392 protein-coding genes and 6 pseudogenes (2 of these 398 running past the window's edge) are annotated in these 461,373 nt (G+C 69.7%); 225 read left to right on the top strand and 173 right to left on the bottom strand.

Translation table 11 applies throughout. The features are described from left to right. Together ACQP0U_RS21610 and ACQP0U_RS21605 are read right to left on the bottom strand one after the other, a co-directional pair. Window positions 1–1,785, bottom strand: the 5' portion of a protein-coding gene (locus tag ACQP0U_RS21610) for a pentapeptide repeat-containing protein (RefSeq protein WP_433309953.1). Its footprint begins 606 nt before the window's first position; the window shows 1,785 of its 2,391 coding nt (coding positions 1–1,785); its start codon is at window positions 1,783–1,785; its stop codon lies beyond the left edge, outside the window. After that, window positions 1,782–3,395, bottom strand: a complete 1,614-nt coding sequence (locus tag ACQP0U_RS21605) for an NERD domain-containing protein (protein WP_433309950.1) — start codon at window positions 3,393–3,395, stop codon at window positions 1,782–1,784. Before ACQP0U_RS21605 ends, ACQP0U_RS21610 begins: the two co-directional genes overlap by 4 nt. A 260-nt stretch (window positions 3,396–3,655) precedes the next feature. On the opposite strand from ACQP0U_RS21605, the gene ACQP0U_RS21600 reads away from it, so the two are divergent. The 6 genes from ACQP0U_RS21600 (at window position 3,656) to ACQP0U_RS21575 (ending at window position 10,821) form a co-directional block, all read left to right on the top strand. Then, window positions 3,656–5,113, top strand: a complete 1,458-nt coding sequence (locus ACQP0U_RS21600) for an NYN domain-containing protein (protein WP_433309947.1) — start codon at window positions 3,656–3,658, stop codon at window positions 5,111–5,113. An 8-nt stretch (window positions 5,114–5,121) separates the two neighbouring features. Further along, window positions 5,122–5,871 carry a hypothetical protein gene (locus tag ACQP0U_RS21595; protein WP_433309945.1) on the top strand — a complete coding sequence of 250 codons (750 nt, stop codon included), beginning with the start codon at window positions 5,122–5,124 and terminating at the stop codon, window positions 5,869–5,871. 657 nt (window positions 5,872–6,528) lie between these two features. After that, window positions 6,529–8,076, top strand: a complete 1,548-nt coding sequence (locus tag ACQP0U_RS21590) for a chitinase (RefSeq protein WP_433309943.1) — start codon at window positions 6,529–6,531, stop codon at window positions 8,074–8,076. 225 nt (window positions 8,077–8,301) lie between these two features. After that, a complete protein-coding gene (locus tag ACQP0U_RS21585) occupies window positions 8,302–8,985 on the top strand; it encodes a hypothetical protein (protein ID WP_433309940.1) in 684 nt (227 codons plus the stop codon). Window positions 8,986–8,998: 13 nt separating this feature from the next. Beyond that, on the top strand, window positions 8,999–9,253 hold the full coding sequence (locus ACQP0U_RS21580; protein WP_433309938.1) for a hypothetical protein: 255 nt from the start codon (window positions 8,999–9,001) through the stop codon (window positions 9,251–9,253). A 356-nt stretch (window positions 9,254–9,609) separates the two neighbouring features. Then, window positions 9,610–10,821, top strand: coding sequence for a hypothetical protein (locus ACQP0U_RS21575; RefSeq protein ID WP_433309936.1), 1,212 nt, complete (start codon window positions 9,610–9,612; stop codon window positions 10,819–10,821). Window positions 10,822–11,181: 360 nt separating this feature from the next. Here ACQP0U_RS21575 and ACQP0U_RS21570 read toward each other — a convergent pair whose 3' ends face one another. Continuing rightward, the gene (locus tag ACQP0U_RS21570) at window positions 11,182–11,622 is read right to left on the bottom strand and encodes a hypothetical protein (RefSeq protein ID WP_433309933.1); all 441 of its coding nucleotides are present in this window, start codon (window positions 11,620–11,622) and stop codon (window positions 11,182–11,184) included. Window positions 11,623–11,923: 301 nt separating this feature from the next. Between ACQP0U_RS21570 and ACQP0U_RS21565 the strand changes: the two genes are divergently transcribed. The 7 genes and pseudogenes from ACQP0U_RS21565 (at window position 11,924) to ACQP0U_RS21535 (ending at window position 20,547) form a co-directional block, all read left to right on the top strand. Further along, window positions 11,924–12,454 carry a SigE family RNA polymerase sigma factor gene (locus ACQP0U_RS21565; protein WP_433309931.1) on the top strand — a complete coding sequence of 177 codons (531 nt, stop codon included), beginning with the start codon at window positions 11,924–11,926 and terminating at the stop codon, window positions 12,452–12,454. A gap of 32 nt (window positions 12,455–12,486) precedes the next feature. Next, window positions 12,487–13,707 carry a hypothetical protein gene (locus ACQP0U_RS21560; protein WP_433309928.1) on the top strand — a complete coding sequence of 407 codons (1,221 nt, stop codon included), beginning with the start codon at window positions 12,487–12,489 and terminating at the stop codon, window positions 13,705–13,707. A gap of 59 nt (window positions 13,708–13,766) precedes the next feature. Continuing rightward, window positions 13,767–13,967, top strand: a complete 201-nt coding sequence (locus ACQP0U_RS21555) for a hypothetical protein (protein ID WP_433309926.1) — start codon at window positions 13,767–13,769, stop codon at window positions 13,965–13,967. A 246-nt stretch (window positions 13,968–14,213) separates the two neighbouring features. Beyond that, the gene (locus ACQP0U_RS21550) at window positions 14,214–15,209 is read left to right on the top strand and encodes a hypothetical protein (protein ID WP_433309923.1); all 996 of its coding nucleotides are present in this window, start codon (window positions 14,214–14,216) and stop codon (window positions 15,207–15,209) included. A 4-nt stretch (window positions 15,210–15,213) separates the two neighbouring features. Beyond that, complete coding sequence (locus tag ACQP0U_RS21545; RefSeq protein ID WP_433309921.1) at window positions 15,214–18,897, top strand: CHAT domain-containing protein; 3,684 nt, start codon at window positions 15,214–15,216, stop codon at window positions 18,895–18,897. Window positions 18,898–18,923: 26 nt separating this feature from the next. Next, a pseudogene (locus tag ACQP0U_RS21540) lies at window positions 18,924–19,196 on the top strand (FGGY-family carbohydrate kinase); the annotation flags it as partial. Window positions 19,197–19,299: 103 nt separating this feature from the next. Beyond that, on the top strand, window positions 19,300–20,547 hold the full coding sequence (locus ACQP0U_RS21535) for a hypothetical protein (RefSeq protein ID WP_433309918.1): 1,248 nt from the start codon (window positions 19,300–19,302) through the stop codon (window positions 20,545–20,547). A 118-nt stretch (window positions 20,548–20,665) separates the two neighbouring features. On the opposite strand, the gene ACQP0U_RS21530 is transcribed toward ACQP0U_RS21535, so the two are convergent. Beyond that, window positions 20,666–22,288, bottom strand: coding sequence for a glycoside hydrolase family 30 beta sandwich domain-containing protein (locus ACQP0U_RS21530; protein ID WP_433309915.1), 1,623 nt, complete (start codon window positions 22,286–22,288; stop codon window positions 20,666–20,668). Between the two features lie 177 nt (window positions 22,289–22,465). Next, complete coding sequence (locus tag ACQP0U_RS21525; RefSeq protein ID WP_433309912.1) at window positions 22,466–23,476, bottom strand: GDSL-type esterase/lipase family protein; 1,011 nt, start codon at window positions 23,474–23,476, stop codon at window positions 22,466–22,468. A 183-nt stretch (window positions 23,477–23,659) separates the two neighbouring features. Here ACQP0U_RS21525 and ACQP0U_RS21520 point away from each other — a divergent pair, with 183 nt between their 5' ends. The 6 genes from ACQP0U_RS21520 (at window position 23,660) to ACQP0U_RS21495 (ending at window position 30,736) form a co-directional block, all read left to right on the top strand. Further along, window positions 23,660–23,923, top strand: a complete 264-nt coding sequence (locus ACQP0U_RS21520) for a hypothetical protein (protein WP_433309910.1) — start codon at window positions 23,660–23,662, stop codon at window positions 23,921–23,923. A 443-nt stretch (window positions 23,924–24,366) separates the two neighbouring features. Next, window positions 24,367–25,959, top strand: a complete 1,593-nt coding sequence (locus ACQP0U_RS21515; RefSeq protein ID WP_433309908.1) for a glucuronyl esterase domain-containing protein — start codon at window positions 24,367–24,369, stop codon at window positions 25,957–25,959. A gap of 98 nt (window positions 25,960–26,057) precedes the next feature. Then, window positions 26,058–27,314, top strand: coding sequence for an extracellular catalytic domain type 1 short-chain-length polyhydroxyalkanoate depolymerase (locus ACQP0U_RS21510; protein WP_433309905.1), 1,257 nt, complete (start codon window positions 26,058–26,060; stop codon window positions 27,312–27,314). Window positions 27,315–27,993: 679 nt separating this feature from the next. Continuing rightward, entirely contained in the window at window positions 27,994–28,680 is a 687-nt protein-coding gene (locus ACQP0U_RS21505; protein ID WP_433321006.1) for a Type 1 glutamine amidotransferase-like domain-containing protein, read from the top strand. 304 nt (window positions 28,681–28,984) lie between these two features. After that, window positions 28,985–29,884 carry an ABC transporter substrate-binding protein gene (locus tag ACQP0U_RS21500; protein WP_433309902.1) on the top strand — a complete coding sequence of 300 codons (900 nt, stop codon included), beginning with the start codon at window positions 28,985–28,987 and terminating at the stop codon, window positions 29,882–29,884. Between the two features lie 84 nt (window positions 29,885–29,968). Next, window positions 29,969–30,736: an ABC transporter permease gene (locus ACQP0U_RS21495; protein WP_433309900.1), complete on the top strand. Its 768-nt coding sequence runs from the start codon at window positions 29,969–29,971 to the stop codon at window positions 30,734–30,736. Between the two features lie 85 nt (window positions 30,737–30,821). Here the strand turns inward: ACQP0U_RS21495 and ACQP0U_RS21490 are convergent, their stop codons facing one another. Both ACQP0U_RS21490 and ACQP0U_RS21485 read right to left on the bottom strand, forming a co-directional pair. Continuing rightward, the gene (locus ACQP0U_RS21490) at window positions 30,822–31,745 is read right to left on the bottom strand and encodes an aminoglycoside phosphotransferase family protein (protein WP_433309897.1); all 924 of its coding nucleotides are present in this window, start codon (window positions 31,743–31,745) and stop codon (window positions 30,822–30,824) included. Between the two features lie 84 nt (window positions 31,746–31,829). After that, window positions 31,830–32,354, bottom strand: a complete 525-nt coding sequence (locus ACQP0U_RS21485; RefSeq protein ID WP_433309894.1) for a hypothetical protein — start codon at window positions 32,352–32,354, stop codon at window positions 31,830–31,832. Between the two features lie 288 nt (window positions 32,355–32,642). Between ACQP0U_RS21485 and ACQP0U_RS21480 the strand changes: the two genes are divergently transcribed. After that, window positions 32,643–33,080, top strand: coding sequence for a hypothetical protein (locus ACQP0U_RS21480; protein WP_433309891.1), 438 nt, complete (start codon window positions 32,643–32,645; stop codon window positions 33,078–33,080). A gap of 95 nt (window positions 33,081–33,175) precedes the next feature. Here the strand turns inward: ACQP0U_RS21480 and ACQP0U_RS21475 are convergent, their stop codons facing one another. Then, on the bottom strand, window positions 33,176–33,388 hold the full coding sequence (locus tag ACQP0U_RS21475) for a hypothetical protein (RefSeq protein ID WP_433309888.1): 213 nt from the start codon (window positions 33,386–33,388) through the stop codon (window positions 33,176–33,178). A 125-nt stretch (window positions 33,389–33,513) separates the two neighbouring features. Here ACQP0U_RS21475 and ACQP0U_RS21470 point away from each other — a divergent pair, with 125 nt between their 5' ends. The 5 genes from ACQP0U_RS21470 (at window position 33,514) to ACQP0U_RS21450 (ending at window position 38,814) form a co-directional block, all read left to right on the top strand. Continuing rightward, the gene (locus tag ACQP0U_RS21470) at window positions 33,514–34,104 is read left to right on the top strand and encodes an NADAR family protein (RefSeq protein WP_433309885.1); all 591 of its coding nucleotides are present in this window, start codon (window positions 33,514–33,516) and stop codon (window positions 34,102–34,104) included. Between the two features lie 420 nt (window positions 34,105–34,524). Further along, the gene (locus ACQP0U_RS21465; protein WP_433309882.1) at window positions 34,525–35,760 is read left to right on the top strand and encodes a cytochrome P450 family protein; all 1,236 of its coding nucleotides are present in this window, start codon (window positions 34,525–34,527) and stop codon (window positions 35,758–35,760) included. Window positions 35,761–35,791: 31 nt separating this feature from the next. Beyond that, window positions 35,792–36,973 (top strand): acyl-CoA dehydrogenase family protein, encoded by a 1,182-nt coding sequence (locus ACQP0U_RS21460; protein ID WP_433321003.1) that lies wholly within the window; start codon window positions 35,792–35,794, stop codon window positions 36,971–36,973. A gap of 22 nt (window positions 36,974–36,995) precedes the next feature. After that, the gene (locus ACQP0U_RS21455) at window positions 36,996–37,406 is read left to right on the top strand and encodes an SgcJ/EcaC family oxidoreductase (RefSeq protein ID WP_433309879.1); all 411 of its coding nucleotides are present in this window, start codon (window positions 36,996–36,998) and stop codon (window positions 37,404–37,406) included. Between the two features lie 70 nt (window positions 37,407–37,476). After that, on the top strand, window positions 37,477–38,814 hold the full coding sequence (locus tag ACQP0U_RS21450; RefSeq protein WP_433321000.1) for an FAD-dependent oxidoreductase: 1,338 nt from the start codon (window positions 37,477–37,479) through the stop codon (window positions 38,812–38,814). A 61-nt stretch (window positions 38,815–38,875) separates the two neighbouring features. On the opposite strand, the gene ACQP0U_RS21445 is transcribed toward ACQP0U_RS21450, so the two are convergent. From ACQP0U_RS21445 to ACQP0U_RS21435, 3 genes are read right to left on the bottom strand one after another with little or no spacing between them, the layout of a single operon-like run. Continuing rightward, on the bottom strand, window positions 38,876–39,964 hold the full coding sequence (locus ACQP0U_RS21445; protein ID WP_433309876.1) for an LLM class flavin-dependent oxidoreductase: 1,089 nt from the start codon (window positions 39,962–39,964) through the stop codon (window positions 38,876–38,878). A 36-nt stretch (window positions 39,965–40,000) separates the two neighbouring features. Further along, window positions 40,001–41,005: an acyl-CoA dehydrogenase family protein gene (locus ACQP0U_RS21440; protein ID WP_433309874.1), complete on the bottom strand. Its 1,005-nt coding sequence runs from the start codon at window positions 41,003–41,005 to the stop codon at window positions 40,001–40,003. Window positions 41,006–41,016: 11 nt separating this feature from the next. Then, window positions 41,017–42,168 carry an acyl-CoA dehydrogenase family protein gene (locus ACQP0U_RS21435; RefSeq protein ID WP_433309871.1) on the bottom strand — a complete coding sequence of 384 codons (1,152 nt, stop codon included), beginning with the start codon at window positions 42,166–42,168 and terminating at the stop codon, window positions 41,017–41,019. Window positions 42,169–42,332: 164 nt separating this feature from the next. On the opposite strand from ACQP0U_RS21435, the gene ACQP0U_RS21430 reads away from it, so the two are divergent. The 18 genes from ACQP0U_RS21430 (at window position 42,333) to ACQP0U_RS21345 (ending at window position 58,286) form a co-directional block, all read left to right on the top strand. Continuing rightward, the gene (locus tag ACQP0U_RS21430; RefSeq protein ID WP_433309868.1) at window positions 42,333–42,530 is read left to right on the top strand and encodes a ferredoxin; all 198 of its coding nucleotides are present in this window, start codon (window positions 42,333–42,335) and stop codon (window positions 42,528–42,530) included. After that, window positions 42,530–43,711, top strand: coding sequence for a steroid 3-ketoacyl-CoA thiolase (locus tag ACQP0U_RS21425; protein ID WP_433309865.1), 1,182 nt, complete (start codon window positions 42,530–42,532; stop codon window positions 43,709–43,711). The genes ACQP0U_RS21430 and ACQP0U_RS21425 overlap by 1 nt, the downstream gene beginning before the upstream one ends. A 1-nt stretch (window position 43,712) precedes the next feature. Next, entirely contained in the window at window positions 43,713–44,903 is a 1,191-nt protein-coding gene (locus tag ACQP0U_RS21420; RefSeq protein ID WP_433309862.1) for a CaiB/BaiF CoA transferase family protein, read from the top strand. A 117-nt stretch (window positions 44,904–45,020) separates the two neighbouring features. Beyond that, entirely contained in the window at window positions 45,021–45,761 is a 741-nt protein-coding gene (gene fabG / locus ACQP0U_RS21415) for a 3-oxoacyl-[acyl-carrier-protein] reductase (RefSeq protein WP_433309859.1), read from the top strand. Next, window positions 45,758–46,153 carry a 3-hydroxyacyl-ACP dehydratase FabZ family protein gene (locus tag ACQP0U_RS21410; RefSeq protein ID WP_433309856.1) on the top strand — a complete coding sequence of 132 codons (396 nt, stop codon included), beginning with the start codon at window positions 45,758–45,760 and terminating at the stop codon, window positions 46,151–46,153. Before fabG ends, ACQP0U_RS21410 begins: the two co-directional genes overlap by 4 nt. Continuing rightward, complete coding sequence (locus ACQP0U_RS21405) at window positions 46,146–46,667, top strand: 3-hydroxyacyl-ACP dehydratase FabZ family protein (RefSeq protein WP_433309854.1); 522 nt, start codon at window positions 46,146–46,148, stop codon at window positions 46,665–46,667. Before ACQP0U_RS21410 ends, ACQP0U_RS21405 begins: the two co-directional genes overlap by 8 nt. Further along, window positions 46,664–46,918 carry an acyl carrier protein gene (locus tag ACQP0U_RS21400; protein ID WP_355008681.1) on the top strand — a complete coding sequence of 85 codons (255 nt, stop codon included), beginning with the start codon at window positions 46,664–46,666 and terminating at the stop codon, window positions 46,916–46,918. Before ACQP0U_RS21405 ends, ACQP0U_RS21400 begins: the two co-directional genes overlap by 4 nt. A gap of 3 nt (window positions 46,919–46,921) precedes the next feature. Next, window positions 46,922–48,127 carry a beta-ketoacyl-[acyl-carrier-protein] synthase family protein gene (locus ACQP0U_RS21395; protein ID WP_433309851.1) on the top strand — a complete coding sequence of 402 codons (1,206 nt, stop codon included), beginning with the start codon at window positions 46,922–46,924 and terminating at the stop codon, window positions 48,125–48,127. Then, complete coding sequence (locus tag ACQP0U_RS21390; protein WP_433309848.1) at window positions 48,124–49,206, top strand: beta-ketoacyl synthase N-terminal-like domain-containing protein; 1,083 nt, start codon at window positions 48,124–48,126, stop codon at window positions 49,204–49,206. Before ACQP0U_RS21395 ends, ACQP0U_RS21390 begins: the two co-directional genes overlap by 4 nt. Then, a complete protein-coding gene (locus ACQP0U_RS21385; protein ID WP_433309845.1) occupies window positions 49,184–50,296 on the top strand; it encodes a beta-ketoacyl synthase N-terminal-like domain-containing protein in 1,113 nt (370 codons plus the stop codon). The genes ACQP0U_RS21390 and ACQP0U_RS21385 overlap by 23 nt, the downstream gene beginning before the upstream one ends. After that, the gene (locus ACQP0U_RS21380) at window positions 50,293–51,105 is read left to right on the top strand and encodes a beta-ketoacyl synthase N-terminal-like domain-containing protein (protein ID WP_433309842.1); all 813 of its coding nucleotides are present in this window, start codon (window positions 50,293–50,295) and stop codon (window positions 51,103–51,105) included. The genes ACQP0U_RS21385 and ACQP0U_RS21380 overlap by 4 nt, the downstream gene beginning before the upstream one ends. Continuing rightward, window positions 51,102–51,884, top strand: coding sequence for an alpha/beta fold hydrolase (locus ACQP0U_RS21375; RefSeq protein ID WP_433309840.1), 783 nt, complete (start codon window positions 51,102–51,104; stop codon window positions 51,882–51,884). The genes ACQP0U_RS21380 and ACQP0U_RS21375 overlap by 4 nt, the downstream gene beginning before the upstream one ends. 3 nt (window positions 51,885–51,887) lie before the next feature. Then, window positions 51,888–52,823, top strand: a complete 936-nt coding sequence (locus ACQP0U_RS21370; RefSeq protein ID WP_433309837.1) for a thioesterase — start codon at window positions 51,888–51,890, stop codon at window positions 52,821–52,823. Next, complete coding sequence (locus tag ACQP0U_RS21365) at window positions 52,820–53,506, top strand: 2-hydroxychromene-2-carboxylate isomerase (RefSeq protein WP_433309834.1); 687 nt, start codon at window positions 52,820–52,822, stop codon at window positions 53,504–53,506. Before ACQP0U_RS21370 ends, ACQP0U_RS21365 begins: the two co-directional genes overlap by 4 nt. Further along, window positions 53,503–54,243 carry a class II aldolase/adducin family protein gene (locus ACQP0U_RS21360; protein ID WP_433309831.1) on the top strand — a complete coding sequence of 247 codons (741 nt, stop codon included), beginning with the start codon at window positions 53,503–53,505 and terminating at the stop codon, window positions 54,241–54,243. The genes ACQP0U_RS21365 and ACQP0U_RS21360 overlap by 4 nt, the downstream gene beginning before the upstream one ends. Window positions 54,244–54,251: 8 nt before the next feature. Further along, complete coding sequence (locus tag ACQP0U_RS21355; protein ID WP_433309828.1) at window positions 54,252–55,847, top strand: AMP-binding protein; 1,596 nt, start codon at window positions 54,252–54,254, stop codon at window positions 55,845–55,847. Further along, a complete protein-coding gene (locus ACQP0U_RS21350) occupies window positions 55,844–57,100 on the top strand; it encodes a cytochrome P450 (RefSeq protein WP_433309825.1) in 1,257 nt (418 codons plus the stop codon). Before ACQP0U_RS21355 ends, ACQP0U_RS21350 begins: the two co-directional genes overlap by 4 nt. A gap of 34 nt (window positions 57,101–57,134) precedes the next feature. Then, window positions 57,135–58,286, top strand: coding sequence for an epoxide hydrolase family protein (locus ACQP0U_RS21345; protein WP_433309822.1), 1,152 nt, complete (start codon window positions 57,135–57,137; stop codon window positions 58,284–58,286). 50 nt (window positions 58,287–58,336) lie between these two features. Here ACQP0U_RS21345 and ACQP0U_RS21340 read toward each other — a convergent pair whose 3' ends face one another. The 5 genes from ACQP0U_RS21340 to ACQP0U_RS21320 are packed head-to-tail and all read right to left on the bottom strand — an operon-like array spanning window position 58,337 to window position 64,034. Beyond that, complete coding sequence (locus ACQP0U_RS21340) at window positions 58,337–59,716, bottom strand: NDP-hexose 2,3-dehydratase family protein (RefSeq protein WP_433309819.1); 1,380 nt, start codon at window positions 59,714–59,716, stop codon at window positions 58,337–58,339. Then, window positions 59,713–60,774: a glucose-1-phosphate thymidylyltransferase gene (locus tag ACQP0U_RS21335; protein WP_433309816.1), complete on the bottom strand. Its 1,062-nt coding sequence runs from the start codon at window positions 60,772–60,774 to the stop codon at window positions 59,713–59,715. The genes ACQP0U_RS21340 and ACQP0U_RS21335 overlap by 4 nt, the downstream gene beginning before the upstream one ends. Window positions 60,775–60,814: 40 nt before the next feature. Continuing rightward, complete coding sequence (gene rfbH, locus ACQP0U_RS21330) at window positions 60,815–62,125, bottom strand: lipopolysaccharide biosynthesis protein RfbH (RefSeq protein WP_433309813.1); 1,311 nt, start codon at window positions 62,123–62,125, stop codon at window positions 60,815–60,817. Beyond that, window positions 62,122–63,051 carry an NAD-dependent epimerase/dehydratase family protein gene (locus tag ACQP0U_RS21325; protein WP_433309810.1) on the bottom strand — a complete coding sequence of 310 codons (930 nt, stop codon included), beginning with the start codon at window positions 63,049–63,051 and terminating at the stop codon, window positions 62,122–62,124. The genes rfbH and ACQP0U_RS21325 overlap by 4 nt, the downstream gene beginning before the upstream one ends. Further along, window positions 63,048–64,034, bottom strand: coding sequence for a Gfo/Idh/MocA family protein (locus tag ACQP0U_RS21320; RefSeq protein WP_433309807.1), 987 nt, complete (start codon window positions 64,032–64,034; stop codon window positions 63,048–63,050). The genes ACQP0U_RS21325 and ACQP0U_RS21320 overlap by 4 nt, the downstream gene beginning before the upstream one ends. Before the next feature lie 312 nt (window positions 64,035–64,346). Here ACQP0U_RS21320 and ACQP0U_RS21315 point away from each other — a divergent pair, with 312 nt between their 5' ends. Further along, window positions 64,347–65,948 carry an FAD-binding oxidoreductase gene (locus tag ACQP0U_RS21315; RefSeq protein WP_433309804.1) on the top strand — a complete coding sequence of 534 codons (1,602 nt, stop codon included), beginning with the start codon at window positions 64,347–64,349 and terminating at the stop codon, window positions 65,946–65,948. Between the two features lie 273 nt (window positions 65,949–66,221). Beyond that, window positions 66,222–68,222 carry a KedN5 family methylcobalamin-dependent radical SAM C-methyltransferase gene (locus ACQP0U_RS21310; protein WP_433320998.1) on the top strand — a complete coding sequence of 667 codons (2,001 nt, stop codon included), beginning with the start codon at window positions 66,222–66,224 and terminating at the stop codon, window positions 68,220–68,222. A 144-nt stretch (window positions 68,223–68,366) separates the two neighbouring features. Here the strand turns inward: ACQP0U_RS21310 and ACQP0U_RS21305 are convergent, their stop codons facing one another. Then, window positions 68,367–69,908, bottom strand: coding sequence for a 4-hydroxyphenylacetate 3-hydroxylase family protein (locus tag ACQP0U_RS21305; protein ID WP_433309801.1), 1,542 nt, complete (start codon window positions 69,906–69,908; stop codon window positions 68,367–68,369). Between the two features lie 210 nt (window positions 69,909–70,118). On the opposite strand from ACQP0U_RS21305, the gene ACQP0U_RS21300 reads away from it, so the two are divergent. From ACQP0U_RS21300 to ACQP0U_RS21250, 11 genes are all read left to right on the top strand, one after another. Next, complete coding sequence (locus ACQP0U_RS21300; protein ID WP_433309798.1) at window positions 70,119–71,084, top strand: methyltransferase; 966 nt, start codon at window positions 70,119–70,121, stop codon at window positions 71,082–71,084. A gap of 52 nt (window positions 71,085–71,136) precedes the next feature. Then, window positions 71,137–74,385: a BTAD domain-containing putative transcriptional regulator gene (locus ACQP0U_RS21295; RefSeq protein ID WP_433309795.1), complete on the top strand. Its 3,249-nt coding sequence runs from the start codon at window positions 71,137–71,139 to the stop codon at window positions 74,383–74,385. Window positions 74,386–74,479: 94 nt separating this feature from the next. Further along, complete coding sequence (locus tag ACQP0U_RS21290) at window positions 74,480–74,728, top strand: phosphopantetheine-binding protein (RefSeq protein WP_433309793.1); 249 nt, start codon at window positions 74,480–74,482, stop codon at window positions 74,726–74,728. 38 nt (window positions 74,729–74,766) lie between these two features. Next, complete coding sequence (locus ACQP0U_RS21285; protein WP_433309790.1) at window positions 74,767–76,149, top strand: condensation domain-containing protein; 1,383 nt, start codon at window positions 74,767–74,769, stop codon at window positions 76,147–76,149. Then, a complete protein-coding gene (locus ACQP0U_RS21280; protein WP_433309787.1) occupies window positions 76,146–77,411 on the top strand; it encodes a GNAT family N-acetyltransferase in 1,266 nt (421 codons plus the stop codon). The genes ACQP0U_RS21285 and ACQP0U_RS21280 overlap by 4 nt, the downstream gene beginning before the upstream one ends. A 10-nt stretch (window positions 77,412–77,421) precedes the next feature. Beyond that, complete coding sequence (locus ACQP0U_RS21275; protein WP_433309784.1) at window positions 77,422–78,054, top strand: dTDP-4-dehydrorhamnose 3,5-epimerase family protein; 633 nt, start codon at window positions 77,422–77,424, stop codon at window positions 78,052–78,054. A gap of 33 nt (window positions 78,055–78,087) precedes the next feature. Beyond that, window positions 78,088–79,335: an activator-dependent family glycosyltransferase gene (locus ACQP0U_RS21270; RefSeq protein ID WP_433309781.1), complete on the top strand. Its 1,248-nt coding sequence runs from the start codon at window positions 78,088–78,090 to the stop codon at window positions 79,333–79,335. A gap of 110 nt (window positions 79,336–79,445) precedes the next feature. Then, on the top strand, window positions 79,446–80,042 hold the full coding sequence (locus tag ACQP0U_RS21265; protein WP_433309778.1) for an NADPH-dependent FMN reductase: 597 nt from the start codon (window positions 79,446–79,448) through the stop codon (window positions 80,040–80,042). Next, window positions 80,039–81,670 (top strand): MFS transporter, encoded by a 1,632-nt coding sequence (locus tag ACQP0U_RS21260; RefSeq protein ID WP_433309775.1) that lies wholly within the window; start codon window positions 80,039–80,041, stop codon window positions 81,668–81,670. The genes ACQP0U_RS21265 and ACQP0U_RS21260 overlap by 4 nt, the downstream gene beginning before the upstream one ends. Window positions 81,671–81,721: 51 nt before the next feature. Continuing rightward, window positions 81,722–82,228, top strand: a complete 507-nt coding sequence (locus ACQP0U_RS21255; RefSeq protein WP_433309772.1) for an SRPBCC domain-containing protein — start codon at window positions 81,722–81,724, stop codon at window positions 82,226–82,228. A 3-nt stretch (window positions 82,229–82,231) separates the two neighbouring features. Next, window positions 82,232–82,669 (top strand): nitroreductase family deazaflavin-dependent oxidoreductase, encoded by a 438-nt coding sequence (locus ACQP0U_RS21250; protein ID WP_433309769.1) that lies wholly within the window; start codon window positions 82,232–82,234, stop codon window positions 82,667–82,669. A gap of 67 nt (window positions 82,670–82,736) precedes the next feature. Here ACQP0U_RS21250 and ACQP0U_RS21245 read toward each other — a convergent pair whose 3' ends face one another. The 10 genes from ACQP0U_RS21245 to ACQP0U_RS21200 form a co-directional block, all read right to left on the bottom strand. Beyond that, window positions 82,737–84,011, bottom strand: coding sequence for an activator-dependent family glycosyltransferase (locus ACQP0U_RS21245; protein WP_433309766.1), 1,275 nt, complete (start codon window positions 84,009–84,011; stop codon window positions 82,737–82,739). Between the two features lie 30 nt (window positions 84,012–84,041). Further along, complete coding sequence (locus ACQP0U_RS21240) at window positions 84,042–85,025, bottom strand: aldo/keto reductase (protein WP_433309764.1); 984 nt, start codon at window positions 85,023–85,025, stop codon at window positions 84,042–84,044. A gap of 17 nt (window positions 85,026–85,042) precedes the next feature. Continuing rightward, on the bottom strand, window positions 85,043–85,756 hold the full coding sequence (locus ACQP0U_RS21235) for a class I SAM-dependent methyltransferase (RefSeq protein WP_433309761.1): 714 nt from the start codon (window positions 85,754–85,756) through the stop codon (window positions 85,043–85,045). Next, window positions 85,753–86,496, bottom strand: a complete 744-nt coding sequence (locus ACQP0U_RS21230; RefSeq protein WP_433309758.1) for a class I SAM-dependent methyltransferase — start codon at window positions 86,494–86,496, stop codon at window positions 85,753–85,755. The genes ACQP0U_RS21235 and ACQP0U_RS21230 overlap by 4 nt, the downstream gene beginning before the upstream one ends. Continuing rightward, window positions 86,493–87,662 carry a DegT/DnrJ/EryC1/StrS family aminotransferase gene (locus ACQP0U_RS21225; protein ID WP_433309755.1) on the bottom strand — a complete coding sequence of 390 codons (1,170 nt, stop codon included), beginning with the start codon at window positions 87,660–87,662 and terminating at the stop codon, window positions 86,493–86,495. The genes ACQP0U_RS21230 and ACQP0U_RS21225 overlap by 4 nt, the downstream gene beginning before the upstream one ends. 7 nt (window positions 87,663–87,669) lie before the next feature. After that, window positions 87,670–88,368, bottom strand: coding sequence for a DUF899 domain-containing protein (locus ACQP0U_RS21220; RefSeq protein WP_433309752.1), 699 nt, complete (start codon window positions 88,366–88,368; stop codon window positions 87,670–87,672). Continuing rightward, entirely contained in the window at window positions 88,352–89,959 is a 1,608-nt protein-coding gene (cmdF, locus tag ACQP0U_RS21215) for a tyrosine 2,3-aminomutase (RefSeq protein ID WP_433309749.1), read from the bottom strand. Before cmdF ends, ACQP0U_RS21220 begins: the two co-directional genes overlap by 17 nt. After that, the gene (locus ACQP0U_RS21210; protein ID WP_433309746.1) at window positions 89,956–91,527 is read right to left on the bottom strand and encodes an AMP-binding protein; all 1,572 of its coding nucleotides are present in this window, start codon (window positions 91,525–91,527) and stop codon (window positions 89,956–89,958) included. The genes cmdF and ACQP0U_RS21210 overlap by 4 nt, the downstream gene beginning before the upstream one ends. Before the next feature lie 38 nt (window positions 91,528–91,565). Next, window positions 91,566–92,756, bottom strand: a complete 1,191-nt coding sequence (locus ACQP0U_RS21205) for a cytochrome P450 family protein (RefSeq protein WP_433309743.1) — start codon at window positions 92,754–92,756, stop codon at window positions 91,566–91,568. A gap of 77 nt (window positions 92,757–92,833) precedes the next feature. Next, on the bottom strand, window positions 92,834–93,628 hold the full coding sequence (locus ACQP0U_RS21200; RefSeq protein WP_433309740.1) for a TIGR03084 family metal-binding protein: 795 nt from the start codon (window positions 93,626–93,628) through the stop codon (window positions 92,834–92,836). A 469-nt stretch (window positions 93,629–94,097) separates the two neighbouring features. On the opposite strand from ACQP0U_RS21200, the gene ACQP0U_RS21195 reads away from it, so the two are divergent. Both ACQP0U_RS21195 and ACQP0U_RS21190 read left to right on the top strand, forming a co-directional pair. Continuing rightward, a complete protein-coding gene (locus tag ACQP0U_RS21195) occupies window positions 94,098–94,295 on the top strand; it encodes a DNA-binding protein (protein ID WP_433309737.1) in 198 nt (65 codons plus the stop codon). Window positions 94,296–94,467: 172 nt separating this feature from the next. Beyond that, window positions 94,468–95,667 carry an FAD-dependent oxidoreductase gene (locus ACQP0U_RS21190; RefSeq protein WP_433309735.1) on the top strand — a complete coding sequence of 400 codons (1,200 nt, stop codon included), beginning with the start codon at window positions 94,468–94,470 and terminating at the stop codon, window positions 95,665–95,667. A 213-nt stretch (window positions 95,668–95,880) separates the two neighbouring features. On the opposite strand, the pseudogene ACQP0U_RS21185 reads toward ACQP0U_RS21190, so the two are convergent. Then, window positions 95,881–96,894 (bottom strand): annotated as a pseudogene (locus ACQP0U_RS21185) (LLM class F420-dependent oxidoreductase); the annotation flags it as partial. Between the two features lie 331 nt (window positions 96,895–97,225). Between ACQP0U_RS21185 and ACQP0U_RS21180 the strand changes: the two are divergent. Together ACQP0U_RS21180 and ACQP0U_RS21175 are read left to right on the top strand one after the other, a co-directional pair. After that, entirely contained in the window at window positions 97,226–97,675 is a 450-nt protein-coding gene (locus tag ACQP0U_RS21180; protein WP_433309732.1) for an SCP2 sterol-binding domain-containing protein, read from the top strand. A gap of 68 nt (window positions 97,676–97,743) precedes the next feature. Next, window positions 97,744–98,025, top strand: coding sequence for a hypothetical protein (locus ACQP0U_RS21175; RefSeq protein ID WP_433309729.1), 282 nt, complete (start codon window positions 97,744–97,746; stop codon window positions 98,023–98,025). Here ACQP0U_RS21175 and ACQP0U_RS21170 read toward each other — a convergent pair. The 5 genes from ACQP0U_RS21170 to ACQP0U_RS21150 all read right to left on the bottom strand — a co-directional run bounded on the left by ACQP0U_RS21170 (window position 97,992) and on the right by ACQP0U_RS21150 (window position 104,307). Beyond that, window positions 97,992–98,957 (bottom strand): MerR family transcriptional regulator, encoded by a 966-nt coding sequence (locus ACQP0U_RS21170; protein ID WP_433309726.1) that lies wholly within the window; start codon window positions 98,955–98,957, stop codon window positions 97,992–97,994. The two genes, ACQP0U_RS21175 and ACQP0U_RS21170, sit on opposite strands and share 34 nt — an antisense overlap. A 158-nt stretch (window positions 98,958–99,115) precedes the next feature. Beyond that, window positions 99,116–99,952 (bottom strand): helix-turn-helix domain-containing protein, encoded by an 837-nt coding sequence (locus ACQP0U_RS21165; protein WP_433309723.1) that lies wholly within the window; start codon window positions 99,950–99,952, stop codon window positions 99,116–99,118. A gap of 709 nt (window positions 99,953–100,661) precedes the next feature. Next, window positions 100,662–102,062, bottom strand: a complete 1,401-nt coding sequence (locus tag ACQP0U_RS21160; RefSeq protein WP_433309720.1) for a carboxymuconolactone decarboxylase family protein — start codon at window positions 102,060–102,062, stop codon at window positions 100,662–100,664. Window positions 102,063–102,106: 44 nt separating this feature from the next. Next, window positions 102,107–103,741 (bottom strand): GMC family oxidoreductase N-terminal domain-containing protein, encoded by a 1,635-nt coding sequence (locus ACQP0U_RS21155; RefSeq protein WP_433309717.1) that lies wholly within the window; start codon window positions 103,739–103,741, stop codon window positions 102,107–102,109. Next, a complete protein-coding gene (locus ACQP0U_RS21150; RefSeq protein WP_433309714.1) occupies window positions 103,738–104,307 on the bottom strand; it encodes a DUF5987 family protein in 570 nt (189 codons plus the stop codon). Before ACQP0U_RS21150 ends, ACQP0U_RS21155 begins: the two co-directional genes overlap by 4 nt. A 376-nt stretch (window positions 104,308–104,683) precedes the next feature. Here ACQP0U_RS21150 and ACQP0U_RS21145 point away from each other — a divergent pair, with 376 nt between their 5' ends. The 12 genes from ACQP0U_RS21145 (at window position 104,684) to ACQP0U_RS21090 (ending at window position 122,168) form a co-directional block, all read left to right on the top strand. Beyond that, the gene (locus tag ACQP0U_RS21145) at window positions 104,684–105,748 is read left to right on the top strand and encodes a carboxymuconolactone decarboxylase family protein (protein WP_433309711.1); all 1,065 of its coding nucleotides are present in this window, start codon (window positions 104,684–104,686) and stop codon (window positions 105,746–105,748) included. 133 nt (window positions 105,749–105,881) lie between these two features. Next, on the top strand, window positions 105,882–106,460 hold the full coding sequence (locus tag ACQP0U_RS21140) for a hypothetical protein (RefSeq protein ID WP_433309710.1): 579 nt from the start codon (window positions 105,882–105,884) through the stop codon (window positions 106,458–106,460). Continuing rightward, entirely contained in the window at window positions 106,457–107,029 is a 573-nt protein-coding gene (locus ACQP0U_RS21135) for a copper resistance CopC family protein (RefSeq protein WP_433309707.1), read from the top strand. Before ACQP0U_RS21140 ends, ACQP0U_RS21135 begins: the two co-directional genes overlap by 4 nt. Window positions 107,030–107,131: 102 nt before the next feature. Further along, the gene (locus ACQP0U_RS21130; RefSeq protein WP_433309704.1) at window positions 107,132–108,124 is read left to right on the top strand and encodes a DUF1702 family protein; all 993 of its coding nucleotides are present in this window, start codon (window positions 107,132–107,134) and stop codon (window positions 108,122–108,124) included. Between the two features lie 147 nt (window positions 108,125–108,271). Continuing rightward, the gene (locus ACQP0U_RS21125; RefSeq protein WP_433309701.1) at window positions 108,272–109,240 is read left to right on the top strand and encodes a DUF1702 family protein; all 969 of its coding nucleotides are present in this window, start codon (window positions 108,272–108,274) and stop codon (window positions 109,238–109,240) included. A gap of 75 nt (window positions 109,241–109,315) precedes the next feature. After that, the gene (locus ACQP0U_RS21120; protein WP_433309698.1) at window positions 109,316–115,114 is read left to right on the top strand and encodes a type I polyketide synthase; all 5,799 of its coding nucleotides are present in this window, start codon (window positions 109,316–109,318) and stop codon (window positions 115,112–115,114) included. A gap of 5 nt (window positions 115,115–115,119) precedes the next feature. Next, window positions 115,120–115,560, top strand: coding sequence for an acyl-CoA thioesterase (locus ACQP0U_RS21115; protein ID WP_433309695.1), 441 nt, complete (start codon window positions 115,120–115,122; stop codon window positions 115,558–115,560). 21 nt (window positions 115,561–115,581) lie between these two features. Beyond that, window positions 115,582–116,115 (top strand): flavin reductase family protein, encoded by a 534-nt coding sequence (locus ACQP0U_RS21110; RefSeq protein WP_433309692.1) that lies wholly within the window; start codon window positions 115,582–115,584, stop codon window positions 116,113–116,115. 59 nt (window positions 116,116–116,174) lie between these two features. Then, window positions 116,175–117,467, top strand: a complete 1,293-nt coding sequence (locus ACQP0U_RS21105) for a cytochrome P450 (protein ID WP_433320995.1) — start codon at window positions 116,175–116,177, stop codon at window positions 117,465–117,467. A gap of 324 nt (window positions 117,468–117,791) precedes the next feature. After that, a complete protein-coding gene (locus ACQP0U_RS21100; protein WP_433320992.1) occupies window positions 117,792–119,726 on the top strand; it encodes a CRTAC1 family protein in 1,935 nt (644 codons plus the stop codon). After that, on the top strand, window positions 119,723–120,769 hold the full coding sequence (locus ACQP0U_RS21095; RefSeq protein WP_433309690.1) for an enediyne biosynthesis protein: 1,047 nt from the start codon (window positions 119,723–119,725) through the stop codon (window positions 120,767–120,769). Before ACQP0U_RS21100 ends, ACQP0U_RS21095 begins: the two co-directional genes overlap by 4 nt. An 85-nt stretch (window positions 120,770–120,854) precedes the next feature. Continuing rightward, window positions 120,855–122,168 (top strand): glutamyl-tRNA reductase, encoded by a 1,314-nt coding sequence (locus ACQP0U_RS21090; protein ID WP_433320989.1) that lies wholly within the window; start codon window positions 120,855–120,857, stop codon window positions 122,166–122,168. Between the two features lie 6 nt (window positions 122,169–122,174). Here ACQP0U_RS21090 and ACQP0U_RS21085 read toward each other — a convergent pair whose 3' ends face one another. Next, window positions 122,175–122,735 (bottom strand): SRPBCC family protein, encoded by a 561-nt coding sequence (locus ACQP0U_RS21085; protein ID WP_433309688.1) that lies wholly within the window; start codon window positions 122,733–122,735, stop codon window positions 122,175–122,177. Window positions 122,736–122,942: 207 nt separating this feature from the next. Between ACQP0U_RS21085 and ACQP0U_RS21080 the strand changes: the two genes are divergently transcribed. Continuing rightward, window positions 122,943–124,487: an NAD(P)-binding domain-containing protein gene (locus tag ACQP0U_RS21080; protein ID WP_433309686.1), complete on the top strand. Its 1,545-nt coding sequence runs from the start codon at window positions 122,943–122,945 to the stop codon at window positions 124,485–124,487. On the opposite strand, the gene ACQP0U_RS21075 is transcribed toward ACQP0U_RS21080, so the two are convergent. The 5 genes from ACQP0U_RS21075 to ACQP0U_RS21055 form a co-directional block, all read right to left on the bottom strand. After that, entirely contained in the window at window positions 124,471–125,070 is a 600-nt protein-coding gene (locus ACQP0U_RS21075; protein WP_433320986.1) for a nitroreductase family protein, read from the bottom strand. The two genes, ACQP0U_RS21080 and ACQP0U_RS21075, sit on opposite strands and share 17 nt — an antisense overlap. A 162-nt stretch (window positions 125,071–125,232) precedes the next feature. After that, window positions 125,233–126,384 (bottom strand): carboxylate-amine ligase, encoded by a 1,152-nt coding sequence (locus tag ACQP0U_RS21070; RefSeq protein ID WP_433309683.1) that lies wholly within the window; start codon window positions 126,382–126,384, stop codon window positions 125,233–125,235. A 73-nt stretch (window positions 126,385–126,457) separates the two neighbouring features. Beyond that, complete coding sequence (locus ACQP0U_RS21065; RefSeq protein ID WP_433309681.1) at window positions 126,458–127,600, bottom strand: M20/M25/M40 family metallo-hydrolase; 1,143 nt, start codon at window positions 127,598–127,600, stop codon at window positions 126,458–126,460. 91 nt (window positions 127,601–127,691) lie between these two features. Continuing rightward, entirely contained in the window at window positions 127,692–128,258 is a 567-nt protein-coding gene (locus tag ACQP0U_RS21060) for a carboxymuconolactone decarboxylase family protein (RefSeq protein WP_433309678.1), read from the bottom strand. 205 nt (window positions 128,259–128,463) lie between these two features. After that, window positions 128,464–129,453, bottom strand: a complete 990-nt coding sequence (locus tag ACQP0U_RS21055) for a hypothetical protein (protein WP_433309675.1) — start codon at window positions 129,451–129,453, stop codon at window positions 128,464–128,466. 248 nt (window positions 129,454–129,701) lie between these two features. Between ACQP0U_RS21055 and ACQP0U_RS21050 the strand changes: the two genes are divergently transcribed. Both ACQP0U_RS21050 and ACQP0U_RS21045 read left to right on the top strand, forming a co-directional pair. Beyond that, entirely contained in the window at window positions 129,702–130,682 is a 981-nt protein-coding gene (locus tag ACQP0U_RS21050) for a LacI family DNA-binding transcriptional regulator (RefSeq protein ID WP_433309672.1), read from the top strand. A gap of 267 nt (window positions 130,683–130,949) precedes the next feature. Further along, complete coding sequence (locus tag ACQP0U_RS21045) at window positions 130,950–132,461, top strand: family 43 glycosylhydrolase (protein WP_433309669.1); 1,512 nt, start codon at window positions 130,950–130,952, stop codon at window positions 132,459–132,461. A 101-nt stretch (window positions 132,462–132,562) separates the two neighbouring features. On the opposite strand, the gene ACQP0U_RS21040 is transcribed toward ACQP0U_RS21045, so the two are convergent. The 3 genes from ACQP0U_RS21040 to ACQP0U_RS21030 all read right to left on the bottom strand — a co-directional run bounded on the left by ACQP0U_RS21040 (window position 132,563) and on the right by ACQP0U_RS21030 (window position 139,623). After that, window positions 132,563–134,497 (bottom strand): Ig domain-containing protein, encoded by a 1,935-nt coding sequence (locus tag ACQP0U_RS21040; protein ID WP_433309667.1) that lies wholly within the window; start codon window positions 134,495–134,497, stop codon window positions 132,563–132,565. Window positions 134,498–134,684: 187 nt separating this feature from the next. Next, window positions 134,685–137,993 carry a discoidin domain-containing protein gene (locus ACQP0U_RS21035; RefSeq protein WP_433309664.1) on the bottom strand — a complete coding sequence of 1,103 codons (3,309 nt, stop codon included), beginning with the start codon at window positions 137,991–137,993 and terminating at the stop codon, window positions 134,685–134,687. Between the two features lie 604 nt (window positions 137,994–138,597). Further along, window positions 138,598–139,623, bottom strand: a complete 1,026-nt coding sequence (locus ACQP0U_RS21030) for a LacI family DNA-binding transcriptional regulator (RefSeq protein ID WP_433309661.1) — start codon at window positions 139,621–139,623, stop codon at window positions 138,598–138,600. 514 nt (window positions 139,624–140,137) lie between these two features. On the opposite strand from ACQP0U_RS21030, the gene ACQP0U_RS21025 reads away from it, so the two are divergent. The 12 genes from ACQP0U_RS21025 (at window position 140,138) to argJ (ending at window position 161,222) form a co-directional block, all read left to right on the top strand. Continuing rightward, window positions 140,138–141,379: an ABC transporter substrate-binding protein gene (locus ACQP0U_RS21025; protein WP_433309658.1), complete on the top strand. Its 1,242-nt coding sequence runs from the start codon at window positions 140,138–140,140 to the stop codon at window positions 141,377–141,379. A gap of 146 nt (window positions 141,380–141,525) precedes the next feature. After that, window positions 141,526–142,404, top strand: coding sequence for a carbohydrate ABC transporter permease (locus ACQP0U_RS21020; protein ID WP_433309655.1), 879 nt, complete (start codon window positions 141,526–141,528; stop codon window positions 142,402–142,404). Window positions 142,405–142,535: 131 nt separating this feature from the next. Then, window positions 142,536–143,321, top strand: coding sequence for a carbohydrate ABC transporter permease (locus tag ACQP0U_RS21015; RefSeq protein ID WP_433309652.1), 786 nt, complete (start codon window positions 142,536–142,538; stop codon window positions 143,319–143,321). Between the two features lie 2 nt (window positions 143,322–143,323). Further along, window positions 143,324–145,246 (top strand): glycoside hydrolase family 127 protein, encoded by a 1,923-nt coding sequence (locus ACQP0U_RS21010; RefSeq protein ID WP_433309649.1) that lies wholly within the window; start codon window positions 143,324–143,326, stop codon window positions 145,244–145,246. 93 nt (window positions 145,247–145,339) lie between these two features. Further along, a complete protein-coding gene (locus ACQP0U_RS21005; protein WP_433309646.1) occupies window positions 145,340–150,079 on the top strand; it encodes a galactose-binding domain-containing protein in 4,740 nt (1,579 codons plus the stop codon). 68 nt (window positions 150,080–150,147) lie between these two features. Next, the gene (locus ACQP0U_RS21000; RefSeq protein ID WP_433309643.1) at window positions 150,148–153,333 is read left to right on the top strand and encodes a family 43 glycosylhydrolase; all 3,186 of its coding nucleotides are present in this window, start codon (window positions 150,148–150,150) and stop codon (window positions 153,331–153,333) included. Window positions 153,334–153,357: 24 nt separating this feature from the next. Then, the gene (locus ACQP0U_RS20995) at window positions 153,358–153,990 is read left to right on the top strand and encodes a hypothetical protein (RefSeq protein WP_433309640.1); all 633 of its coding nucleotides are present in this window, start codon (window positions 153,358–153,360) and stop codon (window positions 153,988–153,990) included. 65 nt (window positions 153,991–154,055) lie between these two features. Further along, entirely contained in the window at window positions 154,056–155,117 is a 1,062-nt protein-coding gene (locus ACQP0U_RS20990) for a COG1470 family protein (RefSeq protein ID WP_433309638.1), read from the top strand. 25 nt (window positions 155,118–155,142) lie between these two features. Continuing rightward, complete coding sequence (locus tag ACQP0U_RS20985) at window positions 155,143–158,535, top strand: beta-L-arabinofuranosidase domain-containing protein (protein WP_433309635.1); 3,393 nt, start codon at window positions 155,143–155,145, stop codon at window positions 158,533–158,535. A 308-nt stretch (window positions 158,536–158,843) separates the two neighbouring features. Beyond that, entirely contained in the window at window positions 158,844–159,872 is a 1,029-nt protein-coding gene (locus ACQP0U_RS20980; RefSeq protein ID WP_433309633.1) for a LacI family DNA-binding transcriptional regulator, read from the top strand. A 5-nt stretch (window positions 159,873–159,877) separates the two neighbouring features. Then, window positions 159,878–160,015 (top strand): hypothetical protein, encoded by a 138-nt coding sequence (locus ACQP0U_RS20975; RefSeq protein ID WP_433309630.1) that lies wholly within the window; start codon window positions 159,878–159,880, stop codon window positions 160,013–160,015. Between the two features lie 13 nt (window positions 160,016–160,028). Continuing rightward, window positions 160,029–161,222: a bifunctional glutamate N-acetyltransferase/amino-acid acetyltransferase ArgJ gene (argJ, locus tag ACQP0U_RS20970; RefSeq protein WP_433309627.1), complete on the top strand. Its 1,194-nt coding sequence runs from the start codon at window positions 160,029–160,031 to the stop codon at window positions 161,220–161,222. Window positions 161,223–161,331: 109 nt separating this feature from the next. Here argJ and ACQP0U_RS20965 read toward each other — a convergent pair whose 3' ends face one another. From ACQP0U_RS20965 to gntA, 15 genes are all read right to left on the bottom strand, one after another. Continuing rightward, window positions 161,332–162,774 carry a class I adenylate-forming enzyme family protein gene (locus ACQP0U_RS20965; protein ID WP_433309624.1) on the bottom strand — a complete coding sequence of 481 codons (1,443 nt, stop codon included), beginning with the start codon at window positions 162,772–162,774 and terminating at the stop codon, window positions 161,332–161,334. Window positions 162,775–162,783: 9 nt separating this feature from the next. Continuing rightward, complete coding sequence (locus ACQP0U_RS20960) at window positions 162,784–163,593, bottom strand: TauD/TfdA dioxygenase family protein (protein ID WP_433309621.1); 810 nt, start codon at window positions 163,591–163,593, stop codon at window positions 162,784–162,786. Between the two features lie 14 nt (window positions 163,594–163,607). After that, a complete protein-coding gene (locus ACQP0U_RS20955) occupies window positions 163,608–165,026 on the bottom strand; it encodes an asparagine synthase C-terminal domain-containing protein (protein ID WP_433309619.1) in 1,419 nt (472 codons plus the stop codon). Continuing rightward, complete coding sequence (locus ACQP0U_RS20950; protein ID WP_433309616.1) at window positions 165,023–165,805, bottom strand: enoyl-CoA hydratase/isomerase family protein; 783 nt, start codon at window positions 165,803–165,805, stop codon at window positions 165,023–165,025. Before ACQP0U_RS20950 ends, ACQP0U_RS20955 begins: the two co-directional genes overlap by 4 nt. Before the next feature lie 208 nt (window positions 165,806–166,013). Continuing rightward, window positions 166,014–166,916: a diaminopimelate epimerase gene (dapF, locus tag ACQP0U_RS20945; RefSeq protein ID WP_433309613.1), complete on the bottom strand. Its 903-nt coding sequence runs from the start codon at window positions 166,914–166,916 to the stop codon at window positions 166,014–166,016. Beyond that, on the bottom strand, window positions 166,913–167,947 hold the full coding sequence (locus tag ACQP0U_RS20940; protein WP_433309610.1) for an iron-containing redox enzyme family protein: 1,035 nt from the start codon (window positions 167,945–167,947) through the stop codon (window positions 166,913–166,915). The genes dapF and ACQP0U_RS20940 overlap by 4 nt, the downstream gene beginning before the upstream one ends. Window positions 167,948–167,984: 37 nt before the next feature. After that, on the bottom strand, window positions 167,985–170,081 hold the full coding sequence (locus ACQP0U_RS20935) for a molybdopterin-containing oxidoreductase family protein (protein ID WP_433309607.1): 2,097 nt from the start codon (window positions 170,079–170,081) through the stop codon (window positions 167,985–167,987). After that, window positions 170,078–170,779: a 2OG-Fe dioxygenase family protein gene (locus tag ACQP0U_RS20930; RefSeq protein WP_433309604.1), complete on the bottom strand. Its 702-nt coding sequence runs from the start codon at window positions 170,777–170,779 to the stop codon at window positions 170,078–170,080. Before ACQP0U_RS20930 ends, ACQP0U_RS20935 begins: the two co-directional genes overlap by 4 nt. Window positions 170,780–171,071: 292 nt before the next feature. Then, entirely contained in the window at window positions 171,072–172,094 is a 1,023-nt protein-coding gene (locus ACQP0U_RS20925) for a hypothetical protein (RefSeq protein ID WP_433309601.1), read from the bottom strand. Window positions 172,095–172,263: 169 nt separating this feature from the next. Further along, entirely contained in the window at window positions 172,264–172,974 is a 711-nt protein-coding gene (locus tag ACQP0U_RS20920) for an MOSC domain-containing protein (RefSeq protein ID WP_433309598.1), read from the bottom strand. Window positions 172,975–173,018: 44 nt separating this feature from the next. Continuing rightward, the gene (locus tag ACQP0U_RS20915) at window positions 173,019–173,639 is read right to left on the bottom strand and encodes a LysE family translocator (RefSeq protein WP_433309596.1); all 621 of its coding nucleotides are present in this window, start codon (window positions 173,637–173,639) and stop codon (window positions 173,019–173,021) included. 43 nt (window positions 173,640–173,682) lie between these two features. Further along, window positions 173,683–174,717, bottom strand: a complete 1,035-nt coding sequence (locus tag ACQP0U_RS20910; protein WP_433309593.1) for an amidinotransferase — start codon at window positions 174,715–174,717, stop codon at window positions 173,683–173,685. Further along, window positions 174,714–175,487, bottom strand: a complete 774-nt coding sequence (locus ACQP0U_RS20905) for an SDR family NAD(P)-dependent oxidoreductase (protein ID WP_433309590.1) — start codon at window positions 175,485–175,487, stop codon at window positions 174,714–174,716. Before ACQP0U_RS20905 ends, ACQP0U_RS20910 begins: the two co-directional genes overlap by 4 nt. Window positions 175,488–175,520: 33 nt before the next feature. Further along, window positions 175,521–175,988, bottom strand: coding sequence for a GNAT family N-acetyltransferase (locus ACQP0U_RS20900; protein ID WP_433309587.1), 468 nt, complete (start codon window positions 175,986–175,988; stop codon window positions 175,521–175,523). Further along, window positions 175,985–176,689 carry a guanitoxin biosynthesis heme-dependent pre-guanitoxin N-hydroxylase GntA gene (gene gntA, locus ACQP0U_RS20895; RefSeq protein ID WP_433309585.1) on the bottom strand — a complete coding sequence of 235 codons (705 nt, stop codon included), beginning with the start codon at window positions 176,687–176,689 and terminating at the stop codon, window positions 175,985–175,987. Before gntA ends, ACQP0U_RS20900 begins: the two co-directional genes overlap by 4 nt. Window positions 176,690–176,935: 246 nt before the next feature. Here gntA and ACQP0U_RS20890 point away from each other — a divergent pair, with 246 nt between their 5' ends. After that, on the top strand, window positions 176,936–179,764 hold the full coding sequence (locus tag ACQP0U_RS20890) for a BTAD domain-containing putative transcriptional regulator (RefSeq protein WP_433309582.1): 2,829 nt from the start codon (window positions 176,936–176,938) through the stop codon (window positions 179,762–179,764). 95 nt (window positions 179,765–179,859) lie between these two features. Here the strand turns inward: ACQP0U_RS20890 and ACQP0U_RS20885 are convergent, their stop codons facing one another. The 4 genes and pseudogenes from ACQP0U_RS20885 to ACQP0U_RS20870 all read right to left on the bottom strand — a co-directional run bounded on the left by ACQP0U_RS20885 (window position 179,860) and on the right by ACQP0U_RS20870 (window position 183,568). Next, window positions 179,860–181,071 (bottom strand): hypothetical protein, encoded by a 1,212-nt coding sequence (locus tag ACQP0U_RS20885; RefSeq protein WP_433309579.1) that lies wholly within the window; start codon window positions 181,069–181,071, stop codon window positions 179,860–179,862. After that, the gene (locus ACQP0U_RS20880; RefSeq protein WP_433309576.1) at window positions 181,068–182,315 is read right to left on the bottom strand and encodes an ATP-grasp domain-containing protein; all 1,248 of its coding nucleotides are present in this window, start codon (window positions 182,313–182,315) and stop codon (window positions 181,068–181,070) included. Before ACQP0U_RS20880 ends, ACQP0U_RS20885 begins: the two co-directional genes overlap by 4 nt. A gap of 250 nt (window positions 182,316–182,565) precedes the next feature. Further along, a pseudogene (locus ACQP0U_RS20875) lies at window positions 182,566–182,717 on the bottom strand (ISAzo13 family transposase); the annotation flags it as partial. 137 nt (window positions 182,718–182,854) lie between these two features. Continuing rightward, a complete protein-coding gene (locus ACQP0U_RS20870) occupies window positions 182,855–183,568 on the bottom strand; it encodes a GNAT family N-acetyltransferase (protein ID WP_433309573.1) in 714 nt (237 codons plus the stop codon). Window positions 183,569–184,143: 575 nt separating this feature from the next. On the opposite strand from ACQP0U_RS20870, the gene ACQP0U_RS20865 reads away from it, so the two are divergent. Further along, a complete protein-coding gene (locus ACQP0U_RS20865; protein WP_433309570.1) occupies window positions 184,144–184,521 on the top strand; it encodes a hypothetical protein in 378 nt (125 codons plus the stop codon). 281 nt (window positions 184,522–184,802) lie between these two features. Beyond that, entirely contained in the window at window positions 184,803–186,002 is a 1,200-nt protein-coding gene (locus tag ACQP0U_RS20860) for a low temperature requirement protein A (protein WP_433309567.1), read from the top strand. 194 nt (window positions 186,003–186,196) lie between these two features. On the opposite strand, the gene ACQP0U_RS20855 is transcribed toward ACQP0U_RS20860, so the two are convergent. The 6 genes from ACQP0U_RS20855 to ACQP0U_RS20830 form a co-directional block, all read right to left on the bottom strand. Then, window positions 186,197–186,496, bottom strand: coding sequence for a putative quinol monooxygenase (locus tag ACQP0U_RS20855; RefSeq protein ID WP_433309566.1), 300 nt, complete (start codon window positions 186,494–186,496; stop codon window positions 186,197–186,199). A 298-nt stretch (window positions 186,497–186,794) separates the two neighbouring features. After that, the gene (locus ACQP0U_RS20850) at window positions 186,795–187,715 is read right to left on the bottom strand and encodes an SDR family NAD(P)-dependent oxidoreductase (RefSeq protein ID WP_433309563.1); all 921 of its coding nucleotides are present in this window, start codon (window positions 187,713–187,715) and stop codon (window positions 186,795–186,797) included. A 237-nt stretch (window positions 187,716–187,952) separates the two neighbouring features. Next, a complete protein-coding gene (locus ACQP0U_RS20845; RefSeq protein WP_433309560.1) occupies window positions 187,953–189,446 on the bottom strand; it encodes a sulfatase family protein in 1,494 nt (497 codons plus the stop codon). 273 nt (window positions 189,447–189,719) lie between these two features. Then, window positions 189,720–190,463: an SDR family oxidoreductase gene (locus tag ACQP0U_RS20840; protein WP_433309557.1), complete on the bottom strand. Its 744-nt coding sequence runs from the start codon at window positions 190,461–190,463 to the stop codon at window positions 189,720–189,722. A 259-nt stretch (window positions 190,464–190,722) separates the two neighbouring features. Further along, window positions 190,723–191,493, bottom strand: coding sequence for an SDR family NAD(P)-dependent oxidoreductase (locus ACQP0U_RS20835; protein WP_433309554.1), 771 nt, complete (start codon window positions 191,491–191,493; stop codon window positions 190,723–190,725). A 158-nt stretch (window positions 191,494–191,651) separates the two neighbouring features. Further along, window positions 191,652–192,257 carry a TetR/AcrR family transcriptional regulator gene (locus ACQP0U_RS20830; RefSeq protein ID WP_433309551.1) on the bottom strand — a complete coding sequence of 202 codons (606 nt, stop codon included), beginning with the start codon at window positions 192,255–192,257 and terminating at the stop codon, window positions 191,652–191,654. Window positions 192,258–192,542: 285 nt separating this feature from the next. On the opposite strand from ACQP0U_RS20830, the gene ACQP0U_RS20825 reads away from it, so the two are divergent. After that, window positions 192,543–193,373 carry a tautomerase family protein gene (locus tag ACQP0U_RS20825; protein WP_433309549.1) on the top strand — a complete coding sequence of 277 codons (831 nt, stop codon included), beginning with the start codon at window positions 192,543–192,545 and terminating at the stop codon, window positions 193,371–193,373. 336 nt (window positions 193,374–193,709) lie between these two features. Here the strand turns inward: ACQP0U_RS20825 and ACQP0U_RS20820 are convergent, their stop codons facing one another. From ACQP0U_RS20820 to ACQP0U_RS20790, 7 genes are all read right to left on the bottom strand, one after another. Beyond that, window positions 193,710–194,222, bottom strand: coding sequence for a hypothetical protein (locus ACQP0U_RS20820; protein WP_433309546.1), 513 nt, complete (start codon window positions 194,220–194,222; stop codon window positions 193,710–193,712). Window positions 194,223–194,714: 492 nt separating this feature from the next. After that, window positions 194,715–195,422 carry an SDR family oxidoreductase gene (locus ACQP0U_RS20815; protein ID WP_433309544.1) on the bottom strand — a complete coding sequence of 236 codons (708 nt, stop codon included), beginning with the start codon at window positions 195,420–195,422 and terminating at the stop codon, window positions 194,715–194,717. A gap of 93 nt (window positions 195,423–195,515) precedes the next feature. Next, window positions 195,516–195,878 carry a MerR family transcriptional regulator gene (locus ACQP0U_RS20810; protein WP_433309541.1) on the bottom strand — a complete coding sequence of 121 codons (363 nt, stop codon included), beginning with the start codon at window positions 195,876–195,878 and terminating at the stop codon, window positions 195,516–195,518. A 152-nt stretch (window positions 195,879–196,030) separates the two neighbouring features. After that, window positions 196,031–198,502, bottom strand: a complete 2,472-nt coding sequence (locus ACQP0U_RS20805; protein ID WP_433309538.1) for an FtsX-like permease family protein — start codon at window positions 198,500–198,502, stop codon at window positions 196,031–196,033. Next, window positions 198,499–199,260: an ABC transporter ATP-binding protein gene (locus ACQP0U_RS20800; RefSeq protein ID WP_433309535.1), complete on the bottom strand. Its 762-nt coding sequence runs from the start codon at window positions 199,258–199,260 to the stop codon at window positions 198,499–198,501. The genes ACQP0U_RS20805 and ACQP0U_RS20800 overlap by 4 nt, the downstream gene beginning before the upstream one ends. Window positions 199,261–199,371: 111 nt before the next feature. Then, entirely contained in the window at window positions 199,372–200,028 is a 657-nt protein-coding gene (locus ACQP0U_RS20795; RefSeq protein WP_393237018.1) for a response regulator, read from the bottom strand. Next, window positions 200,016–201,242: a sensor histidine kinase gene (locus ACQP0U_RS20790; protein ID WP_433309532.1), complete on the bottom strand. Its 1,227-nt coding sequence runs from the start codon at window positions 201,240–201,242 to the stop codon at window positions 200,016–200,018. The genes ACQP0U_RS20795 and ACQP0U_RS20790 overlap by 13 nt, the downstream gene beginning before the upstream one ends. A 167-nt stretch (window positions 201,243–201,409) precedes the next feature. On the opposite strand from ACQP0U_RS20790, the gene ACQP0U_RS20785 reads away from it, so the two are divergent. Continuing rightward, window positions 201,410–201,634, top strand: coding sequence for a hypothetical protein (locus ACQP0U_RS20785; protein WP_433309529.1), 225 nt, complete (start codon window positions 201,410–201,412; stop codon window positions 201,632–201,634). Between the two features lie 58 nt (window positions 201,635–201,692). Here ACQP0U_RS20785 and ACQP0U_RS20780 read toward each other — a convergent pair whose 3' ends face one another. Beyond that, on the bottom strand, window positions 201,693–202,622 hold the full coding sequence (locus ACQP0U_RS20780) for a cation diffusion facilitator family transporter (RefSeq protein WP_433309527.1): 930 nt from the start codon (window positions 202,620–202,622) through the stop codon (window positions 201,693–201,695). A gap of 314 nt (window positions 202,623–202,936) precedes the next feature. Next, on the bottom strand, window positions 202,937–203,146 hold the full coding sequence (locus ACQP0U_RS20775; RefSeq protein WP_433309524.1) for a hypothetical protein: 210 nt from the start codon (window positions 203,144–203,146) through the stop codon (window positions 202,937–202,939). 14 nt (window positions 203,147–203,160) lie between these two features. On the opposite strand from ACQP0U_RS20775, the gene ACQP0U_RS20770 reads away from it, so the two are divergent. Beyond that, window positions 203,161–204,114: a sulfite exporter TauE/SafE family protein gene (locus ACQP0U_RS20770; protein WP_433309521.1), complete on the top strand. Its 954-nt coding sequence runs from the start codon at window positions 203,161–203,163 to the stop codon at window positions 204,112–204,114. A gap of 139 nt (window positions 204,115–204,253) precedes the next feature. Here ACQP0U_RS20770 and ACQP0U_RS20765 read toward each other — a convergent pair whose 3' ends face one another. Continuing rightward, window positions 204,254–204,697: a DUF6223 family protein gene (locus ACQP0U_RS20765; RefSeq protein WP_433309518.1), complete on the bottom strand. Its 444-nt coding sequence runs from the start codon at window positions 204,695–204,697 to the stop codon at window positions 204,254–204,256. A 227-nt stretch (window positions 204,698–204,924) separates the two neighbouring features. Between ACQP0U_RS20765 and ACQP0U_RS20760 the strand changes: the two genes are divergently transcribed. The 6 genes from ACQP0U_RS20760 to ACQP0U_RS20735 all read left to right on the top strand — a co-directional run bounded on the left by ACQP0U_RS20760 (window position 204,925) and on the right by ACQP0U_RS20735 (window position 210,901). Then, entirely contained in the window at window positions 204,925–206,055 is a 1,131-nt protein-coding gene (locus ACQP0U_RS20760; protein ID WP_433309515.1) for a sensor histidine kinase, read from the top strand. After that, on the top strand, window positions 206,052–206,714 hold the full coding sequence (locus ACQP0U_RS20755; RefSeq protein ID WP_433309513.1) for a response regulator: 663 nt from the start codon (window positions 206,052–206,054) through the stop codon (window positions 206,712–206,714). Before ACQP0U_RS20760 ends, ACQP0U_RS20755 begins: the two co-directional genes overlap by 4 nt. A 292-nt stretch (window positions 206,715–207,006) precedes the next feature. Then, complete coding sequence (locus tag ACQP0U_RS20750; protein WP_433309510.1) at window positions 207,007–208,044, top strand: fatty acid desaturase family protein; 1,038 nt, start codon at window positions 207,007–207,009, stop codon at window positions 208,042–208,044. A gap of 236 nt (window positions 208,045–208,280) precedes the next feature. Then, a complete protein-coding gene (locus ACQP0U_RS20745) occupies window positions 208,281–208,685 on the top strand; it encodes a DUF1062 domain-containing protein (protein WP_433309507.1) in 405 nt (134 codons plus the stop codon). Window positions 208,686–208,884: 199 nt separating this feature from the next. Further along, on the top strand, window positions 208,885–209,724 hold the full coding sequence (locus ACQP0U_RS20740; protein ID WP_433309504.1) for an NmrA family NAD(P)-binding protein: 840 nt from the start codon (window positions 208,885–208,887) through the stop codon (window positions 209,722–209,724). 280 nt (window positions 209,725–210,004) lie between these two features. Then, complete coding sequence (locus ACQP0U_RS20735) at window positions 210,005–210,901, top strand: SDR family oxidoreductase (RefSeq protein WP_433309502.1); 897 nt, start codon at window positions 210,005–210,007, stop codon at window positions 210,899–210,901. A gap of 96 nt (window positions 210,902–210,997) precedes the next feature. On the opposite strand, the gene ACQP0U_RS20730 is transcribed toward ACQP0U_RS20735, so the two are convergent. After that, complete coding sequence (locus ACQP0U_RS20730; RefSeq protein WP_433309499.1) at window positions 210,998–211,981, bottom strand: aldo/keto reductase; 984 nt, start codon at window positions 211,979–211,981, stop codon at window positions 210,998–211,000. 34 nt (window positions 211,982–212,015) lie between these two features. Beyond that, window positions 212,016–212,903, bottom strand: coding sequence for an aldo/keto reductase (locus tag ACQP0U_RS20725; protein ID WP_433309496.1), 888 nt, complete (start codon window positions 212,901–212,903; stop codon window positions 212,016–212,018). A gap of 403 nt (window positions 212,904–213,306) precedes the next feature. Between ACQP0U_RS20725 and ACQP0U_RS20720 the strand changes: the two genes are divergently transcribed. Continuing rightward, window positions 213,307–213,984, top strand: a complete 678-nt coding sequence (locus tag ACQP0U_RS20720) for a flavodoxin (protein WP_433309493.1) — start codon at window positions 213,307–213,309, stop codon at window positions 213,982–213,984. 13 nt (window positions 213,985–213,997) lie between these two features. Here the strand turns inward: ACQP0U_RS20720 and ACQP0U_RS20715 are convergent, their stop codons facing one another. Then, a complete protein-coding gene (locus ACQP0U_RS20715) occupies window positions 213,998–214,876 on the bottom strand; it encodes a helix-turn-helix transcriptional regulator (RefSeq protein ID WP_433309490.1) in 879 nt (292 codons plus the stop codon). Between the two features lie 517 nt (window positions 214,877–215,393). Between ACQP0U_RS20715 and ACQP0U_RS20710 the strand changes: the two genes are divergently transcribed. After that, window positions 215,394–216,536, top strand: a complete 1,143-nt coding sequence (locus tag ACQP0U_RS20710; RefSeq protein WP_433309487.1) for an acyltransferase family protein — start codon at window positions 215,394–215,396, stop codon at window positions 216,534–216,536. A gap of 62 nt (window positions 216,537–216,598) precedes the next feature. Here ACQP0U_RS20710 and ACQP0U_RS20705 read toward each other — a convergent pair whose 3' ends face one another. Next, window positions 216,599–217,318: a VOC family protein gene (locus tag ACQP0U_RS20705; RefSeq protein ID WP_433309484.1), complete on the bottom strand. Its 720-nt coding sequence runs from the start codon at window positions 217,316–217,318 to the stop codon at window positions 216,599–216,601. A gap of 280 nt (window positions 217,319–217,598) precedes the next feature. Here ACQP0U_RS20705 and ACQP0U_RS20700 point away from each other — a divergent pair, with 280 nt between their 5' ends. Continuing rightward, the gene (locus tag ACQP0U_RS20700; protein ID WP_433309481.1) at window positions 217,599–218,183 is read left to right on the top strand and encodes a GNAT family N-acetyltransferase; all 585 of its coding nucleotides are present in this window, start codon (window positions 217,599–217,601) and stop codon (window positions 218,181–218,183) included. 20 nt (window positions 218,184–218,203) lie between these two features. Beyond that, window positions 218,204–218,698 carry a DinB family protein gene (locus ACQP0U_RS20695; protein ID WP_433309478.1) on the top strand — a complete coding sequence of 165 codons (495 nt, stop codon included), beginning with the start codon at window positions 218,204–218,206 and terminating at the stop codon, window positions 218,696–218,698. A 36-nt stretch (window positions 218,699–218,734) separates the two neighbouring features. On the opposite strand, the gene coaD is transcribed toward ACQP0U_RS20695, so the two are convergent. After that, window positions 218,735–219,172 carry a pantetheine-phosphate adenylyltransferase gene (gene coaD / locus ACQP0U_RS20690; RefSeq protein WP_433309476.1) on the bottom strand — a complete coding sequence of 146 codons (438 nt, stop codon included), beginning with the start codon at window positions 219,170–219,172 and terminating at the stop codon, window positions 218,735–218,737. Between the two features lie 210 nt (window positions 219,173–219,382). On the opposite strand from coaD, the gene ACQP0U_RS20685 reads away from it, so the two are divergent. From ACQP0U_RS20685 to ACQP0U_RS20640, 10 genes are all read left to right on the top strand, one after another. After that, window positions 219,383–220,144 (top strand): DeoR/GlpR family DNA-binding transcription regulator, encoded by a 762-nt coding sequence (locus tag ACQP0U_RS20685; protein ID WP_433309474.1) that lies wholly within the window; start codon window positions 219,383–219,385, stop codon window positions 220,142–220,144. A gap of 14 nt (window positions 220,145–220,158) precedes the next feature. Continuing rightward, window positions 220,159–221,067, top strand: a complete 909-nt coding sequence (gene pfkB, locus ACQP0U_RS20680; protein WP_433320983.1) for a 1-phosphofructokinase — start codon at window positions 220,159–220,161, stop codon at window positions 221,065–221,067. A gap of 60 nt (window positions 221,068–221,127) precedes the next feature. Beyond that, the gene (gene mtlA, locus ACQP0U_RS20675; RefSeq protein WP_433309471.1) at window positions 221,128–222,288 is read left to right on the top strand and encodes a mannitol-specific PTS transporter subunit IIC; all 1,161 of its coding nucleotides are present in this window, start codon (window positions 221,128–221,130) and stop codon (window positions 222,286–222,288) included. A 4-nt stretch (window positions 222,289–222,292) separates the two neighbouring features. Then, a complete protein-coding gene (locus ACQP0U_RS20670) occupies window positions 222,293–222,601 on the top strand; it encodes a PTS lactose transporter subunit IIB (protein WP_433309469.1) in 309 nt (102 codons plus the stop codon). Continuing rightward, window positions 222,594–223,028: a PTS sugar transporter subunit IIA gene (locus ACQP0U_RS20665; protein WP_433309467.1), complete on the top strand. Its 435-nt coding sequence runs from the start codon at window positions 222,594–222,596 to the stop codon at window positions 223,026–223,028. The genes ACQP0U_RS20670 and ACQP0U_RS20665 overlap by 8 nt, the downstream gene beginning before the upstream one ends. Beyond that, window positions 223,025–224,065, top strand: coding sequence for a zinc-dependent dehydrogenase (locus tag ACQP0U_RS20660; RefSeq protein ID WP_433309464.1), 1,041 nt, complete (start codon window positions 223,025–223,027; stop codon window positions 224,063–224,065). Before ACQP0U_RS20665 ends, ACQP0U_RS20660 begins: the two co-directional genes overlap by 4 nt. A gap of 9 nt (window positions 224,066–224,074) precedes the next feature. Continuing rightward, a complete protein-coding gene (locus ACQP0U_RS20655) occupies window positions 224,075–224,350 on the top strand; it encodes an HPr family phosphocarrier protein (protein ID WP_124778215.1) in 276 nt (91 codons plus the stop codon). Further along, a complete protein-coding gene (gene ptsP / locus ACQP0U_RS20650) occupies window positions 224,343–226,016 on the top strand; it encodes a phosphoenolpyruvate--protein phosphotransferase (protein WP_433309461.1) in 1,674 nt (557 codons plus the stop codon). Before ACQP0U_RS20655 ends, ptsP begins: the two co-directional genes overlap by 8 nt. A 369-nt stretch (window positions 226,017–226,385) precedes the next feature. Then, a complete protein-coding gene (locus ACQP0U_RS20645; protein ID WP_433309458.1) occupies window positions 226,386–226,757 on the top strand; it encodes a hypothetical protein in 372 nt (123 codons plus the stop codon). Continuing rightward, window positions 226,748–228,001: a DUF6357 family protein gene (locus tag ACQP0U_RS20640; RefSeq protein WP_433309456.1), complete on the top strand. Its 1,254-nt coding sequence runs from the start codon at window positions 226,748–226,750 to the stop codon at window positions 227,999–228,001. Before ACQP0U_RS20645 ends, ACQP0U_RS20640 begins: the two co-directional genes overlap by 10 nt. Before the next feature lie 44 nt (window positions 228,002–228,045). Here the strand turns inward: ACQP0U_RS20640 and ACQP0U_RS20635 are convergent, their stop codons facing one another. The 7 genes from ACQP0U_RS20635 to ACQP0U_RS20605 form a co-directional block, all read right to left on the bottom strand. Continuing rightward, window positions 228,046–229,299 carry an iron-containing alcohol dehydrogenase gene (locus ACQP0U_RS20635; protein WP_433309454.1) on the bottom strand — a complete coding sequence of 418 codons (1,254 nt, stop codon included), beginning with the start codon at window positions 229,297–229,299 and terminating at the stop codon, window positions 228,046–228,048. Window positions 229,300–229,437: 138 nt separating this feature from the next. Further along, window positions 229,438–230,898 carry an NAD-dependent succinate-semialdehyde dehydrogenase gene (locus ACQP0U_RS20630; protein ID WP_433309451.1) on the bottom strand — a complete coding sequence of 487 codons (1,461 nt, stop codon included), beginning with the start codon at window positions 230,896–230,898 and terminating at the stop codon, window positions 229,438–229,440. A gap of 174 nt (window positions 230,899–231,072) precedes the next feature. Then, window positions 231,073–232,149 (bottom strand): ABC transporter ATP-binding protein, encoded by a 1,077-nt coding sequence (locus ACQP0U_RS20625; protein WP_433309449.1) that lies wholly within the window; start codon window positions 232,147–232,149, stop codon window positions 231,073–231,075. Beyond that, window positions 232,149–233,216 carry an ABC transporter ATP-binding protein gene (locus tag ACQP0U_RS20620; RefSeq protein ID WP_433309446.1) on the bottom strand — a complete coding sequence of 356 codons (1,068 nt, stop codon included), beginning with the start codon at window positions 233,214–233,216 and terminating at the stop codon, window positions 232,149–232,151. The genes ACQP0U_RS20625 and ACQP0U_RS20620 overlap by 1 nt, the downstream gene beginning before the upstream one ends. Continuing rightward, window positions 233,216–234,127, bottom strand: coding sequence for a carbohydrate ABC transporter permease (locus ACQP0U_RS20615; protein WP_433309443.1), 912 nt, complete (start codon window positions 234,125–234,127; stop codon window positions 233,216–233,218). The genes ACQP0U_RS20620 and ACQP0U_RS20615 overlap by 1 nt, the downstream gene beginning before the upstream one ends. After that, window positions 234,127–234,993: a carbohydrate ABC transporter permease gene (locus ACQP0U_RS20610; protein WP_433309440.1), complete on the bottom strand. Its 867-nt coding sequence runs from the start codon at window positions 234,991–234,993 to the stop codon at window positions 234,127–234,129. Before ACQP0U_RS20610 ends, ACQP0U_RS20615 begins: the two co-directional genes overlap by 1 nt. 80 nt (window positions 234,994–235,073) lie before the next feature. Next, window positions 235,074–236,507, bottom strand: coding sequence for a sugar ABC transporter substrate-binding protein (locus ACQP0U_RS20605; protein WP_433309437.1), 1,434 nt, complete (start codon window positions 236,505–236,507; stop codon window positions 235,074–235,076). Between the two features lie 367 nt (window positions 236,508–236,874). Here ACQP0U_RS20605 and ACQP0U_RS20600 point away from each other — a divergent pair, with 367 nt between their 5' ends. The 8 genes from ACQP0U_RS20600 (at window position 236,875) to ACQP0U_RS20565 (ending at window position 244,212) form a co-directional block, all read left to right on the top strand. Continuing rightward, window positions 236,875–237,618 (top strand): GntR family transcriptional regulator, encoded by a 744-nt coding sequence (locus tag ACQP0U_RS20600; RefSeq protein WP_433309434.1) that lies wholly within the window; start codon window positions 236,875–236,877, stop codon window positions 237,616–237,618. A gap of 90 nt (window positions 237,619–237,708) precedes the next feature. Then, entirely contained in the window at window positions 237,709–238,278 is a 570-nt protein-coding gene (locus tag ACQP0U_RS20595; protein WP_433309432.1) for a DJ-1/PfpI family protein, read from the top strand. Between the two features lie 19 nt (window positions 238,279–238,297). Beyond that, a complete protein-coding gene (locus tag ACQP0U_RS20590; protein WP_433309429.1) occupies window positions 238,298–239,122 on the top strand; it encodes an alpha/beta fold hydrolase in 825 nt (274 codons plus the stop codon). Between the two features lie 310 nt (window positions 239,123–239,432). After that, window positions 239,433–240,191: an SDR family NAD(P)-dependent oxidoreductase gene (locus ACQP0U_RS20585; RefSeq protein WP_433309426.1), complete on the top strand. Its 759-nt coding sequence runs from the start codon at window positions 239,433–239,435 to the stop codon at window positions 240,189–240,191. 97 nt (window positions 240,192–240,288) lie between these two features. Beyond that, complete coding sequence (locus ACQP0U_RS20580) at window positions 240,289–241,188, top strand: AraC family transcriptional regulator (RefSeq protein ID WP_433309424.1); 900 nt, start codon at window positions 240,289–240,291, stop codon at window positions 241,186–241,188. Between the two features lie 121 nt (window positions 241,189–241,309). Further along, the gene (locus tag ACQP0U_RS20575; RefSeq protein ID WP_433309421.1) at window positions 241,310–242,539 is read left to right on the top strand and encodes a trypsin-like serine peptidase; all 1,230 of its coding nucleotides are present in this window, start codon (window positions 241,310–241,312) and stop codon (window positions 242,537–242,539) included. Between the two features lie 263 nt (window positions 242,540–242,802). After that, entirely contained in the window at window positions 242,803–243,576 is a 774-nt protein-coding gene (locus tag ACQP0U_RS20570) for a hypothetical protein (RefSeq protein ID WP_433309418.1), read from the top strand. 138 nt (window positions 243,577–243,714) lie between these two features. Beyond that, a complete protein-coding gene (locus ACQP0U_RS20565; protein WP_433309417.1) occupies window positions 243,715–244,212 on the top strand; it encodes an LURP-one-related/scramblase family protein in 498 nt (165 codons plus the stop codon). Between the two features lie 54 nt (window positions 244,213–244,266). On the opposite strand, the gene ACQP0U_RS20560 is transcribed toward ACQP0U_RS20565, so the two are convergent. Continuing rightward, a complete protein-coding gene (locus ACQP0U_RS20560) occupies window positions 244,267–245,619 on the bottom strand; it encodes an FAD-binding oxidoreductase (RefSeq protein ID WP_433309414.1) in 1,353 nt (450 codons plus the stop codon). Window positions 245,620–245,666: 47 nt separating this feature from the next. Here ACQP0U_RS20560 and ACQP0U_RS20555 point away from each other — a divergent pair, with 47 nt between their 5' ends. Both ACQP0U_RS20555 and ACQP0U_RS20550 read left to right on the top strand, forming a co-directional pair. Continuing rightward, complete coding sequence (locus tag ACQP0U_RS20555; protein ID WP_433309411.1) at window positions 245,667–247,091, top strand: PLP-dependent aminotransferase family protein; 1,425 nt, start codon at window positions 245,667–245,669, stop codon at window positions 247,089–247,091. Between the two features lie 111 nt (window positions 247,092–247,202). After that, a complete protein-coding gene (locus ACQP0U_RS20550) occupies window positions 247,203–247,973 on the top strand; it encodes a class I SAM-dependent methyltransferase (RefSeq protein WP_433320980.1) in 771 nt (256 codons plus the stop codon). Window positions 247,974–248,153: 180 nt separating this feature from the next. On the opposite strand, the gene ACQP0U_RS20545 is transcribed toward ACQP0U_RS20550, so the two are convergent. From ACQP0U_RS20545 to ACQP0U_RS20520, 6 genes are read right to left on the bottom strand one after another with little or no spacing between them, the layout of a single operon-like run. Beyond that, window positions 248,154–249,344 (bottom strand): glycosyl hydrolase, encoded by a 1,191-nt coding sequence (locus ACQP0U_RS20545; protein ID WP_433309408.1) that lies wholly within the window; start codon window positions 249,342–249,344, stop codon window positions 248,154–248,156. 38 nt (window positions 249,345–249,382) lie between these two features. Then, window positions 249,383–250,270, bottom strand: a complete 888-nt coding sequence (locus tag ACQP0U_RS20540) for a carbohydrate ABC transporter permease (protein WP_433309405.1) — start codon at window positions 250,268–250,270, stop codon at window positions 249,383–249,385. Beyond that, on the bottom strand, window positions 250,267–251,175 hold the full coding sequence (locus ACQP0U_RS20535) for a carbohydrate ABC transporter permease (protein WP_433309403.1): 909 nt from the start codon (window positions 251,173–251,175) through the stop codon (window positions 250,267–250,269). The genes ACQP0U_RS20540 and ACQP0U_RS20535 overlap by 4 nt, the downstream gene beginning before the upstream one ends. Beyond that, complete coding sequence (gene ngcE / locus ACQP0U_RS20530) at window positions 251,175–252,599, bottom strand: N-acetylglucosamine/diacetylchitobiose ABC transporter substrate-binding protein (protein ID WP_433309400.1); 1,425 nt, start codon at window positions 252,597–252,599, stop codon at window positions 251,175–251,177. Before ngcE ends, ACQP0U_RS20535 begins: the two co-directional genes overlap by 1 nt. A 16-nt stretch (window positions 252,600–252,615) precedes the next feature. Further along, window positions 252,616–253,365, bottom strand: coding sequence for a sugar isomerase domain-containing protein (locus tag ACQP0U_RS20525; RefSeq protein WP_203119494.1), 750 nt, complete (start codon window positions 253,363–253,365; stop codon window positions 252,616–252,618). After that, the gene (locus ACQP0U_RS20520; protein ID WP_433309397.1) at window positions 253,362–254,279 is read right to left on the bottom strand and encodes a MurR/RpiR family transcriptional regulator; all 918 of its coding nucleotides are present in this window, start codon (window positions 254,277–254,279) and stop codon (window positions 253,362–253,364) included. The genes ACQP0U_RS20525 and ACQP0U_RS20520 overlap by 4 nt, the downstream gene beginning before the upstream one ends. Window positions 254,280–254,375: 96 nt before the next feature. On the opposite strand from ACQP0U_RS20520, the gene ACQP0U_RS20515 reads away from it, so the two are divergent. Further along, window positions 254,376–255,326, top strand: coding sequence for an N-acetylglucosamine kinase (locus ACQP0U_RS20515; RefSeq protein WP_433309394.1), 951 nt, complete (start codon window positions 254,376–254,378; stop codon window positions 255,324–255,326). 101 nt (window positions 255,327–255,427) lie between these two features. Here the strand turns inward: ACQP0U_RS20515 and ACQP0U_RS20510 are convergent, their stop codons facing one another. Together ACQP0U_RS20510 and ACQP0U_RS20505 are read right to left on the bottom strand one after the other, a co-directional pair. Continuing rightward, window positions 255,428–255,796 (bottom strand): hypothetical protein, encoded by a 369-nt coding sequence (locus tag ACQP0U_RS20510; protein ID WP_433309392.1) that lies wholly within the window; start codon window positions 255,794–255,796, stop codon window positions 255,428–255,430. 117 nt (window positions 255,797–255,913) lie between these two features. Then, window positions 255,914–258,622 (bottom strand): BTAD domain-containing putative transcriptional regulator, encoded by a 2,709-nt coding sequence (locus ACQP0U_RS20505; RefSeq protein ID WP_433309389.1) that lies wholly within the window; start codon window positions 258,620–258,622, stop codon window positions 255,914–255,916. A 554-nt stretch (window positions 258,623–259,176) separates the two neighbouring features. Here ACQP0U_RS20505 and ACQP0U_RS20500 point away from each other — a divergent pair. Together ACQP0U_RS20500 and ACQP0U_RS20495 are read left to right on the top strand one after the other, a co-directional pair. Then, window positions 259,177–259,569 (top strand): nuclear transport factor 2 family protein, encoded by a 393-nt coding sequence (locus tag ACQP0U_RS20500; protein ID WP_433309386.1) that lies wholly within the window; start codon window positions 259,177–259,179, stop codon window positions 259,567–259,569. Window positions 259,570–259,894: 325 nt separating this feature from the next. Next, complete coding sequence (locus ACQP0U_RS20495) at window positions 259,895–260,761, top strand: alpha/beta fold hydrolase (RefSeq protein ID WP_433309383.1); 867 nt, start codon at window positions 259,895–259,897, stop codon at window positions 260,759–260,761. Between the two features lie 124 nt (window positions 260,762–260,885). On the opposite strand, the gene ACQP0U_RS20490 is transcribed toward ACQP0U_RS20495, so the two are convergent. From ACQP0U_RS20490 to ACQP0U_RS20480, 3 genes are all read right to left on the bottom strand, one after another. Further along, window positions 260,886–261,383 (bottom strand): RidA family protein, encoded by a 498-nt coding sequence (locus tag ACQP0U_RS20490; protein ID WP_433309380.1) that lies wholly within the window; start codon window positions 261,381–261,383, stop codon window positions 260,886–260,888. Window positions 261,384–261,496: 113 nt separating this feature from the next. Further along, window positions 261,497–262,348, bottom strand: coding sequence for an alpha/beta fold hydrolase (locus tag ACQP0U_RS20485; RefSeq protein ID WP_433309377.1), 852 nt, complete (start codon window positions 262,346–262,348; stop codon window positions 261,497–261,499). Window positions 262,349–262,359: 11 nt separating this feature from the next. Then, window positions 262,360–263,193: an alpha/beta fold hydrolase gene (locus tag ACQP0U_RS20480; RefSeq protein WP_433309375.1), complete on the bottom strand. Its 834-nt coding sequence runs from the start codon at window positions 263,191–263,193 to the stop codon at window positions 262,360–262,362. 124 nt (window positions 263,194–263,317) lie between these two features. Here ACQP0U_RS20480 and ACQP0U_RS20475 point away from each other — a divergent pair, with 124 nt between their 5' ends. The 7 genes from ACQP0U_RS20475 (at window position 263,318) to ACQP0U_RS20445 (ending at window position 271,614) form a co-directional block, all read left to right on the top strand. Further along, window positions 263,318–266,275 (top strand): AfsR/SARP family transcriptional regulator, encoded by a 2,958-nt coding sequence (locus ACQP0U_RS20475; RefSeq protein WP_433309372.1) that lies wholly within the window; start codon window positions 263,318–263,320, stop codon window positions 266,273–266,275. Window positions 266,276–266,369: 94 nt separating this feature from the next. Further along, the gene (locus tag ACQP0U_RS20470) at window positions 266,370–266,810 is read left to right on the top strand and encodes a response regulator transcription factor (RefSeq protein ID WP_433309370.1); all 441 of its coding nucleotides are present in this window, start codon (window positions 266,370–266,372) and stop codon (window positions 266,808–266,810) included. A gap of 135 nt (window positions 266,811–266,945) precedes the next feature. Further along, the gene (locus tag ACQP0U_RS20465) at window positions 266,946–267,734 is read left to right on the top strand and encodes a hypothetical protein (protein ID WP_433309369.1); all 789 of its coding nucleotides are present in this window, start codon (window positions 266,946–266,948) and stop codon (window positions 267,732–267,734) included. Then, the gene (locus ACQP0U_RS20460) at window positions 267,694–268,434 is read left to right on the top strand and encodes a class F sortase (RefSeq protein ID WP_433309367.1); all 741 of its coding nucleotides are present in this window, start codon (window positions 267,694–267,696) and stop codon (window positions 268,432–268,434) included. The genes ACQP0U_RS20465 and ACQP0U_RS20460 overlap by 41 nt, the downstream gene beginning before the upstream one ends. Window positions 268,435–268,494: 60 nt before the next feature. Continuing rightward, window positions 268,495–269,112, top strand: a complete 618-nt coding sequence (gene sigK / locus ACQP0U_RS20455; RefSeq protein WP_433309366.1) for an ECF RNA polymerase sigma factor SigK — start codon at window positions 268,495–268,497, stop codon at window positions 269,110–269,112. After that, entirely contained in the window at window positions 269,109–269,837 is a 729-nt protein-coding gene (locus ACQP0U_RS20450) for an anti-sigma factor (RefSeq protein ID WP_433309364.1), read from the top strand. The genes sigK and ACQP0U_RS20450 overlap by 4 nt, the downstream gene beginning before the upstream one ends. A 106-nt stretch (window positions 269,838–269,943) precedes the next feature. Then, entirely contained in the window at window positions 269,944–271,614 is a 1,671-nt protein-coding gene (locus ACQP0U_RS20445) for a protein kinase domain-containing protein (protein WP_433309363.1), read from the top strand. A gap of 36 nt (window positions 271,615–271,650) precedes the next feature. Here ACQP0U_RS20445 and ACQP0U_RS20440 read toward each other — a convergent pair whose 3' ends face one another. Next, the gene (locus ACQP0U_RS20440) at window positions 271,651–272,370 is read right to left on the bottom strand and encodes a SigB/SigF/SigG family RNA polymerase sigma factor (RefSeq protein ID WP_433320977.1); all 720 of its coding nucleotides are present in this window, start codon (window positions 272,368–272,370) and stop codon (window positions 271,651–271,653) included. Window positions 272,371–272,574: 204 nt separating this feature from the next. Then, on the bottom strand, window positions 272,575–273,804 hold the full coding sequence (locus ACQP0U_RS20435; protein ID WP_433309361.1) for a PP2C family protein-serine/threonine phosphatase: 1,230 nt from the start codon (window positions 273,802–273,804) through the stop codon (window positions 272,575–272,577). 194 nt (window positions 273,805–273,998) lie between these two features. Between ACQP0U_RS20435 and ACQP0U_RS20430 the strand changes: the two genes are divergently transcribed. From ACQP0U_RS20430 to ACQP0U_RS20410, 5 genes are all read left to right on the top strand, one after another. Continuing rightward, window positions 273,999–274,436, top strand: coding sequence for an ATP-binding protein (locus tag ACQP0U_RS20430; protein ID WP_433309360.1), 438 nt, complete (start codon window positions 273,999–274,001; stop codon window positions 274,434–274,436). 46 nt (window positions 274,437–274,482) lie between these two features. Beyond that, a complete protein-coding gene (locus tag ACQP0U_RS20425) occupies window positions 274,483–275,730 on the top strand; it encodes an FAD-dependent oxidoreductase (protein WP_433309358.1) in 1,248 nt (415 codons plus the stop codon). Window positions 275,731–275,738: 8 nt separating this feature from the next. After that, window positions 275,739–276,227: a MarR family winged helix-turn-helix transcriptional regulator gene (locus ACQP0U_RS20420; RefSeq protein ID WP_433309356.1), complete on the top strand. Its 489-nt coding sequence runs from the start codon at window positions 275,739–275,741 to the stop codon at window positions 276,225–276,227. 196 nt (window positions 276,228–276,423) lie between these two features. After that, window positions 276,424–276,858 (top strand): nuclear transport factor 2 family protein, encoded by a 435-nt coding sequence (locus ACQP0U_RS20415; RefSeq protein WP_433309354.1) that lies wholly within the window; start codon window positions 276,424–276,426, stop codon window positions 276,856–276,858. Between the two features lie 264 nt (window positions 276,859–277,122). Beyond that, the gene (locus ACQP0U_RS20410) at window positions 277,123–280,308 is read left to right on the top strand and encodes a penicillin acylase family protein (protein WP_433309352.1); all 3,186 of its coding nucleotides are present in this window, start codon (window positions 277,123–277,125) and stop codon (window positions 280,306–280,308) included. A 362-nt stretch (window positions 280,309–280,670) separates the two neighbouring features. Here ACQP0U_RS20410 and ACQP0U_RS20405 read toward each other — a convergent pair whose 3' ends face one another. Together ACQP0U_RS20405 and msrA are read right to left on the bottom strand one after the other, a co-directional pair. Continuing rightward, on the bottom strand, window positions 280,671–281,327 hold the full coding sequence (locus ACQP0U_RS20405; RefSeq protein ID WP_433309350.1) for a TetR/AcrR family transcriptional regulator: 657 nt from the start codon (window positions 281,325–281,327) through the stop codon (window positions 280,671–280,673). Between the two features lie 183 nt (window positions 281,328–281,510). Next, on the bottom strand, window positions 281,511–282,017 hold the full coding sequence (gene msrA / locus ACQP0U_RS20400) for a peptide-methionine (S)-S-oxide reductase MsrA (protein WP_433309348.1): 507 nt from the start codon (window positions 282,015–282,017) through the stop codon (window positions 281,511–281,513). Between the two features lie 467 nt (window positions 282,018–282,484). Here msrA and ACQP0U_RS20395 point away from each other — a divergent pair, with 467 nt between their 5' ends. Then, window positions 282,485–283,402: an NADP-dependent oxidoreductase gene (locus ACQP0U_RS20395; protein ID WP_433309346.1), complete on the top strand. Its 918-nt coding sequence runs from the start codon at window positions 282,485–282,487 to the stop codon at window positions 283,400–283,402. 135 nt (window positions 283,403–283,537) lie between these two features. Here ACQP0U_RS20395 and ACQP0U_RS20390 read toward each other — a convergent pair whose 3' ends face one another. Beyond that, window positions 283,538–289,726 carry a S8 family serine peptidase gene (locus ACQP0U_RS20390; protein ID WP_433309344.1) on the bottom strand — a complete coding sequence of 2,063 codons (6,189 nt, stop codon included), beginning with the start codon at window positions 289,724–289,726 and terminating at the stop codon, window positions 283,538–283,540. A gap of 256 nt (window positions 289,727–289,982) precedes the next feature. Then, complete coding sequence (locus ACQP0U_RS20385) at window positions 289,983–292,937, bottom strand: ATP-binding protein (RefSeq protein WP_433309342.1); 2,955 nt, start codon at window positions 292,935–292,937, stop codon at window positions 289,983–289,985. A gap of 289 nt (window positions 292,938–293,226) precedes the next feature. Here ACQP0U_RS20385 and ACQP0U_RS20380 point away from each other — a divergent pair, with 289 nt between their 5' ends. Both ACQP0U_RS20380 and ACQP0U_RS20375 read left to right on the top strand, forming a co-directional pair. Then, window positions 293,227–294,063 carry a TIGR02452 family protein gene (locus ACQP0U_RS20380; RefSeq protein WP_433309341.1) on the top strand — a complete coding sequence of 279 codons (837 nt, stop codon included), beginning with the start codon at window positions 293,227–293,229 and terminating at the stop codon, window positions 294,061–294,063. A 36-nt stretch (window positions 294,064–294,099) separates the two neighbouring features. Then, on the top strand, window positions 294,100–294,369 hold the full coding sequence (locus tag ACQP0U_RS20375; RefSeq protein ID WP_433309339.1) for a hypothetical protein: 270 nt from the start codon (window positions 294,100–294,102) through the stop codon (window positions 294,367–294,369). A 170-nt stretch (window positions 294,370–294,539) separates the two neighbouring features. Here ACQP0U_RS20375 and ACQP0U_RS20370 read toward each other — a convergent pair whose 3' ends face one another. From ACQP0U_RS20370 to ACQP0U_RS20360, 3 genes are all read right to left on the bottom strand, one after another. Continuing rightward, a complete protein-coding gene (locus ACQP0U_RS20370) occupies window positions 294,540–295,634 on the bottom strand; it encodes an esterase-like activity of phytase family protein (RefSeq protein ID WP_433309337.1) in 1,095 nt (364 codons plus the stop codon). Between the two features lie 276 nt (window positions 295,635–295,910). Next, on the bottom strand, window positions 295,911–296,450 hold the full coding sequence (locus ACQP0U_RS20365; protein WP_433309335.1) for a GNAT family N-acetyltransferase: 540 nt from the start codon (window positions 296,448–296,450) through the stop codon (window positions 295,911–295,913). 58 nt (window positions 296,451–296,508) lie between these two features. Continuing rightward, a complete protein-coding gene (locus tag ACQP0U_RS20360) occupies window positions 296,509–297,327 on the bottom strand; it encodes a YczE/YyaS/YitT family protein (RefSeq protein WP_433309333.1) in 819 nt (272 codons plus the stop codon). A gap of 179 nt (window positions 297,328–297,506) precedes the next feature. On the opposite strand from ACQP0U_RS20360, the gene ACQP0U_RS20355 reads away from it, so the two are divergent. Beyond that, window positions 297,507–298,913 carry a PLP-dependent aminotransferase family protein gene (locus tag ACQP0U_RS20355; RefSeq protein WP_433320974.1) on the top strand — a complete coding sequence of 469 codons (1,407 nt, stop codon included), beginning with the start codon at window positions 297,507–297,509 and terminating at the stop codon, window positions 298,911–298,913. Between the two features lie 131 nt (window positions 298,914–299,044). On the opposite strand, the gene ACQP0U_RS20350 is transcribed toward ACQP0U_RS20355, so the two are convergent. From ACQP0U_RS20350 to ACQP0U_RS20335, 4 genes are all read right to left on the bottom strand, one after another. Next, complete coding sequence (locus ACQP0U_RS20350) at window positions 299,045–300,385, bottom strand: carbohydrate-binding protein (RefSeq protein ID WP_433309331.1); 1,341 nt, start codon at window positions 300,383–300,385, stop codon at window positions 299,045–299,047. A 169-nt stretch (window positions 300,386–300,554) separates the two neighbouring features. Beyond that, window positions 300,555–301,235, bottom strand: coding sequence for a GOLPH3/VPS74 family protein (locus tag ACQP0U_RS20345; protein ID WP_433309329.1), 681 nt, complete (start codon window positions 301,233–301,235; stop codon window positions 300,555–300,557). After that, entirely contained in the window at window positions 301,232–301,951 is a 720-nt protein-coding gene (locus tag ACQP0U_RS20340) for a hypothetical protein (protein WP_433309327.1), read from the bottom strand. Before ACQP0U_RS20340 ends, ACQP0U_RS20345 begins: the two co-directional genes overlap by 4 nt. A 26-nt stretch (window positions 301,952–301,977) precedes the next feature. After that, complete coding sequence (locus ACQP0U_RS20335) at window positions 301,978–302,859, bottom strand: ABC transporter ATP-binding protein (protein WP_433309325.1); 882 nt, start codon at window positions 302,857–302,859, stop codon at window positions 301,978–301,980. A gap of 108 nt (window positions 302,860–302,967) precedes the next feature. On the opposite strand from ACQP0U_RS20335, the gene ACQP0U_RS20330 reads away from it, so the two are divergent. The 4 genes from ACQP0U_RS20330 (at window position 302,968) to ACQP0U_RS20315 (ending at window position 305,466) form a co-directional block, all read left to right on the top strand. Continuing rightward, complete coding sequence (locus ACQP0U_RS20330; RefSeq protein WP_433309323.1) at window positions 302,968–304,122, top strand: sensor histidine kinase; 1,155 nt, start codon at window positions 302,968–302,970, stop codon at window positions 304,120–304,122. Then, window positions 304,119–304,721 carry a response regulator transcription factor gene (locus tag ACQP0U_RS20325; protein ID WP_433309321.1) on the top strand — a complete coding sequence of 201 codons (603 nt, stop codon included), beginning with the start codon at window positions 304,119–304,121 and terminating at the stop codon, window positions 304,719–304,721. Before ACQP0U_RS20330 ends, ACQP0U_RS20325 begins: the two co-directional genes overlap by 4 nt. Window positions 304,722–304,738: 17 nt before the next feature. Then, window positions 304,739–304,939 (top strand): hypothetical protein, encoded by a 201-nt coding sequence (locus ACQP0U_RS20320; protein ID WP_433309319.1) that lies wholly within the window; start codon window positions 304,739–304,741, stop codon window positions 304,937–304,939. Between the two features lie 107 nt (window positions 304,940–305,046). Beyond that, window positions 305,047–305,466, top strand: a complete 420-nt coding sequence (locus tag ACQP0U_RS20315) for a helix-turn-helix domain-containing protein (RefSeq protein ID WP_433309317.1) — start codon at window positions 305,047–305,049, stop codon at window positions 305,464–305,466. 162 nt (window positions 305,467–305,628) lie between these two features. On the opposite strand, the gene ACQP0U_RS20310 is transcribed toward ACQP0U_RS20315, so the two are convergent. Next, on the bottom strand, window positions 305,629–306,957 hold the full coding sequence (locus ACQP0U_RS20310; protein ID WP_433309315.1) for a ricin-type beta-trefoil lectin domain protein: 1,329 nt from the start codon (window positions 306,955–306,957) through the stop codon (window positions 305,629–305,631). A gap of 142 nt (window positions 306,958–307,099) precedes the next feature. Then, the gene (locus ACQP0U_RS20305) at window positions 307,100–309,532 is read right to left on the bottom strand and encodes a non-reducing end alpha-L-arabinofuranosidase family hydrolase (protein ID WP_433309313.1); all 2,433 of its coding nucleotides are present in this window, start codon (window positions 309,530–309,532) and stop codon (window positions 307,100–307,102) included. A 633-nt stretch (window positions 309,533–310,165) separates the two neighbouring features. Here ACQP0U_RS20305 and ACQP0U_RS20300 point away from each other — a divergent pair. Then, window positions 310,166–311,398, top strand: coding sequence for a S1 family peptidase (locus ACQP0U_RS20300; RefSeq protein ID WP_433309312.1), 1,233 nt, complete (start codon window positions 310,166–310,168; stop codon window positions 311,396–311,398). Window positions 311,399–311,463: 65 nt separating this feature from the next. Then, complete coding sequence (locus ACQP0U_RS20295) at window positions 311,464–311,907, top strand: hypothetical protein (RefSeq protein ID WP_433309310.1); 444 nt, start codon at window positions 311,464–311,466, stop codon at window positions 311,905–311,907. A 72-nt stretch (window positions 311,908–311,979) separates the two neighbouring features. Here the strand turns inward: ACQP0U_RS20295 and ACQP0U_RS20290 are convergent, their stop codons facing one another. Further along, window positions 311,980–312,861, bottom strand: a complete 882-nt coding sequence (locus ACQP0U_RS20290) for a helix-turn-helix domain-containing protein (protein WP_433309308.1) — start codon at window positions 312,859–312,861, stop codon at window positions 311,980–311,982. On the opposite strand from ACQP0U_RS20290, the gene ACQP0U_RS20285 reads away from it, so the two are divergent. Then, a complete protein-coding gene (locus ACQP0U_RS20285; RefSeq protein ID WP_433309306.1) occupies window positions 312,860–313,909 on the top strand; it encodes a GNAT family N-acetyltransferase in 1,050 nt (349 codons plus the stop codon). The two genes, ACQP0U_RS20290 and ACQP0U_RS20285, sit on opposite strands and share 2 nt — an antisense overlap. Window positions 313,910–314,172: 263 nt before the next feature. Then, a complete protein-coding gene (locus ACQP0U_RS20280) occupies window positions 314,173–314,754 on the top strand; it encodes a nuclear transport factor 2 family protein (protein ID WP_433320971.1) in 582 nt (193 codons plus the stop codon). A 90-nt stretch (window positions 314,755–314,844) separates the two neighbouring features. Here the strand turns inward: ACQP0U_RS20280 and ACQP0U_RS20275 are convergent, their stop codons facing one another. The 5 genes from ACQP0U_RS20275 to ACQP0U_RS20255 form a co-directional block, all read right to left on the bottom strand. Then, on the bottom strand, window positions 314,845–315,930 hold the full coding sequence (locus ACQP0U_RS20275; protein WP_433309304.1) for a hypothetical protein: 1,086 nt from the start codon (window positions 315,928–315,930) through the stop codon (window positions 314,845–314,847). Between the two features lie 98 nt (window positions 315,931–316,028). Next, window positions 316,029–316,670, bottom strand: coding sequence for a hypothetical protein (locus ACQP0U_RS20270; protein WP_433309302.1), 642 nt, complete (start codon window positions 316,668–316,670; stop codon window positions 316,029–316,031). Window positions 316,671–316,711: 41 nt separating this feature from the next. Continuing rightward, on the bottom strand, window positions 316,712–317,167 hold the full coding sequence (locus ACQP0U_RS20265) for an NUDIX domain-containing protein (RefSeq protein ID WP_433309301.1): 456 nt from the start codon (window positions 317,165–317,167) through the stop codon (window positions 316,712–316,714). 247 nt (window positions 317,168–317,414) lie between these two features. Continuing rightward, entirely contained in the window at window positions 317,415–317,897 is a 483-nt protein-coding gene (locus tag ACQP0U_RS20260; RefSeq protein ID WP_433309299.1) for an SRPBCC family protein, read from the bottom strand. Between the two features lie 2 nt (window positions 317,898–317,899). Then, the gene (locus ACQP0U_RS20255) at window positions 317,900–318,217 is read right to left on the bottom strand and encodes an ArsR/SmtB family transcription factor (RefSeq protein ID WP_433309298.1); all 318 of its coding nucleotides are present in this window, start codon (window positions 318,215–318,217) and stop codon (window positions 317,900–317,902) included. Between the two features lie 126 nt (window positions 318,218–318,343). On the opposite strand from ACQP0U_RS20255, the gene ACQP0U_RS20250 reads away from it, so the two are divergent. Then, complete coding sequence (locus ACQP0U_RS20250) at window positions 318,344–319,615, top strand: CehA/McbA family metallohydrolase (protein ID WP_433309296.1); 1,272 nt, start codon at window positions 318,344–318,346, stop codon at window positions 319,613–319,615. Between the two features lie 103 nt (window positions 319,616–319,718). Here the strand turns inward: ACQP0U_RS20250 and ACQP0U_RS20245 are convergent, their stop codons facing one another. Together ACQP0U_RS20245 and ACQP0U_RS20240 are read right to left on the bottom strand one after the other, a co-directional pair. Beyond that, window positions 319,719–321,059 carry a M1 family metallopeptidase gene (locus ACQP0U_RS20245; RefSeq protein ID WP_433309294.1) on the bottom strand — a complete coding sequence of 447 codons (1,341 nt, stop codon included), beginning with the start codon at window positions 321,057–321,059 and terminating at the stop codon, window positions 319,719–319,721. Next, on the bottom strand, window positions 321,056–324,970 hold the full coding sequence (locus ACQP0U_RS20240) for a Pls/PosA family non-ribosomal peptide synthetase (RefSeq protein ID WP_433309292.1): 3,915 nt from the start codon (window positions 324,968–324,970) through the stop codon (window positions 321,056–321,058). The genes ACQP0U_RS20245 and ACQP0U_RS20240 overlap by 4 nt, the downstream gene beginning before the upstream one ends. A gap of 402 nt (window positions 324,971–325,372) precedes the next feature. Between ACQP0U_RS20240 and ACQP0U_RS20235 the strand changes: the two genes are divergently transcribed. The 6 genes from ACQP0U_RS20235 (at window position 325,373) to ACQP0U_RS20210 (ending at window position 331,261) form a co-directional block, all read left to right on the top strand. Next, window positions 325,373–326,251 (top strand): hypothetical protein, encoded by an 879-nt coding sequence (locus ACQP0U_RS20235; RefSeq protein ID WP_433309291.1) that lies wholly within the window; start codon window positions 325,373–325,375, stop codon window positions 326,249–326,251. Then, window positions 326,244–326,744 carry a SigE family RNA polymerase sigma factor gene (locus tag ACQP0U_RS20230; RefSeq protein ID WP_433309289.1) on the top strand — a complete coding sequence of 167 codons (501 nt, stop codon included), beginning with the start codon at window positions 326,244–326,246 and terminating at the stop codon, window positions 326,742–326,744. The genes ACQP0U_RS20235 and ACQP0U_RS20230 overlap by 8 nt, the downstream gene beginning before the upstream one ends. A 201-nt stretch (window positions 326,745–326,945) precedes the next feature. Next, a complete protein-coding gene (locus ACQP0U_RS20225) occupies window positions 326,946–327,560 on the top strand; it encodes a hypothetical protein (protein WP_433309287.1) in 615 nt (204 codons plus the stop codon). Next, window positions 327,553–328,476 (top strand): serine hydrolase, encoded by a 924-nt coding sequence (locus tag ACQP0U_RS20220; protein ID WP_433309285.1) that lies wholly within the window; start codon window positions 327,553–327,555, stop codon window positions 328,474–328,476. The genes ACQP0U_RS20225 and ACQP0U_RS20220 overlap by 8 nt, the downstream gene beginning before the upstream one ends. 572 nt (window positions 328,477–329,048) lie before the next feature. Then, window positions 329,049–329,678, top strand: coding sequence for a fasciclin domain-containing protein (locus ACQP0U_RS20215; RefSeq protein WP_433309283.1), 630 nt, complete (start codon window positions 329,049–329,051; stop codon window positions 329,676–329,678). Window positions 329,679–329,680: 2 nt separating this feature from the next. Further along, the gene (locus ACQP0U_RS20210) at window positions 329,681–331,261 is read left to right on the top strand and encodes a molybdopterin-dependent oxidoreductase (protein ID WP_433309282.1); all 1,581 of its coding nucleotides are present in this window, start codon (window positions 329,681–329,683) and stop codon (window positions 331,259–331,261) included. 51 nt (window positions 331,262–331,312) lie between these two features. Here the strand turns inward: ACQP0U_RS20210 and ACQP0U_RS20205 are convergent, their stop codons facing one another. The 3 genes from ACQP0U_RS20205 to ACQP0U_RS20195 all read right to left on the bottom strand — a co-directional run bounded on the left by ACQP0U_RS20205 (window position 331,313) and on the right by ACQP0U_RS20195 (window position 334,056). After that, window positions 331,313–332,248, bottom strand: a complete 936-nt coding sequence (locus ACQP0U_RS20205; RefSeq protein ID WP_433309280.1) for a DUF4394 domain-containing protein — start codon at window positions 332,246–332,248, stop codon at window positions 331,313–331,315. Between the two features lie 342 nt (window positions 332,249–332,590). Then, window positions 332,591–333,196, bottom strand: a complete 606-nt coding sequence (locus tag ACQP0U_RS20200; protein WP_433309278.1) for a lytic polysaccharide monooxygenase auxiliary activity family 9 protein — start codon at window positions 333,194–333,196, stop codon at window positions 332,591–332,593. A 281-nt stretch (window positions 333,197–333,477) separates the two neighbouring features. Further along, window positions 333,478–334,056 (bottom strand): hypothetical protein, encoded by a 579-nt coding sequence (locus ACQP0U_RS20195; RefSeq protein WP_433309276.1) that lies wholly within the window; start codon window positions 334,054–334,056, stop codon window positions 333,478–333,480. Between the two features lie 465 nt (window positions 334,057–334,521). On the opposite strand from ACQP0U_RS20195, the gene ACQP0U_RS20190 reads away from it, so the two are divergent. From ACQP0U_RS20190 to ACQP0U_RS20175, 4 genes are all read left to right on the top strand, one after another. Further along, complete coding sequence (locus ACQP0U_RS20190; RefSeq protein WP_433309275.1) at window positions 334,522–335,052, top strand: carboxymuconolactone decarboxylase family protein; 531 nt, start codon at window positions 334,522–334,524, stop codon at window positions 335,050–335,052. Window positions 335,053–335,233: 181 nt separating this feature from the next. Next, complete coding sequence (locus ACQP0U_RS20185) at window positions 335,234–335,623, top strand: GntR family transcriptional regulator (RefSeq protein WP_433309273.1); 390 nt, start codon at window positions 335,234–335,236, stop codon at window positions 335,621–335,623. After that, window positions 335,620–336,501 (top strand): ABC transporter ATP-binding protein, encoded by an 882-nt coding sequence (locus ACQP0U_RS20180; RefSeq protein WP_433309271.1) that lies wholly within the window; start codon window positions 335,620–335,622, stop codon window positions 336,499–336,501. Before ACQP0U_RS20185 ends, ACQP0U_RS20180 begins: the two co-directional genes overlap by 4 nt. Continuing rightward, window positions 336,498–337,514 carry an ABC transporter permease subunit gene (locus ACQP0U_RS20175; RefSeq protein ID WP_433309269.1) on the top strand — a complete coding sequence of 339 codons (1,017 nt, stop codon included), beginning with the start codon at window positions 336,498–336,500 and terminating at the stop codon, window positions 337,512–337,514. Before ACQP0U_RS20180 ends, ACQP0U_RS20175 begins: the two co-directional genes overlap by 4 nt. A gap of 75 nt (window positions 337,515–337,589) precedes the next feature. Here the strand turns inward: ACQP0U_RS20175 and ACQP0U_RS20170 are convergent, their stop codons facing one another. The 3 genes from ACQP0U_RS20170 to ACQP0U_RS20160 form a co-directional block, all read right to left on the bottom strand. Continuing rightward, entirely contained in the window at window positions 337,590–339,365 is a 1,776-nt protein-coding gene (locus ACQP0U_RS20170; RefSeq protein ID WP_433309267.1) for a substrate-binding and vWA domain-containing protein, read from the bottom strand. Between the two features lie 84 nt (window positions 339,366–339,449). Continuing rightward, the gene (locus ACQP0U_RS20165) at window positions 339,450–340,769 is read right to left on the bottom strand and encodes a serine/threonine-protein kinase (protein ID WP_433309266.1); all 1,320 of its coding nucleotides are present in this window, start codon (window positions 340,767–340,769) and stop codon (window positions 339,450–339,452) included. 108 nt (window positions 340,770–340,877) lie between these two features. Further along, entirely contained in the window at window positions 340,878–341,834 is a 957-nt protein-coding gene (locus ACQP0U_RS20160; protein WP_433309264.1) for a hypothetical protein, read from the bottom strand. Between the two features lie 143 nt (window positions 341,835–341,977). Between ACQP0U_RS20160 and ACQP0U_RS20155 the strand changes: the two genes are divergently transcribed. The 3 genes from ACQP0U_RS20155 (at window position 341,978) to ACQP0U_RS20145 (ending at window position 346,252) form a co-directional block, all read left to right on the top strand. Continuing rightward, the gene (locus ACQP0U_RS20155) at window positions 341,978–343,606 is read left to right on the top strand and encodes a BTAD domain-containing putative transcriptional regulator (protein WP_433309263.1); all 1,629 of its coding nucleotides are present in this window, start codon (window positions 341,978–341,980) and stop codon (window positions 343,604–343,606) included. A 213-nt stretch (window positions 343,607–343,819) separates the two neighbouring features. After that, window positions 343,820–344,581: a cyclase family protein gene (locus tag ACQP0U_RS20150; protein WP_433309261.1), complete on the top strand. Its 762-nt coding sequence runs from the start codon at window positions 343,820–343,822 to the stop codon at window positions 344,579–344,581. A gap of 12 nt (window positions 344,582–344,593) precedes the next feature. Then, on the top strand, window positions 344,594–346,252 hold the full coding sequence (locus ACQP0U_RS20145) for a thiamine pyrophosphate-binding protein (RefSeq protein WP_433309259.1): 1,659 nt from the start codon (window positions 344,594–344,596) through the stop codon (window positions 346,250–346,252). Between the two features lie 54 nt (window positions 346,253–346,306). Here the strand turns inward: ACQP0U_RS20145 and ACQP0U_RS20140 are convergent, their stop codons facing one another. Further along, on the bottom strand, window positions 346,307–346,831 hold the full coding sequence (locus ACQP0U_RS20140) for a DUF1877 family protein (RefSeq protein WP_433320968.1): 525 nt from the start codon (window positions 346,829–346,831) through the stop codon (window positions 346,307–346,309). A 113-nt stretch (window positions 346,832–346,944) separates the two neighbouring features. Further along, window positions 346,945–347,529 (bottom strand): DM13 domain-containing protein, encoded by a 585-nt coding sequence (locus tag ACQP0U_RS20135; RefSeq protein WP_433309257.1) that lies wholly within the window; start codon window positions 347,527–347,529, stop codon window positions 346,945–346,947. A gap of 174 nt (window positions 347,530–347,703) precedes the next feature. Between ACQP0U_RS20135 and ACQP0U_RS20130 the strand changes: the two genes are divergently transcribed. The 3 genes from ACQP0U_RS20130 (at window position 347,704) to ACQP0U_RS20120 (ending at window position 349,802) form a co-directional block, all read left to right on the top strand. Next, on the top strand, window positions 347,704–348,399 hold the full coding sequence (locus ACQP0U_RS20130; protein ID WP_433309255.1) for a response regulator transcription factor: 696 nt from the start codon (window positions 347,704–347,706) through the stop codon (window positions 348,397–348,399). Then, window positions 348,392–349,408, top strand: coding sequence for a sensor histidine kinase (locus ACQP0U_RS20125; RefSeq protein WP_433309253.1), 1,017 nt, complete (start codon window positions 348,392–348,394; stop codon window positions 349,406–349,408). Before ACQP0U_RS20130 ends, ACQP0U_RS20125 begins: the two co-directional genes overlap by 8 nt. A gap of 205 nt (window positions 349,409–349,613) precedes the next feature. Next, window positions 349,614–349,802: a hypothetical protein gene (locus ACQP0U_RS20120; RefSeq protein WP_433309252.1), complete on the top strand. Its 189-nt coding sequence runs from the start codon at window positions 349,614–349,616 to the stop codon at window positions 349,800–349,802. Here ACQP0U_RS20120 and ACQP0U_RS20115 read toward each other — a convergent pair. From ACQP0U_RS20115 to ACQP0U_RS20105, 3 genes are all read right to left on the bottom strand, one after another. Next, on the bottom strand, window positions 349,768–350,118 hold the full coding sequence (locus ACQP0U_RS20115) for a hypothetical protein (RefSeq protein WP_433309250.1): 351 nt from the start codon (window positions 350,116–350,118) through the stop codon (window positions 349,768–349,770). The genes ACQP0U_RS20120 and ACQP0U_RS20115 overlap by 35 nt on opposite strands. A 225-nt stretch (window positions 350,119–350,343) precedes the next feature. Further along, window positions 350,344–350,874 carry a GNAT family N-acetyltransferase gene (locus ACQP0U_RS20110; protein ID WP_433309248.1) on the bottom strand — a complete coding sequence of 177 codons (531 nt, stop codon included), beginning with the start codon at window positions 350,872–350,874 and terminating at the stop codon, window positions 350,344–350,346. 40 nt (window positions 350,875–350,914) lie between these two features. Beyond that, window positions 350,915–351,535 (bottom strand): TetR/AcrR family transcriptional regulator, encoded by a 621-nt coding sequence (locus ACQP0U_RS20105; RefSeq protein WP_433309246.1) that lies wholly within the window; start codon window positions 351,533–351,535, stop codon window positions 350,915–350,917. Window positions 351,536–351,613: 78 nt separating this feature from the next. Between ACQP0U_RS20105 and ACQP0U_RS20100 the strand changes: the two genes are divergently transcribed. Both ACQP0U_RS20100 and ACQP0U_RS20095 read left to right on the top strand, forming a co-directional pair. After that, window positions 351,614–352,870 carry a YbfB/YjiJ family MFS transporter gene (locus tag ACQP0U_RS20100; RefSeq protein WP_433309244.1) on the top strand — a complete coding sequence of 419 codons (1,257 nt, stop codon included), beginning with the start codon at window positions 351,614–351,616 and terminating at the stop codon, window positions 352,868–352,870. A 74-nt stretch (window positions 352,871–352,944) separates the two neighbouring features. Next, window positions 352,945–353,661, top strand: a complete 717-nt coding sequence (locus ACQP0U_RS20095) for an alpha/beta fold hydrolase (RefSeq protein WP_433309243.1) — start codon at window positions 352,945–352,947, stop codon at window positions 353,659–353,661. Here the strand turns inward: ACQP0U_RS20095 and ACQP0U_RS20090 are convergent. Then, window positions 353,658–354,176 (bottom strand): MarR family winged helix-turn-helix transcriptional regulator, encoded by a 519-nt coding sequence (locus ACQP0U_RS20090; protein WP_433309242.1) that lies wholly within the window; start codon window positions 354,174–354,176, stop codon window positions 353,658–353,660. The two genes, ACQP0U_RS20095 and ACQP0U_RS20090, sit on opposite strands and share 4 nt — an antisense overlap. A gap of 60 nt (window positions 354,177–354,236) precedes the next feature. On the opposite strand from ACQP0U_RS20090, the gene ACQP0U_RS20085 reads away from it, so the two are divergent. Next, a complete protein-coding gene (locus ACQP0U_RS20085; protein WP_433309241.1) occupies window positions 354,237–354,842 on the top strand; it encodes a mycothiol-dependent nitroreductase Rv2466c family protein in 606 nt (201 codons plus the stop codon). Window positions 354,843–354,938: 96 nt separating this feature from the next. On the opposite strand, the gene ACQP0U_RS20080 is transcribed toward ACQP0U_RS20085, so the two are convergent. From ACQP0U_RS20080 to ACQP0U_RS20070, 3 genes are read right to left on the bottom strand one after another with little or no spacing between them, the layout of a single operon-like run. Further along, window positions 354,939–356,141 carry a CapA family protein gene (locus tag ACQP0U_RS20080; protein ID WP_433320965.1) on the bottom strand — a complete coding sequence of 401 codons (1,203 nt, stop codon included), beginning with the start codon at window positions 356,139–356,141 and terminating at the stop codon, window positions 354,939–354,941. Further along, entirely contained in the window at window positions 356,141–357,208 is a 1,068-nt protein-coding gene (locus ACQP0U_RS20075; protein WP_433309239.1) for a hypothetical protein, read from the bottom strand. The genes ACQP0U_RS20080 and ACQP0U_RS20075 overlap by 1 nt, the downstream gene beginning before the upstream one ends. A gap of 31 nt (window positions 357,209–357,239) precedes the next feature. Next, window positions 357,240–357,560, bottom strand: coding sequence for a PadR family transcriptional regulator (locus ACQP0U_RS20070; RefSeq protein ID WP_433320962.1), 321 nt, complete (start codon window positions 357,558–357,560; stop codon window positions 357,240–357,242). Window positions 357,561–357,690: 130 nt separating this feature from the next. Here ACQP0U_RS20070 and ACQP0U_RS20065 point away from each other — a divergent pair, with 130 nt between their 5' ends. The 6 genes from ACQP0U_RS20065 to ACQP0U_RS20040 all read left to right on the top strand — a co-directional run bounded on the left by ACQP0U_RS20065 (window position 357,691) and on the right by ACQP0U_RS20040 (window position 362,420). Beyond that, window positions 357,691–358,008, top strand: a complete 318-nt coding sequence (locus tag ACQP0U_RS20065) for a hypothetical protein (protein WP_433309238.1) — start codon at window positions 357,691–357,693, stop codon at window positions 358,006–358,008. Between the two features lie 166 nt (window positions 358,009–358,174). Then, window positions 358,175–358,438 (top strand): recombinase family protein, encoded by a 264-nt coding sequence (locus ACQP0U_RS20060; protein WP_433309236.1) that lies wholly within the window; start codon window positions 358,175–358,177, stop codon window positions 358,436–358,438. Beyond that, a complete protein-coding gene (gene tnpB, locus ACQP0U_RS20055) occupies window positions 358,435–359,814 on the top strand; it encodes an IS607 family element RNA-guided endonuclease TnpB (protein ID WP_433309234.1) in 1,380 nt (459 codons plus the stop codon). Before ACQP0U_RS20060 ends, tnpB begins: the two co-directional genes overlap by 4 nt. Before the next feature lie 108 nt (window positions 359,815–359,922). Further along, a complete protein-coding gene (locus ACQP0U_RS20050) occupies window positions 359,923–360,087 on the top strand; it encodes a hypothetical protein (RefSeq protein WP_433309232.1) in 165 nt (54 codons plus the stop codon). 124 nt (window positions 360,088–360,211) lie between these two features. After that, window positions 360,212–361,087 carry an endonuclease/exonuclease/phosphatase family protein gene (locus tag ACQP0U_RS20045; protein WP_433309231.1) on the top strand — a complete coding sequence of 292 codons (876 nt, stop codon included), beginning with the start codon at window positions 360,212–360,214 and terminating at the stop codon, window positions 361,085–361,087. A 148-nt stretch (window positions 361,088–361,235) separates the two neighbouring features. Then, window positions 361,236–362,420, top strand: coding sequence for a low temperature requirement protein A (locus ACQP0U_RS20040; protein WP_433309230.1), 1,185 nt, complete (start codon window positions 361,236–361,238; stop codon window positions 362,418–362,420). A 78-nt stretch (window positions 362,421–362,498) separates the two neighbouring features. Here ACQP0U_RS20040 and ACQP0U_RS20035 read toward each other — a convergent pair whose 3' ends face one another. Beyond that, on the bottom strand, window positions 362,499–363,089 hold the full coding sequence (locus ACQP0U_RS20035; protein WP_433309228.1) for a GNAT family N-acetyltransferase: 591 nt from the start codon (window positions 363,087–363,089) through the stop codon (window positions 362,499–362,501). Between the two features lie 435 nt (window positions 363,090–363,524). Here ACQP0U_RS20035 and ACQP0U_RS20030 point away from each other — a divergent pair, with 435 nt between their 5' ends. The 7 genes and pseudogenes from ACQP0U_RS20030 (at window position 363,525) to ACQP0U_RS20000 (ending at window position 369,694) form a co-directional block, all read left to right on the top strand. Continuing rightward, window positions 363,525–364,901 (top strand): family 43 glycosylhydrolase, encoded by a 1,377-nt coding sequence (locus ACQP0U_RS20030; protein ID WP_433309226.1) that lies wholly within the window; start codon window positions 363,525–363,527, stop codon window positions 364,899–364,901. Between the two features lie 28 nt (window positions 364,902–364,929). Then, window positions 364,930–366,369 carry a glycoside hydrolase family 43 protein gene (locus ACQP0U_RS20025; RefSeq protein ID WP_433309224.1) on the top strand — a complete coding sequence of 480 codons (1,440 nt, stop codon included), beginning with the start codon at window positions 364,930–364,932 and terminating at the stop codon, window positions 366,367–366,369. 29 nt (window positions 366,370–366,398) lie between these two features. Further along, on the top strand, window positions 366,399–366,839 hold the full coding sequence (locus tag ACQP0U_RS20020; protein ID WP_433309223.1) for a hypothetical protein: 441 nt from the start codon (window positions 366,399–366,401) through the stop codon (window positions 366,837–366,839). After that, window positions 366,824–366,988, top strand: a complete 165-nt coding sequence (locus ACQP0U_RS20015) for a cellulase family glycosylhydrolase (RefSeq protein ID WP_433309221.1) — start codon at window positions 366,824–366,826, stop codon at window positions 366,986–366,988. Before ACQP0U_RS20020 ends, ACQP0U_RS20015 begins: the two co-directional genes overlap by 16 nt. Before the next feature lie 193 nt (window positions 366,989–367,181). After that, window positions 367,182–368,510: an RNA-guided endonuclease InsQ/TnpB family protein gene (locus ACQP0U_RS20010; RefSeq protein ID WP_433309220.1), complete on the top strand. Its 1,329-nt coding sequence runs from the start codon at window positions 367,182–367,184 to the stop codon at window positions 368,508–368,510. 231 nt (window positions 368,511–368,741) lie between these two features. Then, window positions 368,742–368,879: pseudogene (locus ACQP0U_RS20005) on the top strand (RICIN domain-containing protein); the annotation flags it as partial. 143 nt (window positions 368,880–369,022) lie between these two features. Next, a complete protein-coding gene (locus tag ACQP0U_RS20000; protein WP_433309218.1) occupies window positions 369,023–369,694 on the top strand; it encodes a hypothetical protein in 672 nt (223 codons plus the stop codon). A gap of 221 nt (window positions 369,695–369,915) precedes the next feature. Here ACQP0U_RS20000 and ACQP0U_RS19995 read toward each other — a convergent pair whose 3' ends face one another. Further along, window positions 369,916–370,956: a LuxR C-terminal-related transcriptional regulator gene (locus ACQP0U_RS19995; protein WP_433309216.1), complete on the bottom strand. Its 1,041-nt coding sequence runs from the start codon at window positions 370,954–370,956 to the stop codon at window positions 369,916–369,918. 215 nt (window positions 370,957–371,171) lie between these two features. On the opposite strand from ACQP0U_RS19995, the gene ACQP0U_RS19990 reads away from it, so the two are divergent. The 11 genes and pseudogenes from ACQP0U_RS19990 to ACQP0U_RS19940 all read left to right on the top strand — a co-directional run bounded on the left by ACQP0U_RS19990 (window position 371,172) and on the right by ACQP0U_RS19940 (window position 389,051). Beyond that, entirely contained in the window at window positions 371,172–372,434 is a 1,263-nt protein-coding gene (locus ACQP0U_RS19990; RefSeq protein WP_433309214.1) for an amidohydrolase, read from the top strand. Window positions 372,435–372,752: 318 nt separating this feature from the next. Beyond that, entirely contained in the window at window positions 372,753–374,504 is a 1,752-nt protein-coding gene (locus ACQP0U_RS19985) for a BTAD domain-containing putative transcriptional regulator (RefSeq protein ID WP_433309212.1), read from the top strand. A 65-nt stretch (window positions 374,505–374,569) separates the two neighbouring features. Beyond that, window positions 374,570–376,750, top strand: a complete 2,181-nt coding sequence (locus ACQP0U_RS19980; protein ID WP_433309211.1) for a TOMM precursor leader peptide-binding protein — start codon at window positions 374,570–374,572, stop codon at window positions 376,748–376,750. After that, complete coding sequence (locus ACQP0U_RS19975) at window positions 376,740–378,656, top strand: TOMM precursor leader peptide-binding protein (protein WP_433309209.1); 1,917 nt, start codon at window positions 376,740–376,742, stop codon at window positions 378,654–378,656. Before ACQP0U_RS19980 ends, ACQP0U_RS19975 begins: the two co-directional genes overlap by 11 nt. A gap of 35 nt (window positions 378,657–378,691) precedes the next feature. Then, window positions 378,692–380,271 (top strand): annotated as a pseudogene (locus ACQP0U_RS19970) (SagB family peptide dehydrogenase). Between the two features lie 25 nt (window positions 380,272–380,296). Beyond that, the gene (locus ACQP0U_RS19965) at window positions 380,297–383,077 is read left to right on the top strand and encodes a lantibiotic dehydratase (protein ID WP_433309207.1); all 2,781 of its coding nucleotides are present in this window, start codon (window positions 380,297–380,299) and stop codon (window positions 383,075–383,077) included. After that, window positions 383,074–384,132, top strand: coding sequence for a lantibiotic dehydratase C-terminal domain-containing protein (locus ACQP0U_RS19960; protein WP_433309205.1), 1,059 nt, complete (start codon window positions 383,074–383,076; stop codon window positions 384,130–384,132). Before ACQP0U_RS19965 ends, ACQP0U_RS19960 begins: the two co-directional genes overlap by 4 nt. After that, window positions 384,129–385,364 carry a hypothetical protein gene (locus ACQP0U_RS19955; RefSeq protein WP_433309204.1) on the top strand — a complete coding sequence of 412 codons (1,236 nt, stop codon included), beginning with the start codon at window positions 384,129–384,131 and terminating at the stop codon, window positions 385,362–385,364. Before ACQP0U_RS19960 ends, ACQP0U_RS19955 begins: the two co-directional genes overlap by 4 nt. Beyond that, window positions 385,361–386,329 (top strand): ABC transporter ATP-binding protein, encoded by a 969-nt coding sequence (locus ACQP0U_RS19950; RefSeq protein WP_433309202.1) that lies wholly within the window; start codon window positions 385,361–385,363, stop codon window positions 386,327–386,329. The genes ACQP0U_RS19955 and ACQP0U_RS19950 overlap by 4 nt, the downstream gene beginning before the upstream one ends. Further along, a complete protein-coding gene (locus ACQP0U_RS19945) occupies window positions 386,326–387,081 on the top strand; it encodes an ABC transporter permease (RefSeq protein WP_433309198.1) in 756 nt (251 codons plus the stop codon). The genes ACQP0U_RS19950 and ACQP0U_RS19945 overlap by 4 nt, the downstream gene beginning before the upstream one ends. Continuing rightward, complete coding sequence (locus tag ACQP0U_RS19940) at window positions 387,078–389,051, top strand: TOMM precursor leader peptide-binding protein (protein ID WP_433309196.1); 1,974 nt, start codon at window positions 387,078–387,080, stop codon at window positions 389,049–389,051. Before ACQP0U_RS19945 ends, ACQP0U_RS19940 begins: the two co-directional genes overlap by 4 nt. A gap of 165 nt (window positions 389,052–389,216) precedes the next feature. On the opposite strand, the gene ACQP0U_RS19935 is transcribed toward ACQP0U_RS19940, so the two are convergent. The 5 genes from ACQP0U_RS19935 to ACQP0U_RS19915 all read right to left on the bottom strand — a co-directional run bounded on the left by ACQP0U_RS19935 (window position 389,217) and on the right by ACQP0U_RS19915 (window position 392,273). Then, complete coding sequence (locus ACQP0U_RS19935) at window positions 389,217–389,405, bottom strand: thiazolylpeptide-type bacteriocin (RefSeq protein WP_030487016.1); 189 nt, start codon at window positions 389,403–389,405, stop codon at window positions 389,217–389,219. Between the two features lie 134 nt (window positions 389,406–389,539). Next, window positions 389,540–390,604: a hypothetical protein gene (locus tag ACQP0U_RS19930; RefSeq protein ID WP_433309194.1), complete on the bottom strand. Its 1,065-nt coding sequence runs from the start codon at window positions 390,602–390,604 to the stop codon at window positions 389,540–389,542. Window positions 390,605–390,696: 92 nt separating this feature from the next. Then, complete coding sequence (locus ACQP0U_RS19925) at window positions 390,697–390,843, bottom strand: hypothetical protein (RefSeq protein WP_433309192.1); 147 nt, start codon at window positions 390,841–390,843, stop codon at window positions 390,697–390,699. Window positions 390,844–391,054: 211 nt separating this feature from the next. Further along, a complete protein-coding gene (locus tag ACQP0U_RS19920; RefSeq protein ID WP_433309190.1) occupies window positions 391,055–391,516 on the bottom strand; it encodes an OmpA family protein in 462 nt (153 codons plus the stop codon). Window positions 391,517–391,643: 127 nt separating this feature from the next. Next, window positions 391,644–392,273, bottom strand: coding sequence for a hypothetical protein (locus ACQP0U_RS19915; RefSeq protein WP_433309189.1), 630 nt, complete (start codon window positions 392,271–392,273; stop codon window positions 391,644–391,646). A 208-nt stretch (window positions 392,274–392,481) separates the two neighbouring features. On the opposite strand from ACQP0U_RS19915, the gene ACQP0U_RS19910 reads away from it, so the two are divergent. Beyond that, entirely contained in the window at window positions 392,482–395,574 is a 3,093-nt protein-coding gene (locus tag ACQP0U_RS19910) for a BTAD domain-containing putative transcriptional regulator (protein WP_433309187.1), read from the top strand. Between the two features lie 114 nt (window positions 395,575–395,688). Here the strand turns inward: ACQP0U_RS19910 and ACQP0U_RS19905 are convergent, their stop codons facing one another. Both ACQP0U_RS19905 and ACQP0U_RS19900 read right to left on the bottom strand, forming a co-directional pair. Next, window positions 395,689–396,141, bottom strand: a complete 453-nt coding sequence (locus tag ACQP0U_RS19905; RefSeq protein ID WP_433309185.1) for a peptidoglycan-binding domain-containing protein — start codon at window positions 396,139–396,141, stop codon at window positions 395,689–395,691. Between the two features lie 200 nt (window positions 396,142–396,341). Then, window positions 396,342–400,268 carry a helix-turn-helix domain-containing protein gene (locus tag ACQP0U_RS19900; RefSeq protein ID WP_433309180.1) on the bottom strand — a complete coding sequence of 1,309 codons (3,927 nt, stop codon included), beginning with the start codon at window positions 400,266–400,268 and terminating at the stop codon, window positions 396,342–396,344. Window positions 400,269–400,463: 195 nt separating this feature from the next. Between ACQP0U_RS19900 and ACQP0U_RS19895 the strand changes: the two genes are divergently transcribed. From ACQP0U_RS19895 to ACQP0U_RS19875, 5 genes are all read left to right on the top strand, one after another. After that, window positions 400,464–400,691 (top strand): hypothetical protein, encoded by a 228-nt coding sequence (locus tag ACQP0U_RS19895; protein ID WP_433309178.1) that lies wholly within the window; start codon window positions 400,464–400,466, stop codon window positions 400,689–400,691. Between the two features lie 176 nt (window positions 400,692–400,867). After that, entirely contained in the window at window positions 400,868–401,578 is a 711-nt protein-coding gene (locus tag ACQP0U_RS19890) for a ThuA domain-containing protein (RefSeq protein WP_433309176.1), read from the top strand. After that, entirely contained in the window at window positions 401,548–402,660 is a 1,113-nt protein-coding gene (locus ACQP0U_RS19885; protein ID WP_433309174.1) for a Gfo/Idh/MocA family protein, read from the top strand. The genes ACQP0U_RS19890 and ACQP0U_RS19885 overlap by 31 nt, the downstream gene beginning before the upstream one ends. A 42-nt stretch (window positions 402,661–402,702) precedes the next feature. Then, the gene (locus tag ACQP0U_RS19880; protein ID WP_433309172.1) at window positions 402,703–403,068 is read left to right on the top strand and encodes a DNA polymerase ligase N-terminal domain-containing protein; all 366 of its coding nucleotides are present in this window, start codon (window positions 402,703–402,705) and stop codon (window positions 403,066–403,068) included. A gap of 25 nt (window positions 403,069–403,093) precedes the next feature. Beyond that, on the top strand, window positions 403,094–403,828 hold the full coding sequence (locus ACQP0U_RS19875; RefSeq protein ID WP_433309170.1) for a VOC family protein: 735 nt from the start codon (window positions 403,094–403,096) through the stop codon (window positions 403,826–403,828). Between the two features lie 75 nt (window positions 403,829–403,903). Here the strand turns inward: ACQP0U_RS19875 and ACQP0U_RS19870 are convergent, their stop codons facing one another. Further along, complete coding sequence (locus ACQP0U_RS19870; protein WP_433309168.1) at window positions 403,904–405,913, bottom strand: amylo-alpha-1,6-glucosidase; 2,010 nt, start codon at window positions 405,911–405,913, stop codon at window positions 403,904–403,906. Window positions 405,914–406,534: 621 nt separating this feature from the next. On the opposite strand from ACQP0U_RS19870, the gene ACQP0U_RS19865 reads away from it, so the two are divergent. Beyond that, window positions 406,535–406,867 (top strand): TraR/DksA family transcriptional regulator, encoded by a 333-nt coding sequence (locus tag ACQP0U_RS19865; protein ID WP_433309166.1) that lies wholly within the window; start codon window positions 406,535–406,537, stop codon window positions 406,865–406,867. Window positions 406,868–407,007: 140 nt separating this feature from the next. On the opposite strand, the gene ACQP0U_RS19860 is transcribed toward ACQP0U_RS19865, so the two are convergent. The 4 genes from ACQP0U_RS19860 to ACQP0U_RS19845 form a co-directional block, all read right to left on the bottom strand. Beyond that, window positions 407,008–407,646, bottom strand: coding sequence for a DUF2306 domain-containing protein (locus tag ACQP0U_RS19860; protein WP_433309164.1), 639 nt, complete (start codon window positions 407,644–407,646; stop codon window positions 407,008–407,010). A 98-nt stretch (window positions 407,647–407,744) separates the two neighbouring features. Then, the gene (locus ACQP0U_RS19855; protein WP_433309162.1) at window positions 407,745–408,407 is read right to left on the bottom strand and encodes a response regulator; all 663 of its coding nucleotides are present in this window, start codon (window positions 408,405–408,407) and stop codon (window positions 407,745–407,747) included. After that, entirely contained in the window at window positions 408,404–409,543 is a 1,140-nt protein-coding gene (locus tag ACQP0U_RS19850; RefSeq protein WP_433309160.1) for a sensor histidine kinase, read from the bottom strand. The genes ACQP0U_RS19855 and ACQP0U_RS19850 overlap by 4 nt, the downstream gene beginning before the upstream one ends. A 75-nt stretch (window positions 409,544–409,618) precedes the next feature. Continuing rightward, window positions 409,619–411,862 (bottom strand): ATP-binding protein, encoded by a 2,244-nt coding sequence (locus tag ACQP0U_RS19845; RefSeq protein ID WP_433309158.1) that lies wholly within the window; start codon window positions 411,860–411,862, stop codon window positions 409,619–409,621. Window positions 411,863–412,048: 186 nt separating this feature from the next. Here ACQP0U_RS19845 and ACQP0U_RS19840 point away from each other — a divergent pair, with 186 nt between their 5' ends. Both ACQP0U_RS19840 and ACQP0U_RS19835 read left to right on the top strand, forming a co-directional pair. After that, a complete protein-coding gene (locus ACQP0U_RS19840) occupies window positions 412,049–412,648 on the top strand; it encodes a hypothetical protein (RefSeq protein ID WP_433309156.1) in 600 nt (199 codons plus the stop codon). Between the two features lie 148 nt (window positions 412,649–412,796). Then, the gene (locus ACQP0U_RS19835; RefSeq protein WP_433309154.1) at window positions 412,797–414,062 is read left to right on the top strand and encodes a prolyl oligopeptidase family serine peptidase; all 1,266 of its coding nucleotides are present in this window, start codon (window positions 412,797–412,799) and stop codon (window positions 414,060–414,062) included. Window positions 414,063–414,113: 51 nt separating this feature from the next. Here ACQP0U_RS19835 and ACQP0U_RS19830 read toward each other — a convergent pair whose 3' ends face one another. From ACQP0U_RS19830 to ACQP0U_RS19820, 3 genes are all read right to left on the bottom strand, one after another. Further along, window positions 414,114–414,638 (bottom strand): hypothetical protein, encoded by a 525-nt coding sequence (locus ACQP0U_RS19830; protein WP_433309153.1) that lies wholly within the window; start codon window positions 414,636–414,638, stop codon window positions 414,114–414,116. A gap of 121 nt (window positions 414,639–414,759) precedes the next feature. Further along, a complete protein-coding gene (locus ACQP0U_RS19825) occupies window positions 414,760–416,388 on the bottom strand; it encodes an RICIN domain-containing protein (RefSeq protein ID WP_433309151.1) in 1,629 nt (542 codons plus the stop codon). A gap of 80 nt (window positions 416,389–416,468) precedes the next feature. Next, window positions 416,469–417,983, bottom strand: coding sequence for a family 43 glycosylhydrolase (locus ACQP0U_RS19820; RefSeq protein WP_433309149.1), 1,515 nt, complete (start codon window positions 417,981–417,983; stop codon window positions 416,469–416,471). A 266-nt stretch (window positions 417,984–418,249) separates the two neighbouring features. Between ACQP0U_RS19820 and ACQP0U_RS19815 the strand changes: the two genes are divergently transcribed. Then, window positions 418,250–418,684, top strand: a complete 435-nt coding sequence (locus ACQP0U_RS19815) for a glutaredoxin domain-containing protein (protein ID WP_433309147.1) — start codon at window positions 418,250–418,252, stop codon at window positions 418,682–418,684. Between the two features lie 13 nt (window positions 418,685–418,697). Here the strand turns inward: ACQP0U_RS19815 and ACQP0U_RS19810 are convergent, their stop codons facing one another. Then, complete coding sequence (locus tag ACQP0U_RS19810) at window positions 418,698–418,853, bottom strand: hypothetical protein (RefSeq protein ID WP_433309145.1); 156 nt, start codon at window positions 418,851–418,853, stop codon at window positions 418,698–418,700. Window positions 418,854–418,988: 135 nt separating this feature from the next. On the opposite strand from ACQP0U_RS19810, the gene ACQP0U_RS19805 reads away from it, so the two are divergent. The 4 genes from ACQP0U_RS19805 to ACQP0U_RS19790 all read left to right on the top strand — a co-directional run bounded on the left by ACQP0U_RS19805 (window position 418,989) and on the right by ACQP0U_RS19790 (window position 422,921). Then, the gene (locus ACQP0U_RS19805; protein WP_433309143.1) at window positions 418,989–419,408 is read left to right on the top strand and encodes a VOC family protein; all 420 of its coding nucleotides are present in this window, start codon (window positions 418,989–418,991) and stop codon (window positions 419,406–419,408) included. A 57-nt stretch (window positions 419,409–419,465) separates the two neighbouring features. Next, complete coding sequence (locus tag ACQP0U_RS19800) at window positions 419,466–420,350, top strand: DUF1963 domain-containing protein (RefSeq protein ID WP_433309142.1); 885 nt, start codon at window positions 419,466–419,468, stop codon at window positions 420,348–420,350. A gap of 111 nt (window positions 420,351–420,461) precedes the next feature. After that, on the top strand, window positions 420,462–421,415 hold the full coding sequence (locus tag ACQP0U_RS19795; RefSeq protein WP_433309141.1) for a cyclase family protein: 954 nt from the start codon (window positions 420,462–420,464) through the stop codon (window positions 421,413–421,415). A gap of 153 nt (window positions 421,416–421,568) precedes the next feature. After that, window positions 421,569–422,921: a glycoside hydrolase family 6 protein gene (locus ACQP0U_RS19790; RefSeq protein WP_433309139.1), complete on the top strand. Its 1,353-nt coding sequence runs from the start codon at window positions 421,569–421,571 to the stop codon at window positions 422,919–422,921. 42 nt (window positions 422,922–422,963) lie between these two features. Here the strand turns inward: ACQP0U_RS19790 and ACQP0U_RS19785 are convergent, their stop codons facing one another. The 3 genes from ACQP0U_RS19785 to ACQP0U_RS19775 all read right to left on the bottom strand — a co-directional run bounded on the left by ACQP0U_RS19785 (window position 422,964) and on the right by ACQP0U_RS19775 (window position 426,446). Then, on the bottom strand, window positions 422,964–423,485 hold the full coding sequence (locus ACQP0U_RS19785) for a hypothetical protein (protein ID WP_433309137.1): 522 nt from the start codon (window positions 423,483–423,485) through the stop codon (window positions 422,964–422,966). Beyond that, window positions 423,482–424,501, bottom strand: a complete 1,020-nt coding sequence (locus tag ACQP0U_RS19780; protein WP_433309135.1) for a hypothetical protein — start codon at window positions 424,499–424,501, stop codon at window positions 423,482–423,484. Before ACQP0U_RS19780 ends, ACQP0U_RS19785 begins: the two co-directional genes overlap by 4 nt. A 121-nt stretch (window positions 424,502–424,622) precedes the next feature. Next, entirely contained in the window at window positions 424,623–426,446 is a 1,824-nt protein-coding gene (locus tag ACQP0U_RS19775) for a bifunctional metallophosphatase/5'-nucleotidase (protein WP_433309133.1), read from the bottom strand. A 197-nt stretch (window positions 426,447–426,643) separates the two neighbouring features. Here ACQP0U_RS19775 and ACQP0U_RS19770 point away from each other — a divergent pair, with 197 nt between their 5' ends. Next, the gene (locus ACQP0U_RS19770; RefSeq protein WP_433309132.1) at window positions 426,644–429,124 is read left to right on the top strand and encodes a M14 family metallopeptidase; all 2,481 of its coding nucleotides are present in this window, start codon (window positions 426,644–426,646) and stop codon (window positions 429,122–429,124) included. Between the two features lie 98 nt (window positions 429,125–429,222). Here the strand turns inward: ACQP0U_RS19770 and ACQP0U_RS19765 are convergent, their stop codons facing one another. Continuing rightward, a complete protein-coding gene (locus ACQP0U_RS19765) occupies window positions 429,223–429,690 on the bottom strand; it encodes a cupin domain-containing protein (RefSeq protein ID WP_433309130.1) in 468 nt (155 codons plus the stop codon). Between the two features lie 110 nt (window positions 429,691–429,800). On the opposite strand from ACQP0U_RS19765, the gene ACQP0U_RS19760 reads away from it, so the two are divergent. Beyond that, complete coding sequence (locus ACQP0U_RS19760) at window positions 429,801–430,277, top strand: RrF2 family transcriptional regulator (RefSeq protein WP_433309128.1); 477 nt, start codon at window positions 429,801–429,803, stop codon at window positions 430,275–430,277. 7 nt (window positions 430,278–430,284) lie between these two features. Here ACQP0U_RS19760 and ACQP0U_RS19755 read toward each other — a convergent pair whose 3' ends face one another. The 5 genes from ACQP0U_RS19755 to ACQP0U_RS19735 form a co-directional block, all read right to left on the bottom strand. Next, on the bottom strand, window positions 430,285–432,414 hold the full coding sequence (locus tag ACQP0U_RS19755) for a ThuA domain-containing protein (protein ID WP_433309126.1): 2,130 nt from the start codon (window positions 432,412–432,414) through the stop codon (window positions 430,285–430,287). A gap of 82 nt (window positions 432,415–432,496) precedes the next feature. After that, entirely contained in the window at window positions 432,497–435,637 is a 3,141-nt protein-coding gene (locus tag ACQP0U_RS19750; RefSeq protein ID WP_433309125.1) for a glycosyl hydrolase family 95 catalytic domain-containing protein, read from the bottom strand. 222 nt (window positions 435,638–435,859) lie between these two features. Then, window positions 435,860–436,225 carry a VOC family protein gene (locus ACQP0U_RS19745; RefSeq protein ID WP_433309123.1) on the bottom strand — a complete coding sequence of 122 codons (366 nt, stop codon included), beginning with the start codon at window positions 436,223–436,225 and terminating at the stop codon, window positions 435,860–435,862. 283 nt (window positions 436,226–436,508) lie between these two features. Next, window positions 436,509–437,723: an RNA polymerase sigma factor gene (locus tag ACQP0U_RS19740; protein ID WP_433309121.1), complete on the bottom strand. Its 1,215-nt coding sequence runs from the start codon at window positions 437,721–437,723 to the stop codon at window positions 436,509–436,511. Further along, entirely contained in the window at window positions 437,723–438,109 is a 387-nt protein-coding gene (locus ACQP0U_RS19735) for a YciI family protein (RefSeq protein WP_433309120.1), read from the bottom strand. Before ACQP0U_RS19735 ends, ACQP0U_RS19740 begins: the two co-directional genes overlap by 1 nt. Before the next feature lie 387 nt (window positions 438,110–438,496). Here ACQP0U_RS19735 and ACQP0U_RS19730 point away from each other — a divergent pair, with 387 nt between their 5' ends. From ACQP0U_RS19730 to ACQP0U_RS19690, 9 genes and pseudogenes are all read left to right on the top strand, one after another. Next, the gene (locus tag ACQP0U_RS19730; protein ID WP_433309118.1) at window positions 438,497–439,741 is read left to right on the top strand and encodes a cellulose-binding domain-containing protein; all 1,245 of its coding nucleotides are present in this window, start codon (window positions 438,497–438,499) and stop codon (window positions 439,739–439,741) included. A gap of 213 nt (window positions 439,742–439,954) precedes the next feature. Next, window positions 439,955–440,959, top strand: a complete 1,005-nt coding sequence (locus tag ACQP0U_RS19725; protein WP_433309116.1) for an ABC transporter substrate-binding protein — start codon at window positions 439,955–439,957, stop codon at window positions 440,957–440,959. Continuing rightward, window positions 440,956–441,744 carry a class I SAM-dependent methyltransferase gene (locus ACQP0U_RS19720; RefSeq protein WP_433309114.1) on the top strand — a complete coding sequence of 263 codons (789 nt, stop codon included), beginning with the start codon at window positions 440,956–440,958 and terminating at the stop codon, window positions 441,742–441,744. Before ACQP0U_RS19725 ends, ACQP0U_RS19720 begins: the two co-directional genes overlap by 4 nt. Window positions 441,745–441,854: 110 nt before the next feature. Next, a complete protein-coding gene (locus ACQP0U_RS19715) occupies window positions 441,855–442,844 on the top strand; it encodes a FecCD family ABC transporter permease (RefSeq protein WP_433309112.1) in 990 nt (329 codons plus the stop codon). Continuing rightward, window positions 442,841–443,350: pseudogene (locus ACQP0U_RS19710) on the top strand (ATP-binding cassette domain-containing protein); the annotation flags it as partial. The gene ACQP0U_RS19715 and the pseudogene ACQP0U_RS19710, both read left to right, overlap by 4 nt. A 175-nt stretch (window positions 443,351–443,525) precedes the next feature. Continuing rightward, window positions 443,526–443,699, top strand: coding sequence for a hypothetical protein (locus ACQP0U_RS19705; RefSeq protein WP_433321353.1), 174 nt, complete (start codon window positions 443,526–443,528; stop codon window positions 443,697–443,699). A 141-nt stretch (window positions 443,700–443,840) separates the two neighbouring features. Further along, on the top strand, window positions 443,841–444,482 hold the full coding sequence (locus ACQP0U_RS19700) for a GNAT family N-acetyltransferase (RefSeq protein WP_433309111.1): 642 nt from the start codon (window positions 443,841–443,843) through the stop codon (window positions 444,480–444,482). A 91-nt stretch (window positions 444,483–444,573) separates the two neighbouring features. Continuing rightward, complete coding sequence (locus ACQP0U_RS19695) at window positions 444,574–444,762, top strand: hypothetical protein (RefSeq protein ID WP_433309109.1); 189 nt, start codon at window positions 444,574–444,576, stop codon at window positions 444,760–444,762. A 190-nt stretch (window positions 444,763–444,952) separates the two neighbouring features. Then, window positions 444,953–446,986 carry a hypothetical protein gene (locus ACQP0U_RS19690; RefSeq protein WP_433309107.1) on the top strand — a complete coding sequence of 678 codons (2,034 nt, stop codon included), beginning with the start codon at window positions 444,953–444,955 and terminating at the stop codon, window positions 446,984–446,986. A 55-nt stretch (window positions 446,987–447,041) separates the two neighbouring features. Here the strand turns inward: ACQP0U_RS19690 and ACQP0U_RS19685 are convergent, their stop codons facing one another. Further along, on the bottom strand, window positions 447,042–447,623 hold the full coding sequence (locus ACQP0U_RS19685; protein WP_433309105.1) for a TetR/AcrR family transcriptional regulator: 582 nt from the start codon (window positions 447,621–447,623) through the stop codon (window positions 447,042–447,044). Between the two features lie 201 nt (window positions 447,624–447,824). On the opposite strand from ACQP0U_RS19685, the gene ACQP0U_RS19680 reads away from it, so the two are divergent. Continuing rightward, the gene (locus tag ACQP0U_RS19680) at window positions 447,825–449,273 is read left to right on the top strand and encodes a serine hydrolase domain-containing protein (RefSeq protein WP_433309103.1); all 1,449 of its coding nucleotides are present in this window, start codon (window positions 447,825–447,827) and stop codon (window positions 449,271–449,273) included. Window positions 449,274–449,334: 61 nt separating this feature from the next. On the opposite strand, the gene ACQP0U_RS19675 is transcribed toward ACQP0U_RS19680, so the two are convergent. Next, window positions 449,335–449,751, bottom strand: a complete 417-nt coding sequence (locus tag ACQP0U_RS19675) for a hypothetical protein (RefSeq protein WP_433309101.1) — start codon at window positions 449,749–449,751, stop codon at window positions 449,335–449,337. 137 nt (window positions 449,752–449,888) lie between these two features. On the opposite strand from ACQP0U_RS19675, the gene ACQP0U_RS19670 reads away from it, so the two are divergent. From ACQP0U_RS19670 to ACQP0U_RS19655, 4 genes are all read left to right on the top strand, one after another. Further along, the gene (locus tag ACQP0U_RS19670; protein ID WP_433309099.1) at window positions 449,889–450,917 is read left to right on the top strand and encodes an NBR1-Ig-like domain-containing protein; all 1,029 of its coding nucleotides are present in this window, start codon (window positions 449,889–449,891) and stop codon (window positions 450,915–450,917) included. Window positions 450,918–451,124: 207 nt separating this feature from the next. Continuing rightward, entirely contained in the window at window positions 451,125–451,988 is an 864-nt protein-coding gene (locus ACQP0U_RS19665; RefSeq protein WP_433309098.1) for a peptidoglycan-binding domain-containing protein, read from the top strand. Window positions 451,989–452,021: 33 nt separating this feature from the next. Next, complete coding sequence (locus tag ACQP0U_RS19660) at window positions 452,022–452,906, top strand: peptidase inhibitor family I36 protein (RefSeq protein WP_433309096.1); 885 nt, start codon at window positions 452,022–452,024, stop codon at window positions 452,904–452,906. A gap of 6 nt (window positions 452,907–452,912) precedes the next feature. Beyond that, a complete protein-coding gene (locus ACQP0U_RS19655; protein ID WP_433309094.1) occupies window positions 452,913–453,836 on the top strand; it encodes a peptidase inhibitor family I36 protein in 924 nt (307 codons plus the stop codon). A gap of 70 nt (window positions 453,837–453,906) precedes the next feature. Here the strand turns inward: ACQP0U_RS19655 and ACQP0U_RS19650 are convergent, their stop codons facing one another. The 3 genes from ACQP0U_RS19650 to ACQP0U_RS19640 are packed head-to-tail and all read right to left on the bottom strand — an operon-like array spanning window position 453,907 to window position 459,561. Next, window positions 453,907–456,774: an FAD-binding and (Fe-S)-binding domain-containing protein gene (locus ACQP0U_RS19650; protein WP_433309093.1), complete on the bottom strand. Its 2,868-nt coding sequence runs from the start codon at window positions 456,772–456,774 to the stop codon at window positions 453,907–453,909. 25 nt (window positions 456,775–456,799) lie between these two features. Continuing rightward, complete coding sequence (locus ACQP0U_RS19645) at window positions 456,800–457,984, bottom strand: anhydro-N-acetylmuramic acid kinase (RefSeq protein WP_433309091.1); 1,185 nt, start codon at window positions 457,982–457,984, stop codon at window positions 456,800–456,802. 11 nt (window positions 457,985–457,995) lie between these two features. Continuing rightward, the gene (locus tag ACQP0U_RS19640) at window positions 457,996–459,561 is read right to left on the bottom strand and encodes a sodium:solute symporter (RefSeq protein WP_433309089.1); all 1,566 of its coding nucleotides are present in this window, start codon (window positions 459,559–459,561) and stop codon (window positions 457,996–457,998) included. A 256-nt stretch (window positions 459,562–459,817) separates the two neighbouring features. Here ACQP0U_RS19640 and murQ point away from each other — a divergent pair, with 256 nt between their 5' ends. Next, the gene (gene murQ, locus ACQP0U_RS19635; RefSeq protein ID WP_433309088.1) at window positions 459,818–460,711 is read left to right on the top strand and encodes an N-acetylmuramic acid 6-phosphate etherase; all 894 of its coding nucleotides are present in this window, start codon (window positions 459,818–459,820) and stop codon (window positions 460,709–460,711) included. A 96-nt stretch (window positions 460,712–460,807) separates the two neighbouring features. Here murQ and ACQP0U_RS19630 read toward each other — a convergent pair whose 3' ends face one another. Beyond that, window positions 460,808–461,092: a hypothetical protein gene (locus ACQP0U_RS19630; protein WP_433309086.1), complete on the bottom strand. Its 285-nt coding sequence runs from the start codon at window positions 461,090–461,092 to the stop codon at window positions 460,808–460,810. Between the two features lie 13 nt (window positions 461,093–461,105). Next, window positions 461,106–461,373, bottom strand: the end of a protein-coding gene (locus tag ACQP0U_RS19625) for a hypothetical protein (protein WP_433309084.1). Its footprint extends 509 nt past the window's final position; the window shows 268 of its 777 coding nt (coding positions 510–777); the start codon falls outside the window, past its right edge; the stop codon is at window positions 461,106–461,108.

Here is a 461,373-nt window from a genome sequence, read left to right as displayed (position 1 = left end):
CGACAGACCCGAGAAGGTAAGCCCGGAAAGGTCCTGGCGTTCCAGCGGAGCGTGGATCAGCAGCCGGGCGCAGTCGGGAAGGCCGAGGAGCACCTGGAGGATGTTCCGAAAGGCGGTCGGGGTTGCGGTGGCGCTGGACAGTCGGGTGAGCAGTTCCTCGCCGGCGGCGAGTTCCCTGATTCGGGCGCAGAGCACCCGGAGGGCGAAGGAATCGGGCGGGAAGGGGCGACAATCCAACAGTTGCGCAAAGCGCACCGGATTGACGGCGAAATACTGGGCGGCGCGGATTCCGATCTGGTGCTCGAAGATCACATCTTGAGCGAAGCGCACCCGCTGTCGCTCGGAGGCGGCACGGAAGACCGGCAGGCGGCAGATGGCGGCGGTGCACCGTTCACGCTCGGGATCGGACAGGTCCGAGGGAAGCACGAACTCGGCGAGCTGGCCGATTTCGTCGATCGGCACGCCGCGATTGTCGTTCTCCAGCTCGACGACCGCGACGTGACTGATGACGTCGAGCAGGTCATGCCGGGAGACGACGTTCTCCTGCAACTGCTCCTTCTTGTACTCGCGGTCCATGATCGCGTCGACGGCGTCGTGGACCAGGTCCATCTCGGAGTAGTCGTTCGGTATCCCGTCTGTCTTGCCCTCGGCGACGCGCTCGGCGAGCAGTTCGGCGTAGTACGGGGTGCCGCAGAGCTTCATCAGCTGCGGCTTCGCCTCGAGGATCGAAAGCAGCTCGCGGTCCTTGTCCTGAAGACGAATGCGCGCGAAGGTCGTGATCGACTCGGGTCGCCACGGGAGCAGGCGGAACTCCTCGACGTACTCGTGGGCCACCGCGAGGAAGTCCCGCAGCGCCTGGTTGGAGCTGAGCAGCGAATCACGGACACAGAGCAGGATGCGCGGGGTCGTCGGGTTGTCCGGTCGGGCGACGATCTCGTGGATGTACTCGAAGAAGCCGGGGTCTTGGGCGATGACCTCGTCCAGTCCGTCCAGCAGCCAGCTCGCGAACCCCCGTGTGAGCATCCACTGGAAGGTCGGCTGCTTGACCGGCCGCGCGATCTCGGTCTGCAGCAGGGCGTCGACCATGGGGCCCAGTGCGGGCGCACTCGCCAGGGCGGCATAGTCCGGCAGGAGTGGCAGCGGCCGATATGCCCGCCGTAGCTGTTTCTTTGCCTTCTGGAAGTTCGTGTACAGCGTTGCGAACAGCGACTCGAACAGGACGCTCTTGCCGTAACCCGCTGGCGCAGTCACCAGCACGATCGGGCGGTCCCAGTCGGCGGTGCCGTCGAAGCGGCGAGCAAGCTCAGCCAGCAGATCACTGCCCACTACTCCGGTTCCCACCGCCTCGAAGGGTTGGGGAGTGCGCCGGCGCGCCTCCATCTCTCCGTCGCGGCGTAGCTGCTGCGCGGCCGTTCCCGCCAGGACCGACACAGATGTGTCGTCCCATTTGAACCGGGCATCGAAGAACTGAATCGGAACCCGGATGTCGACGTTGTACTCGTGCTTGGCGAGTCTCCGGAAATCCGTCGACAGCCCCTGGGTGGACTCGACCAGCAGGAACTTCGCCCCGGGAGTGCGTGCCTCCTCCGCGAAGCGTTGGAGGAGGGTCGCCTCGCTTCGACGCAGGTCCTCGGCGTCCGGGGCGGCCCGGCACCACACCGTCATGTGCTCACTGTTGTCCGCATATGCCGCGCGCCTCGCTCGGACGACTTCGCCCCGCAATTCCCCGGGAACCGACCAGCCTTCCGACTCGAGGAAAGTCACAGCCTCGTCGTACAGCGTCATGAACCGTCCTCCATCAGGAATCGAAAGGGCTCCCAGCGGTCCGGCTGGGCGACGACGTGGAGGTAGGCGCAGGCCCGGCTGACCGCGATGTAGCTGGTCGTCCAGTCCTCCTGGCCGTCGTCCGCATAGACCACGGCCGGCGCCTCGCAGCCGTGAAACTGCCGCACGGTGCAGACGGCCAGTTCGTCGCCGCGGAGCCCACTCGTCGTCCGCACGCCCCGATCTGCCAGCGTCCGGCGGATCGCGGCATGGTTCGCCTGCGTCGACGTGACCACCACCAGTTGGGAGGCCGGCAGGTCCTTCAGGATCTCGAGGACGGCATCCGCGCACGCCGAGGGCAGGTCCGCGGAGCCGTCGCTGAACCGTGGCTTCCGCCCGGCCGGACCGGTGACGGGCGTGTGCGCTCCCGAGATTCGCGCGACGAGCTTCGCGATCGGCAGGACGTTGCGACAGTTCTCGGTCAACCAGAACTCGTTGAACGATCCGTCGGGACGTGGGCGCCAGGTTCCGGAAGAGTCGCGCTGGTACGGGTCGGCGAACAGCACCACCGAACCGTCGGGGCGGACGAGTTCGCGTAGGGCGTCCAGGAGATCCTCGTCATGGCTCTGCGCCTCGTCGACGATGAGGCAGTCCAGCGGATTGCCGTACGCCTCGGCGAGGCCCAGCACGGTGACCCAGAGCTGCTCGCCCTCGTAGGCGCGCAGGCGATCGGAGCCGTAGAGGTCGCACAGCACGTCCTCCGGGTCGCCGGAGCTCACGCCTTCCACCCGCAACCTGCGTCGGATCTCCAGGCGCAGGTTGCGCTGCTGTCCGATCACCGCGACCCGCAAGCCCTTGCCAGCCAACTCGCGCGCCCGCTCCTGCGCGAGGACTGTCTTGCCCGTGCCGGCCGCGCCGAGAACCAGTGACGCCCGCTTCCTGGACGTGCCCTCCAACACCTCGAGTTGGCGACTCGTCAGGCGGATCTGGCGCTGGGTCAGGCGGGCGAGGTCGTCGGACGCCAGATCGACGTCGTAGCGGAGGGTGCGGGCGACGACCGCAGTCGGCGCGAGCGCCGCCAAGGCCTTTTCGAAGTCCGACTGGCTGGCCCAGCCATGCTGGTCCCAGTGCGCCATGACGCGTTCCACGAGCATCGGCGCGTGCTCCAACGCCGCAGCGCTCAGCACGATCGTGTCCGGCGCGTGCGGACCGAGATTGCCCGACGGCCGGCCGTCGGCGAAGACGACGCAGTGCCCGGCCGGCACGTGCCGGATGCCGGCGGTATCGCGTAGCCACCCGGCCAGGGCGTACTTGTTTCGCACGGCCTGATCGAACGGGTCGACGTTCAGCGGCACATCGCCGCCGCGGCGCTGGGCGAACCACTGCCGGCCGGCGACCCGGTAGGAACCGTCCTTGACCTCCATGATCAGTAGACCGCGTCCGGGGTGGAGCAGGACGAAGTCCGTTTCGCCCATCCGCCACCTCCGCCGGCCGGGGTCGAAGTACGCGAGGCTGTGCAGCACGAACCACGAGTCGTTGAGCGACCGGAGCTTGTCGAAGACGGCCCGCTCCCCGCGTGTGGCGTTCGCTCGCAGGTTCTTCGGATAGAAGCGCGCCAAGTCCGCCTCCACAACACGGGCCGTGCGACGACTGGGGTGATGGCCCAACAATCCACATTGTCCGCTCGCTCACGAGCCGTCGCGCTCCACCGGAGTTGCGGTCTTCCTTGGACGATCAGTCATCTGGAGGTCACGCACAGCAAACCGAACGCCCCGACGACCTCGCACATGTGATGAACTTCGTGGCCGAACGGATGAACAGGCAGCGTGGGGACATGGAGGCAGAATTCGGAAGACAATCGCGCCTCGATGAGCTCACGGAGGAGCCGCAGATGGCCGTCGGAAACAAGGGTGTCCTGCTCGTCGACTGGGACAACCTGGCCGGCGCGATCATCGGCCGCGGCCACGTGGTGGAGCGAGGCATCGTCGATGCCCTCTGGAGCGACGCGACGACCCGGTGCGGCGGCCACCTGCAGTACAAGCACATGGCGGCGGCGAAGTTCGACGGGAGCATCTCGACGGCGATGACGGAGCACCTCATCGACGACGAGGTAGTGGGCAGCACCAAGGAGCAGGCCGACATCCATCTGACCGTGCTGGCGATGGACTACCTCTACCAGGACTGCGGCCAGTTCGTCCTGGTCACCGGCGACCAGGATTTCATCCCGCTGATCCGTCGCCTGCTGCGTGACGGCTGCCGGGTGACGGTCGTGTACGGCGACAAGGACCGGCTCTCCTCCCAGTTCCGCGGCATTCTCACCCTGCCCGGGCTGGACTCCATCTGCATCGATGACATCTACACCCTGAAGAAGCCTCCGCCGGTCACCTGCCGGGCGCTGCTCGGCCTGCTCGAACTGCAGCGTCGCGGCATCATCCTCGGCGGCAAGGAGCAGGCCGACCGCACCGCGACCCTGGCCCGCTGGGGCATCCTGGAGAACGAGGACGAGAGCCGGTACTGGGCGCTCATCGAGTCGCTCGGTCACAAGGTCGTCCGTACCGACGCCGCAGTGCGGGCCAAGGAGCAGTTCCTGCCCCGCAACGCCACCCGCACCTACCTCGACGTCGGCTCCGGCCGGTTCGGCGACATCATGGCCATCGACTACGTGGTCCGGCGGCTCGCCGCCCGACCCAAGGGCCTGACGGTCACGGAACTGCGCACCGGCCCCCTGCAGGCGGACAACGGCGACCGGCTGCTGCGCGTGCTCGACGCGCTGACCGCGGTGCAGCTGGTGCGCAAGGGCGCGGACGACGCGTACGCGGTGACTGTGGACGATCTCGGCCTCGGATACCTGGAACCGCTGTGGCGGGTCCACGCCGGCCTGACCATGGAGTGCTTCCGGACGCAGAGCCGGACCATCCCGTTCCGGCGCCTGCCGGGGCTGCTCAGCGCGACCGGTGTCGGGCAGGGGCAGGAGAAGTTCGCCGCCGGCCTGATCAACAAGGTCATGAAGTACGCGAGCGCGGTAGGCGTCGTGGATGCCGTCGCGGTCGGCGGCGCCCGCCACGCACTGGCCACCAACTCACCGTTCGCCCGTCCGATCGAGGACGCCTATCACGAGCTCTACCGCGCCTTCGTCGGGCGGGCTCCGAGCCCGATACCGGAGAGCGAGATCCTCGAGTTCATGGCGGTCAAGGACCGGACGCGGGCCGAGCCGGTGTTCGGTTACGACCCTCGCGACCGGCACCGAATCCTGCGCGTCCTGGCACAGTCCCGGGTCATCAGCTGGCGGAGCGAGAAGGTCACGATCCCCCAGACCCGATGGGGCGACGCCGGTTCCTCCTTCGCCTAGGAACTCCCGTGCCACAACGGACGAAAACCCTGCTGCGCGGTGCCGCCAGGTACGGGCTGGCGCTCGCCGGGGCGGTGGCGGTCTGCGCCGCCGCCACGGCCCTCGTGGTGGCCTTCACCTGGCGGGCCCAGCGGGCGGGCGCGGTCGCCGGCTCCTTCTCCGCCATCGCGTCCACCATCGGCGTGCTGGCCGCGATCTACCTCTCCCGGCAGGCGTTGTCCCGGACCGACCGGCAACTCACGGAAACCCGCCGGTCCCTGGTGCTGAGCAGATATCCGCTCCTGCTGCCGGTCCACCAGTCAGTCGCGTTCCCGGACTCCGGCGGGATGCTGGCCCAGCACCCACCCGCCCAGGAGCGCTTCGCGCTGACCTCCGCGCCCGCCCCGGCGTACGCGTTCCTCGCGATCGCGAAGGACAGGTTCCTCGTCCCGGTGGAGAACGTCGGTGAGGGGCCGGCGCTGCGCGTCCGAGGGACGTTGTGGTGCTCGGACGGGCGCAACGGCCCGGTCGACGGCGTCCCAGCCCTGGGCGCAGGCCGGACCGGCGTGATGGTGGCCGTGATCCGCGCTGACGGACGGCCGCTGCCGGAGGAACTCCGCTCGATGACGTCTCAGGACGCCGGGTCGAGCATTGCCTACTGGCTTGATCTCGAATACGCCGACGTCTTCGCGAACCCACGCCGGACGACCGCGCTCTTTGACCCGCGAGGGCTCGGCGCCTGGCACTACGTGCAGGGACACGAGCCCGGAACGCTCTGACCGTGCTCGGGACGATCGGCGAAGATCCTGGGAAAAGTGAAAGCCCCAGCGCGAAGGCTGGGGCCGGGTATTGAGACAGATCGAACGATGACTACATTTCAGCTCATCATCGCCAGCCACCATCTCCCCTATGAGTAGAGGCTACGGACACGCTCCGCGAGCGTCAACTCGGCCACCCGTCCGTGTCGGCGTTCCGATCAGCTCACTGAGACCCGCGACTTGACGGTCGCCGCCGTGCATCCGGCCATCGCACGCCCCCACCTGACAGCTCCCCCGGTTCGTCCGGGTCCGACCGGGCCGTCACCGGGCCGGCTGCCGCTCCCTGGGTAGCAGGCGCGGCGAGGTGGTCGAGCATCGTGTGGTCCGCACCGCCTTGACCCTCCAACTCTGCGCCGACCCCGGCTGAGCGGACGGACGTCACACCGATCCTGGCTGCTGCCGCGAAGCGTCGCGCCGAGCGTGCCTGGATGGCGTCCGGGAGCTGAGGTAGCCCAGCGCAGAGTGGCAGCGCTGGTGGTTGAAGGAGGCTGTCCGCCGGAAGGCGTCGCGGCGGGCGTTGGCTTCGCTGGTGCCCACCCCTGGACATCTTCAGTTAACAAACCTAATAATTAGGTCCCCGTCGATACCCCTCGGTGGGGCACCCCTCGGGAGGACCGGATGGCGCGCAGATTCCGAACACCGTTCCTGGCTGCCCTGGCGGCCCTGGTCTCGGCCGCTGCGGCGACCCTGAGCTTCGCTTATCCAGCCCTGGCCGCCGGCCCGACAGCAGTTTTCACCAAGACCTCCGACTGGGGTGCCGGCTGGGAGGGGCGCTACACCATCACCAACGGCGGGTCGAGCGCGATCACCGGCTGGCAGGTTGCCTTCACCCTGCCGTCGGGCACCACCCTCGGTTCGTACTGGGACGCCACGGTCAGCAGCGTCGGGCAGCGCCACACCTTCACCAACCGTTCGTGGAACGGCACCCTGGCCCCTGGTGCGTCGGCGTCGTTCGGTTTCCTGGCCACCGGCTCGGGCTCTCCCTTCGACTGCACGCTCAACGGCGCGGCGTGCGCCGGTGGCGCACCCCCCACCACGGCACCCCCCACGACACCGCCGCCGACCACCACGCCGCCCACCACGCCGCCCACCACCACGCCGCCGACGACCCCGCCACCCACCAGTCCGCCGAACACCGGGCTGCCGAAGCACGCCCTGATCGGCTACCTGCACGCCAGCTTCGCCAACGGCGCCGGGTACCTGCGGATGGCCGACGTGCCCGACGACTGGGACATCGTCAACCTCGCCTTCGGCGAACCCACCTCCGTCACCTCCGGCGACATCCGTTTTCAACTCTGCCCGGTTGCCGAGTGTCCCAATGTGGAGACCGAGGCTCAGTTCACCGCGGCGATCCGCGCCAAGCAGCAGCAGGGCAAAAAGGTGCTGCTGTCCATCGGCGGTCAGAACGGGCAGGTGCAACTCACCACAACCGCCGCCCGTGACATGTTCGTCCGCTCGGTGTCGGCGATCATCGACCGGTACGGCCTCAACGGCCTGGACATCGACTTCGAGGGCCACTCCCTCTACCTCAACACCGGCGACACCGACTTCCGCAACCCGACCACCCCGGTCGTGGTGAACCTGATCTCCGCGATCCGCGAGCTCAAGCAGCGCTACGGAACCGGCTTCGTGCTCACGATGGCCCCGGAGACGTTCTTCGTGCAGCTCGGCTACCAGTTCTACGGCTCAGGCCCGTGGGGTGGCCAGGATCCCAGGGCCGGGTCATACCTGCCGGTGATCCACGCGCTGCGTGACATCCTTACCGTCCTGCACGTCCAGGACTACAATTCCGGCCCCATCGTCGGGCTCGACGGTCAGTACCACACGATGGGCGGCGCCGACTTTCACATCGCGATGACGGACATGCTGCTGGCCGGCTTCCCCGTCGCCGGGAACGCCACCGCGGTCTTCCCCGCACTGCGCGAGGACCAGGTCGCGTTCGGCGCGCCCTCCTCCACCAGCGCCGGCAACGGCTACCTCGCCCCGGCCGGCGTGCAACAAGCGGTGACCTGCCTCGTCCGAGGTCAAAATTGCGGCGGATACACCCCCCGCAGTGGCACCAACCCCAACTTCCGAGGCCTCATGACCTGGTCGATCAACTGGGACCGCTACTACTCCTGGGAATTCCGGCTCAACCACGGCCCGTTCCTCAAGACGCTGCCCTGACTACGAGCTGGCTGGACCAGCCGACGCCGCCGCCTGCCGGCGGCCCGAATGAGCATCGCGGTCTGGTCCGGTCCATCCGGACCGGGCCGCGACCTGCCCCCATCACTGCGCCGCACCGCACACTGACCTGAGACTGCGGCCTCGAGTGGCGACTGTGGTGAGTCAAGTCCTGAGCCGCGTAACACGCAACGGCCACCCGGAGATGGTCTCCCGTACTGTTCCCGCGTGCCCGACGTAGCGAATCCCCTGCGCCTTCGCTGGGCGGTCCTGGGGCCGCCCCTTGCGACGGTCCTGATGCTTGGCGTCGTCGTTGTGGTCGGCGCGGCGAGGATGAGTGATCCGGAGCTGTTGATGCGTCCGGCGGTGCTGGCTCTGGGCGGCCCGCTGGTGTTGTTGTGGTGGCAGGTGGTGGTCCGTCCGCGGCATCGCTGGTGGGCGCTCGGTGCCGCTGTCGCGGTGACGATCGTTGCTTACCTGCTGCTGTACCGGCTGGTCCTTAGCGGGCTGCCGTTCCCCTGGGACGGCGTGGTCAGCTTCGCGGTCGCCGGCTGGCTGGGAGCCTTCGCTTACGTCGCCGTCACTCAGCGACCCATGACGCCGATGTCTGTCGGCATGGCCGCCGAGGGCAGCATTATCATGCCGGGCGAGGTGTACGAGGAGCGGTTCGGCTTCACCCGCCGTGACCTGCTGCTGAAGCCGACAAGCGCGGCTTTCGTCGTCGTCGGTGTCGGGCTTGTCCGCTACGAACCTGTTGCCGGTTTGGGTGCCATCGTGTTTGGCGGCGCGTTCCTGCTGCTGCGACTGGTCAGCGCGCTGAGCGGCCGTGTGGCGCTGCGCGTCGACGCGGCTGGGATCACTCTGGGTCAAACGCCGCCCTGGCCGTCCTCGCACGGTGGTGCCGTGGTCTGACATTGAGGCTGTCGTGCTGTGGACGCAACAGGCCAGCCCGACCACTGTCCCGTACGTCGGCCTGCGACGGCGACCGGGTCTGCCGCCGCTGCCGGGCTCGGCGCGCTCGCGCGGCCTGCGACGGATGAACCAGGCGCTCGTCCCGCACGTGCCACCGGCCGTCGTCGCCGACAGCCGGCCGGCGACCCTCTGGCACCTGCACCGCTCGAGCGTCGAGGCAGCGGTCCGCCATTTCGCACCCACGGTGGAAATCGTCAACGCGAGCTGACGTCCGCGCAGGTCAGAGCGAGTCAAGCGTCCTGTTGCACCGCGGCGTGCTCCGCAGTTCTGGAGAGCGGTCGACCATGCTCTATGTCGCCTGGAAGGAAGTGTGCGCCGGTCAGGGCGGTAGGCAGCCATTGGGTGCCCCGACCCTGCAACTGGGAGCAGATTCGGTGCAGGTTGGCGAAGAGGTCTCTGCGCCCGAAGCGCTCACCGGCACCGGACCGGGACGAGGGGCGTTGACCTGCGGTAATGGAGGTCGAGCGGTGCGGTGTGGCCTCCCAGTAGAGGTCGAAGTGGTCAGGGTCGATTGCCGATAGTGTTCCCAACCACACTGTCCGCGTCTACTGAAAGGGTGCTGCCATGAGCTCTGGTCGTCGGCGGCTGTTGCGAACTGTTGCCGCCGCGCTGTTCCTCCTCGCCGGGTTGGCTGTCCTCGCCGCCCCCGCCGAGGCGGCGAAGAAAGGTCCAGACCTCGCGGTCGACGCGTCCGGGACACGGATCGCGCTGGGGGTCGAGAGGAAGGTTGTCTATCTGAAGATCAGCAACCTGGGGGACGAGACCCCGAGCGACGTCGTCGTCTATGTCCGTCAGCCACCGCAGGGCCCTGACCCCATGCCGGTCTCTCTGCTGTGGCATTCCGGGGGTGGTGTGGGGGAGTGCGACGGTGATTTCGGCGGGTTCTACTGCCGACTGTCGCCGGAGTTGATTCCGGGGCCGGGCGAAACCGTCGACGTTCCCATCGACGCGCTCGTCTACGGGACGACGCCCTACGAGGGCAGGTTCGAAGCGTCAGTCGACATCCGGCCGGACGAGGACGCGAATCCGGCCGACAACACCAAATTGTTCCCGCTGACGCTGGTCGACGAGCCCAAGGCGGACCTCTCGTTGGTCGCTCGAGACGTGCAGCAGTCCGTGCGGATCGGTGCCGACGGCATGCCGACGTCCACCGGGACGCTGCAGCCGGGCGAGACGGGCGCCGTGTGGCACACCGTCGCCAACCAGGGCCGGAGAACGGTCAGCGGAGTGCGGGTCACGCTGCGTCTGCCCAAGGGTGTGACCTTCACCAGGCAGCCGGAACAGTGTGTGCTCGCCGACGCCCGGCGATCGGCCGTCTGCACCTACCAGCGCCTCACACTCGTTCCGGCCGCCGAGGACACCGACCCGAACGACACGATCTACTCGGCGGTCGAGCTGTGCAACCTGGTGACGACTGCGTCAGCCGCCAGCGCGCCGGCGACGTTGCGGGGCGGCACCGTGCGGGTGGAGGGCCTCGCCGAGCAGTCGCCGACCAACCGCTCCACGCCTGCGCGAACCGACCTGCCCGCGAACGCCGTTGCCGTACGGATGGCCGACGTGGACCCCGGTGACAATCGGGACGGGTTCGCCGTGGTGCTGGCCGCGAAGGGTGGCGGTGGCGGTGACGGCGGGTTGCCGGTCACCGGACCGCAGGCCGGCTTGGTCGGCGGGATCGGCATGACGGCATTGGCGGCCGGAGGCGTCTTGATCCTCGCTGCCCGGCGTCGCCGGATGATCCTGGTGCCGCCCGAGGACGCCGGGTCCACCCGTAGCTGAGACGCCAGGCAACCGTGCCGCCTCCGCGATTTCCACGAAGGCGGCACGGTTGCCGGTGTTCGACGTATTCCTTCACGCCGATGTTGTCGATCGGAGGTGCGCTGAGCAGCCATCGGACGGGCCACACCGTGGTTGCCAGCGCCAGCAGTGTCGTGCCGCCGAGCACCGCCACCCAACCGGGCACGGGCCTGCGTACACCTCAGTCACGGGCATCCGCGGACGGGATCGACGTGGCATCGAGTCGCGCCGCAGCTGGTTGGTCGCGGGACATGCGCGGCTACGGGCAGTCCGGCAAGGCGCAGATCCTCGCCGATCACTCGCAGCAGTCCAAGCGGGTGGTTGCCGCGGACGCGGGGTCTGTCAGCGGCGGCCGGCCGACAGGGCGACGAGGTACTGTCCGCCGCCCACGTCGACGCTGGCGGTCACCGGCAGTCCGGGTGCCAGCCGGGAGAAACGGTCGACCAGCCAGTCCGCTGCCTCCTGGGCGTCCTTCCTGCTCGGGCAGCGAGCGACCAGCTCGCGGCCACCCTTGCGTTCGAGTCGCTCGGCGACGGCGATCAGTGGCGCGGGCTCCACCACGTGCAGACGATCCGGCCAGGCGATGACCACCTTGACCGCGCCCTTGCGGGTGTTGCAGGCACGGTGTGCGAGTCGCTCGGCGACCTTGGCCTTCTTGTCGGCGGTACGACTGTCGACGCTGGGACCACGCGGGTCGTTCACCGACATGTCGGCGTCGACCGGCTCGTCGCACACCCAGCATCGCCAACTGTCCCGCCTCGCGACGTCATCGAGCAGACTCATCCGAGCAAACTAACCTGTCACCGCTCTGGCCAACGACAGCCCCGTGCGCGGCGAGCACCGCCAATCCGCGCGCAAGCAGGACTGGACTCCGGTGCCGGACTTCGCGCCTCGCCGCGTACCGGCTGGACCTGGCGGTACGGCTCGACCCGCGCCGTGGCCTGCGAGATCCCAACAGGTCGTTGCTTCTCCGGTCGGCTTCGGCAGCGGAGAGCGCACGTCCGATCGGGAAGATTTCGGCAGTGTCTGACAACCGAAGCCTGATGCGGCGCCGATAGGAGTGACGTCGGAGAAAGGGGATTCGTTGTCGGCAGAAGAGGACGAAGAATATGTCGAGTACGTCTCGGTGGCACTGACTCGGTTGCGGCGTTCCGCGTACCTACTGTGCGGCGACGCGCATCGTGCCGACGACATCGTGCAGTCCGCCCTGGTGACTGTCTATCTGCGCTGGTCGAAGATCAGAACGGTGGAGAACCTCGACGGGTACGTGCACCGCATCCTGGTGCGTCGCTACCTGGACGAGGCGCGCCGATCCTGGGCGAAGGTGCTGTTGTCGTGGCGGACGCTCGACCTGCCGTCGCCGGCGGGACCGAGCGTCGAGGATGCCGATGCCGTGCGCTCGGCACTCGCGGCGTTGAGTCGAGGTCAGCGCAGTGTGCTGGTCCTGCGCTTCTTCTGCGACATGTCAGTGCAGGAGACCGCGGTGGCGATGGGCTGCTCCACCGGCAGCGTCAAGAGCCAGACATCCCGTGGGCTCGCCACGATGCGTCGCCTTCTCAGCGAGCAGTGGCCTGGAATTGATCAGAGTCGTCTTCAGGAAGCGGGGCGTGCGTAATGAATGGTGACGAAGACCGTGACGCTGAGGTAGTGCGCGTCCTTCTGTCCTCGGTAGCGCCACCGCCGGGCCGAGCCGGGGCGGACGGCCTGCTCGCCGTTGGCCGGCGGGCCCGCCGCCGGCGACGGTCCGCGGCGGTCGCGGGGGTTCTCGCGCTCAGCCTCGCGAGTGTCGCCGGGATGAGTGCGTTCGGCCAGAGCCGGAACGGCAGCGGTAACGGCAGCGCGGGCCTGGCCCCGGCTGCGGCCCGGGAACTGGCTCGTCCCCCCTGCACGGTGGCGCCGGTGGACCTGCCACCATCGGCGACATCGGCGAACGTCAACGCCGGCTCACCCAGCGGCCGCTTCCTGGCGGGCTTCTCCTCGGTCGGGAACGGGCTGGCCACTCCGGTGCGCTGGGACGGCACGCGGGCCCAGGCCATCTTGGTCAACGGGCCCGCCGAGGCCAAGGGTGTCAACGACAGCGGGGTCACGGTGGGCAGCGGCCAGGGCGCGAGTGGCCGCTCGATCGCCTGGGCGTACGTCAGTGGGAAGGTGATCACACTGCCGATCCCACCGGGCTACACGAGCGCGGAGGCGACGGGGATCAACGCTCTCGGGGAGGTGGCCGGGGTGCTGTTCGACGGCGCGAGAACGGCGGCGGCCCGGTGGCGCGACACGACCGCGAACGCTCAGGTGGACGTCCTTCCCGCTCCGGGTCGGGCGATGGGGTTCGGCATCTCGGACAGCGGGGTAGTGGTCGGCGGGCTGGACGACGACAAGGGTGGCTCGGCCTACCTGTGGGACGCGCAAGGACTGGGCAGCCGCCCGATCGCTCCGGACGGGTTCTTCAGTCCGCGCGTCAGCGGTGCTCAGGGTGAATGGGCGTACGGCGTGCTCAGCCGGAGGACTGCCAAGTCCGCGCTGCCGAGCGTGACTCCACGCCGGGGCGGCCGGGTCGAGCCCGCGCCGAACCCCGCCGGTCAGACGACGGACAGCCAGACGGTGGCCGTGGCGTGGGACCTCCGGGCGGGCCGGGCGACGACGGTGTCGGGGGGCGACATCGGGGCCGTCAGCTCCAGCGGCGAGATCGTGATCAATCATGACGACCTGACCGCTTCGCTGCGCTCTGCGGACGGTACGTCCCGTAAGCTGCCTCGTCTCCCCGGTGCGGACAACACGTATGCCAGTGCCGTCAGCGCGGGCGGTACGCAGGTCGCCGGCGCAAGCGGGGGCAGGCCGGTGCGGTGGCAGTGCCCGGCAGGTGGTCGGTAGAGACCCAGGCAGGACCAGCCGAAACAGCGTTCTGACGGTGGCGGTTCCGATCCACGCGGATGGGAACCGCCACCGGCGCTGCCGCGATCGTGTACGGCCTCGCGCACACCGCTCGCTCCGATGACCACCACCCGGCGCGACCGTCACGCCCTGATCCGCTCGGCGACCCGTACGGCCAGGGTCTGGAGCTGTTCTGCGGAGAGCGGCGGCTCCGGCTGCGCGGCAACGGCCTGCTCGTCGACCCCCAACCAGGTTGCTGACGCTCGCGTCCACACGGCCGTACGGCGCGGTCGGCGCCGCCGCCCACACAGGGCGGGTCTGGCGATTAGTTCACCCGCAGGGGACCTCACGCGTTGCGATCGCGCGTTAACGTAGCGGGGTCAAATGGTTGGGGGCGATTCATGGCCGTGCGGGATCTTGTGCGACGGGTGCTTGCGCGGCAGGCAGAGGGCATCGTCGCTCGGCCAGTGCCCACCCTGGATGGTCCCGCCGAGACTGTGCCGTTCGTGGCTGATGAGGTCTACCTGGTGATCCGGGTGAGCCAGTTGTGGCTGGCCAATGAGCGGGAACTGTGGCGGGAGTACTTACCGTTCGGCGCTGTGGTGACCGAGTTCCTGCGCGGTGGCAACAGGATTGCCGTGCCGCACCTGCTCGGATCGGCTGAGCTGAGCCGGCGGCTGAAGGTGACCGGCGAGCGGGACGCGGTGGAGATCTCGAACCTGCGGGTGGCCGGGCCGGTGCCCTATGAGGGCGACGACGTGAGTCTGCTGCTGGCGTTGTTCAGGGCTAAGACGTCGGACATGCTGGAGCGCTCGCTGAGTCTGATCGAGAGCGTAGGAACCGCCATCGGTTTCGCGGGGCTGGCGGGTTCCACCAAGATCGCCAGAGCGCTGATCGACGGCATCGAGTCGTTTGTGGTCTCCTCGGCGGTGGAGTTGCGCGTCGGCGCGTACCACTCCTGGTCCGCCCCCAGCGGCCCAGGCGGCGAAGCCAGCGGCCCGACGGAGCTGGCGTCCACCCACTTCATGATCATCCGTCGGCCTGCGGGCGGGCCTACCCCGGCGGAACTGGCCTCGCTGCGGGTGGTCGGTGGCAGGCTCTGCCGGGTGGCTGCCGACGGTGCTGCCGTCCCCTATACGGAGCACGACTTCATCGTGGTCCGGGTCGAGGCGATCCGGCACCGCGACGACTACCGTCAGCTGCCGTTCTTCCAGCTCTGGCAACGGACCCGCCAGCACCTCGCGGACGGCGACCTGGAGGCGGCCCAGGTGCTGTGGCGGCAGACCGCCGGGGCGCTCTGCACCGACGAGCTGATACGCCCGCAGCAGGAGACGCTCTTCGCGGAATACCAGCGCCAATACGTCGCGCTGGTGGAGCGCGCTTCCTCCATGGCCGCCGGCGTGCGCGGCGACGGACACACCCGCGACGACGAGTCAGACCGGGACGGCGCGGCGGATTTCGAGGACGACCCGGCGACCCTTTTGCGCCGCCTGGGGAGTTGACGCTATGCCGCTCTTCCGCCGCCGCCGATCCGGCTCCGCCCAGCCCGCCGACAGGAGCGGACCCGCAGGCGGGGCCGAGAGCGGGGACGAGGTCACCGAGGAAATCCTGATGGCCGTCGCCAACTGGGCACATGGGCTCATCAACGCCGGTCAGCTGGCGGAGGCGGACCGCGCGCTTCGCGCCATGGTCGACCACGCGTGGGCCCTCTCGCCCAGCTCTGCCAGCTTTCTGGTCTTCCGGCTGCTCGGCCAGTGCGCACGGGTCGCCGGCCAACTCGACGACGCCCGCCGGGCCTACGCGTCGGCCTTCGAAGTGGCGACCGCGATGCCGGACAGCGACCAGGAGCGTGCCCTGGACCTGCGGGTCGCGGCGATCACCGGAATGGCCGCCGTGGAGATCGCCGATGAGCACCTTGATCAGGCCGCCAAACTCTTCGGCATAGCCACCCAGCTGGCCGAGATGGTGACCGACAAGACCGGGCTGGTCTCGGTCCTCTCCGGGCATGCCGAGGTGCTGCACCGGCAGGGCAAGGACGGCGCCGAGGAACTCTACCGGCGAGCGCTCGACCAGCCGGGCGTGGACGGGCCCCGGCGCGGCATCCTGCTGGACAACGCCGCACGGGAGCTGTTACGGCAGGGCCGACGGGACGAGGCGATCGAGGCGGCCGCGGAGGCGGTGCGACTGCTGGCCGACTCGCCGGCGCGGTACGACGCCTACAAGGCGATGATCAACCTGGCGACGCTGCGCCGTTTAGTAGACCCTGCCTCGGCCGGTGAGGCGTTCACCGCGGCGCACGACCTTATCCACGACCTGCACTCCCGCGTGGACGCCTCGCACTACACGACCGGCTTCCGGGCCCGCGTGCAGCGCATCGAGTCGGCCACCCGGGAGCGCGCGGGCGACGATCTGCTGGGCCTGGCCCACCCGGCTTTCCGGGAGATGATCGCCAATCTGGCCGATCCGCGGATGCGACGGGATCTCGCGGTCGGCACGCCCGCCTTCTTCGCGCAGCGGGCGAGTGAGGAGGGCCAGCGGCACTTGCTGGAGCACCGTTACGGCGAGGCGGAGCGGTCGCTGCGCACGGCCGAGGAGCTCTGGACGCATCTCGGCGCCTCACACGCGCTGCCGGCGGTCTGGTCGGCGCTCGGCCTGCTCTACACGACGGTCGGCCGCTACGACGAGGCGCTGGCGCTGCTGGAGCGGGCCCGGCGCACAGCGCACGAGATCGGTGACGCCCGCGCAGAGTTCACCGCGCTGACGAATCTCTGCACCCTGCTCACCCGCGATCCGACCCGCACCGAACTGAACCCGCTGGAGCTGGTGGCACAGGCCCGGGCGCTTGCTGACTTCCTGACCGCGCGGATCCCCGGCGAGACCACCGGCGACCTGGGCATCCTGGACTCCATCGTGGCCGGGCTGGCCCGCGACCACGGCGCGACGGCGCTCGCCGACCGCTACCTGCTGGCCTCGATCGACGCGGCCCAGCGCGCACACGACCGGCACGGCGGAGTGCTGCCCTTTGCGGGCCTGGATCGGCTGGCGCTGCGGCTCGGCACACTTGTGTGGGAATGGTCGCGATCGGGCCGGGCGGCGCAGGCCGCGCCCTTCCGCGAGCGACTGGTGGCGCTGCGCCGCGAGGCGACGGACGCCGCAGTGCGTTATCCAGCGGACGTGGCGTCGGGCCTCGCCGCGCTGGCCGCCGGTGAGCGCACCGATCAGACGTTGCGGGTGCTACGCGATGCCTGTGACGACCATGACAACCTGCGTCGGGGCATCGCCGACCTGAGCGACGCGGCGGGCTTCGGCACGATCTTCGTACCACCATTCGTCGAGGCGGCGGGCCTGGCGCTTGAGCTGGGCCGGGTTGAGGAGGCCTTCGCGCTGCTGGAGCGCGCGAAGTCGCGGGCGTTGCTGGAGGCACTGCGCGACCGCGAGACCGGTGCCGACCCGGCGGACCCGCTGGTGGCCCGCGAGGCCGCCCTCTGGGCCGAGCTACGCCGGTTGCGCGCGTCGGGCATGGACGAGGGCCCCAGGCCCGCCGAGGTCGAGGAGCGCCGGCAGTTGTTGGCCCGCAGAATGGCGGCCTCCGAGGAGCAGCACAGGGTACGCAGCGAGCTGCTCGATCTGTGGGGACAGCTCTCCGCGACCCACCCGGCGATGCGTGCTCACCGGATGGCTGAGCCGATCACGGCCGAGGAGGCGGCCCCGCTGCTGACGGTCGCGGACGACGCGGTCCTGGTGGAGTACCTCACCAGCACAGGAGGCGTATGGGCGTTCACGCTGAGCGGCACCGGCCTCACGGCCCGACAGCTACTGGGCCCGGACCTTCCCGGCGCCCCGGCCGCCTCCGACGTCGAGCACTGGCAGAACCTGCTCGAAACCGCCGACGGTGACACGATGCGTCGGCTGGTCGAGCACCCGGTGCACGCGGTGCTGACCGCCCCCATCGCCGAGGTGCCGCCGGGCCGGGCCGTCTATGTGGTGCCGCACGGCTCCCTGCACCTGGCCCCTCTGCACCTGCTCCCGCCAGGCGGTGACGCCGCCTTTACCGAGGGTGCCGCCTCGGCTGGCGACGTCGCCCAGTCCGGCGGCGCAGAGATCAGGGTTAGGCCCGGGACGTACCTCTTGCCGAGCGCGTCAGTGCTGCGGGCGCCCCGACCGAGCGCGGCACGTACCAGCCCTGTCGACGATGAGCCCGACGCGCGCACCGCTGGGACGGGTGGCGAAGTCGTGGGCGGCGTCCTCGTGGCCGGCGATCCCCTCGGTGACCTGCCCTATGCGCGATCCGAGTGCGCCTATGTTGCTGACCGGCTCGGCGGCACGGCCCGGACCGGCGCGGCCGTGACGTCGGCCTGGCTCGCCGACGCGCTCGCCGGCCCTCAGCGCCCCCGCCTGGTACACCTGGCCTGCCACGCAGTCTTCGACCGGCGGCGCCCGGGGCGCAGCGGTCTGGTGCTGGCCGCTGCCTCGACAACACCCGGAGCGGCGAACCGGGGCGACGGCGCGCAGCCGAACTGGCCGCTCGACGAGGACCGGCGACGCGGTGACCCGCTGGGCCCGGGGCTCACCGGTCTCCAGCAGGGGGCGGCCGCTGGTGAGGTGGGCACCGAACTCGTGAGCCTGGCCCGGCTGGCGCAGTGGAACTGGGACGGCATGGTGGTCGTGCTCAGCGCCTGCGACAGCGGACGGCATCAGGTGCGTGACGGGGACGAGCTGGTCGGGATGGGACGGACCCTACTGGCGGCCGGCGCCCGCGCTCTGATCACGGCGATCCGGCCGGTCCCCGACCTGGCCACGGCGCTGCTCATGGGCTGGTTCTACGACGGGGTTGACCCGAATGGTCGGCTCGGGCCGGAGCAGGTCGGCACGGCCCTCGGCCGGGCCCAGCGGCGACTTCGCGAGGCCACTGCGGCCGATCTGATCACACGCGGCGTCCAGCTGGTGGCCGCAGGGGGCGACCACGCCCTGCTGGGCTGCCGCACGATCGCGGTGGCGCACCGGGCAGCAGGCGACATCGAGGCGTTCGTGACCTGGCAGCGCCACCTCGGCGGGCTCGTCAAGGGCCAGCCGCTGCCCGCAGGTGCCGCTACCCAGCAGGTGTCCACGGGTGCTCGGACGTACCGTACGGTTCGTCCGTTCGCCGGGCTCGCCGACTGGGCCTCGTTCACCGTCTACGGCGCGCCTTAGTGATGGGCACACCCTCGACCGTCGAGCGGGTCATCCTGGTCGGCGGCGGTGCCCGGTCGGAGGCGGTACGCCGGATCGCGCCCGCGGTCTTCGGCTGCCCGGTGCTCGTCCCACCGCTGGGGGAGTACGTCGCGGACGGCGCCGCCCGTCAGGCCGCCTGGGTGCTGTCGGGCGGGCAGCGGCCGCCGGCGTGGACGGTCGGGCAGGTCGAGGTGTACGAGGCAGATGCCGTGCCGGCGGTCCGCGAACGGTACGCCGTTGCCCGTGCGAACGTCCCCGACCGCAGCTGGACGAGTTGATCTCGGAGGGTGCGCAACTATGCACTCATGTGCTTCAATGCCGCTACCGGATAGTTGATCGAGGCCTCACCACCTGAGGCTCGCAGGACAACGAGGAGCGTGCATGAGACGACGGATCCCCGCGCTGCTGGCGGCAACGGTCCTCGGCCTGGGTCTGACCCCAGGGCCCGTCCACGCGGCACCCGCCGCGAGCGTCAATGCAGGCGGGGGCATTGTCGCCCCGCCGCAGTTCGACGTCGCGACCGCCCGCGCCGCCGCGGACCCGGAGACCCAAGCGCGCATCGCCGCCATCGCCGCGCTGCTACCGGCAAACTGGCAGGCCATGCTCGCTGACAAGCGGGAGAGGATGGGCCTGAAGCCGTCCCTCGCGCAGGAGTTGGTCGCGGACGCGATCGACCCGTCGCTCTACCAGTGCCAGGACACCCAGTTCACCACGTACACCCAGGGCCTGCTTGAGGGCGTCGACGTCGACACCCTGCTGGTCCTGCTCATCTTCGGCGTCCTGGACTACCCCGCCTACGACGCGCTCATCTACGGCCAGGCCAACAACGAGGCGGACTACGGACTGCCCGCCAGCTACAAGAGCACGTTGAAGCGGACCTTCAAGGACGCGCAGCAGTTCTGGGACGTCAACCTGTTCGACGTCAAGCTCATGGCCATGCAGAACGACATGCTGCAGGACCCTTCGCGAGTAGCTCGCATGGTCGCCTTCATCTGGGGACTGGACGAGGACCAGGCGGCAGCAGCCGCCGCCGAGATCATGGCCATCATCGACTCCGTACCCGCGCTCGACGCAGGACGCAACCCGATCTTCACCCTGAACGCCTACGCCTTCAGCGCCGAGGGTGAGACCGACCCGCTGCTGCGGGACGTCCCGGACAAGGTCGTCTTCGGCGAGGGCATGCTCACCGCGATCGACGCACTCGGTCTGGGAACGGCGGGCGCGCGCGCGATCCTCGCCCACGAGATGGCCCACCACGTCCAATTCGAACAGGGCCTGTTCGACAGCCCGCTGACCGGCGCCGAGGCGACCCGCCGCACCGAACTGATGGCCGACGGTTTCGGCACCTACTTCGTCACCCACCGGCGCGGGCTGAACTTCACCGGCGTCCAGATCCACCAGGCGCAACAAACCTTCTACGAGGTCGGCGACTGCGTCTTCGACAACCCCGGCCACCACGGCACCCCGAACCAGCGCCTGCGGGCCTCGGTCTGGGGCGCCCAGGTCGCTCAGCAGGCCACGGGCACCCAGCCCATCCTGCCGTCGATGAATCTCTTCAACCGATTCGAGCGCAAGCTCCCGGCGCTGGTCAAGCCGGACGCGCGCCCGGAACCGGCCGGCCGCCTCTGACCCGCCGTACCCCGGCAGGCCGTCGAGAACGGCCTGCCGGGGTACGGGCCAGGGACGTCACCGCCGACGAGGATCGCCTCGTCGGTGTCCTGTCGGGCCGTGCAGTGCGCGGGTGTGGTCAGGAAGCGGTACAGGATCTGATCTGTGGTCGCGCGCTGGAATTGCCGTTCATCATGGTCGTGAAGCCGAAGGTGTTGCCGCTGCCGTTGGACCGCACCGTCGCCACCGTGCTGCTGCTGTCCCAGCTGAAGCTGCCGCCGCCCCAGGTGGTGGAGACCCGCTGCGGCGAGGTGATGCTCACGACCGCGGTCCAGTTGGTGGCGCCGCTGACCGTCATCGAGGTGTTGTACCGGTCGCCCCAGACCGTGCCCGGCGTCACCGACACCGAGCAGTCACCTCCGGGCGGCGGGGTGGTCGGCGGGTCGGTCGGGGCGGCGCCTTCGCTGATGGTGAGGGTGGAGATGCTCCGCGCAGGGATGTTGACGGTCGCCTGTCCGTCGCCGAGACTCACCGGCTGTGCTGCGGCGCCCAGGCCCTGCGAGGTGACGGTGTATTCGGCGTTCGAGATGCTCTGTGGCGTCTGGACGACGGCATTGTTGACCGCGCTGTTCGAACGGTTGAGGATCACCAGCGTGACCTTGCCCCTACCCTGGTAGGCCGTGACCTCCAGGGACGAAGTCTTCGAGCTCTTCGATAGGGCGACTCGTTTGTCGCCGGGCCGGACGTACTTGGAGTACTGCGAAAATGCCTGGCCACGCCTGAGGACCGCGCCCTTCGTGGTCCCGTACTGCGACTCGCCGTCACCGATGAGGGAGTAGAAACGGCGGCCGTACCACCAGACGTACGCGCTCCAACTGGCCTCCATCGACCTGTGCACGGTCCGCATGATGTTGTCCAGGGTCTCGTTCCAGACAGCCGCGTTGCTCGGGTTCCCCCAGATGTTTGAACCATTTCCGTCGGCTGCGTGCAGGTTCCACTCGGTCATCCACTGGTTCTTGCCGTACTGGTTCGCGAGTGGATAGGGGGACAGGTTGCCGCTGTTCTCGGCGTCGTACAGGTGCCCGCCCACGTAACCGATGTTGTTGCGCGCGGTGGTGTCCTGGAGCGTGGGGTCGGTGTACGCGCGGTTGAATCTCAAGGATTCGCCGACCATGAGTTTGGTGTCTCTGATCCTGGTGCCCTGGTCGCGGACGAAGTTCCGCAGCTCGGTGCCGGTCCAGTCCATCGAGTCGTAGTCCGGGTGCCAGTCCGGCTCGTTCTGGATCGAGGTCACGTCGATTGCGACGCCCTGGTTCTTCATGTATTGCACGTAGCTGTTCAGGTGCTCTGCGTAGTCGTCGTAGTAGTCGGTCCTGAGTTTGCCGCCGTTGATCCTGCTGTTGTTGGTCTTGAAGCTCGCGGGGGCTGTCCAGGGCGAGGCAAGAATCTTGACGTCGGCGCCGTAGGACTTCGCCGTTTTCAGGCTGTTCGCGTACAGGCCCCACTCGCTCGACACCGGCGACACCACGGTCCGAACGATCGACATACCGAGCTGGCCCTGGCCCATCCCGACGAGTGTCTGGGTTTCGCTGTCCGTCCACGGGCTACCGGAACCGTCGAAGATCGGGGTGGCGGCCCCGAAGCCGTCGATAGTCTGGTACGACGAGGCGGTATTGACGGTGATGTCAGGCGTTGCGGCCAGCAGGGGCGGCGGGGCGGTCAGAACTCCCGCCGCGGTGACCAACGCGGTCGCTGCGGCCACCAATGCAACCTTGGATCTTTTCACATCTCACTCCACTGGCTCGTGCGGCAACAGTTTTTGCGAGGTCGTTGGACAGCGCCTGCGCCAGATCGCCCAGGGCTCTCCCGATCGGCTTTCCTTTGAGACTCCCCAGGACAGGGATGGCTTCGAGGGGCCGAGGCACGTGATGTTCGAGTGCTAGCTGGTGGTGCAGGAGGTGATGTGGGGTCGGGCGTTGGGGTTGCCGTTGGTCATGGTGGTGAAGCCGAAGGTGTTGCCGCTGCCGTTGGATCGCATGGTGAGTGTGGTGCCGTTGCTGTTGAGGTTGGCGGTGCCGTTCCAGGTGGTGGTGATTCGTTGTGGTGCGTTGACGTTTACGACGACGGTCCAGTTGGTGGCGCCGTTGACTGTGACTGAGGTGTTGTATCGGTCGCCCCAGACTGTGCCGGGCGAGGTCGTTGCGGTGCAGGTGCCGCCGGGCGGCGGAGTCGTCGGCGGCGGGGTGCCATTGGTGAGGCTGTCCGGGACGGAGCGCAGCGCGTTGAACCAGACGGCGGACATCTTCTCGTAGCCGCCAGCGTTCGGGTGCACGCCGTCGGCGAGGTCGGTGGCGGTCAGCGCGCGGTACATGTCGACCAGGTAGACACGTTTTCCCGCGGCGGCTTTTGCTTGCACGATGCCGGGGATCGCGGCGTTGAAGGTGCGCACAGCGGCGTCGGCGGCAGGAAACGGGATGATTGTCGCAACGAACACGATGATGCCGGGTGAGGTGTTGGTGATCCGGTCGATCAATGTGGATAGTCGGGCGGGTGCGTTGGCGGCGTTGCCGAACATGTCGTTGGTGCCGATGTGCAGCAGCACGGTGCGGGGTGTGGTGCTGCGGAGCCAGTTGACGATGTTGGCGTCGATCTGGTCGATGCGCCAGCCGGAGTGACCTTGGTGGTCGTGGTCGCCGAGGCTGCCGGGCCCGTTGAACTGGGATCCGACGAAGTCGACGGTGTGACCGCCGGCGACAAATTTCTGCCAGAGGCCGATCCGATAGCCGCCGGGCACGGTGAGCCCGTCGGTGATGGAATCGCCGAGTGGCATCACGCGGACGCCGCCGTTGGACTCGGCGCTGGCCGCGCCACCCGTGAGGACGGGCGCACCGAGGGCAACCACGACCGCAGCGAAAGCGGCCAGTAGCCGTTTGGTCGATCTTCTACGCATCTGTACCTCCGGTCGACGAGGCGGTGGGTCGGCTCATGCTGCCGCCGAGGGCTCCGGCCTCGGCCGTCGTTGGGGTTCCCAGCCCTTCTGTGGCACAGGTTACGAAACATTGCCGAAATTTCCTAGACCCTAGCTTCGAGATTTGTCGATGGATATTCGCCCCTGGCATCGAAGGCTGCCACGGTGACAATCGCATCCTCGCAGGTCAGCATTCCCGCAGAGTCGTTGACTGGTGGTGATGTCGTCATGCGTGCGATCTCGCCGGCGACGCTCGGCGGCCCCGGATCCCCTGTCGCCAACCTCGTAACCGCCGCAACTTGCGAGCACCGACCGAAAGTTGCGAGATTCCTGGCGCCGCGCATCGGGGGTGTGACCTGGAATTTCGTGGCAGAAGACCAGGCCAGCAGGGAAATTCATAAGCTTGAATTTCACGAAACTTCTCCGTAACCTGTCGCCACACGGGTGCCAGGTCGAGGTCGAGGCCCAGATCAGCCGGCCTCGGGTCGCACCCGCACCGCACCCCACCATCGCCTTGAAGGAGGCCGCAATGGGCGCCACACACCGCGCGGCGGCGGACACGACCCAGTCGCGCCCGCTGTCGCGGCGATCGCGTCACTTCCTCATTGGTCGCTGGCTGGCCGGCAGATAACCGGCACCCACCCATCCGCATTCGGATCGACTCCGCCCGTTGCCGTCTGGTCGACTTCCGCCCCGGCGCACACCGAGACAGCGGCGCGCGCTGTGGTCCCGGCACCAGCAGCTCGCGTACGGCTCACACCCTGACCCTCAAGCCGCGCACGTGTCGTCCGCGCCGACCGGTCGCGGTAACCACCCAACCGCGTCGAGGCCAATTCCGACATCCGTCGCCAACCCTGGGAGAGGAACCCACCATGACCATCAGCCCAAGCCGCTCGACGATACGGTCGGCGGTCATCGCGCTCGCGGTGGCGACGCTCGCCGTCGCCGGCACGACAGCCGTCATAGGCACAACCACACCCGCGTACGCCGCCTCCACCGTCGAAGACGAGGGCATCGACTGCCCGGTTGCGAACACGTCCGTACCGGCCAGTTCCCGGCTGCCCGACCCGTTCCGCAAGCTGGACGGCACGCGTATCACCAGCAAAGCCGACTGGCGGTGCCGGCGGGCCGAGACCCGGGAACTGGCCGAGCGAACCGTGTACGGGCAGAAGCCCCCGAAGCCGGCCACCGTGAGCGGCACCGTCTCGAACACGAGCATCCAGGTGAACGTCTCCGACCAGGGCCGCAACGCCAGCTTCTCCGCCAGCGTCCAACTGCCATCCGGCACCGGCCCGTTCCCGGCCGTCGTCGTCCTGGGCGGATTCGGCGCCGACACCGCCACCATCCGCAACGCCGGCGCCGCGGTCATCAACTATGACCCCCTCGCCGTCGGCCGGGAAGGCACCCCTCGCAACAACAAGCAGGGCGCCTTCTACACCCTCTACGGCGCCAACAGCAGCACCGGAATTCTGATGGCCTGGGCCTGGGGAGTATCCCGGATCATCGACGTCATCGAACAGTCCGGCGGCACCGTCCTGCGCGCCGACGCGACCGGGGTGACCGGCTGTTCCCGGTACGGCAAGGGCGCGTTCGTGATCGGCGCGTTCGACCAACGGATCGCGCTGACCATGCCGATCGAGTCCGGCTCGGGCGGTGCCCCGATCTTCCGCGGCATCCCCGGCGAGTCCGGCTCGCAACCGCTGTCCAGCGCCTACGGCGAGCAGCCCTGGCTCGGCGACGCGTTCAGCTCGTACACCGGCAACCCCAGCGCACTGCCGATCGACACCCACCAGGTGATCGGCCTCGTCGCACCCCGGGGACTGTTCATCATGGAGAACCCACACATCGACTGGCTCGCCGCCCGCTCCGGCAGCAACGCCGCCCTCGCCGGCGCTGAAATCTACAAGGCCCTCGGAGCGGGGGACAACATCACCTACTGGTCCGACGTCTCCGACGGCACCCACTGCGCCAGCCGCTCCGAATGGCGAACCCCCCTACAGCAGAACATCCAGAAGCACCTTCTGAAGACCGGCACCGCTGCCGGCACAATCCGGATCTCCACCCGCAAGCAGGGCAACCTGGCCGAGTGGCGCGACTGGCAGACCCCGGTCCTCACCGACGGAGGGACCACGCCGCCGCCGACGACCCCGCCGCCGACGACCCCGCCGCCGACGACTCCGCCGCCCGGCGGCACCTGCACCGCGTCGACCTCGCCCGGCACAGTCTGGGGCGACCGATACAACACCTCAGTCACAGTCAACGGCGCCACCAACTGGACCGTCGTCGTAAACGTCAACGCACCACAACGAATCACCACCACCTGGAACGGCACCGCCAACCTCAACAGCAACGGCACCACACTCACCATGCGATCCAACGGCAGCGGCAACACCTTCGGCTTCACCACCATGACCAACGGCAACCCCAACGCCCGACCCCAAATCACCTCCTGCACCACCAGCTAAACCGCAGGGCACGACCGCTGGCCGTGCGCGGCAACCACGCACGGCCAGCGAGCCAGCGCCACCAGCCTGCATTCAACGGTTCCGGAGGGCCAACCCGTATGAGACTCAGACGACTCCTGATCGGCGCCGCGGGCCTCGCGACCGCGCTCGTGGCCGCCACGCTCACCATCGCGCCACCAGCATCCGCGGCCACACTCACCGAGGTGACCGGCTTCGGCACCAACCCGAGCAACCTGCGCATGCACCTGTACGTGCCGGACCGGGTCCAAGCCAATCCGGGCATCCTCGTGGCAGTGCACTACTGCACCGGCAGCGGGCCTGCCTACTATTCCGGCACCCAGTTCGCCCGGCAGGCCGACCAGTACGGCTTCATCGTCATCTACCCGTCGGCGACCCGCAGCGGCCAGTGCTTCGACGTGTACTCCCCACAAGCACTGCGACGCGACGGCGGCAGCGACCCGGTCTCGATCAGGTCGATGGTCAGCTACGTGCAGCAGCGCTACAACGCCGACTCCAACCGCATCTTCGCCGCCGGCACCTCTTCCGGCGCGATGATGACCAATGTCCTCCTCGGGCTCTACCCGGACGTGTTCAAGGCCGGCGCCGCGTTCGCGGGCGTGCCGTTCGGCTGCTTCGCGACGACCGGCGGCTCGACGTGGAACAGCCAATGCGCCAACGGCCAGATCACCCGCACGGCCCAGCAGTGGGGCGACCTGGTCCGCAATGCGTACCCGGGCTATACCGGCGCGCGGCCACGTATGCAGTTGTGGCACGGCACGAACGACGAGACGCTGCGCTATCCGAACTTCGGTGAAGAAATCAAGCAGTGGACCAACCTGCACGGGCTGAGCCAGACGCCGACCTCCACCGACACGCCGCAGTCCGGCTACACCCGCACGCGGTACGGCGGCACTGGCGGGCAGGCCCCGGTCGAGGCGATCAGCATGCAGGGTGTGTCACACAACCTCCCGGTGAACGCCGCTGAGGCGATCCGCTTCTTTGGCCTGAACACTGGCACTCCGCCGCCCACGACGACCCCGCCGCCGACGACCCCGCCGCCGACGACTCCGCCGCCCGGCGGCACCTGCACCGCGACGACCTCGCCCGGCACGGTCTGGGGCGACCGATACAACACCTCAGTCACAGTCAACGGCGCCACCAACTGGACCGTCGTCGTGAACGTCAACGCACCACAACGAATCACCACCACCTGGAACGGCACCGCCAACCTCAACAGCAACGGCACCACACTCACCATGCGATCCAACGGCAGCGGCAACACCTTCGGCTTCACCACCATGACCAACGGCAACCCCAACGCCCGACCCCAAATCACCTCCTGCACCACCAGCTGAACCGCAGGGCACGACCGCTGGCCGTGCGCGGCAACCACGCACGGCCAGCGAGCCCGCACCAACAAGGATGTAGATCAAACGCCATAATCCGGCGCCACCCTCTGGGCGGCTCGCGCTCGACCCGAGCAGGTAGCCCGAGGCTGCCGTCCGGAACGGTCGCCGGCCGGGGCGTCACCACCTTGCGTGCTGGCGACGACGCCGGCATGGCACACCGGTTAGCACGGCATCTGGTCTATCTGGCCTGGTCCGGCGATCGAACGGCTCCCACGTCGTCGTGGTTGACTGGGCCGCCTGCGTGCTTCGGCTTCGCTAGATCGATTGTGGTGCTGTGTTGTACTGCCGGCATGAGACACCGGGCAGGCCTGATCGTCGGTGTGGTGATGGTGCTTGCCGCCGTCGGTGGCCACGCGGGCTGGCGGTGGTGGCACAACCGCGCGCCGGACGGGACGGCCAGGTGTATTGGGCCCAGCACATGCTGAACTGACAGAGCGGTAGTGCGACCTCGGCGAGTAAGGGCGTGGCATCGGACCCGTCGTCGTGCGGGCAGAGGCAGTTGACGGTTGGAGACGGCCGCCAGCGGACGATCTGCCGATCTGTCGCTCGGGTGGGGCAGCTGGGACGCTGGTCCTCATGGGCAACATGATTGCCGTCCCGCGGTGGCTTCAGGAAAGTGGACTTCATGAAGTTTCTTCTCACGTCGTCGGGCATCTGCAACCCGAGCATCGCCGACGCGCTCGTCGACCTGCTGGGCAAGCCGGTCGCCGAGTCCACGGCACTCTTCATTCCCACCGCTGTCTACCCCTTCCCCGGCGGAGGTGAGAGGGCGTGGAAGGCGATCCACGGCCGGGCTTCGATCCCGCTGACCCAGCTCGGTTGGAGATCCCTGGGGATGTTGGAGCTCACCGCGCTGCCGACCATACGAGAAGAGAACTGGGTCCCGGCGGTCCGGGAGGCCGATGCCCTCCTCGTCTGGGGCGGCGATGTGCTGTACCTGACCTACTGGCTGCGCCAGTCGGGCCTGGCCGACCTCTTCCCGTCGCTGAGTGACACGGTCTATGTGGGCGTCAGTGCCGGGAGCATCGCAGTCACCCCGTACAACTGCGACGCCGAATTCGACAGGGGATTCGTCCCCGACGGCAGCGACATGGCGCAGAGTGCCGACCGGGCGCTGGGGCTGGTGGATTTCACGCTGTACCCCCACCTCAATCATCCGGACATGGAGGACGCCCAGCTGTCCCACATCCAGAAGTGGGCGTCCGAAATCCCGGTCCCGACGTACGCCATCGACGACAACACCGCCATCAAGGTGGTCGATGGGACCGTTGACGTCATCTCCGAAGGCGACTGGAGACTGATCAACCCCTGACCGAGACGTCCCCTCCGCCGAGCCATCTCTACACGGGGAGGTCCACAACCCGCGGACACGGCAACCGGCCGCGAAGACCTGGGCCCGACCCGTCGACGCTGGCGGACGCCGAAGTAGCGTTCTGATGGTGGCGGTTCCGATCCACGCGGATGGGAACCGCCACCGGCACTGCCGCGATCGGGTACGGCCTCGTGCACACTGCTCGCTCCGATGACCACCCCCGGCGCGACCCTCAGGCCCGCCGCCGTTGTCTCGCCGTCGGGGGAGTGGACGTGGCTCGGTTGTGCCTGGTAGGCAGGCGGATGTGCGCATCATTTCACTGCTGCCGGCGGCCACGGACATCGTGGCGATGCTCGGCCTGACCGGGCGCCTGGTCGGCCGTACGCATGAGTGCGACTGGCCACCGGGTGACCTCGCCGGCATCCCTGCGGTGACCGCGACCTCTCTGCCGGAGGCGTTGACGAGCCGGGAGATCTCCGCGGCGACCAGCGGTGACGGGCACCGAGGATCGTCGTTGTACCAGCTCGACGTCGCCTTGCTGGAGGAGTTGAAGCCGGATCTGATCCTGACCCAGGACCTGTGTGATGTGTGTGCGGTCTCCTACGAGCGTGTCAATGACGCGGTCTGGATGATCGATCTCGATACCAGGGTGATATCGCTGGAGGCGAGGACCATCGACGGGATCCTGGACACGGTTGACGCCATAGCCGCGTTGACCGGCACCGAGGTCAGGGCCGCGGAGATCCGTGCGGACGCCGAGGCGCGTCTGAGCGCACTGCCCGGTTCGGGGGCCGGTGCGCCGAGAGTGTTGTTCGTCGAATGGCTCGATCCGTTGATGCCGGGCGGGCACTGGGTGCCGGAGCAGATCGCCTACGCGGGTGGACGGTCCCTGCTCCTCGGACCCGGCGCGCACAGCACCCCGCACCGGTGGTCGGTGGTCGCGGACCTAGCCCCCGACGTGGTGGTGTTCGGGCCGTGTGGGTTCACGCCCGAGCGCACCTTCGACGAGCTGTCGGTGGCGGCCCGGCAACCCGGCTGGGCGGATCTGCCCGCCGTTCGGAACGGACAGGTGTGGGTGGTCGACGGGCCTGCTTACTTCAACCGGCCCGGCCCGCGCGTCGTCGACGGCGCGGAGATCCTCGCCGCCATCCTCTCCGGCCGCCCCGATCCCCGCGCTCGGCACGTGTCCACCGGATCCGATTGACGCCCGCTGCGACCCACGTCCGTCAAGACCCCCGCGACCCGCGGCCCGTCCTCCCTTGGCCGGGCGTGGCGGGAGACTGACGGCATGTCGTCGACGATGTTCGTGGTTGGCCCGAAGCTCGGTGTTGCGCTGGTTCTTCTGACCCTTGTGGCGGCGGCCGTCGTGACCTTCGGAAAACTGGGCCACGGTCGGCAGGTCATGGTCGCCGCCGTCCGTGCCGCGATCCAACTGGGTGCCGTGTCGCTGCTGATCGCAGCCATCGTGGTGTCGCTGTGGGCCACGGCCGCGTTCGTCGTCCTGATGTGCGTGGTAGCGACGGTCACGTCCGGTCGACGCATCACGGGCGGCAGCCGAGGGTGGTGGGCAGGCGCGCCGATCGTCGGAGGCAGCATGCTGGTGGTGGCCGGGCTGCTGCTGGCGGGCCTGGTGCCGATGCGCGGCATCGCGATCATTCCGGTAGCGGGGATCCTCATCGGCGGGGCGATGACCGCGACGTCGCTGGCCGGGCGCCGCGCCCTCGACGAGTTGACCGGTCGGCGTGGTGAGGTGGAGGCCGGCCTGGCCCTGGGTTTGCTGCCGCGCGACGCGGTGCTGCTGGTGTGCCGTCCGGCGGCGGGCCAGGCGTTGGTCCCGGCGCTCGACCAGACCCGGACGGTGGGCCTGGTGACGCTGCCCGGCGCGTTCGTCGGCGTGCTGCTGGGTGGAGCGAGCCCGCTCGCCGCCGGAGTGACGCAGCTGGTCGTCCTCGTCGGGCTCCTCGCCGTGGAAGCCGTAGCCGTCGTCCTCACCGTCGAACTGGTGGCCCGCAGCCGGCTCCAACCCACCAGGCCGCGGCTGCGGCCGGGCCAGTGACAGAACCAAACGCGCGACGATCGTGAGCGTGCTCCCGATCGACCATGTGTCTAGCCCGCCTGGTCAGGCGAAAGCCGGTCACGGCTCACGTCGTGCCCGTGCTGGCGGGTGGACCGGGCGGCCAGCCGGCAGTGATGCGCGCGAGAGTGCGACGGCCCATCCGACTCATCGTCGGGTTGGTCTGCTGGTAGTACCAGACCAAACCCATCGCCTGCTGGAAGGCCCATGCCCTGCCGCGCTCCCATTCGAGATCGTCGCAGCCGAGTTGCTGCCGAAATGCCTGACGTGGCTCGCGTTCCAGCAGGTGCCAGGCACTCACGAGGTCGAGGGCGGGGTCGGCGGGCCCGAGTCCGCCCACGTCGAGAACACCGGCCAGCCGCCCGTCGGAGACGAGGACGTTTCCCGGAATGAGGTCACCGTGGTTCATCAGGTCCGGGGCCCCGCCCCTCGGCAATTCCCTCATCACCTCCCACATCCGGCGCAGCGGCGGGACGTCCAGCAGGGTTTCGCTGCGCCGGAGGCAGGTCTCCACCCACTCGTCGTGTGCCGGTAGCTCGCCACCGCGACCCTGGCCGGAGAACGTGCGTCCCCGTGTGTCGATCGCTCGCACGCCCCTGACGAATTCGGCCAGATCGTGCGCGAACGCGACCGACTCACCGGGGTCGCTGTCGGTCGCTACGACTCCGGGTAGCCACGTCTGTACCGACCATGGAAGCGGGTAGCCGTCGCCGGGTTCACCGATGGCGACCGGCTCGGGAGTGGGGAAGCGCGTACGACCCAACAGCTCCCGGGCCGCTTCCGCTTCGCGTTCCAACCAATCCCGCGCCGCGTCGACCTCGCGGGGCTCGAGGGGGAACCGGGCCGTGAGCCGATCCCCGATACGGAAGATGGCATTGACCGTCCCCTGCGAGGCGATGCGCCTGACAGGCAGGCTCCGCCACTCGGGGAACTGCGCGTCCACCAGCTCACGCACCACGTCGAATGGCACTGCGAGCTGGCCGTCGTGCATCGGCGCATCAGGCGACGGGGGAGGGCGGTGGGTAGGGGTCGGCACGACAGTCATCCTCAGTCAGGTGTTCCGAGCGGCGACCGTTCAGCCATCGATCAGCCTCTCGTACGGCGTGCCCTCCGGGGTGAAGACGAGGACGACATCCTTGCCTGCCCCGGTGGCGACCCTGTGGAGGGCAGCCACCGCCTCCGCCTCGGTGGGAAGGTCAAGGCCGAGGGCCGTGGCCGCACGACCGCGCCGGGCTACCAGATCGGGAATGTCTTCCTGATACTCGGCGGCCAGTTGGCGGCTCTCCTCCTCGGTGAACGCGTGGCAGTCGCGCCACCACGGCGCCACCAGCAGGAGTTGCAGCAACTGCTCCAAGCCGATCGCCACGAGGGCTGCGCCGCCTTCCGAGTCCGCGTAGAGGACCGGGCGTTCCTCGCCACCGTCGCCGCAGAAGAAGTACGTGCCTCCGGAACCATCGCCCGCGAAGCCCTCGAGCGTCGCGCCCGATTCGAGATGTACGTCTTCGACGTGGTCTTTCCGGTCGAGCTCGAAGTCGCCTGGCCAGGCCAGGAAGCTGGCGGCCTCGTCGTGTTCGGCGATGGCCGTGATCAGCGATTGCATGTGCGGCACCTTATCGGCTGGTCGCCGTACCGGCGACCGGGTTCCACCGCAGCGCGTACCGAGGCGGACAGGCCCGGCCAGATCCCGGTGGCGGGCTCGATTGCGGCGCCCGGCGAGCCAGAAGCTCCCGTGCCTCAAGGGACGAAGTGGACGCTGGATTCGGCCCAACCGTCAGTCAACAGCTAGCCAACATCCGGTTGGAAGACTGCGGCCAGCAGAGTCATTCACCCCCGGATTGGAGAGAACCTAGTGCGACCTATCAGACGGCGAGGGCTCTTCGCAGTGGTCATGGCGGCGGTCCTGGCCATGGTGCTCCCCGCAAGCGCTGCCTCCGCGGCTCCCGACGAGTCCGAATCCGCCAAGGCGATGAGCAAGCAGGCCGCGGAATCGGCGCTGCTCAGCTTCGTGGCGCAGCACTCTCCCGCCTCCGTCGCCGCGGGCAACTACATCGGCAATTTCTGGGGAGGCGGTCTCGGCGTCATCCGCGTTCGTGATGGCAATTACACGTACGGCACCCACGACGCCGTCCTACCCTCCGGGAAGTGGACCGACCTGGACCTCGGCTGGAGCAACGCCGCCGGCTGGTACACCGGGGCGGGCCACTGCACCGTGCAGTGGCGCTCCGACGGCGGTGGTCCCTGGTACCGACAGCTACCGGATCTCGGGCCGGGTCAACACTTCATCGGTCAGCAGACCAGCTACTTCGTCGATGTGTACGACTGCTAGCGAAGCGGCGTGAAGGGGAGATCCACCACGAGAGTGGATCTCCCCTTCCGGGAGCGTGATTCGAGCGCCGAGCCGGCGGCGTACCCGGAAGGGGTTCAGGCCTGTGGCGACACCTCGCCGGTCGCGTCGGCTGCGCCGACCTGGCGTTCCGCCGCATCCCTCGACACCGATGCGGCGGACCTGTCTGACAGCAACTCGGACAACCGGCCGCGCATCTCGTCGAGGCGACGGTCGCCGAGTGGTTCGAGGATGGTGACGGCCTCGTGCAGCGCCGCGATGGCGGCGGGCAGATCCCGCGGCTTCCACAATGCGTGCAGGTTTCGATCTTGCGGGTTGTTCGGGTGGCATGTGCGACTCACCGATCGTTCTGGGGCGCGTCGCCGCCGTCGAAATACGGCGGCACACGGAGCGCCAGTAGCGCACACTCGCGATCATGCTGGCATCGGTTCGTAGCGTCGCGGATCTGACCGCCGCGCAGGCCCAGGGTCGTCGGGTCAAGTTCCTGTTCTTCTGGGGGCACCAGCCCGAGCGTGACGGGAGTGTCGGCGAGGGCTGTTTGAGCCAGTGGTGGCCGGCGTCGTTCACCGTCGACGACCTACGGTTCGCCACCGCGGAGCATTACATGATGTGGCGCAAGGCACGGTTGTTTGGTGACTGTGCAATGGCCGAGCGGATTCTTGCCGCGCCGCATCCGCATGCCGCCAAGGCGCTGGGAGGACGTGTCGCAGGTTTCGATCAGAGGACCTGGAGCGACCACCGCTTCGCGATCGTGGTGGCCGGTAACCTTGCCAAGTTCGGCCAGCATCCCGCCCTGCGGGCATTCTTGCTGGCTACGGGGCAACGAGTTCTCGTTGAGGCCAGCCCTATGGACCGGATCTGGGGTATCGGCTTGGGCCGCGAGGACCCGGCTGCGGCCGATCCCAGCTGTTGGCGAGGCCTCAATCTGCTCGGATTCGCGCTCATGCAGGTGCGTGAGTTGATCGAGGATCAACAGCCCCACGGTGCGGTTCGAGCGGCGATGTAGATGCCGGATCGATGACGCGCTGCCGCTCACGAGCCTTGTACAACCGCAGTCTGATCACGCCCCTGGTGTCCAGGCCGTCCGGCGAGGCGATCCTGTGCCGCGCTTCGGTCGGGTGATCTGGGTGCACCACAAGGGGTGAACACCTCCACAGCGAACGCTCTGCTGTGCCGGTGGTCAGGTAAGCGAGTCCCGGCAAGGGGCCCCGTGCCAGCGTCACCGCTGCCCAGGGGTCCTTCTGCGTTCTCGCGGGCCGCCACGGACACCGAGTGCGCACACCGAGAGATGCATCGCCGGATCGGCTGGTGACACGCTCGTGCAACGTCACCGGTCGATCCGCTGCGCCCGATGGAACCGGCACGTCGGCTCCGCCGGGCGGACCGGCGCGTGGCCGAAACACTCCGCCGAAACTGGGAGTCATCCATGGACAGTTGCCCGTTTTCTCTGGACACCACCGGAAGTGATATCCACGGTGAGGCCGCGAAGCTGCGTTCGCAGGGTGCCGCTACTCAGGTGGTTCTGCCCGGTGGCGTGGTGGCGTGGTCGATCAACAGCTATGCGGTGGTCAAGCAACTGCTCACCGATCCGCGGGTGACGAAGAGCGCCCGCAACCACTGGCCGGCGTTCATCAACGGCGAGATCCCGCCGGACTGGGAGATGATCAGCTGGATCGCGATGGACAACATGGTCACCGCGTACGGCAAGGACCATGTGCGGCTGCGCAAGCTGGTCGGCAAGGCGTTCACCCCGCGGCGCACGGAGGCCATCCGGCCGTGGATCGCCAAGATCACTGAGGAACTTCTCGACGGTCTGGCCGCCACCGCCCCCGGTGAGGTGGTGGACCTGCGTGAGCGGTTCGCGTACCCGTTGCCGGCCCGCCTGGTGGCCGACCTCATCGGCATGTCCGAGGAGGCCCGCGCCAAGACGGCGAAGGTGATCGACATGATGATCGACACCACAGTCACCCCGGAGCAGGCGCAGGCCGTGCTGGCCGGGTGGCGCGGCGCGATGGCCGATCTCATCGCCAGCAAGCGGGAGAACCCGGGCGAGGACATCACCAGCGACCTCATCGCCGCGCGGGACGAGGACGGTTCCCGGCTCAGCGAGGCGGAGTTGACGGACACCATCTTCGCCATCCTGGGCGCCGGCTCTGAGACCACCATCAACTTCTTCGACAACGCCATCACGGCCTTGCTCAGCGATCCGGAGCAGCGGGATCTCGTGCTGTCCGGCGAGGCCACCTGGAACGACGTCATCGACGAGACGCTGCGGGTCGAGTCGCCGCTGGCACACCTGCCGCTGCGGTACGCCGTCGAGGACATCGAGCTGGACGGCGTGACGATCCCGCAGGGCGACCCCATTCTGATCAACTACAGCGGGGTGGGTCGTGACCCCGCCCTGCACGGCGACGACTCCGACCGCTTCGACCTGAAGCGCGCCGACAAGGAGCACCTCTCCTTCGGCCACGGACCGCACTACTGCCTCGGCGCCGGGGTGGCCCGGGCGGTCGCGACCATCGGCCTCTCCTCGCTGTTCGAGCGCTTTCCCGACATCGCGCTGGCGGTGCCGGTCGCCGACCTGCAGCCGTTGCCCACCTTCATCATGAACGGCCACCGGACGCTGCCGGTCCGGCTGACCGCCCCCGTTCCCGCCGCCTGACAACCACCGACGACCTCAGGGAGCCGCCGTGCTGACCACCACCGACACACCCAGGCGCGAGGAGATCGTCGCGCGCGTCACGGACCTCGCCCCGCTGCTGCGCAAGAACGGGGTACAGGCCGAGCGGGACCGCCGACTGCCGGACGAAACGATCGAGGCGCTGGCCGACGCCGGGGTCTTCAAGCTGCGGGTGCCGAAGCGGTTCGGCGGCTACGAGGCCGACACCCGCACGCTCGCCGACGTCGCGACCGCGCTCGGCCGGGCCGACGGTGCCACCGCGTGGACCGCCTCCGTCTACTGGATTCCGACGTGGATGGCCGGCCTGTTCCCCGAGGCGGTGCAGGAGGAGGTCTTCTCCACGCCGGACGTGCGGATCTGCGGCACCCTGAGCCCGTCCGCCATGGCGGCCCCGGCCGATGGCGGCATCGTCGTCAACGGCAAGTGGGGCTTCATCAGCGGCGCGTTGCACAGCCACTGGCAGGAGATCATCGCAGTGCTGGTCGGCGGTGATGGTCCGCCGATGCCGGTGATGGCGCTGGTGCGGACGTCCGAGCTGCAGATCGTCGACGACTGGCACACGTCCGGCCTGCGCGGCACGGGCAGCGTCAGCACGGTCGCCCAGGACCTGTTCGTGCCGGCAGAGCGGTTCCTGCCGCTGCCGGTGGTGCTCCAGGGCCGGAGCGGCCCGGAAGCGGCTGGCGGGCCCGCCATGTACCGGGCGCCGCTGCTGCCGGTTGCCTCCGCGTCGTCGGTGGGCACCGTGCTGGGCCTGGCCCGTGCGGCCGGTGAGACGTTCCTCGAGCGGCTGCCCGAGCGCAAGATCACCTACACGGGGTACGAGAAGCAGGCCGAGGCGCCGCTGACCCATCGCCAGGTGGCCGAGGCGGAGCTGAAAACCGACGAGGCCGAGTTCCACGTGCACCGCCTCACCGCGCAGGTCGACGACAAGTCGGCCGGCGGCCAGCCGTGGAGCCTGGCGGAGCGCGCCCGTGCCCGGGCCGACCTGGGAGCCGCGTGCCGCCTGGCGAGGGAGGCGGTCGGCATTCTCGCCGGCGCCAGCGGCGGCTCCTCGCTCTACGACGACGTGCCCATCCAGCGCATCGCCCGCGATGTGCAGGCGGTCAACTTGCACGCGCTGATGAACCCGGACACCAACACCGAGCTGTACGGCCGGATCCTGTGCGGCCTCGAACCCGACACCCTCTATCTCTGAGCCGCCGAGAAAGGACACCAGAATGACCACGAGCACCTTCAACGCCGAGGCTCAGGCCGCCGTGGCCGCAGTACCGCGGCACATCGTCGCCGCCTGGGCGGAGCACGACGCCGACGCGTTCGCCCGCAACTTCACCGACGACGCGACCATGATCCTGCCCGGAGTCTTCTGCCGTGGCCGGGACAAGATCCGCGGATACATGGAGCAGGCGTTCCAGGGCCAGCTCAAGGGCACCCGGGTCACCGGCACGCCGGTCGACGCCCGCCTGATCGCGCCCGGCGTCGCGGTGCTGACGACCGAGGGCGGTGTCCTGGAGCCCGGCACCGAGGACGTGTCGCCGGCCCGCGCCATCCGGGCGTCCTGGATCCTCGTCGAGCGCGACGGCGAGTGGCTGCTGGCGGCCTACCAGAACAGCCCGCGCGGCGAGTCGTGAGCAACCCGGCCAGGAAGGGGCAGCCGTGAGCGCACAGGTGGGAGAGCGTGCCGTCGTTCTCGGCGGCAGCATGGCAGGCCTGCTCGCGGCGCGGGTGCTGGCCGACGCGTACGCCGAGGTGGTCATCGTCGACCGCGACCGGCTTACCGGCGTCTCCACCGCCAGACGTGGCGTGTCACAGGGCCGGCACGTGCACGGTCTGCTCGCCCGGGGCCAGCAGATCCTGGACGAGCTGTTTCCCGGTTTCACAGCGGCGGCGGTGGCCGCCGGGGTGCCGACCGGCGACCTGGGCGAGCTGCGGTGGTTCTTCAACGGGCGCCCGCTGGCGCCGGCCAGTACCGGGCTGACCTGCGTGTCGGCCGCCCGTCCGGTGCTGGAGCAGCTGGTGCGCGAACGGGTGGCCGAGCTTCCGGCCGTACGCTTCGCCGAAGAGCGCGACATCGTCGGGCTGACCACCACCCCGGACCGTCGGCGGGTCACCGGCGTGCGGGTGCAGGGGCGCGACGGCGCGGCCGAGGAAACGGTCACCGCGGACCTGGTGGTCGATGCCACCGGCCGCGGGTCGCGCACCCCGGTCTGGCTGGAGGAACTGGGGTACAGCCGGCCGGACGAGGACCGGATCCGGATCGACCTGACCTACACGACGCGCCTCTATCGGCTGGCCTCGGACGACGTTCTGAAGGGCGACCTGTCGATCAACCCGGTGTCGTCGCCGTCGCACCCCCGTGGCGCCTTCCTGTCGCGCATTGACGGTGGCCGTTGCATCGTCTCTCTGACCGGGGTGCTCGGCGACAGCGCGCCGGCCGACCCGGCCGGATTCCTGGAGTTCGTCAAGTCGCTGCCCGTTCCGGACATCTACCAGGCCATCCAGGACGCCGAGCCGCTGGACGAGCCCGTGTCCCTGCGGTACCCGGCCAGCGTCCGTCGCCACTACGAGCGGTTGTCCCGGCTGCCGGACGGCTTCCTGGTCCTCGGTGACGCGGCGTGCAGCTTCAACCCGGTCTACGGCCAGGGCATGACAGTGGCGGCGTTGGAGGCGCTGACCCTGCGCGACCACCTGGCCGGCGGCACGGCACCCCGGCCGACCGACTTCCAACAGGCCGTGTCCGCGGTCACCGACGTGCCCTGGGAGATCTCAGCGGGTGGTGACCTGAGCTTCCCGCAGGTGCGGGGCCCGCGACCGCTCAAGGTACGGATGGCGAACGCGTACATGGCCAAGATGCAGGCGGCCGCGACCCGTGACCCGCAGGTGACGCGGACCTTCATGCGGGTGGCGGGGCTCGTCGAACCGCCACAGGCCCTGATGCGGCCCGCGATGATGCTCCGGGTGCTGACCCGCAGCCGCCGTCCGGCACCGGAGGTGCCGGCGTGGCAACCCGATGCCGTCGGCACTGCCTCGGAGGTCTGATCCCAGAAATTCGGTGCCCCGGCCCTTCTGGACCGGGGCACCGACGTGTGCGGGCCCGCCGTCAGCCGGCGAGCACACCGCGCTTGCGCAGCAACGGGAGGACGCCCTCCCCGACGACGTAGGCCTCTTCGAGGTGCGGTTGCGCCGACAGGATCAGGTGGTCCAGGCCGAGCCGGTGGTACTCCTCGATCCGGTCCGCCACGTCCTCGTGGCTGCCCACCAGCGCGGTGCCCACGCCGGGACGGACCAGGCCGTATCCGGCCCAGACGTTCGGGTAGACCTCCAGGTCGTCGGTACGCCCACCGTGCAGCGCCGCCATCCGCCGCTGCCCCTGTGACTCGGTGGATCGGAAGCGCTGCTGCGCCTGCCGGATCCGCGCCGGGTCCATGCCGTCGACCAGTTGCCGCGCCACCTGCCAGGCCTGCGCGGACGTGTCCCGGGCGATGACGTGGAAGCGGGTGCCGAAGGTCAGTGTGCGTCCGTGCGCTTCGGCGAGTTCGCGGGCTCGGCCCATCGCCTCCGCGATGGCCGCCGGTGGCTCGCCCCAGGCCAGCAACACGTCGGCGTGTGCGGCCGCCACCTCCCGGGCCGCGTCGGAGGAGCCGCCGACGAAGATCTCCGGAGCGACCGGGTACGGCCGGGTGAGCAGGCCCGCGCGGATGCGGTAGTGCGTGCCGGTGTGGTCGAACCGCTCACCGGTCCAGGCTCGGCGGAACACGTCGAGGAACTCGCCGGTGCGGGCGTACCGTTCGTCGTGCGACAACCAGTCGCCGTAGCGCCGCTGCTCGTCGGCGTCGCCGCCGGTGACCACGTTGAGCTGGAGGCGGCCGCCGGAGAGACGTTGAAGGGTCGCCGCCGACTGCGCGGCCAGCACCGGCGAGATGAGCCCGGGGCGCATCGCCACCATGAAGCGGATCCGCCGGGTGTCCGCGGCGAGCGCGGCAGACACCAGCCACGGGTCCTCGCAGAACATGCCGAACGGCACGAGCATGCCGGTGAAGCCGAATCGGTCCGCCGCGAGGGCGACCTGACGCAGGTAGTCCGGGTCGACGTCGCGGCGCGCGCCGGGCGGCGGCGGGCCGGAGGAGGGCTGGGCCACCTCGCGTCCGTCCCCGTGTGTGGGCAGGAACCAGTGCAGCTGCAACGACATGTGTCGTCCTCTCGATTCGGCGACGAGCGCCGGCGGTCAGCTCAGCAGCAGGGCCGCGAGCACGTCGTGCGGTGGCACGGAGGTGACCCGGTGAGCGTCGAGCCACAGCGCCCGGCGGTAGCGCAGGTGCAGGCCGAACTCCCAGGTCATGGCGATGCCACCGCAGACCTGCAGGGCTACCTCGCAGGCCAGCACGGCCGCGCGCGGACCGGCCACGGCGGCACAGGCCACCGCCTCAACGGCGCCGACGCCGTTCAGCGTCACCGCCGCCCGGTAGGCCAGCGACCGTGCGGTCTCGATCTCCGCGTACGCCTCGGCCAGCTGGTGTGCCACCGCCTGGAACGAGCCGATCGGCTGGCCGAACTGGGTCCGGATTCCGGCGTACCGCACGGCTTCGGCCAGGGCGCCGTCCGCGACACCCACCGCCTCGCAGGCCAGCAGCATGGCACTTCGCAACCGCAGCGCGGGCAGCAACTCGGCGGTGCGGCCGGGGTCGGCGAGCAGTCGGGCCGGCGCGTGTAGCAGCCGGACGGTGGCGTACCGGCGCAGCGGGTCGACGTCGTCCCGCACGGCGACGGAGGCCTCCGAGGGCGCGACGCCGAACAGCGCCACCCCCTGGCGGGTCGTGGCGGCCACCACCAGTTCCGTGGCCAGGTGCGCGTCGACCACGCCGGGTGCGCTCCCGCTGATCCGCCAGCCCGGCGCATCGTGCGCGGCGCACGTGTCCGAGGAGTCGACCAGCGCGGCCGGTCCGGGTAGCGGCAGCCCCGCCGACTGGTACACCGGCAGAGCCGATCCGGCCGTGCCGACCCATGGTTGCGGGAGTAGCGCCCGCCCGCTTTCCTCGGCGAGCAGGGCGAGATCCACCGGTCCGAGTTCCGCATCCAGCCAGCCCTGTCGGTCCAGCGCGGCCCAGTCCTCCGGATCGAGGAGGCCGTGATCCGCCGTCGCGGCGAGCCGGGACGGTGGGAAGCGGTCGCTCAGATGGCGTCGGGCCGCGTCGGCCAGGCTCCGCTGTGCGGTCGTGGTCGCGAAGTCCATGGTGCACTCTCCTAACGGTGCCGAGGAAGGCCGAGAACACGTTCGGCGACGATCCCGCGCAGGATCTCCGAGGTGCCGCCCTCGACGGTGTTCGCGCGGCTGCGCAGCTGCGCCCGCCGCCAGTACGCCGCCCACTGGTCGGCGTGTCCGGCGGTGTCGCCCTGCACCAGCCGCAGTCCCAGCCGGCACATCTGCTGGTGGGTCTGCGACCAGCGCAGCTTGAGCACCGAGCTCTCCGGGCCGGGCTCGCCGCCCCGTTGCAGCTGCGCGAGCGCGCGATAACCGGTGAAGCGCAACCCCTGAAGCCGCACGTGCAGATCGGCGATCTCCCGGCGCACGGACTGGTCGGCGGTGGCACCGACCGCGTGCGCGGTACGGATCAGCCGGTCCAGTTGCACCGCCAGGCGAGCGGTGAGCGTGATGCCGAACGTGCCGCGTTCGTGCGAGAGGGTGGTGAGCGCGACCCGCCAGCCTTCGCCGCGCGCGCCCACGATGCTGTCCTCGGGCAGTTCCACGCCGGTCAGCACGATCTCGCTGAAGTCGGTGTCACCGGAGATCTGGCGCAGCGGGCGCACCTCGACGCCGGGGGCGCGCATGTCGAGCAGGAAACAGGTCAGGCCGCGATGCTTGGGCGCGTCGGGTTCGGTGCGGGCCAGCAGTAGGCAGCGGTCGGCGAGATGGGCGTACGACGACCACACCTTCTCGCCGGTGACCGTCCACCCGTGCGCGGTCCGCTCCGCCCGGGTGCGCACCGCGGCCAGGTCCGAGCCGGCCTCCGGCTCCGAGAAACCCTGGCAGTAGATGATGTCGCCGGACAGGATCCCCGGAAGGTTGACGGCCTGCTGGGCCGCGGTGCCGTACCGGATCAGCGTGGGACCGACCATGTGCAGGCCGATGACGTTGACGTGGTCCGGGGCGCCGGCCAGCGCGCTCTCCTCGGCGTGGATCGCCTGGTACAGCGGTGGCAGGCCCCGCCCGCCGTGCTCGCGCGGCCACGTCAGGCCGGCGTACCCAGCCTTGCCGAGGGTGGCGCTCCACTGCCGCATCTCCGGCTCCGGCCACGGCTGTGGCGGACCTGCGGAGGGGGCCGGCACATGCGCGCGCAACCAGGCGCGCAGCTCGGCCCGGAATTCGCCTTCTTCGTCGTTGTCGTCCAGCCGCATAGAGGCACGCTAATGCCCACGGGGGCCGGCGTCGCCATTTGTCGGCGCATTCCGCAACGTGCGAGAAGGAGGGGCACCGGAAATGCGAAGCGGCAATTTTGAAGATGCGCCCGTACGGGCCGGGCGGCGACGATGGCGTCGGATACGGACCCGGGGAGGCACTCGTGCACGTCGTCGTGGATTTCGACCAGTGTGACGGCAACGGCCTGTGCGCCGACGCGGCTCCGGAGGTGTTCGAGTTGGGCGAGGACGACGTGCTCCGGGTCCGCGTGGAGCACCCGGCGCCCGCACTGTGGGCGGCGACGGAGATCGCGGCCCGGGGCTGCCCCAAGCTCGCCATCACGCTGCGGAACGATGCGTGATGACCTCCGGTGAGCGGCTGCCGGTCATGGTCGCCGCCACCCGTACGCCGATCGGGCGGCGGGGTGGCGCGCTGGCCGGCCTCAAGTCGGTGGAACTGCTGCGGCACGTGCTGCTGGCGGTGTTGGACGAGACCGGTACCGATCCGTCCGACGTCGAACAGATCATCGGCGGGTGCGTCACCCAGTCCGGCGAGCAGAGCCTCAACGTCACCCGCAACGCCTGGCTCAGCACCGGGCACGACCCGGCCGTCGGCTGCACCACAGTGGACGTGTCCTGCGGGTCGGCCCACCAGGCCAATCACCTGGTGGCCGCGCTGATCGCGGCCGGGGAGATCGACGTCGGCATCGCCTGCGGCGTGGAGTCGATGAGCCGGGTGCCGGTCGGCACGAACCTCTACCAGGGCCCCGGGCACTACAAGACAGCCGACTATCCGTGGGACGACCCGCCCCAGGCGCAGTTCGGTGGCGCCGAGCGGATCGCCCGGCGCGAGGGCATCACCCGAGCCGACGCCGACGCGTACGGGTTGGCGTCCCAGCGGCGGGCCGCCGCGGCCTGGGCCGACGGCCGCTTCACCGAGGAGGTGACGCCCGTCCGGGCGCCGGTGCTCAACGGCGACGGCCGCCCCACCGGTGCGGTCCGCATTGTCGAACGCGACGAGGGGCTGCGCCCGACGACCGCCGCAGGGCTGGCCGCGCTCGCGCCGACCATCGAGGGAGGGGTGCATACCGCCGGGACCACGTCGCAGATCTCCGACGGCGCCTCCGCCGTGTTGTGGATGTCCCAGGGGCGGGCCCGCGCCGCCGGCCTGCGCCCACGGGCGCGGATCAGCCACCAGGTGGTCACCGGCGCGGACCCGTACTACCTGCTGGATGGTCCGGTCGCCGCCACCGGTCGGCTGCTCACCCGGGCCGGGCGCAAGATCAACGACATCGACCTGTACGAGGTCAACGAGGCGTTCGCCGGCGTCGTGCTCACCTGGCAGGCGGCGTACGGTGCGGACCCGGAACGCGTCAACCCGAACGGCGGTGCGATAGCCCTCGGCCACCCGCTCGGTTCCACCGGCACCCGGCTGCTGGTGACCGCGCTGCACGAACTGGAGCGCTCCGGCCGGGAGTCGGCACTGATCACCATGTGCTGCGGTGGCTCCCTCGGCACCGCCTCACTGCTGCAGCGGCTCTGACATGCGGGCCGAGGACTTCTATGCCGAGGCGCGGACCGACCTGTCCGGTCCGCTGCACGGCGTCCGCGTGCTTGACGTGACGAAGGTCTGGTCCGGGCCGATGGCCACCTGCGTCCTGGCCGACCTGGGCGCGGACGTGATCCGGGTGGAACTGGCGCACGGCCGCGACGGCGAGGTGCCCCCGGTGATCCCCGGCACCGGCCTGTCCTGGTTCCGCCAGACGGTGCACCGCAACAAGCGCAGCCTCGGCCTCGACCTGCGTACGGCCGAGGGTCGCGCCGAGTTCCTGCGGCTGGTCCGGGTGGCCGACGTGGTGGTCGAGAACTACCGACCGGGCACGCTCGCCAGGTGGGGCACCGGTTACGCCGACTGCCGTGCCGTCCGCCCGGACGTGGTGTTCGTGTCCGTCTCCGGGTGGGGCCAGTACGGTCCCGGCCGGGACCGGCCCGCGTACGACCCGGTGGTGCAGGCGGCCGGCGGCTGGATGGCGCTCAACGGGCCTGTCGACGGCGCTCCGGTACGTGCGCCCACCTTCATCGCCGACGAACTGGCCGGGCTGCACGCCGCGATCGGGGCTCTTGCCGCGCTCGCCCATCGGGACCGGTCCGGCGAGGGCCAGCACGTCGACGTGTCCATGTTGGATGCTCTCCTGTTCGGTAGCAGCGGCCTGCCGACCCTCGCCGCCGCCGGAGCCCCGCCCGCCAGGCACGGCAACGAGACCGCGTTCGCGGTGCCGTCGAACGTCTACGCCTGCGCCGACGGGCACCTCTACCTCGCGGTGGCGCTGAACAAGCACTGGCGTGCACTGGCCCGCACGATCGGCCGCCCCGAACTGGCCGACGCCGACGGGTTCCGGACCGGCGACCAGCGGATCGCCAACCGCGACGCGGTCAACCTCGTCGTGGCCGGCTGGTGCGCGGGACGCCCGGTCGCCGAGGCGGTCGACGTGCTGACCGCCGCCGGGTTGGTGGCCGCCCCGGTCCGGACGCTGAGCGAGTCGGTCGCCGACCCGCACGTACGCGCCCGCGGGATGCTCCAGGACACCGTGCTGAGCGACGGAACCACCGCGCCGCTCGTCGGGCCGGCGGTGAAATTCTCGCGTACCCCGACCCGGATCCGCCGGTGCGCACCGGCGCCCGGCGCCGACACGGCGGAGATCCGGAACGAGCTGAAAAGCGATGTCGCAACGTGAGAGAAGGACCCCGGCCGGTCGGCCGATAAAGTAGGCGAAGTAGCGATCTCCGCCATTTGGAGCCAATTCATCAATGCGGCTGTTAATGGTTTGCGCGCAAATTACGACGGAGGCGAAATGGCCGAACAGCACCGGGCCCTGATCACCGGGGCGTCGCGCGGCATCGGCCGGGCGGTGGCCTTGCGACTGGCCCGCGAGGGGTACGCCGTCGCCGGCTGTTACCACACCGGTGACGACGCCGCCCGGCATACCGAAGAGGACGTACGGGTGCTTGGCGTGCCGTGCTACTTCGCGCGGTGCGACGTCGCCGACCCCGCCGCCGTCGAGGACTTCGTGCGCGCCGCCGAAGATCAGCTCGGCGCGTTCGACCTCGTCGTCAACAACGCCGGCATCACCCGCGACGCGCCCCTGGTGCTGGCCCCCGCTGACGACTGGGACGCCGTGCTGGCCACCAACCTCACCGGAACCCGCAACGTCTGCCGGGCCATGGCGTTCCGCTTCATGAAGCAGCGCAGCGGCGCCATCGTCAACATGTCATCAGTGGCCGGGGTCTACGGCAACGTCGGCCAGACGGCCTACGCCGCGAGCAAGGCCGGCATCATCGGGTTCAGCAAGTCGCTGGCCAAGGAGGTGGCCCGGCACGGCGTACGGGTCAACGTGGTGGCGCCCGGCTTCATCGAGACCGAAATGACCGACGCGCTCCCGGACCGGCTCCGCGAGCAGGCGCTGGCCCAGATTCCGGTACGGCGGTTCGGCCGGGCCGACGAGGTCGCCGAACTGGTCGCCTTCCTGCTCAGTGAGCGCGCCTCCTACATCACCAGCCAGGTGTTCCAGGTGGACGGGGGGATGACGCTGTGACCCGGGCGGTGGCATCCCCGTTGTGTGACGCCGACATGGTGCGCCTGGACTCCTCCGGTGCGGCCTTCGCCGTGCGGGTCCCCGTGCGCGGTGACGATCCGTACCTGCGGGGCCACTTCCCCGATTTGGCGGTGTTCCCCGGGGTCTTCGTCGTGGAGGCGCTGTGCCGGGCGATGGCCGGCGCCGCCGGGGACCGCCCGCCCGAGCTGGCCGAGCTGCGCTCGGTGCGGTTTCTCGCGCCGCTGCTCGACGGTGACACGCTCACGCTCAAGGTGCGGGCCGAGGAGTCGCCGGGTGGCTGGGACGTGCGCGCGGTGGCGTACCGCGCGGACGGCACCACCACGGCCAAGCTGCGCGCCCTCTTCACCGCCGCCGGAGCCGGCGATGGGTGAGCACGCCGAGATCCGGGCGGTGCTCCCGCAACGTCATCCGATGCTGCTGGTGGACCGGGTGCTCGCGCTGGAGCCGGGACGCCTCATCCGGACGGTCAAGCTGGTCAGCGCGACCGAGCCCTGCTACGCCGACCTGCCGGAGAGCGCCGAGCCGTGGCGGTTCGCGTACCCGCGGTCGCTGATGATCGAGTCGTTCGGCCAGAGCGCCGCCCTGCTCTGGCTCGGGGACAGCCCACCGCCGGACGACGACGGCGTGCTGATGTTCGCCGGCGCCCGGGACTGGCACTTCGCCGGCTCGGCGTACCCCGGTGACGTCCTCCGGCACGAGGTCCGCCTCGACTCCGTGGTCGCCGACACCGCGTTTGCCCACGGCGAGACCTGGATCGGCGATCGCCGGGTGGCCACCGTGGGCACCCTCATCGCCACCCGCCGCCCCGTCGCCCGGCCGGCGGTCCCGCCGTCCGGCGTCGCTCACCCTCATCCAATGGTTTCGGTCACGGAAGGACAGCGATGACGATCAAGGAACAGCAGCTGGAGGAGCTTCGCGAGATCGTCGCGGAGGTGCTGGAGGTTGAGCCGGAGGAGCTCACCGACACCGGCGACTTCATGGACGAGTACGAGGCGGACTCGCTGCGTGCCATCGAGATCCTGGCCCGTATCGACAAGCAGTTCAAGGTTGAGATTCCGCAGGCGGAGCTCCCCGAACTGCGCAACCTGAAGGCCGTGCACGCCGCCCTGACCCGGCACGCCACCGGCCGGGACTGAGCCGTGGTCCGCGTCGCGGTGACCGGGCTCGGTCCGGTATCGAGCATCGGGGTTGGCGTGTCGGCGTTCGCCGGCGCGCTGCGCTCCGGGCGATCCGGCATATCCCGGATCACCAGCTTCGACACCTCCGGGTTTCCGTTCGTGAAGGCAGGTGAGGTGCGCGGGTTCCGACCCGAGGACCACCTGTCCAGGCTGGACCCGTCCCGGTGGGGCCGGTCCAGCCTGTTCGCGGCCACCGCGGCGCGGCTCGCGGCCGCCGACGGCGGTCTCGACCCGGACCGGATCGACGCCGGACGCGCGCACGCGGTGATCGGCACCACCAGTGGCGAGTCGCAGGTGCTGGAGGCGCTGACTGCCCAGATCCTCGCCGAGGGGTTCGCCGGCCAGGACCCGACCCTGCTGGCGCAGCTACCGGCGAACCGGCTCGCGCACGCGGTGAGTGAGGAACTTGGCCTCGCCGGTGAGTCGCTCACCCTGGCCACGGCCTGCTCCGCCAGCAACTACGCGATCGGGTACGGCTACGACCTGCTCGTCGCCGGTGAGGCCGACGTGGTGTTCGCCGGCGGTGCCGACGCGGTGTGCCGGTGGGCGCACGCCGGCTTCTTCAGGCTGGGCGCGCTCACCGAGCACGCGTGCGCGCCGTTCGACCGGGACCGCTCCGGCATCCTCACCGGCGAGGGCGGGGCGGTGCTGATGCTGGAGACGTTCGAGCACGCCCGCGCCCGCGGCGCGCGCATCTATGCCGAGCTGCTGGGGTACGGGCTCAACTGCGACGCACACCATCCGGTGGCACCGCACGCACCCAGCATCGCGGATTGCATCCGGCTGGCGCACCGCAACGCCGGGGTGAAACCCGAGGACGTCGACTACATCTCCGCGCACGGCACCGGCACACCCGCCAACGACTTCGTGGAGGGCGCGGCCATCCTGGAGGTCTTCGGGCCCGAGCCACCGCCGGTGAGCTCGATCAAGTCGATGATCGGGCACACGATGGGCGCGGCGAGCGGGTTCGGCGCCATCGCCGGGGTGCTGGCGATCGACCGAGGTTTCCTGCCTCCCACCGTGAACTGGGAACATCCCGACGAGGGGCTGCCGGGTCTCGACCCCGTGCCGAACGTGGCCCGCGACGCCACAGTGCGCGTGGTGCAGAACGACGGGTTCGCCTTCGGCGGCAACAACGCCATCGTGATGCTGGGAGCGGTGGCGTGACCGGCGTGGGCGTGTTCGGCTGGTCCGCGCTGACCTCAGCCGGCGAGGCCACGTCCGCAGCCACCGCGTCGCTGCCGCGCTCCGACGCCCCGGTCGCCCCCGGCACCGGCGGCCTGCCCACCGAGTCGCTTCCGTCGCCGCGTGGACACGTCGTGCCGGGCTTCGACATCCGGGCCCGGCTCGGCCGCAAGGGGACCAGCACGTACGACCGGGCCACCGGTCTGGCGGTGGCCTGCTGCGAGGACGCCCTCGGCGCGGCCGAACTGGCCGCCGACGCCGACCGTGGTCGCGTCGGTGTGGTGCTCGGCACGACGATCGGCAGTTTCCGGTCCACCAGCGACTTCAGTCGCGAGACCCTGGTGCAGGAGAAGCCGTACCTGGTGAATCCGATGCTGTTCCCGAACACCGTGATGAACGGCGCGGCCGGCCAGGTCGCGATCCGGCACGGCCTGCGCGGCGTCAACGCCACCGTCGCGGGCGGCGCGCTCGGTTTCCTCAACGCCGTCCGGTACGCCGAGATGGTGCTCGCCGGCGGGTACGCCGACGTGATGCTCGCCGGCGCCGTCGAGGAGTTCTCCGCACACCGGGCGTGGGCCGCACACCTCACCGGCACGACGGCCGAGGTGCCGCTCGGCGAGGCGGCCGCCGTGTTCGTCCTGTCCGCGCCCCGGCCACCGGCCTGGGTCGGCGCCGCGCCGATCGCCGACCTCGTCACCGCCACCGGGTTCGGTCCGGGCGGCACCGGGGCGCGCGCACTCCTGGCCTGCGCCCGGCGCGCCCTGGACCGGGCCGGCGTCGCACCCTCCGACGTCACCGCGGTCCTCACCGGCGAGGCCGACGAGGCGGGTCAGGACGAGTACGTCGCCCTCGCCGGACTGCTCCGCCACCGGCCTCGCCGGGTGGCGGCGAAGAGGCTGCTGGGGGAGTGCGACGCGGCCTCGGCCGCCGCCGCGCTCGCGGTCTGGCTGGCCGACCCGGAGCCGGCCGGGCCGGCCCTGCTCACCGCCCGTAACGCCGACGGCGCGGTGGCCGTAGCTGTCGTGAGGAGGTGCGCCGATGCCGGCACTGGTGACCGGTAGCGCCGTCCGTACCTGCCTGGGCGACGGCCAGCGGACGTTCGCGGCGCTGCTCAGCGGCGCCTGCGGAGCGGCACCGTTGCGGCACCCCGGCGGGGAGCTTCTGAACGTCTCGCACGGCTACCACGCCGCCGGCACGGCACCCTTCGGCGCCGCCCGGATGTTGTCGGCGTGCGTGGCCGAGGCGGTGGCCGCGTCCGGGCTGGACACCGGCCGCCGTCGGGTCACCGCCCTGGTGGGTACCGGGCTGCGGGAACTCGGCGCGGTGGAGGAGTTCGCGCTCAGCGGGGTCCGTCCGCCGCGGTCGAAGCTGCACTTCGCCGAGGCGGTACGCCGCGTGCTGCCGGGCGTCACCGACGTCATCACGGTGTCCAACGCGTGCAGCGCGGGTGGACACGTCCTCGCACTGGCCGAGGACATGCTGGCCCTGGGCGACGCCGACGCCGTCGTGGTCGCCGCCGCCGACACCATGACACGCTCCATGCTGGCGATGATCGGGCGGGTGAGCGATCCGCCCACCACGCGGGTCCGCCCCTTCGACCGGGAGCGCACCGGTGTGCTGCTCGGCGACGGAGCGGCGGCGCTGGTCGTGGAACCGGCGGACGCCTCCGGACCGGCGCTCGCGCGGGTCGCCGGCACCGGCCTGTCCTGCGACGCCCGGCACGAGACCGCGCCCGACGTGGACGGCATCTGCCGTGCCATGCGCGACGCGTACGCCCGTGCGGGGCGGGAGCCGTCGGAGACCGATCTGGTGATCGCGCACGGCACCGGCACCGCGCTCAACGACCCGGCCGAGTGCCGGGCACTGCGGGCCGTGGTCGACGCCGGGGGCGGCTCGCCGCTGATCACCGCGGTCAAGGGCGCTGTGGGGCACACCTCCGGTGCCGCAGCGCTCGTCAACGTCGACGTGGCGATCCGCTGCCTGGCGACCGGCCTGGTGCCGCCGGTGGCCGGCCTGCGCACGGTCCTGCCAGAGGGCGCCGGACTGCGGTTCGTCGTGGGCGACTTCGTCGGGTTGCGGCCCCGGCTGGTGCAGGTCAACGCCTTCGGGTTCGGCGGCGTCAACGCGGTCTCCCTGCTGGAGGCGTCGTGACCACCGCCATGTACGTGACCGGTTGGAGCCTCCACCTGCCCGGTGCCGACCTGAGCGCCGCGGGAACGGGGGAGTGGGCGCGTGCGAAGGCCGCCACCGCCGACCGGGCGGCCACGCTGCTGGGTCGCAAGGGCCTGCTCTCCAAGGACCCTGCGACGCGGCTCGCGCTCTGCGCCGTGCACCGGGCGCTCGGGTTGACACCGGGCCGCCACCCACTGCCGACGCCGCTGCCCGGAACCGCTGTGGTGGCCTGCAGCAATCTGGGCAACGTCGAGACCGTGGCCCGGGTGGCCCGGACGGTCACCGAGGAGGGTGGGCGGGCGGTCAGTGTGCTCGACGCGCCGGGCGTGTCCAGCAACGTGGTGTCCAGCGCGGTGGCGCTGTGGTTCGGCTTCGGCGGCCCGAATCTGATGATCTGCTCCGGCGCCCGGTCCGGGCGGGCCGGCCTGCGCACCGCCGCGCTGCTGCTGGCGGCGGGCCGCGCCGACCGGGTGGTGCTGGTCGGCGTGGAGCCGGCCGACGAGATCGCGGTGGCGCTGCACGCCGGTGCCCCGCCGTTGCGCTCGGGTGCCGCCTGCGTCGTGCTCACCGCGCGCCCGGGCCCCCTCGCCGTCCACTCGCGACCGCCGCTGCCCGCGGCCGTGCCGTTGCCGTCCGGACCGGTCGACCGCTGGGGTGACACCTACGGCGCACGCGACATCGTCGCCCTCGCCCTGGCCGCACACCTGGTGGCCGACGAGGGACACGGCGCACTGGCCGTGGGCGATCCCGGCGACATGCCGTTCGCCGTTCTCGGCGGTGCGTCGTGACCGTACCCCTGCACGTGCTCAACGAGGGTGATCCGGACGCCCCGCTCGTCGCGTTCGCGCACGGGCTGGAGGACACCTGGCAGAGCTGGCGACCCCTCGCCGAGTGGCTCGGCCCGCGCCGGCGCCTGGTCGCCCTGGACCTGCCCTGGCGTGCCGGCAACGACTACCGGTGGCGGCACCGGTCGCCCGCGGACTGGCTGCGCTCGGGCCTGGCCGCGTTGCCCCGGACCCCGGACGTGCTGGTGGCGCACTCGTTCGGCGGTAACGCCGCACTCCAGCTGCTCTGCGCCGACGAACCCCTCGCCGGGCAAACCGTCGCGCTGATCTGCCCCCTGTACCGACCTCCCGGAGGGCCCGTTACCTGGGCACTGTTCGACCGTTCCCGGGAGACGTTCGTGCAGCACATCCACGACGGCCTGCGCGCCCGGATGGGCAGCCGGGCGGCCCGCATCGACGCCGGGCTGCTGGCGGCGATGACGGACCTGGCGATCGAGCGGGTGGGCCCGGCCGGGTTCCTCACCGTCTTCGAGCAGTACCTGGCGACCGCCGACCTGTCACTCGAGGCGGTGGACCGGCCGGTCGCGGTGCTCGCCGGCGGCGCGGATCCCACGCTGACCCCGAAGGCGGCGGAGGTGCTCGCCGCCGGCATGCCGGGCGGCCGCCTCCACCTGCGCGACGACTACGACCACTTCTGCCATGTACGGCACGCCCAGGGAATCGCCGACCGGGTCGCCGACCTGGCCCGGCTGGCCCGGGCGACGATGGGAACGGCGGGATGAGCAATGACCGTGACGACCACACCAAGACCCACAGTGGTGCACACCGAGCCGGGGTATGAGGGCGCCAACATCCGTACCTGGATCGGTTTCAAGCACTTCCTCTACCTGGTCGAGCAGGGCGTGCTGCGCTGGCTCCGCGACCAGGGCGCCGGCGCCGGTGGGCTGTACCTGCGGCACGGTCTCGGCCTGGAGATCGTGGACAGCTCCGTGCAACTGCCCGCCGTGCTCGAACTGGACGACGAGGTGCGGGCCGAGGTGACGACGGTCCGGGACAACCTGCTGAGCGTCCGGCTCGTGTCGACCCGGGACGGACAGGAGGTGACCGCGCTGCGGGGCCGGGTGCGGGTCGCGCTCGTCCGCGAACGCACCGCCGAGACCCACCGTCGCGCGCCCGGCGGGCTCGACGCACTGGCGGTCCCCGAGCTGGCCGCGGCGACCACGGTGAGCCACCCGGACCATCGGTCGCTGGCGCCCGGTGAGACCGCCGAGGACGTGCTCGGCGCGGAGCCGGGCGCACACCTGTGGTCCTGGCGGGCGCCGTACTTCTACTGCCACTACTCCGACCGGGTCCAGCACTCCGGGTTCGTGCGCGCTCTGGAGGAGGTGGTGGACCGGTTCCTCGCCGACCGCGGCATCTCCGTCGGCCGCCTGCTGACCGAGCGGTCCTGGATCCCGGTGGTGTCGCGCTGCCACCTGCAGCTGGTCGAGGCCGCGCGGATGGAGGAGATTGTGCACACCGTCTTCACCGTCACCGACATCCTGCGCGGCGTGCTGTTCGACGGACGGATGCGGTGCTACGTCCAACGCGGCGACCGCCTGGTGCAGGTCGCGCAGGCGCGGATCCTGCACGGCTACGCCATCGCCGCCGGACCCGGCGCGGGCGGCATGGCCGAGCTCGATGACGAGGTGCTCGCGGCGCTGCGGGGAGACCGACGATGAGCGCCCGGCCGCGGCTGTACTTCTCGTTCCGCAGCCCGTACAGCTGGCTCGCGGTGCGGCGGTTGCGCGAGGCCGTACCCGATCTGTTCACCAGGATGGACCTACAGCCGTACTGGGACCCGGACGAGCGATCGGCGGCGGCGCTGGCGGCGCGCGGCGGCGAGTTCCACTACGTGCAGATGAGCCGGGCCAAGCACCTGTACATGCTGCTCGACACCAAACGCCTGGCCCAGCGCCAGAACCTGAGCATGGCCTGGCCGATCGACCGGGACCCGTGGTGGGAGCTGCCGCATCTGGCCTGGCTGGCCGCCCGACGCGAGGGCCTGGCCGAGGCGCTCTACGACGCGCTGGTGCAGGCCCGCTGGGGACGGGGTGAGGACATCTGCCAGCCCGACACGGTGCGCAGTGCGGCCAAGGAGGCCGGGTTGGCGCCGGAGACGGCGGTGCTGGCCGCCGAGTCGGCGAGCATCCGGGAGGAGGGCGTCGAGTGCCTGTACCGCGCGTACCTCGACGACATCTTCGGCATCCCCTACCTGAAGCTGGGGCGGCACCGGTTCTGGGGGCTGGAACGGGTCGACGCCTTCCTGGAGGTGTGGCAGGCGGGTGACGACCGGCCGGTGGTCACCGAGCCGACCCGGCTGACCCCGTCGTACGACCTCGACACCCCGGGCGGATGCGGATGAGCACGCGCCGCGAACCGCTCGCCGAACGGCGCTACCGCAAGCAGCGGCTCGCCGCGACACTGCGGCTGTTCGCCCGCCTCGGCTTCGACCACGGCGCAGGTGGACACGTCACCGCCCGCGACCCGATCGAGCCGGACCACTTCTGGATCAACCCGTTCGGCAAGCACTTCGGACACGTGCGGGTCGCCGACCTGCTGCTGGTCGACGAGTCCGGCACGGTGGTCGCGGGCGAGGGCAGCGTGAACCCGGCCGGGTACGCGATCCACTCGCACGTGCACGCCGCCCGGCCGGACGTGGTGGCGGCCGCGCACACGCACTCCACGTACGGGCGGGCCTGGTCCACCCTCGGCCGGCCGCTCGACCCGCTCACCCAGGACGCCTGCGCCTTCTACGAGGACCACTCGGTCTATGACGGCTTCGAGGGCGTGGTCCTGGAGTCGCAGGAGGCGAAGCACATCGCCGACCGGCTCGGCGATGCGAAGGCGGTGATCCTGCGCAATCACGGCCTGCTCACCGTCGGCGGGAGCGTGCAGGAGGCGGCGTGGTGGTTCATCACCATGGATCGCAGCTGCCAGGTGCAACTGCTCGCCGAGGCGGCCGGCCGGCCGGTACCGATCCGCCCGGACGCCGCGCGGGCCACGGCGGCCCTGATGGGCACGCCGGGCATGGGCCGGCTCAACTTCTCTCCGCTGTACGACGACATCGTCCGCGCCCAACCCGACCTGATCGAGGAGTAGACGCGCCTATGCCGACGTTGATGAACGACCTCATCGCCGCGAACGGACACCGCACCGCCCTGGTCGACAAGCGCGGCCGTTCCAGCTGGTCGGAGCTCGGTTCGCGGGTGCATCGCTGGATGGGCGTCCTGGCCGCCGAGGGGCTGGGTCGCGGCGACCAGGTGGCCTGCGTGCTCGGCAATCGCCGGGAGACGTTCGAGATCCTGCTCGCCTGCCTGCACCGCGGGATCACCGTGGTGCCGGTGAACTGGCACCTGACCGAGCCGGAGATCGCCTATCTGATCACCGACTCGGAGTGTCGGGGGCTGATCGTCGAGGAGCCCTACGCGCAGGTGAGTGGCCGGGCCGCCGCCCGCGCGCCGGGGGAGGTGCCGACGCGGCTGGTGCTCGGCGACCGTGACGTGCCCGGCTTCCGGGCGGTGGAGCCTCTGCTCGCCGCCGCGGATCCGGTCGAACCGGCCGAGCAGTTCTGTGGCTCCACCATGCTCTACACGTCCGGGACCACCGGTGCGCCCAAGGGTGTGGTCAACGGCATGTTCGTGGTCGGAGCGCCGTTCACCCGGGTGGCCAAACTGCTGGAGTACGCCCGCGTGGTCCTCGACGTCCCGGCGAACGAGCGGTTCCTGCTCGACGGGCCCTGGTACCACTCGTCGCAGCTGTTCCTCGCGCTGCTCGCCCTGCTGCGCGGCTGCACGCTGCACATCCAGGAGCGGTTCGACCCGGAGGCCACGCTCGCGGTCATCGACGCGGAGCAGATTTCCGCGGCGCATCTGGTGCCGACCCAGCTGGTGCGGTTGCTCCGGCTGCCGGAGCACGTCCGCCGCGGCTTCTCCGGCGCATCGCTACGGCGGGTCTGGCACGGCGGCGGGCCGTGCCCGCCGGACGTCAAACGGGCCATGATCGAGTGGTGGGGGCCGATGTTCCTGGAGTACTACGGCGCCACTGAGGGCGGCGTCGTGAGCCTGATCAACTCGCAGGACTGGCTGCGCCGGCCGGGCAGCGTGGGCCGCGCCGTGCCGCCGTACGAACTCGTGGTGGTCGACGAGGAGGGTGTCCCGGTGCCCGCCGGCGTGTCCGGGCGGGTGTTCGTCCGGCGCCTGACCGGGCGCACGTTCCGGTACCACAAGGCGCCCGAGAAGACCCGGGCTGTGCACCTGGCCGCGGACAAGTTCACCTACGGCGAACTGGGACACCTGGACGAGGCCGGCTTCCTGTACCTCGACGGCCGTGCCCAGGACCTGATCGTCACCGGAGGTGTGAACGTCTATCCCACTGAGGTCGAAGCGGTGCTGCTGGCCCATCCGGCGGTACGGGACGCGGCCGTCATCGGCGTGCCGGACTACGAGTTCGGGGAGCACGTGGTCGCGGTGATCGAGCCGGTCCTGCCCGAGCCGACTGACCTGTTCGCGCTGCTCGATCCGCACTGCCGCCGCTCGCTCGCGGGTTTCAAGACGCCTCGGGCGTACCACGTGGTGGCCGCTCTGCCCCGGGACGCCTCCGGCAAGTTGCGCAAGGACGCTCTGCGCCGCGCCATCGCGCCGCCCGCGCCGGACGACCCGGATGCGCTGCTGGAGCAGACGTCGTCGGCGGAGACGGTGCCGTGACCGGCGTGCCGGGCGCCACCAGGCCGGACATCGCCCATCCGGCCACCTACGCGCACGGGGTGCCGCACGCCGAGTTCGCCCGTCGGCGGCGCGACGAACCGGTGGCCTGGGTCGACGAGCCGCTACTGACCCGACACAGCGCGAGCGGCCGGATCACCGAGCGTGGCCGCGGGTACTGGGCGGTCACCACGCACGCGGCGGTGCAGGAGGCGTCGCGGCGTACCAGCGACTTTTCGTCCGGGCGGGCCGGCGCCTTCCTCGTCGACCCGCGGACACCGGCGGACCTGCGGCAGACCAGGCAGCTGCTGATCAGCATGGACGCACCGCAGCACGTCCAGATCCGCCGCCTGGTGACATCGGTCTTCACGCCCCGGGCGGTCGGCAATCTCGCCGACGGGGTCTCGGCACACGCCACCGAGCTGGTCCGGCGCGTCGTGCGCGCCGGCGAGCTGGACGTGGTCACCGACCTGGCGGCCGAGTTGCCGTTGCTGGTGCTCTGCGACCTGCTCGGTGTCCCGCGCACCGATCGCCACCTGCTGTACGGGTGGAGCAACCATCTGGTCGGCTTCGACGATCCCGAGTTCGGCGGCGGGGACGTGGACGCGTACCGGCGGACGTTCGCCGAGGCGTTCACCTACGCGCTCGAGCTGGCTGCCGAGCGCCGCGCGCACCCGCAGGCCGACCTGATCAGCCGGCTCGCCGTCGCCGAGGTGGACGGCCGGCGGCTGTCCGACCGCGAGTTCTGCATGTTCTGGCTGCTGCTGGTGGTGGCCGGTAACGAGACCACCCGACACCTCATCGCCGGCTCGCTGTCGGCCCTGATCGACGACCCTGAGCAGCGTGACCGACTGGTGGCTGGCACGGTGCCCATCGCCGCGGCGGTCGACGAGCTGATCCGTCACGTCACGCCGATCATGCAGTTCCGACGTACCGCCACGTGCGACACCGAGCTGGCCGGGCAGGCCATCGCGGCCGGCGACAAGGTGGTCCTCTACTACACCTCGGCGAACCGAGACCCGGCCGTCTTCACCGAGCCGGACCGGCTCGACCTGGGCCGCAATCCCAATCCGCATCTGGCGTTCGGCATCGGGCCTCATTTCTGCCTGGGCGCCCACCTGGCCCGGCAGGAGTTGGCCGCCCTGCTCCGGGCGATCCTCCCGCACCTGCCGTCGCTGGTGCGTACCGGACCGGAGGTCCGGTTGGAATCGAACTTCGTGAACGGTCTGAAGTCTTTTCCCGCACAGATCCGATAAGCGCGTGCCTCAGCCAATGGAAGGGAATTCCGCGATGGAACAGTTCCGGATCGACATTCCACAACCCGATGTCGACGACCTGCGTCGCCGACTGGCCGCCACCCGGTGGCCCGGCGAGCTCGCCAACGTCGGATGGGAACGCGGCGTGCCGCTGGCCTACCTGCAGGAGCTCACCGACTACTGGGCCACCACCTTCGACTGGCGGGCCGCGGAGGCTCGGCTCAACCAGATGCCCCAGTTCCGGACCGAGATCGACGGCGCGACCATCCACTTCGTGCACGTGCGCAGCCCGGAACCGGACGCGGTGCCGCTGATCCTCACGCACGGCTGGCCCGGCTCGTTCGCGGAGTTCACCGAGATCGTCGGCCCGCTCACCGACCCCCGCGCACACGGTGGTGACCCGGCCGACGCGTGCCACGTGGTGATCCCGTCGCTGCCCGGGTACGGCTTCTCCACCCTGCCGGACACCGGCTGGGACGTGGTGCGGATCGCCTCCGCGTGGATGGAGCTGATGCGCCGGCTCGGCTACGACAGGTACGTGGCGCAGGGCGGTGACGCCGGATCGGTGATCTCCCAGGCGCTCGGCACCATCGACCCGACGCACTGCGCGGGGGTGCACGTGAACATGCTGATGACCTTCCCGTCCGGCGACCCGGCCGACCTGGCCGGCTTGAGCGAGCGGGACCTGGCGCGACTGGGCCGGCTGCGCGAGTTCGACGAGCACCTGTCCGGGTACATGAAGATCCAGCAGACCCGCCCCCAGACGCTGGCGTACGCGCTCACCGACTCACCGGTCGGGCAACTCGCCTGGATCGTGGAGAAGTTCCGGGAGTGGACCGACAGCGAGAAGGTTCCGGAGGACGCGGTGTCGCGCGACGACATCCTGACGCTCGTTTCGCTGTACTGGTTCACCGCCACCGCCGGGCCTTCGGCGCAGTTCTACTACGAGGGCGCGAGCGCGGTGAAGGCGGCGGCCGCCGGGGCGGCGCCCCCTCCGATCACCGTGCCGGTCGGTGTGGCCGTGTTCCCGAAGGACATCTTCCTGCCGGTACGCCGATTCGCCGAGGCGCACATCTCCACCATCGCCCGGTGGACCGAGTTTGACCGGGGCGGTCACTTCGCCGCCCTGGAGCAGCCCGGCCCCCTGGTCGACGACGTCCGAGCGTTCCTGCGTCTGGTGCGCTGATCGACCACCGCCGCGGCCGGCCGGGATCACCCGGCCGGCCGCGGTGCGCGTCAGAGGACGACAGCGCCGGTGGTGATGGCGGACAGCAACGTCCTGGCCTGGACGTTGACATAGTGCCCGTGCCGCAGCAGCGCGGTCAGCTGGCCCGGTGTCAGCCAGCGGTATCCCGGCGGCGGGTCGGCGGGCGCCGCGTCGGACTCCAGGACGACGCAGCGGTTCTCCGCGTGGTAGAAACGCCCGCCCTCCTCGGCGTGCACCACGTCGTATCGGATCTGGCCGGGCGCTGCCGACCTGATCAGGTCCAGGAATGCCGGTCCGGTGCCCGAGCCGTGATGCCCGGGTGTGCACTGCACGGTCGGCCCGAGCTCCACGGTGTTGTGGAAGCCGGCCTCCACCCGGGCGTGCGTGAGCAGATGCGGCACGCCGCCGAACCGGCGGGTCAGGAATGCGATCAACCCTCGTTCCAGCGGTTCGAAGAGTGGCTGGGTCCAGCCGCGCACCTCGCGGTTGTCGGCTTCGACCGAGACCGCCATCACCCGAAAGTAGCGCGGCGGCACGTGTTCGATGGTCCGGTCGCCGGTGGTCCAGCCGGGCAGCCCGCGCAGCGGCACCAACCGGCCGTGAAGGTCGTGGCGTGTGCGTTCCGCTGTGAACCAGGAACGCACCTCGGTGTCGTCGTGCCGGGCCACCGCATCGCCGTAGGCCACCGGCGCGCAGGCCAGAACCGTGCGGGTGTCCATGTTGATCAGGTTGTCGACCTGCATCAGACGGCCGATCTGGCCGAGGGTGAGCCAGCAGAAGTCCGCACCGACGTCGATCGGGGCGCCGATCTCGACGATCATGTTCCGGTTCGTCTTGTGGTGGAACCAGGACCCGTGTTCCGACTGGAGCACGTCGGTGAGCGGCCGGCCGCGGTGCGGGTCGGTGAAGAACTCCAGGTGGCGCACCGGCGCCCCGCGGTGCGCCCCGGTGTAGTTGCTGCGGGTGGCCTGGACCGTCGGCGAGAGCTGCACCGGTGTCGGGTTGCCGGGCTCGGCCTTGGCCTGCAGGAGGAAGTGCAGAACGCCGTCGAACTCGGTGGCGACGATGCCCAGGATGCCCACCTCGGGCTGGTTGATGATCGGCTGCCACCACTCCAGGTGCGGCGACCCACCGGTGCGTACGTGCAGACCCTCCACCGTAAAGAAGCGGCCGCTGTGGTGCACCAGGTTGCCGGTGCCCGGGGCGAACCCCCAACCGTCCAGCTCGTGGAACGGTATCGGCGTCACCCGGAACCGCTGGGCGCGCGCCCGCTCGGCCAGCCAGCCCGGCACGTCCGTCGTACGCATGGCCGCGCCGGCCTCGGTCTCGGCCGCCGAGCGAGCCAGGCGTTGCGCCAGCCCGTCGTCCGTACGTGGGCGCAGCCGGAGCGCCGTCCCCGGCGCGCTCATCCGGCCAGCTCGATCCGGGTGTCGTCACCGATCACCAGCCGGTGCGCGAGGCCGTCGCCCGCACTGACCGTCGCGGCGCGCCCGATCAGCGACCGGGCCAGTGGCGGCACCGCCGAGATGGTGGCACCGGCGAGCACCACCGAGTCGGCCACGTGGCACCGACGCAGGGCGCAGTCCGGGCCGACGGCGGTGAACGGCCCCACCGTGCTGTCCTCCACGAGGGTTCCCGCCCCGATGACGGCCGGTCCCTCGATGCGGGAGCGCACCACCCGGGCGCCGGGCTCGACGACGACCTGCCCGCTCAGGATGCTGGCCGGGTCGACGTCGCCGGCGATGCTGGGCGTCAGATCGGCCAGAATCCGGCGGTTGCAGTCGAGTAGATCGTCGACCTGCCCGGTGTCCTTCCAGTAGCCGTCGTAGACGCTGGCACGTACGTTCGCGCCGGACGCGAGGAGCCACTGGACCGCGTCGGTGATCTCCAGCTCCCCGCGAGGGCTCGCGTCGATCGCGGCCACCGCCTCGTGCACCGCGGCCGTGAAGAAGTAGACGCCGATCATCGCCAGATCGCTGCGCGGCCGGGCCGGCTTCTCCACCACCCGCAGCACGGTGCCGTGCGGGTCGAGCTCGGCGACGCCGAACTCCTGCGGGTCGCTGACCTTGTGCACCACGATCTGGGCGGCCGGGCGGTGCACGCGAAAGTCGGCGGCGATGTCGGCGACACCGTCGGGCAGCACGTTGTCACCCAGGTACATGACGAAGTCGTCGTCGCCGAGGAAGGAGCGCGCCAGCCGGACACAGTCCGCCAGCCCGCGCGGCTGGTCCTGGTGCAGGTAGGTGATCGGTACGCCGAAACGACGGCCGTCGCCCAGCGCCGTCCTGATGTCGGGCCCCCACCGACCGACCACCACCCCGATCTCGGTGACGCCGAGGCCGCTGACGGTCTCCAGCACCAGTTCCAGTACCGGTCGATTGGCCACCGGGAGCAGTTGTTTCGGCATGGAATGACTGAGCGGGCGGAATCGCGTGCCGGAACCGCCCGACAGGACCAGAGCCTTCACTGTGGGAATTCCTTTCCTTGGAGGAAGTGTGGACGCTCGTTCAGTGGCGCCCGGCGACGAATTCCCGGATGGTCCGCCCGACGTGGAGGATCATGTCGTCGGTGATGCCGGGATAGACGCCGATCCAGAACGTGCCGTGCACCACCGCGTCGCTGTTGGACAGGTCACCGGCGATCCGGAACTCGACATCCCGGTAGGCCGGGTGCCGGGTCAGGTTGCCGCTGAACAGCAGCCGGGTACGGATCTGCCGCTCCTCCAGGTGTTGCTGCAGCTCACCGCGGCTGAACGGTGCGTCGGGCGTGACGGTGAGCGCGAACCCGAACCAGCTCGGATCCGAGCCCGGTGTGGGACGCGGCAGCAGCAGCCCCGGCACTCCGTCGAGCTCCTCCCGCAGCCGCTGCCAGTTCTTGCGCCGGGCCTCACCGAACGACTGGATCCGCTCCAGTTGGCTCAGCCCGAGCGCCGCCTGCAGGTCGGTCGCCTTCAGGTTGTAGCCGACGTGCGAGAACGTGTACTTGTGGTCGTAACCGGCCGGCAGTGTGCCGAGCTGCCAGTCGAACCGCCTCTTGCAGCGGTTGTCCTCCCCGGGCTCGCACCAGCAGTCGCGCCCCCAGTCCCGGAAGGACTCCACGAGGTGGGCCAGTTCCACGCTGTCGGTGAGCACGCAGCCGCCCTCGCCGGTGGTGATGTGGTGGGCGGGATAGAAACTGACCGTGCTGAGGTGGCCGAACGTGCCGGTGAGCTGCCCGCGGTACAGCGAGCCGACCGCGTCGCAGTTGTCCTCGACGAACCACAGCCCGTGCCGCTCGGCCAGGTCGGCGATCTCGGCCGCCTCGAACGGGTTGCCGAGCGCGTGGGCGATCATGACGGCGCGGGTGCGTGGCCCGATCGCTGCGGCCACCCGCTCCGCGGTGGTGTTGTACGTGCCGAGTTCCACGTCGACGAACACCGGTATCAGGCCGTTCTGCACGATCGGGTTCACGGTGGTGGGAAAGCCCGCAGCCACGGTGATGACCTCGTCGCCGGGCCGCAGTCGCCGGTCTCCCAACTCGGACGCGCGTAGCGCGGACAGGGCGAGCAGGTTCGCCGACGATCCCGAGTTGACCAGGTGGGCCTTGCGTAGGCCGAAGTACCGCGCGAAGGAGCGCTCGAACCGCAGCGCGTGGAACCCCGCGGCGATCCGCATGTCCAGCGCCGCCTCGACCAGCGCGAGCCGATCTGCGGCTTCGAGCACCGCGCCGGATGACAGCACCGGCGTGACGCCCGGAACGAACTCCTGGTCCGCCGGCGTGCGTTCGGTGTGATACGCCCGCACCAGGTCCAGGATGGTTGCCTTGAGGTCCGGATTCATGGGGTGCTCGCCTCCTGCGCGGGATGGCCGGGGAACGGGTGGGACCGGGCGGCCTGCCAGATCCCGTGCAGCGTTTCGGGCAGCTTCCGGCGCGCCGACCAGCCGAGCACCGTGTACGCCCGGCGGGTGTCGGCCCGCTGCCAGTCGCCGTCGGCGGAGCGTGCGCCGGTCGTGGCCGACGGCCGCAGATCCAGCCGGTAGGGGACACCGCTGACCTCGGCGAGCGCCCGGACGAGTTCCTCGGCGGTCCGGGTGACACCCGACCCGATGTTGAACAGCCCGGGAGCGATCTGCCGTGCCGTGCCGGCGGCCAGGACGGCGTCGGCGGCGTCGCGCGCGTCCACGTAGTCGCGGTACTGCGCCAGGTCGGTCAGCTCCAGGTGTGCTGTCGTGCCGGTCCGGCGCGCCGCCACCAGGCGGTCCACGGTCCGGCCCAGCACGCTGACCGGTGACATGCCGGCGCCGATGACGTTGAACAGCCGCAGCACCACGGCCTCGACGCCGTGCCGGGCCGCGAGGCGGCGCACCAGCTCGGTGCCGGCCAGCTTCGACCGTCCGTACGCGCTGCGCGGTGCGGCCGGGGAGTCCTCGGTCAGGGCTGTCGGCGGTGGCTGCGGCGCGTACTCCAGCGACGAACCCAGGTGCACCAGCCGGGCCTTGGCGCCGGCCTCGGCCACGGCCCGCACCACGAGTCCGGCGAGTTCGACGTTGGCGGCGGCGAGCCGATCGGGCTCCGGCCGCCAGATCTCACCGGCGGCGTTGACCACCACGTCGGGCCGCGCCGCGCCGATCGCCTCGGCCAGCGACCGGGTCGCGGCCTCGGGCCGGCGCCCGGCCACGACCACGTCCCAGCCCGCCGAGATCAGCCGGTCACGGACGTGCCGGCCCAGCAGACCGGTGCCGACCACCACGGCGCGCCCGGTCACGGCTCGCCCAGGCCGGCCGCCCGGCGGATGGTGTCGACCAGCCGCGCGTGCCCCAGCATCTCGGCGTGGTGCCCGGACAGGTCGTGCTCGCCGCAGACCGCCGCCACGAAGGTGCGGACCAGCGCGGCGAACTGGTCCTCGGCGGCCAGCGTTCGCGACTCGCGGCGGTCCTGCTGCCGCAGCCCGAGCACCGGGCGATGTTCGGGCGGCGGCGTGAACGCGCGCTCCAAGCGCAGCTCACCGGTGCTGCCCCACAGCTCGTACCCGCTGCGGTAGAAGTGCTCGAAGCCGAACCCGACCTGCACCGCGACCTGGTTCGGCCCGCTCAGCAGCACGGTGCCCGCCACGTCCACGCCGGACGGTCCGGTGCGCAGGTCCGCGCCCACCACCCGCAGGTTCGGGCCGACGAAGTGACGTGCCGCGCGCAGAGGATAGAAGCCGACGTCGAGCAGCGCCCCGCCGCCCAGGTCCGGGCGGTACCGGATGTCACCGTTGTGCAGCGGCGGAATCCCGAACACGCTGCTGAAGGCGCGTAGCTCCCCGATCTCGCCGGCCGCGTACGCGCGGCGCACCGCGGCGTGCTGGCCGTGCAGGAGGAAGGCGGTGTTCTCCATCAGGGTGAGGCCGCGCTCGGCCGCCTGGGCAACCAGATCCGCGGTCTGCTTCTCGGTGCCCACCATCGGCTTCTCGGCCAGCACATGCTTGCCGGCGGCCAACGCCGCGCCCGCCCACCGGTGCCTCAGGCCGATCGGCAGCGGCAGGTAGACCGCTTCCACGTCGGGACGCTCAAGTAGTGCCTCGTACCGGTTCACCGCGGCGCAGCCGAACCTGGCCGCGAAACGGTCGGTGCGTGCCGGGTCACGTCCGGCGATCGCGACGGTACGCAGCCCCGGTTCGGCCGCAGCCGCAGGCAGCAGCTTGCGCCACGCGATGTCCGCGCAGCCGAGCACGCCCAGGCGAACGGGGACCGGCACGTGGTTCATCGGCGGCGCCCCAAAAGGAGAGCGACCCGCAACCGCACGTACAGCATGGGAATCACTCGATCACCATCGCGGAGCACCGCGCGCGACGGCATCTCACACGTTGCGCAGCCGGGCCGTCGGTCCGCTGAGCGCAACTTGCGAGATGCCCGGGATGTCGAGGCTGCGGCACAGTGGTGCCATCGCAGGCAGCGTCGCTTGCCGATATTCAATCCGGGCGCCGGGCGGCACCGCAATCTGGAAGAAGATCGCGAGTGGCCAGAGCAAGCAGACTGAGCCGGATCAGTCGACTTATTCCGATGGGTAGGTGCTCACATGGTTGCATCGCGCCGGCAGTTCCTCGGCTCGGCCGCTGCTGTCTCCGGCGCTGCTGTCACCGGCATGGTCCTGCAGCCCGGCGCTGCGCAGGCCGTCGGTCACAGCGGTGGGGCGGCCTTGCCGAATGTGGTGGTGCGTCCGGACGACCCGCGTTACCCCGAACTGCTGACGCGCGGGTTCAACGCCCGTTTCGTCTTCTCCCCGGATTCGATCGTGCTGGCCTACTCGGCCGGCCAGGTTCAGGAGGCGGTGCAGCGGGCGGTCAAGGAGGGCCGCGCGTTCACCGTCCGCAGCGGCGGGCACTGCCTTGAGGCGTTGGTCGCCGACCCACGCTTCGACATGCTCATCGACGTCTCCCCGATGCACCAGATTTCCTGGGACACCAAGATGAACGCCTTCTCGGTCGGCGCGGGCAGCACGCTCGCGCAGGCGTACAAGGCGCTCTACCTGGGTTGGGGTGTGACCGTCCCCGGTGGGGTGTGCCCACCGGTGGGCATCGGCGGGCACACCGCCGGCGGGGGATACGGGCCGCTGTCCCGGCGGTACGGTCTCATCTCCGACCACCTGTACGCGGTCGAGGTGGTGACCGTCGACGCCAAGGGCAAGGCCCGCATCGTCGTCGCCACGCGCCGCCCCGACGACCCGAACCGCGACCTCTGGTGGGCGCACACCGGTGGTGGCGGCGGCAACTTCGGCGTCGTCACCCGGTACTGGTTTCGCGACCCGCGGGCCACCGGAAACAACCCGACCAAGGCGCTGCCGCGGCCGCCGGCCCGGCTCCTGATGACCTGGGTGACCTGGCCATGGGAGTCGCTGAGCCAGGCGGACTTCAAGCGGCTGGTGCAGAACCACGGTGCCTGGCACGCGGCCAACAGCGGGCCAGACTCGCCGTACGTCGCCATGCACAGCGCCCTGCATCTCAACATGAAGAGGGACTACGCGCTCTACCTCGAGTGCCGGATGGACGCCACGGCGCCCAATGCCCGCCGGATGGTTGAGGACTACATCGCCGCTGTCTCCGAGGGCGTGTCCGTGCAGGGCTTCGTCGAGATGAACGAGGAGCTCTGGCTCGTCAACGCGTTGTTCGAGTACCCCCGTTCGCTCGGCGCCCGGACGAAGTCGGCGGGCAGCAACCTGCGCAAGCCGCTCACCGACAACCAGATCGACATCGTCTACGGGGCACTGACGGACCCCGACGCCAAGAACTCCTGCCTGGTCTATCTCGGTGCCTACGGCGGGCAGGTCAACGCGATTCCGTCGGACGCCACCGCGGTGCCCCAACGCGACTCCATCCTGCGTTTCTGGATCGACTCCACCTGGGCCGATCCGAACGCTGACGCGGAGGCCGTGGAGTGGACCCGCCGGCTCTACCGGGACGTGCACGCCGCCACCGGCGGGGTGCCGGTCCCGAACGACCAGTACGACGGTTGCTACATCAACTACCCGAGCAAGGACACCAAGGACCCGGCGTGGAACACGTCAGGGGTGCCCTGGCACGACCTCTACTACAAGGACAGCTACCCGAAGCTGCAGCGGATCAAGAAGAAGTACGACCCGTTGAACATCTTCCAGCACGCCATGTCCATCGAGCCCGCCTGACCGGGCGGTTCGTCCAGGTCCTGCCCGTAAACCGCTGACACAGCCGGTCGCGAAGCGGCCCCACGCCCGTCGACCTGACGGGTGTGGGGCCGGTTGCGTCCTGCCCTGCCGACGGTGCGACGGAAGGGTGGCGGTCCTTGCCGGACAGCCGGGACGACTTGCAGTCCCGGCCGACCCGATCCGATCAGCAAACGGAGGACCGACATGACGAGCCCGGACGGCAACGCGAGCGCCCCAACCAAGGTGTTCCTGGTGCAACAGGGTGTCTGGGAGATGCCGCTGGAGTCGATGCCGCTGGCGTCGGGCTACCTGAAGTCGACGGCCCTGGCCGACGACCGGATCCGCGACGCCTGCGACATCAGCATCCACAACTTCCGCGGCGGCACCACCAACGCCACCATGGCCAACGCCCTGTTCAGCGACGAGCCGCCGGACGTTCTCGCGTTCAGCGTGCTGGGCTGGAACTACCGGTCCTTCGGATCACTGGCCGCGACGTTCAAACAGCTCAACCCGGACGGCTGGGTCGTCTTCGGCGGCACCCACGTGGCCGAGCAGGCCGACCGGGTGTTCCGGATGTTCCCCGAGGTGGACGTCGTGGTCAACGGGGAGGGCGAGCTGACGTTCCGCGATCTGCTCAACTGCTATCTGGACGGCGTGGACAAGCACGCGCTGCACGCGGTGGCCGGTGTGTCGTTCCGCGAAACCGACGGCGCCACCTGCCACAACGTCGCCCGTGACCGGATCGAGGACCTCGAGATCATACCGTCGCCCTTCCTGACCGGGGCGCTGGAGATGACCGACGCCGACGGCAACTTCCGGTACGACGTGGCGCTGATGGAGACCAACCGGGGCTGCCCGTACAAGTGCGCATTCTGCTACTGGGGCGGCGCCGTCGGGCAGAAGGTCCGGGCGTTCTCGCCGGAGCGGATGCGCGCCGAGCTCGAGATGTTCGGCCGGCTCAAGGTGCACACAGTGGTCGCCTGCGACGCCAACTTCGGGCTCCTGCCCGGTGACGTGGAGTTCGTCGAGACGCTCATCGAGACACGGGACCGGCTCGGATTCCCGCGTGCGCTGGAGACGTCCTGGGCGAAGAACAAGTCGAAGACCTTCTTTCGCATCGTCAAGATGATGAAGGAGGCCGGCATGCGGAGCTCCTTCACGCTCGCGCTGCAGACGCTCAGCGACACCGCGCTGGACACCATGAACCGGCGCAACATGAAGGTCAACGAATGGGAGGACCTCGCCGCCTGGCTGGACGAGGAGGGGCTCGACTGTTACGCGGAGCTGATCTGGGGCGCGCCGGGCGAGACGGTGCAGTCCTTCATGGACGGCTACGACCGTCTGTCGCGCCGGGTGTCGCGGATCGCGGTCTACCCGATCCTGCTGTTGCCCAACACCGACTACATGGAGAAGAAGGAGCAGTACGGCATCAAGGCCGTCCGCGGTGACAACGACGACTTCGAGTACGTGCTCGCGCACAACACCATGACCTTCGCCGAGAACCAACAGATGCAGCGGTTCCTCTTCATGGCGCGGGTGGTGGCCGAGAACGCTGTCCTGCGCTGGATCTGGCCGGCGCTGCGGCACCTCGCCGGCATCACCCAGTCCCAGGTGCTGCGCCACCTGGACACCTGGATCAGCACCACGGACGACCCGGCGGCCGCCCCACTGCGGGGGTACGCCGCGACCGCGGTCGGCGGAACCGGCGCGTTCGGGGCGGCGATCACCTACCTCTACACCGACCCGGACGCGGAGCGGATGCTGCACCGCTGGTGGGACGAGGCGATCCGGCCGCTGGTGCCCGCCGAGGCGGCGCCGGTGCTGGACGAGGTGTTCCGGTACGACCTGCTCACCCAGCCGGTCTACCGCCCTGCCGACCGGCCAGTCGACGAGGACCTGCCGGTGGTGCTGGTACGCGACGAGGAGTACTACCTGCGCAGCGGGGTGCGGCTCCGCTACGACGTACCGGCCATCGTCGCGGCCATCCGGCGCGGCACGGAGCCGGACCTGTCGCCGGTGGACTTCACCGTCGACCTGTACTACCGCACCGGCTCGGAGTCGGCGGTCACGTCGACCAACCACGAGATCGTCGTGCACTTCATGGGAATGACCGCGGAGGAGGTCCACGACAACGCGCGGGGGCGTGCCGAGGGCCTGAGCGAGGCGGAGTTCGAGGCCACCTCGGCCACGCGGTCCGCGCAGGACGGCTCGCCGGCCCCGGACGGGCGGACCACGCTCGGGATGCTCAAGGCGGACAAGGGCGGCTGTTCCTGAGACATGCCGCGGGCCCGGCGCCTCAGTGGGAGGCGCCGGGCCCTGGCGTTCGCGCCGGCGTGCCGGTCGCGGGCAGACTGAGGCGTGGACGCTCGACGAGCGCCCACGCGGGCTCAGGGGGTCTGCGGCGATCGCCGCCGTCTACTACGTCGCCAGGTGCGACGCCGTCCAGCCGTTCAGGTCGTACTCGGACAGGCACTGCTCGACCAGGGCGATCATGTCGTCGGTGACGCCGGCCTGGCGGCCACGGCGCAGCACCTGGGCCCGGTTGTCGTCCGGGTTGCCGGCGTGGTTGCGCTCGTACAGCTCCTGACGCCCGCCGAACTCCGTGCCCACCGCGTCCCAGAGCAGCTTCATCACCTTGACCCGCTGCTCGGCGTCGGTGCCGTGCGAGCCGCGCAGGTACCGGTCCAGATACGGGCGGATCTCCGGGTTGTGGAAGTCGGCGACACCCGAGTTCAGGTAGATCAGCCCACTGCCTGCGGTGTGCTGGACGATCTCGCGCATCTTGCCGTACGCCATCGGGGCGAGGGTCCGGTACGTCAGCGCGTACTCCTCGTTGGGCTGCACGTAGCCGTCGGCCCACGGCCGGCACCGCTCGATCATGGCGTCGGACAGCGCCCACATCAGATGCCGCCAGACCATCAGCTCGCCGATGTTGCCCTGTACCTGCCGGAACTCGTCGGTGCCGTTGATCTCCACGGCCTTCATCAGCAGGCCGCAGATGAAGTCGAACTTGACCGCCAGCCGGGTGGCGCCGTGCAGGGAGAACCGCGGCATGAAGCCGGAGTCGTGGAAGAACGTGTTCGCCTTCTCCAGGTCGCCGTAGACGAAGACGTTCTCCCACGGGATCAGGGCCTGGTCGAACACGATGACCGCGTCGTTCTCGTCCATCCGGCTCGACAGGGGATAGTCGAACGGGCTGGCGGTCCGGGCAGCGGTCATCTCGTACGAGGTGCGGCAGAGCAGCTTCACCCCGGGGACGTTCATCGGCGCCATGAACACGACACCGAACTGCTTCTCCTTGATCCGGAGCCCGTGGTGGGCGATGAAGTTGTAGTTGGTCAACGCGGACCCGGTTGCCACCACCTTCGCCCCGCTCACCACGAGGCCCGCGTCGGTCTCCCGGTCCACGTGCACGTACACGTCGGCGACCTGCTCGGGGCGCAGGTGGCGGTCCACCGGCGGGTGCACGAGCGCGTGGTTGACGTGCAGCACGCGCTCCTGGCACTCCCTGTACCAGCGCCGGGCGTTGTCACCGAACGGGGCGTAGAAGTCGGCCTTGGCGCCCAGGGTGGCGAGGAACGACGCCTTGTAGTCGGGCGAGCGGCCGAGCCAGCCGTAGCACCGTCGCTGCCAGGCCGCGATGGCGTCGCGCGAGCGGCGCAGGTCGGCAGCGTCGACCGGAGCGCGGAAGAACGGATGGGTGAAGCCACCGTTGCCGGTGTCGGTCGGGACCGTCAGCACGTCGCGGTCCGGCGAGTCCCACAGCGCGTCGTACATGTTCGCGATGGTCCGGGCATTGTTGCGAAAGGCCGGATGCTCGGTGACGTCCTTGATTCGCTCGCCGTACAGCCAGATCTCCCGACCGTCGCGCAGGCTTTCCAGATATTCGGCACCGGTAAATGGCCGTAGCCCGGACGGTTGCGCCTCCGGCGTCTCCGTCGTGGATTCTGCGCTCGGCATCGGCAATCAGCTCCTCGGCGTGGCGGTGCGGATATTCATGGAGCCTGCCAGCCGGTTCGGTGGCACGACAAGGAAATGGATGCGGAACGGCAATTCAGGAGATGCCGCTGCCGTACATGGAATGCGAGCGTGGGCGGGCGACGATGAGATTCTCACGACCCACGAGGGGGCACGGTGGCACGGGACGAGATGAGCGCCAGGATCTGGTCCATGGCGGGGCTCGGGACGCCGATGGCGATCCGGACGGCGGCGACGTTGCGGCTGGCCGACCACATCGCCGACGGGGCCGACACCGCCGAAGCGATCGCGGGGGCCGAAGGGGTGGACGCGGACGCGCTGGAGCGGGTCATGCGGTACCTGGCCGTCCGGGGCCTGCTGGTCCGGGAGGGCGGCGGGCGGTACTCACTGACCCCGCTTGGCGCGGTGCTACGGGAGGAGCACCCGTCGAAGGCCCGCGCCCGGCTGGACATCGAGGGTTCCGTCGGCCGGGCCGAACTGTCGTTCGTGCAGTTGCTGCACAGCGTGCGGACGGGAGAGGCCGGTTTCCCGGTCCAGTTTGGCCGCTCCTTCTGGGAGGACTGGGCCGCCGACCCGGAACGGGCCGCGAACTTCAACCGGCTCACCAGCGACCTGGAGTCACGGTCGCCGGAGATCGTCGAAGGCATGGACTGGGGCCCGCTGGGCTGGGTCGTCGACGTCGGCGGCGGCAACGGCGCGCTGCTGATCGGGCTGCTCAACGCCTACCCGGCGCTGCGTGGCACGGTGCTCGAGATGCCGGACAACTGCGAGGCCGCCCGCAAGTCGGTCGCGGAGTCGGGGCTGGGGGAGCGCCTGGACGTGGTGGCCGGCAGCTTCTTCGACCCGCTGCCGGCCGGCGCCGGCGGGTACGTCCTGTCGTTCGTGCTGCACAACTGGGCGGACGACCCTGCGCGGGAGATCCTGCGCCGGTGCGCGCAGGCGGCCGGGCAGACCGGCGCGGTGCTGGTGGTCGAGCAGACCGGGCCCGGTGGGGAGGCCACCCACACGGGAATGGACCTCCGCATGCTGACCGCCTGCGGTGGTCGGGAGCGGACCGCCGCCGAGCTGACCGCCCTCGCGGCATCCGTCGGGCTGCGCGGCGTGGCCGTCCATCCGGCCGGCTCGTTCTCCATCGTGGAGCTGCGCGCGGCGGGCTGACCTGCCATTCCGTCGCCGCCGTCGCGCCACTGGTTGGGATACCCTGTGCCGCATGCGCTTCGGGATGCTCGGTCCGCTCGAGGTCTGGACCGCCGGCGGCAAGCCGGTGCGCATCCCGGAGCTCAAGGTCCGCGCGCTGCTGGCCGACCTGCTGGTCCACGATGGCCGGCCGGTGGCGGCGCACCGGCTCATCGACGACCTCTGGGGCGACCGACTGCCCGCCAACCCGGCCAGCGTGCTCCGCAGCAAGATGTCGCAGCTCAGGCGCGCACTGGACGACGCCGAGCCGGGGGCGCGTGATCTGGTCACGCACTCCCCGGCCGGGTATGCCCTGACGGTCGGCGACGACGCGGTGGACGTCGGCCTGTTCACCGAGCTGGTGGGCCGAGCCCGCCGCGCCGTTCACCCCCGGGACAGGATGGCGCTGCTGACCGACGCCCTGGCGCTGTGGCGCGGCCCCGCGCTCGCCGACTTCCCGGACGAGGCGTTCGTCCGTCCGGCTGTCATGCGCTGGTCGGAGGCCCGGCTGATCGCACAGGAGGAGTGGGCCGAGACAGCGCTCGACCTGGGTCGACACGCCGACGTGCTGGCCGACCTCGGCGACCTGGTGGAACGCCATCCGCTGCGCGAGCGTTTCCGCGCGGCGCGGATGCGGGCGCTCTATCGGTGCGGGCGGCAGGCCGAGGCGCTCGACGAGTTCCGGGTCTTCGGCGAGAGCATGCGCGACGAGTTGGGGCTCGACCCGGGGCCCGAACTGGTCGCCCTGCACCGCGCCCTGCTCCGCCAGGACCCGGCGCTCACCGGCCCGGCCACGACGCCGGCGCCGATCGAACCCGAACGGGGGAACCTGCCGGCCCCGCTGACCGGGCTGATCGGCCGGGACGCCGCGGTCGCCGACGCGGCTCGACTGTTGGACGCCGGCCGCCTGGTCACCCTGACCGGTCCGGGCGGTGTCGGCAAGACCCGGCTCGCGGTGGCCGTCGCCGCGCGGATCGCACCCGGTCTGCCAGCCGGCGTGTGGATGGTCGAGTTCACCACCGTGCCGCGCCCGGCCGGCGGCGGGCGGGCGCCGTCCGCCGTGATCGACGCCGTCGCCGGCACGCTCGGGCTCCGGGACGACGGCCGCTCGGGCAGCGCCTGCGGTGTCGACAGACTGGTGGCGGCACTGCGGGGCCGGCGTCTGCTGCTGGTGCTGGACAACTGCGAGCACGTCGTCGAGGATGTCGCGGAGCTCGGCCGCGAACTGCTGGATGCCTGCCCCGACCTGCGCATTCTTGCTACCAGCCGGGAGTCGCTCGGTGTGCCCGGCGAGGTTCTGGTGCTGGTGCCGCCACTGGCGCCGCCGGAGGCGGGTACGGCGACGGTCGCGGAGCTGCGCCGGTCCAGCGCCGCGGAGCTCTTCCTGGCGCGGGCGACCGCCTCCGAGCCCGGCTTCGCCCCCGACGACGAGAACGCGGCCGCGGTGGCCACCGTCTGCCGGCGGCTCGACGGCATACCGCTGGCCCTGGAACTGGCCGCCACCCGGGTGCGCACGATGGGGATCACCGAACTGGCCGCCCGCCTCGACGACCGGTTTCGACTGCTGGCTGCCCACCGGCGCGGCGGCCCGGCCCACCACGCCACCCTGCGCACCATGATCGACTGGAGCTGGGACCTGATCGGCGCGGACGAGCGGGCCCTGCTGCGACGCCTGTCGGTGTTCACCGACGGTTGCGCGCTGTCATCCGCCGAGGAGGTGTGCGCGGACCTGCCCGCCGCCGGGGGCGTGTCCCGTGCCGACGTCGCGTACCTGCTCGGGCGACTGGTGGACTGCTCGCTGGTCACGCTCGTGGAGAACGCCGACGGGGTGCGGTACCGGATGCTGGAGTCGGTGGGGGCGTACTGCGCCGAGCGGCTGCGGGAGTCCGGCGAGGACGAGGCGGTGCGGCTGCGGCACGGCACCTGCCACGCCGGCCTCGCCGAGGAGGCGGACCAGAATCTGCGCGGTCCCGTCCAGCGCCGGTGGCTGCGCCGGTTGGACGCCGAACAGGCCAACCTGCGGGCGGCTCTGGCCGCGGCGATCCAGCGTGGCGACGCGGTGCTCGCCCTCCGGCTGGCCTGCGCCTGCGCCTGGTACTGGGTACTGCGCGGCCACCTGGGCGAGGGCCGCCGTGCGCTGGCGGCGGCGGCCGCGGTACCGGGCGAGGCGCCGGCCGGCCGGCGTGCCCTGGCGCTGCTCTGGGAGGCGGGCATGGCAGCGCTCGGCGGCGATGACCCACACGACCTGCTGTGCCGGGCGGAGGCCGAGGGTCAGGCCGGCGCCGACCCGCACGCCGTGGCGCGGGCCCGCTGGCTGCTTGCCTCGGCGCTGCCCGAGGATGTCACCGCCCGGCCAGGCGACGGCCGGTTGGACGGAGTGCTGTCGGACTTCCGTAGCCTCGGCGACCGCTGGGGGGCGGCGGCCGCGCTGAGCAGCCTGGCCTGGACCGCGCTGCTGCGTGGAGACGTCGCCGCGCTGCGCCGGGACGCGGAGCGGAGTCTGGAGGAGTTCCGCGATCTCGGCGACCACTGGGGAGTGCTCCAGGCCACCAACCCACTGGCCGCGCTGGCCCGGATGACCGGGGACAGCGGCCGCGCCGCGCGGCTGCACCGCGACGCCCTCCGCATCGCCCGCGAGCTGGGCCTGTGGCCGGAGGTGTCGTACCAGCTCAACGAACTGGGACGGATCGCGCTGGACGCCGGCGACCACGCCGCCGCCGGCGATCTGCACGCCCAGGCCCGGCGGATGGCCGAGGAACAGTCCAATCTGGCCCTGGAGCAGTTCGCCGACCTGGGACTGGCGATCACGGCGCGCCGGCAGAGCAGGTGGGACGCCGCCGAGCAGCTGCTGCACCCGTGGCTGGAGTGGAACAGGCAGGCCGGCTGGCATGCCGGCGTGGCCGCAGTTGGCGCGGAGCTCGGCTTCGTCGCCGAGCAGCGCGGTGCGGCCGACGACGCGCTGCACCGGCACCGGGAGGGCTTTGCAGCGGCTCGGGACAGCGGTGACCCGCGAGCGGTGGCGCTCGCCCTGGAGGGGCTCGCCGGGGCGTACCGGCTGGCCGGTGACCCGGTGCGGGCGGCCCGACTGTTGGGCGCGGCGGACGCCGCCCGCGACGCGGCGGGACTGCCGTCACCGGACGCGGACCGGCACGACTCGAGACGCATCGCCGGGCTCCTGGCCGCCGACCTGGGGCCGGCCCAACTGGTCGCGGAGCGCGCCGCAGGGGCCGGCGCGCCGCTCGACGACCTGCTGCGCGACGACCGGTCGATGGCCCGGCGCTGACGCGAGCCTGCGCAACGCAGGAGATGAACACCGGGTCGTCCCCGTGTGATGCTTCAGCTCGCGAGACAGTGAATTCCCGGCTGAGGGGATCCGGATGTCAGAACAATCGCGCACCGATCTCGAGAAGCACGTCAAGGCAATTTGGGAAGACGTTCTCGACACCGCGTCCGGTGCGCCCGACGCCACATTTTTCGAATTGAACGGGCAATCGATAGCGGCTTTTCGCATCGTCGCCCGGATCAGCGACCGGACCGGCATCGACGTGCCCGTCGAGGAATTGTTCAAGGATCCGACCCGCGCCGCCTTCGCCCGGGCGGTCCTCGCGCGTGCGGAACGGCGCTGACCTGAGCGCGGCGCGACCACGTGGAAAGGCACGGTGGAATGGTGTACGCAGAGAACCGCTTCCCGTTCTCCATCGAGCAGGAGTTCCTGCGCGGGCAGCATCAGGAGGACGGCTCGACGGCGGGGTTCGGCCCGCGCCCCATCTCCAGCGGTGGCTGGCGGCTCACCGGGCCGGTCGACGCCGACCTGCTCCGCAGGGCCCTGGACGACGTCATCGCCCGGCACGAACCGCTGCGGACCATGGTGATCCGGGGCGCCGACGGCTGGGAACAGGAGGTACGGGACCCGTGCCCGGCCCGGCTCCAGGTGCATGACCTGGGCGACGACCCGGACGGCCGGGGCGTACGGGCCGAGCGGTTCCTCGACGAGGCCGAGTCCGGTCACTTCGACGCGGACGAGCTTCCCCTGCTCTGGGCGTACCTGGGCCGTTTCGACGACAAGGACGCGGTGCTGGTGCTGGTCGCGTACCTGCCGCTGATCGACGTGTGGTCACTGGGCATCGTCATGGACGACCTGGCCGCGTGTTACGCCGCCCACCTGGCCGGCGGCAAGCCCGACCTGCCGGACCCGCCGCGGTATCGCGACTACGTGCGACGCGCCGAGCGCAATGCCACTGCCGGCGGATCCGACTCGTCCTTCGAGTACTGGCGTGAGCGGCTGGCCGGAGCGCGCCCTGTCGTCATCGCCGCGGACCGGCCGGCGAACCCCGACCATCCGGGCGTCACCCGCGTCGACCGTTTCCAGATCGACGCCGGGCTCGGCTCGGCCGCCCTGCGCCTGGGACGTACGACGGGAAGCTCGCCGTTCATGGTGATCTTCGCGGCGCAGCTCATCCATCTCCAGCGGATGACCGGTGTCTCGGACGGGGTGGTGTGGACGCTCACCCCCGGGCCCGGCCGCCGGCACGAGTGGGCCGAGGCCACGGTCGGCTACTTCGTCAACATGTCACCGCTGCGAACCGACATCTCGGGCTGTGTCACCTACCGCGACGTCCTCGCCCGGGTGCGCGCCACCTGCCTGGAGGCATTCCCGCACGAGGTGCCGTTCGTCGGACTGGCGCAGCGGGCGCCGGAAGCCATCGCGGGGCTGGAACAGGGCGGCATGGTCGTGCCGGGCTTCGCGGTGTTCCAGAACCCCGCGGCGTCGAAGACCCGGTCCGCCGGTGCGGTCGAGTACGCGCCGGTGCGCCGGCGGTTGTCCCAGGCACAGGGCCCGGGCATCCCCGACGACGCGATCCTGTGGACCATCGACATCGACCCGGACGGTGAGATCTTCTGCGCCGTCAGCTCGAGCACGGACCGGTTCGAGCAGGCCACCGTCGACCGCATGCTGGCCGAGTTCCGCGACCTGTTCGGCAGGGTTCTGGCCGACCCGGACGCGCCGCTGGCCGGCGCCCGTACCCACGAAGGGGTGCACTCGTGAGCACGCTGCCTCCCGGCTATCAGCTGGTCACCGACATCCCGGACGACCGGTACGGGGAATGGCTGGACTGCTGGCTCGGTGCCTTCGGCAATCCGGTCAGCGCCGATTCCGAGATCCTCGACTTCTACCGGCGCACGCACCCGCCGGATCGGGCCGTGGCGGTCGCCGACGACGACCGGTACGTCGCCACCAACACCGCGCTCGACCGTGAGCTTGTGCTCCCCGGCGGAAACACGGTGCCGGCCGCCGCGTGCACCGGTGGTTCCGCGCACCCGGTGGTGGCCCGGCGCGGGTTGCTGCGCGCCACAGTCGCGCATCTGAACCGGCGGGCCGTCGACGAGGGCAAGGCGATCGTCGTCGGGGGGGCGTCCGAGTGGCCGATCTACGGCCGGTTCGGTTCCGGCCCGGCGACCTGGTCCGACGCGGTCGAGTTCGACGTCCGGGCGGTCGGCCTGCGCGACGACGTGCCGGGCCGCGACCTGCGTCCGCGTCGGATCGACGGTACGCAGGCCCGGGACCTCGGGTACAAGCTGTACTCCCAGCAGGCGGCGCAGACGCCCGGGGAGGTGCTCACCCCCTCGTGCTACTGGGACCGGCTCGCCGGCGACCCCGCGTCCGGCGCGCTGGAGGAGGCTCTCGCCCTGAGCGCCCCGGGGTACGGGCCCCGGCACTGCGCCGCGATCGACGACCGTGGGCTGGTGACATACCGGATCATGCCGGACTGGACGGCGGAGTCCGCGCCGCAGAGCAAGCTGCACGTCATCGACTTCCTCGCGGCCGACCGGGAAGCGGAGGGCGCACTCTGGCGGCACCTGTTCTCCGTCGACCTGGTCCGCGAGATCGGCGTGTGGCGGATGCCGGTGGACAGCCCGCTGCGCTGGTGGGTCGACGACGCGCGACGGATTCGTGTCCGCCGCCAGGACGCCCTCTGGATCCGCCCGCTGGATGTGCCACGGCTCCTGCGCACCCGCGGCTGGGCCTGCGACGGCGTCCTCACGCTCACCGTGCACGACCCGGAGGGCCTGGCGGCCGGCACGTTCCGGCTGGAGGTGACCGACGGGCGCGCCACATGCGAGCCGGTCACCGCCGCGGCCGACCTGGAGATGGGCGTCGGCGCGCTGGCCGTCATCCTGCTCGGTGGCACCCCGGCGGCCGCGCTCACCCGGGCCGGCCGGATCAGCGCCCCGGACGCGCGCAAGGCGCACCTGTGGGACGCCATGGCGGCGCCGGAGCGGGCCCCGTACATCAGCTACTGGTTCTGACGGGGCCACCGTGACCGTGAGCCCGCTCGCCGTGACCGGGGCCCTGCACTTCACCGCGCCGGTGTTCCCCGACGACCGGGGCTTCTTCGGCACCCCGTTGCAGGCTGGCCTGTTCGCCGCGGCCACCGGCCGTCCGCTGTTCCCGCTCGCGCAGGCCAGCTACAGCCGATCCCGGCGGGGGGTGGTTCGGGGGGTGCACTACACAGCCGCACCCCCCGGCGCCGAAAAGTACGTCTACTGCGTGCACGGCGCCCTGCTCGACATCGTGGTGGACATCCGGGTGGGCTCGCCCACGTACGGCCGGTGGGACGCGGTGCGGCTCACCGGCGACCGGATGGACGCGCTGTACCTGCCGGTCGGCGTCGGCCACGCCTTCGTCGCGCTGACCGACGACACCGTCATGCAGTACCTGCTCTCGCGGGAGTACGAGCCTGCCGACGAGCGCGCCGTCTCCGTCCTCGATCCACGGCTGGGTCTGCCGGTGGGAAACCCCGCCGGGGACGATCTGTCCGAGCGCGACCGCGCCGCGCCGACCTTGGAGCAGGCGCGGGAGGCTGGGTTGCTGCCGGACTACGCCCGCTGCCGGGCGATCGAGGTGCGCAATCTGCGAGGTGCCCCGGCCGGGGCAGCTGGTGGACGGTAGGCGGGCACACGACGACCCGACCGGAGGGCACCGATGCGCGTTCTGTTCGCCACTTATGCGGAAACCACCCATTACTACAACATGGTCCCGCTGGCCTGGGCCCTGCGCACCGCCGGCCACGAGGTCCGCGTCGCCACCCAACCGGCCCTCATGGACGCGGTCGTGCAGTCCGGCCTGACCGCCGTGCAGGTCGGGGAGGACCACGACTTCATGTCGGTCATCGCGGCCAAGGCCGACGACCTGACCTGGGGCGAGCGGATCACCACGGCGCTACGTACCGGCGGCGCCGACATGGACTATCCGGCCCTGCTGGCGTTCTTCGACGAGGCCGTGGAGACCTCGGCCAAGGTGTTCAACGACCCGATGGTCGACGCCCTCGTGGCGTACGCGCGGGAGTGGCAGCCGGACCTGATCATCTGGGAGAACTTCACCCTCGCCGGCGCCATCGCGGCTCGGGTCACCGGCGCCGCGCACGCCCGCCTGCTCTGGGGGGCCGACGCGCAGACCCGCATCTACAACCGGTTCCAGGCGTTGCTCGCCGAGCAGCCCGAGGATCGGCGGCGCGACCCGATGCGGGACTGGGCCACCGCGCACCTGGAGCGGTTCGGTGTCACCTACGACGCCGACGTGCTGACCGGGCAGCACACCCTGGACCAGGCGCCGCAGAGCATGCGGCTGGACGTCGGGCTGCGCACCGTGCCGTTCCGGTATGTGCCATACAACGGTCCGGCCCGGGTCCCCGGCTGGCTGCGCGAGCGCCCGGAGCGCCCGAGGATCTGCGTGACCGCCGGCATCTCGATGCGTTACATGCTGGGCTACGACCCGATCCCGGTCTCGACGCTCAAGCTCTTCGCCGACGCTGACGTCGAGGTGGTCGCGACGCTGGCCGTCGACGAGAGCGAACTGGCCGACGTGCCGCCTAACGTCCGGGTGGTGGACTTCGTGCCGATGCACGCGCTGCTGCCCAGCTGCGCGGCCGTCGTGCACATCGGCAGCGCCGGCGTGGTGTCGACCGCGATGGCGTACGGCGTGCCGCAGCTGACCCTCGTCCCCGACCTGTGGGACGCCGTCGTGCGCGCGGACATGTTGCGCGAGCAGGGCGCCGGCCTCGATCTGACGCTCGACCGGGCGACGCCCGAGGCGATCCGCGACAACGTCCTGCGGCTGGTGCGCGAGCCGGAGTTCCGGGCGGCCGCGGACCGGATCCGGGGCGAGATGCTCGCCGAGCCGGCGCCGAGCGAGATCGTGCCGGTTCTCGAGAAGATCGCCGCCCAGCGGTGACCCCGGGGTTCCGGCCGGCGCACGTCCGGCCGGAACCGAACCGGAACCCCGGCACGGAAGGCTGACCACTGCCGCGGGAAGCCGGCGAGCCGGGGAGAGGTGACGCCAGGATGAGCGAGAACCATCTGCGGTTGGTGATCGTCATTGCCAGCATCCGCCGAGGCCGGTTCGGTCCGGTCCCGGCGCGGTGGCTGTGCGACGAGACCAACCGTGATGGGCGCATCGAGGCGGACGTGATCGACCTCGCCGAGGCACGCCTGCCCGAGGTCGCCGGCGACCCGGCTCCGCCCGCCGTTCGCGACCTCGCACCGTGGCTGGCCGCCGCGGACGCGTTCGTCGTCGTCACACCGGAGTACAACGGCAGCTTCCCCGGGTCGTTGAAGACGGCCATCGACTGGTTCCGCGACGAATGGCGGCGCAAGCCCGTGGGCTTCGTCTGCTACGGCGGCCCGGCTGCGGGACTGCGGGCGGTGGACCATCTGCGCCAGGTGTTCACCGACCTGGACGCGATGACGGTGCGCGACCCGGTGACCATCCCCCATCACCGGTCCGCCTTCGATCCCGCCGGTCGGCCGGTCGATCCCGGTCTGACGGTCGCGGCTGGTCGCATGCTCGAACAGCTCGTCTGGTGGGCCGACACGTTGCGGCGCGGCCGCGTGGCGCCGCCCGACACCCGATCCGGGAAACTTCAGGAGGGAATTCGATGACAACCGAAGGCACCACCGCGGCCGTGCCGCGGGCGGGCCGCCGGGAATGGATTGGGTTGGCGGTGCTCTGCCTGCCCACCCTGCTGGCCTCGGTGGACCTCACGGTCCTGTATCTCGCCCTACCGCATCTCAGCGCCGACCTCGGCGCCAGCACGACCCAGCAGTTGTGGATCGTTGACATCTTCGGGTTCCTCACCTCCGGCCTGCTGGTCACCATGGGCACGCTCGGTGACCGTTTCGGCAACCGCAGGATGCTGTTGATCAGCTCCGCCGCGTTCGCCGCGGCATCGCTGCTGGCGGCGTACGCCACGACGCCGGAGATGCTCATCGGCGCCCGCGCCCTTCTCGGCGTGGCCGGTGCGGCAGGAATGCCCGCCGCCCTGGCCCTGATCACCCACATGTTCCGGGACCCGGCGCAGCGCGGCATGGCGATCGCGTCGTGGATGAGCTGTTTCATGGGCGGCCTGATGCTCGGGCCCCTGGTCGGTGGCATCATGCTCGAGTACTTCTGGTGGGGCTCGGCGTTCCTGCTCGCGGTCCCGATCATGGTTCTCGTCCTGGCGGTGGCGCCGGTGCTGTTGCCGGAGCGCCGCAACCCGGGCGCGGGCAAGCTCGACCTGCTCAGTGTCGCCATGTCCCTGGTCGCGATGATCTCGGTGGTGTACGGGCTGAAGAAGCTCGCCCAGGAGGGCTTCACGGCACCGTCGCTGCTCGCCATGGTGTTCGGTGTGCTGGTCGGCGTGCTCTTCGTGCGGCGGCAGCGGCGCCTCACCGACCCGCTGCTCGACCTGCGCCTGTTCGGCATAGCGACGCTGCGCGCGGCGCTCATCCTCGGCCTGCTGGTCAGCGCGCTCAACGGCGGCGCGTCTCTGCTGGTGACCCAGTTCCTGCAGGTGATCGAGGGGCTGTCGCCGCTGCGGGCGGGCCTGTGGCTGCTGCCGCCGTCCCTGGCCATGATCATCGCGTTGTTCCTGGCGCCGGGCCTCACCGCCAAGCTGAAGGCGGGCCGGGTGATCGCGCTCGGGCTCGGCATCGGGGTGGTGGGCTATCTGATCCTGGCCCAGGTGGACAGCGTGGACGGTCTCGGGCTGCTCGTCGCGGGCTTCGCGGTGCTGCTGTTCGGTATGGGCCTGCCCTCGTCGCTGGGCACCATGCTGGTGATGGGCGCCGCGCCGCCGGACAGGGTCGGCTCCGCGTCGTCATTGCAGCAGACCAGCAACGAGTTCGGCATCTCGATCGGCATCGCCACGCTCGGCAGCATCGGCATGGCGACCTACCGCAGCGAGTTGGCGGACACGGTGCCCGATACGGTGCCGCCGGACGTGGTGGAGGCCGCCCGCGAGGGCATCGCGCCCGCCAGTGTGCTGTCCGCGCAGTTCCCCGAACTGCTGGCGCCGGCGCGGGCCGCGTTCACCGTCGGTCTGAACAACGTCGCCTGGGTCAGCGCGGCGCTGATGATCGGCCTGGCTGTGTTCGCGTACTTCGCACTGCGCAACACCGAGCTGAGCGAGATGACGCCGCCGACCGACATTCCGCAGCCGGCCGAGCAGGCTTGGGCCGCGGACGCCGCCGGCGTCGCGACCGGCAGCACCGACGACACCTCCCAGACCGTTCCGCCTCATCGCTGACGCCGGTGCCCGGCGGGTCTGGCCCGCCGGGCATCGCGGTAAGGAGTAACCATGTCATTCGACGTGGATGGCACCCAGGTGACGCTCTGCCGGGACAGCGCGCGGCCCAGCGTACGGCTGCAGCGCCGCTATCCGGCGCCGGTCGCCGCGGTGTGGCGGTGCCTCGTCGAACCGGATCAGGTCAACGCCTGGTGGACGCCGATGACCGTCGAGCTGGTGCCGGAGCCCGGCGCCGGGATGAGGTTCACCTGGCCCGGTGGCGACACGGAGCCGGGCCAGGTCCTCGCCGTCGACCCGCCCCACCTCTTCGCGTACACCTGGGGTCCGGACACCCTGCGCTGGGACCTGTCCGCCGCCGGGGGCGAGACCGACCTCACGTTGCTGACCACGGTGGCCGACCCGGGCCACATCGCCTACAGCGCGGCGGGCTGGCACGCCGGCCTCGATCTGCTCGGAGATCACCTGGCCGGCCGCGAGGTCGTGCCACCCGGCCCCGATCCGGCACCTCCGGCGCTGGTCCAACGCTATCGTCGGCTGCTCGACGGAGAACAGGGATGACACATGGCTGACGAAGAGATCCACGACAGTCCCACCAAGTGGGTGGCCGACCACGTGCGCTCCTACGTGGAGACCGCGGGGGCCAAGGGACACGACTTCCAGGGCAAGTTGCCCACCCTGCTACTGACGACGCGGGGCCGCCGGACGGGCAAGCTGCGCCGCACCGCACTGATCTACGGGCGGGACGGCGACCGGTACGTGGTGGTGGCCTCGGCGGGCGGGCAGGAGGCGAATCCCGCCTGGTACCTGAACCTCTGCGCCGAACCGGAGGTGTCCGTGCAGGTGTACGGCGAGACCTTCCAGGCCAAGGCGACGGTCGCCGCTGAGGCGGAGCGGCCCGCGCTGTGGGAGAAGATGGCGGGGATCTTCTCCACCTACCGCCGCTACCAGAAGAAGGCATCCCGGGAGATTCCGGTGGTGCTGCTGGAACCGCTGCGTTAACCCCCTGAACAGGCTGTGCGCCTCCGCCGGCCCGCCCCCGTCCGCGCGGAGGCGCACAGCCACTGCCTCAGCCCGCCCGCCGGTAGGCTGCAGTCAACTTCTCCACGGCGGGCACCACCTCGTTGGGCGTGGGCAGACCCATCATCTCGGTACGCAGGCGAACCGCGTTCTCCTTGAACGACGGGTCCTTGAGCACCCGCATCAGGTCCTCGCGGAGCCCCGCCGCGGTGAGGTAGTCGGAGTCGTAGGCCAGCCACACCCCGGCGCCACGCTCCTGCAACCCGTTCGCCTGCGCCACCGGGCCGAACCACTTCTCGCTCCAGTACGCGCTCGGCACGATGAGCTGCGGTACGGCGTGCTCGAAGGCTGAGGCCATCGTCGAGGATCCGCCGTGGTGCACGATGGCGCTGCACGTCGGCAGCAGGACGTTCATCGGCACGAAGTCGACCACCCGCACGTTGTCCGGTATCCGCGGTGCCGAGGCGAGCTGCTCCGCGCTCATCGTGGCGACCACCTCGACGTCGAGGTCGCCCACCGCCTCGAGCAGGTCCGCGGCGGAGGCCTCGGCGACGTCCGCCTCGCGGTGGGTCATGCCCAGTGTGACGCAGACCCGCGGCCGGACCGGCGGTTCGTAGAGCCACCGCGGCACTACCGAGGGGCCGTTGAAGGCGAGGTGACGCATGCGGATGTAGTGCGGTGCGCTGGGGCGCCAGGTCCACGGCGGCATGGTGTCGATCGTCCACTGGCCGTGCACGACGTCGTCGGCGAACGGGCCGCCGCCGTGCGTGCGCAGCAGCGGCTCCAGCCAGGCGCGCATCGGGTCCGGCCGGGACCCGCCGGCCGCCCGGACCGCCTCCCAGAGCTGCACGAAGGCGTCCGTGCCGAACAGGATGCGCGCGTGCGCCGCGCCGCAGGCCCGGGCCACCACCGGTCCGGCGTAGGTCATCGCGTCCCAGAGCACCAGGTCCGGCCGCCAGGCGCGGGCGAAACCGATCAGGTCGGTGAGCATCGCGTCGGTGTGCAGGAACGGGAGGAGGTTCGTGGTGAGGTACTCAAGCTCGGCGTACGGATCGTCCCGGGCGTAGTCGGTCTGCACCGGCAGCGTGGCCGGTGCGGCCTGGCGCTTCGGCGGTTCGGACGTCTCGTCGACCTCGGCCAGCGTCTCGGCCATGGGCTCACCGGCCAGGACGGCGGTGAGCCCCGCCTGCGCCAGCGCCTCGGTCGAGCCCGGCTGGCAGGCGACGCGCACGTCATGACCGGCGGTGCGCAGCGCCCAGGCCAGCGGCGTCATGATGTACAGGTGTGACTTCAGGTCCGGGGGAGCGACGAACAGGACACGCATGGCGGGTCTCTCCTTCGGGTGCGAGGTGATTCACCAGCCCGCCGGTGGGCTGGCGTCGGCGGCGCCGACCGGGGGGAACAGCTCGTCCAGGCGCCGGATCACCGCGGGGTCGAGCGGGCTGTCGAGCGCGGCGAGGGCACCGTGCAGGTGCGCCACGGTGCGTGGACCGATTACCGCGCCGGTCAGTCCGGGACGGCCCAGCACCCAGGCGAGTGCCACCTCGGCCGGGTCCAGCCCGAGGCCGGCACAGTACTTCTCGTAGTCGGCGACGGCCTCGTACCGGCCCTCCAGGGCCCGCATCGCGCGCCCCTGCGCCGTCTTCACCGCAGTGCCGTCGGCCAGCTTCCGGAGCGCGCCGCCGAGCAGCCCGCCGTGCAGCGGTGACCAGGCGAACACCCCGACGCCGTACGCCTGGGCCGCCGGGATCACCTCCGTCTCGGCCTGCCGGGCCACCAGGTTGTAGGCACACTGCTCGGCGACGAGCCCGAGGTGACCGCGGCGGGTCGCCGTCTCCCGCGCCGCGGCGATGTGCCACCCAGCGAAGTTCGAGGAGCCGACGTAGCGGATCTTGCCCTGTCCGGTCAGCATCTCCATCGCCTGCCAGATCTCGTCCCAGCCGGCGTGTGGATCGAAGTGGTGCATGTGGTAGACGTCGATCCAGTCGGTGCGCAGCCGCCGTAGGGAGTCCTCGCAGGAGGCGACGATGTGCCGGGCGGACAACCCGCGGTCGTTGGGCCAGTCGCTCATCGGGTTGAACACCTTGGTACCCAGCACCACCTTCTCCCGCCGGCGGTCGCCCTGGTCGAACCATTCGCCGATGAGTTCCTCGGTCAGCCCTCGATGCACCTGCCAGCCGTAGTGGTTCGCCGTGTCGAAGAAGTTGATGCCGTGGTCCAGCGCCTCGTCCATCAGGCGGAACGCCTCTTCGCGCGTGGTGCGCACACCGAGATTGAGCGTGCCCAGGCACAGCGGGCTGACCTCCAGGGCGGTACGGCCGAGTCGGGTGTAGCGCATCGTCGCTCTCCTTCGTCTCAGCCGCGCTGCCCGACGAACAGGCCGCGCCCGGTCAGCCCGTCATCCAGGAACTCGGCCGGGCAGTCGGCGTCCGCGAACGCACCCAGGTACTCGTCGCGGGTGAACAGCATGAGGTGCGACGTCTGGGCGAACTCCCGGATGCCGCCCGCGTCCCCCACCAGGAAGCGCACCTCCAGGTGCGACATCCGTCCGGTGCGGGTGGTGTGTGACATCCGGGCCACCGCCCGCGTCCCGTCGGTGTCGGAGTCGACGGCCAGATGACCGTCGAGGAACCGCTCGGGTAACCACCACGGTTCCACCACCAGCACGCCGCCCGGCTCCAGGTGCTGCGCCATGGACCGCACCGCCTGACGCAACTCGGCCACCGAGCCCAGGTAGCCGATGGCGTTGAACAGGCAGGTGACCGCGTCGAAGCGGCGGCCCAGGCGAAAGTCGCGCATGTCGCCGTCGTGCACGGGCACCCCGGGTAGACGCGTCCGGGCCGTCGCACGCATCGGCTCGGACAGCTCCACGCCGGCCACCTCGTCGAAGTCGCCGGCGAAGGTGGCCAGGTGTGCGCCCGTCCCGCAGGCCACATCCAGCAGGCTGGCGGCCTCCGGACGCCGGTCGCGGATCAACCGGGTCAGGGCCTCCGCCTCGGCGGCCCAGTCCTTGCCCCGGCTGCGGTAGATGAACTCGTAGATCTCGGCGAACTCGGCGGTGTAGGTCATCGGCGGACCCCGGCGAACAGGCCGCGGCCGGGCAGGCCGCCGGCATCGGTGAGATGCTCGGCGGTACAGCCCGCCGACCGCAGGGCGTCGAGATAGTCCTCCCGGGTGAACAGGGTCAGCATCTGCACGTGGGAGAAGTGCCGGATGCCGCCGTCAGCGACGACGTAGTGCGCCTCGTGCCGTGCCGCCGGCCCCTGCCGCGCCGAGTGCGAGACCCGCACGACGGTACGGGTGTCGTCGTGGACCACGTCGTGGGCGACGTGCCCGTCGAGGAAGGTGTCCGGGGACCACCATGGGTCGATCACCAGGACGCCACCGGGAACAAGGTGCGCGGCCATCGTCCGGACCGTCGCAGAGAGCTCGTCGACGTCGCCGGCGTAGCCGATGGTGCCGGTCAGGATGCACACGGCATCGAATTCGCGGCCCAGCGCGAACGACCGCATGTCGCCGACGTGGACGGCGCCGGACGGCAGCTTGGCCTGCGCCACCGCGCACATCGCCGGGGACAGTTCGAGTCCGGCCACCTCCGGGAAGACCGCCGCCAGCCGCCGCAGGTGCTCGCCGGTCCCGCAGGCCACGTCCAGCACGGACCGAGCCTGCGGCCGGCGCTCGCGGACCACGCGCGCCACCGCGTCCGCCTCGGCGGCGAAGTCCTTGCCCCGTCCCGCGTACAGCAGATCGTAGATCTCGGCCACGTCGGCGTCGTATGCCGCCGAGGTCACCGTGTGGTGGCCGGTCACCGGGTGCCTCCCGCCGCGACGGTGTGCCGGCCGAGCCGACGGGCGAGGGATGCGCGCAGCGCCGCGACGACGGCGTCCACGTCGTCGTCGGTGAGCGCCTGGTGCATCGGCAGGCACAGGGTGCGTTCGGCGGCCCGCTCGGCCCGGGGCAGCCGCGCTGTCGACCCGTACGCGGCCACCCGGTGCAGAACGGGGTAGCGGAACGTCGTGTAGATGCCCTGGGCGTACAGGTCGCCGGCGACGTCGTCGCGGATCCCCTCGTCCATCTGCACCCAGTACAGGTAGTACGAGCTGCGCTGACCTGGAGGCAGCGGCGGGGGCAGGGTCAGACCGGGCACGTCGGCGAGGCCGCTGTCGTAGCGAGCCTCGACCTTCCGCCGCCGGTCGGCGAAGTCCGGCAGTCGGCCCAGTTGCACCAGGCCGACGGCGGCCTGCATGTCGTTCATGATCGAACGCCTGGAGAACGACGAGATGTCGAAGTCCCACCATCGGTGCGCCGAGAGCCGGGCCTGGGAGAAGCCGCTGAACTGCTCCAGACCGAAGTACGCGAGCTTGGCGGCCCGCGCCACCAGGTCGGGATCGCGGGCGGTGAGCATGCCGCCGTCCCCGGCCACGACGATCTTCTGTGCGTCGAAGCTCCACACGCCGATGTCGCCGAGCGTGCCGCAGGGCACGCCGCCCACGCTGGAGTCCACCGCACAGGCGGCGTCCTCGATGAGGAGGACCCCGCGTTCCCGGCACAGCTCGGCGATGCCCGCGATGTCACCGGGCCGGCCACCGTAGTGCAGCGCCACCACCGCGCGGGTGCGCGGAGTGAGTGCCGCCGCCACGTCGTCGACTGTGGGGTTGAGGGTGTGCGGATCCACGTCGCAGAAGACCGGGCGGCCACCGTGCGCCGCCACGGCGTTGCCCGCACCGACGAAGCTCACGGTCGGCAGCACCACATCGGTGCCGGGCCCCACACCGGCGAGCTGCATGGCGATGAACGTCGCCTCGGTGCACGAGTTCACCGCTGTGACCCTGCCGGTGTCCACGCCGAGGTGGCCGGCGAAGGCCGCCTCGAACGCCGCGGTGCGTGGTCCTTTGCCGATCCAGTTGCTGCTGAACACCTCTGCGATGGCGTTCAGCTCCGCCTCGCCGAGGGACGGCTGAAACACGTTGATCATGATCCGGTCACCACCTCTCGTAGTCGTCGTGGTGGCGGACCCAGTCCATCTTGTCCTCCAGGTGATCTTCCTGGCGACCCAGCGGGGTGAGGTCGAGGTAGTTGTAGGTGTTGTTGAGCAGGTCGCTACCGCGCCGGTAGGTGGAGTAGGCGTAGCGCACCACATCGCCCTCGCGCAGGAACGTGCTGACGCCGGGCATCTCCGGCTCCGGGTCGTCGTCCAGGCGTACGTGGAAGTCCTCGTAGAACGTGGTGCCGTGGCAGGAGACGAACGGCACGGTCCAGCCCATCCGCTTGACGAACTGCTCCGTCTCCGCTGGCGGCTCCGGTGACACCACCACCAGCGTGGTGTCGCGTGCGTGCAGATGTGCCAGGTGACCGATGTTGTCCACCCAGAACGAGCAGATCGGACACCAGCCGTACCCTTCCAACGAACCCATGAAGTGGTACGTGATGAGCTGGCGCCGCCCCTCGAACAGGTCGAGCAGGCTCAGCCGGCGCCTGCCCGGGGCGATGAAGGTGTAGTCCGTGTCGACGGTCAGCATCGGCAGAGCCTGTCGCTCACGGGTCACCGCGTCGCGGGCCCGGGTCAGTTCCTTCTCCCGCTCCAGCAGCGCCTTGCGGGCGGCCAGCCACTGCGCCCGGTCGGCCGGGGCCTGGGTCGTAGCGGTGGCCCTGCCCGCACCCCCGTCAGCGCAGCACGACATCGGCCCGCTCCAGCTCCGTCAGGAACACCCCGCGCGACAGCGCCTCGGCGGTCCGCTCGATATCGTCCGACATGTACCGGTCCTCGCTCAGCGTGGACACGAGGCCACGGACGGCGTCATAGGTGGCCCGGGCAGCCGGGCTCAGCCCCTCGGGCCCGCCCCGCAGGTCCACCGCCTGGGCCGCGGCCAGGAACTCCACGGCGAGGATGCGGTCGTTGTTCTCCAGCACCCGCCGGGCGTTGCGGGCGGCGATCAGGCCCATGCTGACCACGTCCTGGTTGTCGCCGTTGGACGGCACGCTCTGGGTGCTGGCCGGGCCGATGGTCCGGTTCTCCGCGACCAGCGCGGTGGCCGGGTACTGCGCGCCGGCGAACCCGCTGTTCAGGCCGGGGTCGCCGGCCACGAGGAACTCCGGCAGCCCGTCGCTGAGATGCCGGTTCAGCAGCCGGTTGGTGCGCCGCTCGGAGAACACCCCGAGCTGGGTGAGCGCGATGGTCAGGAAGTCCATCACGAAGGCGATCGGCTGGCCGTGGAAGTTGGCGCCGTGGAAGACCTCCTTGCCGACGAAGAACAGGGGGTTGTCGTTGGCCGAGTTGACCTCGGTCTCCAGCTTCTCCATCGCGTGGTACACGGTGTCCCGGACGGCGCCCACCACCTGCGGGATAGCCCGCAGCGTGTACGCCTTCTGCATGTAGATCTCCGTACGGGAGACGCCGTTCGCGGCCCGCTCGGTCGCCTGCAACTGCCGGCGGAGGTCCACGTGCTCCAGCGCCAACCCGCTGCCCCGCATCAGGGTCCGCATGTTCGCCGCGGTGTCGATCTGGCCGCGGTGCGGGCGCGCGACGTCGTGGCCCTCGGCGAGGAACGGACTGGTCGACGCACGCATGGTCTCCAACACCAGCGCGGTGACGACCTCCGCCTGGCGTACCTGGTCGAGCGCGCGCTTGGCCACCAGGCAGCCCAGGCCGGTCATGCCCGAGGTGCCGTTGATCAGTGAGAGGCCCTCCTTGAAGCGGAGCTCCAGCGGCTCGATGCCGAGCTTGCGCAACACCGGGCCGGTCGGCACGCGGCTACCACCACGCAGCAGATAGCCCTCGCCGATGAGGGTGGAGGCGATGTGTGCCAGCGGAGCCAGGTCACCGCTCGCTCCCAGCGAGCCGATCTGCGGGATGGCCGGCGTCAGGCCCTCGTTCAGATACAGCGCCAGCCGCTCCAGCACCTCGGGGCGGACCGCGGAGTATCCCTTGGCGAGGGCGTTGAGCCGGGCCGCCACGATGGCCCGGGCCTCGTCCTCGGCGAAGTCCGGCCCCACTCCGGCGCTGTGACTGCGCACGAGGTTGGTCTGAAGCTCCACCTCCTTCGAGGTATCGACAAGCATGTAGACCATCTCGCCGTAGCCGGTGGTGACGCCGTACACCGGCTCACCGCGTCGTACGGTGTCCTCGAACATGGCCCGGCTGCTGGCCGCACGGCCCAGCGCGTCCCGGTTCACGCCGCAGCGGACGCGGTCCACCGCGACCTTCCACACGTCGGGCACGCCGACGGTCTCGCCGTCGAAGTCGACGGTCGTCTGGGTCTCGACAAGGGTCACAGTGCACACTCCATCGGATCGCGGTGCTTCGTTCTTCCGGTACGGAGGCCGGCCAGGGCGCGCCGGTCGACCTTGCCGCCGGTGTTGCGCGGCAGGGAATCCACGGTGGTGAAGGTGACCGGCAGGGCGGGATCGCCGAACCGGCGGCGCAGTGCCGAACGCCAGTGGTCCGGGGTCCCGCCGGGGCCAGCTACGACGTAGGCGTCGAGGCGGACCACCAGGCCGTCGTAGCCGGTCACGGGCACCACGGCGCAGGCCGCCACGGCTTCGTCCGCGGACAGGGCGGCCTCGACGTCGGCGAGCTCGATGCGGACGCCGTACATCTTGATCTGCAGATCCCGGCGGCCGTGAAACTCCAGCACACCGTCCGGGCGCCACCGGCCGAGGTCACCGGTCCGGTAGTGCGGGGTGACGCCGTCGACGCCGGCCGGCGGGTGGAACACCCCGTTGTCCGCGGCCGCCGCGCCCACGTACCCGGTGGTGACGTACCGGCTGCGGATCACCAGGTGACCGATCTCGCCCGGCGGGCACGGGCCGTCGCGGTCGTCCAGCACGAGCAGGTCGCGTCCGGGGATGGGCCGGCCGATCGCGACGGTGCCGGGACCGGTGTCCGCGACGGACACCTCGTGCCAGGTGGCGAGAATGGTCTCGGTCGGTCCGTACAGGTTGACCAGCCTGGTCCGCGGCAGCCGCGCCCGGAGCCGGCGGGCGAGCGGGCCAGGCAGCGCCTCGCCGGCGAGCAGCAGGGCGGCCAGCCGGGCCGACGCCGGATCGCCGGCGAGCAGCGGCTCCAGCTCACGGGCGAAGCTCGGCACGGTCTGCAGCACTGTCACGCGCTCGCGTGACAGCCACGGCACCAGGCGATCCGGGTCCGCGCGTATTCGCCACGGCACCGGGCACAGCGTCGCGCCCCCGCGCAGGGCAGCGAACACCTCGACGAGGCAGGCGTCGTAGCCGGGTGCCGCCCACTGCGCCAGCCGGGTGCCGGCACCGATGCCGAACTCGGCGGCGAACCATCCGGTGAACTGCGCCAGCGCGGCGTGGGTCTGCCGGATGCCCTTGGGCCGGCCGGTGGTGCCGGACGTGTACGCCACGTAGGCGGTCGCCTCCGCAGCGACGGCGGACACCGCGGCGTCGGTGGCGCCGGGAATGCCGGCAAGGTCCAGCACGGGCACGCCGGTCGCGGCGACCGCCCGGCGTACCGGATCGTCCGGGTCCGAGTCGGTGAGCACGCACGCCGGCCCTAGATCGGTGAGCGCGGCGTGCGCGGTCCCGGCGCCGGCGAGGCACACCATCGGCGCCCCCGAACTGAGCGCGCCGACGAGCGCCACGACCAGGTCCGCGCCGGGGGACGCGAGCACGCCGACCGGTCGTCCAGGCCCGGCACCGTATGCCCGTACCGCCGCCCGCACACCGGCCGCGCGCCACGCCAGCTCGCCGTAGGTGAGCTCGACGTCGCCGTCCGACACGGCGATCGCTTCGGGATGCCGCCGGGCCTGCGCCCGGATCAGGTCGGCCACGGTCGGGCCGGCCTCGGCCGGCTCCAAACCCTGGGTATTCGCGGTCACGCCTCCTCCTTTCCAGATCGGGTACGGCGACGGGGAGATCAGTGCAGCCGCACGGGAAGCGCGTCCAGGCCGTGCATGACGACGCTCGCCCGCCAGACCAGCGATTCGGCCGGGGCGGCCAGCCGCAGATGCGGATAGCGGCGCACCAGCGCGCGGATGGCGATCGTCGCGTCCAGCCGGGCCAGCGGCGCGCCGATGCAGTGGTGCAGTCCGTGCCCGAACGCCACGTGCGCGCTCTGCGGCCGGTCGATGCGCAGCGTGGCCGGCTCGGCGAACCGCTCCGGATCGCGATTGGCCGCCAGCAGTGAGACCAGCACCACCGCGCCGGCCGGTATGGTGGCCCCGCCGACGGCCACCGGCTGCCGCGCCCGGCGGGCGGCCACCTGCACGGGACTCTCGTACCGGAGAACCTCCTCCACGGCGTCCGGCACCAGGTCCGGGTCGGTGCGCAGCCGCTCGAGCTGCGGGCGGTCGGTCAGCAGCGCCAGCATCGCGTTGCCGATCAGGTTGACAGTGGTTTCGTGTCCGGCGATCAGCAGAAGGAACACCATGGAGGTGAGTTCGTCCTCGGTGAGCCGGTCACCGCCGTCCCGCACCGATGCCAGGGCGGAGAGCAGGTCGTCACCCGGCGCGCGGCGTTTGTCGCGCAGCAGGCCCTGGGTGTAGTCCAGCATCTCCCCGGCGGCCGCCTCCAGCTCGGCGAGGCTCAGCGCGCTCGCCGTCAGTGTGGTGGTCCAGCGGTGGAAGGCGGCGTCCTCCGACTCGGGGATGCCGAGCAGCCCGCCGAGCACCCGGATGGGCAGCGGCAACGCGTACGCCGCGACGAGGTCGACCTCGTCCGCGCCGGCCATCGCGTCCAGCAGATCGTCGGCGATCCGCTCGATGCGTGGCCGCATGTCCTCCATCCGGCGCCGAGTGAACGCCGCGGAGATCAGCCTGCGCAGGCGGGTGTGGTCCGGCGGTTCCCGGTTCAGCATGTGATTGTTCATGCCGAGGCGGAACCGCTCGGAAAGACCGCGCCGGTCGGCTACCGCGCCGGTGCGGCCCTCCAAGCGGGTGTCGGCCAGGCACCGGCGCACCTCGTCGTACCCGACCACCAGCCACGCCGGACCGCCGGACGGCAGGGTCACCCGGTGCACCGGTCCCAGCGCCGCCAGGCGTGCGGATCCGGCGTGCCGCTGTGCCGCGTCACCCAGCAGGAAGTCCGCGGCGTGCGGCGCGACGGTCATGTCGTCATCCTGGCAACAGCGGGCGTCGCGCAGCGCCTTCGTGGTTGCGCTGCTGGAACGAGGTGCCTCCGGCATGATCAGGACCGGCCGAACTGTCCCGGCCTGCGACCCGCACCGGCCGGTCCGCGGTACGCCTGGGCGATGTCCAGCCAGTGCTGGGCGTCGGCCCCCGTCGCGGTCAGGGACAGGTCGTCGCGGTGCCGGCGACGCGTGACGAGCAGGCAGAAGTCCTCGGCCGGTCCGGAGATCCGCTGCTCGGCGTCCTCCGGGCCGAACCGCCAGATGGCGCCGGACGGCGCGGTGAGCGTGTAGCCGAACTCGACGTCGGGGGTCGACTCGCCGCGAGCCTGATAGCCGAAGTCCCAGGTGCGCACGGCGAAGCCGCACAGAAACCGGATCCGGTCCGTCCGCACCTGACGCACGCCGAGCGCGTCGGCGATGTCCTGACCGTGGCCGAACAGCTCCATCATTCCGGCGCAGGCGAGCACCGGCGCGGGCAGCGGCCGCACCAGCCAGGGCACCGCTTGACCGTCCGGCACGGCGGCGAGAGCCTTCTCGGCCGTGGCGCGTTCCTCCCGCCACCGGTTCAGCAGGACGTGCGGCGGGTCGGAGAGATAGGCCGACAGCGCCACGTCGACGTTGCGGTCGAAGTCACCGCTCATCGTCGCAACGCGGGCGCGGAAGCCGTCCGGGTCCGCGGCGGCGAAGCCGGCGAGCCGGAATGTCGCGGCCAGGTGGGCCACTTGATGGGCGATGGTCCAACCGGGAGCCGGTGTGTCCAGCTTCCACTGTGTGTCGTCCAGGCCGGCGAGCAGCCGGTCCAGCTCCTCACCATCAGCGGTCAGGGCGGGGATCGGGTCGGGTCCGGTCACCGTGAGGTCCTCTCGATCGGGCGTACGGGTGGCGTCGGGCCGGGGCGAGCCGGGCGGCCTGTGCGCCAATCCCCGGAAAACGTCTCCATGGTCGACCTCGCCCGGATGTGATGCACCTTCGTCAGTGCGCTGCGAGGCAATGTGGATCTTCACCGCCGGGGTGTTCAGGGTGACTGCGCACGAACGCATACGCGTGACACGGGTGGCGCTGGGCAGACTTGTTCCGGCGTCACACGCGGTCCTGCCGATCCGCGGCAGGATCACGCGCCGGGCAGGGTCCACGCGGCCGCGACGCCCGATGACGCTGCCGATCGCGCCGGTGCCCGCTGGACCCGGACCCTGGTCCGCCACTCCGCGGTGCGGCGCACGACTCGCCGGCACCGGAACGTTTCCGGACCCTCTCGGCACCGCCACTGGGGCACGATGAACGCCGGACGGGCGCGTCCGAAGAACCGAAGGGAGTCACACGATGGCGGAAAGCACTGATCTGCCGAGCTCACTGGGCAAGCCCGCGCTGCGGGCGCTCGAGGGCGCCGGCTACACCAAGCTGGAGCAGTTCACCAAGATCAGCGAGTCCGAGGTCAAGGAACTGCACGGAATGGGCCCGAAAGCCCTGAGCACGCTCAAGTCGTCGCTGAAGGCGAAGGGCCTCTCCTTCCGGAACTGAACCGTAACGACCGGGTGGATGGCCGTTCGCCACCCACCCGGTCTCGTCGTACCCGTCGCCCGGGCACCCGCCACCGCACTCTGGAAGGCGGCATCTGCTGGGAAACGGGTACGGAGGCCGCATACCAGCTCCGTCTCGCGGCAGCGTGGGACGTCGACCCGAAGGAAGCGGCATGACACAGGCCAGAACAGCCATGATCATCGGTAGCGGCATCGCCGGCAGTGTGGCGGCGCTCGCGTTGCACCGGGCAGGCATCGAGCCGACAGTGTTCGAGGCGTACGACCGCCCGTCCGACGATGTCGGCGGCGAGTTGATGCTGGCGCCCAACGGGATCGACGCGCTCCGCATCGTCGGGGTCGAGGACGACGTGCACCGGCTTGGCAGCCCCATCCGCCGCACTGTGATGACGGACGGCCGAGGCCGCCCGTTCGGCGAGTTCGAGCACCTGCCCGATCTGCCGCCGAGCCGCGCGGTCAAGCGCGCGGACCTGCAACGACTGCTGCGCGAGCGGACCGAGGCGGCGGGTGTCCGCACCGTGTACGGCCGGCGGTTTGTCGACGCCACGGACTCGCCGGACGGCATCACCGCCAACTTCGCCGACGGCAGCAGCGCGACCGCCGACGTCCTGATCGGCGCGGACGGCATTCGATCGACAGTCCGACGCCTCATCGACCCGTCCGCACCCACGGCCCAGTACACCGGGATGCTCGGCTTCGGCGGCGCCGTGGAGGTGCCGTCGGTCGGTGAGCCGGGCGTCATGCATCTGGCGAACGGGCACGACGGCTTCTTCGGCCACTGGATCGGTTCCGACGGGCGCGTCAACTGGTTCAGCAACATCACCAGCGACGAGCCGATCGCGATGTCCGAGGCGCGCCGGGTGTCCGCGGACCGATGGCTGAACCGGTTGCGCCGGGTGCACGCCGAGGACGTACCTGCGCGGGACGTGCTCGACCGGGCCGGGCCGCAGGACGTGTTCCCATTCGGCGCCATTGAGATCCTGCCCCCGCTGCCGACGTGGTACCGCGGGCGGATGGTGCTGGTCGGGGATGCCGCGCACGCGCCCTCCCCGGTGTCCGGTCAGGGCGCCTCGTTGGCCTCGGAGAGCGCCGTGCAGCTCGCCCGGTGCCTGCGTGATCTGCCCGGGGTGCAGGCGGCGTTCGACACCTACGAGAAGATGCGCCGGCCCCGGGTGGAGAAGATCGCTGCCGACGCCGCGCGCGCCAATCAGGCCAAGGCACCCGGCCCGGTCGCGTCCGCGCTCATGCGGCTGCTGGCCCCGGTCGCGCGGCACACAGTGCTGAAGCCCGAGCGGATGTTCGGCCCGGTGCACCGGCACCGGATCGACTGGAACCGGACCGTCACCGCCGTTTGACGGTCTCGACCGTGCTCGATTCCGCTGCGGCCGTCGCGGCACCACCGAGTCGGCCTGTGGAAGCTGATGCCCAGCGTCACGGGGGGCGCGTCGAGCCGGACCGCCGTGCCGGCCAGCCGGGTCGCGGAGCTATGGACGCGCGTCCGAACCGTCCGCGCCCCGGCGGCCCCGGGCCCCGGGGGAGACCGACGGCGTCGTCCGGTCTGCGGTGTACGCCTCATGAACCTCCCGCAGGGCACGGGTGCCGCCGCCGAAGACGGTGACCGCCAGCTCGGTGACGCCGGCCTCGGCGAACTCGCGGAGTCGCCCGGCGATCCGGTCCACCGGTCCGAGCAGCGACGTACGGTCGACGAAGTCCGCCGGTACGGCTGCGGCCGCCTCGGCGTACCGCTTCGCCAGGTACAGCTCCTGGACGTCACGGGCCGCGTCCGCGTATCCCATCCGTGCGGCGAGGAGGTTGTAGAAGTTGCGGCCTCGGCTGCCCATGCCGCCGAGATAGAGGGCGACGTGCGCGCGGACCCGGTCGACGCACCGCCCGACGTCGTCGCCGATGGCGAGTGGCACTGACGCGATCACCTCGAACCCGTCCATGGTCCGGCCGGCTCGGTCCCGGCCGGCCCGGACGTGCCGCAACTGCTCGGCCGCGAACTCCGGGCTGAGGAATGCGGCGAGCCAGCCGTCGCCGATCTCCCCGGCCAGTTCCAGGTTCCGCGGGCCGACCGCGGCCAGATAGATCGGCAGGTTCGGGCGGGGCGGATGTACGGTCAGCCGCAGGGCTTTGCCGGCGCCGCCGGCCAGCGGCAGCGGGTAGTGCCGGCCCGGGTGGGCGAGTGGGCGCCGGGACAGGGCGAGGCGGAGCACATCGACGTACTCACGGGTCCGCCCGAGCGGGTCGGCGAAGGGCACGCCGTGCCATCCCTCGGAGACCTGTGGTCCGGAGACGCCGAGGCCCAGCCGGAACCGACCGCCGGACAGGCGATCGAGGGTCGCGGCGGTCATCGCGGTGAGGGCGGGGCTGCGGCCCGGCGTCTGCATGACGGCGGAGCCGATGTTGACGGACCGGGTGTGGGCGGCGATCCAGGTCAGCATCGTCACCGCGTCCGAGCCGTACACCTCCGCCGCCCACACGGTGTGGAAGCCGAGCCGCTCGGCCTCGACGGCCAGCCGTACCCGGCCGGCGGCATCGCCAGCGCCCACAAGATGTCCCAGATTCAGCGACAGCCGCATCTGACCATCGTGGCCTCGGATCGCATCGGCGGGCATCTCGCGCCGTGCCGTTTCCGCAGCGCACGGCACCGGTCGACGCCCGATCAGACCGGTCCTGCACCTGCGCAGCCTGGGAGGTGCCCCCGGTCAAACTTCGCGGCGAGGATGTGTGACGAGAGCAGGGGGGTGGCGATGACCGGAGGGCGCGGCAGCCGCACCGCTGCTGTGGTGAGCACGATGGCGGCCGCACATCAGGGGCAGCCTCGTATGAGGCAGACGGAGGGTCGTCACCGCCGTGGGCGGGTGCCGGCGGTCCAGCGACGTGTCTCTCATCCGGCGTTGGAGGAGTCTGATGTCCATCCACGATTCACGTGTCGAAGCTATGGATCCGGTCGAGTTCGCCCGTCTGGTCAAGCACACTCCGGACAACGAGCTGCGCCAGGTCATGCGCGGTGAGCGGCGTGCGGAAATCCTCGATCATTTGATCGGCGGGATGCTGTCAGCGTTTCGGCCCGAGGTCGCCGGCCCGACCCGGGCGGTGGTGCACTGGCGCATCGGCGATCGACCGGACGGCGGGGTCGACACCTACCAGATGGTCATCGCCGACGGCGTCTGCACTCTGTCGTCCCGCGTCGACGGGCAGCCACAGCTGACCTTGAACCTGGCCGCGGCCGATTTCGTCCACCTGGTCACTGGCAACGCGCACGCGGTGATGCTGGTGATGAAGGGCCGGTTGAAGACCCGCGGTGACCTCGGTCTGACCGCCCGGTTCCCCACCTTCTTCGCCGCCCCCCGGCCCTGAGCGGCGCGGCCCGGACCGGTGGAGGCGTCCGTGTCCAGCTGGCAATTCGGCACGTGAGGAGCGACGACATGACTGACACCGGTGCGCACGGTGAGGATGGGCGCGATGCCGAGGATTCGGCCGCCGGCTCTCGCCGCGAGGACCTCGAAGACCCGTGGCGCGGTATCCCGGCCACGCTCCTCGACGGTCCCGGCTACCGCATCGGCGGGCCGGCTGGGGAGGGGCGACATGCCCAGGAAACGCTCGGCAACTCTCGCCACGAGGACCTCGGAGACCCCTGGCGCGGCATACCGGCCACGCTGCTCGACGGGCCCTTCTACGACCCCGACGCAGCGGGTGACTCCCGATGAGCGGCGGGCTCGCGACGCGCACCGTCGTGCGGTACGACCTGGGCAGGACCCGGGGGCGCCACCGGGTCCCGTGCGCCGGTTGAGGTGCGCGCACCGCGGCCGGTGCAGGTGTCGCCGCTCTCCGGCCGGGCACGGCGCCCGTGCCCGTCTCCCACGTGCCTCTCAGCCGGCACGGTCGGCCCGGCGGGGAAGCTGTGGAGGCACCCCGGTCGCTGGGTCGCCGGCTTGCCGCGTGCCGTTCGCCGGCGTCGCGTCGGTGGTGGGGAGCGGCCGTGCGTCGACGGGGCCGCGCCGGACGAGTCGGCCGGGCCGCCGAGACGCTCGGTGACCAAGTGCTCCTGGGCCATCCCGCGCAGCGCGGCGAGCGCGGCGTCGAGCAGCACCGCGCGGGCCACCGCGGCGGCCCGCTCCACCTCCATGTCGTCGCGGGGAAGTAGGCTGAGTTCGCGGTCCGCGGCCTGTTCCGCGAGTTGCGCGTACGGATGGAAGAACTCGGTGCCGTGGCTGCAACCGAGCTGGCGCAGAGCTGCGAGGACATGGGCCAGCCGGTTCCGACCCGGGACGTCGTCGCCCACCTGCCAGCCCAGCTCGTTGATGAGGCGGTCGACCTCGGTTCGTTCGGCCGTCACGTCGTTGACGGCCTTGGTTTTGTCGAGGTCCGGGTACACCACCCGGTTGGCGGTCCGGTAAAGAGCGGGCAGTGGGAGGTCGTCGTCCTCGATGGCCGTGAGCAGTTCCATCACTGTGGACAGTTCAAGCTGGCCGATGCCGGTCATCGCCCGGATGAAGAGCAGGCGACGTCGGTGTGCCTCGCCGTACTGCGCCTGGTTGCGGCCAGTCAGTCGGCCTGGTGGGACGAGGCCCTCCCGAAGGTAGAACTTTATCGTTGCGACGGGCACGCCGGTGCGGCGGCTAAGGTCAGAGATGCGCATCGAGTTCCCCCAGCTGGTCGACACAGCCCCGCGGTGCGATTCTCCCATGTAGAAGGGGTGGAGACTGGTGGTGATCCCATGGCACGCTCGTGGCGGAAGCGTTCGGGCCAGTCGCCGTGTCGCGTTTGTGGCCCCGTCCGGGGCCGATAATCGAGCCGTCAGGCAGCGGTACGGCCGGACTCGCGGAGCTTCGTGATCATTACGGGCGTGGGGCTCAGGGGCGTCTCGGGGGCCTGCTGTTCCGCCGCGACCCGGGCCAGCGCGAGCCTTCGGCTGTCCATCAGGGCCAGTAGCACGGGCGGATCGATGCTCTGGATGGGCTGTAGATCGAGGTCCACCCGGATGTCAGAGTTCCACGAGACCGTCAGCGGGCCCTCCGAGGCCACCGCGATCGGTCGGTTTGCCTCGTCGGGACGCCCGCCCGCGTCGGTGTCGACGGCTTGAGCCAGCAGGTACCAGGTGCCCGGCGGCACCGTGCCGAAGTGGAAGTAGCCACCCTCGGGTAGCACCGCGCACCGCACCGGACGACCCTCGGGGATGCGGTCCGTGAAGAGGCCGACGAAGACCGGCCCGTTCGGCCGGCCCGGCAGCGCGGGGATGCGGCCGTGTACCCGGGCCTCGGAGAGCGGGGCCGGTCCCGGGTCGGTCGCGATGTGCGTGGCGTAGCCGGCGCGGCGCCGGTAGGTGGTCGGCGACATGCCGACGCTGCGGGTGAACCGCGAGCTGAAGGTGCCGACGCTGTTGTAGCCCACCCGGAGGCTGATGTCGGCGACGTTGAGTGTGGTGGAGATCAGCAGGTGTTTGGCGCGTTGCAGACGCAGCGCGGACAGGAAGCGGCCCGGGGAGACCCCGGTGATCCGCTGGAAGATCCTGGTGAAGTGGAACTTGCTGAACATGGCCGCCCTGGCCATGTCGTCGACGGTGAGCTGCTCGCCGAGATTCTCTCGCATTGTGCTGATCGCGCGATTCACGGCCTGTTTGGTCGATTCCTCCATGATGCCTCCCCCTGACCCGTCCGGCGATTTGTCGTACTAGCTCGCAATAATTGTCGTGTAAAGCATCTCGGGTTCGGTCCCATCGAAGCTCAGCAGTGATGCGTATGATTGCGTTGGTATGTCTGCCGTCTCACTCCGATCGCCCCGAAGGGCTCCGCTTCCGGTCGAGGCTAGCCCAGCCCCGAGCGATTGACAATACTGCTGATCATCAGGGGCAATAGAGCGCAATCGTGAAGAGAGGAACGCCTTGAGCAGTGCTTTCGACGCTCATATGCAGGTCGACGGTCATCCATGCGGATAGCGGTGCGACCCACTTTCCACGGGGGGTGCCGAAAGTGGTCAATTTGGAAATCGGTCACGGAGACGGTGCCTCTGGGCTGCGGTTTGACGCGAAACGTCGGCAATTGTCGATCATGTACCCGGCGGTCCGGCTACCTTCAGTGAATCTGGCAGTTTGCTGACTGAAAAAGATTATTGACCGGAGTGATGGGCGGACGGTAGGATTATTTATTCACGTTGTCGGCACGATTTTAATGCCGTTGAATAGTCAGGGTTTTCCGGATTGCCAATATCTGTTTTGCGTTTAATGGAATTTATCGCTGGAATTTTTCACACCGCCGACCAGTGGCCAATATCTGCCAATTCTCAATCGGGTGTAGAACGGGTGGGTCAGGTGCTCGTCGCGCTGGTTTCGACCGGGCCCGGAGAATCAGTCGGGGCGGATTTCGGAAACCGCCGTCCGACCCGGTGAACAATAGGAGGAGTGACAGTGGAATCGCGTCGGCCGCACCGCCTCGTGCCACCCGGCACGGTCCCCGTCAGGATGGGGCGAGGGTTGCCTGACCGGCCCCGTACGAGTATCCCGTCCGCGCGGGACACCCGTGTGAGACACACCCGAGGGACGCGTCCTACCGCTCGGGTAGGCGTACGACACGGGCCGCGTCGTTGTCACCTCAAGCCGCCGCCGGCGATATCCGGGAGCCGTCGGGCGGGCCGTATGCCCTCCAGGATCAACCGATGGTGCGCCGGCTCCAGCCCGGCGTCGGGGCCGGCGGGACGCGAAGGGCGCGCGCGCCCAGGTGACGGGCGGCGGTGAGGCTCGACCAGGCGGCCAGTTCGACGAGGCCACGGTCGTCGTACCCCCGGGCGCGCACCCGGTCGACGTCGGCGGCGGTGACCCGGTAGGAGGCGATCGCCACCAGCAATGCCAGGCGCCCCGCCGGGCGGTCCGGCTCCGGCAGGCCCGCGACGCACTCGTCGAGCCAACGGTGTCGCAGGGCGGCCGGGCGCGCGTCCAGGACGGGTGCGGGCGCGTCAAGGCGAGGAGCTGCGCCGTCACCAGCCGGCGTACCGATGCCGGGACGGTGCGTTCGCCTGCCGCGTCGACCACCGCCGCGGACCGGGCGAACGCCGCCACCAGGTGCGGCCGGTCGCCGGTCCAGGACAGGTCCGGCGGCACTGTCGCCGGAGGCAGCAGGCCCGGGGACTCGCCCGGGACCACGGTCCTGCGGGCCAGCCCGGCCAGGATCCGGACCGCACCCCGGCGCAGCACCGCCGTGACCGGGTCGGGCGCCGGCGGCAGGGGCGAGTCCGGCAGGAAGACGTTGACCATCCGGTTCAGGTAGTGGAACACCACCGCGACGCCGACCAGTTCGGGACCGTGCTCGGGCGGGAACGGCGGCGGCCCGCCGTAGGCGGCCCAGCGGGCCAGTTTGCGCAACCGCGGGTCCCGCAGGTCGGCCAACTGCCCGGTCAGCACGGCGGCGGCGTCCGGGCCGCTCAGCAGGCCGGCGAGGGTGCCACCGTGCACGTCCATGCAGTACGGGCAGCGGTTGGCCTGGGAGACCCCGGCGGCCACCACCTCCCGGGCCTCCCGGTCCGTCCGCCCGGACGCCAGCAGCGCCTCGCGCAGCATGGTCCAGGCCGCAGCGAGCATGACCGGAGAGGCCGCGTGCAGCGCCACCGGCGGTGCGAGCATCCCGAAGTCTCGTTCGACCTGCTGGTACACGGCCGCCACCGGGCCGTCGGCCCGGCTCGGCGAGACTGGCGCGACGTGGCGGAGTTGCAACGCCGTGGCGGGTCGAGTGACCCTCGCGATGAGCTTTCGCACCGTTTCCCCCTCGGAAGAACAGGCGCCGGCCGACGCCCGATGGTTCAGCGGGCGAACACCGCCCGGCGGCCGGCGGTCTCGCCGTCCGGCGACGGCGCGCCGTAGGTGACGGAAACCCCCCGCTCCTGCGCAGCCCGAACGATGCCCGGCATCGCGCGTTCGGCCAGGGCGGCGATCGTGAACGCCGGGTTCACCGTGAGCGCACCGGGGACCGCCGATCCGTCGGTGACGAAGATTCCCGGGTGTCCGCGCAGCTCGTGCCGGTCGTCCAGGGCCGAGGTGGCCGGGTCGTCACCGATCCGGCAGGACGCCAACGGGTGCACCGTGTACGCGCCGACCAGGTCGTTCGTCCACGGCTCGACCCGGGCCAGCCCGTCGCGTTCCAGGATGTCCTTGATGTCGGCGTCGGCCAACGACCAGCCCCGCCGGGTGTTCGCGGTGGGCCGGTAGCTCAGCGGACCGTGCCCCAGCATCTGTTGGGAGAAGCGGTGCGCGTTGCCGGTCTCCGGCGGTGGCCCGAAGACGCCCTCGTTGTCGTCCTCGGACATGATGAAGATCGTCAGCCAGGACTGCCAGCGGCGCAGCATCTCCTTCTTGTCCACCCCGAACCAGGTCGGGCCGCTGGCGTCGGGCGCCTGCGCCAGGATGGTGCCCAGCCCCGGCGGGAAGTAGAGCTGCTCCAGCGAGTAGCGCTCGAACTCGGGCAGGTTGCCGTCGAGCCGGTCCCAGCTGGCCACCGTCGGGCCGCGCCCGATCTGGTACGCCTCGTAGGCCCGCCCGTCCGGTCGGGACAGCCCGAGCACGTCGCGGACCCGGTCCTCGTCGAAGACGGCGGTGTTCAGTCGCTCCCCGTTGCCGGAGAAGTAGCGCCCCACCCCGTGCGGCATGGTGCCCAGCCCGGGCTCCGACCGTTGCAGGATCACCGGCGTGGCACCGGCGCCCGCCGCGACGATGACGAGCTTCGCGTCGATCGCACCTTCGTCGTGCAGGATCCGGTAGTCCTCGCCGTCCACGATCCGGTAGTGCACCCGGTAGCCGCCGTCGTCGTTACGGGAGAGCCGTTGCACCTCGTGCAGCGGCCGGATCTCCGCGCCGTGGGCGAGCGCCGCCGGCAGGTAGTTCAGCAGCAGTGAGCGCTTGGCGTCGAACCGGCAGCCGGCCATCATCCAGTTGCAGTTGGTGCACATGTCCACGTCGACGGCGGACGGCGCCGGGTTGGCGGTGCGCCCGGCGTGCCGACAGGCCGCGGCGAACAGGCCACCGGCGTAGGGGATCTTGTCCCAGGTCTGCCGGGTGATCGGCAGCGCCTCGGCGACCCGGTCGTACCAGGGTTCGAGGGCGTCCCGGCTGATCGAGCTGGGCCACATCCGGCGGCCGATGCCGCCGCGTCGCTCGAACACGAAGCGCGGCGCGCGCGGCATGGTGGCGAAGTAGACCACGCTTCCGCCGCCGACACAGTTACCGCCGAGCACGCTCATGCCGTCGCCGACCACGAAGTCGAAGACCCGGGTGTACGACGAGCCGAGCAGGAAGTCGTGGTCGAACTCCTCGCTGCGCAGCCACGGACCGCGCTCCAGGACGGTCACGCGGGCGCCGCCCGCCGCGAGGTGGTACGCGGGGATGGCCCCGCCGAAGCCGCTGCCGATGATGAGAACGTCGGTCGATTCGATGCTGGTCATGCAGGGCTACCCGTCGCCGTCGTGTCGGGATGGAGGTCGGCCAGCTGTCGGCCGTAGGAGAAGGACTCGAACCGCCAGATGCCGTCGGCCTGCGGCTGTTCGTAGCCGATGGTGAGCAGCCCCGGGTGGCCGGCGGCCAGCGCGGCGGGCGTGCTGAGGTGGGCGGCGCTGTCGAAGGCCATGTTGCTGAACAGGGCCAGGCCAACCCACATCTGCTTTTCCGGGTGACCCGGCTGGGTGAGGTCGGCGACCAGGGCGGTGCGGTGGTCGAACGGCAGCGCCACGAACGGCGGCACCGTCGGGTCCAGTGTCAGGTCGTGGCCGGCTGCGTACTCCCGTGCGTGGTCGTTGAGGGAGAACACCAGGGAGTCCAGCCCTTCGGCCAGACCGCCCGCCGGGTTCTCGAGAAGCTCGACCGCACCGGCCGCCACCGCACCACCGCCGGCTGACACCCCTGCCACGGCGCGGTCCCCGGGAAACCGTTTCTCGCCGGGGATGATGGTGTCCGCGAACGCCTCTAGCACGAGGGTCCGATCCGGATTGCGCTCGGATTCGTCGGGCTGCACCGCATCGCCTCCTGTCCGTGGTCGGCGCGCCGGTACCGGATCGTCCGCCTAGCGGACGCGCGACCGGAGGAGATGCCCGCCGGGCCGGTCAGTGCCGTGGCCGTCGTGCCGGACCCGCGGCGGTGACCCACCGGACACCGCTCACGGATCGCTGTCCCACATCGTGACGGCAGCACGACAGGGACCGCATCTTCGTCCTTGCGCTCGTACGGAATGCCCCGAATCTGGAGAAAACCCCCGGGGCCCGTGCAGGGCTTCTCCGGTCGTGCGCTGGATCGGTCGGCCCCGCTCCAACGGGCCGCCGCACGCTGATACTGACCGGGAACACGACGACGGATGGAGGGCGGACATGGTCGCCGGGCGGGTAGCGTCCTCAATGGTGCGTCGCCAGGTCAGGTACGTGTCCCCGGTCTCCCCCGGCGCGGCCGGCGGGCTGGTCGCCGAGGTGTACACACAGGTGGCCGACGAGATGCGACTCGTGGTGCCGCCCGCGTTGATGCACTCCCCGGCACCGGACGTGCTGGCCGCGTACTGGGCGCTGACACGGGAACCCCTGGTCACGGTGGGGTCGGTGGACCGGGCCACCAAGGAGGCGGTCGCCGCGGCGGTGTCGGTGGCCAACACCTGCCCGTACTGCGCGGACATGCACACCGTCGGCATGTACGACCTGTCCGGTGAGCACGCCGCCGAGGCGGTCGCCGGCGACCGGGTGCAGGACATCACCGAGCCGGCGCTGCGCATCGCGGTGGCGTGGGCGCGTACCGCACACCAGTCCGACGACGCCGCGCCGCCGCCTGCGGGGCTGTCCCCAGCAGACCGCGCGGAACTGGTCGGGGTGGTTGTCGCGTTTCACTACCTGACCCGCATGGTGAACGTGTTCCTGGCAAACTTCCTGCTGCCGCCGGGCCTGGCTCCGTGGTCCCGTCGCCGACTCAAGCAGGGGATCAGCCGGGCCTTGCGTCCCACCCTGCGGGAGCCACGCGAGCCGGGCCGGGCCTCGGGCCTGCTGCCCGCCGCGCCGCTGCGCGCGGCCACCGCCTGGGCGGCGCCCCGGCCGGCGGTGGCCGCCGCTGTGGGTGCGGCCGACCAGGTCTTCCGCGCCGCCGGTGACCGCGCGCTCTCCCCAGAGGTACGCGACCTGGTCACCGCGCACCTTTCGAGGTGGCAGGGGAGGGAGACCGGGATCAGCACCGACTGGTGCGAGCGGCTGATCGCCGACCTGGCACCGGCGGACCGGGCCGCCGCGCGGTTGGCACTGCTCACCGCGGTCGCCTCGTACCAGGTCGACGAGGAGGTGGTGGGGGAGTACCGCCGCCACCACCCGGAGGACCGGTCGCTGGTCGACGCCGCGGCCTGGGCTGCCTGGTCGGCGGCTTCCCTGGTCGGCGCCCGGCAGGCGGCCCACCCGGTGACCGGGCCGCCGCCCCAGCGCCACGACTGACCACCGTCCCGCAACTGGTCCGGCGGGAACTGAGCATTGTGGAAGAAGAACCCTGCGCCGCGACCCGGAAGGGTGGGAGAGGATGCCGTCCGCAGGGCTCGGACGGCGACGGCTACGTTGACAGGAGGCCAGGATGAGTGTTGATGCGGCGCGAACCGGGAGGGTTGGCCCGACCAACTGGTGGAACGGCGCCCACCACCGTACCGCGCTGAACCTGTTCATGGTCGTGGTGCTGGCGCACTGGGCCGAGCACCTCACGCAGGCGTTCCAGATCTGGGCGCTGGGCTGGTCCGTGCCGGAGTCGCGCGGAGTGCTCGGTCTGGCCTTCCCCTGGCTGGTCACCTCCGAATGGCTGCACTACGGGTACGCGCTGGTGATGCTGGTCGGCCTGTGGCTGCTGCGCGGCGGGTTCGTGGGCCGATCGCGCACGTGGTGGATGGTCGCCTTCGGGATCCAGTTCTGGCACCACATCGAACACCTGATGCTCTTCGTGCAGGCTCAGACCGGCACGTTCTTCTTCGGCCGTTCGGTTCCCACCAGCTTGTTGCAGCTGGTCCTGCCCCGGGTCGAGCTCCACCTGTTCTACAACACGGTGGTGTTCCTGCCGATGGTGATCGCGATCATCCTGCACCTACGGCCGAACCGGGCCGAGTCCGAGCTGATGACCTGCAGCTGCGCCCCACGGCTGGCCGTGGCGCCCAGCACGCCGTGACGGCGCCGGAAGCAGCGCGTTCGGGGCCTGCTTCCCGCTGGTTCGGGTACCTCGTCGCCGCTGTGGTCTGCGGAGTGGTGGCGCTGGCCGCACTCACCGACAAGCCGACCGCCCGGGTCGTCGCGGTGACGCCGGCGGACGGCGCGACAGTGGCCGGTCCGCCGGACCAGGTGGTGGTCACCTTCGAGGGCACGGTGCGGGCGAGGGAGTTCCATCTGGCCGTGGCGCCGGCCGGTCAGAGCCGTTCGATAGCAGCCGGTCCGGCGAAGCTGGAGGAGCAGCGGTTGGTGCTGCCCGTCCGCATTCAGGCCGCCGGGGCGTATCTGGCCGCCTACCACGTGCTGTTGACCGACGGACGGCAACTGAACGGCACGACCCGGTTCACCGTGGCCGCTGGCGGGCCGCTCGTGTCGGTGGCCGCCGACGACCCCTCGGTCGGGCCCGGTGGGCACCAGCACGGTGCCGACGACCCGCTCAGCGTCGGCCTCCTCGTGCTGGACCTGCTGCTCGTCGTGGTCGTGGCCGTCGTGCTGCTGCGCCGGCCGCGGATCCGGGTGGGGCGGCGCTGACGGTGACCGGGAGCGCATGAACGAAGGCGCGCGCGGTGCGGCCGGCGTACGACGATGGGTACGCCGGCCGCGGCACGTCGCCGGGCCGTGAGGAGGACGACGATGCCGACGACCCTGGGTTCGATACGGCGGCTGGTCCTGACGCCGTCGCTGGCGGAGACGACCTTCGCCCGCCGCGGCTTCCCCGTGACGCCCGGCCCGGTGACCCGCCGGCTCGAGGCGATTCCGCAAGCGGTGATCTGCGGGTTCGAGTGGGGCATTGACATGCGCGACCAGTGGGAGCTGGAACGTCGTCTGGAACTGGTCGAACCGGAGATGCGCGGCTTCGCGTACGAGGGTGCGGCGATGGCGCTCACCGTCATCGACGCGATGCCGGGGCCACGCCGTCACCGAGCCCGGGAGCTGCTCGCCGGTCCGGGCCGGCCGCACACCTTCCTGACCTATATCGGCATCGGGTTCGCCATGGCCCGCCTGCCGCGCCCGTTGTGGAAGGGTGTGCTGCCGGATCTGGCCGGCACCCCCTACTACCCGACGATGAGCTGGCTGGCCGTCGACGGGTACGGCTTCGACCGGGCGTACTTCGAGACCGAGCGGTGGGTGACCCGGCAGGAGTTGCTGCCCGCGTACCCCTGGCAGGGGCGGGCGGACTACTTCCCGCGCGCCGTCGACCAGGGCATCGGCCGGGCGCTCTGGTTCATACACGGGGCCGGCGCGGCGGACGTCGCTGCGGCGGTCCGGCGGTTCGCGCCGGCCCGGCAGGCGGACCTGTGGAGCGGCGTCGGCCTGGCGGCCACGTTCGCCGGCGGCGCCGACCTCGGCAGCCTGCGCTCGCTGGTGGACGCCGCCGGAGAGGACCACGCGCACCTGGCGCAGGGCGCTGTCTTCGCGGCGAAGGCCCGGCACTTCTCCGGTTTCCAGCCGGCGCACACCGAGGTCGCGCTGACGGCACTGGCCGGCATGTCGGTCGAGGCCGCCGCCGCCCTGGCCGACGACGTCGCGGTGGACAGCTTCGCCGACGACGCCGAACCGGACTACGAAGTGTGGCGCCGCCGCATCCGCGCTCATTTCCCGGTGCCCACGACGCGTGTGTCGTAGCGATTCCCGCTACCCGTTTTTACGCCCATTTTCCGGGCGCGGCCCCTGCCTGCCCGGGGTCGGTGCAAAGCGTCGCAACAATGAAGAAGAATGTTCGCGCCCGGGCTGCAAATATTGGCGACATATCTATTGCCCTGGGGGTGCCTGATGAGAGCTTGGCGAAGGCTGCGACGGCGTGTCCTGACCCCTGACATCTCGCAGACGAAGTGTGACGTCCGGGGCTTCCACGTCAAGGACGAGGCGACGCGCGAGCGCCTGGAGACCGTCGGCGAGTCCTTCCTCACCGGCTTGGGTGAGGCCGCGGAGGCCCGCGTCGTGGTCGACGTCGTCGCGCCGCTGGAGCGGTTGGCGCCCACCTGGCGCGGCTTCGCCTACGAAGGCGCGGCCATGGGCCTGGCCATCCGCGACGCGCTGCCCGGGCGGGGCGGGCGGGTGGCCGAGTTCCTCGCCGGCCCCGGTGACCCGCACGTCTACATGGCGTACGTCGGGGTGGGCTGGGCGATGGCCCGGCTGCCCCGGTTCCTCTGGTCCGGGCTGTACGCGCCGGACCCACTGCTGCGCTGGTTGGTGCTGGACGGCTACGGCTTCCACCAGGCGTACTTCCGCACCGGAAGCTACATCGAGCAGCGCTACCGCGAGGAGAGCTTCCCCTGGCCCGGCGACGACTCGGGCGGGTACGCGGTGCGTGCGATAGACCAGGGCGTCGGCCGGGCCTCCTGGTTCGTGGTCGGGGCCGATCCGGACCGGCTGGCCCGCCTGTTCGCCGGGTTTCCGGAGCGGCGTCGGGCGGACCTGTGGGCCGGTGCCGGGCTGGCCGCCACCTACGCCGGCGGCGCTGACGAGGCGGGGCTGGAGCGGCTGCGCGAGCTGTCCGGGCCGTACCGGGGCGAACTGGCCCAGGGGTCGGCCTTCGCGGCCGGGGCCCGGGTGCGCGCCGGCCTGACGGTGCCGCACAACGGGGTGGCCACCCGGGTGCTGTGCGGGTTGTCCACGCAGGACGCGTCGGCGGTCACCGACGACACCCGGATCGGGGTGGCCCCGGCAAACGGCCTCCCGGCGTATGAAGTGTGGCGGCAGCGAATCAGGAACGTGCTCGTGCCGGTTCGGAAAAATTGATTTGCTTCATTCACCGAAGACCGTGCGCGAATTGTTCCGTGCTGCGCGGGGCGTTTGAGGAAGGGCGTAGTCAGTATGACAAGAATCGCTGTGGTGGGCATGGCGTGCCGCTATCCCGACGCCACGTCACCGCGGGAGTTGTGGGAGAACGCGCTGGCTGGCCGGCGGGCCTTCCGGCGGCTGCCCGACGTGCGGTTGAAGCTGGACGACTACTGGGACGCCGATCCGAAGACCCCGGACCGGTTCTACTCGCGTAACGCGGCGGTCATCGAGGGGTACGAGTTCGACCGGGTGGCCTACAAGATTGCCGGCAGCACCTTCCGCTCCACCGACCTCACCCACTGGTTGGCGCTGGACGTCGCGGCCGCCGCGCTCGCCGACGCCGGCTTCCCGATGGCCGAAGGGCTGCCCCGGGAGCGGACCGGCGTGGTCATCGGCAACAGCCTCACCGGTGAGTTCTCCCGCGCGAATCAGCTCCGCCTCCGCTGGCCGTACGTGCGGCGGATGGTCGGCGCGGCGCTCAAGGAGCAGGACTGGGACGACGACCAGCTCGCCACCTTCCTGGACGGCTTCGAGGCCACCTTCAAGAGTCCGTTCCCGGAGGTCGACGAGGACACCCTGGCCGGCGCCCTGTCGAACACCATCGCCGGGCGGATCTGCAACCACTTCGACTTCAACGGTGGTGGATACACCGTCGACGGTGCCTGCTCCTCGTCGCTGCTGTCGGTGGCCACCGCCTGCAAGACGCTGATCGACGGCGATGTGGACGTCGCGGTCGCTGGCGGTGTCGACCTCTCCATCGACCCGTTCGAGATCATCGGCTTCGCCAAGACCGGTGCGCTGGCCACCGGCGAGATGCGGGTCTACGACCGCTCCTCCAACGGCTTCTGGCCGGGCGAGGGTTGCGGCATGGTGGTGCTGATGCGGGAGGACGAGGCCCGCGCCGGGGGACACCGCATCTACGCCTCGATCGCCGGCTGGGGCATCTCCTCCGATGGCAAGGGCGGCATCACCCGGCCCGAGATCAACGGATACCAGCTGGCGCTGCGCCGCGCGTACGAGCGCACGGGCTTCGGCATCGAGACCGTCGGGCTGTTCGAGGGCCACGGCACCGGCACCAAGGTCGGCGACGCGACCGAGTTGGAGGCGCTGTCGCTCGCCCGCACCGAGGCGGACCCGTCGGTGCCGCCGGCCGCGATCGGTTCGGTGAAGGGAATGATCGGTCATACCAAGGCAGCCGCCGGAGTGGCCGGCCTGATCAAGGCGGCGATGGCGGTGCACCAGGAGGTGCTGCCGCCCGCCATCGGCTGCGTGGACCCGCACGCGCTGATCAGCGAGGGCACCCCCGCGCTGCGGGCGCTGCGCCGGGCGGAGGCCTGGCCCGCGGACACACCGGTTCGCGCCGGGATCACCGCGATGGGCTTCGGCGGCATCAACACCCACATCGTCCTGGACAACTCCCGTCCACGGCGCAGGTCGACGCTGGACACCCGTACGCGCGCGCTGGCCACCGGCCTGCAGGACGCCGAGCTGCTGGTGGTTGACGCGCCCACCCCGAAGGATCTGGTGCAGCGGCTGGACCAGCTGATCGAGTTCGTGCCGTCACTGGCGTACGCCCAGCTCGCCGACCTGGCCGCGACCCTGCACGGTGAGCTGCGCGAGCAGCCTTTCCGGGCGGCAGTGGTCGTCTCCTCGCCCGAGGACGCCGAGCGGCGGCTGCGCAAGGTACGCGACTCGGTGGAGGCCGGGGAGACCCGGATGTTCTCCGCCGACGGCCGCTGCCTGGTCGGCCACGTCAGCGGGCCGGGACGGATCGGTTTCCTCTTTCCCGGCCAGGGCTCCGGACGGGGCGTCAGCGGCGGCGCGCTGCGTCGCCGGTTCGCCGAGGCGGAGGAGGTGTACCAGCGGGCGAACCTGCCCACCGGCGGCGACGTGGTGGCCACCGAGGTGGCCCAGCCGCGCATCGTCACCGGCTCCGCCGCGGGCCTGCGGGCGTTGACCACGCTCGGCATCGAGGCAGCCGTGGCGGTCGGTCACAGCCTGGGCGAGATCGCCGCGCTGCACTGGGCCGGCGCGATCGACGAGGCGGGCCTGCTGCGTATCGCCGCCGTGCGGGGCCAGACCATGGCCCGGCACAGCGCGTCCGGCACGATGGCCAGCCTCGGTGCCGCGCCGGAGGCCGTCGACCCGCTGATCGCCGACCTGCCGGTGGTGATCGCGGGCTACAACAGCCCTGACCACACCGTGATCGCCGGTACGGAGGATGCCGTCAAGGCTGCGTGCCGGAAAGCGTCGGACGCGGGGCTGAACGCCACCGTCCTGTCCGTCTCGCACGCGTTCCACTCGCCGCTGGTGGCCCCGGCCGCCCTGGCGTTCGGCGCGGCGCTGGCCGATGAGCCGTTCCGGCCGCTGGACCGGCGGCTGGTCTCCACGGTCACCGGCGACGTGCTGCCGGCCGACACCGACGTGCCCGCCCTGCTGTGTCGCCAGATCACCGACCCGGTGCTGTTCACCCTGGCGGTCACCGTCGCCGCGAAGGACGTCGACCTGTTCGTCGAGGTCGGGCCGGGCCGGGTGCTGACCGGGCTGGCGTCCCGGACCACCGACGTGCCAGCGGTCGCCCTGGACACCGACGAGGAGTCGATCGCCAGTCTCCTCAAGGTGGTCGGCGCGGCGTACGTGGTCGGTGCGGCACCGGTGGACAGCGGGCTGTTCCACGGCCGGCTGATCCGGCCGCTCCAGATCGGCCAGCGGTTCTCCTTCTTGGCCAACCCGTGTGAGCAGGCGCCGCCGCTACGGCTGCCGGAGGCCACCGCCGCGGCGGCGCTCACGCCGGCCGCCCGGTCCGCCGAGCCGACGGTCGCGGACCTGCTCGGCGAGTCCACCGAGGAACAGTTGCGCCAGTTGGCCGCCTCGCGGGCGGAGCTGCCGCTGGAGACGGTGCAGTCGGACAGCCACCTCCTGGACGACCTGCACCTCAGCTCGATCACCGTCGGCCAGGTGGTCAACGACCTCGCCCAGCGGATGGGTGTGCCGGCCGCGTCGCTGCCCACCAACTTCGCCACGGCCACCGTCCGCGAGCTGGCCGAGGCGTTGGATGAGTTGTCCGGTACGGCTGGGCAGGCCGGGTCGGTGACCGAGCCGTTGGTGGCCGGAGCCGCTGCCTGGGCCCGGCCCTGGCGGGTGGACCTGGACGAGCTGCTCGCGCCCGCGCGGGTGGCTCCCGAGGAGACCGGCCGGTGGCGGGTGCACGCCGCACCCGGACACCCCTGGGCCGACCGGTTGGCCACCGCCCTGCAGCGGGCGAACCTCGGCGACGGGGTGCTGGTCTGCCTGCCCGACCCCTGCCCGGAGGAGGCGCTCGACCTGGCGCTGACCGGGGCCCGGGAGGTACTTGGCGGCGACCCTGGCACGCGGTACGTGCTGGTCCAGCACGGTCGCGGCGCGGCCGGCCTGGCCAAGACGCTCCGCCTGGAGGCACCCCGCGCCCGGGTCACCATCGTCCACCTACCCGACGACGAGGCCGTGGTGGACCGGGTGGTGACCGAGGTGGCGGGCACCGTCGACTACCGCGAGGTGCACTACGACACCTCCGGCGTACGCCGGGTGCCGACGCTGCGCGCCATGCCGGTGCGTGCCGCCCGGCCCCGTCCCGCGCTCGGCGCGGACGACGTGCTGCTGGTCACCGGCGGCGGTAAGGGCATCACCGCCGAGTGCGCGCTCGCCATGGCCACCGACAGCGGGGCGAGCCTGGCCCTGCTCGGCCGTTCCGACCCGGCGGCCGACACCGAGCTGGCGGCCAACCTGGCCCGGATCGCCGAGGCCGGGGTGACGGTCCGCTACGCCCGCGCCGACATCACCGACGCCGAGCAGGTACGTCATGCCGTCGCCGACCTCACCGCGCAGCTCGGCACGGTCAACGCTGTCCTGCACGGTGCCGGCCGTAACGAGCCCGCCTCGCTGGCCAGGCTGGACCTGGCGGACTTCCGGAGCACGCTCGCGCCGAAGATCGACGGCCTGCGGGCCACCCTGGAGGCGGTCGACCCGGACCGGCTCAAGCTGCTGGTGACCCTGGGCAGCATCATCGGCCGCGCCGGGCTGCGCGGCGAGGCGCACTACGCCACCGCCAACGACTGGCTGGCCGAGACCACCGAGGAGTTCGGCCGACGGCACCCGGGATGCCGAGCTGTCTGCCTCGAGTGGTCGGTCTGGTCGGGTGTCGGCATGGGCGAACGGCTCTCCGTGATCGAGTCCCTCACCCGCGACGGGGTCACCCCGGTCACGCCGGACCAGGGCATCGCGATCCTGCGCCGGCTGCTGGCCGACCCGGACGCGCCCGGCACGGTGGTGATCAGCGGCCGTACCGAGGGCATCGACACGGTCCGGTACGACCTGCCGGAGCTGCCGCTGCTGCGGTTCGTGGAGCGGCCGTTGATCCGCTACCACCGCGTGGAGCTGGTCACCGAGGTCGACCTCAACGTCGGTACCGACCTCTACCTGGCCGACCACCTCCTCGACGGCAACCTGCTCTTCCCGGCGGTGTTCGGCATGGAGGCGATGGCCCAGGTGGCCGGTGCGGTCACCGGCGACGGACGGGTGCCGGTCATCGAGCGGGCCGAGTTCCTCCGGCCGATCATCGTCCCGCCGTACGGCCGCAGCCGAATCCGGGTGGCCGCGACGGTGACCGACGACGACACCGTCCAGGTCGCCATCCGCAGCGAGGAGACGGGCTTCGCCGCCGATCACTTCACCGCGACGATGCGCTTCACTGACACGGTGGCCCCCGACGGCCCGCCTGACCAGGTCTGCGACGAGATCGCCCCGGTGTCGATGTCACCGGCCGACGATCTGTACGGCGACGTGCTGTTCCAGGGTGACCGGTTCCAGCGGCTGCGCCGCTACCGGCGGGCCGCCGCCCGCCACGTCGACGTCGAGGTGGAGGCACTCGACGACGTCGACTGGTTCGCCCGATTCGTGCCAGACCGCCTGCTGCTCGGTGACCCCGGTGTGCGGGATGCGCTGATGCACGGCAATCAGGTCTGCGTGCCGGACGCCACGCTGCTGCCGGCCGGGGTGGAGCGGATCCACCCGGCGGGGGAGAAGCTGACCGGCCGGGGTGAGCTGCGCTACTGCGCCACGGAGCGTAGCCGCGACGGCGACACCTACGTCTACGACATCGTCCTGCGGACCACCGCTGGCGAGGTAGTGGAGCGCTGGGAGGGCCTGCGACTGCGTGCCGTGCGCAAGCAGGACGGTCGCGGCCCCTGGGTGGCGCCGTTACTCGGGCCGTATCTGGAGCGGGCGTTGGGCGACGTCCTCGGCGCGCAGGTGGCCGTGGCGGTCGAGCCGGACGGCCCGACCGAGCCGATCGACCAGCCGGGCGGGCACCTGGCCCGGCGGCGGGCCCGGTCGCGGATCGCGGCGCGGCATTCGGCTGGCGAGCCGGTCGAGGTGACCTACCGCCCGGACGGCCGCCCGGAGATTGCGGGCGGGCGGACGCTGTCGGTGGCGCACGGCGCGGGGCTGACCCTGGCGGTGACCGCGACCGGCGCCCTCGGTTGCGACGTCGAAACGGTGCTCCACCGGGACGACGCGGTGTGGGACGGCCTGCTCGGCGAGCACGCCGACCTGGCCCGGCTCATTGCCGCGGACACCGGTGAGGACGCCGACACGGCCGCGACGCGGGTCTGGACGGCGCTGGAGTGTGTGCAGAAGTCCGGCGGCCAGCCCGGCGGACCGCTGACCCTGCTGCCCTCGCCGCGTCCCGGCTGGACGGTGTTCGGGGCCGGCGAGCTGCGGGTAGCGGCCTTCGTCACCGCGGTACGCGGCGTCGACGAGCCGGTGGTGTTCGCGATCCTCACCGAGGGGAGGTGACGACGGTGGAGCGCTGGTTCGAGTACCGGCACACGGTCGGGTTCGAGGAGACCAACCTCGTCGGCAACGTCTACTACGTCAACTACCTGCGGTGGCAGGGGCGGTGCCGGGAGATGTTCCTCAAGGAGCGGGCGCCGGCGGTCCTGGCCGACCTCCGGGCGGATCTCAAGCTGTTCACGCTGCGGGTCGATTGCGAGTTCTTCGCCGAGATCACCGCCTTCGACGAGCTGTCCGTCCGGATGCACCTGCGTGAGCTGGCGCAGACCCAGATCGAGTTCGGTTTCGACTACGTCCGGCTGGACGCCGACGGCGGCGAACTCCTCGTCGCCCGCGGCTCGCAGCGCGTGGCGTGCATGCGCGGCCCCAATACCCGCACCGTCCCCACCCGGGTGCCCGAGGCGTTGGAGGCCGCGCTCAAGCCGTACGCCGTGGGCGTACGGGCCTGACCGGCGACCTCAGGAGTCACTGTGACTGCTCATCCCCAACCCACCGGCCTGGTGACCGACTCGAAGACACTCCGCTGGGCACTTGCCGCCTTCGCCACCGGCGTCACGGTGGTCACCGTAGGCGGCCCGACCCCGCACGGCATGACGGCCAACTCATTCACCGCTGTCTCCCTGGATCCGCCGCTGGCCCTGGTCTGTGTCGGCCGGGACGCGATGATGCACGGCGCACTGACCGATGCCGGGCAGTTCGGGGTTTCGGTGCTCGCCGCGCCGCAGGAGCCGGTGGCCCGCTACTTCGCCGACCGGCGCCGGCCGCTGGGCCGGGAGCAGTTCGAGTTCGCCGAGTGGCGGGCTGGCAGCCGGACCGGCTCGCCGCTGCTGGTCGGCGCGATCGCGCACTTCGAGTGCGAGTTGTGGCAGGCGTACGACGGCGGGGACCACAGCATCTTCATCGGCCGGCTGGTGGCGCTGGACCGGAACGCCGACGACGCGCTGGTCTTCGTCGACGGTCAGTTCCGCCAGTTGGAGCGTGAGCGTAGCGGGGCGACGACGTGAGCATCGCGACGCGGGCCCGCCGGACGCCGCCCGGTCCGCCGCGCCTCGCGGCGCTACGCATGCTGATGGTGATGAATCGCGACCGGCTGGGAATGATGACCTCGGCTGCCCAACGGTACGGCGACGCGGCGCGCCTGCCCGTCGGCCCGAAGAGCCTGTACTTCTTCAACCACCCGGACCACGCCAAGCACGTGCTGGCCGACAACGCCGCCAACTACCACAAGGGCATCGGGTTGGTGCACGCCCGGCGGGCGCTCGGCGACGGGTTGCTCACCAGTGAAGGCGAGCTGTGGCGCAAGCAGCGCAAGGTGATTCAGCCGGCGTTCCAGAGCCGGCGGATCGCCGCCCAGGCCGGTCAGGTGGCGGAGGAGGCTGCGGCCCTGGTCGAGCGCCTCCGCCGCCGGGCCGGCGACGTCGTCGACATGTCGGATGAGATGACCTCGCTGACGCTGGGGGTGTTGGGCCGTACTCTGCTCGACACCGACCTGGGCCGGTTCCCGACCATCGGTGGTGACTTCGCCGCCGTGCAGGACCAGGCGATGTTCGAACTGGCGACGTTGAGCGCGGTGCCGCCGGTGCTCCCGCTGCCCCGGCAGCTGCGGTTCCGGCAGTCCCGGCGGCGGCTGGAGGGGATCGTCGACCAGTTGGTGGCTGAGCGCGGCAGTGCCGACGACGATCGGACGGACGTGCTGTCCCGGCTGATCGCCTCCGCCGGCCGGGAGCGGGATCCGCGCGTCGGGCGCGCCCGGCTCCGCGACGAACTGGTCACCCTGCTGCTCGCCGGCCACGAGACGACCGCCAGCACACTGAGCTGGACCCTGTACCTGCTCGACCGGCACCCCGAGGTGCGCGAGCGGCTGCACGCCGAGGTGGTCTCGGTGCTCGGTGACCGGCTGCCCACCATGGACGACCTGAGCCGGCTGCGCTACACCACGATGGTGCTGGAGGAGGTCATGCGCCTCTACCCGCCGGTGTGGCTGCTGCCGCGCAAGGCCCTGGCCGAGGACGAGGTGGGCGGCTACCACGTCCCCGCCGGCGCGGACGTGCTCATCTGCACGTACACCCTGCACCGGCACCCGCGGTTCTGGGCTGACCCGGAGCGATTCGACCCGGAGCGATTCGACCCGGCCCGCTCCGTCGACCGACCCCGGTACGCGTACATCCCGTTCGGCGCGGGGCCTCGGTTCTGCGTGGGCAATCACCTGGGTCTGATGGAGGCCACCTTCGCCACCGCGTTGCTGGTGCGGGATCTGCGCCTGACCCGTCCGGCGGGTCGTCCGGTGGTGCCTGAGCCGATGCTGTCACTGCGGGTGCGCGGCGGCCTGCACATGCGCGTCGGCCTGCCCGACTAAATAGTGGTACGCCGCCGTCCCCACCCGGTCCGCCGGGTGGGGACGGCGCGGTCGACGACTATTTCCGGGCACTTTCCTTCCGAGTCACAACCGCCGTGAGCAGTGGCGCTCACCGCTTTCGAAAAAGATTTCTTCATCCGTGCGCGCTTCGCCGGTAACCGCTTTGAGAGCAATTCCTGAGAAGACACCGCGCCGCACCGGACGAAAGCATGGCGATGGTTCGTACCGAGACGCCGCGTCCGACCGCACCGCCCGCTGCCGGCCGACCCGTATGTCCCGGCGCCGTCTACCCGAGGGGGACACTTGCCACCGCAATCCGTAGGCATCCTGCGCCGACTCATTCCACCCGTGTTCGTCCTGGTGCTGGTCGCCGGCCTGTTCTCGGTGGCCCGGCTGCCCTCGGCCTCCGCCGAGGAGCGCAGCGCGCTGGCCGCCCGGTACGCGTTCACCGAACGACCGATCGCGCTGCCGCCCGGCCTGCCGCAGCGCACCGTGCGTCAGGTGAACCCACGGTACGAGCACATCCGGTCCTGGATCTCGTCGGTCGGCGCCGGGGTGGCGCTCAACGACCTGGACGGCCGGGGCGGCGCGAACGACCTGTGCCTTGTCGACACCCGCAGCGACGCGGCGATTGTCACCCCGGCGCCGGACAGCGGTGCCACGTACGCGCCGTTCGTGCTGGATCCGGCCCCACTGCCGATGGGGCCGGCGATCGCCCCGATGGGCTGCGCTCCCGGCGACTTCAACCTCGACGGCCGGATGGATCTGCTGGTCTACTACTGGGGCCGTACGCCGGTGCTGTTCCTGCAGCGGCCCGAGGTGACGGCGCTGAGCCTCGCGGCGTACCACCCGGTCGAGCTGATCCCGCAGCAGACCATCGGCTCCCTCTACCGCGGTCCGCTGTGGAACACCAACGCTGTCGCGGTGGCCGACTTCGACGGTGACGGCCGCCCGGACATCGGGATCTTCAACTACTTCCCGGACAGCCAGGTCCTCGACCCGCAGGGCCTGCCGCACGTGCAGATGAACCACTCGATGTCGCACGCGCACAACGCCGGTGGCGCGCACATCCTGCGGTGGACCGGCGCCACCACCGGTGAGTCACCCTCGGTGAGCTACGAGAGGCAGGTGGGCGGCGATCCGGAGTTCTTCACCGGCTGGACCCTCGGCGCCAGCTCCGCGGACCTGGACGGCGATCTGCTGCCGGAGCTGTACCTGGCCAACGACTTCGGACAGGACCGGCTCTTCCACAACCGGTCCAGGCCGGGCCAGATCCGATTCGAACTGGTGGAGGGGCAGCGCGACCCGATCACCCCGAAGTCACTCGTGCTCGGACACGACTCGTTCAAGGGCATGTCCATCGACTTCGCCGACCTGGAGGGGCGTGGACGGTTCGACGCGTTCGTCAGCAACATCACCGAGTCCTGGGGTCTGGAGGAGAGCAACTTCCTCTGGCAGAACACGGCCTCGACGCCGGAGCAGGCCCGGGCGAAGCTGAGCAGGGGCGAGGCGCCGTACCGCAACCAGGCCGCCGCCAAGAACATGGCCTGGGTCGGCTGGGGTTGGGATGCCAAGATGGCCGACTTCGACAACAGCGGACGGTTGGCGGTCGTGCAGGCCACCGGCTTCGTGAAGGGCACCATCAACCGGTTCAACTGGTTGCAGGAGTTGGCGATCAGCAACGACCTGCTGCTCTCCGACCCGGACATGTGGCCCAAGGCCGAACCTGGTGACGACCTCGCCGGCGACAACGAGCTCGCCTTCTGGGTACGCGAGGACAACGGCCGGTACGCCAACATCAGCAAAGAACTCGGTCTGGCCCTACCCATTCCCACCCGGGGTGTGGCGGTGGCCGACACCAACGGCGACGGGGGCCAGGACTTCGCCGTGGCCCGCCAGTGGGGTCCGCCGGCGTACTACCGCAACGACAAGCCCGGGAACGGCAACTTCCTGGGGCTGCGGCTGACCCGGCCGACGCTGTCCGGCGACGGTGCCTCACCGGCGTACGGCGCGCAGGTGCGGGTCACCACCGCTGACGGACGCACCCAACTCGCTCAGCTCGACGGGGGCGGGGGCCACTCCGGCAAGCGCAGCTTCGACGTGTTCTTCGGCCTCGGCGCCGCCGGGGACCGGCCGGTCAGGGCCGAGCTGTTCTGGCGCGACCTCACCGGTGCCACCCACCGGCAGACGCTCGACCTGACCGCCGGGTGGCACGACTTCCTGCTGACCAGTCGAGCCGAGGAGTTGACCAAGCGATGACGGACGTCAAGCAACCCGAGGCGACCAGGGACCTGTCTCTCGCCACCCCGGTCACGCCGTCTGCGACGGCACCGCAGCCGACGCCCGCAACGGACCGGCCCGCCGTACCACGGGTGGACAGCAAGGACCCGCGCTACCTGGCGCTGCGCAACTTCGCCATGTCGATGACGGTCTTCAACATCCTGGGCTACACGGTGCTCGGTTTCGAGCAGCCCTGGCTGTGGCCGATCCTGGCCCTGGCCTTCGGATACGGCACCGAGATCATCGTTGAGATGGTCTCGGCGCGGGCGCTGAAACGGCCGGCGGCCTTCAGCGGTAACGGCGCGTGGGGGATGTACACCTTCCTGCTGCCGGCGCACATCACCGCGCTGGCCGCGAACATGCTGCTGTACGCCAACGACAACTTCTGGCCCATCGCGTTCGCGGTGGTCGTGGCGGTCGGTCAGAAGGCGGTGCTCCAAGCGCCGATCAAGGGCCGGATGCGGCACTTCATGAACCCGTCCAACTTCGGCATCACCATCACGCTGCTGGTGTTCTCCTGGGTCAACATCGCCCCGCCGTACCACTTCACGGAGAACGTGCCCGGGGTGATCAGCATTCTGATCCCGGTGGTCATCGTGACGGCGGGCACGGTGCTCAACGCCATGCTGACCAAGAAGGTGCCGCTGATCGTCGGCTGGCTGGGCGCGTTCGTGATCCAGGCGGTGCTCCGGCACTTCATCTGGGACGTGTCGCTGGTCGCCGCGCTGGTCCCGATGACCGGGGTGGCCTTCGTCCTGTTCACCAACTACATGATCACCGACCCGGGCACGACCCCGGCGGCACCGCGGATGCAGTTCATGTTCGGCGCCAGCGTGGGCATGGTCTACGGCCTGCTGATGGTGTTCAACGTGGTCTACACGCTGTTCTTCGCCGTGACCCTGGTATGCCTCGCCCGTGGGCTGTTCTGGTGGGGCAGGTGGCTGGTGCAGCGCAACCGGCCCGCGGAGAACCTGACACCCGCACCGCCGCCCGCCGCTGTGGCGCTACCGGTCGCCCGTTGACCGTCCGCCGGTCCCGGTCACCGGTCGGCCCGCTCGTCGTGGGTCCGCCGGTGGCCGGGACCGGCCGCTTCCGTGGAGGTGCACCATTAACCTGCTCGTCGTTGGCGCCTCGCACCGGACCACTCCGGTCGACGTGTTGGAACGGCTCGCGGTCGGATCCGCCGAGCTGCCAGGGCTGCTGCGCGCGCTGCTCGACCGGCCGGCGGTCGAGGAGGCGGTGGTGCTGTCCACCTGCAACCGGTTGGAGGTGTGGGCGGCGGTCAGCGGCTTCCACGCCGGGCTGCGCGACGTCGGCGCGACGCTCGCCACGCACGCCGACGCGTCGACCGACGTGCTGGCCCGGCACCTGTACGCGCATTACGACGACGCCGCCGTAGCGCACACCTTCACCGTCGCCGCCGGCCTGGACTCCGTGGTGGTCGGCGAGGCGCAGATCCTCGGGCAGGTGCGGGCCGCGTACCGGGCCGCGGTCTCGCACGGGGGTGCCGGCCGGCTGACCCACGAGGTGGTGCAGCACGCGCTGCGGGTCGGCCGACGGGTCCGGGCCGAGACCGACATCGGGCGCTGTGGCGCCAGCACGGTGACCGCCGCCCTCGACGTGGCGGCGGGACACCTGCCCGGTGGCCTCGCCGGCCGGCCCGCCCTGGTGGTCGGTGCCGGGGCGATGGGCGGGCTCGCCGTCGCCGCGCTGACCCGCGCCGGCGCCGGACCGATCGCGGTCGTCGGCCGCGGCGCCGACGGCATCCGCCGGCTCGTCTCGGCGTACGGCGTGCGGCCCGTGCCCGCGGCGGACCTGGTGCCGGCTCTCGCCGCCGCCGACGTCGTGGTGACCGCGACGACCGCACCGGACCCGGTGCTCACTGCTGAGCTGGTCGCGCCGGCGCTACGTCGACGGCTGACCCGCCGCCCGGACCTGCCCCTGTTCGTGTTGGACCTGGCGATGCCCCGGGACGTGGACCCGGCGGTCGCCCGGCTCGACGGCGTGGTGGTCGTCGACATCGGCGGGCTCGGCGCGGTGGCGCGCGACGGTGTCGAGCGCCGGGACCAGGATGCGGCCGAGCGGATCGTGGCCGCCGAGCGCGACGCGCTGGCCGGCCGGCTCCGCGGGGCGGACGCCGGGCTGACCGTGGCCGCGTTGCGCCGCCGGGCCGACCGGACGGTCAGCGCGGAGCTGCACCGGCTGGCCCAGCGCCGACCTGACCTCAGCGAGGCACAGCGGGCCGAGGTGGCCCGCACTGTCAACCGGGTGGTCCAGCAACTGCTGCATTCCCCGTCGGTACGCGTCCGTCAGCTCGCCGGCGAGCCGGACGGCGAGCGTTACACAGCGGCGCTGCGTCAGCTGTTCGACCTGGAGGTGCCGCACAGCACCCCGGTCGCCGACGTGCCCCGGGTGGCCTGACCGTCGTCAGCTCCCCCTCGTCGTCAGCGACCCGTCGTCGGTGGGTGTCTCGGCGAGGGTCTTGATGCCCTGCAGGGTGGTGATCATGGCCTCCCGTAGGGCGGCCATGCGGCGTTCGATGATGACCTCCTCCTGCTCGGGTGCGCGGTCGATGATGAGGCTCAGGCCGGTGCGGCCCGGCCCGATGCGGACCGAGTGGGTCAGTCGACATCCACCCGCCTCCTCGACGAGCCGGAACTGCCAGGCCGCACCCGGACGATCCGGGTCGGCTGGGCCACCGCCGAACCGGCCGGCCACGTCGACCACCGCCCAGCCGAACACACGCGGCGCGTCGAGGCGCACCACGTGCGAGACGGTCTGCCACTCGCCCAGCAGGGGGTGGTGGTTGTGGCCTTCGAACCGGGCACCCAGCGTCGGCCTGTCGCAGTCGTCCAGCCACCGCACGCGCCACAACTCCGGGCTGAACCGCGTGGGCAGTTCGATGTCCGTCACCAGGTCCCACACCCTGGCGGGGTCGGCCGCCAGATGCAGGTCACACTCGATTGTCGGGCCGTCGGCGTACCGCACGTCACCGCTCCTCTGTTCGTTCCGGACTCATGCCGGTCTGCCGGTCCACTACATCGCATGACATGATCGGAATTCAAGTGCGCAAATTTCCCGTGCCGTCGGGCGACCTGTCCGATCTGCCGAGTGAGCACGACGCGACGGCATTGACACACGCTGACATTCATTCCAAGGTCGATGGATTCGTCTCTCCGTCGAAGGGGCCGCAGGATGGTCAGCAACGAGCACAGGTACGTCATCGTCGGGGCGGGTCCCGCCGGCGTTCAACTGAGCTACTACCTACAGCAGCACGGCGCCGACTACCTGACGCTCGAAAGCGGAGACGCGCCGGGCGGGTTCTTCCGGCGGTTTCCACGCCATCGCAGGCTCATCTCGCTGAACAAGGTGCACACCGACAGCACCGATCCGGAGATTCGCCTGCGCTGGGACTGGAATTCGTTGCTCAACGACTCCCCGGACCTGCTGTTTCCGAAATTCAGCGAGGAATACCTGCCGGCGGCCGATGACCTGGTGCGCTACCTCGCCGAGTTCCAACGTGTGCACAAGCTCAACATCCGATACGGCACGACGGTCGAGCAGATCACGCGTACGGGCGACGGCTTCACCGTGCGCACCGACCAGGGTGAGGTGCGCGCGCGCTGCCTGGTCGTCGCGACCGGCTGGGGCCAGCCGTTCGTTCCGGCCATCACGGGTATCGAACACGCCATCGGGTACGAGGACATGGTCATCGACCCCTCGGCGTACGACAATCAGCGGGTCCTGATCATCGGTAAGGGCAACTCCGCGTTCGAGACCGCGTCGGCCGTCCTCGGCCGCGCATCGATGGTGCACCTCGCCAGCCGGCAACCCCTGCGACTGGCATGGAACACCAAACACCCCGGTGACGTCCGTGGTCAGTACGGCGCGATCCTCGACAGCTACCAGTTCAAGACGCTGCACTCGGTGCTCGACTGCACGATCGACGAGATCCGGCCGGTCGACGGGCGGTTCCAGGTGTCGATCACGTACACCCACGCCGAGGGGGAGACCGCCGTCCTCGACTACCACACGGTGCTGAGGTGCACCGGCTTCCGGATGAACACCGCGATGTTCGACGAGACGTCCCGACCCGACATGGTGCGGGACGGCCGCATGCCCGGGCTACGCCCCGACTGGCAGTCGAGCAACGTCGACGATCTGTACTTCGCCGGCACCATCGCCCAGGCCCGGGACGTCAAGCACGCGTCGTCGCCCTTCATCGACGGCTTCCGGTACAACCTCCGTACGTTCACCCGGATTCTTCGCGAGCGGTACGACGACGTCCCGTTGTCATACGCGACGACGCCGGCCGACGCCGCGTCGCTGACCAAGCTGATGCTCGACCGCGTCAACTGGTCCTCGGCGCTGTGGACCCAGTTCGAATACCTCTGTGACGTCTTCGTACGCGACGACGCCAGCGGCGACTTCCACCACTACGAGGACCTGCCGGAGGACTACGCCGTGGAGCGCTTCGGGGCTGCCACGCAGTGGTACACGCTCGCGCTCCGGTGGGGCCGCGACGACTACGGCGACGTGTTCGCCATCGACCGGCATCCGACCCCCGACCGGGCCCGGGAGAGCGCCTTCATCCACCCGGTGATCCGGCGGTACCGCGGTGCGGAGCTGGTCGCCGAGCAGCACCTGCTGGAGGATCTGCTGGCCGAGTGGCGGCGCACGGACCGCCACGTCGAGCCCCTGGCCGAGTTCCTGACCAGGGACCTCACCACCGGACCATGACCTCGTCGAGGGGTTTTCGGGTCAGGTCGGGGACGTGGGCGTCCGGCGTGGGATACCCGACGGGCATCACCACGTACGGGCGCTCCTCGGGCGGACGCTCACACACCTCGTTGAGAAATCGCATCGGGCTGGGCGTGTGGGTCAGTGTGACCAGGCCGGCGTGGTGCAGCGCGGTGATCAGCAGGCCGACCGCTATGCCGACGGACTCCTTGACGTAGTACGGCTTCGGGCTGTTCGGCCCCTGGTGCACCTCGAACACGACGATGACGGCCGGTGCGGTCTCCAGGAACGGCTTCCGCCAGTCGGTGCCGAGCCCGGCGATCGCGCCGAGCCACTCCTGGGAGGCGCGGCGGTCGTAGAACGCGCGTTCCTCGGCCTCGGCCGCCTCGCGTAGCCGGCGTTTGCGGACCGGGTCGGTCAGCACGACGAACCGCCACGGCTGCACATTGGCCCCACTGGGTGCGGTCGACGCGGCCCGGATCGCCGCCTCGACCACCCCGTCGGGCACGGGGTCGCTGGCGAAGTCGCGCACGGAACGGCGCCGCGCCATGCGTTCGGCGAACGCCTCCGCCTCCCGCACCATGTCCGCGGGGGATCGACGCTCGTGCTGGATGGGGACCGTGGAAAGCAGGTCTGTGTCGTGCACCTGGAACCTCCCCTGATCCGGCCTGCCGGTTTCTGCGGGAGGGTCACCTGCCGCCGGCATCCGGTTCGTTCAGCATTTCGGAGGCCTGACGGCATGTCGTTACGCAGGTGTGCTGTCTTCGTGGGTCGGCACGTCGGGCGCGGTCCGGGTGGCGATTTCGTCGACCACGTCGGTCAGGCGTCCACGGAGCGCCGCGGCGGCCCGTTGGCGGGTCGCCCCGTCGCCGTCCGTGGCGAGCCACCTCAGCCATGCCTCCACCCGGTGGCGGTCACCCGCCTCGTCCAGCGCTGGTCGGGCGAGCGCGACCAGCCGTTCGGCGAGGGCCGTCGCGGGCAGCAGCCGGCCCGTGGCGGCGTCGACGCCGTGGCCGCCCATCCCGTCGCGGGCGGCCCGCCAGTACGCCAGTCGCATCAGCTCCGGGACCAGCTCCGGCCCCTCGTCGCCCCGGTCGACGGCATCCCCGCAGACGACCACCAAAGCCCGCACCAGGCCCGCGAGCGCCGCGGATTCGGCGGCGCTGACGGGTACGTCGGCCACCCGTACCTCAAGCGTGGGGTGGTTGGTGGACAGCCGGAGATCCCAGAAGATGGTGCCGTGATCGACCAGCGCGCCGGCCTCGAGCAGCATGTCCACGTGGTCGTCGTACTGCTGCGCCGACGTCAGGAACGGCGGCGGGCCGGCCACCGGCCAGCGCCCCCACGTGACGCTGCGCCAACTCGCGTACCCGGTGTCGCGTTCCGGCCAGTAGGGCGAGTTGGCCGTGAGGGCGAGCAACACCGGCAGGTGCTGGCGCAGATGGTTGCCGATCAGCACGGCGCGGTCCCGGTCGGGCTGCTCCACGTGGACGTGGACGGCGCAGATCGCGAGCTCGTCGTGCAGCCCACGGTAGGTGGCGGTGCCCCGGTCCTGGCGAGGCCCTTCGGTGAGGGGCGGCGGCACGGCGCGGCCCAGCACCGGCGAGCCGCTGGCGATCACCCGCAGACCCGCCGACAGGGCTGCGGCCTGGACGGCGGCGCGGCCCTCGGCGAGCTGCGCGCCGACATCCTCGACGCTCCGGCACGGGTCGGTTCGCGTCTCCACCTGAAACTTGGTGATCTCACCACCCACCCGGGTGCCGAGGGCCGGGCGCGCGCGGTTGACGACGGTGGCCGCCTCCGGCACGACCTCGCCCCGGTCGACGTCGACGACGAGGAACTCTTCCTCGACACCGAGCAGGGGAATGGGTGATCCCGCACGCTGTCCCGTAGTCATGCCAACGCCGACCTCTCGCTGCCGGTCGTTTGCCGGCGGTGAGCACGTTACGTTACGGGATCGCGTCGGTGGGTCAAGATCCGGGACGCTCCATGGTGGACAGCACATCGACGAGCCCGGCCAGGAGTGCCGTCCGTTCGGGCATCCGGTCGAGGCAGACATACTCGTCGGCGCCGTGCGCTCCGCCGCCCACCGCGCCCAGGCCGTCCAGTGTCGGTACGCCCAACGCGGCGGTGAAGTTGCCGTCGGACGCGCCGGCCGCGTACGCGCCGACGAGGCCCGGGATGCCAAGCTGACGGGCGACCGACTGGGCCAACTTCAACAGCGGTCGCGCGAGTTCCTCGGACATCGGGTAGCGGTTGATCCCTCCGTGCACCGCCAGCGTCGCCTCAGGCAGGAACGGCACCAGCCCGCGGATGGCGTGGTCGACGCGTTCCAACTCGTCCCTGGTCCAGGCCCGCACGTCAACGGCCAGACTGGCGCGCTCCGGCACCGTGTTCGTCGTGGTGCCAGCGGAGAGCAGGGTCGGTGTGACGGAGGTGCCACCGCTGTCCGTCGCGCCGAGCGCACCCAACGTGAGAACCTGGTGGGCGACCTCGACTGTGGCGTTCACTCCGCGCTGTGGTTCGACGCCCGCGTGGGCGGCGCGACCCTCGACGATGACGCGGTAGACCGACCCGCCCTTCCTGGCCACCTTCACCTGCCCATCCGGGGTGGCCGCCTCGCAGACGAGAACCGCACCCGAACGCCGTGCCTCACGTTCGATCAGTGGCCGTGACGTGACGGACCCGGTCTCCTCGTCGCAGGTGAGCAGCACGCCGACGGACGAGGTGTCCTCGATCAGGCGCAGTGCCGTGAACATCTGCACGATCCCGGCCTTCATGTCGCAGACGCCAGGTCCCGTCGCCACGTCCCTGCGTACGGTGAAGGGCCTGGATCGGATCGTGCCGACCGGGAAGACCGTGTCGAAGTGGCCCAGGAGCAGCACGCGCTGATCGGCGGCCGGCCACAGCAGGTGCGGCAGGCCGTCGATCACGACCGGACAGGCGGGTCGGCCGAGCGCCTCCTCGCCCCAGCGGGCGAGCAGGTCGGCACAGGACTCAAGGTGGGGCAGCGAGCCCGGTGCCGACTCGAGCGCGACGAGCGCGCCCAGCCGGTCAACCATGTCTGCTCGGAGCTGCTTCGTCGCGGGGAGCAGCCGGCGTGCGAGTTCCATCGATCCCTCCAGCGTCACAGGCGACGGGCAGGGCCGGGCCTGTCCGTCGACCATCGCAGAGGGATCGCTGTGTGGTCACCCGTGTCTGTGCTCAGGCGGCTGGCGGCCCGCTGATCGCAGCCCCGTAGCCAACCTCGACGATCCGACGTGCGGACTCGGCGTAGGCGTCCCGGCCCTCGGGCGCGAAGGTGCCGAGCCCGTCGACGTAGCGGTTGAACATGCAGAACGCGGCGGCGATCAGGACGGTGTCGTGGATCTCCAGGTCGGTAGCGCCCTCGGCGCGGGCGTTGGCTACGAGTTCGGTGGTGACCTCGCGGCCACTGATCTGCACCGCACCGGCGATGCGCAGCAGTGCCCGCAGTTTGGCGGAGATCGGGGCGGTGTCCAGGTCCGCGCGCACCTGGTCGACGAGGGAGTAACCATCGTCGAGTTGCGCCGCGGCGAATGCGGAGTGCGACGCGCAGCAGAAGTTGCAGTCGTTTCGCCCGGACACGTACGCGGCGATCAGTTCGCGCTCACCAGCCGGAAGCGAGTGAGGGGCACGCAGCAGCACCTCGGCCAGTTCGTTGAGTGGCTTCGCCGTCTCCGGGCGGTACCGCATCGGTCCGGAGATGCCGGGAAACTGCTTTTCGTCCAACCCAAGATCGATGTGCGCCATGGTCGTCAAACCCTTCGCCCGTGAGTCACGGCCGCGCCGAAATCAGCATCCACAGCGGACGAGAGTGTGCACGCGGCCGTGCGGCTGTTGCCGCGCAGCCACGATCCCACTCTGTCCCCCGCTCGGATCTCTTCATTTGTGCTCTCTTCCCGTCGAGAACCCTGGGGTGGGAGCACGGCGAGCAAGCCAACGGCGCGAGGCTGCGTCACTGCATAGCGGTGGCCGGGGGGTGATCGAATGATTCGGGGCAGCGGAAGGTGTACAGCGAGTAGCCGCGCCCGATCTGCACGCCGACGGTGTCCGGGGACGCGGTGGGGTTTTCCTCGGCCGGGCGCCAGCTGCAGTGCACGCCGTTCCAGTCGCCTGAGTCGACAGTGAGAATCAAGGTCATCGTGGTGCCGCAGGCGGCACAGTTCATCGGGTACGGATCGGTCAGCGACCAGTTCGCGTACCCGCCGACCTTCCATCCCGGTGCGAGCGACAGGTCGCTCTGATAGTGGGGGCGGCTCTCGTCTTCGTCGTCATCCCACTCGTCGAGCCGTTCGCGTAGGTCGTCGGGGAGCAGGTCGGCGTACTGGTACTCGCGGACCTGCTCGGGCTGCACCACGCACGGAAGCGGCAGGTACATGTCGCTGATCACCGGCGGTTGGGGAGGCGCTTCGAGTAGCGGGCCGACGCTGGAACTGTCGCGCCAGTAGAGGAAGGTGCGAGGGCTGTAGTGCCGGTCCGAGTGGTCCACCGGGCACCACAGCATCTGGAGCAGGTCGGTGCCGTCCGGTCCGGCGTAGTCCGGGATGTCTTGTCGGTACAGCTGCGCGACCGGGATCAACGGGATGGGGTCCTCGATCAGGTCGTCCAGGTCCAGAGCGTCGGCCGCATCGAGCTCGGCCCGCTCCTCCGCGGTCAGGAAGTCCCCGCCCGGCAGCGGCTCGCGGGCCTCCGCGGTCGCGAGGATCTCCCGCCTGCGGTGCAGGGCGGCCGGGGTGGTCAGGTTGTATGGCTCGTGTGCCCCGGCGTCGTCGCAGACCGGCCATACCTCGTCGGCCGGCCACAGCAGCGGTCCGCCGACCGAGCTGTCCGTAACGGTCGGAGCGCCGGGTCGGGGATGCAGGCGGGTAGCGGTGATGGAATGTTCCCGCAGCTCAGGAAAGAGCGCGGTGATGTCGAGGGGACGCGGAGGCGTGGTGCGGGCCATAGACGTGGATCGTAAGGCCCGCGTACAGGTCCTGGGTTGCGGGATGGCTGGCGCTGGGCGGCTTGCCGAAAACCTTTTCGGCAACCATTCTCGTAGGGGGACCACGGATTGACTGAGGCCGAGGAGAGTGGGTTGTGGTTGAGGTTAGCGGCCCCGAGGTGGAGGCTGGCCCGTGGGCGGAAGCCTCGATCCGACCGGCCGGGTGGTCCGGTCGCCCGGTCATGCGTGATGTCGCCAAGCTGGCGGGCGTGTCCTCCCAGACGGTTTCCCGGGTCATCAACCGGCACCCACACGTCACGGACGCCACCCGGCAGCGGGTTATGGATGCGATGCGGAAGTTGGACTACCGCCGCAATCTGACTGCCCGCGCGCTGGTCACGCGGCGGTCCGGAACGCTGGGGATCATCGGCTACGAAAGCCCGTTGTTCGGACCGAGCTCGATGTTGTACGCGATCGAGAGCGCGGCACGGGCGGCAGGCTATTTCGTCAGCGTCGCCAGCGTTCGCCAACTGGACCGCCGGTCGGTGCTCGACGCGATCGACTGGCTCTGTCAGCAGTCCGTCGAGGGGGTCATCGCCATCGCGCCCAAGCCGGCGATGGCTGACGCGTTGGCGGAGGCGTCGCCCGCGATCGCCTGCGTGACCGTGGGCGGGGGCAGCAGCGACGCGGTGCCGAGTGCGCGGATCGACAACGTCGCCGGCGCGCGATCGGCCACCCGGCACCTGCTCGACCTGGGACACCGCACCGTCCACCACGTGGCCGGTCCGGACGACTGGCCGGAGGCCGGCGAGCGGCTCCGGGGCTGGCGCGAAGCCTTGCAGGACGCCGGCCGGCCCACCCCTCCCGTAGTGCCCGGGGACTGGAGTGCGCGGGCGGGGTACGAGCAGGGTAGGCGGCTGACTGTCGATCCGTTCGTGACGGCCGTCTTCTGCGCCAGTGACCAGCTGGCTCTCGGCGTGCTACGGGCCCTGCACGAGGCCGGTCGACGGGTCCCCGAGGACGTCAGCGTGGTCGGGTTCGACGGGACGCTCGACAGCGCGCACTATCTGCCGCCGCTGACCACGGTACGGCAGAATTTCGCCGAGTTGGGGCGGCTCAGCTTGGAACTCCTACTGTCCCAACTGGACCGGACCGAGGGCGCCCCGGCCTCGAGGCGGCAGTTGCTCGTGCCGGAGCTGGTGATCAGGCGCAGCACGACACGGCTCCGCGACCCGCACGACAGGCGGTGACCCACCGGAGCAGCCGATGGGGGCTCAGGGCAGGGGGCTGCCGTACGGAACGGACAGGATCGGATTAATCTGCGCCCGGCTGATATGTGTGTTCGAGCAGTGCGGACATCGGGCGTCGTCATTGGGTTGGTTCATCGGGCTGCTGATGCCGGCGTCGTCGGAATTGCGCCGCGGGCCACCACGACAGCGATTGCCGAAAAGGTTTTCGTAAGGAAGTGTGGCTGGCACATTGCTGATTCCGGAACGTCCCCCCGGAGGTCGCACGACATGAAGCAATCCCGAAAGTCCGCCCTGCTCGCAGTGCCGATTCTGGTCGCGGCCATGCTGTTCGTCCCGCAGCCCGCCGCCGCCGCGATCGTCACGTTCGCCACCACCCTGGTCAACTCCAACGGCGGCGCCTGCCTGGCCCTGCCCGGCGGCGACACCGCGAACGCCGTGCAGCTCACGCAACAGGCCTGTACCAGCGCCGCGTACCAGCGATTCACCTTTACCCCGGTGTCCGGCACGGCCGACACCTACACCATCGCCACGGTGAACGCGGGCAGGTGCGTCGACGTCTACGGCGCCTCTTCGGCCGACAACGCAGCGATCATCCAGTGGACCTGCCACAGCAATCCCAATCAGCGCTGGCGGCTCGTCCCGGTCACGGTCAGCGGCACCGACAGGACATTCACTGTCGTGTCGGTCGGCTCCGGCAAGTGCCTCGTGCCCGCCGGAGGTTCCTCCGCTACCAACACCGGCCTGGTGCAGCTGCCCTGCAGCACCGCCACCAGCCGGATCTGGCGCCTGGCCGGCTTCACGGGTGACGGTGGCACGGCGAACACGTTCACCAACCCGATCAAGGCGCAGGGCCCCGACCCGTGGCTGCAGTACTACAACGGCTACTACTACCTGGCCACGACGACCTGGAACCGCACCATCACCATGCGCAAGGCCACCACGCTGCGTGGCCTGGCCATCGCCACCGACCAGGTGATCTTCAACCTGACCAACCCGAACGGGGCGGGCACCATGTGGGCGCCCGAATTCTTCCTGCTCAACGGCCCGAACGGGCCGCGGTGGTACTTCTACTACACCGCCGGTCGCGAGCCGTTCAATCTGGGCACCCAGCGCATCCACGTGCTGGAGAGCGCCGGTACGGACCCGATGGGCCCGTACACGTTCAAGGCCTCCATGCTCGACCCGACCGCCGACAACACCTGGGAGCTTGACGCCAGCATCCTTCAGCTCAACGGACGGCTGTACCTGCTGGGCACGTTCTACAACGGCTCGCAGCCGATGTTCATCCGCCCGCTGAGCAACCCGTGGACGGCGAGCGGCACCCGGCGCGTCCTCTCCACGCCGACCTACAGTTGGGAGACCGTCGGCGGCGGCGTGAACGAGGGCGCGGAGGTCCTACAGCGCAACGGCAGGACCTTCATCGTCTACTCGGCGAGCCACTGCTCCACGCCCGACTACAAGCTGGGCATGCTTACCTACAACGGCACGGGCGATCCACTGCTGTCCTCGTCCTGGACGAAGTCACCCAACCCCGTGTTCCAGCGCTCGAACGCCAACGGCGTCTACGGGCCAGGCCACAACGGATTCTTCAAGTCGCCGGACGGCACCGAGGACTGGATCGTCTATCACGCCAACAGTTCGGCGTCGGCCGGCTGCGACATCAACCGCTCCACCCGCGCGCAGAAGTTCACCTGGAACGCCGACGGCACGCCGAACTTCGGCGTTCCGGTCGCGACCGGAGTCACGCTGACCGCCCCCTCGGGCGAGCCGATCTCCTGAACAGCGGCGCCCGCTCTCGCTGCGGCGAGAGCGGGCGTCCGGAGGAGCGGCGGGAATGCCCGTCTCCGCGCGTGGGGATCGACGGTCGCCGGGGGCAGCCGTCAGCTGAACGCCTTGACCTCCAGCAGGCCGGTGGAGAGATTCGGCGCGCTCTGCAGCAGGACGCGCAGCCGGGTGGTGCTGACCGGGGGGAACGTGACGCTGTTGTACTGGTTGGCCACGACGGGATACCCACTGGCGCCCGGCACGTCGACGTAGGCACTTCCGTTCCAGAACTGCAGCCGCCACGATGCCGGCAGGCCGACGCCCTCGCCATCGGCGAAGAAGTACACCTGCGATCGACTAACCGCTTGAGCCGACGGCCACGTCAGTTCAGCCCACTGCTGGCCCTGCTGCGGCCAGGTACCCCAGCGGTTGCCCTGATTGGGGGCGCCGCTGTTGGAACTCGTCGGATCGCCCCCGGTGTTGATCGCCGCGCAGCTCTCCCAGGACGACGTGAACGAACACGACGGGGTCGCGCTGAGGGCGAGGTTTCCGCCGCCGTTTCCGCCGCCGACCGTGAGCTGGAACGTACGGGTCACCGGAGCGCTCTGGCTGTCGTAGTCGCGCAGCTCCGCTGTGAACGAGTACGTTCCGGCCGTGCTCGGAGTCCCGCCCAGCGTGCCGGTGAAGCGGTCGAGGGTGAGACCGGCCGGCAGCGCGCCACTGGTGACCCGCCAGTCGTAGAACGGCACGCCGCCCTTGGCCGTCAGCCTGTGCTGGTAGGCCTGGCCGGTCGGGGCGTTGGGTAGGCTGGTCGTCACGATCGAGGGGGTCAGGAACGGGGTCAGGTTGCGGTTCAGCGGCCAGCCGGCGTTCTCGGCGACCAGCAGCGCCAGTTTGGTCAGCATCCACCGTCGGGTCGGGAACAGGTGGCTCCAGCCGCCGCTCTGGCCGCTGAGCCGGTCCCAGTACGCGGACGTGCCCGGGATGTGGTAGCTGCTGTCCAGCGCCACCGCGCGTCCCTGGTAGGCGGTGACCTCCGCGTCATTGACGCCGCCGGTGGCGACGAAGTTGCGCATGCCGGCCCAGTCGCTGTGGTAGGCGACGGCGTGCCCGTACTCGTGCATGACCAGGCCGTGGACGTCGAGCACCGGTCCGGCGATGTCGGTCTTGTACCAGTCCTCGTCCGCCAGCGAGGTGAACAGTTGCTTGCCGGCCTCGTCGTACTCGAAGATCATCGCGGTGGAGCGATGGATCGGGCCGGGCAGTTGCTGGCCGTTGCGGGTGTGGTAGCGGCCGTTGTTGGCGGGGTAGCCGGTGGAGTAGGGGGACTGGATTCCCCGGAAGTACACCCACATGCCGTTGTAGGCGGCGTTGTTGGTGACGTTGATGCTGTTCTGCCAGTCGTTGCCGGGCAGGTGGTTGGTCTCCGCCCCGACGGCCACCGTGTCGAACGGCTGCAGGTTGAAGAACCGGTACCAGTCCTTCACGCCTTCCTCGGCGGCCGTACGGAATGCCGGGTTGGTGAAGTAGCCGGTGATGGTGTCGTAGCGGTAGTCGAAGGTGATCGGGATGGTCGGCTCGATCGCGGTCTTCTGATCCTGCTGCACCCGGATCGGCATGGTCTGGGTGTAGGTCGTGTTGTTGGCGGCCCGCACGCTCAGCCGCAGGGTGTGGAGCTCGTCCTGGCCGGCGGCGCGTGTGGAATGGATCGCCAACTTGAAGGTCTTCTGTTCCGACGAGTTGGCGAAGGTCAGCCGTTTCGTGGCGCCGGTCGCGGACAGCTGGCTGGGCAGGTCCATCATCAGCCGGGAGGTGCCCTCGGCCTTGAGGTCGATGGTCACCGGGAACGGGACGTCCGTCGGGGGCCGCACGGTCAGCTCGATGTAGGGGTTGGCCAGATAGCCTTCCCAGTCGACAAGTTGGACGCCGTAGCCGTTGACAGTCCTGCCGAACCTGTCGACGACAGTTGCGGTGCCGGCGGCCCGTGCCGGGGCGGCGATGAGCGGGGAGGCGAGCAGCGCGAGCACTGCCGCGGTGGTGAAGCGTTTCACGTCGTTACCTCAGTTCCTGATGCCAGTGACACCTTCGATGAAGTAGCGCTGCGGGAAGAACCGCAGCGTGACGGCGGCCCGGTCGAGCGAAAGTTTGGCGTCGTCTCACGTCGGTCCGATGACCGTCATGGTGCGGCGTTGGGGGTGGACCAGCCGTGCCGCTGACCACCCCTACGCCCAGAGCGGACTACCCGAAGGCCTTGACCTCCAGCAGCCCGACCGAGTTGGTCCCGCTGGTGAGCGCGACCCGGAGCCGAGTGGTGCTGATCGCCGGGAACGTGACGGTGTTGTACTGGTTGATCACGGTCGGGTATCCGCTCGCCCCGGGGACGTCGACGTAGGCGCTGCCGTTCCAGTACTGCAGCTTCCAGGACGCGGGCAGTCGTACACCGTCGTTGTCGTCGAAGAAGTAGACCTGGGCCGACCGGAGTGTCTGGGCGGCCGTCCAGGTCAGTTCACCCCACTGCTGGCCGGTGTTGGGCCAGGTGCCCCAACGCGGGTTGACGGTGTCGTTGGACGACGGCGGGTCGACGCCGTCGTTGAGGGCGCTGACACTTTCCCAGCTCGAGGTGTACGAGGCCGACGGTGTCGCGGTGATGGCGAGGTTGCCGGTCGGGTCCGGATCCGGCGGTACGGTGCCGCCGCGGTTGTAGACCTTCACCTCGGTGAGCCCGGTCTTGAACCCGGACGCGTGAGTGACCTGGATGCGCAGCCGTTGGGTGCTGACCGCGGTGAACCTGACGCGGTTGTAGTTCGCCTGCGGCGCCGCCGGCGACTTGACCTGCGCGGCCGCGTTGACCCAGGCGCTGCCGTTCCAGTACTGCACGGTGTACGACGTCGGCGCGCGGTACCGGTTGGTGGCCCGGTCGTTGCGGAAGTAGACCCGCGCTTCGTCGACGGCCCGGTTCTGGCCGAAGTTGATCTCGTACCAGTCGGTGGAGTTGGGCGATCCGTAGCTGCCCCACAGTGGTTCGTTGATGGGGAAGCCGTCGATCGCCGCCCCGGTGGAGGTGCCGCTCGCGGTGTACGACGCCGACACCGCCGCGCCCTGGGCCAGGTTGGCGGTGGTGCTGGTCAGGTCGGCGCCGGCCTTGGCGAACATGTCGACCATGCGCGGGCTGTTCTGCACCACGTTCTGCGGCAGCTGCGGTCCGGTCAGCGCGACGTTGTAGTTCACCACGCCGGATCCGCTCGGGAAGGTCACCGCTCCGGTGGCCGGGTTGTAGAGCACCCGGGTCAGCCGGTCGACTGTGAAAGCCCTGGTCCCGTTGACATAGACCGAGTAACCCTGCGGCACCCCGCTGTAACGGGTCACCCCGTCGGCCGGGTCGTCCCAGACCACGCTCAGGTCGGTATTGCGGTAACGGAGGTTGTTCACCGCGAAGTGGGTCCAGTTGATGTTGATCGGGGACAACTCGATCTGTGCGTCGTTGCGCGGCCTCAGCCCGGCGACGTCTTCGATGACGGTCCAGTTGCTGCTGCCCAGGATGTTGTGGTGGATCCAGGACCGGTAGTCGATGTTCTTGGTGCCGTTGTTCCAGTCGGCCCAGAACTCGTTGGCGTCCGGCCACTGCGTGTTTCCGCCGATGTACTGCGCCCAGGCGTTCCAGTAGAGCAGCTTCTTGTAGTCCTCGTTGTTCATCCACTGGTTGGGGTAGTTGCGCAGCACCGAGGAGTAGAGCCGGAACTGCACTGTCGAGTTGATGGTGGAGAAGTTGTTGCTACCCGGCTGCCCGGCTGCGGCGGCCGCGGCCTTGTCCCGCTGGTTGGCGGTGAAGAACGGGAAGATGGGGTACTCGGCCGGGTCGGCGTAGAGGCGCAGCGCCTCCCGGTACTGGGCGGTGTTCGGCATCAGGCCCACCGAGTACGGGTAGTAGTTGTTGATCTCCTTCCAGGGCACGTGGGTGTTGGTGGAGACGTGCTTGTGCTCCAGCAGCTGCCGGGAGGGGTTCCACAGCGTGTTGATCACGCCGTTGCGGATCCTGTCGGCGAGCGCCTGCATCTCGTTGGCCTTGGCCGTGTTGCCCAACAGGGTGTAGGCCTGCACGGCCGCCACCGCGCCGCTGTAGACGTAGGCCGATTCGGCCCGGTCGAGATTGCCCGAGCGCCAGTGGAACGACACCGCGTCGGCGTCGTTGCCGGTCATCGCGCCCCAGTTGTACTCGATGACCCCGTTGTTGTTGGTGTCGTAGGTTGCCAGCTGGCCTTTGACGTCGCCTTCGGCGTACCTGGCCAGGTTGCCGGCGATCACCGGCTGCCCGCCGTGGATCTGATACGACCGCCACGCCGCCTCGGAGATGTACTGCGTGTAGCTGTTGGACCAGTTCTCCGGATCACCGGGATTGTCCATGAAGCGGCCGCCCTTCGACGACTGCCCGACCGACAGCCACGGCCCGTAGGAGTACACCGGGTTGCGTAGGTACTTCAGGTCGTCGATGTGCATCGGCTGGGTCAATGCGATCGCGTTGTTGTAGCCGGTCACTCCCTCGATCGAGACCGGGAACTGGAAGTCCTGCCCGGGGATGTCGACGTCGAGGTAGTTGTAGCGCATCAGCCACCAGCGGTAGTAGATGTTCTTCTTGATCGCGGCGTCCGGCACGTCTATGTAGGGGATGTTCTCGGCCCACCACCGGTTGTAGTCGCGTACGTGGGTGCCGAACGCCGTTGCCGGCGAGTAGCCCTTGTAGGCGTTGTACTCGGTCAGCGATTCCGGGATCTCGTTGGTGACGAAGCCCATCACCACCTTGGTCGTGATGGTCTGCCCGGCCGCGACAGTCACCGAGCGGTTCAGTCCGCCGCTGCTGACGGTGAACCCGTCTCCGGACAGCCGCGGGTAGATGGTGGTGAGGTTGTTCTTCACCTGCCGGCTGCCGGTCAGCTCGTTGCCGCTGCCGCTGGTCGCGTACGGGGACGTCGCGCGCAGTTGCAGCGTCGTCGCCGTGCTGCCGTTGTTGACGATCGACAGGTTGGTGACGGCGACGTTGTTGTGCGTGATGAATTTCTGCATGTCAACGCGGACCGAGCCGCTGGTGTAGACGCCCTTCCAGTGGCTCGGGCTCTGCCAGCGGCCGCTGACCTGCTCGGCGAATGTACCCGGGGTGATGGCGACCGAGTAGGCATTCTGGCTGCTGATGTTGTCCCAGTAGGCGACCTGGCCGCCGAAGCCGATCACCGACGGGGTGTGCGTGGTCATGAACAGCCCTCGGCCGCGGGTCATCAGCCAGGTGCCGGCCGGGTCGTTGCCGGGCCGGCCGAGCAGGCGGTCCATCCAGAAGTCGGTGCCGGCGCTCTCGGCGTTGTAGATGGCCTGCATGGTGTTGCCGGTGGTGTAACCGACCGGTGGCGTCGGGATCGACGGGCCGTTGAAGGTCGGGTAGCCGATCGGCTGCGCGGCGGTGGCGGGTGCCTCGGCCAGCACCAGCAGGCTACCGGTGGTCAGCAGTGCTGCGACGGCTGTCGCCAGCGGTCTGCGCCAGGGTGGGAGGGAGAGTCGCATCGTTCATCTCCTGACGGTCGGGACGGATCTGGTGGTGGGGTTTCATGCCGACCCGGGGCTCAGGTCGGTACGTCGGTTGGGGCCGGGCAGGCGCTCACGGGCCGGTGGTGGCGGCGAGTGCTGGTGGCCGTAGCGTGCGGAGAACGGACCTGTGCGTGTGTGTTTAGCGGCTCGTTGATCGAAACTCGTAAATGTCCGATGGTCGATTCCTCTCCTGGTCGGGTGGTCGATGAACGTGCGTCGCAGGCGGTGGTGCCGGTCACGCGTTCCACGCCAGAGATCGGTCCCTGAGGGCGCCTACGGGGCTCAATACACGATGCTGACCGAAAAGGCTTTCGGCAAGACCTTGACCCCGGACGGGCTCGTCCGAGAGCGGTTGTTCTTGCTGTAAGTGCGCACCGGTTCCGGTTAGGGAGCGGCGGCGGAAACGTATCGCCTGCTGGCCGTTGAAAGAATCCGAAATGGTTTCGGCGAGCAGGCTCGTATCGCATCCCGTGTCAGTCGGTGCCTGATGTGACAGCGCGCGCACCTCACGTGATGTGCTCTGACACTCAAGCGACCGACTGACGGATCTCGCACCGGTCGCCCGGCGACCCTGACCCTCTCAGCGACGAGGCAGTGCCGGCCCGGTGGACTCGCGCACTACCAGGCGGCCCTGCTGGCGGATGACACCAACGCCGGCGTTGCCGTCCAACGCCGCGATGAGGTGCTGGACCGCGGTTGCGCCGAGCTGCTCGAGATTGAGATCCACAGTGGTCAGCGGCGGCCGGCAGTCCTCGGCGAAGAACTCCCAGTTGTCATAGCCGACGATCGCCACGTCGTCCGGAATCCGGCGGCCGAGATCGCGCAGTGTGTCGGCAACCCCGGAGGCCACCTGGTCATTACCGCAGAAGATCGCGTCCACGTCCGGTCTGGCCGCCAGCAGCAGCCGTGCCGCGTGCCGGCCCCATCGCTGGGACCACTCGCCGAACAGTGGATCGCCGGCGGGGGACAGGCCCGCCTCGGCGAGCACCGTTCGCAGGCCGGCGGCTCGGTCCCGGGCGGCGCGGTAGGTGTCCGGCCCGGTGATGTGTCCGATCCGCCGTCGGCCGTGCGACACCAGGTGTTCTGCGGCGAGTCGGGCACCGCCCTCGTCGTCGGCGACGATCGACAGGTCGTGCGGGTCGGTCGACTCCGCGTAGGCGTAGACCACCGGAACCGGGATCTGCTGCGTCAACGAGGGGCTGACCTCGTTGCTGTCGCCGACCACGATGAATCCGTCGACCTGGCGTGCCAGCAGGGTGCGGATGTAGTGCTGGCGCCGGATCGCATCGCCCCGGGCGTCGCAGAGCAGCACGGACATCTGCCCGTTGCCCAGGGCGTTCTCCGCACCGAGCAGGATGGACATGGCGAACCTGCCGCCGAGTTCGTCGGTCAGCAGCCCGACCGTGCGCGTGCGTCCGGAGATCAACCCGGCGGCCAGGGCGTTGGGCTCGAAGGAGAGTTCGGCGGCGGCGCGCAGCACGCGTTCCCTGGTGGACGGTGCGACTTCGGCCCGACCGTTGAGCGCTTTGGACGCCGTGGCCACGGAGACGCCGGCGTGGCTCGCCACATCACTCAGCGTCACTGACTGCGATCGTCGCCGCCCCACCCGAAAGCCTTTCGCAACGTTTCAGGGCAACGGCATCTGCCGCACGCCCCTGCGGTTTCCGGCCAGCGTAGTGCGCAGACACCTTCAGGGGAAAGAGCGAGAGGCGATCGAAACCGGTTCGGGTTTTACCCGTACGACATCTTGCCGAAACCGTTTTCGTGGGACACCCTAGCGGCGGAACGTGATGCGCACCACCTCAGCCACGACGGTGACGATGTGCCGCACGAGCCGTGGACCGGGACCGGCGAGAGGGCGGAGAGGCGATGACGACATGGCAGGCGTCGCCGGTCACGGCGGCGCGAGCAGCACCCACGTCAGGGGCGGTTCCGACTAAGCAGGCCGCCGCCGGCCACGTCCCCGCCCCAGCCGTCCACATGCAGCAGCAATCCGGAGATCACATCTCGTCTTGCGGGGGCCGCCCAGCGGTTCCCTCCGATCGATGAACCCCGTGGGAGGAATCATGAGGAAATCGCTGGGCAGGCGGACTGCCCTACGGTCGTTGGCAGGAGTCCTCGTGGCGGCGCTGGCCATGAGCGCGGCCGCGTGCAGCAGCGACGACGGCGGCACCAGCGCGGCCGAGGCCGGCCCCAACGGCGTCGACGACGGCAGCGAACTCACCCTGTGGACCCGCGCGCCGCTGGAGAAGCAGGCGAAGCTCCTCGTCGAGGCGTACAACGCCGGCCACAAGAACAAGGTCAAGCTGACCGTCGTGCCCAACGACGACTACGTCGCGAAGGTCGGCGCGGCGGCGGGCTCGGACGGCCTTCCGGACCTGTTCGCCGCCGACATCGTCTACGTGCCGAACTGGGTGCAGCAGGGCCTCTTCCAGGACCTCAGCGCCAACATCGACGGCCTCAGCTTCAAGGACACCATCAACAAGGGACACCTGTCGGCTGGCACGGTCGACGGCAAGAAGCACGTCCTGCCCTTCGTGCTGGACCTGTCGATGCTGTTCTGGAACAAGCAGTTGTTCAAGGATGCTGGGCTGGACCCGGAGAAGGCCCCGGCATCCCTCGAGCAGTACGCCGCCGCCGCCAAGGCGGTCCAGGCGTCGAAGAAGGACGGCGTCTACGGCACGGCGGCCGGCCTGAACTGCGGCGGGTGCCTCGTCTTCACCTGGTTCCCCTCCGTCTGGGCCGCCGGCGGAGAGGTGCTGAGCGAGGACGGCAAGGAGTCCAAGCTCGCCGACGACACCGCCCAGAAGGTCTACAGCACTTGGAACGACCTGTGGAAGTCCGGAGCCGTGTTGCCGGCCTCGGCCGATGAGACGGGTCCGACCTGGACCGCCGCGTTCACCGAGGGCAAGGTCGGTCTGATGCTCTACCCGGCGACGCTGCTCTCCTCGACCCCGTTCGACGTCGGCGTGGCCCCGATCCCCGGACCCAGCGGTGGTGGATCCACCTTCGTCGGTGGGGACGGCATCGGCGTGTCGAAGGACTCGAAGAAGGCGGCTCAGGCCTGGAACTTCCTGAGCTGGATGATGTCCGAGGACGCCCAGGTCGGGGTGCTGGCGAAGAACAAGGACGTGGTGTCCCGCGCCGATCTCGCTAACAACAAGTACGCCGCCGAGGACCCGCGGCTGGTCACCATCAACGAGGCGGCCGGCAAGGGCGACACCCCGGTCGCGCTGAACTTCCAGCAGGCGTTCAACGCGCCGAACAGCCCGTGGCTGACCCTCGTCCGAAACCGCGTGCTGAACGGCAGCGGCGACCTGCAGAAGGACAACGGCGAGATCACCGCGGTGCTCAAGCAGTAGGCGCCCGCCGCGGGTGTGTGCCGACCCACGACTCCCGGCACACACCCGCGGCGCAACGACCCGCACGCCCCACCGACCGTCTGCCGCCCACTGATGAGAGGGTTCCCATGAGAGTCACCGCACCGTCTCGCCCGCCCAGTGCGGCGATGCGGGGCCGTGCCCGGCCACGCGGCCGTCAGGCCCTGCTGGGCTGGCTCTACGCGACACCGACCGCGGTGTTCGTCGTGGCGCTCTTCGCCGTACCACTCCTGCTCGTCATCAGGATGTCGGTGTCGAGATGGCCGCTGCTCACCGGCGACCAGGGGATCAACGCCCCCGACAACTTCGTGAAGGCCGTCAATCACCGGTTCTTCACCGACTCGGTGGTGTTCACCGTCAAGTACACAGTGCTCGCGACCGTGCTGCTCCTGGCCCTCGGCTTGGGGCTGGCCCTGCTCGTGCAGGAGTCGAGCCGGTGGAACAACCTGCTCCGCGCGTCGTTCCTGATTCCCAGCGCACTCGGGTTGGCGTCGGCGTCCCTGCTGTTCTACGTGCTCTACTCGCCGTACGCGAGCCCCCTGGCCCCCGTGCTGGATCGGCTCGGCATCACCTTCCTCGGCTCACCGACCGCGGCGCTCATCTCGACGACGTTCCTCATCGTGTGGCGCTACGCCGGCTTCTACATGGTGCTCATGCTGGTCGGCCTCCAGGGCATACCGGCGGATGTGTACGAGGCCGCCCGCGCGGACGGTGCCAGCCGGTGGCAGACCTTCCGGAAGATCACCCTGCCGCTGCTGCGTCCGACCCTGGCGCTGACGACCGTGCTCTGCGTGACCGGTTCGCTGCTCGCCTTCGAGCAGTTCTACATCCTGACGAAGGGCGGTCCGGACAACAGCACGATCACCGTCGTCCAGCTCATCTACATGGTGGCGTTCCAGGGTCAGAACGACCTCGGTGTGGCGGCGGCGCTCTCCCTCATCGTGCTGCTGGCCCTGGTCCTCATCAACGCGCTGCAACTGCGCGCCTTCCGGTCCGAGGAGAAGTGACGTCGATGGTCGCCGTATCCCGTTCCCACATCGCCGACGGCGGAACTCCGCCATCCGCCGCCGGGACAACTCGCCGCGGCAGACCCAGGGGCGTCACCATCGCCGGCATAGCGCTGCGCACACCGTACTGGGTGTTCTCCGGATCGGTCGGGCTGATCTTTCTGGCGCCGCTGCTCTGGACGGCGGTCGCCTCGGTCGGCCCACGGGCCGGCACGAACCAGGTGGACGGCTGGGGCTTCGGCAACTACGAGACCCTGGCGAACTACCAGGCCGGCATCTGGCGCTACCTCGCCAACACGGCGTTCGTCGCCCTGCTCGCGGTCGCGCTGACGCTGCTGATCTCCCTACTCGGTGGGTACGCGTTCGCCCGGTTCCGCTTCCCTGGGAAGAACATCCTGTTCCTGGTCACGCTCGCCATCCTGATGGTCCCGTACGCGACGTTGCTGATCCCGCTCTACGTGCTGCTCAACCAGGTGGGGCTGCAGAACTCCCTCGTCGGTGTCGCGCTGGTGCTGACGATGTTCCAGCTCCCGTTCTCCACCTTCCTGATGCGCATCTCCTTCGAGGCGGTGCCGCGGGAGTTGGACGAGGCCGCGATGGTCGACGGCTGCTCGACGTTCAGCGCGCTGTGGCGGGTGCTGCTGCCCGCGGTGAAGCCGGGCCTCATCACCGTGGGGCTGTTCGCGTTCCTCACCGCGTGGAACGACTTCATGGCACCGCTGATCCTCATCAACGACACCGAGCGCATGACCCTTCCGCTCGCGGTGTCCAACCTGCGGGGCCAGGTGCAGGGTGTCGTCGACTACGGGGCGACCGAAGCGGGCGTCGTCGTGCTCGCCCTTCCGTGCATCGTTCTGTTCCTGCTGCTCCAACGACACTACGTGCGCGGCTTCATGTCCGGCGCGATGAAAGGATGACCATGAGCGGCACCGTACCTGCGGCCGCCCCCGTCCTGCCGATCCGTGGCCGGCTCCGGCCGCTCGGGCTGGACCAGGTCCGGATCACGGGGGGATTCTGGGCCGAACGTCAATCGGTCAACGGCGTCGCGACTCTCCCGCACATCGAGCACTGGATCGAGCGGGAAGGCTGGATCGGCAACTTCGACCTCGCCGTGCGGGGCGACCTGTCACGCGACCGCCGCGGCCGCGAGTTTTCCGACTCGGAGATCTACAAGTTCCTCGAGGCGATGGCGTGGGAGATCGGCCGGACCGGTGATGCGGAGCTCGAGTCGAGGTTCCGCGCGGTCGTGCGGCGGGTGGCTGCGGCGCAGGAGGCCGACGGCTACCTCAACACCAAGTTCGGTCACCCGGGGCAGGCGCCCCGCTGGTCCGACCTCGAATGGGGGCACGAGCTCTACTGCGTCGGTCATCTCCTCCAGGCCGCGGTCGCCCGGGCCCGGACGCGTCCGGGCGCGGACGACGGCCTGTTCGAGGTCGCCCGCCGCGCCGCCGACAACGTGTGCGAGACGTTCGGGCCGGACGGTATCGACGGCGTCTGCGGGCATCCGGGGATCGAGACGGCGCTGGTCGAGTTCGCCCGGGTCACCGGCGACGACCGCTACCTGACCCAGGCCGCTCTCTTCGTCGACCGGCGGGGCCACGGCCGGCTCAGCGATGTGGAGTACGGCCGGGAGTACTTCCAGGACGAGCTTCCCGTCCGGGAGGCGACGGTCCTGCGGGGGCACGCGGTACGGGCGAACTACCTCGCTGCCGGTGCCGCCGACGTCGCCGTCGACCTGAAGGACACCAGCCTGCTGGAGGCGGTCCGCAACCAGTGGAGCAACGGGGTGGCCCGGCGTACGTACGTCACCGGCGGGCAGGGCTCCCGGCACCAGGACGAGGCGTTCGGCGAGGACTGGGTGCTCCCGTCCGACCGCGCGTACTCGGAGACCTGCGCCGGGGTCGGCTCGGTGATGCTCGCGTGGCGGCTGCTGCTCGCCGACGGCGACCCCCGCTACGCGGACCTCATCGAGCGGACGCTGTTCAACGTGGTGTCGACCTCGCCGTCGGCTGACGGGCGGAGTTTCTTCTACACGAACACCCTGCACCGCCGCGAGCTGGGCAGCCTCCCCGACGCCGAGCGGCCCAGCCTGCGCGCGGCGGCCTCTCTGCGGGCGCCCTGGTTCGAGGTCTCCTGCTGCCCGACGAACGTCGCCCGTACCCTGGCCAGCCTGACGGCGTACGTCGCGACGTGCGACGACGAGGGTGTCCAACTGCACCAGTACCTGCCGGGGACCATCGAGCACCGGCTCGCCGACGGGCGTGACCTCCGGGTGAGCGTGGCGACCGACTACCCGCACGGCGGGCAGGTCCGGGTACGGATCGAGAGCGACGACGACCAGCCCTGGTCGCTGACGGTGCGGGTGCCCGGCTGGGCGACCGAGGGTGCGACGTTGACCATCGCCGGAGACAGCCGGCCGGTCGGGCCGGGTGTCGTCACCGAGTGCCGGACGTGGCGCCGCGGCGACGAGGTCGTCCTGTCCCTGCCGATGGGGCCCCGGTTCACCCACCCGGACGCGCGCATCGACGCGGTCCGTGGCTGCGTCGCGGTGGAGTACGGCCCCCTCGTGCTCGCCCTGGAGTCGGTCGACGTGCCCGGCGTTGAGACGGTCGACGAACTCCGCGTCGACACCAGCCAACCGCCCCGTCTCGTGAATGGCCGGGTCACCGTGCGCTGCCGGCGCGTCCACCAGCGAGATCACGACTGGCCCTACCAGGGCGACGCGGTCGAGTCGGTGTCGACGGTCGGCGAGAGCCTCGACGAGGTGGCGCTGGTGGCGTACCACGACTGGGCCAACCGAGGGCCCTCGACCATGCGCGTCTGGCTCCCGAAAGCCCGCTGACCAGATGTCACGGGCCGAGACACTCTCCGATGTTAGCGCTAACTCGTGCACCCGCCTCATCCGTTCAGCCGCACGACGACAAGGAGGAACGACATGATCCATAGACGAGTGAGGAGGGTGCCCCTCTGGGCCACCCTGGCCGCGCTGGTGGTGGGAGGGGCGGTCGGCGTACCGTCCCCGGCCAACGCCGCCAGCCCGATCCTGCCGGGCAACGAGGGTGACGTCGGTGTCTACACCAACGGGCAGAACCACGCCATGGAGATCGGCGACCCGGTCTACAGCAACGTCGGCGACGTCGCCAACCAGCTCAAGCCCGGTGTGCCCTTCACCGCGGGGAACATGCACCAGTCCATCTTCGAGAAGGATCTGGCCTCCGGCGGCACGGACTACTATCTCGACCGCGTGCTGGGCGTCCCCGGAACGCTCGGGTCGGCGGTGCTGATGACCCGGGGTCGCTCCCTCTACATGCGCGGCGCGAGCAACAACAACTTCACCAGCATGGGCTTCGCCGGCAGCGCGTACGTCGGTGGTCCGAACAACCTCGGCAACCTGTACACCGTGACGGTGCCCGGCCAGACCGTCACCGAGGTCAACGCCGACCGCTTCAACGCGCCGAGCCACGCCAGGACCCGGTACACGATCGGGACCACCGGCGTCACCGCCGACCAGACCAAGTTCATCACCGATGACAACGTCGCCGTCACCGCCATCGACTTCGGCAACCCCGGCGACGCGCCGGCCACCCTCACCGTCCGTGCCGCGTCACCGCTGGCCACCCAGGCAGGGCCGGGCACGGCGACGCTGACCGGCACGCGCACCATCACCAGCGGTTCCAACAACGGGCTCGTCGACACCGCGTGGGACTCGGTCCGGGTCGACCTCACCGGTGCCGGCTTCAGTCGTACCGGAGCCAACCTCGACCGCCAGATCACCGTGCCGGCCGGCGGCACGGTCTCGCTGTCGGTGGTCGGCGCTGTCTCCTCGGCCACGCTGCCGCAGACGGTGCAGAGCTACCAGGAGTACGCCGCCATGTCGCCGGCCGCGGCCGTGCGCACCGGCATCACCGCGTTCAACCGCCGTTGGGCGCAGGACGTGCCCTACATCGACGTGCCCGACCCCGCGCTGGAGAAGGCCATTGTCTACCGGTGGTGGGGCGAGCGGTACAACACGCTCGACGCCAACGCGCCCGGCCACGTCTACCAGTACCCCACGACGATCGAGGGGGTGAACCTCTACCAGAACGCCGTCGCGCTGACCCAGCCGATGCACCTTCAGGACACCAAGTGGCTGCGCACCCCCTACCTGCCGTACGGCCAGGTCCTCAACATCGGCGAGCTGTCCGGTTCCTCGGCCTTCCTGGACAGCCCGGGGCACACGAGCTGGAACAACCACTACTCGCAGTACCTCGGTACCGCCGGGCTCGAGGCCTACAACGTGCACGGCGGCGGGAAGGAGATCGCCCAGAAGTTCGCCCGCTACTTCGAGGGCGACGGTGTCGGCCAGCTGGAGCACTACGACGGCAACGACGACAACCTCATCGCCTACGACACCAACTACATGCCCGGCAACGACGCCGACGCGATCACCTTCGGCTATCCGAAGACCAACGCCGGCGCACCCGGCGCGCGCACCATCGAGCGCCCCGAGTCGGCGTACGTGTGGGGCGCTTTCGACGCCGCCCGCCAGCTCTACCAGATCGCCGGGGCCGACCAGGGCAAGGTCGACGAGATGGCCGGCGGTGCCGAGAACATCCGCGCGGCGATCCTCGATCGGCTGTGGAGCCCCGACATGCGGATGTTCCTCGCCGGCACGTCGCACGGCGCCAGCAGCGCGGCCACCGCCAACGGTCGACCCAACCCGCTGCCCGCGTCGGCGCGCGACCTGATCCCGGCCCGGGAGTCGAACCTCTACGACGTCTACGCCGAGAACCTCATCCCGTCCGACCAGTGGCAGAACTACGTCGACGGGTTCCGATTCCTGACCTACGGCGACAACTTCCCGATCTTCCCGTTCTACACCGCCAACCAGTACGACCGGACGGCCTACGGGATCGGCGGCTCCAACAACTTTTCCAACATCAACTTCACGGTGCAGTACCGCGGTGTCCGCTCGGCGCTGCGCCACTACGACCCGCAGCAGAAATACATCACCCCGGCGTACGCCAAGCGGCTGCTGGACTGGATGGCCTGGAGCATCTACCCGAACGCTGACCTGCGCGCCCCGAATCAGGCGGAGTACTACTCCAACTGGAACCCGACCACGAAGACCTACAACCGCAACAACCCGAACCACGTGATGCTCGGCAACATGAACTACATCTTCGTCGAGGACATGGCAGGCCTCCAGCCACGCTCCGACGACAAGATCGAGCTGTCGCCGATCACGTTCGGCTACGACCACTTCATGGCCAACAACCTGCGCTACCACGGACAGGACGTCACCATCGTCTGGGACCCCGACGGCAGCAAATACGGCCTGGCCGCCGGCTACAGCCTCTTCCTCAACGGTCAGAAGAAGGTCAGCACCGACAAGCTCGGCAAGCTCACCTACGACCCGCGTACCAACCAGGTCCAGGCCGAGGACGGCCTGACCGTCACGTTCACCGCGACGACCGGGGCCGACGTCCCGAGCGCTGTCGACACCCCGATCGAGGACACCCGCGTCGTCGAGTACCTGAAGACGGCCGGCATCGACCTCACCGAGGACGCGCCGAACCTGGCGTCAGGCGCTCGCCTCAGCTCGTCGTACACCCAGCAGGGCGTGCGGCCGACGCCGTGGCGGCAGTTCCACACGCCCGGCTGGAGCAGCACCTCGATGAACCACACACCCGGCGCCATCAAGGAGACCGAGCGGCCGGTGTCGCTCGCGGCCGTGACCGACGGCGTCACCGCCAACGAGCCGTACTGGGGCAACTACGGCACCACCGACAAGAACGGCTACGTCGAGCTCGACCTCGGGTCGGCCACGTCCTTCGACAACGTGAAGGTGTACGCGGTCAGCGACCGCCAGGCCGGTGGCTACCGCGAACCCGCACGCTGGTGGGTGCAGGTGCCCGACGGCAACGGCGGCTGGAAGGAGGTGCCGGGCCAGTTCAAGAACCCGACCGTCCCGTCGGCGAAGTTCAACGAGGCGCTGTTCCACAACGTCACGGCGAACAAGCTGCGCATCGCGTTCACGAACAACCCGACCTTCTACACAGCGATCTCCGAGATCCAGGTGTTCGACTCGGGACGCGACGTACCGGAGGTGTCCAACCAGGCGCCTGTGGTCAGCGCCGCGCGCGACGGCGCGGCGGACGGCAACCTGTCCACCCGGCTCGTCGGCACGGCGTCCGACGACGGTATCCCCTACGACAGCGAGCTGACGTACGGCTGGGAGACCGTCTCGGCCCCGCCCGGAGCCGGCGTCATCTTCTCCGACCCGAGGGCACTGACCACGCGGGTGACCGGCACCGTCGAGGGTGACTACGTGTTCCGGCTCTTCGCCGGCGACGGCGAGAAACGGTCAGAGGCTGCAGTGGCGGTGACGCTCGCCAAGCGGGAGGTGGTCGCGGAGTTCGGCTCCTCGGCGACGATCAGCACCAGCGGTACCGCGTCGTGGGAGAACCACCAGCGGGTCAAGGAGAGCACCACCCCGACCAGCTCGAACCCGGGGGCCGGAAACGGCTGGGGCAACTGGGGCCAGCCGCAGAACGGCACCAGCCCCGAGCGGGAGGCCTGGATCCAGTACCGGTGGACCGCGCCGGTACGCCTGTCCTCGACCGACATCTACTGGTACGACGACAACGGCGGCACCCGCCGACCCACCGGCACCACGTACGCGATCGAGAGTTCCGCGGACGGCACCACCTGGACGCCGGTGACCCTCACCGGGGACTCGACGTACGGGAACGGGCTCGCCACCAACGCCTACAACCACTTCGACTTCCAACCGGTCACCACCAGCTATCTGCGCATCCGGATCTGGGGCCTGATGGACGGCGGCGCGGGCACCGGCGTGCTGCGCTGGCGTGCCAACGGCGAGACGGTCGACTCGGTGCGCTCGCCCGTGCTCGTCCGGACCACAGTGGGCGAGGTGCCCACCCTGCCGGGCACGCTCGACGCGGTCTACGCCGGCGGGGCACGGGGCAGCGTCGCGTTCAACTGGCAGGAGATCACGCCGGCGATGGTCGCGGAGACCAACGTCGAGCCGTTCGTGGTCTACGGCACTAACGACGCGTACGGCCTCATCGCCGAGGCCCGCGTCTACGTGCGGCCCGAGACGGCGCCGGGCGGCATCTCGGTCCAGGGCGCCGAGGCGTTCGAGCGGTCCGTCGACGTGGGGGAGCTGCCGCACCTGCCGGACAAGGTGGAGGTCTCCTACAACGACGGCTCCCGCGACAACCAGGCGATCGGCGTCGACTGGGAGTTCGACGAGGACATCGTCGACACCCCCGGTCGCTACACCGTCATCGGCAACCTGATCCTGCCCGACTACGTCAGCCAGGCCGGGGCCACGCGGACCACGTTGACCCTCATCGTGGGCGACCCGCCGCAGACCCCGACGTGGAACGTCGAGGTGCAGGCGCGCACGCAGTGCATCGGCACCCGCGCCTACGTCGCTGTCGACGCGCGCAACGCCGGGGACGTGCCGCTGAGCATCGAGCTGATCACGCCGTACGGGTCGCGCACGGTGTCCAGCGTCGCCCCCGGCAGGTCCGCGTACCAGGCGTTCACCACCCGCGCCGAGTCGGTGCCGACCGGAGTCGCGACGGTGAAGGCCACCGGCAACGTGGACGGCCAGCCGGTGACGGTGGCGTTCGAGGCGCCGTTCGGCGCGCTCGCCTGCGGCTGACCCTGTGTGGTGGCGGCGCCGCACCGGCGCCGCCACCACCTCCGGACAACAGTGAGGAGATCGACACCGTGAACACCACAGTGGTGCACGGCGCCGCCCCACCGACCCGCCGGCCGGCGCGCCGGATCCACCGGACGCTCGCCGCGACGGCGGTCTCCGGGCTCGTCGCCGCCGGCCTGGTCGGGCTCGCCGCGCCCGCCTACGCGGCCGACTCGTACACCTTCACCAACACCGTCAACCCGATCCTCGGCGACGGCAGCTACTACTCGGCCGATCCGGCGCCGGTCGTCGTGCCGGCCGGTGTCCCCGGCAACGACACGGGCCAGGACCAGCTCTACATCTACACCGGCCATGACCAGGCCGGGCCGTCGACCAACGACTTCATCATGAACGAGTGGGGCGCGTTCCGTACCTCGGACGTCCAGGCCGGCCAGTGGACCCACTACCCATCGCTGATGCGCCCGGAGCAGGTCTTCTCCTGGGCGACGCCGGGCCGCGCGTACGCGGGCCAGGTCGTCCGGGGCGTGGACGGGCGCTACTACTGGTACGTACCGATCAACGAACGGGACAGCCCGGCGTCCGACACGTTCGCGATCGGCGTGGCCGTCTCCGGCAGCCCCACCGGTCCGTGGACCGACCACGCGGGCGGGCCGATCATCTCCCAACGCGTGCCGACAGCGAACACCATCCACAACATCGACCCGACGATCCTGATCGACGGCACCGCACCGAACCAGCGGGTGTACCTCTGGTGGGGCTCGTTCAGCCAACTGCGGATGATCGAGCTCCAGCAGGACATGAAGACCCCGGTCACCACCCAGCGCTCGGTCACCGGCCTGACCGGCTTCTTCGAGGCGGCCTGGGCCTTCAAGCGCAACGGCACCTACTACATGGCGTACGCCGGGAACAACGCCGGTCCGACATCGGCGTGCACCCCGGCGAACTACCACGCCTGCATCGCGTACGCGACGGCGTCGTCGCTCGAGGGACCGTGGACCTACCGGGGCACCATGCTCCGACCGGTCTCCTCGACGACGAGCCATCCGGGCATCCTGGAGTTCAACGGCAGGTGGTACATGGCGTACCACACCGCCGACGCCGTGGGCGGCGGCCACTTCCGCCGATCGGTGGCGATCGACCCGGTCGAGTGGGACGACACGCAGAGCCCTCCGAGGTTGAAGCTCGTCACGCCGACGCCGGTCAAGGGGCCGGACCGGACCCCGCGGGCGAACATCGCCCAGGCAGCGAGGGTCACCGTCTCCAACGAGCCGGTACCCACGCAGTACTGGGCGAAGGCGCTCAATGACGAGACCGTCCGGTCGAACCCGCTGCCACCGGACATGTGGGGGACGTGGACGGGCAACAACCCGCCCCAGCAGTGGGTGCAGTACACGTGGGACCAGCCGATGCGGATCTCCGGATCGCAGATCGACTTCTGGAACGACCAGCCGCAGGGCACCGGAACGGGCGTCGCCGCCCCCGCCCGCTGGCGTATCCAGTACTGGGATCTCGCCAGCGGTCAGTGGGCCGACGTGCCGAACCCGAGTGGCTTCCCGACCAGCACGGTGGGCTTCCAGGACACCACGTTCGACCCGGTGACCACGACCCAGGTTCGGGCCGTGTTCGACGCGTCCACCAATGGCAGCACCTACTCCGCGGTGGCGGTGGAGGAGTGGAAGGTCCTCGCCGCACAGCCGGTGTCCGTCACGGCCCCCGGGATGACGGTGGAGGTGGGGGAGACCGAACTGCCCGACAGCCTTCCCGTGGCGTTCGGCGCGGATACGCTGCGGCTGCCGGTCTTCTGGGACCCGGTCACGCCCGAGAATGTCGCGACACCCGGGACGTTCACGATCGGGGGCAGCGTCCTCGGCTACGCCGCCGGTCGCGTCTCCGCGCCGGTCCGGGTCATCTCGCCGGAGGACACCGAGGGCGACGAGACCCCGCCGACGCTGACGCTCACGCCCAGCGGCAGCGCTGGCGGCGCCGGCTGGTTCCGGTCGGCGGTGCGGGTACGTCTCGCCGGTGTCGACGACGGTGGCGGTCGGTTGACCATCGAGTCGCGGGTGGACGACGGCGAGCCGGTCGTCGCGAGCGCCGTGCGGTCCGCCGACGTGACTGTCTCCGGCGACGGTCAGCACAGCGTCCGAGCGACGGTGACCGACCGTGCGGGCAACGTCTCGCCGCCCGCGACCCTTTCGGTAAACATCGACGCGACGCCACCGACGAGCACGGCCACCGTGGACAACGCCACCCGGGCGGTCACGGTGACCGCCAGCGACGCGACCTCCGGGGTCGCCCGCATCGAGTACGCCACCGGCACCGGCGCGTGGACCGCCTACAGCGGAGCCATCGCGGCGCCTGACTCGAACCGGCACACCGTGTCGTTCCGCGCGCTCGATGTGGCGGGGAACCTGGAGACCGCGAAGACGGTCACCATCCCGGCGGACCTGTCCGGGCCGCTCGCCGGCAACATCGGGCCCATCGCGACCCCGACGGCCTCCTACACGGCCGGCTGGAACAGCGTCACCGCCCTCAACGACGGCGCCGACCCGTCCAACCCGAGCCAGGCGCAAATCTGGGGCACCTGGTCCGGCACCCGCCCGGCGACCCAGTGGGTCCAGTACGACTGGGCGCGACCGGTGCGCATCACCGGCACGGAGCTGAAGTTCTGGCGGGACTCCAACCAGGGTTCCGGCGACGGCGTCGCCCAGCCGGACGGTTGGGTGCTGCAGTACTGGGACGAGGCCGGCGCGGCCTGGCGCGACGTGACCGGGGCTTCCCCCTACGGCACCAGCACCACCGCGTTCAACACCGTCTCCTTCGACCCCGTCACGACGCCCAGGGTGCGCGCCACCGTCCGGGCCAACGGCAACGGCACCACCTACTCGGCGGTCGCGATCACCGAGTGGCGCGTCGTCGCGGACGACCCGGGAGTCCAACCCGCGTTGCCCGTCACGGTCAGCGCGCAGACGAGGTGTGTCGGCGGCCGGGCGTACGTGGCAGTTCAGGCACGCAACGACCACGACGTACCGGTGGACATCCTCCTGGAGACGGCGTACGGCCAGCGGCTCGTCGCGGACGTGGCGCCCGGTGCGAACGCCTACCAGTCGTTCGCCACCCGGGCGGTCTCGATCCCGGCCGGGTCGGTGACCGTCCGGGCCACCGCGCCCGTCAACGGTACCGACGTGACGACCGTCCGCACCGCAGACCACGTCGGCGCCGACTGTGCCGGCGATCCCCGTCAGGCCCCCTAACCACCAGCGACGAAGGAGCAGCAGATGAGAACAGGAAACCGTAGGCGGTTGTTCGCGGCCGGTGCCGCGGGTGCGGTGCTGGTCGGGACGGTGGCGATGCAGACGCCGGTCCAGGCCGAGCCCGGCGACAGCAGCGACGTACGGGTGACGGTCGACATCGAGGAGATCACCGAACCCGGCGTGCTCGCCATGTCGATCGCCGGCGACTCGGTCGCGCTGTCCGAGGACGGCTCGACCCTGCTCGTCCGTCAGTTCGTCGGCAGCCTGCCAACGGTGACGGTGACCGACACCCGTACGCCGGAGGAGGTGCCCGACAACGCCGCCTGGGCCGTGCTGGGTAGCGCCACCGATTTCGTCGGCGGCGCCGGTCAGACGCCGATCAGCGCGGGACATCTCGGGTGGAAGCCGCGCCTGCTCGACGGCGGCGACACCGGCCTGGTCGCCGAGGGCGAGGAGGTGGTGACCGTCCTCGACGAGCCGACCCAGCCCGGCAACAACGTGGGCCTGGTCGACCAGGAGCTGCTGGTGTCGACCTTCGACTCGGAGGCGGTGACCGGCGACGCGTACTCGGTGGACGCCGACCTGTACCTGCGCACCCCGGCGGATGTCGCCGCCGGCTCGTACACCTCGACGTTGACCCTCTCGCTGTTCGAGTGACCCACCGGTGGGGGTCGCGGCGACGCGGCCCCCACCCGTCACATCCCTCCGTCGAAGGACCCGCGATGATCCGGACCTCGCCGCGGACGCCGCTGCGACTGCTCACCGTGCTGGCCGCGGTGATCGTCGCCGCGCCGGTCGCACCCGCCGCCGCGACGGCGCAACCGACCACTCCGACGCTGACCTGGGCGGTCCAGCCCGCAAACCAGCAGGGCCCGGATGGCCGCCGGTGGGTCGAGCGCACGCTCGACCCGGGGCAGGTGGTGACCGAGCACCTGGCCGTGCGGAACTTCAGCGACGGCGTCGTGGTCTTCGCGCTGAAGGCCGCCGACGGCTACCTCACCGACAAGGGCCGCTTCAACATGCTTGCGTCGAACCAGCAGTCGGCCGACGGCGGCACCTGGATCAGGGTGCAGCAGACGGTCAGCGTGGGGCCCCGCCAGACGACTGTGGTGCCGTTCACCATCACGGCGCCCCGCGACGCCACGCCCGGGGACCACCCGGCCGGCATCGCGGCGGCGGTCACGAGCGCGGGAGGCACGGTCGCCGTCGAGAGCCGGGTCGGGTTCCGGGTCATGCTGCGGGCAAGCGGCACGGTCACCGCGTCCCTGGCCATCAGCAATCTCACCGCCCGGTACGAGCGCTCGTGGAACCCCTTCTCGGCCGGCACGGTCCACCTCAGATACACCACGACGAACGACGGCAACGTCGCGGTGGCCGGCACCGGGCGGACGACCGCCGCCGGCCCGCTCGACCTGGCCACGCGGCGCACCACGACGAATGTCGAGGAGACACTTCCCGGCGGCAGCCGCGAGGTCGAGGGCCGCCTCGACGGTGTCTGGTCGCTGGGACGACTCGGGACCCGCGTCGACCTCACCCCGGCCATCCTGGGCGGTGATTCCCCCGGTGCCGAGACCAGGCCCACCACCGCCACCGTGACGATCTGGGCGCTGCCGTGGCCGCAACTGGCCCTCGTTGCCGTCCTCGCCGTCCTGGCCCTCGCCGTCCGACGCACAGTGCGCCGACGCCGGCGGCGACTCGCGCAACTGATCGCCGACGCCCGGGACGAGGGTCGGGCAGAGGCCCGGACATCGGCTCTCGCCGGCGGCGCGCCACAAGCCTTCTGATCCCCCGCGTGAAAGGACGACCGCAATGGTTCTCTCCGACAAGATGCCCGTCAGTCGCCGTCAGGTCCTCCAGGCGTCCGCGATCGGTGTCACCGCGGCGGCCGCAGGCACGCTGCCCGCCGCCACCGCCCACGCAGCCACCGCGTCAGCCGGCCCGAGTCCGCTCACCGTGACCCCGGCCGACCCCGGCCCCGGCGGCACCGCCCCGGTCCGGCCGTTCCAGCTGCGCGAGGTGACGCTGGGCGACGGCCTGCTCCAGGAGAAGCGCGACCGCATGAAGAGCTACCTCCGACAGCTCGACGAGCGGCGGTTCCTCGTGTTGTTCAACAACCAGGCCGGCCGACCGAACCCGGCGGGCGTCTCCGTCCCCGGGGGCTGGGAGGACGGTGGGCTGCTCAGCGGCCACTGGGCCGGCCACTTCATGACGGCCCTGGCGCAGGGCTACGCCGACCATGGCGAGCCGATCTTCAAGAGCAAGCTCGACTGGATGGTCAACGAACTCGCGGCGTGCCAGGCCGCGATCACCGCGCGAATGGGCGGGGGCGACCCGGGCGGTGAGGAGCCGGAGGAACCGCAGATCGGCCGGGTGCCGGGTCGCTTCGGCAGCGGCCTCCGCCTCAACGGCCCCAGCCGGGCGCAGCACGTGACCCTGCCCCAGGAGGCGATCAGCCAGCTCGCCGACTTCACCATCGCCACCTGGGTCAATCTCTCCTCCACCCAGAACTGGAGTCGGCTGTTCGACTTCGGTCAGAGCACCACGGTCAACATGTTCCTGACCCCCCGCGCCGGCGTCACCGGAAACGTGCCGAGGTTCGCGATCACGGTCAGCGGTAGCGGTGGTGAACAGCGGATCGACGGTACCGCCGCACTGCCGACCAACCAGTGGGTGCACCTCGCCGTCACCCTCAGCCAGCGCACCGGCACCCTGTACGTGAACGGTCAACAGGTCGGCCAGAACTCGAACATGACCCTCAGCCCGGCCAACCTCGGAAACCCGGGAAACCGGTGGATCGGACGCTCCCAGTACGGCGACGCGTACCTGGACGCGACCGTCGACGAGTTCCACATCTTCGACCGGGCACTGACTGCGCAGGAGATCCAGTCGCTGCTGGACTCGGCGGCCGGGAGCACCGGCGGCGGGTCGATCGCCTGGTACCGGTTCGAGGAGGAGGACGGCTCCACGATCAGGGACGCCTCGCCCAACGGCCGCGACGGCGGCATCGTGGCCAGCCAGAGCGGCGGGGGAGCCCTCTGGGTCCCGACCCATCCCGGCTACCTGGGCGCGATCCCCGAGGACGCGGTCCTCCGACTCGGCCCGCCACGGTGGGCCGTCTACGGCGGTGACCTGGGCGCCAACACCTGGGCACCGTGGTACACGCAGCACAAGATCATGCGAGGGCTGCTCGACGCGTACTACCACACCGACAACCAGAAGGCCCTCGACGTGGTCATTCGGATGGCCGAGTGGGCGCACCTCGCCCTGACCGTCGGGGACAAGAACCACCCCGCGTACACGGGCCCGATCACCCGGGACAACCTGAACTACATGTGGGACCTCTACATCGCTGGCGAGACCGGAGGCGCGAACGAGGTGTTCCCAGAGATCTACGCGCTCACCGGCGACGCGAGGCACCTGGACACCGCCAAACGCTTCGACAACCGGGAGTCGCTCTTCGACGCCTGCGTCCAGAACCGCGACATCCTCGTCACGACCCCACAGACCAGGCCCGGTCGTCGCCGTCCGGATCGGCTGCACGCCAACTCGCACGTGCCGCAGTTCGTCGGCTACCTGCGCGTCTACGAGCACAGCGGCGAGCAGGACTACCTCCAGGCCGCCAAGAACTTCTTCGGCATGGTCGTACCGCACCGGATGTACGCCAATGGGGGAACGGGCGGCAACTACCCGGGCTCCAACAACAACATCGAGCTGTTCCAGAACCGGGGGAACATCGCCAACTCGATCGCCCAGGGCGGTGCCGAGACGTGTACCACCTACAACCTGATCAAGCTGGCTCGTAACCTGTTCTTCCACGAGCACGATCCGGCGTACATGGACTACTACGAGCGCGGTCTGATCAACCAGATCGCCGGTTCGCGGGCGGACAGCGCCAGTGTCAGCAGCCCACAGGTCACCTACTTCCAGCCGTTGACCCCGGGTGCCACCCGTGACTACGGCAATATCGGCACCTGCTGTGGCGGCACGGGTCTCGAGAACCACACCAAGTACCAGGAGACGATCTACTTCAAGTCCGCCGACGGTGGAACGCTCTGGGTCAACCTGTACGTGTCGTCGACGCTGACCTGGGCCGAGAAGGGCTTCACCATCACCCAGGAGACCACGTACCCGCGCGAGGACCGCACCCGGTTGACCGTGCAGGGCACCGGCCCGCTCGCGATCAAGCTGCGGGTGCCGTCCTGGGCGCGGAAGGGCTTCCTTGTCACGATCAACGGCGCCGCTCAGAACGTCACCGCTACGCCCGGCAGCTACCTGACCCTGAACCGGGCCTGGAACCCCGGCGACACCATCGAGATCCGGATGCCGTTCAGCATCCGGATCGAGCGGGCGCCGGACCGTCCCGACACGCAGTCGATCTTCTGGGGTCCGGTCCTCATGCAGATCCTGGGGAACCCGGGCGTCGGCAACTACCGGGAACTCTCGCTCTACCGGCACCTCAAGCGCGATGGCGACTACTCCCGCGCGGCAGTCACGCACACGAGCACGACGGCGGCGGGTGACCGCCTCTTCAGCACGCACGGCTTGACCCTGCGGCCGTACCACATCGCCGACACCCAGGCCGCCTCGTCGTACTTCCGGCGGGTCGAGCCGACAATCGTCTTCGGCTCGGTCGACACCGGCGTGCCCAATCGCAGGCGCAATGACGGCCTGCCGAAGTACGACATCCCGGTGACCGGAATCCCCTCGCCCGGCACCGACGGTCCCACCTTCCTCGACCTGGTGTGGGACCGGGCGCCCTTCGCCAACCACGGACAGTTCGTCTCGACCGTTACGCAGACCGCCGAGGCGTTCGTCGCGGCGGGCGCCTTCACCGCGGCGGAGAAGGATCTCGTCGTCTCGTACGCCGCCCGCTCGAACAGGGAACTCGCGCCAGCACCCACCTGGAACGTCGAGGTGCAGGTCCGCACACGGTTCATCGGCGCCAACGCGCACGTCTCCGTCACCGCCCAGAACGCCGACGATGTGCCGCTTACCATCGAGCTGAGCACGGTGTACGGCACGCGGACGGTAGCTGGTGTCGCTCCGGGCAAGGCCGTCTACCAGGCGTTCAACGCGCGTGGAACGTCGGTGCCGGCAGGCATCGCAACCGTCAGGGTCACCGGGACGGTGGACGGTGGGTCGGCGACCGACGAGATCGAAACGCCGTACGAGGCGCTCGACGGCGACCAGGTGAGGCCGTAGCCCTGAGGTGGGGTGGCGAGGGCCGGCCTGCCCTCGCCACCCGACCGGATCCGTCGCCGTGGCGTTTCGGTGGAAATTTCGGGAGGCGACCCGCCGGTTCTTTCCTGGCAGCTGCCGCAGGTGCTCGCCGGTGTAATGTTCCGCCCAGGTGAGAGCTTCGATGGGACAATGCGGTGCCCGAACCCTCGCCGAAACATCGCCGAAAAGGCACTGAGGATCCTCGTCCGCCAGGAGTGGTCGTCACGGCGCTCCAGGGCGGCCCGTCGCCGCGTACCGCGCCTGTGCCGGTCGCCGGGAGGGAGCACCACATGGCCAACGAGCCCGAGATGCCCACCAACCGCACGCCCACGCTCACCGATGTCGCCAAGCTCGCAGGAGTGTCCATCGCGACCGCCTCCAAGGCGATCAACGGGCGGAGCGAGGTGCGGGCGACCACCAGGGTCCGGGTGCTGGAGGCAGCCGAACTGCTCTCCTTCGCGCCGAACGCCCTCGCCCGCGGCTTGCTCAGTGGCCGCACCGGCACCGTGGGCCTCTTGACGAGCGACCTCGAAGGACGCTTCTCCATACCCATCCTGATGGGAGCGGAGGACGCCTTCGGCGCCGGCCAGGTGTCGGTCTTCCTGTGCGACGCGCGCGGTGACGCCATCCGGGAGAAGCACCACGTTCGCGCGCTGCTCTCGCGCCGGGTGGACGGTCTGATCGTGGTGGGCTCCCGCACCGACGCCCGTCCACCGCTGGCCGGCAACATCCCCGTGCCGGTGGTCTATGTCTACGCCCCCTCCTCGGACCCGGCCGACATCTCAATCACCGTCGACAACGTGGGAGGCGGTCGACTCGCCATCGAGCACCTGCTGGCCTGCGGTCGGCGCAACATCGCCCACATCACCGGCGAGCCGGGGTTCCAAGCGGCGCGGGACCGCGCCGAGGGCGCGGCAGCGGCGCTCGCCGCCGCCGGCCTGAGCATGACCGGTGGGCGGCCTTACTACGGATCGTGGGACGAGTCCTGGGGGCGGGCTGCGGCGCACATGGTCGTCGAGCAGCACGCCGAGGTCGACGCGATCTTCTGCGGCAGCGATCAGATCGCCCGGGGCGTCCTGGATGCTCTGCGGGACCTCGGACGCGACGTCCCCGGCACAACCTCGGTGATTGGCTTCGACAACTGGGAGGTGATCTCCGCGCACTCTCGGCCCCGCCTGACCAGCATCGACATGAATCTCAAACAACTCGGCGCCATTGCGGGCCAACGGCTCTTCGCGGCCATCGACGGCGGTGTGCCCACCTCGGAGGAGTTCCCGAGTCGAGTCGTGATGCGTGAGTCGACCCTGCCGGTCGGCTGAGGTTCGTGCTGATCGACCGGCCCATCGGTCTCGGGCAGCCACCGCCGCACAGCGTGCTGTTCGAGCACGGGCGTCAGGTGCCGCAGCTCATTGGCGGAGAACGCGGCCGGACGCGGCTATGGGACAATGCGGTCAACGGATGAAACTGGTGAGCGGATGTCGTCGACAGCTGAATCGCAAGACTTCCTTGGGCCGCAGGCCTCTCTTGTGCCACAGGGTTTCCTCGGCGTGACGAGGAACCTGGGCCTCAAAGACGTCGGTGACGATTTTACCGCCATCGTGTCCGAGGTTCCCGCGACGTCGGCGGCGGTGTTCACACGCTCCCGGTTCGCCGGGCCCAGCGTCGAGCTCAGTCGGCAGTCCGCGGCGGCCGGGAGCCTCCGGGGCATGGTCGTGCTCTCCCGCAATGCCAACGTCGCGACCGGGAAGGTCGGCGCCGAGAACGCCGCCGAGATCCAGCGCAGGGTCGCCGAGGTCGCCGGGATCCCCGCGGGCGAGCTCTTGATCGGCTCGACCGGAGTGATCGGGCGGCCCTACCCGATGGCGCAGATCCGGCGGGGGCTCGACGAGCTGTCGTGGCCGTTCCCCACCGCCGACTTCGACGCCAGTGCGCGCGCGATCATGACGACGGACACGCGCCACAAGGTGGTCCGGCTGCGCTGTGGTGACGCCGTGATCGTCGGCATCGCCAAGGGCGTCGGCATGATCGAGCCGAACATGGCGACGCTGCTGACGTTCTTCTTCACCGATGCGCGGGTCGACAGGGAAGACCTCGACGCGATCTTCCGCCGCGTGGTCGACCGCACATTCAACGCGCTCAGCATCGACACCGACACCTCGACCAGTGACACCGCCGCGGTGTTCGCGAACGGCGTTGCCGGCCCGGTCGACCTCGGAGAGTTCGAGCAGACGCTGCACCAGGCGGCCCTGCACCTGGTCAGGGACATCGCCTCCGACGGCGAGGGCGCGAGCAAGCTCATCGAGGTCCGGGTGAGTGGCGCGCGTGACGACGCGCAGGCGAAGCTGGTCGGCAAGAGCGTCGTGAACTCGCCGCTGGTCAAGACCGCCGTGCACGGCGCCGATCCGAACTGGGGCCGGGTCGCGATGGCGATCGGCAAGCTGGAGGACGAGACCGACATCGACCCCGACCGGGTGGCGATCCGCTTCGGCGATCTGCTGATGTTCCCCGAAAGCTCCGCCGACGACCTCTTGGACCGGGCGGCGGACTACATGCGTGGCAAGGAAGTCACGATCGACATCGACCTCGGGATCGCCGCCGGCTCGTTCACCGTCTACGGCTGCGACCTCACCGACGGCTACATCCGCATCAACGCCGACTACACGACCTGATCAGGCCACTGATCCCGGGCGCACCGTGCGCGACCGGGGATCAGCCGTGGAGGGCAAAGACCTCGAAGGCGACCGCGAAGCGGCTCCCGAGACGTCGGTCCGTCATCGGTCAGTGCTGGCGCACTGTCGACGTCCGCCCCTTGCGCAGGGCGGGCTTGTCCACCTTCCCGACGGCGGTATGGGGGATGGTGGCGGCGAGCACGATCTCCGCACGCACACCCAGGTCCTCGAGCACGGCACGGATCGCCGCGCGCACGCGCTCGTCCTCGACCCCGGCGGTGGGGGTCGCCACCACGAGCGCCCCACCCTCGGTCTCCCCGGGCAACGGCGCCAGTACGGCGGCTTCGGTGATCGGGCATGCGGCTGTCAGCGCGGCCTCGACGCCCGGGCAGAACACCGGGCCGGCCGAGCCGCCGAGCAGGTCGGCGACACGGCCGAGGATCCGGTACTCGCCGTCGAACTCGGCGACATCCCCCGTGTAGTACCAGCCGTCGCGGAACGTGGCGGAGGTCGCCCCCAGGTCACCGAAGTAGCCGACGCTCGTGTGTGTCGAGCGGGCCAGCACCTCACCGATCGACGGCCACGCCGCGTCGAGGGGAGCGAGCCTGATCCCCACTCCGGTGACCGGGGTCATACCGCGGGTGGTCTGCACGGCATCGTCCATGTTCCCCAGCACGATGCCGAACTCGGTCGAGCCGTAGATGCGTCGAATATGGATACCGAGCACCTCGGCCGCGTCGGCGACAACCTGGCCGCTCAGGTACGCACCGCCGCAGAGCGGCATCCGCAACGCGGAAAGGTCGACGGACCGGCCGCGTGCCGCCTGCGTCAGCAACTCGTAGTGCCTCGGCAGTGCGCTGCACAGGGTGGCGCCGGTCTCTTCCAGCCACCGCAGCAACTGGTCGGGCGCGGCGGACGGATCGGCCAGCACCAGGAGGGCGCCCGAGAGCAGCGCCGGGAACAGGTGGACGTCGCAGCCGTGTGCGACGTCCAGGGTGTGGCGGTTGAACAGCACGTCGGAGGCGGTCGTCGCGGTGTAGGTGATCCACTGTCGCCGGTCGTGGAGCAGGTCGTCCTGGCGCCAGGTCACGAGCCGGGGCTTCCCCGTGGAGCCGGACGTCTCCAGCAGCCGGAACGCGCCCTCGTACGCCGCGAACGGCCGCGCGCCGATCACCTCGGAGCCGGTCGCCAGCTCTGCGGTCGTCACCTGCTCGACGACGACGTCCGGCAGCGGCTCCGCGCCGACGACGAGTGCCGGTTTCGTCTGCTCGACCAGCCAGGCGATGTGCTCCGGCGTCGCCGACCGGCTGATCGGCACGTGGATCGCGCCGCTGCCCGCCAGGGCGAACACCAGCGCCACGTAGTCGATCCCGTTGTCCAGCCAGGTAGCCACCACCTGGCCCTCGCCGATGCCGCGGGCCCGCAGCCAGCCGAGGGCACGGTCGACCCGCAGCGACAGCTCGTCGTAGGTCACGCGTTCGCCGTCGGGGATCATCACCGCGAGGGCGTCGCCTCTGCGGGCCACCACGGAACGGAACTCGGTCAGTAGCATCGTTTCTCCTCAGGCGGCCGTCGGCAGAGTGACCTGGCCGCGATACAGCAGCCGCACCCCGTCGGACCCGATCGCGGTGCGGCCGTGCAGCGTCCGCTGGTTGTCGATCACCAGCAGGTCACCGGTCTGCCAACGATGCTGATACAGGTAGCGCGGCGAGTGCAGGTGCGCTGACAGCTCCGCGAAGAACGCGGCGGAGTCGTGGGCGTCCATGCCGGCGACGCGCACCTGCCAGCCCTGCGGCACATCGGGCGGGAATCCGAGTGCCAGGTTCAGCGAGCGCACGCGGCCGTAGTCGCGGGTGGTCGGGATCTCGTACCAGTCGGCGGGCACCTGCGGGAAGTAGCCGCGTTCCTCGACGAGGTATTCGAGCCGGCCGTCGGCGAGAACCTTGCCGAGGTGCGCCGGGATCTCGCGCCACGCGGCGAGCTGGTCGCACACCGTGGTCTCGCCGGAACCGGGCTCGTCGGCGAAGTCCTTGGCGAACAGGACGATGAGGTCGACCTGCTCGCCGACCAGCAGTCCGTCGGTGTGCAGCGGGAGGGGGCCGCGGCCGGTGACGACCTTCCCCTCGTCCCTGGAGGCGTTGAGCAGCAACAGATCGGCCTGGCCCTCGCCGAACTTGTGATCCACGGTCTGGCCGAGGAGGTGGACGAGTCGCTGGAAGGCCTCCTCGGTGAAGTCCAGGCCGCGGGTCAGCGCGGCCCCGCTGGTCAGCGCCGCCTCCTGGGTCCGCCGGGCCAGCTCTTCGACGGCCTCCCCGGGCGGCGACGTCAACACGGTGCCGAAACCCGAGTTGGTCAGTGTGTTCTCGGTCATCATCATCTCCTCGTTCATCGGATCGCGGCGAGCGCGCGTGCGTAGACCTCGTCGGCGTTCCAGTCGTCGAGGTGTCCGTGACCGGCCTGTGCCAGAAGGTCGGCGAAACATGCTTGGTAGACGCGGGAGGGGTCGCTCTGCCCGGAGTCCGCGGTGAGTCGCCGCCGCACCCCGTCCTGCAGGTTCCCGCCGTGGTGTACGGCGATCTTGCGGCGCCACGCGATGGCGGGAGTGACGTGGGCGGCCATCGCGGTCCGCAGGTGGAACTTCTCCCGGCCGTCGCGGACCTTGCAGGCGGGGGTGGTCTCCAGCGCGGTGCGCATCACCGGGAGCGTCCAGAAGGGGTGGAACGTCTCGACGCCGTACGCCAGCGCCATCCGGTTGGCCAGCTCACCGCTGGTGCGGGTTCGCGCGACCGCCTCGATGCCCTGGCCGATCAGCTCGTCCGGGTGCTCGAACGGGGTGAAGAGCCCGGCATTGATGAGGTCGCTGCCGTATCCGGTGAGCAGCACGCGACCCGGTTCGACGACGCCGGACTGGTAGAACGCCGTGGCCGTGAGCGCGACCTCGACCACCTCCGGCGTGGTTACGCCGAGCCAGCGGACGGCGGCCGGGACGGCACGGATGATGCTGTCCTCGTCGAGCAGCAGCGGATGCAGTTTGAGGCCGGCGACCTCGCACAGCTCCGCGGCGTCGGAGAACTCGTCTCCCCAGGGGGTTCCGACGCTGTACGGCCGCACGTCGAGGTTCCGCGCCGCGGCCAGGTAGGTCACGGTGCCCGAGTCGATCCCGCCAGAGAGCAGCGACGCGTACGTGGCCTCGGGGCGGGCGGCGGAGATGCCGGCGATCACCGCGTCCAGCTCGGCCAGTTGGGCCTGCCCGGCGGCCAGCGGGTCGTCCCGAAACGGCGTGCGGAACTGCTCGAGGAAGTCCTCGGCTCGGGGGGCGGTGCTGGTCAGCCAGCCGGAAGCGGTCCGGGCACGGCGCTGCCGGACCGAGTGGTCCAACCGTCGGATCCCGTCGACGAGCGTGGCTTCCGGATCGGTGCCCGCGGGAGCCGAGCGCACGCGGGCGGCGGAACCCCACGCGGGCAGGATAGCCGCGGCGAGCAGCAGGTCGGTGAAGAAGGCGAAGCCGCCGGTCGCGGGGTCCTCGGCGACATAGATGGCGTCCTCGTTGAACACTGAGGTGAACGCGGTCACGGCGTCCTCGGCCACCTGGAGCACGGTCCGCTGCGCCGGTTTCGTGGGCAGCTCGCCGAGCGCTGGCGCCGCCGTCAGCGTACGGACGTCGACATCGAACGGTGCGGTCGCGGGCAGCCCCGCCGCGAGGCCACGGTGGTAGACGAACAGTTCACCGACCTCGACGCATGCACCCATCGGCTCAAGTGCGGTCACGCGCCGGTTGGCGACGACCACCCAGCCGCCGCTCATGCCTCGCCCACGATCCGGCGCATCTCCCGCTGCGGCCGCCCCGAGGCGAATCCTGCGCGGTGTGATCTCTTCGCGTTGTCCCGCAGGACGTGCAACCCCTGGATGTAGTCGTGGTTCATCTGCGGCTTCGTGTTGCGCACCGCCGCCGGGTTGTAGTCGGCGAAGGCCGCCGCGCGGGCCAGCGCGGTCGGCAGCACCTCGGCCGCAGGCACCGCCTCATGCAACAGGCCGTCCCGCAGGGAGGATTCGGCGGGCCATTCGTCACAAGACAGAAGCATGTGCTGCATCACCGAACGCCCGGCCGAGCGTTCCAGCATGAACGCACCGAAATTGCATGCGATACCGACCTTGAACTCGGGCATGCGCAGGATCGAGGAGTCCGCACCGACGCGGTAGTCGCACGTCAGCAGGAGTTGCAGGCCGATCCCGATGGCGTAACCCTCGACGGCCGCCACGGTGGGTTTGGTGACTTCGAGGCTGGCGACGTAGAGCTCAGTGATGTTGTCGATCCACTCGTCCACCTCGTCACCGCCCGAGAAGCGGCTGACCTCGTGAAAATCGCCGCCCACGGCGAAGGAGTTGCCCTCGCCGCCGTGCAGCACCACGGCGGCGACCGCGTCGTCGGCCTCGAGCTCGCGGAGGATCCCGGTGAGTGCGCGCATCCGGCCGTTGCTCATCGCGTTCGAGTGGTGCGAGCCCTCGAACGAAACCTGTGCGACGCCGTCCTTCGTCACCACGGTGAAGGTGTCGCGGGGCTGTATGTCGACAGCGTTGTTCATCAAGCTGGTCCTCCAGGATTCTTCGGGGTGAAAGATGGCGCGCAATCGCGCATCTCCCCGGGTTGAACACGACCGTTCATCGATAAAGCTGGTGGCCCCTTCCGGCGCGTCCTGGGTCCTGCAGCACCTCTTTCGCTTCCCGTAGGGCAAACCTGGTCGGCGACTTCTGCGCGCCCACCACGCCGCCGCCGTGGCGGCTCCCGATTCGTCAGGAGGAGCTTGGTGTCGGCACCGGGCGGGTCGGTCGACCCACCCGAGCGGCGAGGCCGGCGGAGACCCGTCCGGTGGCGACCTCCTCGACCGGTCCGGTCAGCCGGACCGCGCCGCCGGCGTCGAACGACACGGTGACGGCACCACCGCGCATCCGGACGTCGACCTCGTCGCCCACCAAACCGAGACGCCGCACCGCGGCCGCCGCCGCGCAGGCCCCGCTCCCCGACGCGAGCACCGGCCCGGCACCGCGTTCCCACACCACGACCTCGAGCGAACTCCGATCGCGCACCACCGCGAACTCCACGTTGACCCGGGTGCGGAACGCAGAGTGCCCGCCGATCACCGGCCCCAGCTCCCGCGCGGCCGACTCGTCGTCGGCCGGTAGGACGACGACCGCGTGCGGGTTTCCGTTGTGGACGCCGGTCACCCGGAGGGTCCGCCCGGCGACGGGCAACGGGTGGTCGACGACCGAGCCGGAACCCCCGACCAGGCCGACGGCGTCCGCGTCGAAGTCCGGACGACCCAAGTCGATCGACACCAGTCCTGCGGACCGGTCCAGTACCCGGACACTGGTGAGGCCGAACCCCGTGTCCACCACGAACTCCGTACCGCCGCCCTGGGACAGGTGCAGGGCGAGAATGCGCAGCCCGTTCGCGCTCCGCTCGCACGGGCTCCCGTCCGTGTTGAACAACCGGGCCGGCAGGGGCTGGCCCGCGCCCACGGGCGGTCCCCGGAAGACGATTCCGTCCGCGCCGACCCCGAAGTGCCGGTCGCACATCGCGACGGCTGTCGCCGCTGCGGCGGGCAGCCCGTCCTCCGGATCCACGACCAGGTAGTCGTTGCCCATCGCCTGGTACTTCGCGAAGCGCGGAAGGCCTGCCCCTCGCGGCGAAGTCACCTGCGGCTGCCGTCAGCCCACCTCGGGGCGGTCTCGGCGAGCCGCTCGTCAAGGTAGCGTGCGGACGAGTTGAGCCGCCACATGGTCCCGCGTGCGATGCCGATGCGCATGGCCTCGGAGGTCGCCGCCGGCTTCACCACGTTGTGGAACCACCCGGCTGCGTGCTGGGAGTCGACCGTGATGTGCAGCCTGTGGTAGGTGATCCCGACCTCCGGCAGCCCCAGGCGCTCCCATGCGCGCACGACGCACACGAACCGGTCCGGCACCAGCCACTCGGTCATCCCGAGGTAGCCGACCGCCTCGGCGTACCGGTGCCGGTAGCGCGACAGCATCACGGCGAGGTTCCCGGACAGCAGCGCCGTGCCCGTGAGCCGGTCGGCGACCTCCTCCTCCCGCACGTCGAAGACGTCGAAGATCCGTCTGAAGAGCGTGGTGTGCACCTCGTCCGGCCGGCCGTTGCCCATTTCGTCCCAGTAGTTCGCCGCGATCTCCATCTTCGCGGGACCGTCGGTACCGACCTGCATGAGGGCGAGCAGGTCGTCGAACCTCGCGTCGATGACCGACTCCTGGATCATGTACAGACGCAGGTCCTCGGAGTCGGCGTGGTTGCTGATGAAGTCGGTGTAGTAGGGATGCTTGTACACCCGGTGCTGCTTGGCCAGCGCCTTCAACCAGGAGACGTAAGCGGCCGGTTCGGTCGGCATGCCGTCCAGCAGGCCGGGTTCGATGTGGGCGTCCTCTGCGGCGCCGGTGGCGGACTCCAGCAGGCGGGCGATCTCGTGAATCACGACCGATCCCTCAGCGCTTGGTTCGCCAGGAGCGATCCGCAACCCGAGATCATAGATTCGGGCGAGGAGTTGTTGCTGCTGCAGAAATGCCTCGGGGTCACCGACGGTAGCGCGGTCGTTCAGCTGTACCACCCGTTCGATAACCTGTTCCCGCAGCGCACCGCGCACCGCGCGGTCAAGCTGATCCGCTGATATCGTCAGCCAATCCGAGATGTCGTCGACGACAGAAGCTGTTCGTTGCACGGTCGTACTCCCCATGGAAATAATGTGTCGTCTGATATCAGTCTCGTGCAGCGGAGGGCTGCCATTCCTCGACCTCGACGCGGTTGTCGTGAAACACGGCACCGCCGCCCATGTCGGCGTCCCGCTCGTTGACCGTCGCGTTGACGGTCGAGCCGCCTGTGAGCTTCATCCAGTGGCCCTTTGTGGTCGCTACGACTCCGCTGCGGACGTGTTCGGAGGCGTGCGCGGTGGAGATGAATGAACCGCGGTCGTTGAAGACCACGACCGGTGTGCCGTCGGTGAGCCCACGAGCCGCCATGTCCTCCGGGTGTAGCTCGACCCGTGGCGGACCAGCACGGCGCCGCAGTTCCGGCTTGTTGGCGAAGACCGAGTTGAGGAAGAAGTGCGAGGCGCCGGCGATCAGTGATAGCGGGTACCGTGCGGCCAGTTCCGGGTCGGTCGACTCGCGTGGCGGGGTGTATCCCGCCACTGCCTCGAACCCGGCCGCCACGGCTCGCTCGGACCGGAATTCCAGCTTGCCGGACGGTGTCGGGAAGCCGTCGGCGAACGGCACGAAATCGACCGGGTAACTCAGTCTCACCCACCCGTCCCGGCGCAGGGAATCGACATCGATACCGTCCAGCGATGGATGGTCCGAGGCCAGCAACTGGGCCGCCAGCTCCTGGTCCGAGTCGTAGAGTCTCGGCTCGGACAGCCCCATGTGCCTGGCTATTCGGCGGAACATCTCCGTCGTGGACAGGCAGTCGCCCGGGGGGACCGTCGCCGGCTCGTTCCACGCGACGTACATGTGGCCGTAGCCGTCGAGGACATCCAGGTGCTCGGTCTGCATGGTCGCGGGCAGCACGATGTCGGCGTAGTCGGCGGTGTCGGTCTGGAAGTGGTCGACGACTACCGTGAACAGGTCCTCGCGGGCCAGCGCCTGGCGAACGCGGTGCTGATCGGGGTTGCTGACCACCGGGTTGGCCCCGTACACGAACAGCGCCTTGACCGGCGGGGTCAGGTCGAGGAGGTTCTGGCCGAGCCGGGTCATGGAGAGCCGCCGCACCGGCGCCGCGCGCAGGTCGCTGCGGAGGAGTGCCTCCCGGTTCCCGCCGAAGTACCCGTCCGTCGAGTAGGTGAGGCCACCACCAAGCCTGCCCCAGTCACCGGTGACGCCGGGTAGGCAGGCGAGCACGCGGACGGCCGCGCCGCCGCCCGCGTGGCGCTGCATCCCGCTGCCGGCGCGGATGCCGGTGGGTCTCGTGGTGGCGATCCGTTCCCCCAACTGCTCGATCTGCGCGCGGGGAACGCCTGTCAACTCCGCGGTCCGTTCCGGAGGGAACTGCTCGATGCGGGCGTGGAACTCGGGCCACCCCAGTGTGTGGTCGGCCAGGTAGTCACGGTCCGCCCCGCCGGCGGCGACCACCACGTTGAGCAGACCCAGCGCGAGGGCGGCGTCGGTGCCGGGCCGCGGTGCCAGGTGCTCGTCGGCCTGCCGGGCGGTCCGTGTGGCCACTGGGTCGATCGCAACGACGTGCGCGCCCTGCTCGCGTGCCTTGTTGATGAACCGCCACTGGTGATGGCTCGTGGTGAGGGTGTTGACGCCCCACAGCAGGATCAACCGCGAGTGGGCCAGCGATTCCGGATCGATGCCCCGGTGGGTGCCGGTGGCGAGGTCCGCGCCGACCAGCCCAGCCACCGAACAGATCGTCATGTCGTGTTCGGAGGCGCCGAGCACGTTCCACAACCGCGCGCCGGCCTGGCCCTGGAGCCCTTGGAGGTACCCCAGGTTGCCCGTTCCCTGGTACGGCCAGATCGACTCGCCGCCGTACTCGTGACGAACACGGTCGAACCGTTCGGCGATCTCGTCGAACGCCGCGTCCAGGCTGATCTTCGTGAACCTGCCGGTGCCCTTCGGGCCGGTGCGACGCAGTGCATGACGGAGACGATCGGGCGACGCCGCGTGGTCGAGGTACTGGTTGACCTTCACGCACAGAGTGCCGTGGGTGAAGGGGTGCTCGGGGCGACCGCGCAACGTGACGGCGACACCGTCGCGGACGCCCACCAGCCAGCTGCAGGCGTCCGGGCAGTCCAACGGGCATCCGCCCGCAACCTCACGGTCGACCACAGTGCCACGTCCACCCGTCGCCGTCATGGCGCCAAGGGTTCGCTGTTGAGCACCGCCTGGTCGTGCTCCTCACCGTACCAACGCTCTGACCAGCGGGAGAACGCGGCGATGACGATGTCGCGGTGCCCCTCCTGGCCGGGGATGCCGGGGTGCAGATCGGTGACGTCGTGTGCGACGGCGCGGTCATCGAGCAGCGCAGCATGACCAGGCTGGACGGTGCCACGCCAGAACGGCTCGGAGGATTCGAGCGCCTTCCACAGCCGCATCTCACCCCCGGTCACGTTGTGCCTGTTGAAGACCAGGATCGCGACGTACTCGTGCCCGTCCTTGTGGACGCCCTCCGGGGTGACCAGCCCGGGTTTCGCCTCCGTGGCGCGGCTGCGGTTCTGATGAACGTTCACCTGCCAGCTCTCGGAACGGTCCAGCGGCAGGCTGGCGGCGACCGCGTGCAGGTAGGGGAGGAAGTCGGCCTGCAATGGCTCGTACTCGCGCATGATGCCGCCCGCGACCGTGTTGTACTGGCGGGACTGGCCGTAGGGGCGGTGCGCGAGCAGCTCGAACGTCCAGGCGTCGGAGGTGTGGTCGAGCTTGTACTGCGAGAAGCGCTTGTAGCGCGTCTGGTTTCCCATATAGACATCGAGCGGGACATTGTCATAACTGTCCAGCACCTCCTGTGAGATCGGAGGCAGATCAATGATGTCGAAGCCGTCGGCGAGTGTTGACATGCACGTCTTCCTTCTGTTCAGCAGCCTTGTCTGGGGAGAAGTGCCGATTGACCGAATCGGGGTGGCGGCGCGATGACTCAGGGGTCGTCGTTGTCACCCTGATTCGTCGCCGACTCGTTCCTCGCCCGACGATGACTAAGCATCTACAGTGGACTATTTGAACAGTATCCAGTGGACCTCGTGGGCGTCAAGGCCACCCGTACGGAACTTTGCTTACCTCAGAATGTCTAATTGAAAATGGGCGCGCGGGAGCCCGCGATGCCCCTAGTGTCGAGGACCGCCGCCGAACTGATCAGAAGTACCTGGTCAACTCTCCCCGTCGCCGGATGTCAAGAGAACAGCAATGCAGTCCGCCCCCGAGGGAACGGCCGTGCCGGAACCGCACGGGTATCGGCTCCACCCCGGCCTGCTCCAGCTGACGCATGAGGGAGACCTGGTTAGACGGGACGAGCACACGATCCGGGCCGAGCGCGAGGAGGTTCATTCCGACCCAGCGAGAAGCTCGTGGCCAGTCGAAAGCGAAACCGTCATCCTCGATATCGGTGACCCACAGTGTCTTCCAACTCTGCAGCGGGGTCGGGATCATTTCGGGCTTCATTTGAGAGGCATTGGCCAACAGCAGGCCCGGCCGAAGGATGTGCAGCGTCGTGTCCACGTGATCGGCGCAGATGGACATCTCGTGCACCGTGAAATCCGGGCCCAACGTTCGCTGGAGCCAAGTCGCACCTCGCCGGTTACCGGTGCTGCTGACGTTGAAGAAGATGTCGTACCCGCAGCGCAGGAGGTTTGCGGCATCGAACAAGGGTTCATCGTCGGCAACGACGGAGGCATTCGGCTCGTAGATGTAGGTGGAGTCAGGCAGCTTCGGCTTCGGCGCCGACAGCCATCGGGCTCCGGAATCGAAGTACTCGCGCAGCAGGTCGCGATACGGGAAGACCTCGAAGTACCGGGACCGCATCGGCATCGGGACCTCGATCAGCATGTCACCGATGACCGACAGGCAGTCTCGCGGCATGAGCGCATGCATCGCGACGGACGCCCAGTTCGGTGACGAATACTGCTGTCCCGGCACCGGGTGTTCGGGGCGTCGAACGGCGACACCGTGCGACTCGAGTACCGCGGTGAGATCGTGAAAGTCCTCTTCCGCTTCGTCGACGACTCGGTCCAGCAGTGCGTTGGGGATCTTCTCGTGCTCCGCCTCGTCCGGTCGTTCGTAGAAGTGGCGGAGGGAGGGGTCCACGGGCGGCGGGGTGAAGCCGACAGCCGTGCCCAGCACGACCTCCTCCAGCGGGTCCCAGTCGTTACTGCTCCACACAGCGTTCACAGTTATCGGCAATCCCCTCGATCAGGTGGCAGGTAGCCGGGCACGTCCACGCCTCTGAGGTCGCGCGCAGGTTGATGTCGGCGTCAGTGGGCTGTCACCGGCGTCAGAGTTACGGGGGCTGGGTCAGTTCGGGAGGCCGGGGTGTCGGGCGAAGACCGCTTCAGCTCACGCGGACGCGGTCGCCGAACCGCACCGAGCCCGCACGGATGACTTTCGCGTACACCCCGAAGTTGGTGCTTCTCCTTTCGGCCAGCACCCGGAGGACCTCCTTGTCGCGGGGCACGCCCGGCTGCGCCAGCGTGACCGTCACGCACCGCTCGGTCTGCTCGGTGATCTCGAGTCTGGTGGTCTCCCCGATGGACACCTCGCGGCCGATCCAGTCGTCGTCGAATCCCGGCCCCCACGTCCCGGCGATGACGATATTGGGCCGGAAGCGGGCCACCGGGACCACGGTTCCTCCCGGCACCTCGGCCGCGAGCGCGGTGAGGGACGAACGTGAGATCAGGTGAACCGCGCCGATGTCGAAGTGAGGTGTGGCCGACTCCCGGGCGGCCCGCACCGGCTCACCGGCCAGCGCCGTGAGCGCCGCGTCCAGGTCGGGGTCGCCGGCAGTCAGCACGGCGCCGGTCGGCGTGTCAACCTCGACGCGACCGTGGCGTGTGCGTGCCGCGTAGGCGAGCAGGCCGTTGAGGCGGCGGACGTGCTTCCAGGTCTTGCAGCTGCCCACCCGCCCATCCGCGAAGGTGGCGGCCCACTCGCGGTCGCCGACCATTCCGCGGCTGTCCAGCTGTACGTCATCGACCGTCTCGCCCCGCATGGACTTGAACGGATACCGGTAGAGCGCTTCGACTGTCGCCTCGACAGCGGACACGAGAGACTCCTTCGCGCGAGGCCCGGACGGTTGGCCGGGCCGGGTCATCGGTCGAACAGCACCAGGCTGGCCAGGGCGATGAGGACGGCGCTCGACAGGTAGTTGAGCGCACGCCCCACCCGGGGACGTGTGGCGATCTTGGAGGCCAGGGTGCCTCCGGTCACCCCGACTGTGACGTCGATGGGCAGGGCGGTCAGCGGGACGATCAGGCAGAACCCGATCAGGACCAGCAGGCCCGGATCGTCGAGACTGACGATGATCTGCGGGACCAGGGCGAGGAAGAAGGTGACCGTCTTCGGATTCGTGCCCTCCACCACGAAGCCCTGAAGGTAGCTTCGCAAGCCGGACACCCTGGCCGGTCTCTCGGTTTGTGCCGTGAACGGCTGGTCGCGGAGCCCTGAGATGCCGAGATAGAGCAGGTACGCCGCACCGGCGAACCGCAGCACCGTGAAGGCCAGCTCGGACGAGGCGATCAGGGCGGACGCGCCGATCGCCGTCAGCAGCGCCCACATCGCACTTCCGCTGGCCAGCCCGAAGGCCGCGAACACTCCGGCGATCCGCCCGTTGACGACGCTGCGCGACATCACGTACAGGATCGACGGCCCGGGGCTCAGGTTCAGCAGGAACGCGGTGAGAGCGAACGAGGCAATGATGGTGAGCGTCAACTTGCTGGCCTTTCTCAGGAAAAGCGTCGCCGGCGCGACGGAGTCACAGGTACGTCTCGAGTGCGCCGCGCCGGCGGACGTCCAGCGAACAGCAGTGCAGTCCGCCGCCGAACGTGCGGCCGTGTCGGAAGCTGGTGGGGACCGCGGTGATGCCGGCGTTCTCCAGCTGCTTGATCACCCGGGTCTGGTTGGCCGGCACCACGACCGTGTCGGGGCCGAGGGCCAGAATGTTCATGCCGACCCAGACGGAGGCGCGCGGCCAGTCGAAGGCGTAGCCGTCGTCCTCTGGTGTGTCCACCCAGATGGTCTTCCAGGATTGCAGCAGGCCGGGAATCTGATCCGGGGTGAGGCGTTCCGAGTTGGCCAGCAGCAGCCCGGGCCGCAGGATGTGCAACGTCGTTCCGACGTGATCACTGCAGATGGAGATCTCGTGCACCCGGAAGTCCGAGCCCAACTGCCGGCGCAGCCAGGCCGCCCCCCGTCGGTTGCCGGTGTTGCTCACGTTGAAGAAGATGTCGGCCCCGCACCGGAGCATGTTGGCCGCGTCGAACAACGGCTCATGCTCCGCCACGACCGAGGCGCCAGGTTCGTACACGTAGGTCTCGTCGGGCAGCAGGGGCTTCGGCGCGGAGAACCAGGTGGCGCCCGCGTCGAAGTACTCCCGGAGCAGGCGCCGGAACGGGGCGGTCTCGAAGTAGCGGGCACGCATCGGCATCGGTGCCTCGATGATGCGGTCGCCGATCACCAGCAGGCAGTCCCGCGGCATCAGCGCGTGCATGGCGACGGATTCCCACTCCGGAGTGGCGTAACGCCGGCCCACGGTGGTCGCGTCCGGACGGCGCACCAGTACGCCGGCACTCGTCAACGTCTCCGTCAGCAGGGCGAAGTCCTCCTCGGTCTCGTCCACCACGCGTTGCAGCGTGCCGGCGTCGATCCGCTCGTCCCCGGCGTTCGCCGGGGGCTCGAAGAAGTGCTTCAGCGAGACGTCCACCGGAGGCGGGGTGAGGCCGGCCGCGGAGCCCAGAACGACCTCCTCCAGTGGATCCCAGTCGTTGACACTCCAGACGGTGTGCGTCATCGCTGCTCCTTGGTTTGACTCGGGCGGAAGCTGAGGCCGAAGGGCTGGTCCGTGGGCATGAGCTCGATGAGGCTCACGTTGACTCGCTGAGGCTGGGAGATGCACCACTCCACCGCCTCGGCGATGTCCTGCGGGGTGAGCGGGTCGCTACCGTCGTACAGGGCGTCTGCCCGCTCCTGATCACCGTCGAACCGGGTCAGAGCGAATTCCGTACGGGCCATGCCGGGGGCGATGCAGCTGACCCGGATGCCGCTGCCCTCCAGATCGGTGCGCATGTTGAGACTGAGCTGGTGGACGAACGCCTTGGTGCCGCCGTAGACGTTTCCACCGAGGTAGGGGTACACCGCGGCGATGGAGCCGATGTTCACCACGTGGCCGCGGCCGGCGGCCAGCATGACGGGCAGGGCAGCGCGGACGCAGTGCAGGAGCCCCAGCACATTCGTGTCGACCATCTCGCGCCAGTGGCGCAGCTCGGCGTCCTGGATCGGGCCGAAGCCCTTCGAGAGACCGGCGTTGTTGACAAGGACGCCCACATCGGAGAACGGTGCGGGCAGGTCGCCGAGAGCATGGGCGACGGCGTCCCCGTCCCGAACATCGACGGTCAGCGGATGCACCAGGTCGTGGCCGAGGCGGTCGGCGAGCTCGGTGAGCCGTTCGGTGCGACGGGCCAGCGCCACGACGGGCCGCCCGGTCTTCACCAGTCGCTCGACGACGGCCCGGCCGAAACCCGACGACGCGCCGGTCACTATCGCAGAAGGCAGGTCTGTCACTGTTCTGTACCCTTTCCCGTAGGCCGACGACCGTCAGATCCAGCGGCGGTAGACGACGGAATTACGCGTGGGATCCAGTTGGCTCACCCAGCGCCGAGGCCCGGCAGCCGGCTCGACCTCAACGAACCCGTGTCCGAGAAACCACGCGTTGGTCGGGCTGGACGCCGCGTACAGTGCACGCGCCGATGACCGGGCCGCCTCCTGGAGGGTCCGGTCGAGCAGAAGACTCCCGGTCCGGCGGCCCCGGAAGCTGCTGTGGACGCACAGGTTGTCCAGGACCCAGTCGACCCCGAAGCGCTGGACGCCGGCGCAGGCCACTATCCGGCTGTCGTCCTCGACGACCAGGAAGTCGGCGTGACGCCGGGCGAACTCACCGACGTCGCGATGACGCAGCCGACCGAGCGCGACGAACGGAGCGGACAGGTCGTGCAGGGCCTCCGCGTCCGCCCGGCGGGCTCGTCGCAGCGTCAGGAGGGAAGCCCGACTGACGGAGGTGTTCACCGAGCGCTCTCGTCGAACGTCGCCGACCCGCCCGAGATCGGGCACCGCCATTCCGCCGGCTGCGGCAGCCCCGAGTACTGGAGGGCCTCCGGCTGCTCCCCGAAGTCGGCGAGGTTCGGGTTGATGGATCCCTGAAGCCGCAGCTCGCGGGCCCGGATCTTGTCCTGGAGCGAAGCGTAGAGCCCCTCCTGCTTCAACTGCTCGAACTGGACATGGGAGTTGAAGACGAGCACCGGGTGCGTGAACCGACGGGAGATCCTCGACGCCTGGGAGTGCAGACCCACCACGAAGAACGGATGCCCGGCGACGCTGTAGGCGAAGTCCAGGGAATGGGGATCACTGGAGACGCCCGGTGCCCACGCGTATTTCTCCCGATCCAGCTGGCGAAGCATGGCGAGCTGCGCCCAGAGGGTGTGCTCGAACTCCGTCTCGCTCAGCCGACGCGGATTTTCGAAGATCGCCGCGAAAGAGCTGAACCTGGTCTCGTGCAGCCGGGCCTGGTCGACGAAGCTGACAATTTCCCGGTGCAGATCCCGAGTGCTGTCGGCGTCGAGCATCGACTTCAGTTCGACGCAATATAGTTGCTTCTGGCGTACCGACGCGCGCGCACCGAGGCAGGAAAAAGCGGTGCCGGCAATCCAATTCTCGAATGCTGATGTCAGAGGTCCAGATTTCTGGACAAACTCATCCTGTCCAGCCATTGAAATACCCCGTAACTTGGTTGCACCACCCTGATATAGGCACATACGAGGCCCCCCTCCATCTGCCTTGGACAAGCATGGTCAGTGATGTAGGCTGATTTCTTGACGGCGAGTTGACAGCGTTGTCGACACGGTGAGGTGCGACCTGAGCCCCGGGGGTGTCGGGCTTAGGCGATCAACGGGGGCACTGTGGGCTTGATGATTCTTGGGCCAGTGGAGGGTCGATCGAAGGGTCGGCCGTCGTCGATGGGAAGACCGCAGCAGTGCACGGTTCTGGCCGCGCTGGCCGTCGACGTCGGACGGACGGTGCCGGCCGACGTGCTCGTCGAGCGGGTGTGGGGCCAGGAGCCACCCGAGCGGGCGCGGCGCACCCTGCACAGTCACATCACCCGCATCCGGCGGTCACTGGAGTCGATCGACACGAGTTCCGGGGATCCGGCCCGGCTGGTGCTGGGCTCCGGGGGCTACCGCCTCGACATGGCGCCCGACGACATCGACCTGCACCGTTTCCGCAGGCTGGTGAAGCGGGCCGACAGACGGCTGTGCTCCGAGGCCGAAGCGCGGGGCCTGCTCCGACAAGCCGTCGCCCTGTGGCGCGGCGAGCCACTGGCCGGCCTGACCAGCGCCTGGGCCGAACGCACTCGGGCCGCGTGGACGCTGGAGCGGCTGGACGCCGTGGTCGCCTGGGCCCGGACGGAGCTGGCGATCGGGGACCCTCAGACGGTCATCGCGGAGCTGAACGTGCTGGCCTACGACTATCCGCTGGTGGAAAGCCTGGCGGCGACGCTGATTCAGGCCCAGTACGCTGCTGGGCGCACGAGCGAGGCCCTGGACCGCTACGCGGCCGTGCGACGGCAGATGGTCGAGGCGCTCGGCATCGAGCCGGGCCCCGAGCTGCGGCAGGTGCAGCAGGCGATCCTGCAGGGCGACCGGATGGGGCCGACCGGCCCGGCGATCAGCCGTGACGCCGTTCTCGCACCGCAGGTCCGGATCCCGCCCCGGCGCCCGACCCATGCCGTCGCCGGGCCCGCACCGCGCCGGCCCCTGGTCGTCCCGGCGCAGCTGCCGATCGACGTCCGGGGTTTCGCCGGCCGCGAGGTGGAGATGGCCCAGTTGTCGGACATCCTCGAAACCTCCCAGGCGGAGAAGCAGCCCGCGCTGTGTGTCCTCTGGAGTGCCGCTGGATCAGGCAAGACCTCCTTGGCGGTGCACTGGGCGCACCGGGTGGCGCAGCAGTTTCCGGAGGGGCAGCTCTACGCCAACCTGCGGGGCTTCGAGCCGAGCGGCGTGGTGGTGCGGCCGGAAGAGATCACCCGCATGTTCCTGGACGCGTTCCAGGTGCCGCCGCAAAGCATCCCGGTCAGCCTGGAGGCACAGGCGGCGTTGTATCGCAGCTGCGTCGCTGGTCGCCGGATGCTCGTGGTTCTGGACAACGCGCGTGACGTCGACCAGGTCAGGCCCCTGTTGCCCGGCACCCCCGAATGCCTGGTCCTGGTCACCAGCCGCCGTGCGCTGCCCAGCCTCGTGGCGTCCGAGGGCGCTCATCCCATCGCGGTCGGCCCGTTGCCGTACGACGAGGCCCGGCGGGTGCTCTCCAACCGGCTGGGCGCCGCCCGGGTCACGGCGGACAGCGCAGCCGTCGACCGGCTCATCGCCCGGTGCGCGGGGTTGCCGCTCGCCCTGGCCCTCGTCGCCGCACGCGCCGCGACCCACCCTGACCTGGACCTTCCTACGCTCGCCGACGAGCTCGACGCGGCCGTCGGATCGGCCGGGGCGCCGGCCGAGGCCGGGAGGGACGTCCACGTCGTATTCGTGTGGACCTACCGGACGCTGAGCCCGGCCGCGGCGAGGCTGTTCCGCCTGCTGGGGCTCTCGCCCGGTCCGGACATCGACGAACTGGCCGTGGCCCACCTCGCGGCGCTGGACCTGCCCGCGACGCGGACGTTGCTCAATGAGCTGAAGGACGCCCAGATGGTCAGCGAGCACAAGCTGACCCGGCTGTCCTTGCACGAGTTGCTCCGGGGCTACGCGATGGACCTGGTCCGCGCGGTGGACAGCGCGGAGGAGCGGTCCGCCGCTGTTCGACGGCTGCTCACCCACTACGTGACCTTGTCACGCCGCGCCGCCATCCTGCTCGAGCCGCATCTGTCCCAGGACGCTGGGGAGAGCCCGGACGCCGGATTTCCCCGCATCACGACGGCCCGGGAGGCGGTGGAGTGGTTCACCGCGGAGCACGCGATGCTGCTCGACATCGTTCGCCGGGCCGGCGACGAGGGTCATGACGCGAGCCTGTGCAGCCTCGCTCGATCGCTGATGGAGTACTTCAACCGCCAGGGCCACTGGCGGGACCAGATCAACACGCAGCGGCTCGCCCTGGACGCCGCCCGGCGGCTCGGCGACCGGCGCGCCATGGGTCAGGCGCACCGCGGCACCGGGGTGGCCCATGCCTGGCTGGGCCAGTACGACGACGCTTACCGGCACAGCCGGAGTGCGCTCGACCTCTCCTGCGAGGTCGGTTCGACGAGTGATCAGGCCCAGGCGCATCTGGCCCTGGCGCGCGTCTTCGAGCGGCAGGGCCGCCACCGCGAGGCGCTCGACCACGATCAGGCCGCCCTCATGCTGGCCGAGATCGCGAACGACCGACTGGCGCACGCGGTCTCGCTCAACAATGTCGGCTGGTCGCTGGCCATGTTGGAGCAGTACGAGGCGGCCAAGGACCACTGCGGCCGGGCCCTGGTGGTGCTGCAGGAGGTCGGCGACGCGTCTGGGCAGGCGGCGACCTGGGACAGCCTGGGCTACATCAACCACCAGCTGCGCTTTCCGGCCGAGGCGATCGAGTGCTACCGCGAGGCGATCAGGTTGAACCGGGAGGCCGCGAACCGTTACGCCGAGGCCGACAGCCAGCACCACCTCGGCAACACTCTGATGACGCTGGGCGACTTCGCGGGTGCCAGGGAATGCTGGCAGCAGGCCGTGGTCATCCTCGACGAGCTGAACCACCCCGACGCCGAGACGGTGCAGGAAAGGCTGACCGGTCTCGAGCAGGCGCAATCCGGGATCGGCTGGCGACGCTGATCGCCGACCGGCCCAGCGTGGGCCGGTCGGCCGAGCAGACCACCCGGCGATGGTGATGACCTCGAAAGCGACGGCGAAGGGCCCTTGTCGCTGGCTCAGGAATCGTGACTGGTGCGGGCCGTCCCTACCGGCAGGGCGACGGGGGCCACCAGGAGGGCTCGCCCTCTCGGCAATGTGAGGACGGCGCTGATAAGCACGGCCGCAGCGGACGCCGAGATGAGCACCGCTGGGTCAATGAGATTCCCGACGGCGGCTAGCGTGAGCCCCGCGAGCGGCATCGGCACGATCAGCAGTATGCCAAAGAGCCCCACCGTCGCCGCGTAGTTCTCCAGTGGCACCCGACGCGCTCTGATGACCCGGATGTACACGCTGAAGAACGAGTCGAGCAGCAGGAACGCACCGAGGCATCCAGCGAAAACCCAGAGCCGGGCCGCCAGCGCGACACCCAACGCGGCCAGGCACATCCCCACCGCGACAGCGATCCCGACCGTCGACAGCGACACACGCGAGGTCAGCCGGTGGAAGGCCAACAGGCCGACGATGGCCGGCACGCTGCTCGCCGCGTACATCAGGCCCAGCTCACTGCTGCTTGTCCCGAACGTTCCGAAAGCGATCTGGGGCGCAGCCCCGTTGATCAGCGCGAGCACGTAATTCAGGCCCATGGTGACCAGGACGATCTGGCGCAGGACGGGGTCCTCGAGCGCAGTGCGTACGGTCGCGCGCAGGGTGCGCTTCGCTGCCGCAGTGGGCGCCGTGTCGCCCGAGGGGACCGACATCGACATCAGCAGAGAGACTCCGAACAGACCCGCCGCCACGAACATCAGCACCGGCGGTGGGAACGACAGCACCACGCCCGCCGCCGCCGGCCCCAGGACCATCGCCGCCTGCTCGAAGGCGGTCAGCTGCGACTGGAATCGCTCCTGCCCCTCGGGGCGGACCAAGTACAGTCCGATCTTCTCGCCCCCGACGAAGGTCAACTCGAAGCACAGGCCCACGACCATCGCGAATATCATCAGCACCGGCAGCACCGCACCGGGATACACCGCCATCGTCAGCCCAGCCACCAGCGCCGTCGCGGTCCTGGTCAGATCCGCGACGACCATCAAGGTTCGCTGTCGTATGTTGTCGAGCCGCAGGATCGCTGCCGACAGTCCCAGGAGCCTCGGTCCCCACTGGAAGAAGACCGCTGCGCCCGACCAGCGCACATCGGCGGTCACGCTGTAGGCGAGCACCGGTACCGCGAACAGGACCAGGTAGTCGCACAGCCAGCTGGCGAACCGCATCGCGTAATACTTCGCGATACTCACGACAAATACGCTGCAACTGGTCGTAGTTCCCGGCCCAGTCGCTCGTTGACCGCCAGAGCGGTGTCTGGATCGGAAGCGCGATAGCGGACATAAGCCACGCGTCGAAGGGCCTCATAGGTCGAGGGAATCTGCTCGCCGGCGGGGACCAGCACCTTCCGCTCCACGACATCGACGTAGCGGGACACGTCGTCCCATCCCTCGATGGACGTGTAGGCGGTGACGCTGCCGGGGTCCACGAAGCGGATGCCCGCAGCCCTCCCGAATGCCGCGTGTTCGTCCAGGCAGGTCCCCGGGTCTGCGCCGACCGCCATCAACAAGGCGGCGTCCGCCATCGACACACCTGTGACGTCGGCTACCAGGTGCACGATCTGGTCTCCCGGCAGTCGTGCGGCGATCTCCATGAGTACCGGTCCGGTCGCGGACAGGCGCATCTCGCAGTGGAACACGCTGTTTTCCAACCCGACCGCCCGGACCACCTGGCCGACGTACCGCTCGATCGCGCCCAGATCGTCCGGTCCCAGAGGAGCGGGTGTGATGTGACCGAGCTCGACAAAGGTCGGCTCGGGGCCGAGGAGCTTCCTGGTCACTGCGGCGATGCGCACCTCGCCGCGCCACACGTACCCGTCGGCGCTGTACTCGTCGCCGGAGACGTATTCCTCGATGACGACCTCGTCGCCGAGCGGCCTGCCGAGGTCGATCATGCCATCGGCCTCGATGGCGGCGTACGCCCGCACAGCCTCGGCCGTGTCGCGCGCCTTCACGACGTGGATGCTGCTTGACGACTCAACCGGTTTGACCACCACCGGGAACGTCAGCGCCGCGCACGCGAGCTCCGCCTCGGCGCGGGAGGCCACCTCCCGGTGCCGGGGCGACCGGACGCCGGCGCGTTGCAGCGCCTCACGCATTTTGGCCTTGTTCCGAACGAGCGCGACATCGGTGGTGGTCAGGCCTGGCAGACCGAGTTTCTCCGCAACTTGGGCCGCGATCTCGACGTGAAACTCCGAGCCGGCAACGACGCCATCGAGCCCAGCCCCCACTGGTGAGAGACTCACCGCTTCAACGATGGCGTGTGCGTCATTCGTATCGACCTGGACGAGAGTGGATGCCAGTTCCTTGGTCGCCGCCGTCAGAGTTCGGTCTTCGGCGTCGAAGCTGGCCACCACGATGTTCCAACCCATGGCTGCGGCTCGGACAACGAGCTCGTTGCCGGAAGATACCGGTTCAACGATGAGTATTGATGTCATCGTTCCTCCCGAGTCTTGTACTGCAAAACGATCGCCAGACGACGGCGGCGGCGGCTGAACAGATGGACACAGCCGATCAAGCTACCAGCACTCCACAACAGACATTCGTACCGGTCCGAAGGCTTATCCAGTTACGATGTGGCAACTAAACTGGTTCCATATCGACCAATTTGACACCGCATGGCCTGCCTGAACGCCTATTCAGGAAGCGGGCTGTCTCGCCAAGGGTGTTTCCGGTGATCTTGTTTAGTAGCGGTTTTGTCGTCCAGCGCAGCGGGAGCACGGGTCGCCCCGCTCGTCCGGCTCAACCAGCACGAGCAGTGCCGGCGCCAGTCCTGGGTCACGCTCTTCAGCGCGCCTGCGGCCGCCGCCTGTCCGACGGACCTGCCCAACCGGCATCGGTTCGGCCACGCCCTGGCGGACCGGATGTCGCCCGATCCGACACCGGCCGGATCGTGCTTCTCGTAGCCGAGGTGCTCGGTCATCTCCACATTGAGCGCGGTCTCCAGGACCGCCTTGGTCAGCTGAGCGTGCGTGGATCAGGCACTTCTGGGCTCTGGCATGTACGCGGCCGCGACGGGTGTGCGTACTGTCCATCCGAGAGCTTGATAGAGGCGGTGGCCGTCGTCAGTGGCGACCAGGACACCGGTGTCCGCACCGAGTCGGAGGGCGTGCGACGCGAGCGAGCGCATGACGACGCTGCCCAGTCCGCGACGCCGGTGTGCTGGTGCGGTTTCGACCTGGTCGATGATCCCGAACGCGTCGGCGGTCGTGAGCCTGCCGGACGCGGCGACCTGCCCATCGGGGTCGAGAACGATAGCGGTGACAACATCGCCGGAGGTCTGAAGCCGGGCGGTGTACGGCGCTGGGGGAGTGGTGTCGGAATCCCCGCGGTACGTCGTCGTCATGAGGTAGCCGGTGTCCGCAGGCTTCCACTGGGGCGGGAGAGCGGCACGCAGGTGGGTCGGATCTCCTGCGATCTTGATCCAGGTTCCAGGTGCGTTCTGGTGCTGGCCGAGCCAAGTCAGGGTCTGCTCGTCGGGGCTGTGTAGCACGTACCGCAGGCGGTGGGCGTGGAGTCCCACATCGACACGCCATCCACCGGGAACCTCAGTGGGTGGAGGCGTGGCTCGGGAGATGACCCAACCACGCACCCATGCGCTCACTAGGCTGGCCAGGTCGCCATGGGGCCTGCTCCCGATCTCTTCCACCAACACGGTCGTCCACCCTTGCTTGGCTTTCTTGAGTGCCACCACCTTATTGCAAGTATGTGGCAACAAGACCCAGTGGGTGGTGCCCCGCACTGGACCCGGTAGCTCCAGTGCGGGGCACGAGTAGGTGCACGCTTTGCCGCGATCCGGGCACAACGGGCGTGACGGTCGGTGTGCCGGTGAGCCTCCGGACGCAGCCCGATACGGGGGAACGTCGTCGACGTCGAGGAGCACCTCGTCGGTGCGTTGCTTGGTCCACACCTGCCGGCCCGTGATTCCTTCCGCGATGGCGTGAGGCCGATGCCGGCGAGGAACTCGGCGAAGATCCGCCGGAGTCGTGGTGGTGATGTAGGCGGTTGAGAAGAGGGGCGGAACGCGACGGTGTTCCCGGTCGCTCTGCTAATGGCCTGCGCTATCGGGCACTACGCGTAACCCCGGGGGCGAACCTCGAAGGCGCGTGACCAGGAGCTTTTCCTTCTCCGGCAAACGCTTGGCGTTCCGACGGCTATAACCGACAGAATGCTCGCAACGCGGGAAGTGTAGGCATTGTTCATCGACGTGCGTGCCCGCTTCGATCTGATCCCGCCGCTATTGACATCACCAAGGAGGTTCACGGAATGACCACACGCAGGACACGGGCGCGAGTAGGTTTTACGGCGCTCGCCGCGCTTGGGCTCGCATTGTCCGCCGCAAATCCAGCTATGGCCGCCAACACCTACGCCTTTGAGGGTAGCGACTACGCCGCAACCAACCCGGCCTGGAGCAACTGGTACGAGGTGTGCGACGTGGAGAAGGACGGCAACGGCGTCTATGCACAATTCCGCGACAGCTACGAAAACTATATTGGGGGATTTGACGCCAAATACTGGGACAGTGATGGGTCGGCTGGCGGGTGCAGGAGCGGAAACCTCCCTGGTTATGTCGCAAAGATCCAGGTCTGCGAGGACGATTGGGGCGATGACACCTGTTCCGGCTGGAAGCCTGTAACTCATTAGTGCGGCAGTTCTTGCAGCGTCGTTGCATGAACATCGCAGCCACTGAAGGGTAATAAGGACGGAGACCCCCGGATCTCTCCGGGGGTCTCCGCGTAGCACGTCGGTCAGCCAGCCGTCGGCTTTTCGGGAGAGGACACTGCTGGGGCGGTGGCAGCCCTCGTCGGCCCGTCAGGCTATTGAGTCATCGCGGGTGCGTCTCATCCGTGGGCACCGCGGCAACGTGGTACGACTGCCTGAGCGACTAGCCGACGAAGCGGGCGGGCTGGGTGACGAGCAATAGAGTGGCCAATCTGCTGCGCAGGCGTGAGAGTCCGCAGCGGCCGACCTTCCTGGAACTGTTCTTCGATCTCGTCTACGTCTTCGCGCTCACCCGAATTGTGCACGAGTTGGTGCTGGACTACACCAGGGGTCACGTCGCCGAGCGGTTGACCACCTCCCTTGCGGAGAACGGCGAGACTCTGCTGCTGCTCTTGGCCCTTTGGTGGATCTGGACCCAAACGGCATGGGTGACCAGCAGATTCGATCCGTTCCAACCGCCGATCCAGTTCGTTGTCGTTGCGACGATGTACGGGAGCCTGCTCCTGGCGGTCGCGATTTCGGGGGCTCTCGCCGAGACCGGCCTGCTTTTCGCGAGCACCTATGTCGCGATCCAGGTGGGCCGCACCCTCTTCTTCGTCGGCATCGTGCGCGGTCATAATCTGCGCCGCGTCAATATGTTGGCGCTCATCTGGTTCGGCGCGTCGGCCGTACCGTGGCTCGCCGGAGCCTTCGCTCCGGAGGTGACGCGCAACTCGCTGTGGACGGTGGCCCTGGCAATCGACTACCTGGGGGCGAGACTCGGCTGGCCGGTACCGGGGCTGGGTCGCTCGCGGGTGTCCCCGTGGGCCGTCGCGGGCGAGCACTTGGCCGAGCGTTACTGGCAGCTTGTCATTGTCGCGCTCGGCGAGACGATCCTGACCTCCGGATCGAGTCTTCTCCGCGGTCCGATCGTGGCTGAACGAATGATGGCCCTTACCTTGTCGTTCCTCACCACCGTGTTGCTGTGGCGGATTTACTTCTATCGGGCCGGCCAAATCCTGGGAGAGGCCATCGCGGCATCCGCCGACCCCGGCCGGCTCGGTCGGTTGGCCGAGTTCGCACACCTGCTCATGGTGTCCGGCATCCTCGCCAGCTCAGCCGGCTCCGAACTCGTCCTCATAGATCCAACCGGAGACGCCAAACCCGCCTGGGTCGGAGCCATCCTCGGAGGGCCTGCGCTCTACCTCGTCGGGCGCTCAGTATTCGAGTACGTGGCCTTCGCCCGAGTGTCCTGGCCGCGGCTGATCGGGATCCTCGTCCTCGCGGCCATGGCACCGATCATGGTCGGCCTACCGCCGCTCGGGGTCGCTGCAGCAGCAGTCGCGGTCCTGCTCGGCGTCGCCGTCTCTGACACGATCCGAGCCCATGGACGACCACTGGAGGAGGCATCGCCGTCACACTGACGCGTACCCGGCACCCCATCACGCGTCGCTTGTCATCCCCTTGTGCGCTAACCAGGCGCGGTGACCCGAAGACGTCAGCCATGAGTGTCCCGGTCGTCAGCCGAGTGGCGCCCGTTCGAGTCGAGTGAGTGCGCCCCTCAGCCCGGAAGCGAGGGTCACGAGATGCGGCAACCTGCGAGACGGGGACTACGGGCTTACACGCCCAGGCCGCCCACCACTGTTACTTCTTCGCTGGTGAACTCACCCGTCAGCATCGGCATGGCTTTGCCGATCGCCGCCCTGGTCTCGGGGAGCTGCAACGAGGCGTCGTGCTTCTCCTTGCTCTGCCACACCTCACTCACCCAGATCGTGACGGCGTCGGTGTCCGAGACGCTCACGACGTACAGGTCGCATCCGACCTCGCGCAGGCCATCAGCGCCGCTCAGCAGAATGTCCACGACGTCATCCCGGTGGCCCGGCTTGGCCTTCATCGATCCGATGTAGCCGTACGACACAGCAACTCCTTGAAGCGGCGGCAAGCTGATCGCGTTCATGCGCCGAGCGACGAAAGCGGCTCGCAACGGTAACGATCCCTGCGGCCTTGAGCATACTGATCTGTCGCGGACAGGGCGCGGTGATCGTGAGCGTGCCCCCCGATCGACCGATGTGACTACGTGGGCCGGCGCTGGTGCCAGCGCCGATCGGCTGCTTCGCTGACGCGGCGCAGCACTTCACGCAGAAGGGTGAGAGTCTCATACGCCGCGAGCAGTCGCTCCGAGGACATGCGCGGCAGCTGCCCGGAGATGGAGGGTGTCAGGCGGGCCTCAGGTCGGTCGGGTTGGGGCCGGTCAGCACGCCACCCTCGACGGGCAGGGTGTGGCCGGTGATCCACGCGGCGTCGTCGGAGCCGAGGAAGGCGACCGCCGCGGCGATGTCTTCCGGCTCGCCGACGCGGCCGAGCGGGTACATCAGCTCGAGCTTCTCCAGCGCGCCCGGCTGGGACTCCCAATTTGGTGTCCGGACGGTGCCGGGGGCGACAACGTTGAAGCGCACACCGAGCGGACCGTACCGGGCGGCGTAGTTTTGGGACATCGCGATCTGGCCGGCCTTCGCCGCGGAGTACTCCACGTTGCCGAAGGCGGAGATAGCGTTGACCGAGCTGATCGTGACGACGTTGCCACGGGTCTTCACCAGGTGCGGGATGGCCGCCTGGATGCAGCGGGCGGCGCTGAGCAGGGTGAAGTCGAGCTGGCGGTGCCAGTCATCGGCCGAGGTGTCCTCGGGCATCGAGGTGACGATGCAGCCGCCCGCGTTGTTCACCACCAGGTCGAGCCGGCCGAACCGCCCGACCGCCGCGGCGATTGCGGCGTCGATGTCGGCGCGTGAGGTGACATCGACCTTGACTCCGAGCGCGTGCTCAGTGCCGAGTTCGTCGGCCAGCGCTGCCACCGCGTCCTGCTGCAGATCCGTGACGACCACCGCGCCGCCCTCGGCAGCGATCCGCCGGACGACGGCGTGCCCGATGCCCTGAGCCGCGGCCGTGACGAGCGCGACCTTGCCCTCGAACCGCCGCATCACTTTCCTCCGGAGCGTTGCCGCCATTTTCCGCAATTCAGCTTGGCTTGGGCGCCGGGACCGCAGTCGAGCATGATCGACCGCCCTCGGTCGTCTGCGCCGCACCAGATCGACTAGTGAGAGTGTCTCCCGATGAACACTATCGTCAGGTCCGCTCATGCCGATGACAAGGCGCGGCGATCGCGGGCGTGCTCCCCGACTGACCGATGTAGCTGGGGGGGGCCAACGCTGATGCCATCAAGGCACTGGGCGAACCTCACGGTCGACTGCTCATCCGATCAGTAGCCTCTCCGTCCCGTCGTGCTCGTGTGGCGCCCATTGCGTCCGGCCCGGCGGGGGCGGCGAACGGTCCCAGCCTGCAACAGCGCGAGGCCGCAGGTCAGGGCCGGTTCGCCGTCAGGCTGGCACGTGTCCTGCCGCCCAGCACGCCGAGTGGCTGTGGCAGGCGACGTAAGCCGCAAGCGCATCGTGCAGGGCCTCCAGTCGCGTTGCCGAGAGCCCGGCGGCGATGTTGTTGAGCTGGTGGGGGTCGACGGTCCGGTTGTAGTACTCCCGTTCGCCGTTTGAGTACTCGACGTAGGTGTAGGTCGCTGTTCGTAGGGCCTCGTAGGTGACCGGGCTGCCGTTGCGCCGGTCCTGGGCGTCGGGGTCGTCGGCCGCCTGGTTGGGGCCGTGGTGTTCGATCAGCGCCCCGGTACGCCAGTTCGGTGCCGGGTCGCCCTGTGCGAGGGGGAGCAGGTTACGCCCGTTGACGTGCGCGCCGACGTCGGCGGCGCCGATGCGTTGGAAGGTCGGCGCCAGGTCGATGTTCTGCACGATCTCGGCACGCTGCGATCCGGGGACGACGCCCGGTCCGGCGACGACGAGCGGAACCCGCACGTCGGTGTCGAAGGCGGTTTGCTTGCCCCCGGTCAACCGGTACTCGCCCATGTGAAAGCCGTTGTCGGAGCTGAACACCACGTAGGTGTTGTCGGCGATGCCGCTGGTGGTGAGTTGTGCGCGCAGGTTGCCGATTAGTCGGTCGACGGCCTGCACGGATTGGGCGCGCTTGCGGAAGTTCGTGTCCAGGGTGCTCTTCTCCTGTGCGGTCAGCGGCCCGTTGCCGGCCAGCCATGATGGCGGGTTGGTGGGCAGCCGGTCGTACGCTGCCGTGCGCGGGGCGGTGAGGCCGGGGAAGTCGTCGAGGTCCTGGTTGGCCGGGGTGAACGGGCTGTGCGGGGCGAAGGTCGAGACCTCCAGCAGGAAGGGCGTGTTGGCCGCCGCCGAGCGCTGGATGAAGTCCTTGCCCTTGCGCGACAGCACGTTCGTCAGATAGTCGGCCGGCTGGTTGCCGTAGTGCACAACGGTGTGGTTCTCGTTGAGGTCGTAGTTGTACTCGGAGTACCCGTTGCCGGCCACGTACCACTCCGACCAGCCGGGTGGGACATACGGCAGTGAACCGCCCTGTGTGTCCGCCGGCAGGTAACCGTTGAGGTACTTGCCCAGGAAGCCGGTTCGGTAGCCCTTGCCCTGCAACGCAGTCGCGAAGGTTCGGTTCTCGTTGCCCCTGCCCTTGAAGACCGCGAATCCGCCGTCGGCTCCACCATTGGTGAACACGCCGGTGTCGTGTGGGAACTGACCGGTGAGGATCGACGAGCGCGATGGGCAGCACAGCGAGTCGGTCACCGTGTAGTTGGTGAAGGTGACCCCCTCACTCTGTAGTCGCTGCACCTGCGGCAGGTATTGCACGAGGTTCCACGCGAGGTCATCGACGAGGACGAAGATGATGTTGGGCGTGGCGGCGGTCGGCGCTGGGGCGGGCTCCGCGCCGCGTGCCGGTGTCCAGGCGGCGAGCAGAGTCAGCCCGGCCACGAGGGTGGCGGCGAGGAGGCGTCGGTGGGTGATAGCCATGCCGCCAAGCCTGACCAAAATTTGTCAGCATCTATTCAACAAGTGGTGATGATCCGATCAACACCCCGGTAGCCTCACGGCACAGCACGGCCCGCGACACCGTGGCCATCGGGGCGAGTGGGCCCTGGCCGACGCCGATCATCGACCGGGGACCGAGCATCTCGCGCCAGCACCGCTAACCCAACGCCCCCGAACCCAAGCGACCGGGTCGTACGCCCGCCGAGGCGACCTGACGCGGTTACGACGGGTACCTCGGCGGGCTGCCGCGGGTGCTCATCGAGCGCCGGGCGCGTCCCGGGTCGACCGCAGGATCAGTTCGTTGACGTCGACCTCGGCGGGTTGCTCGATCGCGTAGGCGATCGCGGCGGCGACTGCGGATGCCGGCATGTTCAGTTCCTCCGCCATCTTCTGCACCCAGGCCATCGTGTCAGGATCGCCACCAACGGTGATCAACTCGGAGTCGGTGAAGGACGGGCTGACGGTGGTTACCCGGATCGTCGGGCTCTCCTTGCGCAGCCCTTCGGAGATCGCCACCACTGCGGCCTTGGTGGCGCTGTACACGGCGGTGGAGGGCGCCACCTCGTACGCCAGGGTCGATGCCACGTTGACCACGTGACCGGATCCTTGGTCGCGCATGATCGGCAGCACGGCGGCGATGCCGTGCAGCACTCCGCGAACGTTCACGTCGATCATCTGGTGCCACTCGTCGACCCGTAGCGCGGCTAGGGGCGACAGCGGCATGATTCCGGCGTTGTTGACCAGGACATCGATTCGGCCGTGCCGATCGGCGGCCGACCGGACGAACTCGTTGACGCTATCCGGCTGGGTAACGTCGAGGCCGCGGAACTCGGCGGATCCGCCGGCCCGGCTGATCTCCTCGGTGACTGCGGCGAGCCGGTCGAGGCGACGGGCACCGAGCACCACGTGGTGACCATTCTCGGCCAGGCGGCGAGCGGTCGCGGCGCCGATTCCGGTGCCGGCACCGGTGATGAGCACGATCTTCGTTTGGTCAGGCATGACGTGTTCCTTATGTCCAATCGGCGTGTAGAGATCATGTCGAGGAAGTTCACCGATGCCCTATTGGTAGGTGAATCTCCCGAGCCTCGGAGGCCCGCTCGGCTCCGGTCGGCAGCGGAGGGTGCCCCGAGATGTGACGGCGGGCCGCGGGGTGGGTCGCACCGCTGCGGCCGTGCTGGCTCTCGGCTAGTCGACAACGGGCGCGCCCAGACGCGCGGTGACGCATCCAGATGCGGACCGCCGGGTTGTGCCGGTGCGATCACCAGTTCAGCGGTGCGGCCAGGAACGGCACGTCATCCGGCGCCGTCTTGCGCGCCGCCAACGTGGTCGTGGCCGCCCGGCCCACGGGAATCCGGAACGGTGCCGTGGCGCCCTCGTCGATCGTCGCGGCCACCGCGTCGGCGACCTCTTCCACCGAGACAGGGGACGAGCGGAACGGTCCGAGTTTGTCCAGCAGGGGTCGGTAAGGACTGTCCTCGTCGACGTACACCTTGGCGAGTTCCGCGCCGCCGGAGGCCACTGCGGGCGGCTGCACCACGTGCACGGACACCCCGAAGTGGCCGGCCTCGATGGCAATCGTCTCCGCGAGTGCCTCCAGCGCGTGCTTGGTCGCTCCGTAGGCCCCGATCAGCGGAATGACCAGCTGGCCCTGGATGCTCGACATGAAGATGAGCTGCCCCGATCCTCGCTCGCGCATCTGCGGGAGCACGGCCTGGGTCACCCGCAGCGCCCCGAAGGTGTTCAGCTCGAACAACTCGCGCAACGCGTCGAGGGGGATCGACTCAAGCGGGGCCCGGACGGTCGTGCCGGCGTTGCTGAGCAGTACGTCGATGCGGCCCGCCTGGGCGACCGCTACGTCCACCGATTCCTGGTCGGTGACGTCGAGCCGCAACTTCATCGCGGCGGGCACGTCGTCGATGGTGGACAGGTCGCGGGCGGTGGCGATGACCTCGTGGCCCCTCGCGGCCAAGGCGCTCGCGGCGCCCCTGCCGATGCCGCGCGACGTTCCGGTGATCAGTACTCGTGCCATCGGACGTAGGTCCTTCCTGGGATTGCTTCCGAGCGGCAGCGCGGCGGCTCGAATCTGCCACTGTCGCCGCTGCCCGTGGCAACAGACTATGTATGACGGCATGCATATTAACTTGGCATGCCGAGGTGGACCGGCCGGCAGGTCCGCTGCGGCGAGATTCAGGCGTTGTTGCGGCGCGAGACCCTCGGTGACCCGCTGGCTGCAAGGCTGACCAGGGCGGCTCGGACCGCGTCGAAGGGCGTCGGGCTGCGCAGCGCGCGGGCGGTGACCATCGCACCTTCGACGCCGGCCATCACCGCGTCGGCCAGTACGCGCGCGGCGGCCTGGTCCATGCCGAGGACGATGAAGTGGAAGGCGAGCCGATCGATCATCTGCGCGAACGTGCGCCGGCTTGTCTCAGCGACATCGGTGGAGTCCCGGCCGGCTCCGTCGATGACGAGCGGTGCGATTCCGCAGCCCCGGGCGTAGTCGCTGGCGACCATGCCGTCGCGCCCTAGGTCGAGGTAGCGCTCGATGAGCTCAGCGGCGGAACCGGCCTGTTCGGCGGCCTGGTCAATGATGACGACCTGATCGTGGGCGTGTGCCTCGGCCACCGCCATGGCCAACTGCACCTTTCCGCCCGGGAAGTGGAAGTACACCGAACCGCGTGGCGCTTCGCTGAGCTGGAGCACGTCGGAAAAGGCGGTCGCCTCGTAGCCGCGCTGCCGGATCAGCTGCTTGGCCGCCTCGACCATCCTCTGCCTGGCATCCGACCGACGAGCCACAGTCGTACCTCCACCTTCCTCGTTTCGACCCCGACATTCATCGGAAGTATGTATGCCGCTCGGCATAGTGGCAAGTGACGTGCGTCGCAGAGGGCACGGCAAGCTGTCTTCTTGATCCCCCGGCCTCATCAGGCGCGGACGACGAACTGACTCCGTGGCCGATTCGTCGAATAGCACACCAGCGCCCGGCGGATCCTCACTTCCCTGGACCGCCGCCTGAAACGCGCCGCGGCTCGGCATGATTGACAGCAGCCGCCGGCCGTTGGCCATCGGAGAGGAAAGCGAATGCCCGTCGTCACCATCTCGCTGGCCCGCGGCAAGTCGGACCAGTACCTCGCCGCCGTGTCCCAGGCGGTCCACGACGCGCTGGTAGCCGAGCTGAACGTCGAACCCGATGACAACTTCCAGCTCATCCACCAGTACAACCCGGACGAGATGGTCTTCAACCGTGGCTTCCGCGGCGGCCCACGCTCCGACGACTGGATCGCGTTCACGATCACCGGCAGCCTGGACCGTGGTGAGCGGGCCAAGCGCAGGTTCTACCAGAGGCTGGTCCGCCTGCTCGAAAAGCGTCCGGGCGTCCGTCCCGCCGACGTGTTCGTCACCATGACCGTGATCCCACCGGAAAACGTCTCCTTCGCCGGCGGAGTGATCGGCACCGACGCCCTGGCCGCCGAGTCGCTCGGCGTGGCAGCGAATGCTCCAGGCGCGCGCGACAGGTACACCAGGGCCGAGATGGCGTACGCCGTGACCCAGCTGTTCGCCAACCGCGACCGGAGCCGCATCCTGCCGATACTGCGCGACGACGTGGTCCTCGTCGTTCCAACGACGCTGCCCTACGGCGGCGAGTTCACCGGCCCCGCGGCCTTCGACAACTTCTTCTCGAAGATCCCAGGCGGCGGCGCGGTCTGGAAATCCTTCGACAGCGTCGTCGACGACGTCCTCGCCACTGACGACCACGTCATCGCCCGCCTCACCAACACGGCAGTACTCAAGGCGACCGGCAAGACAATCGTCTTCCAGAACCTCTGGTTCTTCGGGGTCGCGGCCGGCCGCATCACCAGCGCCCAGCTCTACGCCGACACCGCTGCCACGACCAGCGGCGCAACCGGTTGATAGGGGTTCCGCCCAACCAGAGGCCCCGTCACGGTAAGAACAAAGGCGTCATGATCGGGCACGCCACCTCTCGGATACCCGTGAACGACGATGGATCGCTTCCGGAAGAGGTCACCGCCGTACGGAATCGGTTCCGTCAGCAGTAGCCACGTACCTGGAGGGATGTGTGGCTTGACGCGAACAGCGCGCCGTTCTTCGCGGAAGATCGCTGGGCGCCGCGCAGGCTCGCCGTGGGTTGCTCAGAGGCCGCTGACCAGGTGCCGCAGGCCGCACGGACATGCGAATCGGCGGTGACCGCCCGGATGAGGGTCACCGCCGATCGCGTGGTCGAACCGGTCAGGCGGCCGAACAGGCGGTGTCCAGCTCCTTGATGGCGGCTTCCAGGGCCTTCTTGCTGGGCTTGGCGGCGGCGGACTTGTTGTACGCGTCGCTCAGGCCCATCATCTCGGTCTGGATCTTTTCGGAGGCGGCGGTGACTGCCTCGTTGGCACCCATCGAGTGCGCCAGGATCGCGACCGAGCCGGCGGCCCACTGGGCGCTGACCGCGAAATGCCCGGCGGGCGGGCCGATCTCTTCGGCCTCGGTGACCTTAGCCGCGTTGTCCTTGATGTCCTTCTTGATGTCGGCACAGGCCTTCACTGTGGCCGCGTCGTTGGCTGCGGTGCTGGTCGCGGTGGCGGACGCACCGCCGGTCGGGGCGGCGCTCGAGGCCGTCGGGGACGGAGAGGTTGCGGCGTCCTCAGAGTCGGGCTGCGGATCGCAGCCGGACATCGCGATCGCCGCCGCGATGGCCAAGCCAGTCAGGACGAGTCGAGTACGGTTCATCGATGTTTCCCCCATGATCGTCATGTCGGCGCACGCTATCAGCCCCGGTCGAATTGGTGGGACCAGTTAATGGGCCGACGAGCACCAGGGGTGGGCATCAGTTGCGGGCTGATGTGCGACGTGCATCCACTCAGGACTTCGCGACGGTGGACCCGAAGCTCGCCCGGCGAGCGTTTCGTCCCTGACGTCTGCCGGTCAGCTCGGCGGTGAGCCGTGCGGCCACCGGGGCGGGCTGGTCCGGCGGGCCGAACGCCCGTCTCGCCGTTGACGACGTACTTCAGGATGCGCTGTTCTCCGCGTCGGTTGCGCCAGGTTAGCGCGCTGAGCAGGTCGCCAGGGACGGCGACGTCGAAGCGGATCGGTGTCGCTTCGACGTGCACCGGGCTCGCCCCACATCCATCGGCGCCGAGCATCGCCCAGGCGTTGTGACCCGGATGGGACGGGTCCCGCTCAGCCGTGACCGTACGGAGTCATCGCCAACGTGCACCCACCCCTGCCTCCGGCTCCACGTTGCAGTCAGGCGAAGAGGTTGCCGGTGATGTCGGCGTAGAAGTCGGCGGGATCGCGGGAGAGGGATGCCTTGACGTTGGCGGTGGGCTTGTCGGCGATGACTTCGATCTTGCCCGCTTCCAGTCCGTCGAGGGCCTGGGCGACCACCTCGTGGGGCGCGAGCTTGGGGATGTCGAATCCGGCCATCATGTCCGTGTCGGCGATCGCCAGCGCCAGGGCGGTGACCAGGGTCTTCTGGTCGGCCAACTCGAGTCGGATGCCGTTCGTCAGGGACCACTCCGCGGCCTTGGAGGCGGCGTAGCCGTTGCTTCCGGGGCTGATGGTGTACCAGCTCAGCGCCGAGATGACGTTGAGGATGGCGCCACCGGCCAGCCTCGGCGCGAAGGCGCGGGTGACGTTCAGAGTGCCCCAGAAGTTGGTGTCGAGGTCGCGGCGGATGTTCTCCGTGGAGGGACCGAGCAGCGGGGCTTCCGTGGAGGTGCCGGCGTTGTTGATGAGGATGTCGAGATCGCCCACCTTGCCTGCGGCGGCCTCGATGGACGCGGGATCCGTGATGTCCAGTTGCAGGGCGATGGCACCGGGGACGTCGATGCTTTCCAGGCGACGGGCGGTCGCGTAGACGGTGGCACCCCGGGCGAGGAGGGCTTCGGCGAAGGCCTTGCCGAGGCCGCGGTTAGCGCCGGTCACGAGAGCTGTTGAACCGTTGATCTGCATACCGCCACGCTAAAACCTCACGTTGACGTCAGGGGCAAATTTCTGCGAGGTGAATCACACTGCCCGTCGGGTGGAGACCTTCCAGGGGCCCGCTCATGTGTAGTCGCACACCGGATTCGGTCTCGACGTCACGTCGATGAGGTCGTCGAGCCTGTCACGGGCGATGCTCAGCTCGGCGATCTGCGCGTCGATCCGGTCCCGTTCCGCTGCCAGCCGTGCCCGCGACTCCGGCGTGCTCTCGTTGGCGTCCACGCACGGCATGAGATCCGCAATCGTCTTGCTGGACAGTCCCGCGCTGTACAGCTGCTGAATCAGCCGCACCCGGCTGACCGCGGCGTCCTCGTAGAGCCGCTGCCCGCCGCCACTACGGGTCGAGGCCAGTAAACCCTGCTCCTCGTAATACCGCAGCGCCCGTACGCTCACCTGCGTCCTGGTCGCCAGATCTCCGATCCGCACAGTGATCCACCTCGCAACACTTGCCTTTGACGTCAACGTAAGGTTTTAGCGTAGCGACATATAGCTCGGGCGTTCGTCGAAGCTGCGGCGACCGTGCCGCCTCAGCGATGTACGCGGAGGCGGCACGCTCGCCGATATTCGAGCCGCGACGTCTACTCCTTCACACCGATGTTGTCGATCGGAGGAGCGCTGAGCAGCCGTCGGACGGGCCACACCGTGGTTGCCAGCGCCAGCAGTGTCGTGCCGCCGAGCACCGCCACCCAACCGAGCGGCGGGACGTACGGGATGAGGCTGCCGGTCAGTCCGTTGACGATCGCGCTCAGGGTCAGCGCCGCGATCGTCGCGCCGATCAGCACCGCAGTGCCGAGCAGCCCGGCCTGTTCGGCCTGGACCATCCTCCGAATCTGCCGGCGGGTGACCCCGACCAGTTGGAGTAACGCCAACTCGCGGCGGCGGGCCAGCGCGGCCATCACCATCGTGGTCGCCGCCGCCAGCGCCGCGTACCCCACCATCACGCCGATCAGCAGCCGGTTCAGCCAGGCGCCAATCGCCAGATCGGTGCTGATCAGGCGCGTACGGGTGGCGGCGTCGAGAACCTCGGTGCCCGGATGCTCAGCCGACCACGTGGCCAACGCGGCGTCGGCCTGCGGGCCGGCGCTGACCAGGACCTCGTCGTCGGTGTCCCCGGCCGTGTGCCCGGCGACCGTCTCGGCGGCCAGCGTGACGTCGCCGAAGCCGAGGCCACGGCCGTAGATCGCGATGACGTCCAACGTGACCGGGGTGCCGTCGCCCAGCCAGAGTTCCGCCTGATCGCCGACGTTCCAGCCGGACGAGGACGCCTGCATCGCAGACAGGGCGACAGTACCCGCGCGCAGGTCGGCCAGGTTGCCCTCGCGCACGGCGAGGTCCATCGTCGACGTGATGCCCGCCGGGTCGACCGACTGCGCGCTGACCGGCTCGATTCCGCCAAGCGCCCGCACCACCACCTGCGTACGGCGCACACCAGTGGCCGCCTGCACCCCGGCCAACCCGCGGATCTCCCGCGCCGCGTCCGCCGGCAGCCCACCCGGAGCGACAAGCACCCGCTCGGCCAGGGTTCCCGCGCTGCTCTGCGTGGTGGTCTGCCGTTCCAGGTTGGTCTGCAGGAACCAGACCGAGCCGCCGAACCCCACGGACAGCACGAGGGCGGTCAGGACGGTCGCCATGCCCTGCGCGTTGGCCCGCAGATTGGCCGCGGCCAGGTAGCCGCTGACCCGCCACACCCTGGGCAACAACGGTGTGAGCAGGCGCGCCGCGTACGCGTTGATCCTCGGTGCGAGCAGCGCCACCGCGATGACGAACAGGTACAGCATGCCGACCGCGCCGGCCAGTGCTCCAGTCGACCCGGCGGCCCCGAGCGTGAACGCCCCGGAGGTGCCGGCCGCCGCCAACGTCAGCACGCCGGCGATCAGCCGCACCCGGCCGCTACGCCGAGGCTCGACAGCGATCTCGCCGAGCGCCTCGATCGGCTTGATCCCGGTGACCCGGCGTGCGGCGACCAACGCGGCGAGCACCGCCACGAGGACCGCCGTACCGACCGCGGCCGGCACCGCGAACAGGCCGCCGGTCATCGGGAAGCTGTCCGGCACGAACCCCCGCCCGACCAGCTCGCCGTGCACCCAACGGGCCGCCAGCAGGCCGGCCGGGCCGCCGATCGCAGAGCCGATCACTGCCAGCAGCGCGGCTTCGGCGATCAGCATGCGGCGCACCTGCCCCGGCGTGGCCGCGACCGCGCGTAGCAACGCCAGGTCACGTCGACGGTGCCGGACGGACAGCCCGATAGTGCCGGCCACCACGAAGACGATCAGCAGGACGACGTACCCCCCGAAAGCCGATCCGGCCTCGATCAGCAACGTCTGCGCGGCCTGGTCCTCCGACTGCTCGACGTTCCCACGGTCTTTCCCGCTGTACGTCGTGGCGCCGGCCGCCGACGCGATCTCGCGTACCGCGCCGAGGTCGGCGCCGGGCACCATCCGCACGCCGATCGCGACCACCCGGCCCGGATGGGCCGACAACCGGGCGGCCTGCGCGTCGGTGAAGAACACCGCCGCCGAACCGGTCTCGGCGGTCCCGCTCACCCGGTACGACCGCCTGACCCCACCGGCGACCAGGTCGATGCGGTCGCCGGGTGCCACGCCGAACCGGGTGTCGACCAGCACCTCGTCGTCGGCACGTGGCCCGGCACCCGCGGTGGTGGGACGACCGGTGAAGGAGTACGTGTCCCAGCCGTGTCCCACGGCAGCGGGTGCGCCGATCAGCACCCCGTCGTCGCCGGCGACGGCCGCGACGCCCGGCACCTGGCGGATCCGGTCCACCACTGCCGCGTCCACCGTGCCGCCCTCGGGCAGCGTGACGGTGCTCGTGGTGGTGTCGCCGCCGAACTCCCTGAACGTGTGGCTGACCGTGCGATTGGCGACGACCACGTCGGCCGCGGCCCAGAGCCGTGGCTCCGTGCGGAAACGCAGCCCGGACTCGACGAGGGTGCCCATCGCTACCAGGATCAGCACGCCGGCGATCAGGGCTAGCAGGGTCGCCGTGGCGGGGCCGGCGCGGTGCCGCAGCAGGCGGGCGGCGAGGCCGATCATCGGAGGGCCCGCCGATCCAGCGATGCCAGGTGCTCGGCGATACCGGCGGCTCCAAGCTGCGGAAGGTCGGCGACGATCGCACCGTCGGCCAACACGAGCACGCGGTCCGCGTACGACGCGGCGATCGGATCGTGGGTCACCATCACCACGGTCAACCCGTGTTCGTCCACGACGGCGCGCAGCAGCGTCAGCACCTCCGCCGCGGTCCGCGAGTCGAGGGCGCCGGTGGGCTCGTCTGAGAAGATCACCTCGGGGCGGGTGGCCAGCGCCCGGGCGATCGCGACCCGCTGCTGCTGGCCGCCGGAGAGCGCGGCCGGCCGGTGGTGCAGTCGGTCGGTGAGGCCGACCCGCTCGACCACCTGGGTCAGCCAGGCCCGGTCCGGACGGACGCCGGCCAGGCGCAGGGGCAGCACGATGTTCTCCTCGACGCTGAGCGCGCCGATCAGGTTGAACGCCTGGAAGACGAACCCGATCCGGGTACGCCGCAGCTCGGTGAGGCGGGTTTCGGACAGCCCGGACAGGTCGGTGCCTCCGATGACCACCCGACCGGAGGTGGGCCGATCGAGCCCGGCGGCGGTCTGCAGCAGCGTGCTCTTCCCGGAGCCCGAGGGCCCCATCACCGCGGTGAAGGTGCCCCGGTCGAAGCCGACATCGATGCCCGCAAGCGCGGCCACCTGGTTACGGCCCGCGCCGTACACGCGGGTGAGCTGTTCGACGCGTACCGCCGGTTCGATGGTCTGTCCCGGATAATCCGGCATTCTGGTGGCCTCTCTCCGTGTCATCGGCAAGAACTGCGCGCACCAGAAACGCTATTGACGTGCGAGAACGGCGACCATCCCGCGGGCTGCCAGGTCCGGGTACAGCAGGCGCTACCGCCGGTCGCCGTCCAGGTAGCGCAGCACAGCGGTGACCCGGCGGTCGGCATGGTCGTCCGGTGGAAGCTGAAGCTTCGAAAAGATGCTGCGAATGTGCTTGTGCACCGCGCCGTCGGTGACGAACAGCCGCTCGGCGATAGCGCTGTTGCCGAGCCCTTCGGCCATCAGCCCCAGCACCTCACGCTCGCGCGGCGACAGCTCGCTCAGCGCCGTGTCCGTCCGGCGGTTGCGGGCGAGCAACTGCGCCACCACCTCCGGGTCGATCACGCTGCCGCCGTCCGCGACGCGGTGCAGCGCGGTGAGGAACTCCTCGACCCGGCCCACCCGCTCCTTCAACAGATAGCCGAGCCCGACGGCGCCGACCGAGAACAGGTCGGTGGCGAACGCCTGCTCCACGTACGCCGACAGGACCAGCACCGCGAGGCCGGGACGGCGCCGCCGGGCCTCCACTGCGGCCACGATGCCCTCGTCGGTGTGGGTCGGCGGCATTCGTACGTCCACGATCGCGACGTCCGGCGCATGCTCGTCGACGGCGACCAGGAACTCGCCCGGAGTACCGGCTGTGGCGACCACGTCCAGATCCTCCGCCCGCAGCAGCAGAGCCAACCCCTCACGCAGCAGCGGGTCGTCCTCGGCGATCACGATCCGCATGGCAGCTCCACGTCCATTCTCGTCGGCCCTCCCGGAGGGCTCGTCAGTGTCAACCGGCCGTCGTACGCCTCGACCCGCCGGCGGATACCGGTGAGCCCCGAGCCCCGTGTCTCGTCCGCGTCGCCGTGCCCGTCGTCCTCAACGCACACCAACAGCCGGCCGCGCTCGCGGCGCACGGCCACGTCCACCTGGCTCGCGCCGCTGTGCCGGACGACGTTGGTCAGCGCCTCGGCCACCACGAAGTACGCGGTGGCCTCGACCGAGGCCGCGCACCGCACCGCCACATCCACCTCAAGTCGGCAGGGCACCACGCAGCTGCCGGCCAGGCCCGCCAGCGCGCCAGCGAGACCCCGGTCGTCCAGCACGGGCGGCAGGATCCCGCGCACCACAGTGCGCAGCTCGCCGAGTGCCTGTTCCGCAGCGTCCTGCGCCTGTCCGAGGATCTCGTCAGCGCGGTCCGGATTGCGGCGCACGGCCCGTCGCGCGGCCCCCAGCAACACGTTGACCGCGACCAATCGGTTCTGGGTGCCGTCGTGCAGCGACCGCTCGATCCGGCGCAGTTCGACAGCGTGGGCGTCCAGCGCCGCAGCGCGGGTGGCGGTCAGCTCGGCCACCCGCAGCGACAGGTCGACACCCGGCGGCGGGGGCAACAGCAACCGGCCCGGCCACGCCTGGAGACGGGCCAGGACCGGGCTGAACCAGATCGCGGCGGCCAGCCAGCCCACCCCGAGCAACCCCACCGCGAGTGCCTCGGAGAATCCGTCAATGCGCCACCAGCCGATCCCCGGAGCGCCGGCGTCGGCAGGGACCAGCCGGTACCACAGCGGGAATGTGACGTCCTGAACGGCATAGAGTGGCAGCGCGAGGCCGACCAGCCCGGTCACCAGGCCGATGAGCGAGTACAGCGCGACCCAGCCGAGCTCCCGGCGCACGAAGGGATCACGCGTCGCCGTCCGCAACCCGGCCGGCACCGGCCCCGGCGTGGGGATCGGCTCGCCCCAGCGGGACAGCCGGGCCCGCTCGCGGTCGGCCACCGAGCGCACCGCCCGCAACGCACCGGGCGCCGCCAGCAGCCCCACCCCGCCCAGGCAGGTCACCGCCACGATCGCCGTCCAGAGCAGCGCGCCCAGAGCCAGCGTGGCGGTGCCCAGCCCTCCGACGAGGTGCTCCAGGGCGTCGACCGAGGCACGAACCCGGCCCCGCACGTACGCCATCGACCCACCTCCTCCGCCAACATAGGCCACCGCGGGCCCCGCCCCGCAACGCCCGGCGCGGAAGGTACAGCCTGCTGTACCACTGTTGTCGAGCTGGCGGGATCGTCGCCGCCGCGTCGCCCGCCTAGCGTTGACGGCGTCGATAAGCGTTGCCGAAGGGGGTAGTCATGACCGATCCGTACCGCATCACCAAGGCCCCGGTCGCCGCACCGAGGAAGCCGGGCGGCCTGCTGCGCCCGCTGCTGTGGCTGGTGCTCTTCGTCAGCGCCGCAGCCAACGTGGTGCTGTCGAGCACGGCGGACAACCCATGGATCAGCTCGGCGTTCGGCCTGGTGGCGGTGCTCTGCGCGGTCGCGCTGATCGTGCACCACCGCCGCAACCGCGCGCGATAGTCGTAGGGATGACCCCACCCCCCGTCGCGGTCCTTGCCTGGTGGTCACACACAGCGGGTCAGGAGCTGGCGCCGGTCGGGTTGAGGAAGACGAATCGGATCGCCGGGTTACGCGCGGTGAGCCGTCGTCTGGCCTCGTCGGCCACGTTCTCAACGTCGGCGGCCCTGACCTGGTCAGCAAAGTCGATCTTCGCGACAACGAGAATGTCGTCGGGGCCGAGCTGCAGGGTCAGCAGCTCTACGATGCTTTGCACACTGGGCAGGGCGGCCAGTTCGCGGCGAATCTCGTCCTGAACTGGTTCCCTTGCTGACTGGCCGACGAGCAGGGCGAGGTTGTTGCGGGCCAGAATGGTGGCCACCACGAGCAGCAGTACACCGATGGCGACCGATGCGATGCCATCCCAGACCGGGTCGCCGGTCAGCTCGGCGAGCCCCAGGCCCGCACCGGCCAACCCCAGTCCGATCAGGGCTGCGCTGTCCTCCAGGAACACCGCCTTGATGGCGGTGTTGGGCGTGCGCCGCAGGACCCTGGCTGGACTGATGCCCCAGCGCTTGGCCCGGCGCCGTACCTGCCGCACCGTCCGCAGCAGGGACACCGACTCCAGCACGAAGGAGACGACCAGCACCGCGTACGAGACGAAGTAATCTCCAGTCTCCTTGGCCGATGCGATCACGTGCACGCCGTGGGTGATGGAGAACCCGGCGCCGCTGACAAAGGTGAAGACCGCGGCGAGGAGGGCCCAGATGTAGCTCTCCCGACCGTAGCCGAACGGGCGCGTGGGGTCGGCCCGGCGGCCGCCGCGACGTAGCGCCACGAACAGCAGTACCTCGGTCGTGGTGTCGGCGAACGAGTGCGCGGCTTCCGACAGCACGGCCGCCGAACCCGAGAGCAGACCCGCAACGACCTTGGCCGCGGCGACCGCGATGTTGACGAGACCAGCCACGATCACCGTGCGGACGCTCTGCGGCTGCCCGTCCGATTCGGTCATGAAGCCAGGCTATGGGCCGGGTGTCGGCCGGGCGGACAAACCGACAGCCATACGCGGTGCCATGGACCACCAGCCGCCGGCACCGCGATCGTCGACGGCTACGGCAGTGCTGGGCCGTTGCGGTCGGTAGAGAGCGGCCGGATGTGCTGAGTGTCGGGACAGATGGAGGTTGTCATCGACCAACCCAACTCGTATTCTCGACCAAACTAGTAGGGAATGTGGGGAGCTGGAACCGCCTGGATCGTTGTGTCCCGTGGTCTGGCCTCGGGGCGTGCGGAGAGGAGGTACGCGATGCACATCGCGGCGCGTACCGACTACGCCATACACGCGACGATCACCGCGCCAGCTACCCCGCCGTGCGGGGAATGCCGCCACAGCAGGTCGCCTGCGAAGGCGTCGGCGCCGGCCTGCCCGAGTGGTGGCAGTCCGCCGCGACGGCGATAGCGGAAGTGGACGACGGCATCACCCTGACCGATCTGCTCGTCGGACAACGAGGTCCGGTCGATCTGCCACCACCCCTTCATGACTGGCGGTAGACATGAGAAAACTCCTCCTTCTCGCACTGGTGGGCCTGGGCGCCCAACTCGTCGATGGCAGTCTCGGCATGGCGTACGGCGTCACGTCGACCACGCTGCTGCTGGCTATCGGCACCAACCCGGCGGCGGCGTCGGCGACCGTCCACCTCGCCGAGATCGGCACCACGCTCGTCTCCGGTGCCTCGCACTGGCGGTTCGGCAACGTCAACTGGAACGTCGTCTGGAAGATCGGTATCCCTGGCGCGGTCGGTGCCTTCGCCGGTGCCACCTTCCTGTCGAGCCTGTCCACGGAGACCGCCGCGCCGTTGATGTCGATCATCCTGTTGGCGCTCGGGCTGTACATCCTGGTCCGGTTCACCGCGCTGGGCCTGCCGAAGGGCAACCTCGGCAAGCCGCTGCGGAAGCGCTTCCTCGCCCCGCTGGGTGTGGTCGCCGGCTTCGTCGACTCCACCGGTGGCGGCGGCTGGGGACCGGTCGGTACCCCGGCGATCCTGGCCAGCGGTCGACTTGAGCCCCGTAAGACAATCGGCTCGATCGACACCAGCGAGTTCCTCGTCGCGGTCGCGGCGAGCATCGGCTTCATCATCGGTATCGGCTCCGAAGGCGTGAACTTCGCCTGGGTGGCCGCGCTGCTGATCGGCGGCATCATCGCCGCGCCGATCGCCGCCTGGCTGGTCCGGCACATCCCGCCGCGCGTGCTCGGCTCGGCGGTCGGCGGCATCATCATCCTGACCAACACCCGCACCCTGCTCCGCAGCGACTGGATCGACGCGTCCGACGGCGTCCGCTACACCTTCTACGCCGTCATCTACGCCGTCTGGGCTGCCGCCCTGGCGTACTCCATCCGCCAGTACCGGGCCAACCGTGACGAAGAACGACGCATCATCGCCGAGGCCGAGGCAGCCGCCGAGGCCGGCGACAAGCCGAACGAGAAGACCACTGCCCCGGCCGTGTGACCCGTACCAACAACACGGAGGCGATCAGCCCCGCCGAGCCTGGCGGGGCTCATCGTGGCGGTGCCCTGCCGGCGCAGTGGCCGGCCGCGCAGGCAGTGCGATGAGACGCCGACGCGACCAGCGGACGCAGCTCGGCCGATCAGGTGGTGCGGCGGGAGCGGGCCAGTGCCAGCCCACCGAGAACCACGGCGATCAGCCCGACCACCAGGGCCACGTAGGCCCCACCTCGCCCGTTGCCGGTGCCGATGCCGCTGTCGGAGGTGGCCACCACCAGCCCGCCGAGCGTCATGCCGATCAGCCCCGCGGCCAGAGCCAGGGTGGCCCCGAGTTGTCCAACGCCGGTGCCGATTCGACTGGCGGGGCGGGCCAGTGCCACCCCGCCGATGACGACGCCGGTCAGCCCCAGTACGGCGGCCACCGTTGCCCCGAGTCGCCCGGCGCTCATCGTGGAAACGCCGGCGGCGGTCGGCTGGGCCGAGACGTACGCGACCGCCGGTGTGGCGAGTCCGAATCCCCCGAGCAGGGCAGCTGCGGCGGCGCCAAGCACCAGTCGGACCGACTTCAGGGTTTCTGATGAGCTCATGGCCCTCTCCTCTTACGTGCGTCTGGTCACCGAGGTATGGATCGTCTGATCATGTCGGCGGGTGCACCGTCGGTCATCTGGCAGACGGACGCCATTCGCGCTGCCGCCGATGCGCAGTCGGCTGCCGCAGACGCGGTAGGCGGCCCGCGGGTACCGCGTTCGCGGTAGGCCCAAGACCATCCGCGAGCAGGAATCGCCGGCAGTAGCGGTCCGGCTAGGGTGCGCGCATGAGCACGGGACGGTCCGGTATTCCGGCCGCTGTCAGGGACTGGGCGATCGCCGTGAGCGTGGCGGTGACGCTGCTGATCGCCGGGCTGTCCGAGAACCACCCCGCCACCGACTCTGACCTACTCGGCTACGCGCTGTTGGCAGCGGGTGGCCTGGCACTGGCCGCGCGCCGCCGACGCCCGGTTGCCGTCCTGGTCGTGACCGGGGTGTGCGCGGTGGGGTATCAGGCGGTCGGGTTCGACGTGCCCGCCGTCGCGTTCCTGTTCGCGGTGTACGCCGCCGTGCGGGCGGGGCACCGCATCATCACGGTCGTGGCGGCGGTGATGATGCTGGCCGCTCTGCCGCTCGCGGCCCTCACCCTTCCACAGGACCTCTCGGTCGGCGAGGCGCTCGCACAGGCCCGAGGGGCTCTCGAAGTGGCGTGGCTGGCTGCCGCCGGAGCCGCGGGTGAAGCGCTGCGGCAGGCCGAGCGGCGGGCCGACGAAGCCGAGCGCACCCGGGAGGAGACCGCGCGGCGCCGCGCCGACGAGGAACGGCTGCACATCGCGCGGGAACTGCACGATTCGCTCACCCACCAGATCTCGATCATCAAGGTGCAGGCTGAGGCAGCGGTCCACCTTGCGCGCAAGCGTGGTGAACAGGTGCCGGAGGCCCTGCTGGTGATCCGGGAGGCCGGCCGTGAGGCGACCCGCGATCTGCGGGCGACCCTGGAAGCGCTGCGCGACGACGGCAGCACCTCGGCGCACGGGCTCGAACAGCTGCCCGAACTCGTCGAGCGGGCCCGGATGACCGGCCTGGACGCGACATTGACGATCGACGGACAACGACACGACGTGCCAGCCGCTGTGGACCGGACCGCCTACCGGATCGTCCAGGAGTCGCTGACCAACATCGCCCGCCACGCCAGCGCCACTACCGCGTCGGTCCGCATCGACTACCGCCCGGACACCCTCGCGATCCGGGTCGACGACGACGGGAAGGCGACACCAGACGCCACCCCGCTGCCCGGCGTCGGGCTGCTCGGAATGCGCGAACGAGTCACTTCCCTCGGCGGTCGCCTCCGTGCGGAACCGCGCGGCGAGGGCGGCTTCACCATCGAGGCTGAACTCCCCACGGGCCGAACGCCGTGATCCGCGTCCTCCTGATCGACGACCAGCCGCTGCTTCGCAGCGGTTTCCGTGCCCTCCTCGACGTCGAGGACGACATCGAGGTGGTCGCCGAGGCCGGCGACGGCAGACAGGGCGTGGCTCTCGCCAAGGAACACCTACCCGACATCGCACTCATCGACATCCAGATGCCGGTCATGGACGGCATCGAGGCGACCCGGCGCATCGCCGCGGACCCCACCCTGGCCGGGGTGCACGTCGTCATCCTGACCAACTACGGCCTCGACGAACACGTCTTCCACGCACTGCGTGCCGGCGCCGCCGGCTTCCTCGTCAAGGACATCGAGCCCGAAGACTTCCTGCACGCCGTCCGCGTCGCCGCGCGCGGCGACGCGCTGCTCGCCCCATCGATCACCCGCAAGCTCATCAACCGGTACGTCACCGAGCCGCTTCCCATGAATGTCGAAGCGAGGCTGAAAGGGCTGACCAACCGGGAACGCGAGACCGTCGCTCTCCTCGCGCAGGGCCTGTCCAACGACCAGATCGCCGAACGCATGGTGATCAGCCCACTAACCGCCAAGACCCACATCAACCGGGCCATGGCGAAACTGCACGCCCGTGACCGCGCCCAACTCGTGGTCATCGCCTATGAATCCGGCCTGGTAACCCCGCGCAATCGCTGACATCGGCGCGCCACACGGCCTCGACACGCCGGCCGCGACCGTGACGATCAGCACGGCCACATGATCGCGACCTAGAGTCAGCACGATTGTCGCGACGGGGTCGCGCCGGCGAAGAGGGCGAACTCGCGCCCGCGGTTTCGGCGTATGAGAGGCGTCCGTGAGGAAGACTGGGGCCATCAGCGGCGGCTCGCTTTTCGATCTCTACAAGACGACGCACGACCCGTATGCCCGGATGGATCATGGCTGACGGCGGGTCGGCGGGCTGATTGGCGTGGCTGAAGGAGTGGCGACGGTGAGTGGACCAGACCTTGACGCCCGTAGCGACCGTGGCAGTGATTACGCGGATCTGTCTCGCCTGGTCCGAGGCGCGGGTCTCCTCGACCGGCAGCCCCGCCGCTATGCGGCGCGGGCCACGGTCGTGCTGGGTTGCCTCGCGCTGCTCGGTGTGGTGTTTGTCCGGCTCGGGTCGTCGTGGTGGCAGACGGCTACCGCAGCCGGCGTCGCGGTGCTGTTCGCGCAGCTGGCGTTCCTCGGTCACGACGCCGGGCATCGGCAGATCTTCCGTTCCCGCTGGGCGAACGACGCAGTCGGCCTCGTCTGTGGGAACCTGTTGACCGGGATCAGCTACGGCTGGTGGGTTGACAAGCACAACCGCCACCACGCCCACCCGAACACCGAGGGCCGCGACCCTGACCTGGCGGTGGCACCGCTGTCCTTCACCCCCCGGCAGGCAACGACGCAGCGCGGCCTGCGGGCGCTGTTCGCCCGGCACCAGGCGGCGCTGTTCTTCCCCCTGCTGATGGGGGAGGGTCTGCATCTGCACGCCGCCAGCGTCCGGGCCGTCGTCTTCCGCAGCGCACTCAGGCACCGTCGGACGGAGGCCGGGCTGCTCGTTCTGCACGCCGCCGGCTACCTCACGGCCGTGTTCCTGGTCCTGAGCGTTCCGCAGGCGATCGTGTTCATCCTGGTCAACCAGGCCCTCTTCGGCCTCTACCTGGGCAGTTCCTTCGCCCCGAATCACAAGGGGATGCCGATCCTGACCGAGGCCGACAACCTCGACTACCTACGCCGACAGGTCCTCACCTCCCGCAATGTGCGCGGGGGCCGGCTTCTCGACGCACTCCTCGGCGGGCTCAACTATCAGATCGAGCATCACCTCTTTCCCAGCATGCCCCGACCGAACCTGCGTCACGCCCGGCCACTGGTCCGCCAGTTCTGCGCCGAACACGGCGTCGCCTACCACGAAACCACCCTGATCCAGTCCTGGGCGCAGGGACTGGCCCACCTGCGGGCAGTCGGAATCGGATCGACCCGACCTGGCAACGAATGAGAGTGGGCGATCGGCCCGACCCTCAGTGCTCGCCACCAGGACAAAATTGGGTGGCCCCGTCAGCGCGTCCCGCCCTACCTTGCAACCAGGTCCCTTCTTCTCCGACCCACTTGTGAGAGGACTTCACCCCGCGTGACGCCGCCTGCTCTGTAGACCTGACATCTTCGCCGTGCATCGGTCGCCGACGTCGCCGTCGGCTCTTTTCCCATGCCTTCCGTCAGGTCTTCAGAGGGATCATGTCTACGCGTCCTCATATCGTTTCGTCCTGGGCCCTTCGGCGCACGCACCTTCCCCTGCTCGCGTTCGGCTGCGTCTACTGCCATTCCAGCCCCGTCAGCACCGGCGACGGCAGGTTCCGCGTCAATGCCAACGGCAAACTCCTCGACATCCTGCTCGTGGTCACCTGCGTTCCCTGCGACCACACCAGCAGAATCACTGTTCACGACCGCGCCCCGGTGCGGTACCTGGATCAGATCCTCGTGAGGGACTACTCCGGCAACTCCTTCCGCCGTGGGCCTGAGCTGGCGCGGAAGGCAAGGTGGCCATGCTCCGGACTGCATCATGCGGCGGTCCGCGCGCGGTCGCTCATGAACGGGCGCGAACGAAGATCAGGATCGGCCCGATACCGGCGACAAAGGTGAACGGCCGAGTGCATACATCGGAAGCGGTTGCCGCTGCTGTCGTCGCACGATCGGTCGCGGTCGGAGGCCCGGTGTGAGCCCGGTTTAGGGGGTCATGGGGAAGCCCGGCTTCGGTCGAGGGCCGAAGCCGGGCTCGTCCCGCCCTTGATCTCAAGCAAGGTTGAGATTTTAGAGTCGCCGGTGACGAGAGGAGTCGCCTGTGACGACGTTGGTGACGGGGGCCACCGGAAACACCGGCTGGCACGTGGTGGCGGAGCTGGTCCGCCGGGGTGAGCACGTGCGGGCGCTGACCCGCGACCCGGCTTCGGCCGCGGGACGGTTCCCGGCCGAGGTGGAGCTGGTGGCCGGTACGCATACGGCGCCGGGGACCTTGGGCAGCGCGTTCGACGGCGTCCATCGGCTGCACGTCACGGTGACGGCAGGGCTCGCCGACGCCGGGCCCGAGCTGGTACGCCGAGCGGTCGACGCGGGCGTGCGGCGCATCACCGTGGTGTGGGGCGGCTCGGTGGGGCCAGCCGAACAGGCGGTGGCGGACTCGGGCGTCCAGTGGACCCGGCTGGAACCGCAGGAGTTCATGTCGAACACGCTCACCTGGATCGACTCGATTCGGAGCGAAGGGGTCGTGCGGGAGCCGTACGACTTCGCCAGCGCGCTGGTCCACGAGGCCGACATCGGCGCAGTCGCGGCAACGGCGTTGCTCGAGGACGGCCACGCGGGGCGTGCGTACAACCTGACCGGGCCGGAATCGCTGACCCCGCGCGAGCGGATCGCCGTCCTGTCCCGGGCCATCGGCCGTGCGGTCACCTTCGTCCCGATCACCCATGAACAGGCCGTCGACCGGCTGACGGCCACCGGTGTCTCCCGGGCGGACGCCGAGTATGTCGTCGGCTGGTACGCCGCAGCCAGCGAGGAGTCCACCAGCGTGGTGGACACCGTCGAGCAGGTGACCGGCCGCCCGGCGCGTACGTTCGAGCAGTGGGTGGCCGAACACGTGGAACGCTTCCGCACCCCCGACGGAGCGACCCGCTACCAACCATGAACCTGCGAGGTCCTGTTGACGGCCGACCAGGCACCCTCAACTACCGGGATCCGGGTGCTTCGCAGCGATCCGCCGCTTCGCGGCAAACCTGCCCCGACGGGCAACTCCGGGTGTGACGGCCGGACCGGCGGGTAACCCTGCCGGGCCGACCCAGGCGCTACCCGTGCCTGGTCGAGCACCCATGCGGTGACGCCCGACGGGCGTCAGACCGACGCGCCGAAGCGGACCACCTGCCGAACGCCCTGGTGGAGCCGGAGCGTCGGCTAGTCGGGGAGGCAAGATGGCCGACCAGTACACGCTGCGCGACCCACGATCGCAGTACCCGACGGCGGACCCGAGCTTCCGCCAGTCACAGCAACCGCCCGGACTGGAACAGGAGATGGCTCCCAAACCGGACGGCGGCGAATCGACCTACCGCGGCACTGGCCGCCTCGCCGGGCGCAAGGCTGTCGTCACCGGTGCCGACAGCGGCATCGGTCGTGCCGTCGCCATCGCCTTCGGGCGGGAGGGTGCCGACGTGGTCCTTTCCTACCTGCCGCAGGAGGAGCCCGACGCCCGTGAGGTCGTCGAGCTGGTGAGACAGGCCGGCCGCCGAGCCGTTGCCGTGCCCGGTGACATTCGCGACGAGGCCTACTGCGACCGACTCGTCAACACCGCCGTGGACGAGTTCGGCGGCATCGACATTCTGGCCAACGTCGCGGGGTCGCAGCATGCAGTCTCCGACATCACCGACCTCACGACCGCGCAGTTCGACGACACGTTCAAGACCGACGTGTACGGCATGTTCTGGCTGTGCCGTTCAGCGGTCGGGCAGATGCGACCGGGTAGCGCCATCATCAACACCACCTCGGTCAACGCCTATCAGCCGTCGCCGATCCTGCTGGACTACGCGAGCACCAAGGCGGCGATCAACAACTTCACCAAGGCGTTGGCGCAACAGGTGGCGAGCAAGGGGATCCGAGTTAACGCCGTGGCTCCCGGCCCGGTCTGGTCGCCCCTGCAGGTATCCGGCGGCCAGCCCACCGAGGCCCTGGCGAACTTTGGCGCGCGCACCCCACTGGGGCGGCCGGGGCAACCCGCCGAGATGGCTCCTGTGTACGTCTTCCTGGCCAGCCAGGAGGCCAGTTTCGTCAGCGGGGAGACACTCTGCGCCACGGGCGGCCTGCCAACTCCCTGAGCGCAGCGCGCCACCGTCGCCGGCCGGGTCGGCGGAGCGGACGTTGATGACGCTGCCCGGACAAGACGTAGCTCTTACGGGACTGGCCGGCGCGGTTCAGCGCTCGATCATTTGCATCTGCTCGTCGGTGTGGTGGCCACCTTCGGCTACGGGCAGGGCGGTGAGGGTCGCGAGCTGTTCGGGCGTGAGCGTGACGGCGTCCGCGGCGGCGTTCTCCTGCATCCGGCTGACCCGCTTGGTGCCGGGGATGGGAACGATGTCATCGCCCTGGGCCAGCAGCCAGGCCAGTGCCACCTGGGCCGAGGTGGCGCCCACCTGATCGGCGACTGCCTTCACCTGGTCGGCGAGGCGCAGGTTGCGCTGGAAGTTCTCGCCGGTGAAGCGCGGGTGGTTCTTGCGGAAGTCACTGTCGTCGAGCTTCTCGACGTCAGCCGGGGTGCGTAGGGCTCCGGTGAGGAAGCCGCGGCCGAGGGGGGAGTACGCGACCAGGCCGATGCCGAGCTCGCGCAGCAGCGGCAGGATGTCCTCCTGGTCGCGCGTCCACAGCGAGTACTCCGACTGGAGCGCGGTGACCGGGTGGACGGCGTGTGCGCGCCGGATGGTGTCGACCCAGGCCTCGGAGAGGCCGACGTGGCGGATCTTGCCCTCCTGCACGAGCTGCGCGAGGGCGCCCATGGTGTCCTCGATGGGGGTGTCCGGGTCGACGCGGTGCTGGTAGTACAGGTCGATGTGATCGGTGCCGAGGCGCTTGAGTGAGCCGTCCACGGCCCTGCGGATGCTGTCCGGGGTGCTGTCCGGCTTCCCGGTGTCACGGCCGGTGTGCGAGATCAGGCCGAACTTGGTGGCCAGCACGACTTGGTCGCGGCGGCCGTGCAGGGCCTTGCCGACCAGTTCCTCGTTGACGTACGGGCCGTAGACCTCGGCGGTGTCGATGAGGGTGACGCCGAGGTCGATGGCGCGGTGGATGGTGCGGATCGACTCGGCGTCGTCGCTGCCGGCGCCGCTGTAGCCGTGCGACATTCCCATCGCGCCGAGGCCGATCCGGGCGACTTCGAGCTCATTGAGCTTCGCGGTACGCATGGTGTTCCTTCCGTGTCGTGCGGGGTCGGCTGGATCAGGCTTCGGGGATCTCGCGGCCGAAGCTTTCGAGGGTGACGGCCTCCGGCTCGGGGCCGCCGCGCTTGCCGGTGTCCAGCGCGTCGATCGCGGTGAGCTGGTCGCCGGTGAGCGCGAAGTCGAACACGTCAATGTTTTCAGCGATCCGGGCCGGCTTGGTCGACTTTGGGATCGCCGAGCGGCCCTGCTGCAGGTGCCAGCGCAGCATCACCTGCGCGGGTGTCTTGCCGTGCGCTGTGGCGATGTCCCCGATCACCGGGTCCTGCAGCGTGCTGGTGTGCTCGCCGTCGCGGTAGAACGTGATGCCGCCGATCGGCGACCACGCCTGCGACAGGATGCCGTGCTGGGCGCCGAAGTCCTGTACCTCGCGCTGCTGGAAGTACGGGTGCACCTCGATCTGATTCAGCGCCGGCGTGACGGTGGCCGTGTCGAGAAGCCGGGTCAGGTGTTCGACCATGAAGTTGCTGACGCCGATGGCGCGGACCTTGCCGTCGGCCAGCAGCTTCTCCAGGGCGCGGTACGCGTCGAGGGTCTTGTCGAACTGCGATGGCAGGGCTTGGTGCAGGATGAGCAGGTCGATCTGGTCGACGCCCAGCTTGCGGGCACTCTTGTCGAAGCCGTGCAGGGTTTCGTCGTACCCGTAGTCGTTGATCCAGATCTTGGTTTCGATGAAGACCTCGGAGCGGTCGACGCCGGACTTGGCGATGGCCTCGCCGACTTCCCGTTCGTTGCCGTAGGCGGCGGCGGTGTCGATGTGCCGGTAGCCGGTCGACAGGGCCGCCTGGACGGCGTCGCGGGTCTCGTCCGGCGGGGTTTGGAAGACACCGAAGCCGATGGGGGGAATCGTGACGCCGTTGTTCAGCGTCAGCTGCGAAGCAGTGGACATGGAAGGCGTTTCCTCTCAGTCTCGGGGGAGCAGGCGGAGGGTGACCCGTGTGCTCTCTCCCACGACGGATCCCACGTGCCCTTCCGACGAAGGACGTACCCCGCCTGGTACCAGCAAACATCGGTGTTCCGGTTCCAGGGAGGTTCTGCCGAAGGGGGTACCGGCAGGGTCCCCCAGCACACTCCCAGGTCCATGACATGTGTGTTGTGCTGAATGTCGGCGGCGCGGAGGGCTCGCGCTGGTTCCGGACCCTCGACGAACGGACTTCCTCTCGATGCGCGCGACTTACCTGTACGGTGCCGGCGCCCCGGACGGATACCTGGCGATGGACCGACGTGAGGCCCTGAAGGTCCTCGTCCGGCCCTGAATCGCCGAACCGGCCGCACGTGCTGAGGAGACAATGATGGTGCACCTCGACACCCCGATGCTGGGCCGGCGGTCGCTGCTGCGGCTGGGGCTCGCGGGGCTTGCCGGCGTCGGGCTCACCGGGTGCGACAGGTCCTCGCCTACCGACTCGGAGCCGTCCGCCATGACCACGTCGTCGGACCCTGCTCGCGGGACCGTGCTGCTCGCGTACTTCTCCCGGGCTGGCGAGAACTACCACAACGGTGGCCGCAGGACACTGAGTGTGGGTAACACGGAGGTCGTCGCCGAGATGATCAGAGCGGCGATCGGGTGCGACGTGTACCGCATCAACGCCGCCGACCCGTATCCCGACAGCTACGACGCGGCGGTCGCTCGCAACGTGCGTGAGCAGGACGCGGACTCACGTCCGAAGATCGCGGACCCGCTGCCCTCGCTCAGCGGCTACGGCACGGTGGTGCTCGGCAGCCCCATCTGGAACGTCCGGCCGCCGATGATCATGTCGACCTTCACCGAAGCCCTCGACCTGACGGGCAAGAACGTCTTTCCGCTCACCACTCACGCCATGAGCGGGCTCGGAAGGGCCGTCGAGGAATACACGGCGTCGTGCCCGGGCGCGACGATCGGCGAAGGACTGGCCGTCCGTGGTGAGGAAGCCTCCGACAGCGAGCCAATCCTCCGAGCCTGGTTGCAGCGCATCGGTCTGCTGCAGAGATAGCGGGGACCGGTTGTCACTCCGCCGGGCGGAGGGAGGAGCGCTCGTGCGGGGCGGTCGTCCAACTGGCCAGCAGATTCAGCGCATCCTGGGACGAGGAGCCGGGCTCGGCGCTGTACGCGTTGAGCCGTAGACCCTGGTCGGCGGTGAGTTCCAAAGATTCGAAGGCGAGCGTCAGGTCGCCGACGACCGGGTGGTGCAGGTGCTTGGTGCCGCTGCGGTGTAGGCGTACGTTGTGCGCGGCCCACCAGGTTCGGAAGACCTCGCTGCGGGTGGAGAGCTCGCCGATGAGGTCGGACAGCGCCCGATCGTACGGGTCGCGGCCGGCCTCGGCTCGCAGCATCGCCACCGTGTCGCCGGCCAGTTTCTCCCACTCGACGTAGAACTGCTGCGCGGCGGGGTCGAGGAAGATGAACCGGGCGATGTTCGGTGTGCCGGCCGAACTCTCGAAGATCGGCGCGAAGACAGCGCGGCCCAACTGGTTCGAGGCCAGCACGTCCAGCCGGCCGTTGCGCACGTATGCCGGCGCGGTCGTCATCGAGTCCAGGATGCGCTGCACCCCGGGGCGCACATGCCGGGTCGGACGGCGGCGGGTCCGGGCAGTGCCGGGGGTGGTGTTCGCGGTGCGGGCGAGGTCGAACAGGTGGGCCCGCTCTGCCTCGTCGAGCTGCAGCGCCCGGGCGAGCGCCTCCAGCACGCCGTCGGAGACGCCAGCAAGATTGCCCCGCTCCAGCCGGGTGTAGTAGTCGACGCTGACGCCGGCGAGCAGCGCGACCTCCTCGCGGCGCAGCCCGGCCACCCGCCGCTTGCCGCCGTAGTCAGGCAGCCCGGCCTGCTCGGGGGTGATCTTGGCCCGCCGGGTGGTCAGGAAGGCGCGGATCTCGGTTCTGTCCACGTCCTCGACGCTACGTCGGTGCGAACCACGCGGGGAGGACCTGGCAGTACCTGGGTCAGTGGGCACGTCTCCCGCGGCAATTACCGCCGCCGGTGGTAGCCGGTTGCACCCACCCTGATGACATGCGAAACGCTCTTTGAGGATCTGCGGGCAGTGGACGGGCCGTGTGGGCCAACGAATGAGATATACCTCGGTGACGATTTCTTGGGTTTGCCCAGGGAGCTGCGTGTGGGAGATGTGAAAGCGATGGGCCTGCGCCGCGAATCCGGTATAAGGAATCGACGCGGCATTCCGGTTCGTCTCGGGTGTGCCCGATGTTCGAACCACCGCGTGCCCTTCACGCCTCAGGGTCGCCACCTCGAGAGGGACGTATGTCGCGAGTAGCAATCATTTCCGGGGTCACCGAACAGGATGGCAGATACCTGTCCGAACTCCTGCTCGACAGGGGCTACACGGTGCACGACCTGGCCGCGGCGGCCGCGATCGGTACTCGGTCCGGTCGATCGGGAGCGCGGACATGACGTCGACCGCAACGCCGGTGCGACAGCAGCACCGCCTGTACGAGGTGGATCTACTCCGGTTCGCCGCCGCTCTGATGGTCGTCCTTCTCCACTTCACGTTCAGCCAGGGCCAACTTGAACATGACTTCGCGCCGGCGCTCGGCGCGGTCACTCAGTACGGCTACCTCGGCGTCGAACTGTTCTTCCTCATCAGCGGCATGGTCGTGCTCATGAGCGTGTGGGGACGCACCACGCGCGAGTTCGTAGCGTCGCGGATCTCTCGGCTGTACCCCGCCTTCTGGGTGGCTGTCACCCTCACGGCGGCGACGGTCGCCATTGCGCGACCTCCGGGCCGCAACGACGTCACCGCAGCGCAGTACGTGGCGAACTTGTCAATGTTTCCCCAGCTCGCCGACATCGAGTACGTCGAGAGCGTGTACTGGACGTTGTGGTCCGAGTGGCGGTTCTACCTCATCCTGTTCGCCTTCTCGCTGTTGGGGATCACCGAGCGTCGTACCCACTGGCTGCTGTGGGGCTGGCTCACCACCAGCGTGGCCCTGCAGGTTCTTCCTGTTCCGCCGGCCGCCCATGCCGCGTTGGCGCTCATTGTCCAGCCCCAGTTCAGCCACTACTTCATCGCTGGCATGGCGCTGTACCTGGTGCACCGCTTCGGCTTCACGGCGCGACTGGGCCTCCTGCTGTTGGCGTGCTACGCGAACGCCGTGAAGGAGACGGGCAGTCGGATCGATGAGCGCGTTGCCGACGGGCAGGCGCCGATCCTTGTCGTTGCTGCCCTGGTCATCCTGGCGATCTTCATCGTTATGACCCTCGCGGCGACCGGTGGGTTGCGCTGGATGCGGTGGCCGGTTCTGTCCGAACTCGGCGCGATGACGTATCCGCTCTATCTGATCCACTTCACTCTGGGTGTTGTCGCCTTCAACGCAGTGGTCCCGGCAGTGCATCCCTGGCTGGCGCTGCCGCTGGTGATCGCCGCGATGTGTGGCGCTTCCTGGCTGATCAGCGCGAAGGTGGAGGACAGGGTCCGTCCGGCACTCCACCTGGCGATTCGCCGGCTTCTACGCGTACCGCCGCGCAGAATGCCGCAGCAGACGGCCAGCACTGCTCGTGCAGCGGATCAGGCGACTGCCGGCCGTACCTGACCGTCCGCCACGTGACGAACGCTCCGTCAATGGGTTGGCGGAGTCGCTACTCCGCTGAGAAGTCACCGCAGTGCTGCCGCGAGTTCGGCGGCGTTGTCGAACGCGGCTACCGCCCTGTCGGATTCGTCTTTCGTGAGCGTGACGGACTGGGCGCGGGCCAGCATCTCGGCCGCAGTCTCGGGGTCGTGCAGCACCATCGCGAGTTCGGCGCGGTAGACCAGGACCTCTACCTGCTCGACCGGGTCGTCGTCGTCCTGCGGGCGGGCCAACGCGCTGTCGAGGATCCGAACGGCCTGTCCGACGCTGCCCCTGGAATCGGCCTGCACGACAGCATTCGCCAGGGTCTTGGCCAGCCGCCCGGCCGGGGTGGCGGCCGGCATGGGCGGGGTGGCGGTGTTCCGAAAGACGCGGATCCAGTTGCCGCCCGGGTCGATGACGGTGAACCCGCCCAACCCGTCGGCGTTCTTCCGCGCCCTGGGCCGGGTCATCCGTGGCGTTCCGGACACCAGTACCTTGCCGTACGCGGCGCGCATGCCGGCGGCGAACGCCCGATGCAGTCCCTCGATGTCCGCGGTCAGTACGAGGCACGAGCCGTAGGACTGCTCCGGGTCGAATCCGGGGATCTCGAAGAACTGCAACTGGAGGTCTTCCCGTTGCACCCCCACACACGCGTTGGGCTTGCGTTGCTTGTACGTGGTGCGGAAACCGAGAGCTCCGTAGAAGGTCTCGATGTCGTCAATGGATGCGCACGGCAGCAGGGGAACTGTCACCTCGTTTGTCATGCCTCCTTCCTAGGCGTCGCAGGGTGCCCGTCGCACATGGAAATAGCCGTTCGTCGTCTTTGGTCATCCGATCGGCTGATGACCCAGAACGAAGTTCGCCCGCCCTCGGTGGCGGGGGAGGCTGGATTGCCCGGCGCGGTGCGGGTCGCGGTGCACGAGGCGTGCACGTAACGGCCGTTCATGAGGCGAGGGTTTGCCGCGAGTGTCACGCGACCCGGGTGTCGTGCACAAGCAGACCTATTGGATCGACGGCCCATTCACCGGCTGTTAGCGTCGCGGCATGTTCGCCACCGACCGGGTCCGACTGCGCCCGCCCACGCCCGACGACGCGCCTAACATGTTCCTTCTGCACGGTGACCCCGAGCTGCACCTGATCACCGACGGCGAACCATTCCTGCCGCGTCACGTCGGCCAGGTTCGGGCCCGGCTGGAGAAGCAGGTCACCGAGCCGCCCGACGGCCAGACCGTGGTGTCGCTGGTGGCCGAAACCGTGGCCGACGGCGCTTTCCTCGGTGGCGGCACGTTGTGGGGGATCGACGCGTTCAACCAGTACGCCCACCTCGGCATCTCGCTGCTACCCGAGGCCCGCGGCCAGGGGTATGGGACCGAGGTGATCCGGCTGCTGTGCCGGTACGGCTTCCGCAACCGCAACCTACGCCGCCTGGAATTGGAGACGCTGGCCAGCAACACGGCCATGCGGCGGACCGCGGAGACGTGCGGCTTCAGGCACGAAGGCACCCAGCGGGAGCGAGGGTACGACGGCGACGGCTTCGTGGACATGGTGATCTACGGTCTGCTCCGGCGGGACTGGACGGTGCTGCCGGGTCAACGCAGTGCGTTGCGGTCCGCGCCTGGGCGAGCCTGACCTGTTGGTACGGTCGGGACGTGCTCGAATCCCAACGCGAAGCCGTGCCGCGCAACGACGATGGCGAGCTCGACACCAACCTCGCCTTCCTGTCTTTCGCTCGATCGTGCGTGCTGAAGAAGGTCGCGGGCTTGAGTGAGGAGCAGCTGCGGCGCCGTCTGGTCGTCTCGGACACCACACTGCTGGGCCTGGTCCAGCACCTGACCGGCTGCGAGCGGTACTGGTTCGGCTACACGTTCGCCGGCGATCCGCGCTACGCCGACGTCAACGTCGACATGCTGGTCGAGTCGGACCGGTCTCCAGATCAGGTCATCGCTGACTATCGGGCTGCGATCGCCGAGAGCGACGCCCACATCAGCGCGGCCGCTGGCCCCGACGTCCGCACCGTGCAGCCGGTCGGTGACTCGCCTCTTACGCTTCGCTGGGTGCTCGCCCACATGACGAGCGAGACCGTCCGGCATGCCGGTCACGCCGACGTCCTGCGGGAGCTTGTCGACGGTGCCACCGGCCGGTAAGAGGTCGTGACCCGGGGCCGCGCCCACGCAGCCTCGTCACGGGGCCGACTGTGCCGAGCGGTAGGCGCGTGCGACGGTTGACGACGTGGTGGCCAGCTGCGGACGGGCGGGCAACCAGACGGTGTGAATGCCGAGATGCTCGTTCATCGCAGCGAGCTGGTACTCGTAGCGAAGGTCCGCGGCCGTGCGCACCCCACGGACGATGACCGTGGCACCTCGGCGTAGGCAGTAGGCAGTGGTCAGGCCGGTCCAGGTGTCCACCTCGACATTGCCCCAGGCTGCCGGCATGGCGTCGCGCACGCGGGCGGCCCTGGCGGTGGCCTCGGCGGTTGGTTGCTTCTCGGCGTTCACCGCCAGCAACACGATGACCCGGTCGAACAGCACCCGAGCACGGGTCACCAGGTCGTGGTGCCCCGCGGTGAACGGATCGAACGTACCGGGATAGACCGCCAACGAGCCGCGTGCTGGCGCCACTCCACGATCCGACGTAGCCGTCACCGCGACTCCCACCGCATGGCCACGATCATCCCAGCCGTGCGGGCGCCGCCCCGACTGTGGGTCTGTCGTCACCGCCCGACGGTCCGACGGCGTCCGGTGTGGCTTTCTGTGGTCTATCTCTTGACTTTCCCTAGAGCCGGGCGTAAACAAAGCACAAGCAAAACGAAACGGCGGTGAAACAACAAGATGTACGCCGAAGAACGACAGCAGGAGATCCTTCGCATCGCCCGGGACGTGGGCCGGGTCGAGGTGGCCGGCCTGGCCGATGGGCTCAACGTGACGTCGGAGACCATTCGCCGTGATCTCACCATCCTGGAGCGGGCCGGGGTGCTGCGCCGAGTCCACGGTGGAGCGATCCCTGTCGAACGGCTCGGGTTCGAACCCGCGCTGGCGGCGCGCGACGCGGTGCTCATCGAGGAGAAGGAGCGCATCGCCAAGCTCGCCTTGAGCGAGGTGCCGGAGGAGGGCGCGGTCATTCTCGACGCCGGCACCACGACCGCCCGGCTGGCCCAGCTGCTGCCGGTCGACCGAGAGCTGACCGTCGTGGTCAACTCGCCGGTCATCGCCACGACCCTCGGTACCTACGCCAACCTCAATGTCCTGCTGTTGGGTGGGCGGGTCCGTGGGAAGACCCTGGCGACCGTCGACGACTGGGCGCTGTCGCCGTTGGCGGACCTCTACGTCGACGTCGCGTTCATCGGAACCAACGGCATCTCGGTCGAGCGTGGGCTGACCACCCCGGACCCGTCCGAGGCGGCGGTGAAGCGGGCGATGGTCCGTGCGGCCCGCCGCACGGTGGTGGTCGCCGATCACACCAAGCTCGGCAACGACTATCTGGCCCGGTTCGCTGAGCTGGCCGACGTCGACCTGCTCATCACCGACAGCCGTGCCGACCCCGATCTGGTCGGTGACCTGGAGTCCGCTGGCGTTCGGGTGGCACGCGCATGAGAGCGGGGCCGGGCATGATCGTCACCGTCACCCTCAACCCCAGCCTCGACCGGGCCGTGGAGGTCGACTCACTCACCCGGGGCGAGGTCATCCGGGCTGCCGCGGCTCACCTCGACCCTGGCGGCAAGGGCGTCAACGTGTCCCGCGCCCTGCTGGCCAACGGGGTGCCGTCGGTGGCGGTGTTGCCCTCCGGCGGTGACGAGGGCAACCAGCTCATCCACCTACTCAAGGCGGAGGGCGTGGAGGTCCTCGCCGTGTCGATCTCCGGAAGGACCCGTTCCAACATCACCCTGGCCGAGCCCGACGGCACCGTCACCAAGATCAATGAGCCTGGCCCGGCCCTGCGCCGCGCCGAGTTCGACGAGCTGATCGACAGTGTGCTCGCCCGCGCCAGCGGTGCCGACTGGGTCGTGCTGTGCGGCAGCGTTCCGCCCGGCCTGCCTGTCGACGCCTACGCCCAGTTGTGCCGGAAGCTGCGCGCTGCCGGCGTCCGGGTCGCCGTCGACACCAGCGGTCCCGCCCTGCGCGAGGCCGCCCTGGCCGGGGCGACCCTGCTCAAGCCCAACCGCGACGAGCTGTCCGAAGTGGTCGGCACCCCGCTGAAGGACCTCGGCGACGTGGTCGACGCCGCCCAGCGCTTGCGCGCCTGGGGAGCCGGCACCGTCGTGGCCAGCCTCGGCGCTGACGGCGCTGTCCTGGTCGACGCCGATGGGGTCCGTACCGGCAGTTGTCCGGTCGCCCGGCCCCGCAGCACCGTCGGTGCCGGCGACGCCCTGCTCGCCGGGTTCCTCGCCGCGGGCGCGCAGGGTGCCACCGCCCTTGCTGAAGGCCTGGCCTGGGGTGCCGCCGCGGTGAGCCTGCCCGGCAGCCGGATGCCCGGCCCGGCCGATCTGTTCCGCCAACACGTCACCATCCACCCCTAGCCGGACGAGCTTCTTCCCCCGCGGCTGTCTGGACCGCCCCCTCATGAAGGAGATACCCCCGTGACCTCCTCTTCCTACACACCAGAGGTAAAGGGCCAGGGCCTCAGAGCCACGGTGCAACGCGTCGGCGGCTACCTGGCCGCGATGGTCATGCCCAACATCGGCGCGTTCATCGCCTGGGGCCTGATCACCGCACTGTTCATCCCGACCGGCTGGATCCCCAACAAGACCCTGGCCGAACTGGTCGGCCCGATGATCAGCATCCTGCTACCGGTGCTCATCGGCTACACCGGTGGCCGGCTGGTCCACGGCCAGCGCGGCGCCGTCGTGGGCGCGGTGGCGACCATGGGCCTCGTCGTCGGCGCGGATGTGCCAATGATCCTCGGCGCGATGATCATTGGGCCGCTCACGGCCTATGTCCTCAAGCTGTTCGACGGCCTGGTTGAAAACAAGATCCGTCCCGGCTTCGAGATGCTGGTCGACAACTTCAGCGCCGGCATCATCGGCGCCGCGATGGCCATCGGCGGCGTCTACGGCATCGGGCCGGTGGTCGAATGGCTCACCAAGCAGGCCGGCGCCGGCGTCGACTGGCTCGTCGGCAAGGACCTGCTGCCGCTGACCTCGGTGCTCGTCGAACCCGCCAAGGTGCTCTTCCTCAACAACGCCATCAACCACGGCGTGTTCGGCCCGCTGGGCATCGCCGAGGCGGCCGACAAGGGCAAGTCGATCCTGTTCATGATCGAGTCGAACCCCGGCCCCGGCCTCGGTCTGCTGCTCGCCTTCATGTTCTTCGGCCCCCGCGCGCTGCGCCCCAGCGCCCCGGCCGCGATCATCGTGCAGTTCCTCGGCGGCATCCACGAGATCTACTTCCCGTACGTGCTGATGAAGCCGAAGCTGATCCTCGCCATGATCGCCGGAGGTGCGGCCGGCGTCGGCACCTTCGTGATCACCGGTGCGGGACTGGTCGCCACCCCCTCGCCGGGCAGCATCTTCGCCTACCTCGCGGTCACCCCCAAGGGCGGCCACTTCGGGGTCATTCTCGGCGTCGTGATCGCCGCCGCCGTCAGCTTCGCGGTCGCCTCGGCCCTGCTCGGCTTCGGGCGCGGCGAGCCCGCCGAGGACGCTGTCGGCCCCGACGAGGAGACGGTTGTCCGCCCGGACGAGGAAAGGGTCGTCGACCCCGACGAGACCCTCGACAAGTCGGCGAAGCAGGAGGTCTGAACACATGCCCACCATCAACGGCACCGAGATCAAGAAGGTCGTCGTCGCCTGCGACGCCGGCATGGGCAGCAGCGTGATGCTGGCCAGCCAGCTTCGGCGGCAACTGGCGAAGAACGCGGTGAGCGTCGAGCACACGCCGGTCAACTCGATCCCGGCGGACGCCGACGTGGTCATCTGCCACCAGGGGCTCGCCGCGCGGGCCCGGGTCAGCGCGCCCGACAAGGTGATCGTGCCGATCCAGGTGTTCATCGGCGACCCGGCCGTCACCAGGGTCGTGACAGCGGTGCAGCGCGGTGGTGAGCTGAGTGGCTGAGCTGCTGGCCCGTGACGCGATCCGGCTCGACGAGCGGGCCGGATCGCGGGACGAGGCGATCAGCCGCTGCGGCGCGGTACTCGTCGAGATCGGCGCGGTCGCCCCGGCGTACGTGGACGCGATGCTCGCCCGCGAGCAGAGCGTCTCCACGTACATCGGGGAGGGCGTCGCCATCCCGCACGGCACGCTGAACAGCAAGGAGTCGGTCCAGCGCGACGCCCTCGCGGTGCTGCGCTTCCCGGACGGCGTCGACTGGGACGGCTTCGACGTGCGGGTCTGCGTCGCCATCGCCGCCGCCGGGGATGGGCACGTGGACATCCTGGCCCAGCTCGCCTCGGTGCTGATGGACCCGGCGCAGGCGCAGCGGCTTCGAGAGTCGACGAGCGCCGATGACGTGATCGCTATCCTCGAAGGGAAGCCCTCGTGAAGGTTGTCCGATTCCACGCACCCGGTGACGTCCGCATCGAGGACGCGCCAGAGCCCACGCCCGGCCCCGCCGACGTGAAGGTCCGCGTCCGCGCGTGCTCCACCTGCGGCACCGACGTGAAGATCTCCCGGTTCGGCCACCACCACATCGCCCCGCCGCGCGTCATGGGCCACGAGATCGCCGGCGAGATCACCGAAGTCGGTGACGACGTCACGGGCTGGCGACCGGGGGACCGGGTCCAGGTCATCGCCGCCATCCCCTGCGGTACGTGCGCCGAGTGCCGGCGCGGTCGGATGACCGTGTGCCCCAACCAGGTGTCGATGGGATACCACTTCGACGGTGGGTTCGCCGAATACCTGGTCGTGCCGCACAACGTCCTGGCCGTCGACGGGCTCAACCGGATCCCCGAGGCACTCAGCTTCGCCGAGGCGTCCGTCGCGGAGCCTCTCGCCTGCGTCCTCAACGGCCAGAACCTCGCCAAGGTGGGGGAGGGCGACGACGTCGTCGTCGTGGGCTCCGGGCCGATCGGCTGCCTGCATGTCCGCCTGGCCCGCTCGCGTGGCGCGGCCCGGGTGTTCCTCGTCGACCTCAACCGCGAACGCCTCGACCTGGCCGCCAACCTGGTCCAGCCGGACGCGGCGATCTGCGGCGCCGAGACCGACGTCGTCGACGCGGTGCTCAAGCTCACCGAGGGCCGGGGCGCCGACGTCGTCATCACCGCCACGGCCGCCGGCGTCGCCCAGGAACAGGCGGTGCAGATGGCCGCGCGGCAGGGCCGGATCAGCTTCTTCGGCGGCCTGCCGAAGGACAAGCCCGTCATCTCCCTGGACTCCAACCTCGTGCACTACCGCGAACTGACCATCGTCGGTGCGAACGGCTCCAACCCGGAGCACAACAAGGAAGCGCTGCGACTCATCGCCGACGGCTCCGTGCCGGTCGCCGACCTCATCACCCACCGCCTACCGCTCGACAGCGCCCTCGACGCCTTCGGCATCGTGGCGCGCGGCGAAGCGATCAAGGTGACGATCGAACCCTAGGAGGATCCGTTGCCCACCAGAACAGTCCTCGTCGGCTCCGCCAGCGGGCTGCACGCCCGCCCGGCGGCGCTGTTCGTCGCCGAGGCGGCGAAGCAGCCGGTGCTGGTCACCATCCGCACCGGCGACAAGAAACCCGTTCCGGCCCGCAGCATGCTCGCCGTGCTGTCGCTCGGCGCCAAGAAGGGCACCGAGGTCACCCTGGAGGCCGACGGCGACGACGCGCAGGCCGCCGTCGACACACTGGCCGACCTCCTCGAACGTGACCTGGACGCCGTCGATGCGTGAACTGCGGGGGATCGGGGCCAGCCCCGGTGCTGCGGCGGGGCCGGTCTACCGGCTGGCCCCGCCTCCGTCCCTGCCGCCGTTGGTGGAGCCCGTTGACCCCGACGCCGAGAAGACCACCGTCCGGGCCGCGGTCCTCGCCGTCGCCGCCGACCTGACCCGTCGCGCCGACACCGCCCTGGACGCGACCGCCGCCGAGGTCCTGCGCGCGCAGGTCATGATGGCGCAGGACGAGACGCTCATCGACGCCGCCGACATCGCCATCGACGGCGGCTCGGACGCGCCGCACGCGATCACCGACGTGCTCGCCGAGCACCGGGCCGCCTTCCAAGCCGCAGGCGGGTACCTCGCCGAGCGGGTCAGCGACCTCGACGACCTGCGGGACCGCCTCGTCGCGGCGTGCCTGGGGCAGCCGATGCCAGGCGTGCCGGACCCTGGCCATCCGTACCTGCTCATCGCCCGCGACCTGGCGCCCGCCGACACCGCCGGCCTCGAACCGGCCCTGGTGCTGGGCCTGGTCACGGCCGAGGGCGGACCGACCAGCCACACCGCGATCCTGGCCCGGACACTCGGTATCCCGGCCGTGGTCCGCTGCGCGGACATCCTGGACCTGACCGACGGCGCGTTGGCCAGTCTCGACGGCGCGAGCGGCGTCGTGGTGGCCGGCGTCTCCGCGGAGACGGTGACCACTGTGAACGCTGACCGGCTCGCGGAGATCGAACGCCGCGCCCGCTCCCAGGGCCCCGGGCGGACCGCGGACGGCCACCCCGTCGCGCTACTGGCCAACATCGGCTCCGCCCGCGACCTCACCAGCGACGTCGAAGGCGTGGGCCTGTTCCGTACCGAAATGCTCTACCTCGACCGCAGCGACCCGCCGTCGCACGAGGAGCAGGTTGCCGCATATCGCGACGTCTTTGCCGCGCTGCCCGGCCGCAAGATCGTCGTGCGTACCCTCGACGCCGGCGCCGACAAGCCGCTGCAGTTCCTACGTCTGGCCGACGAACCCAACCCTGCGCTGGGCATCCGCGGTCTGCGGGTCGCGCGGCAGACACCTGCGGTGCTTACCACGCAGCTGGCCGCGATCGCGGCGGCGGCTGCGGCGGCGGACGCCGACGTGTGGGTGATGGCGCCGATGGTCGCCACGGCGGCGGAGGCGGCCGCGTTCACTGAATCCTGCCGCGAGCACGGCCTGCCGACCGCCGGCGTGATGATCGAGGTGCCGGCCGCGGCCCTGCGCGCCCGCCAGGTGCTGCGCCACGTGGACTTCCTCAGCATCGGCACCAACGACCTCAGCCAGTACACGTTCGCCGCTGACCGCATGTGCGGCGACCTCGCCGAACTGCTCGACCCGTGGCAGCCCGCGCTGATCGCGCTCCTCGCCTCCTGCGCGGCAGCCGGCGTCGAGGCGGGCAAGCCAGTCGGTGTGTGTGGAGAGTCCGCAGCGGATCCCGACTTCGCCCTGGTACTGGCAGGCCTGGGCATCACCAGCCTGTCCATGGCCCCCCGCAGCATCCCGGCGGTGCGCGAGTCCCTGGCCGCGCACACCCTGAACGAGTGCCGCCAGATCGCCGAGGCGGCCCTGGCCGCACCCAGCCCGGAGGCAGCCCGGGCGGCGGCGGCCGACGCTTCGCGCCTGCTCCGGTACGGCGACGGCGCAACCGTGCGGTGAGCCGGTCACGGTCACCAACGGGTCCGCGGGCGTGTCGCTCTGATCCACTACGCTGGTGGCGCTTTCACACGTCAACGAAGGACGCACATGGCCCGCCCCTACAGTCCCGGACCGAAGCAGTTCGTCTTCGCTGCCGGTGATGGCAACGATCAACAGGTCTCGGTGGGCGACCCTCAGGAAGCCTATGTGGCGTTCTCCGCGTTCTTCCGGGGTCGAGCGTCTGACACCTACACCATCAGGGACGAACCGGCGGGGCAGAGTCTGGTGCTCATGCCCCGTCGGGGTGTGATCTCCCGGATCAGGGATGCCGACCAACCTCGGTCGGAACACCTCCGGGTCGACAGGGCCAACCGCTACCTTCCGAGCGCGATGCTGTTCTTCGAGAACGGATATGCCGGCCTCGACTACTTCGGCCAGTGGTTCTCCGACCTCTCTGCCCTCGACGCGTCACCGGAGACCCGTGGTGCCGCCCGCGCCGCCACAATCACGACGGAAGCGGCGGCGATCGGAGAGGTCGCCCGGATCTGGGCGAATTCCGGCATCGTCGACCCGAGCGACGAGTACTACGTCTTCTTCGACTCGCATGGCGTCGACGATGACCGAGCCGAACGAGCCGAACTGCTCCAGTTGATCGAGTTCCTCGGTCTCGAACGGGTCGACGCCCCCGCCGGGGCCGCCGGTGGCGAAGTCTGGGTGCGCACCGACCCGCGCCTCGCCGTCGAATGTGCACGGTGGTCGTGAACATCGTCTTCACGCGTAGCAGCGGCTGGGTCCCGAAGGTGATCCGCGAGGACGGCGAGCTGAAGCTGATGCTCGCCGCGGGGGCCGACGCCAACCATGACCCTCGCACGTTCATGTTCCCGATCAAAGAAGCCCATCTCGCGGTGATCCGGGACGACCTGGCCCGACACCTGCTGCTGTGGAGTGCGGTCCTTCCGCTGTGCGACGCCGCCGGCACCCGGGGCCGGCTCGACGAGAACGCTGCCGTCGCGCTCCTGGACCCGGTCCTGCTCTCCCCGCCCGCGGACGTCGACGCGCTCTTCCAGCGCATCAGGTGGGACCGGACCCGGCTCGTTGCCCATGGCGCCGACATCGCGCTCCTTGAGCGCGGTCAGGTCTGCGCGGCGATGCGTGCCGCGACGGAGGGGTCGAACGAGAAGCGTGCCCAGGAGTATCACGCGGACCGCCGTCGCGCCGAGCGCGCAGTGGTCCTCGGGCCACTCGACGCGGCGATTCTGAGGTACACGGGCCAGTATCTGCATGGCGCGGCGATTCCACGGCGGAGCCCCGACGCCGTCGACCCCGCGCTGCTGCCCCAGGTTCTGCGGGTGATCGCCATCGCGGAGCAGGCGTGCGCCGGGATGCGGATCGGGCTCGATCCTCGGCGGGGACACCGGGCCACGGACAAGCGCGGCTGGGATCGGATGGCGGCGACGGTCGACGCGGCCGTGCGCCGCGCGTACCCCGAACTTGTCGACGACGCGGTGCGGACGGTGAGCTTCCTGATGTGCTCGGAGGCCGCGGACCGCGCCCGGAGTGCGCCCGTCGACGACGAGGGGGTTGCCGCCGACCTCGGTGAGAGCGCGAGAAAGACGGCCCTGTCGTTCACCGATGACAAGGGTGGCGAGAAGAAGTGGCTACTTGACGGTCCTCGCACTGCCTCGGCCGAGTTCTGGGAGTTCGTCGCCGATCGCTCTGCCGCGGACAACGAGGTGTTCACCATCGAGGACGAGGAGCTGGGGGAGGGGATCCAACTCCACTTCTACGCGGACTCGGTCGCCCGGATCACGACGGTGCGACACGGGGACGCCGGGTCGGATCCGCAGCACCGGGTCGAGTACGGCCTTGTCGACGGGATCGACGGGTACCGGAACCTGGTGAGCGCCTTCGTCCGCGGCGGCTGCGCCGCACTCGACCAGCACGGTCCCTGGATGTCGGATGTCGCCGAGTTCGAGCGTGCGCGTCGTCGGCGCGACGCCCGGTAGGCCCAGAGGGAATCCCGCACCCGGGTGGGGCGGGGAACTCGTCGTCACGGGAAAGGCCTGTCACTGTCTCTGCTCGGCGTCAGGACGTGTCGGCTCCGGTTGCCGGTCCAGGCCGCTTCGAGGATCGCGGTCAGGCTGGCGGTGTCGGTCGGGCCCGGATGGTTCTGGACCAAGCGGGTGACGCCACTGGCCATCTCCGCGAAGCGCGGCAGGTCGGCGCGTGCCACGCCGATGTCCGCCAAGGTGGGAGGGATACCGATGTCGGCAAGGAGCACGTCGAGCCAGGCGAGGAACGCATCCGCGGCCTCGGCATCCGAGGCGTCGGTCACGTCGAGCCCGCACACCCCGGCCAGGATGGCCAACCGGTCGCTGATGGCATCCCTGGCCGCGTCCAGCGCGTAGGGCAGGAGCAGCCCGACGCCCAGGCCGTGCGGCGTGTGCGTGGCCGCGCCGATGGGGTACTGGAGAGCGTGCGGGGCGGCGTTGCCAGCGTGGGAGAACGCGAGCCCGGCGAGCATGGACCCGTAGGACATGTCCGCGCGGGCCTCCGTGTCGCCTCCGTTGCGGACAGCACGACGCAGGCTGCGCGCGATCCGCTCCGCGGCCAGGAGCGCATAGTGGTCGGTGATCGGGTTGCGGCCGAGGAACACCTGCTCCACCGGGTCGCGCGGTCCGTGGGCCCGGGGTCGCGCGGTGTAGCTCTCCACCGCGTGGCAGAACGCGTCGATGCCGGAGTGGGCGGTGACGGTCGCAGGGCAGGTGTAGGTGAGTTCGGGGTCGACGATGGCGAAGTCGGGCACGATGTGGACGCTGGAAACGCCCACCTTCAGCTCGCGGTCCGGGTCGGTCAACACCGACACGGGTGTGAGCTCCGAGCCGGTGCCTGACGTCGTCGGGACCGCGACGAGAGGCATCGTCGGCCCCGGCACCTTCGACTCACCGTAGAAGTCGCGCGGCGACCCACCGTGACGCCGGATGACGCCGACGATCTTGGCGAGGTCGATCACCGTGCCACCCCCGATGGCGAGGATCACGTCGGCGTCCACCCCGGCGGCGACCGAGACGGCCAGGTCGACATCGGCGAGTGGCACGTCTGGAGTCGCGTCGGAGAACACCTCGACGACTCTGACCTTCTCCCGCACGGCGGCCACGATCTCGGCCACGCCCGGCTGCCCCAGAAGAACCCGGTCGGTCACGATGAGGACTCGCGAGCCACTCTCGGCCACCACTCGTGGGATGTTCTGCGCGACCCCTTCGCCCACTATCAGCTGGCGTGGTCCGCGGACGGTCTCAAGCATGTCTGTGCCTCTCCGGAACGTCGGCGGCGATGTGCTGGGGGGACGTCCAGGTCACCTGCGAGGCCGGGACGGCGTCGGCAAGGTTGGCCGCCCGGGTGGCGCAGGCGCACGTGCCGGGCGCCCGGAACAGTAGGCCGGTCACGGTAGGTCGATCGCCACGTACGTGAGGTCGAGGTACTCGAGGATGCCCTCGTGCGACCCCTCCCTGCCGATCCCGGACTGCTTCACGCCTCCGAACGGAGCTGACGGGTCCGATATCAGACCACGGTTGATGCCGAGCATCCCCGTCTCCAGCCCCTCGGTGAACCGGAGCGCCCGCTGGAGATCACGGGTGAAGATGTATCCGACCAGGCCGTGCTCGGTGTCGTTGGCCTTCGCCATCACCTCGTCGTCGGACGTGAACGAGATGATCGGCGCCACCGGGCCGAAGATCTCCGTCTCCAGCATCCGCGCATCGTCGGGCACGTCGACGAGGACCGTGGGCGGGTAGAAGTGGCCCGGCCCATCCGGACGCTTGCCACCCATCAGGACTCGGGCACCGCGATCGACCGCGTCGGCGACGAGTTCGTCGATCGTGGTGACCGAGGCTTCGTCGATCAACGCTCCGACGTCGACGCCGTCGTCGAGACCATGGCCCACCGAAAGCGCGCCCATCCGCTCGGCGAAGCGCGTCGTGAACTCCTCGCGTACCGGCTCCTCGACGTAGATCCGGTTGGCCGCGATGCAGGACTCCCCGATGTTGCGCATCTTGGCCACCATGGCACCGTCGAGCGCGACGTCCAGGTCGGCGTCGGCACACACGATCAGGGCCGCGTTGCCGCCCAGTTCCATGGAGGTGCGCAGCACGTTGTCCGCAGCCTGTCGGAGCAGCACGCGTCCGACCTCGGTCGACCCGGTGAAGGAGAGCTTGCGGGTCCGGCCGTCGGCCAGCAGTGCGGAGACCACCGCGCCGGACCGCTTGGTGGTCACCACGTTGACGACGCCCGGGGGAACGCCGACCTCCTCCATGATGCGGGCCAGGAGCAGCATGGTGAGTGGCGTCTGGGCCGCTGGCTTGGTGATCGTCGTGCAGCCCGCGGCCAGCGCGGGAGCGATCTTGCGGGCGCCCATGGCCAACGGAAAGTTCCAGGGCGTCACGAAGACGCACGGTCCGACCGGCTTCGGCACGGTGAGGATGCGATATCCCCCTGTGGGAGCGGTGCTGTAGCGCCCCTCGACGCGTACCGCCTCCTCGGCGAACCAACGGAAGAACTCGGCGCCGTAGGCCACCTCTGCCCGAGCCTCGGCGAGCGGCTTGCCCATCTCCAGCGTTATCAGCCGGGCGATCTCCTCGGAGCGCTCGGTCAGTGCCCGGTACGTCGCTGTCAACAACTCCGACCGTTTCCGCGGCGGGGTCGCCGCCCACCCCGCCATTGCCTGGCTCGCCGCGTCCAGAGCGGCGAGCCCGTCAACGACGTCGGCGTCCGCCACCTCGGCGATGGTCCTGCCGGTGGCCGGGTCCTCGACGGCAAAGGTGGCTCCGCCTGCGGCGTCGCGCCAGGCGTCGCCAATCCGGAGCCGCCGGTGTTCGGGGGCCAGGACGTTCATCGGGTCACTCATCGCGTCGCCTCCTGTGATCCTCTTGGTGATGTCCGGCGTGCCTCAGCGATCGCGCTGTGCGCGTACACGGACGGGTCACACGCCCTCGTCGGGGGCAGGGTCGCCGAGCGGGTCGAGTGTGGCCCTGGCCCGGTCTGCAGGGCGGGCGCATGGTGCCGTCACCGCCCGGCGCGGTTACCGTCCGGCCTCGGACAGCGACAGCCCCGTGCCCGCGTCGAACAGGTGCGCACGGTCCAGGTCGACTGTGACGAGCAGACGTTCGCCCGGCGTACCGGTGACTGTGGGTCGCGCCTTGACCTTGACGATCTCCGTCCCCACTCGGACGTCGACCACCGTTCGGTCACCGAGCGGCTCAAGCCCGTAGAGCTCACCCGACAACGACGCGCTCCCACGCTGCTCGACGGACAGGTCCTCGGCGCGCAGGCCCAGCAGAAGCGCGCGACCGTCCTCAGCCGTGGTCCAGCGGGGCCGCGGCAGCGTCCAGCCTTCCGCACCGATCAGACGATCACCCTCGGCGTGGCAGGCGAGCAGGCTGATCGGCGGGCTCCCGACGAATCCCGCGACCCACTTGTTGGCCGGACGCTCGTACACCTCGGTCGGCGTGCCGACCTGTTGCACCTTCCCCTCCTTGAGGACCGCGACCTGGTCGGCCATGGACAGGGCCTCGACCTGGTCGTTGGTCACGTAGACGAAGGTTGCCCCGAGGCTGCGGTGGATGCGGGTGAGTTCCGTGCGCATCTCGACGCGGAGCTTGAGGTCGAGGTTCGTCAGCGGCTCGTCCATGAGAAACGCGCGCGGGCTGCGGACCAGCGCCCGGGCCAGGGCGACGCGCTGCATCTCACCGCCCGACAACTGCGCGGGACGACGCTGCAGCAGACGTTCGATGTGCAGCAGGCTCGACATCTGCTCGACGGCAGCGGCGATCTCGCTCGAAGAACGCCGGCGTGCCCGCAGCGGCGAGGCGATGTTCTCGTACACAGTGTGTCGCGGGTAGAGGGCGTAGCTCTGGAAGACCATGGCCAGGTCGCGTGCGGCCGGGGCGTCACCTGTCGCGTCCCTTCCATTCAGGTGCACCGACCCGGCGTCAAGCTTCTCAAGGCCGGCGATCGCTCGCAGGGTCGTCGTCTTGCCTGCCCCGGAGGGTCCGAGCACGACGAAGAACGAGCCGTCCGGCACGTCCAGCGTCACCCCGTCCAGGGCCTGGACCTTGCCGAAGGACTTGCACAGCCCGTGCGCTGCCACGGTTCCCATCAGGCCACCAGCTCTTCCGTGCGCACGTCGTAGACCGCCGGGGTCCCGCCGGTGTGCCGCAACCCGACTCGTTCGTCAGCGGCGAAACGGACAGTCGGTGGCATCCGAACCCGTACGTCGCGCTGGCCGCTGTGGTCGACCACGTAGATGATCTCGTCGCCCAGCCACTCCGCCGAGACCACGCGAGCCGGGACCGAACCCTCCGCCCCTGGCGCGGTGACCTCCAGCGCCTCCGGCCGGACGCCTGCGACCAGGCGCCGGTCGCGCGGCAGGCCTGGCGGCGGCGTGAGGACCAGTCCGCCCTGACCGTGCAGCTTCCCGTCGGCCACCTCCATCTCGATCAGGTTCATCGGCGGCGAGCCGATGAAGGCGGCGCAGAAGAGACTCGCCGGGCGGTCGTAGACCTCCAGCGGCGTGCCGATCTGCTCGACGCGGCCCTTGTTCAGGATCGCGATGCGGTGACCGAGCGACATCGCCTCGACCTGGTCGTGGGTGACGTAGACCATCGTCGCCCCCAGCTCCCCCTGCAGGTGCTTGATCTCCGTGCGCATGTCCGCCCTCAGCTCCGCGTCCAGATTGGTGAGAGGTTCGTCCATGAGGAAGGCGCGTGGTCGCCGCACCAGGGCGCGGGCAAGCGCGACACGCTGCTGCTCCCCGCCGGACAGCTGGCGCGGTCGCCGGTTCAGGAGCGGACCGAGCCGCATCAGCCGTGCGGCCTCGTCGACCCGCGCGTGCACCTCCTGCTTGGGCAGTCCCTCGGCCCGCAGTGGGAACGCCAGGTTGTCGCGGGTTCGCAGATGCGGGTAGAGGGCGTAGAACTGGAACACCATGGCGATGTCGCGCTCGGCGGGCGGCAGGTCGTTGACCAGCGTGTCGCCGATGCGGATGTCGCCCGTCGTCTGCCTCTCCAGGCCGGCTATGGCCCGCAGCGTGGTCGTCTTGCCGCAGCCCGAAGGGCCGAGCATCACGAACAGTTCGCCGTGGCCGATGGACAGGTCCACGCGGTCAACCGCGACCGTCCCGTCCGGGTAGCGCTTGTGCAGGGCGGTCACCTCGATGCCTGCCATCAGCGTCGCACCGCCCCGAGCGTCACACCGGCGATGAGGTGCCTGCGCACCAGGTACGCGAAGACGAGCACCGGAAGGGCGAACACCACGGAGGCGGCGGCCACGAGACCCCAGTCAGTGGTGGTGCCGCCGATGAGGCCGGCGATGGCGGGTGGGGCGGTCCGGACGCTGTCGCTGGAGGTGAGGAAGGTGGCGAACACGAACTCGTTCCACGAGAAGATGAGTGCGAAGACCGCCGTCGCGGCGATGCCGGGCACGAGCAGGGGAAGGGTGAATCGCCGGAACGCCTGCAGGCGGGTGTAGCCGTCGAGCATGGCGGCATCCTCGTACTCCGCGGGCACCTCGTCGACGAACCCCTTCATCATCCAGATCGTGAACGGGACGTTGAACGCGGTGTAGATGAGGATTAGGCCGAGCTTGTTGTCGATGAGCCCGACCTGGCGGTACATGAGGAAGATCGGGATAACGACCACCACGGGCGGCATGAAGCGGGTGGACAGGATGAAGAACAGTTGGTCCTTCTTGGCCTTCACGGCGAAGCGTGAGTAGGCCCAGGCCGCCGGGACCCCCAGCACGGTGGCCAGCACTGTGGAGACGCCGGCGACCACGACGGAGTTGAGGAACGAGGTGGACAGGGCCGTACGACCGCCGTCGGGCGCGACGAACACGTCCTTGTAGTGGTCCAGGGTGACAGTGAAGTCAAAGAACTTGGCGGGGATAGCGTAGACGTCCCGGTTCTCCTTGATGGACGTCTCGATCATCCACAGCACCGGAAAGAGCATCACGACGGCCAGCAGGGTCAGCAGCGCGACCTCCAGCACGGAGCGGCCCCGGCCGCCGAGGCGGCGCGCGGGGGCCGTGTGATCCCGGGCAGGACCTGTGGACACGGCCTCGTCGACGGAGACGGCCATCAGCCCTCCTTGAGCTTGTTCAGGTAGCGCAGGTAGAACTGCGTGAGGACGATGACGACGAGGACCATGAGGATCCCGTACGCCGAAGCGGTTCCGGTGTTGAAGCCGAGGAACGCGACCTTGTAGACGTGGAAGGACAACGTCTCGGTGGAGACACCCGGACCACCGTTGGTGAGGATGTAGACGAGGTCGAACAGTCGGAACGCCTCGATGGCCCTGAACATCACGGCAATGAGCAGCAGTGGCCACACCAGCGGAAGAGTGATGGTGCGGAACCGGAACCACTCGGACGCCCGGTCGATCGAGGCGGCCTCGTAGAGGTACTTGGGAACCGCGGTAAGGCCCGCGAGCGCGATGAGCATGATGAACGGCGTCCACTGCCAGGTGTCGACCACGACCAGGGAGATCAGTGCCGTTCGCTGCCGGGTGAGCCACTCCACCTGCCCCAGGCCGACCGAGCCGAGCAGGCTGTTGACCACGCCGAACTGCGCGTCGAGCATGAATCGCCAGAACAGCCCGACCACGACCGGCGACAGCATCATCGGGACCAGGAACAGAGTGGTCAGCAGCCCCCGCCCATGCGTGCGCCGTGAGATCAGGTAGGCGATGCCGAAACCGAGCACGGTCTGCAGGCCGACCGCGCCGACCACGTAGATCAACGTCGTCAGGGCCCTCGTGTGGACCTGCGCCGACGTCAGGATGGCGGTGTAGTTCCCGAACCCGATGAAATTGGCGGGCCCACCGCGGGTGGCCGAATAGTCGGTGAAGGACAGGTACAACGCCCACAGCAACGGGAACACCGACATGGCGAGCAACAGCAGCATCGCGGGGGAGATGAAGGTGACGGCGAGCCAGCGGTCGCTCAACCGGCGGGACCGACCCGGTGCAGGTGGCGTCGCGGACGCCACCTGCCCGGGGTGATCGGTCGTCAGAGGGGCGGCGTCACTCACAGTCCGCCGCCACCCTTGCGGTTGCTCGAGTCGAGCACGCTCTGCTGCTCCTTGGCGATGTCGTCGAGCGCATCCTTCGGATTCTTCGCGCCGTTGAGAGCCGCGTTCACGTTGGTGTTCTCAATTTCGACGAGGCGCGCGTACTCGGGCACGTTCCACATGTCCCGCATCCGCGGAACCGAGTCGGTGTACACCTGGTTGAACGGCCCGGCGTTGAGGAACTCGGGCGACTCCAGGGCGTCCGTACGCGATGGCACACCACCGGCCGCGGCCCACTTCTTCTGGACGTCGGCCTGCTCGAACCACTTCATGAAGTTCAGGGCCTCGGCCTGGTTCGCCTTGGAGGAGTAGGCCGACACGTGCATGCCCATACCGCCGAGGGGGACCAGGTTCGTCTTCTGGCTCGGCAGTGTGGCGAAGCCCAACTTGTCGAGAATCTGCTCCCGGGTGGTGCCGAGCGTCGACTGCTTCGGATCAAGCAGGCCGCCGCTCGCGGCGATCCAGTTGAACGCGATGCAGGCCTTGCCCTGGGCGACCGCCGCGTTCACCTCGTCGATGAACCAGTTGCCGGAGCCCTTGGCGGTCAACGGCTTCATCTTGTTGACCAGGACGTCCATCGCCTCCTGGCCCGCAGCGTCGTTGAGGACGCCGTCGATCTTGCGGTTCTTGGGGTCCCAGAGGTTGCCGCCGTAGACGCCGTTGACCGTGTTGTAGGTGACGGCCGCGGCGTCGGAGCCGTTGGCCTGGTGGAAGGCCAGCCCGCTGACGCCGGGGTTGTCCGCCTGGCACTTCTCGGCGGCTGAGATCATCTGGTCCCAGGTCTGCGGTGGCTTGTCGCCGATCAGGTCCTTGCGGTAGATCATCGTCCAGGTGTCGCCGAGCAGCGGCAGTCCGTACAGGCTGGCGTTCTCGTCGCGCTTGCCGGTCTCCGCCTGGGGGAACTGGCCGTAGGCCGCCAGAAGGTAAGGGTTGTAGGCAGTGACGTCGATGTTCTCCTTGACGAAGTCGGTGAGGTCGAGGATGTTGCCGTTCGTCACGGCCTCGCCGATGTGTTGCGAGTCCAGGATCGCGATGTCGAAGTCGGTCTTGCGCGCGGCGAACTGGGTGAACATCGCGTCGTGCCAGTTCGCGTTCGGCACGGTGTTGACCTTGATGGTCGCGTTCGGCCGCTCTTTCTTGTACTCCGCGTTCGCGAAGGCTTCCAGTGCTTGGGCGGGGGGCCAGTCGAACCAGATGAAGCTGAGGGTCAGCGGGTCCTTGGTGAGCTCCGGGATGGTCGCCGGTGCCTTGGGGGCGCTCGCCTTCCCGCCGTCGTCCTTGCCCTCGCCGCAAGCCGTCACGGTCGCGGCCACCAGCAGCATGGCCGCCGTCGCCAGCCGTACTTTCCGGGAGGGAACGGACATTGTTCCTATTCGCTTCGGATAGCCCATTGTTATGCCTGCTCTCTGGGTGGGAACTTCTAGAACCTCGCTATGTGCTTCGCCGAGCAGTTGCTGGGTTCTTCAGGCGTGTCGCCGGGCCGGCGCGGGGGTCGACCCGCAGGTTGGCGTCACGAGTGCGCCGCGATGTACTGGATCTTCATGCTGCGGCCCGGTGACGAACCGGGCGGGACGTCGAGCATGATCATGGGAGCTCCAGGTGATCGAAGTAGAGCGATGGCGGGCGGTTCCGCGATGGTGCAGGATGGCGGTCGTCCGTCACTTTTCCTATACGATCCAGTGGGGGCGTCAGCATGCCGCAGTGTTGTGACTGATGTCAATAGGTTCGCGAAGGCGCAGGAAGGGACCTCACGTCACGATGGACGACGAAGCGATGATCGCGCGGGGCCGCAGGGCCGTGACGGGCGGAATGCCGCCGGGTAGATCCGGCGGCCGGCTTGCCGACGAGGTGTACGACACGCTGCTCGGACAGCTGATGTCGCTACGGATCGAGCCTGGCTCCCGCGTCACGATCGACGTCCTGGCGCGTGAGCTGGGGGTCTCGCAGACGCCGATCAGAGACGCTCTGAACCGGATGGAGGCCGAGGGCCTGGTCGTGCGTGTGCCCCATGCCGGCTACCGCATTCCTCCCCAGATCACCCGTCACCGATTCGAGGACATGCTCGAGGTCCGCCTGCTCCTCGAGCCGGCCGCGGCGCGGAGATCCGCCGAACGCGCGTCCGCGGAGCAGGTGGCCGGTCTGCGACGAATGCTGGAGGAGATGGCGGAGCTGGAGGGGGGCAACGAGCCCATGGCCTACGGCGCCTTCGGGCTGCGCGACGCCGCTTTTCACGATCTCGTCGCCCTGAGCGCGGAGAACCAGGTCATTCGCGAGACGCTGGCTCGCCTGCACAGCCACGTGCACCTCTTCCGCCTTCACCACGACACCCAGGTCACCCACCTGGCCATGGCCGAGCACGAGGACGTCGTGGCCGCGATCGCCGCCCGTGACCCCGACGCCGCCGCCTACGCGATGCGTCGGCACATCCTGCGGTCAGGCGAGCGTTTCCGCCGATTCTTCGACGAGATTGAGGGCGCGGACGAGGTGGCGGCAGAGGCTTGACGGGCAGCCTGGGCCGAGGAATGCTAACTCAATTCAGATCGGATCGGATTGGATCCACCTCACCCGCCCCCCAGATGCGAGGAGAAGCAGGTGCCCAGAGCGCTGCTCCTGACCGGCGACGCCGCCGAGGAGCTCGACACCATGTATCCCTACTATCGCGTGCAGGAGGGCGGCTGGGACGTCGACGTCTCGTCACGGACGATGCGTGACGTGCAACTGGTCATCCACGAGTTCGACCCCAACTCCGACGCCTACGTGGAGAAGAACGGCCGGAAGCTGCCGGTCGACGTGCCCTGGGCCGAGGTCGACGTCGAGCGCTACGACGCCCTCATCATCCCCGGCGGACGTGCCCCCGAATGGATCCGGGTCGACGCCGACGTCAGGCGCATCACCGAGCACTTCTTCGCGCGCAACCTCCCCATCGCGCTGGTGTGCCACGGCGCGCAGGTACCAGCGGTGTACGGGCTGCTGAAGGGCCGAAAGACGGCGTGCTTCCCGCCCATCACCGGTGACATGGAGAACGCGGGCGCGACGGTCATCGACGCTCCCGACGTCGTGGACGGCAACCTCGTCTCCTGCCGGGGCTGGCCCGACATGCCGCAGTTCGGCAGGGCGATGATGGAGCTCTTTTCGAAGTCCGTGAACCCCGCATCGGCATGAGCACACCCGGCCTGCCCCGGTGACGACACTTCGGACCGTCACAGTCGACGGCGCCCCCGTCCACGTCCTGGAGAGCGGCGGCACCGGACCCGCGGTGCTGATGCTGCACGGCTCCGGACCTGGCACGACCGGGTCCGGAGCCTGGGCCGCGACGGCGCAGGCGCTGGGCACGTCCTGGCACCTGCTGGCTCCTGACCAGGCGGGGTTCGGCCGTACGCCTGTTCCGGCGGGCTCCCGGGGTGGGCTCCGGCTGTGGACGGAGCAGGCCGCGGGGCTGATGGATGCTCTCGGTATAGAGCACTACGCCGTGGTGGGTCACTCCATGGGCGGTGCCGTGGCGCTGGCGTTGGCGGCCGCGCGCCCCCAGCAGGTCACCCGTGTCGTGGCGGTCTCGACGATGGGCGCCCCCGGGGCGCCGCTGTCCGCCGAGCTCGAGGCGATCTGGGCCGCCCCCGCCGGCCCGCCCGGGGCACGAGACATGCTGAGTCGCCTCGTCCTCGACCAGGCGCTCGTGACCGACTCGGCCGTCGACGCCCGGGCGGCCGCGATGCGAGCGGGGGCTGCCGCATTCGCGTCGTTGTTCCCCCCACCCAGGGCACGATGGGTCGACGAACTCACCCTCTCGGCGCAGACGCTGGCAGCGATCCGCGCGCCCGTGCTGCTCGTCCACGGCGCCGAGGACCGAGTCACCCCGCTCGGGACGGCCGCCCAGCCCCTGCTCGAGCACCTGGCCGATGTCCGTCTGCACGTGCTCGGCCGATGCGGGCACGTGCCGGCGATCGAGCACCCGCACGAGTTCAGGCAACTGCTGTCGTGCTTCCTCCGCCCGGACCGAGGTCACTGACGCAGCCGTTCGTCGTCGAAGGCGATCTCGATCAGCGGGCTGCCAGGGACATCCCGGCGGATCCTTGCACGATCCTGCCCACGCGCAGGCGCAGCGGGCGACGAGCCGGGCAGTCACGCAACGGCCGACGCGTTCCTGCGCGGCGGGCAGTGGCGGGGGCGCGGCTGACACGGCCCATGCCCCGGCCATCCAAGAGGATTGGGCAAGAGGCGAAGAGGATCATTCTTTTCGCGGGCCCGGCACAGCGGTCTCCTGGAAGGGACACACTCCCACGGATTCTGACGAATCCTCAGGCCCCAGGAGGCAGACCATGAAGGTAGCCGTCGTCACCGGTGCAAGCTCCGGCATCGGCCAGAGCGCCGCCCTGCAGATCGCCCGGCGCGGTGCCGGCGTCATCCTGACCTACAGCTCGAACGAACAGGGTGCCAAGGACACCGTCGCGAGGATCGAGCAGCAGGGCGGCACCGCCGTGGCGCTGCACCTGGATCTCGGCGACACGGCGGGGTTCACCGTCTTCCGGGAGACCGTTGCCGAGGTGCTGCGCGAGACCTTCCAGCGGCACTCCTTCGACCACCTGGTCAACAACGCCGGATTCGCCGGCATGGCGATGATCGAGGACACCCGCGAGGAGGAGTTCGACAGGCTCACGGACGGCCTGTTCAAGGGGCCGTTCTTCCTCACCCAGGCACTGCTGCCGCTCCTCGCCGATGGCGGCGCCATCGTCAACCTGACCAGCAACTCCACGCTGCCCCAGGTGACCGCGCCCGGATACTCCGTCTACGCGGCTCTCAAGGGCGCCGTGGCGGTGCTCACCCGCTACATGGCCAAGGAGTTCGGTCCCCGCGGCATCCGCGTGAACTCGGTCGCACCGGGGGCCACCGTCACCCGCTTCGCCGACGACGCGTTCAGCAAGAACCCGCAGATCATCCCGGAACTGGCGAAGACCTTCACTCTCGGACGCGTCGGCGAGCCCGACGACATCGGCATGGTCATCGCCATGTTGGTCTCCGAGGAAGGCCGGTGGATCACCGCCCAGGACATCGAAGTCTCCGGTGGCCAGAACCTCTGAGCTACTCCTGCTGTGGGCTGAGGACCACGCCAAGGGACATCTGCCCAATCCTGCTTATGCAGCGGCCCCGCCTAGAGGTTGGTGCAAGACTGGAACCATGTCTGCCCTGGACGAAATGCGCGAGCTTCTCAACCGGCATGCGCGACCCGACATGAGCACGGCGATCGACGGCATCCGGGTATGCAGGTTCACCCATCCGAATGCTTCCGCGGCCGGGATGTCCGGCACCGTGCTCGCAGTCATCGCCCAGGGCGGCAAACGCCTCGCCCTGGGCGAGCGCCTCTACGAGTACGGGCCCGGCGAGTACCTGATCGCCTCTGCCGACCTCCCCGTTACCGGCCATGTCCTGGAGACCGGGCAGCCCACCCTCGGCTTCGGCATGACTCTCGCTCCCTCGGCCCTTGCCGAACTCCTCCTGGAAGCCGACCCCCGGGACCTGCCGGCCACCCCACGCACCGCCGCACCCGGCATTGCCGTCTCCACGGCCCCACCCGCACTGCTGGACGCCATCGTGCGCCTGCTGCGGCTGCTCGAGCAGCCGGCGGACCGCAAGATCCTCGCCCCCATGGTCAAGCGGGAGATCCTCTGGCATCTCCTGCGTGGTGAGCAGGGAGTCGCCATCCGCCAGCTCGGTCTCGTCGACAGCGGACTGGCCCACATCAACCGGGCCGTTCGACAGATCCGGGAGAACTACGCCACCGCCTTCCGCGTGGAGGACCTGGCGGAGATCGCCGGCATGAGCGTCTCGGCGTTCCACCGCAACTTCCAGACCGTCACCGGGATGAGCCCCATCCAGTTCCAGAAACGCATTCGCCTGCAAGAAGCCCGTCTCCTGCTCGCCAGCCGCCCCTCAGACATCACAGGTGTGGGCCTTAGCGTCGGCTACGACAGCCCCTCCCAGTTCAGCCGTGAGTACCGCCGGATGTTCGGCACACCGCCCAGCAAGGACACCCAACTCCGCACTCCGCCGGCAGAACTCGTCACCGCGCTGCCCTGAGCGCGCGACTCGTCAGGCGCGACAGGCAGCTATGACATAGATGGGATTACATATCTAGAGCGATCTCAGGTATGAAGGCCGAAGGCACGTCTCGGTGCTGAATCCTGAGAAGGAGCGACAGATGAAACATGCCCTGCGCCGCCTACGAATGGGGGCGGTCGCGCTCGCTGCCTGCACACTTGGGCTGAGCCTCCTGTCGGTACCCGCCGCCGAGGCGTACTCGGTTGCCCCTCTCGCGCCACGGTCCGAGCGGGCACCGGAATCGAACCAGTTTGCGGCAGAGGGTGTGACCACGATCGGTGAACTCCGCACCGTCGACAGCTCCCTGTCCTACGCCCCCAACGGCGGGACGCAGATCATTCAGCACCCCGGTGCCACCTACGTCAAGGTGCACTTCAGCTCACTGCGACTGGCCCAGGGCGACTACGTCACCGTGTCGAGCCGCGACGGCAAGGAGAGCCACCGCTACGACCGCCACCTGAACCGGGCGACCGGTTCGGACTACACCACCGACGGACAGCCGGGCTTCTGGGCGATGTCGGTGGAGGGCGACACGGCCGTGGTGACTCTGCACACCAACCGCCCCTCACGGGGCAGCGCCGCCACCATTGACCGGTTCTGGCGCGGATACGACCGCACGGAGATCGCGGCACACAACTTCTCCACCCAGTCCGTGTGCAGCACCGACGCCCGACGGGACGTGGTCTGCTACCAGAGCAGCCACCCGACCGAGTACGCCCGCGGCAGGGCGGTGGCGCGGCTGCTGATCAGCGGCGGTGGACTGTGCACCACCTGGCGGGTCGGCAACACCAACCGGATGCTGACGAACAAGCACTGCTTCTCGACGCAGTCCGCCGTCAGCGGCAGCGAGATGCAGTTCAACTACCAGTGCGCCACCTGCGGCGGCGCGAATCCCGGCGCCGGTACCAAGGTCAGCGGTGCCACCCTCTACAAGGTGAGCAGCGGCGGCTCCAACCAGCTGGATTACACCCTGTTCTCGGTCAACAACTTCGCCGCCATCCAGGGATTCGGCACGTTGTACCTGGCAACCACCGCCACCAGCAACGGCACCCGGATCTACGTCCCCGGGCACGGCGACGGCAGCGCGAAGCGGCTGTCGATCTTCGAGGACACCCAGAATGGCGCGACCTGCGCCGTCCGGAATGCGAACTACAACACCTGGAACATCAGTTACAGCTGTGACACCTCCGGCGGCAACTCGGGTTCACCTGTGCTGAACGCCAGCCACCGTGTGGTCGCCCTGCACCACCTGGGCGGTTGTCCGTCGAACCAGGGCGCGAAGGCGCACCTGATCTACAACGAGATCGCCAGCCTGATCGACAACGGCTGAGGCCTGGGCCCAGCGCCACATCTCAGCCTTCGATAGGGCAAGTGACCGGCTGCCGGCCGACCGAAGCCAGCGTCGTCACATACAATGACGCTCGTCTATGTGGCCGGAGCTGGTATGTGTGTGCCGGAACAGCTCGGATCGCTGCGGCGCGGTTACCACCGCGCCGCAGCGGTGCGAGCGGGAGCACCTCAGCGTCGGACGGCCGGAGGTTTTCTGCTGGCCCGGCCCCTGTGGTGAGGGACCAGCCGTCTTGGAGGATGACGATGCGCAGCTTTCTCGCGGTGTTCAGCGCCGCCCTGATCCTCGGCGCCGCAGTCGGCAGCGTTCCGGCCGGTGCGTCAGGGGCCTCCACGCCCTCGTGCCCCCGTGGCCTGCTCTTCTGTGAGGACTTCGAGCGACTGCCTCCCGGGGGTCCCAGCACGTTGAACTGGGGCGTCGACACCCGCCACGGGACGCTCACTGTCGAACGTGCCCGCCGTGGCAACCAGGTGCTGCACATCCACACGGTGGACAACGGACGTGCCTTCCTGCGCGTCGACGACTTCGCCGCGCCGGGCAACCGCTTCTACGGCCGGATGCGTCTGCGCGTCGATGCCTTCCCGACAGCCCCGGACTGGGCGCACTTCACGCTTGTGGAAGCGACCGGCACCGGCAGCGCCGAGGTCGTTCGTCCGGTCGGTGGCCAGTACGCGCCCACGGTCCCCGGGACCTTCTGGGGAGTTGGCGCCGACGGCGGCCCGACCGGCGACTGGACCAACTGGCGGGAGTCCGCCCCGGTCGTTGAGGACACCTGGCAGTGCTTCGAGTGGAAGATCGACGCGGCGGACAACCGCGTCGCGGTGTGGATCGACGGCGTGGCGAACCCGGAGCTGACCGCCTCGACGAACGACCACGGTGGCAACGACGTTCCCTTCGTCCTGCCGACGGTCGACACGGTGAAGGTCGGCTGGCAGCTTTACCAGGGCGGCACCACACCTGGTGAGTTTGACCTCTGGATTGACGACATCGCCCTGTCGAGTAAGCGGCTCGGCTGCTGATCGGGAGCCCGGCGGCTCAGGGGCTCTCGACACCTGTGGTCGTGATGTCAGTCCCGTTGGCGCCGACCGATGAGGACGACGGTTGGTGCCGGCCGTGGCCGGCCGGCACTTTCCCGCGCGCTGGGGGAGAATCGATTCATGTTTGTCATCAGGGAGCGGTTCTTCTCGATCGGCGACGACTTCGACGTGCTCGACGAGCACGGCACCAAGGTCTTCCACGTCGACGGCAAGGTGCTCAGCGTTCGCAACAAGGTCGTCATCGAGGACGCCTCCGGCCATGAGGTCGCCACGCTGCACCGGCACCTGGTGGCGCTGCGTCCCACATACGAGATCCGGATCGGCGGCGAGAAGGCCGCAGAGGTCCGCAAGAATCTGCTCACGCCGTTCCGCGACAAGTTCACCATCGACGTGCCGGGGCCCGACGACCTGGAGATGAAGGGTGACCTGCTCGACCACGAGTACGTGATCGAGCGCGACGGCGACGAGGTGGCCGTGGTCTCCAAGCGGTGGCTGACGATCCGGGACACCTACGCCGTGCAGGTCACTGCCGGCGTGGACCCGCTCCTCATCATCGGCAGCGTCCTCGCGCTCGACCTGGCCATGAACCGCGACAAGAAGAAGGACGACGAGGGCTGAGCCGCTGCGCCGCGAACAGCCCGTGACCGGGCTGGCCAGGAGCGGCCGATTGCGCTAGCGGCTGTGGGGCCGGATGTTGTGGTTGAGGTGAAAGACGTTGTGCGGGTCAGAGATCGTCTTGAGTGCGGTGAGCCTGGCGAGCTTGGCGGCCGGGTAGGCGCGGCGTACCCCGCGTTGCCCCTCGTCGGCGGCGAGCGAGTTGACGTAGACGCCGTCGGCGTACGGGTCGAGCGCGGCTCCGGCACTGCGAGCCGCTGCCATCTGGGCGTCGTCTTCGGACGGCTCGGTCCAGCGGGAGCCGGCACCGAACTCGAACGTGGTGCCGCGGTGGCTGAACGCGGCGTCGGCGTCCGCGACGTCGGCGATCGCGCCACCGTGTGCCTGTAGGCCGACGCTGGGCAGGTAAGCGTTGGCGTGTAGGTCCGCCGCGCCGCGCAGCAGGAAGGCCTCGATCGCGGCTGTGGGAAACTGCCGCAGGTAGTGCGCGCTGGAGTACCGGCGGTAGGCGTGGCCGCCGACGGTGTCGTCGCGTTGCTGCAATTCCAGGTATGACGGGGTGGTGACCCGCTCAGCGCCCGGGCGCCCGAGCGCGCGCATCGCCGGCAGCAACTCGTGACCCTGCGCCGGGTCGCCGACCCATACAAAGCCGACGGTGGCGATCGGGCCGCTGGCCGTGCTGTTGACATCGGCGGTGAAGGTCGCCTGCCGCGGCGCGACGGCGTTGAGGTCCCGCCAACCTTCGAGTACTGGTACGGCGTCCTCGGCGCGGAAGTCGAACTCGGCGACCAGGGTCTGCGTTCCGGTGTGGTGCAGTTGGAACTCGAAGTCGGTGACGATGCCGAAGTTGCCGCCCCCGCCGCGCAGGCCCCAGTAGAGGTCGGGGTTCTCGGTCCGGCTCGCGGTCACCACCTCCCCGTCCGCGGTGACCATCGTGTAGGAGACGACGTTGTCGCAGGCCAACCCGTGTTGGCGGGCGAGCCAGCCCATGCCGCCGCCGAGGGTCAGGCCGCCGACCCCGGTGTGCGAGACGTTGCCCGCGGTCGTGGCGAGACCGAATGGCTGCGACGCCCGGTCGAGTGCGCCGAGCAGCGCGCCGCCCTGGACCCGGGCGCGCCGCCGGATCGGGTCGACCCGTACGCCGTTCAACGGGGTCAGATCGATCATCAAGCCATTCGCGGGAACGGCGAGGCCGGCCACGTTGTGCCCGCCGCAGCGCACCCCGATCTCCAGGTCGAGTTCGCGGGCCAGGCGCACCGCGGTCACCACGTCGGTGACGCTCGCGGCCTGCACGATCATCCGGGGGCGGCGGTCAACCATGGCGTTCCACACGGTGCGGGCCGCGTCGTAACCCGGGTGACCCGGGATGAGGAGACGGCCGTCGAAGCGAGGGCTGGTCGTTGTCGTCATGGTTCTGAGCCTGACGGAAATCGGTACACCCGGTAAGGTCCGATTCTATGGGCCGAATCAGGACCAATTCGAGCACTGCGGTGGACCTTCTCATCCATGTCGACAGGTCCGCCACCGAACCGCTGCACCGGCAGATCGCAGCCTCGATCCGGGGCAGCATCCGGGCCGGCCGGTTGCGTCTGGGGACGTCCCTGCCACCCACCCGCACCATCGCGGCCAACCTGGGAGTGTCACGCGGCGTCGTGGTCGAGGCATACCAGCAACTCGTCGCCGAGGGCTACCTCACCAGCCGGGCGGGCGGCTACACCCAGGTCGCGGTCGAGCCGGTTCCAACGCCCACTGGTCGCCACGGCGGGGATCGGCCGGCGGCCCGAATCGACTTCGGGTACGGGCGCACCGACGTGTCGTCGTTTCCCCGGGCCGCCTGGCTGCGTTCGGTGCGAACGGTCCTCACCACCACGCCGAACGAACGCTTCGCCTACCTCGACGGGCGCGGCGTACCCGAACTGCACGCAGCGCTGACCGACTACCTCGACCGGGTCCGTGGCACCTCGGCCCGCCCGGAGAACATCGTGATCTGCAGTGGCTACGGCCAAGGCGTCGCGCTGATACTCCAGGTGCTCGCGGCGCGCGGCGCCCGCCGGTTGGCCGTCGAGGACCCATCTGCGGACGATGACGCCCGTCTCGTCGCGGCCACCGTAGGTCTGGACGTGATCGGCGTCCCGGTCGGGCCGGACGGCATTTTCGTCGAGAGGCTCGAACAGACCGACGCCGACGCCGTCGTGCTGACGCCCTCGCACCAGTGGCCCACCGGCGGTGTCCTGTCGGCCACCGCGCGGGCCCGGGTCATCGGCTGGGCGCAGCGTCGCGGCGCCGTGGTGATCGAGGACGACTACGACGCGGAGTACCGCTACGACCGTTCGCCCGTCGGGGCCATGCAGGGGCTGGCGCCCGACACCGTCGTCTACTGCGGTACAGCGAGCAAGACCCTGGCGCCGGGGCTGCGCCTCGGGTGGCTGCTTGCGCCGGCAGACCTGGTCGACGACATCACGGCGGCGAAGGTACGGGCCGACCGCGGCTCACCCGTCATCGACCAACTAACCTTCGCCGACTTCCTCACCCGCGGCGAGTTCGACAGGCACCTACGGCGCATGCGCCCGATCTACCGCCGCCGCCGTGACGCCCTCCTGGCCGCGCTTCGCGCACGGCTGCCCGAACTGGAACCGGTCGGCGTCGCGGCGGGCCAACACGTCGTCACCTGGCTCCCGCACGACCTCGACGAGGCGCCGGTCGTGGCTGCCGCCGCCCGACGCGGACTGGTCGTGCAAGGCGTCTCCCGGTACCGACTGGACCCCACCGGAGCCGGCGGGCTGATCTTCGGCTACGCCACCCTCACCGAACGATCCATCACCGACGGAGTGGAATCCCTTGCCGACGCGGTCGCCGAGGTCCGCGCGCTGAACTGCCGCTGATGGCGCCCGTCGACGATGCCAGGTCGCGGGGATCGGCCTCGCGGAACCAGGCGCGAGGCGTACGCTCGACGGCCCGGTCAGAATAGGTACCGAGAGGATCCGGTGACGGTGATGTCCGACCTGTTTGACTACGACGCTGAGTTGCGCCTGCACAACGAGCTCTTCCGCGCCGCTGCCCGGGTCGGCTCTCACGACCGTGTACTCGACATCGGCTGTGGTACCGGCCAGTCCACACGCGACGCTGCCCGTGCCGCCGTCGACGGAAGCGCCACAGGCGTGGATCTGTCCGCGCCAATGCTCGAACGGGCCCGTCAACTCAGCGACGAACAGGGCTTGCCCAACATCACCTACCAGCAGGCGGATGCCCAGGTGCACCGCTTCCCGCCGACGCATTTCGACCTCTGCATCAGCAGGTTCGGCACCATGTTCTTCGCCGACCCGGTCGCCGCGTTCGCCAATATCGGCCGTGCCCTGCGCCCCACGGCGCGCCTGGTGCTGCTGGTCTGGCAGGACCGCGACCGCAACGAATGGGCCACCGCGATCCGCAGGACCTTCACCACCGCCTCAGCTACGCCCCACGGTCCGAACCCATTCTCACTCGCCGACCAGAGCGTGACGGAAGGCATCCTGACGGCGGCCGGCTTCGCGGACGTCAGCTTCACCGACGTGCACGTACCCGTCTACTACGGGCCGGACAGCGCCAGCGCGTTCGACGCTGTCTTCCGTCTGTGGGAATTCAAAGACCTGCTTGCCAACCTCGACGCCGCGGCTGCCGAGCAGGCACGCGCGCGGCTACGCGCCACCCTCGACGCCCACCACACCGACGGCGGCGTGTACTTCGACTCGCGAGCCTGGATCGTCACCGCTCGTCGCCGTCACTGAACGCGCATCGTCCTCGACCAGCGGAACGCGCGTGGCTGGCCGACGGCAGCGAACAGGCGACACCCGTCCGGTCAATGAAGCACCGGACGGGTGTCGCCGCTCGTCGATGAGGTCCTAGGTGGCCGGTGACTCGCGGCCCGCCGCCGGCACCCTGTCAACTGATGCGCTGTCGGATGCCGCTCAACAGCGGCCGAGATCCTCCCACTGCTGGGTCCAGCCTGGCTCGGATCCCTGTGTCCAGTGCCGCGCCCGCCACAGGTGCTTGCCCTCGCCGGACGGCGGACCGCCCGGGTCGCCGTACCTGCTCTTCTCGTGCTTCACGGTCTGGCCGCCGGTGTAGGCCGTGCCGAAGGCCCACTCCGGCGCGGTCGAACAGTTGGCGGCCGGCGGCGGAGTGGTGGGCGGAGTCGTCGGCGGCGTGGTCGGTGGCGTGGTCGGCGGGTTCGTCGGGGTCGAGCAGGTGCCCGTCGTGGCCACCGTGTCCGCGAACGCGCTGCCCGCCGACCGGTACGCCGTCGTCTTCGACGTCACCTGCGCCGGGGTCAGAACCTGGTTCTTCGCGAACAACACCCAGTCGACCTGCTGGATGTAGGTGCTCAACCCACCGGTGTGGGCCGCCGTGTCGATGAACCAGAGGTTCCAGTTGATCGTCATGGTCTGCCGCGGGTAGAACTTGCCCGAGTGGTCGCCCACCTGCACGCCGTCGATGTAGTAGATGACGTGCCCGTTCGCGACCGTCGCCACCAGGTCGTGCCAGCCGTTGAGACTGCTGCGCTGCTCCGAGTGCACGTTGTCCGCGTACCAGGGGTCGTTGCGGTAGGTGTACCAGGTGGTCTGGTAGTTGATCGGACCGGTCTCGCCCCACCCGCCGTTGGGCAGGTACTCGGAGATGTCCAGCTCGCTGTAGGTGGGATCGAGGTCGCCGTTGAGGGGACTGATCGTGAAGAACGTCTGGTTGATGTGGTCGCCGTCGTTGCCACTGGTGGGGGTGTCGGTGAAGCGCACCCGGCTGGCGTACGTGCCCTCGAGGTAGCGCTTCTGGGTGCTGTAGAGCTCAGCCTGGTTGGTGCCGGCGCCGGTGCCGTCGGTCGAGGCGGTGAGCTGCATGACCTTCTGGCCGCTGACGGTGGGGAAGGTGATGCTGTTGGGCGACCAGGTCGCCCCGGGTACGCCCGGACCGCCCGAGTAGCTGCGCGGGGTCCAGCCGTGCGCGGTCAGGGAGCTGTCGCTCGACGACGTGTAGGAGAAGTCGTCGAACAGGTAGCCGCACTCGGCGGCGGAGGCGCTCGGTGCGCTGCTGAAGACTGCCAGCGTGCCGAGCAGGGCCGCTACTCCCGCGAACCCTATCGATCTACGTCTGTCGATGGCCATGGGTCTGGTCCTCCGATGGGTGGGGGTGGAAAGGGGACCTACTTGACCGCGCCGGCGGTCATACCGGCGCGGATGTGCCGTTGGAACGCGACGTAGGCGACGAGCACCGGCAGCATGGCGATGGTCAAACCGGCGAACAGGCCGCTCCAGTCGCTGCGATACCCCTGGCTGACCGACAGGGCGGCCAGACCCTGTGCCAGGACGTACCGGTCCGGGTCGGGATTGAGAACCAGTGGCAGCAGGTACTGGTTCCAGAGCCCGAGGAAGTTGAAGATGCCGACCGCCACCAGGCCCGGCCGGGCCATCGGCAGCATCACGCGGAAGAACACCCCGCCGTGCGAGCAGCCGTCGATGAATGCCGCCTCCGCCACCTCGCCGGGCAGCGTGCGGAAGAACGCGTGCAGGAAGAAGACCGTGAAGGGCACTGCGTACGCCGCGTAGACCAGGATCAGACCGTGGTACGTGCCCAGCAGACCCAACTGCTGGACGACGAAGAACAGTGGCACCAGCGCCAGGAACACCGGGAAGAACATCGCGGCCACGAAGGTGTAGTAGATGAACCGGTTGCCGCGGAACTCGTAGCGCGCCAGGGCGTAGGCGACCAGCGAGCCCAACAGCATGGTCAGCACGAGCGCGCCACCCACGACGACGACGCTGTTGAGGAAGTAGCGACCGATGCTGGCCTGGGTCCACGCACGCGACCAGTTGTCGAACTGTGGCGCGGCGGGCAGGGACCACGGCTCGTTGAGGATCTCGTCGTCGGTCTTGAAGGAACTGGCCACCGCCCAGAGCAGCGGAAGCGCGGTGACGACGGCCCAGGCCAGCATGGCGAGGTGCACCGGGAAGGCGGCTCCGGGGCGCCGGCCGCGACGCACCGGGGCGGGTCGGGCAGCGACCGCCGCCGCTCGCTCACGTGTCACTGTCATGCCAGCTCCAGCCTTTCCCTGCGGCCCGACCGCAGCGCCAGCACGGCCAGGGTCAGCGTGGCGAAGAACAGGGCGACACCCATGGCCGAGGCGTAGCCGAACTTCCCGTACTGGAAGGCGTTGCGGTAGAGCGACAGGCCGATCACCTCGGTCGCACCGTCCGGTCCGCCGGGCCCGACGGTCATCACCTGGACGACGGCGAAGGCGTCGAGTGCGGCTATGCCCAGGTACACGAACGCGACGTGCACGCTCTCGCGCACCAGCGGAAACGTCACAGTGCGGAAGGTCGCCCAGCCGCCGGCTCCGTCGAGCAACGCCGCTTCGAACAGTTCCCGTGGAATGCTGTCGATCGCCGCGCTGAACAGCACCACGTAGAAGCCCACCGACGACCAGACCAGGACCGCCATCACCGCGATCAACGCCAGGGACGGCGACGCGAGCCAACTCCGGGTCAACCCGTCCAGGCCGACCGACCGCAGCGCCCCGTTCAGCAGCCCGTTGTTGGGGTTGTAGACGAACCCCCACAGCACCGCGATGACCACCAGGGACAACAACTGCGGAAAGAAATAGACGATCTGGTACGCGCCGGAGCCCGCGATCCCCCGTCGTCCACCCCGGCCACCGAGGTGCATCATGCTCGCCAGGAACAACCCGATGCCGATGGTCACCAGTGGCACCACTACCAACATCACCGCGTTGTTCCGGACCGCGTGCAGGAAGAGGGAGTCGCCGCCGAGGCGGGCATAGTTGCCCGCCCCGACGAAACGCGCCTCGCCGGCGACGCCGGTCCAGTCGGTCAGCGACAGGTAGAAGGCCTGCGCGTACGGCGACAGCACGAATACGGCGTGCAGCACCAGCGCGGGCACCAGCGCGCCGGCCAGAAACCGCCACCGACCGTGTCTCATCAGCGGGTGTACTTCTTCACAGTGGAGTCCTTGGCCAGCCCATCGGCAGCGTTCTGGATTCGATCCGACCACTGCCTGGCGGTGATCCGCCTGTTCACCAGCTCGCCGGTGGCGTCGTCGACGGCCTTGGCCAGCGGGGCGTACCAGGTGCGAAAGCGGTAGGTGAAGGTTTCGGCGCCGGCGGCCCGGACCACGTCGCGCACCGAGCCGAGGCCGCTGCTCAGCGTGAGGCCGTCCGTGGCCCCGGCCACGGCGGGCAGGGTCCCGGCGGTCTCGGCGAACGCCTTCGCCGACTGCTTGGAGAACAGGATCCGTAGGTATTCCATGCCGCCGGCGGGATTCTTGGCCTTCGCCGGCACCAGGAACGATTCGCTGCTCGCCGCCTGCACCGCCGTGTGCTTCAGGGCGTCCGCCGTCGTCAGTGACGGGACCGGGGCCATGACCATGTCGAAGTTGGCGGGCGTGACACCCTTCTGCTCACTCTCCAGCCAGGACCCGCAGGGGATGATCGCCGCCTTGCCCTGCGACCAGGCCGCCTGCGCCTCGGTGTGCGACAGCGCCTCGGAGCCGGACATGAGGTAACCCTTGCCGGCCAGCTCGGCGAACGCCTCGGCCGCGCCGAGCAGTCCCGGCGCCTTCCACGCGTTCGGCTCCAGGTTGTCGACGGCCTTGACCAGCGCCGGTCCGCCGGTCTTGGCGGCCATGCTGAGCAGCGGGTCGTTGATGTACTCCGGGTACTTGCCCTGGTACGTCCAGGGCGCGATGCCGGCCGCCTTGATGGTCGCGCAGAGCGTGAGCATGTCGTCCCAGGTCGTCGGGAAGGTCCAGCCCTTCGCCGCGAAGAGCGGCTTGGAATACCAGAGACCCCAGACGGTGTAGGTGAAGTTGAGCGTCAGCGGCACCGTGTCGAACGTGCCGTCGTCGATCACCCCGGGCAGCAACGTGTCGCGCACCGTCCTGCCCGGGTCGTCGAAGGCGGGCGCGTCGAGCAGCTCGCTGAGATCACTGACCTGCTTGGCGGAGACCAGCGTCGCGATGTCGAGGCGGCTGGCACCGGTGTTGTCCACGACGTCCGGCGGAGTGTTCGCGACGAATCGCGGCTGCAACGCCTCGCCGATCTTCTGAATGCCCTGATGGTCGATCTTCGCGCCCGCGTACTTCTGGCTGTAGAGCGTCTCCGCGCGCTTGGCGTACTCGTCGCCGTACCCGCCCTTGAAGATCACGACCTCGAGCGGCGCGTCCGCCTTGACGCCCAACGGGTTGTCGGCGCTCTTGGCGCCGGTGTTTCCGGCGGCTCGGTCCTGGTCCTGATTGCCACTGGTCACGCAGGCGCTCAGCAGGGGCAGCGTGACACCGGCGGTCACCGCCGCGCGCAGCACGGTTCGTCTTGTGGGGTACGGTCCGGACAGGGATGAACGGTTCATCAGCTGGGCCTTCTCCCTATGCGGTACGCCGGATGCGCCCGGCGTACCGCGCTTCGATGAGTTTGTTGTGCTCCCGCCCGCCCGGCACGTTGTCGGACAGATAGACCGGCGGGGTGACGTTGAGCGCCAACAGCCGTGCCACCACCTCGGTGACGATCTGCTGGGCCAGCAGTGCTGCGGTGATCGACGAGACGGCCCCGACCGCGCCGTCGCCGTAGTCGAGGGACGCGTCGCCGTACGGTGCGCCGTTGTCGAGCACGACGTCGGCGAGGTCGGCGAGCTTGAGCCCGCTGTCGTGCCGCGACTCGACCCGAGCGGAGTGCTCGACCGAGGTGATCGCGATCAGCGGGTGTCCGCGCTGTTTCACCAGATGTGCCATCTCCACGACCGCGCCGTTGACGCCGGAGTTCGAGGCGATGACGAACGCGTCGTCGGGCTTGATCGGGGCGAGTGCGTACAGGCGGTGGGCGACGTCGGGCGTGCGCTCGAGTTGCGGGTCGCCGAGCACGTTCGTCGGCTCGCCGCCGTACAGGACGATGTCGCGTAGGGCGATCTTGTTGGTGGGTACGAGGCCACCGGCCCGACCGGCGATCTCCATGGCGAGTGCCTCGGAGTGTCCGCAGCCGAACGCCTGGATCACCCCGCCGGCCTGCAGCGTCGCGGTCAGCAGATCGGCGGCACGCGCCACCCGGTCGCCCTGCGTGGTGCCGACACGTTCGATGGCCTTGGTGATGACCTCGACATAGTCCGCGCTTGTGATCGTCACAGCGGCTTTTCCTTCCGTACGCGCTTGCGGTTCGCATTGGTGTCCGGCATCCGGTGGGCGTCGACGGCCCGCACGGTGAGTTCGAGAGCTTCGGCGGTGCGCTCGTAGGTGCGCTGCGCGACCGCGACGTAGATGAGGTCGAGGATCAGCAGCTGCGAGTGCAGCGCGGAGAGGGCTGCGAGCCGGAACGTGGTCTCGTGCACCGAGGTGGTGAAGACGACGTCGGCGACCTCGGCCAGCGGTGAGCGGGCGTACGAGGTGACCGCCACGGTCAGCGCGCCATGATCGGCGGCCTCGGCCAGCATCTCGATCGCCTCCCGGGTCCGACCCGAGTGCGACAGGCTGATCGCGACGTCGCCCGGCCCGAGCAGTGCGGCGTTGGTGAGGGCGGTGTGCGTGTCGGCGCGGTACCGCACCGGGATGCGGATGCGTTCGAGTCGGAACGCCATCTCGCTGCCGGCGGTGCCGCTGCTGCCCAGCCCGAAGATCTCCACCCGACCGGCGGCGGCGATCGCGGCCGCCACCCGTTCGACAGCTGCCGTGTCCAGGCCGGACGCGGTCGCCTGGATGGCCCGGGTGTCCGCGGCGGTGATCACGTCGAGGACGCTGCCGATCGGGTCCTCCGGCGCGATGTCCCCGGAGATGTCGGTCTCCCAGCGTGCCTGCTCGGCGCGCCCGGTCTCGGTCGCGACGGCCACGCGCAGGTTGGCGTACCCCTTGAAGCCGAGTGCCCGGCTGAAGCGGGTGACCGTTGCGGTGGAGGTCCCGGATCGTTCGGCCAGGTCGACGATGCTCGCGTGCGCCGCCGTCTCCGGATCGTCGAGGATGGCCTCGGCGATCTTCGCCAGGGCCTCCGGCATGGTGGGTCCCTCCATGCGGAGGCGCACCAGCAGCCCGCCACTCTCACCCGTCACTAGTGATCGTCCTTTTCATCGATTGACTATGAGCATGAAAATTACGACCGTACCGACGTCTAGTCAATAGAAAATTTCTATGCTTCGATTTTGCGCATGGTTCTGGTACTGGGCGTTGACGCCGGAGGCACGGCGTCCCGGGCGGTCGTGGCGACCCGGGACGGCACCGTGGTGGGGCGCGGCTCGGCGGGTCCGGGCAACCCGACGGCTGCGGGGACGGCGGCTGCGCGCTCGATCGGCGCGGCGGTCCGCGAGGCACTGGGTGAGCACGACCCGGCATCCGTACGCAGCGGCGTCGCAGGCATCGCCGGCGCCGGCATCATGGCGGATCCAGGGATCAGTGCGGCCTTCGGCGTCGAGTGGGCCCGCTGCGGACTGACCTGCCCGGTCACTACGGTCGGCGACGCGGTGGCGGCCTTCGCGGCTGGCACGTCCGCACCCTCGGGAGCGGTGCTCATCGCCGGCACCGGCGCGGTCGCCGCCCGGATCGACGACTGGTGCGTCAGCCGCACCGTCGACGGCCTCGGTTGGCTGCTGGGCGATGAAGGCTCGGGCATGTGGCTGGGCCTGCAGGCGGTTCGTTCCATCGCCCGGGCCTGGTCGGGTCCCACCATGGACGCCGGGCTGGCAGCCGCGATCGCGGCACGGGCCGGCGTGATCAGCTGCGACGAACTCGTGCACTGGGCCGGCCGCCAGCAGCCGGCGGCATTCGCGGCGCTGGCACCCCTGGTGTGCGCGTACGCCACGGCCGGCGATGCCCTCGCCGAGCGGCTGACCGTCGAGGCCGCCACCCGACTGGTCGCCACGCTCGGCGAGTTGGGCCCACCGGACGGCCCTGTCGTGCTCGCCGGCAGCCTCCTGACCAACGCCACGCCCGTGCGTACGGCAGTTTTGGCCACTCTTGCCGGCCCGGCCGGGACCGGCCAGGACCCGGCAATCGGGGCCGCCTGGCTCGCTCTACGTCAGATCACCGGCAGGGAGGAGGCCGCGCGCCTGCACCGTCGCATGCTTGGACCCGATCGGGATGAGTCACTGGCCGGCACATGACCGGACCGCGCGGGCGGTCGGTTGGCCGCCCACCGCGGTGGGGCACGCCGAGCGCGCCCCACCGCGGTCCCTGCTTGATCGCGCGCCGTGGCCGTCGGCCGTCAGCAACGCACCGGGGACACCTGGACGGTTACCGTGGTGGGGATGTAGTGCTGGCCAGGGTCAAGGCTGTCGTCGGTCAGGAGCCAACTGCCGCCGGTGAGGGTCCATTCAAAACCGCAGTAGCCGGGGCCGATGTAGTACCCGGCGGCGTTCGCCCAGAAATCGGTGGTACGTCGGCCTGCGGCGAGGACCGTGTCGTAGTTTCCGAGCGTGTACTTGCCGTCCCGGTTGTGGATGACCCCCAGGCCCAGGTTGCTGGAGTTGTAGATGTAATTGGACGCCGCGCTGGCCGGGGAAGCCACGGTGAGTGTGGCTGCGGTCATGCCCAGAACGGCGCCCACAGCGACGGCCTTCTTCGGCAGGGACAAGGCTCGGTCCTCCCTCTTCGCGGCGCCGTCTCGACGCCGACGACTCGGTGCCAGCCCGGGGCGGGCGGCATCTGTTGGGGACGATCGTGCGGGATCGACGTTGGATTATGGTTGGGTCTACTGACCAGGCGCTGTCTGGTGCACGGTGCCGTCCGAGAGCAGCTCGGCCAGCCGGGCACGCATCTCGTCGAGGCGACGATCGCCAATCGGCTCGAGGATGGTGACGGCTTCCTGCATGGCTGCGACGGCGGCGGAAACGTCCCGTCGCGCTGCGGCGACATCGGAGCAGCCGTGCAGGGCCCAGGCTTCGCGCATCCGGTCGCCGGTGCTCCTGGCGAGTCGGACGGCGGTGTCGTAATGGTTTCCGGCCAGGTCGATGTCGTCGCGTAGGAAGTGCAGTCGGCCGAGATTGGTGTGGACGCTCGCGGACAACCAGTCCCGGTTGCTGGATCGGTTGGCTGCGGCCAGCGCCGAGGTGTAGGAGTCCAGTGCCTCCTGCTGGCGGCCAGCCCGGCGATACAGGAGACCGAGGTTGTGTTCCACCTTGAAGATGAGATCGGGGTCGTTCAGCAGGTTCGCCGAGTGTCGGGCCCGCAGCAGTGGTGGGAGCGCTTCGGCAAGCTCCCCGCTTTCGACAAGCATCCCGCCGAGGCTCGCATCGACGTCGGCCGCGCCGGCGTGGTCCCCGTTCTGTTGGCACAGGGCGCTGGCGCGCTGGTAGGCGGCGCGGGCCTCCATGCGGTGCAGCAGGAGGCTGTGTGCCACGCCCAGGCTCCCTTGCAGCGTGGCCTCGCCGGTGCTGCTGCCAGCCAGGGCCGCGGCCTGGATTCCCTGCTCGGTGAGGGCGATCCAGGTGTCTCGGTTGGCGCGGCGTTGTAACCAGCCGCGAATGTTGGCGGCGAGGGGCCAGATGAGATCGGGGTGCCGCTGAGCGTGCTCGGTGATCATCTTGATGATCGTGTCCGACTCGGTGTCGACCCAGCGGACGGCCGCGGCCGTATCGGGCAGGTCAGGGAGGAACAGATGAAGCGGGTCAGGGGTGCCCTTACCGTGAGGTCCGCCTGCGGTCGGCCGGATGCGTTGCTGCGCGTCGCCGGTTGCCTGCCCGTACCAGGACAGCAGTCGCCGTTCCGCGATGGCACGATCGGCCGGTGTGTCCTCACGTCGGCCCTGCTCGCGGGCGAAGATCCGAGTCAGCTGGTGAAGGCTGACTCGACCCGCGTCGCGGGCGACCAGGTTGACCTCGGTGAGCCTGCCGATCAGTTCGGTCAGCACGGTGCCGGACGTGACACCGGCCAGTGCGGCGGCGGCACCCAGCGGGATCGCGCCGGCGCCGGAGAGTCCGAGGCTGCGCAACAGCCGACGGTCCGGGATGGCCAGCCGCCGGTACGACACCGCGATGACGGCGTGCACACTGACGTCGCCGTCGGTGGTGGCGAGTCGGGCGATGCGTGTCCGCTCATCCTTGAGGGCCGTCACGAGGACGTCGGGCCGGGCTCCCAGCCGCAGGTGAGCTCCCACGATTCGGAGGGCCAGCGGCATCCCATGGCACAACTCCACCAACGTACGGACGTCGTCACTCGCGGAGCCGGACATTCCGGCGGTCTCCTGAAGCAGGCGGGTAGCCGGCTCGACGGGTAGTGGAGTGAGTACCAGCAGGTGAAGGCCTTCGCGGGCGACGAGCCCGTCCAGCCGATTTCGACTGATGATCACCAAAAGGCTGTCACCGCTACCGGGCAGGAACGGCCGGGCCTGCTCCGCGGTGCTCACGTTGTCCAGGACCATCAGGACCGTTCGGCTGGACAGCAGTGAGCGCAGCTTCGCCGCCCGCGCCTCCGCCTGCTGTGGCACATCGTCCGGGGCGATACCGAGATCGATGAGTGTCCTGGCCAGTGCCGCGGCCGTCGGAGCGTCGTCGTCGAGGTCGAGGTAGAGCTGCCCGCCGGGAAAGCCCTGCTGGTGTTGATGGGCCCAGTGGGTGACCAGCGCTGTCTTGCCCATACCGCCGGCACCTGTGACGACCATCGAGCCAAGCAGCCGTTGGCCGGGACCGGCCTTCGTGCGCACGCTGTCGAGGACCGAAAGCTCATCGTCGCGGGCGACGAAGTTGCTGGGTGGGGCGGGTAGCTGCATCGGCCGAACGGCATCGGAGACGGCGGACGGTGTACCTACTGGCGCAGGACCGCGCAGGATCGCGGTGTGCAGCTGTTGCAGGCGCGCGCCCGGGTCCGCGCCAAGCTCGTCGGCGAGCAGGCGCCTGATCCGCTCGTAGGTGGTCAGTGCCTCCGCCCGGCGGTCACTGCGAACAAGCGCGAGCATCAGCTGTGCCTGAAGACGCTCGCGCAGCAGGTTCTCCGTTGCCAGAGCCGACAGCTCGGCGCACAGCTCGCGGTGCAGTCCCAAGCTGAGTTCGATGTCCACGCAGCTCTCATAGGCGGTCATGCGCTGCTCGCCCAGGTGGGCCGCGGCCCCCCGGACAAGCTCGGTGTCGGCAGTGCCCTGGTACGCCTCCGGCGCGCGCCACAGCCGCAGCGCCTTCCGGTAGCTCCCACGTGCCTCGGCGAGCCGTCCCCGCGCCTCGTCATCTGCGGCGCTGTCGACGAGCGCCACGAACTCGCTCGCGTCAAGCTGGTGGCCGTCCAACACCATCCGGTAGCCACCGGTCGCACGAACGATCGACTCGGTGCCCAGGTTGCGACGCAGGTGATGGACGAGTACCCGTAGCGCCACCCGCTTACTGTCGTTCGGGCCGTGACCCCACAGGGTCTCCATCAACGTGCCGTCGGTGACGGTGCGACCGTCGGCGGCGAGAAGGCACGCCAGCACGACCTGATGTTGACGCCCGCCGGCCGGCACCCCCGATCCAGTTGCGTCGACGGCTCGCAGAGGCCCCAGGACTTCGAACCGCATGATTCCTTCCTCGGACGTACTGCGCAGGGATTCCGGTCGTGGCACGACGGCCCTGGCTCAGCGAGTCAGGCGTCCCGAGGCCAGGAGATCCGGGACACGACTGGCTCCGACCGTCGGCCAACATCGAGCCAACATGCTGTTGAAAGACTGCGTGCCAACGGGGGCCGGCACGTTCATCGGGATGAAAAAGCCAGCCCGAGCGGTCGGACGCACCACAGTGGAATCGATGGCGGAGGTGGCGGAGTACCAACCCGAACGCCACCTCCACCTTCGGCCGGCTCTCCTTCGAGAGAGTCGGCCGGAAGCCCCTGCGTCGACTGCGCTGTTCCCACGCTAAGAAAATAGCGCTTGAACGCCCCGGCGGGCCGGGCGACTTTCCGGTCCTCGCAGAGCCTGGGCACGAGCCGTCGGGCTCGCTGAACCAGCAGTGGACGCCTCCGGCGGCGGGAAGGACCCCGTAGGCTGGTGTGGTGATCGACTTTCGCGCGGCGGTTGAGGCACGCGATCCCGATGCCGTCGCGGCGGCCCTGGCCGACAACGTGGTGTTTCGCAGCCCGGTGGCGTTCAAGCCCTATCCCGGCAAGGCGGTCACCGCGGCGATCCTGCGCGGCGTGCTGCGGGTGTTCGAGGACTTCCGGTACGTCCGTGAGCTGAGCGGCGACAACGGTCGCGATCACGCGCTGGTGTTCGAGGCGCGGATGGGCGACGTCGCCGTCGAGGGCTGCGACTTCCTGCACCTGGACGAGAGCGGCCTGATCGACGAGTTCACGGTCATGGTCCGTCCGCTGTCCGCCGCGCAGGCCCTGGCCGCCGCGATGGCCGCTCAGTTCGAGCAGATCCAGCGTGAGGCCGCCGCCGGTTAGGTACGTGGCCGTCCTCCCGGTAGACCGCCCGAACGTGGTGCGTACCGATCGGGTGAGGCGAGCCTGTTTGGTGGTGTGTCCTCCGGCAAGGTGAAACTTGAGTGATTTTCCTCTTCTGTCCGAGATTTCCGCTGAGTGCCAGTACGGTGAGGTTTGGGCGATCAGGCACGTCAGCGCGGCACCGAAGCCCCGGCCGCTATCGGTGCACACGCCGCGCGGCGGTGCTTCCGACCGGTTGCGGCTTCGGCGGCCTCGGCGGGGTCGCGTCGGCGCCATGCGCATCTGCCCGCGTTCGGAAACCACTGACCAACGAGGGGGAAGAGACATGCTCGGAATCTCGCTACGTCGGCCGAAGACCATCGCCGCGACGCTCGTCGCCGCAACACTGGTGACGGTGCTCGGCTCATCCGCCCCACACGTGTTCGCGGACGGCGGTGTGCAACCAACCCCCGATCGGGGGCATGACGGCAGACCGACAATCGTCCTCGTGCACGGGGCCTGGGCTGACGGCTCGAGCTGGAATGGGGAGGTCCGCCGACTCCAGGCACGCGGATTCGAGGTGCAGGTCGCGCCGCAACCCAGCCGGGGGCCGACGATCGACAGCGGCTACCTCAAGGACTTCCTGTCCACCATCGAGGGTCCCATCGTGCTCGCGGCCCACTCGTACGGCGGTTTTGTGGCAAGCGACGCCGCGACCGGTAACAGCAACGTCAAGGCACTCGTGTTCGTCGACGCCTTCGCCCCGGACAAGGGGGAGACCGTCGAAGAGCTCACCGCCGGCTCCGGCTCGGTGCTCGAGCCGGCCTTGACCGACCCCACGAGCGTCTTCAAGCTCGTGCCGTTCCCTGGCGCCCCGGAAGGTGCGGTCGACGCGTACGTCCTGCCGAAGGTGTTCATCCCCGGCTTCGCCAACGGTCTGCCTCGGCGGCAGGCGGAGGTGCTCGCCGTGACCCAGACCGCCCTGGCCACGAACGCCCTGGCGGTGCCGGCCACCGAGCCGGCGTGGAAGACGATCCCCGCGTGGGCGGTGATCGGCACCGAGGACCGGGTCATCCCGCCGGCCCGTCAGGAGGAGATGATGAAGCGGGCGGGGGCCGACATCACCCGGATCGACGCCGGTCACCTGGGCCTGATCTCGCACCCCGGTGAGGTCACCGAGGTCATCCTCGAGGCGGCCCGGACGACCGCCTGACAGAGTTTGTGACATCAGCGGCAAACGTGGCCGTGTGGGCCGAACAGGTCCACACGGCCACGCTGACCGGGGTACCGGAGAACCGGTTGACGCGCCGTACTCGCTCACCTCGCCTCGCGGCTGGTCAAGCCGTCGCGCTGCCAGGACGGATGATGACCTCCGCCTCGACCTCGACCGGCACGTCGAACGGTAGGGCTGCCTGGCCAACCGCTGAACGTGCGTGCCGACCTGCTTCGTCGCCCCACAGACGCAGAATGATGTCGGAGAATCCATTGATCACCGCAGGCGTCCGGTTGAAGCCGGGCGCGGTGGCGACCATGCCGAACACCCGTGTCCAGGCCACCACCTGATCAAGATCACCCAAGGCGGCTTTCAGCGAGGACACCACAGCCAATGCTGTCTTGGCCGCCGCCGCGTACGCTTCCTCCTCGGTCACTTCGGCACCGACCCGGCCCAACGGCCGAGCCAGACTGCCGTCGCTCTCGAGCGGACCGTGCCCGGAAACGAATGCACGGTCTCCGTGGACACGCACCCACGGGAAGGGAAGTTCGACACCTGCCGGCAGTGTCATCGGGGCCGGAAGCGACAGTCCGAGTTCGGCGAGTCGATTCTCGATAATCACCTGGGACCTCCTTGCGCGGGGGGCGAGATGGGCGCCCTCTCCGCGTACAGAAGCGGGCTTGCGAAAGGCCGGCCGTGGCATCGCGGTGCACGATGCCACGGCCGGCCGTGGTGTCAGCTGGTTGCCTTGGCGGCAGCCTCGATCTGGTTGGTGACCGCGCCCGAGTCGGTGACCATCGACAGGTGGGGAGCGTTGATCTCGGTGGTGTGTGCCTGGGCCCTCTTGGACATGGCGACCTGCTGCGCGACGGGGATGACGGCGTCCTGCTTGCCGATCACCGACCACGAGGGGATGGTGCGCCAGGCCGGCTCGCCGGCCTCCTCGAAGAGGGCGTTCGACGCCAGTGGACGCTGACGGGCGGCGAGCACGGCCACGTCCTTGGCGGAGATGCTCTTGTCGGCGAACGCCTTGCCGAAGATCGACGGCTTGACGTAGAGGTTGGCGACTCCCTCGTCGGCGCCGGGGATCGCGACCTGGTCGAAGACGGTGGACGCCTCGGCCGCGAAGACCGAGCCCGGCAGGGCCGAGGTCAGCGAGTACACGGTGTCGTGCTGGTCCGGGATGTACGCGTCGACGTACACCAGGGCCTTGACCTGCTTGTCGCCCAGAGCGGCGTTCGTGATGACCATGCCGCCGTAGGAGTGCCCGACGAGGACGATCGGTCCGCTGATGGTGTCCAGGTACGCACGGAGATTCGCCGCGTCCGTCGCCACGCCCGACAGCAGGTTCGGCGGCGTGACCACCCGGTAGCCGTCGTGCTGGAGCTTGGCCGTCACCTTGTCCCAGCTCGACCCGTCCGCCCACGCACCGTGCACGAGCACGACCGTCGGTTTGACCGAGGCGGGGCGCGAGTGCAGGGCGTTACTCGTCGAGGCCTGCGCGGTGCCGATACCGGCACCGACCAGGGTGAGGGCGCCGATGGCCACGCCTACGGAGATGAGGCGCCGCCGGAAGGACAATTTCACTGTGTTTCCTTTCACTGCTGCAAGAAGTCGAGCAGGGCGGCGTTGACCTGATCGCTGTGGGTCCAGGCGATGGCGTGCGGCCCGCCCTCGATGACGAGCAACCGCGAATCCCCGACGAAGGTGGAGACCCGCTGGCCGGTCACCCCGATGGGGAGGACCCGGTCCTGGTCGCCATGGATCACGAGTACCGGCACGTCAATCTTGGACAGGTCGTCCCGGAAATCGGTGAGCCAGGTCGGGATACAGGCCACCGCCGCGACGGGAGATCCGGCCACAGCCACGTCGAGGCTGGCCTGGAATGCCTCGTCGCTGACCAGCGAGCCGCCGTAGACGTCGAGGTTGTAGAAGTTCTGCAGGAACTGCTTGAGCCACGCGGGCCGGTCCGCCTGGGCGGCCTGGATGAACCCGTCGAACAACGACTGCGGCGCGCCTTCGGGATTGTCGTCCGTACGCAGAAGGAACGGCGGGATCGGCGACATCAGTACGGCCTTGGCTACCCGCTCGGTGCCGTAAACACCCAGGTACCGGGCGACGTCGCCGGTTCCCATCGAGTGGCCCACGAGGATGGCGTCGCGTACGTCCAGTTCCGTGAGCAGCACGTTCACATCGCTGGCGAACGTGTCGTAGTCGTATCCACCGGCGGGCTGGCTGGAATTGCCCCAACCCCGCCGGTCATACGTGATGACCCGGTAGCCGGCGGCGAGCAGTGCGGAGACCTGCTTCTCCCATGCCTGCCCGCTCAGCGGGTAACCGTGACTGAGCACCACTGGCGTACCGGTGCCGTGATCCTCGTAATAGATCTCGATCGAGCTGGCTCCCTCTGAGCCAACGGTGACACGGGGCATGCGCACTCCTTGGGCTTGCGGTCCGCGCTGGGAACCTTGCCAAAGGTATGGATATAGCGCGTTTCGCGAATCACCCGAATCACGTAGTCCCGTGTGTGTCGACGGACTCCACGGACAACGAGAAGTGGGCGATGCGGGGGAGTCGGGGCAGGCCCCAGGCTGGGCCGAAAAGCGAAGCCGCTGCCCTTCCATCTCTAGGATGTCAATCGTGACGACGCCCGACCGCAGGCCTCCGGACGCGCCGCAGTCCCGCTGCGAGTTCAAGGTCTTCGGCGGTCTCGGCTGCCGGCGGGACGGCTCGGATGTCGATCTTGGCCCGGTTCGCCAGCGGATCATCCTGGCCAAGCTCCTCGCCGCCGGTGGTGACGCGGTCAGCCTTGAGAACATCATCGACAGCCTGTGGGACGAACAACCCCCGGCCAGCGCCGCCAACCAGATCCACCGGCACGTCGGGAACCTCCGGCGGATTCTCGAACCGGACCTGGACGTCCGCGAAACCGGCCGATACCTCCTACCGGCCGGTACGGGCTACCGGCTGCTCCTCGCGACCGAGGCATCCGATCTGGCCATGTATCGCGAGTTGGTTCGGCGGGCCCGTGCGGCGCTCGCCGGCGGGGACGTCGTGGCCGGCGTACGGGAGTACCTGACCGCTCTGGAACTCGGCCGCAGCCCCGCGTTCACGGACCTGCCAGCCAGCGCGTTGAGTTCGCCGGAGTTCGTCGCCATCGAACGGGAGCGCGTCGCGGTGGCGCTCGGAGCCAGCGAGGCAGCGATCGCCCACGGCATGGCCGGCGCCGCGTTGACTCCACTGCTGAGCGTTGCTGCCGCAGCGCCGTTGGACGAGGCGCTCCAGGCGTGCCTGATGCGCGCCTACGTGGCCACCGGCCACCGGGCGGAAGGGGTGCGGGTCTTCGAGCGGACCCGTCAACATCTCGCCGAGGACCTGGGGGTGGACCCGGGTCAGGAGCTGCGGGAGGCGTATCGGGAACTGCTCGCCAGCGGCTGGACCCTGCAGGAGGAACTGCACCCGCCTGATGTTCCCCGGCCCGCGCAGCTGCCGCCGCAGGTCGCGGGCTTCGTCCGCCGAAACGACGTGGCCGCCGTGCTCGACGACCAACTGTCTGACGCATTCAGCGACGCGACCATCGTGATCACCGTGCTCGGCGGCATGGGTGGCATCGGCAAGACCGCGCTCGCCGTGCACTGGGCCCACCAGATCGCCAGCGAGTTTCCCGACGGCCAGTTGTTCCTGAACCTGAGGGGTCTCGATCCGGACGGACGCGTCATGTCATCGGAGGAGGCGCTCGCCACGTTGCTCGCGTCCCTGGGCGAGCCGGCGGTCTCGTCACCGCAGGAGGACGTCGACGCGCAGGCGGCTCGATACCGCAGTCGCATTTTCGGTCGTCGCCTCCTGATTCTCCTGGACAACGCGCGCGACTCCGATCAGGTCCGCCCGCTGCTGCCAGCCTCCCGGGGCTGTCTGGTCATCGTGACGAGCCGCAACCGGATGACGAGCCTGGTCACCCGGGAAGGCGCGCGTTACCTGCAGGTCGATCGGCTGACCGCGGCCGAGTCCCGACAGCTTCTGATCAACCGCCTCGGCGTCCGTCGCGCCACCACGAACCCGGCCGCGTTGGACAAGGTCATCGCGCTCTGCGCCGGGCTGCCGCTCGCACTGGCGATCGTCGCGGCCCGGGTGGCCCTCAATCCGGCCCTGCCGTTGAGCGCGGTCCTCAGCGACGTCTCGGCGCCGTCCGCCAGACTCGACGCGTTGTCCAGCGCGGACTCGTCCGACGATGTCCGGTCGGTGTTCTCGTGGTCGTACCGTGCCCTCGATCCGTCAACGGCTCAGGTGTTTCGTGCCCTCGCCGTCCACCCGGGTCCGGGGATCTCGCTGGAGTCGGTGGCCAGTGTCGCCGGGGTCAGTCGCGCCCAGGCGCGCGAACTGCTCATGGAACTGGTGACCGCGAATCTGCTCGACGAGTCGCAGTTCGGGCGGTACGTGCTGCACGACCTGTTGCGGGCCTACGCGGGCGAGCTCCTTGACGAGGATCAGGAACGACCGGAGTACGAGCGGCGTCTCGTCATGCACTACCTGCACTCGGCCCGCGCCGCGTACGCGAGGCACCACCGGCAGCCAGTCGGCACCGTCAGCGAACCGCCGTCGGATGTGACGCCTGAGTCGTTCGACAGCGTGCCGCAGGCCGCCGCCTGGTACGCGCGGGAACGGGCAGTGCTGTGGGGGACGATCGATCTGGCCCTCGCACACGGCCTGGGGCACGACGCCGCGGCCATGGTCCTCGCCGCCTCAGCTCCGGGCAGCAACTCCATGCCCGCGAGCCGGATACCTACCGTACTCGCGATCCTCGATATGGCCGGCGTGTTCGGCGAGCCGCTGATGGAAGCCGAACTTCTCCGCACCGTGGGCGAGGTCTTCGCCCCGCTGCCACAGGCCGACGACTATCTCCGTCGAGCCCTGTCCATCTTCGAAGGCGCCGGAGAACTCGCCGGACAGGCCGAGGTCCTGCGAAACCTCGCCGTACTGTCGTTGTCGCGCGGCGACCACGACGCCGCCAACGAGCACGGTGAACGCTCGGTGGGTCTTGCCCGGCAGACGGGGCGCCAGGAACTGCTCGCCGTCTCGCTGCTGACACTCACGAGAGCGCTCCTGGGCTCCGATCGGTTCGGGGCCGGCACACGGGTCGCGGACGAGGGGCTGGCCATCGCGGTGGCGGAGCACCTCGATCACCTGAAGATCTACTACGCGCAGCTCATCGCGGAGTCCTCCTGGAAACTCGGCCGGCTCGAACGAGCGGTGAAGGTGTCGGAGTGGGGGTTGGCCGAAGGCGTCTGTGAGTCGAATGGTCCCCGGTGCGCCGTCGCCGCGATCCTCGCGCGGGCCGCATTCGATCTGGGCGACCTGGTGCGCGCGGAACGGGGAAGCCAGCAGTTCGAGAACCTGATCGCCGACAACGGCTTCCGGGAGCTCATCGAGTTCTCCGGCATCGAGGAGGCCGAGGCATACCGGACCATGGTCGCGTACGTCCGGGCCCGGCTGAGCTTGATGAGGGGCGCGTCGTGAGCGACTAGGGCGCGAGCACTCAGGATGCACTCGTCGTGCACCGCGGCGCGATCGGATGGTCGTCGAGACCCCGAACCCTCGCCCGAGGAGCACCATGCGCTGCGCCGTAGCCGAGCCCGCCCGACTCCTTCCCCGTGCGGTACTGACCCCACGACAGGAACAGATCGCCCTGCTGGTGGCGGCGGGCTCCACCAACGTCGAGGTCGCGACACACCTGGTCATCAGCACCCATACCGTCAAACATCACCTACGCGGGGTGTTCCACCGACTGGGCGTCGGATCCCGCCGCGAACTACGCAACAGGCTGGCCCACCACGACACGACCAACCACCTCACCCAGTGCGGCTGCCTGACCAGCCAGGAGCGGGACATCGCGCGCCGGGTCTCGAACGGCGCGTCCAACCGCGAGGTGGCGGCACAGCTCTTCATCAGCCCGAGCACGGTGGACTATCACCTCCGCAAGATCTTCCGCAAGCTCGCCATCTCCTCGCGCCGAGAACTGGCGAGACGGGACGCACTTGACGCCGGCGCATGACGTGACCGCTGAGTGGCTCGCCCGGGCCGCAAAAGAATCCGTCTCCGGGACCAGTCCGGCGGGCGAGAGGCGACGAATCCCTCACGACAGCACCTGAGCATCAACGCCGTACCCCGGCGGAGACGGAGACCTGTTGTGAGATTGTCCCGAGCCCTGCTTGCCGTACCTGCGGCCGCGCTGATCCTCGCGTTCCCGGGCGTCGCGCACGCCGACGAGAGCGTGCAGGTCCAGTTGCAGGATCTCAACGAGACCGGCGCCACCGGGACCGCGACGTTGACCGCGACCAGCGGCGGTGACCTGAAGGTGATGATCCGGTCGAAGGGGATGACACCGAACTCGCCGCACGCCCAGCACGTGCACGGCGCGGCCAACGGTATGGACTTCCACTGCCCGGACAAGTCCGCCGACGCGAACGGCAACGGCTACGTCAGCACCGAAGAGGGCCTCAAGATGTACGGCGACATCTTCATCTCGCTGACCACCACCGGTGATACGACCAAGGCCAGCGGCCTGGCGGTGGACCGGATGCCGAAGGCCGACGCCAAGGGCAACCTCAGCTACGAGCGCACCATCCCCGCCGCGGAGCTGCCCAAGGGCACCATCGAGCACCTGAAGGACCTGCACCTCGTGCAGCACGGCATCGACGCCAACAAGAACGGCAAGTACGACATGGAGGCGCTGGGGGAGTCGACGTTCGCCAAGTCGATCGGCGTCAACGGCATTCCCGCCGAGGCGACCGACCCCGCGACGTGCGGCATGGTCAGTGGCGCGGCTGCTGGCTCCGTACCCGCTGGGGGTGTCGCCACCGGCGACGGCAGCACCTCCGGTGGATCACCGATGGTGATGTGGTCCGTCGGTGGCCTCGCGCTGCTCGGCGCCGCCGGTGCGGTCGTGGCGCGCCGCCGGCTCGCCGGCGAGCGCTGAGCCGGACCAGTCGATGGACAACGGCGACGTACCTGTGCCGGCCGGCCACCGTCGAGGGCGCCACGCGCTCCTGGCGGTGGCCGGCGTCCTCGCCGTGACGGCGGCCGTGACGACAGGTCTCGCGGTCCTCGGTCGCGGCGGGGACCCACCCCGACCCGACGCCTCCGCTGCGGCACCAGCCGCGAACGCGTCGCCTGCCCCGGCGACCAGGCCGGGCGAGTTGACCTCGGGGCCGCTGATGGCCGGCTCACCGCCGACGCGGGTGTCGATCCCGTCGCTGAAGGCCGCCGCGGCGACCGTCGCTCTGGGCCTGCAGCCGGACGGGGCGATGCAGGTGCCGGACAGCGCCACCGAGGTCGGCTGGTTCACCAGGGCGCCGACGCCCGGCGCTCTCGGCCCGGCCGTGCTGGCCGGCCACGTCAACTGGAAGGGCCACCGGGGAACGTTCTTCGACCTCGCTACTGTGAAGGTCGGGGCCGCGATCACGGTCGACCGGCAGGACGGCAGCACCGCGATGTTCACCGTCACCAAGGTCGAGCAGTATCCGAAGGACCGCTTCCCCACCGACGAGGTCTACGGGTCGACCGACCACGCCGCGCTGCGCCTGATCACCTGCGGCGGGGAGTTCGATGACAGCACGCAGCACTACCGCGACAACGTCATCGTGTACGCGCGTCTCGCTCACGCTCACCCCGCCTGATGCGCGCCGTCCGCCTCCGGTGGCGCGTCGACGCGTCGCCCGCACAGACAAGGACCTGCCATGAGCGGTGAACCGGAACAGGCGCGACGGTTGCGCGCGGTGCCGAAGGACACCGCGAGCCAGCCGACCGCCGACGAGCTGCTCTCGCGGATGGGGCGCGGTGACGAGGCGGCGTTCGCGGCGCTGTACGACACCATGGTGGGCCGGGTCCTCGGGCTGACCCGCCGCGTCGTGCGCGACCCGGCGCAGGCGGAGGAGGTGACGCAGGAGGTGATGGTCGAGGTGTGGCGCACCGCCGGCCGCTACGACGCCGGTCGCGGGTCGGCCTCGGCGTGGATCCTGACCATGGCGCATCGCCGGGCTGTGGACCGGGTGCGCTCCGAGCAGGCCCATACCAACCGCGCCCTGCAGGTCGCCGCGACCGAGTCGCACGTCCCGTACGACGAGGTCGTCGAGGATGTCACAGCCCGGTTGGAGCGGGAGCAGGTGCGTCGGTGCCTGGGCCGGCTGACGCCGGTGCAGCGGGAGTCGGTGACCCTGGCCTACTACGGCGGTCACACCTACCGTGAGGTCGCCGAAAAGTTGCAGACACCGCTGCCGACGGTGAAGACGCGGATGCGCGACGGACTGATCCGGATGCGCGACTGCCTGGGCATCGAGATGGAGGGGCGGGCATGAGCGCCGACATTCACACCCTCGCCGGCGCGTACGCCCTGAACGCGGTCGACGAGCTGGAGGGTGCGGCATTCGAGCGGCACCTGGCCGACTGCGAGCCGTGCCGCCTGGAGGTGGCCGAGCTGCGGGAGACGGCCGCTCGGCTCGCCGACGAGACCGCGGTCGAGGCCGCACCCCCGGAGCTACGGGAGCGGACCCTGGCCCAGGCGGCCCGGACCCCGCAGCTGCGCGTCAACACAGTGGGTGCCAGCGACAAACGACAGGCGGGCAAATGGCGACAGCTCACCGTGGCCGCCGCCGCAGCCATCCTCGTTGCCGGCGGCGCCAGCGCGGTCACCTGGACCGTCAGCAACGATCGGATCAGCGACGAACAGGCCAGCAGCGACCAGGCCCGGCAGATCGCCGCCGTCCTGGACGCCCCGGACGCCCGGGTGTTCGAGCGGTCGCTGCAACCCGGCGGTGCCGCCACCATCGTGGTCTCCCGCGACCGCGACCGCGGTGTGGTGCTGCTGCGCGACCTGCCCGCGCCCGGTCCCGGGCGGATCTACGAGTTGTGGCTCATCCGGGGCAGCGAGCCCCGCAAGGTGGGGCAGCTCGCCGAGGGGGACAGGGCGTCGACCACTGTCATCGGCCCGGTCGGCGAGGCGGGCACGTTCGGGGTGTCCAACGAGCCCGTCGGCGGCTCCGCCACCCCCACGCGGATCGTGGGGACGGTCGCGCTGAGCTGAGCCGGGCCGGCCGCCGTCACATCGGCGGCCGGCCCGGCCGCTGCCTGACCCTGGTGCTTCTGGTCACCTCACCCATCCGGACGGCGAACCGCTCCGAATCACTCACATGGATGACGAGTTGCTCGCCGGCCGGTACCGCAGGCTCCTGCTGATCGGGGACACCGCCGCCCCCGGACGCGTCTGGCTGGCACGCGACGAGGTGCTCGACCGGCACGTCGCGCTCAAACAGATCGCCCTACCAGGTTGGGCGAGCGACGCCGAACGGTCCCGGTTGCGGGAGCGCACCCTCGACGAGGTTCGTGGACTGGCCGGGCTCGATCATCCCGGCGTCGTGGGGATGTGGGATGTGTTGAGCGCCGACGGCCACCTGTGGCTGGTGATGGAGCACGTGTCCTCCCGGTCCCTGTCCGAGGTGGTCGCCGCCGGCGGCCCGCTCGCATCCGCCGAGGTGGCGCGGATCGGCCTGCACGTGCTCGCCGCACTGAGCGCCGCCCATGCGACCGGAGTCGTGCACGGGGAACTGAGCCCGCAGAACGTGCTGCTCGCTGACGACGGCCGGGTCATGCTCGGTGGGTTCGGCCTGTCGATCTTCGACAGCCGCAGCCCGGCGACCGTCACCGCGCCGACCCTGTCGACGGTCCAGTACGTCGCACCGGAACGCGCCCGCGACGGTCGGGCCACTCCCGCCAGCGACCTGTGGGCCCTCGGCGCGACGCTCTACCTGGCAGCGGAGGGCCGCCCCCCGTGGCAGCGGCCCTCGACGCTGGCCACCCTCGCTGCCCTCGCCACCGAGGCGCCCGACCGGATGAGCGTGCTGCCGCTCGAACCCGCGATCACCGGTCTCCTGCTGCGCAACCCCCGCCAACGCCTGTCCGCCCAGGAGGCCCGCGACCACCTGGAACAGGTGGCCACCACGACCGTACCCATCGAGCCCGTGCCGGTGCTCCGACCGCGCGGCTGGCGGCGCGGGCTCGCCACCCGCCGTGGCCGGCCCGCAGCCGCCGTCACCTCGCTCTTCCCGGTTGGGCAGGACGGCATCGACACCACGGTCATACCGGTCAGGGCGTCGGCCGCTCGTGACCGGACGACCGGCTGGGCGTTCGCTGGCGCCGTGGTGGGCCTGTTGGCGGTCGCGGCCGTCGTCGTCACCGCAACCGGCGCCGTGATCGGCGGCTTGCGTGGCGGGGAAAGCCCTCCGATGGTCGAGCCGGGCGGCGCGGCGGCCGGCGCGGTGGAGTCGACGGCGGTGACACCGCCGGCCCACCCCTGCCTGGACGATGACGCCTCCAGCGAGGCCGAGCCTCTGCAGGAGCCCGGTGTGCCGCTGCCGTACGCCCTGCCGGACGGATGGGCGTGGCACCAGGACTTCGCCGGCTTTCTGGTGGCGGTGCCCGTGGGGTGGACTCGGCACACCGAGGGCGCACTTGTGTGCTTCCGCGACCCCGCCGAAGTGCGGGCCATCGCCGTCGACCCCGCCGCCGAGGCGTCCTCCGTACCGTCGAAGCGGTGGGAGGCCGCGGAGCGCGACGTGCTGACCACCGGTGCGCTGGCCGGCTACCAGAAGATCAGCATCGGGCCGGTCATCCGCCCGGGTGGCGCAGCGGAGTGGGAGTACACCTGTGACCAGCCCGCGGGTGCGCGGCTGCACGCCCGCCGGCTGCTGGTCAACGAGAGCAGGACCCGCGCTTACAGCCTGTCCTGGATCACCCAGGACAGCCAGTGGAACGAGAACGAGCCCTTCCAACGACTAGCGCTGGCGAGCTTCCGCCTCGACTGACCCGGCGGGTAGCCGGATCGTGCCGTGGGTGGCGGATCAGTAGGCGCCGGCCAGCTGCGCCCGTAGCTTGACGAGCGCGCGGGCCAGCAGGCGCGATACGTGCATCTGCGAGACACCGATCTGGTCGGCGATCTCGCTCTGGGTCTGGTTGCCGTAGAAGCGCAGGGTGAGGATCTTCTGCTCCCGCTCGTCGAGCGTGGCCAGCGCGGGGCCGAGGGCCACCCGCAGCTCGGCCTTGGCGAACTCGGCGTCGTCGCCGCCCAGCATCTCGCCCAGTTCGGTGCCGCGTTCGCCGTCGCCGACGGGGGTGGACAGGGATACGGCGTTGTACGCGCGGGCGCCTTCGAGGCCTTCGAGGACTTCTTCCTCGGTGAGCTTGAGGTGCGCGGCGATGTCGGCGACGGTAGGTGAGCGGCCCAGTGTCTGCAGCAGGGCGCTGTTGGCGTCCGAGATCGCCAGGCGCATCTCCTGGAGACGACGGGGCACCCGGATGTCCCAGGTGCGGTCCCGGAAATGGCGCTTGAGTTCCCCGACGATGGTGGGGATCGCGTAGCCGGCGAAATCGACCCCGCGCGACGGGTCGAACTTGTCCACTGCCTTGATCAGGCCCAACGCCGCGGTCTGTGTCAGGTCCCCGGTGGGTTCGCCGCGACCGCTGTAGCGTCGGGCGAGGTGGTTTGCCAGCGGCAGCCACGCCTCGATCGCCTGGTCGCGCAGCGCGGCCCGCGACGGGTGACCGGCGGGCATCGCCGCCATCGCGAGCAGCAACCTGGTGGCGGTCGAGTCGGCCGAGGCCTCCTCGGTGCGGGTCTTCGTCGGCGCGGGCCGGTCAGTGGTGATGGTCATGGTGGTTCCTCCACGTCGCACTGGCTGCGCTCGGCCTATCCGGTGCCAACCGCCTGAGCAGAGGGTAGACGAAAGGTCACCAGAAACCTAGCCGAAAGGTGGAGGTGTCACAGCTCAGTCGCTCGTTGGGCGCCCGAGTTCGCGGCGGATGACCAGCAGGGCGATGTCGTCGTTGGGGCGCTCCTCCGCGGTGGTGGCCATGATGTGGTCGCACAACGCCTCGGCTGGCCCAGACCGCACCGCGTCGGCGAGTCGCTCGATTCCGGTGTCGATCAGTTCGCTGCGGCGTTCGATCAGTCCGTCGGTGTAGAAGACGAGCGCCGCGCCCGGCGGCAGGTCCAGGACGGTGGTCCGGCGACTGGCCAGTGGTCGACCCACGCCGAGTGGCCGGTCCACCGTCAGGTTGACGAGCTGGGTGGCTTGGCCGGGGACAGCCAGTAGCGGTGGCAGATGGCCGGCGGAGGAGAGGTGCACCGTCGCGCGGTCGGGTGCGATGAGGGCATAGACGGCGGTGGTGAGGGTGCCCGCTTCGAAGTGGTGGACCTTGCGGTCGAGGGAGGTCAGCGCCTGGGCCGGATCGTCAGAATCGAGGGCGTAGGCGCGTAGCGCGCTGCGGATGCGTCCCATGACCACGGCGGACGGCAGGCCGTGGCCCGAGACGTCGCCGATGACGGCGCCCAGCCAGCCCGAGGGCAACGCGAACACGTCGTACCAGTCGCCGCCGATGCCCAGGTCGTGGCCCGGTACGTACCGGGCGGCCAGTTCCAGCCCGGGGATGTCCGGTAGTCGGCCCGGTAGCAGACTGTGTTGCAGGGCCAGCGCTGCCTGCCGGTCGAGGACCTGCGCTCGGACCTGACCTGCGAGGCTGGCGCGATCGGCAACGAGCTGCAGCAGCTGGACATCGTCGGGACCGAACCGCCGCAGGGCCAGGGAGCCGACGTGTAGTACGCCGACGAGGTTGCCGTTGACGAGCATGGGCACGCCCAGCAGGGCACGGATGCCGGTGGCGAGCAGGATGGGACTGACCACGTCGTCGGGAGTAACGTCGTGGATCGTGACCGGCGCGCGTGTCGCCGCCACTCGCCCGGCGAAGCCTCGTCCGACCCGGATGCGGAAACCGCGGCGTACCTCCGCCTCCAGGCCCTTGGCCGCTGTCGCGACGAGTTCGCCGGTGTGGTCGTCCAGCAGCAGGATGGTGGCGGTATCGACCTTGAGCAGGTCCCGGACCCGTTCAAGTAGCTCGTCGAGCAACTCGGCGACGTTCAGCCCCGACAGAGCGGCGTCGGTTATCGCCCCGATGCGACGCAGCCGCTCCTCATTCGTCACCAGCTCGGCATCGGCCACCCAGGAAGCCTAGACGCCGGCGCGCCGCCGATAGCATGCCAGCAGCGAGATCAACAGTGTCGCGCCGCCGACGTGGGGTACCTTCCCATGTCACATCGATGCATTGCTCGTCCGGTGAACACGTTCCGGAGAGCTATCGTCCCTCGTGCCACCGGTAAGGTCACCGGCTCCGCGTTCCACAGGGAGGGGAAGCAGTGGGGGACCCACCGCTCGACCGGCATGCCCCTACCGCCGCGACGCCCCTGTTCTCGTCGTCGTTCACCCTCGCGGACCTGACCCGTGTCCGACACGAGGTCGAGGCCGTCAGTCGCCAGTGCGGCCTCGACCACGACGAGGTCGAGAACTGGGTCACCGCTGTCAACGAACTGATGATCAATGTGATTCGGCACGGTGGCGGCAGAGGTGACCTGCGCCTGCTCCTGGGCGGTCAACTCACCTGCGAAGTCAGTGACCAGGGGCGGGGCTTCAACACTGCTCATTACGTTCCGCGCGCCGAGCGACCGCCCCTGTCCGACACGGGGGGAATGGGCCTCTGGGTGGTCGGGCGAATGGCCGACTACCTCCATGTCGACAGCGGACCCGCGGGCACCACCATCCGCATCGCGGCACGCACCCGCGACGCTCTCGACTAGCCGTCGGCGGCCTTGCCCAAATCATCTTAGTCATTAAGATAACTGCGTGGGCATATCGACTGACTTCTCGGTGGCGATCGCCGGCGCCGGCCTCTCCGGCCTCTGCCTCGCCCAGCACCTGATGCGCGCCGGCATCGACGTGCACGTGTACGAGCGGGACCCCGGCCCCTTCGTCCGGCGGCAGGGCTACCGGATCATCCTCGACCGGTACGGGCTGGAGGCGCTGCGCGAGAGCCTGCCCCGCTCGCTGTACAACCTGGCGCTGACCACCGGCGACGAGCCCGGCGGGCACCTCCGCTTCACCGACAGCCGGCTGCGGGACGCATTCACCATCACCTTCAAGGACGAGCCGCACGCGACCCGCCAGGTCGACCGGCTGACCCTGCGCTCGATCCTGCAGTCGGGGCTGGACGGCCGCATCCACTACGGCAAGGACGCCGTCGCGGTGGACAGCGGCGGCCCGGCACGACTGCGGCTGCGCTTCTCCGACGGCGGGGCCGCATCGGCAAGCGTCGTCGTGGGCGCGGACGGCGTCGGCTCGGCGCTGCGCGCGCAGCTCATGCCGGACGCGGATCCGGCGAACACCCCGATGGCGGGCATCTACGGCCGCTCGCCCCTGCGGCGCAACGGTGCGAGCGTCATCCCGGACGCGCTGCGTACCAGCGGGGTTCTGGCCATCGCCGACCAGCCGGGCCGCGCCTTCTTCTTCACCTCCATGCGGTTCGGCGAGAGCCCGCCGGAGGCGTTCGCGCGCCTGGCCCCGGGCAGCTATGCGCCCACCGGCGACGACTACGTCATGTGGGGACTGCTGCTCCGGCAGGAGGAGGTGCCCAGCAGCGCCCGCGGGGACCTGCGGGCACTGTGGAGACTGGCTGCCCGGATGAGTACGGACTTCCACCCGCTCATCCGGCGGCTGGTCGACACGGCCGAGCTGGACGCCACGGTGCTCAACCTCTTCGCCGCCGGCCGGCGCCCGCGCCGGTGGGCGCTGCCCCGGGCGACGATGATGGGCGACGCCGTGCACGTCATGCCGCCGTTCGGCGCTCACGGCGGCAACACCGCGCTCCGCGACGCCGCACTGCTCGGCCACCGGTTGGTCGAGGCCCGGGCGAGCGGCACGCCGGTGGAGGAGGCGATCGTCAGCTACCAGGACGAGATGGTGCCCTACGCGTTCCGTGCCGTCGACACCGCCGCCGGGCTGATGCGCCGGCTCACCGGCGGCGCGGCCGCACCGCACTGGGTGCTGACCCGCGTGTTACCTCGGCTGCACAGGGTCACCGTGCCGGAGGCATGATTGCGGGCATGTCCCACGAGCCGGCCCGTGCGTCCGCGATCGCCGACCTCATGCGCGCCGGGCGGGAGACGTCGCGGCTGTCCATGGTGTTCCGGTACGCCATCGCCGAGCGGCTGGGCCTCACCGTGAGCGACCTGGAGTGCCTGGACCACCTGGCGGACGTCGGCTCCGCCACCGCCGGGCAGGTCGCCGAGCGGACCAACCTCACCACCGGTGCGGTGACCAGCATGCTCCGCCGGCTCCAGCAGGCGGGCTACGTGACGGCCGAGCGCGATCCGGCGGACCGGCGGCGGGTGATCGTCGCCCTACGGCCGGAGCGGACCGCCGAGCTGAGGCGGCCGTACGAGCCGTTCGCCGAGCGGGCGGAGAGGCTCATCGAGGGCTACAGCGCCGAGGAGGTCCTGCTGCTGGTCCGGCACTACGACCGCTTGCAGGCGATGTACCTCGCCGAGTTGGACCGCCTCCGCAGCGGCGACACCGCGCAGCGGTCCGTCTGAGGCAGCGTCGCGTGAAAAGCATGATTGTGGGTGTGGTGGGCGCTTCGGGGCGGTCGGATCGAGGCTGGGGTCGGTAGGGTGCCGTCGATGGGGTGGCGGCCATCATCGGACCCGGTCCCCGGCGTGCCCCAGGTGACATCTACCGATTCGAAGGGGGCGCACCATGAGCAGCCCACGCGAGACGTTCCTCCGACTGGTGAACGGTGTCTGCGACGGTCCGTACGAGGACCTGGCCGATCTGTACGCCGAGCGAACCCATGTCACGCATCCGTTCCACCCGCTCAACCCGCCGCCGCTGCGTAGCCGCAGCGAACTGCACGAGCATTTCACCGCGCCGCCTCCGGTCGTCCGGACGCTGAACCGCAGGCCGGTCGACGTGACGATTCATGAGACTGCGGACCCTGAGGTGATCGTCGCCGAGTTTGCCTATCAGGGGCGGGTCGCCGAGACGGGTGAGGCATTCGTGGTGCCATGCGTCTTCGTGATGCGTATCCGCGACGGGCTCATCATCGAGTCCCGGGACTACATTGACCACGTCGCCAGCGCGCGGGCCTGGGGCCAACTCGACAACCTTCTGACCGCACTCCGTCCGCAGGAAGACGCCACCATCGAGGGCGCGGTCCGACACTGATTCACGCCCGACGCCATGCGCGCTCATCCGCTGCGGACCGGGCGTCGTGATCCTGCTCCCGATGGCGAAAGACGGCGAAACGTCGGCATTGGCGCGTGGTGAACGACGGGTATCCCGGACGGGGATCCTGCGTCGATCATTGCCCGGAGATAGATGTGAGTCACTCTCACCTCCCGGAGCGCGCCCGGGCGCGGAGGGCGAGACGTCGGCACCGGCAGCCGGGCGTGACCGAACGGCCCGACTCCGCGTCCCCGGAGGATCGCCATGCCCCGTCCCGCTGTCCGTAACCGGCTCGCGGCGTTCACCGCCGCCGCCCTGACCGCGAGCGTCCTGACGGTGATCCCACCGTCACCGGCGCTGGCCGCCAGCACGTTCGCCGCCAACGACTACTGCCTCGGCCAGTGCGCCGACATCCTGCCCCCGGGGCAGAACGGCAACGCCACGCTCGTCGCCATCCTGGCGCACCAGGCGCTCGGCACCCGACCGGCGCACTCCAGCGACCAGCTCGACGAGTACGCGAACCTGGTCTACAACTACGCCGGGCTGACCGACGAGCAGATCGCCCACTTCTACAACGACGCCTCGTTCGGCGTCCCGGCCGCGCAGGTCGAGAGCACCGTCTCGCCGCGCGCGGACGTCACCATCGTGCGGGACAAGGCCACCGGCGTCCCGCACGTCACCGGCACCACCCGCGCCGGCACCATGTTCGGCGCCGGCTACGCCGGGGCCCAGGACCGGCTCTGGGTGATGGACCTGCTGCGGCACGTCGGTCGCGGCAACGTCACCTCGTTCGCCGGCGGCGCCCCGGGCAACCGCGAGCTGGAGCAGAGCGTCTGGGCCAACTCGCCGTACACCGAGGCGGACCTGCAGGCCCAGGTGGACGCGCTGCGCACCAAGGGCGTCCGGGGCCAGCAGCTCTACACCGACGTGGTCGACTACATCGCCGGCATCAACTCCTACATCGACAAGTCGATCGCCGAGGACAACTACCCGGGTGAGTACGTGCTTGCCGGTGCCGGCAAGCCGAAGCACTTCACCATGACCGACCTGATCGCCACCGCCGGCGTGATCGGTGGCCTCTTCGGCGGGGGCGGCGGCAGCGAGATCCAGTCCGCCCTGGTCCGGGTGGCCGCCCGCGCCAAGTACGGCGCGACCGAGGGGGACCGGGTGTGGGCGGCGTTCCGGTCGCAGAACGACCCGGAGACCGTGCTCACACTGCACGACGGGCAGAGCTTCCCGTACGGGGCGACGCCGCCGGGCGCGACGAGCGCGGTGCTCCCCGACGCCGGCACCGTGGTCGCCGAACCCCTCGCGTACGACGCCGTCGGCGGGGCAGCCGCCCGCACCGGCGCCAGCACCGCCACCAGGGAACTGCTCGGCGGCCTGAGTAACCTGCGCGCGCACGGCATGTCGAACGCGGTGGTGGTCTCCGGACGGCACAGCACCACTGGCAACCCGGTTGCCGTGTTCGGGCCGCAGACCGGCTACTTCGCGCCGCAGTTGCTGATGCTCCAGGAATTGCAGGGGCCAGGCATCAGCGCCCGCGGCGCCGCGTTCGCCGGGCTCAACCTCTACGTGCTGCTCGGCCGGGGCCAGGACTACGCGTGGAGCGCCACCTCCGCCGCACAGGACCTCACCGACACGTACGCGGTGCCGCTGTGCACCACCGACGGCAGCGCCCCGACGCTGCGCACCAACCGCTACCTCTACCACGGGCAGTGCCTCGCCATGGAGGCGCTGGAGCAGCGCAACTCCTGGTCCCCGACGCTTGCCGACTCCACCCCTGCCGGCTCGTACACGCTGCGCGCGCTGCGCACCAAGTACGGGCTGGTGGCCCACCGGGGCCTGGTGAACGGGCAGCCGACCGCGTTCACCAAGCTGCGCTCGACCTACCGGCACGAGGCTGACTCGGCGATCGGCTTCCAGGCCTACAACGACCCGTCCGCAATGGGCAGCGCAGCGGCCTTCCAGGCCTCCGCGGCCGACGTCGGGTACGCGTTCAACTGGTTCTACGTCAACTCGACCGAGGCGGCGTACGTCAACTCCGGCGCGAACCCGGTCCGCCCGGCCACCGCCGACCCGAACCTGCCCACGAAGGCCGAACCGGCGTACGAGTGGGCCGGCTGGAACCCGGACACCAACGACGCCACCTACACCCCGGCGTCGGCGCATCCGCAGTCGGTCAACCAGGACTACTACGTCAGCTGGAACAACAAGCAGGCGCGGGACTTCGGGGCGGCGGACGGCAACTTCAGCTTCGGCTCCGTACACCGGGCTCAGCTTCTCGACGGCCCGGTGCGCGCCGCGATCGCCCAACGCAAGCTCGGCCGCGCCGACGTCGTCAAGATCATGGCGGACGCGGCGGTGACCGACCTGCGCGGCCAACAGGTGCTCGGCGACCTGCTGCGGGTGCTGGACAGCACGCCAATCACGGATCCGGCGCTGGCCGACGCGGTGGGCAAGCTGCGCGCCTGGCAGCAGGCCGGCGCCCGCCGGGTGGAGACGTCGCCCGGCTCCAAGATCTACCAGCACGCCGACGCCATCCGGATCTTCGACGCCTGGTGGCCGCTGCTGGCCTCGGCGCAGTTCCGCCCCGGCCTCGGGTCGGACCTCTACGCCGCGCTGGTGGACGCCATCGAGGTGAACGAGGCGCCGTCGGGCGGCCAGAACGGCGGGCGCGACGGTGCCGTGAGCTGGGCGTTGCAGGGGCAGGCCCACAAGGGCTCGTCGTTCCAGTACGGCTGGTGGGGCTACGTCGACAAGGACCTGCGTACCGTGCTCGGCGACCCGGTGGCCGGCGGGTTGGGCCGCGCGTACTGCGGCAACGGCAACCTCGGCGCGTGCCGGCAGGCCCTGCTCGACACGCTCGGCCAGGCCGCCGCGGTGCCGGCCACCACTGTCTACCCCGGTGACAAGTCCTGCGGGTCCGGCGACCAGTGGTGCGCCGACTCGATCGCCCAGTCCGGGCTCGGCGGCATCACCCACCCGCTGATCGCCTGGCAGAACCGCCCCACCTACCAGCAGGTCGTCTCGTTCCCGGCGCGCCGCGGCGACGACGTCACCAACCTGGCCCAGGGCCGCCCGGCGACCGCGTCGAGCACCCAGTTTCTGACCAGCCACACTCCGGACAAGGCGGTCGACGGCAGCCTCGGCAGCCGGTGGGCCAGCAGCTACAACGACAACCAGTGGCTCCGGGTCGACCTCGGCGCGGCCCGCAGCGTCAGTCGGGCGGTGCTGCGCTGGGAAGCGGCATACGGCACCTCGTACCGGATCGAGGTCTCCGGCGACGGCAACTCCTGGACACCGGTGTTCGCCACCACCACCGGCAACGGCGGCGTCGACAACGCCACCTTCGCGCCGGTCACCGCCCGTTACGTGCGGGTGTACGGGGTCAAGCGGGCCACCTCGTACGGGTTCTCACTCCACGAATTCGAGTTGTACGGACGGTGATCTCGCCCCGGAGGGGACGGCAGGGATGACCCGCCGGCCCCTCCGGGCGCGTTCGTATGCGGGTCGTCGGTGCGTCGCGGCCGAGGCGGGCGCGGGGCCATACGGATGGCCGCGGACCGGGCCCGCCGATGATCTGCCGGGCGACCTGTCCTCAGCGCGGCCCGACGAACTCGGTCCTCACGCTCCATGCGAACCCAGCAACACCCGAGCCGCAGTCTGAGCGAGGGCGGCGGCCAGGCGTGCCAACCCATGGCCGGATACCTCCGCAGGCCAGCTACTACGGACTGGACAGTCCAATCTGGTGGCCACTGCCATAACCGTCCGCGCCGGGCACGTGTGGTGGCTCAAGCTGCGCCGACACGTCACGCGGTTGGCTGACCGGGCGGCTGCACGAGGAACGACCTGATGTGTTCCAGCGCCATGTCCAGAGCGACTTCCATGGGCGCGACGGTGTGCGCGGCGTTCGCCAGCAGGTAGCCGCCCTGCAGGGAGGCCATCAACCCCGTGGCCAACTTCTCCGGATCGGCATCCTGGCGCAGCAGGCCGCTGTCGCGCATCCGGTGCAGACCGTCACTGATCAGCTTTTCCCATGCCGCGAACGTCTCCGACAGAGACGATCGAGCCTGCTCATCTTGATCGGACAACTCGAGAGCCATCGACCCGAGGCCACACCCGTACCTGCCGTTGTTCAGCGAGTTGGCCTGGACCAGCGCGTTACGCCAACGGATCAGCCCTGAGAACGATCTCAGTCGTTCGAGCCCCGCACGCTCGCGCTGGAGGACAAGCGCGCCCCGATATCTCACCAGCGCGCGCACGAGTTCCTGTTTGTCGGCGAAGTGGTGGTAGAGCTGAGACTTGCTCGTCTGACTTGCCTCGCGAATGTCGTCGAGGGTCGTCGCGTTCACTCCGCGTACGAGCATCAGCCGGTTCGCCGCCTCGAGGATCCGCTCTCGGGTCGCGATGCCCCGTTGGCTGATCCTCCGCCTGTTTGTCGGCGCAGCCACCTGCTCGTCGCTCACCTGTCAAGTGTATCCAGCGCACCAGAATAATCGAGGGAGAATGGGACCTTGAAGTCCATTCGATATCGTCACGCATGCACGTGTTGGGGCAGGCTGGGCGTGGCACCATCCGCTCGGTGAACGGTGTGTCACCACCGCCGGATCGGACCGGCGCGCGGACCCGGGGTCCGCGCGCCGGAGGTGTCAGGCCGTCGCCCGCTTCGGGAGCTTCCACCCAGGGCGGGGGAAGTGGCAGGTGTATCCGTTGGGGTAGCTCTGCAGGTAGTTCTGGTGCTCAGGCTCGGCCTCCCAGAAGTCTCCTGCCGTGGTGACCTCGGTGACGACCTTGCCGGGCCACAGGCCCGAGGCGTCGACGTCGGCGATCGTGTCCTCGGCGACCCGCTTCTGCTCGTCGCTGCTGTAGAAGATCGCCGAGCGGTAGCTGGCGCCGATGTCGTTACCTTGGCGGTTCTTCGTCGAAGGATCGTGGATCTGGAAGAAGAATTCGAGCAGCGCGCGGAAGTCGGTCTTGTCGGTGTCGTAGACGACCTCGATGGACTCCGCGTGGGTGCCGTGGTTGCGGTAGGTGGCGTTCGGGACGTCGCCGCCGCTGTAGCCGACGCGCGTGGACACGACGCCGGGCTGGCGGCGGAACAACTCCTCCATGCCCCAGAAGCAGCCGCCGGCGAGGATTGCCTTTTCGGTGTTCATGTCGTCTCCCTGCCTGTCGTCGTGCCGGTGGTGGTGTCACTCGTGAACAGGGTGCGGTGTTCGCCGTACCCCGCGCTGCGGAGCCAGGTGGAGCGCACCTGGACACGCAAGTGCAGACACTCTCCGGGCCGGCGATATTCCCGCGACCTTCGCTCGGTGCGGACTCCGAGGTCCATAAAACATATCGAGTCACCGCCTTTGGATGCCCCTTGAGCTGGGATTCTCTCGGACCGCGACAGCAGGAGCACGGGCCGAAAGTGGACTTGACAGACCACTTTTACCGCAGCTAGATTCGGGCGTCGAGTGCGACAAACGCCCCCACCAGTCCCAGCGACTTCCTCGCGTCCCACCCGCTACCGATCGGCGTGGCGTGCCGCGGCGCCGAGGCGTGGCGCCGCCAATGCTGGGAAACGGGCATGTGCTCCTCGTGCCGGTGCGGACGAGGGCTGGATACAGGGAGGTACCCGATGAAGGCGATTGTGGTGACGGACGAGGCTGCGGGCACGGCCGGGATGACACTGGTCCAGCGGCCTGAGCCGGAACCGGCCCTCAACGACGTCGTCGTTCAGGTTCACGCCTCGGGGTTCGTTCCGACCGAGATGGCGTGGCCCTCGACCTGGACCGATCGCCTCAACCGTGACCGGACGCCGTCGATTCCCGGGCACGAGCTGGCCGGAGTGGTCAGCGCTCTCGGTTACGGCACGACGGGACTGTCGGTGGGGCGGCGGGTGTTCGGCCTCACGGACTGGACTCGCGACGGCACCCTGGCGGAGTATGTGGCCGTCGAGGCGCGCAACCTCGCGCCGCTGCCCGGCGACGTCGACTTCACGGTGGGCGCGAGCCTGCCGATCTCGGGTCTGACCGCCTGGCAGGGACTGTTCGAGCACGGCCGCCTTCAGGCGGGGCAGACCGTCCTCGTGCACGGCGCGGCCGGCGCAGTCGGTTCGATGGTCACGCAGCTCGCACGTGAGTTCGGCGCCTACGTCATCGGCACCGGTCGCGCTGCGGACCGTCAGAACGCGCTCGACTTCGGCGCGCAGGAGTTCGTCGACCTCGAGAACGACGTCCTCGAAGCCGTGGGTGCACTCGATCTGGTTTTTGATGTCATCGGCGGCGACATCGGGAAGCGGTCGGCAGGCCTCATTCGACCCGGAGGAATTCTGGTCTCCGCCGTCGGGCCGTCCGAGGTGCGGCCCGCGGACGGCCTGGCGGTGGATTTCGTCGTGACGCCCGATCGCGCCCAACTGGGTGAAATCGTCCAACGGGTACGCGACGGGCGACTGCGGACGAACATCGGCAGGGTCGCGGACCTCGACGACGCCGTCGCCGCCCTGAATCCGACCGAGCGGATCACCGGGAAGACGATCATCCGCGCTCGTTCGTAAGGATTCCGGGCTGCCGTGTAGCGCGGACGGCAGCCGACCGGCCGGGGCGAGTTGCTCGTCGGAAACAGGTCAGAGCCTCCCCGGCTGTCCTTTCCGGGGAGGCTCCGACCACTGCTGACGAACTGGTTGGCTATCTCAGAGGCGCGGGTCCTGCTGGACCTTCAGGGCGTTGAGGATCGGGTCGCTCTCGCCGTTGTCGCGGAGAAGCTCGACCTTCAGATCGCCACCGGCGTGCTCGACGGTGACCATGTTCGTGTCCGCGGTCAGCGCGCCCACAGTCGCCTGCACGTCGTGGTCGTAGAGCACGACCTTGCCGTCGACGAGCACATCGAAGGCACGCTTGCCGGCCTTGACCTTCTCGACCTCCGCGAAGTCGAGGCCGATCCGGTACGTCCCGGCGGGGGCGTTCTTGAACACGTAGCTGAACGTCTTGCCGGTCCGCTGGGTGCGGAACAGCGCGTCGTCCTCCGTACCGGCGATGTTGGCCTTGGTGGCATGCGCCTTGCCGCCGACGTAGCCCCAGGGCCGCGAGCCGAGCGCCTGGTCGGGCGCCCAGAAGAAGCCACCGGCATCGACGTACCCCGACCCGCCCACGTCGACGCCCTTCCAGTAGGCCGAGGTCGCCAGGCGGACCGGCTTGAGCTGGGTCTCGCCCTTGCCGGCGTTCGACGACACGAGCACGTCTCCGGCCAGTACACCGGGCTTGATGCCGGCGTTGTCGGCCGTCACCGTCACCGTGGTGGACGTGCCGGCGGCGAGCGTGACCGTACCGGTTGCGGCCGGACCCGTCAGGGTCAGCCAGGGAAGGTCGGCGGCTTCGTGCCCGCCGTCGCCGGTGCGCTTCTGCTCGCTGACCCGCACGTCGAGCGGGGCGGAACCGGTGTTGGTGACTGTCACGTCGGCCGTCGCCTTCTGGCCCTTGTCGAGGAGCCAGTCGAGGTCACCTGCGGCGACGGTGGCGATGCCCGTGGTCAACGCCGTGTCGACCACCTCGGCCTGGTCCTTCTTCGCGATGGTGACGGGGTTGCTGACCCTGACGTAGTTCGGCGCCTCGACCTGCACGGTGTTCTCGCCGACCAGAGCCTGGGCCTTCCACCGGCCCTTCACATCCGTCGTGATGACCCGCTCACCGCTGGGCCCCTTGAGCGTGACGATCGCGCCCGCGATCGCCTTGCCGTCGTTCCTGTCGGTGACCGTGCCCTCGATCGTGCCCGCCGCCGGCAGGGAGTACTCAAGGCCCAGGCCGGCCTTCAGCACGGGCTGGTCGAAGGAGAACTGGCCGGCGGGGTTGCGCGTCAGGCTCTCCAGACCGACAGTCGCCGACGAGCCCTTGGTGAGCGGGTTGTCGCCACCGACGCCGTCGCCGTACCCGATCTGGATCCGCCCGTCGACGATCAGGGTGACCGAGAAGGTCACGCGAGCCGTCGGGTCACTGTAGAAGGCGACGTTGCGCCACTCGATGACCTGCGCCGCCAGCCCGTCCACCTCGGTCCTGCCGAAGTAGATGCCCGCCTCGTCGTCGACGACCAGGTCGTCCCAGAACGGATAGATCGCGTCGATCGGGTACGGCGACGGCAGTGCCGTGTTGCTCCCCGACCCGTAGGCGCGATCGAAGACCAGCCCGCCGTTCGTCGTCACGCACACGCCGTCCCAGGCCGTGTCGTAGAACGGTTGGAGGTAGTCGGAGTCGAACCACAGCACGCCGCATTCCTCGTCGCCGTGCCACCCGGACTCCTGGGTGCCCTGGCGGTAGAGCCCGTCGGTCACCTTCATCGAGTACGAGCGACCGGCGGGAGCCACCGGCACGGGACCGGGCTCCGGCTGCTCGGGCTGGGGATCCGGCTCAACCGCGTTGGCGCGCGGGTCGAGCGTCACCCGCAGCGCCGCGATGCTCGGGGCCTTCAGGCCCTTGGAACCCCGCAACTCCACGGTCAGCGGACCGCCCTCGTGCTTCACCACTGCGGTACGCCAGTCGGCCGCGTTCGGCCCCACGGCCGCGGCAGTGTCGTACGCGTAGTTCGTCAGCGTTCCGTCCACGACGACGTCGAACACCCGCTTGCCCTTGGCCACCTTGTCGATCTCGGCGAACCCGAGGTCGATCGCGTAGGTGCCCTTGGGCGCGTCCGGGAAGCGGTAGAACAGCTGCTTGTCCGGCGTGGTCCGCTGCGACTGGAACAGGGCGTCGTCAGTCGTGCCGGCGATCGCGGCCGTCGTGGCGGCTACCTTCGTCTTCCCGTCATAGCCCCACGCCTTCTTACCGACGGCCTGGTCGGCGAGCCAGGTGTAGCCGGAGCCGTCGGTGAACTTCGCGCCGCCGGCGTTGACGCCTACCTGGTACTTCGTGGTCGTGAGCGTCACCGGAACGTAGGTCTTGGACTGCCGTCCGGAGTCGGACCGCACCACGATGTTCGCGCCGAGCACTCCGGGCTTGGCGCCCTTCGAGGAGATCGAGACCTTGACGGTCGTCGACTGACCCGGGGCGAGGGTGCCACCGGTCGAGGAGAGCGACAGCCACGGCAGGTCGGTGAGCAGATCGTCCTCGACGTCGACAAGCACGACGTCGTCGGCGAGCTGGTCCGCCGCCCACAGCGCCCCGGTCGAGTCGGTCTCCAGACCGCCGCCCTGGCCCGCCTTCTGGCCCGGGAACCACCACGCGTTCACTAGCGAGCAGTCGTCGGGGTCGACCTGCAGCAGGCGGGTGGGCCGGTTCGAGGTGAGGTCGGTGTACCAGATGGTGTCGGACGCCTGGTTGTAGGCAAGACCCATCACCTCGGGCAGCGGCGGGGTGCAGAAGGACAGCAGCGCACCCGGGTTGTCGTGCGACGTCCCGGCGACGGTGCCGATCATGCCGTTCCTCCGGCCGCCGACGTAGAACACGTCCTCGGCCGGGTTGTAGGCGAGTCCGGTCAGCTGCAGCGTGGACCAGTCACCCTGGATCTGCCGGGTCTCCTTCCCGGTCTCCCGGTTGAAGCAGTGGATGTAGCTGGCCGGGCTGTCCTCCATCTGGCACATGTCACCGGTCCTGGTGTCGAGCGCCATGTCGAACGCCCGGTACGCGGGGTTCCACGACGCGTCGAAGACCTTCCCGGTCTTCTTGCCCGTCACCGTGTAGGCGGCGTTGGTCCGCGCGTTGTAGTCGTGGACCCAGACGTCGCCGTCGTACCCGATGCCGGAGGGCTCCTTCTCCGCGATCGTGCCCGGGATGGCGATCCGGGTGATGACGTCACCGCCGGAGGTAGCGCCGACCTTGGCGGCCGCCTGCGCCTCCGCGGCGCTCGACGTGGCGGCCTTGCCGTCGACGTTCGACGGCTTCATGCCGCCCGCACCGGCCTTCCAGGCGGCGAGGTCGATCGTGCTGGCCGCACCCTTCCCGGTGCGCGTGGTGGCGTCAGCCTCGTCAAGTTCGGGGTGGCGCGCGGCCTCGCCCAGGTCGTACGTGAGTGGGGCGGAGCCGTTGTTGGTGAGCGTCAGCGAGCCCACGCCGCTCTGGTCGGTGCCCAACAACGCCTCAAGGCCGTCGGCCTTCAGGCCGGCGACACCCGTGGTCAGACGTGCGTCGATCTTCGACTGGGCGTAGAGCTTGTCGAGGGAGAACGGGTACGACACGGTCGTGTAGTTCGGCGCGTCGACAGTCATCGTGTAGTCGCCCACCGGAAGCTGGCGATGCACGACACCCGTCCCGTTGGTCGTGACGGTCTCGACCAGCCCATTCTTGTTGCTGAAGGAGACTTTGGCCCCGGCCACCGGCAGCCCGTCGTTCTTGTCGACGACTGTCGCGTCGAGGTACCCGAAGTCAGGCATGTCGTAGGTGACGATCATCCCGTCGTGCAGCACCGGGGCGTGGTCGGAGAACCGGATGCCGTCGACGCCGGCCCAGCCCTGGATGCCGGTGACGGCGTGCGCGCCGGCGGTCACCGGGTCGTCGGTCCCGACGCCGTCGCCGTACCCGAAGATCATCGTGCCGGAGCGGGTGAGCGTGGCCGAGAAGGTGACCGGCTCCGTGTACTCCGTTCGGGTCGGGTACGCCCAGAGCTTGGCCTTGCGGTACTCGACGACGAACGCGTCCTCACCGTTGACCTTGGTGGCCGCCGTGAAGACGCCGCCGCCGGGAGCGAACTCGACGGGGGTCTCGACGTAGAGCGGGAAGGCGCCCGCACCGCCGTAGCCGGGTGCGGTGGAGCCGTCCGGGGAGATCACGCCGCGCAGGCCGACGCCGAGGGTGTCGTGGCTGCCGTTGTAGAGCGCGATCGGGAACGGCAGCTTCACCGTGGCCCACACCCCGTTGCTGAAGGTGACCGGGTCGGTGCCGCGCAGGTACTCGCCCTCGGAGACGGCGCAGCTGTAGCCGCCCTCGTCGACGACGAGCCCCACGGGGATCTCGCGCGACTCGTTCTGCGCGCCGACGGTCAGCGCGACGGTGGTGGGGGAGAAGCAGGCGTTGGGCTTGATGTTCAGCGTGTACCCGCCCTCGGGGACAGCGGCGATCGTGAACGCCCCGTTGGCATCGGTGCGTACCGGCTTCAGCGGTGTGTCCTTGACGGAGACGTCGGCGTTCGGGACGGGCCGCTTCTTGTCGTCGACGACCCTGCCGCTGATGTCGTGCCGCGCGGCGGCCGTGAGCGGCAGCGTGACCGCGGTGTCCTGGCCGAGGGTGATCGTGACGTTGGCGGTCGCCGTCAGGTAGCCGAAGACCTTGGTGCTGAGCTGATAGTCGCCGACCGGGAGGTTCGTGGTGAACCTGCCGTCCTTGTCGGTTCCGATCGACCGGCTGAACGGTCCACTGATCGTCACGTCGGCCGCGGGGACCGGGGCGCCGTTGGCGGTGACGACACCGGTGAGGGTGCCACCCTCGCGGGGCGCGAGCTCGAGCAGGCGGACGAGGTCGAGCCGACCCTCGCCGTACTTGTTGTTGACCTCGGCGGTGCCACCGCACTCGGTGTCGTCGACGTCCACGGCCGACTCGCCGAGCAGGCGGCGGGTCTCCTCCACCTGCCCGATGAGGGTCGGGTCGTAGCTCCACAGCGCCGCGACCGCACCGGCGACGTGGGGCGCCGCCATCGAGGTGCCGGACATCTCGGTGTAGCTGTCGCCCGGGTAGGACGAACGGACCGCGTCGCCCGGAGCGGAGATCTCAGGCTTGATCCGGTCACCTTCACCCTCGCCCTTGCGGGAGAACGACGCGAGCGTGCCGTCCGATGAGTAGGCGCCGACGGAGTAGGCACTCGCGGCCGAGCCGGGCGAGGAGACGGTGTCGCAGGCCGCGTACGGCGTGGTGTTGCCCGATGACCACACGCTGAAGATGCCCGCGGCGCTCCAGGCCTCGTCGATGGCCTGGAAGAAGTCGTCGAAGCTGTGCTCGACGGTTTGCCCCCACGAGTTGTTGATGACGTGGGGGCGCTTGGACGGATCGGGGTTGTTTCCCTGGACGTCGGTCGGGGCGAGCAGCCACCAGCCGGACCGCAGCAGCGACTCGACACCGCTGCTGTCGCAGCAGCCGTTTGTCGCGATCCACTGCGCGTCCGGGGCGACGCCGACGTGGTTGGTGCCATCGTCACCGACCATGGTGCCCATGGTGTGCGTGCCGTGTCCGTTGTCGTCGCACGGTGATCCCGTGCACGTGCCCCGGGTGGCCATCCAGTTGTAGTTGTGGTCGATGGTGCCGTCGGGCTTCGTGCCGCGGTACTGGTGCATCAACGCGGGGTGGTCGAACTGGACGCCCGAGTCGAGGTTGGACACGGTGATGCCCGCACCCGTGGCGCCCATGGCCCACGCCTGCGGGGCGTGGATGGCCTCCAGACCCCACGAGACAGTGCCTGCCTCGTCGGCGGCCTTCGGCGCGGTGGGGCGGGCAGCCTGGTCGGTGGGGATTTTCTCGTCCACGGGCTCGACCAGCGCTACCTGCGGCGTCGCGTGGATCTCGGCGACCTGCACCCTCGAGGCAACGTTGAGGGCGAGCTTCTCGGTGCCCCCCTTGACGAGCACGGCGTTGGCGATCGGGTAGGAGATGTATTTGACGCCCGACCGGTCGAGGTCGGTGGAGACCGACGCCAGCGAGTCCTTCGCCGCAGCGGTCAGCGCGTCGTAGACGAACCGACCACGAGCGGTCCAGTCGGCGATCTTCTTCGCTGGCCCGAGGTCGGCTCTGGTGTCGAACGTGATCCAGAAGTCGGAAGCCGCAGACGTGCGGAAGCGGTCCTTCAGGCTCGAGGCGATCTTGTTGGCGGGGGCGCCGGGATCCGGCTCAGCGGCGGATGCCGGTGGTGCCTGGATCATGCTCAGACCGACCGCTGCGGCAAGCGAAGCCGCCAGGGTTTTGAGTCTCATGAGAGTCCTTCGACCTACAGGGGTTGGTAGGGGTCGTGGTTCGTGTGGTCGTCGGCACCGCCGCCACCGTCGACGTCAGGGGCGTCACGGGCGCCGACGCACGGCTCGCGGGGCAGCTCGGGTGATGGCGGGTGTTCGATGGCGGAGTCGTCACGCGCTACTTGTCGCTCAGGCATGCATTGCCCAACGGCTATGGATCATGGAGTCATGCTCGGCGGGACGAGTGACCTTCGCTATCCAGCGGATACGTCAATTTTCACGATGCGCTGTCGAGGGAGTCCTCTTCTGCGAACACTCCGGCCTCCACTGCCTTGACCGCGAGCGCGGTCCGGGAGCTCACCTTCAACTTGCGCATCGCCGCACGCAGCTGCTGATCCACTGTGGCCGGCGACTTGGCCAGAATCCGGCTGATCTCCCGGTTCGTCTTGCCGGCGACAACCAGTTGGACCACGTCGAGCTCGCGAGGTGAGAGCTGGTCGCCGTACCCGCGTCGGCCGCCGCGCCACAGTCGCGGGACCTCGGCGCCGTGCTCGCGAAGCCGCTGTGCGACACGGTCCGCATCGCCGCGGGCCCCCAGCCTGAACAGCTGCTCGTACTGTGCCGCCAACAGCTCTCGGCCCTGTTCGATCTGGCCCTGGGCGATGAGCGCCTCGGCTTGACGCTCGCGGGCGAGCATGGCGTCGTAGGGGCGCGGCAACGCGCTCCAGGAGCGGGCCGCCCGATCGAATGCCGTCGCCGCGCGGGCGTGGTCTCCGGCTGCGGCGAGCAGCAGGGCACGGCACACGGTGAGCGCGGCGCGAGGCGCAGGCGCCGTATGGCCCCGCAGTCCTCTGGCGAACTGGTCGCCCAGGCGTGTCGCGGCCTTCAGGTCGCCCGCGGCGAGGTGCGCCTCGACCCGAGCGGGGACGAGGTCCGTCGCCCAGACCCAGATGCCTTTTCTCCGGACGGTGTCCATCGGCTCGTTCGTGATCTGCAGCGCCCGGCCGCTGTTTCCGTCGGTCAGCCACAGTCTGGCCAGCGCGGCGGCGGCCTCCATCGTGTCGTCGGCTGCGCCGAGACGGGCAGACTCGTCGAGGACCAGCCGGAACTGCTCCTCCGCAGCGCGCCGCCGTCCGGTCGCGGCTGCCAACCGGGCAGCGAGGCGAATGCTGCCGAGGTAGTGCGCCGGCCGGTCTCGGTCGGCGTCGGCGAGTGCCGCGCTCCGCTCCGCGAGACCCTCCCACCGACCGGTGAGCCACGCCAGGTTGGCCTGTTCGAGTTGGACGTTGTGGTGCAACCGGGACGCCTGCTCGGCGTCGGCAAGGCGCATGGCCACGGCGAGGTGTTCCTCCGCGTCGGCGTACCGACCCCAGATCAACGCGCCGGTCCCGACATTCGCGTGGATGCGGGCCACGTCGAGACGCTCCGCCGCGGTCGCGCCGTCGATGGGCAGCTCGGCGACGACGTCCCAGGCCTCCTCCTCGCCGAGCATGAGCAACGCCGCGGCTCGGTTGCCGGCCAGGTTCAGCCGCTCCGCGGGAGAATCGAACGCGGCGGTGAGTTCAGCGGCACGATCCAGCCAACGCCGATGGGTCGACGCCGGCCACGGTCCCGCATACGCCCAGCCAAGGTAGGTCATTGCCCGAGCCGCCTCGACCGGGTCATGGTCGAGGTTGGCCACCGCCTGCTCCAGCTCGCTGAGTGCGGCCTGCGCCTCGCCCCCGGTGATCAGAAGCCGACCCAGGGGGTTGCGGATCTCGGCCTGCTGGCGGGCGGAGAGACCGGGCGTCTCCAGCACCGAGCGCAGGGTACGGATCACGCGGTGGTAAACCTCGTCGACCTGCTCGCGACGGCCCAGCGCGGCAACTCCGGCGATGCGCGCGACCCGTGCCCGATCCACCGGCGGCAGCACGGCCCACGACAACAGATCGACAAGCAGGTCGACAGCCTTGGTGTGGTCACCTGAGGCGATGGCCAGCTCGGCGCCCTGCTCGGCGTACCGCGCCCAGGACTGCGTCTCGCCCGCCGCACGGAAGTGGTGGGCAAGGCGTGCCACCGGCTGCGGATGGATGGGCTCCAGGGCCCGGCCGGCCAGCAGGTGGAAGTGTCTGCGGTCGGTCAACGGGATCGCCTCGTAGACAGCCGTGGCAGCCAGCACGTGCCGGAATCGCCACCGGCCGCGGTCGTCCCCGTCCAGGACACCGGCGCCGGCCGCCTCCGCGACAGCGCCTCGGCACGCATCCGGTGACAGACCGGCGGTCATCGCGATGGTGGCCACCGACGAGCGCTCGGCCAACGTGGCCGCGGCGCGTAACACCTGCTGCGCCGTCGGCGACAGACGGCCCACCCGCTCCCGGGTGGAGTCGCGCACCGTTGGCGGCACCTGTAGCTCGCGCAGCTTCAGTCGCACCCACTGTCCGTCGCGGAAGACGAGGTCGGCGCGGTCGCACATGAGGCGCACCGACTCCTCCACGGCCAGGGGAACACCACCGGTCCGCTCGTGCATGAACGTCGTGAACTCCTGCGATATCGGGTTGCCGTCCAGCATCGAGGACACCAGCGCTGCCGTGTCGTCGGGTCGCATCGGCGCCAGGGCGATCCTCAGCTGGGTCACGCCGGCTGGCAACCGGGACGTCAGCCGCAGCAACAGCGATCCGTCGTCCACCTCTTCCGGCCGATAGGAGATCACGAGGCTTGGCCCGTGCGACTGCTGGCGGGAGGTGACGAACAGCAGGAACTCCAGGGTCACCTCGTCGGCCCAGTGAGCGTCCTCGAGCACGAGAACGTCGACACGCAGAGCCCGCAGCAGCTCGTCCAGGGCGCGGAACAGGCGGTGCCGTGCTGCCCTCGCATCGTCCAGGGGCGGCAGTGCGGGCGGCAGATCCGAGGACCATTCCGGGAGCAGGGGCCGTAACGCACCCGCGAGCTCGGTGAGCCCCAGTCGCGACACGGGGCGGTCGATCCCACGGAAGGCGTCGACGATCGGCCCCAGCGTCAACGACTCGCGAAGCGGTGGACACACCGACACCAGGGCGGTGCGCTGGTCCGGCGCGGCCAGCCACTCTCGCAGCAGTCGGCTCTTGCCGATCCCCGCCTCGCCCTCCACCAGCACGATCGCTGGTGGCTGGGCCAGGGCGCCCCGAAGCGCCGCCATCTCCCGATCGCGACCCACGAAGTGCGGCGTGGAAACGGTCGGTGAGGTCCCGTCGTCCTCGGGGGAGGGGTCGAGCATGCGTGATGATCTCGCTTTTCGCTGCTCGGGCACAAGTACCCGCCCCGCCGACGTCGCGGAGGTGGACACCGAGACGCGTCCGCGACGACGACTGGCCGGCACTCACCACCACCGGCACTCGTGACGAATGTCGTGGCTGGGCCGGCCGCCGGCACGTCGCGATCCCGGTCCCACCTGATCACGATCTTCCAGTTTGACGGACGTCACTAACCCGGTTGCCGGTCGGGGCGGGACTGCCTAACTTGCTTCTCATGGTGAACGAGGGTCATAGCGCAGACGGGTACGCCGGGTGAGCGGTCGTCTTCGCGAGATTGCCCGGCAGACGGTTGCCATCGCTGATTCGGGTCGCTATCGCAATGACGCCGGCGACGAGGTCGGTGTCGGCGAGGCGGTACGTGCCGCAGTCGCCGGCACTCGTCTCCACCTGCCGGACGAGGTGCCCGCGGTGGGGAACGCGGAACCCGGCGCAGGCCGCGTGGAGGTGACGTACGAGTCGACGTTGCAGGCAGCCCGTCGGCTGGTGCCCGGAGCGGCCTGTCTGGTGTTCGCCTCGGCGAAGAACCCGGGTGGTGGGTTCTTGGGCGGAGCGCAGGCGCAGGAGGAGAGCATCGCCCGCTCCTCAGCGCTGTACCCGTGTCTCCTTGCCGCCCCGGAGTTCTACGCGTTCCACCGCGAACAGCGGGACCTGCGGTACAGCGACCGCGTGATCTTCTCGCCGGACGTGCCGGTGTTCCGGGACGACAAGGGCAATCTGCTCGACCAGCCGTACACGACATCGTTCCTGACCGCTGCGGCGCCGAACCTGGGCGCGATCCTCCGCAACCAGCCCGACCACGTTGCGGACGTACCGGCGGTGCTGGCCCGGCGTGCTCGCCGAGTGCTGGAGGTCGCGGCCGCGCACGGACATCGGACGTTGGTGTTGGGCGCGTGGGGATGCGGCGTGTTCCGCAACGATCCCGCTACGGTCGCCGACGCCTTCGCCCACGCGCTGCGGGAGGTTGATCTCTTCGACCACGTGGTGTTCGCCATCCGCGACAACCTGCCGGGAACACCTGTGTACCGCACGTTCGCGGAACGCTTTCCGGGAACTGCCGCGGATCCGGCGGTGGGAAGTCAGCGTGGGTGAGGGGCGGACGGCCGGGGGTGTGCGGACAATGGGGAAATGAAGCGAGAGGTACGCCTGATGCGGTTGACCGGGACGCGCGCCAACGGCGCGGTGGCGACGGGCGCGGTGGCTACCGGCGCGCGGGCTGCGGGGGCGGCGTCGCTCGGCGCCCTCGCGGTGGGGGCGCTGGCAGTCGGGGCCGTGGCAGTCGGGGCGCTGGTCATCGGGCGGCTGGCGATCCGCCGGGCGGTCGTGCGGGAGTTGCGCGTCGGCCGGTTGGAGATTGACGAGTTGGTGGTGCACAGCCGACCCACTGCCGAGGGATAACCGACGCGAAACTGCGTGCGAGGGTGCCCCTCGGCGTCTCGTCGAGGTTGGGTACGCGAGACCGTCCGGTAGGCGTTCAGCAGGGTCTGCCTGGTCGAAGAAGTGCCGCCGTGTGGTCGCCCGGACAGGGGGTGGGCAGCCGGTCGGTCTGCCCACCCCCTGGCATCGGGTCAGTGGCGACGCAGGATTTGCTTGTCCGCGTCCAGGCGGCGGTCGAGCTTGATGACGATGAACTCGTTGTTGTCCGCCTGTCCGGCCGTCCGGCCCGCCGATGACGGGAAGTTGTTGTCGTTGAGTACGGCGAGCGTGCGGTCGTCGAGGATCACCACGTCCTCGATCGTCTGAAACGGGAACGTGAACGTGTCACCGAACCCGCCGACGTGGCGGGGGTTGGCGATTGCCATCAGGTCGGCGACAAGCGTCTTGTCGAGCAGTCCGTCGCGGTTCCGGTCGCGCTTGTCCGCGAGAAAGATCTTCTTGACCTTCGCCGTCTCGCCCTGGCCGTTGTCCCGCTCGATGATCAGAAAGCGGTCGCGATCGACCATGATGGCGTCACCGATCGCGTGCGCAGGAGCGTCGAGCGCGTAGGTCCAGCGCCGGCCGGTGTAGGTGTTGGTCCTGGTGTCGAACTCGTTGAGCCGGAGCGTGCCCGCCGGATCGCCCGTGATCGTCCCCTCAAGCAGCGGGTAGAGCGTGCGACCGTCCGGCGACTGGGCCATGCCCTCGAAGCCCTTGCTGCTGGCGAGGTTGGCCGGGGTCGCACCGCGGCCCGGGTTCTCCGGGGCGAACACCCCCGGCAGCGGCACCGGCGCCTGTAGCAAGCGGCCCGCTCGATCGAAGTGCAGCAGGTACGGACCGAATTCGTCGCCGATCCAGTAGGTGCCGTCCGCCGTCCGGGTAATCGACTCGACGTCGAAGTCAGCCCCGGTGAGCACGCGGTCGGCACGGGTGAGCGGGAATGGCACCTTGCCATACGGGTCGGTCAGGTTGATGCCACCGACCACGTCCACGGCGCCGTTGCCGAAATCGGGTGCGACCCGCTGAACACGCAGCACAAAGTCGGCACTGTTGGCCTTGTTGCCGAAGCCGTTGTCGGACAGCACGTCGAAGGTGCCGTCAGTGTTGCGCAGGACGCCGCTGAACCCCTGGACCGGTTGGTCGGCGAACGGCGGGACGATCCCGTTGATGGGGGCGGTGCCGAGCGATGAGCCGGACGGTTCGCTGCCGGGGACGAAGGTCGCCGCTGGCAGGGCGGCGAACTCCACCAACTCGGCCCGGTCCCACGTGCTCCGCTCGGCCGCGGCCGCGCCCGCGGCGCCCGGCAGCGTCAGGGTCAGGGCGACCACCGCAGCAGCCAGACCCACCCGCTTGCTTACTGCCATCAATCCTCATCTCATCGGGTACGAGCAGGACGTTCTCGGTCGTGATCCGATGGCACCGTAGAGCGACGCGGTGAATTCAAATTGGACACCGGGGAATGCACGCCCAAACCGTGCGGTCACTTTGTCGGCGGCGGCTGCTCCTACGAGGCTGCCTTGATGTCATGACTCGGCGAGGAGGGCGTAGGTGTAGCCGTCCACCCAGCCCAGTTCGGCGTGCCAGGAATCGCCGACGCCGTGCTGCTCACGACGCATGCCGACCTTCTCGAGGATTCGTACCGAGGCGAGGTTGTCCGCGAAGCAGCCGGCGGTGATTCTCCGAATGCCCAGCCGGTCGACTGCGTGCGCCACCACCGCGGTGACTGCCTCGGTCGCGTAGCCCTTTCCGCCGTAGGCCGGATCGAAGATGTAGCCCAGTTGGGCCTCGGTCCGCGGTGGCATACCGGGTTGACCCATGCCGTCGACGACGTCGAGCGAGACGGTTCCGATCACCACGCCGTCGAGCGTGGCCGCCATGCTGCGGTCGTCCGGGTCCGCGGCCGCGCGTCCCCATGCCGCGCGGAAGGATGCGGGGTCGACCTGCGTGCGGAGGAGCCAGCGCGTGACCTCCGGCAGATTGCGGTACTCCAGGATCCGGTCGACGTCCTCGTCCCGCACCGGGCGAAGCTCGAGCCGTTCGGTGCGTATGGTGGTGTTTTCCATGGGGCGGGACGCTAGTGGACGCACCTTGGCGAGACGCCCGAATATCGGCCCCCGGTCTCTACGGGTGGCGGCGATGAACCTCCGCGAGGCGCCCGGTTTCCCTACAGGGCGCAAGGGGCTTCTGGATGTACGGAAGCGACGGCGCTCGAACCGCCGGTAGTGCGTGGATGGTGCTCTGGTAGGCGAACCAGTGCAGGAAGTACTGGGTGATCGGTCCGACCGCGAGTGCGTACAGCATGGTGCCGACGCCCACGCTCCCGCCGAGCAGCCAGCCGGAAACGAGCACGGTGAGCTCGATCATGGTCCGGATGAGCCCGATAGAGCGCCCGGTTCTGGTGGCGGTGCCGGTTACCAGCCCGTCGCGGGGGCCGGGTCCGAGCCGCGCGCCGACGTAGACGGCGACGGACAGCCCGTTGAGCAGTACACCTCCGACGAGCAGGCCGACCCGGCCGGGAAGCCCGAGGTGGTCGGGGATGAGCTGGAGGCCAAGGTCGGTGCTGTACGCCACGACGACGATGTTGGCGAGGGTGCCGACGGTCGGCCGCTGTCTGAGCGGAATCCACAGCAAGAGAGCAAGCACGCCCAGGGCGGCAGTGATCGTGCCGAAGCTGAGGGATGTGTGGTGCTGCAGGCCCTCGTACAGGACGCTCCACGGATTGACACCAAGCGCGGCACGAACCAGGACGGACAGGCTGAACCCGTACAGCGCGAGCCCAACCAACAGTTGAGGGATGCGTCGCAACGGCCGCTCGCCAAGGGAGACATAGGTGAGCGTGGGCTTGGATGGGCGTCTCACCGGTGTCCTTCCGGCCACACTGCGTTCCCGGTGACGGCTCCGGCGCTTACCGGCGTCACCATCCACCACTTGTTGCTGCATGCCTGCCGTCTCCGGTCCACTCGTCTGTCTTGACGCCACTGGCGGCAACTCTGTTGGATGATTGGCCGGAATAACATGACCAATCATGGGAGAGTGGTATGGCGGACTCACCCGCGTCGGGGCCTGTGGGCAGGGGAGTCCGGACCGCCCGAACCCTTGGGAGCCGACAGTTGGCCGCGATGCTGCTCGGCCCGACCGCCACGCGGCCCGCCTACCGCCACCTGGCCCAAGCGATCAGCACGCTGATCCTGGACGGCAGGATCGCATTGCACGTCAAGCTGCCGGCAGAACGTGAGCTGGCCGCTGCCCTGGAAACCAGCAGGGCCACCATCACCGCCGTGTACGACCTGCTACGCGAGAGCGGCTACGCCCACAGCCGTCAAGGCTCGGGCACCTGGACCGACCTGCCGGCCGGCCGGACGCCCACCGGCATCACCCGGCTGCTCGGCGGTCAGGACACCGCGATCGACCTGGCGCGTGCGGCGCCCGGACTGGCTGAGCAGACCCTCGTCGACGCCCTCGCACGCGTCGCCCCCCGGGTGGCCGAGCACGCTCATACCCCCGGCTACCACCCGTACGGTCTGTCCGAACTGCGCGCCGCCATCGCCGAACGGTTCACCCGCCGCGGCCTGGCCACCGTGCCCGACCAGATCCTGGTGACCTCCGGTGCCCAGCACGCACTCACGCTGGTCCTGGGCCTGCTGTGCCGGCAAGGTGACCGAGTCATGGTCGAGAACCCGTCCTACCCGAATGCCCTGGACGCCATACGCCGTGGCCGGTTGCGCACCGTGGCCGTCCCCGTTACCGACAACGGCTGGGACATGGAGATCGTCGAGTCCACTTTGTACCAGGGTGTGCCCCAGCTCGCCTACCTGATACCCGACTTCCACAACCCGACCGGCCGCCTCATGCCCGACGAGCAGCGCGTCCGCGTTCTCGGTGCCGCGCAACGCTCCGGCACCTGGCTGGTCATCGACGAGACCCTGGCCGACCTCGCCCTCGATGTTCCCACCCCGTCACCCTTCGCCGCCCACAGCACACCCAGCGGGACAGCCCAGGTCATCACCATCGGCTCGATGAGCAAGACCCACTGGGCCGGACTGCGCATCGGCTGGCTACGTGCACCCTCGCGACTGGTGACCGAACTCGCCGGCCAACGAGTCGCCACCGACATGGGCGGCTCCGTATTGGACCAACTGCTGGCACTCGATCTCCTCGCGCAGGCACAGGAGGTGCGGCCACGCCGACTGGAGCAGCTGCGCCATCAACGCGCGGTGCTAGCCGCCGCGCTGACCGAGTATCTGCCGCAGTGGAAGTGGCAGTTGCCGCCCGGAGGTCTCTCACTGTGGGTCGACCTAGGCGAACCCATCGCCTCGCCGCTGGCCGAACGGGCACTCGAGTACGGAGTGCGAATCGAGGGCGGTGGCTACTTCGCCACCGATCCAGGAATTCTCGAACAGCGCCTTCGTATCCCCTACACAACAACTCCTGACGCTCTGCGCGAGGCCGTGCGGCGCCTGGCTACCGCCCTCGCCGACGGCCTTCCACGCTCGTCCACCATCCAGCGACCGCATTGGATCGCCTGAGCATTGCGCGGGCGGCAGCTCAAGGAGGCCCGGCTATTCGGAAGGGTCCGATGACGGTGCTGGCCCGCTGCCAAACCCCCGCCGCGATCCGGCACGTCGGCGGGGGCCGCCACGCTGCTGGGCCCAGGCCGTCAGCGGCCCTGTAGGCGCTTCACGTTGTCGCCGAAGGTCCACCCCTTCGACCCGTCCCAGTTGGCCGACCAGGTCATCAGGCCCTTGAGGCCGGGCACGGAGTTCCAGGCCTGCGTGACCAACGACGTCGACATGTAGCCGCCGCCCGCCCCGTTCTGCGCGGGCAGGCCCGGGACCTGCTTGTCGTACGGCACCCGGATGGTGGTGCCCTGGATGGTGAGGCCGTTGTTCAGGCACTGCGTCTGCACTGTGAAGCCCTGCACGGTGCCTGCCGGGTACGAGTCGCCGGCGCAGCCGTACATGCTGCCGTTGTAGTACTGCATGTTCAGCCACCAGAGCCGGCCGTTGTCCACGTACTTCTTGATGATCGGCAGGTACGAGCCCCAGATCGAGCCGTAGACCACGCTGCCTCCGGTGACGTAGGCCGTCTCCGGTGCCATGGTCAGGCCGAAGTTCGAGGGCATCCGGGCCAGCACGCCGTCGATGATCCGGATCAGGTTGGCCTGCGACGTGGACAGGGTGTTGATGTTGCCGCTGCCGGTCAGGCCGGTCTCGATGTCGATGTCGATGCCGTCGAAGTGGTAGGCCGTCAGGATCGGCACGATCGTCGCGATGAACCGGTCGGCGACCGCGGCGGAGCTCAGGTCGATGCCTGCGGCGGCCCCGCCGATCGACATCAGGATGGTGGCGCCTGCCGCTTTGGCCTGGCACATCTCGGCCGGGGTGGACACCTTCACGCCAGCGTCCATGCCGTTCTCCCAGAGGACCGTGCCGTCCGAGCGGATCACCGGGAACGCCGCGTTGATCACGTTGTAGCCGTGCTGGTTGAGCCGGCTGTCGGTGATCGGGATCCAGCCGAGGCCGGGGTGTACGCCGTTGGAGGCGCCGTCCCAGTTCTCCCAGTAGCCCTGCAACACCTTGCCGGCGGGCCGCGACTTCACCGCGCAGGTCCCGCCGGTTGGCGGCGGCGTGGTGGGGGGAGGTGTGGTCGCTGGCGGCGTGGTGGGCGGCGGGGTCGTCGGCGGTGGCGTGGTGGGCGGCGGAGTGCCTCCCGAGCACGCGCCCAGGTCACGCCAGAGCGACGGGGTCGCGGCGGGGTTCCAGCCGGCGCCGGGGTGCGCGGTGTGGGTGACCAGCGCCTGGTAGAGCCGGTTGCCGTAGGTGACCTGGGCACCCGCCTGGTAGGTGGTGCCCTCGGCCCAGGCCGGGGCGGTGCAGGCCACCATCGGGACCGCGTTGGCCGAGGGTACGGCCGCCATGCTGCTGGGGACGAAGGCGAGGGCGGCCGTGACGGTCATCGCCGCCCCGGCTACCACTGCGAAAATCCGTCGGCTTCTCATGGCTCACTCCCCAGGCTTCGGCGACCCGTGACCTCCACATATTGACGTTCGTGACGTTTAATATCAAGGGTTGTTTACAGATCCCGGGAAGTTGGGGGAGCGCGGGGTCGGTAGCCCCGGGTCACCCGGATCCTCCTTCGACACGACTGGACCGCTCTGGTCTCGCGCCCTAGCTCCGCGGGAGCACGGTAATGGCCACGATGGCGCTGTTGACGACCGTGGCCGTCACGGTGCGGGTCACGGCTGCCGCCGCGGCGTCGGCACCCCAGTCGCCCCGCTCGAGTTCCTTGGCGCGGTTGATCACCGCTGACGTCCACGGGATCTCACGGTGGAACTGCGGGAGCGTCCCGCTCGCCGAGAGCAGCGCCGCGAGCGCCGCGACACGGGCTTGCGGTTCGGCGCCGTCCACGAGGACCCGCCGAACGTCGGCGAGCAGGCGGGACCGGCGTTCGGTCCTGCCGTCGCGCAGGGCCGTCGTTCGGAACAGACCGAGCACCTTTCGGGGCTCCTGGTCGATGTCGCCTCGTGCGATGAGCCGCTCCAACACCGGCTTACGCAGGTTGGGACCGACCGCGGCCAGTGCCGTCTGCACCCCCCTCGGTTTCTCGGCGAGGTAATCCCACGCCGGGCGCAGGAGGTCATTCGACGGTGGGTGATCCGCCACGCTGCTGAGCCGCCCCCGGTCCACAGTGGTCAGGTGATCGCCGAGTGCGAGGTCCGCGAGGACGGCTCCGCCGAGGACGTAGAAGAGGGTGTTCTCTCCCGCGATGGTCCCGGACGTGGGTTGGAACAGGAGCAGTAGGAGATCTTCCACGAGGGTCGGGACGTCCGACTGAGGTTCGGTGGTCATCGGCGGGGCTCCCAGCGGAAGAGTCGGGTGGCGAGGGCGACGGCGACGACGACCCAGCCGAGCGTGGGCGCGAGCAGCAGCAGGGAGTCGGTGACGGCGACGCCGCCGTTCCAGGCGTTCATGGTCAGTTCGGTGGCCGCGCCGCCGGGCAGGAGTCGTTTGAGCCAGGTGAGGTCGGTGACGCCGGTGATGCCGACCCAGCTGGCCACGGCGATCACGCCGAGGGTAACGGGCAGGGTGGTGACCTGCGCGTGTTCGGGTGAGTTGGTCAACCCGGCGGTGGCCAGCGCCAAGCCGATCATCATGGCCAGAGTGGCGATGGTCGCGACCACGAGCAGGGCGATGTTCGCCGGGTTTCCGGCGACGATGGCCAGGGCGGTGAGGATCGCGGTGACCTGGATCAGGGCGAGGATGACGACGGGCAGGAGCAGGCCGGCGAGGATGCTGGTGTCGCTCGCGGCGGTGGAGCGCAGCCGCTTGAGGAAGAGGTTCTGCCGTCGGGAGGCCAGGGTGGTGACGGCGGTGGCGTAGAGCCCGAACGCGGTGATCGTGAACAGGACGATCGCGGCGATGTACCCGAGGCTGCCGAGGGCGGCGTAGGTCTCGTGCTGGCGCACGAAGAACGCGCTGACCACTACCGGGATGATGAGGCTGGTGATCAGCACCAGGCGGTTGCGGAAGATCTGGATCAGTTCGCTGGACGCGATGGACAACACGGTGATGTACCTCTCCGAAGAACGAATCAACTGTTGATGGCGCGGAAGACGTCGTCGAGCCGGGTCGGCCCCGCCGCCAGGTCCCGCAGTTCCACGTCGTGGTCCTGCGCCCAGCCGAGCAGGAGGTGCAGATCCTTCTGCAGCTCGAAGGTCTCGACCGTGGCCTTACCGTCCGGCTCGACGGCGGCCCGCACCGGCAGCATCGGTGCTGATGCCGGGAGGGAGAAGCGGATGGCCGCGGGCAGGGTGCGGGTCAGCTCGGAGACGGTGCCCTCCCGGTGGAAGGCGCCCTCGTGCATCAGCCCGATCCGGTCCGCGCGCTGTTGCGCCTCCTCCAGGTAGTGCGTGGTGAGCACGATGGTCGCGCCGTTCTCCCGCAGCCGGTCGACAGTCGTCCAGACAGCATCACGGGACTGGATGTCGAGGCCGGTGGTCGGCTCGTCCAGGAAGATCAGCTCCGGGGTGCCGTAGACCGCGGTGGCGAAGTCCAGCCGCCGCTTCTCCCCGCCGGACAACTGCGACACCTTGCGGCCGGCTCGGCCACTGAGGTCGACCAGGTCGAGCACCCGGTCAACGTCGTCGGTGCGTCGGGTGAGCCGGCCGACCAGACCGACGGACTCACGGACAGTGAGGTCCGGGGAGAATCCGCTCTCCTGGAGCATAACGCCCATCCGGGGACGTACCGCTCGCCGGTCGGCGGGGCTGTGCCCGAAGACGCGTACCGTGCCCGAGGTCGGACTCCGGTGTCCCTCGATGACTTCAAGGGTGGAGGTCTTTCCGGCCCCGTTGGTGCCCAGCAGGGCATACAACTCTCCGGGTCGTACCTCGAACGAGAGGTCCTTCACGGCGTGGAAGTCGCCGTAGGTGAGGTTCAGCCGCTCGACTTCGATGACAGGTGTGGTGGACATGCCCCCAATGACAGCGCGGCAGCGGCCGACCCGTCAGTGGCACCACGTCACCACCTGATGTGACGTGGTGTCACTGGTCGTGGCAGCTGGGTGCCGGATACTGGCGTGGTGACCGCGAGATCGCAGCGTTTCACCGAGTCGACGCAGGGAAGGCTGCGCCGGCTCAACCTCGCCACGTCACTGCCGCCTGTGGTGTTCGCCGCGGTGATCCTGCTCTACACCGACGCGCGTACCTGGTGGCACGTCGTCGTCCTCGCACCGGGGGCCGTGGCGGCCCTGGTGGCCTTCGAACGGTGGACGGCCAACGACCTCGCCAGGGTCGCGTTGCCCTGCATGGTCGTAGCGGCGGTGGTCTGGCCGGTCGGGGTCCTGGTCAGCGGCAGCCCCAACGCCTACTGGGGTGTCTGCGCCGTGGGCTCGCTCGCCCTGCGCGAGGTGCGACGGCACCGCAAGCTGGCGGTGGCAGGGCTGTTCACCTACGTCGCGGCTGTCGGCGCGGCGCGGCTGCTGGTGCAGCGGGACGACATCGGTCACGTCCTGGTCACCTACGTCCTCATTCCGACAGTCCTCACCGTCGTCGTGACGGTCTTCACGATGGTGGGCGAGCGGTTCTACGACCTCATCCGGGAGCTCGAACAGACCCGGGAACGCGAGGCGGAGCTGGCCGTGGTCCGGGAGCGCGTGCGGTTCGCCAGCGACCTGCACGACATCCAGGGACACACCCTGCACGTGGTCAAGCTCAAGATCGCCCTGGCCCAGCGACTGCTGCTCCGCGACACCGCCCGGGCGGAGAAGGAGCTGCGGGAGACGTACACGCTCGTCAGCGACACCATCGCGCAGACCAAGGAACTCGCCTACGCGCAACGGCGGCTCAACCTCACCGCGGAGATCGAGAACGCGAAGAACCTGTTCGAGGCCGCCGGAATCCGGGTCCGGGTGACCCGGGAGGCTGAGGTCGATGCCCGCGTCAGCGAACTGCTCGGGCAGGTGCTGCGGGAGACGACCACCAACATCCTGCGGCACGCGCAGGCCACCCAGGTGCAGATCACGCTCGCCGCATCGGGCATCACCATCGTCAACGACGGCGTGACCGCCACCGCGCCCCCCGAGCTCAGGGGACTGGCGGCACTGAGGCAACGGGTGGCAGGCGACGGAGGTGAGCTGACCGTGGAACAGAAGGACCAGAGGTTCCTGACCGCTGCGGTCTTCCCACAGGCCCGGGCAGGCGCGGCACCGACGGTCACGGGGAGGGACCGCCGATGACCACCATCGTGCTCGCCGACGACGAGGCGCTGCTGCGCACCGCCCTGGCCGCGCTGCTGCCGATGGAGGGCGACATCACCGTGCTCGCCGAGGCCCAGGACGGCCAAGCGGCGATCGCCGCCACCCTGCGACACCGGCCCGACGTGCTGGTCATCGACCTGGAGATGCCGGGTGTGGACGGCCTGGGTGCCGTCGCCGAGATCCGTCGCGAGCGACCGGAGCAGGTGATCCTCATGCTGACCCGGCACGCCCGCCCCGGCGTGCTGCGCAAGGCGCTGAAGCTCGGCGTCCAGGGCTTCGTCAGCAAGTCCGCCGAGCCGGCCCACATCACCTCGGTCATCGCCACCCTGCACGCGGGCAAACGCTGGATCGACCCGGACGTGTCCGCGCTCGCCGTCACCGAGGACTGCCCCCTCACCGACCGTGAAGCCGACGTTCTGCGGGTCACCGGCGAGGGCTACTCGGTCGCCGACATCGCCGTTCGACTCCACCTCGCTCCGGGCACCGTCCGCAACTACCTCTCCAACGCGATGCGCAAGACCCAGACCCGGACGCGCCACGAAGCGGCCCGCTACGCACGCGAACACGACTGGCTGTAGGCGCGTACAAGCCGCTCGTGGTCATCCTCGTGCCGCCGCTGGCGATGGTGGGGCTACAGGTTCTGCTCTACCAGCTCGACGCCCGCCGACTGACGTACTACCTGTTCGGCGCTGCCCGTCAGCATGATCGACCACCCCCACCTCATGGTGGGGACGACCAGCCAGAAGTGTCGGTTGTTGGTCTCGACATGCGGATGTCCAGCGGACAAAAGCATTAGCAGTTGTCGATTATCGTGGCGGTGGTGCGACACGTCGGTGGAGGCAGAGGACGCACAGGCGGGAGAGATCAGCGGGGTACCGACCGGGGGGAGGCGTTAGCTAGGACATGGGTGACACTCAACGGGCCGCGCAGGTGGCGTTCGCTCAGTTCGTGCGCAACGCAGTCGACGCCGCTCACGACGAGCATGGCTGGTCGATCAAGCAGGTGGCGGCTCGTAGCGGCGTCGGTCGCTCCACTGTCTTCCGCTGGCTCTCCGGTGACTGGGAGCATCACCCGGAACTGCCCAAGGTGCGGGCGTTCTGCGCGGCCCTGGACCTGCCGCTCGGCGCTGCCCTGCGCGCCCTCACTCCGCTGGCGTACAACACATCGCCGCCGGATGCGCCGGTCGCAGACCCAGTGGTGGAGGCGCTCTTCATGGCCGTCCGTGACCGACTTGTCGATCCCCGCACCACCGCCGCCGAACGAGAGCACATTCGGGCTTCCTTGTGCCATCTCGCGCGCCCACGGTCCTCGCGGGCTGGCTGACGCCGCAGGGATGATCATCCCCAGATGAGGTGTCCGGCGATGCGGGCGGGCCCGGCGTGGTGCCGAGCTCACCCGCTTCAGTCCGACAGATTCAATGGATCTCGCCCCGCATCCGGTAGATCCGCACACCCTCGAACAGGTCGTGCGCGGATTCGACCGTGATCACCCTGCGAGGGCGGCGAGCCGGAACTGTTGGTTGGTTTGTCCGTGGCAGTCGTAGAGCTGGATCTGGGCTCCGTTGGCGGTGCTCCAGGCGTCCAGGCATCGTCCGGACTGGACGTTGCTGATGGTGCCGTTGGAGTTGATGTTCCACTGTTGGTTGGTCTGGCTGTGGCAGGTGTAGATCTGGACTGCGGCGCCGTTGGCGGTGCCGGCTGCGTCGAGGCACATGGTGCCGTACACCTGGAGTTGTTTGTTGGTGGTGTAGGTCCAGGCCTGGTTGGTCTGCTTGTTGCAGTCGTAGAGCTGGACCCGGGTGCCGTTGTTACGTGAGGCGTTGGGTACGTCGATGCACCGGCCGGATTGCGTGCCGACGATCTCGCTGGCGGAGCCGGGTGGGACGGTCGGCGGATCGGTGGGGGTCGGCGTTGGGGTGGTCGGTGTCGAGGGCAGCAATGGGCAGGTGCTGCGGTAGGTGACAACGCCGCTGGAGCTCAGCAGTGGGCAGAGGAACTGGCTGTACCGAGCGTCGTTGTCGATGAACATCTTGACGAACGGCAGCATGGTCCGGACCATCACCGGGTTCGACCGCCCGACCATGAACCCATGATCCGCACCGGCGACCTCCAGGTAGACGCTCTCCGTCGTGGCTGGGAGGCTGTTGTACAGGCCGATGGCGTAGGACGGGGTGACGACGGTGTCCGCCTGCCCGGAGAAGATCATGGTGGGCACCCGGACGTTCGCCAGGTTCGACGACGGCGAGTACGGCGCGATGCCGACCACTGCCTTCAACGACGAGCGTCGGGTGGCTGCGCTCAGCGCGCCACCGCCGCCCATGGAGTGGCCAGCGACCGCCAACCGGTTCGGGTCGACCCGGTCGCGTACCGGGCTCTGCTGTGTGAGGTAGTCCAGTGCGGCGAGCAACTGGGTGCCTCGGGCCGTGTCGAAGTCGTTGCGACTGTTGGTCTCGATGCCGATCACGACGAAGCCGTGGGAGGCCAGCCACGGCCCCATCCAGGCCAGTTCGGCGGAGAACAACGCGGTGTAACCCGGCGAGATCGCGATGGCCCCGAAGGTTCCCTGGCTGGTGTCGGTCGGGTAGTAGATCCTGCCGCCGTTGAAGCCGTACCCGGTCGGGACGCTGACCGAGGTGTTGGCGAATGGGCCGTTCACGGCGGTGACGCTGCTTTGGGTGGGGTCCGGGCCCCGCTGGTACGGGTTGTCAGCGGCCGATGCCGATCCGGTCGCCACGGTGATGGTGAACAGCCCGACTGCGACGGCGAGCCCGGCCGCGGCGAGCGTGAACAGCCGTCCCCGAGATCGGGCGGGCACTCGGTCAGCACGGGTGTTCCCCGGGGGCGGTTGATGGTGTCCGTGTCCTCGCACTATCGGTACCTCCTGGTGGTCAGGTGAGTGCGGGGCGGGCGGGCTCGGTGTCGTGCCGAGCCCGCCCGCCGAGGCGTCTGTCCGGTCGTCAGCGTTGCAGCGTCAACAGACCCGGCCGGTACGGCAGGAGGCCGTAGTCGCCGCCGGAGCTGGGAGAACGCCCCTGGTAGAGCAGTTGCAGGTTGCAGGCGTCAACGGTCATGGTCTGATCGGCGTTGCTGCGGATCAGTTCGCCGTGACTGATGTCGTTGGTCCAGGTCGCGCCGCTGTTGGCCTTGCCGGCGAAGGGGCTGCTTTCGGACGTGGCCTGTGGCGTCCACGTACCACCCAGGTTGGTGGCCGTGAACGATCGGAAGTAGCGCCCGTTCGCACCGATCGCCTCGACGAGCATGAGGTACCGGCTCTGACCCTGGAGTTTGTAGACCTGAACTCCTTCGAACAGGTTGTTCGTCGAGTCGGTCATGATCGTCGTGTAGTTCGACCCGAAGCTGCCCGGGAAGTTCCCGATGGGCGTGCTGGCCCGGTAGATCCTGCCGTTGTCCCCGGCGAAGAACAGGTACATGTTCTGGTCGTCACCGATGAGCGCCTGGTCGATCGGGCCGGTGCTGGAGTTGGAGATGCTTCCGGTGAACAGCGTCTGCGCCGCGGACCAACTGTTCACATTGGTCGGGTCGGTCGACGTCCGGTAGGAGAAAGCCGGCCCACCCCACTGATAGGCCAACACCCAGACGTTGCGCGGCGCGAAGTAGAACAACGACGGCGCCACCGCGGCGAACGGCATCTGATTCTGCGACGCGGACCCCATCTGGTTCCAGTTCGAGAAGAGACCGAAGTTCATCGAGCCCCACGTCGTGCCCGTGTCGTGCGTTGTCCCGTAGACCAACTGCTGACCGTTGTACGGCGCGTGGGTGAAGTCCTTCAGCGACACCCACCCTGACCTCGGCTGCGCCAGCGCACCCGTCGACGACCAGCGGTACGAGGAGGGCAGGTCGCACGTGCCGCCGGTCGGCGGTGGCGTGGTCGGCGTGGTGGTCGGCGTCGGGGTGGTGCCGCCCAGGGAGTTCAGCCGGAACTGCTGGTTGGTTTGTCCGTGGCAGTCGTAGAGCTGGATCTGGGCTCCGTTGGCGGTGCTCCAGGCGTCCAGGCATCGTCCGGATTGGACGTTGCTGATGGTGCCGTTGGAGTTGACGTTCCACTGTTGGTTGGTCTGGCTGTGGCAGGTGTAGATCTGGACTGCGGCGCCGTTGCCGGTGCCGGCTGCGTCGAGGCACATGGTGCCGTACACCTGGAGTTGCTTGCCCGAGGTGTAGGTCCAGGCCTGGTTGGTCTGCTTGTTGCAGTCGTAGAGCTGGACCCGGGTGCCATTGGTGGTCGAGGCGTTGGGTACGTCGATGCACCGGCCGGACTGCGTGCCGACGATCTCGCTGGCGGAGCCGGGTGGCACGGTGGGGGTGGGCCCCGGCGTGGTGGGCGTGGGGGTGGGGCCGGCGCTGTTCAGCGCCTCCAGGGTGGCCGTGTACGCGGCCTTCTTGGTGCCGCCGCACTCGAAGAGCAGCGGCGTGCCGCCGGAGCGCCACGAGTCACAGTCCCGCACTCCCCACACGGTGATCCCGTTGCAGCGAGCCACGGCCAGGCAGTCGTTGACCACACTGCGGAAGCTGTTCGCCTGCGTCGTGCCGGATCCCTCGATGTCCAACTCGGTGATCTGCACGTCCACCCCGAGAGCGGCGAAGCTGGACAGCGTGGTGCGGTAGTTGCTGTTGTAGGGCGAGTTGGCGTTGAAGTGCGACTGGAACCCGACGCAGTCGATCGGCACCCCACGGGACTTGAAGTCCCGCACCATGTTGTACACGGCCTGGGTCTTGGCCCAGGTCCAGTTGTCGGTGTTGTAGTCGTTGTAGCAGAGCTTTGCGTTCGGGTCCGCCGCGTCGGCGGCGCGGAACGCCGCCTCGATCCAGTCGTTGCCGGTGCGCTGCAGGTTCGAGTTGCGCCGGGCACCGCTGTTGCCGTCCTCGAACGCCTCGTTCACCACATCCCACGAGTCGATCTTGCCCCGGTAGTAGGTGGCCACCCGGGTGACGTGGTTCAGCATCGCGTTGCGCAGCGCGGTGCCCTCCATGCCCTGCATCCAACCCGGCTGCTGCGAGTGCCAGGCCAGAGTGTGACCCCGGACCTTCCAACCCCGCGACGTGGCATGGTTCACGATCCGGTCCGCATTGCTGAACGTGAAGTTGTTCTGCTGCGGCTCGGTCGCGTCGATCTTCATCTCGTTCTCGGGTGTCACCGAGTTGAACTCACGGTTCAGGATCGTCGTGTAGGCGCTGTCGCTGAGTTTGTTGGCGGCGACGGCGGCGCCGAAGTACCGGCCAGACTGGGCCGCGGCGGCACCGAGCGTCGTCTCGGCGGCCTGGGCGAGATTGGGCAGCAGCGACACGACCAGGGCTAGAATTATCGCGGCTGTTCCGGAAAGAGTGAGTGTTCGTAGTCGGGTTCGCCCGAGGGGACGGGTCCGGGAAACCATGCTGATCCTCCAGTGGTGGGATAGGAAGTTCCTGTCCAGTGGGGCTCCGCTCGAATGGCGGCGGCCACGACGCTGAGTCCGCCCAGGCGGACCGGGGACCCACGGCAGGCGTACGCCCGAAAGCGAGTCGGCTCGGGCTACCGGACCAGCGGGTGAAGGGTTGCGTCGAGTGGGTCCGGTCGCCCGTCGATGAGGGGCTGCGAGCGCTGGGCTTGTCGGTAGTGGTCGTGGCCACCTGGCAGGTGGGTGGGCCTGACGGTCACGTGAGGCGCCTCCAGTGCGGAGCGATCTTGTTAACGTTCACACTCATCGATGGCTCTCAGGTTGGCAGAAAATTCCAGGCTTTTCAACCGGTAGTTTCGGGCATGTTGCGGATAAGAGGGTTGGCGGTTGGGCCCCCTTCAACCCGAACAAGATCAACAGAATGTCCGGCCGCTTGGGCGGGCCGAGCTGCGCGTTGGCCCCGGATGCCGAAGCGGTCAGGGCGCGGACCGGGTCCGGCGGACCTTCATCGGGTGGCGGCTGATCCGTTGACACACAAATGCGCATCGGCAAATATCGATGAACATCGTCGCGGCGCATGTCACATGCGCCGTATCGGGGGACGTCTGCGCCCCAAGAGCGGGAGGTCGGATGAGACGACAGCATCGACGTTTTCTGGGCGCTCTGGCTACGGCCGTGATCGTCGCCAGCGTGTTGACCACGCCGGCCCCGGCGTCAGCAGGTGATCCAGAGAGCAGCCGCAATGCCGGGCAGGCTTCGGAGCTCGCCCGGGCGACGCCGGTTCAGGTGGTCGCCGCGAAAATCGGAGAGATCGCCGAGCGCAGCTACCGCAACAGCTTCGCCGGCCTGAAGGTCGACAGGGGAACGGGCAGAGTCACTCTCCACGCCACCGATCGCGGGGAGGCCGACCAACTCGTCGGCCGCGCACTGGCCAGCGTCTCGGCCGCTCAGCGCGCTACGACGTCTGTCGACATCCGTATCAGTCGCTACTCGCGCCTGCAGATGGAGAAGGCGAGCAGTCAAATCTGGAAGGCGGCAACCACTCACCGCGCGGCGGGCCTCAAGGTGTACTCGATAGTGCTGCCCAGTGATGGCCGGGGCCTTCAGGTGCGCGTGAACGACCCCAAGGCGGCCGAGCCGCTCTCCCAGGCGGTCGCGGCAGCGGTGGGAAGCGCGATGGCCCCGGCGGACATCGAGTATGTGGCCGGTAGCCCCATTCACAATGTGAGTCGGGAGAGTCCCAGCGCGCCGTACCCGGGCGGAATCCCGATCAGATGGGGCTTCGAGGCCTCCAGCTGGACCTGCACGGCGGCCTTCGGCGTGCGCAACCCATCCGGCACCGAATATCTGCTCACTGCGGAGCACTGCTACGACAATGGTGACGACATCGAGGCGATGGACGGCGACAACATCGGTGAGATCAAGGCCGAGAACGACCTGCACGACGCCGCCATCTTCAACGTGAACACCTCCTCCGGCGTCTGGGTGAACGACGACTACGTCTTCGATGTCCGCTCAGGCCAGTACTCGTGGGACGGCGAACTCGTCTGCCAGAGCGGCTACACCAGCTATCCGAACCGCTGTCAGATCGAGGTCGTGAACGAGTACGTCCAATGGTCGGACGACAGCGGGAAGGTTCGCCGCGGCGTCGAGGGTCATCGGTGCGCGGGGTGCCCCTCGGTGGCACACGGCGACAGTGGCGGCCCGGTATGGTCGATCCGATCAGACGGGTTCGTCGCCGCCCGAGGCATCGTCAGCGCCGGCAGCGTGCCGGTCGAAGAGGGAGTCTCCTACGAGTACATCCTTTGGACCGAGGTGCCCCCAGCGCTGACGGCGCTCGGCGTCTCACTGCAAACGTCGTAACAACGAGATTGGTCGGGCGTGGCGGGCCGGATCCCCGCCACGCCCGGCGTCAAGGAGGCCGAGCCGTGACGAGGAGCGTCGCACTTTCCGCTGCCGTCGTTGGTGCTGCGGGAAGCCTGCTTTCCATCGTCGCTGTTCCGTGGGCCAGCTACGGCGACATCACCGTGCCGCTCACCAGATTCCCCGGATGGGGCGGGTATGTGGGCAGTGTTGTGGCGCTGCATGCCTGTGTCGCCTGGGCCGTGCTCGCCCGCACCGCCCGCCAGGCACTCACCCTGGCAGTCATCGCAGCTCTGAGTCTGGTCGCCGTCGGATCGGCAATCGTCGTCACGCTCGCCTACGACGATGCCTCGGCCCTGTTCCGTGGAGCGGTACCTGCGGTCGTACCCCGTCCGGGACTCGGTGGCCTCGTCGCCGTCCTGGCGATCCTCATCAGCGTCGGTGCGGTAGCGGTCAGCGTCGCGGGCCGGCGCGCGATGGCGGCGGCGCCGGCGAACGCTCACCCGTAGCGCAGGTGGGTGTGCCCCCAGGAACGACGTCACCTGTAGCGAGATCCGTCTGGCGGAAAGTGAGCGTTGACATCAGCTGGGCGCAGCGCGGCTACCGGCGGCGGAGGCGTAACGGGCCGGGGTGGTAGAGGTGTGTCGGCGAAAGTGTCGGGTCAGGTGGGCCTGGTCGCAGAAGCCGACGGTGATCGCCACGTCGGCCGGGGGGATGCCGGCGAGGAGCAGTTTGCGGGCGGCCTCGACCCGTCGACCGACGATGTATGCGTGTGGACTGATCCCGAAAGCCTTGCCGAAGCTGCGGACGAGGTGAGGCACCGACCGGCCCAAGAGGCGAGCGGCGGCGGCGAGGCTGACAGCCTCCACCGTGTGTTCGTCGAGCAGCGCCCTCAGCGCACGGGCGGCCTGCGGCTCCGGCCGGGTAGGCGAAGAAGGCGCGGAAGCTAGGTGGTCGGTGAGTCGTTGCCCGATCATGGCCAGCCGGGCTTCGGCGTCCAGCTGGTCCTCGTCGGCCTCAAGGACTTGGTGGAGCCTGGCGAGGGCTTCGCGCAGCGGACCGTCGCGGAGGGTGGTGTGGTCGACGGCGGAGCCGATCAGACCGGCGGGCAGGAACGCCGGGTCGAGGTACAGGTTGCGTTTGCGGAAGCCGGGCGCGTTGGCGGCGGGGCGGCCGTCGTGGACCACTCCGGGCGGTAGGACAGCGACATAGTCGGCCCCGCTGACCCGGCAGTGGCGGCTGTCGAGGTCGTAACGTATCGCGCCAGCGTCGAGGATCAGCACCGTCCAGGTGTCATGGGCGTGCAGCGGGTAGGCGTAGTCGACGATCTGGGCGTGGAATACCTCGCTGATCCCAGGGACCGGTGGCCGCCAGGCCCGAACTCGACAACCGGGTGGCCGGGTGCCGTCGGCGTCAAGAACGTCCAAGACCGGGGCGGCCGCTGCGGTGGAGGCTCGGCTCATGTCGATCACTCCCGTCAATTTGGCCGCCGTGAATCTGTCCGAGGCGCTTGCGTCGTTCGACGACATCTACAGCCCGCGGATCGTGACCCGGATAAACGATTATGACGTGCGGATCGCCCACACTCGGGGCGAGCACATCTGGCACGTCCACGAGGACACCGACGAGTTCTTCTTGGTGCTGGATGGCCAGTTCGATGTCGCCTACCGCGACGCGGACGGGCAGGAACACACTGTCGTCCTGCGTCAGGGCGACATGTTCGTGGTTCCCAGGGGCACCGAACACAAGCCGTCCTCGCCGGGCGGCTCGATCCTGATGTTCGAACCGACCGGGACCTCCACCACGGGCGATCGCCACGAGGGTGAGGTTCCTGAACACGTGGACAGCACTGCGGGGCATGCACTCGCGACTGCTGAGACCTTGTCTACCTCCGACGTCCGTGGCGGTGGTCGCATCGGCCACTGGGCATCCACACTGGTGACGGCCCGACTGGTCCTGCGGCCCTACGGAGATACAGAGCTGTCCGCATTTCTGCTTCTGGCCCTTGACCCGGAGGTGACGCGTCTTGTGGGCGACGGCGCCCCATGGAGTCAGCAGCGTGCGGCTGACCGGTTTCACCAGGGCCTGGTCGCGCACCAGCAGGGCCTCGGAGTGTGGCTCCAGATTGTGGATCGCAACACCGATGAGCAGGTCGGCGTGGTGGCCGTCGAACGTCGAGCGGACGACCTTGAGATTGGGGTCTGGATCACCCCCGCGCGGTGGTCGAACGGCTACGCCAGGGAAGTGCTCCGTGCCGTGCTCGGTCAGCTTCACACCACTCACGGCCTCGCGGACCTCCCGATCGTTGCCGAGGTCGACAGTCGGCACGTCCGGTCCGCGCAGCTCTTCCAATCCCTCGGGTTCCGGTGCGGAGACTCGGGGCTCGGCCGATACGGGAATCGCGTCAACAGGTACGTTTTGGATCGGCATCGGACGTTGTCCGGCCACCGTTCTGATTCGGCTGGGATGGACTTTCCCAGCAACGCCGCAGGCCAGCAGAGCACCACCTGAGGCGTCCCGGTTGGCCGTACTCAGGGGTCTTCCGGCGACGCCGGTTCACCGAGGAGGACCGAGGGCTGGTCGCAGCGCGGCCGCCGGGTGCGGAATCTCCGGGGTCGACCGTCGCTCCGGGCGGTGACGTCGTTGCGGGCCGGGGGCTGCGAGGTGCGCGGGTGGTGGCCCGCTGTGTGGGCGGCCGCGCACATGCCGATGACGGTCTATGTTGGACGCACGCACACGAGCCGTGAACGCCGGGACGACTGCGGTTGGCGAACGTGCCGACGACGGGACAGCCGTCTCCCGAATGCGGTCACGCAGTACCACAGACTCCGATATCCACCACAATCAACGGGGGAGTATTCGTGGATCAGTCTTACGATTCTGTCACCGCATGGCGAACCGCCGGCGAAGCCCGGGACGCTGCCGGTGCGGTCGCCGCCCTCAGCCCTGATGTCACTCTGGTCTCGCCGATCACCGAACAGTTCACCTTCAGAGGCCACCGGCAGGTACGCACCTTGCTCGAAGTGGCTCTGGTCGCGATCGATGACATCACCTACACCGACCAGGTCGCCGAGGGCCGTACCGTGGCGCTCTTCTACGAGGCACGGGTCGGCGCGACGCGTCTCTACGAGGCCCAGCGGCTGCGCCTGGGTGACGACGGCCTGATCAGCGACATCACCCTCTACGTCCGGCCCCTGCCGGCGCTGACTCTGCTGATGGCCCGCCTCGGGCCCGACCTGGCCCGACGCAACGGACAACCGGGCCTGGCCCGGCTGATCCCACTCGCCAGCGGCGCGATGCACTCGATGGCCGCCACCGGCGAACAGAAAATCATGCCGAGAGTCGCACCCCGTTAGCAGCACTTGCCTGGACTGCTCGCACCCGGCGCTGATCGGGCTGCACCGCGCCGGCGGCAATGGGAACGGTCGCCGCCGGCGCGACGCGGGTCAGAGTCGGGAGGTGAAGGTGGCCAGGAAGCGGTGTGGGGTGACTGCGCCGGTGTTGTCGAAGCAGATCACGTCGACGTCGGCGTTGGTGGTGTACGTCCAGGGTTGGGTGAGGTGGCAGTAGTTGCTGCCGGCGCCCTGCGCGACTACCTGGGCGTGGGTCTCCTTGAGGCCGATCTGCGGGAAGGTCGCCAGGTAGCGGCCGGCGGGTGCCAGCGGGGCCACCGTGTTGGCGCCGACGCCGAGCACCGAGTTGTCGTTGGTCGGTCCGCCGACGGCGGTCCCCAGGTAACCGAAGTAGGACGGCGGGCCGAGCGAGCCGATCACCGGCCGCCGGTGGTGGTAGGAGATGACGAAGTCGGTGTTGATGAACGCGCCGGCCTGGTCGTAGCAGAAGACGTACACCTGAACGTTGCTGCCGACCGCGCTCCAGGAGTAGACCTTGCAGCGGCGGGGACCGGCGTTTGGCTGCACGGCGGTGACCTGCACGTTGCCGGCGAGCAGCCCGGCCAGCCCCACCCCGGGCAGCCGCACCAGGTACTGCCCGACGCCCAGCGGGCCGACCGTGTTCACCGCGCCCGTGGAGTTGTACGACTGCGCCACCACGCCGCCCGCCCACTGCGCGTACGCGTGGGAGGTGCCGGCGGGCAGCACGCCCGAGCTGGTCGTCCAGAGCACGGTGAACGGGGTGTCCTCGCGTGTGCCGCCCGGCTTGTGGCACTGCACGTCGACGATCTCGTCGGCGCCGGACTGGAACCAGCGAACCACCTCGCAGTAGTGACCGGTCCGGTTCACCGGGGTCACGTGTGGCACGCCCCGCGAGCTGGCACCCACCTGCGGGAAGCGGACCTGGAACCGGCCGGGTGCGAGCTTGACGCCGTCGGCCCAGGCAGCCGGGAACGCGGTCTTCCAGCTACCCCACTGCCGGCTGGTGTCCAGCACCGTCCAGACGGGCACGGTGGGGTCCTTGACGTACGCGAAGCCCCAGCGGTCGGCGGTGGCCGCGGCGGCCGGTGCCGCGGGCACGAGCGCGCCGGCGGCCAGGACGGCGGCCAGTGCTGCGGTGACGAACGATCGGAGACGCATCTGTTCCTCCAGTCGACGGGAACATGTCGGAGAGGAGTTTGCGCTTGGTTATCTCATGGTCACAGTCGGCTACCTCGTCTTCCGGTGTCGGCTGTCCGCTACTCGTGGCCGAACCGCTCGGCGAAGTTGTGGATGAATGTCTCGGTCGTGCCTCCCGCGAACACCTGCCGGACCGAGCCGAACTTCGCCAGCATGGCGCGGGCCTCGGACAAGTCGCCCGACACCGCCAGGCAAACGGCGAGAGTTCCGTACTCGACCTGCGATTTTGGCCGTCCGAGCAGGGTCTGGATCAGCTTCGGCAACGTCTGGTTGCCAACCAGGAACGGCTCGCCATATGCCGTCAGATCAGCGACCACCTGGGCTGCAGCTTCATCCACCTGTTGCGGCAACGCGACCCACCAGCGCGCGGACGAGACCTCACGCGTCTCCGCGTCCTTGACTAGATCCCCCATGCTTGCGCCCACCTGGCACACCGTGCCCGAGCGATCGAAGAGTTGCCTCTGCAGTTCGGCGACGGCAGTAAGTTCGACGCCAACGTTGGGGCTGAGCGAGACAGCGTCTCGTCCGGCGAGGTTGACGCCGAAGTGGAAGACCACCCCGCGAACGGGCTCGCGTACGAAGGCAACCTCGTCATCCGGCACGAAGCGATGCCGCCGCCATCCACCGGGCGCCAACTGCTCGGTCAACCGGTCGGCGACCCGCATCGGGATCTGGGCGACGTGTTCCGACCTCGACATCACCGAAGAATCGTGACACCCAAAGGGGTCGCGCTGTCGGGCCATCAGATTTGTGTCTGCGATGCCGTTGTCTCTGCTTCGTCGCGACGAGGCAGTCGGGCAGGCTCACGCAGGGAGCGGAGCACTGCCGGCAGGGCGCCGAACACGAGGGGAAGGCCGCCCAGCTCGCCGATGCCGACCCAGGCGATGGCGTCATGCTCGTCAGGTGCATGGTTGGTGGGGGAGCCGACCCAGTCTCCGATGTGCCAGACGGTCACGTGGACGGCGTCCTCCCCAGTGCCGGCATGCAGGTCGCCCAACCGCGACGAGGACTCCGCCACGATGTGAACCCCTAGCTCCTCGTGCATCTCACGCGTGAGGGCCTGTAGTTCCGACTCGCCCGCTTCGACGTGCCCGCCGGGCAGATCCCAGAGATTCGGGTATGCCCGGCGGGTCGGGCTGCGGTGAACCAGCAGGACCGCGCCGTTCTCCACGAGTGCGCCGCAGACGACGACATGCATGACGGGATTGGAGCACAGGGATGGGACAAGCCGGCGCCACCAGTGAGCCCGGATCTGGCACATCGAGGGTCAGAACTTCGATCTCCGTCTCCGAGCGGCTGCCTACACCCAGCACATCCGGCTGCCGCCGCAGCATGTCCACCGTCAGGTCCTCACCTCCGCCGAGCGTGCCGGATTCAGCTTCGCCGAGCGGTCCTTCTCGGCGTAGCGGCGTTCGACGTCGGTGCTGACGATGACCGGATGAGGTTCAGCTGCCCTCGGTGAACAGGTCGGCGTAGCGGGTCAGGTAGAGCGGCCAGCCTTCGTCGTGGGCGACGCCGTCGCGGACCGCTGGCCAGCCGGGGCCGTGCCGGTCGAGGTTGCGGTGCTCCAACTCGACCCGGGTGCGGTCGGGAGTTTCGGCGATGAAGGTGACCTCGACCTCGCTGGTGTTGTCGGGGTCGGTCTCGACCTGCCAGGTCGGGCTGATGTCCCAGCTGAACACGACGCGTTTCGGGGGGTCGTAGGCCAGGACCCGGGCCCAACGGCATTCGTCGCCGTCGGCGCTACGATCGTAGATATGGCCGCCGACCCTTGGTTCGAAGATGGTCTCGGCGGTCCCGGCGCTGAGCAGGGTGTGCTCGCGCGGTTTGAAGTCGCCGAACCGTTCGGTGAACACGGTGAAGGCTCGCTCGATCGGCGCCTGCACGATGACGTGCCGGCGGACGACGACCTCAGCGGTCTCAGTCATGGCTACTCCTCAGTGGGTTGCTCGGCGGCGTCCTGAAAGCCTTCGAGGGCGCGGCTCCAGTACGTGTCGAGTTGGTCGCGAAGGGCGGCGACGCCCGCCGGGTTGAGCCGGTAGACCCGGCGGGTCCCGGCGGCGCGGTCGGTGACGAGGCCGGCGTCTTTGAGCACTCGGAGATGTTGGGAGACGGCCGGCCTGCTGATCGGCAGGACTTCGGCGAGTTCGCCGACGGCGCGGGGTCGTTCGGCCAGGCAGGCGACGATGGCGCGTCTCGTTGGATCGCCGAGCGCGTCCCATCCATCATCGGCTTGGTAAGTCACCACGAACGGTAAGCTATTACTTACCGAGAACGCGAGTCAAGAGTGCCACCCGAGCGATGACCACCACTGTTCGCCTGACCGACGACTCGGTGTGACGTCTCAGCCAGCTCCATCACCATCTATATATCCATGACTGGACATCACCCACACCACTGCCATCACGACCATGGATCCGACGACGAGGTGCCGTACGGCCAGGTTGATGTCCCCGCAGGCTTCGGCCGGCGGGCGCTCCTGGCCGGTGCCGGCGGGACGCTGATGCTGGCCGCGCTTCCGACCGCGGCCCGCGCGGCCAACACGACGATGGCCGGCGCCCCCACCGCGGCGGTCGGCGCCGGCCGGACATCCCTGATCACCCAGGGCACGATGTTGGTCCACACCGACATGCACAACCACACGGTGATGTCGGACGGTGACGGCAGCGCCGAGGCCGCGTTCGCCTCGATGCGCGAGGCCGGTCTGGACGTCGCCGCGCTTACCGATCACGCCACCCTCTTTGCCATTGACGGGCTCAGCTCGTCCGAGTGGCGGACCACCGGTGACCTGGCCAACGCGGCCAACGACCCGGGTCAGTTCACCGCGATCCGCGGGTTCGAGTGGTCGCATCCGCTGCAGGGGCACATCAACGTCTGGAACACCTCCGACTTCGCCGACCTGTTGCGGGCCGGCAGCCCCGGCAGCCTGTACAACTGGCTCACCGGCCGGCCCGGGGGTCTGGCGAGCTTCAATCACCCCGGGCGGGAGGCAGGCCGGTTCAACAACTTCTCCTTCAACGCCTCGGCCCGTGACCAGCTCGTGGGGTTGGAGATGTTCAACCGGACCGACGACTTCCTCTTCGAGGGCTGGTCGTCCGGTGCGACGTCACCGCTGGTGGCCTGCCTGAACGCCGGTTGGCGGCCGGCTCTGACCGGCGTCACCGACGAGCACGGCACCAGCTGGGGCTTCCACGAGGGCAAGGGTCGCAGCGGCCTGTGGGTTGCCGAGAACACCCGCGCCGCGGTGTTCGAGGCGATGGCCGCCCGCCGTTCCTTCGCCACCCGCGTCTCGGGGTTGCGGGTGGACGCCACGGCCAATGGCGTACGCATGGGCGGCGTGCTGAACGTGACCTCCGGTGACGTCCGGTTCCTGCTCGATCTGGACCGCGGCTCGGCCTGGGACGGCAAGCCCCTGCGGATCCAGGTCCTCCGTCCCGGCACCTCCGCGCCGACCGTCGTCGACGTCATCGACACCGTCAACGGTCGGGTCACCGACTTCACAGTGCCGCTCGACGTCACCGACGGCGACTGGGTGGTGCTCCGGATCTCCGACCCGTCACTGCCCAACGGCACCCCCGGCCCAGCCGGTCACCCGTGTAACGACTTCGGGGTGGCCTACACCAGCCCGTGGTGGCTCCGGCCCTGACCTGCGAGGCGCCGGTCCCGGCGCGGCGGGCGAGCCGCAGGTTGCTGCGTCTGTCGCTCCGGGACCGGCATCCGGTCTCGCGAGGTGGTCGCGTCCGGAGTGGTCAGCGAGGTCGTGCAGGCAGCGTCGGGCTGTCGAGCCAGGCACCGAACAGATCGTCCAGGGGCTCGCGGGCGAAGCGCTGGGCGTGCAGCCGGAACTGTCCGGTCGTCACGGTCGCGTGCCGGTGCTCGGCGACCCAGGCTCGCAGGAGCGCGAAGAACGACTCGTCGCCGACCCTCTTCCGCAGGGCGTGCACCGTGAGCGCGCCGCGCTTGTAGACCAGCGGGTCGAACATCCGGTCGACGCCGGGATCCGCGACGATGACGTTCCGCGGGCGATCCGCGACCCACGCGTACCACTGCGCGGCCATGGCATCCGTTGGCAGGTCGCCGCAGACACCGGACCAGAGCCACTCGGCATACGTGGCGAAGCCCTCGTTGAGCCAGATGTGCCGCCAGTCCGCCACCGTGAGGCTGTTGCCGAACCACTGGTGGGCCAGCTCGTGCACCACGAGCCGCTCGTGTGTGCGCCGTCCGTCGACGTGGTTCCGGCCGAAGACGGCCATGCCCTGCGCTTCGACGGGATCGTCGAGGTCGTCGTCGGCGACCACGACGACGTACTCCCGGAACGGGTACGGCCCGAAGAGCCGCTGCAGCGCCGACATGATCTCGCCGTGCCGACCGAAGTCGTGGGCCACGTTCCTGCGTAGCGCGGGCGGGATCGCCGCGCGCTGCACCACCTCACCGACAGCCAGGTCCACGATCTCGTAGCGTCCGATCTGCACGCTCATCAGGTACGGAGAGGTGGGCTCGCGCCGCTCGTACACCCAGGTCGTGCTGCCCGCGCCCCGCCGCTGGAGCACGGGATCACCGGTCACCACGACGGTGTACGGGGAGGAGGTCGTGACCGCCACCCGGAAGGTGGCCTTGGCGCCGGGCTGGTCATCGCACGGAAACCAGGACGGCGATCCGTTCGGCTGGCTGGCCACGAGCACCCCGTCGGTGAGTTCCTCCCACCCGAGTTCGCCCCAGCGGCCGGAGATGGGCACCGGCTTGCCCGCGTACCGGATCTCCACCCGGAACGTGTCCCCGGCGCCGATCGGCCGCTCGGGTTTGATCTGCAGTTTGTCCGGCCGGTGCAGGTACTTCACCGGGCGCCCGTCCACCCGGACGTCCTGGACGCGGAGACGACCGAGGTCGAGAGTGAACCGTGACAGCGACTGGACGGCCACCGCCGTGATGTCCGCCCGGCCACCGAGGCGGTTCGACGCGACCCGGTAGTCGAGGTCGAGGTCGTAGTGCAGCACCCGGTAGCCACCGTTGCCGTGCTCGGGCAGGTAGGAGTCGCCGGAGCGAGCGGCGCCGGGCGTGGCGCCGCCCGACGCCGACGCCTTCGGATTCATGCCGACCGCGCCGCTGGCGCGGGCCAGGTGGTGATCGGGTTACCCAACCACCGGCTGTCGCACGGCACGGCGTCGCCGCGGGTCACCAGGGAACCGGGCCCGACCGTGGTCCGCGCCCCGATGCTCGCGCCCGGCAGGACGATGCCGTGCGGTCCCAGCGCGGCTCCCGCGCCCAGTGTCACCTGGTCCATGCTCATCACACGATCATGGAACAGGTGGGTCTGCACCACACAACCGCGGTTCACCGTCGCGCCGTCGCCGAGGCGCACCAGGTCGTACTCGGGCAGCCAGTAGGTCTCCAACCAGACGCCCCGGCCGATCTTCGCGCCGAGCGTGCGTAGCCACGCCGTCAGCAGTGGCGTGCCGGTCGCGAAGCGGACCAGCCACGGCGCGGCAAGGACCTCGACGAACGTGTCGGCGAGCTCGTTGCGCCACACGAAGGAGGTCCACAGCGCGCGCTCGGCGACCCGGAAGCGCCCGACCAGCAGCCACTTCGCGGCCGTCGCGATGGCGGCGGCGATGATCGCCGCGCCCAGCAGCACCGGCCCGGCGGCCAGCGCGGCAGCCCACCACCCGGCATCCCGCCACAGGAGCGCGAGTACGGCCAGGACGCCGACCGCCAGGGCGCCGGCGCACATCACCGGAACGATCCGGCACAGCTCGATCGCCGCCCGGGCCAGCTTCAACCGGACCGGCGGGTCGAAGGTACGGCTGGTGTCGGCCGCTTCCACCGTCCGGCGCAGAGGCATCGGCGGCGCGCCGAGCCACGCCGAACCCTTCTTCGCCTTGAAGGGCGCCGACGACAACACGCCGACAAGCCCACGCTTCGGCACCGAACGCCCCGGCGCCGCCATTCCCGAGTTGCCGAGGAACGCCTGCTTACCGATGCGCGCCGGGGCGACGCGCAGCCACCCGTGGCTCAGCTCGTACGTCGCGACCATGGTGTCGTCGGCCAGGAACGCCCCGTCGTTGACAGTGGTCATCGCCGGCAGCGCCAGCACGGTGGAAGCCTCCACCCCGCGTCCCACCTTGGCGCCGAGCAGCCGCAACCACACAGGTGTGAAGAGGCTTGCGTAGAGCGGGAACAACCCGACCCGCGCCATCCCCATCAGGCGCTCGGTCGTCCACACCTGCCACGCCACCCGCCCCTGCACGGGGTGGTGCCCGGCGCGCAGGCCGATGCTGAGCGCCCGGACGGCCCCGAGCACCAGCAGCGCGTAGCCCACGACGTAGGCGACGGTCGCCACCGCGACGGCGGCCAGCACAGCGCCGACCGCCGGTCGGACGGCGAACGTCCAGCCGAGCAGCGCGAGCGCCGGCACGGCGGCCACGACCGGAACCAGCCCCAGCAACTGGGCGGTCATCCCGTACGCGAGCGGCCAGAGACGTGCCCCCACCCGCGATCGAGGCGGACGCTGCCCGGGCCACCCGTCCGAGTCCTTGCCAGCGGCCGCGGCCGGTGAACCGGCCCAATGCTGGTTCGCCGGCACGGCGCCGGCGACGGTCGAGCCGGCGGCGATGCGGGCGCCCTTGCCGATCCGAGCGCCCGGCATCAGGGTGCTGCGGGATCCGATCCGGGCCCCTGCGCCGACGCGAACCCTGCCGATGCGGACGACATCGCCGTCGACCCAGTGGCCGGACAGATCGACCTCCGGCTCGATCGCCGCGCCGCGGCCCAGCTTCAGCAGGCCGGTCACCGGCGGCGCGGAGTGCAGGTCGACGTCGGCCCCGATCTGCGCGCCGAGTGCCCTGGCGTAAGTGATCATCCAGGATGCTCCGGCGACGCTTGTGGCGCCGGTCAGCTCGGCGAGGCGTTCGGCGGCCCACAGCCGCAGGTGCACGCCGCCGCCGCGCGGGTAGCTGCCTGGGCGTACCCCACGGAGCAGTAGTCGCGCTCCTCCGGCCGCCAGGGCGATCCGGCCCAGCGGGCTGAACAGCAGAAGCCAGCCCAGCGCCACCCACCACCAGGACACGGCCGGGGCCCAGGGCGCCGGAGCGAGCAGGGTGAAGACGTTACCGAGGGCGGCGAGGACCGTCATCCAGCGGAGCCCGACCAGGGCGAGCATCGGCACCATCATCGCGGCCTGGATCAGCCCGGCGCGCCTCGGCGTCGGCCGGACCTCCCGGCGCGTCGCCGCCGTGGTGTCGAGCGCGTCGAGCACCGCCGCGAGCCGCGACAGTTTCGGGTGGAGGTAGATGTCGGCCACCGAGACGCTCGGGTGCCGGCGCCGGACCCACGCCACCAGTTGCGCCGCGTTCAGGCTGCCGCCGCCGTGGGTGAAGAAATCCGCGTCCGCCTCGGTGGGGCGTACGCCCAGGATCTCCGCCCAACCGCCAGCGAGCCACTCCTCCGTCGCGGTCAGCTCACCCGCCGCGTCCTCAACGGTCGCCAGCGGCCAGGGCAGCGCGGCCCGATCCACCTTGCCGGACGTCCGGGTCGGCAGCGCATCCACCACGGCCAGCAGCGGCACGAGCGCGGCCGGCAGCTGCTCACGGATCCGCAGCGCCGCCGCCGCGGCATCGAAGGCGACGCCGTCGTGCGGAACCACGTACCCCACCAGAAGTTGGTTGCCCGCGGCGGTGCGCTGCACCGCCGCGGCGGCACCTGCGACGGTGGGCAGCGCCTGCAGTGCGGCGTCGATCTCACCCAGCTCGATCCGGCGTCCGCCGAGCTTCACCTGTTCGTCACCGCGGCCGACGAAGAGGAGCCCTTCGGGCTCCGCCCGGACGATGTCACCGCTGCGGTACGCCCGCTGCCACCCGAGCGCGGGCAGCGTCGCGAACTTCTCGGCGTCCTTGCCCGGGTCCAGGTAGCGGGCGAGTCCCACCCCGCCGATGACCAGCTCGCCGGTCTCACCCATCGCCACCGGAGCGCCGGAGCCGTCGACCACGGCGAGGTCCCAGCCGGCCAGCGGAAGCCCGATGCGGACGGGGCCCTCGCCGGTCATCCGCGCGGCGCAGGCGACGACTGTCGCCTCGGTCGGTCCGTACGTGTTCCAGACTTCGCGGCCCTCGACGGCCAGGCGCTGCGCGAGCTCCGGTGGGCAGGCCTCCCCGCCGAAGATCAGCAGCCGGACCTCCTCCAGCGCCTCCACCGGCCACAGCGCGGCGAGCGTCGGCACCGTCGACACCACCGAGATGCGTTGCTCGGCCAGCCACGGACCGAGGTCGACGCCGCTGCGGACGAGCGACCGCGCGGCCGGCACCAGACAGGCGCCGTGCCGCCACGCCAGCCACATCTCCTCGCAGGACGCGTCGAACGCCACGGACAGCCCGGCCAGCACCCGGTCCTGTGGGCCGATCGCCTCACTGATCTCGTCGGCCAGGAACAACTGCGCCTCGGCGTCCACGAAAGCCGCCGCCGAGCCGTGGCTGACCGCTACACCCTTCGGGGTGCCCGTCGAGCCGGAGGTGAAGATGATCCAGGCGTCGTCGTCCGGGCCGGGCCGGCCGGTCCGACCCGCGGGGGTACGGCGCGGCGACACCGCCAGCCCGTCACCGAGGACCGCGACGACCCCCGCCTCGGCGAAGACGAGCTCGGCGCGTTCCTCGGGATCGTCCGCGTCGACCGGCACGTAGGCCGCGCCCGCCGCGAGGACGCCGAGGATCGCCAGGTACAGCTCGGCTGTACCGGATGAGATCCGGACGCCGACCCGGTCGCCGACACCGATCCCACGTCCGGCGAGTGACCTCCGGACGGCCTCGACCTCGTCGGCCAGGTCGCGGTACGTCAGTGCCGTGGCGCCACTGTCGAGCGCACATGCGTCGGCGTACGCGTGCACGGAGTCGTCGAGGATGTCGACAAGCGTGCGGCGGGGCGGGGCGGAGGGGGAGCGGAACACCGCCGGGTTGACCGGTGCGGTCACCACCGGGGGGAGCGCGATCACCTGCGGATCAGTCGTCACGGGCACCGGGTGTTCACCATCTTCACCTCGCGGATCGGCGTCAACCAGGCGTGCGGCATGCGGACCCGCCCTGGGCAGCCCTCAACGCTACGTCGCAGCAGGCTGGAAGTGCGGGCTTGGCAACGGCTTCGTGTCCACCACCACAGCGATCCGTTGCCCATGCGTCCTATGTGTCCTCTGACAACCTAACCTCCTAGGATGCTCTACGCGTTGTGCTCCGACCGACTACGCCCCGCTTCAAGCAACGGGGCGAGCGTGACTCCACGAATGCGGCTGCACACGTACTGGAAGCACCGGGTCGGCCGACAAAGATTCGTGCCGAAAGGCGGTAACCGAACCTGCTGGCCAACCCGTCAGGTGAAGTGATGGATCGCCGATGCGGCGGTCGGCGGAGGAGGGGTACGGGACATGGGCGACGTCCGTGCGCGTTTCACTGACGACCTGGCCCGACACCCCGCCCCGCCGTTGGGTGACCTGGTCGAGCAGTCGGTGGTGCAGGGCCGGCGACTGCGCCGCCAGCGCCGCCTGGCGCAGTTCGGTGCCGGCGGATCGGCGTTGGCAATGCTGCTCGTGATCGGCCTGGCCGCCGGGCCGCTCGGCATCGGTGGGGATGACGGCGGTCAGCCCGGTGGGCTGACCGCCGGTTCGCCCGGTGGGCTGGTCGACACCGCTACGCCGTCCCCGGCCGGATCCCCAGGCGGCGCCCCGGGCGGGTTCCTGGGCGGCGTCGACGAGGAACAGGGCGCGTCGGTGTCGCCGACTCCGACGCCCACAGTGATCGACACCGTGAGGATCGGGGCGGGCCCGGACGGTGAGCTGCTGACCACCACACCGCAGAGCGCTCTGGAGCTGTTGACCCGTCTTCTGCCCAGTGGGACGACCAGCGGTTACGCGAGCCTGCAGAGCAGCGAGGCTGGTCCCGGCATGCCGTACGTCCAGGTCTTCCTGGACCGAGGCGACGGACCGGGCATGCTGCGGCTCTCCATCTACCAGGACCACCTCGGCGGCCACCCGGCCCCGGGGACGGTGGAGCTGACCGAGGTACCTGACAACTGCGTGCAGAACAAGATGGTCACCGTGTACCACCGCGCCGGCCTCCAGATCGATCTGCTGATCGCCACCTGTCTGGCCTGGGACGGCAAGGGGAGCTCACCGGCGCCGGCCGTCCTCTCCGTGAAGGAGGCGACCGCGATCGCCGCCAACCCGACCTGGGGGACGAAGCTGCCGGCCGAGTACGTCATCAGCGGTGCCAAGAGGTTCGCGACGCTGGCGCGGTCGAATGGCTGACGAAGACTTCGTGGAGTTCGCGCAGGCGGCCGCTGGCCGCCTGCGCGACGCCGCGTTCCTGATGTGCCGTGACTGGCATCTCGCCCAGGACCTCACCCAGACGACGCTGGCCAAGGTGTACGCCAACTGGAGGCGGGTCCGTCGGGCCGACGACCCCCACGCGTACGCCCGCAAGATTCTGCTGCGCTGCATGATCGATCAGCAGCGGCGTCGTTCCAGCCGCGAGTTGGCGATGTCGGCGCCGCCGGATCGGGGCGAGGAACATCCGGCCGAGCTGCGCATGACGTTGCTGGACGCGGTCGCCACCCTGCCGTTGCGGGATCGGGCGATCATCGTCCTGCGCTACTGGGACGACCTGAGCGTGGAGGCGACGGCCGAGGTGGTGGGCGTCTCCACCGCGGTCGTCAAGAGCCAGAGCATGCGCGCCCTGAGCCGCCTGCGTGAGTTGCTCGGCGAGACCCGTTCCGAGCTGTTCGCCGAGGAACGCCATTGACCGGTCCCGTCCGCGGCCGGGTCACCGGCTGGCGGCCGCCGCGCCTGTGGTGCCGCGGCGAGGGATGTGCCATCACGGTGTCGCCCAACGTGCGACCGCGGTGGCGGATATCTGCGCTTTTGGAGGTTCGTGGTGTCCGTATCGAGCAGCAGGACGTGCCGAGGCCGGATTCGCGGCAGAGTCCGAGGCTCGGTCGCTGTCGTGCCGGTGGTCCTGTCGGCATTGGCGGTGATGGCCGCAGGGTGTCATCGGGGGGAGCCCGGTGTCAGCCCCGAGCGTCACACAGCGAACGCGGATCGCGGCGATCCGAGCCTGCTGCTGCTCGGGGCGGGCGAGCTGGGTTCGGGCTGGCATGAGGACGAGGCTCGAACCGGTCTGCCGGCCTGGCCGTGGGAGCAGAACAGCTGCCCCAGCTACCAGAGCGGCGACTACACGGCCAAGTCGCATCGGCGCGTTGCCGCGCAGCGCTACTACCGGCCGTCTGACGGCTCGTCGCCGGCCCACCACGTCGTGGAGACGTACGAGCCTGGGTGGGCCGAGCGGAATGTGGAGGACGTCCGCCGGGTCCTACTGCGGTGCGCGAGCTACCAGGTCCTCGGATCGCAGGTCTCGTTCGACGTCGTCGAGCCACATTATCTGGAGGGTGTCGGCGTGCTCATTCGGGGACGCATCGCGCATGCCGACATCCCGAACACCGTCACGTACTTCGTGGTGCTGAGACGAGGCGAGACGGTCTCGACGCTGAGCCTGCCCGACTCGGGCAGCCGGGCCGCTGTGGACGCGATCGCGGCGAAGGCGGTGGCCCGTCTTGGCTGAGCGGGAAGGTAGGCAGCTGTCCCGCCGCTGGGTCGTCTCCGCGGTCACCGTGTCCCTCGCCGGCGTCGCGACGGCCGCCTTCGGTGCCACGCGCGGTCGCGACGGCGACGGGGCCGGCCCGTCGCGCAGTCCTTCCCCGGCCAGTCCAATTCCCACGACGCCAGCCATCGACCGGATCGACCAGGCGAGGACGCGCATCAGGGCGTACGTCGAGCGGAACGACGGCCGCCTGGCGGTCGCGGCACTGGACCGACAGGGAACGGCTGCGGTGACGGCCGGCGCCAAACGGTTCGAGACCGCCAGCATCGTCAAGGTCAACATCCTCGCGGCCCTTCTGCTGCGCCAGACACCGCCGGGCAAGGCCCTGGGTTCCACCACCCGACGGTTGGCCGAGGACATGATCGTGTCCAGTGACAACGACGCGGCGACAGCCCTGTGGCAGAGGATCGAGGGCTCGCGCGGCCTCACCGCCGCGAACCGCGCACTCGGGCTGCGGGAGACCAGGTCCAACTCGCACTGGGGGCTCACCACGACCACGGCTGCCGACCAGCTCCGGCTGCTGACCGCGCTGACGTCGCCGACGGGACCGCTGACCCCGCAGGACCGTACTTACATCATGGGACTCATGAACAAGGTGATCCCGGAGCAACGATGGGGAATCGCCGCCGCGCGGGAGGCGGGCAATCCTTCCGTCTACGTCAAGAACGGCTGGGACACCGTCGATGCCGACGGTGGTCGCTGGCTGGTCAACAGCATCGGTCGGATCGTCGAGGCCCGCCATGACTGGCTGATCGCCGTGCTCTCCGACCATCACGTGAGCCAGAAGGAGGGCATCCGCGTCGTCGAGAAGGCCGCCACGTACGTGCTCAAGGAGCTGCGCGCCGCCAGCGCGGGCGACGGTCCATCGCAGGGGTAGGCCCGCGTCCTCTGGTCTGTGCGGTTCGGCGCCGGTCGCTCAACGGCGTGGTTGGACGAGGCCTGCGTCGTAGGCGAAGACGATGGCTGCGGCGAGCCGCTTCTTGTGCGCTGGCGTCGACCGTGCCGACTGCCGGTAGGGGTCGAGGATCGGCCCGAGGAGGGTGCCGTCGATCCAGGTGCCACCGGAGGCGACCGTGCGGACCGCCTCGATGAGGTTCTCGGGCGTGGCGGACTTCGGGCCAGGACTCGCGGACCACGCCGCCGGCCCGGACGCTCTGCCAGCGCAGAAGGGTGATCACATGCAACGGTCGGTCGAGGCGATGAGCGCGATCCCGGCCCGAATGAACGAGGCATGGAACCGCGGTGACGCCACGGCCTTTTTTGCCGACGGAGGCGCCGCCGCCGGGCCGCTACGCCATGCAACTCTTCGTCCTCGGTTGGCAGGACGACCACTGGGAGGTGCCTGACCGGTGCGCTGATCTTTTTCCGGTCCGGTACCCATCCGTCTGCGGGTCCGCCTCGAATCCCTCATGACAGCAGCTATCGAGTACAAGCATCTGAGGAGTTCGTATGAAGCGGCGCTTGTTTGCCACGGTCGGCGTAGTCACCCTGCTGGCCCTGTCCGGCTGCGGCGGTACCGACAGCGAGGACAACGCCAGCGGCGCGCCGAGTATGTCGGGCAGCGCGCCGACGGCCTCTGCCTCGCCGTCGATGATGATGGCGGGTCAGTTTGGCTCGGGGTGCGCGGCGGTACCGACCGATGCGTCCAACCCGGGGAGTTTCGAGGCGATGGCGAAGGTGCCGGTGGCCACTGCCGCGTCCGGTAACCCGCTGTTGTCGACGCTGGTGACGGCGGTGAAGAAGGCCAACCTGGTGGACTCGCTCAACGGCGCCCAGGGCGTGACGGTGTTCGCGCCCACCAATGACGCGTTCGCCAAGATTCCGAAGGCCGACCTGGACAAGGTCCTGGCCGACGACGCCATGCTGAAGAAGGTCCTGACCCACCATGTGGTGCCGACCCAGTTGTCCCCGGACACCCTGGCCGGCACCCACAAGACGCTGCAGGGCGACGACGTCACGGTGACCGGTAATGGCACGTCGTTCACCGTCGACGGCGCCTCGATGGTGGTCTGCGGGAACGTCTCGACGGCCAACGCCACCGTGTACATCGTTGACAGCGTCCTGATGCCCAAGAGCTGATGGTGTCCACCGACACCGAGCCCCGGCCGGCGACCCGCCGGCCGGGGCCGTCCCGGAGCATGGCCGCCGCCCGCGGCCTCGTCGTGGGCGTGCTGAGCGCCGGGGTTGCCCTCGGCGTGGCGCATGTCGTCGCGGCGCTCGTCGACCCGGCCGCCGACCCGGTGCTGGCAGTCGGCAGCGCTGCTGTCGATCTGGCACCGCAACCGGTCAAGGCGTTCGCCATCCGCACCTTCGGCAGCAACGACAAGGTCGCCCTTCTCGCCGGGGTCTACGCCCTGCTGGCCCTGAGCGCCGTCCTGCTCGGCGCTGCGACGGTACGACGACGACGCTACGGGTTCGCGGGCCTCGCCGCGTTCGCCGTAGTCGGTGTCGTCGCCGTCCTGTCCCGACCGACGGCGACGCCGATCGACGTCCTGCCGGTCCTGGCGGGCACCGGCGCCGGCATGGCGGCGATGGTGGTGTTGGTGCGCGCGGCCCGGACGGTCGTGGTCACGACGTCGAGCCGGCCACGGCTGCTCAACCGCCGTCAGTTCCTGGCCACGGGGGCGGGGGCGGCGTTCATCGCAGGGGCCGCGGCAGTCACCGGCCAGGCTGTCGGTCGCCACAGCGCGGTAGGCGCGCGTTCCCGCGCCACCGTTCGCATACCGCCGCCACCGCAACCCGCGCCGCCGCTACCCGGTGGCGTCTCCGCCGGCGTGGACGGGGTCTCGGCGTTCCTTACCCCCAACCGGGACTTCTACCGCGTCGACACCGCCCTCACCGTTCCGCAGGTCGACGTGAAAACCTGGCGGTTGACCCTGGATGGAGCTGTCGACCGGCCCCGCACCTGGACATTCGACGACCTCCTCGCCCGAGGTGTGGTGGAGCGCGACATCACCCTCAACTGCGTGTCCAACGAGGTCGGCGGCCCCTACGTCGGCACGGCCCGCTGGACGGGTGTTCCCCTGGCGCCACTGCTGCGCGAGGCGGGCATCCGCGCCGGGCAGAACCAACTCGTCAGCCGATCCGTCGAGGGCATGACCATCGGCACCCCGCTCGAGGCGATCCTCGACGGACGCGACGCGCTCCTGGTCGTGGCCATGAACGGTGAACCCCTGCCCCTGGAACACGGGTTCCCCGTCCGCATGCTCGTTCCCGGCCTGTACGGCTACGTCGGCGCCTGCAAATGGATCACCTCCATGCAGGTGACCACCTTCGACGCGTTCGATCCCTACTGGGTGCGACGCGGGTGGGCCGCCGACGCACCAGTCAAGACCGCATCCCGCATCGACACCCCGAAACCCTTCGCCCAACGGCGCGCCGGCCCCGTCATGATCGCCGGTGTCGCCTGGGCGCAACGTCGCGGGATCACCGCCGTCGAGGTGCAGGTCGACGACGAGCCGTGGCGACAGGCACGCCTCGCCGACGGCCCGTCACCGGATCTGTGGCGGCAGTGGACCTACCGCTGGGACGCCACCGCCGGCAGCCACACCCTGCGCGTACGGGCCACCGACGCCACCGGCGTCACCCAGACCGACCAACGGGCCGCGCCCTTCCCCGACGGCGCGACCGGCTGGCACAGCACCACCGTCACCATCACCTGACCTGGTGCCGGTGTGTTCGACGGCGGCCCAACGCGTCGCCGTGTGGGCCCGTCACTGCCGCAGGAGCAGAGCGAGGTCGCGGACTACGTGCCCGTTGAAGGCACCGGTGGTCTGGGCTTCGCCGGTGAGCAGGTCGACCCGGTACAGCCGGGAGCCGGCGATGCCGTTGAGTACGGCGTAGGCGTTGTTGGCCACGGCGCGGTCTCCGCTCAGGGTGCTGTGGATGTCGAAGCCGGCTTGGAGATTCGCGTTGACCCCGAGTGCTCCGGTGGCGGCCAGTTGCCCGGAGTTGGCGGGGGACTGCAGGGCAACCTGGTCGAGGGTGGTGTCGATGTCGAACAGCGTCGTGGCGGTGGCCGGGTTGAGGTCGTTGTTGGTGTACGCCGCGCCAGTGACGCCGACGGCGGTGGTGCTGGGCGGGTAGGTGAGAGGGCCGTCGACGATCGTCGTGCCACCGGGGTTGATGTTGTGGCGCAGGTTCTGGCCGGTGTCGCTGATGATCCGGAGTCGGTCGGCGGCGGGGTTGAAGTCGACGCCGAATGACGTGCCGCTCAGCGCGACGGTCAGTTGGCTGACCTTTGTGGCCGCAGCCGTACGCGTGTTCAGCGTGTAGATGCCGCCGATGCTGCCGACGCCGTAGAGCTGTCCGTCCTGGACGCGAAAGTCGATGCCGATGAGCGCTTCGCTGCCGGGCAGGTCGACCGGGCCGATGGTGCAGGCCAGGGCGGGGCGGTTGGCGGCGAACTTGATCAGCTGCTGGCCGTCGGTGAGGCCGATGGCGACGAGCCCGTTACGGCCGCCTGCGTTCAGAAGGTCCCACAGCAGGGTGCAGGTCCCATTGCCCAGGGAGGGTAGGCCGCGGGACGGGATGCTCGCTGCCGGGCTGTGGACTGGTGGGGCGGCGGCGACTGGCGTCGCGGCGAACCCGGTGCTGGCGACGATCATTGTGGCGGCTACGAGCAGCCCTCGGTGAAGCGTACGGTGCATGAGAGGCACTTCCTTGATCAGATGCACCGACGGATCCCTCGGCGGAATCCGACGCCATCGACGGCGACGGTGCAGGGATGAATTCCCTGCTCAGAGCCTATGTAGAGGCGATCGGCAGCATCTGTCGGCATTCGGCCTTTCCTTCAACTTTCGCACCTTCTGCACAGTGCAGTCGGCTTGAGGCGAACTGCGCGCTTGAAATGGTGGTCGCCCTGATCGATCAGCAGAGCCGGGGTACGACAGTCTCCGGCGCCCACAGGTGGGGGATTACGGGAAGAAGGATCCGGCTCAGGGCGTCAACGCCCTGAGCCGGATTAGCGCAACGTCTGTCGGTCTTGCCGATCAGGTGACGTTGATGTCGCTGCACCACATGTAGGTCTGGTCCAGGTGTGATGCCCTCCAGAGCACGAACAGGATGTGGTTGCCGCTGCGCGACGGGAGCGAGACGTTGAACGAGATGTTCTGCGCCGGCGCGTAGCGCCCGGTCGTCGTGATCAGGTCGAGGTTGCCCCACCCGAGCTTCTGCGTGGATGGGTTGAACCCCTGCTTGGTCACGTAGACCTGGAAGTAGTCAGCGCCGTGGCTGGCCTGGTCGTACAGCTGGACCGTGAGGTTGCGGCTGACGGTGGTCGTCCTCCACGCCCCGGGCTGGTTCACGCTGTCGTTCCTGGACAGGGCGTTGCTGCACAGTTGCCCGTCCGGGGTGCGAGCCTGGTACTGGCCGCCGAGGCCGTCGCGCAGCTGGCTCATCCAGTTCCACATGGTGTCGGGGTTCGCCTGGAACGCCCGCCAACACATGGGGTCCTGCTGCTGCATGGCCGGGTTCATGTGCTGGTTGCCCCAGGCCTTCCAGCATTGGTAGGCGCGACTCATCGGGTTGATGATGGTGCCGTGGGCCTGGGCTGCCCCGGCGAAGGGCAGCATGCCGGCCACGATGGCGAACAGCATGACGAATGCCCGGAGGGACTTACGGACGGGTGCCCGGGATCGTCCGCCGGATTGATCGGGCTTGTGTGAACGCACTGTTCATCCTCCGCTCTTTGGTACTTGGAAAATCGGAATGGGAACGCTCCCAAACCAACTGTTACATCCATGAAGCCAAATATCAATACTCATCTATCTATAGTCGGATGTGGATCGAGCTGACCGGGAGTGTCCGGAGCTGCGGCATCGGATCCGGGTTCGGGTGGGTGCGGTAACGACCAGGCCGACGGCCGCCCGGAAGGTGTTCAGAGGCCGGCTGCGGCGTCGTACCGGCGGCGCTGGTCAGCCATCTCCGACTCGGTCAGCGCCTCCTTGAGCGCCAGGTCTGCGTACTTGGGCGGAAGCATCTGCCGCACCCGATCGGTGAACATGACCTCGGCGGTCGCCTCGACCACCTGGATGCCCGGAGGGTCGGTGGACATGTCCATGATCACGGGACCGGCCAGTTTGACCGCCACGTCCCAGGGGCGCTTCTGCTCGGCGACCCCGCAGAGGTGGAAGCCGTAGACCGTCTGCACGTCGGCGAGCGCGCTAACCCCGGTCGGCTCGTAACCGTAGACGCGGACCCCGCAGATCACTGCCGGCTTCTCCGTGGTGGCGGCCTGTTGGGCGCCGTGTCCGGCGTGGTTGTGCTGCCCCGGGTCCGCCTGTTCGAGCGTGGTACGCATCCGGGCCACAATCTGCGCCTGCAGATCCGTTGGCTCCGCCTCCGGTCCGGCCCGGTTGACCAGTACGACCGCGCCGGCCGACACCACCAGCAGGATCACCGCCACCCACACGAAGCGGTTGCGGTACCACCCCGAGAGACTCTCTCCGGAAATCATGATTGCTTCTCACCTCGTCGCCGGTTCTGGTGCGCTGGCAGACCGGATCGGGCGCCTCCGACGTGTCGAACGTCGAGCGTGTCAGCCGTCGGGGACGCGTACCCGGGGGATGCGGACGGCGGGCGAGGATGCCTGCCCGGCGATGCCCGTCGTCATGAGATGGCCCGGCGATGCGGCATGCGAGCGTCCGCCAAGCGGCGCGCTGCCGGCACTGCGATGCTCCCGTGCTGGCCGTTCCCAGCGCGGTTGCCCCCGCGCTGCGGCGATGTGAGCCATTCCAACACGTCTGGATCGGTTCGCGCAACATCGACGAGTATCAGCGTGGCTCCGGTGCGGTCACTCCGCGGCAATGCGGCAGCGGCGAGGGCAGCGGACGGATCGGCGGCGAGCGGAACTGGGATCGGATATGGTGCGGGACACCCGATTTGTCGTTTTCAAGAGGAAAATATGAGTCGCTTGCCGTACGTGAACCCCGCCGACGCCCCAGCGCCGGTCCGCGAGGCGCTGCAAGCCGCGCTCCCCCTGAACTTCTTCCGCATCATGGCCAACGCCGAAACGGCGTTTCCAGACTGGATGCGCTGGGGAGGCGCGCTGCTCAAGGACCTGGCCCTCGACCCGCTGCTCCGCGAAATCGCGATCCTGCGGGTCGCCCGGCTCAGCGACGTCAGGTACGAGTGGGTTCAGCACGCGCCGATCGCCCGGTCCGTCGGCGCCACCGACGAGATGGTTCACGCGCTCGGGCGCGACGAGGTCGAGGCCGCCTGTTTCTCGCCAGACCAGCGGACCGTCCTGCGCTTCACGACTGAAGTCGTCCGCGACGTCCGCCCTTCCGACGACACCACCACCGCGCTGACGGGGCTGCTCTCCCCGCGCGAGGTGGTCGAACTGCTGATGGTGATCGGGCAGTACATGATGATCGCCCGGGTCGCCGCCGCGACGGACCTGGAAATCGACAAGCCGATGGGCGCCGCCGTCTACGGCACCGCCGGTAGCTGACGAGAACTTCCGTCCATCAGCCTCGGATGGCCGGTGCCCTGCCGGCGGCCGCTCGGTGCCTCCGTCCCGGGGGTCTGGACGTGGTCGCTCGAGATTCCATGGCGCGAGGTGACGTCATTCGGTAGCGAACGGACCACCACTGCCCTATTGTGCTAGGCAACTAGTGGAATGGGGTGGCGAGGTGATCGAGTTCCACCTGGACGCACGGTCCGGGGTTGCGCCGTACATGCAGCTCATCCGACAGGTGCGGCACGCGCTCCGGCTCGGAGTTCTGAACGAAGGCGACAAGCTGCCCACCGTCAAGGAGGTGGTGGCCCGGGTCGCCATCAACCCCAACACGGTGTCCAAGGCGTACCGCGAGCTGGAGTACGAGGGCCTGGTCACCGCCCGGCCAGGGCTGGGCACCTTCGTGACCCGCACGCTGGGCGGCGACTCACTGAGCAAGCACGAGCCGCTGCGGCAGGACCTGGCGCGCTGGCTGGCCGAGGCTCGGGAGGCGGGCCTGGACGACGAGAGCATCGAGGCGCTCTTCCTCAGCAGCTTTCGAATCTTTTCGGAGGCCCGAGGATGACTAGCGCCCTGATCACGGACGGCCTCACCAAACGGTACGGACGACGTTTCGCACTCAAGGACTGCACTCTGGACATTCCGGCCGGTCACGTCGTGGGCCTGGTCGGACCGAACGGCGCGGGTAAGTCCACGCTGCTGCAACTGGCCTGTGGGCTGCTCGATCCGACCGCGGGGCGGATCGAGGTGCTCGGCGCGCGGCCGGTCAGCGGGTCGCCGCAGGTCGGGTTCGTCGCACAGGACACCCCGGTCTATGCCGGCCTGACCGTCGCGGACCACCTGCTGATGGGCGCGCACCTCAACCCGTCCTGGGACGCTTCGCTCGCGAAGCGGCGCATCGCCCAGGTCGGCCTGGACCCGGCGCAGAAGGCGGGCAAGCTCTCCGGCGGTCAGCGCGCCCAGCTTGCCCTGACCGTCGCCGCGGCGAAGCGGCCCAATCTGCTGCTGCTCGACGAGCCGGTGGCGGCACTCGACCCGCTCGCACGGCGCAACTTCCTGCAGGGGCTGATGGAGCTGGCCGCCGAGCAGGGCATGAGCATCGTGATGTCCTCGCACCTGGTCGCCGACCTGGAACGGGTCTGCGACCACCTGATCGTGCTGGTCGCCTCCCGGGTGCGGGTGGCCGGCGACGTGGACGACCTGCTCGCCACCCACCACCGCCTGGTCGGGCGGCGGCGCGACACCGCCAACCTGGGCGCCGGGCAGGCCTTGATCGAGCAGAGCCACACCGAGGTGCAGTCGACCCTGGTGGTGCGCAGCACCGCGCCGATCGTCGACGCGTCGTGGCAGGTCGACCGGCTGGACCTGGAGGACATCGTGCTGGCGTACATGAGCGGAGCCGCCGGCGACGGGTCGGATCGGGTTCTGGAGGGACAGCGATGATCTGGATGACCTGGCGGCAGTTCCGGACCCCGGCCCTGGCCACCGGCGCCCTGTTGCTGGTGCTCGTGGCCGGCCTGGCGCTGACCTGGGCGGAGGTGACGCAGCTGGCCACGCAGACCGGATACACCGGGTGCCAGGGCGACGCCTGCCTTGCCGCCGGTGAGGCCTTCCTCCAGGCGCTGCAATCGGGATGGGCGAGTGAATTCCACATCGCCGCCATCGCGGCCCTGTACCTGCTGCCCGCCCTGATGGGCATCTTCTGGGGCGCGCCGCTGGTGGCCCGGGAGCTGGAGTCCGGGACGTACCGCATGGTCTTCAGCCAGTCCGTCAGCCGGGACCGCTGGCTGCTGGTCAAACTTGCGCTGGGCGGCGGTGCCGCCGCGCTCGGTGCCGGCCTGCTCAGCCTGGTGCTGACCGAGTGGGCGCAGCCGATCGACGGGGCCTCGGCGGACCGGATGAACCCGCTGGTGTTCGCAGCCCGGGGGATCGTGCCGGTCGGCTACGCGACGCTGGCCTTCGTGGTGGGTGTCGCCACCGGGCTGCTGCTGCGGCGGACCCTCGGCGCGATGGCGGTGACCCTGCTGGTGGTGGTCAGTCTCCAGATTGCCGCGCCGTTCGTGGTGCGCCCCTGGCTGGCCCAGCCGGTCACCACGGTCAGTCCGCTGAGCATGGACGATGATTTCGGGATCTCAATGAGCGTCGACACCGGACGGATGACGCTCCATGTCCAGCCCGAGCGCAGGGGTGACTGGGTCGTGTCGAGCACCACGATCACCTCCACCGGAGCGGAGTTCACCGGTCCGGCCGACATGACCCAGTGCGGTCCGAGGGCGGCCGGTGGTCGCGACGCGTGCCAGAGGTGGCTGGAGCAGCAGAACCTCAGCGTGAAGGTGAGCTACGTGCCCGGCTCGAAGTTCTGGGACCTGCAATGGCGGGAGTTCGGCGTGCTGTTCGCGCTGAGCATCGTGCTGTCCCTGTTCTCCCTCTGGTGGGTTCGCCGCCGACTGGTCTGACGGCACAGCCGGTGGGGGCGGGCGGGAGCGCCGGCCCCCACCGGTCTGAACAACGCAGGTACGTGCAGGGGAGCGTCAGAAGCTGCTGACCAGCTTCACGAACGCCTCGTCGATCTTGGCGGGATCGGTGGCGTCGAAGGCCTTGCCCGACGATGCCTTGGCGATCCGGTCCAGCGTGACGAAGTCCGACTCCCGGTCGAAGGCGATGCAGAACACCTTCACCGGACGCTGCGGGTCCAGGGCCACCTCGGCGAGCAACCGGGCCAGGTCGTTGTCCCGGCTGTACTCATTCTTGCCGTCGGTCAGCACCACGACCGCGTTGATCCGCTGCGGGTCGTACCGGTCGAGCAGTTCTCGGTGTGCGGCCCGAACCGTCGCGTAGAGCGCGGTGCTGCCCTCGACATGCAGGCCGGCGATCTTGCTGTTGATCCGCTTCTGGTCGAACCCACCGAGAGGGACCTCCTCCCGATAAGGGCTCTTCGGTCGCTGCGGGGTCTCCGAGGAGAACGACCAGAGCCCCACCCGGTCTTCGGCATTGAGCAGCGCGAGACCCTTGCCCGCCGCCGCCGAGGCGACCTGGAATCGGGTACGGGTGCCGACCTTCGCCTGCATCGACCCCGAGGTGTCCAGGGCGATCAGGATGTTGGCCTTCTTGCGGAGCGTGCGCCAGCCGTCCAACATCGCGCTCACCACCTCCGGGTCCGGCGGCTCGAAGTAGGCCAGCCCGCGGGCCGGCTCGGGGCCGACGCTGGCGAGCAGCTCCGCCGAGGCGCGGCGCTCGTGATCCCGGAAGCCGAGGCGGGCGAAGCTCTTCTGCTGGGCGTCCTCGGTCAGGAACTTCTGGAAGTCGGCCGCCGCCGCGCGCTGCCGCTCATCGGCGGTGGGCAGCACCACGAACGGATGGTCCAGGTTGAACGTCCCCTCCTCGGGATGCACGGCGACCAGCGGGACGTTCGGCCGGCGGCCCTGCTCCTGCCCTTCCTGCCGTGGGCTCAGCGCGCCCGTGTTGTAGAGGTCCACCAGCTCCTCCTGCAGGACGATGGCGCTCATGTCGTCCGTACTGCCCGCGCCGCCGGCCAGGTCCGCCTCGGCGAGGCTGCGCAGCAGGTCCACCGAGTCGTCGCTGTAGTGCGACACGTTGGCCTCGATCCGGCGGACGAACTGGGTGACCGCCGGGTTGGCCAGGTCGGACCGGGTCAGGTCGCTGGCCCGCTGCACCGCCGCGTAGTAGGTGGCGATGGTCGCCGCCAGCCCGGAGGTGGACAGGTTCGGGTTGTCCTTGCCGAAGGTGAAACGGCCCCACTCCGGCTTGTCGAAGTCCGCCCACCCGTCCCGCCCGGAGAGGCCCAGGATCTCCCCCCAGCCCAGCGACCCGCGCTGGCGTACCAACTCGGCCTTGGGTTTCGGCATGGCGATCACCAGCGGGCTGTTGGCGATCGACGGGTAGCGGCCCGGAGTCTGCAGCGCCCGCCCGGCGGCTTCGTCGAGCAGCCGGAGCTGACCGGTCCACAGGCTCGACGTCGGCAGCCAGACCTGCGGTTGCGGCAGGCCGGTGTGGGTCCAGCCGGTAGCCAGCGCCTCGGTCGCCTTGCCCGAGTTCAACGCGCTGACATGCACCTGGGCGCAGCCGCCGCCAGCGATCGACCGGTCGCTGAGGTTGTAGCGCTCGGCCAGGTCGACAAGCAGAGCCGCCTTCTCCGTCGAGGAGTTGACCTGGAGGGTCGTGGCGCAGTCGTTGCCCGCTTCGCGCTGCCGGACGAACACGAACGCCCCGGCGATGACCACCAGCCCGGCGGTGACGGCAGCGGTGTACGGCACCCACTGCCGCGTACGCGTAGCGGTTGGGACCATCGTGACGTCCTCCTCGGCGGGCGGCTGGTGGCAGTCAACCTATCGATGCGGCGCCAGCCGGCCACCCCGACCCCGACGCACCGGTCACCCGCGGTCGGTCCGTCCCCCGACCGCCGTCGCGACCAGCAGCCGAACCAGGTAGACCACGACGAAGGCGACCGCCCCGACCGCCGCGGCCGGGCCGACCGCGCTCGACGCGACGTAGCCGGCGGCGGCGCCAACCGAACCGAGGAAGAGCGCGGTCGAGATGCCCCAGGCGTCAAGGGCTTCACGACGCAGCCGCCGCGCCGCCCCGTCACCTCCAGCACCGACGCCGGGCTCCGCTACCGGCAGGTGTGCCGGCTGCGTCATCACCGGCAGGTGTGCCGGCTGCGTCGCCACCGGCAGGTGTGCCGGCTGCGTCGGCCTGGCCTGGGTCGGCACCGTCGGCTGGTTCGTCATCTGTGGCCTCGTCGGGCCCGGCTGCGGCGCCGTCGGCGTGACCGGGGGCAGCGGGTGATCCGGCGTCGGCGCGCCCGCGGTTTCGTTGCCGACCTCCAGCAGGCTCTCCCGACGGAGCGGCTCGGTGACCCTGCCGTCCTGCCGGAGCAGCCGCACCAGCACACGCTCGGCAGCAGGCCGGTCCGCCGGATCCTTGGCCAGGCACTCCCGGATCAGCTCGTCCAGAACGGGGGGCATCGCCGGCAGGTCGGGCGGCTCATGCAGCACCCGGTTCATCACGGCGAAGAGCGAATCATTGCCGAAAGGCGGCCGACCACCGGCGGCGAAGGCGATTGTGGCCGCCCAGGCGAAGACGTCGCAGGGCGGGCCGACCGTGTCGTTGCGGAACCGCTCGGGGGCCATGTACGCGGTGGTACCCATGACCCGGCTGGAGGCCGTCTCGGTGACGCCCAGCGCGCGGGCGATGCCGAAGTCGATCACCCGAGGACCGTCCTCGCCCAGCACCACGTTGTCCGGCTTCAGATCGCAGTGCACCACCCCGGCACTGTGGATCGCGGCGAGCGCGGTGACGGTACCGACCGCGAGCCGGTGCAGGGCGTTGCCGGTCACCGGGCCGCGCTCGCGGACGTGCCGGTGCAGTGTCAACCCCTCAATGAACTCACTGACGACGTAGGGCCGCTCGCCGTCAACCTCGGCGAAGAGCACCTGCGCGGTACAGAACGGGGCGACCCGGCGTGCGGCGGCGATCTCCTTCACGAACTGCGAGCGCGCCCGCGGATCACTCAGGTCGACGTTGACCATCTTGACCGCGACCCGGTCGCCGGCGTCGTCCTCACCGAGATAGACGACCCCCTGGCCACCCGCGCCCAGCCGGCCGACCAGCCGATACGGGCCGGCGGTGACCGGATCGTGCGTCCACAGTTTCGCCAACCCTGGCACCGGCGTGCCGGCCAGTTCTGACATCCCGACTCCAACAGTGTCGTGCCCGGCCACCGGCGGCGCAGGACACGGCCATCGTGTCATGTCGACTGCCGGTGACCGGGGACGCTCGACCATGGGGCGAGTGTTGGATCAGGCCGCGATTGTCTGTAGCTCGGCCAACCCTCCGCAGGTGGTCCCGCCGAGGTTCTTGAACGACATCGTGATCTGGCGCTCGGACGAACCGTTGCTGTTGATGCGCTGGCGGTAGATCACGCGCGTGACCTCGAACTGGCACGTGATGGGCCAACTGCCCTGAGGCGACGCGCCGACGAGGTAGACCGAGGTGACAGGGTTCGCGTTGGTCCAGGTCGTGGACCACGTGGCGCCGGAAGCCATGGATGCGATGTTGAAGCTGGACGTGACGGCGGTGGAGCCGAGCCGGATGTCGGTCTGGCAGGAAATGGTCCCGACGTTCTTGATCTCTACCCAGAACTGGCGCAGCGCGCCCGCTTCGCCCGGCTGCACGAACCAGGTACGCGTCACCCGGAACTGGCAGGCCGCCGAACTCGTGGCGCCGCTCGGGTTGAGGCCGACCACCCAGTTGGTGTGCCAGGGGATGTTCCAGAGGTGGGTCTGGGTGCCACCCGGGCTGACGCCGCCGGTGGAGGCGTAAGCCGAGCTGCTCACTGCCGCCAGTTGAACTGTCGCGCCGCAGGCGATCGAGCCGACGTTCTTGAGGGTGAACTGGAACTGCCGCTGCCCGCCCCACAGTTGGACGTACTGGCTGCTGATCGTCTCGAACTGGCACATGCTCGAGGTGGTGGCGCCGGCCGGGTTGTAGCCGACCACGTAGGCGGCGTCGGCTGGGGCGTTGGTCCAGGTCCAGCCCTGCGTGCCGCCGGCCGCGACGCTGCCGGTGAACCACGTCGCAGCCGTGCCGAACCCGCCCGTTGCGGCGGCCCCTGTCTCACCCGAGGCCATTGCGGCCGTCCGTGCGTCGCGCAGTGACGGCTGCGCCGGTGGATCGGCCTGCGCGATGCCGGCGGCCGCGATGATCAGGCCGAGCACGGTTGCCGCGACGACGGCCCCGCGAATTCGTCCTCCCATTGAAGCTCCTTTACAGATTGATCCGGGTCACCCGCCCGGTCTGCACTGAGGCTGCGCGGGCCGCCTTGCCATCGGCTAGCCGTCCGATAGCCGCCGAGGCACAGACGAATACAATGTGATCGATATGCTGAGGTGGGGGTTGGATGAAATGGCGCCTGCTCGGCCCGGTTGAGGCCGTGGTGCGGGGCGAGCGGGTGGCGTTGGGGCGGCCCCAGCAGCGTGCCGTGCTGGCCTATCTGCTGCTGAATGCGAATGTGTTGGTATCGGCAGAACACATTGCCGAGGCGCTGTGGGGTGGAGCGCTGCCCGCACGTGCCCGTGCGCAGGTTCAGGTCTGCGTATCCCGATTGCGACAACTGACCCGTGCGGCGGATCTGCCGGAAATGATCTTTTCGGGATCCGGCGGATACCGTCTCGAACTCGCCGACGACGACCTGGACGCCGCGGTCTTCTCCACACAAACTGCTGATGCTCGCCGCCACGCCGATGCCGGCGAGCACGAGACAGCCAGCGTCCTGTTGCGACAGGCGCTGGCGATGTGGCGTGGCCCGGCGCTCGCGGGCGCGTCCGCCGCGTTCGTGCCGGGTGCCGCCGCCAGTCTGCACGACAAGCGGCTGGCCGCGACCGAAGACCTGTTCGACGCCGAGTTCGCGCTCGGCCGGCACGCCGCCGCAGTGGCGCCGTTGCGCAGGCTGGTGGCCGGAAACCCCTGGCACGAGGGCGTCGTCGTGCGGTTGATGACCGCGCTGGCCGGGTCGGGGCATCAGGCCGAGGCGCTGCGGGTGTTCGAGCTGACCCGCCGCCGACTCGCCGACGAGCTGGGCGTCGAGCCGGGAGCGCGGCTCGCGGAGACCCACCTACGGGTGCTGCGGCGGCAGCCCGCGCCGAGCACGCCCGTGCCGACCACACCGGACGCCGCACCGGGGGTGCGCCCGGCTCAGCTGCCCGCCAGCCTGTCGACTTTCGCCGGTCGCGACGACGCGCTCGCCGAGATGGACGCCATGCTGAACCGGGCTCGCAAGAGCGGCGCCCTGGCGGTCGTCGCGATCATCGGCGCGGCCGGGGTCGGCAAGACGGCGCTGGCCATTCGCTGGGCGCACCGGGTGCGCCCTCTGTTCGATGGTGGGCAGCTCTTTCTGGACCTGAGTGGCTGTCTTCCCGGGGTGCCGCTCGCCCCGCTGGACGCGCTGTCCCGCTGCCTTCGCGCGCTCGGTGTGCCGCCCGCACAGGTGCCGGACGACGTCGACGAGGCGGCGAATCTCTACCGGAGCGTGGTGGCCGACAGGCAGATGCTGTTCCTGCTCGACAACGCCCGAGACACGGCGCAGGTCCAACCGCTGTTGCCCGGCGGCGCCGGTTGCCTGGTGATCGTGACAAGCCGAGGCCGCCTCGGCGGGTTGGCCGCCCGTCACGACGCGCAGCGGCTGTCGTTGGACGTGCTCACACCGCCGGAGGCCACCGAGCTGCTGACACGCGTCGTTGGCGAGGATCGGGTCACCGGACAGGAGATCGCGCTCGCGGAACTGGCTCAGGCCTGTGCGCACCTGCCGCTGGCGCTGCGCATCGCGGGAGCTGACCTGCAGACCCGTCCGCACGAGACGATCAGCGAGTACCTGGCCCGGCTTCGCGCGGGTGACCCGCGGACCATGTTGACCATTCCTGAGGACGAGCAGACCGGGGCGGGATCGGCGTTCGCTGCCTCCTTTCAGACCCTGCCTCCGCGCCTTCAGCGACTCTTTCAGCTCTTCGGCCTGGTACCGGCTCCGATGTGACAGCGAAATGGCTGCTCGAAGCCCGGGCGCTCGCCGCCCCGGCCGCAATTCGTCAGTATGCGAGCGATACGTTGCCGGCGAACCAGGCGAAGAGTTCGCTGGCGGGTCGAGACCCGCGCGGATTGCGTCGCACCAGGGGGGCTCCTCCTGCACAGCGGAAACCTTCCGATGGATGGTCCATCGTGGAGTGCGGGCCGGGTGTACCGTCGCCGCATGACGGTGCTGCAGGAGTTTGTCGCCGCTCTTTCCAGCGGCCGAATCCAGGTTGTCGACCTCACCGCTCCGCTCTCGGACCAGACCCCGATCCTGGGTCTGCCCGAGCAGTTCGGCCAGACCTGGCCGTTCCGGCTCAGCGAGATCAGCCGGTACGACGACCGCGGTCCAGCGTGGTACTGGAACAACTTCTCCACCGGCGAGCACACCGGCACCCACTTCGACGCCCCGGTGCACTGGGTCACCGGTCAACAGGGCGCGGACGTGTCGCAGGTCCCGGTGAGCCAGCTGATCGCCCCGGCGGTGGTGATCGACCACGCCGCCGACGCCGCCGACAACCCGGACTTCCTGCTGGAGGTCGAGCACGTCAAGGCGTGGGAGGCGGAACACGGCGCCCTGCCCACCGGTGGCTGGCTGCTCTACCGCACCGGTTGGGACGCCCACGGCGACGACCCGGAGCGGTACGCCAACGCCGGGCGTACGCCGGGCATCTCCGTTGAGTGCGCCCGCTGGTTGGCCGAGGAGTCGCCGATCCAGGGCGTCGGGGTGGAGACGGTCGGGACCGACGCGGGCGCGGCGCACTCGTTCGACCCGCCGTTCCCGTGCCACTCGTTCCTGCTGGGGCAGGACAAGTACGGTCTGACCCAGCTCCGCAACCTGGCGCAGCTGCCGGCGACCGGCGCGGTGGTGATTGCCGGGCCGCTGCCGATCGTCTCCGGGTCCGGCAGCCCGTGCCGGGTCCTCGCGCTCGTCGAACGGTAGGCCGGGCCACCGATGCGGGTAGCCGAGGTGGTCGGGCGGGTTCTGTACGCACACGGCGTCCGGCACGTCTTCGGAGTCGTCGGCAGCGGCAACTTCCACGTCACGAACGCGCTGGTGGCGGCCGGCGCCCGGTTCGTGGCGGCGGCCCACGAGGGTGGCGCGGCGAGCATGGCCGACGGGTACGCCCGCACCTGCGGGACAGTGGGCGTGCTCTCGGTGCACCAGGGGCCGGGCGTCACCAACGCGCTCACCGGCCTCACCGAGGCCGCGAAGAGCCGTACCCCGATGGTGGTCCTGGCCCCGGAGGCGACCGCGCCCCGGTCGAACTTCTTCATCGACCTGCCGGCGCTCGCCGCCGCGGTCGGTGCCGACTTCCACCGGGTACGCGCGACGCACGCCGCCGAGGACACGGCCGCGGCGTACCGGGCCGCAGCCCGGAGTGCGACGGTGGTGCTGGGCCTCCCGTTGGAGGTGCAGCACGCGGTGACCGAGCCGTGGTCCGGCCCACTCCCCGCGGTCGCGCCCACCCCGGCTGCCGCCCCGCCGGTCGAGCAGTTGCTGGCCGCGCTCCAGGCCGCACGGCGACCGGTCTTCATCGCCGGTCGGGGCGCCCGGGCGGCCCGGGAACCGCTGACCCGGCTCGCCGACGCGTGCGGCGCGTTGCTCGCGGTCTCGGCCGCGGCGAAGGGACTGTTCGCCGGTGACCCGTGGAACCTCGACGTGGCCGGCGGCTTCGCCACCCCGCTCGCCGCCGAGCTGATCGGCACGGCGGACCTGGTCGTCGCGTGGGGCAGCACGCTGAACATGTGGACCACCCGGCACGGCGAACTGATCCGAACCTCCGCCGTCGTCGTCCAGGTGGACCACGACCCGGCCGCGTTCGGTGTGAACCGTCCGGTCGACCTGACGGTGGCCGGCGACGTGACGGCGGTCGCCGAGGCGGCGCTCGGTCGGCTGGGCGTCGGCCCCGCAGGGACCGCCGACGCCGGGAACAGCGGCTGGCGTACGCCGGAGCTGGCACAACGGATCCACGACCACGGCCGGTGGCGGACGGTCCCGTACCAGGACGAGAGTGTGTCCGCGCGGCCCGGCGCTCCGGCAACCATCGACCCGAGGACGCTCTCGGGCGCCCTGGACGACCTGCTGCCGCGCGACCGGACGGTGGTGGTCGACTCGGGCAACTTCATGGGCTACCCGTCGATGTGGATCGACGTGCCGGACGTGGCCGGGTTCTGTTTCACCCAGGCGTTCCAATCGGTCGGGCTCGGCCTGGCCAGCGCGCTCGGCGCGGCGGTCGCCCGGCCGGACCGGCTCACCGTCGCCGCCGTCGGCGACGGTGGCTTCGTCATGTCCGCTACCGAACTGGTCACCGCCGTCCGGCTGGCGCTACCCCTGCTCGTGGTGATCTACGACGACGCGGCGTACGGCGCGGAGGTACACCACTTCGGCCCGGACGGGCACCCGTTGGATACGGTCACCTTCCCCGAGACCGACCTGGCCGCGATCGCCCGCGGTTACGGCTGTGACGGGTTGACCGTCCGGACCGTCGACGATCTCGGTCCGGTACGCCACTGGCTCGCCGGTCCACGTACCCGACCGCTTGTGGTCGACGCGAAGGTCAGCGCCTCCCGCGGCTCGTGGTGGTTGGAGGAGGCGTTCCGCGGCCACTGAGCCACCGCCCCCACAGCTACGGCGACGTCGTGCTCCGGCAGGCGGAGGCGCTGCTCAGTCAAGCCAGCAGATCACCGCGGCACCATCGTTGGCTGCCGCAGCGAAGTAGCGTTGGACGTCTGGCAGACAGTGGGCCACCCACGCGAGTTCATCGGGTCCTTCCCAGGGGCCGGGGTAGATGTCGGCCCGGCTCAGCTCCTGCGGGTTGACGCCCCGGACGAGGCTGTCTTCGGTGAGCGTGGCCAGTCGCGAGGCTGCGGCGGCGACGTCGACCGGCGTCAGATATGAGGGTGGTCCGTAGCCCCAGTCGCCTTCGAGGTCTTCCAGGAAATCGAACATCTCGTCGCTGTCGGGCTCGACGTCCGGCAGCTCCACGAACGCCTCCGCGCCCATGACCAGCGGAATCTCGAAGCCCAGCCGGTCGAGGAGAAATTCAAACCCGTTCCATGCCTTGCCGGTGGCGGCCCAGCGTTCGGAGTTGTCGTCCCGTGCCGTTATGGCGAGTTCGTAGGCCCAGCCGAGGTCGGTCCTCGCCTTCTCCAGTTCGTTCGGCGAAACGCGCAGCCAGTTGCCGTTCATGCTCACCGCGCGAGCCTAAGTACCGGCTACGACAGTTCCCCCGACAGTCGGCGACGGTCTCCGGCAGCCGGACGGCCACGCGCCGCCCGGGAGTCGGCGCCCGAGTGGCCCGGTCAGGCGCTTGTGAGATCGGCTGCGCCGAAGGAGACCGCGAATCGCTTGCACCAGATGGAGACGCTCCGAAAGTCGCGGGGGTCAACCGACGCCGGCAGCTCGTACACCTGGTTGCCCTTGTTGCCCTTGAGCCTTGCCAGCTCGACCCATTCGCCGTCATCGAACACCCGCCAGCCGTCCGTGCCTCGGATGACCGGTTGGTCGGTCAGCCACACGCGCAGGTCCGGACCGTTCGACGTGTTCAGGTCTCGAATGACGAGTTGGTGGCGCCCGTCGGCGAGCCGGTGAATCTCGGCACTACCGGTCGTCCGGTGCTCATGGGTGATGAACTCGCCGGCGGTCAGGATCTCGTTCGCCGCTGGTGTGGGTGTCGAGGCCATGGGGTCCAGCGGCGTTGGTTCCGGGTTCGTGGACGACGCGGTTGGAGCGGCCGATGTCGGCGCCAGCCGGGGAACTGCCTCGTCGACGTAGGTGTCGGTGAACAGCTTCCACGGCTGGAACCAGTAGAGGGCCAGCATCGCCACGACGACAGCGCAGGCGAGGCCGACCTGGGCCACCGGCGACCGAAAGACCCGTTTTCCCATCATCGAAGCGTACGGTCGCGGCAGCCGCCGAACTGTTCGCGAACCCTTTCGGAACCCTTACGACTGTCGCCGCTCGCTACCTGTCGGAGCACGGGCAGGGCTCCCCGGCGCGTGGCTACGCTGGGCCGATGGATACCTGGGGGAGACGTTGACCGGGCGGACCGGGGAAGTTTCGTGACGCAGCGCGTGCTGGTGGTCGACGACGATCAGACCGTAAGCGATGTCATTCGTCGTTACCTCGAGAACGACGGCTTCCAGGTGAGCCTCGCGGCGGACGGTGCGGCGGCACTGGCGGCGGTGGAGCGCCAGGTGCCACACCTGGTCGTGCTCGACCTGATGCTGCCCGGGATCAACGGCCTGGAGGTGTGCCGGGCGCTGCGGGTACGGCCCGACGGCGTACCGATCGTCATGCTGACCGCGCGCGGTGACGAGTCCGACCGGATCCTCGGGCTGCAGCTCGGCGCGGACGACTACCTGACCAAGCCCTTCTCCCCCCGGGAACTGGTGCTGCGGGTCCGTTCGGTGCTCCGTCGCGCCGGCGGTGGGATGCCGTCCGAGCGTCCGGAGGCGTTCACCGACGGCGATCTGGTGGTGCACACGACCTCCCGAACCGCCCGCCTCGCCGGTGCCGATCTGGCTCTGACACTGCGGGAGTTCGACCTGCTCGTGCACCTCATGCGGCATCCGTCCCGGGTGTTTCGCCGGGCCGAACTTCTTGAGCAGGTCTGGGGCTGGAACTTCGGCGACCACTCGACAGTGACAGTGCACGTACGCCGGCTGCGGGAGAAAATCGAGGCCAACCCGGCGGATCCGCAGCGGATCGTGACCGTCTGGGGCGTCGGCTACCGCTACGAGCCGGCCCATGCGTGACGTACTCCTGATCTTCGCGATCGCCCTTGGCGCGGCACTCGGCATCGGGCTCGCCGGCGCGGTGCTGCTGCGCGCGCTTCGACGTAGCTCGATCACCGTGCACCTCAGCGTGCTGCTCACCACTACGGTGGTCGCTGTCGCTGTCGGGGTGATGGCGGTCGCGGAAGCGATGTTCCTCTCCGCACACGACCTTGAGGTGGTCCTGATCACCGTCGCGGCGGCGGCGATTGTCAGCCTCGCCGTCGGCGGGCACTTCGGCCGTCGACTGGCGCGCGCTGCGGTCTGGCGCGACCAGGCCCGGGACCGGGAACGGCAACTGGAGAAGGGCCGGCGCGACCTGGTCGCCTGGGTCTCCCACGACCTGCGTACCCCGCTTGCCGGGCTGCGGGCCATGGCCGAGGCGCTGGAAGACCGGGTGGTTCGTGATCCGGACACGGTCGCGGAGTACCACCGACGGATCCGCCTGGAGACCGACCGGATGTCCCGACTCGTCGACGACCTGTTCGAGCTGTCCCGGATCAACGCGGGGGCGCTGCGGTTGTCGTTGACGGCGGTGCCGCTCGGCGAGGTGGTCTCGGACGCGCTGGCCAGTGCCACGCCGTTGGCCGAGGCTCGCCGGATCAAGCTGATCGCCAGCGAGTCCGGGTGGCCGACGGTTGCCGCGAGCGAACCAGAGCTGGCTCGGGTCGTGGCCAACCTGCTGCTCAACGCGGTCCGCTACACCCCGACCGACGGCACCGTACGCATCGAAGCCGGCCGAGAGGAGGACCACGCCTGGCTGTCGGTCGCCGACACCTGCGGCGGCATCCCCCCGGCCGACCTACCCCGGCTGTTCGACATCGCGTTCCGTGGTGAACCGGCCCGCACGCCCGACCCCGGCGACGATGGGACGTCCGGAGGGCTCGGCCTGGCGATCGTTCATGGCCTGGTGCAGGCGCATGGAGGTCGGGTCGAGGTAAGCAACACCCCAGACGGCTGCCAGTTCATGGTCCGGCTGGCCACCGCCTGAGTGCTGGCAGCGTTGAGCGGTACCCAGCCGCCGGCGGGATCAGTTGCTGTCGGTCGGGGCCGCCGTCCACAGTGCTCCGGCGAGTCCGCTCAGGGTCGCAGGGGGCCAGCCAGGACAGGCGCGGCGCGCTTCGGGAGGCTGCGCTCAGAACCGCATCCGTCGACGGTGCTCCCGACGGCACACCGATCCGAATAGAGGTAGTGGATTGAATCCCGAGTTGCGGGAGCTCATCGCGGAGCTGCGCGCCGACCTGGAGGCGGACCAGCCCGCGACGCTGGTCTGGGCCCAGATCGACGAGGGTGCTCCGGCTGAGCAGATACCCGCCGGTCTGCCGCAGTCGGTCCGGGAGCTGCTGGAGACTACCGACGGCGCTCGGCGAGCTTCTTCAGGTTGAGCAACTGGCGTCGAGCCATGATCAGGTCGCCGACGGACAGCCCGGGTGCGGCCCAGCGGGTCGTCCGCATGACGACCTTGAGCAGCAGGCGCGTCGTGTCGTGTTCCTTGGGCACCAGGACGTAGGACATGAAGGCGCCCATGATGGTGCTCGTGAGTTGTCTGCCGGGGTCGACCGAGACGATCCTGCCCAACTTCCGTCCGCCAGCGGTGGTGAACGCCTCTCCGACCTGGGGCTCGGGGAGGCCCTTCAACTGTCGGGGTGAGCGGTGGCCGAGGTTGTCGATCCAGTCGTACGAGTACGGGGCGAGCCTCACTTGGGCTACCCACGGCCACACCGCTGTGGTGGGCGCATCGACCCGCACTCCCCGCCACGCCTGGAGAGTGGGTGACACGACGAAGTCGTCGCAGGGATACGTACGCAACGTCTCGTTGGTAGTCACGCCCCACCGGTCGCCGATCACGCATCCATCTTCCACCATGCATGCAGCTCCAGCAGCTTGCCGATGAGCCTCCGCCGGGCACCTGATGAGAGGCGCGGCTCAGCCGACGCGCTGGGCCAGAACCTGCCCCGGCCAGGATCCAGCCAGGAAGGTTTCGGTGGAGGTGAACCCCTGGCGCTCGTAGTACGCCACCAACTCGCCACCGCCACCGGCCCAGCAGTCGACCCGTAGCAACCGCACGCCGGCTCGCCGGGTTTCCTCCACGGCGTGTGCCAACAGGGCCGAGCCGAGTTTCCGGCCGGCGAATCGTCGGTCGGAGACCAGGAGGCGGACGTACCGCTCGGGCTCTTCCGCAGGCGCGATCGGTGCCCGCGGGTCGGGCCCGGAGTCCAGCACCAGGGCTGCGGCCGGCGTCCCATCCACCTCCGCGATGTACGGGAGGTTCTCGGTCAGGTACCGATCGACTTGTTCGGCCCTTCGGGGCACTTCAGAGAACGGCGTCGTGCCCCACTGCTCGGTGTTGCCACGGTCATTCATCCATGCCACCGCAGAGTCGAGCATGCCCAGCACTGCCGGTGCGTCAGCCGGGCCACCGCGCCTGATCCGTATGCCGAGGGTGGTGTCGTTCATGGCGGAATGGTAATCCGCGGCTGACCGAGCACGACCGCTACTACGCCCGGTTGCCTCGATGCGACCGGGCCGATCCGTTGGGAGTGGCGGCGGCCAGGAGCGTGAGCGCGGCGCGGCGAGCGTGCCCGTCCGTGCTGGCCGCGCCATGGTGCTCGGCGACGATCGTCGCCCCCTCGACCAGCATGAGCAACTGCCGGCCCAGCACGTCCGGGTCGGTGGCTCCGGCGCGGGTGGCGATGCCGGTGAGGAGTTCGAGGTAGCGGTCCAGGTGGCGGCCGGTGATGGAACGTACCGCCGCGACGTGATGCTGTGCGGCTGCGTTCACCATTGCGCAGCCGCGGAAGACCGGATCGTAGTACCACTGCTGGAGGGCGTCGAACACGGCGGTGAGCTGGGCCGCGGGGTCGTCTCCGGCGGCCGAGACGGCATCGGCCAGCCAGCGCGACACCCGTTCGCTGCGGGCTTCCAGCACTTCCCGCACGAGTCCGTCCTTCGTGCCGAAGTGCCGGTAGAGCGTCTCCTTGGACACGCCGACGCTGCTGCACAGCTCGGCGACGCCGACACCGTCGAGCCCGCGCTCGTACAGCAGGAGAGTGGCCGCTTCGAGGATGGTGGCGCGGGTGCGCGCCGGATCAAGCGTCGAGCCCTTGGTAACAGGCATGCCACAGATGATACCGATCGGTTCGATCAACTGCTAACGTCCTAGATCGAACCGATCGGTTCGTACTAGGGAGGTGCGATGTCTGACCCACTCCTCAACCCGCCGGCACCGCCCTCGGCGCGTCCGCCGGGTGACCTCGGCAGCGCAAACCCGGTGAGGGCATCGGTGCGGCTGGCCCTCGGCACCGCCTCGGCGCTCGGGCTCGCCCGCTTCGCCTACGGGTTGCTGCTCCCCGCCATGAGCGACGACCTGCGTTGGAGCCTGACCGAAGCCGGGACAGTGAGCGCCGCCAACGGGTTCGGCTACCTGGTCGGCGCAGTGGTGACCGGTGCCGCCGTCCGCCGGCTGGGCACCGCCGCCGCCTTCCGCCTGGGAATGGTCCTCACCGCGGTGGCACTGGCTGCCACCGCGATCGGCGGTGAGTATCCGATGCTGCTGATCGCGCGGGCCGCGGCCGGGGCGGCCGGGGCGGTGGTGTTCATCGCCGGCGGTGTGATCGCATCACGCACTGCCGTCCGCACCTTGTCCGCGGCGCCCATCACCATCTACTTCGCCGGCACCGGGCTGGGCATCATCTTCAGCGGCGCGACCGTTCCCCCGCTGGGGGAGCACTGGCGCCTGGCCTGGCTCGTGCTGGGCGCGGCCGCAGGCGTGGCGACCCTGGTCAGCTGGACCGCGGCGCGCACGGACGGAGAGGACCCGTTCGTCGCCACCGGCCGGGCGCGGGTACGTCCACTGTCCCGAACCGCAGTGGCCTACGTGCTGTTCGCCGCCGGTTACATCACCTACATCACCTTCCTGTCCGCGTACCTCGCCGACCGGCACACGCCGGTCGCACAGGTCATGCTCATCTGGATGGCACTGGGGCTGGCCGTCGTGGCCGCGCCCGCACTGTGGAGCCGCCCCATCACCAACTGGCCCGACGGCCGGGCCCTCGCCGTACTGCTGGGCGCTCTGGGCATGGGGGCGGCACTGGCCCTGGCGGCGCCCGCACCGCCGGTCATCCTCCTCTCCGCGATCATCTACGGAGCGACGTTCATGGGTGTTCCCGCGGCCGTCACCGCGCTCATCAAGGGCGGCACCCCACCGGCCGACTGGACCGGCACGCTCTCGGTCTTCACTGTGCTCTTCGCCGCTGGTCAGACCATTGGTCCCTGGATCGCCGGCGTCCTCGCCGACGGCACCTCGGCCGCCGCCACCCTGGCGTGGACCGCGATTCTGTGCGGCGCAGCCGCCCTGGTCGCCGCAACTGTGCGTCCGCGGCGATCCGCAGGGGCGACCTCGGCCGGCGACCTGGCACCCCGAGACGGAGCGCCCGACATCGCACCCAGGTGAGTGCAGCTCAGGCACCGAGGGGCTGTCTCCCCGGCGCATCCGCAAACAGTCCATCCGACAGAAGGAGCACGTCCATGGTCACCTTTGTTCTCATTCCCGGCATGTGTCACGGCGGTTGGTGCTTCGAGGAGCTTGCGGAGCAGACCCGCCGGCGCGGGCACCGTACCTACCCGTTGACGTTGACGGGACTCAGCGAGCGGAGTCATCTGCTCCACGGTGGGGTGAACCTCGACACCCACATCCAGGACGTGACCGGCGTTCTGGAAGCCGAGAACATCGAGGACGCGGTGCTGGTCGGCCACAGTTACGGAGGCATGGTGATCACCGGAGTCGCTGACCGCACGCCCGAACGGGTCCACTCTCTGGTGTACCTGGACGCCGTGGTTCCCCAGCACAACGACTCCTGTTGGAGCCTGGTCTCCGACCAGGAGCGGCAGTGGTACGCGGACGTGGTGGAGAGCGGCTACGCGGTGCGCACCCTACCGTTTTTCGACGCCCGGGCCACGCCTCACCCGATCGCCTCCCTGCTGCAGCCGCTCCGGCTCACCGGCGATCCCACCCGGGTCCACCGCCGGGTCTACGTGTACGCGGCAGGGTGGGACGGCCCATCCCCGTTCACCGCCACGTACCAGCGGCTGCGCGACGATCCCTCGTGGACCGCACACGCCGTGGACGGCGGCCACAACCTCATGCGGGACGCACCGCAGGAGTTGCTGAACATCCTGCTGCAGACCGCTGAAGGTCCTGATCGGCACGAGGCAGGCGCCGCGCGCCCGACGAGCGACGCCTAACCTCGTTCCTCGGGCCCGGAGTCCTGCGAGGTCAGGGTCCGAGCCATCGTCGCCAGGAGGCGCTCAAGCGTTCTGCGGTCGCTGTCGCTGAGGCCGCGAAGGATGGCCGCCTCGTTGGCCAGATGGTCCTCGATGAGCCGGTCGGTCAACATCACCCCGGCGGGCGTCAGCCCGACCACCCTGCCGCGCGCGTCGGCCGCTGAGACCGAGCGCGACACGAGGCCGCGGGCGATCAGCCGGTCCACCCGCTTGGTCACCGCCCCGGTGGTGACGAGCATCCGTTGGCTCAACTGGCCCGCCGTGAGCGCGTATGGCTCGCCCTCGCGGCGCAGCGCCGCGAGCACGTCGAAGTCGCCGTTGCCGAGGTCCGCTGCGGCGAACGGCGGCCGCAGGGCCGCATCGAGTACGGCAGCGAGCTGCTGGATGCGCCCGATGATCAGCAACGGGCTGGGGTCGAGGTCTGGTCGCTCGCGACTCCACTGACCAACGATGTCGGCGATCCGGTCGTCATCCACTGTTGCATCTTAACTTCCGGGGAAGATAACTTGTCTTCCATGGAAGATAACTCGACTCGAATGACGGCTCCGACGGTCACGGCGTACGTGGATCCGTCCTGCCCGTTCGCCTGGATCACCTCCCGTTGGTTGATGGAGGTGGCGCGGATGCGGCCGCTCGTCCTGCGGTTCGAGGTGATGAGCCTCGCGGTGATCAACGAGCATCGCGACCTGGAGCCCTGGTACCGCGAGTTCAACGACCGGGCGTGGGGGCCGGCCAGAGTGTGCGTGGCGGCAGCGGTACAACACGGCCCCGAGGTCCTCGCACGTCTCTACCCGGCGCTCGGCCGCCGGATCCACGACGCCGGCGACAAGGACTTCGCGACTGTCGTCCCACTGGCCCTGGCCGAGGCCGGCCTCCCCGCCGACCTGGCCGACGCCGCCCACCGCAGCGACCTCGACCCGCAGATGCGGGCGAGCACCGCCCGCGCACAGCAACTCGTGGGCGAAGACCTCGGTACGCCGACTGTCGTCGTCGACGACGTGGCCTTCTTCGGCCCCGTACTGACCTCGATCCCGCGGGGGGAGGAGGCCGTCCGTGTCTTCGACGGTGCCCGCCTGCTCGCCGGCTGCCGGGCCTTCTCCGAACTCAAACGCGCTCGGTCCGAAGGCCTGACTTTCGCCTAGCACCACCACGGCCACCGGCGAGGGCTTCCGTGCCGGTGGCCGAACGGCATCCTCAACGCTCGAGGCCGCGCCGCTGACCGGTGGTGCCGCCGATACTCAGTGGATCCTGTTGGCGACCTGCGGTGCGCTGATCTTGCCAGCGCCGTCGAACCGGGCTGCGTTCTCCCCGAAGTCGGTGCGACTGAGCTGCTTGACGAGCCCGAGACCACGGTCACCCCGGTCCATCGTCGGCTTGCCCGCGGAGTTCATGTACGTCGAGGCAAACGAGCCGCCGGCCCAACTGCCGTCCGGCTTGAGCGACACCTTCAGCACCCCACCCCAGCCGAGACGACCGTTGTTACGCAGCGAGTTACCGCCACCGGCGAAGTTGCCCAGGCTGTACGCGATCAGCCGCCCCTGGTAGAACTCCATCCCACGCAGCACGTGCGGGCCGTGCCCGACGATCAGATCGGCCCCCGCGTCGATCATGGCGTGCGAGAACTTCACCGGGTCGCCCCGGTTCTCGCCGAAGAACATCTCGGTCCCCGGCCGGACCCGGGTCTGCTCGGGCCCCTCGCCGCCCATGTGCACCTGCACCACGACCAGGTCGGCCATGGTCGCGGCCTTGGCGACCACCGCCTTGGCCTTGGCGATGTCGACAAGGCTGTTGGACCAGACGTACGACGAGAAACCGGCGACCGCGACCTTCACGCCCTTGACCTCGACCACGGTGATCTCGTTCGGGGCGCCGGTGTGCTCCAGGTCGTACTTCTTCAGCGCCTTCTGGGTGTTCTCATAGCCCTTGGGCCCGTAGTCGTAGCCATGGTTGTTGGCCTGATTGAGCACATCGAAGCCGGCGTCACGCAGATGCCCCGCGTACTCCGGCGGCGCGCGGAACTGGAAGCAGCGGGTCGAGTTGGCCCCGCACTTGCCGGTGCCGGTGTCGACCGTCAACGGCTCCTCCAGGTTGCCCATCACCAGATCGGCCTTCAGCGCCCCGGTGACCGAGTCGAAGAAGCCCTTACCACCGGCGGCGGGCAGCCGACTGGGCGCGTTGCCCATGATGATGTCGCCGGTGGCGGAGAGCGAGATCAACTTCCCGTCGGGCTGCTCGGGGCTGGCCGTTGCCTCGGCGGCCCCGCTGCCGGGCTGAAAGCGCGGGCCCGCCTCGGGCTGTGCGCAGCCGGCGGCCGTCACGGCGATGAGCAGCGCACCCAGGGCGAGCGCGGCACGGCGACAGCCCGGTTTTTGTCCGCCGGCGATGACATCTCGGCCGGAGGATTCCTGCGGGTTCGCGTACCTGGCCTTGGGGGAGTGCATCACCGGTGCGCGACCGTCTGGTCGACCGGCTGCCGGTGGGGTAACGCGGCTAGGCCCAGCGCGAGCACCAGCATGACGCAGCCACAGAGGAACGGCAGCGACAGGGCGGGTTGGCCGAGCCATTCCCACGGTAGATGCCAGCGGAAGTGCGGCTCCCTCAGGTGGTGCGTGAGCATCAGCGGTGCACTGAACAGGATCGGCGCCCACCACAGGAGCATCGCGAATCCGAACAGGAACTTGGCTGATCCCTGGACCAGCGGATGGTGCCCCTCCGTACGTCGACTGGCCCACCCGAACAGGCACCAGCCGCTGAACGTGCCCAGGACGAAGGCGACGACGCCGACGGGATAGGCGCTCCACGGGGTCGACCGGCTCATGGCGATGCTCATCTTCGGCGTCGTGTTGTCGTCGTTGATGGCTATGTCAAGAACGTCGTCACCACGTTGCGCGTACACCGTGATGTTGGTCGGTATCGCGGCGGGGTCGCATCGCGGGTCGTCGGGAATGCAGTCGTACGCGTTCGAGTAGACCGGTTCGGTGTAGTCCCATCCGGCGGCTTCAAGCCGCTGTCGAAGCTCGGCGAGGACTTGCGGACGGCTGTCGGCCGGCAGTTGCGCGAAGGACGCGCCAAGCCCCGCAAGCGAGTATTCGCCCCCGTCGCCGAGCAGCAGGTCGGAAGCGGAGCTCCAGCTCAGCGGACTGCCGTAGATGATGAACACCGAGGGCGGGTCACCCGTGTCGATGTCGCTCACCTGCTTGTCCGGATACAGCTGGCTGACTGCGGCGGCAAGCTCGCGGTGGTCGAGCGGCCGGGAGCCGAGCCAGGTGAGCCAGGTGCCGAAGGACGCCGCGAACAGACCGCAGGCCACCGTGAAGATGGACGCCCAGACGACCACCGTACGACTCGCGGGTCTCCCGAGGCGGGCGCGCAGACCGTGACGTACGAGATCTGCCGCCACACGCGCACCTCGGCTGGTGGGTGCGATGTCGTGCACCGTCTCGAGGATTTCGGCGCCACGCTTCCGGCGGTAGTCGCGCGGGTAGGACAGCAGTAGCCAGCGGTGCATGAGGTCTCCCAGGACGATGCGACAGTCGGGGTCAGGCGAGTTTGGGCCGGGGGACCCGCAGCCGAGATTCGGCGGCGGACGCCAGCTGGCGTAGCCGTTCCGTCTGACGGGCGAGCTCGGCACGGCCGTCGGCACACAGCCGGTAATACCGGCGCAGTCGGCCGTCGACGACGTGCTCGTGGCTGAGCTCGACCAAGCCCTGCGCGGCCAGCCGGTCCAGGGCCGCGTAGAGGGTGCCCGGCAGTAGTGAGACGCGGCCGTCCGACAGGACAGCGACCTCCTGGATGATCCCGTAACCGTGGCGCGGCTCGTCGGCCAGCGCAGTCAGGATCAGAAAGGTCGCCTCACGCATCTCAGTCACCGAGGCAACATATATTGCTGATCAATCTATCGTCAACGCTCTGGGCGGGGGAGGCTCGTCGGCCGCTCCCGGGCAGGCCGGCGGATTGCGTTCGAAATCGGAACTGACCAACCTCGGGGCGGTGAGTGACGAAGTGAATCCCGCGACCACCGACGCCGACTCTGCCGAGGCTCGCCGGGTGCGTGACCTGGTCGGGCGGCGGCTGCCCGAGGTTGTCCTGACCGGTGCCGACGGCCAGTCGGTCGCGGTGGCCGCCCCCGGTGCGTGGAGCGTCCTCTACCTCTTCCCCGGGGCGTACGCGCCGGGGCTCAACACCTACCCAGCAGGCTGGGCGGACATCCCCGGCGCCCGGGGCTGCACCCTGGAGTCGGCCACCTACGCCGACCGGTATCCGAAGTTTCGGGACGCGGGTGCGCGGGTGCGCGGGTGTGGGGGTTGACTGCTGCTATTACATGGCTCGTTACTAGTGCTCCAAAGTTGTCTATGGTGGGCGGCGTGAATTTGAAGGAGTGGGTGGCGGCTACCGGCGGCTCGTACGCGACCGCTCGGCGGCGTTACGGGTCTGGACGCTGCCTGTTCCTGCGTATCGACTGGGTCGGCTGATCATGGTCGGTAAGCCGTTGACCGGTGCGGCCACCGGGGTCGGGCAGACCGTGGTGTATGCGTGCGTGTCGTCGGTCGAGCAGGAGCCGGACCTGGACCGGCAGGTCGCCCGGGTTTCCGTGTGGGCGACCGGGCAGTGCCTGGCCGTGGACCGGGTGGTGACCGAGGTCGGTTCGGCGCTCAACGGGGACCGCAAGGAGTTCCTCGCGTTGCTGCGCGACCCGGCCGTGTCGACGATCGTGGTCGAGCACGGGGACCGGGTGTGAAGACGATCCAGGCGTACCGGTTCGCTCTGGACCTCACCCCCGGGCAGGAACGTGACGTGCTGGCGCACGCCGGGGCGGCCCGGGTGGCCCACAACTGGGCGCTGGCCAGGGTCAAGGCGGTCATGGATCAGCGGGCCGCCGAACGCACCTACGGCGTGCCGGAGGAGATGCTGACCCCGACCGTGTCGTGGACGCTGCCCGCGCTGCGTAAGGCGTGGAACGTCGCCAAGCCCGACGTCGCGCCGTGGTGGCGGGAGTGCTCGAAGGAGGCTTTCAACACCGGCCTCGACGCCCTCGCTCGCGCGTTGAAGAACTGGGCCGACTCGCGCTCAGGTAAGCGCGCCGGCCGGCCGGTCGGCTTCCCGGGGTTCAAGTCCCGCCGCCGCAGCATCGCGTCCGTGCGGTTCAGCACCGGGACGATCCGGGTCGAGTCCGACCGCAAGCATGTGGTGCTGCCCCGGCTGGGCCGGCTGAAGCTGCATGAGTGCGCCCGTAAGCTCGCCCGCCGGATCGACAACGGCACCGCCCGGATCATGTCCGCCTGCGTGCGACGTGACGGTGGCCGGTGGCACGTCGCTTTCTGCGTCGAGGTCGAGCGCCCCGAGCGGCTACCCGCCCGGCCGGGCGCGGTGCTCGGCGTCGACGTCGGCATCAGGCACCTAGCGGTGCTGTCGACCGGCGAGCTGATCGACAATCCGCGATACCTGACGAGCGCGCACCAGCGGATGCGGGCGCTCGCTCGGGCGCTGGCGCGCAAGACCGGCCCGGACCGGCGCACCGGCCGCCGCGCCTCGAAGCGGTGGGAGCGAGCGGCAGCCCGGCTCGGCCGGGCGCATACCCGGGTGGCGAACCTGCGCCGCGACGGACTGCACAAGCTCACCACCCGGCTGACCCGCGAATACGCCACGGTCGTCATCGAAGACCTCAACGTCGCCGGGATGCTGGCCAACCGCAAGCTGGGCCGGCACATCGCCGACGCCGGGTTCGCCGAGATCCGCCGGCAACTGACCTACAAGACCGGGTGGAACGGCGGCCGGCTGATCCTGGCCGACCGCTGGTATCCCTCCTCCAAGACGTGCTCGGGCTGCGGCGTGGTGAAAACCAAGCTCGCCCTGTCCGAGCGCGAATACCAGTGCGGATCGTGTGGCCTGGTCCTCGACCGGGACCTCAACGCCGCCCGCAACTTGGCCGCGCTCGCGGCCGACGCAACAACCGCCGGGAGTGGCCCGGCGGCTGGACGTGGAGCCGACCGCAAGACCCCGCTCGCGGGGCTGGTGGCATTGAAGCGTCAACCCGGCACCGCGCCAGCGGGTCAGACCGGGACCGTCTCACCGCAAGGCGAGACTGCCAATCGCGTGCTCGCTAGAGCACACTGAGAGGCAACGGTCAGTACGCAGCGGCCGGACCAACTCGCCGACTTCGCCGCGTACGCCCGACTGCCGTTCCCGCTCCTGTCGGATGAGGACTGTCGGCTCGCCGCGGGATTGCTGCTGCCCACGTTCCCGGCCGGCGGCGTCACCCGGTACAAACGGCTGACACTGCTGGTGGATCCGACCGCAATGGTCCGTGCGGTGCAGTTCCCGGTTCCCGATCCGGTCGGCTCGGTGGACGAGATGCTCGACGTGGTCCGCGAGCACCGCGCCGTCTGATCGGGGCGCCGGTCGACGACGCGGGCCCGTCGATCTCTGGTTCCCCGATGTTCGGTGTGACGTCGATCCGAATCGATAGTGTGCGTTGATCGCCATCGACGGCGGTCCTGGCGGAGGGGCATCGATGCACACGAAAACTCACTGGTCGGCCCGCGCTCTGGGCGCTCTAGCGGGCGCGGTCGCGCTGGTGGCGGCCCTGTTGCCGGCGGCCCCGGCGGCTGCCGCGAGCGTGGTATTCAAGGCCGCGACGCTGAACATCTACTACGGGCTGAGCCAGGCCGACTTCGTGCACGACCTGAACCTGATCGCGTCCAAGGCGGACCTCGTCGGTCTCAACGAGGTCGGCAACCGCAAGGCTTTCCTGGAGAGTTGGGCCGCCGACAACGGCTGGTGGCTGTACGCGCCGGGCGGCACCAACCAGGCTGGCGAGGCGTTGATCGCCAAGAAGAGCATGTTCGACGTACTCGACAAGGGTTCGATTTTCGTCTGTGACACCAATGGTCCGGGCGAGGTGCCGCCCGCGCGCTACAACAACTGGGTCAAGTACCGGCACAAGGCCACCGGCCGCAACGTGACCCACGTCAACGCCCACGCGGTGGCCAGCATCGAAACCGCCGGTCGGCCAGAGGATCTCCCGCGCACCAGGTGCGCCGAGGCGCAGTTCCAGGGACTCAAGGAACTCGCTGTCGACAAGCAGGACGAGGGGCAGGTCATCGTGAGCGGTGACCTCAACGTCGACTTCAGCGCCGACCGGAGCTACGGGTACGCGAAGTTCCCCTGGCAGGTCTTCGAGGCCAACGAGCTGCCGAATCTGCGCTCCAACTACAACCTCTACGGCGAGAAGGGCACCGGTACGCACGGCAACCGGCACATCGACTACGTCTACTTCTGGAAGCGGCTACCCGAGTATCAGCTGATGTGGATGACCGACTACGACATCGTCGGCGGCACCAGGTCCGACCACAACGGTGTCGCCGCGACGTTCTCCATCCAGAGCTGACGGCTCCTGCCGTCGCCAGCCACGGGTTCTCCTCGCTGGAGCGCCGCCGTGGGACGCCTCTTTCGGATCTTGTTGGCGGCGGCGTGGACACCCTGACGCTTGTGGTGAAGCAGGATCTTCCCGGCTTAACCGTCGATATGCTGTCAGAGTGCCGACCTCGCCTCCCGAGAAGGGGGTCATTTGGGAAGAGCTCTTCTTCGACCTGGCCTTCGTGTTCGCGCTCACCCAGTTCTCCCACATGCTGCACGGCGACCACAGTTGGGCGGGGATAGGCCGGGTACTGCTCCTGTTCGTAACCGTCTACTGGGCATGGGTTGGCACCACGATCTATACCGACCAACGCGATGTCGGCAACGCGCTGGACCGGGCCGGGGTCTTTGCCCTCGGGCTCGGCAGTCTGCTCCTGGCCCTGACGGTCCCCGGCGCCTTTGATGATCGGGGCCTGCTGTTCGCCGGTGTCTACGTGACGATGCGGATACTGCTGGGGGCACTGGCCCTCCGCACCCCGGGCGGCTGGCGGTCCCCGGTCTTTCGCCCCTATGGGTCGGGCCTGCTGGCCGGTCCGCTGCAACTGGCGGGTGGCCTGCTGCACGGAACGACGCGAATCGTGCTCTGGTCGATCGCGATCCTCGTCGACCTGATCGGCACCACGCTCACCCGACGGACTCTCGCGAAGGTCCGAGTTCGGCCGCTGCACTACACACACCGCTACGGACTGCTGATCATCCTCGTGCTCGGCGAGTCGGTGATCCAGCTCGGAATGGTAGCTGTGGACGAGCCGCTGACCCTCGCCCGGTTGGTCGCCGTCTGCCTCTCCTACTCCCTGGTCTGCGCACTCTGGTGGGCGTACTTCATCTACGGTGTCCGGGCCTTCCGGCAGGCGGTGGCCCGGAGCGCGCACCAGGCAGACATTCGCCGGTCCGTCATGGTGTACGGGCACCTGCTGTTCAGTTTCGCGATCATCATGGTCGCCGTCGGCCTGTCCGAGGTGGTGACAGAGCCCCTCAAGCCGCTTCAGGCCGGCGAGGACACCCTGCTCTTCGGCGGTGCCGCGCTCTTCCTCGGCGCCTTCGCCTACACCCACTGGCGGATCCATCGACAGATCGCGCGGCGACGGATCAGCGTAAGCGCGCTCTGCCTGGTCCTGCTGCCACTGGCACCCCTGGTGCCGGCCCTGGCCGCCCTGGCGACCCTGTTGGCGGTGGTTGCCGGGGTGAGCGTGCTGGAAGGGGTCATCACGCACCGCCACCCGCTGACCGAGGAGAGCGCGACAGAGGGCGAGATGCGTGGCGACCCGGGTCCCGTGGACGCGGGCCCCGTCGTGCGCGAATGACCTCATCCGACGCCCGCAACGCTGCGGCGTCGCGCGACCAGCTACGCCAACCGCTGCCGGGAGGCCGGCGTTGCTCTGTCAGCGGTCGGGATGTCCCCGGTGCGCCGCCCACTCGGGCGCGAGGATCGACATCAGCGTGGCGTCAACCCAGCCGTCGCCGTCGTGCAGGACCTGCCGCAGCACACCCTCGGCCACGAAGCCGACCTTCTCGTACACCCGCCGGGCCCGGGGGTTGAAGGCGAACACCTCCAGCGAGATGCGGTGCAGGCCGAGCCTTTCGAAACCGTGGCCGACGACCAGGCGTACCGCCTCGGTGCCCAGGCCGCGGTCGCGGCCGGCAGCGGCGAGCAGGGTGCGGAAGTTGCAGTTCCGGTTGTCGGGGTCCCAGTCGTTGAGGACCACCTCGCCGACGCAGGCCCCGGTGGCGCGGTCCACGACCGCCAGGTCGAGCCGGTCGGTCTGGGCGTTGCGGCTGCCGTACCAGGCGCGCATCCGCTCCTCGTCGGGAGCGTCGTCGGCCGGGCTGCCGGTCAGTCGGGCCACCTCGGGGTCGGCCACCACCGCCCGGAAGGTGTCCAGGTCGTCGTCGACGAAGGGACGCAGGATCACCCGCTCGCCGGTGAGAGTGGGCTTGATCGAGAAATCGGAGGTCGCCTGGTCGCTGGGCATCGACTGATTCTCAGCCTGGCATTCGGCACAGGCAACAGGTTTCCGATCGCTGGCCGGTGGCGTCCCTCCCACTTGGACCCATCGGTCTGGCCTTGCCGCCACGGGCGTGCGGCCCTGACCGGGACTCCGAATGGCGGTTGACGTGACCGAGGGTTCCGGGGGAGCGGCCGTGGTCGGTCCCTTGACACCTGTCGATGCGATCGCTAACACTTGTCCGCAACGCGAACGTAACGAGCCGAACACATTGCGTCGGAAGCTGCAGAACGTTTCTGTGTGGGCACGTCACGCGTCGCCAGAGCCTGGGCCCGACCCGAGGCTGGTGTTGTTAACGCTAACATAGATGACCTTTCCAGGGAGGGCAGGATTGTGGTGCCAGGGCGTACGACGGCGGCATCGCTGTCGGGAGCATCGACCAGGCGTCTACGTTCCCTCCTCGTGCTCTCCGCCGTGGCCGCAGCGGCTGTCGTGGTGGTGGCGGACGGGCCGGCGCAAGCCGCCACGCTGCCGACCGGCGCCGTCTCGCTCGAGGCGGTCAACCAGGCCGGACGGTACGTACGGCACATCGACTATCTCGGTCAGCTCGACCCGGTGACCTCCAGCAGTGCCAACCAGGTCAAGCTGGATGCCACCCTCACCGTGGTCAACGGTCTGGCGTCCCCGGCCTGCTACTCGTTCCAGACGAAGGCAGGCCTGTTCCTGCGGCACCGCGACTACCGGCTCCGAGTCGACCCGAACACCGGCGACGCGACGTTCCGGGCCGACGCCACCTTCTGCGCGGTGGACGGCTCGGTCAGTGGATCGGTGGCGCTCGCCGCGTACAACTACCCGAACCGGCGGATCCGGCACCGCGACTTCGCACTCTGGCTCGACGCCTACCAGGACACGGCCGCGTTCCGGGCGGACAGCTCCTTCCGCCTCGTCGCGCCCTGGGCACCCAGGACCACCAAGGGCCCGGTGATCCCGGGCCTCTTCGCCGACCCGCACATCGCCGTACTCAACGGCCGCTACTACCTGTACCCGACCACCGACGGCTACGCGAGCTGGGCCGGCACCTACTACAAGGCGTTCTCCTCCACCGACCTGGTCAACTGGACCGACCACGGCGTGATTCTCGACCACGGCCCGGACGTGTCCTGGGCGGACAACTCGGCCTGGGCGCCGGCGGTGGCCAGCGCCAACGGCCGCTACTACCTGTACTTCAGCGGTGGCGCGGCCAGCGGCAACACGGCCAAACAACTGGGCGTGGCGGTGGCCGACAGCCCCACCGGGCCGTTCCGCGACGCGCTGGGCCGACCGCTCGTCCGCAGCGACCAGTTCTCCGGCGGGCAGGCGATCGACCCCATGGTGTTCACCGACGACGACGGGCAGTCCTACCTGTACTGGGGTCAGGGCGTCGCCCGGGCGGTACGGCTGAACACCGACATGGTCTCCTTCGACACGACGCAGGCGCGGGTCATCACGCCATCGGGCTACAACGAGGCGCCGTTCGTGTTCAAGCGCAACGGGCTCTACTACTTCATGTGGTCGGAGAACGACACGCGCAGCGAGGACTACCGGGTCGCCTACGCCACCGGCTCCGCACCCCTCGGGCCGTGGACCAGGCGCGGCGTGGTGCTGCAGAAGCGGCTGGAGGTCGGCATCAAGGGCACCGGCCACCACTCCGTGATCCGGGCACCCGGCAGCGACACCTGGTACATCGCCTACCACCGGTTCGCCGTGCCGGCCGGCAACGGCACCAACCGCGAAACCGCCATCGACCGGATGGAGTTCAGCACCGACGGCACCATCCGCCCCGTCGTACCGACCCTCTAGCCGACCGCTTCGCGAAGGAGAGACACACATGTCGAGAGTCCTCGCCCGGCTCTGTGCGGTCATGGTCGCCGCGTGCCTGCTGTTCACCACCTGGTCGGCCGCGACACCGAAGGAGGCGGCCGCGCTCGACCCGACCGTCGGTTACCTGATGGCGCACTTCACCGGCGAGTCGTCGACCGACCAGCAGATCTACCTCGCCCACAGCACCGACGGCCTCCGCTGGAACGACCTCAACAACGGTGGGCTGGTGCTGCGATCCACCGTCGGCACCCGCGGTGTCCGCGACCCCGCCCTGGTCCGCTCACCGGCCGGCGACAGGTACTGGATCATCGCCACGGACCTGTGCATCGGCTGCGGTCAGGACTGGTCGACAGCGATCAACAACGGCAGCCGCAACCTCGTCGTGTGGGAGTCCACCGACCTGGTCAACTGGTCGGCGCCGTGGCTGCTCAACGTCGCCGGCGCGATCCCGGACGGACGCAACGCCTGGGCTCCGGAGGCGATCTGGAACCCGGCCACCGGTGACTACGTCCTCTACTGGGCGACGAACGTCCCGCTCAACGGCGCAACCAAGCACCGCATCTACTACGCGCGGACGACGGACTTCCGCAGCGTCACCACGCCGCAGGTCTACATCAATCGGCCTGGGAACCAGGAGATCATCGACACCCAGATCGTCGAGGTGCCGACCGGCGTCGGCGCCTACCGCTACGTCCGGGCCTCCCGCGACGGCCAGATCGCCATCGAAGGCAGCAACTCCATCCTCGGCACCTGGACCAACCTCGGGAACCTCTCCGGCATCGGGCTGACCGGCGCACAGGTCGAAGGCCCGATGTGGATGAAGATGAACACCCGCAACGAGTGGGTCCTCTACCTCGACCAGTACTCCAGCGGACGCGGCTACCTGCCGGTTCTGACCACCGATCCGTCGAGCCCGGGTAGCTACCGGCTGCCGGCGTCCGGCTCGTACGCCATGGGTGGCACCAAGAAACGGCACGGTTCGATCCTCAACCTGACCGCCGCCGAACAGAACCGCGTGCTCGCGCGCTGGCCCGCCACCGCGGTCAACCGGATCCAGTCCTACAACTTCCAGGACCGGTACGTGCGGCACTACGACTACGACGTCCGCATCGAAGCGAACGTCAGCCCCGCCCAGGACGGTCAGTGGCGGGTGGTACCCGGCCTGGTCGGCTCCGGCACGGTCTCCATCCAGTCGGTCAACTACCCGGGCTACTACCTGCGCCACTACGGGTTCGACTTCCGGCTGGAAGCCAACGACGGCACCGCCACCTTCGCCGCCGACGCCACCTTCCGGCAGGTCGCCGGCCTCGCCAACTCCTCGTGGACGTCGTTCCAGTCCTACAGCCACCCGGACCGCTACATCCGGCACTACAGCTACCTGCTCCGACTCGACCTGATCCCCGATGCGCAGAGCCGTGCCGACGCCACCTTCCGCGTGACCAGCTGAGCCTGGTCCCTGATCAAGGAGTCCCGACTGTGGCACTACCTCGACGGGCGATGTCCGCCCTGGTGGCCGCGCTGACGGCAATGGTCGGCGTCGTCGTCGTCGTCGCGTCGTCGCCGGCCACCGCCGCCACCAACCAGTTCCGAGGCATGAACTGGGCAGTGTTGGGCGACAACTTCAGCACCGGCCCGCTCGTCGTGCAGGGCCTGAGCGCGTCCGACAGCAACGCGACGGTACGGGCCAAGGCCAACGCCCTCTACGACGACATGGCGTCCACCATGGGGGTCAACACCGTCCGGCTGCCCATCAACACCCACACGGTGGGGACGGCCTGGTGGGAGGCGTACCGGGGCGCCATCGACGCGGCCACCGCCCGCGGATTCAAGGTCATCCTCGCCTACTGGAGGACGGGGCGGCCTCCGGCGGCAGGATCACGAACCTCGCCGCGTGGAACGCGATGTGGTCCACGGTGACCAACACGTACGGGTCGAACACCAACGTCTACTTCGAGCCGATGAACGAGCCGCACGGCTACAGCTCGGCGGAGTGGCGAAACGTCGCGGCGAACTGGCTCAGCTACCACTACTCGGCCGTGCCCGCCCGGGGGGAAGCTGAGGAGTAGCGGGTGTCGTTGTTCTCTGTTGACTTCGACCAGTTCGGTCTCGAAGCCGGCGCACACCGCCCGCACGATCCTTTCATCCGGGCGAGGCGCCGATCACCGAGAAACTTTGTGCCGGAACGTCGTCACGAACAACACGTGGGCATGTAGAGATAGAACACGTAGCCTGCCAGTGCGGATCCCTTAAAGGTCTGCCATGGACCCACGTGGGACACTCGGCCTTGTGCAGCTTCGTTACAACTTTCGGGTCTATCCGGACGCTGTCCAGTGCGCCGCTTTGGCGAGGGCGTTCGGGTGTGCGCGGGTGGTGTTCAACGATGGGCTGCGTCTGCGTCTGCAGGCGCGCGAGGCTGGCGAGGGGTACGTCTCGGACGGTGAGTTGTCCAAGCGGGTCATTACTCAGGCCAAGGACACGCCGGAACGGGCGTGGTTGGGCGAGGTGTCCGCGGTGGTTTTGCAGCAGGCGCTCGCGGATCTGAACTCGGCGTACCGCAACTTTTTCTCCTCGATCACCGGCAAGCGTAAGGGCCGCATGGTGGCATCGCCGCGGTTTCGGTCCCGTAAAGACAACCGGCAGACGATCCGGTTTACCAGGAACAGCCGGTTCAAGGTCCTCGGCAACGGTCGGCTTCGGCTGCCGAAGGTCGGTGACGTGTCGGTTCGGTGGTCGCGTAGCCTGCCGTCGGAGGCTAGTTCGGTCACGGTGATCCGGGACGCGGCCGGGCGGTATTTCGCCTCGTTCGTGGTGCATACCATCGACGTGGCGCTGGCGGGGACGGATTCTGAGGTCGGTATCGATCTGGGTCTGACCCACTTCGCGGTGATGTCCGACGGCACGAAGGTGAGCGCGCCGAAGTTTCTGCGCCGTGCGGCGCGCAAGCTCAAGCGGTTGCAGCAGGACCTGTCTCGCAAGACTAAGGGCAGCAACCGCCGTGAGAAGGCTGTGGTGAAGGTCGCCCGTGCTCATGCGCGGGTGGCTGACACTCGACGGGACTGGCAGCACAAGCTCTCGACATCGATCATCCGTGACAACCAAGCGGTGTACGTCGAGGATCTGTGCGTGGTCGGTCTCGGTCGGACCCGGCTCGCGAAGTCCGTGCACGACGCCGGATGGTCGTCGTTTACCAGCATGGTGGAGTACAAGGCTGCCCGGTACGGGCGCACGTTCGCCCGGGTTAACAGGTTCTTCCCGTCGACCCGGATGTGCTCGGACTGTGGCAGGGTCAACGACAAGATGACGCTGAACGTCCGCGCGTGGAACTGCCCGTGCGGCGCAGCCCACGACCGGGACATCAACGCCGCGAAGAACATCAAGGCCGCCGGACAGGCGGACTTCAACGACCGTGGAGCGCAGGTAAGACCAGCATCCGTGCCGGCACCGCGCCGCGAAGCGGTAACCCACCCGGACGCCGCGTGTTCCACACGCAGCGTGGAGGGAATCTCCGCCCTTCAAGGCGGCGAGGATGTCAAGACTGGTACTCGATGTTCGCCGCCCTCAGCGGCAGCGGCACCAACCTCAACCTGACCGCCCGCAACACCTCCGGCGCCGACCAGATCCGCTACGGGTGGGCGACACCATCGATGGGGGCCCGACGACGCCTCCACCGTCGTCGGGAGCGCTCTACCGGATCGACGTGCGGCACAGCGGCAAGGCCATGGACGTCCAGCAACCGAACACCGACAACGGCGCACGCGTCGCCAGTACACGTACGGCGGCAGTGCGTGGCAGCAGTGGCAGTTCCGGGACGCCGGCAGGGGGTACTGGCGCATCATCAGCCGGCACGGCGGAAAGTGCCTCGATATGGTGAGCGCGTCGACCGCCGACGGTGCCGAACTCGGCCAGTACACCTGCAACACCGGCGCCAACCAGCAGTGGTCGCGTACGACCGTCTGACGGTCGTCTCGACGTGACTACCGATCCGCTGTGGCCCCCGCACGAGCCGGACGGGTGGCATGTCGGCAATCCGTCGTTGTCTCGGCGGCGGGCGGCTCCGTAGCGTCGCGACTACGGATCGATGCCCAGCGGAAGGACCCCTCGTGACCGAACTCGTCGCTCCGCAGCTCGTCGTGAACAGCAGAATGATCTACTTCGGTTGGCTGCCGGCCGACCCCGACGCGGTGGCCGCCCTGGTGCCCGACGGGCTCACGCCGGCACCGAACCACCAGGTCTTCATGAACCAGTACGTCGTCGACGACGCCGGGCAGACCTCCGGCTTCGGCGCCTACTCCCTGACGTACATCGGTCCGGACCTCTCCGGGGTCGACGCTCCCGACGGTGTCACGCCCGGCCGCTGGTGGACCCACTACTTCAATTCCAGCCCGGTCGTCCGGGCCTACGCCGCCGCCCGGGGCGTGCCGGCTACCCCCGGAAGGACCACCATCGAGGTACGCGGGCGTCGCCTGATCGCGACCACCGAGGCGGACGGCGTACCCGTGATCAGGACTACGGCCCGCGTCGGGCGCACCGGCGACGCCGTCAACCAGGGCCAGTTGCGCTACCTCACCCGGCTCGACGGCACGCTGCTCAGCGGCAACTATCCGTTCGTGGCGGCGCCGGTCGACCCGTTCGAGGTCGAGTCGCTGGAGTTCCTCGAACCCGACCACCCGGTGTACGCGCTGCGTCCGGCTGATCCACTGGCGATCGTCTGGGGCTTCTACTCACCGCGCGCGTCGTTCGCCTACCCGGGTGGCGAGTCGGTACTCGACTGAGCCCGTCGGGTGTTGGCGTGGGGCTGTCGGGCATGCCGACAGCCGGACACGGAACAACATGTCACGCAGCTTCCTGTGGCTATTCGCCGCCGCCCGGCGCCCGCAGAATTTGGGTATGCCAGGTGACACGGCCGGCAATGATCGCCACCGGAAGGGGGAGCGAGATGCGGATCCTCAGCGGCGGGAACTCCACGGGTTGGGACTGACTGGCGCGGCCGTTCTCACCCTGCCTCGGTGAGATCGTCCAACAGCCCGCGTTGCCGCGCGAGCACCCCGGCCTGGAACCGGCTCTCCGCGCCCAGGTCATGCATGATTTCTGCGATGTGCCGGCGGCAGGTGCGCACCGAGATGCTCAACTTGCGAGCGATGAACTCGTCTTTGCGGCCGGCCGCCAGCAGGTGTAGCAGTGCCCGTTTGAGGTCGTCGCCGGCCACTCCGTAGCCGCCGTTCGGCGTGGTCTCGTCGTCGAAGGGCAGGGCCGAGGCCCACACCTGCTCCAGCGAGCGGTACAGGTAATCCACCACGGAAGGCTCCCGTAGGACGACCGCACCGCTCGCGAGCATGTTCGGAATGACCGCAATCTCACGGTCGAAGATGATTATCCGGTCGGTGATCTCTTCTCGGGTGCGCACGTCGCAGCCCGCATCGACGAGCTCTTTGAGGAAAGGGCGCATGCGCGGATGGACACGCACCGGATGTTGGTGGACTGTTCTTATTCGAATCCCGCGGGCCAGCATCTCGAGGTCCTTCGGCAGGGACTCCTCGATGGCGCCGTCCGATAGCACCCCGGGATGGGCGCTGAAGACCTCGACAGTGCATCGTCGGGCGATCCCGGCGAGAGTGGCGCGTACCCGGTCCACCTCGTCGATGATGTCGATGGCCTCACGCCGGTTGCGGACCTGTCGGGTGTTGAAGTAGATCGGGTTGAAGGCCAGCAGGGTCGCCTCCAGCGCCTCCATCCGGCGCTGGCGCTGACGTACCTCGAACTCGAGGGGAGCCACCAGCTCCGCGACGGCCGCATCCGGGCTGTTCGCCACCAGTACGTCGGGCTCTTCGGGCGCGTGCCGCAGCAGCCGCAGGGCCAGCAGCGAAGCCAGGGCCTCGGCCAGCTCCTCAGGGGACTGCCCGAGGGCGGCGGTCGCGTCCTCCAGCTCCCCACTGGATACCTGCCCCCGTTGCAGAATCCATTGGTAGAGATTGGCCGCTTCAACAGTGATTGCGCCCTCTGGCCGGTTTCCCTGTCGGTGGTCCTCAGCCTTCACCGGGTCACCTCACCACCCCGACAGCTCAACATATTGAAATGCCCGCAAGTTATCAGTCGCCGTGCGGTCATGCAAGATCCGTTCGACCACTGCAATTCCGCTCATCCGCCGATGGCGGGACCCGTTCGGGGAGATTTTTTCCGTACGGGACAGGAAGTGGTCACCTTCTTTCGGCAGCCCTCCAGGGAAATCGCCGGTACCAAAAGGACTTCTGGATGAAATCAACCTCTGAACCCCTGTCTGGCCGGCACGCGGCCCTACCGGAGGCGGCCGCCTTCTACATCGACGTGCATGCCCATCCCGAGCTGTCGGGCGCGGAAACACGGACGGCAGGCAAGTTCGCCGAGCGGCTGCGCGGTGACGGCTATCGAGTGTCCACCGAGGTCGGGGGTCACGGTGTGGTGGGCGTCCTGCGTAACGGCGTCGGCCCGACGGTCCTTCTCCGCGCCGAACTCGACGCGCTGCCGGTCAGGGAGGAGACCGGCCTGCCGTACGCGAGTGAGGCGGTGGCCGCCGATCCCAGCGGCCGGGAGGTGCCGGTGATGCATGCCTGCGGGCACGACCTGCACCTCGCCTGTCTGGCCGGGGCCGCTCACGTACTGGCAGCTGATCGCGACGAATGGAGTGGGACACTCGCCATCGTCGGGCAACCCGCCGAGGAGACCCTGGAGGGGGCCCGCGCCATGCTGGCGGCGGGTCTGTACGACCTGACCGGTCGGCCCGATGTCGTCCTCGCTCAGCACAGCGCGCCCCTTCCGGCGGGGATGCTGGCGTTCGGCACCGGGCCGGTGATGGCCGGCAGCGTCTCCCTGGAGATCACGATCCTCGGTCGAGGCGGTCACGCGGCGACGCCGCACCTCACCATCGACCCCGTGGTCATCGCCGCGGCCGTCGTGCTCCGCCTGCAGACGGTCGTGTCCCGGGAGGTGGACCCGGCTGAGCAGGTCGTACTCACCGTCGGCTCGCTGCGGGCCGGCGAGACGGGCAACGTCATTCCCGCCGACGCCGTCATCGGGTTGACGATTCGCGCGTTCGCCACCGCCACCCTGGACCGCGTGGTCGCCGCGGTCACCCGGATAGTCAGGGCCGAGTGTGCGGCGTCCGGAGCGGACCGTGAACCCGAGATCCGAACGGTCTCCTCATCGCCGGTGAACCTGCCGGATGCCACGGCCACCGCCGTGGTACGCGCGGCGCACGAGGCCGCCTTCGGCGCTTCGCGGATCGCGTCCTGGCCACGGGCGATGGCGACCGAGGATTTCCCGCTCTTCGGCGATGAGGGCAGCGGTGTGCACGGCCGTTCGGGCATACCGACGGTCTACTGGCTGCTGGGCGTGGCGAGCCCTCGCCAATGGTCGACGGCGGCGACGATCCCGGTGCCCGCCAACCACTCTCCCGCGTTCGCCCCGCATGTGGCCCTGGCCCTGCCGACCGGCATCTCGGCGATGACGCTCGCCGCGCTCGCCCACCTGCGGCGGTGACCACGGATGACGCCTTGGACGACCGCCCGCCACCAGCGGCGATTCTGCGACGAGGCGGCCACGCCATTCGTGGGAAAGCTGCCATGCAGCTTCTTACCGCCGGTCGTTCCTTGACCCTTCTATTGCCCACTCAACAAACTTGTCACAGCACCGCAGAGCGAAAGCGCTAATCCCGCAGGAGGGGAGCGCGGTCGAAATCATCCCGCAATTGTCATCGGTGTCGAGTGGGGGGAGAAACGGTGTGTCCCTGTTGAGCAGGACGATGCTATGACGAGTCTCGCGAATGGTGAGACCGCGGGTGCAGCCCAATTCCGGCGCATGAGTTTTCAAATCCTGGGCACGCTGAACCTGACCAACGGGCGGGACGTCGCCATGCTCCCGCCATCCAAGCCCACCACTCTGCTGGCGGCCCTGCTGCTTCGCCCCAACACGGTGGTGTCGATCAACTCGTTGCTCGGCGCGATCTGGGGCGAGCAACAGCCGGCGTCGGCCAAGGCCGCGCTCCAGACCTGCGTCCTTCGCCTGCGGCGACTCTTCGCCAAGCACGGCATCGCCGGCAACGTGATCGAGTCCGTTCCGGGCGGCTACCGCATAGTCGCGGACGCCGAGACCCTCGACCTGCTGCGGTTCCGCCAACTGGTCGGCAGGGCCGAGAACGAGACGGATCCCGAGTCCGAGCTGCACAGCCTGACCGAGGGCCTGGGGCTGTGGCGCGGCGCGCTGCTGGCCAATGTGCCGTCCGACGCGCTGTGCCGGGACGAGGCGCCGCGGCTGACGGAGGAGTGGCTGCGGGCGTCCGAACGGGTGCACGACCTCAAGTTGATGCTCGGCCGGTGCCGGGAGGTGCTGCCCGACCTGTGGCGAGCCGCCCGCTCGCACCCGGGGCACGAGCGCTTCGCGGAGCAGCTCATCGAGGCGCTCTACCGCACCGGACGGCAGACCGAGGCGTTGGTCGAGTACCGCAACGTCAAGCAGTACCTCCTCGACGAGTTGGGCCTGGATCCGGGACCGTCGCTGCAACGGCTGGAGGCCGCCATTCTGCGCGGCGATGAGTTGACGCCCGTCGGCGCGGCCAACGATGTCCCGATCACCACAGGTGGCGCGGCGAGGACGGAGGAGCCACCGCCACCGATGGCGACCAGCGACTTCACCGGGCGGGCGGCGGATGTCGCGCTGCTCACCGGGTGGCTCGGTGCTGATCGGCCGGGCCCGCGGACGGTCGTGCTGACCGGCGCGCCGGGCATCGGCAAGACGGCGCTGGCGCTGCACGTCGCGGACCGACTCCGGGCCAGGTCCGTGGCAGGCCACGCCACGCTCCGAATGCGCCGGCCCGACGGTACGGCCCGGACGCCCGTGGAGCTGACCGCCGAGCTGGTGCGGCTCCAGTCTGCCGGGGTGGCAGACCCGGCCCTGCTCATCCTGGACGACGTGCTCGACGCCGAGCAGATCCGCGGGGTCCTGTCGCTCGACGGTGGACACTCCGTGCTCATCACCAGCCGGATGAGCCTCACCGGGCTGGTGGCGACGTACGGCGGCCGGGTGCACCGGCTCGACCCGTTCACCGACGACGAGGCCTTCGAACTCCTCTCGGTCCTGCTCGGACCGGACCGGACCGGAGCCGAACCCGGCGCGGTGCGTCAGTTGGCCGCGCTCTGCGGGAACTTTCCGCTGGCTCTGCGGATCATGGCGGCTCGATTGCAGGTTCGCCCGCGCACCCGGATCGCCGACTGTGTCACCTGGCTGCGGGGCGACCGCTTCGCCCGGATGTCCCTCATCGACGACCCGCGGATGTCGATCACCGGGACCTTCGGGGCCTGGCTCGACGAGCTCGATCCCCGGCTCAGCGACGCGCTCGTGCGGATCGCCAGATGTTCGTACCCGGAGTCCATGACCCTCGCCGACCTCGCCGGTGTCCTCGACCGACCCGTCACCGCCACCGGTCAGATCCTCGACCTGCTGGCTGACGCCGGCGCCCTGGAGGGCGGCTCCGGCACCTACACGATGCACGAACTGGTCCGGGCCTTCGCCGTCCATGGCTACGGCGAACGGAGCACCGCTCTCGCGGCGTGACTGCCGGTCCACCCCCGTCCCGACGGCGTCCGCCGTCATCCACAAGAAACAGAGGTGCTTCCGCTATGGCCGCAGCGACCTTCGACGACATCGCCCAGACCCGGCCGCGCATCCGCCGGGACGTTCTCTACACCCAGACGCCGGACGGCGTCCTGTTCCACAACTCCCTCGGCGGCTTCCAGTTGAGCGGCCGGAGCGCGTACCGGCTGGCCACCCTGATCGTCCCCTACCTCACCGGCGACCACCAGGTCGCCGACCTCGGCGCGGCGCTCGGCGCGGAGCAGCGGGCCATGGTCGCCAACCTGGTCGGGACGCTGTACGAGCGTGGCTTCGCCCGCGACGTGCCGCTGGCGACCCGGGCCACCGACGAGGGACAGGTCGCGGTCGCCGGGCGGTTCGCGCCGCAGATCGCGTACGTGGATCACTACGCCGACGGGGCGGATGCCCGGTTCATGACGTTCCGCGATGCGCGGGTGGCGGTCCTGGGCGACGACCTGGTGGCACGCTGGTGCGTCCTGAGTCTGGTGCGCAACGGGTCGGCGGGCATCGGCATCATGCCGAGCCTGGACCAGCCCGACAACCTGTTCGCCGAGGTGCGGGCCGAGGCGCAGGTGCTCACCGACGAGGGCTGCCCGGTCGACATCGAGGTCGTCAGGGCCGCCGGTCCCCGCTACACCTGGGACGAACTCGCGGCGTACGACGTCGTCGTCGTGACCGGCGGGTCCGCCGGCGCCCGACAGACGCTGGACCTGCTGAGCGAGCGGGTACCGGCCGGGCGTCACCTGCTCACCGCGTGGACGTTCGGCAGGCGCGCCGTGATCGGCCCGCACATGACCGCCGGCAGCACCGGCTGCTGGCTGTGCGCCGCACTGCGCCTCGCCGCCAACGGCGACCCGGCGGCCGCCGCCGACCTGTGGCAGGGCGTGTCCCTCGCCACGGCCCACCGCGACGCCGCGGTCGGCCGGCCGCTCGCCGCGATGATCGGGAACCTCCTCGGGTACGAGGTGTTCCGGACCCTGACCGGCGCCCTGCCGGCGGAGACGGCCGGCAAGGTCATCATCCAGGACCTCGAGTCACTCGACGTGGTCGCCGAGCCACTGCTGCCGCACCCGGCCTGCGGATTCTGCTCCGGCGACGCGGTGCTCGACGAGCCGGTCACGACAGACCTCGCCATCGGGCAGACCCGGATCGTCGAGGCGCAGGTCGAGGCGTCGGAGCTGCTTGCCGAACTGACCAGCCGCGAGGTCCTGATCCAGCCCAACGTCGGCGTGTTCGCCGAGTTCAGCGACGAGCAGTGGACCCAGACCCCGTTGAAGGTGAGCACCCTGCGGTTCTCGCCCGGCCCTGGGCGTACCCGGGAGGTGGCGACTTTCGACCTGCACACCCTGGCCGGCGCCCGGCTCGCGGCCCTGCGGACGGCTGCGGTCAGCTACGTGGACCACGGTGTTCCCCTGCCCACCGAACAGGCGGCGCCGGACCGGCCGGTGACGGTCGCCGAGATCGTCACGTGCAGTGGCACGGCACCGGTGACCGGGCCGGTCGTGACGGCGACGTCGCTGCTCACGAAGGAGGAGATCGGCGTGCCGGCCGCCGCGGTGCGGCCATTCGGCGAGTACAACGCCCACCGGCCGGTCATCGCCACCTCGGCGGGTGCCGGGGCGGGCACATCCCCCGCCGAGGCCGCCGCGCGGGGCCTGCTGTCGGCCGTCGCGTACACCCGGATCATCGACGCGGTCCGTGGCCACGCCGAGGTGGCCCCGGCGCGGCTGTCCGACATCGAGAACCCGGAGATCGTCTTCCTGCGGCGGTCCGCGGCGAACGCCGGGGTGGACGTCACAGTGCTGAACCTGCGCGGCGGACGGTTCGGCACCTCGCCCGTGGCGATCGCCTACGCCACCGATCCCCGCACCGGCGGCGTCCTGTGGGCAGCCGGGAGTGAGCTGACCTGGAACGCCGCAGTGGTGACCGCCGTGCGAGACCTGCTCGGCCGGGTGCAGCTGGGCCGGGAGCGCGACGCCGATGTCGACCCGGGGGACGATCTCGTCGCCGACTTCGAGCCGGCCGTGCTCGCGGTGACCGGCGTCCCGGCCGACGTACCGGACGTCACGTGGGACGACCTGCTCGACGGGGTCCGCAACGCGGGCGGCGACGTCCTGCTGATTCGTACCACCCCGCCGGACCTGCTCGTCGGCGGCATCCACACGGCCCGGATCGTGTTGACCGGCGGTTCCCCCCATGCGGCCTGACCTCGTCGGTTCCCCGGAGCACTGGGCAAGGGACTGCGTCGAACTCGAGGAGTTGCTGCGACGGCGACTCGGCGGGGACCTGACGGTCTCGGTCGCGCCGCTCGGCGTACGGGATGAACTGGTCGTGTCGGACGGCCCGGAAGCGGCGTCGGTGACCGTGCACCTGTACGGCCAGTACGCCCTCGTCGGGCCGTTCCCGGGGGACGCCGCCCACCCGGCGTGCCCCCGGTGCCTGGCCCGGCGGTGGCAGGCGGTCCGGCAGCGCTCGCTGCGCGACGCCCTGGAGCTGGGCGGCCCGACCCGGCAGGCCGGGCCGTCACCATTCCGGTCGGCCTTCGGCGGCGATGCCATCGCGGCGGTCGTCGACGCGCAGGTCGAGCGCGCGGCCGGCCCGACGGCGGCCCGGGACAGGTACGCCTCGGTGTACGTGGTCGACCTCGCCGTGCTGGCGGTGCGCCGCTTCCCGGTGGTGCCGGACGCCGAGTGCCCGTCCTGCGGCCGCAGCGTGCCGGACACACCGGAGGCCGCCCGCCCGTCCATCGGAGCCACCCGCAAGTCGGCGCCCGACTCGTTCCGGCTGCGGTCCGTCGACGACTACCCGTTCACTGTGGAGGCGTTCGCGAACCCGTTGTGTGGGCCGGTCGGCCCCATGGTCGCCTACGACCCGGTGTCGCCGTCCACCTCGGCGGTCAGCGGCGGATTCCTGCTGCGCTCCGGCAGCTACCTGCGGGAGACGTACTGGGGTGGGCACGCCGACAGCTACGCCCGCAGCGCCCGGATCGGCGTCCTGGAAGGGCTCGAACGGATCGCCGGCATGCGCGCCAAGGCCAAACGGACTGTGGTGTCGGCGTCGTACGACGACCTCGGCGACGCGGCGGTCGACCCGCGGGTCTGCGGTCTCTACTCCGATGCGTTCTACGCGGCGAACCCACGGGTGACACCGTTCGCACCGGATCGGCCGATTCCGTGGGTCTGGGGTCACTCGCTGCGTGACGACCGGCCGGTGCTGGTGCCGGAGATTCTGGCCTACTACCACGCGCCGGGGCTGGAGAACCGGTTCGTGCAGGAGAGTTCCAACGGCTGCGCGTCGGGCGGCAGCGCCGAGGAGGCGATCTACCACGGCCTGATGGAGGTCGTCGAGCGCGACGCGTTCCTGCTCTCCTGGTACGGCCGGGTCACGCTGCCGGAGATCGACCCGCGCACGAGTGCCCGCGCCGACACCCGGTGGATGGTCGACCGCCTGGAGATGTGCGGTTACCGGGCGCGGTTCTTCGACGCCCGGATCACCTTCGGCATCCCGGTCGTCGTCGGGGTGGCGACCCGCATCGACGGTGGCCTGGGCGCCATCTGCTTCGGGGCCGGTGCGAGCCTCGACCCGGAGACGGCGATGGCGGCGGCCCTCTGCGAGATCGCGACCGATTCGGTCAACCTGCGCAGCCGTACGGAGCGGGAGGAAGCGCGGTACCGGACGATGGTCGCGGACTTCGCCAACGTCCAGGCGCTGCACGACCATCCGCTCGTGTACGGCCTGCCCGAGATGGCCGCGCACGGGGCGTTCTTCGTGGCCCCTCGGGAGTCCCGGGCCATGGCTGAGGTCTACCCGGCCGCCGGCCGCGCCGAACTGCTCTCCGACGACCTCGCCGTGGACCTGCGGCGCTGCGTGGCCGACGTCGCCGCGCAGGGTTTCGACGTGGTGGTGGTCGACCAGACGCTGCCCGAGCAGCGGGATCTGGGCCTGCACACGGTGAGCGTCCTGGCGCCGGGGCTCCTGCCGATCGACTTCGGCTGGGCCCGACAGCGGGCGCCGTACATGCCGCGAATGCGCGCCGCACTGGCCGCCGCCGGCCTGCGGGACCACGACCTGGAGGTCGCGGACCTGCATCTCGTCCCGCATCCGTTCCCGTGAGTGCGCGAGCCACCACGCGACAGACAAGGACCGACATGGGTTACGCATATGACTACGCGACCGCCATCATGCACCGCGGTCGTGTCCTGATGGAGCCGAAGGATTTCGTCCCGAACTGGCCGGACCAGCCGCGCAAGGGGAAGTACTTCCCCGGCGTCGAGACCTTCCCGCTGTACGACGGGAGCCCGCCCGGGGACGCCACCGTCCAGGACGGCCTGGACGGCCCGGGTCGGGACCCGGCACTCCCGTTCGACCTGCCGTTCCTCGCCGCGATGCTGCACGATTCGTACGGGCTGGTCGGCCGTCGCCTCGGCGTCCAGGCCAACACCGACCTGCGCGCGTTGCCGACGTACACGACGGCGAACTGGAACCGTGGCACCGCGTCGGGCGGTGGCCTCTACCCGGTCAGCGTCTACTGGGTCTGCGGGCCGAGTGGCCCGATGCCGCCGGGTGTCTACCACTATTCGACGAAGCACCACGCGATGCAGCGCCTGCTCACCGGCGACGTGACACCTGTCGTCCGCGAGGCGCTCGGTGACCGCGCCGGCCAGGACGACGACCAGTTCCTCGTGCTCAGCGTCAAGTACTGGCAAAACGCCTTCAAGTACAACAGCTTCTCGTTCCACGCGGTCACGATGGACATCGGCACGATCGTCCAGACCTGGCGGCTGTGGGCCGGTGCCCGTGGTCGCCTGGTGGAGCCGGAGCTCTGGTTCGACGAGCCGCGGATCGCCGACCTGCTGGGTGTGGCGAACGAGGAGGAGGGCATCTTCGCCGTCGTACCGCTGGCCTGGGACTCGGCGCGACGCCCCGGTAGCGCGCCGGCTCGGGTGTCGGTGCGCCACCGCGACCAGGAGCGGTCGCGGACCGTCCTGACCTTCGACACGATGACCAGGATCCACGCAGGGACGGTGCAGGGCGCGACCGCAGCGCCCGCCGCCGGGCAACTGGTGCCCGCCGCGGCCCATCCGCCGCAGCCGGGCCGCGCGCTTGTCGAGCTGCCGCCCCGCTCGCGCTCGACGTCCCGGTGCGCACCGCGCTGCGCCGCCGCCGTAGCAGCTTCGGCCGCTTCGACGCGAAGGTGCCGTTGACCGCTGAGCAGCTCGGCACCGCGCTGGCGGCGAGCGCCCGGACACCCTTCACCGACGCGGCGAGCGGTGCCGGGGCGGCCCGACTGGCGAAGCTCTACGCCTTTGTCAACCACGTCGACGGTGTGCCCCCTGGCGCGTACGAGTACGACCCGGACGGACACGCCTTGTATCTGGTCAAGGCGGGTCGCCCCGGGCCGTTCCTCCAGCGGAACTACTTCCTGTCCAACTACAACCTCGAGCAGGCGGGCGTGGTGATCGTCCCGACCGTGCGCACGACGGCGGTGCTCGATGCGGTCGGGGATCGCGGCTACCGCCTGGTCAACGCCACCATCGGGGCCGTCGCACAGAACTTCTACACCGCCGGGGCGGCGCTCGACGTCGGCGCCGGCGTGGCACTCGGCTTCGACAACATCTCCTTCATCGAGGAGCTCGACCTGGGTGGCACCGGCGAGGCGCCCCTGCTGATCATGCTGCTCGGCCGCGAACGGGCCCGTCCCGCGGACTTTCGCTATGACATCGCCTGATCAATCGAGTCGAACGGAGTCCGTGATGACCCTGACCACCGAACCCGACCTCCAACCGGCAGTTACCGCCGGCAGACCGGCGCAGACCCGCTGGACCCTGCAACCCCGCCTGATGGCCCGGGTCGCGGGCCTGCCCCTGGTCACCGTCGGCGCCCTTCGCTGCCCGGAGAGCTGCCGCTGGGCCGAGGAGATGCTGCACGAGGAGGAGTCGCTGGCCGAGACGGCGAGCCACCTCAGTGACCTGCTCCACGGCATGGTCAACGACAACGACGACGATCTCGTCCGCCGGCAGTTGCTGCGGCTGCGTCGGCAGGTGTTCAACAACCGGCTACCCCAGGACGCGGATGCCGCCGTCACCCTGCTGGCCGGGCTGAATGCCGCCACCGCCGAGCGGCTCAGCGGCTGGCTCGCGGCCCGACGCAGGCTGGACGACCTGCGCGCCGAAGGTGAGCGGGTCGTCGGCGCTGAGGTGTCCGGTACGACAGCGCGCCTGCGCCAGTTGGCCGCCGAGGACCGGCTGCGCCGAGGAGTGCTGCTCGCCTCGCCGTCGCTGGATTCGCAGCTCGACGCGTTCGTCGATGGCCGCGCCGACCGACCCGGCAAGAAGGAACGGCGGATCACCCGCTCGGTGCTGTCCTACCTGTACCGCACCGCGTGCAAGCCGAGCCCGTTCAGCACGTTCACTGCGGTCGGGGTGGGCCGGCTCGCGGATAGCGCCGACGCCGGGCACCGCGTGGCCGTGGCCGACGACTGGTCCAGCCATCCCCGGCTGAACGTGGTCGTGCTGGGTCGGCTCGCCGAACTCGTCCTGGCCGACCCGCAGCGTCGCGCGGACCTGCCGGTCCGGGCGGCCACCGGGTGGCGCAACGACGAAGACCGCGTACGTTTCGTCCGCCGATGGGTCACCACTGGTGACGACAACGCCGCGGTGACGTTCGACGCGGCCTCCGACCGGCTCTACTTCCTGCAGCGTACGGGCGTCCTCGAACGCATGCTGCGGATGATGGAGAGCACCCCGGGCGTCAGGTTCGGGCAGCTCACCGAGTGGCTCGGGACCACCGAGCGGGCGACCGCCGACGAGTGCGACAGGTACCTGGCCGCGCTGCTGCACCTCGGCATGATCCAGTTCCCGTGTCTGCAGACGGACGTGCACAGCCGTGACCCGTTGCGCGCTTTCCAGGAGGCCCTGCGCGCTGTCGAACGCCCCTGGGCGGACGAGCTGGCCGACGGGCTGACCGAGCCGATCGCGTCCGTCGACAGGTACGCGCTCGCCGGCCACGCCGAACGCCGGGAGCTGCTCGGGCGGCTGCGCGCCAGCCTGCACGAGTTGCAGACGAGCCTCGGTGACGAGGGTGCGACGCTGCCCCGGACCCTGCTCTACGAGGACGTCCGGGCCGGCGTCGAGGACCTGGTGCTCGACCGGCAGGCGTGGTCCGGGCTGCTCGCGGACTCGCTGCGGTCGGTGGAACGGATCCTGCCGGCGTTCGACGTGACCCTGCCCCAGCGCATCACGTTCACCGGGTACTTCCTGGCCCGGTACGGCCGCGGCGGGCGCTGCCACGACCTGCTGAAGTTGGTGCACGACTTCCACGAGGACTTCTTCGACCAGTACCTGACGTTCAACGGGCGTCCGAAGGCGTTCAAGGACGGCGAGTACGTCCCGGAGGTGAACTGGCTGCGACTGCCCGCCATCACGGCCCTCGACGACGCCCGCCGTGAGTTGGTCGTCCGGATGCGGGCGGTCTGGGCCGGCGCCGCGGACGCGGGGGAGGTCCGGCTCGACGACGAGACTGTCGACGCCGTCGCCGCGCACCTGACCCCGGTGACCACACGTTTCGCGCCGCAGAGCCACTTCGTGCAGCTCGCGGACCGGCCCGGTGATCCGGTCGCGGTCCTGAACCAGTCGTACGGTGGCTTGTTCTTCCCGTTCAGCCGTTTCACCCACTGCTTCGACGCGCCGTCGGACGAACTGGAGCCGGACGGGCTGGCGCAGCACCTGCTGCGGCAGGCAGGGGAGATCGAACCGGACGGGGCGGTCCTCGCGGAGATCACCGGCGGTGCGGTGGTCACCAACCTCAACCTGCACGGGCGGCTGACCCGCTACCAGATCGTCTGTCCGGGCGAGACCAGCTCCGTGCCGGCCGAGGACCAACTCCACCTCGACGATCTCTACCTGGAGCACGACGTGGCCGAGGAGCGCCTGGTGCTGCGCTCACACCGGCTGGGCCGTGAGGTCATCCCGGTCTACCTCGGCTACCTGGTGCCGCTGGCACTTCCGGAGATCCCCCGGACCCTGCTGCTGCTGTCGCCGTCATCGCTGGCTCCGGTCAACCTGTGGGGCGGGGTGCCCGAGGCGGAGCCGCGCGACGGGGTCCGCTACCGGCCACGGGTACGCCATCGCAACCTGGTGTTGAGCCGCCGGGCCTGGACCGTCCCCGGCCAGGACCTGCCTCGGCTGTCGCCGCAGGTCGCCGACGAGGACTGGTTCCTGGCGTGGCAGCGCTGGCGGCGGACGCACGGCCTGCCGGACCGCACCTTCGCCACGGTCACCGAGACCGCCGGGGACGGCCGGACGCGCAGCGGCAAGCCGCAGTACGTCGACTTCGCCAGTTACCTCTCCCTGTACGCCCTCGACGGACTGCTGCAGAGCCCGGGAGCACGGGTGGTGTTCCGGGAGATGCTCCCCGACGAGGACGCGCTGCACGTGCGGTCGAGCCGTGGCGAGCACGTCGCCGAACTGGCCGTCGAGACCCTCCGTTCCCCTTCGATCCTTCCCACCTCGACGCGACAGGACGGGCAGCCATGACGCAGACCCTCATCGACCCCGTGACCGACGTGGCAGCCGGCGAGTGGCAGGCCATCCACATCTACTACGCGGCCAACCCGCAGCCGCTGCTCGTGCAGTGCGTGCGTCCGCTGATCAGCGGACTTCAGGCCGACGGGCTGATCGCCGGCCACTTCTTCATCAACTACTGGCTGGAGGGACCGCACGTACGGCTGCGGCTCAAGCCGGTGACCGTGGCGGCCACCGCCGAGGTGAAGCGGCGAGCGGAGGCGGCCATCACCGAGTACCTGCGGGTCCGGCCGGCCCTGTACCAGGTGGACGCCGGATTCCTGGAGGACTTCTACAACTCCCTGTTCGACATGGAGTTCTCCGCCGACCAGAAGTCCAGCTACCTGCGTGGCGATGGCCGGATGAACCTGAGGGAGAACAACACCTACAGCTACGAGCCGTACGAGCCGGAGTACGGCAAGTACGGCGGCGAGGCCGGGATCGCGCTCGCGGAGTGGCACTTCGCGCACTCGAGCGAGATGGTCGTCGACGCCGTCCGTACGAAGAACCTGCACCTGCGCACCGTGCTGCTCGGCACGTCGGCGCAGCTGATGATGGTGATGTCGGCGTGCTTCCTGCCGGAGACCGACGACCTGGCCGACTATCTGAACCGGTACCACAAGTTCTGGCGCAGCGCGTTCCCGGACACCAACTACGCGGGCGACGAGGAGTACCAGCAGCAGTACGCCGCGACGGGTGCCGAGATCGGCAGGCGCTTCGCCGAGATCCGGCACTCGCTGCGGATCACCGGTGGCCAGGACCTGCCCGGCCTGCTGCGCGGCTGGGCCGAGCACTGCCTTGAGCTGCGCCGCCGGGCAGCCGATCTGGCCGAGCGCGGGCAGCTCGTGTTCCGGTCTTGGGACGACACCCGCGACGAGATCCCCACCGACCCGCAGACCGCACTGCCGCTGCTGCTGTCGCCGTACATGCACATGACCAACAACCGGCTGCACGTCACGATCACCGATGAGGCGTACCTGTCGTACATGCTGGGCCGGGCGCTGCGCGAGCATGGCGAGGGGGCATGACCACCGCCGTCGCCGCCGGGCCGGCGGTGCGCGCCGACATTCAGATCAGCGGCCGCTACCGGCGTGACGATACGTCGGTCCACCTGGTCCGGGATCCCGTTGCGGGAAAGACGTTCGAGATCGGGGTGAAGGAGCACTTCGTCCTCGTCCGGCTCGACGGGGTGACGTCGCGCGAGGAGATCGCCGAGGCGTACGGCCGGTCGTTCGGTCGTTCGCTCGGCCCGGCCGCCTGGCAGCAGCTCCTCGGGCTGCTGGCCGCCCGGGGCCTCATCGAGGGGTGCCCGGCGCCGGTGGTCGACCCACCGCCGGCCGCCCGGCGCAAGCTCCTCGGTGGCTCGCTACGGCTGGTCAGTGACGCCACGGCCACCACGGCCGGCCTGCACCGCTTCTTCGGGTTCACGTTCCGCGGCTGGTTCCTCGTCCCCGCGTTCACGGCGATCCTGCTGATGCTGGCCGGTGTGGTGTGGCACTGGCCGGCTCTGGTCGCGGACACCGGCAGGGTGCTCGACAACCCGTTCGCGCTGATGGCGGTCGCCACCGCGCTGTGGGTCACCATGGGCCTGCACGAACTCGGGCACGGCGTGGTGGCGCACCACTTCGGCGGTACGGTCGGTGAGATCGGGATCCGCTGGCAGCTGCCCATGGTCGTCATGTACTGCCGGGTCGACGACTACCTGTTCCTGCGGACCCGCCGTCAGCAGGTGACGACCGCGTCGGCCGGCATCGTGGTGAACCTGCTGTTGCTGCTGCCGGTGCTGCCGGCCTGGCTGTTGCTGCCGGAACGGGAGCCGGCCCGGGCGCTGCTCGGCGCGCTGATGCTGCTGGGGCTCGCCCAGGCCGCGCTGTTCGTGCTGCCGCTGCCGCCGATGGACGGCTACAAGATGCTCGCCCACTCGCTGGGCATGCTGCGCTACGCGAGTGGCAGCCGGCGCTTCGCCGGCCGGACGTTGGCCAGCATGGTCGGCCGGGGGCCGGGCCTGGCGGGCTACTCCCGGGCCGCCCGGATCGCCTACTCCGGTTACGCCCTGGGCGCGGCCATCCTGGTCGTGAGCATCGTGACGATCGTCGCGCTGGTCGCGCACCGTGTTGCCACCGCCCACTTCGGGCCCGTCGCCGGGGCCGTCTCGGCCGGGCTCGCCGTACTGATCGGGATGTTCGTCGTGGTGCCCCGCACGTCGTTGAGGGGGACCCGCAAGCCGGCCGACGGCCGGAGAGGAGAGGTCCAGAAATGACCACGACGCACGCCATCGATTCTTCGACACTGAGCAGTGCGGAACCCATCGCGGAGGCAGCCGCCGAGCCGGCCGTCGTGTTGCACGGCGTCCGGAAGCGGTACGGCGACGTGCAGGCCGTCGACGGCATCTCGCTGACCATTCGACGCGGAGAGTTCTTCGGCATCCTCGGCCCCAACGGCGCCGGCAAGACGACGTTGATCGAGATCATGGAGGGCCTGCGCCAGGCGGACGCCGGCACGGTCCAGGTCCTCGGGATGCCCCCGTGGCCCCGCAACGTGGCACTGCTGCCCCGCCTCGGATTGCAGACACAGAAGAGCGCGTTCTTCGCCCGGCTGACGGCCCGTGAGCACCTTGCCACGGTGGCCGCCCTGTACGGACTGCCGGCCACGGCGGCCGGTCCCGCGCTGAAGCTGGTCGGGCTGACCGGGGAGGCTGACAAGCGGGTCGGGGATCTCTCCGGCGGTCAGCGGCAGCGGCTCGCCATCGCCGGCGCCCTCATCCACGAGCCGGAACTCGTCTTCCTCGACGAGCCCACCGCGGCGCTCGACACGCAGGCTCGCCGCGACCTGTGGCAGGTACTGCGCCACCTGAAGGCCCAGGGCCGCACGATCGTCTACACCACCCACCATCTCGACGAGGCCGAGGCGCTCTGCGACCGCGTCGCCATCGTCGTCTCCGGCTCCGTCATCGCGCTCGACACCCCGCACCGGCTCGTCGGCGCGGCGCACGTACCCACCCGCGTCATGGTGCCGGTCGGCCAGATCTCCACCGAGCGGGCCGGGACTCTTCCCGGCGTCATCCGGGTCACCGTCGAGGGGGGCTCCGTGGTGCTGGAGACCACCGCGGCCGGCACCACCCTGGCGGCAGTCGGCGACCTCATCGGCCTCGACGAGGTGCAGACCCGCACCGCCACCCTCGAGGACGTCTACCTGGAACTCACCGGAACGGAGACGCGCTCATGACCGCATTCGCCGCGCTGAGCACGGCCACCTACAAGGCATCCGTACGCGACAAGACCACCGTGTTCTTCACGTTCGCCTTCCCGCTGCTCTTCCTGGTGGTCTTCGGCCTGATCTTCGCGGGACAGGAGGTGGAGGGCTCCGGGCGTAACTACATCGACTACATCGCACCCGGTGTGCTCTCCTGGGGCGTCGGCAACGCCGCCCTCTTCGGCATCGCGTTCACGCTCATGCAGTGGCGCAACGACGACATCCTGCGCCTGATCCGGATGACGCCCACACCACTGACCACGGTGCTCGCCTCGCGGTACACGGGCGCGCTGGTGATCGGCCTGGTGCAGGCGCTGCTCTTCGTCGGCGTGGCCGTCCTGCCGGTGTTCGGCCTCACCCTCGCCGGTAGTTGGCCGCTCGCCCTGCCCGTGCTGCTGCTCGGCGTCACGGCGTTCCTGTCCATGGGCGTCATCGTCGGATCCCGCGCCAACACCCCCGAGGCCGTCGCCGCCATCGCCAACTCGATCATGGTGCCGATGGCCTTCCTGTCGGGCTCCTTCCTGCCGATCGATCTCATGCCCGCGTGGCTGCAGAACATCTCCCGAGTCCTGCCGCTGCGTTACATGAACGACGGCATCTCGACAGCCCTCACCGGCGGCGGTGACCTCGCGACCATCGGCCTGAGCAGCGCGGCCCTGGCCGGGTTCACAGTCGCCTTCGGCTTCCTCGCGGTGAGGACCTTTCGCTGGAGCAACAACTCGTGAGCACGACGACGCGAGCCGACACCCGCCCCATCCCCATGGAGCTCGCCCGGCTGACCCTGCAGCAGGCGCTCACCGACCGGTTCCGCCGCGACGTCGGGGACGCCCCGCACCGCCCCGGCCCGGCGGTGCAGACAGTCGGCGCGGTCGACGTGTTCGGTGCGCCCGCCACCCGGTTAGCGCCCGTCCGGGGCGTCGCGGACGTGCATCTCACCGCCCAGGCCGTGCTCGTCGGCCCGTGGGGTGGCGTCCCGGACGCAAAGGCCTGCGGCCAGTGCCTCGCGATGCGGTGGCAGCGGTTGCGGACCAGATCCGAGCGGGAGGCCCTCGAACACGGTCAGACCGTCATCCCGGCCGGCACCTGGCCTGTCGTCCCGGACTACGTGGTGGACGCCGTCTGGTCGGTGTACCAGGCGGCCGTCCTCGGTCGGTCCGGGGTCGTCGGTCGGCGGGCCGCCGGCGGCTGGCACACGACTGCGGACCTCAGCCTGCCGCAGGTCACCCGGATCGACCTCCAGACGCTGCACGTGCTGACGTTCCCGCTGCTCACCGATCCGCTGTGTCCCAACTGCGCGCCGATCGAAGAGGCCACTCCGCAACTGGCCACCCTCGACCTGATGTCCCGCCCCAAGCCGGACCCGGGCAGCTACCGGCTCACCTCGACAACGGCATACCCGCTCACGAGCGGGGCGATGGCCAACCCGGTCTGCGGCAGCCTGGGCGCCGGCACCTGGCTCGACGTCACCTCGCCCACCACCTCGGCGGTCACCGGCAGCGTCTTCATCCGCGGGTACGCGGGTCTCGTCAACTTCAGCTGGAGCGGGCAGGCCAACTCCTTCCGCACCAGCAAGGACCTCGCGTATCTGGAGGGGCTCGAACGGTACGCGGGCACCCACCAGCGGCGTCGAGCCGAGCCGGTCGTCGCCGCGTACACCGACCTCGGGGAGACCGCGCTCGACCCGCGCAGCTGCGGGGAGTACTCCGCACAGACGTACCGGACCGATCCGATGGTCGCCCCGTTCGCCCCGGACCGACCGATACCGTGGGTGTGGGGCTACTCCCTCCGCGACGACCGGCCCGTGCTCGTTCCGGCCCGCCTCACGTACTACGCCTCCGGGCAGGCCGCCGACAACTTCGTCTACGAGTCGTCCAACGGCTGCGCGATAGGCAGTTGCCTGGAGGAGGCGATCCTCTTCGGTCTGCTCGAACTCATCGAGCGCGACGCGTTCCTGCTCAACTGGTACGGCAACCTGGAGGTCACCGAGATCGACCTCGACTCGTGCCGCAGCCCCGCGGTGCGCGCCATGGTCGACCGGGCGGCCTTCCGCGGCTACGACGTCCACGCCTTCGACAGCCGCGTCGACCTGGCCGTACCCGTCGTCACCGGCCTCGCGGTCCGCCGGGACGGCGGCGCGGGCGCGCTCTCCTTCGCCGCCGGCGCCAGCCTCAACCCGGAGACAGCCGTCGAGGGTGCGCTGTCGGAGGTGCTCACCTACATTCCCCACCTGTCCCGGCAGGTCGACGAGCGCTGGGACGAACTCGACGCCATGGCGGACGACTACAGCCTCTGCGCCAACCTGGGCGACCACCCCCAACTGTTCGGCCTGCCACGGATGACCGAGCACGCCCGTAGCTACCTCGAACCGGTCAGCCACCGCGCGATCCAGGACATCCCGACCCCGGGCGACCCGGACTCCCGAGATCTCCTGCTCGACCTGCGCACCTGCCAACGCGAACTGGAACGTGCCGGCTTCGACGTGATCGTGGTCGACCAGACCACCCCGGAACAGCGCCGCATGGGCCTGCACACGGTGTCGACCATCGTTCCCGGCCTGCTGCCGATCGATTTCGGCTGGACCCGGCAACGGGCCCTGCAGATGCCCCGACTGCGCTCCGCGCCCCGGCGGGCCGGCCTGCGCGCCAGCGACCTGACCGACAGCGACCTTCGGACGGTCCCGCACCCGTTCCCCTGAGCCCTCGCACGCTGCGTGGCGCCCCGCCGGTTCCTCTTCCGGCGAGGCGCCACGCCGTGTCGGGACGCCGTCCCCTCTGCCGCTGTGCCTGACATGCCGAACGGCCCGCTCGGACGTCTTCGTCCAAGCGGGCCGTTCGGAGGAGAACTGCTGATCGGGGGACGATCAGGCGGAGCAGGAGGTGGTGCTCGTGGTGCTGGAGCAGGTGCTGGTGGAGCTCGTGCTGCACGAGGCGGCCACGGCCAGCAGGACGCCGCTCGCGTCCGCGTAGTCCGAGATCTCGAAGGTCTCCGACTCGAGCTCGAGGATCTCGTTCGCCAGGTCGGCCAGGTTGGTCTTGTCGTCGATGTTCATTGCTACTCCTCAGCGATGTCTGGGCTGTCCCTCTGGGTCCGGCCCGCCGTGGTGACTGAGACCATTCCATCGCCTGCTGGTAGCCGATCGACCTACGTCTCGCTGTCACTCCACTGACATCACACGTCACCGGCTCAACTGAGCCAGACCGGCCCCCAGGCCAGGTTCTGCGGGCCGAGCAACGCGTCGGCGGCGACCCGGATCCCCAGCACCCGCCGGCCGGACCTGCCGAAGACGGCGACGTGGATGTCGTGGAGCAGTCGACGGACGTCGGCCGGGGACAGGGCGCTGATCAGGGAGGCCGTCTCCGGCGGGCTCGTGACGGCCGCTCGGGCAGTGGCCGGAAGCAGGAGATCCCGGGTACGGGCCGCGGTGAGGGCGTAGTCGATCGCCTCCTCGGTCTGCCGGCCCCAGGCTGCCGCGACGGCGGCACTGGACGATCGACGTACGACTGCGGCGAGCCGCAGCGGCCCGCTGAACTGCGGAACATGGCGGGTGATGACGTCGAAGCCGGTGTCCGGCAGGGAGTGCCGCTGGGCATCCCGGCTGTACGCGCTCAGGAGGTTGAGTGAGCCGTCGAGGAGCCACGTCCACTCTGTCGAGCCCGAGGCGCCGACCACCGCGCGGCCTGATGTCGGGACCGCGTCCGACGACATCGTCCGCAGGCTGTCCAGAACCGCGTGCCGCAGCGCCAGGTCCGTTCGAGTCGCCCAGCCCAGCCCCCAGTGCGGCTGCGCGGGGTCGGACGTCCGCACCACGGCTGCGGAGATCCGCGTCGAATCGTGTGCCGTGAGCGGCTCGGGAGCAAGCAGCCCGGCCCACGGTGCCAGTATCGCGAGTGCGTCACCTGGCACGTGGCTGGCCGTCGGCATCGATTCGAGATCCGCCAAGCTCCGAATTCCGGACCAGCGGGTCCGGCCCTCACCGGGCAGGACGAGCAGTGTCGTGACCCGATGCTCCGGGTCCACGATCGCCGCGGTGCTGTCGTCGGCCCAGTCCACAGACAGGACGGCGTCGCGCACCGCGGCCTCGACCGATCCGGCGGTCCACGGCTTGCCGCTCACCGAACCGGTCGGGATCTGCGCCCGCCGCCAGAGCGCGGTGCGCTCGGTCAGCAGATCGTGCAGTTGCGGGTTTTCTGAGCGTGGTCCGACAACGATCAAACCCGCGATGGGGGTGACCGGTACCGCTTCAGTCATCGGTCAACTGCCTTCCATTGGCGTTCTTCGGCGGGTCGATAGCCACAACTGCGGACCGCCAAGGCCGGCAGAGCGAGTCTGTGTCGCTGCGTTCAGTCCCAGGCCGTCGAGTTGCTGCTGTCCACGACAGTGACCGGGGGAGCGGCGGGGTCGGTCGAGTCGTCGGCACTGGCAGCGGCCGGGAAGAGAAGCACGATCATCGCGGCCAGGGTGCTAGCGAACAGGGCGTTCTTCTTCATTGTGATCCCCAGATCCCTTGCTTCGTCCGTCCGGCTGTTCCGTCCGGAACGCCTTAACTGTGCGGTCGGGTCACCGCAGGCGAATAGACGGAAGAAGCTGCCTGGCACCTTGTTCCCGGACGTCAGGGATGCCGGTCCCGAGGCGCATCGACCGCGCGTTCCGGATCGGTGGCCCGGCCCAGAGTGGGGACACGCCCTTTCGGGTGGGGGATCACTTGTCGAACCGGATCTCCACGCGCCGGTTGCTGGCACGGCCCTTCGGGTTGTCCTTGCCGGCGACGGTGTTCGGCGCGACGGGTCGGGTCTCACCGAAACCCGCGATCTCGTAGGTGATCGGGGTGTCGACGAGTTTGGCGGCCAGCGCGTCTCGGACCGCCTCCGCTCGCCGACGGGACAGTGCGAGGTTGTCCGCGTCGCTACCCACGGTGTCGGTGTGCCCGAGGATCTGGACCTTGCCGCTGGCCTGATCGCGCAGTCGTCGCACGATCTCGGTCAGTCGGGCACGGGCGGCCGGCGAGAGGTCGGCCTTGCCGAACGCGAAGAGCACGTCCGCCGCCAGGGTCAGCTCGATGCGGCCACCGGACTCGGCCTCGCGGGTGTTGCCGTCGAGGTCTTCGGTGCGCAGATAGATGTCCTCAATCGGCGCCGCGATGTCCACGATCGGTCCGCTCACCTGATCGCTGTGCCCAAGCATCGGACCGGGCAGGGCCGTGGCCGGGAGAGCCGTCGAAGACCAGGCGACGGTCGGTTCACTGACGAGCAGGAGGGCCAGTGCGATCGCGACCGGCGCGGCCTGCCGGCTAAACGAGCGGGACATTCTCGAACACCGGAACGCGGGGGATGACGACGTCGACGACGGTGACGTCATCCGGTGGGGCTCCGAACATGGCGTACAGGTCCACCGACTGACCTGCCTGGACGAATACCGACGCGAGGCCGGCCGATGCGAGGTACTTCACCTGGCTGGGTGTCGCGTCCGAGTCGCCAGAGCGGGCTACCAGGTGCCGCTTGCGGTTCTTCCGGTCGATCAGCGTCGCACCCGAAAAGGCCAACGAGATGGTGTCACCTTGGAAGGCGCTGGCGATCTGCCAGCGGCCCGGGCTGCCCGTGGCATCCGTGCGGGTCATCCGGACGGTGAGGTTGACGAGACCGCCATCTCGCCGCAGCTGGTACAGCTCGACTCTGATCGGAAAGAGGTTTCCCCCGTCGCTGATCTGGATGTCACGACTCGCGATGACGGTACCGGGCGCCTCGGGCTGACCCGGCGCGGCACCGACGCTTCCCTTCGGGTTCTCGCTGGTACCCGCCGAGGTGGTACCCGCTGAGGTGGCATCCCCTGAGGTGTCGCTCCTGTCGAGACCGCAGCCGGTGAGGGCCAGGGTCATCGCCAACGCAAGCGAGCCGGCACCGATGGTGTTACGCAGAAGCACGACGTTCCTTCCCATGGACCGGTTGATAGCCGCACCCGCCGGCCACGTGGGTTCGGCGGGTGTCGGCCGTACGTTCCAGCCGAGCGGCCGGTTTGACCGCTGGTCGGGTAGGCGCAATGATCCGCAGCCGTGGATGCAAGAGCTTTGCAACCGGCTTGCAGACCATCCACACGCGGGGCAGCATGCTCGCGGGGCAGGGGGCCGGTCGATGAAGTTCCGGGTGTTGGGTGCCGTCGAGGCGTGGGCGCAGGGCGCTCGCCTGGACCTGGGCGGACGCCAACCCCGACTGGTCCTCGCGGCGCTGCTGCTTGAGCCGGATCGACTGGTGCCGCTGGACCGGCTGATCGACCTGCTGTGGGGCGAGGATCCGCCACGAAGTGCCCGAGGCACGGTCCAGGCGTTGGTCTCGCGGCTGCGCGCGGCGCTGCGGCAGGCTGAGGCACCGGTGGAGCTGATCGGCCGCGAGCCCGGCTACCTGCTCCGGGTCGATCCGCTGACGGTCGACGCCCACCAGTTCACCGCACTGGTCGCGCAAGCCCGTACGGTCGACGACGCCGCAGCGGTGGACCTCTTCGACCAGGCGTTGGCTCTGTGGCGTGGCGAACCGCTCGCCGACGTGGCCGACGAACAGGTGCGCCACCGGCTCTGCGCGCGCCTGCGCGAGGCCCGCTGGGCGGCAATCGAGGATCGGACCGACGTGCTGCTGCGGCAGGGCCGTTCCCGGCAGGTCGTCGACGAGTTGATCGACCCGGTGGCCGGGCAGCCCGGCCGGCAGCGGTTGGTGGGGCAGCTCATGCTCGCCCTCCATCGGGAGGGCCGCGCGGAGCACGCGCTGGCCACCTACCGGCAGGTTCGCGACCAACTCGCCGACGAGCAGGGCCTCGATCCGGCGCCGGCCCTGCGCAGGCTCGAGGCGTTGATCCTCCGCGCCGACCCGACGCTGGAACTGCCCGTCGAAGCCGTCACGCCGGGTGGAGAAGCCATCGCCGCGCCGAACCGCCCTGCCGGGCTGCCCCACCACATATCGAACCTGGCCGGCCGGAGCATCGAGGTGGCCCGGCTCGACGCCGGGCTGACCGAACCAGCCGCCGGCACCCGGATCTGGGTGGTCAGCGGCACCGCCGGGGTGGGTAAGACAGCCCTCGTGCTGCACTGGGCGCACCAGGTCAGCGCCGCGTTCCCCGACGGGCAGCTCTACCTGGATCTGCGGGGCTTCGATGCCGATCGGGAGCCGGTGCCGCCGCAGACGGCGCTCACCCAGCTGCTGACGGCGCTCGGGGTCGACTCGAGAGCGGTGCCGGACGAACCGGACGGCCGGGCCGCGCTGTTCCGCTCGCTGCTGGCCGGTCGGGACGTGCTGCTGGTGCTGGACAACGCCCGTGACGTCGGCCAGGTGTTGCCACTCCTCCCGTCCTCCGGCACCGTCCTGGTCACCAGTAGGCACCGCCTCGGCGAGTTGGTGGTGCGAGCCGGGGCGCGGCCGCTCCCGCTGGACGTGCTCACGCCGGTGGCATCCGTATGCCTGCTGGCCACGCTGCTCGGCGAGTCGGTCGTCCAGAGCGAGGCGACCGCGGCGGCCGAGCTGGCCCGGCTCTGCGGTCACCTGCCCCTGGCACTGCGCATCGCCGCGGCGAACGTCCAGACGCCGGGCGGGCCGGACATCGCCGGGCTGGTTCGTGAGCTGACCGACGGGGATCTGTTGGGAGGGCTCACCGTCGACGGCGCCGAGGAGGGTGCCGTGACGAAGGCCTTCTCCCTGTCGTACCGGGCGTTGCCGGATCCGCTACGGGAGATGTTCCGCCGGCTCGGCCTGGTGCCCGGGCCCAGCATCACCGCCGGCCCGGCGGGTGCGCTCGCGGGCGTGCCGGCGGCCACCGCCACCCAACGGCTGCGCGCGCTGGCCGCGGCGCACCTGTTGGAACGTGACCCTGGAGATCGCTACCGCTTTCACGACCTGCTGCGCCGCTACGCCGTGGACCGGTTCACCGAGGAGGAGGTCGAGGCCACCCGGGAGGAGACCCGGCAGCGGCTGTTCGACCACTACCTGGGCATGGCGGACGCCGCCGGCCGCCGGATCATTCCGCACTTCGTCCGGTTGCCGCGCACACCCGGCCCGGATCCGTTTCCGGACAACGACGCGGCCCTGGCCTGGCTCGACGCCGAGTCGGCAAACCTCACCGCGGCGGTGGAGCAGACCGCCTTGCACGGACCCCGACGGTACGCCTGGAGCCTCACCGACGCGATGCGCGCCTACTTCCACCAGCGGGGTCGTCGGGAGGAGTGGCTGACCACGGCGATGGCGGCGCTCGTCGCTGCTCAGGCCGAGAACGACGCCCGGGCCCAGGCCGCGATGCACCAGAGCATCGCACTGGCGCAGGTCAACAGTGGCCGGTACGAGGAAGCGCGCCAGCATCTGCTCGACGGACTGGCCTGCATCGATGTGGACGACTGGGAGGAGGGCCGGAACGGCATCCTCAACAACCTCAGCGCGGTCCACCAGCGCCTCGGCGACCCGCGAGCGGCGATCGACTGCGCCCGCCTCTCACTGGCGCTCAGCCGTCAGTCGGGCAACGACGGTGGTGAGGCGATGTCACTGGCCAACCTCGGGTTCTCGTACTGGCAGCTCGGCGCGTTCGCGGAGGCCGACAGGCACTTCTCGGCGGCGCTGGAACGGGGCGAGCGGGCTGGAGCGCGCTACAACGTGGCAGTGCTCCTGGTGGACCTGGCGAACGTGCACCGGGACCGGGGCAGCCACGCCAGCGCCGATGATCTCTATGCCCGCGCGCTCGTCGCCAATCGGGATCTCGGCTACCGCTACGGCGAGGCGACGGCTCTTGCGGGGCGCGCGGTGCTCTGGTGTGACACCGGTCGGGCGGCGCTCGCTCTCGCCGACGCCGAGCGGGCGGTGACGCTGACCCGGGAGATCGGCGACGCGGGCACCGAGGCATGGGTGGCGGACGCCTTGGGACGCGTGTTGCTGGCACTGGGCCGCCTGGACGAGGCAACCCAGAGGCACGATCGAGCGCTGGAACTGGCACGGCGTACCCGATTCTGCTGGGGTGAGGCGACGGCCCTGACCGGCCTCGCCGCCGTTGGGTTGGCCGCGAACGACCTGGTGGCCGCCGCCCGGCATGGCCGGGCGGCGTTGGCCCTGGCCGCCGGTGCCGGCTACCAGCCGATCGAGATTCGGGTGTCCCGCATCCTCGCCCGAGTTGCGGAGAAGCTTGGCGACGCGGCCGAGGCGCTTCGGCTCGACGAGCGTGCGGCATGGTTGGTAGAGGAGACCGGGTACGCGCCGTAGAACGGGTTGCCACCGTCGCGTCGGGCGCGTCGAGTACGGCCGCGAGCCGCGACAGCCTGTGGGCCGGCGGTGACAGCCGCTGCGCTGTCACCGCCGGCCCGGTCCCCCTAGCAGTTACGGCAGCGGACGACCGAGGCGGGCGCAGGTGGGCGTTCCGTAGGTTCCGCCCGTGTAGGCGGGGAACTTCAGGGACGCGCGTGACTGCGGCCCGAACTGGCCGTCCGCGCTGATGCCCGCCTTGCTCTGGGCGTACTTCAGCGCGTTGAAGGTCAGTTGGCCGAACGCTCCGTCATCCTCGAGCCGCGCCTTGCCGGCGGGCGCGAGGTAGCAGTCGTTCAGGGCCCACTGGAGGGCCACCGTGCCCGGCCCGCCGTCGCCCCAGACCAGCGAGCACGGCAGGACGCCGTACCTGCCGACCGGCGCGGCGACCTGATAGCCCGCCTGGTTGCTGACGACGTCGTAGGACTCGCACTCCGGCTGACTGCGAGCATGGGCGGGGCTGGCGGCGACGAGCGTGCCCGCGAGCACGGTCATCAGCAATGCGAGCAGTGCTGCCAAACGCTTCATCGAGTTCTCCTTCATCGCAGTGTCGTCCGGTTCCCGGGGCCCCCGTCGGGCTGCTCCCCGGGCAGCCGGGCTCCTCGGCGGACACCCACCGCACGGCTTCGTGTCCTGGAGTCAGGCTGGTTCGGGGCGGGGTTGTCCGACAGGGCGGCGGCACCGGACAAACAACGCCGGACAATCCTCCGGGCGTCCGGGTAGCTCGGTCAGCGATTCGTCGGCGCGCCGCAGGAGGGGTCGTACCGCTCTGATGGGATGTGCGTCGCCCACTCCTGCCGGGTCAGCTCACGGCCGGCCAGGGCGCAGATCCGGGCCCTGGCGGCGCGGAGATCGAACGACCAGCTGATGATCCGGCCGTCCTCGGCGCCGGAGATGAGAGTTCCGGCCGCGGTGAAGGCGAGCCCGCGGACTCTCGCGCCATGGCCGCTGAGGGTCGCCACGCGTTGCCGGGTAGCGGTGTCCCAGACGACTATGGTGCGGTCGTCGCCGGCGGACGCGACCCTGCGGCCGTCACGACTGAAGGCAAGGACCTGGACGGGCGCGGTGTGGCCGAGCAGAACGGCGAGTTCGCTGCCGGTCGCGGCGTCCCAGAGCTTGACGGTACGGCTGTCGCCTGCGGTCGCGAACACAGCTCCGTCGGGGCTGACCGCGATGTCCTGCACGGTGCCCTGCTGGCTTCTCACTCGGCTGAGAAGTTTGCCGGTGGCGACGTCCCAGGTGTTGACGAAGCCGCCTACGCTCGCGCCCAGGAGCCGGCGGCCGTCCGGGGTGAAGGCCAGCGACGTGACGATCTGCGCCGGGAACCTGGCTGAGATGTCGGTCGGGTTGTTGATGTCGCCGACGTCCCAGATGAAGGGGCCGAGCGTGGCGGCTGCGACGAGACGTCCGCCGGGATCGAAGGCGACGTCCGTGGACGCACCGACTCCCTTGGACACGATCGGTCGTGTGGCATGTCGTTGACTGTGGAGATCCCAGATCGTGACGATGTTGTTCCGGGTCACGGCGGCGAGCCGGAGCCCGTCGGGGCTGAACGCGACGGCCTGCACCTCGTCCGGGTGCCCGGCGAGGACTGCCACCTGCCTACCGTCGGTGTCCCAGAGGCGGACGGTGCCGTCGCTGCCCGCCGAGGCGACACGGGTTCCGTCCGGGCTGATCTTCATGTCCTTGACCTGCGCCGCGAAACCGCTGAACGGGGCGTCCTCCAGATTGTGTAGCACGATGGTTCCGTTGAAGCCGGCGGAGGCGAGCATCGCCCCGTCCCGGCTCAGTGCGACGGAGACCGTCTCGGTGCGGCCCCGGTCCTGAAAGGTCTGCAGGGACTCGCGGCGTCGCACGTCCCAGATGGTGATCGCGCCGTTCTCGTCGGCCACGGCGAGCTTGCTGTCGGTGGGCGCGGAGATGGTCCACGCGTAGCGGCCGGCCAGCGGTAGCGGCGGGAGGCGGACCGGCTGGTCGCCAGCAAGATCCCACAGGTACACCCCGCGGTCGTCGGCGGAACCCGCGAGGACGTACCCGGAGGGACCGAAGGCGACCGAGAAGACATGCTCGGCGGGCAGCCTGGCGATCACCGTGCCGGTCGCCACCCGCCAGGCGGCCGGGTGCTCGACCCCGTCGGTGGAGACGAGGATCGCGCCGTCGTGGCTGAACGTGAGCGACCTGACCGGATTCCGGTGCTCGCGGAGCAGGGTGCGAGTTGTGGTCCGCAGATCGTAGAGGGCGATGTCGCCGGCACGGCCGGCATTCGCGTCGGTGCCACCCGCGAGGCCGACGGCGAGCTTGGTCCCGTCGGGGCTGATGGCCATGCCCGACCCGAGGCCGTTCACCGTCAACCGGGTCTTCTGTCGGCGCGTCGCCACGTCCCAGATGATGACGGACCTGTCGATCCCGACGGAGGCGAGCAGCCTTCCGTGGTCCGCGAAGGCCAGGTCGGCGGTCCGACCGGTGTGGCCGGAGAGGGTGGCGATCCGCTCGCCACGTGCGGGGTCCCACAACCCGATGGTGCCGTCGCCGGCCGCGGACGCCAGCAGGGAATGGTCCGGGTTGAACGCGACCGTGTAGATGGACGGCCCACCGACGTTGAGTTCGGTGCGCCGGGGCGCGGCAGCCGCGCTGAGCACGCTGCCCCGGGTCTCGGTGTTCGAGTTGAGATGGTCGGCCTCGACGGCCAGCAGGCCGGCCAGATCCGGATCGGTGGCGAGCAGGGACCGGGCCTGCAGCGACAGTTCACTGGAGAGCGTGGCCACCTGCTGTCGGCGGGCGTCCTGGCGTTGTCGTACCGCGACGCCGCCACCCAGCAGCGCGAGGACGAGGAGCGCCGAGATGCCAGCGACGAAACGCTTGAACAGGCGGGCCTGACGCCGGGCGGCGTTCTGCTCGGACGCCGCGAGAGCGGAGCTGGCGTGCAGGAAAGAGCTTTCGAGCTCGTTGAGCTCCTCCGGATGGTCCTCGGCCAGGGCCTGCGCGCCCAGGAGTTGGGTGCCCCGGTACAGCGCCCCGGCATCACGGTGCAGCGTCGCCCAGGTGTGCGCGGCTTCGGTGAGTCGACGGTGGATCAGCAGGTTCGCGCGATCATCGGTCAGCCATCGGTGTAGCCGCGGCCAGGCCCGGATGAGTGCCTCATGGGCCACCTCCACCGTGCCGTCGCCCAGGACCACCAGACGGGATTCGGCCAGTTGGTCCAGGACCCGGGCGGTGACATCCGCGTCGGCGATACCGTCGAGTTCGGTTCGCATGATGGGCCGCCGGGTGTCCTCGGTACCGTCGCCCAGTGCGGTGAGCCGCAGGAAGACCCGCCGAGCGGCCTGTTGCTCGGCTGCCCCGAAGTCGCCATAGGCCCGCTCGGCGGTCTGGGCGATCGCCCCGCGCACGCCGCCGCTCGCCTGGTACGCCGACAGGGTGAGGGTCTCTCCGCTGCGCCGTTGCCACGTCTCGAGGAGCGCGTGCGAGACGAGCGGCAACGCGCCCGGCTCGTCGGCGGCATCGGCGAGCACCGTGCTCACCAGCTCGGCTTCGACGCCCATGCCGACCTGGGCGGCGGGCCGGACGATGATCTCCCGTAGGTCGGTGGCGCTCACCGGCCGCACCAGCAGGTGCGCATCGTCGTCGAGCGCGGCGGCCAGGTGCGGATACTGCATGAGGTGGGCGAGGAAGTCGGCGCGTACCCCGAGCACCACCGTGGTGCGGCGGTCGGGCCCCTGCGCGGCGTCCAGCAGCGCCTCGATGAACCGGCGGCGCTCCGCCTTGTCGGGGCAGAGCGTGAACACCTCCTCGAACTGATCCACCACCAGCAGCGCGCGGGTCTGCGGCGGGCCGCCCGCCAGTGCGTTCCGCACCGCGATGTCGAGCGCGGCGGCATCCGTCGCCAGATTCCTCCGGATGTCTGGGGCATCCTGGCCGGTCAACTTCGCGACCTCGACGGCCAACGCCTCCAGCGGGCGTTCGGTCGGCGTCAACAACATCGTCTGCCACCGCTGCGCGAGCCCACTGTCGGCGGCGATGGCACCCAGCAGACCGGCCCGCAGCAACGAGGACTTGCCGCTTCCGGAAGCCCCGATGACCGCGCTCAGGCACCGCCGTTCGGCCCGTGCCAGCAGGCGTTCGACCAGCTCCGTACGGCCGAAGAACAGCTCGGCCTGCTCGGGCTGGAATGCCGTCAGCCCCTGGTACGGGCAGCGCTGCGCGGTGGTCTCGACGGCGCCGGAGGCGACCGCGGCTTCGGCGATGGCCGACCACCGTGCCCGCCACTCGTCCACGTCACCGCCACAGACCTGGACGTACGCGAGCGTCACCTCCAGCGACGGCAGCCGGTCACCCTTCGCGGCGTCCGCCAACGTGCTTGCCGAGTAGTGCGCACGCCGAGCCAGGAGCCGATAGCTCGGATTGCCCGCGTGCTCCCGCAACTGTCGTAGCTGCCACGCCAACCGTTGCGTCGGGCCCGCAGTCGGGTCCACGGGCTTCTCCGGACGGCCCAACACCCACCTCCGCATACTGGGCCGCAACTCTGGCCGCGCGACCATGGCGAGCTTCGGCACGGGCGCCCGTCGGATCGGGCCAGAAGAAGTATCCAGTTGCGCCGATGCGGTCGCGGGCTGGGGCTCGCTGGTCGAGGACCGCGACGAAAGCGCCCAGGTCACGCGGCGCTGCCTGCCCGACGGGGACGAACGGCCCAGCACTGATGTCGAGGATGTCAGGGGCGTCCGTCGGAGCGGGGGACACTCAGGCGGGTCTGGCGTTGCGCTACCGTCAAGGTGCCCAAACCGGCGTCGATCAGTCCGCGTCCGCCGGCCGTCGACGGCCCGCAGGACCCCACCACATCCAAGGAGAACCCGATGCCGGAGCCCGAGCCCGCCCAGGACGCCCCCGCTGTCGCTGCCGACGCCTCACCAACGGCCGAGACCGAGATCGACACCGACGCGCCTGCCGTTCCCCTGAACCGGGCTGCCCGACGCGCGAAGGGCAAGGTCGCCTCGCCTCAACCGCATGGAAAGGGTCAGCACCTCGGCGGCCGGGGCTCGGTCCAGAGCCCTCGCCAGTACGGTAACCGCCGTAGCGGTTGATCCGTTGATGGGCGCTTTGTCAGCGCCGGGCGGAGCGCAATCCGGAAGCCGGCGTACGTCGGCTTTGTCGGCGACCACGGGTACGGTTTCGGTGCTCGACACACACGGGCATCGGCGGCATTCGTCGGGGCGGGAACGGCCGGCCCGGTGGCGGCGGGCCGTGGGAGGGAGCGAGGGTGGCGCAACCGAGAGCACTGGTGGTTCGGGGCGGTTGGGAGGGGCACCAGCCGGTCAAGGCCACGGAATTGTTCCTCCCGTTCCTCGAACGTAGCGGCTATGCCGTACGTGTCGAGGAGTCGCCAGAGATCTACGCCGATGCCGCCGAGATGGCCGAGACCGACCTCGTCGTGCAGTGCACGACGATGTCGCAGATCACCGCCGACCAGGTGGCGGGGCTCAGCGCGGCGGTCATCGCCGGTACGGGCTTCACCGGCTGGCACGGCGGCATCGTGGACTCGTTCCGTGCGTCATCCGAATACCTGCACCTGGTGGGCGGCCAGTTCGCGACCCACCCGGGCCGGGAGCCGTGTGAGCGGCACGGTGGCCCGGAGGACAACTTCCTGCCGCACACGGTGCGCATCACCGACCTCGGTCGGGAGCATCCGATCACTGCGGGCATCGAGGACTTCGACCTGGTCACCGAACAGTACTGGGTGCTGCACGACGACCTGATCGACGTGCTGGCCGTGACCACCCACCCCACGCAGGCCTGGCATCCGTGGCACCGGCCGGTCACCTCACCGGCGATCTGGACCCGACTCTGGGGCGCCGGGCGCATCGTCGTGACGACCCCGGGGCACAGCCTTGACGTGCTGGAGCACGCCGCCGTTCGTACCGTGATCGAGAGGGGGATGGTGTGGGCGACCCGCACCGCGTCGGCGTCGTAGGTCTCGGGGTCATCTCCCGCGCGTACCTGGACACACTCGCGGACCACCCCGAGGTGAGCATCGCCGCGGTGGCCGATCTCGACGCCTCCCGGTCGTCCGCGGTCGCGGCCGCGATTCCCGGAGCCGAGGCGTTGAGCGTCGAGCGGCTCCTCGCCCGCCCGGACGTGCAGACGGTGCTCAACCTCACGATCCCCGCAGCGCACACCGACATCTCGCTGGCGTCGATCGATGCGGGCAAGAACGTGTACGTCGAGAAACCGCTCGCCGTGACGTTCGCGGACGGCCGCTCGATCATCGAGCGGGCCGCGTCGGCCGGCGTCCGTGTCGGGTGTGCGCCGGACACCGTCCTGGGCACGGGTACGCAGACGGCACGGGCGGCGATCGACGGCGGCCTCATCGGACGCCCGATGTCCGCGTCAGCGGTCATGGTCGGTCCGGGGCACGAACGCTGGCATCCCAACCCCGACTTCTACTACGCCCCGGGTGGCGGCCCGATGCTGGACATGGGGCCGTACTACATCTCGGCGCTCATCCACCTGCTCGGTCCGGTCCGGGCGGTGACCGGCGCCGCCAGCCGCCTGCGTGCCGAGCGCGTCATCGGCTCAGGCCCGCGCACCGGCCAGCGGATCCCGGTGGGGGTGGACACCCACCTGACCGGCGTACTCGAGCACGCCAACGGTGCTCTCTCCACCATCACGACGAGCTTCGACGGCGTCAGGACGACGGCCGCGCCGATCGAGGTACACGGGGAGGCCGGCACGCTCGCCGTACCCGATCCGAACAACTTCGACGGTACGGTCCGCCTCTTCGCGCTCGGCGGCAACGAATGGCGCGTTCTCGAACCGTCGGCCGGTTACGCCGAGGGTTCCCGGGGCATCGGTCTGATCGACCTGGTCAGGGCCGACGACGCGCGTCCGCCGCGCGCCGACGGCGACGTCGCTCTGCACGTGCTCGACACGATGACCAGCCTGATCCGGTCGGCGACGGAAGGTCAGCGGATCGAGCTGACGACGGTGGTGGAGCGGCCCGCGCCGGTTCCGCTCACCGCGGTCGAGGACTGGAAGGTGTACCAGGCTTCGTGAGGTGATCGCGTTGGCAGGCGGAAGGGCCGGCAGACGCCGACAATGGGAAGAGTGGCACCCGCCTTCGTCCTGCACCACCACCGCAAACCCCGACCGCACTTTGACCTGCGGCTCGAGGAGGACGGTGTGCTGCGCTCGTGGGCGGTGCCCCGCGGTCTCCCGGACAGCCCCGGCGACAACCGGCTCGCGATCGCCGTGCCCGACCACGACCTCGACCACCTCACCTACGAGGACGTCGACAAGTCGATAGCCGACATCGGCACCTGGGAGGAGCACGACCGCACCGACCGCCGGATGCTGTTCACGTTGCACGGCCGCACCGGCCGCCGACGGTATGCGCTCATCCGCACCGGCGAGGGGTGGCTGCTCCACCTGACAAAAGAGCAGCCTCCGGCATCGGACTACTGACTCGGTGGGCCTTAGCATCACTGGCATGGCAACGCGGCTTGTACAGATCAACATGAAGGCTCGGGACGACTCCGCGCTCGGCGGTTTCTGGGCGAAGGCGCTCGGTTGGGGAGTCTCCAGTGAGGGACCCGGCGTGACCAACCTCGAACCCGAGGGCTTCGTCTACCCCGATCCCGTAGCTGTCTGCGTCGACCTCGTCGTCTCTTCGGAGCCCAAGACGGTGAAGAACCGCGTGCACGTGGACCTCGCCACCACCTCGGCGGCCCATCAGGCGGAGGTGGTCGCGCGCCTGAAGGATCTCGGCGCGCGCGATGCCGACGTGGGTCAGGGCGACGTGCCGTGGACGGTTCTGGCCGACCCGGAGGGCAACGAGTTCTGTGTGCTGGATCCCCGACCGCTCTACGGGGACACCGGGCCGATCGCCGCCGTGGTGGTCGACTGCGCGGATCCGCCAGCCCTGGCGCGGTTCTGGAGTGAGGCCACGGACTGGACAGTGCACGAGGTGACCGACCAGGGGGCGAGACTGCGCTCGGCCAAGGGCGTCGGCCCCTATCTGGAGTTGGTCCGTACACCTGACGTGAAGAGCGGGTGGAACCGCGTCCATCTCGACGTCCGCCCGTACCCCGGTGACGACCTGGAGGCCGAGGCGGCCAGGCTGCGGAGTCTCGGCGCGAGCCCCGTCGACCTGGGTCAAGACGTCCCGTGGAGGGTGTTCGCCGACCCGGAGGGCAACGAGTTCTGCCTCCTCACCCCGGGCTGACCCCAACCCCCGTCGACCGCTCACCGCAGCCCGCGGTCGGGTTCCGCCGCCGGATCGAACGATGAGCGCCGCGACTCAGTCCGAGCTGTGGGGTTGTGACGCGGTGGCCTCGACAGTCTGGCGTGCGCCGTGGACAGCGACCCCGGTCAGCCGGATCCTCCCCAGCGCCTCGGGGACATGTGGATCGGTGGTGAGGATCCCGTTGTCGACATCGATTCCGAGCATCGTCCGCAGGAACAGCAGGGGCGCTCCGCTGGCCCAGGCCTGGGGATTGCAGGCGGTGGGGTACGGCACGGGTCGTCGGCCGAGGGAGCGGTCGTACCCGGAGATAGCCTCGGGCAGGCGGTACTCGAAGTGGGCGGCGGCCTCCAGCATCGCCATCGCGATGCGGTTCGCCGCGTCGCGGTGGCCGTACCGGGCGAGGCCGGCCGCGATGATCGAGTTGTCGTGTGGCCACACGGTCCCAAGGTGGTAGCCGATGGGGTTGTACCCCACGTCCTCTGTGGACAGAGTCCGGACACCCCAGCCGGAGAACATCTGGTCGGACATCAGATGCCGGGCCACAGTGGCGGCGCGGTCCGGCGGGACGATGCCGCTCCACAGCAGGTGACCCATGTTCGAGGTCATCGAGTCGATGGGGCGCTTGTCGGCGTCGAGGCCGATCGCGTAGTAGCCGCCGCGCGCGGGCAGCCAGTAGTCGCGGTTGAATCTCTCGCGCAGCTCGGCGGCTTCGGTACGCAGGCGTCGCGCCAACGCGCTGTCGGCCCAGGGCCCGTCGGCGAGTTGCGCGGCGCGGAGCTTCGCGTCGTAGGTGTAGCCCTGGATCTCACAGGTGGCGACCGGCAGGGAGGGGAGCGTGCTGTCGGCGAACTGGACGCCATCCGGTGAGTCGCGCCAGCAGTGGTTGCGCATGCCTTCGGGGGAGCGGGTGGCGTACTCGACGTAGCCGTCCCCGTCGCGGTCGCCGTAGTCGTCGATCCAGCGCAGAGCCGCGTCGGCGTTCGGACGCAACCGCTGCACCAACGCGTCGTCGCCCGTCCACCGCCAGTACTCGGAGAGCAGGATGAGCCACAGCTGGGTGGTGTCGGCCGAGCCGAAGCACGGGCCGTACGGCATGATGCCGAGCTGCGTCAGCTCGCCGGACCGGAACTCGTGAAGGATCTTCCCTGGTTCCTCGTCGCTGAAGTTGTCGACGACGCTGCCCTGGTGCGCGGCGAGGGTGACCAGCGCGCCCCGGGCGACGTCGGGTCCACAGCTGACGCTCTGGTAGGCGGTGATCAAGGTGTCCCGACCGAAGATCGCCAGGAACCAGGGCATGCCGGCGGCGAGCAGGACCACCTGCTCGCCTCGGATCTCCTTGGCGATCCGCATCGACACCAGATCGCTTGCCGACTTGTGGTACACGCTGCGCAGCAGGTCTGATTCGGCGCTCAGGTGGGGCTTGTTCGCCCTCCACCGCGAGGCTGCGTCGTCGGCACCGTGGTCCTGGTCCTCACCGAAGGTGCGGCTGGCCGGCTGGTAGTCCTTCCCCTGACAGTTCAGCAGCACCCGCAGCTCACAACCCCAGCTCTGGCCGCGCCCCAGGTGCACGTCCCAGACCAGTGCGTCGCCCTCGACCCGGTCGGCACGGGGCTCGGCCTCGACTGTCGTGACCGCCGACCAGTGCGAGTTCTGGTAGGAGAAACGCAGCGCGGACCCGTCCGACCGGTGCGTCCGCCGGATGTCGGTCAGCCTGCTCCGCCCCGCCCCCTTGATTTCGAAGAGATCAGCGAAGTCGGCGCCGACATCCAACCGCAGACGCACGGAGATCGGCTCGGCGCCGAAATACTGCACCGTGATCCGCTCGTACATGCCGTCGCCGACGAACCGTTCCCGCCGCACGCCGACCCGGTTCGCGGCCAGGCCCTCAACCTCGGGGTTCGCGAGAAAGAAGGCCGCCGAGTACGGATCGACAGGGTTCGCGCTGAGGACGAGCGGAGCGAGCCCGTCGAGCGTCATCTCCCAACGGCTGATGTATCGGGTGTCGTCGTGCACCAGACCAGCGATGGAGTCGACCGGTACGTCACCGGCCGGATTGGACAACATGAAGGTCCGGCCTTCAAATATGCCGACCGCATCGGAGCCCAGTTCCGGCGGCATGTCGCGGTTGGCGCCGCCGTGAGCTTTGTCGGGTTGTTGGGTTGTCGACGGAGACCCGGACGGCGTCGACCGAGATTGCATGGCGTTCTCCCCCCGCCCCCGGTTGGCAGGGTAAAGACCCCGCCATGCACCGCAGTCTAGGACTCGAAAGAATGACCTCGCTGCGATATCGAAGGGCACCCACCGGGTTCGGGCAACGGCCCTGTTGCGGCGAAAAACGGCAGTTTGTGGCCGGAGTGGGCTCCCATCGGAGACGTTGGCTTTAGGGCAAACACCCCTCTATGGTTGGGGGCATGCCGCCGGTGACCTTCCGCTCGCCCGCCGCCACCGAGGTGGCGGTGGGCGGTGCTGTCCGCGTGCCGACGGCGACACGCCTCATGGCCGACATGCGGGTGCCGGTTGTTCGCGCGCCGCACACCGCGTCCACGCACAAAATGTCGAGCCCGATCCGAACCGGCCGAGGCCCACCCCCGGAGTCGTTGCATTTCAGAACGACCGCCAGGGCGAAGCTATCCAAGCTTCGGCCCTTTTTGTTTTCCACGTCCATTTCCCCTCGAAAGGCAGATCATGAGCGTCGATCATCGTCGTACTCTCGACCAGAGTTGGCTGGCTGACCTGCGAGTGTCCCTGGCGGACGACTTCGCCACCCAGACGGCTCGGCTGCGGGAACTGACCGAGCTCAACGCGGACACCGGCGACCCCGGCGAGGCCCACAACCAGGCCGCGCTGCTGATGGCCACCCGCCAGAACATCGAGCAGATCACCGGGGCGCTGAGCCGGATCAGCGACGGCACCTACGGCGCCTGCCAGAAGTGCCACCAGAGCATCCCGGCCGAGCGGCTCGAGATTCTCCCGCACGCGCGCTTCTGCGTGCCGTGCCAGGAGAAGCAGAACAGGTGACGCCCCGGTGTGGCTGCCGTGCCGCCGACGCGGCAGCCATCCGGGCGTTCGACGGCGAACATCCGCAGCTCACGCTCGGTGAGGTGGCCAGACGGGTCGGGGCGGCCCGAGCCGGTCGGCCGACGCCGATCCACCTCGGCTCAGCGCAGGGCCGCCGCGCTGACGATCGGGGCCGGACGCCGCAGGTACCACTCGGCCACCGCAAGGTTGATCAACCAACCGGCCACCACCAGGCCGGCCCGGAGGTTCCCGTCGGGCTGCTCGCCGGCCGCGAGGAGGTACGGCGCGTGGGTGAACGCCTGGGTGCCGGCACCGAGGCCGATCGCGTAGCCGCGCACCATCCACCTGCGGTGCTGGGTGATGTCCCGGCGAAGCACGGCGGCGAGGCCGAGCAGGATCGAGCCGGCCATGGCCGAGCCGAAAACGAGCCGCATGACGGCGAGCACGTCGTTGTCATGGGCCGGCAGGTCGTACGCGACGGCCATCCACAGACCGGTGAACGCGACAGCCAGCCCGCACGGGACGAGCAGCCGGCCGGCACGGCGGTGCCAGGATCGGCGGCGCAGCCGGGGTACGAACTGGAACGCGCCGAGGATCGTGTAGACCACCGCGCCGACGATGTGCAGCACCACCGGCAGCGGATCGGCGACGAAGCGCGCGTTCGCCGGGGTCACCTCCGGTCCGCTGCCCAACTCGGTGAGCCGCCCCGCGCCGGCCAGCATCGGTATCAGGCCCAGCAGGATCAACGCGGCCGGTAGCCGCCACTCGCGCATCGTCATGCCACCGATGGTGGACGCCGCACCCGCCTCGGCTCATCGGCAGATGGGCCGCGATCGGGTCGGCCCATGGTCGGACGCCGTCGTCGTACTTCCGCCTGTCACCAGTGCCTCCGGCTGCGGTTGGTCTCGTACGCCCACATCGCGACCTCGACCCGGTTACGCACACCCAGCTTGGTCATCAGGCTGGTGACGTGCGACTTGACAGTGCTCAACGTGATGTGGAGCTCGTCGCCGATCTCCTGGTTGGTGCGCCCCCGCGCCACGGCGACCAGGACCTGCTCCTCCCGGTCGGTGAGTGCCTCGACGGGCTGCTTGCGCGGCGCGGCCGGATCCGCGTCGGCGAACGCCTTCAGCAGCCGCGTGGTGACGCTCGGCGCGATCAGCGCGTCCCCGTTGGCGGCTGCGTGCACGGCCTGGCTGAGCAGGTCGGGACCGGCCTCCTTGAGCAGGAAGCCGCGGGCACCGGCCCGCAGTGCCGCGTACACGTACTCGTCGAGGTCGAAGGTCGTGATGACGACAACCGCGAGTGGCTCCGGGACCGTTGGCCCGGCGAGCGCCCGGGTGGCCTCGATGCCGTCCATGCCCGGCATCCGGATGTCGAACAGACACACGTCGGGGCGGAGCCGCCGAGCGAGCCCGACCGCCTGCCGACCGTCGCCGGCCCCACCGACGACCTCGATGCCGGGCTGCGTGTTCAGGATGATGGTGAGCCCGGTGCGGACAATCTCCTGGTCGTCCGCCACCAGCACGCGAACCGTCACGCGCCGGCCCCCTCGCGTGGGAGCACTGCCGTGACGGTCCACCCACGATCCTGATCGGGGCCGGCCTCGCAGGTGCCGCCGAGCAGGTCGGCACGCTCCATCATGCCCACCAGGCCGAAGCCGGGCGAGCCGGTCGGGCGGGCGGCGGCGGCCTCGCCGTCGTCGCTGACCCGCAGGCGCACGGACGTGTCGTCGGCCGCGACGCTGACCTCGATGCGGGTGGCGTGGCGGGCGTGGCGACGAGCGTTGGTGACCGATTCCTGAGCAAGGCGGTAGAGCGCGGAACCGACGGTGGGCGGAAGGTCGTCGAGGTCGCCGCGCAGGTCCACGTCGACGGTCGGCCCGGTGCGGAACCGGCCAGCGAGCCGCTCGATGTCGGCGACCTGCGGGTTGGGCCCCAGGTCGGCGGGCTGGTCGCGGCGCAGGACGCGGACCATCGCGCGCATCTCGGCAAGCGCACGGGACGCCTCCGCCTCGATGGTGCGCAGCGCCTCGACGGCGGCACCCGGCTGGCTCGCCGACGCGGCGATGCCGGCCTGGGCGCGGATCGCCATCGCCGACACGTGGTGGGCCACCGTGTCGTGCAGGTCGCGGGCGAGCCGCTCACGCTCCAGCAGCTTCACCTGATCGAGCTCGCGCAGTCGGGCAGCCGCGCGGAAGCGGATCGCGGCACCCAGCGTGGCGGCGGCGAACATCACGGCGAAGCCGGCGACCAACTCGCCGCCGTCGATCGACCCGACCAGGCCGGCGGCGGTCACCTTGGCCACCACGAAGAACGAACCGATCACGGCATCCCGGCCGGAACCCCAGCGGAACAGCGCGTGGACCAGGAGAACCAGGAAACTCGCCGTGAACAGCTGGCAGGGATCGCCGGGCAGCACGAACGGGGCGACAGTCGTGCAGCCGAACGCGATCACCACCATCGCGAGCGGCTTCGTACGCCGCCACCGGAGCGTGGGCAGCAGCGCGAGCGCGACGACGACGCACCCCACCCGCCACGGCAGATCGGGTCGGAGGATCCCCTCCACCACCATCGCCGACGCCAGGACGGCGATCACCGCCCAGTCACGCCACGCACGGGACGGAGCGGGGGAGACACGCGGCTCGGCCAACACGGCGTGCAGGCGAGGGTGCATGGGCTCATCGTACGAACGGTGGTGCGACTCCAGATCGTCCCAAAGTACGAGTCGGGTGGCCTGATTGCTGGTCGATCACGGGAGCTGGAGTTTGGCGCGGACGGCGGCGGCGTCCGGGTGGTTGAGGGCCGTGAAGATGTCAAGCGCCCGCTGCCAGTCGGCCCGGCCGGAGCTGGGGTCGCCGAGGGCGTGACGGGTGTCGCCGAGCCGGCTGAGGGTGTCCGCCTCGCCCCAGAGGTCGCCGAGGTCGCGGGTCAGTTCGAGCGTCCGCTCGTAGCACTCCACGGCCCGGCCGTACTGGCCGAGGTGGTGGTGTGCGAAGCCGAGGCTGTCCCAGGTGGCGGCCTCCCCGGCACGGTCGTCGAGCTGCTGGAGGAGTTCGAGAGCCTGCTCGCAGTACGCCAACGCCCCGAGGTGCTCACCGAGCTGGGCGTGGCACCAGCCGACCGCGTTGAGCGCGTCGGCCTGCGCCCTGCGATGGCCGGCGGCCTGGGCCAGGACGAGGGTCCGCTTCGAGTGCTCGAGGGCCTTCCGCGGCTCGCCCTGCCGGTCCCACAGTGAGGCGAGGTTCTGGTGCGTACGCGCCTCGCCCTCGACGTCTCCGGCGCGGACGTACAGGTCGAGGGCCATGTCGAGGTGGCCCATCGCGTCGGCGTACCTGTTCACCACGGTGTGGGCGCCGGCGAGGAAACGGTGCGCGACCGCCTGCGCGACCGGGTCGCCGAGACGCTCGGCGGCGAGCAGGGCCGCCCGGCAGGTCTCGACGCGGTCCTGCCAGTGCCCCTGCCGGTCCAGGAACGTGTCGAGGGCCCGCCCCAGCCGCCAGGTGTGCGCGTCGAACCCGGCACCGACGGCCTGGCGGAGCGCGGCGAGCAGGACCGGGTGCTCGGCGGTCAACCAGGCCAACGCCTCCGCGTGGGTGGTGGGCGACTCGGGACGTACACCGGCCGCGGGCGGGCTCATGAGGTGGTCCACCGGGTCGCTGTGTGGGCGCAGCAGTGCGTCGGCGGTGTGGGTGCTGTGGGTGTAGTGGTCGAGAAGCCGGGTTGTGGCGGCCCGGCGGTCCAGCTCGGGGTCGGTGCCGTCGCTGAGTTCGGCGGCGTACGCCCGCAGCAGGTCGTGCGCCGTGAACCGGCCGGGCCGGTACTCGGCGAGCAGGTTCGCGCGGGTCAGCTCGGTCAACGACCGGCGGGCTCCGTCAGGAAGACCCGCCAGGCTCGCCGCTGCGGCCACCGTGATGTCCGGGCCGGGATGCAGGCCCAGCAACCGGAACAGACCGGCCGCCGGCGGGGTGAGCGCTGTGTACGACCAGGAGAACACCGCGCGTACCTCGCCGACCGCGTCACCCGCGTCCAGGACACCGAACCGCTGACCGGCCGTCCCCAGCTCGCTGGCGAGGATGGCCAACGGAAAGCCGGACTGCTGGGCTCTGGCCGCGGCGATGCTCAACGCCAGCGGTAGCCGGGCGCAGGCGGCGATGATCGACTCGGCGGCCTCCGGCTCGGCGGCCACCCGTTCGGCACCGAGCCGATTGGTGAGCAGGTGACTGGCCGCGTCGCGGCTGAGCAGGCCCAGCGGAATCGGGTGCGCGCTGTCGAGGCTGACCAGAGAGGTGAGCTGGTTGCGGCTCGTCACCAGCACCATCGCGGTGGGTGTGCCGGGCAGCAACGGACGGACCTGTTCGGCGTCGCGGGCGTTGTCCAGCACGATGAGGATCCGCTTGCCGGCCAACGCGCTGCGGTACAGGGCCGCCTGGGCGTCGAGGTCGGCGGGCACCCGGGCGGCCGGCACGCCGAGCGCGTCCAGGAAGCCGTGCAGCGCCTTCGCCGCGCTCAGCGCCTGCACCCGCGGGTCGAAGCCGCGCAGGTTGACGTAGAGCTGACCGTCGTCGAACCGGTCGGCGACGCGATGCGCCCAGTGCACGGCCAACGCGGTCTTGCCCACCCCGGCGGTGCCCGAGATCGCGGCGACCACCACGGCGGTGGGCGCGGCGACGAGCTTGTCGAGGAGGGCCAACTCGTCGTCACGGCCGGCGAGACTGGCCACGTCGGCGGGCAACTGCCGGGGCATCATCCGATCGGGTGCGCGCGGCGCGCGGCGGCGGCTCTCCTCGATCCTGTCCCGGGCGGTGGCCAGCGCGCCCTGTTCGGCAGGTGTGGCACCGAGGAGCCGGACCAGCGCGTCGAGCCGGTCGGTGGGCGGCAGAGTCTTCCCGGTGAGGTATTCCGCGATCGCGGTGTGCGACCAGCCCGTGCGGGTGGCCAACTCCCGGTAGGTCAGCTCAGCGTCACCCTGCCGGCGTGCGTGCCTGCGTCGCAACGCCCTCAACAACCCGGCGAGGTCGTCGGACGTTTGCGCTCCCGCAGCATCCAGCGTCCTGCCCCCCACCGCCGACAATCGACGTCCGTCAGTGTACGGCGGTGTACGGAATCCCGGCCAGAGGCCCGGCCAGATCGGCGATCCTGCTCGCGTGCAGAGCGCACTGATCGAACCAGTGGAGGTCATGTGTCCGTACATCTCAAGCCTCTGGTCCTGGCCCTGACCGTGCTCGCGGCGACGCTCACCGTCCCGGCGGCGGCCGCGTCGGCGGCGCCCGACTCGGCCATCTGCAAGACGAAGGCGGCCTGCGCCGACGGGGGCCTGCGCGCGACGTCGTCGGGCAAGTCGGCCCGCACCACCGGCGACATCACTACCAACGCGATCCCGGTGCCCACGCCGCCCGCGTTCCCGCCGGGCACCCCCTGCTACCGCGAGGAGGTCTCCGAGGAGGTCTACGAGACAGCCACCTACACCACCATCTACGAGTTGTACTTCCAGGCGAGCGTCTGCCTGTTCTCCAACGAGATCGTGCTGTACGGCCTGGACACGTCCCTCTCCTTCCCGAACGACGTGCAGGACCCTCGACTGACCTCGATGCAGTTCGTCGTGCGCGACCAGGTCGTCAGCTACAGCCCGACCGAGAAGGACGGCTACTCCGAGCTGTGGGTGACCTTCTGCCCCGACCCGGCGCAGCCGAGCACCTGTCAGCGGTACCTGCACCGGCTGGGTCTCATGTTCAACCCCGCCTGGGTCTACCCGTTCTCGGTGTTCCAGCGGCTGAGCTGACGGTGCGGGCGGTCTTCCTCCGATGATTGATCAGGGTGTCCTGGGGCGCCCTGATCACCCGTGGCGGCATCGGTTGCCAGCCGATCTCCGCGGCGTTACGTTGGGGCATCATCGACGAACGTCTACGTCCAAACGTACGGGGGCCCGCATGTCGACGCCTGTCACTCGTCGCACCGTTCTGGCCGGTGGGGCCGGTGCCGCCATCGGCCTGGCCCTGCCCGGCGCCGCCGCCCACGCCGGTGGTCACCACGGCACCAGCGTGAGCTTCACCCTCGACGCGAGAACCCTCGACGGCGGTGAGCAGGTCACCTCGGTCACCCTCGACACCGGCCGGCTCGGGTCGATCGACCCGGCCGGCCTGACCCCCGGCACGTTCACCGTGCACGCCAAGGCCACCAGCCCGATCCCGATCGCTCCCGGCGACCAGATCTTCAGCGAGTACGACCTGGACCGCACGGTGACCGCGGCCCGGCTCGACCGGCACGGGAACATCGTGCTGGAGCTGAGCCACGCCGAAGGCCAACCCGGCGGCGGCACCCTCGGCTACATCCTGAGCAGGGGCCGCAACGTCAGACTGGACCTCGTCTACACCATCACGCAGAACACCCCGATCGTCAGGCGTCACGGCTCGCCGGTCACCATCACGCGCTTCGTGCAGGCCGGGCTGTCGAACCCCGAGGTGGACGCTTTCAGCTACCACGTCTCGGGCTCGGGCCTGAAGTACCGGCTGTACTCTCCCGACCACTCGCCCCAGCGCGGTCGCCGGCCGCTGATCGTCTGGCTGCACGGCGGCGGCGAGGGCGCCTCGCTGCCCGACGACTACTACGACAATGAGACCACCCTGCGCGCCAACCGCGGAGCGCTCGGCTTCGCCACTGCGCAGGCTCAGCGGATCTTCTCCGGCGCGTACGTGGTCGCTCCGCAGAGCACCTCCTACTGGATGGAGGACGGCCCCCGGTTCGCCCCGCTGATCCGCGAGATCGTTCAGGACCTCGTACGTCGCAAGCGTGTCGATCCGGATCGGATCTACGTGGTCGGTTGCAGCAACGGTGGCTACATGTCCCTGGAGATGACCTCGACCTACCCCGACCTGTTCGCCGCGTCGGTGCCGATCTGCGGCGTCGTCGAGCCGCTCGGCGGGGAGGGCCCGCCGCTGATCACCGACGCGGAGCTGGCGGGGATCCGGACCCCGACCTGGCTGGTCACCTCGCTCGACGACGACACAGTGCCGCCCGAGACCAACACCATCCACGCCCACGACCTCATCCCCGGGTCGCTGATCAGCCTGTACGACCATGTCGTCTGGAACGGCTACCAGTTCCCCGGCCACTGGTCCTGGATCTACGTGGCCCGCAACGACCCGAGCGTCAACGGCACGCACATCTGGCAGTGGATGGCCCGCCGCCGTCGGTGATCCGCCGTCCACGGTCACCCGAGCGAGCCACACCGCAACGGCCGCCGGGAATCACTGCTTGCGGCGTAGCTCGCGCAACACGCCGTGTCGGCGCACCGCCCACGCGAGGCGTCGGACCCGCGGGTGCCACACGAACAGCACCGCCGCCCGCCGGATCAGGCCGAACCGGTTGTCGCTCATCTGGTTCTCGACCGCCTGCCAGATCAGCTCGCGCACCCTGGCGCTGGCCAGCACCGCCCGCACCTCACGGCGCACCGCCGGGTCCTCGGCCGCCGACGCGATGGCGGCAGCCTGACCCGGCCGGTCCGCGAGCGGCTCCACCGCCGCAGCGACGAGCGGCCGACGGACCTCGTCCTGCTCCAGCAGCAACAGCACCGCTTCGCGAATCTCGACCTCGTCCAGGCCGGACCGCAGCAGACTCAGCAGGCTGCGCTCCACCTCGTGGTGATGGCCCGGGACGGACAGCGTGGCCAGCAGCCCCGCGATCTCCTCGAGATCGACGACGTGTCGCACCCCGGTGCGGAACTCCGGCAGCTCCCACGCAACCTGCAGAGCCTTGACGAGATTGCGATTCATGGACCATCGGCTACCCGGAAGCGCCAACCGGCGAAACCCCGCGACCGGTCCGGCCCGCCGCGGCAGCCACGATGCCGGCCGGGAGCGGCCGCCCGGATTCGGGCGGCCGCTCCTCAGCGGGTCAACACCACGTCAGCGTCGAATTGACCCGCGTGACGTTGCTGATCGTGTTGTTCGCCCCACCGCAGGGGCTCTGGGTGATGTTGGTGCCGCTGACGGTCAGATTCTGGAACCGGATGCCGGAGGAGATCGGGAACTCGCTCCGTGCCGCGATCCTCACCTCGCCACCGCCCGTCACCGTCCCGGACACCCCGGCGATCACGACGTTGTAGCAGTTCTCCACCAGGATCGAGTTGTTCCCCGTGTTCGAGATCGTCACCCGGTCGATGACCGCGCCACCGGACTCGGACACGCAGAAGATCCCCCGACCACCGCCGGACGCGATCACGGTTCCGACCCGGATGTTCGTCGGATAGGAGCTGCCCACCCGGCCGTTGCGGTTGGCCATCCGGAACGCCGCGTACCCGGTCCCGGCCCCGGCGTTCTGCGCGTCGACAGTGCCGACCGTGGCGTTGATGGTGTCGTTGAGCAGCAGGCCGGAATCCCGGGTGTTCCGGGCCGTGACCGTGCCGATGGTCAGACCGTCCACGCCGTACGTCTCCACCCCGTGTGTGCCGGTGCCCGACACGTACACGTTGTCGATGCGGATGTTGCGCACCTTGACCGCGCGATCTCCACCGTGGTTGTCGATCCGTACGCCCAGACCGGCCGAGAGGCGCATGTCGATCTGACCGAGGGTCAGGTTGTTCACGTTGCGCATGAAGATCCCGTACAGCGGCGAACCGGTCAGCGTGAGGTTCTGCACCTCGACGTCGGTGGTTCCCCGCGAGTACACAGGTGCCTGGTCGCCCGAGCCCGACCCGGTCACGTTGATCGTGCCGCACACCGCCAGTGTCGTGTACGACGGCAGCGACAAGCGGGAGCCCGCGCTCATCGAGCCGGAACCGCGAACCACCACCCGCTGCTTCGCCGTACGACCTGCCGAGAGCGAGTTGACCGCCGCCTGCATCGCCGACAGCATGTCCGAACCCGAGTAGACAGTCGACGAGCCGTTACGGGCCGTCCAGGTGCTCCCGCTCAGTACCGCCTCGGCGTTGCTCGAACCGCTGCCACAGCCGGTACTCCCGCCGCCTGTCGGGACCAACTGCCACTGCTGGTTCGCGCCGTTGACATCGGCGTACTGACTGATCCGGCCGCCGTCGGCGGTGGACCGCTCCCAGACCTCAAGTGCCTTCGCCGAGTGGCGGTTGATCAGCCGGACGTAGCCGCTGTCGGAGTCGAGGACCTGGAACTGCTGGTTGGCGCCGTTGAGATCGGACCACTGGCGGAAGTCAGCGCCGTCGGCGGTGTTCCACTCCCAGAGGTCCACGACCTTGCCGCTGTGCCGTGCCTTGAGTCGGTAGTAGCCACTGCCGGAGGAGACGAACTGGAACTGTTGCCACGCGCCATCGTTACGCGACCACTGCTGGATCACGGCGCCGTCCGCCGTGGAGGTGTCCCGGACGTCGAGGACCTTGCCGCTGTGCCGGTTGACCAGGACGTAGGAGGCGTTGGTGTCGATGGTCGCCGCCGCTGCCGGCGGTGCGCCGACCAGAACGGCGCCGACCGCACCGACCAGGACGGCGATCATGGCGAGCACCAGGCCCGTCCGCCGGCCGCTGGACGGTCTTGTCTCGATGGTGAAGGGCATCGCTCCTCCTGGCTGGATCGGCTGGCTCCGGGCGAGCCTGAACGGGTGTCGAGGACCGCGACGCCTCGACCTGCGGGCGGCTATTCCAGGTGGAAGGTGGCCGAGGCGCGGTCGGCGTTCGAACTGACCGCCTCCACGTAGAGCAGCCCGTCGCGGTGGCGTATGTGTCGGCCCGGGAAGTTCTGCGACTCCAGGGAGATCCCGGCGCTGTCGGCGAGGCCGGACTGGCGACGGAAGCTCGCATCGCCGCTGAAGAGGGCCGAGCCGTCGTTCTTCTCGACGTACAGGGCGTAGCCCCGGTGGCGCAGGTAGTACCCGGGGAAGTTTGTCGACTCCAGCGACACCGATCCGCCACCGGCGAGGCCGCTGACGATGCGGAACTGGGAGTCGGCCAGGTTCGTCACGTTCGGCTCGATCCGCGCCCGGTAGTCGTAGTGCCGGATGTAGCTGCTGGCCTGGTCATGTGACCGCAGCCGAACCGGTGTGGCCCCGTCGGGCACCGGGATGCCGAAGTTCGGGGTGCCGTCGGCGTTCCAGTACACCTTCTGCAGCCTGGTGCGTCGGTTCGGGTCGTTGAGCGGATCGCCGGTGATGTCGCGGTAGTTCCGGTCGTGGTAGACGAGGATGTCGCTCTGCCCGTCCTCCGAGACGGTGAACGAGTTGTGGCCGGGGCCGTACTGGCTGGTGGCCGCGTTGCTGGCGAACACCGGGTTGGGGCTCTTGCTCCAGGAGGCGGCGTCGAGCAGGTTCGCGGTGGCGGAGGCGCTCAGCATCCCGAGGCAGTAGTTGGCGTCCGTGGCGCTTGCCGAGTAGGTCAGGAAGATCCGGCCGTTGCGTTGGATGACCGCCGGCCCCTCGGCGACCCGGTAACCACGTGTCTCCCAGTCGTACGTCGGCACGACGAGCCGGGTCACGGTGCCGGTGATCTGCCATGGATTGGCACCCATGCGGGCGAGGTAGACGTTGGAGTTGTTGGGCGTGCTCGGCTCCTGCTGCGCCCAGGTCAGATAGCGCACCCCGTTGGCGACGAAGGTCGAGGCGTCCAGGCTGAAGGTGTCCCAGGGTGTCGTGATCCGGCCGCGTTCGGTCCACGAACCGGTCAGCGGGTTGGCGTTGGCGTTCTCCAGTACGTACATCCGGATCCGCCAGACGTCGTCGGTCCGGCCTGCGGCGAAGTAGACGTACCACCGGTTGTTGATGAAGTGAATCTCTGGTGCCCAGATGTGGGCGCCCATCTCTCCGCTGGTGTGGCGGCTCCAGATCGTCGTCTCCGCCGCTGTTGCCAACCCCTGCAGGGTGGTCGCCCGTCGCAGCACGATCCGGTCGTACTGCGGCACCGTCGCGGTCAGGTAGTAGTAGCCGTCGGTGTGCCGGAAGATGTGCGGGTCGGCCCGCTGGTTCGCCAACGGGTTGGTGTAGTTGACGGCCGGTGCGGCGTGCGCCGGCCCGGCCCCGGGAAGGCCGGCCGACACTGCGAGCAGCACCAACACCGCGGCCAGCACCGATCGCAGACGCCGCGGGCCACCACGGCCGGCAGGCCCCCGGCGGACGGCTCGGCGGGTGATCGGTTCGGTAGAAGCGAATGGCAGCGGCATCTGTCCTCCGCGAGGTTGGGAACGGCCATTGACCAGCACCTGTAACACCGCCGCGATGCCGTAGCCGACCCGGTCGACGCGACGCGGCGACGTCGGGCAGGACCGGGGGACGGGCGCGAAGAGCCGGGAATGTGACGGTGGCGTTGCATCCAGGTGGCCGGGTTAATGTTGGCGTTAACATCGATACCTGTCAAGGCGTGATGGTCGCCCACCTGGTCTGCACGGCAGCAGCGGCCATTCGCGTACCTGGAGGTAGTGTCCTCGGCGTGCTGCGACGGTGGATTCTGGCGATCCTGGTGACGGTGTGCGGCGTGCTGGTGGCGGTGGCGCAACTGCGTGCCGGTCTGCCCGCCAACGGCGGCGTCGAGTTGTTGGTCTTCCTGGCGTTGGCGCTGCTGCTGTCGCCGTGGGCCTTCCCCCGCTCGGTGAGCGCCGCCGAAGCGCGGCGGGCCAGCGCGTCGGACGGCCGGCCGATCGTGTACTGGCGTCCCGGCTGTCGGTACTGCCTACAGCTCCGGTTCTCCCTCGGCCGGCTGGCCAGGCGGGCGCACTGGGTGGACATCTGGCGCGACCCGGCCGCCGCTGCCGCCGTCCGCGCGGTAGCCGGCGGCAACGAGACAGTGCCAACGGTCGTGCTCGGCGAGGAGGCTGTCGTGAACCCCGACCGGGCCTGGTTCCGCGAGCGGCTCCGCTCGAGCTGACCCGGCGACACCCCTACCTCACCGGGTCGCCGGCGCGGTACACGGCGAGCGGGCGGCGCAGCACCGTGATGTCGCTCGTCGGATCGCCGTCCACGATCAGCAGGTCGGCGCGCAGCCTCCCTCGCCAGAGCGATGTCTCCTCCCCCTGCCGGGTTGGCGGCCTGCCCAATCAGGCTGGAGGGTCGGCGCCTGCAGGGTGGGTCGGGGATGTCACCCGCCGCGGTCGCGTTTTCGCCAATCCTCCCGGGGGATACCGACGCGGCCCGACTTGCCGCGCTACACGGCTGACGACAGGAGGACGGTCATGGCGTTGGCCAACCCGGCACCCGACTACTTCGAGCCCGAGGACGGCATGTTCCTCGCGACACTGCTGATCGTTCGCGATCTGGCGCGGTCGCGGGAGTACTACGAGCGGGTGTTCGGGGCGACCTGCGTCCACGAGAGCAGCTCGCTGATCATGAAGTTCTTCAACAGTTACATCATCATCAACGTCGAGGGTGGTCCGACGGACGACAAGCCGACGGTGCAGGCCACGGCGCCCGCGGACTCCAACACCCTGAGCTGCGCGATGAACATCCGGGTCCGGGACATTCGAAAACTCTACGAGGAGTGGAAGTCCCGGGGCGCGGACTTCCTCACCGAGCCGAAGGACCACGGAACGGAGATTCGCTGCTACCTGCGCGACCCGGACGGGTATCTGGTCGAGGTGGGCCAGGGCCTCTGATCGTCGGGCCGGCCGAGCGACGGCGGTGATGCCGCCTTCCTGGCATCATGCTGGTCCATGGATCATCAGGGACAGTTTGCCCGCGCCGCGCTCAAGTTGGGCATCCCGGACGACGAGATCAGCAGGTTCACCGAGCACCTGCGCTTGTCGATCCGGTTGAGCGGGGGTTCCGGTGGTGCCCCGGTCGGGCAGTTCGGTGGGTTGCCCCGACTGCCGGTGGGCGTGGACTGGCCGAGCGCCGGAGCCGGTCCGTTGCCGTTCGTCTTCTCCGTCGACTGTGCGGCGCTACCGGGAGTCGACGGCTTCGGCCTGCCGGCGGACGGCTCGCTGCTCTTCTTCCTGAACCACGAGGAGGACCACCTGGCCGGTGGGAGCGGGGAACGGAGGTACGCCCGAGTCGTGTACGTACCGGCCGGCACCGCTACCGAGGTCGCGGCGGAACCCACCAACCCCGAGGTCGTCGGCGAGCAGTACGACGTCTTCGCCACGCTCGCCGCGGAGCTGCCCCCGTGGATCGTGACGCGTGACGACGAGGACGAAGACGAGGACGACCTGTCACCCTTCCAGCAGCAGTTGGCCCGCGACCTGGAGCGTGACCTGCCGCACCTGGACGAGCTCCGCGCGTTGGCCGACGACCTCTGGCCATCCTTTGAAGGGCTCGCCAGCGCCGACATCGGCGGATATGCCGACGACGAGGTGATCAGGAGTATCGCGGAGCAGACCCTTGCCGGCCGCGAGAAGGCCGGCGAGATCGTCATCCCGGTGGCGCAGTGGTATTCCCAGGTGGAGCGGGAGCAGCACCGGCTGACGAGCGAGTGGGTGTCGCTCGCCCGCTACTCCCTTGCCGACGAGTTCTACTACGGCAGTTTCGTGATTCGCCACGACGACCTGGCCGCCGGTCGGCTGGACCAGGCGCTCTCGGTGACCGAGTTCAGTGAGTAGAGCGCCGCAGGCAGCGCATCCGCGCTGCCTGCGGTCGTCAGTCGATCAAGGGGCGGGATACCCTGACCTGCGGTGCCTCGATACTGCGTGACCAGAGGAGTCGATGCTGACATGACGGCAGGACGACCGATGCCGACCCAGGACGACGTGCTCGGGTACTTCGACACGCTGTCCAACTGGGGGCGGTGGGGCGACGACGACGAACGCGGGACGCTGAACCACATCACCGACGACGTCCGGCTGGCGGCGGCGCGAGCGGTGCGTCACGGCCGGAGCGTGTCCTGCGCCTGGGAGGTTGCCGCACCGGGGGACATGGAGCGGTCGACAACTGCGTGCCCGTGCACCGCCGACATGCCGGGTGCCGAGAACATGCCGCCCGCCTTCCACGCCGACCGGCGCTGGGGCTTCTCGTCTGAGCGGCTCGGCATCTCGTTCCACGGCAACACCCTCACCCACCTTGACTCGCCGTGCCACATCTTCTGGGACGGCACGATGTACAACGGCCGGTCGCACTCGCTCGTCGACGCCGATACGGGCTCGGCGTGGGCGGCGGTCACGGCGGCCGCGAGCGGGATCGTCACGCGTGGGGTCCTGCTGGACGTCGCGGGGGCCCGCGATGTGCCGTGGTTGGAGCCGGGGGAGGGTGTGGTCCCCGACGATCTCGAGGAGGCCGAGCGTCGCCAGGGTGTGCAGGTGCGACCCGGCGACGCGGTGCTCCTGCGGACCGGCTATGGCCGCTTCCGGCACGAGAACGGTGCGGCCAGCGGTTTCACACAGGCCGGCTGGCATGCGTCCTGCCTGCCGTGGCTGCATGAACGGGGGGTCGCGCTGATCGGCGCTGACACTCCCCAGGACGTCCAGCCGTCCGGGTACGACGACGTGTTGATGCCGGTCCACGCCGTGAGCCTTGTCGCGATGGGTCTGTGGATGCTCGACAACTGCGACCTGGAGGCGTGCGCGACGACCGCCACCGAGCTGGGCCAGTGGGACTTTCACCTGGCGGTCGCGCCGGTCCGCTTCGCCGGCACGTCCGGCAGCCCGGTGAACCCGATCGCCACCTTCTGATCGTCCGACGTCGGTGCGGCATAATGGCATGACAGATTGAAGGATGTGGATTCCCGGCAGGATTGCCGGCCGTGGTGCGATGCGGTCGGAGCAACCGAGCCGGGCCGGTAGCCGCAGCCTGGTGCCGGGTCAGGTTCCGAGGGGGCCACCACCATGACCATGCCACGTCGGGGACGCGTACCCGCCCGGGTCCGCCCGATCCTCGCCGCCACCGTGTCCGTCCTCGTCGCGGGGGTCCTCGCCGCCGGCCCGGCCAACGCCGCCGATCCGCCGCACCGGCTCGCCAACCCCTACGTCGGAGCCCAGGTCTACGTCAATCCCGAGTGGGTCGATCGCGCCGCCGCGGAGCCCGGCGGCGACGCGGTCGCCGGCCAGCCGACAGCGGTCTGGCTGGACCGCATCGCCAGGATCGAGGGCGACGGCGAAAAGATGGGTCTGCGCGAGCACCTGGACGCCGCCGTGGCGCAGAACGCCGACCTCGTCCAGGTGACCCTGTACAACCTGCCGGCCCGAGACTGCGGCCGACGGGCACCGCAGGGCGAGCTGTCCATCGAGGACATCGATCGGTACCGGACCGAGTTCATCGACCCGATCGTCGAGATCCTGGCCGCGCCGGACTACGCCGACCTGCGGATCGTCGCCTTCGTCGAGCCGAACTCGCTGCCCGACCTTGTCGTCAACACCGGCAACCGGTACGCCGCCACCCCGGCCTGCGACGAGGCGCTGGCACGCGGCACCTACCAGCACGGGATCGGGTACGCCCTGGCCCGGCTCGGAACCCTGTCCAACGTCTACTCGTACCTGGACATCAGTCACCACGCCGAAGTCGGCTGGCCGGAGGACTCCGGTCCCCTGACGGCGCTGCTGTCGCAGACCGCGACCACCGCCGGAAGCACGGTGGACGACGTCCACGGCTTCGTGGCCAACACCGCCAACTACTCCGTCCTGCACGAGGAGTACTTCCGCGCCGACGATGTCATCAACGGCCAGCCGGTGTTCCAGTCCCGGTGGGTCGACTGGAACCCGTTCATCGACGAGGTGCCCTACGCCCGACACCTGCGGGGACTCTTGACCGAGGCGGGCTTCTCCCCGGACGCCGGTGTGGTCATCGATACCTCACGCAACGGCTGGGGCGGCCCGAACCGACCCGCCGGCCCGGCAACCTCGGGCGACCTGAACCGGTACGTCGACGGCAGCCGGATCGACCGGCGGGCGACGATCGGCAACTGGTGCAACCAGCGGGGCGCCGGCCTCGGCCCCCGTCCAGTCGCCGAGCCGGAACCAGGCATCGACGCATACGTCTGGGTCAAGCCGCCCGGCGAGTCCGACGGCATCAGTGGCAGCCCGAACGCCGGCCAGCCGTACGAGCCGATGTGCGACCCGTACTACCTGCCGCCTCGCGGTTCCGCGTACGACACCGGCGCGACACCGGGCGCTCCGCCGCTCGGAGAGTGGTTCCCGGCGCACTTCCGTCAGTTGCTGGCCAACGCCTGGCCGCCGCTGTGACCGCGAGACGACGACCGAGCAAACCATCGTGTGGGGGCGGCGCTATGCGGTGGGGCGGACCGTGGCCGCGCGCCGGCGGTAGTCGGCGGCCACGGCGATGACGAGCGGGCCCCACGCGAGAATCGGGGCGTAGTAACGGAACACCTCCCAGCCGGGAGGCGGATGCGCCGGTTCGTCGCCGCCGATCCCCACCCAACCGCTCTGCACCAGGTGGAACCTCTGGTTCAGGAGGAAGTACGCGCAGATGGCGACGAGCGACCAGCCACCGATCAGCGCGACGTGCACGACGGGACGCGCCGGGACGGGACGGCCCCCGATGCGGGGCACCCAGTGCGGAACTCGCTGCCCCCACCTGTGCACCAGCCCGAGTGTCAACAGCGCCAGTCCCATCGACACGATGGACAAGAAGATCATGTACCACCGTGTGACGGCATTGTCGGTGAACACCAAGGTCAGTCGCCACAGCGCGGACGGCAGGACGCAGAGCGGGACGGCGTAGGCGGCCCAGACCGCCCAGGGTGCCGGAGCGGCGGTCCCGACGCGGGCAGAGTCAGTGCGGCTCATGAGTGCTCCGATCCTGGGAGGCGGGTCATGGAGGTTCCGGCCGAGGTGGCGAGGGCGTAGCCGGTGGTGGTGACGGCCAACGACACTCCCCAGCCGAGGAACACCAGCAGCGTGGCGGTGACGGCCCATCCGTCCCACACCTCGGACCAGCGCGTGTCACCAGTGAGCAGTTCGCCGACGAGCACCGCGATGCTCAGCACGCCGTAGGTGACGAGCGTGAGCGCCACCACGCCGGCCGGGATCACCGCCAGCCGTCGGGGGACCTGGCGACCGTGTAGTCCCGGCACCCAGCGCGGGAACTGCTGCCCCCACCGCTGCACCAGCCCGAGAACGAGCAGGCCGGCGAGCGGCGGGACGAGCGTGATCGCCACCCCCGTAGCCGTGGAGAGGCTCCGCTGGATGTCGTTCAGTTCCCGCTCGGAGATGCCGACCGGAACACCGAGCACCCACAGCCCGTGGGGGACGGCCCAGCCGACCAGGGGCAGCGCGACGGCGACGTACGCCCAGCGGCGCGTCCACCGCGGGACCGGCCGGTAGCCGACGGCCGCCGGTCCACTCTGGGGCCCGGATGCGTTCGCGAGCCCGGCGAACAGGACGCCACCGGCGACCAGCGCGAGCCGGGCTCCGAGGTCACGCCAGTCCGAGGGCCGCCCCGCCAGCGCCGCCGGGATCTCGAAGACCAGGTGCAGCGGGAACGCGACCACCAGGAGCAGCGCGGCAGCGGCCCAGCTACCGGATCTCGCCCAGCTGCCGTTGAACCGGACCGTGCACCCGAGCACCATCGCGAGGGCGACGCCTACTCCCACCGCTCCCCACCCGGACCAGAACGGCAGCGCCACGACCTGGTCCGCGCCGCACCCGCCGGCCGGATCGACCAGATCGGTGCGATCGCAGGCGGTGTACCCCCACCGGCCACCCGCGATCCAGTAGAGCCGCTGAGCCACAGCAGCGACGACGAACACGGCACACGCCAGCGCCCACGGTCTGGCACGGGTCGGTACTTCAACGACAGCCATGGACCAACGATCGCCGGCTGCGGACGAGTCATCCTCCCCGACGGAAGGGGAAGTGCTCCCTCCGTCGGGGGACCGGGTGCGGGCGGTGCCTGACCGGCCGCCCGCACCCGACCGGCTCGGCTCAGCGGGACGGTGCCGGGGTCGCCCGGTTCAGCGCGGGCGGGCGGACCGGCGACGCCTTCTCCAGGTAGCGCCAGAGCGCGTCACCGCCGTTGTACAGGCTGCGGTCCTGCTTGCGCGCGTCGAACAGCGCCGTGAAGCCGGGCGTCGCGTTCTTGGCGAAGAAGTTGTTCGCCAGGGTCGCGATCCGGTACGTCGACGTGAGCCGCAACGGTTTCCCGCCGATCCGTACGCTGCCGGGGTCGACCCGGTCGCCGACCGGCCTGGACGGGTCGTAGCGGTACCGGACGTTGTCCGACACCGCCATCTGCCGGTACGTCACCGTGCCGTCCGAGGCCTGCTGCCACTGACTCTCCAGCAGTTGGTCGAGCTGCGCGCCGGTGACGTCGCCGCGGACCAGCCCCACCCCGATACCGCTGTCGTAGACGGTGCCCAGCGCAAGCTCGGAGAAGAGCACCCGACCCGGGGCGTCGGCCGGGTTGGCCGGGTCCGCGGCGTACCGGACGTCCCGGCGCAGGATGCCGGGCATCGCGACCGCCAGGTCGGCATTGCCGTCCCGGTTCGCGGCCCAGAGGAACGCATCGGCGGTGACGTTGTACATGCTCGACTCGGCACTGTCGCCCGGTGCCCGGGTCAGGTCGGCGGTCACCCGCGCGACCGGCAGGTTCGACCGCTTCGCCAGCTCGGCTCGCCAGTAGGTGGCGATCCGCAGAGTCTCCGGGTCCGGGGTCACGTCCTGGGTGTTGGCGTGGTTGACCGAGGTCGTCCGGTCCCGCAGCACCTCGCCGGTACGCCTGTCGAGCTGGAGGTTGATCTCGTTGAACAACCGGCCGTGGTTGGCCGCCTCCACCAGCGGACGCGGGTTGCCGGCCGGGTCGGGAAGCATGCAGTTCACCAGGGCGTGCCAGTGCCCGGTCACGATCGCGTCGACGTCCGGGCTGATCCGGGAGTTGGCGTCGACCATCGGGCCGGACGGGTTGACACACTCGTCGTACCCGGCCCCGGACTGCTGGGAGAAGCCCTCGTGGATGACCGCCACGATGGCCCGGACGCCCTGCCGGCGCAGCACTGCCGCGTACTTGTTGACCGTGTCCGCCTCGTCGAGGAAGTCGAACCCCTTCGGGGTGTAGGACATCTGCTCCTCGGACATCAGCTTGGTGGTGGCGTGCACGAAGCCGATCGGCAGCCGACCGCCGTGCCCGTCGCTGACGTACTCGACGTGGTACGGCGGCAGCTTCGGCTTGCCGCTGCGGTCGTCCACCAGGCTGCCGGAGTAGTAGTCGTAGTCCGCGCCGTGGAACCGCTGGCCGGTGGAGTCGGTGAAGCAGATGTCGTTGTCGGGCCGCCACCGGCAGGTGCCATCGTCCATGTGCCGGAGGAACTCGTAGCCCCGATCCATCTCGTGGTTGCCGACCGTGGAGAAGTCCAGACCGATCGAGTTCAGGTACTCGATCGTCGGCTCGTTCCAGAACCACCCGGTCTCGTTCGGCCAGCCGCTGAAGTCGTCCCCGGCCGAGAAGAGGATCGAGTTCCGCTGGCCGGCCTGACGCTGCTTGAGATGCGTCGTCAGGTAGGCGCCGCCGCCGACCTGGCGGGCCGGCTCACCGGCTCGGGCGCCGGGCACGGTCGTGGTGTAGTCGCCGAAGTAGCCGTGCAGGTCCGTGATGGACAACAGTTGTACCGGGACCGGCGTACCCGGACGGGCCTCGGCCGGCGAGGCCGAGGCGGCCGTCGTGGCTGCCCCACCGGCCAGCAGTAGGCCGGTGGCCACCGCGGCGACCAGGGCGGACCGGCCACGCCGGAGCAATCGAGCGCTGTCGCGCATGTGTCGGGCCTCCAAGGATGCTGAGGGTTGGTTCGCCCGGACAGCCTCTGCCTAGTTGATCAACACGGCGTGAACGGCGACGGTCGCCTCAAGGAATGCTCAAATTCGATCGACGTGAGCCACTGAAGCTGCGAACGCACATACGCTCACCGGACCGGTCCGCCGGCAATCACCCGTCGTAAGCAGAAGGAGGGGGAATGCGGCGTACACAACGGCGCATCGCGCTTCTCGCGCTGTCCACCCTGGTGGGTAGCATCGTCGTGACGACCGGCCCCGCGGGAGCGGATCCCACCGGGTCGTCAGCCGCCGCCAACCGATCCCAGCTTGAGGATCGTGAGCAGGTACGCCTCGTACCGATCAGGCTGACCGGTGCCGACATGCTGGACAAGGTGTCCGCGGCCGGCTTCGACCTGGAACACGGCCTCCGTCGCGTGCCGAACGGCATCGAGGGCGAGGCGGTGGTGACCGCCGAGCAGGTCGCCGAACTCACGGCGATGGGCGTCGAGGTGCTCGGCGACGACGCCGGCTTCGCCTGGAGCGACGAGGCCGACGGCGGCATTGGCATCGGCGCGGCCAGCGCGCGGGCGGCCCAGCCGTCGAACCACGAGGCGACGGTACGCGTCGTCCGCGCCGACTGGTTCACCACCAAGGGGCAGGGCTTCCTCTACGTCGAGGCGCGGACCACCGAGGGGCAGCAGGCGGACCCGATCGTCGGAATGCAGGTGGAGAACGACTCGGGGAGGGGCACGCCGTTCGGCTTCGCCCGGACGATGAGCCGGTTCGTCGACTCCGGGCAGTACATGTTCCACCGGAACCTGTTCAAGCTCGACGTACGCCCCAACAAGATCCAGGTGACGAGTTCGACGGGTGGCGTCGCGACCGGGGTCGTCTCCAACTGGTTGGAGGACGCCCCGCCGCCGCTGACGGCTAACCCGTCCTACAAGTCGGACTTCGTGGACGGCTACCGGCACCCGCAGCAGCTCTACAGCCGGGCCAAGGAGATCGCCCGCCAGTACCCGGACATCGCCGAGATCGTCTACCTGCCGAACCAGACGAACGGGTACCAGCGCAGGGCGCAGGCCCAGATCGGTGGTACGGGGCAGGCTGCGGTCGTCGTCACCTCGGCGGCGTGGGGTCACGAGGGTGGCAACGACATCACTGTGGACTTCGTGGACCGGCCCGACCCGGACCTCCCGCTCGCGGTGGAGGTCACCGGCAAGGCGGTCCGTGTCCTGCTCGGCACCGACGCCTCCGGTGCGCCGGCGAGCACGGCCGTCGAGGTCGCCGAGGCGCTGCGGACCCGGTCCGCGGGCCTCATCGAGCGGGCGCACCCGTACCGCACCAACGAGGGGACCGGAATCGTCGCGCCGACTGCTGGGCCGGTCGCGTTGACCGACTTCCTCGACCAGAAGCGTGTCGGCGCGCCGGCCGGTGAGGTGCCGCGAGGCCCGGTCACGATCCCGGTCCTGCGGATCGGCAAGCACCGTGACGGGAAGAAGCCAGGCGTCCTGATTCAGGCGCAGGACCACGCCCGGGAGTGGGTGCCGGCGACGACGAGCCTGGAGTCCGCCGAACGTCTGGTGCACAACTACCGGTCCGACCGGGAGACGAAGAAGATCGTCGAGAACACCGACGTCTTCTTCATCCTGTCGAACAACCCCGACGGGGCGAACTACAGCTTCTACAACTTCGCCTCCCAGCGCCGGAACATGACCAACCACTGCCCGGACGCGAACGCCGATCCGGGTCGACGCAACTCCTGGGGCGTGGACCTGAACCGGAACTACCGGGTGGGGTCGGGCCACGACGGCTACGCGGGCGCGTCGACGAGTTGCGTCAGCGACACCTACCAGGGGCCGGAGGAGCTGTCCGAGCCGGAGTCGAAGAACATCATCTGGCTTGTCGAGAAGTACAAGAACATCAAGTTCATGATGTCGGTGCACTCCAACGGCGGTCAGCTCTTCTGGCAGCCCGGCGCCTACATCGCGGACGGCCGGATCACCACGCCGCGTCCGCCGTTGGGTGACGAGGCGTTCTACTGGCAGTCCGCCGCCCGGATCCTGTCGCAGGTCAAGGCGCACCGCGAGACAGTCGTCACGCCGGAGAACGTCGGCGGCTCGTCCGACGTCCTCTACTCCTCGGCGGGCAACGTACGCGAGGACCTGTACCACACGTACGGGATCTACGCGTTCGGCTGGGAGGTCGGCGGCTCCGTCTACAACCCGGCGACCGGCGACTGGCAGGGCGGTTCGTTCCAACCGGAGTGGGCGGGGAACCCCGAGCTCGTCAGTGGTCACGCCGAGACGATGGAGTACGCCAACGGGATCATGGAGATGTTCCGGGTCGCGGCGGACTGGGGCAGGGACAACAAGAACCCGACGTCCCAGCTTGTTCCCGGCGCGGGGCGCTACACCAGGCCCGTTGACGTGCACTTCGAGACGAGCGAGCCGGCCATCATCTACTACACGACCGACGGCAGCCGGCCCACGCTCGAGTCGCCCCGCTACGCGGCGACCGAGTTCCGTGAGCCGGGGCAGGTGTTCCACGTGACCGAGACGACGACGTTCAACTGGTTCTCGGTCGACAGCGCCGGCAACATCGAGAAGAACTACGACCCGACGAAGAACGACAGGCGAAACAACTACCGCACCGCCACCATCAGGATCGCCAAGAGGTAGCGCGGCTTCGCCAGTCGTTGCCCCGTCGGCGCGGTCCACCCGCACCGACGGGGCAATTGTCGTGTGCCGTCAGTTCCCGGACGAAAAGGCCGGGTCGGTCAGCCCCGTCGACCTGCCCACAACGGGCTGTCCACGTAGTGGTTGTCGAAGCGGTCCTGGGTCTCGCCGACGTCCTGCCAGGTGGCCCTGCCCTGGTGCACCCTGTCGAGCAGTCGGTAGTAGTCGAAGCGGGGTTTGCCGGGGGTGATCACGACGAGGAAGTCGGCGTCCTGGCCGGCGGCGGGGGCGAAGGCGTGCGGGGTGTTCGGCGGGACGAAGAGTACGTCGCCCTTGTGCAGGGTGTGCAGCTCGTCGTCCACGAGCATCTCGAGGGCGCCGTCGAGCACGAAGAACAACTCTCCGGACTGGGTGTGCAGGTGCGGCGGCGCACCGTCGGTCCCCTGCTTGAGCAGGGTGCGGTTGCTGGTCAGGGCGCCGCCGGTGTGCTCGGGGTCGAGGAGCAGCGTGATCACGCTGGCCGGGTCGCTGTCGAGAACCTCGGCCTGGGATGCACGTACCACAGTCATTGTCGGCTCCTTCGTCGTCCGTCGATTCCTAGACACTAAGTGTCCAGAATCGGTCGGCACCAGCGATCATGACCGGCGTCACAAATCCTGGACATGTAGAGTCCAGGACCATGCGGATGAGTCAGGGCGTCGAGTGGGCCCTCCACACGTGCCTCAACCTGAGCTGGCTGGACGCCCCGGTGCCAACCAGCACCCTCGCGGCGTTCTACGAGCTGCCGTCGGCGTACCTGAACAAGCAGCTCCAGGCCCTGGTCCGAGCCGGGATCCTGACGTCGACCTCGGGGCCGCGCGGGGGCTTCCAGCTCGCCCGGGCACCGGCGGCGATCTCCCTCCTGGACATCGTGGCCGCGATCGAGGGCCCGGAGGAGCTGTTCCAGTGCGACCAGATCCTCAGGAGGGGGCCGGGCGAGCACGCGGGCGTCGACTATCGACAGTCCTGCGTGTTCGCCCAGGCCATGCGCGGCGCCGACCTGGCCTGGCGGCGGGAACTGGCCGGCAAGACCGTGGCTGACGTCCGAGCCGACGTCGAGCGCGGGCACCCCGACGCGCCAGCCAACACCCGGGCCAGGATCGTCGAACTGCGCTGACTCGCGATCAGCCGCCGTGCACCTCCAGCTCCCACAGCGAGTAGCCGTACGCGGGAAGGCCCCGCTGGGTGCCCTGGACGCGCAGGTAGCGGCCGGTGGCCGAGATGGCGATGTCGTCGACACCGCCGTCGCCAGCGGCCGTGGTGTGCACCGTCGACCAGGTGGCGTTGTCCGGGGAGACCTGGATCTGGTACGCCCGCGCGTACGCCGCCTCCCAGTTCAGTCGGACCCGGTTCAGGGTGCGGGACGCGCCGAGGTCCACCGAGATCCACTGCGGGTCGGCGTACGCGCTGCCCCAGCGGGTGGTCGTGTTCCCGTCCACGGCGTTTGCCGCCACGTGCGCGCTGCCCGGCTCCACACTGGACGTGGTGACCGGCCGGCCCCGGGAGAGCAGGGTGCTGCCGGCGGCGGTGCCGTACACGTTGAGGTCCCACAGCGAGTAGCCCCACTGGGTGGCGCGCTGGGTGCCGTACACCCGCAGGTATCGGCCGGTGCCGGTGACCGTGAGGTCGTCGACGCCGCCGTCTCCGGTGCTCGTGGTGTGCACCGTCGACCAGGTCACGTTGTCCGGCGACACCTGGACCTGGTACGCCCGCGCGTGGGCCGTCTCCCAGGCCAGCCGTACCCGGTTGAGCGCGTACGCGGCCCCCAGGTCGACGGAGATCCACTGCGGGTCGGCGTACGCGCTGCCCCAGCGGGTGGCCGTGTTGCCGTCCACCGCGTTGCCCGCCGCGTGCGCGCTGCCGGGCTCGACGCTGGAGGCGGTGACCGGCCGGCCCTGGGCCAGGTCGGTGGCGGGCGGCTCACTCGGGCCATCGGTCTTGATCCGCACGTTGCGGTAGTTGATGTCCATCCCGGCGCCGTCGTTCTGCAAGCCGATGTAGCCGTTGGCGATGGCACGACCGCTGACGTAATCGTTGATCTTGACCCCGTTGAGCCAGATCTCGACCCGCTGACCGTGTACCCCGATCTCGTAGGTGTTCCACGAGCCGGGTGGCTTGAGCGCCGCCGCGCGGGCCGCCTGGTTGGGGGCCTGGAAGCTGTAGACGCTGCCGGTGGTCCGCGTCGGGTCGCCGTCGGTGGCGTCGATCTGGATCTCGTGACCGGCGTTGACCGGGCCCCACGGGTCGCCCTGCGGGTCGGGGAACCCGATGAAGACGCCGCCGTTGTCGTCGCCCGGCATCATCCAGTCGACCTTCAGCGAGTAGTTGGCGAAGGTGCGCACCGGGTACCAGAGCAGACCCATGCCACCGTTCGACGTGAGGGTGCCGTCGGCCAGGGTGAAGCCGCCCGGCCCGGCCTGCCGCCACTGCCCGAGGCTGGCCTGGGTGCCGTCGAACAGCGGGGTGTAGCCGGGCTCCGGCCGGCAGTCGGCCGCCACGGCCCCGGCCGCCACCTGGATGCCGCCGAGCAGCATCCGGGTGAAGTTCGGGTCGCTGTAGCTCTGTTCGGTGTGGCCGAGGCCTGTGTACCAGGAGCGTCCGCCGCCGTAGCTGTGGCACCAGGTGATCGGGTGGTCACCACCCATCGACCCGCCGGAGTACGACGACTCGTCGAGGCTGGCGAGCACCTTGACCGCCGAGCGGGGGTTCGCCCGGTAGTTGTACCACTCGTCGGTGCGAGTCCAGGTCGACGGCAGGTGGGCGGTAGACGCGTTGGCCCGGTCCTCGACCCGCACGGTCGCCTGTTGGGTGGCCGGGTGCGAGGCGAAGTACGCGCCGACAAGTCCGCCGTACCACTGCCAGTCGTACTCGGTGTCCGCGGCGGCGTGTACTCCGACGAATCCGCCTCCGGCGGCCACGTACGCCTCGAACGCGCCCTGCTGGCCGGCGTCGAGCACGTCTCCGGTGGTGCTGAGGAACACGACAGCCTGGTACTGGGCGAGGTTGGTCGTGGTGAAGGTCGCCGCGTCCTCGGTGGCGGTGACGGTGAAGCCGTTCGCCGCGCCGAGCTGTTGGATGGCGGCGATGCCGTTCGGGATGGAGGAGTGCCGGAAGCCGGCGGTCTTGGAGAAGACCAGGACCTTGCCCAGCGGTGCGGCCTCGGCCGCGGTCGGGGCCACCGTCGTCGCGCCGGCGGCGAGGGTGAGTCCGGTGACGACGGCGGCGGCGAGCGTACTGATGGTGCGTCTGCGCATCGGTGCTCCTTGTGGGAGGGCGGGACGGACGGGGCACGGCAGGGGCGGCCGGCGGGCCCGCACGGGCCCGCCGGTTCGCGTGTCAGAGGGCGATCAGGTCGAACTTCTCCCAGGGGCCGATCGCGTCCCGGTTGGCGATCAGCGGCTCGGCCCCGCCGTTCTCCGCGACCACGTACCTGTTGTTCACCGTCGCCCGCAGGCTGACCGAACCGTCCGCGTTGCGGACCAGGGCGAAGGTCTCCCACGAGCCGGCGGACGCCCGGTTGGCGATCAGCGGGTTGGCGCCGGCGTTCTCGGCGCAGACGATCTGGTTGTTCACCCGGGCCCGCAGGGCGATGGTGCCGCCGCCGAGATCGATCTGGTCGAACTGCTCCGAGCTGCCGACGCTGGTGGCGGACGCGACCAGGTTGCCCGCGCCGGCGCTTGTGGCGCTGACGTACCGGCCGTTCGCCTGGGCCCGCAGCGCGACCGCCCCGGTCGTCGGTGTGCTGCCGCCGGTGAGGATCCGCAACGCGTCGACCATGCCCACGGAGGTGGTCTTGTTGACGATGCGGATCGTGTGGGAGCCGTTGGTCAGCCCGGTCTTGCGGAACACGACCTGTTGGGCCTGGCGGGCGCCTGTCACGTTCAGGTTGACGTTGGCCTGGAACACGTTGTCCAGGTAGACGTCCACGTTGCCCATGTCGCTGAACCGCTCGGACAGGTACTCCACCCCGGTGCCGGTGAAGGTGTAGCTGGCCGCCGAGCCGACGGTCGTGCTGTGGTGGGTGTCGTCGTTGTAGTCGCCGTACCCCCGGGCCGTGGTGTGGTGCCAGTTGGCGTCGTAGGTCAGCATCGTGTCGTTGACCAGCCCGCCACCGCCGGCACCGCCGAGGCCGAGGGTTGAGGCGGTACCGGACAGGCTCTTCTCGGCCTGGTTGGCGGTGCCGGTCAACGTGGTGGTCGCGTACGTCGACAGCGGCTTGGCGGTGCGCTCCACCACGTACACGGTGTTCGCCGCGGTGGCGAAGCTGATCTCGGCGGCCGAGGTGGTGGTCAGCACGGCGTTGTCCGACGTACGACGAACCCGGACCTCCTGGCCGCCCCACGGGTTCACCACCCGGGCCGTCTTGCCGTACTGGCTGCGGAGCCCCACGTACTTGGTCTCGCCGGCCTCGCGCTCCGAGCTGACCAGGAATCCGTCCTTGGCGAGCAGCGTGAACTTCCCGACGAAGCTGGCATCGGTCGGCGCGGCCGGGAAGACCCGGATCTTGTCGTTGTACGACTGGAGCAACGACTCGTTCATCGCGGTCAGGTGGACGCCGAGGTACTCGAAGACGCCGTTGGTGTTGTTGGTCATCCCGTTCGGGTAGTTCTGGTACTTCTGCAGCATCGTCCGCATGCCCTGGAAGGCCTGGTTGCCGAGGCCGAGACGGGCGGCGTGCACGTGGTCGTTGGACCAGACGTTGCCGTACGGGTGGGGCCGCACGTTCCAGGTGGTGACCGCGGTCTGCTGGTCGGGGTAGCCGATGCCGGTCTGGTCGTAGGGCCAGACCAGCTCCAGCGCCACGTTCTCGTTGTTGCGGGTCTGCGAGATCGGTGGGTCGTGCGGCAGGTACGCGCCGTTCTGGATCTGGTACGGGGCCAGGTTGTTGACGATGGTCTGCCAGTTGGCCCGCAACCCGGCGTCGAGGCCGAGCTGTTGGCTCACCTGGATCGCGAGCGGGAAGAGCAGCCGCACCGCCGCCAGGTCGGTGATGGCGTTGCGGACGTCCCAGTACGTCTCGTGGGCGTTCGAGTTGGCCATGTACCACCGGCCGGTGGCGCTGTCGTAGTCCAGCATGTCCTCGTAGAACTTCACCGCCTCCCGCATGTACGGGTAGGCGGTGTTGCGCAGGTACGTCTCGTCGTTGCTGTACCGGTACTGCAGGTACATGTTGTAGGCGGCCTCGGTGCCGGTCGAGTAGGTGTCGTTGACGTAGTCGCTGTTGATCGTGCCCCGGGCGTTGCCGTCCCAGCCCATCGTCTCCGGCACCCAGAGCCCGTCACTGCCGTAGCGGGTGGTGGTGTACGACTTCAACGCGGAGAGGTTGCGGCTGTAGAGCCGGTTGAAGCCCGCCATCAGGTCGACGTGGTTGCTGGCCAGGAACGAGTTGTAGACGTCGCGCTGGTTCCAGTACCAGTACCCGTTGCTCCACTTGGAGTTGTCCTGGGTGGCGCGGAAGACCCCGTTGATGAAGTGCAGCGGGTAGTTGCCGTATCCGCCGGCCGCGATCATGTAGGTCGCAAGGTAGTAGACGTTCTCCAGGTAGTCGGCGTCGCCGCCGGCGTTGGAGTACTGGACGAACGACTTGGTCCAGAAGTCGTGCCACCAGTTGCGGTAGTTGTTCAACGTGGCGGTGTAGCCGGCGCTCTTGGCCGCCGCCAACTGGCTCTTCGCCTGGGTCACCGAGTTCAGGCCCGGCGAGTTGATCCGGCTGGCCGCGGTGAACCACACGGTGTAGCTCGACGTGGGGGTGATCGTCAGCCGGACCCGGGTGCCGTTGACGACCTGGGAGGCGTACGACGCCCCCTCGACAGTGGCCGCGAGCGTGTAGCCGAAGTTGTTCGCGTCGGTCTGCCCACGGCTCAACCCGACGCCGGTGGCGTCGGCGAAGGTCGAGACGGTACGCCAGGTGTTGAGGTCCGGGACGTCCGCGATGTTCTGGACGGTGTTCATGTCCCAGAGGCTCAGGTCGAGCCCGACGCTGCTCACCCCGGGCCGGGTGTCCTCCACGTGGATGCCCATCACCTCGGAGTTGGGCGCACCCAGCACCGTGACGGTGCGATTGTTGTCGTACTTCGTGGTCAGCGTTCCGTCGTACAGGGAGAGGCGCTGCTGGAAGGTGGTGTAGCCGGTGTCGACCTGCGGGTTGCTGTACAGGTTGACCATCCCGGCGGCGTAGGTCGACTGCTGCGCCAGATCGACGCCGGAGACCTGGGCGGTCAGACCGTTGTTGTTCCACACCATGGCGCCGGTGCGGCCGTTGCCGACGGTGAGCCCGTGCAGTGGGTTGGTGTTCGGGCGGTTGTAGACGACGTCGTGCTTGGACAGGTAGGCGGCACGGTCGACGTTCAACGTGCCGGTGCTGGTCCCGAACGCGGCGTCCGTGGGTGCCGCGGTCGCTGGTCCAGCCGGCCCGACGGCGATGGCACCACCGGCGAGTAGGACAGCGAGCGCGATTCGTAGCGGCGTCAACTTCATCGACACGATCTCCTCTGGATCGTCGTGCGGATGCAGGTCTCGCACCCCGGGGGTGCCCCGGTGTGCCCACGTCCGCCGAAACGAGGGCGATGTCGAGACGACGTGGAACGGTGCCACCGTGCCGCGTTGACGGCGACCGGATGAACATCGATCCACATCGTTGATGTGCAGTTAACATCGGACGTCTGTGAGGGTCAATCCCTGGGGACTGGCGGGATCGCCTCAGGAGCGGTGTGCCGCCACGTTGATGACGTTGCCGTCCGGGGCCCGGACGAAGAACCGTCGTACGCCCCACGGCTCGGTGGCGAGCGGGTGCACGATCTCGTACCCGAGCCGCTGTGCTTCGGCATAGGCGCCGTCCACGTCATCCACCTGAGCGCTGATAACCGAGTCCTCGGGTGCGGTCGCGTCGCCGGAGACGAGCTGCACGGCCGCCCCGCCGCCGCTGTCGGCGTCGGGCGACGTGTAACGGGCCACCCAGCCCAGGTTGAACGCCTCGGTGCTCAGACCGAGGAAGTCGGTGTAGAAGCCCTTGGCGGCGGTGACGTCGGCCACCGGAAGGTTGGGCAGAATGCGGATGACGCGCATGCGGACCTCCAGCTCAGGCGATTGAACCCTTGACATTGTCGCAACGCCGTCTCGCTGGCGCTCGTGGTGGCGGGCGTCATCGCGCTCCGCCTGGTCGAGTTCCGGACCGCGGATGTCGGGACGACGGCACGACGAGCCATGGTCATCCAATGATCGTCATCGACGCGGCCTCACCGACGCCGCCGTACGAGCAACTTCGGGCTCAGGTCGCGAAGCAGATCCAGGACCGCTCGCTCGCCGTCGGCACGAGACTGCCGACGATCCGCCGGCCTTGTGGGAGCAGTCAGCTCAGCGAGACCGCCTTGCCGAGCAGCACCGAGCGTTCGCGCTGATTGGCGCAGAGCCGAGCAGCCAGCTCCAGCTCGGCGCGCGCCTCCGGAAGCCGGCCGAGGCGGGTCAGCAGCTCACCGCGTACGGTCGGCACGAGGTGTGCGCCGGGAAGCCGGTTGGCGGCGATCAGCTCGTCGACGATGGCCAGAGCCGACGCCGGCCCCGAGGCCATGGCGACGGCCACGGCCCGGTTGAGTTCGACCACCGGCGACGGCGCGATCCGGCCGAGGGCCTCGTAGAGCTGGACGATCCGGGCCCAGTCGGTCTCCTCGACCGAGGGTGCCGACGCGTGGGTGGCCGCGATCGCGGCCTGCAGGCCGTAGGGGCCGAGGCCGCGGTGCGATGCCCTCGCCAGCGCGGCCAGCCCACGGCGGATCGCCGAGAAGTCCCACAACCGGCGGTCCTGGTCCGCAAGGAGGATCGGCGTGCCGTCCGGGTCGGTCCGGGCCGGGAAGCGCGCCGCCGTCAGCTCGCACAGGGCGAGCAGGCCGTGCACCTCCGGCTCGTCCGGCTGTAGCACGGCCAGTGTGCGGGCCAGCCGGATCGCCTCGTACGCGACGTCGGGGCGCAACAGGTGTTCGCCCGACGTGGCCGTCGACCCCTCAGTGAAGATCACATAGAGGACGCTGAGCACGGCGCCGAGCCGCCTCCGGCGCTCGCCGGCCGGGGGCAGCTCGAACGGCACCCCGGCCGCGGCGATCGCCTTCTTGCCCCGGGTGATGCGGGCCTGCACAGTCGGCACGGGCACCAGGAACGCGCGGGCGATCTCCTCGCTGGACAGGCCACCGACCACCCGCAGGGTCAGCGCCACCCGCGCCTCCCGGGAGAGCACCGGGTGGCAACTGACGAACATCAGCGCCAGGACGTCGTCGTCGATCCGGTCAGGGTCAACCTCCTGGTCGAGCGCGGGATCGGCCGCCAACAGTGCGTATCGGTCCTGAAGGGCGGCCCGGCGGCGGATCGCGTCGATCGCCCGCCGCCGGGCCGTGGCCATCAGCCACCCGGCCGGATTGGCCGGTGAGGTACGCGGCCAGGACACCAGCGCCTCGGCCACCGCCTCCTGGGCGGCATCCTCGGCCAGCCCGAAGTCACCTGTGAACCGGGTCAGCGCGGCGACGATCCGCGCCGACTCGATCCGCCACACGGCCTCGACGTCGGCCGTACCCATCAGATCTGGCCGTCGCTCTCGCCGCCCTGCGGGACCTCGTCGGCCTCGGCCACCCGCCGAACCTCGATCTTGGAACCGCGGACCGCGGGGACCCGCTTGGCCCACTCGACCGCCTCCTGTTTCGTGGCGACATCGACCAAGAAGTAGCCGCCGAACAACTCCCGGGTCTCGCCGTACGGACCGTCGGTGACCACCGGTCCCTCGCCACCGAAGTCGACCACGACGCCCTGGCGCGGATCGTCCAGCCCTTCGGCCGCGACGAGAACGTCGGCCTTCACCATGTCCTCGATGAACTGGCGGGTGGTGGCCATCATCTCGTCGAGATCGGCCATCATGGCCGCGTTCGTCTCATCGGTGCCCCGCATGATCAACAGGTACTTCGACATCGCGTTCTCCTCATCCGACGGGGGCGTCTCCCAGCCCTAGCATCCCCACGTCGAACGAGCGGGCCGCGGATCGACACGGCCCTGGAAACCCTGTCCTCCGCGATCTTGCACTTGCTGTCCCGGCAAGAGGGGCATTCCGTCCATGTCGACCACTGGAAGTGCAAGATCGGCGTGGCGGGGGAGTGTTGTCAGCGCTTGATTCGATAGGCGTTCATCAATAGATTGAGGGTGGGCGTCGCCGAGGGGCCGGAAGACCGGGCCTCGGCGGCTGACAGGTCTACCCCGAGCCGGGCACTTCGGTCGTACCAGGGCGGGTTGCCGCACCGCGTCCGTCCAGGACGCGCCGCCGCACCGCCTCCGCTCAGCTCGATGGCAGAAGGACCTTCCATGACGATTCTCCGTGCCCGCCCCGCCGCGACCCTGGTGGTCGTCGCCGCGCTGGCCGCCGCCGCGACCACAGCCGGCGCGGCCCTGCTCACCGGCCCGGCCGTGGCCGCCCAGGGCTGCCGGGTCGATTACACGCCCAACCAGTGGCCCGGCGGATTCACCGCAAACATCAAGGTCTCCCCGGGGGACACGGCCGTCTCCAGTTGGACCGTCACCTGGGCGTACGCCGGGGACGAGCGTGTCACGAACGGCTGGAACGCCACGGTCAGCCAGTCCGGTTCGACGGTGACCGCCCGCAACGCGTCATACAACGGCAGCATTCCGGCCGGCGGTTCCACCGAGTTCGGGTTGCAGGGCACGTACGGCTCCAGTGGTGGCGCGCCGACCGGGTTCAGCCTGAACGGCGTGCCGTGCAACGGCGCCACGCCACCCCCGACCACGCCACCCCCGACCACGCCACCCCCGACCACGCCACCCCCGACCACGCCTCCGCCCACCACCCCGCCACCGACCACGCCTCCGCCGACCACTCCGCCGCCCACCACCGAGCCGCCGACCGGCTGCGCCGGTGCGGTGCTCTGCGACGGCTTCGAGAGCCAGACCGGTTCGACGCCGTCCGGCGACTGGGCAGTGGTGAGCCCGGACTGTTCCGGGGCCGGTACCGCCACCATCGACACGGCGACCACGCACAGCGGCAGCCGGTCGGTCCGGATCAACGGCGCTGCCGGGTACTGCAACCACGTCTTCATCAGGTCCACGAAGAATCTCGGCAGCGTGGGCAACGTCCGGTACGGCCGGATCTGGGTCCGGCACACCACCGCCCAGCCCACCGAACACACCACGATGATGGCGATGGCCGACGCCGCCGACGGCAACAAGGACCTGCGGTTGGGTGGCCAGAACGGCGCGTTGCAGTGGAACCGCGCCTCCGACGACGCGACCCTGCCCGAGCAGAGCCCGGCGGGGGTGGCGCAGAGTCTGCCGCTGCCCACCAACCGGTGGGCCTGTGTGGAGTTCATGGTGGACGGTGCGTCGGGTCAACTGCGGACCTGGGTGGACGGCACCGCCGTCCCCGGGCTGACCGCAGACGGCACGCCGACGCACGACATCGACGGCCAGTGGTACAACCGCACCTGGCGGCCGCAGCTCACCGACCTGAAGCTGGGCTGGGAGAGCTACGGCGGCGGGGCCGACACCCTCTGGTACGACGACGTCGCGATGGGAGCCAGCCGGATCGGCTGCTGACCCTGGGAGGTCGTGAACGGCGACCGTCAGCGGTGCCGACAGGTTGATGGATCTGTCAAGGGTGTGACCCGGAAGCTGGGTCACACCCTTGACCGCGTCGACCTCGGCCTGACCGGGCTGTGACCGCGACGCGGGGCAGCCCTCCACCGCAGGCCAGCGTGCCGCACCCCCCGCCTGCCGGGCCACTGAGGCGCTGTTGATATGTTCCCGCTCATGAAAACCGTTTTCGTTAAGGCGGGCCTGTGCCTGGTCCTGGCCGCCGCCGGGTGCTCCGACGGGGGAGCCGCGACACCGGCCGCGCAGGGCAGCCTGGCCAGCCCGGTTCACCTGACCAACTGCGGACTGCCAGTCAGCGTCACCGCGCCACCCCAGCGGGCGATCACGCTGGAACAGAACGCCACCGAGATCATGCTCAGCCTCGGTCTCGCCGACCGGATGGTCGGCACCAGCTACCAGACCGACCCGGTCCTGCCCGACCTGCGCCCGGCGTACGAGAAGGTGCCGGTGCTGGCCAAGCTCTACCCGTCGCGGGAGGCGGTCCGGGCGGCGAACCCGGACTTCGTCTACTCCACCTACACCTCCGCGTACGCCCCGGACGCCGCGGGCCCGCGCGCCGACCTGGCCACGCTCGGCGTACCGGCGTACCTCTCCGAGTTCGCCTGCGAGAAGCCGGCGGACGCGACCCAGACGGTCACCTTCGACGGGATCTTCGATGAGATCCGCGACATCGCCAGCGTCTTCGGCGTCCCCGAGCGGGCCGACAAGCTGATCCACGACCAGCAGAGTCGACTGGACGCGGCCCGGGGCGCGGTGCCGACGGCAGCGCCGAGCGCCGGCCCGTCGCTTCTCTGGTACTACTCCGGAACGAGCACCCCGTACGTGGCCGGACACGGCGGGGTTCCGGACGCGATCAGCTCGCTGCTGGGCGTCCGCAACACGTTCACCGATGCCGGCCAGAAGTGGCCCGCCGGCAACTGGGAGGAGATCGCCAAACGCAACCCGGACGTGATCGTGCTGGCCGATCTGACCAGGGGCGGCGACGGCGACAGCGCCCAATCGAAGATCGACTTCCTGCGCCGCAACCCGGTGACGTCGAAGCTGGACGCGGTGGTCGCCGGGAGGTTCGTCACAGTGCCCGGCTCGGCGATGGACCCGTCGATCCGCAGCGTCCAGGCGGCGGAACTGGTCGGCGCCAACCTGCACGGGACCGCCCGATGACCCCGCCGGCCGGCACCGAGGTCGCCGCGCTGGACCAGTCGGCTGCCCGACGCCTGCTCGACCTCTGGAACGACCAGCAGTCCGCCTACGTGGCCCACCGTGACCTGCGGTTCGACGCGATGGCCGACGTGCTACGGCTGCACTGTCCGGACGACCTCGCGATCCTGGATCTGGCCTGCGGCCCCGGTGCGATCAGCGACCGGGTACTTGCCGAGTTCCCGCGCGCCACAGCCGTCGCGGTCGACTACGACCCGGTCCTGCTGCAGGTGGCGCGGCGTGCCCTGGACCGGTACGCCGCACGGGTCGAGGTCCACGACGTCGACCTGGTGGCCGACGGCTGGGAAGCGGCGCTGACCGGGCGGCGGGTCGACGCCGTACTCAGTTCGACGGCACTGCACTGGCTCGCGCCGGAGCAACTGCTGCGGGTCTACACCACAGCGGCGCGGCTGCTGCCCGCCGGTGGCGTGCTGCTCAACGCCGATCACCTGCGCTACGACGAGTCGACGCCCACCCTGCGCGACATCGCCGGTCGACACGACGCGCAGGTGCAGCAGGAGACCTTCGCCGCCGGAGCGCTCACCTACTCCGCCTGGTACGCCGAGGCGGCCCGACACCCGGAACTGGCCGGGCTGGCCGCACAGCGGGAACGGCGGTTCGCCGACCGACCGCCGCAGGCCCTGGCCTCACTGGAATTCCACCTGGCTGCCCTTCGCACAGCCGGCTTCGCCGAGGTCGGCACGGTCTGGCAGTACCTCGACGACTACGTGGTGTTCGCCCGCCGATGAATTTGCGAACCGCACGATCCGTCGTCTCGGCGAGCGGCCCGCCCGTGCCGACGGGAGGGGGCTCGCCACCCCGTACCGGCATCTCCAGAAGCGTCCGGCATGTCCTGCCGTTGGCTCTGATCCTGCTACTGGTCACCATCGCGGCGGCGGTCAGCGTGGGCTCGGCCGATCTGCCGGTCGACAGCGTTCTGCGCGCGGTGGCCAGCCACGTGGGCCTGCCGGTCCACCCTCTACCGGCGCTGCCGGACAGCATCGTGTGGGATCTCCGGCTGCCCCGGGTGCTGTTGGCCGCGTTGGTCGGTGCCGGTCTGGCGGTGTGCGGAGCGGTGCTACAGGCGCTCACACGTAATCCGCTGGCCGACCCGTTCCTGCTCGGTGTCTCGTCCGGCGCCTCCACCGGCGCAGTGGCGGTTCTGGTGCTCGGCATCCAGATCGGCGCCGGCCCGCTCGACCTGACCACCGGCGCGTTCGTCGGCAGCGTGGCCGCGTTCGGCGCGGTGCTGCTGCTGGCCGGGCGGCGGGCCGGCGAGCCGACCCGGATCGTGCTCGCCGGGGTGGCCGTCTCGCAGCTCTTCAGCGCGGTGACCAGCTTGATCGTGATCTCCGACTCGCACTCCCAGGACACCCGTAGCGTGACATTCTGGCTGCTCGGTTCGCTGACGGCGGCCTCCTGGCCGGCGGTGGCGCTGAGCGCCGTGGTTGTCGGCGTCGGCCTGCTGGTCTGCTGGGCCAGTGCGACGGCGCTGGACGCGTTCGCCTTCGGCACCGATACCGCCCGCTCGCTCGGCTTCTCTCCCGGGCGTACCCGGCTGCTGCTGTTCACCGTCACCGCCCTGGTGGCGGCCGCGCTGGTCGCGGCGAGCGGCGCCATCGGTTTCGTCGGGTTGACCGTGCCACACGCCGTACGGTTCCTGTTCGGCTCCCGACATCGCACATTGCTACCCACCTGCGCGGTGCTCGGAGCGATCTTCCTGATCTGGGCGGACACCGTGGCGCGGACCGTCTTCGCACCACAGGAACTGCCGGTGGGGGTACTCACCGCGCTGCTCGGGGTGCCGGTGTTCGCGCTGGTCATGCGACGCCGGACGGGTGCACCGTGATCGGGCCGGACACTGCCGACCGGGGCGGAGGAGGCAGTAGTCGAGCGGCCGGTGATCCGGAGCCGGCGCGGCTGCACGCGGACGGGGTCGGGTGGGGAGTGGCCGGCGCACGGATCCTGGCCGGGGTGGCGCTCACCGCGGAACCGGGTGCCACGGTCGGGCTGCTCGGGCCGAACGGCTCTGGCAAGTCGAGCCTGCTACGGCTCCTGGCCGGGCTGGCACGGCCGGAGTCCGGGCGGGTGCTGCTCGACGACGTCGCGTTGGACGCGATACCCCGCCGTGCGCTGGCTCGGCGGATCGCTGTCGTCACCCAACAGGTGGCCACCGACGTGGAGATGTCCGCGCTGGAGGTGGTTCTGCTGGGCCGGACCCCGTACCGGCCACGTCTTGCCGGGGTCGGCGCCGCCGATCTGGACCTGGCGCGGCGCGGGCTCGCCGAGGCCGGCCTGGCCGGCTTCGAACAGCGCCGCTGGTCCAGCCTCTCCGGTGGTGAGCGGCAACGGGTGGACCTGGCCCGTGCGCTGGTGCAGGAACCGGATCTGCTGCTGCTCGACGAGCCGACGAACCATCTGGACATCCGGCATCAACTGGACTTGCTGCGGTTCCTCGCCGAGTCGTCCAGCACCGTGGTGGTGACCCTGCACGACCTCAATCTGGCCGCCCCAGTACTGCGACCGGCTGGTGCTGCTGTACGGGGGCCGGGTGGTCGCGGCGGGTACGCCCGTCGAGGTGCTCACCACGAGCCGGATCGAGGAGGTCTTCCAGGTACGCACGGATGTCGACCTCGCCGCCGACGGCCGGCCCCGGATCCGGTACCGCAGGCACTCGACCCAGACAGTGATGCCGATGACGTAGCGGTCACGCGCCAGCGCACCGGTATCTCACGCGGCAGGATGTCTGGACACTGTGTGGTCCGCGCGGTGGCAGGGGTCGGGAAGCGCATCGCTGCGTCGGCTCTCGGCAGCCGCGCGGACCGGGACCGAGGAGAGGGCGACAATGGACCGCACGTTGGCCGACATCCTGGACGCGGCGGCGCACGGGCACTTTCCGCCGCCGGACGGCGGGACGACAGTGGTCGCGCAGCCGAGCCGCCGTGACGCCGGGGTCATCGCCTTCACCGGGCACTCGGTGGTGTTCACCGACGAAGACCCCCAGTGGGTACGTCGGACGCTGGCGGCTCTCGACTGTGACTCCCTGGCGGCCACGATGAATCCGCGTTTCCTGGGTGCGCTGCTCGACCGCACCCGGCGGTCCATGGACACGATCGACCTGCTGACCGTCGCGAGTCGCCTTGCCGGACCGCCGCCACTGCGGCTCACCGAGCGTGCCGACGCCGATCATCCCCGCGAGGTCAGGGCACGTCGACGCCGTGACGACGTCCGCGTCTGGGCCGCCGAGGGAGGGGTGGTCGTCCTGGGCCGGGGGGTGGCCGGCCGTTGGGAGGCGGCGGTGGAGGTCGACGACGAGCGTCGCCACCGGGGCCTGGGGCGGGCGCTGGCGACGGCCGCCCGACATCTGGTGCCCGACGGCCAGCCGGTCTGGGCCCAGCAGGCCGCCGGCAACGCGCGCAGTGTGCGCGCCTTCCAGGCGGCGGGGTTTCGACCGGTGGGCGCCGAAGCGTTGCTTCTCGCGAGGTAGGCACCGCTCCGGGCGGGCCGGACGTACCACTGTGGGCCGAACCGTGATCGGCAGGACGTTTCCGCGATCACGGCCGGGGGCATCCCGGCGGATGAAGGCAGCCGCCCTCTACCCCCTGATCGAGGAGTTCACCATGTCGGTCCAGGCATTTCTCTACGTCGTCGCCGTCATCCTGATCGTGCTCGCTGCCCTGCCGCTGCCCACGAGGGGTGTCTCGCTCGCGCTTCTGGGTGCCGCCTGCGCCCTGCTCGCCTACGCCTGGCCGGTGATCACCGAGTGACCTTCCCGTGAGGTGTCGTCGGCGCGGGCCTGGCCGGCAGCCGGAGGGCGATCGATCGCGGGCGGCGTGCTGTTGCAGCGCCGCCCGCGTGCGGGTGGGGGCGGACACATCGACGCTTGCTGAGCTTCTTTCACAAGCGTAGGAAGAACACCACCCGTCGATCCGCCGTCCAGCGTCGAAGGAGTTGCGTGTGACCACCTCCAGAGGGCTCCGCCTCGCCGTGTCAGTGCTGGTGACAGCGGGCGCCGTCCTGCTCGGCACGGCGGCCCCTGCCGCACCGCCAACGGCTCCCGTACCGCCCGGGCACCCGTCCTGCGATCCGATCGACCCGACCGCCTGCCTGCTGCCGTTCCCGAACGACTACTTCACCGTGCCGGACCGGAGCAGCCCCACCGGCAAGCGGGTGCGGTTCACCGCCGCCGCGATGCCCGCCAACGTGCAGGGGACCCCGATCGACCCGACGGAGTGGAACCGGCAGGACGGGTTCAGCCCTGGCTCACCGATCCTGGTGCGCGTCCCCGGCCTCGACGCCGCGGCGAGCGGGATCGCGCCGGTCACCGACATCGGCCGCTCGCTGGCGCCGGACGCGCCGATCGTGCTGCTCAACACCCGGACCGGCAAGCGCACGCCGTACTGGGCCGAACTGGACGCGCATGCGGCCGGCCAGCCCGACCGTCAACTGCTGATCATCCGGCCGGCGGTGGCGCTTGACGAGGGCACCCGCTACGTCGTGGGGTTGCGTGGTCTGCGCGACGGCGACGGGGCGTTGATTCCGGCGCCGAAGGCGTTCACGGCGTACCTGACAGGCGCCGGCCTCCAGCATCGGGACTCCCGGGTGCCGCAGCTGAGGCGGATCCTCACCGATCTGACCCGGACCGGCGTCAAGCGGCACAGCCTCTACCTGGCCTGGGACTTCACGGTGGCCAGCCGGCACGGGCTGACCGGGAGGATGCTGGCGGTCCGGGACGACGCGTTCGCCGACCTCGGCCGGGCCGCGCCGTCGGTCACCGTCACCCAGGTGACCGACTATCCAGCGGAGCAGGATCCGCTGATCGCCCGGCAGGTGACCGGCACCGTCGCCGTACCGTCCTATCTGACCGGCAACGGCGGGCCCGGCTCCCGGCTGCACTACGGCCCGGCCGGCGGCGTCGGGACGCCGCCCACGCCGGACGCCCTGCCCACGCCGTCCGGCACGACTGTGGCGGCGGACTTCGTCTGCAACATCCCGCGCAGCGCCTCGGCCGCGAGGCCGGCGCACCTCTCGCTCTACGGCCACGGGCTGCTCGGCCGACCGACAGAGATCAACGCCGGCAACGTCAAGACGATGTCGAACACCCACAACTTCACCTTCTGCGCGACAAGTTGGATCGGCATGGCCGCCGCCGACGTCCCCTACGTGGCCGGCGCCTTCACCGACCTCAGTGTCTTCCCCGCGGTGGCGGACCGGTTGCAGCAGAGCTTCCTGAACTTCCTCTTCCTGGGCCGCGCGATGATCCACCCGGCTGGGTTCGCCGCCCACCCGGCGTTCCGGGACGACACCGCACGACCGCTGATCAATCGCGGTGGCGGGCTGCACTACGACGGCAACAGCCAGGGCGGCATCAACGGCGGGGCGCTCACCGCCATCGCCCAGGACTGGACCCGGTCGGTGCTCGGCGTACCGGCGATGAACTACTCCACACTGCTGCAACGCAGCGTGGACTTCGCGCCGTTCCAGACCGTGCTCGACGGCTACTACCCGGACAAGGTCGACCAACAGCTGATCCTCGCGCTGCTGCAGATGTTGTGGGACCGGTCCGAGGCCAACGGGTACGCCCAGCACATGACCGACCGACCACTTCCGCGGACACCGGCGCACCAGGTGCTGATGCACGTGGCCTTCGGCGACCAGCAGGTCTCGCCCGCCGCGGCGGAGGTGCAGGCACGCACCATCGGCGCACGCCTGCACACCCCCGCGCTCGCCGACGGCTGGTCACTGGACGTGCGACCGTACTGGGGCATCCCGCCGATCCGCCGCTACCCGTACACCGGCTCGGCGATGGTGATCTGGAACAGTGGCGCGGCCTACGCGCCACCGCCGACCAACCTCGCCCCGGCCGGGCCGGAGTTCGGCGACGATCCGCACGAGTTCCCCCGCGCCCAGGCCGGTGCCCAGAAACAGAAGGCGGTCTTCCTGCTCACCGGAAAGGTCGTCGACGTCTGCGCGCGCACACCCTGCCCGTGACGCCGGGCCCGCCGGGACCACCGTCCCGGCGGGCCTCCGGCGCGGAAGGCGGGCACTACGACCGTGGCGTCATCCCGACGAGGAGAGCCGTGAGTACGCGCTCGACGTACTCGTGGGTCAACGGCTCCTGCGTGATGAGGAACCTGAAGTAGAGCGGGCCGGACAGGATCGCCATGGCCACCTCCAGGTCGAACTCGGGTGGGATCTGCCCCTGCTGCTGGGCGCTCCGGAGCCGGGCGACGGTCCGGTCCGCCTGCGGGCGGATGAAGCGTTCGTTGAGCGCGGCGGCGACCAGCGGATCGTGCTGCGCCTCGCCCACCAGGGCCCGGTACAGGGGGCCCAGTGGCGGCTGGCCCAGGAGGTCGACCGCCGCGTGGATCTGCTGGCGCAGGTCGGCCACGATGTCGCCGGTGTCGGGGTAGTCGAGCGCGGGTTCGCCTGAGGTGAGCACCGCGTCCAGGAACAGGGCGCCCTTGGAGGGCCAGCGCCGGTAGATCGTGTGCTTGCCGACGCCGGAGCGGGCCGCCACCCCCTCGATGCTGAGTTTGGCGTAACCGACCTCCTGCGCCAGCTCCAGTGTCGTACGCATGATCGCTTGGGTCCGGTCTGCGGCCCTGGTTCGGCGGTCGTCGCTCATGCCGTCACTGTAGCGGCACGGCACGTGCCGTTGACAATCCCCGAACGTGTGACCAGACTGAGCGCGATCCGCAACGGCACGGCACGTGCCGTTCCGGAATCGCTGACATCGACGTCGCCGCCACGCCGTGGCGCGACCAGCCCCTCTGCCTCTCCGGCTTGCCGAGAGCTGTGAACACCTGATCTACCGAAGGGAAGCACCATGACCGAGACCCTGAGCTGGAACGCCGACAGCGACAGGCACCCCCCGCTCGCACAGAGGTCGCCCGGCCGGCGATTCGACGTCGACCGCTGGCAGCGACGGTTCGACGAGCTGCGCCACACGCACCACGTCCCCGGCGCGAGCCTGGCCGTGCTGCTCGACGGGGAGGTCCACGAGCTGGCCAGCGGGGTGCTGCACCGCGGCACCGGCACGGCGGTCACCCCGGACTCGGTGTTCCTGTCCGGCTCGATCGCGAAGGTCTACACCGCGACGCTCATCATGCGGCTCGCCGACGAGGGGAAGCTGGACCTGCACGCGCCGGTCGTCGACGTGCTGCCGGAGTTCGCCACCCCGGACCCCGAGGCGACCAGAACCATCACCATTCGCCAGTTGCTGTCCCACACCGGCGGCGTGACCAACGACTTCAACTTCGACGGCGGCCGGGGTGACGACTGCCTCGCCCGGTACGTGAGCGCCGCACGACGGGTGGCGCTGGACTGCCCGCCCGGCACCGCCATCTCGTACGGCGGGCTCGGCTACATCGTCCTGGGCCGCGTCATCGAAAAACTCACGGGCCTCACCTGGGACCAGGCTCTCAAGAGCCTCCTCTTCGAGCCGCTCGGCCTGGAACGCTCGATGACGCTGCCGGAGGAGGCCCTGCGCTTCCGGGTCGCCATGAGCCACCTGGGCGAATCCGGCGGATATCCCGACCCGGCCCCGTCCTGGGACCTGATGCCCCGCTCGATGGGCCCGGCGGGCAGGGTCATCGTCTCCGCCGGCGACATGGCCCGCTTCGCCCGGATGCACCTCGACGGCGGCCTCGCGCCCGACGGCACCCGGGTGCTGTCCACCGATGCTGTCGCCGCCATGCGGCACCGCGCCGTCGACGTACCTGACAAGTGGACGGTGAGCGCCGACGGGTGGGGTCTGGGGTGGACGCTCTACGACTGGGACGGCATCTCCGGCTACGGCCACGACGGAGCAGCCATCGGCCAGTACGCGTACCTGCGCGTCGTCCCGCACGCGAACCTCGCCCTGGTCCTGATGACCAACGGCGGCGCGGCCCGCCTGCTCTACGCCGACCTGTTCCGCGACCTGCTCGCCGAACTCGCCGACGTCACCATGCCCGCGCCGTTCGCCCCGGCCCCCGTACCACCCCCGATCGACCTCGAACCGCTGCTCGGCACGTACCGGCGTGAGGGTGTCCTCCTCACCGTCTCCCGCACCGGTGACGGCTCACCGCACCTGCGGTACGAGTTCGTCGACGACATGAAGCACATGTCACCGCCTCTGGAGATGGACCTGGAACCGGTCACCGCAACGGTCTTCGCCGCCTCCGGCGCGGGCCCGTCGTTCAGCGAGGACTACATGCCTGTGGTCTTCTCCACCCTCACCGACGGCACCCAGGTCTGCTACGTGGGGATGCGCGCCACTCCCAAGGTCGCCTGACCGCGCGGCGGGGCGCTGGTCCGTGCCAGCGCCCCGCCGGGGAGACATCGAGTCGCCGGGGTCAGCAGCGCACCTCGGTCTCCTTCTGCGCCACGTCCGAGATGCCGCCGAGGGCCCGGGTGCACACCGACAGCGTGTTGGCGCCCAAGGACCAGACCTCCGGGCCGCTGGAACACTGCAGGTCGCGCAGCGTGGTTCCGGTCACGATGGAGGTGCAGACCTGGTACGAGCCGTGGCTGGCCCGGTACTGCTGCCACACGTACGTGTAGGCGTAGTTCTTACCGCACCCCTTGTACTGCTTGACAGATGCCGCGGTCTGACCGCCGACGGTGACGTACGCGGTCGCGCCGATCTGCACCGAGCCCGCGCAGCGCGGGTTGGTCTCGGCGTGCGCGGGCCCGGCGAACGCCAGCGTGGCGGGCACAGCCAGACCGGCAGCCGCGAGGATGCGGACCCCACGTCGGGTAAGGCTTTTCATCGATGACCTCCTTCAATGCACCGGGACCGTCGAGCCCGATGTCGTCGATGCACCACATTGATGGTGGCCTTGGCCCGTTCGGTACCCTCTGACACGCTCTGACAACGCCTGACGACGTCGTCTGACATGGGGGAGTGATGAAGGACCAGCGTGCCGCCGCCGAGTCGACTCAGGACAGACAGGCCGCCGAGAGGTTCGCCGAACAGCTACGGACCCTGCGCACCGCCGCGGGCGACCCGTCCTTCCGCAAGATGGCCGGGCGGTCGGGCCGGATCTCGCACACCACGCTGCACGAGGCCGCCGCTGGGACCAGGTTCCCCTCCTGGGAGACCGTCCGGGAGTTCGTCCGAGCCTGCGAGGCCGACGAGGTCCAGTGGCGGCGTCGATGGGAGGACGCGCAGCGCCCCAGGACGGTCCACGGCATCGCGGATGCCGAAGTCTCGCCGGTCAGCACCGATTCCCCGACCGACGCCGAAACCCCGATCACCCCGGGTGAGAGGAGGACCGGCACCGGGACCGACGCCCCGGACACCCCTGGGCCCGTCGTGTCCGGCGTCTCCGCGACGTCGTCGAAGGAGAAGAGCGCGGTGCGGGCCACCGCGTACCCGCAGACCGACGAGGAGGTGGTGGGTGCGCGGCGGCACCGGCTGCCCTGGCTCGCCGCCGCCGCAGTGGTCCTGGTGGTGACGATCGTCGCCGTCCTGGGCGTCATCGTTCGCGGCCGGTCGGCCGGGAACGACCCCGGCGCCGTGGCGGGGTCGTCCACACCGTCGGTGTCGCCGTCAGCGTCTGGGTTCTCGGACTCGCTCATCCCCGGCGACTCGAGCAAGTTCATCTCCGATGTCACCATCCCCGACGGCACGCGGGTGCGGGTGAACTCCCAGTTCGTCAAGGTGTGGGCCCTCAAGAACGTCGGGAAGGTCGCCTGGCACAACCGTTTCCTGGCGCGGACCAACCCGACGGCCGACGCCGACGGTTGCCAGGTGCCGGACCGGGTGGCGATCGGTGACACACCGCCCGACGAGCAGGTGATGATCAGTGTCGAGGTCACCGCGCCGAGCCGTCCCGGGAAGTGCTGGGTCAGTTGGAAGATGGTCGACGAGAACGGGCAGGAGTACTTTCCCACCCGCCGGCCGGTGTATTTCATGGTCACCGTCATCGCCTGAGCGCGCTCGCCGGTCGCCTCGACCGGTGTCAGATTGCGAACGCTCGATGTCAGTCCCGGGGTGCCGGCAAAGCTGACAACACCGCATCCGTCGAGGTCGGCACCACCCTGACGGATCTGACAGACACAAGGGGTACCGAACAGCAGGCCGCTTCTCGCAAGGTGATGTCCGTTCCGAACGACTCACCAACTGCGAGGAGGATCAACCTTGCGCCGTCCCTGGTTATCCGTCGGGCTCGCCGCGCTCTGCGTGGCCGTCGGCGTTCCGGCCCACGCGTGGGCCGCGACATCCGGCGCCACAGCGCAGCGAACCGTCACCACGGCCGCGCGGCCGGTCGTGGACATGGAGGCCACCGTCCTGGCCGCCCAGATCGACCCCCGCCGCGCCGACAACACACTGACTCCGGGCGCGAAGAACTCCGTGCTCGCCGTGGAGCAGGCGTTGCAGGCGCAGGGTCTGCTGAACGCGCAGTGGGTCGACGGCTACTTCGGCACCGTGACCGTCTCCGCGTACGCGGCGTACCAACGCTCGCTCGGCTACACCGGGCTGGCCGCGAACGGGCTGCCCGGCACGACGTCGCTGACGAAGCTCGGGCAGAACCGTTACACCGTCGGCAACACGATCGGCCCGGGCGCGAAGGTCCAGCGTGACGGGTACGTCGTCAACGCGCGTACCCAGGCGATGCTGGCCGAGGCCCAGCGTCTGCTCGGCTACACGCTGGTGCTCGACCAGGGTTCGTACAACCCCGGGGGCGACCCGACCTCGGCCGGTACGCACGACGGCGGGGGCGTGGTGGACATCGCGGTCACCGGCATGACCGCGGCCAAGCGCACCGCCGTGGCCCGGGCCCTGCGCAAGGTCGGCTTCGCCGCCTGGGTCCGCAACCCGAACCAGGGCGACTGGCCGTGGCACATCCACGCCAACGCGATCAACGACACGGACCTGTCCAGCCAGGCACAGCACCAGGTCGGGGACTACTACCTCGGCATGAACGGCCTGGCCAACCAGGGACCGGACGACGGCCCCCAGGTTCCGATCAGGACCTGGGAGCAGTACCAGCGCGGGCTGTGACCCGCACCCCTTCACCGTTTCCGAAAGGACACCATGAACATCCGTAAGAGCCTGGCCGCCGCCGGCGTCGCGCTGGCCGCGACCACCTCGATCCTCAGCGTCGCGTCGCCCGCGTCGGCGGCGGCCCGGGACGGGGTCTGCGACAGCGGCGAGTTCTGCTACTACTACAACAGCGACAACGCGGGATCGATCTCGGACTTCACCGCTTCGCTCGACGACTACGGCACCGAGCAGCCCTCGTGCTACGACTTCAAGGGCGCTGGCGCTGGCAAGGGCCTGTGCATCAAGAACGAGGCCGCCTCGGTCTGGAACCGCAGCACCAAGACCGTACGCGTCTACTACAACAGCGGTTACGCCGGTTCTTACCAGGACTTCGCGGCCGGCGCGAAGGGCAACCTCAACGCCACGCTGAAGAACAACAACGCCTCGCACCAGTTCTCGCCGTCGACGCGCACGAACCTGTCGTACGCGCTCTACCAGGCCAGCGGCGGCACTGTCACGTGCGCCTTCGACGGTTACACCACGACGCCCGGCCGGCACGAGGGCATCGACATCGCCCGCAGCGTCGGCTCGGACGTGCGCGCCCTGGTCTCCGGAACGGTCATCTACGTCGCGCGGGGCAACACCGGCAGCGGCGGCCTGTCCACGATCTCCGTCTACAACTCGTCGCTCAACAAGTCGGTGATCTACCTGCACACCGCGCCGAAGTCCGCGGTGAGCGTGGGCGACGCCATCAGCAAGGGCGAGATCATCGCCGATGAGTCGTGGCACGGGGTGTCCTCCAGCTCGGGCGCGCACACCCACGTCGAGGTCCGGGCCGGCCGGCAGACCCACGCGGCCGTCAGCGTCGGTGACCCCACCCTTGACAACGCCGACCCGACCTCGTTCTGGAACTCCCAGGGCTACAACGAGAGGTAGGACGCCATGAATATCCGCAAGGGCCTCGCCGTCGTCGGCGCCGTCCTCGCCATGTCCACCTCCATCCTGAGTGTTGCCTCGCCGGCAGCGGCGGCCGAACGGGACGGAACCTGCGACAGCGGCGAGTTCTGCTACTACTACAACAGCAACCAGGCCGGCTCGGTCTCCGACTTCACCGACTCACTGGACGACTACGGTACGACCCAACCGACCTGCTACGACTTCAAGGGCGCGGGCAGCGGCAAGGGCCTGTGCGTGAAGAACAACGCCGCGTCGGTGTGGAACCGGACCAGCAAGACGGTGCGGGTCTACTTCAACAGCAACTTCGCCGGTGCGACCCAGGACTTCGCGGCCGGGGCGAAGGGCAACCTCAATGCCACGCTGAAGAACAACAACGCCTCGCACGAGTTGGTGAGCGGGCCGACGGGCTGTAGCACCGACGGCACCCACAGCAAGCTGCCGAGCACCATCCTCGTCTACCGGGTCAGTCTCGGGCGGGTCGATCGGGTCGACTTCAAGACGTACGTCAAGAACGTCCTCCCGAACGAGTGGATCACGAGCTGGCCGGCCGCCTCGCTGGACGCCGGTGCCATGGCCGTCAAGAGCTACGGCTGGTACTGGGCTCTGCACTCGACCCGCAAGACCTCTGGCGGACAGTGCTACGACGTTCGGGACGACACCGGCGACCAGGTCTACCGGCCGTCATCGGCAGTCTCATCGACGTCCGCCGCGGTGGACCGGACCTGGTCGGTGCGAATGACCCGGAGCGGCAACATCCTGCGGGCGCACTACTGCGCGACGACAACCGCCTGCGGTGGCTGGGTGGACGGGGACTGGATGTCGCAGTACGGCTCCCGTGACCAGGCGAACGCGGGCAAGAACTACCAGACGATTCTGCGCTACTACTACCGCGACATCGCGCTCTCCTGAGTCAGGCACCAACAGCGCCGCCCGCCGCAGTCCGCGGCGGGCGGCGCGTTCGTCGGTACGCCACCGTCGACTACGCCGGCGGCTCGACCGCCTCGACGAGAACCTCCAGCACATGCCGGTACGGCTGGCCTGTCGCCCGGCTCATGCCCATCTCGCAGGTGCGGTTGCACGAGGCGTACGCGTCGTGGTCGCGTTTGTTGATCTCGGCGGCCTGCGCGGCGGTGGCGCCGGCGGTGACCTCCGGGTGCAGCATTCCCCGGTCACCGGCGAAGGCGCAGCACCCCCAGTTGTCCGGCACGGTGACGGTGTCGGCTACCGCCTGAGCCACCGTGTGCAGGTCGTCGATGCCGCCCAGGTGCACTGTGGAGCAGGTGGGGTGCAGGGCCAGCGAGCCCAGTCGCCGGGGCTGCGGCAGCGCCGGCAGGAGGTGTTCGGCGGTGAAGGTCACGCTGTCGACGAAGCGCAGCGCGGCGTACCGTGCCTGGTCCTCCTCGGCCAGTGCGGCGGTGAGCTGCGTCAGCCCGTGCGTGCAGGACGACGCGTCGCACACGACGGGCAGCCGGCCCTCGTCGCTGGCGGCCCAGAGCGCGGCCAGGGTCCGCTCGGCCATCTCGCGGTGACCGGCGGGGTAGCCCTTGGACTGCCACGGCGTTCCGCAGCACAGGCCCGCCGTGCCGGTCGGTACGACGAGCGGCACCCCCGCCAGTTCGCAGAGGCGCAGGAACGCCGCAGCCGTTCCGCCGCGCGGGCCGTCCTCCGGTGCGAAGAGGCTGCCGACGCAGGCCGCGAAGAACACCGCCCGGGCGTCCGGCGCGCTTCGGGGTGCCGGGCGGGGAGCACCGGCGCGCGGCATGTCGCCGCTCCACCGCGGCATGAGTTCGGTTCCGCCGAGCCCACGGATCACCCCGGTGGCGGCGCGGGTCACCGGCGTCGGTACGGCGTGCGCGGCGGTCAGTCCCACCCGCACGCCCGTCACGGCGGCCTGCCAGTGCCGCGCGGCGGTGCGGGCGGTGCGCTGGGCGCGAGGGCTGTGCCGTTCGGCGCGCAGCCGCTTCATCGCCGCCCCGGTGTCGATGCCGACCGGGCAGGCGGTGACGCAGAGGCTGTCCGCGGCGCAGCTGTCCACCGCGGCGTACTCGTAGTCGGCGGCCAGCTCCCGGCGGCGCTCCTCGTCGCCGGCCGCGGCGGCGAGGGCGATCTGCCGTTGCAGGACGATGCGCTGCCGGGGAGTGGTGGTGACGTCGGCGGTGGGGCAGACCGGCTCGCAGTAGCCACACTCGACGCAGGCGTCCAGCTCGGGGTCGACCGTCGGGACGGCCTTGAGCTGGCGCAGGTGCACTGTCGGGTCGTCGTTGAGCAGCACACCGGGGTTGAGCAGGCCGCTCGGGTCGCACAACCGCTTGAGCTCGCGCATCACGTCGTACAGCTCGTCGCCGTACTGCCGGCGGACGAAGGGCGCCATGGCCCGCCCGGTGCCGTGCTCCGCCTTGAGCGTTCCCCCCTCGGCAAGCACGAGGTCGACCATGTCGTCGGTGAACCGGGCGTAGCGGTCGATCTCGGCCGGGGTGTCGAAGGACTGGGTCAGCATGAAGTGCAGGTTGCCGTCCCGGGCGTGTCCGAAGATCACCGCGTCCGGGTAGCCGTGCCTGTCGAACAGGCGGATCAGCCCGTCGCAGGTGCCGGTCAGGCGTGGCATCGGCACCGCGACGTCCTCCAGCAGGGCCGTGGTGCCGGGCGGACGGGCCCCGGCGACGGCCGTGTAGAGGCCCTTGCGCAGGTGCCAGAGGTTGGCCCGTTCACGGGGGTCGCGGGTCAGCTCGGTGCCGGTGACGGCCGGCAGCCGGTCGAGCACGGGCCGGGCGTCGGCGAGCGTCGCGGCCAGCCGCTCCGCGCTGTCCTCGGCGAACTCCACGAGCAGCGCGGCATGGCCGTCGACAGTCAGTCCGCGCAGGGCCCGGCTCGCGCCCGGGTCGCGCTGGCTGACCCGCAGCGCGGCCGCGTCGAGCAGTTCGGCGGTACGGGCTCCGACGGCGAGCAGGGCCGGCAGCGCGTCGGTGGCGTCGGTGAGCCCGGGCAGGATCAGCAGGCCCGTGGCGGCATGGTCGTGGATCTCGACGGTACGGAAGACAGCCTCGGCCACGAAACCGAGAGTGCCCTCGCTGCCGATCATCAGGTGGGCCAGCATCTCGACCGGGCTGCTGTGGTCGAGCAACGAGTTCAGCCCGTACCCCATGGTGTTCTTCATCGCGAACAGCCGCTCGACGGTGGCGCGCGACCCCGGCGTCGAGCGCACCCGGTCACGCAGGCGCAGCAGCCCGGCGTGCAGCTCGGGCTCGTCGGCCCGCAGCCGGTCGTCGGCGTCGCGGACGCCGGAGTCGACGACGGTGCCGGACGGGAGCACGAAGCGCAGCGACTCCATGGTGCGGTACGCGTTGTCGGTGGTGCCGCAGGTCATCCCGCTGGAGTTGTTGGCCACCATGCCACCGACCGTGCAGGCGGCCTCGCTGGCCGGGTCCGGGCCGAGCCGGCGTCGGTAGCGGGCCAGCCGAGCGTTGGCCTGCCGGATCGTCAGACCCGGCTGGAGTCGGATGCGCCGGCCGTCGTCGAGGACCTCGGCGTGCCGCCAGTCGGTGCGGACGTCGACGAGCACGCCCGCGCCGCCGGCCTGCCCGGCGAGACTGGTGCCGCCGCCGCGCAGGGTCAGCGGCACGCCGGCCTCCCGGGCACCGGCCATCAGCGCCCCCACCTCGGCCGCCGAGGCGGCGCGGACCACTGCCTGCGGCTCGAACAGGTACGGCGAGGCGTCGTGTGCCGCCGCCAGCCGCCGGGGCAGCTCGGCGCTGGCCCGGCTCGGATCATCGAGGCGTGAGCGGAGCAGGTCGGCGACCTCGCGGGCGCGAGCGCCGGCCGCGGTCGGTGTGGGTACGACGGTGCTCATGGGCGGATCCTCCTGGGAGGGGTGATCAGTCGGCCACCGGAGACGCGACGACCAGCAACCGGGCAGGGGCGGTGCTGACCGGAGTCGGCAGCCGCAGCGGCTGCCGGCCGGGGGTGATGCTGCCGAGCACGGAGGCGTGTCGCGCGCCGGTCCCCGACCGCAGGGTGCCCGGCAGTCCGTGCACGGTCAGGTAGCCCAGCAGCGCGAAGGCCAGCGCCTCCTTGGCGTCCGACGCGATGCCCAGGTCGTCGCTTGACGACAGGTGGACGCCGGGCAGCTCGTCGGCGATCATGCGCATCAGCGTCGGATTGTGCGCGCCACCGCCGGAGACGACGAGCCGGGTCACGCCGTGGTCGCGGCAGGCGCCGGCCACCGTGACCGCCGTCAGCCGGGTGAGCGTGGCCAACACGTCCTGCGGATCCGGCGTGGGCGCGTCGGCGAGGGCGGCGAGCAGGTAGGGCCCGTGGAACAGCTCCTTCCCGGTGCTCTTCGGGCCGGGCAGCCGGTAGTACGGCTCGTCGAGCAGCCGCCGCAGCAGGGCCGGGTTGACCTGCCCGGCGGCCGCCCCGCGCCCGTCCCGGTCGTACTCCTCGGTGCCGCCGCTGAAGTGGCGGGCGGCGGCGTCGAGGAGCGCGTTCGCCGGGCCGGTGTCGAATGCGAGCGGGTCCGCGTCCGGCGCGACGACGGTGATGTTGGCGATGCCGCCCAGGTTCAGGGCGGCCGGGACGCCGGGCAGGCCGCCCAGCAGCAGCGCGTCGAAGAGGGCGACCAGGGGAGCGCCCTGGCCACCGGCGGCGACGTCGCGGCTGCGCAGGTCGGCCACGACCGGGACGCCGGTGGCCTCCGCGATCCAGGCCGGCTGCCCCAGCTGGAGAGTGCCCCGAACCGTGCCAGCCTCGACCCAGTGGTGCATGGTCTGCCCGTGCGAGACGACCAGGTCGGCATCGCCGTCGCACAGCTCCGCGAGTGCCCGCACGCCGGCCTCGGCGAAGGCCTGGCCGATGCCGGTGTCCAGCACGCAGATCGCCTCGGTGGTGGTCGGCGCGGGCGGCAGGGCGGCGGCGATCTGCCCGCGCAGCTCGTCGGAGTACGGGTGGCTGAGCCGGCCCAGCGGCCGCATCCGCACTGTGTCGCCGCTCATGTCGAACTCGGCCGCGGCGGCTTCGATGCCGTCGTAGGAGGTTCCGGACATCAGGCCGATCACGCGCATCACGTCCTCCTTCACGCCCGGCCGACCGGCGTCGCGACGGAATCGTCGTCGACGTCGTCGGTACGTCCATGGTCGTACGGCGTCTCCGGCGCCGGGTGGAACCGGCTCGACACCGCGCCGACGACCAGGGTGATCAGGACGCCGATCGGGACCAGCCACTGCGCGGCGATGGCGGTGGCGGTGGTGGTCCCGGCCGTCGTCACATCGATCTTGACGTAGCGGACGATGTAGGTCATCACCGCCACGGTGACGAGGAAGGCGATCACCGCGTCGACCTGGTTGGCCCGCTTCACGAGACGGCCGAGCAGGAAGGCCCCGAGCAGCGCCCCGTAGGTGTAGCCGGCGATGGTCAGACCGGTCAGGTAGACGTTTCCGGTGCTGGAGCTGAACGCGCAGGCGAAGATCGCCATCAGCACCGCCCAGACCAGGGTCATCACCCGGGCGAGCCGGAGCATCACGTCGTCGGACGGGACCTTCCGGAAGAAGCTGTGGATGAAGTCGGCGACCGTGGAGTTCGACATCGAGTTGAGCGCCGACGACAGCGAACCCATCGCGGCGCCGAGGATGCCGGCCACCAGCAGACCCGAGATGCCCACCGGAAGGGCGTGCAGGATGAAGCTCGGGTAGAGGTTGTCGCTACTGGCCAGGCCGAGTTCCTTGAAGGTCTGACCCTTGTTGTACGACCACAGCAGCGCGCCGACCAGGGAGAACGCCGCGAACTGGATCACCACGAAGATGCCCGAGGAGATCATCGCCTTCTGCCCCTCGCGCAGCGTGCGCGTGGACAGGATGCGCTGGACGATCAGTTGGTCCGACCCGTGGCTGGCCATCGCGAAGATCGCGCCACCGATGATCGCGGTCGGCAGGGCGAACGGGCTGGTGAGCACGTGCGCGAGCGCGAAGTTGGTGTCGAAGAGCTGGAACTTGCCGGCGTCCAGCGCCTGCGAGTAGCCGTCGAAGCCGACCGCGTGGCTGAGCACCGCGATGGCCAGGATCGCCCCGCCCAGGTACAGCCCCATCTGGATGGCATCGGTCCAGATGACCGCCTTGATGCCGCCGAGGTAGGTGTAGACCACCGTGATGAGCGTGAGAACGATGATGATGGCCTGGTAGCCGACGTTCAGGCCGAACTCGTCGAGGAGAAGCTTGATGGGGATGGCCGAGGCGAACAGCCGTACGCCCTCGGCGAGCAGGCGGGTGAAGACGAACGTGACCGACGCCAGACCCTGGAGTTTCAGGCCAAACCGCTCACCGAGGTACTGGTAGGCGCTGACGAACCCACCCCGCTTGTAGAGGGGGATGAGCACCGCGGCCACGACGACCCGACCGATGACGTAGCCCAGGGCCAGCTCGACGTTGCCGAAGCCCTGACCGCTGTACGCGCCGCCGGGAACACTGATCACGGTCAGGACGCTTGTCTCAGTGGCGACCACGGAGAACGAGACGGTCCACCAGGGCAGTCGCCCCTCGCCCACGAAGTAGTCCTTGGCGGACTTCTGTTTACCGGACAGGCGCAGTCCGACGAAGGCGATCACCACGAGGTACAGCACGATCACGACGAGGTCGAGTTGACGCACGGCTCGCTCCCAACCAGCGGTTGTCAATAAGTGACGCTGACCCAGGGTAACGCGAAACTTTTTGCCACCGCCCGTCCGGGCTGGTTACGCTGTGGTTTCAGCCTGCTGATACGGGGACTGTTCGCAGCTGCGCCCTCGGCCTGGGCCGCGGCGGCGGGTCGCGAGGACGCGCTCGACGGTGAGCCGCCGCCGGGCGACCGGAGGACCTCTCCCCGCCGGCCGGCGACTGCACACCAGCGAGAGGAACGAGCACCCCGTGGACCTCAGCACCCTCGGCACCGAGACCCGCAACGACAAGACCAGCGACCTCGACCGGATGTCTCCCACCGAGTTGCTTCTCGCGATGAACGACGAGGACCGGACGGTCGCCGACGCCGTCCGCCGGGCCGTGCCGGACATCGCCGCAGCCGTCGACGTCATCGTGGCGTCGCTACGACAGGGCGGCCGGCTGATCTACCTCGGGGCGGGCACCAGCGGCCGGATCGGCATGCTCGACGCCGTCGAGATTCCACCCACCTTCGGTACGACGCCCGAGCGGGTCGTCGGTCTGCTCGCCGGCGGGGCACGAGCCTTCGGCGTCGCCGTCGAGGGCGCCGAGGACGACCCGACCCGCGCCGTCGCCGACCTCGACGCGGTCGGTCTCACCGCCCGTGACACGGTGGTCGGGCTCGCCGCCAGCGGCCGTACCCCGTACGTGGTCGGCGGGTTGGATCACGCCCGCGCGCGTGGCGCGGCGACCGTCTCCGTGGCCTGCAACACCGACGCGGTGACCAGCCGGCACGCCGACGTCGCCATCGAGGTGCCCACCGGCCCCGAGGTGCTCACCGGCTCCACCCGGCTCAAGGCCGGCACCGCCGAGAAGCTGGTCTGCAACATGCTCTCGACCGCCACGATGGCCCGGCTCGGCAAGGTCTACGGCAATCTGATGGTGGACATGAACGCCACAAACGAGAAGCTCGTCGACCGGGCGCGGCGGATCGTCGCCGAGGCCGCCGACACCGATCTCGACACGGCCGCGCGGGCGCTCGCGGCAGCCCAGGGTCACGCCAAGACGGCCATCGTGCTGCTGCTGGCGAACTGCACCGCCGAGGAGGCCGCAGCCCGGCTGCGCGACGCCGACGACGACGTCCGGGCGGCCGTCGCGGCCTGACCCACGGGTTCGCCGGGGCGTCTCGACCGGGCCGGGTGAGGGTGAGCCGCTCTTGACGAAGCGCCCCGTCCGCGATGGACGGGGCGCTTTCTGGTGTCAGTTGAGCTGTGTGTCGGGAACCGCGTGGTCCCCGTCCGTGTCGACGCCGGTCGTGCTGGCCAGCTCGATCCGGGGGGACCGATCCGGCGGGAGGTGACCGAAGTCGGCGATCACGACGACATCCACCTCCCCGTCGATCATCGTCTGCTCGACGGTCTCCCACGGTGCCCGCATGACTCCTGCGAATCGGTAGGAGTGTCGGCGCAGGTGGTTGAGACACTTCTCGACGGCGGGCTCCGACGGCTCGATGTCGGCGGGAATCCAGATAACGGCTATCTCCATGAACCTCTCCTGATCAACGTCGTGGACGCGACTGGGTGATCAGGAGTTGTTGAGGCGGGGGAGGGCCCCGCTCCACGGGACGGCTGGTGGCGCGCATGTCGACGGCGGTGACGGTGAAACCTGGGCGCAGCGGCGAGGCGGGCGGCGACACTTCGGCTGTTGACGTGGGTGGATCAGCGCCGCCGGTGCCGACGCCGGTCGGTGCGGACGCGAGCGCCAGCACGAACGCTGGCGGCCCGGGTGCGGGACGGGCGGGCGGGTTGGGCCGCTCTCCGACGACG

It is taken from the genome of Micromonospora sp. CA-269861 (assembly GCF_050948505.1).
Taxonomy (GTDB): Bacteria; Actinomycetota; Actinomycetes; order Mycobacteriales; family Micromonosporaceae; genus Micromonospora.
Note: the sequence above shows the minus strand (reverse complement) of the source record. Positions and strands in the feature narration are given on the sequence as shown.

Bases quoted from the DNA above. Each gene is read 5' to 3' on its own strand.
- ACQP0U_RS19660 (WP_433309096.1), top strand. From the start codon at position 452,022: ATGAACATCCGTAAGAGCCTGGCCGCCGCCGGCGTCGCGCTGGCCGCG.
- ACQP0U_RS20635 (WP_433309454.1), bottom strand. From the start codon at position 229,299: ATGCTTGAGACCGTCCGCGGACCACGCCAGCTGATAGTGGGCGAAGGG.
- ACQP0U_RS20645 (WP_433309458.1), top strand. From the start codon at position 226,386: ATGCTGTTCTTCGAGAACGGATATGCCGGCCTCGACTACTTCGGCCAG.
- ACQP0U_RS20845 (WP_433309560.1), bottom strand. From the start codon at position 189,446: ATGGCTATCACCCACCGACGCCTCCTCGCCGCCACCCTCGTGGCCGGG.
- ACQP0U_RS19795 (WP_433309141.1), top strand. From the start codon at position 420,462: ATGACGGCAGGACGACCGATGCCGACCCAGGACGACGTGCTCGGGTAC.
- ACQP0U_RS20470 (WP_433309370.1), top strand. From the start codon at position 266,370: ATGCGCTGCGCCGTAGCCGAGCCCGCCCGACTCCTTCCCCGTGCGGTA.
- ACQP0U_RS21370 (WP_433309837.1), top strand. From the start codon at position 51,888: ATGACCGTGACGACCACACCAAGACCCACAGTGGTGCACACCGAGCCG.
- ACQP0U_RS20105 (WP_433309246.1), bottom strand. From the start codon at position 351,535: ATGCCTGTTACCAAGGGCTCGACGCTTGATCCGGCGCGCACCCGCGCC.
- ACQP0U_RS20600 (WP_433309434.1), top strand. From the start codon at position 236,875: ATGGACGACGAAGCGATGATCGCGCGGGGCCGCAGGGCCGTGACGGGC.
- ACQP0U_RS19990 (WP_433309214.1), top strand. From the start codon at position 371,172: ATGAAATCAACCTCTGAACCCCTGTCTGGCCGGCACGCGGCCCTACCG.
- ACQP0U_RS21075 (WP_433320986.1), bottom strand. From the start codon at position 125,070: ATGGTGCGGGAGGCGGAGGCGTTCGCCGAACGCATGGCGCGGCGCCGT.
- ACQP0U_RS21545 (WP_433309921.1), top strand. From the start codon at position 15,214: ATGCCGCTCTTCCGCCGCCGCCGATCCGGCTCCGCCCAGCCCGCCGAC.
- ACQP0U_RS19945 (WP_433309198.1), top strand. From the start codon at position 386,326: ATGACCGCATTCGCCGCGCTGAGCACGGCCACCTACAAGGCATCCGTA.
- ACQP0U_RS19950 (WP_433309202.1), top strand. From the start codon at position 385,361: ATGACCACGACGCACGCCATCGATTCTTCGACACTGAGCAGTGCGGAA.
- ACQP0U_RS19965 (WP_433309207.1), top strand. From the start codon at position 380,297: ATGACCCTGACCACCGAACCCGACCTCCAACCGGCAGTTACCGCCGGC.
- ACQP0U_RS21420 (WP_433309862.1), top strand. From the start codon at position 43,713: ATGCGGGCCGAGGACTTCTATGCCGAGGCGCGGACCGACCTGTCCGGT.
- ACQP0U_RS20365 (WP_433309335.1), bottom strand. From the start codon at position 296,450: ATGGAAAACACCACCATACGCACCGAACGGCTCGAGCTTCGCCCGGTG.
- ACQP0U_RS20705 (WP_433309484.1), bottom strand. From the start codon at position 217,318: ATGACAAACGAGGTGACAGTTCCCCTGCTGCCGTGCGCATCCATTGAC.
- ACQP0U_RS21600 (WP_433309947.1), top strand. From the start codon at position 3,656: ATGGCCGTCGGAAACAAGGGTGTCCTGCTCGTCGACTGGGACAACCTG.
- ACQP0U_RS20420 (WP_433309356.1), top strand. From the start codon at position 275,739: ATGTCCCACGAGCCGGCCCGTGCGTCCGCGATCGCCGACCTCATGCGC.
- ACQP0U_RS20245 (WP_433309294.1), bottom strand. From the start codon at position 321,059: ATGAATCCGAAGGCGTCGGCGTCGGGCGGCGCCACGCCCGGCGCCGCT.
- ACQP0U_RS20075 (WP_433309239.1), bottom strand. From the start codon at position 357,208: ATGCACCGCTGGCTACTGCTGTCCTACCCGCGCGACTACCGCCGGAAG.
- ACQP0U_RS20545 (WP_433309408.1), bottom strand. From the start codon at position 249,344: ATGGCCATCGACAGACGTAGATCGATAGGGTTCGCGGGAGTAGCGGCC.
- ACQP0U_RS21180 (WP_433309732.1), top strand. From the start codon at position 97,226: ATGTCCATCCACGATTCACGTGTCGAAGCTATGGATCCGGTCGAGTTC.
- ACQP0U_RS20480 (WP_433309375.1), bottom strand. From the start codon at position 263,193: ATGCCCCGTGTCACCGTTGGCTCAGAGGGAGCCAGCTCGATCGAGATC.
- ACQP0U_RS19655 (WP_433309094.1), top strand. From the start codon at position 452,913: ATGAATATCCGCAAGGGCCTCGCCGTCGTCGGCGCCGTCCTCGCCATG.
- ACQP0U_RS19850 (WP_433309160.1), bottom strand. From the start codon at position 409,543: ATGCACCCTCGCCTGCACGCCGTGTTGGCCGAGCCGCGTGTCTCCCCC.
- ACQP0U_RS20495 (WP_433309383.1), top strand. From the start codon at position 259,895: ATGCTCGGAATCTCGCTACGTCGGCCGAAGACCATCGCCGCGACGCTC.
- ACQP0U_RS19785 (WP_433309137.1), bottom strand. From the start codon at position 423,485: ATGAGCCGCACTGACTCTGCCCGCGTCGGGACCGCCGCTCCGGCACCC.
- ACQP0U_RS21095 (WP_433309690.1), top strand. From the start codon at position 119,723: ATGACGGACGTCAAGCAACCCGAGGCGACCAGGGACCTGTCTCTCGCC.
- ACQP0U_RS19825 (WP_433309151.1), bottom strand. From the start codon at position 416,388: ATGCCCTTCACCATCGAGACAAGACCGTCCAGCGGCCGGCGGACGGGC.
- ACQP0U_RS21055 (WP_433309675.1), bottom strand. From the start codon at position 129,453: ATGGCCCGCACCACGCCTCCGCGTCCCCTCGACATCACCGCGCTCTTT.
- ACQP0U_RS21220 (WP_433309752.1), bottom strand. From the start codon at position 88,368: ATGTCGTGCTGCGCTGACGGGGGTGCGGGCAGGGCCACCGCTACGACC.
- ACQP0U_RS20140 (WP_433320968.1), bottom strand. From the start codon at position 346,831: ATGAACGGCAACTGGCTGCGCGTTTCGCCGAACGAACTGGAGAAGGCG.
- ACQP0U_RS19985 (WP_433309212.1), top strand. From the start codon at position 372,753: ATGAGTTTTCAAATCCTGGGCACGCTGAACCTGACCAACGGGCGGGAC.
- ACQP0U_RS20165 (WP_433309266.1), bottom strand. From the start codon at position 340,769: ATGTCAGAACTGGCCGGCACGCCGGTGCCAGGGTTGGCGAAACTGTGG.
- ACQP0U_RS20250 (WP_433309296.1), top strand. From the start codon at position 318,344: ATGACTGGACATCACCCACACCACTGCCATCACGACCATGGATCCGAC.
- ACQP0U_RS21445 (WP_433309876.1), bottom strand. From the start codon at position 39,964: ATGTCGTTGCAGCTGCACTGGTTCCTGCCCACACACGGGGACGGACGC.
- ACQP0U_RS20570 (WP_433309418.1), top strand. From the start codon at position 242,803: ATGCGCAGCTTTCTCGCGGTGTTCAGCGCCGCCCTGATCCTCGGCGCC.
- ACQP0U_RS19910 (WP_433309187.1), top strand. From the start codon at position 392,482: ATGAAGTTCCGGGTGTTGGGTGCCGTCGAGGCGTGGGCGCAGGGCGCT.
- ACQP0U_RS21465 (WP_433309882.1), top strand. From the start codon at position 34,525: ATGGACAGTTGCCCGTTTTCTCTGGACACCACCGGAAGTGATATCCAC.
- ACQP0U_RS19955 (WP_433309204.1), top strand. From the start codon at position 384,129: ATGACCACCGCCGTCGCCGCCGGGCCGGCGGTGCGCGCCGACATTCAG.
- ACQP0U_RS21590 (WP_433309943.1), top strand. From the start codon at position 6,529: ATGGCGCGCAGATTCCGAACACCGTTCCTGGCTGCCCTGGCGGCCCTG.
- ACQP0U_RS20985 (WP_433309635.1), top strand. From the start codon at position 155,143: ATGGTTCTCTCCGACAAGATGCCCGTCAGTCGCCGTCAGGTCCTCCAG.
- ACQP0U_RS19685 (WP_433309105.1), bottom strand. From the start codon at position 447,623: ATGAGCGACGACCGCCGAACCAGGGCCGCAGACCGGACCCAAGCGATC.
- ACQP0U_RS20145 (WP_433309259.1), top strand. From the start codon at position 344,594: ATGCGGGTAGCCGAGGTGGTCGGGCGGGTTCTGTACGCACACGGCGTC.
- ACQP0U_RS19750 (WP_433309125.1), bottom strand. From the start codon at position 435,637: ATGAAGTTGACGCCGCTACGAATCGCGCTCGCTGTCCTACTCGCCGGT.
- ACQP0U_RS21535 (WP_433309918.1), top strand. From the start codon at position 19,300: ATGAGACGACGGATCCCCGCGCTGCTGGCGGCAACGGTCCTCGGCCTG.
- ACQP0U_RS20840 (WP_433309557.1), bottom strand. From the start codon at position 190,463: ATGCCTGACCAAACGAAGATCGTGCTCATCACCGGTGCCGGCACCGGA.
- ACQP0U_RS20060 (WP_433309236.1), top strand. From the start codon at position 358,175: ATGGTCGGTAAGCCGTTGACCGGTGCGGCCACCGGGGTCGGGCAGACC.
- ACQP0U_RS21265 (WP_433309778.1), top strand. From the start codon at position 79,446: ATGAGCGAGAACCATCTGCGGTTGGTGATCGTCATTGCCAGCATCCGC.
- ACQP0U_RS20820 (WP_433309546.1), bottom strand. From the start codon at position 194,222: ATGACGATCATGGGGGAAACATCGATGAACCGTACTCGACTCGTCCTG.
- ACQP0U_RS21045 (WP_433309669.1), top strand. From the start codon at position 130,950: ATGAAGCAATCCCGAAAGTCCGCCCTGCTCGCAGTGCCGATTCTGGTC.
- ACQP0U_RS20095 (WP_433309243.1), top strand. From the start codon at position 352,945: ATGGTCACCTTTGTTCTCATTCCCGGCATGTGTCACGGCGGTTGGTGC.
- ACQP0U_RS20385 (WP_433309342.1), bottom strand. From the start codon at position 292,937: ATGCTCGACCCCTCCCCCGAGGACGACGGGACCTCACCGACCGTTTCC.
- ACQP0U_RS21425 (WP_433309865.1), top strand. From the start codon at position 42,530: ATGACCTCCGGTGAGCGGCTGCCGGTCATGGTCGCCGCCACCCGTACG.
- ACQP0U_RS20880 (WP_433309576.1), bottom strand. From the start codon at position 182,315: ATGACATCAATACTCATCGTTGAACCGGTATCTTCCGGCAACGAGCTC.
- ACQP0U_RS20745 (WP_433309507.1), top strand. From the start codon at position 208,281: ATGTCTACGCGTCCTCATATCGTTTCGTCCTGGGCCCTTCGGCGCACG.
- ACQP0U_RS20710 (WP_433309487.1), top strand. From the start codon at position 215,394: ATGACGTCGACCGCAACGCCGGTGCGACAGCAGCACCGCCTGTACGAG.
- ACQP0U_RS20760 (WP_433309515.1), top strand. From the start codon at position 204,925: ATGAGCACGGGACGGTCCGGTATTCCGGCCGCTGTCAGGGACTGGGCG.
- gntA (WP_433309585.1), bottom strand. From the start codon at position 176,689: ATGGCTGGACAGGATGAGTTTGTCCAGAAATCTGGACCTCTGACATCA.
- ACQP0U_RS20535 (WP_433309403.1), bottom strand. From the start codon at position 251,175: ATGAGACACGGTCGGTGGCGGTTTCTGGCCGGCGCGCTGGTGCCCGCG.
- ACQP0U_RS21295 (WP_433309795.1), top strand. From the start codon at position 71,137: ATGCGCTTCGGGATGCTCGGTCCGCTCGAGGTCTGGACCGCCGGCGGC.
- ACQP0U_RS21140 (WP_433309710.1), top strand. From the start codon at position 105,882: ATGAGTGTTGATGCGGCGCGAACCGGGAGGGTTGGCCCGACCAACTGG.
- ACQP0U_RS20785 (WP_433309529.1), top strand. From the start codon at position 201,410: ATGACCGATCCGTACCGCATCACCAAGGCCCCGGTCGCCGCACCGAGG.
- ACQP0U_RS20200 (WP_433309278.1), bottom strand. From the start codon at position 333,196: ATGCTGTTCGCCATCGTGGCCGGCATGCTGCCCTTCGCCGGGGCAGCC.
- ACQP0U_RS19650 (WP_433309093.1), bottom strand. From the start codon at position 456,774: ATGAGCACCGTCGTACCCACACCGACCGCGGCCGGCGCTCGCGCCCGC.
- ACQP0U_RS20175 (WP_433309269.1), top strand. From the start codon at position 336,498: ATGATCTGGATGACCTGGCGGCAGTTCCGGACCCCGGCCCTGGCCACC.
- ACQP0U_RS20735 (WP_433309502.1), top strand. From the start codon at position 210,005: ATGGCCGACCAGTACACGCTGCGCGACCCACGATCGCAGTACCCGACG.
- ACQP0U_RS19720 (WP_433309114.1), top strand. From the start codon at position 440,956: ATGACCCCGCCGGCCGGCACCGAGGTCGCCGCGCTGGACCAGTCGGCT.
- ACQP0U_RS20585 (WP_433309426.1), top strand. From the start codon at position 239,433: ATGAAGGTAGCCGTCGTCACCGGTGCAAGCTCCGGCATCGGCCAGAGC.
- ACQP0U_RS21570 (WP_433309933.1), bottom strand. From the start codon at position 11,622: ATGAGTCTGCTCGATGACGTCGCGAGGCGGGACAGTTGGCGATGCTGG.
- ACQP0U_RS20440 (WP_433320977.1), bottom strand. From the start codon at position 272,370: ATGGCGGCGATGCCCGCCGGTCACCCGTCGCGGGCCGCGCTGCGCGAC.
- ACQP0U_RS19880 (WP_433309172.1), top strand. From the start codon at position 402,703: ATGGGAAGAGTGGCACCCGCCTTCGTCCTGCACCACCACCGCAAACCC.
- ACQP0U_RS21005 (WP_433309646.1), top strand. From the start codon at position 145,340: ATGATCCATAGACGAGTGAGGAGGGTGCCCCTCTGGGCCACCCTGGCC.
- ACQP0U_RS20125 (WP_433309253.1), top strand. From the start codon at position 348,392: ATGCGTGACGTACTCCTGATCTTCGCGATCGCCCTTGGCGCGGCACTC.
- ACQP0U_RS20910 (WP_433309593.1), bottom strand. From the start codon at position 174,717: ATGACGCACACCGTCTGGAGTGTCAACGACTGGGATCCACTGGAGGAG.
- ACQP0U_RS19925 (WP_433309192.1), bottom strand. From the start codon at position 390,843: ATGAAGAAGAACGCCCTGTTCGCTAGCACCCTGGCCGCGATGATCGTG.
- ACQP0U_RS19680 (WP_433309103.1), top strand. From the start codon at position 447,825: ATGACCGAGACCCTGAGCTGGAACGCCGACAGCGACAGGCACCCCCCG.
- ACQP0U_RS20550 (WP_433320980.1), top strand. From the start codon at position 247,203: ATGTCCGACCTGTTTGACTACGACGCTGAGTTGCGCCTGCACAACGAG.
- ACQP0U_RS19630 (WP_433309086.1), bottom strand. From the start codon at position 461,092: ATGGAGATAGCCGTTATCTGGATTCCCGCCGACATCGAGCCGTCGGAG.
- ACQP0U_RS19935 (WP_030487016.1), bottom strand. From the start codon at position 389,405: ATGAACATCGACGACAAGACCAACCTGGCCGACCTGGCGAACGAGATC.
- ACQP0U_RS20540 (WP_433309405.1), bottom strand. From the start codon at position 250,270: ATGACAGTGACACGTGAGCGAGCGGCGGCGGTCGCTGCCCGACCCGCC.
- ACQP0U_RS21190 (WP_433309735.1), top strand. From the start codon at position 94,468: ATGACACAGGCCAGAACAGCCATGATCATCGGTAGCGGCATCGCCGGC.
- ACQP0U_RS21225 (WP_433309755.1), bottom strand. From the start codon at position 87,662: ATGATCAACGTGTTTCAGCCGTCCCTCGGCGAGGCGGAGCTGAACGCC.
- ACQP0U_RS21285 (WP_433309790.1), top strand. From the start codon at position 74,767: ATGGTGTACGCAGAGAACCGCTTCCCGTTCTCCATCGAGCAGGAGTTC.
- ACQP0U_RS21305 (WP_433309801.1), bottom strand. From the start codon at position 69,908: ATGCCGAGCGCAGAATCCACGACGGAGACGCCGGAGGCGCAACCGTCC.
- ACQP0U_RS20150 (WP_433309261.1), top strand. From the start codon at position 343,820: ATGACGGTGCTGCAGGAGTTTGTCGCCGCTCTTTCCAGCGGCCGAATC.
- ACQP0U_RS21400 (WP_355008681.1), top strand. From the start codon at position 46,664: ATGACGATCAAGGAACAGCAGCTGGAGGAGCTTCGCGAGATCGTCGCG.
- ACQP0U_RS20815 (WP_433309544.1), bottom strand. From the start codon at position 195,422: ATGCAGATCAACGGTTCAACAGCTCTCGTGACCGGCGCTAACCGCGGC.
- ACQP0U_RS19775 (WP_433309133.1), bottom strand. From the start codon at position 426,446: ATGCGCGACAGCGCTCGATTGCTCCGGCGTGGCCGGTCCGCCCTGGTC.
- ACQP0U_RS21035 (WP_433309664.1), bottom strand. From the start codon at position 137,993: ATGCGACTCTCCCTCCCACCCTGGCGCAGACCGCTGGCGACAGCCGTC.
- ACQP0U_RS20205 (WP_433309280.1), bottom strand. From the start codon at position 332,248: ATGCACCGTACGCTTCACCGAGGGCTGCTCGTAGCCGCCACAATGATC.
- ACQP0U_RS20965 (WP_433309624.1), bottom strand. From the start codon at position 162,774: ATGCTACTGACCGAGTTCCGTTCCGTGGTGGCCCGCAGAGGCGACGCC.
- ACQP0U_RS21360 (WP_433309831.1), top strand. From the start codon at position 53,503: ATGAGCACGCGCCGCGAACCGCTCGCCGAACGGCGCTACCGCAAGCAG.
- ACQP0U_RS20795 (WP_393237018.1), bottom strand. From the start codon at position 200,028: ATGCGGATCGTGATCGCCGAGGACGACCCGCTGCTGCGTGAGGGGTTG.
- ACQP0U_RS21385 (WP_433309845.1), top strand. From the start codon at position 49,184: ATGCCGGCACTGGTGACCGGTAGCGCCGTCCGTACCTGCCTGGGCGAC.
- ACQP0U_RS21065 (WP_433309681.1), bottom strand. From the start codon at position 127,600: ATGGAACTCGCACGCCGGCTGCTCCCCGCGACGAAGCAGCTCCGAGCA.
- ACQP0U_RS21450 (WP_433321000.1), top strand. From the start codon at position 37,477: ATGGCAGGCCTGCTCGCGGCGCGGGTGCTGGCCGACGCGTACGCCGAG.
- ACQP0U_RS21555 (WP_433309926.1), top strand. From the start codon at position 13,767: ATGGGAACCGCCACCGGCGCTGCCGCGATCGTGTACGGCCTCGCGCAC.
- ACQP0U_RS20085 (WP_433309241.1), top strand. From the start codon at position 354,237: ATGACGGCTCCGACGGTCACGGCGTACGTGGATCCGTCCTGCCCGTTC.
- msrA (WP_433309348.1), bottom strand. From the start codon at position 282,017: ATGAACACCGAAAAGGCAATCCTCGCCGGCGGCTGCTTCTGGGGCATG.
- ACQP0U_RS19740 (WP_433309121.1), bottom strand. From the start codon at position 437,723: ATGGGTACGGCCGACGTCGAGGCCGTGTGGCGGATCGAGTCGGCGCGG.
- ACQP0U_RS20725 (WP_433309496.1), bottom strand. From the start codon at position 212,903: ATGTCCACTGCTTCGCAGCTGACGCTGAACAACGGCGTCACGATTCCC.
- ACQP0U_RS19960 (WP_433309205.1), top strand. From the start codon at position 383,074: ATGACGCAGACCCTCATCGACCCCGTGACCGACGTGGCAGCCGGCGAG.
- ACQP0U_RS20605 (WP_433309437.1), bottom strand. From the start codon at position 236,507: ATGGGCTATCCGAAGCGAATAGGAACAATGTCCGTTCCCTCCCGGAAA.
- ACQP0U_RS19905 (WP_433309185.1), bottom strand. From the start codon at position 396,141: ATGAAGCGTTTGGCAGCACTGCTCGCATTGCTGATGACCGTGCTCGCG.
- ACQP0U_RS20100 (WP_433309244.1), top strand. From the start codon at position 351,614: ATGTCTGACCCACTCCTCAACCCGCCGGCACCGCCCTCGGCGCGTCCG.
- ACQP0U_RS20275 (WP_433309304.1), bottom strand. From the start codon at position 315,930: ATGCGTCTCCGATCGTTCGTCACCGCAGCACTGGCCGCCGTCCTGGCC.
- ACQP0U_RS21515 (WP_433309908.1), top strand. From the start codon at position 24,367: ATGACCATCAGCCCAAGCCGCTCGACGATACGGTCGGCGGTCATCGCG.
- ACQP0U_RS20980 (WP_433309633.1), top strand. From the start codon at position 158,844: ATGGCCAACGAGCCCGAGATGCCCACCAACCGCACGCCCACGCTCACC.
- ACQP0U_RS20670 (WP_433309469.1), top strand. From the start codon at position 222,293: ATGCCCACCATCAACGGCACCGAGATCAAGAAGGTCGTCGTCGCCTGC.
- ACQP0U_RS20335 (WP_433309325.1), bottom strand. From the start codon at position 302,859: ATGTCCACCACACCTGTCATCGAAGTCGAGCGGCTGAACCTCACCTAC.
- ACQP0U_RS19755 (WP_433309126.1), bottom strand. From the start codon at position 432,414: ATGCGCAGACGCACCATCAGTACGCTCGCCGCCGCCGTCGTCACCGGA.
- ACQP0U_RS19675 (WP_433309101.1), bottom strand. From the start codon at position 449,751: ATGAAAAGCCTTACCCGACGTGGGGTCCGCATCCTCGCGGCTGCCGGT.
- ACQP0U_RS21235 (WP_433309761.1), bottom strand. From the start codon at position 85,756: ATGACCTACACCGCCGAGTTCGCCGAGATCTACGAGTTCATCTACCGC.
- ACQP0U_RS20325 (WP_433309321.1), top strand. From the start codon at position 304,119: ATGACCACCATCGTGCTCGCCGACGACGAGGCGCTGCTGCGCACCGCC.
- ACQP0U_RS20395 (WP_433309346.1), top strand. From the start codon at position 282,485: ATGAAGGCGATTGTGGTGACGGACGAGGCTGCGGGCACGGCCGGGATG.
- ACQP0U_RS20010 (WP_433309220.1), top strand. From the start codon at position 367,182: ATGGACCCACGTGGGACACTCGGCCTTGTGCAGCTTCGTTACAACTTT.
- ptsP (WP_433309461.1), top strand. From the start codon at position 224,343: ATGCGTGAACTGCGGGGGATCGGGGCCAGCCCCGGTGCTGCGGCGGGG.
- ACQP0U_RS20235 (WP_433309291.1), top strand. From the start codon at position 325,373: ATGGGCGACGTCCGTGCGCGTTTCACTGACGACCTGGCCCGACACCCC.
- ACQP0U_RS20300 (WP_433309312.1), top strand. From the start codon at position 310,166: ATGAGACGACAGCATCGACGTTTTCTGGGCGCTCTGGCTACGGCCGTG.
- ACQP0U_RS20260 (WP_433309299.1), bottom strand. From the start codon at position 317,897: ATGACTGAGACCGCTGAGGTCGTCGTCCGCCGGCACGTCATCGTGCAG.
- ACQP0U_RS21130 (WP_433309704.1), top strand. From the start codon at position 107,132: ATGCCGACGACCCTGGGTTCGATACGGCGGCTGGTCCTGACGCCGTCG.
- ACQP0U_RS20265 (WP_433309301.1), bottom strand. From the start codon at position 317,167: ATGCATGTCGTCGTCTGCGGCGCACTCGTGGAGAACGGCGCGGTCCTG.
- ACQP0U_RS21170 (WP_433309726.1), bottom strand. From the start codon at position 98,957: ATGCGCATCTCTGACCTTAGCCGCCGCACCGGCGTGCCCGTCGCAACG.
- ACQP0U_RS20780 (WP_433309527.1), bottom strand. From the start codon at position 202,622: ATGACCGAATCGGACGGGCAGCCGCAGAGCGTCCGCACGGTGATCGTG.
- ACQP0U_RS20800 (WP_433309535.1), bottom strand. From the start codon at position 199,260: ATGCCGGATTATCCGGGACAGACCATCGAACCGGCGGTACGCGTCGAA.
- ACQP0U_RS19760 (WP_433309128.1), top strand. From the start codon at position 429,801: ATGCGGATGAGTCAGGGCGTCGAGTGGGCCCTCCACACGTGCCTCAAC.
- ACQP0U_RS21080 (WP_433309686.1), top strand. From the start codon at position 122,943: ATGGTCAGCAACGAGCACAGGTACGTCATCGTCGGGGCGGGTCCCGCC.
- ACQP0U_RS19725 (WP_433309116.1), top strand. From the start codon at position 439,955: ATGAAAACCGTTTTCGTTAAGGCGGGCCTGTGCCTGGTCCTGGCCGCC.
- ACQP0U_RS19645 (WP_433309091.1), bottom strand. From the start codon at position 457,984: ATGCGCGTGATCGGCCTGATGTCCGGAACCTCCTACGACGGCATCGAA.
- ACQP0U_RS20390 (WP_433309344.1), bottom strand. From the start codon at position 289,726: ATGAGACTCAAAACCCTGGCGGCTTCGCTTGCCGCAGCGGTCGGTCTG.
- ACQP0U_RS20290 (WP_433309308.1), bottom strand. From the start codon at position 312,861: ATGAGCCGAGCCTCCACCGCAGCGGCCGCCCCGGTCTTGGACGTTCTT.
- ACQP0U_RS20515 (WP_433309394.1), top strand. From the start codon at position 254,376: ATGGTTCTGGTACTGGGCGTTGACGCCGGAGGCACGGCGTCCCGGGCG.
- ACQP0U_RS21470 (WP_433309885.1), top strand. From the start codon at position 33,514: ATGCTGGCATCGGTTCGTAGCGTCGCGGATCTGACCGCCGCGCAGGCC.
- ACQP0U_RS20345 (WP_433309329.1), bottom strand. From the start codon at position 301,235: ATGACCACCGAACCTCAGTCGGACGTCCCGACCCTCGTGGAAGATCTC.
- ACQP0U_RS19700 (WP_433309111.1), top strand. From the start codon at position 443,841: ATGGACCGCACGTTGGCCGACATCCTGGACGCGGCGGCGCACGGGCAC.
- ACQP0U_RS21310 (WP_433320998.1), top strand. From the start codon at position 66,222: ATGCCGCTGGAGTCGATGCCGCTGGCGTCGGGCTACCTGAAGTCGACG.
- ACQP0U_RS20700 (WP_433309481.1), top strand. From the start codon at position 217,599: ATGTTCGCCACCGACCGGGTCCGACTGCGCCCGCCCACGCCCGACGAC.
- ACQP0U_RS21195 (WP_433309737.1), top strand. From the start codon at position 94,098: ATGGCGGAAAGCACTGATCTGCCGAGCTCACTGGGCAAGCCCGCGCTG.
- ngcE (WP_433309400.1), bottom strand. From the start codon at position 252,599: ATGAACCGTTCATCCCTGTCCGGACCGTACCCCACAAGACGAACCGTG.
- ACQP0U_RS20720 (WP_433309493.1), top strand. From the start codon at position 213,307: ATGGTGCACCTCGACACCCCGATGCTGGGCCGGCGGTCGCTGCTGCGG.
- ACQP0U_RS20990 (WP_433309638.1), top strand. From the start codon at position 154,056: ATGATCCGGACCTCGCCGCGGACGCCGCTGCGACTGCTCACCGTGCTG.
- ACQP0U_RS19865 (WP_433309166.1), top strand. From the start codon at position 406,535: ATGAGCGTCGATCATCGTCGTACTCTCGACCAGAGTTGGCTGGCTGAC.
- ACQP0U_RS21010 (WP_433309649.1), top strand. From the start codon at position 143,324: ATGAGCGGCACCGTACCTGCGGCCGCCCCCGTCCTGCCGATCCGTGGC.
- ACQP0U_RS21440 (WP_433309874.1), bottom strand. From the start codon at position 41,005: ATGGACTTCGCGACCACGACCGCACAGCGGAGCCTGGCCGACGCGGCC.
- ACQP0U_RS20620 (WP_433309446.1), bottom strand. From the start codon at position 233,216: ATGGCAGGCATCGAGGTGACCGCCCTGCACAAGCGCTACCCGGACGGG.
- ACQP0U_RS19875 (WP_433309170.1), top strand. From the start codon at position 403,094: ATGGCAACGCGGCTTGTACAGATCAACATGAAGGCTCGGGACGACTCC.
- ACQP0U_RS20355 (WP_433320974.1), top strand. From the start codon at position 297,507: ATGCTGCTCGGCCCGACCGCCACGCGGCCCGCCTACCGCCACCTGGCC.
- ACQP0U_RS19870 (WP_433309168.1), bottom strand. From the start codon at position 405,913: ATGTTGTCCAATCCGGCCGGTGACGTACCGGTCGACTCCATCGCTGGT.
- ACQP0U_RS21485 (WP_433309894.1), bottom strand. From the start codon at position 32,354: ATGCAATCGCTGATCACGGCCATCGCCGAACACGACGAGGCCGCCAGC.
- argJ (WP_433309627.1), top strand. From the start codon at position 160,029: ATGTCGTCGACAGCTGAATCGCAAGACTTCCTTGGGCCGCAGGCCTCT.
- ACQP0U_RS21435 (WP_433309871.1), bottom strand. From the start codon at position 42,168: ATGCGGCTGGACGACAACGACGAAGAAGGCGAATTCCGGGCCGAGCTG.
- ACQP0U_RS20170 (WP_433309267.1), bottom strand. From the start codon at position 339,365: ATGGTCCCAACCGCTACGCGTACGCGGCAGTGGGTGCCGTACACCGCT.
- ACQP0U_RS20025 (WP_433309224.1), top strand. From the start codon at position 364,930: ATGTCGAGAGTCCTCGCCCGGCTCTGTGCGGTCATGGTCGCCGCGTGC.
- ACQP0U_RS21105 (WP_433320995.1), top strand. From the start codon at position 116,175: ATGCTGATGGTGATGAATCGCGACCGGCTGGGAATGATGACCTCGGCT.
- ACQP0U_RS21255 (WP_433309772.1), top strand. From the start codon at position 81,722: ATGTCATTCGACGTGGATGGCACCCAGGTGACGCTCTGCCGGGACAGC.
- ACQP0U_RS21070 (WP_433309683.1), bottom strand. From the start codon at position 126,384: ATGACTACGGGACAGCGTGCGGGATCACCCATTCCCCTGCTCGGTGTC.
- ACQP0U_RS20850 (WP_433309563.1), bottom strand. From the start codon at position 187,715: ATGAGCGGACCTGACGATAGTGTTCATCGGGAGACACTCTCACTAGTC.
- ACQP0U_RS20685 (WP_433309474.1), top strand. From the start codon at position 219,383: ATGTACGCCGAAGAACGACAGCAGGAGATCCTTCGCATCGCCCGGGAC.
- ACQP0U_RS21525 (WP_433309912.1), bottom strand. From the start codon at position 23,476: ATGCGTAGAAGATCGACCAAACGGCTACTGGCCGCTTTCGCTGCGGTC.
- ACQP0U_RS20555 (WP_433309411.1), top strand. From the start codon at position 245,667: ATGGGCCGAATCAGGACCAATTCGAGCACTGCGGTGGACCTTCTCATC.
- ACQP0U_RS19895 (WP_433309178.1), top strand. From the start codon at position 400,464: ATGCCGGAGCCCGAGCCCGCCCAGGACGCCCCCGCTGTCGCTGCCGAC.
- ACQP0U_RS19745 (WP_433309123.1), bottom strand. From the start codon at position 436,225: ATGCGCGTCATCCGCATTCTGCCCAACCTTCCGGTGGCCGACGTCACC.
- ACQP0U_RS20770 (WP_433309521.1), top strand. From the start codon at position 203,161: ATGAGAAAACTCCTCCTTCTCGCACTGGTGGGCCTGGGCGCCCAACTC.
- ACQP0U_RS21320 (WP_433309807.1), bottom strand. From the start codon at position 64,034: ATGAACCACGTGCCGGTCCCCGTTCGCCTGGGCGTGCTCGGCTGCGCG.
- ACQP0U_RS20135 (WP_433309257.1), bottom strand. From the start codon at position 347,529: ATGGGAAAACGGGTCTTTCGGTCGCCGGTGGCCCAGGTCGGCCTCGCC.
- fabG (WP_433309859.1), top strand. From the start codon at position 45,021: ATGGCCGAACAGCACCGGGCCCTGATCACCGGGGCGTCGCGCGGCATC.
- ACQP0U_RS20960 (WP_433309621.1), bottom strand. From the start codon at position 163,593: ATGACCGAGAACACACTGACCAACTCGGGTTTCGGCACCGTGTTGACG.
- ACQP0U_RS19820 (WP_433309149.1), bottom strand. From the start codon at position 417,983: ATGCCGCTGCCATTCGCTTCTACCGAACCGATCACCCGCCGAGCCGTC.
- ACQP0U_RS21405 (WP_433309854.1), top strand. From the start codon at position 46,146: ATGGGTGAGCACGCCGAGATCCGGGCGGTGCTCCCGCAACGTCATCCG.
- ACQP0U_RS20560 (WP_433309414.1), bottom strand. From the start codon at position 245,619: ATGACGACAACGACCAGCCCTCGCTTCGACGGCCGTCTCCTCATCCCG.
- ACQP0U_RS20580 (WP_433309424.1), top strand. From the start codon at position 240,289: ATGTCTGCCCTGGACGAAATGCGCGAGCTTCTCAACCGGCATGCGCGA.
- ACQP0U_RS20765 (WP_433309518.1), bottom strand. From the start codon at position 204,697: ATGAGCTCATCAGAAACCCTGAAGTCGGTCCGACTGGTGCTTGGCGCC.
- ACQP0U_RS20890 (WP_433309582.1), top strand. From the start codon at position 176,936: ATGGGAAGACCGCAGCAGTGCACGGTTCTGGCCGCGCTGGCCGTCGAC.
- ACQP0U_RS19835 (WP_433309154.1), top strand. From the start codon at position 412,797: ATGTCGACGCCTGTCACTCGTCGCACCGTTCTGGCCGGTGGGGCCGGT.
- ACQP0U_RS20215 (WP_433309283.1), top strand. From the start codon at position 329,049: ATGAAGCGGCGCTTGTTTGCCACGGTCGGCGTAGTCACCCTGCTGGCC.
- ACQP0U_RS21510 (WP_433309905.1), top strand. From the start codon at position 26,058: ATGAGACTCAGACGACTCCTGATCGGCGCCGCGGGCCTCGCGACCGCG.
- ACQP0U_RS19805 (WP_433309143.1), top strand. From the start codon at position 418,989: ATGGCGTTGGCCAACCCGGCACCCGACTACTTCGAGCCCGAGGACGGC.
- ACQP0U_RS19765 (WP_433309130.1), bottom strand. From the start codon at position 429,690: ATGACTGTGGTACGTGCATCCCAGGCCGAGGTTCTCGACAGCGACCCG.
- ACQP0U_RS21155 (WP_433309717.1), bottom strand. From the start codon at position 103,741: ATGACCAGCATCGAATCGACCGACGTTCTCATCATCGGCAGCGGCTTC.
- ACQP0U_RS20995 (WP_433309640.1), top strand. From the start codon at position 153,358: ATGAGAACAGGAAACCGTAGGCGGTTGTTCGCGGCCGGTGCCGCGGGT.
- ACQP0U_RS19800 (WP_433309142.1), top strand. From the start codon at position 419,466: ATGGATCATCAGGGACAGTTTGCCCGCGCCGCGCTCAAGTTGGGCATC.
- ACQP0U_RS19830 (WP_433309153.1), bottom strand. From the start codon at position 414,638: ATGAATCGCAATCTCGTCAAGGCTCTGCAGGTTGCGTGGGAGCTGCCG.
- ACQP0U_RS21270 (WP_433309781.1), top strand. From the start codon at position 78,088: ATGCGCGTTCTGTTCGCCACTTATGCGGAAACCACCCATTACTACAAC.
- ACQP0U_RS21250 (WP_433309769.1), top strand. From the start codon at position 82,232: ATGGCTGACGAAGAGATCCACGACAGTCCCACCAAGTGGGTGGCCGAC.
- ACQP0U_RS20160 (WP_433309264.1), bottom strand. From the start codon at position 341,834: ATGGGAGGACGAATTCGCGGGGCCGTCGTCGCGGCAACCGTGCTCGGC.
- sigK (WP_433309366.1), top strand. From the start codon at position 268,495: ATGAGCGGTGAACCGGAACAGGCGCGACGGTTGCGCGCGGTGCCGAAG.
- ACQP0U_RS20035 (WP_433309228.1), bottom strand. From the start codon at position 363,089: ATGCCCAGCGACCAGGCGACCTCCGATTTCTCGATCAAGCCCACTCTC.
- ACQP0U_RS19980 (WP_433309211.1), top strand. From the start codon at position 374,570: ATGGCCGCAGCGACCTTCGACGACATCGCCCAGACCCGGCCGCGCATC.
- ACQP0U_RS21575 (WP_433309936.1), top strand. From the start codon at position 9,610: ATGAGCTCTGGTCGTCGGCGGCTGTTGCGAACTGTTGCCGCCGCGCTG.
- ACQP0U_RS20865 (WP_433309570.1), top strand. From the start codon at position 184,144: ATGACCACACGCAGGACACGGGCGCGAGTAGGTTTTACGGCGCTCGCC.
- ACQP0U_RS21340 (WP_433309819.1), bottom strand. From the start codon at position 59,716: ATGAGCGCGCCGGGGACGGCGCTCCGGCTGCGCCCACGTACGGACGAC.
- ACQP0U_RS20360 (WP_433309333.1), bottom strand. From the start codon at position 297,327: ATGCAGCAACAAGTGGTGGATGGTGACGCCGGTAAGCGCCGGAGCCGT.
- ACQP0U_RS20180 (WP_433309271.1), top strand. From the start codon at position 335,620: ATGACTAGCGCCCTGATCACGGACGGCCTCACCAAACGGTACGGACGA.
- ACQP0U_RS20825 (WP_433309549.1), top strand. From the start codon at position 192,543: ATGCCCGTCGTCACCATCTCGCTGGCCCGCGGCAAGTCGGACCAGTAC.
- ACQP0U_RS21120 (WP_433309698.1), top strand. From the start codon at position 109,316: ATGACAAGAATCGCTGTGGTGGGCATGGCGTGCCGCTATCCCGACGCC.
- ACQP0U_RS19735 (WP_433309120.1), bottom strand. From the start codon at position 438,109: ATGTCGAAGTACCTGTTGATCATGCGGGGCACCGATGAGACGAACGCG.
- ACQP0U_RS19730 (WP_433309118.1), top strand. From the start codon at position 438,497: ATGACGATTCTCCGTGCCCGCCCCGCCGCGACCCTGGTGGTCGTCGCC.
- ACQP0U_RS20110 (WP_433309248.1), bottom strand. From the start codon at position 350,874: ATGAACGACACCACCCTCGGCATACGGATCAGGCGCGGTGGCCCGGCT.
- ACQP0U_RS21490 (WP_433309897.1), bottom strand. From the start codon at position 31,745: ATGCACGACGGCCAGCTCGCAGTGCCATTCGACGTGGTGCGTGAGCTG.
- ACQP0U_RS20625 (WP_433309449.1), bottom strand. From the start codon at position 232,149: ATGGGAACCGTGGCAGCGCACGGGCTGTGCAAGTCCTTCGGCAAGGTC.
- ACQP0U_RS20410 (WP_433309352.1), top strand. From the start codon at position 277,123: ATGCCCCGTCCCGCTGTCCGTAACCGGCTCGCGGCGTTCACCGCCGCC.
- ACQP0U_RS19930 (WP_433309194.1), bottom strand. From the start codon at position 390,604: ATGACTGAAGCGGTACCGGTCACCCCCATCGCGGGTTTGATCGTTGTC.
- ACQP0U_RS20775 (WP_433309524.1), bottom strand. From the start codon at position 203,146: ATGAAGGGGTGGTGGCAGATCGACCGGACCTCGTTGTCCGACGAGCAG.
- ACQP0U_RS19860 (WP_433309164.1), bottom strand. From the start codon at position 407,646: ATGACGATGCGCGAGTGGCGGCTACCGGCCGCGTTGATCCTGCTGGGC.
- ACQP0U_RS20350 (WP_433309331.1), bottom strand. From the start codon at position 300,385: ATGAGAAGCCGACGGATTTTCGCAGTGGTAGCCGGGGCGGCGATGACC.
- ACQP0U_RS20080 (WP_433320965.1), bottom strand. From the start codon at position 356,141: ATGCACTCCCCCAAGGCCAGGTACGCGAACCCGCAGGAATCCTCCGGC.
- ACQP0U_RS21315 (WP_433309804.1), top strand. From the start codon at position 64,347: ATGGTTGCATCGCGCCGGCAGTTCCTCGGCTCGGCCGCTGCTGTCTCC.
- ACQP0U_RS20195 (WP_433309276.1), bottom strand. From the start codon at position 334,056: ATGATTTCCGGAGAGAGTCTCTCGGGGTGGTACCGCAACCGCTTCGTG.
- ACQP0U_RS21455 (WP_433309879.1), top strand. From the start codon at position 36,996: ATGACCACGAGCACCTTCAACGCCGAGGCTCAGGCCGCCGTGGCCGCA.
- ACQP0U_RS21365 (WP_433309834.1), top strand. From the start codon at position 52,820: ATGAGCGCCCGGCCGCGGCTGTACTTCTCGTTCCGCAGCCCGTACAGC.
- ACQP0U_RS21345 (WP_433309822.1), top strand. From the start codon at position 57,135: ATGGAACAGTTCCGGATCGACATTCCACAACCCGATGTCGACGACCTG.
- ACQP0U_RS20445 (WP_433309363.1), top strand. From the start codon at position 269,944: ATGGATGACGAGTTGCTCGCCGGCCGGTACCGCAGGCTCCTGCTGATC.
- ACQP0U_RS21260 (WP_433309775.1), top strand. From the start codon at position 80,039: ATGACAACCGAAGGCACCACCGCGGCCGTGCCGCGGGCGGGCCGCCGG.
- ACQP0U_RS20790 (WP_433309532.1), bottom strand. From the start codon at position 201,242: ATGGCGTACGTGCGGGGCCGGGTTCGTGCCTCGGTCGACGCCCTGGAG.
- ACQP0U_RS20450 (WP_433309364.1), top strand. From the start codon at position 269,109: ATGAGCGCCGACATTCACACCCTCGCCGGCGCGTACGCCCTGAACGCG.
- ACQP0U_RS20955 (WP_433309619.1), bottom strand. From the start codon at position 165,026: ATGAGCGGCGGCTGGGTGGTCGTCGCCAACCGGCGCGTGACCGCACTT.
- ACQP0U_RS21060 (WP_433309678.1), bottom strand. From the start codon at position 128,258: ATGGCGCACATCGATCTTGGGTTGGACGAAAAGCAGTTTCCCGGCATC.
- ACQP0U_RS21300 (WP_433309798.1), top strand. From the start codon at position 70,119: ATGGCGGGGCTCGGGACGCCGATGGCGATCCGGACGGCGGCGACGTTG.
- ACQP0U_RS20950 (WP_433309616.1), bottom strand. From the start codon at position 165,805: ATGAACAACGCTGTCGACATACAGCCCCGCGACACCTTCACCGTGGTG.
- ACQP0U_RS20315 (WP_433309317.1), top strand. From the start codon at position 305,047: ATGGGTGACACTCAACGGGCCGCGCAGGTGGCGTTCGCTCAGTTCGTG.
- ACQP0U_RS19670 (WP_433309099.1), top strand. From the start codon at position 449,889: ATGAAGGACCAGCGTGCCGCCGCCGAGTCGACTCAGGACAGACAGGCC.
- ACQP0U_RS20565 (WP_433309417.1), top strand. From the start codon at position 243,715: ATGTTTGTCATCAGGGAGCGGTTCTTCTCGATCGGCGACGACTTCGAC.
- ACQP0U_RS20615 (WP_433309443.1), bottom strand. From the start codon at position 234,127: ATGGCCGTCTCCGTCGACGAGGCCGTGTCCACAGGTCCTGCCCGGGAT.
- ACQP0U_RS21505 (WP_433321006.1), top strand. From the start codon at position 27,994: ATGAAGTTTCTTCTCACGTCGTCGGGCATCTGCAACCCGAGCATCGCC.
- ACQP0U_RS21165 (WP_433309723.1), bottom strand. From the start codon at position 99,952: ATGGAGGAATCGACCAAACAGGCCGTGAATCGCGCGATCAGCACAATG.
- ACQP0U_RS19695 (WP_433309109.1), top strand. From the start codon at position 444,574: ATGAAGGCAGCCGCCCTCTACCCCCTGATCGAGGAGTTCACCATGTCG.
- ACQP0U_RS20835 (WP_433309554.1), bottom strand. From the start codon at position 191,493: ATGGCACGAGTACTGATCACCGGAACGTCGCGCGGCATCGGCAGGGGC.
- ACQP0U_RS19770 (WP_433309132.1), top strand. From the start codon at position 426,644: ATGCGGCGTACACAACGGCGCATCGCGCTTCTCGCGCTGTCCACCCTG.
- ACQP0U_RS20730 (WP_433309499.1), bottom strand. From the start codon at position 211,981: ATGCGTACCGCGAAGCTCAATGAGCTCGAAGTCGCCCGGATCGGCCTC.
- ACQP0U_RS21125 (WP_433309701.1), top strand. From the start codon at position 108,272: ATGAGAGCTTGGCGAAGGCTGCGACGGCGTGTCCTGACCCCTGACATC.
- ACQP0U_RS20155 (WP_433309263.1), top strand. From the start codon at position 341,978: ATGAAATGGCGCCTGCTCGGCCCGGTTGAGGCCGTGGTGCGGGGCGAG.
- ACQP0U_RS20015 (WP_433309221.1), top strand. From the start codon at position 366,824: ATGTGGTCCACGGTGACCAACACGTACGGGTCGAACACCAACGTCTAC.
- ACQP0U_RS19975 (WP_433309209.1), top strand. From the start codon at position 376,740: ATGCGGCCTGACCTCGTCGGTTCCCCGGAGCACTGGGCAAGGGACTGC.
- ACQP0U_RS21205 (WP_433309743.1), bottom strand. From the start codon at position 92,756: ATGACCGTCGCGCCGCACGCCGCGGACTTCCTGCTGGGTGACGCGGCA.
- ACQP0U_RS20930 (WP_433309604.1), bottom strand. From the start codon at position 170,779: ATGTCAACACTCGCCGACGGCTTCGACATCATTGATCTGCCTCCGATC.
- ACQP0U_RS20805 (WP_433309538.1), bottom strand. From the start codon at position 198,502: ATGATCGGCCTCGCCGCCCGCCTGCTGCGGCACCGCGCCGGCCCCGCC.
- ACQP0U_RS21495 (WP_433309900.1), top strand. From the start codon at position 29,969: ATGTCGTCGACGATGTTCGTGGTTGGCCCGAAGCTCGGTGTTGCGCTG.
- ACQP0U_RS20575 (WP_433309421.1), top strand. From the start codon at position 241,310: ATGAAACATGCCCTGCGCCGCCTACGAATGGGGGCGGTCGCGCTCGCT.
- ACQP0U_RS20045 (WP_433309231.1), top strand. From the start codon at position 360,212: ATGCACACGAAAACTCACTGGTCGGCCCGCGCTCTGGGCGCTCTAGCG.
- rfbH (WP_433309813.1), bottom strand. From the start codon at position 62,125: ATGAATCCGGACCTCAAGGCAACCATCCTGGACCTGGTGCGGGCGTAT.
- ACQP0U_RS21240 (WP_433309764.1), bottom strand. From the start codon at position 85,025: ATGCGCTACACCCGACTCGGCCGTACCGCCCTGGAGGTCAGCCCGCTG.
- ACQP0U_RS21175 (WP_433309729.1), top strand. From the start codon at position 97,744: ATGACTGACACCGGTGCGCACGGTGAGGATGGGCGCGATGCCGAGGAT.
- ACQP0U_RS21355 (WP_433309828.1), top strand. From the start codon at position 54,252: ATGCCGACGTTGATGAACGACCTCATCGCCGCGAACGGACACCGCACC.
- ACQP0U_RS20285 (WP_433309306.1), top strand. From the start codon at position 312,860: ATGTCGATCACTCCCGTCAATTTGGCCGCCGTGAATCTGTCCGAGGCG.
- ACQP0U_RS21145 (WP_433309711.1), top strand. From the start codon at position 104,684: ATGGTGCGTCGCCAGGTCAGGTACGTGTCCCCGGTCTCCCCCGGCGCG.
- ACQP0U_RS21480 (WP_433309891.1), top strand. From the start codon at position 32,643: ATGGCGGCGGTCCTGGCCATGGTGCTCCCCGCAAGCGCTGCCTCCGCG.
- ACQP0U_RS20630 (WP_433309451.1), bottom strand. From the start codon at position 230,898: ATGAGTGACCCGATGAACGTCCTGGCCCCCGAACACCGGCGGCTCCGG.
- ACQP0U_RS20070 (WP_433320962.1), bottom strand. From the start codon at position 357,560: ATGCGTGAGGCGACCTTTCTGATCCTGACTGCGCTGGCCGACGAGCCG.
- ACQP0U_RS20305 (WP_433309313.1), bottom strand. From the start codon at position 309,532: ATGGTTTCCCGGACCCGTCCCCTCGGGCGAACCCGACTACGAACACTC.
- ACQP0U_RS20230 (WP_433309289.1), top strand. From the start codon at position 326,244: ATGGCTGACGAAGACTTCGTGGAGTTCGCGCAGGCGGCCGCTGGCCGC.
- ACQP0U_RS20935 (WP_433309607.1), bottom strand. From the start codon at position 170,081: ATGACGGCGACGGGTGGACGTGGCACTGTGGTCGACCGTGAGGTTGCG.
- ACQP0U_RS19790 (WP_433309139.1), top strand. From the start codon at position 421,569: ATGACCATGCCACGTCGGGGACGCGTACCCGCCCGGGTCCGCCCGATC.
- ACQP0U_RS19780 (WP_433309135.1), bottom strand. From the start codon at position 424,501: ATGGCTGTCGTTGAAGTACCGACCCGTGCCAGACCGTGGGCGCTGGCG.
- ACQP0U_RS21245 (WP_433309766.1), bottom strand. From the start codon at position 84,011: ATGCGTGTCCTGTTCGTCGCTCCCCCGGACCTGAAGTCACACCTGTAC.
- ACQP0U_RS21290 (WP_433309793.1), top strand. From the start codon at position 74,480: ATGTCAGAACAATCGCGCACCGATCTCGAGAAGCACGTCAAGGCAATT.
- ACQP0U_RS21020 (WP_433309655.1), top strand. From the start codon at position 141,526: ATGCGGGGCCGTGCCCGGCCACGCGGCCGTCAGGCCCTGCTGGGCTGG.
- pfkB (WP_433320983.1), top strand. From the start codon at position 220,159: ATGATCGTCACCGTCACCCTCAACCCCAGCCTCGACCGGGCCGTGGAG.
- ACQP0U_RS20375 (WP_433309339.1), top strand. From the start codon at position 294,100: ATGAAGCGAGAGGTACGCCTGATGCGGTTGACCGGGACGCGCGCCAAC.